Below are 461,373 nucleotides of genomic sequence, written 5' to 3'. Positions count from 1 at the left end.
GAATGTGCGCATGAGTGGAGCCTCGACACAGAGGCTGAAAGCAGTGAAGAGAACAAGGTTGTCAGAGATGCCAACGGAAATATTTTAAATGATGGAGATGCTATAACTATTATTAAAGACCTTAAAGTAAAAGGAAGCTCATCCGTTCTGAAGATAGGAACAAAGGTGAAAAACATCCGTTTAGTGGACGGAGATCATGATATTGATTGCAAAATCGATGGTTTTGGAGCTATGAAATTAAAGTCCGAGTTTGTTAAAAAGATCTAAAAAATAAGAATCAGCTTAACTTCAACAGAAGTAGGCTGATTCTTTATTTTAAACGTTATCTATTAATCTCAACAATCTGATTTCGTCCGGCATTTTTTGCTTGATATAAGGCTTTGTCCACTGATTCGAATAAATCATTTAGTTGATTGGTCAGGCTTTCTGTATATTGTGCTGCAAAATTACTAATGGACAGCAGTCCCATACTAACAGTAATCGAGAGGGAATGAGCAACATCCTCTACATGTACTTTATTAGCTTCTATTATAGATTTGATATGCTTTGCTAAGTGGTTTGCTTGTGTTTGATCTGTATTTGGTAAGTAAATGATAAATTCTTCTCCGCCATAACGCGCCAGAACATCCGTCTCCCTCAACGTTTTCTTAATTACCTCTACCGTGCTGCAAATGACGACATCACCGATTAAATGGCCGTAATTATCATTCACTGTTTTGAAAAAGTCGATATCCAGAAGGATGATAGCAAAAGGCTGCTTGAGTTTCATATTTTCTATGATCTCATGCTCTAAGTGCAACGTTAAGTAATGACGATTATAACAACCGGTTAGGCTGTCCGTTATGGCCATCTGCTTAAGTTTTTGGTTAGTCTGCGATAATTCATCCTGGATTTCAGTTAATGCAGCATTACGCTCTTGCAGGGTCTCGTTCTGGTGATTGGTCTCGGCTATGAGGCGATGCAGCTCGCTTCTGTCCTGAAAAGTGAGAATGCGTCCAACCCTGATTCCACCTACCACAATCGGCGCCGCAGTAATGTTAATGTATGCATCGAGTGAGGTGTAGAATAGTTCAACCTCAGTCCTCTCCATGGGCTGGTTCAAGTATGTATGAAGGAATAAATCGAAAGCTCCGGAAGTTTGCTCTATGGGTGCGATGGTCGACACGTCAAAGTGAGCACCGATTTGCAGATGGATTTTTGGAAAAAGCGAGCGATTGATTTCTACTACAGTCTCACTATCATCCAGTACAAGAATTCCTTCTGTAATGGTGTCAATGATATCCTGATGGGCGATGGTTACGAGATCAAATATTTTATCCCGATGGATAGCAATTACGAAAAAGATTGCCGAGATTAAGATCCCCAGAGAGGTCAGCCCTGGAATAACTGGATCAGATTTAAGCAATACCACATTAAGAAAAACATCCAATAAAATAAATACCGTTAGCACCAGCACCCCTTTGAGCACATGAGCAACCTGTTTTTTGATCCGCTGTGTAGTGTTTGAGACTAGCGCTGAATAGATAATATACAGAGAAATCATTACGCTGGTAGTTAAGAAGATAATAAGCAGCCAAAAAATCGGACCATAATATCTTTCGATATATCCGCCGTTCATAGGGAGAACAAAACTTCCGTTTGGATTGGCGACCACCCCTACTAAGATCAAAGCTGCGAGAATGTATAGGATCAATGTGTTCTTTTTTCGAAGGAGATGTGATTTTCCGGTGAGTAGTACCGTGAACAGAAGCCAGCCAATGGTTAACAGAACCGAGTCGATAAATGCGAGCTTCACATAAAACAATTGAAACTTGGGATCATCGGTTGTTTTGATAGCGAATTGGCAGAAGGGCCATAACATCATAGTAAAATGAAAAACTAAGTATGCTTTATGTAGGTTAGTGATAGTTACAGACGCAAATATGTAGATGAACAAAGCGAACAAAACAAAAAATAATAACAAATCAATCCATGTCATGATATTCATTTCAGTGACACCTTCTCCCACCCGGTTAACAGTTCTTTCATGTTACCTTGAATTTTATTCGTTGCCATATGATTATTTGTTCTACGACAACCGCTATTTGTTTAAGAGTCTTTCAACATATTCCTTCAAAATCCTCTATTTGTAAGCGTGGTTTTGCAAATTTTAAGGATGAGTTTCCCGGGAAACTAGGGTTGGACAGAATGACTAGCTTTTTTAACCTTAACTTGTGTTATAATCAAACAAACAATTTAAAGAGGAAATTATAGTTAAGGGGGATTTGTAAGTGGAAATAGGAATAAGCACGTTCGTAGAAACAACACCGGATGTTCAGACGGGTGAAGTGATAAGTCATGCGCAGCGATTGCGCGAGGTTGTAGAGGAGATTGTGCTTGCAGATCAGGTGGGTTTAGATATATTTGGCGTGGGCGAACATCATCGCAAAGATTATGCGGCGTCTTCTCCAGCAGTTTTACTGGCTGCGGCGGCCTCACAGACGACACGGATTCGGCTAACCAGTGCGGTTACAGTACTTTCCTCTGATGACCCCGTACGTGTGTTTCAGGATTTCGCTACCCTGGATGGAATCTCGAATGGACGCGCAGAGATCATGGCAGGCCGGGGTTCTTTTATTGAATCGTTCCCGCTGTTTGGGTATGATTTGAATCATTATGATGAGCTGTTCGATGAGAAGCTGGACTTGCTGCTCAAAATACGGGAATCCGAAAAAATAACCTGGAGCGGCGTGCACCGTCCTGCCATTAATAATCTGGGGATTTATCCGCGTCCCGTGCAGAATCCATTGCCAGTATGGATTGGCAGCGGAGGAAATACAGAATCCGTAATTCGTGCAGGTCTACTAGGGTTACCGCTTGTGCTGGCTATCATTGGCGGCAGTCCGCTACAGTTTGCTCCGCTCGTGAAGCTCTATAAGAAGGCTGCAGCGCAAGCGGGACATGATGTATCGAAGCTGCCCGTTGCTTCGCACTCACACGGCTTCATTGCAGAGGACAATCAGCAGGCTGCCGATATGTTCTTCCCTTCTACACAAGCTAGTATGAATGTTATTGGCCGGGAACGCGGATGGGGTCAATACACCCGTGCAAGCTATGATGCGGCGCGTAGATTTGAAGGTGCCTTGTATGTAGGTGACCCAGAGACCGTTGCTGAGAAAATCATTCACCTGCGCAAGCAAGTAGGCATCACACGATTTATGCTGCATGTGCCGCTTGGCACAATGCCTCATAAGGATGTAATGAGAGCCATTGAGCTATTGGGTACCCAAGTAGCACCCATTGTTCGCGCTGAGATATCGAGATGGGAAGCAGAGGTTGAAGCTAAGTAGTAACTATGATCTTACTTAATTATTGAAGCTGTTGATAATGGAGGGGGAGATGGATATGACAGAGCACACTATAGCGAGCAGACTCGAAGCATTAGGAGTTGTCCTGCCTGAGGCTAGTGAACCGGCGGCAAAATACGCTAACTACGTAATTGTTAATGGTTTATGTTTTGTGTCGGGAAAAGGACCAGCGGGCCATCCCAAAGGAAAGCTGGGACAAGACTACACTACCGAAGAAGGCTACCATTTTGCACGTTTAACGGGTATAGAGATCCTTGCCGTCCTGAAGACAGCTTTAGGTTCTTTGGACAAAGTGAAAAGAGTAGTCAAAATTCAAGGCTTCGTTAATGCAGATCCCCTTTTTGAAGAACATCATAAAGTGCTTAACGGTTGTTCAGATTTAATGCTTGAGGTGTTCGGAGACAAGGGTGTTCATGCTCGTTCTGTATTGGGTGCTGTTTCTGTAAGGGATAATCTTCCGATCATTATTGATTCCATTTTTGAAGTTGAGGAACCTGTCTAGCCGGCTCCATGAGGCATATTTAAAAAGAGGACTATGATACCGAAAGGTGATCGTAGTCCTCTTTTTTTAGGTGCTTATGCCGTAGGTAGAGGATTACCCCAAAATTTGTAACAAAACTAATCACCCTTTTTTTAGTAACAATAGGTGTACATATCAATCAACGAGGTGATGACATCATGAAATTTCAAAAGAAAGCTATGTTACTTTTACTACTTACATCTATGCTATATACTGCTCCGGCCTATGCGGCGACAACGCCTCAGACTCCGGTTACAGCCGTTTATCTGGATGATCAACAGCTACAATTGGGGGCTCAGCCCTTGTTAGTAAACGATACAGTACTAGTTCCTATGCGTAAGTTATTTGAAGCTCAGGGGGCAAAGATTACTTGGAATAATGATACCAAGACCGTTAAGGCAACCAAGGGCGACCTGGTGCTGACCTATCATATTGGTGATCAGGCAGTGAATAAAAATGGCCAGTCCTTAAGTGTAACGGTTCCCGGCCAGATTGCCGGCGGTTATACGATGATGCCACTGCGTTTTGTCAGCGAAGCTTTGGGCAGCACTGTGAAGTGGGATACCACTACTCGTGCCGTTCGTATCTACTCGGCACTGGATTACGATACGACAATTCTGTATGGGGTTAACCTGCGAACTTTGCCAGACTCGTCAGCCCAATCAACGGTGCAGCAAATGTTGTCAGCAGGAGATAAGGTACATGTGGTTAGAGAAGTAGATGCTTTATGGTTAGAAGTGCGAACACAAGATAACAAGAGTGGCTATATATCTGCTAAACCCAAATATAGCAATTATACTAGTACGGCTCTTGTAGAGCGGCAGGGAAGCGAGCTGCTTGCTTACGGAGAAAAATATCTGGGAACACCTTATGAATTTGGTGCTGCTACTGACCAGACGGCTACCTTTGACTGTTCTTCCTTTGTAGGACATGTATTTAAGGATGTGTTGGCAATTGACCTGCCACGTGTCTCTTACAATCAGGCCAAAGAGGGCAAAGAGGTTGGAATTAACGAGCTGCGCAAAGGGGATCTGTTATTCTTCAGTGCACGTGGACTTGATATTGGGCATGTGGCGATTTACGCGGGAAATAATCAGATCCTACATACGTACTCCAAGGAGCTTGGCGTTCATTATGAAGCCTTAAGTGACAAGTGGAAGAAACGTTTGGTCACGGCTCGCAGATTGTTTTAGCTAGGTAATAATTAGGCTATAATTATCACGGTGTAGAAAAGTTGAAATCCCCTCTCCATTAAAATTTATTTGCAGGCATAAAGACGGTTTTTGAGTCTCTTTTCCGTCTATGTTATGAGCTTGATGTTAAGGAGGAAAATAGTGACTTGTACGGACGCAGAACTGGTAGATAAGGTGTGTAAAGGTGACATGGATGCATTCAGTGTACTTATCGGCAAATATTCCAATGCAGTATACGGGGTTGCTTATGGTAAATTGGGTGATTTTCATACCGCACAAGACATTGCCCAAGAGGTTTTTGTTAAAACCTATCGCAAATTACCTAACTTAAAGGAGCCTGAGAAACTCGCCAGTTGGTTATATGCGGTTACTGCACGGGAATGCATGGATTGGTTTAGGTCAAATAAAAAGAAAACTGCTTACGAATTCATGCAAAAAATGGAGGTTCCGCAGCCAGAATCTACCGAAGATCAGCTGCTCAGAAAAGAACTCCAGCAAGATGTGTGGAAAGCCTTAAACACCCTATCAGAAGCTAACCGTATAGTCACAATTCTCTACTATATCGACAATTACAAGGTTAGGGAAATCGCCGATTTCCTTGATTTATCCAGCGAAGCTGTTGAGAGTAGACTCCGCAGATCAAGAGCGATCTTAAAAAGGGAGATGTTGAGTACAGTGAATAATAATCTTAGTGAAAACAAATTACAGGACGAATTTAAGAAGAGAGTCTTTCAGGATGAAAGAATGACTGAAACGAATTTTCGTCGTGTGGCTATGGGCCAGAGTGAATTTGATGATATTGATATGCATAAAACAAACTTCTCCAATGTAAATATGGAGGGCACCGGATTCGATAATATTAATATGAGCAGTACTACCTTTAATGACATCAATATGCATTCTGTTAAGTTTAATGAAGTGGGGCTGTGGGAAATAGAGGTTAGTAATAGTGAACTAGGGGAGGCTTATTTCCACGATATTCATTTGTACGGTAAAGGCAATAAGTTTGAGCGATGCCAGCTGAACGGGACATCCTTTGTAGATTGTGATCTTTCGAATGTGGATATAAGAGACTGCAATCTTTCAGGCGTCACAGTAAATGGGATTTCATTAGAGCTATTGTTAGACAGCTATAATAAAAGGAAATAAACTATATAAATCATAGATTTAATCGGAAACCACTTCTTTCTAGGAGTGGTTTTTGAGTTTAGGGTATAATGGATGAAGAGTGTACAGCACAACCTATAGGAGTGAAAAATAGATGAAGCGCATCACCATTTTAATTGCGGATGATGAGGCGGAAATTGCCGACTTGGTGGCCTTGCATTTGCAAAAAGAGGGGTATCATATCCTCAAAGTGTCCGATGGAAGGGCAGCGGTACAAGCCATTGAGTCGCAAACGATAGATTTGGCGATTCTGGATATAATGATGCCGGGGCTGGATGGTTACGAGGTCACCCGCCATATTCGGGAGCATCATCATCTGCCGATTATTTTTCTGAGTGCTAAAACTTCCGATCTTGATAAAATCACCGGACTGGTTATGGGTGCAGATGATTATATGACCAAACCGTTTAACCCAATGGAGCTGGTCGCCCGGGTCAATTCCCAGTTGCGGCGCTCCATACAATTCAGTCAGCCCGCAGCCATACCTAAATCGGTGCTAGAGGTTCGGGGATTGATGATTTCACCGGATGAGCATACGGTTACTCTTTATGGTGAGGTTATTGAGCTAACTCCAAAAGAGTTTGATATTTTGCACTTATTGGTCAGCCATCCTAAGCAGGTGTTTAGTGCGGAGAACATTTTTCAACAGGTGTGGGGCGATGCTTATTATGAGAGTGGGAACACGGTCATGGTGCATATCCGTACCTTGCGCAAAAAGCTCGGTGAAGACATCAATAAGAATAAATTCATTAAGACGATCTGGGGCGTTGGATATACTTTTAATGGGTAAAGCCCGTGAAATTTATTTATTTTAAGAAAAACTTTATATTTGTCCCGCCTTTTCTTTAAAGTGTCTTCGTTATTCTATTCCTATCAAGGAAATGGGAGGACATTGCTGATGAAGAAGTGGGGCTTTTTGGCATTGGTTGTGTTGTTGCTTGGGTATGCAGCGGCTCGTTATTTACCAAATACGGGTAATTTAGGATACGATGATAAGATTCGCAAAGAATCTATTAGAAATAACAATAGTTTAGAGGTAGTAACACAAGATCAAGTGTATCAAGGGGATTTGTTGCTGGTGAACAAACAATACCCGGTACATGAGGATAGTGTGAAGTCTGATATCGTGACCTTATATGAGCAGGCGGATCTGGTGCAGGGTTATGGGCTGCTGGATACCTCGATTCGTTTGTCTGAAAGTGTAGCGCATAAATTCAATAAGATGGTCAAAGCTGCCGAAAAAGAGGGTGTGAATCACTTTTTAATTAGCAGCGGGTACAGGGACTTTGAAGAGCAAGAGAAATTATATCAGGAAAAAGGTTCCGACTATGCTTTACCGGCGCAATATAGTGAACATAATTTAGGATTATCTCTAGATATCGGGTCGTCCCAATCAGAAATGAGTAAAGCGCCTGAAGGAAAATGGCTGCAAAAAAATGCCTGGAAATACGGCTTTATTCTCCGCTATCCGAAAGACAAAACCGAGATTACGGGGATAAAATATGAACCCTGGCATTTCCGTTATGTAGGGTTGCCGCACAGCGCCATTATTCATGAGAAAGGGCTTGTGCTAGAACAATATTTGGATTTCTTGAAAGAGAACAAAGAGATTTCAACAACAGTAGACGGCAAGGCTTATACAGTAAGTTATTTTCCGGTATCCAAATACACTACGATCAAAATTCCACAGGAAGGGCAATATATGACGTCAGGCGATAACATGGATGGCATAATTGTTACTACATATTAATGACTAAAGAGCCGAAAAAAAAGTCTGCTATAAACCTTTTGCTGGCAGCGATATTTATCGTCTATATGTATTTTTTAATCCGAATTATTTTATTTAAAGGTGCACCGGTGAACTTATTATCGCTTTGGGAGCAAGCGGGACGTATGTTTGAACATCCAGACCGGATTTTTAATCGGCGAGGCAACTATATTCCTTTTAAGGAGATCTCCCGGGGGATGGACGATCTGTCGCTTTCAGATCCTTTTTCATCGATTAATTTAGTAGGGAATTTGTTGGCCTTTATTCCGTTTGGGATCTTGGTGCCCATGCTGTTATCGCAAAAAGTAAGGCTGTTTCGAAGAGTTTTCTTCCTCTCGCTGGCGCTGAGCTTCTGTTTTGAATTCACACAATTAGTATTGTATATCGGCACCTTTGATGTGGATGATCTTATTTTGAACACTGGCGGCGGGGTGGCTGGTTACTGTATCTATAGACTGTTGACTTCTTTCGGATGGATTGCATCTATATCAAAGCGGTGTTAGTATTTGTGGATATAGATCTAGGGTAGAAGGGGCATGGTATGAAAAAGCGTATTTCGGATATTGTTTCCATCATTGTAGGAGCTTTGTTATTCTCCTTGGCCGTTAATTTGTTTGTGATTCCGAACGAGTTCGGTGAAGGCGGGGTCACGGGACTGACTATGATTACTTACTATTTGTATCAGTGGTCACCCGGTATTGTTAGTTTGATTCTTAACGCTTTATTATTAATTGTGGGGTACAAATTTCTAGACAAAACTACGACGGTATACACGATTATTGCGGTGTTTTTCAATTCGTTATTCCTGATTCTTACGAAAAATTGGAATATTGGCAGCGATGAGTTGATAATTAATGCAATATTCGGGGGTATCTTCTCAGGTGTGGGTATCGGGCTAATTATACGAGTGGGTGGAACGACTGCAGGGTCAACCATCATCGCCAGAATCCTACATAAATATTTGGACTGGAATGTTAGTTACGCGCTACTGCTCGTCGATTTAATTGTGGTGTTCGCTTCGTATTTCATCATTGGAGTACAAAGTCTGATGTTTACGATCGTGATGCTCTATGTAGCCACTAAGATAATGGACTTTATTATTGAGGGAGTGAACCCTAAGAAGGCTGTTACGATTGTATCCCAAGAGCAGGACAAAATTGCTGAACAGGTTAATGGAATTATGGATAGAGGCGTCACAGTAATATATGGCCGTGGGTACTATACCAAGACACCTAAAGAGCTGCTGTATATTGTGATTAGCAAGCAGGAAGTGACTATGCTTAAGAAAATCGTCAAATCCATTGATAAAGAGGCGTTTATTACCATCCACGATGTACGAGATGTATTCGGAGAAGGTTTTGTGGAGCTGTCAAAATAATAAGATAAAAAGCTATCCCGGAAGCTATAATGGCTGCTTGGATAGTTTTTTTGATTTTGGGCACGTTATTGTGATGGATATCATTGCAATTATTGGATCGTTCACATTTTTTCAATTTCCCGTGTGATTGAACGCACACTATGGGATGTGCAGCTTCTATATGCTTTTTATAGAGGAATTAATTTATTGCAGGAAAGAGGGTATTTAGATGTTAGATCAACAAACCATTGAAATCATAAAATCAACGGTGCCCGTATTGCAGGTTCATGGGAAGACCATCACAACTACTTTCTATGGCATGTTATTTGAAAATCATCCGGAGTTACTAAATATATTTAATCATGCCAACCAACGGGAAGGTAAACAGCAGACTGCACTTGCTAACGCCGTACTCGCGGCGGCAATGAATATTGATCAGCTGGGAAATATTTTGCCTGTGGTAAAACAGATTGCGGAGAAACATCGGGCATTGGGAGTATTACCTGAACATTATCCCATCGTAGGTGAGACTTTGTTAGCTGCTATTGGGCAAGTACTTGGCGATGCGGCGACGCCGGAAATTATTGATGCTTGGGCAAAGGCGTATGGCGTGATCGCAGATGCCTTTATTGGTGTCGAAGCAGAGAAGTATCGTGAAGCTGCCGAAATTCCCGGGGGTTGGAGTGGATTTAGAAACTTTGTGGTTACTAAGAAGGTTAAAGAAAGTGAACTTATTACTTCCTTCTACCTTTCTCCTGAGGATGGAGGGGCTATAGCTTCTTACTTGCCGGGTCAATACATCACGGTTCGTGTTCAGCCTGAGGGAGAGGAATACACCCATGTTCGCCACTATAGTTTGTCCAGTGCGCCGGGACAGTCGTATTACCGCATCACAGTTAAACGGGAAGGTGAAGGGCCGGATAAACCGGCTGGAGTCGTATCTACTTTCCTTCATGATGTCGTACAAGTGGGAGCTATATTGGAAGTAAGCTCGCCAGCAGGTGATTTCGTACTAAATAAAGATAGTGATCGTCCAGTGGTTCTTATCAGTGGTGGGGTTGGACTAACCCCTATGGTAAGTATGCTGGAGACATTAATTGCTATGCAGCCAGAACGAGAGGTAACGTACATTCATGCAGCCATCAATGGAAGCTTGCATGCTATGAAAGAAATGGTGGCGGATTTGGAGCAGTCCCATCCTACCCTACGATCCTATGTATGTTATGAAACTCCAAGTGAAGGAGATACGTTCCATAAAACAGGTTATATTGATCTAGCTTGGCTGCAAGAAGTAACAGACGTAAACTCTGAATTCTATTTCTGCGGACCGACTCCTTTTATGAAGGCGATATATAAGGCTCTTAAGGAATGGAAGGTGGCTGAAGACAGAATTCATTATGAATTCTTCGGCCCGGCTGGAAGTTTGGAAGCCTAAGCTGTAAAACCAAAAGAGCGTCCCAGTCCTAATGACTGTGACGCTCTTTTTTACAATAGAAGTTTATTTGAAGGCAGCGAATGGGTTAGTTCCCTTTGGTAATATTGAACTGAAATTAAAGGTGTACGTAGGAATTCCAGCCGCATAAGGGGCAATTTCGTACTGTTGGTAGAAGATTGCAAGGCCACTCTCGGAAACGTAGAAGTTTGGTTTTTCTGTTAGTCCGCCAGGTGTATCTGGAAAAGCTAGCTCCTTGGTGCTTTCCTTCAACATTTTATCTAATTTTTGTTTGTAGTTTGGCTCTGCCTTCAGCAGGTCCTTAAGTTCAATTGGTTTGCCGTCTTTCAGCGAGAAGGTAAATCCTTCACGAAGGGCTCCACCATGTGCTCCACCAGTATAGCCATATTGATCAGTCACGATGCTCAGAACCCCTTCACGGTTAAAGGAGACAACAAAAGTTTGAGAGAAGTCATATTTATTCTCTATAGTACCATCTCTACGGCTAGCCTGTTCTTCACTCTCTGCGACGAATTGTTCAGCTTGCTTTTTGAAGATCGCATTAATCTTAGTCTGCACTTCATCCGTTAAGCCACTGATTTTTGGATACTGTACTTTGATACTAGCATTTTTATTGCTCTTATCTAAGGTTTCAGAGGTAATTTTGATGTCATTCATTACTTTTTTAATTAGATCAAGTGATTTCAATGAAGGATTATAAACGCCTTGCACTCCTAAATAGTCAGACAAGAGTTTGAACGGAACATAAATCCGGTCGTTGATGACCTTCACATCATGACTGCCGGTCATGCTATAAATGTAATAGCCATTCAGGGTTGTACTAACACCGTAATCTGAGACCTCCATGTCCAGCTTCATGGAATCGCTGCCTACACTATAAGTTTTGGTGCTTGCATTATAGTTAATGGAGAGGCCAAAAGCATCCCGTAGTACAGTTAAAGGGATCATGGTGTTGCCGTTTACTATTTTCGCTTGCTGCGATAAGGTCTGGCCTTTATATTTAAGCACTACAGAGGGTTGCTGTGCGGCTTGTTTTACCGTATTTCCTCCGGTAGTTGCGGCTTGAACTGAAGTTCCTCCTACTAGTCCCGACCCTCCAAGCAATACTCCAGCAGCCAAGATGGCTGAGGTCCATTTCATACTTTTATTCATAACTTAATCTCTCCTTCCCAAGGATGGGCTTATGTAGTTGCAATATGATATTTTTTCCTCTATCACTCCTACAATTATACCTAGGTCCCAAATAGATTTGATTACAAAGACGGTTACAGTGTTGTTGCATAGATATGCAAAAGGTATATACTTTTTAACCATTTTGTACGATTAAGACACTAGCATTAAGAATGTAAAGTAATTACGGTGAGCTCGGGACGACAATTAAAACGAACAGGCATACGAGTTACTCCTATCCCGCGAGTGGTATAGACCTGAAGTTGGCTGTTGGGCAGTTGATATAACCCACTTGAATATTTACTTCCGTGAGGCGGGGTATATAAAGCTCCGACAAATGGAAACCGCACTTGGCCTCCGTGGCTATGGCCAGACAATTGCAGATCTATAGGCAGCTTACAAAAGTCATCGGCGAAATCAGGTTCATGGGCCAGGAGAATTGTGCAAGCCTCTTCCGGGATATGAAGCAGCGCTTGGGCGATGTCTGCTTTTCCGACCCAAGGATCATCTATTCCGGCAATATAGAGCTTGTCCGTACCTTGGGTTAGGACGATATGTTCATTATGGAGCACGTGGAAGCCCGATTGTGTTAGCCCTTTCGTTACAACCTTTCTGGTCCCAAAAGCATCATGATTGCCTAATACTGCAAATTGTCCAAAAGGAGCCCGCAACTGAGAGCACAAGGCTACGGCTTCTGAAATATAATCGGCTGAATGATCTAATAAATCGCCGGTGAAGCAGATCAGATCTGGCTTTACATGTTGAATTTGCTGCGCTAACTCCGTTAAAGCTTGCGGCTTGGAATATACCCCCTGATGTAAATCACTAAAATGAACGATACGAAATCTATCGAAGGCTGGAGAAAGTCTAGGGAGTGTAATATCTACATGTTTGATTTCCAGCCAGTAGGGTTCGATCCAATGTGAATAGATGCCGGATGCACCAGCTGTTCCAAGAAGGCCTAGAGTTACTTGAGCGCTTTTCTGTAGAAATTGTCGTCTGCTAATAGTATTCATAAACAAATCATACGCGGGGATTGTTACTCTACTATGACAATATTCATTTAATAACCCATTGTGACGATAAAACTACATATACATTTTTTTAATATGGGAGATGAAGAGATGAGTATTATCGATGCCTTAGTCCTCGCAGCACCTTATTTCAAAAAGATTCACTCGCAGGATATTATGATTGGAATCACGGACAGGGAGATCTTCCATTATTACGCACCAAGTAAAGTTATTGATCTCGGATTGGTTAAGGGTAACCCTATCCCTCCTGAAGATCTGTCGCTTTCAAATGGACTGAAAGGTATAGCAAGCTCTAACCGAATCCCAGCAGAAATTTATGGAGCTCCTGTAATCTCAACATGTGTACCTATCTACGGAACGGATGATGATGTAATCGGGGTTTTTGCCATTGCCTATACACTAGAGAACGAGAATAAGCTTGAAGGATTCACAGATGAGATTAATGAGATAAGCAGTCATCTAATGGAGATGGTGCAGAGCGTAGCTGCCCAATCTCAGGAGTTATCAGCTACTTCGCAGCAAATATTAGATAATACGCGTAGAGCCGTAACGGAATCACAAGAAGTGAATAAGGTTGCCGGCTTCATTCGTGAGATTTCTGAGCAGACGAACCTGCTTGGGCTGAATGCGGCAATTGAAGCTGCTCGTGTAGGAGAGCAAGGGGCTGGTTTTGGGGTGGTTGCTACGGAAGTACGCAAACTGTCCGTTAACACTAAAGAAGCAACCCATAATATTGAAAAATCACTGAGTGATGTTCAAAAGTCCATTAAGCAAATGGAGCAAGAAATTGAAGCGATCTCTGCTTCTTCACACTCACAAGCAGAATTGGTCACTGAATTCAGCGGAGTCATTGAGCGCCTGAATAAAGCGAGTAATGAAATGACGTCCTTTATGCAATCCATTATCCAGTAGATAGTGAATGCATAAGATGACTTCACCCAAACCATGCTAGAAGAGAACAGGCGCATTTCAGAAGGGAGCGTATTTCATTTATGAAACAACCCGATTCCAGTCTGCAAGCGAATGACAATGTAACTCAAGCCAAAAATTCTTTGGGCAAGCTTCATTTCTCTGTCTCTCAGGCACTTAGTCATCCAACAGAACAGACTTTGGCACAGGCTGAGAACCGCCTGGCACATACTGAGCAGGCGATTCAGCAAGCTCAGGACTGGCTAGGTCCTCAAGGTGTGGAGTTGGCTGAAGAACTGTTGACCGAGGATAAGAGCAGACTTGCCTCATTGAATAAGCAAGGGAAACGTTCAGTGCGCTAAATGTTCCTGCCGCAACCTGTGAAGCTCCAAGCTTCACGGGTTGTTCTTATGCGCTTTTCCCTGAAAGATGTGGCATAGGAAGAGGGATGTTATACTGGATTGAGAGTTTAAGCAAGGGTTTAGATGGGGGATAAGGGATATGAATGGCAAGCACATCGAAGAATTAACCCGGCAGGCGGAAGCTTTCATTCGACAATGTTACGCTGAACTAGATAAGTCTGAAGCCGAGACGGATCATCGCATTCTAGCCGTACATGAGGAAATTAACCAATCAGGCAGTTACACACATACAACGGAAGAATTAGCGCATGGTGCAAGAATGGCCTGGCGCCATAATAGCCGCTGCATTGGGCGTCTTTTTTGGCAATCCATTGAGCTAATCGATGAACGCCAAGTAGAGACTGAGGAACAAGTTGCTGAAGCGTTGCTGCGACATCTGGAAAAGGCGAACAACGGAGGACGTATTCGTTCACTCATCACGGTCTTCCGCAGCGGAGAAGATCCGAATCAGCGGATTCGGATCTGGAACCACCAATTGATTCGTTATGCCGGGTATCCTGGCGATGAAGAACACGGACGCGCTGGCGATCCGGCATCGGATGAATTCACAAAAATGTGCCAGCAACTAGGTTGGCAAGGAACAGGTGGCGATTATGATGTGTTGCCGTTAGTGATCAGTATTGGCAACGGGCATCCTTACGTTTTCCCTATTCCTGATCACCTCATTCAGGAGGTACCGTTAACACATCCTGAAATTGAACGTTTTGCTGAGCTTCAGCTCCGTTGGTATTCTGTACCCATTATCACGGACATGCAGTTGGAAATTGGCGGTATTCTGTACACGGCTGCTCCTTTTAACGGTTGGTACATGGAGACTGAAATCGGCTCGCGTAACTTGGGGGATACTGGACGATACAACACTTTGCCGGCTATAGCTGATGTGATGGGACTGGATCGCTCCAGCAACACAACGCTTTGGAAGGATCGGGCGCTTCTTGAGCTGAATCGCGCAGTGCTGCATTCCTTCAAGCAAGCAGGTGTCAGCATCGTGGATCACCATACAGCAGCAGATCAATTTGTTCGATTCCAGCAACAGGAGAACGAGCAGGGGCGCCAAGTCTCAGGGCGCTGGTCCTGGCTGATTCCGCCTATGTCACCTTCGTCTACACCGATTTGGCATGATCGTACGTTAAAAGAATATGATTTCAGCCCTCGTTTTCTTTATCAACAATCACCCGTCGCAACCTGCCCGTTTCACTAGCTAACGAAGGCAGTATATAGGTCGCAACTTGAATCTGGATAGAGGCATTTTCCTCGGAAATGTCTCTTTTTGTTTGACTATAGAAAAAGCGCCAAGTTCCCCTTCTAAGGAAACTGGCGCTTTTTAGGCTTTTAAATGATCCAGAAAAATTTGTTTAAGCAGCTCAAGCTGATCGTCGGAGTCTAGATCCGATTCCAGCAGGAGAATGTTTTTTTTCATCGTTAGTTTTCTGGAAAAGAGGGCAAAGCTATTCATGAGCGTAATTAAGGTTTCTTTTACGGGGAGACCCGCACGAATAGAGCCGTCTTCTACCCCATTTTGAATGATCCTGGAGTATTCATGCCAAATTTTGCGGTTGAGTGCATTGAAGCTCAGAACATCCTCAATAGGTTCACTTGAGTGTGAGGCGTAGCTTTCGAAATTGACCATAAAAATAATACTTAGATGATTTTGATCCTGAATAAAGAAATCAAATAATTTCTCGATTTGTTCAAGACAAGTAAGGGGCAAGTCCGCTACGTATTTAAAATGATCGAGCATAGGCTCCAGCATTCGGGTGGCTACAGCCACTACGAGTTTTTCTTTTCTGGGAAAATAGCGAAATAACGTCGCAATCCCGATATTGGCTTCGCTTGCGACATCTTGCATCGTCGACTTTTCGATTCCTTTTTGTGATAATACTCGTTCTGCGGATTCGAGGATCGTAATTAATCGTTGCTGCTTACCATCGGATCTTTCTTTTTCGTATCGTGTTTTAGGATTCATGAGGGCTAGACCCTTCCATTTTTTGATTGGGATTTTCAATTATTAGTATTATATCCACCGTTTATTGGATTAAGCAAGGAGTGGTTGTAGTTCTTTTGTAAAAATGATATGATGTATATCACAGTGATAGTGTGACTATCATCACTCAAATATTATATCACAATACGATTATAGAGGAGACCTAATTATGAATCGTCTAACTAATAAAGTAGCAATTATTACAGGTGCAGGCAGCGGCATGGGCCGTGAAGAAGCCCTTTTATTGTCCAAAGAAGGTGCTACAGTTGTAGCCACTGATATTAACGAGGCTGCCGTACAAGCAGTTGTGAAGGAAATTGAAGCAAATGGTGGTCAAGCAGCAGCTTATGCACATAATGTGGCTTCCGAAGAAGACTGGATCAAGGTTGTAGAAGATGTGATTAGCAAGTTCGGGAAAATCGACATTTTGGTAAACAATGCAGGGATCTCATTCCCAGTTCAATTGCTCGAATCCACTGTTGATCAATGGAACAAAGTAATGAACATCAACGTGAGCAGCGTATTCCTTGGCATGAAGCATGTTGTTCCTCAAATGAAGAACAATAAAGGTGGTTCCATCGTTAATATTTCATCCATCGCAGGTTTGACTGGCAGCAGCGGTGCTGGTGCTTATACAGCTTCAAAAGGTGCAGTTCGTATGCTTAGTAAAGCAGCAGCTGTAGACTTTGGTAAAGATAACATTCGTGTGAACTCTGTTCACCCAGGATTTATCGAAACCCCAATGAGTGCTGAATTTGTAAATAACGAAAAAATGCATAGCTTCTTTATGTCTCAGACTGCGCTGCCACGTGTTGGACGTGCTTCTGAAGTAGCTGAAGCTGTATTGTTCTTGGCTTCTGATGAAGCTTCTTACATTACAGGTGTTGAGCTGCCGGTTGATGGCGGAGTTGTAGCTAAATAATAATCTCTAATTAAGAAACATTAAGAAGCCGTCCCATACGTAGATTTTCTCTACGCGCGGGACGGCTTCTTTTGCTGTTTTAGGCCCATTTCTACTGAACATTAGCCTACACCCCTGCATACCATATAGCACTCGGATAGTAGGAGAAGGGTGTGGTGCAGAGATGGGCATCCAGTTAACAGCGCTCCATTATGTATATCTGGCATTTATCGTATTTATAATGGCACTTCTGATCAAGAGACGGGACACAACGATGATCTGTATTGCGGGCATCTTTGTACTTGGGTGGTTAGCCACAGAAACTGTCAGTGGTTCGGTCACAGGTGTATTCAACTCTTTTGTATATGCAACCAAGGAGCTAATGGGTACGATCATGATTATTTCGATCATAGTAGCCATGAGCCGGGTATTAACACGCACGGGGATTAACGAAATCATGGTTGCTCCACTTACCCGCTTTTTGCGCACACCGTTCATAGCCTTTTGGGGGATCGGTCTGATTATGATGGTCACCTCATGGTTCTTCTGGCCTTCACCCGCAGTGGCCTTGATCGGGGTTGTGCTGCTGCCGGTTGCCATTCGAGTGGGACTGCCGGCTCTTGGAGCGGCGATGGCAATGAATTTATTTGGCCACGGGATTGCGCTCTCAGGTGATTACATTATTCAAGGTGCACCTAAACTAACAGCAGATGCGGCCGGACTTCCGGTGACCAGTGTCATGGAGGCGAGTGTTCCGCTTGTAATTGTTATGGGCGTGGTGACTACGATAACGGCGTATTGGATGATGCGCAGAGATCAGAAGAAGGGAACTTGGCGAGACGGGCTTATTGCCGGGAAAAGTGCCGTGAGTGCGTTATCTGCAGAGAATGATACGGCAGAAGATCCAGCGGTGATTCATCCAGCATTGAAACAATGGCTGGCCATCGCCATTCCCATCCTGTTTTTAGCCGATGTAGCAGGCATGTTCCTGCTCGATTTGCAGGGTGGAGACGCAACTGCCTTAGTTGGTGGTACTGCGGTGTTCATTCTGGTTGTAGTAACCTTGTTGGCACATCGTAATAAAGGATTGGAGCAAGTAACTACTTATCTGATTGATGGACTTACGTTTGGCTTCAAAGTATTTGGTCCTGTGATACCGATTGCCGCTTTTTTCTATCTGGGGGATTCGGCGTTTGCTGAATTATTCGGCAAAGTGCTGCCCGCCGCATCTCAGGGGATTGTAAATGATCTAGGGGTCGCTCTAGCTCATAACGTTCCTCTGAACGGTGCAGTGGGTGCTGTGACCGCAACTATAACCGGAGCCATTACAGGCCTAGATGGTTCAGGGTTCTCGGGCATTTCACTTGCCGGGTCTATTGGGAAATTGTTTGCGGTGGCCACACATTCCGATGCGGCGACTTTAACTGCGCTGGGTCAGGTAGCTGCCATTTGGGTGGGTGGAGGCACGCTGATTCCGTGGGCATTGATTCCGGCGGCTGCTATTTGCGGAGTAAGCCCCTTTGAGCTGGCAAGACGGAATGTTAAGCATGTATTGATTGGGCTGGTAGTCACGACGATTGTCGCCATGTTTCTGGTGTAGAGGTTGGATAACTATAGGAAACCAAAAAAGGCTGCCGAGAAGATCTCGGGCAGCCTTTGGATGTCTTTAATGTATCCCTTTCATGAAATTCTGAATTTTGGAAGAGAATAGGAAGAGGATAAGCGCAAGGATAAGGGCCACTCCACCAATTACTCCAAAGTACATCATTTCGGTATCCGGGGTATAGAACTTCACAATCTGAGCATTAATTGCTTGGGCAGCGGCATTCGATAAGAACCACATACTCATCATTTGAGCGGTAAAAGCCGCCGGTGCCAGTTTGGTCGTTGCTGATAAGCCCACAGGGGACAAGCATAACTCCCCGATTACAATGATAAAATAGCTGAGTACCAGCCATAATGGATTCACAAGTGAATTAGCTCCACCGAAATAAGCAGGTACTAGAATCACCAGGAAGGATAAACCGGCAAACAATAAACCAAGCGAGAACTTTTGCGGAATCGAGGGTTGACGGTTACCGAGCTTTAACCACAACCAGGCAAATATAGGTGCAAGAGTGATAATAAACAGCGGGTTAAGCGATTGGAACCAAGCAGGAGAAATGTGTAAACCTGCAAAATCCAATTGGGTCCGTTTATCAGCAAAACTAGCTAGAACTGTGGAAGTCTGCTCTTGAATCGCCCAGAACATAATCGATGCGATAAATAAAGGAATGTATGCGAGAATTCTTGACCGTTCAACGGCTGTTGTTTTGGGACTGCGGTACATCATAATGAAGTACATCGTTGGAATAAGTAAGCCTAACACCCCTACTATTTTTATTAATGTTTCAAAGGTAAGCACTCCGGTAAGAATGCCGATCGTAATCAAAATCGCAAGTACAACTAATCCTACACCAATCCAAGTAAAGATTTTTTTCTTCTGATCTGCAGGAATAGGGTTGTGTACAATCGTACCGGCCAAACCCAGATTTTTTGTGCGAGTCATAATATAAACGACTAGTCCAATAAACATTCCGACTGCGGCAATCGAGAAACCTAGATGGAAATTATTCATGCCTACTGCGCCAACAATTAGTGGGGAGAGAAATCCTCCCAGGTTAATGCCCATATAAAAAATGCTGAAGGCAGCGTCACGGCGGTTATCCTGCTCGCTATAAATTTCGCCGACAATACTTGAAACATTGGGTTTCAGTAGACCCGTTCCTAGTACGATTAAAACCATCGAAGCAAAAAACAATGTGGTATTGCCTGGAATAGCCAGTAGTATATGCCCGAACATGATTAAAACACCGCCGTAGAAAACAGCCCTCGAAGTCCCGAGGAGCCGATCCGCAAGCCAGCCTCCAATGATCCCTGACATATATACAAGCGATCCATAGATAGACATAATAGAAAGTGCCATATCTTCAGGTAATCCGAGACCGCCTTGGCTCACTTCATAATACATGTAGTAGACAAGGATAGCTCGCATGCCATAATAAGAGAAACGCTCCCAAAATTCTGTGAAGAAAAGGGTGAAAAGTCCCTTAGGATGTCCGAAGAAACCCTTTTGCGGGACGCTATCTACTATTTTTTGCCGGTCTGTTACTGCCATGAATCAAATCCTCCTAGATGACAAATATCTATATATCATGATGCAAACGCCTCTATTTTATTTATAATCCTCTACTGTCTAAGACCGCAACCCTTGGGCAGGAAGGTTTTGAATAATGCCATAATTTTTAGTGATATTTCCATTAGATCAATTGAACTTGCTTTTATTGTATTTATTTGACTGCGCCAGATTGAATGGTCTTACTTAGCGATTTATGATACTATTTACTCCTATATAGAAAGAGGACGTGAGCTAATGATCAACATAACGATTCCAAAAGCGGATGTTAGTATTACTAAACAAATTAACCCGCAGTTAAGCAATATTTACGGATTTACGGACTTTCACCTGATTCCGAGAGATTACGGCGGTATCTTTATGTTCTACAATGATCAGGATGAGTTGTTGTTTGTAGGTAAAGCGAGAAAGCTAAGACCAAGAATTAAAAAACATTTTGAAGACACCGTATCTGACATCAAGCAACATCGGGACGAGGTCACCAGAATTGATGTGTGTTTGATCGAAAGTCCAGTTCATAGAGAGATCTACGAAACCTATATCATTAATGAACTGAAATCTAAATACAACGTAGATAAAGTGATGTTTAGATAAAAGTAAGACCCAGGCACCGTCCACGTGATGGTGCTTTTTTGTGTTCTGAGAATAGTTGCGAATGAAATAGAAGTAAAGGTGCACAATATACAAGATATTCAAATCCATCACTGTTCACAAGGAGATAGGTCATATTGAAAAATAAGTATTTGATGTTGAAGCTAACCTTATTGTGTATGTTTCTGGTTGTAAGTGTTACACCTACAATTGCCGATGCTGCAGCAGCTAAAGAGAAAAAGAGCTCCCACAAGCAATGCTTAACCCCCTCCGTAATTGAGCTTAAGGATAATCTTAGGAAGTTATGGATCGATCATGTGGTATGGACAAAGAACTACATTGTTAGCGCCTTTGCAGATTCTGAGGACAAGGATAAGGTACTGGCAAGGCTGTTACAGAATCAACAGGACATAGGGGATGTCTTTAAACCGTATTACGGTGAGGCAGTTGGAGATAAGCTGGCTCAATTATTGCGGGAGCATATTCTTATTGCCGGAAAAGTTCTAGGTGCTGTAAAGGCTGGAAATCAGGCCGATGTGGAAAAATACAATAAAGAGTGGTATGCCAACGCTGATGACATTGCCAAGTTTCTTAGTAGCCAGAACCCCAAATATTCTTATGAACAATTAAAGGAAATGCTTCATGAACATCTGGAATTGATTACTGATGACGTGACAGCTAGAGTTAAAAAGGATTGGGATGCCGAAATTGCCGCATTTGATAAAGGGCTGGAACATATGATCATGTTCGCAGATATCTTAACCGAGGGATTGATCAAACAATTTCCCGATAAATTCAATTGAAATCAAAGCACCCGAAGGGGTGCTTTTTTTATTTTGCAGAAGAGAATAGGTCTTTAGGTGCATTTCAGAAAGTTAGATATAAAGGCTCACTTACATACAAGATAAGTAAACTATAATAGACTCGTGGGCACTCGACATTTTTTGACATTTTTTTATAATTGAGGTGATAAAATCGATGATTTCCCCCTTTTTTAAAAAGAAAGATTCAGTGGATAAGCAATCCAAGTCGGATATGGTTCAAAAGGTACAATTATTAGATGAACAGGTCGAAGAAATAGAAGAAAAGACCTCAGACGAGACTTTAGCTGGATTGGTTACTACAGGCAAAGCTCAGCTTGATAAAAAATCACTCGATTTGATCTTCTCCGTGGAGCAGATTATTCAGGCCAGACAACATGCGGAGACCAATATTAATGAACTTCAGGATCGGTTAACCCATTCCAGCAGTCATGTGGAGCGCTTAAACCGGGATATGAAGAACCTCAATAAGGTTATTGAGGAAAGAGAAAAGAATGTCCGCGAGCTTGAGCATAAGTTGATTGAGAGAAATTTGAAGGTCGATCAAGTGCTGGAGGATTACCGGGAGCTTCAAACTACGCTCACAGCTGAGATTGAGGAATTGAAGAGTACCATTGAGCTGGAGCAGCAAAAATATGTAAATTTGATTCAAAAACATAACGAAGCCCATGCAGAGAAACTCAAAAAGATGAATGATCTGGAAGAGAAAATCGGACGGGTTGAGATTGAGAATGCACATCTAAAACAAAAGTACGATACGATTCGCCAAGAAAAGGCGTATCTCTCGGGTATGATCAGCGATTTCACCAATCGGATGACGGTTCCTTTTGGGAGTGGCAGTAGTCTGACGGATCGAAACGATGGAAACGGAGATACATAGGATTCATGGCATCTAAGGAACCGGACACCATTCTAATGATTGAGTTACTGTCGCTTGAGCATGAACAGGCCGGTTATCAGATTGAGGTAGGTCTAACCCGTAATGTTGGGTACGCAAGAAGCAAGCTCACCATAGATGAATTTACATACGAACAATTGAAGGCGCTAGGTCCCTTTTCTGGAGGGAGAATGAGATTGTCGCTGTATCCGAAGTGGGATCCGTTTCGGAATAGTTACTACAGCACGCTGATTATAATGAACAGAGCTTACAGCGAAACATTGTATTTTGCCTGTTCTGAAAATTATGTAACCCAACTTCTTCAATTAAAGCAGCAGGACTATCCTCAAGCAGAAGAGGAGAGGGTAGTTCAGACCATGCTTCCCTCTACAGAACCAGGGCATAGGATAAGCAGAAAGAAGACCAAACGAATTGGACTGGTTGCACTGCTGTGTCTCATGTTCGCTTGTTTGATATTTGTGTTACCTCTGCGAATGGATGGACAACTCGTAGATAGTGCTGAAGCGCTGGAGGAACCCGTATTAGGGGCCGACTCTGAGCCATTACTTTCGGTACCGTTCGTTACCTTAGCGCAGACGATATCGGTTCATAACCAGCAAGCCGAGCCTACACCAGAACCTTCAGTCCCTCCTCAAGAACAGACATTACCGTACGAAAAGTATGAATTACCCGAGAATGAATTTTTGTATAGTTTGCCGAAGGGTTATGTTGCCTTGTCATTTGATGATGGGCCGTCAAAGTATACGAAAGAGATCGTAGATATTCTAGTAGAACATAAGGTGGCTGCCACCTTTTTATTCATTGGGAATAAGGTAGCTCATAATGCGGAAGCCGTTAGGTATGCTAATGAGCATAAGATGTCGGTTGGGAGTCATTCGTGGGATCATAGCAAAATGACTGCTAATGGCGTTGAGGAGAACCGGATTAACTTGGCGAAGACTAATCAGGCGCTGGAGCAAATTACACAATCACCGATTACTATTTTTCGGCCGCCATATGGGGCGATTGATGACAAGTTAACCGCCAAGGTGACGGAACAGCAGATGAAGGTATTATTGTGGAATCGTGATCCCGAGGATTGGAACGTCAAGAACCCAGAGGATATTCTTCAATATGTTCATCATGCCGATCCGTCCGGCGGAGTCTATCTATTTCACGAAAAGAAGATTACTGTAGAAGCTTTGCCCGCTATCATTAAGTATTTCCAAGAGAAAAACCTGAAATTTGTTGTTTTTAAATAGAATCAGAGAATCCATGTTATTGCAGAATAAAAGTGGCTGTTACAGGGTTGTGATCACTGTGTTCGAAGGATAACTCATGACCCTGTACGCCGCTTATGCTGACGTTTGGTGAGACTAGAAAGCCATCAATCACTGCGCGGAAATTCACACCTTCTGTATAGGCAACATCGAGCGTCCGGACGGAGGGTACCTTGGCATCTACAGCCCACTGAAAGCCCTGTTGAAAATGTTCAGGGAATTCTTGCAGCCATTGCGGCCAATCCTGCGTTGTCTCGAAAGCATCAGGAGCTGTACCCGGAAGGGAATGGTTCCAATCTCCCCCTAAGATGAGGTAGTTCCCTTTGTCATTCTCCTTCTTGATATAAGCCGATAAATACTCCAATTGCTGTTTGCGAATCGTTCCGCCTTGGTCAAAGGCTGATAAATGAAGATTGACTAGAATCAGTTCTTTTCCATTATCAACGGGGAATCTGCTCTCCACAAAAGCACGGTCGAGATCAAACTGTTGGCGAGGCCAGGTTTCTTTGCCCGGGAGATCATATCTAATATTACTTGTGCTGTTAAAACGGGATAAAGTTAATAAACCGCTGTTCACCGAGCCCATCGGATCAAGAACAGGAAGCGGTACCCAAGGTACCTTGTAGTTGGTCGCGAAAACATTGCTGTAATCAGCGAACTTATTCGACAAGTAAGAGACTTCATCTATACCGTTGCTACGGGAAGAATCGATGTCGACCTCCTGCAGCATGAACAGGTCCGAGTCTGTAACTGTCATAAGGGACGCTACGGCCTCAAGGTTTATCTTCGTTTGTTCCCTACTGCTTGAGCGTGACTTTGTTCCGCCATCCATAAAGAAATCTTGGCCTTTATCCAACCCGGCGTAGCCAATATTAAAGGTAGTTACAGAAAAGGACTCTCCCTGCTTCATTACTTGCTGCGGATTATTGTTTACAGTAAGTGTAGTAATCTCCTGTGGTTTATAGTCAGTGAGAGTAATATACACTAAAAAACCGCCAAGGATTAGAACGGCAGCTAGAAGGGTGAGGCTGATTGCTTTTATTCTTGTTGAACCCATATGATTCCATCGCTCCTTAGATACATGTTCATAGAACAGACTTTAATGGTGTAAACTTCGACACAACCCAATAACTCCCCTTGTTTTAATAAAAAAAATTTGAGACAATGAGTAGTGATGTTCTGAACTTTAACGTTTTGAAAAGAGGATAACGAATGAATATAGAATCCATTTATGGATTAACTTTTGATCAACTGGCGGCATGGCTGTTAGAACGTGGACATAAAAAGTTTCGGGCTACGCAGGTCTGGGATTGGCTTTATCGGAAGCGGATTACAGACTTTTCGGAAATGCTCGATGTAAATAAAGATTGTGTAGAATTATTAGAGCAGAATTTTGTCATTCATACCTTGGAAGAACATGTGAAGCAGGAATCTGCGGATGGAACGATTAAGTTCCTGTTCCGTCTAAAGGATGGCAACCTGATCGAGACCGTGCTTATGAGACAGAAATACGGCTTGTCTGTATGTGTAACCACGCAAGTGGGCTGCAATATCGGCTGCAGCTTCTGTGCAAGTGGGCTATTGGCGAAGAGCCGGGATCTCTCCAGCGGAGAGATTGTGGAGCAGATTATGAAGGTCCAGCAGCATCTGGATACGGCGAACCTGGATCAAAAGGTCAGTCACGTCGTAGTGATGGGCATTGGCGAGCCATTCGATAACTTCAAGAACCTGCTCGATTTCCTGGCGATTGTCAAAGATCACAAGGGACTAGCAATTGCGGGTAGAGGGATTACCGTATCAACGAGCGGATTGGCTAACAAAATCGTTGAATTTGCGGATGCGAATACGCAGGTGAACCTGGCGGTTTCTTTGCATGCCCCTAATAATGAACTGCGGACGCAGATCATGAAGATTAACAAGGCCATTCCAATAGAGAAGCTAATGGAGTCTATAGATTATTATTTGGAGAAAACCAAGCGGAGAATTACGCTGGAATACATTCTGATGAAGGATGTAAACGACGGCAGAGAGCATGCGCTTGAACTGGCCGAGCTGATTGGCGATCGACGCCCGCTCGTCAATGTGAATTTGATTCCTTATAACCCGGTGGATGAACACAGCCAATATCAAAGAAGCGAGCGGGAGACGGTGCGGGCCTTTTTTGATACCTTGAAGAAGCAGGGTGTCAGCGTAAGCACTCGTCTGGAGCATGGTGTGGATATTGATGCTGCCTGCGGACAGCTGCGAAGCAAACAAATCAAGAAATCCAAAGCCATGGCTTGACGGACTACCTCGACAACAATATGTTACTTTTTGTGATACAATGACGTGGCAGGTATTAGGAAAAGAGGTTGATTGAGTTATGTTGACATTTACGGGCTATAATGTGGAGAATGTAAAAGATCCTTTCGGTATACTAACCGGTAAACGGTATGAATTTGTCGTTCAACTGGACGTTCCAGAGGATGATGAGCTGTATGTAGAGAACGGAGTATCCGCTAGAGCGATTATTAAGGTGGATGAAGATCAAGTCAGCATCGTAAGTTATGATCTACAGGAGACAACTTCAGGTCAACTGCTCGATTTCGATATGGAAGAGGACGAGGAAGAAGCGTTACTCCTTTTTTGTAAAGAGCATTTGCCAGAATAATTAAGCAGCATTGACCTCCTTGCCCAATGTTCAATTGTGGCAGGGATTTTTTTAAAATATAAGCATTTATATGTTTTGTACTTTAAAGTATCTTTATATTTCTACGAGAAATGGTTGTCGTCCTTTAAGGACGACAATGTTGTTTCTTCTTGTAAGATCTTTCGCAAGTTTGGGATATATCGGTTAAAATATTATAAAGCATCCAAAATAGGAGTTGTATACATGTCTAATGAAGAAGTGTTCTTGACCAAAGAAGGGTTGGCTCAATTAGAGGAAGAGCTGAAGGAATTGAAAGGCGCAGGGCGTAAGGAATTGGCCGCACGGCTTAAATTGGCGATCAGCTATGGAGACTTGAAGGAAAATAGTGAGTACCATTCGGCCAAGGACGATCAATCGTTCATGGAGACTCGTATTATGATTCTGGAGAAAATGTTGACCAAAGCCAAGATCGTGGATGAGAGCCAAATGGATCTGTCAAAGGTTAGTATGGGTTGTATTGTTATTCTGAATGACATCGAATATTCGGAGAAGATCGAATATAGAATTGTTGGAGCTGCTGAGGCAGATGTTCTTAATAACAAGATTTCCTATGAAAGCCCGCTAGGCAAGGAATTGCTGGGTAAAAAGGTCGGAGATATTGTTAGTGTAAATGCACCGATGGGCATCATTAAATATGAGTTGCTTGAGATCAAAATGATGTAACAATATACCGAAAAGCTCCCAACCCTTTGTAAGGGTTGGGAGCTTTTTTGCTGGTATGATAGGTTTTGGCTATGAGATATATTGATTTCATATCTTAGACGTTCTGCGCTGTTACGCTTATAGTTTGAAGTAACCTACAGCAGAGGAGTTCTATTCATGATCCAAAGTGTGTTATCGACGTTATACCAAGTCATCGTGCCTTTGTCCATTCCTGTGATCGTGGGTGCCCTACTTGGGCGGTTTAAGAATCTGGATACGAAGCCGTTATTGACGCTTTATCTATACTTTTTAACGCCGGCAATTATTTTAAATACATTGGCTACTGCAGAGATATCCATGGATGATATTTATAAGACGCTCGCCTTTTCGCTTCTAAATCTAATCTTCTTATGGGCGATTGCGAATATAGTCGGCAAATTATTGAAGCTAGATCCATCCGAAGTATCCGGTCTGACTTTGATTTCAACGTTTACGAATAGCGTGAATTATGGACTTCCGCTGGTGTTGCTAGCTTTCGGACAGCTTGGTCTCGATAAGGCCTCTGTATATGTGATCGGACAAATGATTATCGTGAATACGATAGGCGTTTATTTTGCAGCAAGATCTCAGTTCTCGGTAAAAAATGCAGTAAAATCGGTCTTTTCACTTCCTGCCATTTACGCAGCTCTGTTGGCCCTTCTTCTCCGTATCTTTGGCCTGCATTTGCCTGCAGAGGTGGCTACAGGGGTTGCCTTGGTAGCTGGAGGATATTCACCGGTGGTACTGGCGATCCTTGGCGCACAGATGGTTAAAGTGAGAAACATGCCATCCGCACGCAAGGGTCAGTCTACTTTTTGGACTGGGCTGTCGATTCGATTAATCTTAGCGCCGCTAGTGGCTTACCTCGGATTATCGATCCTGCAAATTACCGGAACCTTGTTCTCTGTGCTGCTGATTTTGGCTTCTATGCCAGTTGCCGTCAACGCCGTCGTGCTAGCCGAGCGTTTTAATGCCTCACCGGAGCTGGTATCCAAATGTATTTTGTGGACGACGCTTGCTTCGTTTCTCGTGTTGCCGGTGCTTATAGTGTTAGTGCAAGGTGCGTAATCCCTTAGAAATCAAAATGATCTGGGTCTGGACCTACCCGCTGATCTTGGTTGAGAGAGTTAATTAGAGTCATATCCTCGTCAGATAATTTGAAATCAAACACGTCTACATTTTCGATGATCCGGTGTTCTTTAGTAGACTTAGGAATGGTGATAATCCCCCGTTGCAGGTCCCAACGGACAATAACCTGAGCGACGGATTTGTCATGTTTGACGGCAATTTGTTTCAGTACAGGCTGATCGAACAATTGACCTTGCATTAACGGAGACCAAGCTTCTAATTGGATTCCTTGCTCTTTGCAGAAGTCGAGCAGCTCTTGCTGATTCAAATAAGGATGTAATTCAACTTGATTGACCATCGGCTTAATCTCAGCATCCTTCAGTACATCTTCAAGATGGTGAATCTGGAAGTTGCTGACCCCAATGGCTTTTACCCGGCCCTCTTTATACAACGTTTCAAGCGCTCTCCAAGACTCTTTATATTTTCCTTTTACAGGCCAGTGAATAAGGTACAGATCCAGGTATTCAAGTCCGAGTTTAGCTAAGCTAGTCTCGTAGGCGGCAATGGTTTCTTCGTAGCCCATATCTGCGGTCCAGACCTTTGAGGTTACGAAAAGCTCTTCTCTGGACAAGCTGTTCTCTTGCAGAGCCTCTTGGATGGCTTGTCCCACGCCTGTTTCATTCTCATAAATTGCGGCAGTGTCAATGCTGCGGTAACCGTGTCTAATAGCGGATTTGATCGCTTGTATCAGTTCTGCGCCTTCTTCCACTTTAAATACGCCAAGCCCTAGCCAAGGCATATTTACACCGTTGTGTAATGTAGTTGTATCCTGTAGATGTTGAGCCATAATAAAGTAACCTCCTAAGATATTTAAAAGTTTGTTTGGGTTGTTAATGGACTGCTCTTTAAGCAGCTTTAGTCTGGAGAGGAGCCTCATCTTTCTTCTCCAGAGCACGGCTCCATGCCGTTAGTAATACAGCGGACAGAACCATGATGGCACCTACCCAAGTGGTATGAATCAGTCCCATATGATCTGTGACGATGCCGCCAAGGTACGCACCAATGGCAATACCAGCGTTAAAAGCAGCAATATTTAATGCAGAAGCTACATCTCGTGCACTTGGCGCATATCGATCTGCAAGCGTAACGACATGTACTTGCAAGCCGGGCACGTTCATGAAAGCTAACAGTCCCATAAAGAAGATCGTAATCAGTGCGGCAACCTTGTAAGGTGCGGTAAAAGCTAAGACAAATAAGACGACAGCTTGGACTGCAAACATATAGAATAGAGCATTCATCGGTTTGCGGTTGGCGGCTTTACCTCCAATCACGTTCCCGATGGCAATCGCAATGCCGTATACAAGCAAGATTACGGCGACTGTATTCTCTTTGAAGCCGCTGATCTCATGCAGAAGGGGTGATAAATAAGTAAAGACTACAAATGTGCCCCCATAGCCCAAAGCCGTAATTGCGAAGGCAAGCAGTAAACGCCCATTGGTGACCAGCTTAACTTGCTCACGAAGGGGTGTATGGGTGCCTTTGCGCAGCCCGGATGAAGGAACAAGGATCAGATTGCCGATGAGTGCTATAAGCCCGATAGCAATAATAGCAACAAATGCAGCACGCCAGCCGAGTTGTTGGCCAAGGAACGTACCTAGTGGAACGCCCGTAACAGTAGCTACTGTAAGTCCAGTGAACATGATGGCAATGGCACTGGCCTTACGATCCTCAGGCACGAGATCGGCGGCAATAGTCGAAGCAATCGACATGAACAAGCCATGGGCCAGAGCGGAAATTACTCTCGCGATTAACAGCAATGTAATTCCGTCCGCAGCCGCCGCAAGACTATTGCCGATAATAAAGACGATCATAATGCTTAGCAGTAAGGTTTTGCGCGATATCGACGTGGTTAGCGACGTTAAGATGGGTGCGCCAAAAGTTACTCCTAAAGCGTATAAAGTAACGGTCAACCCGGCTGTGGTTACCGGTATATGCAGATCCGTGGCGATTAGAGGCAGCAGCCCCACACTGATAAACTCAGTGGTACCAATCGCAAAGGCACTAATGGCTAGAGCTAAGAGCGCCAAGGTGCTTCTTTTTTTATCTAAGGACATTTCTTTCACTCCTACGCTGTGTTAATCACCGGCCGGTAAGTGCTATTATGAAGAGATCTGTCCATTAAGTATAGTACGTACTTTAAAGTGCTATAGGTACTAAAAAGTACCTATAGCGCAACTCGCCAAACCGCAAAAAGCATGGGCACCCTGATCTCGTCAGGTTTGCCCATGCTTTTTGCTATGCTTGTTATATAGTCCCAATAGGGTTAACGAGACCGTTGTTTGAGGTGGCGCCGTTTAGTTGTGCCTTTGTTAGTGGCGTGCCCACCCGATCCTCCACCAACCGCCTGCTGCTGTCTTGTTCCTGGGCTTTCAATAGCGGAGTTTGTTCCACCGGTGCTGAACGTTCCGCCTCCGCTTGCTACCTGAGTTGCGGAGGCATTCTGGCTCCGTTTAGGCAGTTTAACCGTCTGGGTATTGATAACGACCACAACTTCTTTGCGATACGGATATAATAAGAGGGGCTTAGCTTTGCCGCGTTTGTAGCCCCCGCTGCCTAGGTTAGTCGCATCACCGCCTGCGCCGACACTTTGTTGTTGGCGTGTATAGGGAGAAGCAATGGCGGCATTATTGCCGCTTGCGCTGCTGCGCCCTGCACCGCTTGCAATTTGTGTAGTGTTGGGGGCGTTCGTATATTGATTATTGATGACAAAGACTAATCTGTCCACTCCGTGGAGTGGGGTCCTTGTAATTATGCGCCGTTTTCCTTTTTGAATAATGACAACGATCCGGTCTCTTTTATAGGCCACCCATATTCACTCTCCCATACTTTGACTTCATTAACATTAATGCAGATGGGGGGAATAAGTGATGAATACGGGCGATCTACCTCGAAAAACAATCATTTGCCTAAGTTAGCTGCCTACTAAACGGTTTATTTATTCAAAGCTATATTTGATCCCCCATTGCTCCCGGACATTGCTCATAATGTCCATGACATCCAAGGAGAGGTTGAGGGTCTCTTTATGGCTTTTATCTGCAATATACCGCTGCATATCTTCAATCTCGTATTGCAAAGCTTTGGCTGTATCTCCAGCTTCAATCGTCTCTACTGTGCCATCCAAATATTGAATGGTGGCTTTGCTGGCCCGCGGGAAATTGTCTACGGTAATAAATCCGAGCTCTCCTGCAACCACCCCCCGTTTAGGCATTTTGGAGCGCATTGTAAGGGAGATTACCGCCATTTCATCTGCCGCATTGTTAAGAATAATACCGGATTGCTCGTCCACTCCTGTCTCGAATTGTTTTACCGTAGTAAGAATCTCATGGGGCTGTTTGGACAGGAAGAATCTTGTGAAGGACAGCGCATATGTCCCAATATCCAGCAGTGCTCCGCCCGCCAGATCTTTGCTGAAGAAACGGTTGTTCACATCATATTCTTTATGGCTGCCAAAGGAGACCTGCACCATTTTGAGGCGCCCGATGATGCCGTCATCAATGAGCTGCCGCAGTTTCTTATACAGTGGCATATGGTAGATGGTCATAGCTTCGGCCACAACCAGATCCTTTTCAGCGGCAAGTCGGGTGACTTCTTGAAGTTGTTTGCTGTTCACCGTGATTGCTTTTTCGCAGAGAACATGTTTGTTATTCTGTAAGCTTTCAATGATGTATTCATAATGATTGCTATGTGGCGTAGAGATGTACACTACATCAATTGCAGGATCTTGCAGCATTTCACTGTAATTGCCATAAGCTTTCGTGGCTCCATATTGATTAGCGAATTGTTGTGCTTTCTCCAAGCTTCGCGACCCAACCGCATACAACGTTCCTCCCGTTTCATTCAGCGCAGCCGCAAATTCGGCAGCTATACTTCCTGGACCGACAATTGCCCACTTTAAAGGGTTCATTTCCAGCACCTCACTTGTTTGATTTTTTGTTTTTATTTAGAGATACCTTGATTCCATCTGAACCATTCATCTTCATAAAAGTTTTGATATTAAGCACATTTGTGCAATATAATAATAAATGTGCAAAACAATCGTCTACAGTATAGCGGGGGGGTCTAAATCCGTCAAACTGTTGAATACGCGGGGGCGTTGTAACATGGATCGAAAAGAAGATAAGAAGCTGCTTATTAAAATAGCACAAATGTATTATGAACAGAATTTAACGCAGAGTGAAATCTCCAGCCAACTTGGTATATATCGTACCACTATCAGCAGGATGCTAAAGAGGGTACGTGAAGAAGGGATCGTTACAATAACTATTAATTACGATACTGGCGATCATTTTACATTGGAGCAGGAGTTGAAGGAGCGGTTCGGGCTACGGGAAGCCATTGTTGTGGAGGTAGATCCTGCACAGTCCAGCACGATTAAACGCAAAGCTATAGGACAAGCCTGTGCGAGATGGCTCGAGCAAGTGCTTCTCCCGAAAGATACGATTGGGTTTTCTTGGGGAAGCAGCTTAGCTAGCGTTGTAGAAAGCCTAACACAAGCCCAGAGACCATTTGTAACCTGTGTACCTACGGTCGGCGGCCCATCAGGAAAGATGGAGAGCGGGTACCATGTAAATAACATCTGTTATCAAGCTGCTCTAAAATGGGGTGCGCGCTCGTTAATGATTGATGTTCCAGCGATCACGGAGCAAAAGGAAACTAGAGATCAACTGATGAATTCGCAGTATTATCAGACCATTGCCAAGGCGTGGGACCATCTGGATATCGCTATGTTCGGCATCGGATCGCCGGAAATGAAAGGGGAAGAGGCGTGGCGCGGTTTTTATGGTGATGCAGTGATTGCTGAGCTGGAGAATGGAAAGGTCGCTGGTGATATCTGTTCACGATTCTATGATGGCAACGGGATTCCCGTGCATACCGGAATATCGGATCGAACGCTGACTATTGAGCTGGAGCAGATCAAGCAAGCACGGTATTCGATTGGTGTAGCGGAGTCACTTGAGAAGGTAACGGGGATCCTTGGGGCACTAAATGGGGGCTATATGAATGTAATTGTAACGACCCAAGAAACAGCGCAGAAGATATTGGAGTAGCAACTACTAAATGTAAACAATTGAATTTCGTGAAAATAACCTGAAAATGGCATGCAAATTGCTTAAAATTTTGCTTGTAAGCACCAGACAGAGCGTGTAAGATATACAAGGTATTCATATCGAACATTTATAAAAATATAAGTTTCACATTATACATTATCCTTATATTTGCTTGTTAACTCATATAATCTTGGGAATATGGCCCATAAGTTTCTACCGGATAACCAATGTAATTATCCGACTATGAGTGAAATAGCGCATCTAGGGTTCCGCTTCCTGACTATGGAAGGACTGGACCGAGCGATGCGGACACTATGCAGTGTTACACCACTAAGGGACAAAAACCCAGAAGGACAAATTCACTTGAGAGAAACGACTCAAGGGATTTGTCCTTTTTTTGTTTTTAATTCAGAAGGAGAGATCAAGTTTACTATGAAGGTACTTCAAGAGCGCATCAGACAAGAGGGTCTTATTTTATCAGAAACGGTACTAAAGGTAGATTCATTTCTGAATCATCAGGTGGATACGGAGCTTGCCTTACAAATTGGACAGGAGTTCAAGCGGTTGTTTGGACATTTGCCTATCACTAAGATCATCACTATTGAAGCGAGTGGCATTCAATTCGCCATGGCTACGGCCATCGCCTTAGGCGTACCGTTTGTATATGCGAAGAAAAAGAAAGCAGTGACCTTATCTGAAGCGGTCTATTCCGCGCCGGTACATTCTTTTACACGCAAAGAGGATTATATGGTTAGTGTCTCGCAAAAATATATCGGACCAAGCGATAAGGTGCTTATTGTAGATGACTTTTTGGCTACTGGTGCTGCTCTTGTTGGACTGGTTGATATCGTGCAAGAGGCTGGCGCTGAACTCCTTGGCGTTGGTTGTGTGATTGAAAAATGCTTCCAAGAAGGCCGGAGTCTACTCGAGGATAGAGGGATAGAAGTCCATGCTTTAGCCCGGATTACATCTATGTCACCAGGTGAAATTCACTTCATTGATAATGAAAGTTCAAAAGAGCCAATCAAGGAGAGTGCGAGATGTTAAGCAAGAAAAAAGTATTTGCGTTAGGATTTCAGCATGTACTGGCGATGTATGCCGGAGCAGTTGTTGTTCCGCTGATCGTAGGGAACGCGCTGAACCTGAATGCCACCCAAATGGCCTATCTTATCGCAGCTGATTTGTTTACTTGCGGGTTAGCTACTTTGCTGCAGATTATGGGCACTAAGTATTTTGGCAGCAGGCTGCCGGTTATTCTTGGATGTACCTTTACGGCAGTAGGGCCGATTATCGCTATCGGCAGTGCCAACAATTTGGCGACGGTGTACGGAGCAATTATTTTATCTGGTTTATTCGTGGTACTGGCGGCCCCCCTTTATGGGAAGCTACTGAGGTTTTTCCCAACGATAGTAACGGGCTCAGTCGTGACCATTATTGGGTTATCTCTTATTCCTGTAGCTATGAATAGCGTAGCTGGCGGAGAAGGCAGCGCTGATTTTGGGAATCCCCGCAATTTGTTGCTTGCACTGATCACGCTGCTGGTCATTTTAGCGGTTAACCGTTTTACTACAGGATTTCTTCGCTCGGTCTCTGTCTTGATAGGTCTTTTAGTGGGTACAATTATTGCTTATGGAATGGGCATTGTTAGTTTCTCTACAGTAGGTGAAGCCTCTTGGGTAAGTGTTGCACAGCCTTTCTACTTCGGATGGCCTCAGTTCAATCTTACGGCTATTTTCACTATGATCATTGTTAATATTGTTAGTATGGTGGAGTCCACAGGTGTTTACTTTGCGATTGGTAAAGTGACGGATCAGAAAGTGGAACAAAAGCAGATCGTAAACGGGCTGCGTTCGGAAGGTTTGGCGATTATGCTGGGCGGGATCTTTAATGCATTTCCGTACACAGCATTTTCGCAAAATGTAGGTCTGGTCTCGCTGACTCGGGTCAAAACTCGGAATGTTATTTTTGCAGCCGGCGGGATTATGGTTGTGCTTGGACTACTGCCTAAATTGGCGGCTCTGACAACAGTTATTCCCAATGCCGTACTGGGCGGAGCGATGATCGTGATGTTCGGATCGGTTGCTGTTTCCGGGATGTCGATTCTGTCAGAGGTAGATCTGCGCAAGGATGGTAATCTGCTGATTGCCGCTTGTAGTATCGCTGTTGGATTGGGTTCGGCAACAGTACCTGCAATGTTCGATCAATTGCCTGAATTCGCTCGGATGCTGCTGCAAAACGGTATCGTATCCGGTTCCCTTACAGCGATTGTGCTGAATATCTTCCTCTCCAAGACAAAGGATAATGTTCTGGCAGAAGATCCTGCTGCCCCTGTTCTAACGAAAGAAACTCAAGTTTCTTAATACGTCTAATTCATGTTAAAAGACCAAGCTCTGGTGTGCTGAAACCTAAGCTTGGTCTTTTTCTCATGCTCAGAGCTTGTGCATATGCACAAAAAAATAGGTTGTCCCGTCAATATTATTGGGTTTGTAAGCGCAGTATACTCAGTTTAGAAAGCGTTATCAAATTACACACTGTATAGTGTCAAATTCTTATACTAGGGGGCAACTAGAGATGGAAGGCACAGTAATTAACTGGATGGGCGCGATTGCGGGATTGATTCTGGCCGTCGTATTGATTTTCAAAAAGGTTAACCCGGTCTACGCACTTTTTTTAGGCGCGATTGCCGGAGGAATATTAGGCGGGGCATCCATTGCAGAGACAGTACAATATGTCATCGACGGAACGAATAGTGTTATGGGTGCAGTTGTACGTGTTCTCGCAGCTGGTGTGCTGGCCGGGGTATTGATTGAATCAGGGGCAGCCGAACGAATGGCCGAGACCATAGTAGATAAGCTTGGCGAAAAGAAAGCGTTATTATCTATAGCGCTGGCAACTATGATTATTACAGCGGTAGGCGTATTCATCACAGTCGCTATCATTATTGTCGCTCCAATCGCTTTGTCCGTAGGTAAGAAGATCGGCATTTCCAAAACCGCTTTGCTGCTCGCACTGGTCGGTGGCGGTAAAGCCGGTAACATTATTTCACCGAACCCGAACACCATTGCCGTAGCGAAAGGCTTTGATGTAGATTTGGCTCAGGTCATGATTCATGGATTCATCCCAGCCGTTGCGGGTCTGATTGTCACTGTTATTATTGCTAATCTGCTGGTCAACAAAGGTGTGAAAATTGCAGAGGGCGACGTTGTAACTAAAGAGGAAGACAGTACTAAGGTTAAACCTAGCTTTGGCCGTGCCATCGTCGCTCCAGTTGTCGCTATTTTACTTCTAGCCATTAACCCAATCGGAAATATTCTAAATATTGAATTGCTGAAATCATTTAAAGTCGATTCTATGATCATCTTGCCTCTTGCCGGAATTATTGGATTGATTGCTATGAAACAAACGAAGAACATCATTTCTTTTACAACCTCAGGGTTAAATAAAATGACAGGTACAGCCATTATCCTGATTGGTGCTGGTGCTATCGCTGGTATTATCTCGAGATCGGATTTGAGTGCTACTGTTGTAGATGCAATAACGGCTATGGGGATTTCCGGAACGTTCCTTGCGCCAATTGCAGGGATCCTGATGGCGGCTGCTACAGCATCAACCTCTACGGCTTCTATCGTGGCTGCCGGATCATTTGGTCCCGCTATTCTTTCGATGGGCACAGCGCCGCTAAATGCAGCAATTATGGTGCACACCGGGGCTACAGTTATTGACCATCTGCCACACGGTAACTTCTTCCACGTGACCGCTGATTCCGTTAAGATGAACATTAAGGACCGGATGTCACTGATTCCTTATGAAAGTCTCGTGGGTCTGACGATGGCTATCGTCGCCACTATATTATACGGCTTCATCCTATAATTTATATTTGCAACTAGAAGGGACGGATATTCTATGAATAAAGACTTTGTCATCGTATTGGCACCGGATTCTTTCAAGGAAAGCATGACAGCCAAAGAAGCTTGTGAAGCCATGGAAAAAGGCATTCACAAAGTAAATTCTAATATTACTTGTATTCATGTACCCATGGCAGATGGCGGCGAAGGAACGATGCAGTCCTTGGTCGATGCAACGGAAGGTACAGTATATATAACAAAAGTTAAAGGGCCACTGGGCAATGAGGTTAGCGCATCCTACGGAATCACAGGAGACGGGCTGACAGGGGTGCTGGAAATGGCTAGTGCGAGTGGCATTCAGCTGGTATCCCCTGAGACACGTAACCCGTTGATTACAACCACCTACGGGACAGGACAATTAATCAAAGCATGTCTTGATCGTGGGGTCAGCAAGCTGCTGATCGGTATCGGTGGCAGTGCCACCAATGACGGAGGCGCCGGGATGGTGCAGGCATTAGGCGGCAGGCTGCTGGATGCCGAAGGCAATGAGCTGTTGTTTGGTGGTGGTGAGCTCGGCAGATTAGCCCGTATTGATCTGAGTGGATTTGACCCTCGCCTTAAGGATGTACAGGTTGAAGTGGCCTGCGACGTTACGAATCCATTATGTGGTCCGACTGGGGCTTCCAATGTATTTGGTCCGCAAAAAGGGGCTACTTCGGATATGATCAAACAGCTGGACAGCAATCTGCATCATTATGCGAGTGTCATCAAAGAGCAATTGGGTTTCGATATTATAGATATGCCTGGTGCTGGTGCAGCGGGTGGCCTTGGGGCAGGACTGGTGGTGTTCTTAAACGGAATATTAAAAAAAGGCATTGAGCTTGTGATCGACTATACTGGACTTGAAGAAAAAGTGCAGCAGGCGGACATGGTGTGGACCGGGGAAGGAAGCATCGATTTCCAGACCCAATATGGCAAGACTCCGCTTGGCGTTGCTGAGGTAGCTAAGAAATATAATAAACCTGTGCTGGCTTTTGCGGGACGGATCGGCGATCAGACGGAAGTGTTGTATGATAAAGGGATCGATGCTATTTTTGGCATCATGCCAGGTGCAGCTTCATTGGAGGATGCCTTGAATAAAGGCCAAGAGAATCTGGAAAGAACGGCTGAGAATGTGGCTAGGTTAGTCATGCTGAACCAAGGAAGCTGATTGAATTATACAAAGTGATAGAGGGGCTGACTGAACGGAGTCAGCCCCTTTTTCTTTTTTAAGGTAGAAGCTTTCTGAGTAGAATATAAAGGGACAGGAGGTACAGACATGAAGATATCGAAATCACTTGCAGGACAAATAGCACAAGAAATGATGAGCGTAGTTCCTTATAACATTAATGTTATGGATGAGAGCGGCTTTATTGTAGGAAGCGGAGATCTCAAACGGGTCGGAACCTTACATGAGGGAGCGAGAATAGCCATTCAAAGTGGGCATGTCTTTGAAGTGTACGAGGATGGCAGCGGCATGAAGCCGGGGGTGAATGAACCCATTATTATAGATCATAAAGTTTTGGGTGTGGTAGGTATTACGGGACATCCAGATGAGGTTAGGCCGTTTAGTAAGCTGGTCAGAGTCACTACTATATTACTTATTGAGCAGGAAGCAAGGAACAAGCTGGAACAGGATGAGCGAGTAAAACGTGTGAAATTTTATCATGAATTGTCTTATCGTAAAGAAGCATATGATCTTGAGTTTCTGGAACGGGCGGGCAGCTATGGGCTTGATCTTAAGAAAAAATGCTGGGCGATCCTTGTGGAAGGCGATGTGAACGGAAAAGAATTCAAAAATGTATTTAGGTCTTATCCACATTACTGGAATTTGGAGAATGATAAGGCGGTTTTTTTCATAACGGATATTTTTCTTTATAAAGAGCTTATAGGAAAACTAAATTCATGTGCGAATGTGGGGCGAATAGGTTCTGGCGAAGCAGAGGAGTTAGCTGCTTATTCACTTGAACAGGCCCAGGCGGCGATTAGTGTTGGTAGTAGAGTCGACCCGCTCAAGAAACTGTACACTTATGAGGAACTAAAATTCTTAATTCATCTCTCCTATGACGGGGCGGAACGGCCTGGAACGATTTATGCTCTGCTGGATCAGTCGGGCGATAAGACAGGCCTGATTGAAACGCTGCAAGTATTTATTGCTGAGAATGGGGACCATAATCGTACTGTACAGAAGCTGAATATTCACCGAAATACACTGAACTACCGGCTTAATCGCATTCATACATTGACGGGCAAAAATCCACGCAACTACATGGAGTTGTTTGAATTGTTGTGCGGATTGATGTGGCGTAAATAGTCTAAATCCCCCTATTCCAATTGCCATCCTGATTTTATAGGCATAAACTTAGATAAGCTTGTATAGATAAATTAGGACAGGGATGGATAGGAATGAATGAGAAAGTAGTAATGAATGATAAAGTAGTCATGCCATTATGGACCGTGTGCCTTTTTATCGTAGTGATGAACACAACGATGTTTAATGTATCACTTCCAACCATTATTCAGGATCTCCAAATTTCTGCTGATCTAGGTTCATGGGTAATTTCGAGCTATTCGATTGGATATGCTTTATCGACGGTTATTTATAGCCGCTTATCAGACGTGGTGCCGATTCGGAGACTTTTGACCGTTGGCTTAATTACTCTTGGGTTGGCCTCAGTGTTTGGATTATTTGCGCATGACTTTAATACATTATTGATAACGAGAATAGTACAATCTGCTGGCGCGGGTGCGATGGCTGGATTGGGTCTCGTACTGGCTAGCCGTTATGTGCCTATTGAAAGACGTGGTGCGGCTATCGCCATGATCTCCGCAGGGAGTGCAATGGCCTTTGGTTTGGGCCCGATTTTTGGTGGTGTCATCAGTCAGTATTTTGGCTGGAACGGGTTATTCGGAATTACTTGCCTTGTGCTTGTTGTATTGCCAGTACTACTGCGGTTATTACCTAAGGAACAGCCGCAGCCTGCAAGCTTTGACGTTATTGGGGCGGCGCTGACCGTTGTAAATGCAGCAAGTCTGCTGGTAGCCGTAACCACCCAATCTCTGGTATGGTTGGCAGTGGGCGTAGTGTCTATTATCGTGCACGCTTGGTATTTGAAGAAGGCGAAGGAATCCTTTATTAACCCGCAGCTGCTAAAAATGCCGGGATACTTGAAGCTAGTTACCATAGGCTTTTGTATTCTGGTGCTGAACTTGGGGAATTTGTTCCTGATGCCGCTTGTGCTCGCTAATCTGTTTGGTAAATCCGCGTTGATGATTGGTTTGTTTATCGCACCAGGTGCGTTATTATCCGCATTTCTTACCCGTTTTGTTGGACGTTTTATTGACCGGTATGGCAACTTGCGCTTCTTAATCATAGGGCATTGTATTCTTGCCGCTGTTATGGCTGCATTTGCGCTGAACCTTTCTGTATCTCCTGTAGTTCTTCTGCTTGGTTATCTTTGCTTCTCTCCGGCCTTCTCGGCGACAATGGCATCCTTAAATAATGAAGCTTCTCGGGTTCTTCCGCGAACTTGGATTGGTTCAGGTATGGGGCTTTTACAACTGATTCAGTTCTTTGGAGGTTCTGTATCTGTTGCGGTCTGTGGGCTGTTGCTGCATGCTCAGCGTGATCTTGCGCCGGCAAAAGCCTATGAGCATGTATACGGACTGTTGCTTCTTGTCAGCTTGTGTTCGTTAGGAGTTCTCCTTTTATATAGACGTTCTTATTCCAAAAGTAATACTGGGCAATCTATACAAGCTTAGAACTGAAACGAAAAGGTGATAAAAACGTATCAGATGCTATAGCAGATATAAGGAAGGAATGGTAATAATGGATAACGGGATGAGTGTAGTTTTAATCGAAAAAATGCCAGAAGGTGATCTACGAGTGATTGAAGAGCGTACGTGGAGCATGAATATGATAACTGCACTTGAACATGTCAATTATATAGTGGTGGGCAGTAAGGAATATGAGGCGGTTGAAGGACGACTGAATGTGGATGAAGGCAAGCTGGAGCTTTTGCTTGTTCCGATGCACACTGAGGGATAGAAGATCATCAGGGAAGGAGAACCTTACGATGGCTAAAGAAGAAAGGGATAAGGAATTGCCTGCATCAAAATTATTTACCGCAGATGGCAAACCCATCCGTGTATTATCAACATCGCTAGGCATAGCCTTATTAGCGAATGCTATGTTTATTCCTGGCGGAGCGGGAGCTAGCGCGAATACTTCTGCGGGCGAACCACAGCTAGTCTCTTGGTCTAATGAAGAGGTTAAAGCTTATTTTGATAAAAATGTGGATTGGAATATTCCCTACCCCGAAGAAGGTACGAAAGAGGTAGAGGAGCAAGGCCAAGGCGTAGTAACTTCAAACGGAACAACGGTAGTGAATAACTATGGCGGTTATCATTCAGGTTTTGGCTGGACGGATTTGCTTCTGTATCACATGTTGTTTAACAGCGGTGCCAATTACTCCTCCAGAGGATGGGCTAAGGACCGTCCTACCTATTATGGAGGCACGAGAACCACTTATAAACCACCTACTTATAGCAGCGAAAAGTTCCAGAATAAAAAGGTGCCCGGTTCTGTAGTGAAACCTAAAACCTCAACCTCATCCACGGGTTCCATCACGAGAAGAGGTTCCTCTTCAAAGAACGGAATCGGTGGCACTTCCAGTGGCTTAAACTCTTCGAAGAACTCTAAATCAAGCTCAGGCTCGAAATCTTCATCGAGATCTGGTTCCAGTAAGAGTGGTTTCGGCGGATGAGTGATCAGCAGAGCGTGTTTGAGATTCTAGATTTGTCTGATCTGGAGCGGGGCCCACGGGTACAAGCGCTGCATGAGCTTGGGTTCACTTGGGCAGATCTAGAGGAAGAAGAGTACTGGATGGATGCAATAGCTGTGATGCGCAGCGACATTTATAAAGAGCTTGAGGAAGCCTCCGCAAAGCTGTGGGCTATCCTCGATAAAGCGGTTCGGTATATACATCTAAAACGCGATTTGTATGAGCTGCTGGGCATTCCTCCTGTTCTTTGGGAGATGCTTGACGGGTTTCCTATTCCAGAAGAAGGTCTAATCAGTCGGTATGCAAGGTTCGATTTTGCGATAGCTAATGATGGAACCATCAAGCTTCTGGAACTGAATGCCGATACACCTACAGGTTATGTGGAGGCTTCCATAGCAACACCTTGGATCTGTGAACAGGCGGGTGTGACTAGTCCAAATCATGCGATGAAGGAACAACTTGCCGCAGCCTGGCAGATAGAACGACCAGATACCGCAGCTTGTGTTGCTTATGGCTCTCATCTTGAAGATTCGGGTACGATTGAAGCCTTGGCCAGACATAGCGGGCTTACTATTCAGTGTGTGGACTGTCTCGATCTGTGGGTCGATGAGGGCATTCTGAAGGACGGGGAGGACCGGGTGATAAAGCGGATGTTCGCCCTATATCCTAAAGAGTGGATGGCCGTCGATGAGGGTGGAGATGCACTTGCCTATGCTGTTGAACAGGGAAATCTTCAGCTTTTTAATGGACCACACAGTATCCTGTTGCAGTCTAAGGGATTGATTGCAGCTGTGTGGGGAATGTATGAGCTTGGCTTATTATTTGACAATGAAGAGCGTGAGGCGATCTCACGTTATATTTTGCCTACTTATAATAAGCCTGTGTTCTCTGGCAGCTTTGTGTCCAAATCTGTATTTGGCCGCGAAGGCGGTTCTGTACGTCTCTTTGACGATAGTGGAACTCTAGAAATTGAGGACGAAGAGGGTTATGATAGCAGTCAGCTTTTTCCCTCTGTATATCAAAAAAGAGCTGAACTAGCCCGAATACACACCGCCGAAGGTGAATTCCACCTACTGACAGGCATGTTCGTCATTAATGGGAAGCCGTGTGGGCTGCTCGGCCGGGCTGGCGGACTGATTACGGGCAATGCCAGTCATTTTATCGCGTTGGGAGTGAGATAGTTGGATAAAAGTAAGGCTATAAACAAGTCGTCTACTAGATTAGTAAAGGCCCGGATCGGGGCTTTATGTATGATGCTTCTAACGGTATTGCTGCTTAGTGCATGTTCCAGTAATCAGGGGAGTGTGTTTGATTCAGGCACTGCCGAAACTTCTGACAGTGTTGCACGGGTACCTTGGGATTACCGGGTTGTGGAGAGTACTGTAGGTGATCTAATTGGTAGCGATATGACGGTGTTGCCGGATAATGAGCTGCTGCCGAATGATGAGAATTATGCTACTGGCGATAAAATATGGACACTGCAGTTCATGGACGCTGAGCTGATCACAGATGCCGACCAACGCAATGAAGTCCGCCTCTCTTCCTGGACGACCATTAAATCGTATCCCGATGAAAAAACAGCAGTCGAGGATCTTACCAACCTTAAGGTATCGGTAACTACAGATGTTGATCTTGTAGGAGTATACAAGACAAAATATAATGAGAAGACAAGAAACTTTGCCGTCCTTGAGCTGCCTTCCGGCAACCGGATCAAGCAGCCGATAGACGATGAGCGTTATGCAGCATTAGAGAAAGAAAAGACCGCTTCCGTAGTCCTTGAGGAAGTACATGATTTCGCCGATTATGACTCGGCATATGCGAAATTTCGGGGGTGGGCAAAGTGACGATTGTTGTTAATTTAATAGTCAGTATATTTGTGATTATTCTTCTGCAATTGTTGGGTATGGTTATCTTTGGCTTGATGACCCCGTTCAAGGATATGGAAGAGCTGAAAAAAGGAAATGTGGCTGTAGCTCTAGCGCTTGGCGGCAAATTTCTCGCTACAGCAATTATCATTGGAGTAGCGGCGTATACGAATACCTCTATTCTGCATATGATCATTTGGTTTGCTGTCGGTTATGTATGCCTCATCGCTGCTTACTGGATTTTTGAATTGGCGACCCCAAGCTTTAAAATTTCAGAACATCTGGAAAAAGGCAATGTGGCAGTAGGCACTATGCTCTGCTTGGTGTTTATCGGCACAGCATTTGCAGTCAGCAGTTTGATTGTTTAGTTCAAAAATCGCAGATGGACATGGATAAGGCTGCCCTCAGTAATAACCTCGAGAGGCAGCTTTATTAATGTGAGGAAGGGATGGCAGATGCATTTTTTTCTGAGAATATCCACCAGGATGATGCGTTTACGCAAACGGTCGATCGGTCTGATTATTTTGATCTTTATAATTCTTAGCGCATCGATAGCTTACCTGCTTGAACCGAGTACATTCCACAACTGGTTTAATGCCTTCTATTGGGTCATGACAACGATGGCCACCGTTGGGTATGGGGATTATTTTGCCGAGACGGTAGTTGGTAAGCTATTCACCATGTTTCTATATATTTTTGGGATTGGTCTTCTCAGCTTGGTTATTGGCAAGGTTATTGACTCTATTGCAGAGGTGCAGAGAAGGAGAGGAGCAGGAACATTGAGCTTCCGGGGAAAGGATCATGTGATATTAATCAATTGGAGTAAGAAAGCGCAAGCTGCGGTAGATGAGGTGTTATGTTATTCACCTAAATGTCATATCGTCATCATTGATGAGATAGGACGGCATCCGCTGGAGCATATGGAACAGGTCCACTTTGTAAGCGGTGATGCTTCCAGCGATGAGATTCTCCTTAAAGCTAACATACACGAAGCTAGGGCAGCTATTGTGTTCGGAGACACACGGATTGATGAAGCATCGCTAATTGACGGGAAATCTCTGCTTATCGCCTCCAGCATTGAGCGCATAGCGCCACAAGTACATACTACCGTAGAAATTATGCAGGAGAAGAATATACAGAATTTCAGGCATGTTCAGGTCAATGAATTCGTTCTGTCGCATGATGCCATTTCTAGATTGGCAGTCCGATCCGCTCTGCAAGAGGGGAATTCAGAGGTGATTACGCAGCTGCTGAGCCGCCAGTATGGGGATGATATTTATGAGATTCCAGTGAATAGTGCATGGAAGACCTATGGGCAGGCGTTTCAGGAATTGCTCCTTCAAGGTGCAACTTTACTCTCGGATCGTAGTGACCTTAGCATCAATCGCAAGCTGGACCAGCCTATTCCTAAAGAGGCTAGATTATATATTGTTTCGGATGAAGAGACGTATCGGAGAATTAAAGGTTAGGTCAGTGATAAGCGAGTAAAGCGGATTTTCGGGAGAATGGCTTCTCGGAATTCCGCTTCTTTTTGTTTGCCGTTCCTTCCTTAAGGGTAAGAGATGAATATTATCGTTACTCTACCTTTCGGAAGGAGCCATTGTTAATGAGTGAACAGCAAAAAGTGAACGGAAATAGCAAAAATGAGCAACTGGAACAGTTTCGCAGTAAGGACGAAGGTCACGCTTTAACAACCAATCAGGGATTGAAAGTGTCCGAGGATGAGTTCTCCCTAAAAGCCGGTGACCGGGGGCCAACCTTGCTGGAGGATTTTCATTTTCGGGAAAAAATGACCCATTTCGATCACGAGCGGATTCCTGAGCGGATCGTGCATGCACGCGGATTTGCCGCCCACGGGGAGTTTGAAGTATATAAATCGTTGAAAGAATATACGAAGGCGAAATTCCTTCAAGATCCGTCCGTGAAGACCCCGGTGTTTGTCAGGTTCTCAACGGTAGCAGGATCACGGGGTTCGGCCGAAACTGTGCGGGATGCCCGGGGCTTCTCGACCAAATTTTATACCGAAGAAGGCAATTATGATTTGGTAGGCAATAATATGCCGGTCTTTTTTATACAGGATGCGATTAAGTTCCCTGATTTAGTGCATGCGCTTAAGCCGGAGCCGCATAATGAAATGCCTCAGGCAGCATCAGCCCATGATACCTTCTGGGATTTCATCGCCAATAATCAGGAATCGGCCCATATGGCGATGTGGCTGATGTCTGACCGCGCCATTCCGCGAAGCTTCCGGATGATGGAAGGGTTTGGAGTTCACACCTTCCGTCTGATCAATGAACAGGGGAAAGCGCATTTTGTTAAATTCCATTGGAAACCAGTACTTGGTGTACATTCTTTGGTGTGGGACGAAGCACAGAAAATATCTGGAGCGGACCCTGACTTTCACCGCCGTGATCTATGGGAATCGATTGAAGCCGGCAACTTTCCGGAATACGAGCTGGGCATTCAGCTTCTTAGTGAAGAAGACGAATTCAAGTTTGATTTCGATGTGCTGGACCCTACAAAGCTATGGCCAGAGGAAGACGTGCCCGTGCAGATCGTTGGGAAAATGACCTTGAACCGCAACGTGGATAATGTTTTTGCCGAAACGGAGCAGGTGGCTTTCCACCCTGGACATGTAGTGCCAGGGATTGATTTCACCAATGACCCGCTACTTCAGGGCAGATTGTTCTCTTATACGGATACCCAGCTGATTCGGCTTGGGGGTCCTAACTTTCATGAACTGCCGATTAATAGACCGGTGTGTCCTTTCCACAACAACCAGCGTGACGGATATGGGCGGCAGACGATTAATCAGGGCACTGTGAGTTATCATAATAATTCTCTGGCCCAAAATACGCCGAGACCTGTCCCAGAGGCAGAAGGCGGTTATGTGCATTATCAAGAAAAGGTTGAGGGCCGTAAGGTACGGAGCCGGAGTAAAAGCTTTGAGGATCATTTTTCACAAGCCAAGTTATTCTGGAATAGTATGAGCCCTCCGGAACAATTGCATATTATCGAAGCTTATTCTTTTGAGCTTGGAAAGGTTAAGAGTAAGTCGGTCCGACAGCAGGTCGTAAATATGCTTGCTAACATTACCTCCGAGCTTGCTGTACCTGTGGCAGAAGCCATTGGAGTAGCGGCTCCAGAAGTTGGCGGTTCCGAGGTTACTCAAGCTTCCCCTGCCTTAAGTCAGGCTAATACGAAAAAACATCCCAACACGCGGAAAGTAGGCGTGATTATCGGAGATGGTTTTGATGAAGCTGCGGTAATGCCTGTGTTGGAAACGCTTATGGGAGCTGGGATACAACCGGAGCTAATCAGTGATAAGCTTGGATTTATTAAAGGCTCAAGCGGCACAGAGCTTGAAGTCATCCATACCTTGTCCACTACAGATTCGGTGCTCTTCGATGCGATTTATGCGGCGGGTGGAAATGCGGAACGCAAGAAATTCCATAAAGATGCAGCGTTATTCCTCAACCAAGCCTATGCACATTTTAAACCTATCGCGATGACGACAATACTTGCTGAGCTGCTTGCAACAGATGAACATAGAAGCAGTCCGGGAGTCATAATAGGCGATGGTGGGGAAGTTTTTGCGGCTAGCTTCGTTGCGGCCATTACTGCCCATCGTTTTTGGGAACGTATGGAATAAAGTAAGTAAATTACAGAAAAAGGAGGATCTGCTCGTCAGAAGGCGTGTGGATGCCTCTTTTTTTTCATCTAATGGTTTCATAAATTTAACATTTGGATTAAGGATGTGATGTATATTACCGTTATAGATAATACTAGGCAATATAAGCAGATGCTTAGAGAGGTGATTTTTTGAGGAAAGAGATAGCTGTTGCTATAGTGGTACTTACAGGTTTTACAGCATTAACAGCATGCGAGCAAACAGCAATGCCGGCATCAACACCCTCGCCCTCCGCGAATGTTCATACAACAGAGCCACCGAATCCTACGGGTTCGGCTAATAATGATATGGGGGACCCTTCACAGGAATTGGATGCTTTAGAGCAATTTATTGTTACGAAGCTTACCGGCTCGTCCGGTGTTTATACGAATTTAATTGAAACAGAGCAATCCGGGGAAGCAGCAAGCGGCCATGAGATTCTAAGTGAGTCTGCCTCTCTGAGGATGCTGGCAGCCGTACGGAGTGGTGAGAAAGAGCGATTTGCAGAAGAATGGGCGCTGGCTAAGCAAACCTTTGATATGAAGGGTGGTTTTAGCTACCGGTATAGCCCTAAACAGCAGAAATTATATCCTGTGAATGCTGCAGTTGATGACTTACGTATCATTCGTGCGCTTTATGAAGCGGGGGATACGTTTAGAGATAAACAATATACAGAAGAAGCGGCTAAGTATGGTGAGAGGTTTTATAACTATAATGTAAAAAATGGATATATGTATGACTTCTATGATGAAAATTACAAAAAAACCAACACATTCGTTACTTTATGTTATATTGATTTAGGTACAATGCGAAAATTGTCGGTTTCTGGAGAATCTCGTGACTTTTTGTTGAATAATATGAGCGTTATTCTGAAAGATGGATATTTATCAGATGAGTTTCCCTTCTATGAAACAAGGTTTAATTATGAGAGTGGAACCTATAGTTCGGAGAATATCAATACAGTAGAATCGCTACTGTCTATTCTGGCTTTGGCAGAGGTAGACCAGCAGAAATCCTCCAGCATTAATTTTATCAAGCAGCAGGTCGAGGCTGGCACATTATATGGACAATATTCGCGTGAGGGAAAGCCGCTTAACGATATTCGCTCAACAGCCATTTACGCCATTACGGCTATGATTGGTGCCGAGATCGGAGACGATGCACTCTATCGCAAAAGCATTGAAAGAATGAACGAGTTCAGAATAACCGATGCCGGCAGCTCACTGTATGGAGGCTTCGGCGATGTAGCTAGTGGCCAAGCCTATTCCTTTGACAATCTGATGGCATCATTGGCCTATGTCTATTAATTTAAACCTATAGTAACGAAGGTGAATCTGCATGATAAACAACATGGTGAAATCACCTCTGAGGCAGGGGATGACACTCGCTAACCTACCGTTGCCATTGTCCCCGGCTTTTATCACTGCTTTTGGAGTGTTGCTTATAACCATCATCGCCTTATTTACCGCCCCGTATGTCGGAATGGCGGATAATGGTGATTTTTTTCGCAGCATCTATAGTAACGGAATTTATTTCAATCTGCCGGATTATGACGAGCAATACTTTGGTTATTTTGTAAAGCAATATGGAATCTTTCAGTATTTTAATGAGAATGGCGCGACATTATTTTCTTCACAGTCCCTATTTATCCAGCTGTCCATTGGACTTAATAAGCTGTTTTTTAGCAGCGAGGTTTTCGATATCCGGTTTCAAGCAGTCATTTACACGATTTTATATGCTGCGGCGATCTACTTATTAATAGAGGCTATTACATGGGGGATGACCCGCAAGCAGGGATGGCTCACTGCAGGTATTGCTATTTTTATATTTGGAGATACCGGGTATACCGCTTATTTCAACTCCTTTTACGGCGAGAGCGTCGTGATGATCACGATGATTACTATGTTCGCAGCTTGGTTGTTGTTATATCAAAAAAGATACAATGACTATGTGCTGCTGGCCCTGTTCTTGATCAGTACGATCATCCTGACTACTTCCAAACAGCAAAATGCGCCAGTGGGTATAATCATTGCGGTTCTGGGGTGTTCAATCCTTTGGATTCGCAGGGATAAGATCTTTCGTATTCTGACCCTGGTTTCCCTTGCCTTGATCCTGTTCGCAGGTGTGTTCACTTATTTGAATATCTCGGATGAGTTCGTGAATATTAACCAGTTCCATGCCATGACCCGAGGGGTGCTGAAGGATTCCACCGATCCGGAGAAGGCACTGAAGTCATTCGATATTGATGAACAATATGCCATCTTGAAGAATAGCATTTATTACGAGAAGTACGGAACTATTGATGTGAATTCACCAATCCTCCAAGAGAACTTTTACAGTCGTTACGGATTTGTTTCGATCCTTAAATACTATATATCGAATCCGGATCAGCTTAACTCGATTCTTAATGTTGCTGCTCAAAGTGCATTCTCGATTAAACCAGCGGCGATGGGCAATTATGAGCAATCCGTTGGGAAGGAATTTCGAGCACAAAGTCACTTTTTTACTGGATATAGTCAGCTGAAAAAGGCTTTGGCACCACGAACGATAGGTTTTATCTTCCTTTGGACAGTGCTTGTCATTGGTCTGTATATGCCTTCCCTCGTAACAGCCATCAAGGCACGCAATTTTAGAGGATTGCAGCGGATGGTATTGATTGTCGCTACGATAGGCATTGGTCTTTCAGGCATTTTTGTATCGATTATTGGTGCGGGTGATGCCGACATTTCCAAGCATGAATTCTTGTTCACTTTATCTTTTGATTTGGTGACCTTTCTGACAGTATCTAGTGTGATCGGACGCAGATTCTCGAAAAATCGCAAAAAGCCGGTTAACGAAAGTCCCACCACTTCTAGTCCATATACAAAGCCTCAAAAGGATGTGAGTGTTTGAAGCGCAGAGGGATCTTATACTGTATATTGCTGCTGACCCTGAGCTTAACCATCCTATTGCTTCCCGCCACTCCTGTTCAATCTGCTGCATCACCACAACAAGTCTTACTGCTCTATGACAGTCTTGCCAAGGGGACCGCTAAGGATGGAAATGTGACTGAACTTCAACGTCTGCTGGCGGCTTACTCGACAAGGGTTACACTTCGAAGCCTAGATCAATACGAGCAGGGGATGCTGAAAAATTACTCCAGAGTGATCATGGTCCGTAACGAAGCGGATATTTCGATCACGAATAAATCCTATATAGAGGATTGGGAGCATTATCAGGGGCAGTATTTGCATATCGGGTACAACCCACCCGCTAGTCTAACGAAGGCGTTACAGCTAACCACTGATGTGATTTATGACGGGAGTGCTGAGCTCGAAATTGGACAGTTCTCCGGAATTCAAGCTAAGGTGCAGGATATGCCTTATATTGTAGCGAGTCAGGCGGTCAAATCCTTTGGGAAACTCTCTTTTGCGGAGGAGGGTCTGCAAGCACCGTACGCTGTGAGTAAGGGGAATGATACATATGCCCCATATTTTGAACAAGGGAATGTCAGTACGCTGGGGATGGCCTATGTTCTGAAGGATTGGCTCCATATCACTGCTGCTCCTAAAATGTACCTTGCGATCAAAGAAATCTATCCTTTCTCCGATCTGCGACTGCTGGCAGAGACGGGTGAGCGGCTGTATCAACTGGGGATTCCGTTTCTTGCAAGTGTGCGGCCTGTGTTCAGCAATACCGATTATCCGGCCATGCAGCGTTATTTAGTGGCCATGAAAAGTGTACAATCCAGCAATGGAAGCATTCTGGTCAATGCCCCAGTGGTGATGCCAACGATAAGCTCCAGTGACCATACGCTTAAAGGAAAGATGAATGATTTCATCAATCTGTTGGCCGAAAACGGGCTTGGACCGCTTGGAGTCGGAGCGGAAATGCATTGGTCGTATGACAAAGAGTATTCAGAAGCGGGGATGAGCTTTTTTGATTCCGTGGTGTTATATCCAGATGAACAGATTGATTATATGGAGCAGAGCGACACCTCTAAATCCTTTCCATCCTCTTTATATAGCGTTCCGCTGGAATTTCTTCAGGCTTTGCCTACATCCAATAAAGTGATACCGCAATTGCCGATGGATACTGTAATCACCGTCGACATGCCCGAGGATGAGCGTCAGCTTGAAGAAATGCTGCAAAGTCTGGAACGGAATTGGGTTTCTTTTGCCGATTATAAGCAAGAAGAGCATCAGGTCGTTACTGATCAGAACACAATCTCCTCATTAGATGGAATGATTTCTATTAATGGACAACCTCTAAGCCTGGACTATACACCGGAAACAGTGGATAGCGATTATCGCTACACAGAGGAGCAGCAAAAGAGCTTCACCCGACTTTTTAATATTCAGAATCAATTTTTTATTGTTGTGATCATGATTTCTCTGCTGCTGTTTGGCGGATTGTTGATGATCGGATACCGGTTATATCGCAGAAAGTTTTTGAAATGAGACAACTAATCGTGATTTGGAGGACCCTATGACGATTTCAGACGTGCTGATGGTGATTGCGGTGATCTGTATTTGGTCTCTGCTGCTGGTGAATGTGACCCTCATTATCGCGGGCTATCTATATTACATTAAATCCGAAAATGAGGACATACCAGAGATAGAGGGCGAATATCCTTTTGTTTCAATTATGGTTCCCGCTCACAATGAGGGGGTAGTGATTTGTAAGACGGTTGAATCTCTGCTGGCGCTGGATTATCCGCAAGATCGGTATGAGATTATTGTGATTAATGATAACTCCTCTGATAACAGTGCTGAGCTGCTTGCGGGCATACAATCCCGAAATCCGGGGCGTCAGCTGGTAGTCATTAATACGGATGCAGTTACAGGAGGCAAAGGTAAATCCAATGCCTTGAATATAGGCTTTACCAGCTGTAAAGGGGAGCTAATCGCTATTTATGATGCCGACAATACTCCTGAGAAAACAGCTTTGCGTTATCTGGTTGCTGAGATCATGCATGATTCCAGCCTCGGTGCGGTGATTGGGAAGTTCCGGACCCGTAATCGTGATGCAAGTTTACTGACCCGGTTCATTAATATTGAGACCTTATCCTTTCAATGGATGGCTCAAGCGGGGCGCTGGAAGCTGTTCAAGCTTTGCACTATTCCGGGAACCAATTTCATTATGCGCAGGTCAATTGTGGAAAGCATCGGTGGTTGGGATGTCAAAGCGATAGCCGAGGATACAGAAATCAGCTTCCGGATTTATATGATGGGTTACCAAATCAAGTTCCAGCCGAAATCCGTCACGTGGGAGCAGGAACCACAGACCCTGAAGGTCTGGTTCAAGCAGCGAACCCGCTGGGCGAAGGGCAATATTTATGTCATTGTCAAAAATATTCCGCTGCTGTTCAATAAATCGGCCGCAAAGGTCCGGTTCGATATTCTTTATTTTCTATCCATTTACTTCTTGCTGCTGCTGTCGTTAATCACCTCGGATGTGCTGCTGATCCTGCATGCTTTGGGTTATGTGCATACTACTATTGCAGGTCTTAGTAATTTCTTATGGCTGCTCGCTATTATTCTTTTCGTTGTGGGGACCTTCATCACGCTAACGACAGAAAAGGGCGAGATGAGCTTGTCCAATCTAGGGATTGTAATGTTGATGTATGTGTCTTATTGCCAGCTGTGGATGGTTGTCGCGGCTAACGGATTATATCTATATCTGAAAGACCTCATCTTCAAAAGAGAAGCCAAATGGTATAAGACGGAGCGCTACTAACGAGGCACCAAAAAGTCATATGAGAAAAATGTAATCACAGGAGAAACAGAACATGAAGATAAAAAAACAGCTGGTTATACTGTTAACCTGCCTCTCCCTTTTGTTAATTCCAATCCATCCTGCTGCCGCAGAGACGTTGCCGCAGGAACATAAGTCCACTTACACAACCTCATTTACGGGAACGGACTCGTCCTTAACAGGTTCGAGTGCCCAGCAGCAATATTTTGAGGTTCTGGATTATTGGAATGTGGATCAAGTAAAGATCAAACTGCATTTTCAAATTTCACAAATTACCGAAGAGCAGATTTCTAGTGTTACCTTAACGCTAAACGGCAGCCCGTTCTATACGTTTCGTCCGTCACTACAAGACAACGGCGAACAGCTGTTGACCCTTGCGGCGCCCAAGGGGTTTCTGAAAAAAGGGACGAATACGCTGGGCATTCAGGGCTATTTGAAGACAGATCGTCAAGATGACCTCTTTTGTTCGGTCGATGAAACGTCGGATAATTGGCTCCATCTGTTCAATACGTCCAGTGTTAACGTGATTTATACCGCAAAGCCCTTGAGTGGAGGGATCAGTGACTTCAGCGAGCGATTCGCCGGGATAGATACCTTAACGAAGAATCAGAGTATTCTGACTGTACCGGACAAAAGCACAGCGGCAGAGATGGAAGCAGCCACTTATGCTCTCTCCGGGTTTGTTAAGGGGATTACGTTAAATGATAAGACTATTCCCCTACTTCCCTACCGGGCAGACACTGTGCAGAATAAGGCCGCAGTTGTACTGGTAGCTATGTATGACAGAGTACCAAGCGGGCTGAAAGCTCAGCTAAGCTCCACTGAGGATTTGGGTACGCACGCGCTGCTCCAGCTAGTGAATAAGGATACCCAGCCCACCTTGGTTGTAACCTCGAAGGATGAGAACTTGCTGATTAAAGCGGGTCGTTTGATTGCTAATCCAGAGCTGATCGGGCAGATCACTAGTGATCTGAAAACAGTAACGGATGCTACAGAAGTGTCAGCACCTGCGCTTTCGATTAGCTCTAACATCACGTTCACTGAGACAGGTGATAAACTGACCGGGGCACATCATCAGGAGCAGACGTATTTTATTTCATTGCCAGCGAACCGCTCGATTGCCGATTCCGGTAAAATCAGTCTGGATTTCCGTTATGCACAGAATTTGGATTTTACTCGTTCATTGGTTACCGTGAGCATCAACAATACTCCGATTGGCAGTAAGAAGCTGACTAAGGAACTGGCGAATGGCGATATTCTTAATCTCTCGGTGCCTCAAAACTTGAATATCTCCGGAAATTTCTCGGTGACAGTGGCTTTTGATCTGGAGATCGAAGGAGCCAGATGTATTATCGATCGGGACCAAATGCCGTGGGCTTACATCAGTAAAGATTCTGTAATGCGGCTGAATACGAAGGATCGTACGGATCTCTTATTTAATAACTATCCATATCCGTTCATCCGCGATGGGATCTATAATCATGTGGCGGTTGTACTGCCCGAACAAATGGATGATTACGCCTATTTAAGTGTATCGAATATCTTTAATCTGCTTGGTAAATATGCCAGCGGAAATATAGGGAATATCCAGTTCTATACCGATACTGTCAGCGCCGATCATTTGAAAAATAATAATATCATCGCTATTGGTGCTTATAAGAATAATAAGGTGATCCGTGATCAGAATGCTAAGCTTTATTTTCAATATAACGGAGATGGAACCACAATTCGCTCTAATGAGAAAATGAGTATTGAAGAGCAATACGGTGCACGAATCGGAACACTGCAGCTGATTGATTCGCCATTTGAGGCGGGACGTGCATTGCTCGCGGTTACGGGGGTCAGCTCGGAAGAGTATTACTTAGGATCGAAGCTGCTCGCTACAGAGCGGGACAAGTGGAAGGTGTTTGGCGATGGCGCAATCGTTGATAAAGACGGTAATGTCAGCGCACACCGCTTCAAAACAATCACTGGAGCAGCCGAGGACTCTGTGGCCCAGAAAATAATGGAACGGTCGGATGTACTCAGTTTTATCATCGTGATTTTACTGGTACTGACGCTGGTAGTTCTATCGCTGATCCTACTGCTTCGCAAACACATGAAGAAACGTGGTGATAAGCGTGAGACGTAATCGCAGCTTAGTGTCGGACATCGCTCTCTTATCATTCCTGGTGTTATCGTTCCTCTGTATCGTCTTCATTGCCGGGGCACCGGATGATTACCTCCAGAATATTATCATTTTAACGGTGGCTTTTATTCTGGCCATTGTTACGTATTTTACAACGGTCACTGCGGGTCTGGTCTTGAATCTGGTGTTTATCTTTGCTTACGGATTCTACACGATGTACCAGACGATAACGCTAGGGGAAACGATTAGCCTGAATACTTATTTCTGGTTAATTATGACTCCGCTATTAACGGTCGTTCTATGGGTATTCACTTTAAGCAGCCGTGATTTGCAGGTGGAGAATGAGCAGCTACGCAAAAAGACTGCCAATATGGCTATCGTCGATGAAAACACAAATTTGCGGAACAGTATTTCTTTTCAGACGGATGCTACATTATTTACAAGCATTTCGACCCGCTATCAGATTCCGCTCACCCTGCTAGTGGTGAAGGTGAAGTATTGGAAAGAGATCAGACGGATCATTCCTGAAGATCAGCTGGCAGAAGCTATCTATGACGTGTCTCAGCTTAGTCAGGCGAGTATTCGTACCAATGATGCACTCTATCTGCTAGATAAGGATGAAGCAACATGGGGCCTGCTGCTGTTCACGGACAGCGATGGAGCGAAGATTGTGATCGAGCGGATTAAGCTCAAGCTTCAGGAGTTGAATGACAATAATTTCTCCAGAAAATATAAGGTCAGCCTGGGTCTTAAGATTGGGGCGGTCGAATACCAAGCCGGCACGATTGAGAATCCGCTGGATTTCATTGTTCAGGCCAAAAAACAGCTGGAGTACGACGTGTAGACCAGCTTAAAAATCAACAGTTTCACTATCAGCCTCTGTATGGATGGCGATGAGCACGCTTGCCGGCTCATCGCCTTTATTTATGACCAGATGTGGCACACAGGCATTCCAGCTAAAGGAATCCCCCGCTTGGAACAACCCGAAATCTTCACCTTGCTCCGCATAAACCTCACCTTTTATCACTAAATGGACCTCTTTGCCTTCGTGCGCCTGCGGAGTTTCACCCGTAGAAGTACCCGGAGGGAAATGGACAAGCACCATTCGTACACCACCTGCCGAGCTTAAATGCTCAACTTGCAGTCGATCACTTCCGCTACTGGTGATTTGCCGCTCCTCGGATCGTACCACCTGCATCCGCTCTTCCTTTTTTAACAGCAAATAAGCCAACGGAACGTTCAGCGCATCCGCAATCAGGCTAAGGGTTGCGATCGAGGGAGAGGTCTTATTAGTCTCAACCTGGCTCATAAAACCCTGTGACAGGCCAGTAGTTTCACAGATTTGGGCAATCGTTATATGTTTTCTTTTACGGATTGTACGAATGTTTGAACCTATATTCATTAGTAAAGCCCCTTTTGATATTAGTAATAGCAAATATATTTTTATATTAACAAATTATTAATTGACATACTAGCCAGAGGTTTATAATATTATCCTTACAAATATTATTTTTGTATTACAAATATTTTGAAGGAGTGTTTAGTTATGAAGGCACCTTATATATATGATGTCAGTCTACCTTCCGGTTACGATGAGAATCGGGTTTATCCGGTTATCTTCACCTTGCATGGCAAAGGTTCCAATGAGAAGAATATGTTCGGGCTTGTGGAGTCCTTGTCTGAAGAGTTTATTATTATCGGGATTCGGGGAAATATGATTTTAGGGGCAGGATTTCAATATTATGATCTCAAAAGTCTAGGTCATCCCATCCGTGAGCAGTTTGATCAGGCTGTATTGCAATTGCAGCAGTTTATCGAATACGCTACCGACAAATATCCTATAGATGCTAAACACCGTTATCTGCTTGGCTTCAGTCAAGGAGCCATTTTGTCCATGACACTCGCGCTTACAATGGGGAATTCGCTTCGGGGAATTGTGGCGCTGAACGGTTATGTTCCGGGGTTTGTGAAGACGGATTATGAGCTGAGGAGTGTGCAGGAGGTATCGGTCTTCATCTCGCATGGTGAATATGATTCTGTATTTCCAATTTCAGTGGGGACAGAAACAGCCGCTTATTTCGAAGGTCTAACCCCATTATTAACCTTTAAAACTTATCCTTCGGATCATGGTGTATTACCGCAGAATCAGCAGGACTTGATCGCTTGGTTACGGCAGAACTTAGGGAGTGATAAACTATGATACCTTCTTACTTTATTGCCCATGGTGCTCCTTCTCTGGTACTTGATAACAATGCATATACGAAATTTCTTGGGGAGCTCGCTGAGAGGAATGTCAAACCGAAAGCGATTGTTGTATTTTCTGCACATTTCGAAGAACACACACAATCGGTTGGAGTTATGGAGACTTTCGACACCATCTATGATTTCTATGGCTTCCCAGATGAGATGTATCGAATGACTTATCCTGCCAAAGGGGACAATGAGGTTGCACAGCAAATTATGTCTCTGTTCCACAAGAATGGGATTGCCAGCAAATTAAATACAGAGCGTGGACTAGATCACGGAGCTTGGGCTATTCTTAAATTAATCTATCCGAATGCAGATATTCCTGTCGTATCTTTGTCAGTTAATCGAGAGCTGTCCAATGAACAGCAATATTTAATGGGTAAGGCTTTATCTGAGCTGCGTGAGCAGGATATTATGATTATTGGCAGCGGTGGAACCGTCCATAATTTGCGTAGCGTGAAGTGGGGAATGGAGAACGTCGAGAAATGGGCGGAGACATTCGATGACTGGCTGCAGCACAGGGTGGAAGCTTGGGATACAGAGTCGCTATTTAACTATCAGGAGCTTGCTCCTTATGGCGTTGATGCAGTGCCGACTAGTGAGCACTTTATCCCCTTGATAATAGCTATGGGAGCTGGCGATAAAGGGAAGGAAGCGAAGCTGCTGCACCGAAGTTATCAGTATGGCAATTTAAGTCTTAGCTGTTGGGAGTTTAATTAAGAAGGAGGCATTAATGATGGACTTGGGACTTCGTGGGAAATCAGTTTTTGTAGCCGCAGCAAGTAAAGGATTAGGACTCGCAACTGCGCTGGAGTACGCCCGTGAGGGAGCGAAGGTAATGATCGCCAGCAGGAGTATGGAGCAGCTTGTAGACGCACAGAAAGAGATTCAGGCAGCCACAGGACAGCAGGTGAACATGGTTCAGATGGATGTGACTGTCCCAGAGGATATCGTACATGCTATTCAAACGGCTGTAGCCCTAAACGGTGGGCTTGATATTGTAGTGACCAATGCGGGGGGTCCTCATGGCGGAGGTTTCGCTGATATGGAAGACGCGGATTGGAACCAGGGGTTTGAGCTCACACTGATGAGTACCATTCGTTTGATCCGTGAATCACTGCCGCATCTGCGCTCTTCTGGGGCAGGGCGAATCGTTAATATAAGCTCGATTTCTATCAAGCAGCCTATTGAGGGGTTAATTCTTTCCAATGTTTTTCGCGCTGGCGTGTATGCCTTGACCAAGAGCTTGGCTACTGAGCTGGCTGCGGATCGCATTTTAATTAATACGATCGCACCAGGGCGTATTGCAACCGACCGGATTCTTCAACTAGACGGCAAACGTGCACAAGCAGAGGGGATCCCTATGGAGCAGATTCAAGAGGAAGCGCTGCTGCAAATCCCGTTAGGAAGATTGGGCACGCCCGAAGAATTCGGCAAGGCTGCTGTTTTTCTAGGCTCTTTTGCGAATACTTATGTAACGGGACAATCTCTTTTAGTCGATGGAGGAATGGTGAAGTCGCTCTAACCTCCGGCGTTATGGGTAGGCTTTGAAAGGTTATGGAAAAATTAGTAATTTGAATATTAGTTGCTTTGTGCTCTAAATAAGCGTATGATGGAGCGGTGGTCTAAATCGTAAGATTTACGAATTTTCCTACGTTTATTAGGTTATACTATATATAAACCTACAGATCATTTGGATAATTTACCATAAAGGCTCCACGAATTTATTCAGAAGGAGGACGATCAGAATGAGAGAAGGCATACATCCTAAGTACAACCAAGTGATTTTCTTGGATGCAAGCGTAGGCTTCAAATTCTTGAGTGCATCTACTAAATCATCCAATGAAACTATGGAATGGGAAGACGGCAACACTTACCCAGTGCTCCGTGTGGACGCAAGTTCCGCATCCCACCCATTTTACACTGGTAAACAAAGAGATACAGAACAAGGCGGCCGTGTTGATAAGTTCAAACAACGTCTTGCACAAAAGAAATAAGAATCCTTACGGATTGAAGAGGGACAACCCATGTAGAAGCAATCGCTTCGGGGATGTCCCTTTTTTGTGTTCAGGCATGTTAAAATGAGATGAATTTAAAAATATACATGGCGTCGAGGGAGCGATCAGTGATGGAAAATGTAATAAAAGTAGATACAGTCCTAAAGAGTGAAGACGTTCAGGAGTTTAACTTATGGTTCAGCTTGAATAGCCGGATTATACTCAACTCTTTTAGCGTAGTCGCTTACTTTATGATTTTGTTATTAATTACTAAGGATTACAGTACTCAAAGCATCTCAATCCTGGCTGTGACTGCTATAATTCTTGCCGCTGTCTTATGGTATATGACCAAGGCAAGCTTGATCAAAAAATCGAAAAAGGCGTTCAAAACAGATAACCTAATTCAGCAACCGCAAAATTATACGATTTCAGATGAAGGCATATCTTATCTTTCCGAAGCGGGCACTGGGCAAGTGAAGTGGGAAGAGATACATAAGATAGGTGAAACTACGAACTTGTTTGTGTTTTTTGTGTCCACACAGAGAGCGCTGATTATCCCTAAACGTTTCTTTGAATCGGCACAAGATAAAATAACATTTAAGGATTTAGCCAGAAAATATATGTTCTCCAATCGGGTGAAATTTAAAGCATAAGATGTGCTGTTATTGTTGATTCATTTGTACCAAGGATTAGGCTATAATGATAGGAGCGACTTGAAAAATAGGAGAAATATGGCATGCCATGGATTCAGGGATATCCGTATTACTTATTAATGGGCAGTGTTCTAAGTCTGTACATGGGCGTCAGCTCCTATCGGCACCGTAAGTTAGCAGGGAGACGCTATTTGTGGATCTTAATGCTGTTAGTCAGCCTTATATTTGTTGCAACGGCGGGAGAGATTATGTCACCCTCTTTTCAGTCTAAGCTGTGGTGGAAGAATGTACAGCAGGCTCCGCTTTTTTTTAGTGCTCTCTTTACTTATGCTGTGGTAAAAGAATACGTATCTCCTTCCACAGGGCGCCTGCCCGTGAAGCTTGCCATCTTCTCTATCCCTATTGTTATGGATGTACTTCTTATTTTTACGGATAGCTATCATCATCTGATGCGCAGTGAAGTGTCCGTCCTGACGGTTGCGGGTGTTAGTGGAATTGCTGTAAAGCCTACGCTCCTTAGTATGGCTTTTATTGCGTATGATCAGCTTTTTGGGCTATATGCAGTCTGCTTGCTTGCAGTTTCCCTACTGAATACCCCGAGAGTTTATTTGCGGACTAATGTCCTGCTGTTGGCGGGTTTGCTGGTTCCGGTTATTTCCGTCTTTTTACTCCCCCTCTTGAAGATTACCATTACAGGTTTTACGGCGTTTACTTATTTGCCTGCGATTATAGCGGCTTATTTTGCACTTTTTGTTAGCTCCAAATTAACCATCTTCCCTCTAACCAAAAACAAAATTCTAGAGCACATGAAAGACGGCGTAGTTCTGACTGACCGTTATGATAATATCATTGGCATAAACGATGCGGCGACTGCTATTTTATACGACATTACCGGAATAGCGAACGATAATTGGATGGGAAAAAACATTGATCTTTTTACGAAGTCTCACAAAGACATTGCAGCTCATTACAATCAGAGGACGGAAGGACAGTTTGAGGTAGTTTGTTCTGGCGCAGGGGAGCTCTGTTATGGGGTTTCTTTAATTGCTACGGAGCATGCGACAACAGAGAATAAGGGTATGCTTATTGTGTTTAGTGATCATAGTGAGAAAAAGCGATATGAGCGTGAACTGGTCTATCAGGCAACGGTTGACGATCTGACAGGGCTTTATAATCGCAGGCATTTCATGCAAAGGGTTCAGAATCAAACGATCCCGGATGGATTAGGGTTGGCTCTGCTGTTATTTGACATCGATGATTTTAAATTAATTAATGATACTTATGGTCATTTAGCGGGCGATCAGGCGTTAGTTGATTTCTCGAATAAAATACTTCAGGTATACCAGAATAAAGGTATTGCTGGAAGAGTAGGTGGCGAGGAATTTGCTGTATGCTTTTTCGCTGAAGATAAACGTGCAGCCTTAAAAGAAGCAGAGGATTTTCGTACAATGATGAGTGATTACACGATAATCTTGAATGAACAGGATAGCATTCATCTTACCGCAAGTATCGGAATCTCTTTTACGGAGCGTAGAGAGGTGACTTTCGAAGATTTATATCGGGAAGCGGATGAAGCGTTATATCACTCTAAGAATACAGGGAAGAACAGAGTTACGTTAGGTCGTGAACCGATCATAAGAGAAGCGGTAAAGGGATAAGAACATCGAAGATAAGGGAGTGGCCTAATGAATCTGACTGTTGATGAAGTGATGAGCAAGCTTGAGGAGATGGGTACAGAGCAGACGAAACGTACTTTCTTACGACATGGCGCAGTGGAACCTTTATTTGGAGTAAAGGTAGGGGATATGAAGAAGCTGGTTAAGGATGTGAAAAAAGATCAGAGTCTGGCAAGGGCTTTGTATCAGACAGGCAATTACGATGCAATGTATTTGGCTGGACTAACGGTCAATCCTAAGAGTATGACGAAGGAAGAGCTTCAAAGCTGGGCTTCGGCGGCCAGTTGGCATGCGGTAGTGGAATATATAGTATCCCCTCTCGCCGCAGAGAGTCCATATGGATTGGAACTTGCGAGAGAGTGGATTCGTTCCTCGGATGAACTAATAGCCATTTGCGGCTGGAGCACTTATGCCAATTACATTTCAATTACACCGGATGATAAGCTGGACATCGCTGAAATTAGGGAGTTGTTACAACAAGTAGGCGCTACTATTCATCGGGAGCGGAATCGTGTCCGTTATACGATGAATACTTTCTTAATTATGGTGGGCAGCAGTATCACAGAACTGCATGAGGAGGCAGCAAAGATCGCAGCAGGTATAGGTAAGGTCCAGGTGAACATGGGACAAACCGCTTGTAAAGTTCCTATGGCTGTTGATTATATTGCTAAGGTTGAACAAGCTGGGAAGCTTGGTGTGAAGAAGAAAACTTGTATTTGCTAAGTTAGATATTTAGGTAACCCTTCAAGGTGAAAGGCACTTGTGGGGTTTTTTTTATTCCGGGAAAAACAAGTGTTTCAACCCTGCGGAAATTGTTTAAATTAGCAGCAGTCAAAATTTACATAGAAGAATTAATGAAGCCTTATTCAAGTAATCTTTTACAATGATGTAGAATAGAAAGGGGTTTATAGTTAGAAGACAGGACGGAGGCTAGTTGTGAACAAACGCCGATTCACTTTGCAGTATAAAATACTGTCAATTACAGTTTTAATCGTGATCTGTCTATTAGGATTCGTTTTTGTCATGCATGGAAGAATCAATGCTCTACAGCGGGAAACCAGCTTCATCTCTCATCAGGATCGAGAGATTACTAATTTAGCTAATCTAATTGAGAAGAATATTTTGGATATGGAAACCGGACAACGCGGATATGTCATCACCGGCGATAACAAGTATCTGGAGCCCTACAATTTGGGTAAGGCTGAATGGGAGGCTAATTATGATAAGCTCTACGTGCTGACTGCTAATGATTCTTTACAGCTACAGCGTCTGTTGGGTATTGAAAGTAAAATTAAGCAATGGATCGAACAGTCCGGAAATTATGTGATCCAGTTGAAAAAAGAGGGACAGGACGTTGAGCTCCTAAGATACTTTAATTCCGACGATGGCAAAGATCAAATGGATCGGATTCGTAATCAGATCAGCACTTACCGCGAGACGATGAAAGAGAACACCAACAGTCTGATAGCTAGACAAGCAGACAAGAATAAATTATTGCTAGAGCTTCTTTATATTGCTTGGGCAATTATAGCGGTTACCGCGATGGTCGCTTCGTGGATCAATTCACGCTCCATCGTTAGTACGGTTCGTAAAGTTACCCATACGATTGCAGAATTGAAATCTGACGAAGATATGAAGACAAGGATAGAGATCACCACGAATGATGAGATCAGGGATCTGAGCGTAGCTACGAATCATCTGATAGACACGCAACAAGAACGGATATGGATTCAGGCTAACGCAAACGAACTGTTGGCGAGGTATCAGGGCATCACACATATCTCGCAACTGGGCGATATTTTTCTTGGCAAAACCGCAGAAGTGATCAATTATCCATATGGATCCTTATATGTTCGAACACAGGATCATGATCGGGATTTCTTTAAGAGAGTCTCTATTTTTGGCGGAAGCAGTAACATTCCAGATCAGCGGGCATTCCAGACCGGAGAAGGTCTAGTTGGACAATGTGCTAAAGAGGCGCGTTTGATGCAAATACAGGATCTGCCGGAGGATTATATTAGCATACAGTCTGGGCTGGGTGTTTCTGCGCCGAAGGCGCTTCTGTTAATGCCGATTTCTTTTTCGGGTGAGGTAGTTGCTGTGGTGGAAATCGCCGCCTTTGCTCCACTTACGGAATTGCAGGTTAAGTTCCTAGGGTCTATTTCGAATGCCTTTGGCTCTGCAATTAACAGCACGATTAACAGTATGAAGATTGACCAACTTCTGGCACAATCTCAGCGTCTAAACGAAGAACTACAGGTATATACCGAGGAACTACAGACTCAGTCTGAGGAGCTGCAGATCCAAACGGAGTCACTGCATGCAACAAATAGAAAGCTGGAGGATAAGAATCTGCTGGCGGAACAAAAGTCATTGGAGGCGGAAAGAGCTCAAATGGAGCTTAGTGAATACACAGAGTTATTGCAGCAAAGCTCACAATATAAATCTGAGTTTCTGGCTAATATGTCTCATGAACTGCGAACTCCGCTGAACGGCATTCTGCTGCTCTCCGAATTTCTTATGGAGAACCAGTCGGGAGCTCTAAGCGAAGAGGATATTGAATTCTCAAAAGCCATTCATTCTTCGGGACAAGATCTGCTGGCGCTGATTAACGACATTCTGGATTTGTCCAAGGTTGAGGCAGGAAAGCTGAATATTGAAATTGAAGCGATAAATATATCGGAGATTCCGGAGGCAATGATCCAGAACTTCAGTCAGCTTTCCCGCAAAAAAGAGATTCCTTTGCAAATACAGCTCGGAGAGGACTTACCCCCGCTGTTTTATTCGGATGCTCAAAGAGTACGGCAAATTATTATAAATTTGCTGTCCAATGCGTTTAAGTTTACAGCGGAAGGCGCAGTCACTCTGGAAATCCGTTTAGCAACTAAGGACGAGTTGCTGGATTTGGCAGGTTCGTATACAGGGGAATTTATTGCCTTCGCCATCAAAGATACTGGAATTGGGATTTCAGAAGACAAACAGTCAATTATCTTCGAAGCATTTCAACAGGCGAATGGAAATACAGAACGTCAATATGGGGGAACTGGGCTTGGTTTATCCATATCCAGAGAGCTGGCAACATTACTTGGTGGTAGAATTACGCTGGAGAGCCAAGAGGGTGTGGGTAGTGTCTTTACAGTGTATTTGCCTTTGCAGCTTGAGGCTCCAAGCCTTGAGGAAGTGGCTGATCAAGCGACTGTTATTCAAGAGATCGGGAGTGGAGTGGTACTTGCCGCTACAACGGCTGAGGATACACGTACTGACTTCACTTCTCTGAATCAAAAGCATGTACTTATCGTGGATGATGATGAACGGAATTTGTTCGCTTTATCAAATACCCTAAGAAAGCGCGGGCTGCATGTAACTACAGCTACTAACGGAGAGAGCGGCCTGTATGAACTGGAGCAAGCGGCTTCTATAGATATCGTTCTTATGGATATTATGATGCCAGTGATGAACGGGTATGAGGCAATCAATCGGATCAGACAAATGCCCGCAAAGAAGGATATTCCCATCATTGCACTGACTGCAAAAGCGATGAAGGAAGATAAGGCTAAAATCCTACAGGCTGGGGCAACAGATTATCTCAGTAAGCCTGTTAACTTGGAGCGTTTATTAGCGTTGATGCAATTGATACTGGCTAGCGATTCCTGAGCTAGACCTCCAACTTCGGACAACTCGAGTGAAGTTGCGCGAACGAAGTAACTATAATCTGCTCTGCTATCGGACACAGCTGACCGTTAACGCAGCATTTTACCACATTTGTAATTCTAACGGACCCCACTGACGCTATTGGCATAAAAAACATCGAATATGCCCCTCTTTTTAATGAATAGTGGCGCTGGAGTCCGAAACGCTGCTCTGAAGGCAGAAAATTCGCAAATAACGTCAGCTGGGTCCGTAAGGCTCGCGATTATGATCATCTAAAACTCTGCAGCAAGGCAAGTAAAAGTGTGACCAAGCGTTCAGCCGGCTTTCGTTTACCTCACAAATCGGCTGAAGCGAGTCAGCCAACCTATAGTCTATAACGCAAAACAGCGATCCTCCCATAACGGAAGGATCGCTGTTTTAATGTCTCTTTGGAATCTTTTTAATAAGATTCCAGTCTCTCTCTTATTGTTGTGCAGAATCTACTACAACTTTGACAGCTGTGCCGATTGGTGGCAGGCTTCTGGTCAGCACTGGGCTGTAGAATCCGATAACTTTTGTGCCTTTAACAAGCTCGCTGCTTTTAACAGCTTCGCCGTCTTTGTTAATGAGCACTGTGTCTTCGCTAATGCGCAGTACTACTTCTTTTTGTGACAATTCGCTCAGGCCACTACCTTTAACAGTGATACTGATATTTCCCTTATCGTCTTTTTGAACTTCTTCAATAGTACCAGCAGTACCTAGAAGATCATCTTGTTTTTGCTTATCCAGAACGGTGATTTTGTAAGTTGGTGTTTGTGGCGGAAGACTCATAGTCATGACCATGGAGTGTTCTGCTTTTACTGTCATCCCGATATGGAGATCTTTGAGTGCAATTTTAGTGCCGTCAGCCATCTCAATAGCCGTATCTTCCCCTACATTTAATACGATTCCATCCGTACCTACACCTTGGATTTGAACGGATTGGTATTTACCACCATCATAGACTGCTGTAATCACACCAGTCTTAGTCATGTGCTGCTCGGCGGCATTTGTGTTGATCACAATGGAATCTCCCTTCACAGTCATGTTTTGATGAATTACTTCGCTTAAAAAGGAAGCTGGGACATACAAAGTGGAGTCAACCAATTGTGGTGCAGTTCCAAGTGTTGTATTCATTTTGTTGATACTATAACGATCTTCTCCAGCTTTCACTGTAGTGAATACAGCGCCATTGATAAGTTCAACGGATTTATTCTGTGCATTCCAGGTTAATTCAAATCCAAGGGCTTCAGTAATTGAACGTAGTGGTACCATCGGCTCTTTACCGCTTGTGCTTTGGAAGCCTGTTTCTTTAATAGTCGATCCGTTGATTTCAATCGCAAACGTCTTTTGATTAACGCTAGCGGAGGTTTGTGTAGCCTCATTTTTAGCAGAAGTTGTGGTGGGTGCAGCATAAGCTGCTCCTGTAGAAAGTGCTAGGGACAAAGTTAAAAGAACTGTACTTGTTTTTAAAATGTTGTTCATGGTTGTGAGCTCCTTTTAAAATCTTTTGTTAGTGTTGTTATTATTCTGACGGGACACCCCTCCAAAATGTTGCATTTTTTTTGCATCCCGATTGTAATCTTCGTTCACTGCAAATATAAAAAAAGCATAAGACCCCCCAGCTATATGTAGTAATATGTAAGTATTAACAATCGCTCACATAAGGAGGCGCTATGGAGTCATTCAAAGATCGACTGAGATTCATGAAGGTACAGCAGGACGGGCTGATTAAGGAATATGAGGCTCTGATCGCGGAATATGAAAGTCACGATCTGGTCAACGAGAATGAATACTTGAAGAAGCAATATGAGAAGCATAAGCTCGCTTTGGTCGAGCTAAAGACTCAGGTAGGTAAGCTTCAAGAAGAGAATACTGAGCTAAGAGTTGCGCTAACGGAACAAATTTTAGATGAAAAGCTGGGCATTCTTAAAGTGTCGAGGCAGAAGCTGCAGACTTATTTTGCCTCTAGAAGCCACGCTCATACGGATCGGCTGACGGCTTTTGAAGTGGAGACGAAACGCCATATTCAGCAGCTGTACCACACAGCCTCCAGGCAGCTGGGTGAGGAACAAGCAGAGATATCCAGTCGACTCGGGGCGTTGGCGGCAGAATTAAATGAGCGTGTGCTGGCACAGCGGCAGAGACTGAGGGAAGCGGAGCTTCGCCTCAACTCGGGCATGGATAATGGATTACATGATTTTGCTTCGGAAGAGATCAGTGAAGAGGTGCTTAAGCGCCGAAGAAAACAAAATCAGATCGAAATGAAGATTGGACTAAGCTGGATTAACAAGCTGGGTATTCTACTGTTGATTTTGGCGGTGGGGGCAGGCTTCCGGTATACCTATTCCAACTGGTTCACAGGTTATATGAAGGGAAGCGCTTTTTTTCTACTGGGATTATTGATGCTGGGAGGCGGGGAGTGGTTATACCGCAAAGGAAAAGGCACCTTCGCTTTAGGGCTGCTTGGCGGCGGGATTTCGGTGCTGTATGGCTCTATTTTTTATAGCTATTTTCTGCTTGATATTATTAGTATATATGTAGGGTTATCCTTGTCTGTACTCGTTACTTTAACTGCGGTACTCCTGTCTTTAAGGTATGAATCACGGAGTATTTGTGCGCTGGGCTTAATCGGAGGATATCTGCCCTTATACTCTTATCTGGGGGCGTTTGGCCTTTCGGGCAACGCGGTTTATGTGGCTATGGGTTACTTGTTTCTATTGAATTTATTCATCTTATTGATTTCTTTCCGCAAACGCTGGAACGTTGTCAATTATATCAGCTACTTATTTAATACACCCTCCATGCTCATATTAATAGCTTTGTCGGATAGCAACGGAATTAATATGTGTTATGCTGTTTTGACTTTTGCGATGTATCTGGGAATTACCCTGTGGTACCCGTTCAAATATCGTTCCAAGCTGTCCTGGTGGGATTTCTCTCTCTTAGGATGTAATACGTTTATTAGCTGTCTCACCTTGTATATTTTATTTATGGATGCAGGACTGAAGGATTACAATGGTGCACTGGCGTTGCTTTTCTGCCTGCTGTATCTCGGTCTGGGTCGAGGGCTTGAGAAGCTGATGCCACAGGAAAAAGAAAGCATGCTGCTGTTCTATGCCACTTCACTGACCTTCGGCATATTGATGATTCCATTTCAATTTGGAGCGGCTTGGTGGTCCATCGGTTGGCTGATTGAGGGCGTCGTTCTTACGCTGTATGGCAATCTGAACCGCTTTAAGGGGATGGAAAGGGCGGGCTGGGGCATTATGATGCTCTGCCTTGTAGTATTCTTCTGTCTAAATGTACCGACGCAGTGGGTTGCAGACTATCAATGGACGAATTTTAGAGATGTCTACTTCCCGCTAAAATATGTCTTTATCACAGCAGGCATGCTGATTGTCGCGGTGTTGTATGCTGTTCAGCATAACCGTAAGGATGCTCTTCAGCGCAGCGAACCTTATGAAATCACCTTAGCGTTGTGGTTCAAATATGCGGCGTTATTAAATTTCTGGATTTACGGCTTGTATGCATCGGGAAGATTGTATCATCTGGTTGTACCGGAGGATTTTGCGCATAGAACCTTCTATAATTTGCTGCTGTCCGCTGTATGGACCTTGGTTCTGGCTTACGTGCTGCCAAAGGTGAAGGTGCTGTATGACACGATTGTTAAATATTTTGTAAGACTTCTGTTTGGGATTGGCTACGTCATTTGTATAGTGATTACAGTAGGTCTGCCAAGTCTGCAAAATAATTTCGCGCAAAATACAGCAGCTGATTATATCGCACTGTCCGTACTGATTATCTTTAATATCTTTGTTTGGTTTAGCGGACGTGATCTGCTGATTGCAGCGCTGAATCGCCAGTTTAAGAGTATGGAGATCTATCCTGTTTTCATGGCGATTTATTTACTTGGCATTATCACCGCTTTCCTAGGAGTGCAATTGCAATTGAGTGATGCAGGGTTAATTTTTAGTCTCATTTATCTACTGTTAGCCGTTCTATTTATCATGTATGGCTTCCGCAAAAGGTATGTGTACATCCGGCGCTTCGGCCTTGGATTAACGCTGCTGGCCACGGGCAAGCTGCTGCTCTATGATTTGGGTCTGCTGAATACTGGCAGCAAAATCATAGCCTATGCCAGCTTTGGTATCTGCTTGCTCGGTATCTCCTATCTCTATCAAAAGGTGTCAAACCGGATGGAGGAGGGCCAGACAACCACCGACAATGGCAATGGTACTAAGGGATAAAACACAGAGAGAATAATAGGAAGGAAGACGGTGGATGTACGAGACTTATATTTTCGACCTGTATGGCACATTAATCGATATTCAGACAGATGAGGAGAAGCAGGAGGTATGGGATCGATTATCGCTCCATTTCGGATATCAGGGGATGTCCATAACAGGAAGTGAGCTACAGGCACAATTTCTGCGGGAGAGGGATTTACAGCTCGCCGAAGCCGCACGGAATTGTCAGTATCCAGATTTCGTAATGGAGGATGTGTTTCGTTCTGTGGCCCGTCAATTGGGTGGGGAACCGGATCAAGCGTGGTTACATGAAACGGTTAGATGGCTGCGGACATTATCGATGATCCATATCTCACTTTATGAGGGTGTGGTTGAAATTCTGCAAACATTAAGAGAACGTGGCAAAAAGGTGTTTTTGCTCTCCAATGGCCAGAAAACCTTTATAGAAGCAGAATTAATGATGCTGGGTATTCTTCCTTTATTCGATGGCATTGCCATCTCCTCCGAAGCAGGAGTGAGTAAGCCGGATCCGCTATTTTATCGTTATTTAGTTGAAAATTATGGAGCGGATTTGCGTTCGGCCATCATGATCGGGAATGATCCCCGTACCGATATTGCAGGGGCGCTAACGATAGGAATAGATTCCTGTTACATTCGTACGGCTTCTTCACCCCACGATACGACTGTGGAGAGTACTCAATCGATTTGGGACGGGGATTTGCGGAAGATCCCCGGATGGAACGCTTAGACACACAAAAAGTCCCCGTAACCGGATTCTTGCTGACCGGTTACGGGGACTTTTGTATGTCGGGCGTTCGTGACTAGAGCGCCGGTAATTTATTTAGATTACACCTTCAGCCAGCATAGCGTCGGCCACTTTTTTGAATCCAGCGATGTTCGCTCCTGCAACAAGGTTGCCGGACTGTCCATATTGCTCGGATGCATTTACAGATTGTTCGTAGATGGAAACCATGATTTCATGCAGCTTCGTATCTACTTCTTCAAAGCTCCAGGACAACCGCATGCTGTTTTGTGCCATTTCAAGCGCAGAGACAGCTACGCCGCCAGCATTAGCAGCTTTAGCAGGTGCGAATAGTACGCCAGCTTGTTGGAACTGATGAATAGCTTCAAGGGTGGACGGCATATTGGCACCTTCGCCTACTGCTTTTACACCATTCTCAATCAGTTTCAATGCCATGGCTTCATCAATCTCATTCTGAGTAGCACTCGGAAGGGCGATATCACAAGGAATGGTCCAAATTTGCGTGGAATCTTCAGTATACACAGCGTTAGGATGTTCATTCACATACTCACTAATCCGTTTTCTTTCGACTTCTTTCAGGCGGCGGACAGTTTCGAGGTTAATCCCATTTTCGTCATAGATATATCCGGCGGAATCACTACAAGCTACGACTTTAGCGCCTAGCTGTACAGCTTTTTCGATCGCATAGATCGCTACGTTACCAGAACCGGAAACAACAACGCGGCTTCCTTCAAAGGAAAGGCCTTTTGCTTTCAGCATCTCGTTTACGAAATAAACTGTACCGTAACCAGTAGCCTCTGTCCGAGCCTGACTTCCGCCGTAACCAATACCTTTACCAGTCAATACGCCAGCCGGATATCCTCCGCGGATCCGCTTGTATTGTCCGTACATGTAGCCGATCTCACGACCCCCTACACCGATATCTCCTGCAGGAACGTCTTGGTCAGGACCGATGTAATTTTGCAATTCAGTCATGAAGCTTTGTGCAAAACGCATGATTTCGCCTTCGGATTTACCTTTAGGATCAAAGTCGGAGCCGCCTTTACCTCCGCCGATGTGTTGGCCGGTAAGAGCATTTTTGAAGATCTGCTCGAAACCAAGGAATTTGATAATACTAGCATTAACGGATGGGTGAAAACGAAGTCCACCTTTGTAAGGTCCAATTGCACTGCTGAACTGTACACGATATCCACGGTTAACTCTGACCTTACCTTGATCGTCTGTCCAAGGAACACGGAACATAATCAAACGTTCTGGCTCAACCAATCTTTCCAGAATGGCATTTTCCTGATACTTAGGTTCAGCAGCGAGGATTGGAAGCAAAGATTCAAGGATTTCCTTTACGGCCTGATGAAATTCGGGCTCAAAAGGATTACGCGCAACAACCTGTGCGTATACGTCTTCGATATAACGATGTGCCTTGTTGCTGTTTGTGTCTAATTGCTGGGTAGATACAGAGCTCATGAATTCAACCGCCTTTTCTAGTATTCATTTGGTCCAACACTTTTTTTATATTTTGGCACAAGTCAATGTTCCTCACAACTGTTTTTATTAAATAACTTACTTCAAGTGGAACGTTATAGACGCTGGGATGATAAGAAAAGTGTGAATAAACCGCGGTATACTTCGCGTAATGACGCGTTAAAGCGCGAAATATGCTACAATGATTGTGTAATAATTGTAAGGAGATGAAATTTAAAAAATGAGTGACAAAGTAAATGAGCAGGAGCTAGTAAATGTATTATCTGCCAAAACCAAAGTGGATCCGCAAATCATCCGCTTAGTATTGAAGCATGAACAGACCTTTATCAATAAGGCCAAGGCGAACGCCAAGGGTGAGGTAGACATCGACAGCGATGATCTGGTCGACTATGTCACTGCCCAACGTGATGTGAAGCTGGATGAAATCACAGTAGAGACCATTCTTGATGCAGAAATGGATTACTTGATGGATAAAGGATTGGCAGGTTATATCGACTAACATGGGTGTTCGTCCGGCTCGGCTGCTGCTGTTTATAGGCAATAAGAGCCGGAGTGAAAATTAAATAGGCATACGCATTGCTTTTAGTGATTTAGTGTGGTACAATGAAATCAATCATAAATTTAACCCTTAATTCACATATTGTAAAAGGTTATCATTTGTGCGTATGAGTCCTTTTCCAATGTGTGAATTTTTATTTGTTCGTACACTACGTAGGAATAAAAGGACATGTGTTAAATAAAATATTGGAGGTAATATCATGCAAACAGGTACAGTGAAATGGTTTAACGCAGACAAAGGATTCGGTTTTATCGAGGTTGAAGGTGGAAGCGACGTATTCGTACACTTCTCCGCAATCACAGGCGACGGATTTAAATCTTTGGACGAAGGCCAACGCGTTGAGTTCAACGTAACTCAAGGCGCTCGTGGACCACAAGCCGAAAACGTTGTAAAACTGTAGTTTAAAAATCAGGCTGCCCTTAACACAAGTTGAGGGCAGCTTTTTTTATTTTCATAGTATGAATCTGCCCCTAATAGGGTAGCGATATCGTCTCGATTCGATCCAAGGAGGGGTACTTATGTATTTTCGTAAAAAAGCACTGGAGGAACTTCCGCAAGAAGACACAGCTATTTGGTCCTGTACCAAGGAAGGTTGCACAGGTTGGATGCGCGATAATTTCGCCTTTCAATATGTACCTACCTGCTGGCAATGCAACTCTCCCATGACTAGAAGTATGAAGATACTGCCAACGCTTGTGAATACGAATGCAGACATGAAGGCCATGAAGAAGGGCATTTCGATTAAGTAATCGAAGAAGCTAATATACTCAAACAGCTGGACCCTTGGACGGGAGCAGCTGTTTTTTTGTTTGAGTATTTTATTTACTGTGCAGTAATTTCTCCCATTCCGTTAAGGTTATGTTCTCTGGAATATGCTTCAGATGTTCAGGAACCTCTACGTGGCACATAAATTCCAAGCTGTTGCCGTCAGGGTCGTTGAAGTAGACAGAAGCATTTCCTTGATAAGCCCGGATAAAAGGCTCGACAGAAGTCCGGTTGCGGAACGGAACAGCCTCTACCCCAATCGATTCCAGCCATTGCAGTGATTGCTTCAAGTCCTCGTAAGTGATACGGAAGGCAATATGCCGCAAGGACGGATGGTATGGGGTTTGAACCTCCTGGCCTTCCCAAAGACCAATCCAGCTCCGACCTTCCTCGATCCAGAAGAATACAGTTTCTTCATCCCGCCAAGCCATTTTCAGACCTAATTTCTCATAAAATTCGATGGATACTTCAAGATTGCTTACTGGTAAATGTGCTTCATATAGTCCTTTGATCATTGGATAGCACCTGCCGGTCTGCCGATTTTGCGGGCTAAGTTCAGGAATGCTTCTAATACTAGGTGGATGCGATCTTCGATTTCTTGCCCACCCTCATATCCGTCGTACCCGACCTCGAACCGCTTGCGTTGCAGTCCACCGATGGAGATCCAGTCTGGTGTATTGATGCCGTGCAGGTTGCGTACGATGGCTTGCAATTGAAGTAATGAGCTTATACCTACCGCTCCCCCGGCTGAACTGGCGGATAACACAACTATACCGTTGAAATGCGCCTGGCCTAGATGATCAATCGCATTTTTTAATACGCCACTTACCGAGCCGTGATATTCCGGAGTAACCAAGATTACTGCATCCGCTGCTAACATCTCTTGTTTAAGCTCGTTTAAATGTTCATGCTCTGTGTAAACCTCGTCTGGTGAATAAAAGGGAAGTGGGCGTTTGTAGAGATCAAACACGGTAACCTTTTCTCCTTGCTGACTAATGAAATGGGCGGCATGTTCTGCCAGCTTCGTGCTGGTTGCTTCTTTTCGATTACTGCCTGTCAGGATCATCACTTTCATCTGTATCCACTCCTATGTGAGGTCAGTTGCTATAAACCAATGATAGTTGAATCAGCCTCTGTTAACATCAGCACATGGAATGAACATACATAATAAAAACGCTCAGCCATTGTGCTGAGCGTCTAAGACTAAAGTTGTAGAGGAGTTTTGATTCTAGGCGTTATAGCCGCCTTTCAATGCGAAAATGGCAGCCTGAGTCCGATCCGCTAAGTTTAGCTTTCCGAGAACGTGGCTGACATGGGTCTTAACGGTTTTTTCGGTGATGACCAGCTTGCTGGCAATCTCTTTGTTGCTCATACCGAGCGCAATCAGGTCTAATACTTCTTGCTCGCGTGGGGTAAGAAGCTCTAATCCGGTGATCGCAGCAGGTGTTGTGTTTGGGCCGTTCGGATCGGAAGTATTAAGTTCCAATTGCTCTAGTGTAGAAGTCGCCATTAGATTCATCAGTTGGCTGGCAGCCTCGGAATGTAGCTCCACTTGACCGTTATGTACCTTGCGGATCGCAACTACCAGCGCTTCTGGTTCTATATCTTTAAGCAAATAGCCTTTGATTCCTACGCGGATAGCCGGGAGTACATGATCCTGATCCGAAAAGGAGGTCAATACAATGACCTTGACCTGCGGGTGGGAGATCCTCAGCGCTTGAGCGGTCTCAATGCCGTCCATAATGGGCATATGCAAATCCATTAATATGACATCCGGGTTCAATTCGGCTGTTCTTTCCAGTGCCTCGCGGCCGTTGGAGGCCTCCCCGATAACCTTGATATCGGGTTGTGTGGAGAGAAATACTTGCAGCCCACGGCGTACCATTGCATGGTCGTCTACTAATAATAAGTTTATCGTCATTTATGATCACCCGACTTCATGTAGATTGGATGGGCAGAGGTATGGTTGCCTCAACCGTTGTGCCCTGATTTTCCACACTGTGGATATGAATACGACCGGAGAGAGCTTCTGCTCTTTCCTTCATAATATGCAGACCAAGAGATTCATTAGTGTCTGTGTTAGAACGCCGTTTGGCCCCGCCTTTACCTTGGTCGGCAACGCTCAGTACCACCTCGGCTGCATTCAGATGCAGAGATACCTCCGCTTTAGAGGTTCCGGAATGCTTTCGTACATTATTGAGCGCTTCTTGGCCAATGCGCCACAGCCCTTCCTCCACGTTACGGGGAAGTTCGTGAACACCACTCCGTTGCGTCTGTATCAGCAGCCCTAGCTGCTGGCCATGAGCCTGCAGCGCAGTCAATAAACCGGCTTCCAGTCCGGCAGGCCGAAGCTGCATAATTAATGCACGCATTTCTTTGAGTGCAGACTGGGATAAAGCTTGAATATCGCGGGCAGCCTCAGTAGCAGGATGGGAGATATGCTCCTGCTTCAGCATACTTTCCACGCCTTTGGCGGTCATTGAGAGGGAGAAGAGGATCTGGTTCACGGAGTCGTGCAGGTCACGGGCCAGACGATTCCGCTCATCAAGACGCGCAATTTCGCGGCGTTTCTCTCCAAGCTGAGCACTTTCCAATGTAGCGGAAATATGCTCAGCGACAGCCTCAAGCACCTCTCCATCCGCAGTTGCGGAAGCTAGTGCTTTGGGTGAGGTGATCAGTAGAATTCCTGCACCTTGTGCGGCAATCTGCCGAAAGGGCACAGCGAGCATCACGACACGCTCCGCGACAGGTTGTTCAGAACAGCAGGACTTCGTAATTTCCTGCTCTTCATCAGGGGTTAATGTCGCAAAGCGTTGTCCTTTTGTGATATCTCCTAGACGTACTTTAAAAGAATCCGAGAGCTCGAAGGGAGCTATTTCAGGCGTTATATTAGCCGCATAGGCAGCATGGACTTCGAATTGCCCTTCATATTGCCCGATAATCGCTGCAAAGGGCCAATCGAAATAGTCGCCAATCAGGGCGGCGCTTTTCTCGATCAGAATACTGGGCGAGATACATTGGTTGGCGGTTAGATTTAAAGCTGCGCTGAATTCGCCTAATTTGGCGTACAGATTCGCGCGGCGCTGCTCGGTGCTATATAACTGCATCCGTTCTATAGCACTGCCAATTTGCAAAGCCACGGATTGCAGCAAAGCCAGCTCGCTGTCGGCGTAATGTGCTTTGCCTGGTGCGGCCACATTCATAAGTCCCAAGTAACGCTCACCTGAATGCAGCGGGACGGTGGCGTGGTGGGTGATGCCCAGCGTGTCGCCCCAGTTATACTGCCTGGCGTTACTCAGCCGCTTGCAGCTTAGAATGTTAACGGCATGCTCGAGCCGACCGTCCCATAGGCGGCTTAGGCACCAGCAGCTTCCGCACTGCATTGGTTGTTTATTGTCGCGCTGTAGTGCAGGTGGCAGGCCTCGATCAGCGGCACACTCATATTCCATGTATTCTTCGCTCAGGAAGATCCAGCCTGCAGTGTTTCCGGTTAACTCAAGCAGCTTGCCCATGACTGTGTCGAGCATGGGTCTGAGCTCATTGGAACTGTTTAAAGTCTCCGCAATCGTTTTGAGCGTCAGTAACTCATGGATTCCGGTTTCCTCCGGCATGAAGTTCTCTCCTTTAGCTTTGTGAATTATGTTCTATCTATTGTAACGTAGAATGGTTCCTTCATTCTCAAATTTTATGTAATGTTGGCGTAAATAAATAGAAGGTTCCTTAAGATCTGATATGACCTTAAAGAACCCTCTGTATATACATATTAATTTACAGCTGCAGGAGTAGCGGAAGGTGTACAGTGTTCTGGAGCTTCGTGTTCGATAAGTCCATGTTTCTCCCAAGCTCGGCTCTTCCAGCGGAAATACATAATGACGGCTCTTACCCACTCATCGACCGCAGTAGCAATCCACACGCCGGCTAACCCGAGATCAAGTTGGAACACCAGGAAATAACCAAGAGGTAAGCTCATGCAGACCATGGAGATCAGTCCCATATATACAGGGAATTTGGCATCGCCCGAGGCGCGTAAAGAGTTAATGATAACCAGATTGGTTGTGCGCCCGGTTTCCAGGAAGAAGCTAAGCAATATGACCTGCGCCCCCATCCTAATGATGTTCTCATTGTCTGTGAAAAGCCCGAATAGCGGTACCCGGAAGAAAATCACCACAGCATCTATTATTACGGTAACCAGCAACGCCCACTTTACACTGGTGAATACACGCTTATAGGCTTCATCAGGTCGTCTAGCTCCCACGAGATGTCCTACAACGATGGAAGTTCCCATAGAGACAGCTACACTGAATAAATAAATATAATTGGAAATATTAAGCGCGTACTGGCGGGTAGCCATAGCTTCAGCGCCTAAATAAGTAATATACAGTGTGAATACAAGCTGGCACGACTGATAAGTGATGGATTCAAAAGCGGACGGGATGCCGATTTTGAGAATTTGCAGCACGTATTTTTTAGAAAGATGAATGTAATAGGTTACTTTCACCCGTACCTCCATCACTCTGTAGAGCAGCAGGAAGAATAGGATCAGGCAGATAAAGCGACTCATCACTGTTGAGATAGCCGCACCCTCCACACCTAACGCCGGAAGTCCGAAATGACCATAAATGAGCAGGTAGTTGCCCACCACGTGAATGATATTCATCAGCAAGGATACGACCATCGTCTGTTTGGTGAAACCGTGAGTACGGATAGTAGTCGCCAGAGCATTAATTAATGCTTGCAGAAAAATACCGCCCCCAACAATATTCATATAGGCTTTGGCGTAAATGAGGATATCCCCTTTTACATTCAGCGCAGTCAGTAGCGACCCTCCGAATATCAGCAAAAACGTACTTAGGAGAATGCCGACTAACAGGTTTAGGGTAATGGCATTGCCGGTCACTTGAGCGGCTTCCAGAGGTTTTTTGGAACCGAGATATTGGGAGACCACAATAGCTGCGCCGTTACCAATTACACTGAGGACTAAAATTGCTATCGCAATGATCTGATTCGCTGCGCCGACACCAGACACGGCATCGTCCGACACTGAACTGATCATAAAAGTATCCACACTGCCCATGAGCATAAAGAGGAATAGCTCGAGGAAAATCGGCCAGGTAAGTTTGACCAGGTTGAATTCCTGGTGATTATTTTGCTTCATTGTGCACCTTCTTATATTATGATGTACTTCCTAAAATTTCATAAACAAACTGTAATATTAGCACAGCTTTCATGGAAATGCAGTATTTTTACAGAAAAATGACAAAACGTTTTTAATTTAAGTCGAAAAGAGCCCTTTAACCGCACATTAGTATCCTCCAGGTAACTACATCACAATAAAGTGCCTACTTCCCTAAAGGGATGTAAGGAACTACAATTTGTACATGACTTACTAAAATATATTAATAAGGAGTGCAAATAAATATGAAATTACAATTAGCGTTGGATTTAGTGGACATTGCGGGAGCGAAAGAGGTTGTCTCAAAAGTTGCCGAATTTATAGATATCGTTGAAATTGGAACACCTATCGTTATAAATGAAGGGTTACATGCAGTGAAGGCAATCAAAGAGGCTTTTCCAGCTTTGACTGTGTTGGCGGATTTGAAAATCATGGACGCAGGTGGATATGAAGTGATGAAGGCTGTGGAAGCGGGCGCGGATATCGTTACTGTACTTGGTGTTTCTGATGATTCTACCATTAGAGGTGCAGTGGAGGAAGCGAAGAAAACCAATAAAGAGATTCTAGTTGATCTGATTAATGTGAAGGATATCCAAACAAGAGCGGCTGAAGTAGACGCACTTGGCGTAGACTATATCTGTGTACACTCTGGATATGACCATCAAGCGGAAGGTAAAAATTCTTTTGCAGATTTAAATGCGATTAAGAGTGTGGTTAAGCAGGCCAAAACAGCTATCGCTGGAGGGATCAAGCTAAGCACACTTCCAGAAGTGATCGCTGCGAACCCTGATCTTGTCATCGTTGGCGGAGGCATCACAGGTGAAGCGGATCAAAAGGCTGCCGCAGCAGAAATGAAACGTCTAGTTAGTCAGGCTTAAGATTACAATGGATACAATGAAATATGCGCAGCAAATTATAGAGGAGCTTCAGCGCTCCATATCTCAGCTTGATGAAGAAGAGGCTGAGCGACTGGCTGAGCTGCTGCTTCAGTCCAATAAGATCTTCGTGGCTGGAGCGGGCAGATCTGGATTGATGGGACGGGCCTTTGCTATGCGGTTAATGCATGTTGGTAAAGAGGCTTATGTTGTAGGCGAAACGGTGACTCCGGGGATTGAACAGGGGGATGTGTTAGTCCTCGGTTCCGGTTCTGGTGAGACGAAAGGGTTGATCTCTATGGCTGAGAAAGCCAAAGGGGTGGGTGCAGAAGTTGTTGCCGTTACCATTGCGCCGGATTCGACGGTTGGACGTTTAGCGGGCTATACAGTGAAGCTGCCGGGATCTCCAAAAGATCCGGCCAGTGGAAGCTACAGCACGATCCAGCCGATGGCTTCTTTATTCGAACAGACGATGTTGGTCTTTTATGATGCTATTATTCTGCGAATGATGGAGAAGACGGGGCAGACGAATCAGCAAATGTTCGGCAAGCATGCTAATTTAGAGTGAACGTACAGAAACGAATGCCTTCCTATAAGGAGGTTATTCGTTTTTGTGTTAGTATGATAACAGGAGAGAGGAGGCGCTTTAGGTATGGCAACCGAGATTAAAGATCGCATAAACTTGAAGGAAATTAACTGTGAGAAGGAATTGACGCTTGCGGTGATCGGAGGGAAATGGAAGCTGATTATCCTCTGGCATCTAGGGCTTGAAGGGACAAAGCGATTCAGCGAGCTGAAGAAGCTAATTCCTCATATCACGCAAAAAATGTTGACCAATCAGCTTCGCGAGCTCGAAGAGGACCAGCTGGTTCTAAGAAAAGTGTACGCTGAGGTTCCGCCAAAAGTAGAGTATTCCCTGACATCATATGGCCAAAGTCTGCTTCCCGTCCTTCGATTGATGTATGATTGGGGTAAAAATTACGGAGAAAACGTGATCTGGAAGGACACGCCGCCGGAAGAAAGATGCTAATCGAATAGCCTATGAACATTAATAATCCCTGAGAGGTCTGGATCGGCCTCTACAGGGATTTTTTGGTGTTTTAAAGGAGTGATGCGGATAATACTTTAGGCTTTCTGTTCGAATAGCTTAGCAATCTCCACGATAACATTTACCGCTTTTACCATATTGTCCGCAGACGCATATTCGAATTTGCCATGGAAATTCTCGCCTCCGGTGAAAATATTAGGTGTCGGCAAGCCCATGTAGGAAAGCTGCGAGCCATCTGTACCTCCGCGAATCGGGCGGATGATCGGTGTGATGTTAAGGTTCTCCATCGCCTCATGGGCAATATCGACGATATGACGCACTGGCTCGATTTTTTCACGCATATTGTAATATTGGTCCTTCATTTCAAGCACGATGTTCTCTTCACCATGGATGCTTTTGAATTCTTCTACGACAGCTGAGAGATATGCTTTACGTGCCTCGAATTTCTCACGGTCGAAGTCGCGGATGATATATTGCAGCTTGCTGAATTCAGGTGTGCCTTCTATAGAGCTTAGGTGATAAAAGCCTTCATAACCGTCTGTATATTCGGGCGCTTCCTCAGCAGGGAGTCTGAGATGAAGTGCCATGGCGATTTTGGCGGAATGAATCATCTTTCCTTTTGCAGTCCCAGGGTGAACATTAACGCCGTAGACTGAGATTTTGGCAGACGCAGCATTAAAGCTTTCATACTCTAATTCTCCGAGTGGACCTCCGTCTACAGTGTAAGCATAGGAAGCATTAAAAGCGGCTACGTCAAATTTATGAGGCCCGCGGCCGATTTCTTCGTCTGGTGTGAAGGCAACTCTAATCTTGCCGTGTTTGATTTCTGGATGTTGAATGAGGTAATGCATGGCGGTCATAATCTCAGCAATACCGGCTTTATTATCTGCGCCAAGCAGGGTCGTGCCGTCGGTTGTAATTAAGGTGTGGCCTTTGTATTCCGCCAGCTCCGGAAAGCTCGCTGTGGATAATACAACATTCAGCTCTTTATTCAAAAGAATATCTTGACCATCATAGTTCTCGATAATCTGTGGCTTCACATTCGTTCCGGTAAAATCAGTCGCTGTATCCAAATGGGCTAAAAAACCAATGGTCGGAACATCCTTGTCCGTATTCGCAGGGAGTGTCGCCATAACATAGCCATGCTCGTCCACCTGGACTTCCTCCATGCCGATTTCCTTAAGCTCTTCAACCAGCTTGTGGGCCAGAACCATCTGTCCCGGAGTGGATGGGCAAGTCTCATTATCTTCATTCGATTGGGTATCCATTTGTGCATACGAAATAAACCGTTCTACAACCTCTTTCTTCACCTTGGGTCATCTCCTCTTTACTATTGTATATATATAGTATCACTTTCCATATAAGGTCTCATCCCTGAGGAAGAAGATTGAGGTAATATTTAAGTTTAATGCGGCAATATATCTTGTTTCACTAACTTCGCTGAAAGTAAATAACGGTCCGGTGCAGATCCCACATATGAAAAGGGATAGCAGGTAATCAATGTGAGGATGGCCTTATCACTTGGCTTTATAGCACCACGTTCGTCCCCGTCAACAATTGTGCTGCCTGTTACTTCATAGGTAAAAGTCCCATCGGTACTTTCCAGCTCGATAAGATCTCCAGCGACGAGTTCTCCCAGATTACGGAACACTGTATCGCGGTGGCCTGCGAGCACACTGTTGCCGGTGGCACCGATAGCTGCGCTGCCTTTATAATGTCCGGCTCCCTTTTTTAGCTCTGGGCTTTCCGTGCCTTCTAGCACTGCGATCTTTTTGTTTAATTTGGGGAAACGAATCTCTCCTATGATTTCACCTTCTGAATAGGAATGAGCGGGGTGCGGCTGTTCCTTGGCTGAACTGATCATTCCCATGGGAAGAGGGATTTCTTCGGCAGAAAGGGGGCGGGCGACAGCTTCCTCCCTCTTTTTTGCCCAATCATTTAAAGCCTGTTTAGCTTCGAGCGGTGCTTTGACCACTTGTACAACCGAGTAAATCAACACAACTAAAGAGAGTATGAAGATTAGCTTCACGGCTAGCAAGACACCATTACGCTTCTTCATACTCTCTCACCTCCAGACTTATGCTGCAAAATGTGGTTATTTCTTCGATTTCAATCTGCGCATGATAATCACGCTGAGTACCGCAATGGCTAAGCTGGCAAGAATCAAGTTATACCAAGGCTCAGCGGTATTTGGAAGCTTGTTGCCAACCTCTGGTGCTCCCAGTGGAAGCTCATCATCAGGCAGGGAGATCTCATTGCTTGGCTGCGGTGTTGCACTGGTAGTTTGGCTGCCAGCACTTGGTGATACTGTCGGCTCATTATCGCCTCCACCCAGTGGGATCGGCGCTTCAGTGACACTAATTTCATCTACTACTGGTGAAGCTGTAGGTATTGGCGATGGTGTTGGCGTCGTTGATTGCCCTGGTGTGGCAGCTGCTGTTGCCGTTGGCGAAGTAGCCGTCGGTGTATTCGTAGGTGCCGCAGTTGGTGAAGCGGTAGTCGTCGGCGGATCTGTAGGTGTCGTGGTTGGTGAAGCTGTTGCGGTCGGCGAAGCTTCAGGTGTAGCTGTAGCCGTGGCAGTAGGTGTCGTAGTTGGCACTACAGTAGGTGATGGCTCAGGTGTAGGCTGAGCTGTGGCCGTCGCTGTCGGTGAAGGACTAGGTTCAGCGGAAGGCTCCGGTCCTCCAGAAGCGGAGAACTCAAAGGCTACAGTGGTGGTTTTCCCTTGATATTCGTTCCCTGCTTCCCACGGGAAAATTACATCCATTTGGATTACACTTTGTTCTCCCCCGGCAAGTGAACCGATGGCAACTCTTCCGGCAGCCTCACTCATCACCCCTGAATAGATGATTACTCCCTCTTTTTCGAGTGTCATTTGGAGAATATCGTATAATTCTGCGTCTCCAGAGATGAATTTGAAGTCCACATAGTAATTAAAGCCCTCACTACCTGCGTTAATAATTGTGTATTCTGAGTTCGTTTCATCACCAGGCTGCATATTGTTCATGGTGGCTGTGCTTGTCGTATGCGAATTCACCGTAAGCTTAATGGTATCTTGCGCACTAACTCCGCCAGCATGCCAGATGACTCCTGCTAGAATAGTCAGGATATAAGCAGCTATGAAAGCCGAGCGATATTTCTTCTTCACTTTACTCGCTCCTTTCTCCTGAACCCCATATTAAATTTTGTAGACATCATTTGCGGGCTTCCGGCAAATTCTTCTCTTCTAATCGGATTTTCCATCAAACATTGTCGAAATAAGTAGTATCTCACAGAACCACTTTCTTGTGCGTATATAGGAATCTCCGTGAAAGTGGAAGGAGAGGGTAGAGATATACCGCCAATTCGTTCGTTATAGCGAATAACTAAAGTATAATCAAAATAATATCTAAACAAAAATGGGATATTAGAAGGAAATCCATCATATTTGATCAAATATCAATTATATTAATGGTTTTACACCAGTTCTCTCTATTTAACTCTTTATTTTTATGTAATTCATTGTTTTTATTGTGTTTTATTGAGAACGATTATGAATGCAAAATAAAAAGGCAAGACATACATCTGGAATAGGGCTCAAACCCCGATACCAGACCTATCGTCTTGCCTTAATTATGATGATAAATTAGATTTCCTTCATAGCGTCGGCTACAATCTCATAAGAGCGTAGACGAGCGTTAGGATCATAAATTCCACCAGAAACAATCAATTCATCGGCCTGTGTCTCTTGCAGGATTTCTTGAAGCCGTTCTTTAATTGCTGCTTTATCACCAGCGAAAGAGTAACGCTGTTTCTCAAGCATGGCTGCTTTTTCTTGCATCGTCCATAGCCCCTCCATACTATCAACCGGTGGTTGTAACTTCCCCGTACGTCCGCGGATGATATTAAGGAATTGCTGCTGCTGCGAGGTAGCCAGTCGTCTTGCCTCATTCACGGTATCGGCTGCTGTAATACCAACTCCGACCATCACATAAGGTTTGTCGAGTGCTGCTGAAGGACGGAAATTACTATGATAGATGTGTAAAGCTTGTAGTAAATATTCTGGTGCGAAATGGCTGGCGAAAGCAAAAGGTAAACCTAGCTTCCCTGCCAGCTGAGCACTAAAACCGCTGGAGCCCAGCAGCCAGATGGGGATATTCAAGCCTTCACCAGGAACAGCACGAACCCCAGCCGGTCGTGATCCTGCACCTGCAGGATCGAAGTAGGCTCTGAGCTCACTTAACTGCTCGGGGAAGTCACTGCCGTCGCTTCCGAGACCACGGCGTAGCGCACGGGAAGCAGGTTGATCGGATCCTGGGGCTCTGCCCAGCCCTAAATCAATCCGTCCTGGATATAGGGATTCGAGGGTCCCGAATTGTTCCGCAATGACAAGTGGTGCGTGGTTGGACAACATGATGCCTCCAGAGCCTACGCGTATGCTTTTTGTGCCGCCAGCAATGTGGCCAATTAAGAGTGAGGTAGCAGAACTGGCAACACCAATCATGTTGTGATGCTCAGCAAACCAATACCGGTGATAGCCCCATGCCTCAGCATGTTGAGCTAAAGCTAAAGAGTTATGAAAAGAGTCTGCCGCTGTGCCACCCTCCACAATAGAGGCTAAGTCCAGTACGGAGAATCGAATATCGCGCTGTTGCTTCAATGTAATCCCTCCTATAATAAACGCTCAGATAGTCTAGAGCAGTATTTGTAGCTGCGAATAATGCTACTCGCCTAGTATACCATGTAATAAAACTATATACACACTTTAAGTAAGTTATACGCACTTTGTAATGATTAGATAAGGAATAAGTATGTCTTTAAAATAAAATGTAAGCGCTTTAAAAAATCTGTTGTTATTTCTTAACGGGCTTGCTATAATCACATCGAAAAGTTACCTGAAAAAAAGGAAGTTATCGTTATGAAGCCAACCATAAGAGATGTTGCCAGAATGGCGGAGGTGTCGATCAGCACCGTATCGCGTGTTATGAATGCGCCGAATACGGTCGTAGAGAGCAAACGGAATCGAGTGATGGAGGCTGTAGAACGTTTGCAATATCAACCAAATGCGTTTGCACGCGGCCTGATCTACAAGAAGTCTTTTACACTGGGCCTGCTGATTCCGGATATTGAGAACCTGTATTTCGCAGGGGTTATTCGGGGAATGCAGGATGCATGCATCAAGCTCGGATACAGTTTAATGATCTGCAATACGGACCGCGACAAAGAACGGATGTTGTCTTACATCGATAACTTTCATGAGAAGCAGGTGGATGGAATCGTGTTCGCAAGTGATGTCCTTTATCCTGAGACACATGACAAATTAGTCGGTTGTAGAATTCCTTTTGTGTTGGTATCCTCGCATTCTGATGAGTACGACATTCCATCTGTGGAGGTGGATGATGAACAGGCGGCTTACGATGCGGTAAAGTTTCTGATTGATTTAGGGCATAAGGACATTGGCATGATTGGTTTTAACCATGATAACTCCGTATCTGGCCCGCCTCGTTATGAGGGTTTTGTAAGAGCATTAACAGAGTTTGGACTACAGCAGAATATTGTGAAGAGCAAATATGCCAATCACAGGTTCGAACACGCTTATCAAGCTGCGCATGAGTTGTTTACTGATTATCCCGAGCTGACCGCCGTTTTCTGTGTTGCTGACGAATTTGCAATGGGGACGATTTCTTATCTGAAGGATCGTAATATTCTAGTTCCGGGGCAGGTATCTGTGATTGGATTTGATAATTTGCGGATGTCGAGTATGTTCATTCCAAAGCTGACCACGATTGCACAGCCGATTTATGAGTTAGGGTATCGTGCGGCGGAGATGCTGCATGAATTGCTCACAACAGGTGGTGTCCAGGTATTGAATGAAAAGATGGAGCATAAGCTGATTGTGCGGGAATCCACGCGGGAAAAATAAAGGCTCTTTATTTTTGTGACCTTCTTCTGAAAAGCTTTTCAGAGCCATGTATCGGTCTTAATTAAAATTTAAATGTTAGGATAGAAAATAGTATGAATTCTTATGAAAAACATCTCATTTTCCGATTGGAAACGGTTACTAATTATGATAATATAAAAAATGTAAGCGCTATTATTAAATTACATTTGTGATGGAGTTTGATTTTAGGATATTTACCTGTCTTCTGAAAAGCTTTGCAAGGAGGTGATCTGCTACAAGCTGCTAATACATGCCAGGGTGCCCGGATGATTGAATAAGATGTTATCTCTATAACCATTAAAGGGGATGTACAAAAGATGAAGAAGATCTCAGGACGTAAAAAGTCGTTGGCTTTAGTACTGTGTTTATCCTTCACAATGACGCTGAGCGCATGCGGCGGAGGCAACAATAATGCGGCGCCTACAGATCCACCGGCGGCAACAGTCAGCCCAACAGCAGATAACACCGAGAAAGCGACAAATGCACCTAGTGCTGAACCTTCGGGTTCCCCGTTAGATTTAGCGATGAAAGGTGAATATAAAGGGACTAAAGTAACCATGTTTGGACCCTTCGTAGATGCTGACCAAGTGAAATTTGAGAGCAGCATTAAAGAATTTGAAGAGAAGACAGGGATCGATATTCAATACGAGGGCTCCAAGGAGTTCGAAGCAACAATAAATATTCGGGTGGACGGCGGAAATGCTCCTGATATCGCTGACTTCCCGCAGCCGGGATTGCTGGCATCGATTGCTAAGACGGGCAAGGTTATCGATTTGACCAGTGTGCTGGATCAAGACAAATTGACGGCTAATTACAACAAGAGCTGGCTCGATATGTCTACGATGGACGGAAAAGACGGGAAGATCATGGCGGGGATTTGGAACCGCAGTAATGTAAAGAGCTTGGTATGGTATCCAAAGAAACAATTTGATGATGCAGGTTACAAGGTTCCTGAAACTTGGGATGAGCTGATGGCACTCACTGAACAAATTGCCAAGGATGGCGATCCTGCCTGGGCTATTGGCATTGAGAGCGGTGCTGCAACGGGTTGGCCAGCAACAGACTGGGTCGAAAATATAATGCTTCGTACGACTACGCCTGAGAACTACGATAAGTGGGTAAAAGGTGAACTGCCATTTACTTCACCAGAAGTAAAAAATGCTGTTGAAATCATGTCTAAAATTTGGCTTAACAAGGATTATGTTTACGGTGGTGCTAAGTCTATCGTGACAACATCCTTCGGGGATGCCCCAGCGCCAATGTTCACTGATCCGCCTAAAGCCTGGTTTAATATGCTCGGTAACTTTATTACAAGCTTCTTCCCTGAAACGGCAAAGGTTGATCAGGATTATGATTGGTTCTACTTGCCGCCAATTGATGCACAATATGGTAAACCAGTGCTGGTTGCAGGTGATATTTACGCTATGTTCAACGATCGTCCAGAGGTTCGTGCAGTCATGGAATTCTTCACCACTGGAGAGTCGATTAAGAGCTGGGTACAATCTGGCGGCGTAATTGCTCCTATGAATGATGCTTCCCTTGATTGGTATACCTCTGAATCCGATCGCCGGATGGCGAAGTTGGTTCAAGATGCTTCCACACTGCGTTTTGATGGTTCTGATTTGATGCCAGGTAAAGTGGGTGCAGGCACCTTCTGGAAAGGGATGACCGACTATGTGAGCGGTACAGCGACACTGGATCAAGCCTTGGAACAAATCCAGTCCGGCTGGAACAACTAACCTAATATTTAAAGCGCACAGTAAAAAGAGGGGCAGTGAGAAAAGAGGATTGTCTGCCCCTCTTTTTGTTTTCTAACTAGTGAGTTCGATGCTTATGATAAGAGTTTTGCTCCGCAAAACTTATAGGAGGAGCTGGAGCTAATATGGGTGCACAATCACAGCCACAGCCACAAATGCCAACACAACCACAAGCTAGGCCAACCGTCAGCCTGAAGGCGGTAATGCTGTCCCTAGTTGTGTTATTAGCGAATATTGTTGTTAACGGCGCAATCTTTTTATTCTTCCGGGATTCCACATTAAATCCGCTGCTAACAGCGGTTCTGGCTGTCCTCTGGGGAGTTCTAGGTGTTTATCTGATTTACTATACGCTGACGTGGGCGGTTGAGCAGTACCCTGATCATATCCGGCGAAAGGTGCTGCCTTATATCTTTATTGGTCCGGCAGTGATTATTCTGGGCTGGTTACTGGTCCTGCCTGCACTGCGAACATTATATTTGAGCTTTTTTAATGCTTCTTCAGAAAAATTTGTGGGTCTGAGCAATTATGCAGCGATCTTTAGCGATCATCTGATGGCAACGGCATTGCGTAACAATTTACTTTGGGTATTCGTTGGCACGCTTGCTTGTGTAGCATTCGGGCTCTTAATTGCTATTCTTGCCGATCGCAGCAGCTATGAGAAAATCGCCAAATCGATCATCTTTATGCCGATGGCTATTTCCTTTGTAGCGGCAGGAGTCATTTGGAAATTCGTTTATTACTATCAACCGGGTGACGAACAAATCGGGCTGTTGAACGCAATCGTTACTTATTTTGGGGGAGAACCCCAAGCCTGGACGAGTATGCTTCAGCCATGGAATAACTTTTTCCTCATTATCATTTTGATCTGGATGCAGACGGGATTTGCAATGGTGATTTTCTCGGCAGCAATCAAAGGGGTTCCTGACGACATTTTGGAAGCTGCACGAGTGGATGGAGCAAATGAGGTGAAGATTTTCTTTGGAATCATGATTCCATATATTTCATCAACCATTCTGACAGTGACAACGACCATTATCGTCTTTACGTTGAAAATATTTGACGTCGTCATGGTGATGACAGGAGGTCAATACGATACAGAGGTTGTTGCTACACAGTTCTACCGGCAATTCTTTATGTACCGTAATTTCGGCTACGGCTCCACGCTGGCTATTGTTCTACTGATCGCGGTGCTGCCTGTAATCATAATCAATCTACGTCAGTTCCGTAAGCAGGGGGGATTCTAATGGCTGGCAAAAAGAAGAGAAAAGGCAGCAAAACGGTTGTAAATATCGTGTTGGGTGTGATCTGTTTTATTTGGCTGCTTCCGACTCTTGGGCTATTTATTTCCTCCTTCCGTCCGGCTGCTGACATTCTGCAGACTGGATGGTGGAAAGCTTTTCCTCATCAGGAGTGGAAGGCTGGAGAGACGATTCAGCTATCCAAGGATGTGGATCTTCGGGAGCCAATTGAGGTGAACGGTAAAACTTATACAGATGATGAGCTGAAGGCTGGCGTGAAGGCTGATGGCAGCCGGCTTATGTGGGAGAATCGTAGAGCACGTACCGTAAATGAACAGATACAAGGTTGGAAGATGACACCGGATCTCACGCTGGATAACTATAATAATGTGCTTTCCGGTAAGGAATACAAGCTGAAACAGGCTGATGGTAGTGAAACGGTGCAAAAAGGCTCCGGATTGTCACAGGCCTTCTGGAATACGCTAACGATTGCTGTTCCAGCAACAGTTATTCCGGTGCTGATCGCTTCTTTTGCTGCATATGCTTTTGCCTGGCTGCGGTTTCCTGGGCGCAGAATCCTTTTTGTAATCATTATTGCAATGCTCGTCATTCCGATACAGGTTGCGCTTATTCCAGTGCTTAAGGATTATACCGCACTTGGGCTAAGCGGAAGTTATCTGGGAATTTGGCTGGCGCATACGGCTTTTGGATTACCGCTGGTTACGTACTTTATGTACAACTTTATCAGTCAATTGCCGAAGGATTTGTTCGAATCGGCTTTCATGGATGGGGCAAGTCATTTCACTATATTCAGTAGGCTAATTCTGCCTCTATCAGTGCCAGCACTGGCTTCTATCGGGATCTTCCAATTCCTATGGGTGTGGAATGACTATTTAGTCTCATTGATTTTTATCGGCAATCAACCGTCTGTGCAAGTCATGTCGATGAAAATTGCCGATTTAGTAGGCTCACGAGGCAACGATTGGCATTTACTTACTTCGGCTGCATTTATCTCTATGCTGATGCCGCTCGCTATTTTTTTCCTGCTGCAAAAGTATTTCGTCAGAGGGCTTATGGGTGGGTCGGTGAAAGGTTAATGATTTAGAACCCGAATGAAACTGTGATCAGGGGGAGCTCAGAGAGATGAAGATGAAACCATACGTACATCCGGCGGCGGTATATCCTTACCGGGAGTGGAGTCTTGATGAGGAAGCTTATAGTGAAGAGAACAATCAAAGAAGCGAGAGTATTTTTGCGCTTGGCAATGGATATATTGGTATGCGCGGTAATTTCGAAGAAGGTTACCACGGCAGCTCAGGCTCGTCTGTAACAGGCAATTATTTGAATGGTTTTTTTGATTCGGAGCCCATTGTATATCCAGAAGGAGCGTACGGATATCCATCCCGCAATCAAGCGATGCTGAACGTAACAGATGCCAAGATTATTGAACTGAGTATTGAAGGGCAGACCTTTCAGTTAAACAGTGGGCAAGTGCACCATTATGAACGAAAGCTGGATATGCGAAGCGGGGTTCTGCATCGACAGGTAGATTGGGAATCTCCAGCTGGTCACCGGGTACAGCTTCATATCCGGCGGATGGTGACTTTGCAGCACAAACATCTGGCGGCGATAGATTATGAGGTTAAAGCGCTGAATTTCAGCGGAGTGCTTACCTTCACTTCATCCATCGACGGCAAGATCCAAAAACCTAAGGTAACGGATGATCCCAGATTGGGCTCGGGAGGCAAGGAGCCCAGTCTGCTCCTGGAGGATACCGGTCATGAACCGGGACAGTCCTTCTTATGGATGAAGCAGAGGACGCGGCATACCCAGTTTGCCTTATTAACAGGGGTAAGTCATAAGCTCGATTCAAGATCTGAGGATAAAAGGACCGTGCAGCATGAGGGGCAGAAATTATCCATGCAGTTTGTCGTCCCGGTGGAGCGTGGGGAAAGCGTCTCACTAACCAAATATATCTCTTACCATACCTCTAAAGATTATCCAGAAGACGAACTACTTAGTAGAAGTACTGAAATATTACACTTAGCAGACCATAGCGGGTTTGAAGCGCTTGCCCAGGAACAGCAGGCTTATCTGGATCGATACTGGGCACATACGGATGTGGAGATTCATGGTGATCTTGCGCTTCAGCAGGGCATTCGCTTTAATGCTTTTCAACTGCTTCAATCCGTAGGCCGTGATGGGGTTACGAATATTGGAGCCAAGGGATTAACGGGTGAAGGATACGAAGGGCACTATTTCTGGGATACCGAGATGTATATGCTGCCCTTCTTTACGTTCACACAGCCGGAGATTAGCCGAAAGCTGCTCGAATTTCGTTATGCCACGTTAGACAAAGCACGGGAGCGTGCAGCGGTAATGTCGCAGAAGGGAGCCTTGTTCCCTTGGCGGACTATAGACGGGGCAGAGAACTCTGCGTATTTCCCGGCAGGCACGGCGCAAATGCATATTAATGCGGATATTGCGTATGCCATCAAGCAGTATGTACTGGCTACCGGAGATTATGATTTTTTGGTTACGAAGGGAGCAGAAATTTTATTCGAAACTTCCCGCTTTTGGTTGGACTTGGGGTACTTTAATCCGGCTAGAGGCGGTGCCTTTTGTATTGATGCAGTAACCGGTCCTGATGAATATACAGCTATCGTCAACAATAATGCATACACCAACTTTATGGTACAGGATCAGCTTTATTATGCACACGAGATGGCAGGGATATTGTCTAAGCAGTATCCTGAGCATTTTGAACGCCTGAAACAAAAAATCGGTCTGACTGAGCATGAGACATTAGTGTGGCTGGAAGCGGCGGATAAAATGTTTATCCCCTTTGATGAGGGACTTGGCATTTATGCTCAAGACGACACGTTTCTCTCCAAGAAAAAATGGGATTTCGAGCATACACCAGCTGACAAATATCCGCTGCTGCTTAACTACCATCCGCTGGTAATTTACCGGCATCAGGTGTTGAAACAGGCGGACTTGGTAATGGCGATGTTTCTGCTGGGTGACCAATTCAGCTTGGCGGATAAGATCCGGAATTATAATTATTATGAGCCGCTGACGACGCATGATTCTTCATTGTCACCGTGCATCCACAGTATAATCTCTGCTGAGATTGGTGATTTGACGGGAGCCTATTCCTATTTTGACCGCACGGTACGGATGGACTTGGATGATATCAACCGCAACGTAAAGGATGGACTGCACACTGCTGCTATGGCAGGCTCCTGGCTGTCGATTGTGAATGGTTTTGGTGGCATGCGCTTATGCGGCGGGATGTTATCATTTAATCCTAGTGTGCCAGCGCAGTGGGAGAGCTATCGGTTTAAAATAACATGCGCTGGACAGCTATTGGATATTTTTGTGAGTGATACAGAAGTGATCTATACGCTGCTGGAGGGCGAAGAGCTTGAGATTATGCATAAGGGAAACCTTATACAGTTGTCTGCACAGAAGCCGCTGAGGCTTTCGAATGTGAAGCAGCTTGAAGCTGTTATTTTCGAGCTGGACGGGATAATTACTGACACTGGAGAGTATCATTATGAGGCTTGGAAGGATCTGGCGGATGAACTTGCGCTTTCTTTTGATCGAGAGAAGCATAAGAGTCTTAAGGGCCTAAGTCGAATGGAATCTTTAGAAGTCATTCTGGAGAGTAGTGGACTGAATTTGCCGCAACCGGTAAAGGGAATGCTCTGCAACAAAAAGAACGAGAAGTATAGACAGCTGGTTCAGCAAATGACGCCTGCTGAGCTGTATCCGGGTATCCACAGCGTGTTGTCCGATTTGCAGCAAAGAGGGATTGCTATCGGACTGGCTTCAGTGAATGAGAATGCGCTGCTGATTCTCGAACGCTTGCAGATCGGGCATTGGTTTCAGGCGGTGGCTGACCCTGGCAACTTGCGTAGAAGCAAGCCAGATCCAGAGATTCACTTGCAGGTTGCGGAGATGCTGGGCATATCCCCAGACTGCTGTGTGGCGATTGAGGATACCGAGGAAGGAATAGCCGCAATTAATGCTGCTGGTATGAGGTCAGTGGGAGCTGGAGTGGCGCTCGTAACCGGGACCGCGGATCTATGTCTGGCTTCCACCGCAGAGATAAGTGTTGAGAAATTGTTAGAGCTGTTTGCGTAGTTACCCTGATAAGCAGCAAACCTCCCGATCATGGGAGGTTTGCTGCTTTGTTTATTTCATTACTTTTCGAACCAGCTTCACTTTATTGCCATAAGGAGGATACACGATTCCGAGGTCGATCCGTGTGCCTCGCTTGACGATGCTTTTACGATGGGAGAAGACCTCAAAGCTATACTTCCCGTGATAACCCCCGATTCCAGAGTTTCCTACTCCACCAAACGGAAGATAAGTGCTCGCCACATGTGAGATCGTATCATTGATACACCCTCCCCCGAATGAGACCCGGGACAGCACCTCTTGTTCTACACTCTTATCCTCCGTAAATAGGTATAGTGCCAGTGGCTTTGGATGTTCATTAATGCTCTGAATGGCCTCATCCAATTGATGATATTCCAATATTGGGAGGATCGGACCGAAGATCTCATCTTCCATAGCGGCATCCGTCCAAGTGGCAGGATAGATTAAAGTAGGCTCAATATAACGTTCTTCTGGCACGATGGTGCCGCCCATAATCACCTTGCTCTGATCTCGCGCAATGAGGTCAGCAAGTCTTTGCAGCTGGCGATCATTCACGATCCGGCCGTAATCTGTATTAGGCTGTGCATCCTGACCGTAGAACTCAGTGACGTGATGTTTGAGTTTGGTAATCAATTCTTTGGCAATATCCTTGTGGACTAACAGATAATCCGGTGCGATACAGGTTTGGCCCGCGTTCAGCAGCTTGCCCCAGACAATCCGTTTCGCTGCAACATCAAGATTAGCGGTCTTATCAACAATAACCGGGCTTTTCCCGCCAAGCTCCAAGGTTACAGGCACTAAATTTTTGGCTGCTGCTTCCATAACGATTTTGCCGACAGGCACACTGCCTGTAAAAAATATATAATCAAACTTGGCGTGGATCAGTAAATTAGTGGTCTCTTTTTCCCCTTGAATTACGCGGATATACTGCGGCTCGAAGGTCTCCTGAATAAGCTGTTCAACCACGGACGAGATGGCAGGTGTGCTCTCAGATGGCTTGAGGACAGCGCAGTTACCAGCGGCAATGGCGCCGATCAGGGGCTCAATTAGCAACTGAAATGGATAATTAAACGGACCAATAATGAGCGTTGTGCCGTAAGGCTCACTTAAAATATAACTTTTTGCAGGAAATAAGTGCAGCGGGGATCGAACCTTTTTAGGCTTCGCCCAACGCTTAAGATGTTTCATCATGTAGCCGATACTGTCCAGCGTAAAGCCGATTTCTGTGGCATAGGCTTCGAACTCACCTTTTCCTAAATCCTGTTGTAGTGCTGTGATGATACGTCCTTCGTATTGTTTAATAATATTTTTAAGTTTTCGCAGCTGCTGGAGACGAAAAGAAACCTCTTTAGTTACGCCGCTATTAAAAAAATCCTTATGCTCTTCAAGCATTCCTTGAATGCTGTCAGCTGTATAGGTTGTCATTAATCTTTCCTCCATCCTTGTAAGAAGTTAAAGCATACTACTCTATGGGAGCCGGTAAAAAGCGAACGGTTCGCCATAACGGAAGGAATCACTGGCTTCATCCAGCTTGGCCGAAGTTTCTTCATTAAGTACAAGCGAGGTACTAAGCAAATTTTGTTCCAGCTGTTCCACACGTGTAGCCCCGACAATAACCGTCGAGACGGCAGGCCGATTCATAAGCCAAGCTAAGGAGAGCGCAGTAGATGAGGTTTCCATTTCCTCAGCAATTTGGCTCACTTGGCTTCCGAGCTTGATCCGGTCAGCATCAAGGAATCTTTTGAAATTAGGATCGGTATCTGCTCTGGACCCCGATGGCGCTGAGTCGCTTGTATTATATTTGCCTGTGAGAATCCCGCCAGCTAGTGGAAAGTATGGAATGATCCCTACACCTTGATCCAGGCAGAGCGAAAGAAGCTCATTCTCCGGTGTCCGGTCTGCTAAGGAGTAGCTGCACTGAATTGAAATGTACTTGGTGAAGTAGCGTGTTTCACTAATCCCAATCGCCTTCATTAATTGCCATGCTGTATAGTTGGAGGCCCCGATATAGCGGACTTTCCCCGAGGATACCATATCGTCCAAGGTTCGTAAGGTTTCTTCAAGCGGCGTATAGGGATCAAAGGTATGAATCTGGTATAGATCGATATAGTCCGTCTTAAGACGGCGAAGGCTATCTTCAAGCTCCTGCAGCAAATGGCGACGGGAGGAGCCGCTGCCGTTAGGACCCTCATTTTTGACTAAACCTGCTTTAGTTGCGAGAACAGCCTCATGTCTCCTACCTTCCAAGGCCAGACCGATGATTCGCTCGGATTCTGAGCCAGCGTAAATATTAGCAGTGTCTATGAAATTAATTCCCTGATCAAGCGCAGCATGTACAATCTGAATGGAGGTCTCTTGATCCGCACGTTTGCCGAAAGCGTTCGTTCCCAGTCCTAATGCGGATACCTGTAATCCGCTATTTCCTAGTCTTTTAAAGTTCATCCTCAGCACTCCTTATCATCTATTAATTAATCCATTTTATTTTTGAGTGAAAAGATCCAGCGCTGTCTCAATGAAGAGCTTTACAGCAATTGAAGTGTCGGCAAGCGAGCTGACCGCAATTTGGATATCTCTATAAGCATCCGGCTGCAGCTCACGGGTAACCACATTTGGAGGCAGAGATAACAAGGACAGTTCAGACATCACGCCGATCGCCAGTCCCTCATGAACCATATTAAGAGCTGTTGCAAAGTTATTAACCACATATTTTACATTCAGATGGCTATTACTTCTGCGGAATAGCTCTACAACAGGCGGTTCATATCCTGCTTTGCAAATCAACATGGGCTCGTTCGCTAATTCCTGCACACATACAATGGATCGCTTTTGCAGGGGATGGTCATCTCTAAAAACGGCAAACAATTTCTCTCTATATAATGGAATGGTTTCGAAATCTGCACTGGGAGCGAGCAATAAGCCAACATCAATTTCTTTTGAATCCAGCCATTCTCTGACTTCAGCGATAGAACCCTCCTGTAAGCTAATTGTAATATTTGGATATCTTTTAGTGATAGAGCTAATAATCTTCGGTAGAAAATGAGCCGCTGCCACAGGGAAAGCTCCAATGCGGATACTTCCTTTTTCAAGACCTCTCTCCGCGTAAATCTCCTGATTGACCTTATCAAAGCCCATTAGAATTTCACGGAAAATAACAAGAATACGTTTGCCGATATCCGTAAGCATCAGGCCATTACGCCGGTCTCGAAGCAAGAGCTTCACGTCTAATTCGGCTTCGAGGGACGAGATCGCCCGGCTGACCGCAGGCTGTGTCATATTCAGTTCTACACCAGCTTTAGTAAAGCTGCCGCTTTCGGCGATTTTGACGAATAAACGAATTTGAGTATTGTTCATAACAAATATGATATGCCCCTTATGATTATTATTCATTTCATTTATGCTCTTGTTTATTGTATCATTTGTGATGAATCTACACCAAGGAAGTGAACAAATGAATCAGCAGAAGAAAAGTATGATCCTTCTTATTTTTTTGGTGATTGTATGGGGCATTAATTGGCCTATATCCAAAATCGCCTTAGACTATGCTCCACCTCTATTATTTGCAGGTATTCGAACCGTCGTAGGCGGTATTATTCTGATTCTAATTGCACTGCCCAAGGTGAAGGAGCTTCGCTTCAAGCAGCTCTGGCCGATCTATCTGATCTCGGCGGTACTTAGTATTGTGTTCTATTATGGATTTCAGACAATTGGCTTGCAGTATGTTCCGGCGGGATTGTTCTCATCGATTGTATTTTTGCAGCCTGTATTGCTAGGTGTTTTTTCTTGGCTGTGGTTAGGTGAGAGCATGTACGGGCTTAAAATGGCTGGTTTGCTGCTTGGTTTTCTCGGGGTAGCCTCTCTTAGTATCGGCGGAATTAATGGGAGTATCTCCATATGGGGAATTGTGTTGGCTCTAGCCAGTGCCCTAAGCTGGGCATTAGGGACAATATATATGAAACGGAATGCTGTACGTGTGGATATGCTGTGGATGACGGCTATGCAAATCACGATCGGTGGCATCATTCTGCTACTTTCGGGATCAGCTACGGAGAGATGGTCGGATATCACCTGGAGTGGAACCTTTATTGTGGATACCTTGTTTATCGCAATCTTTGTTATTGCTCTGGGCTGGCTAATTTATTTCAAGCTGATTAACGAAGGAGAAGCAGGAAAAGTAGGTTCATTCACCTTCTTGATTCCCCTGATCTCGATAGCAACCAGCGTAGTTTTTTTGAAAGAGCAGATTACCATAAACCTTGTGATCGGATTATTGCTGATTGTCAGCAGTATTGTACTGGTAAATGTGAAGATAGGGCGTGCTGCCAAACAATCAGTCAGTTAAATTTGTTGGATGGTTGTAGTAACCAATCGTGCTAAAGGGCATTATGTCTAATAGGGATTGAACATAAAAAAAGGACACTCCCAAGCTTAGAGCTTCTGGGAGAGTCCTTTTTTAATTAAGCGTATAGCGCGTGTGATTTCAGCTGTTGAAGGCCGAGCTGCAACTACGTAAGTAGCAGAACTAGCACGTTCCACTTCTTCGAGTACCCGGTTTAAGTGACTGAAGAGCGCTCCTAGATCACGAACAGATGACAGTGAGCACCGTCCTTGCAGTTCAGAGAAGCTGGCCGCCTGCAAGTCGCGGGCACGATGCAGACAATCTGTAAGTGAACGTTGGCATTCAGCCTTGGATAAGGTCTTGGTACCATAAACAGCTATACAATCGGCTGTTGCCTCCAGCACTTCCAGCATCCAGTCAGAATTGGCATGATGTGCTGGCAGCAAGCAAATATCGTCGGCAATTTCTTTAACATAGGAATGAATGGTCTTTAGATGTGCTGTGGCTTGTATAAGTCCCTTTAGATCACCACGACACTGATAGTGAGCAATGGTATAGAACATTTCCTTCTGTTGTTGATTGCTGGCAGACAGCAGTTTACCTGCTTGCTCCAGCATATTATTATCCTTTGATGAATCTCTTCTTATGCCTACGAGACCTTTTAAAGCATCCGAAAGTAGAAGGCTTCCATCGAGTGCCAATGCTTTTACCTTGACGAACCTGTTCGGTGGAACGATAATCATATTGATGATCAAGGCAATGAGCACACCAATAAAGGTTTCGGCGACTCTCCACAGCACGTAATCATTGTGATAAAAGGTAAGGGCCAGAACCGAGGTTACCCCCACCTGCGAAACCGCTTGGATATTCATCCGACAGGCTGTGGCAATTCCAATCCCGATGAGCAGAATTAGCAGAATGGAAAATGCACCTACATCGAAGAATTGGCCTACAATCAGGCTGACAATTCCGCCGATAATAATGCCGATCAGGCGGTAGATTCCTTTTTCAAGTGAAGCCTTCACACTGGCTTGAGTAATTAGAATGGCTGCAAGCGGTGCAAAGTATAAATATTGGTCACCATATAAACTGTGTACGGCTACCCAGGATAGTGATGCGGCAAGCGTAATTCGTATCATGTAAAGCGAGAATCCATATTTTTCAAGGCGGTCTAGTAACCCCTCGTTCATTATCATTCATCTTCTTTCGCAAAAATAAGAAAACCACACTGGCTTTTCAGTTCGTTTTCATTATAGCACCTCAAAAAGGGCAGGGAAGACTGGACTTTTTACAAACTTGTTAAGTTTATGCTTAGCATTTAACAATGTAAGCTATCGCATATAATGGTACAATCTAATATGCTATATCTATTGGGGCGTCGAAGAAGAGGGAAAATTGTCGCTTATTAGCGCTGAGCATACTCATTTCGATTGTTCTCCGCAAGATGCGGGTAAAATAGTATTGTATTACTAAGGTAAGGGAGGTTGTTAGCTATAGCTATTCAGGAAGGTACCATCATTTCATTTGAAGAAGTTACTAAGCAATATGACGACGAAGATCCGGTGTTAAAAGGAGTCAGCTTTGAGATAGAGCGCGGCAAATTCTATACACTACTTGGTCCATCTGGCTGTGGTAAAACGACTATTCTTCGATTGATCGCCGGGTTCGCTGAGCCAACGAGCGGTTCTATCTATTTAAATGGAAAAGTAATTAACCACATTCCCGCCAATGAGCGGCAGGTCAATACGGTATTTCAGGATTACGCATTGTTTCCACACCTGAACGTATTCGAGAATGTGGCTTTCGGACTGCGTATTAAGAAGCTTAAGAAGGACGTTATCACAAAGAAGGTACAGGAAGCGCTAAGCTTCGTTAACCTTGTGGGTTATGAGCAGCGTGCGATTAACGAAATGTCCGGCGGTCAGCGCCAGCGGGTTGCTATTGCCCGGGCGATTGTGAATGAGCCACAGGTTCTATTGCTGGACGAGCCTCTATCGGCGCTAGATCTCAAGCTGCGCACGGAGATGCAGTACATACTGCGGGAAATGCAGCAGCGGTTAGGCATTACCTTCATTTTTGTAACTCATGACCAGGAAGAGGCACTCGCGATGTCCGACTGGATTTTTGTCATGAATAAAGGAAAAATCGAGCAAAGCGGCACCCCTAACGATATTTATGATGAGCCGATTAACCGTTTTGTGGCGGATTTTATTGGCGAATCGAACATTGTGCCGGGAGTTATGATCGAGGATTATCTGGTGGAGTTTAACGGCCGCCGCTTCGAATGTTTCGATGCCGGGCTGAAACCGAATGAATCCGTAGAGATTGTTATTCGTCCTGAGGATTTGGAAATTTCTACGCTGGAACAGGGTAAACTACGTGTGCGGGTTGATTCCCAGCTGTTCCGGGGCGTGCATTATGAAATCAGCTGTTATGATGAATCCGGGCATGAATGGCTTGTGCATTCTACACGTAAGGCGACTGTAGGCAGTGAAATTGGCCTTTATTTTGATCCGGAAGCGATTCATGTTATGCGTTTCGGTGAAACGGAGGAAGAATTCGACAGACGTCTGGAAGCTTATGGCGAGGTGGAGAGTCATGAAGAATAAGGGCAAATCGTACTATCTCATCCCTTATTACCTCTGGATCGCATTGTTTGTAATTGCCCCGGTAGTGCTTGTCATCTATTATTCGTTATTTGATTTGGATGGCCATATTACTCTGGATAATTACGTCAGTTTCTTCACCCCTGTATATTTAAAAATGACGCTGACCTCGTTCTGGTACGCGTTTCTGATTACAGCATTCTCTTTGCTAGTTGCCTATCCGGCGGCTTATCTGCTGACGAGAACCAAACATAAGCAGCTGTGGTTATTGCTGATTATTTTGCCGACATGGATTAATTTGCTGCTAAAAACCTACGCTTTTATAGGGATATTCGGTACATTTGGTCCGATCAATAATTTCTTTGATCTGCTTGGAATCGGAGAACAGCAAATTCTGTTTACGGGCTTCAGTTTTGTATTTGTATCTGTCTATATTTTTATTCCGTTTATGATCCTGCCGATATACAGCGCTTTGGAGGATTTGAATTTATCCTTGCTGGATGCGGCACGTGATTTAGGGGCTTCGGGCTGGACCACGTTTAGACGTGTTATTTTTCCGCTGACCATTTCGGGAGTACGCTCAGGCTGTATGGCAGTATTCATACCTGCGCTGTCCCTGTTTATGATCACCCGTCTGATTGCAGGCAACAGGGTCATTACGCTGGGCACCGCAATCGAGCAGCATTTCCTGGTCACTCAGGACTGGGGCATGGGTTCTACAGTTGCAGTGTTTCTGATTGCCATTATGGCGCTGTTTATGATTATCACAGGCGGATCGCGGAAAGGGGCGCGGAATGAGAAATAAAAATGGATTCTCTAACCTCTACCTAGTTCTGGTGTTCATTGTTCTGTATGCACCTATCTTCTATTTAATGTACTATTCGTTCAACAGTGGGGGGACGATGCATAAGTTCGAGGGCTTCACGCTGGATTACTACCGTGAGGTGGTCCAAGATAAGCGCCTGATCATCATCGTAATCAATACGCTTGTGATCGCGCTGCTATCCTCGGCTATTGCGACCCTTATCGCTATTATTGGTGCGCTGGCCATTAAAAGTGTGCAGAATCGCCGCGCCAAGAACACCTTGCTGTCTCTGAATAACGTGCTGATCGTCAGTCCAGATGTCATTATTGGTGCTTCGTTCCTTATCCTGTTCACCATTGCTGGCATCAAGCTGGGTTTCGCGTCTGTTCTGCTCTCACACGTTGCATTCAGCGTACCGATTGCCGTATTGATGATTTTGCCGCATCTACAGGAAATGAGCCCTACATTAACGGATGCAGCCCGTGATCTTGGGGCAAGCCGTAAGGATGTGCTGACTAAAGTAATTTTGCCGATTATTAAACCAGGGATATTCAGCGGATTTTTTATGGCGCTTACGTATTCACTGGATGACTTTGCGGTTACGTTCTTCGTAACAGGCAACGGTTATTCGACGTTATCGGTTGAGATATACTCTAGAGCCCGGCAAGGGGTGTCGCTATCGATTAATGCGCTGTCGACAATGATCTTCCTGTTCACCATTCTGCTTGTGGTTGGTTATTACTTCCTGACCCTTAAGAAAAATCGTCATAACACAGCAGAAGCTGTGGCGGAGCCTGTTGCAGAAGCGGGGGTGCCTAGATGAAACAGCTGATAAATGCTTTTCTGGCGATCCTTATCACGGCATTTGCGCTCATGTACTTGGGATCTTGGATGAATTCGAGAGAGGGATATTCGGGTGGAAACACACTGACTATCTATAACTGGGGCGACTATGTCGATCCGGATCTATTGAAGGAATTTGAAAAAGAGACCGGCTTAACAGTCATTTATCAAACCTTCGATTCCAATGAAGCTATGTTGACCAAGGTTGAGCAGGGCGGAACTACCTTTGATGTTGTAATCCCTTCGGATTATGCCATTGCTAAGATGAAAGAAGAAGATCTGCTCATCCCGCTGGATCATAGTAAGATTTCGAATCTAAAGAATATTGATTCACGCTTTATGGACCTCTCGTTTGATCCGGGTAACAAATATTCTGTACCTTATTTCTGGGGGACCGTCGGGATTATTTTCAATCCGGAAATGACCAAGGGCATGGACTTCACCAGCTGGGATTCTCTCTGGGACAGCAGACTGCATAATAACATCTTCCTGGTAGACGGAGCCCGTGAAGTGATGGGCATGGCTTTGAACAGCCTGCATTATTCCGTTAATGACAAGGATGAGGCACATCTGCAGGAAGCACTGACTAAGCTCAACAAGTTGTCTCCTAACGTGAAGGCGATTGTCGGTGATGAGATCAAGATGCTGCTGGCAAATGAAGAAGCTGCGGTTGGGATTGTCTGGTCCGGCGATGCTTCCGAGATCATGGACGAGAATGATAAGCTGGATTATGTAGTGCCGGAAGAAGGCTCGAACAAATGGTTTGATAACATGGTTATTCCTCGGACAGCGAAAAATGTGGATGGAGCGCATCAGTTCATCAACTTCATGCTCCGCCCAGACGTTGCTGCTAAGAATGCAGAATATGTAGGTTATTCCACGCCTAACATTCCTGCGCTGGAGCTGCTTCCTGAGGAAACTTCTGAGGATACCCGTTTCTATCCACCAGCCGAAATTACGGACCGGCTTGAAGTATACGATAACCTTGGCAAACGGATGCTTGCTCATTATAATGAGCTGTTCCTAATGTTTAAGATGAATAAGAAGTAAGCTGACTAAAGCTAAAGCTAAAGCTAAAGCGAAACGACATTAAGAGCGTCTACATACGGGTAACCGTGTTAGACGCTCTTTTTCGGTTTGATCATCGTGTAGTCTCAAGACAACAGACAGTTTAGCCGAAAGTATAATATAGTATAATAGTAAGAATGGACAACAGGAAAAGAGGAAACGAATGCCTACTATACTGGTTGCTGACGACGATGCGAACATTCGCGAACTTGTCTGTTTATTTCTCCGCAACGACGGATTCGAAACAGTTGAAGCTGTGGATGGCAAGGAAGCGCTCGCCGTATATGCTGGAACACATGTCGATCTTGTCGTGCTGGATATTATGATGCCAAATATGGATGGTTGGATGCTTTGTAAGGAGCTCCGCAGAGCTAATCCTGATCTTCCATTACTTATATTGACTGCCAGAGGCGAAACCTGGGAGAAAGTGAAGGGCTTCGAATTAGGCACGGACGATTATTTAACTAAACCGTTCGATCCGTTAGAGCTGACGGTTCGTGTTAGGTCATTGCTGAAACGATATCGGATTGGCTCCACGCAGATGATCCAAATTGGCAATGTCATCCTTGATCGGCAGACCTATAAGGTGATGAAAGGTACGGAGTCATTTCCCTTACCCCTTAAGGAGTTCGAGTTGCTGTACAAGCTTGCTGGAACCCCTGGACAAGTATATACGCGCGAGCAGTTGATCGATCAAATTTGGGGAATTGATTATGCTGGAGATGATCGGACGATTGACGTGCATATCAAACGCCTGCGTGAACGGTTTGCGACTACTCCTGATTTTCGTATTGAGACGGTGCGTGGACTTGGCTACAGGCTTGAGGTGCATGAATGATCAGATCTATATATACACGCGTTGTTCTGACCTTCCTAGCCTCCGTAATCGGGGGCACAATCATTGCTTTGTTTGTGGCAACTTGGGTATTTGAAGACAAACTGAAAGAGAACATGCGAATTCCCTTATTGCATTTTGGACAGGATATAGTCAAAATTTACGAAACCTTTCCATTACGTGAAGCCAACTCTTTCGTAAGTGGAATGAAGCAGCTTGATTCCTACTATATCCGAATATTCGATGAAGCGGGTAAATTCCAATCTTACGGACTTAATGGGCACAAGCCGGTCCCTGTAACTATGGAAGAAATAAAAAAAGTTCTCGCAGGAGAAGTTTATCAACCTCATAACAGGAATACTTCTGCGCTTCTCCTAGGCTTGCAGTTGAGAACGGAAGACGGCACCAAAGCGATGTTTGTGGAGACGCTTAATCCCCCTTCCGTCACTGCCAGAAGGAATTTGATATTAAATTTCTTGCTCTATTCATTGATAGCTGGAAGCCTCTTGATTCTGGTAGCTGCAATGTTCTTAGTCAGACCGATCAAGAAGCTAACCAAAGCGACCAGAAGAATAGCAGCTGGTGATTTTAACGTCGAGCTGAATATTAAGCAAACCGGTGAGCTAGGTACCTTGGCTCGCAGCTTTGAAGAAATGATGCACGATCTGCAGCAGCTTGAGCAGATGCGTAAGGAGTTTGTATCCAATGTGTCGCATGAGGTCCAGTCTCCGCTCACCTCAATATCTGGGTATGCGATTGCGCTCAAGCGAGTAGATCTTGCAGAACAAGAGCGAAATCGTTATCTGGATATTATTATCGCTGAAGCAGAACGGATGTCTAAAATGAGTGACAGCCTGCTGAAGCTGAGTTTATTAGAATCGCAGTCCCAGCAGCTACGGCTAACTACATTCAATCTGGACGAACAGATAAGAAGAGTAATCGTAGCGATTCAGCCGCAATGGTCAGCTCGTAACATCAGCTTCGACCTTGATCTGAAGCCTATTATCCTACTGGCTGATTATGACCTGTTAAGTCAGGTATGGACCAATCTCCTTGGCAACAGCATCAAGTTTTCTAAGGATAACAGTGTAATTAACGTCAGCCTCAAACAAGATATCAACAACGTGACCGTTCGGGTAACAGACACTGGCATCGGGATTTCACTTGAGGATCAGCAACGTATATTTGAACGGTTCTTTAAGGCTGATCGATCCCACAGCCGTAAATATGGTGGCAGCGGGATGGGACTTGCCATTGTTAAACAGATCGTAACGCTTCATAAAGGGGATATCCGCGTGGAAAGCGAACCCGGCCAAGGAACGACCATCGTTGTCACCCTCCCAATTATAGCGCCGACAGAGTAATTAGCTTCCAGGCGGTGCCTTGCGAGGGCTTGAATGCACCCGCATTCTTCATAAAACATAAAGTGCGTAACCTGTTGCTGAAAGTATTAGGAGCAATAGTGATCGTGGAGAACCTCAGGGTTCATGGAAGAAGTTAAATAAAAAAGAAGAAAACGCTCCGAACTCCTCATATGAGGGGGCGGGGCGTTTTTGGTTGCGATCGAAGATTATTTGATGCCGATTCTCATTCGGTAGCTGATTAGAACCTCTAATGTTCTGCCTTTAAAATGCTGTTCAACTGCGGCGGTGTAATCGGCGATGTCTTGCTCAAGCAAGGTAGCGTCTAGTTTCATTACGGTTTGCACTCCCCCTTGACTTAGGGTTAAACCAATATATCGCTGGGCATCGCAGGACTCTAGGTTGTGGAATACGATTTCTCTGGCAAAAGAGAAGGCCCCACTAGCTTTGATCCGTGACAAATGACCTTCTTTGTCCCATTTATGTGCTCTCTCCTCATTAGGTAAAAGCGAAGCCAGCAATTCTTCTGTTTTGGAGATCAGCTGGTTGTATCGTTCTTCTACATTTTGCTGAAGAGATAAAGGCCAATCGCAATCGTAGGCGGCAAAGACTCCGCCTTTTTTTAAGACCCGGGAGATTTCTTGCAGTGTACTTTCAGGATCCATCCAGTGGAATGATTGCGAGCAGGTAACTATGTCTACACTATCTGATGCAAGCGGAAGCTGGTTAGAGTAGCCTTGCACAAAAGTAATTGATTGGGGTTCTTCTAATCTGCTAAGTTTATCGATTGCTTTTCCCAACATATCTGGATTGGGTTCGATACCGATTACGCGTTCTGCGACATCGTTCCAGAGAAAAGTAGACAAACCCGTACCGCAGCCTATATCTGCGACGAGTGAAGGGGTGGTACCTAGGTAATCTGTTAGCAATTTGATAATCATCTCAGGGGCTTCGGGACGGTAGCGGTCATATTCATTTTGAAAGCCCAAAAAGCGGTCGATGTTTTGTTTGCTGTTTTTTTCAGGTATCATGTGATCCTCCCTCATAGATCATGTTTATAGGTCTATTGTATAATCACTGGTTCGATAAGCCAAATAATGTCTGGCTGGAAGGCTACGCAGAATAAATAAAATCCCCGGAGAACACCTTATAGGTGTGGCCGGGGATTGTTAAACTATCTGGTAAATGCTAAAGAAGCAGTGCTGGATCGATTGCAGGCACAAGTCCTTCTGCCGCAGCACGATTAAGCAGGGCAGAGATTGCGGCATAGCCGTCATCACCCAGATTCATCGAGAAGTCATTCACGTAGAGATCGATGTGGGATTTAGCCACTTCAGGAGCCAACTCTTGAGCATGGCTAAGCACATAGTCTCTGGAATCCGTTGGATGATCCCACGCATACTGAAGAGAGCTGCGAATCCAGCTGGTGATAGCATCGGCATCTAAATCACGGCGGGCAATGATAGCGCCGAGAGGAATGGGCAGTCCGGTATCGCTTTCCCACCAGCTGCCTAGATCAGTCAGCATATTAAGACCATAAGAGGCGTAAGTGAAGCGGGCTTCGTGAATTACCAGCCCTGCATCGATATGGCCATCCCGTACGGCAGGCATAATCTCATCGAAAGGCATTACGACTATTTCGCCGATGCCTCCAGTTACATTTTGTGCTGCCCATAATCGGAAAAGCAAATAAGCCGTAGAGCGTTCGCTAGGTACAGCAATCCGGCGTCCGGCTAGCTTTTCTGGGCGTTTGACCGCATGGGGTCCACTTGCTGTAAGCAGCAGCGGGCCGCAGCCGCGTCCTAAAGCACCGCCGCATGGCAGCAGTTTGTACCGCTCCAGAACCCAAGGCAGAGCAGCGTAGGAGATTTTGAGGACTTCTGGTCCTTCTCCGTCAGCAGCCAGCGTATTGGTAATATCAATGTCGGCATAGGTTACATTCAGCTTAGGTGCATTCGGGACAAGCCCGTGCGCCCAGGCATGAAATACAAAGGTATCGTTAGGGCAAGGGGAAAAAGCGATATTAAGCTCAGTTGTCATTACAGCACCTCCAGTAATATAGCGGCTGCCGCCGTTAATGCTTCCATTGCATCACCGATCTTCCAAGCGGCCCGGTCGCGGGGACCGACCGGGTTCGAGATGGCGCGGAGCTCCAGTACCGGGAGCCCCAGCGCCTGGGCGGCCACGGCGACTCCGTGGCCTTCCATCGCTTCCGCGACGGCATGGGGATGCCGCGCGAGATGGGCGGCGGCCGTCTCCGCGGTGCCGGTCGCCGTCGAGACCGTAAGCACGATGCCCGTGCTTACGGGTAACCCGGCCGCAGCCAGCGCGGCCGAAACCGCTTGCACCGTGCCGCGGTCAGCCGGCACGGACACGCTACCGAAGTCGAGCTCGGCAGCGCTGCGGAAGCCCTCCGGCGTCTCGGCCCCGAGGTCGGCGGCAATCATCTCGCTGGCTACAACCAGCGAGCCTAAAGGCGCCAGCACCGGGAATCCGCCGCCGATCCCGACGCTCAATACGCAGCCGTAAGTACCGGCTGCGAGTGCCGCGGCGGTTCCCGCCGCCGCCGCTGCCGGCCCAGCGCCGGCAGCGATAACATGGAACCTGTCGCTGCCTTGCAGGCCGCGCAGGACCGCGTCACGCTCCGCGTCTACGGCTGTCACGATCAGCACGCGTCGTGCTCCAGCCTGCCCCTCCATAGCTTCTTCGGTAGGGGTTGGATTGAACGAACTCATCAGGTCGCCTCCTTTAGGGTATTGAAATCGCTTACTAAAGAGTCATTCGTAAAGACAAGAATACGCCCTTTTATAGGTCAGGTCAAACTTGGGGTGATTTTTATCACTCCCTGTAAAGTGTCATAGGAAAACTTACCGGTCTCTAGACGGAAGTAACTTTTTTAGCGATGAGGTTGACAAGGAGGATGGGAAGTCGTATAGTTATCTTAACTTAAAGATATTTAATGTAAAGACAAATAAATGGATTGAATACAAGTTTGATTGAAGTGGAGGTGGAATTGATGAGTGATAAACAAGTAAATCTGCGTAATACAGAGAGTGCACCTGACGAAGAACAAGCCGCCTCACTGAAATTGTTTGTAGTCTTATCTAAGGCTTATAAGAGCCTAATGGATCATGCGGTGAAGGATATGAAGAGTTATGGCTTGGCTTCGGCTGAATTCATGGTGCTTGAAGTACTTTACCATAGAACGCGGATTCCGCTGCAACAGATCGGGGAGAAAATTCTCGTTACGAGCGGAAGCATTACCTATAATATCGACAAGTTGGAGAAAAAGGGACTGCTGAAACGTGTACCCTGTAGCGAGGATCGCCGCGTTACTTATGCGGAGATTACGGATGCAGGTCGTGAACTGTTTGATGAGATTTTCCCTCGTCATGTAGCCTCAATTCATGATTTGATGGGTGGATTAGATAAGGAAGAGAAAGTCCAGGCTATCGAATTAATGAAAAAGCTTGGCAAAGGTGTATAGGTGCTGCGAACATGACGAATAACTAGGCGCTTCTATAAGTTTGGAAGTAGTTCGGCTCCATCCTCATTCTCCCAACTCCAGTAAGTATAAGTGAAACCCTGCTTTTTTGGGTATATCACTAATAAGATATTTAACTTAACGAAGCCAGGTAGCCATTTACTTAAGATTACCTGATATTTCGACTGGGGGCTTGGCCATGAAATGGCAGGGAAGAAGAGGGAGTTCGAACGTGGAGGACCGCAGAGGCATGAGCGGCGGCGGCAAGATGATTGGTGGCGGGATCGGAGGAATTATCCTTGTCCTGGTCATCACATTACTCAGTGGAGGCAATGCCGGGGATATCCTGGGAAGTTTGACTTCCACAGGCTCCAGTTCAACGGCCCCTTATGAACAGACCGCAGAGGAGCAAGAGCTTGCGGAGTTTGTATCGGTAGTTCTTGCCGACACAGAGGAGGTTTGGGGTGAGATTTTTCAGCAGCAGGGAATGACCTATACGGACCCCACCTTAGTGCTATACAGTGGGAGTGTAGACTCTGCTTGCGGAACAGCCACCTCGGCAGTTGGTCCCTTCTACTGTCCGGGCGACGCCAAACTATATATTGATCTGAGCTTTTATGATGAGTTGCAGCAACGCTTCCACGCGCCGGGCGACTTCGCCATGGCTTATGTCATTGCCCATGAGGTTGGACATCATGTACAGACATTACTAGGCACCTCGAAACAACTCGATTCCCTTCGCCAGACGTTGAGTGAGAAGGAGTACAACAAATATCAGGTTCGTTTTGAGCTGCAGGCTGATTATTTGGCCGGTGTCTGGGCCAATCATGCTCAGGGTATGAATCTGCTGGAGGAAGGCGACTTAGAGGAAGCTCTGGCAGCTGCAAGCGCCGTCGGCGATGATACGATTCAGAAGCAGGCTCAGGGCTATGCAGTGCCGGATAGTTTCACTCACGGTACCTCAGAGCAGAGAAAGCGCTGGTTCTACAAAGGTTTTAACTCGGGTACGATTAAGGGCGGCGATACGTTTAACGCCTCCGAGTTGTAGATAGAAGAGGGAAGAGGAGAGCAGCCCATAGGTTATTCCGGTTCGCCGGGCGCTCTTTTTTACCAAATATCTTAACATTAAGATAATTAAATCAAAGGAATAGGGGAAGGTAAAAATGATAAGTGTAGGACTGTTATTAATGAGATTGGTGATAGGGCTTGCTTTTATAGGACATGGCGCACAAAAGCTATTTGGATGGTTCGGAGGTTACGGTCCGAAGGGTACGGGAGGCTGGATGGAGTCCATCGGAATCAAACCGGGTGTGACTATGGCGATTTTAGCAGGGATTATGGAGCTGGTGGGCGGATTTATGTTCGCTGCCGGACTGTTAACGCCTGTTGCAGCGGTGTTAATCGCTGCCACGATGCTGGGGGCAATCGTTAAGGTTCATGCTCCAAATGGTTTCTGGTCCACTTCGAACGGGATTGAGTTTCCGCTTACGGTTTTGGTATTTGCGGTAGGTGTGGCGCTTACGGGACCAGGTTCGATTTCTCTAGATGCATTGTTTTTTAACTAAGAAGGGAGTTTATAATAATGACACTTCAAACTGCAGGAATACATCATATTACAGCTTTTGTCGGAGACGCTCAGCGCAATGTTGATTTCTACGCCGGGATTCTGGGCCTACGGCTCGTGAAAAAAACGATTAATTTTGATGCTCCAGAGGTCTATCATTTATACTTTGGGAATGAGCAGGGTGCTCCGGGAACGATTATTACATTTTTTCCTTCACCTGTAGGGCGTAGAGGCAGAATCGGCAGTGGTCAAGTTGGCGTAACGATCTACGCAGTGCCGGTCGGTGCTCTGCAATTCTGGGAACAACGCCTTGCTGAATACGGAATTTCGGTTACAAAAGGAAGTCGGATCTCTGAACCCTATTTATCTTTTGCTGATTACGACGGTCTGCGGATTGAACTGGTGGAACGTGAGGAAGGCCCGCTCAGTAAGTGGTCCTTTGGTGGGATTCCTACTAAATACGCGATCAAAGGTTTTGGCGGGGCTGTGCTATATAGCAGCAATCCGTTGCAAACAGCCGAGACACTCGTTCATACGCTGGGTATGGAACATATTGCTGACGGAGATGGATATACTCGCTATAGAACCAATGGGGAGCTAGGTAATATTATTGATTTGAAGACATCACCCGTTCCGCTCGGAGCGGGAGGTGCAGGGACAGTTCATCACATCGCGTGGCGGGCAAAGGATAATGCAGAGCAACTGGAATGGTCGCGCCATGTACAGAGTCATGGGCATAGACCTACACCCGTTCAAGACCGTCAGTATTTTAATGCGATCTATTTCCGTGAAAGAGGAGGAATCCTGTTCGAAATCGCTACAGATCCTCCAGGTTTTGCCCGTGATGAAGCCCCAGATGCGTTGGGTGAAAAGTTGATGCTGCCGTCCTGGTTTGAGCCGCATCGCGCGGCCATCGAAGAAAACTTAACGCCTATTCAAGTAAGAGAAATTGAGGTGAAGCAGGGATGATTCATGTATTCCGTAAAGGTAAAGATATAACTAAACCTACGTTAGTGTTGTTTCATGGTACAGGTGGTAATGAGCAGGATTTGCTGCCGCTGGCTGAGATGTTATCCCCAGATTCATCGGTGCTAGGTATACGGGGCAATGTGCTGGAGAATGGCATGCCACGATTCTTCCGTCGGCTGGCAGAAGGAGTGTTCGATGAAGCGGACTTAGTTTTCCGTACCCATGAGATTAAGCAGTTTCTGGATGAGGCGGCAGAGAAATACGGGTTTGATGCCAACAATCTGGTAGCGGTTGGTTACTCTAACGGTGCAAACATTGCTGGTAGCCTTCTGTTTCATTATAAGGACATTTTCCGCGCGGCAGTGCTGTTGCATCCGATGGTGCCATTACGCAATGTGGAGCTTCCTTCTCTAGAAGGGGTGTTTATCTTTATTGGGGCAGGTACGAATGATCCGCTAATAACATCTACGGAAACTCAGGAGCTAGAGGGGATTCTGCAGAAAGCAGGCGCTGAGGTTACAACCCATTGGGGCAATCAAGGTCACCGCTTGAGTATGGCGGAAGCCGAAGCCGCCAAAGATTGGCTACAGGGGTTTAGCACATCTCAAAATGCATAAAACAATTAGGATAACCGCCTTTTGGCGGTTATTTTTAAGTTAATAGCCCCGAATGAGGCCTTATAAAAGGATTGATCATTTGAGTTCCTTTACGTTAGTATGAAGAATACAAAAAAGGCCCCCGGGTTGCTTTAGAAAGGTTGACGTAAGGATCATGATTGGAATGCAAAATGCTAATAAACTTGCTGTAGATGGACCCTCAAGGAAGCAGAGATTGCAACTTGCTGTTATTCTGGGCTCCATTACAACCATTGGGCCGTTGTCGATTGACATGTATTTGCCAGCACTGCCTACACTTGTTGACGATTTCGGTACGACAGCTGCTTTGGTGCAGCTAAGTCTCACCTTCTTTTTATTGGGACTGGCCTCGGGTCAGTTAGTAGCTGGACCACTGAGTGATGTATATGGACGTCGCCGTCCACTGCTTATAGGGATGTTCATCTATGCCGTTTCCTCAGTGCTATGTGCTTTTAGTCCTTCGATTGGACTTTTAATTGTTTTGCGGTTTATTCAAGGTCTTGCTGGTTCAGTGGGTGTAGTTGTCTCTAGGGCGGCTGTGCGTGATCTGTACAGTGGCTCTGAACTAACGAAATTTTTCTCTTTATTGATGATTGTTAATGGTCTGGGTCCGATTTTGGCTCCAGTCATTGGAGGCCAGCTCTTAAGAGTGACTACATGGCAGGGGATATTCCTCGTATTATTTGCTGCCGGAATTATTTTTTGCTTAACGATTCTCCTGCGCTTGCCTGAGACATTGCCGAAGGAGCGGCGCTCCAAGAGTGGGTTGAAGGGTACTTTGCTTACCTTTAAGGTGTTACTTGGCAACCGCAAGTTTATGGGTTATGCCTTGTCCCAAGGTTTTGTTACAGCGTCTATGTTCGCTTATATCTCTGGGTCATCTTTTGTTTTGCAAAATATTTTTGCGGTTACTCCGCAGGTATATAGCTTGATCTTTGCTGTGAACGGGATTGGGATTATTATTACAGGTCAAATTGCCGGCAGACTTGCTGGTAAGGTGAGTGAGACGAAGCTACTGCTTAGCGGGTTGCTGCTCTGTACAATGGGGGGCGTCTTGCTGCTGCTTACGATCCTGATAGGGGGAGGGCTGATCCCTATTCTAATCTGTCTGTTCGCTGTTGTCTCCAGTGTGGGGATTGTCGGCGCAACCAGCTTCTCACTTGCAATGCAGGACCAAGGAGAAGCCGCAGGCAGCGCTTCGGCTTTGATAGGGCTGATCCCGTTGCTGCTTGGTAGCTGTGTAGCACCGCTTGTGGGTCTTGGAGGCGTAGATTCAGCCCTTCCAATGGCGATTGTGATTGCCTGTACGGGTGTTCTCTCTATTCTGTCTTATCTTCTATTGGTCAAACGGGGGAATTCCAATTGTTGACAGCTTATCCTTATAACCTTGAAAGAGAGCAATACTTTCAGCAAACTTTCAGCGGGTTTTAACGTTCCTTATCTGCAAAAGGATTATATTGGAGGTAAGGAAGGGAGGGATGATTATGAGTATATCCGCAGTCTCAGGTTCTACATCGTATACTACCTCGACGTCTAGTACTACAGATACCAGCGCGCTCGAGAAACAAAAAGCGAAGCTGGAAGCCGAATTGGACAAGATTGATGCCAGCTCGGATGACGCGAAGACCAAAGAAACGAAAACGAAACAAATTGAGCAGCAGATCAAGCAAATCGAGGCACAAATTTCCCAGAAGTCGCAGAGCAGTGCTTCCGCTGCAAGCAGTAGTGCAGAAGCACCTGCCAAACCTGCAAACAACGCGCTTGCTGCGGCAAGCCCGCAAGAAATCGCTACCGCAACAACGAATAGCCAAGGCAGATTTGATATTCGTGTATAAACCATACTAAGTCGTGTTACATAACAAAAAGGGCATCCTTTGCCGTGAGGGATGTCCTTTTTGTTATGTATTTTTAAGTTTAGACTACAATTTTAATGTTCTTTTATCACATTGTTGGCCAATACTAGAAAGATACCCCTAAAATAAAGTTCCGTCATATTGATCTGTCCGGCTTCGTAATATATTAACTATGCTTATCCTCATTTCCCAAAAAATCTTTAACTGTTGCAGGGGTTAGGGATTTGCTGGCAGTCTAATAGAGTAGGTGTTGATTATCACGGGTCTTCTATTCCAAGAATTGCTATAATGGACTAGTTGTAAAAATTGTCTAGCACAACGTGTGTCAGCGGTAAAGGCAGGTGGGCTCATGCATTCAAAGCAACAGACATTAGAAAGATTCAAAATTGTAAGACTGATCTTATCTATCTATCGGATCCGGGCGGTCAGAGCTCTTTTTCCAGTGGCTATCATAGCGTTCGTATACTGGGAGGGACAACATGAGCTGAAGCAGGTTCATTTAGGACTTATAATGCGTGAACTAAGGCGAGTACCTACGTCTGCTATTTTGCAAATGATTGGTTTTGCACTTCTTTCCGTAGCTGTGATGAGTGCTTATGATTATTTGATTCGGGCCCATTTTCGTTTAAAAGTAGGGCTGTGGAGTACCTTTCGGTATGCATGGATTGCTAATACATTTAATAACTTGATTGGGTTTGCAGGTCTGGCTGGAGTTGGTTTAAGGACGCTGCTGTATAAAAAAAGCGGAGTGCCGACCTCCGTGCTAACGCCCGCCATTGTATTTCTTTCGCCGCTTATGATTACCGGGTTATCACTACTTTCATGGGCGAATATCTTTGGTTTACTCCCGGCAACGGCTTTGCTGGAAGAACATCGCTGGCTGGTATTTGCAGTATGGGGTATGGCGCTTTATTTGCCGGTTTTTGTGTTTGTGCAGCGCTCATCGCTTTATGCGAAATGGATTAACCGGGGAAAAGGCAGAACATCATGGCTTACAGTCGTTAACTCCGTCGGTGCTTCCTTTCTGGAATGGAGCTTTGCTGGCGTGACGTTTTGGACCATCAGCAGCCATCTCTTGGATGAGGTCCATTTTATAGCTATCTTTGGTATATTTACGATTGCTGCTATTGCCGGAATCTTGAGTATGGCACCCGGCGGTATCGGTGCATTTGACCTTATCGCCTTGCTCGGGCTGACACAGCTTGGCTACCAGACCGATAAGGCGATGGCGGTGCTTGTCATCTTTCGATTGTTTTATTATGTCATTCCTTGGTTGATTGGATTGGTGCTGGCTGCACTGGAAATTGGTCTGCAAGGAAAAAAGGATCAAGATCGTTCAGTTCCAGGGTTCGAACCCTCTCTTAACAAATGGCAGAAGATCTGGGGCTGGCCGGGTCAGTATACCTTTCTGAGCGATCTTGGGATGTGGGCTCTTGGTAAGCTGGTACTAGCTAGCGGGCTTATTCTCTTACTATCTGCAGCAGTACCCGGATTGCTGTATAGGTTGAAGATTACGGAGGAAATATTGCCGTTTCCGGTAATGCAGCTTTCTCATCATCTGTCTGTACTTATTGGTTTTATGCTGATTTTATTGTCGCGGGGCATTACATTGCGGGTCCATAGTGCATATGTATGGACTAGCATACTTCTGTTTATTGGATCATTGTTTGCAGTCACTAAGGGTTTTGATTATGAAGAGGCGCTTTTGCTACTTATAGTAGCGCTTATTCTTTGGATATCCAGATCGCGGTTTTATCGGATTAGTGCGCCAATCAGCAGACAGAGCGCGATCCGGTGGTTTGCCCTCACTTCAGTAATTGCACTAAGCTACTATCTGATGGGCTGTTATGTACATCGTGGATTTCTGAAGCATCTGCCTCCGGGAGTACAGCCTGAATGGTTGCAGCGATATAGTCATGTTGCATTTACGGCAGGGGGAGGATTGGTCTTGTCTTGGGTACTGCTCATAATGTGGGTAAACCTCAGGCCCCATCATAAGGAGAACGAGCTGTTCGGGACCTTGGATGTAGCTAAGCTGAAACATTTTCTAGATGGAGTTCGAGGCAATACCTTAACTCATACGTTGTTTTTGGGTGATAAGGGCTTCTTCTGGGCTCAGAACGATAAAGTGCTGCTCGCTTTCGCCAGAGTTAGGGATAAACTCGTTGTGCTGGGTGATCCGCTGGGAGAGAGCAGCTTAATAAGTGAAGCCATCAGTGAATTTAGACAAGCTGCAGATCAGTATGGTCTGGTTGTAGTTTTCTATCAAGCTTCACCTGCTTTTTTATCGGTCTATCAGGAGCAGGGCTATCGCTTTTTTAAGCTGGGTGAAGAGGCAGTGATAAGCCTTGATAACTTTGCACTCAGTGATCTGAAGAATGGTGATCTGCAAAGGGTAAGCGATCGTTTTGAACGGGAAGGCATGATTGTTGAAATTACAGAAGCGCCGCATGCTGATAGTTTGCTGAGAGAACTGCGAACGATTTCGGACGAGTGGTTGAATGGCCGAGCGGAAAAGGGTTATTCGTTAGGGTGGTTTAAGGTCGAGTATCTGCAACGGGCTCCCATTGTGGTGCTGCGAAACACCAAAGGTACAATACTGGCATTTGCTTCTATTGCCCCAGGGTATGATCAAGGATTGACCCTGTCCGTAGATTTGTTGCGCCAGCGGAAGAATGTGCCAAACGGGACGGTAGATTATTTATTGGTTTGTATGCTGGAATGGGCGAAGTCCAAGGGGTATCGGCGATTTAATCTAGGCAACACTCCTCTATCATCCAGTGGGGGTCAGGACCCCGGAGCTCTGAAGGAGGAGAAGCTGGCTCATCAAGTGTTTAATAGAGGTGGGCATGGGCATGGGCATGGTTACGGTTTTGCCAGATTGCGTCGTTACAAGGAAAAGTTCAATCCAGAGTGGGAGCCGCGTTACTTAGCTTATCCAGCGTCCCTAACATTACCCGTCTTAACGCTGGATCTGGTGAGGCTTGTATCCCGCCATCCGGAGCATAAAACGAATAACTAAAAAAAGGTGCCCAACGCCAAACGGCGTTGGGCACCTTTTTAATCAGGTTTACTTCTTGTCAGCTTCTGCATCTGGCAAAGCCCAGACGGAGACGCTGCCGCCATTGACCGGGAAGGTCGCCCAACCATCTTTTTCAATGGTTATGGTGGCTTTATGGTTATGGGTGAAATCCACCCATGCTTCACCGGCGCGATGTTCTCCTACGAACATTCTCTTCTGGCCATTCTCACCATTACTGATCACAACCGCACAACCGGAGTGTTCAATATCCTCCACGCCGAGCCGTGTCCAGCCAATCGTGTTAGGATGATCGAAATAATCCTTCTGTTCACCATAAGCTTTGTGATAGCGGGTATACAGCAGAGGGTCAATCGCATCTTTTTTACCTGCTACAGGTGTTGGTCCTTCGATCCCATAATAATCCCCGTAAAAGACCACAGGATATCCATCCCGTCGCAGCAGGATAAGCGCGTAAGCACTTTGCTTGAACCAATCATCTACCCAGGATTCCAGGGCTTCGTGAGGCTGAGAATCATGATTGTCAACGAAGGTTACAGCATTGGTGGGATGGGTCTGCACCAGTGTGTCATCAAGAATTTTGGTCAGATCATAGTTTCTGCCCTCCAAAGAAGCTGAATGCAGCTTGTAGTGAAGGGATACATCGAAGAGGTCAATTTTATAATCGACGGTATTCAGAAATTGTCGACAGGACTCTAAGTCGGAATTCCAGAATTCACCGACGATATAGAAATCCTTCTCGCATTTATTAAACATCTCTACCGCGAATTCTTTAACAAACTCATGGTTGATATGTTTGATGGCGTCCAAGCGGAAGCCGCTGCAGTGGAGGGTATCCACCAGCCATTTTCCCCATTGGATCATTTCTTTTTTGACTTCCGGATGGCTGTAATCAATATTAGCGAACATTAGATAATCATAGTTTCCGAACTCGTCGTCAACATTCTGATTCCACGCTTTATTCTCGCCTACTATACGGAATACGCCGGTTCGCTCTTCTTTGGCGTCAAAGTCAGTGCCGTTAAAATGATTGTGATTCCACTTAAAGGCAGAGTGTTCATTCCCGCGGCCAGGGAAGGTGAATTTTGTCCAGCCCTCAATCTCGAAAGGTTTCGAAATTTCTTTCATCCGATCATTGGGGTCGACCTCGATGACTTGGAATACTTCCTTTTCATCCGCGCCAGCCTTATGATTCATCACCAAATCAACGTAAACGGCGATGCCATTCTTTTGACATTCCGAAATTGCGTTGATCAGTGCTTGTTTGGTGCCATATTTGGTGCGTACCGTACCTTTTTGGTCATATTCGCCCAGATCGTATAGATCATACACGCCATAGCCTGTATCGTCAGCGGAGACGGCCTTTGTCACAGGAGGTACCCAAACAGAATCAATGCCTACGGCTTTTAGCGCGGGTGCAGTTTCTTTTAAGCGATCCCAGTGTTTCCCGTCCGCAGCAACATGCCATTCAAAAAACTGCATCATTGTATGGTTCCTCATTATTTCTTACGCCTCCATATCCCATCAAGCAAATTTTACTCTCAACACTCTGATTAGTTTTTCAGATAACTCTTATTAAACTTAAAAACAGACTATGAAAAATAAGGCCAGTTGTTGAATGCGCAGGAAGGGACATGATTGTCATTAAACAGGCTTGAAAAGAATGATTTCTGACCTTTGGGAGAGATGCACAGCGTTGCGTCCATTCCGTTTGGAGCTATACAGAGCATGGTCGGCTTCAGATAGCAGTTCTTCTAGAGTGGCCTCTGGATTTAGGGCCTCCACAACTCCAAAGCTTGCGGTCACATTAATGGGCCCGATGACGGTATATAAGGTGCTTTGTTCAATATCCGCGCGGATAGTTTCGCAGAGCAATGCTGCTTGCTTCAGTGACGTCTCTGGCAGACAGATCACAAATTCCTCACCACCATAACGGCCAAAGAGATCTCCCTCCCGCAGATGTCTGCTGCACACCTGGACAATATGCTGTAGAGCTTGATCTCCATATTGATGCCCATAGCGGTCATTAATGCTCTTGAAGAAGTCCACATCCAGCAAAATCATAGATAATGAGCTTCGCAGGCTGGCAGCCCGGGCAAGCAATGCTTGACTCAGCTCCAAAAAATAGGAGCGGTTATAGATACCCGTTAGGCTGTCCATCGTAGCCAATTGACGCAGCTTCTCCTGAAGCAGTATTCGTTCAGTCACGTCAATCAGCATGATCATCTGTCCTGCTATGTGCCCTTCTTGTTTCTGTACCGGAGAGGAGCGGATTTGATAATAGCAGATCTCCTCTGCTTTGTTCCAAGCCACTTCCCGTTCTTCGCGCAACAGTGGCTCGGCATCCATCACATAGGACAAGGCATCTTTGCCTGCGTTAAGAAACAATTGTGCTAGCGGTTTGCCAATCGATGAGGAGTTGAGCCCCTCTATCATATCCGCGGCTGCACGATTGTAATCGACGAGCATGTCCGAGCGGTCGGTGACAAGCACTCCCTCCCGCATGCTCTCGAACAGATTCTCACGAGCAATAGGTGCAGCCGTTAACATGCCCCGGGATAAAATAGCCCAAATATATAGGGAGGAGGTTAGGCTCATAATGATCGGGACGGGATCCATTCCGTAAGGAGTCAAGCCTATCAGATACAAAAAAGCGCCGAGGGTTGGAAGGCTTAACCCGATTATTATTGTGATGATCTGCCTGCGGTATACCCTTTTCATCCGGTTCCACTGCCATATCATGAGGCAAATGGCTGCCAGCAGACAGCCGAAAGTAAAGCTGCCGTGAACGATATACCAAGGTCCCATCACAACATCAACGAGTGGGGTGGGCGTATTTTCCCGTAAATAAATGGATTTATAGAAGAGATGATGGTAATCATTGGTCCAGACCAGTAGCGTTGTAATGAATGGAATGATAAATAACGCCGCCCGTATGCCTTTTTTAAACAGCGTCTCCAGCCCAACGAAATGGATCACCATGATTAGACTAGCCGGCGCAATAAAGGGCATCCCCAGATATTCTAACTTAATCCAGAAGCTGATTTCCTCCAGAGTTTTCCCCGATAATTCTAATGCGAAACCGAAGGTGTAAATAGCAGAGGTAAAGGAGCTTATAACAAAAGCCCTGATTCCTAAGAAATCAGTTTTTTTATAATAGGCGAAAAGGGCTAGTAAGACACTCAGCACACCTGATATAGCAACAATTACAATATAATTCGAGATTATAGATCCCATGGGTCTATTGTCACCTACCGAGGAAAGATATGGATAAATATTACCACATATCTGCGGATATAAAAAAAATACTTCGGGTTTGTGGTCAAAAAAATGTCTCCTAGACAAAATGACGCAATTTAACAGGAGCTATTTTACTAATTGTCTAGTGAGAGTCCAGTGAGCAGCGTGTAACATGTTAGTTAATACTACATGCAATAGAAGTTTTCTTTATTTTATCTAAATAGCGTCAGTTTATATAACATTATAAACATGGCTTATTTTGAAAAGGGGGGGCTGAGGATGTCATCACTAGCGACAAATATTCCTGAGATTCAGCTGGAAAATGTTGAAATGCGTTATCGGACAGAAGCTGCGGAAGTGCTTGCCCTGCATCAGGTGAGTCTTGATATTGCAAAAGGGGAGTTCGTCTCCCTGCTCGGACCTTCCGGATGTGGCAAAACGACGCTGCTTAGACTGATGGCCGATCTCATAGCACCAACAGGCGGGAACATTGTGGTAGCTGGGAAAAGTGCCAGAGAAGCCAGGCTGGCGCAAAAATATGGCATTGTTTTTCAAAGTCCAGTGTTATACGACTGGCGGAAAGTGAAGCATAACATCACATTGCCACTGGAGCTGATGGGGGTAAAGAAGTCAATCCGTGAGGAAAAGGCGATGGAGCTTCTTGATCTGGTGGGGCTGCAGAGCTTTGCGGATAAATATCCGTGGCAGCTCAGCGGCGGGATGCAGCAGCGTGTAGCGATTGCTAGAGCACTATCGATGGAGCCGGAAATTCTGCTCATGGATGAGCCGTTCTCTGCACTGGATGAATTTACGCGTGAGCGATTGAATGAAGAGTTATTGTCTGTCTGGAGTAAAGTGCAGAACACAATTGTTTTTGTAACTCATAGTATTCCTGAATCTATATTCCTCTCTGACCGGGTGTTTGTTCTTTCCCCGCATCCAGGTCGCTTGTCCGCTGTGGTCGAAATTCCTCTGCCACGTCCGCGAACGGCGGAAATGAGAAATAGCCCAGAGTTTTTCGAACTGATCGCACGTATTCGCGACAGCTTCGAAGGGGTGTAGTGATGAAAGGGGGCAGTATCTTTGTGCGAGGTCGTCTGCTGCCGTTGTTCGTCTGGATTTTTGGCCTGCTGCTAGTCTGGGAAGGGACTTCCTGGATGCTGCTCCATGTGGTGGAGACGCCGTTAGCACAGTCCAAGCTGCCATATGTTCATGAGGTGTTAGCTACCTTATGGCAGTATGGAGGCACGCTCTTGAAGGAGGGGGCTGCGACCTTCGGTAATGCTGGTGTTGGCTTCCTGATTGGAGCGGTAGCTGGTGCCTCATTGGCGGTGCTGATGAGCTTGTCGAAGACAATAGAGCAATTAACTTTTCCTTATGCTATTGCCTCGCAGATGATTCCGATTCTGGGGTTGGCACCCATCATCTACGGGATTGTGCGCGATGAACAGACCTCACGGATTATTATTTCGGGATATATCACCTTTTTCCCGGTGGCTCTGAACATGCTGCGCGGCTTGCGGAGTGTAGATCCATCAGCGCTCGAATTGATGCATTCTTACGCGGCGAAACCTTGGGCGGTCTATTGGAAACTCAGATTTCCGGCGGCTTTGCCGGGTTTGTTCGGTGGGCTTAAGATAGCTGCCCCACTTGCTGTGACTGGAGCTATTCTGGTGGAGCTTATGGGTGCCCAGCATGGCATTGGTGTAATTATGCTGCGCAATCTCTATTATGGAAGCTCTCACACCTATATGTTCTGGTCTACGGTGATTGTGGGTGCCTTGCTGGGAATCGTAAGCTACTGGTTAATCAGTCTGATAGAACGCCTGGTAACGCCTTGGCAGCCTGAATTTCGTCCGAAAGGAGGCAGCCGCTAATGGAAACTAACTCCGTTCGGGAGACCACGTTTATAGGCTCTACTGGTAAAGAAATGGCTCAGCCGGCGCTAACGGCTACACCAAAGAATGCTGTAGCCGTTCCGAAACCTGCGGAAGCTACGGCGAGTCGCGGCGGCTCACGAATGCTGAAGAGGATATTTAGCGCAGGGGTGCTGCTGCCTGTACTGGCAGGTCTGTTATTTCTTGCACTATGGGAATTTCAATTTTTTCATAAGATCTTTGATCTGAAAAAATATCAACTCCCGCTGCCTACAGCCATCGCCGAAACCATGCGAGATAATTTCAGCTTGTTGCTGTCCTATACCGGATACACTCTTGCTGAAGCTGTGCTGGGAATGTTGGCTGGTTCTGCTATCGGCTTCCTGATCGCTTTAGTCGCGACAGCTTGGCCGCGCTGGGGGAGTGGAAGCTTGACGCTGGTTGCCGCCCTAAATGCTGTGCCTATCGTCGCCCTCGCGCCCATCATGAATCTGTGGTTTGGAGATGGGATAGGCTCACGAATTGCCATAGTAACCGCAACTACAATGGCAGCGATGGCGATCAACGCCTATAAAGGTATGGCGGCGATTGATCCATTGGCGCTGGATCTGATGCATTCTTATGCGGCGGGTAAACCGGCGGTATTCCGTTATCTGCGGATTCAGAGCAGTCTGCCCTATGTATTTACAGCACTCAAGATTAATGCTACTGCCAGTATGATTGGTGCCATTGTTGGGGAATTCTTTTTCTCCTCAAAAGGGCTTGGATATCTGCTCTCCAATTCCATTAAAGTTGCCAAAATGCCACTGGGTTGGTCCTGTATTGTGTTGGCTGCGATTGCAGGCGTGCTCTTCTATTTAGTGGTTGAGCGGCTGGAGAAAGTATTCATTAAGTGGCATCCTTCGCAGCGTACTTAATCTTACCCTCATTACATCCGGCCATAGTGGGAATGGAAAAGAGAAACCGCCCACGGCTGTATGCATAAACGCACCACGATGATTGTCCATACTGTGCTTGTTACAAACTTAAATTACGATAGGGGGAGTTCGATTGATGAACGGGAAAAAACGCAAATTTCGTGGTGGTTTGTTGGCAATCGTGATGATGTTGAGTGTTTCTTTAATGGCGGGTTGCGGTGGCAACAATAATAACTCGGCAGCTGAAGCTACGACTGCCCCTGAAGCTTCAGCAGCTCCTGAAGCAAGTGCTGCTACTGAACCGGCTGCTGATCCAGTTACAGTGAAGCTACAGCTGAAATGGGTGCCGCAGGCGCAATTCGCTGGGTATTTTGTGGCGCAGGATAAAGGATATTACAAGGAAGAAGGCTTGGATGTAGAAATTCTGCCGGGTGGGCCTGATATCGTTCCGGAACAGCAAGTGGCAGGTGGCTCCGCAGATATCGGTGTGGGTTGGGTAGCCAGCTTGCTGCCGAGTCTTGAAGAGGGAATGCCGCTGGTGCAGATCGCGCAAATCTATCAAAAGAGCGGATTGGTCCTGGTCTCCAAAAAAACTGCTGGCATTAACTCAGCCGCTGATCTTAAGGGTAAAAAAGTCGGCAACTGGATGGGTGGCAACGAATTTGAACTATTAGCGTTATTCGATAAATATAAGTTCGATCCGAATAAGGACCTAAGCTTTACGAAGCAAGGGTTCACGATGGATCAGTTCTTGGGCGATCAGATCGATGCGGCCTCAGCGATGACTTATAACGAGTACCAAGTGGTGTTGGAGTCAGGTATTAAGGCTGAGGATCTGAACGTCATCGACATGAATACAGAAGGCGTTGCGATGCTTGAGGATAACTTGTTCGCGAATAAGGAATGGCTTGCGGAGAATAAAGAGACTGCAGCAAAGTTTGTACGTGCCTCCCTGAAGGGCTGGAAAGATGCAATTGCTGATCCTGCAGCTGCCGTGGACAGTGTGATGAAGCAAGCGGAAGACGGCAGTACGACGAAGGAACATCAGCTGACAATGATGACTGAGGTTGCCAAGCTGATTCTGCCTGAAGGCTTTGACAGTGCCAAGATGGGATATACCGATGCGGCGGCGTTCCAGCAAACCGCTGATATTTCGCTTAAATTTGGTGTCATTAAAGAACCGGTTAAGGTAGATGAGGCTTATACGAACGAAATCGTAGAAATGGCGGCAAAATAACTAACTGAGCTTAATGTTATAGTGGATGGCCGCCTGATCTGGCGGTCATCTATTATAATCAGCAGTCCATCAGTGCATCTGAAACAGAGAAAGGGGTGCGAGCTATGTCTCTCCTAGTAACGCAGGCTGAAAGAGTTAAGAATTATGTGAATGGAGCTTGGGTAGAATCGTCGTCCGGGCGAGATGAAGAGGTTTATAATCCGGCGACGGGTGAAGTGATTGCTTATGTGCCCATTTCCAGTAAGGAAGAGCTGGGTGCGGCGGTAGAAGCGGCTGCGGCGGCATTTCAAGCGTGGAAAAGGGTCGCTGTGCCGCGTCGTGCCCGCTATTTTTTTCAATATCAACAGCTGCTGGTAAAGCATTGGCATGAGCTGGCCGAGCTGATTACGCTGGAGAATGGCAAAAGTCTGGAAGAGGCGCAAGGTGAGGTGCAGCGTGGAATTGAGTGTGTGGAATTTGCCGCAGGCATCCCCACGTTGATGATGGGCAGCCAGCTTCCAGACATTGCTACCGGAATTGAATCCGGGATGTACCGTTATCCATTGGGGGTGATCGGGGGGATTGCCCCGTTTAATTTTCCGATGATGGTTCCTTGTTGGATGTTTCCGCTTGCCATCGCTTGTGGAAATACCTTTGTGCTGAAGCCTTCTGAACGGACGCCGCTGCTGGTTAATCGATTGGCAGAGTTATTTGCCGAAGCGGGCTTTCCTCCAGGTGTACTGAATGTGATACATGGGGCGCACGAGGTTGTGAATGGGATGCTGGAGCATGATGAAGTGAAGGCGATTTCGTTCGTCGGTTCGCAGCCGGTTGCGGAATATGTATATAAGACAGGGACAGCGCAGGGAAAACGGGTGCAGGCGCTAGCTGGAGCCAAGAATCACTCGATTGTGCTGCCTGATGCGGAGCTGGACAATGCGGTCAAAAATATCATTGCGGCTTCCTTTGGCTCGGCAGGTGAGCGGTGTATGGCTTGCTCGGTCGTAGTGGTTCATGAGGATATCGCTGACGAGCTAGTGAACCGTCTGGCTGCGGCTGCGGATGAGCTTAAAATTGGTAATGGCGCGGATGATGGGGTGTTTTTGGGTCCGGTAATTCGTCAGTCGAATAAGGAGCGGACGCTTTATTACATTGAGACTGGTGAAGCTGAGGCAGCCAAGCTTGTGAGAGATGGGCGGAAGGATGCGGCTACGGGGGGTGCGGGTTATTTTATCGGGCCGACGATATTTGATCATGTACAGCCGGGAATGACCCTCTGGAAGGATGAAATTTTTGCGCCGGTATTGTCTGTGATTCGTGTGAAAAGTCTGAGTGAAGCGATTGCGGTAACGAATCAGTCCCCATTCGCGAATGGGGCGTGCATTTATACAGATAGCGCAAAGGCGATCCGTGAATTTCGGGAAGAAATTGATGCAGGGATGTTGGGTGTGAATCTGGGTGTGCCTGCCCCCATGGCATTTTTCCCCTTCTCGGGTTATAAGAAATCGTTCTATGGAGACCTGCATGCCAATGGCCGTGATGGGGTGGAGTTCTATACGCGTAAAAAGATGATCACTGCCCGTTATTAGAGAAAATGAACTGCTGAGAGGAGAAAATGTTATGCAGATTCTGGGGAACGATAGTGAGCTTGCGGTGAAGAAGGATCAGGAATATTTATGGCACAACATTACACCTTATAGTGAAAAGAACCCGCCTATGATTGCCGCCTCGGCAAGTGGGTCGTGGATTACAGATATACAGGGCAATCGATTTTTGGACGGGATGTCTGGCCTGTGGTGTGTAAATGTGGGATACGGGCGCAAGGAGCTGGCGGAAGCTGCTTACAATCAATTGCTGACCCTGCCATATTTTCCTCTGACACAAAGTCATCTCCCGGCGATTGCGCTGGCGGAGAAGCTGAATGAGTGGCTCGGAGACGATTATGTGATCTTTTTTTCCAATAGTGGATCGGAAGCCAATGAGGCTGCTTTCAAAATGGCCCGCCAGTACCAGCAGCAAATCGGCCAGCATTATCGCCATAAATTCATTGCCCGTTATCGTGGGTACCATGGCAGTTCACTTGGGGCATTATCTGCAACGGGCCAGGCCCAGCGCAAATATAAATATGAACCGTTGGCGGGTGGTTTTCTGCATGTAGCTCCCCCGGACAGCTATCGCCGCCCGGCTGGGATGACTGTGGAAGAATTCAATCTCCAGTGTGCACAGTCCATAGAGGATATGATCATCTGGGAAGGCGTGGAGACGGTAGCTGCGGTGATTATGGAGCCTGTAATTACGGGTGGTGGCGTCATTGTACCGCATCAGGTTTATTTGGATCGGGTGCAGGAAATCTGCCGTAAGCACGGTGTGTTGCTCATTATGGATGAGGTGATTTGTGGATTCGGACGTTCTGGACGTAAGTTTGGTCATCACAACTTTAATGTGAAGCCTGACATCGTAACGATGGCTAAGGGACTGACTAGCGCTTATCTTCCTCTATCTGCCACTGCTGTTCGTAAGGATATCTATGAGGTATTTAAGGACAATAGCGATGACTATGGGCATTTTCGCCATGTGAATACTTTTGGTGGTAACCCTGCTTCCTGTGCGCTGGCGCTGCGTAATCTGGAGATTATCGAGCAGGAGAAGCTGGTGGAACGTGCGGATCTTTTAGGTAAAAGAATAAATACAGAATTTACTGAGCTGCTTGATCACAAGCTTGTAGGTGATGTCCGCAGCTTTGGTTTGGTGACAGGGATTGAGCTGGTTGAAGACAAGGTCAGTAAGAAACCTGTTGATCTGAATATTGTGAAGGGGATTATTGCCGAATGTAAGTCCAAGGGGCTTATCATCGGTAAAAATGGCGATACCGTAGCTGGGTTCAACAACGTGCTTACCTTCGCCCCGCCGTTATCCTCCACGGATGAAGATATAGAATTTATTATCGATACCTTTAAATCTGTGCTGAACGGGGGCTAGGTAAAGTGATTTTGTCTGGATATAGAAATTGGTAAGCGCGCAGGGCGACTTGAATGGAGATCCGATTCTCTGGCTGCATGAAGTCTTCACCCAGTAGCTCTGTTATTTTGTCCAGGCGATAATAAAGGGACTGTCTGACAATGAATAGGTTTCGAGCGGCAATTTGTTTGGAACCATCATGATCCAGATAAACACGAAGGGTAAGCAGCAGCTCGCTGCCTTTGGTTTGGTCGTGGTCGATTAGCGGGCCGAGATAACTGCGAATGAAGTTCTGCAACGTTTTTCCGTCATTTAAGCTCAACAGCAGCTGGAATACACCCAGCTCTTCATAGAAGAGTAGTGACTTCTGGTAACAGGAGTATAACGACAATGCCTGTAGGGCTTCCTGATAACCGGAATAGGCTCGTTTTAGGCGCTTATGCGATTTGCTGACTCCAATGACGAGCTGCAAATCCTTGAGCTTCTCATCGGAGCGGATGTTCTGCAGGGCTTCAAGTGCTTGTTGAAGTCGCATTTTTCCAGGCATTTTCGATTGGATATCGAGGGCGATGACGGTGAGGCGATTGTTCTTAAGGGTGATCAGCGGACGTAAAGAATATTTCTCAAAGATGGAACGCAGGATGAGCGAAAGGTGGAAGGTAATGGACTCCCATTCGTTCTCCGAGCTGTTCCATTTTACATCTCTGGGGTTCTTGATCTCTATAAGGCATACACGGTAAGGGAGCTCGTTGACCACGTTGAAATTGGAGCCGATCAGGCCCTTTAAGCGGTTATCATCTTCGATGCGGCCATTGATCAGCTCGTCGACCCATAGATTTTCTGAAAAAAGCTTACGCTCCTCCATATACCGCGTCCGCAGCAGCTCTTGTGCAATGGACAAAGAGGCGGAATCCAGCAGCAGACAGTCGAACTCCTGTGGTTTGTGATTGCATACCATCAGAATGTAAGCCCAGGTCTGATCCAGCGCACCTACAGGCTTGAGCGCGATGGTCTTCTGTCCATATTCCCGGATATAGGGGGCAACGTCAGGTTGAATTCCTTCCAGCTCGTCGCCGAAGGCGGTGAAAAAATTCAGCAATGGAGCCTGCTCTTCCGGCGGAAGTGCCGGAAAAAATAAGGGTTTGCCTTGCAGCTGCATATAGACAATTTGTGTGCGGGTACTTTTGCACAATAATTGCAGCACTTTCAGCGTTCCTTGTGAAGTTAAGGTCAGGCGGTGGAATTCACGTGAGATTTTTTCAAGTTCTTGGAGCATCCGGTGATGCCGGTTAATGATAATCGAGTGAAGATCCAACGTGATATCTACGAAACGAACCGTGCGGGTGAAGATGATTAGCGGAAAGTCATGCCTGTCGGCTAAGTCGATCATCTCTTGCGGGATGGTGCTGAAATACGTACCTAACTCAATACATAGGCAAGCTGCATTTTTGTCGATCAGGTTCTGCATAAACTCCAAGGAGGAAGGGAGATCGACACTTGCACCAATCCCCGTAGTCAAAATCATTTCTTCGCCATGAATCAGAGTCTCGAAGTTGGCACTTTCCAGCACATGCACCCAGCGAATGGCACGGCTTAGGCCGCTTTTCCCGCCGATCACCTCGGCTTCTGCGAATAGTGGTCTTTTTAAAGCGTCACGAATGGTTAATACAAGCTCCCAGTCCATAGTTACTCCCCCTCGATCTTCTGCGCTCTGGCCTTCGGCTAACGCCCTGTTATTCTCAGCCTATTCTCACACGTAAAAAATACAGTTTTGAAATTAGACAAAGTGTCTAATGCAACGAAAATTCGAAATGACTATAGTTTGATTAACGGATGTTAGTATATATAACCTAATCAGGAAGAACGTTGAGAGATAATTTCTATTAATGCTTATATTACTACAATAAATTAAAGATGTAAGCAAAATATTCAGACAAAACTTGAAATAATGTTATATTATATAACACAAATATGAAAAATTACCCATAAGGAGGGACTAGTGATGGAGCATTCATCTCCGTTAACAGCATTTACACCTGATATGTTCATGCGCAATTTCGCCGAGGCTGAGCCGCCTCTGACCCATAAAGGTGCCCTGGATGAGTCTAATCGCTGTCTATATTGCTACGATGCCCCATGTATAAAAGCATGTCCGACCAGCATTAATATTCCCTCCTTTATCAAACGGATCGCTACTGACAATTTGAAAGGCTCGGCACAGACGATTATGGATTCCAATCCTGTGGGTGCCAGCTGTGCTCGTGTTTGTCCTACAGATGAGCTGTGTGAAGGAGCCTGTGTGTTAAATGATGCCTCGGCGCCGATCCAAATCGGACTGCTGCAGCGTTATGCGACAGATTGGGCGATGAACAGCGGAGTTCAATTATTTAAGGCTGGCACCCCTAATGGGAAAAAGGTAGCCGTAATTGGTGGTGGTCCTGCGGGATTGTCTGCGGCTAGGGAGCTCGCCCGTGAAGGTTTTGCTGTTGTGATCTACGAAGCAAAGGCGTTAGCGGGTGGGCTGGATACACATGGGATTGTATCGTTTCGGCTCCCGCAGTCTGTATCTCTTTGGGAAGTAGAGCAGGTAGAGAAGCTGGGTGTGGAAATACGTACAGGTGTAAAAGTCGGAGTGGATGTTTCTGTAGATGAGCTGAAGTCGAATTATGATGCTATCGTTTTGGCAGCGGGTATGGGATATGTGCCTCCAATAGGGATTGAAGGTGAAAAAATGGCTGGAGTTTATGACGCTATTGCGCTTGTAGAATCTACTAAGACGGGCATTCCTCTGCTAGAGCTGATGGATCAGCGGGTCGCTGTCATTGGGGCAGGGAATACGGCTATTGATGCAGCGACTTGCTCAGTGCGGCTGGGAGCCACCAATGTGAAAATGGTCTACCGCCGGACCCGCGAAGAGATGACGGCATATGACTTTGAATATGAATTCGCGAAGCAGGAAGGTGTGGAGTTCAGCTGGCTTACCTTACCGAAACGTATCGTGGGTGATGAGCTTGGGAATGTAACCGCACTGGAATGTGTGCAGATGAAGCTGACGGAGGAGCTGGGCAAAGATGGGCGTCCAATACCTATGCCGATCGAGGGTTCTGAGTTCTTGATTCCTGTAAATGCGGTTGTAATAGCTATTGGTCAAAAGCGTCGTCTGGATCTAATAGATTCCTTAGGTCTTATGCATGACCGTGGGGTTGTTAAGGTGGATGAGGTCACCTGCCAAACCTCCGATCCGCAGATTTATGCCGCTGGGGACATTATTTTTGGTTCAGGTAAGGGTGAGGCCATGGTTGTGTCAGCGGCACAGCAGGGAAAAGATGCAGCCCATGCGATTGTTAAACAATTCTCAGGCCAGCAGGAGGTCGTTGTTAGATCAGCGGGCTGAGCGTAGAAATCAAATTGGATTTTACATGACAGGGAGGGGACATCATGGCAGATTTAAGTATTAATCTCGCAGGAATCAAATCACCGAATCCGTTCTGGCTGGCCTCCGCGCCACCTACGAATACAGGTTATCAAGTGCAGCGGTCCTTTGAAGCAGGTTGGGGCGGTGCGGTGTGGAAGACGCTCGGCGATCCGATCATTAATACCTCATCGCGTTTTGCGGCAGTAAATTTCAATGGGCAACGGGTTGCGGGCTTTAACAATATTGAACTGATCACCGACCGTCCGCTTGAAGTTAATCTGAAGGAAATCTATGAAACGAAAAAAAGATTCCCTAATCATGCGATTATAGCCTCCCTGATGGTAGAACCAACGCAGCATAAATGGCATGAGATTGTTAAGCGGGTAGAGGATGTGGGTGTAGACGGCCTGGAACTTAATTTTGGTTGTCCGCACGGGATGGCTGAGCGTGGAATGGGCGCTGCTTCGGGGCAGCAGCCTGATCTGGTGCAGGCACAGACCACCTGGGTAAAAGAAGTTGCAACGACCCCGGTGATTGTGAAGCTGACGCCTAATATTACGGATATCACCGTCGTTGCCCGCCATGCGGTTAAGGGTGGAGCAGACGCGATTAGTATGATCAACACGATCAACAGTCTTGCTGGTGTAGATATTCATAGCTGGAACACAATTCCGAATGTTGGGGGTCAGGGTGCACATGGCGGTTACTGCGGGCCGGCTGTGAAACCAATTGCGCTTAGTATGGTGGCCGAGTGTGCCCGTGACCGGGGAGTAGGCATTCCTATCTCCGGTATTGGAGGGATTTCCACCTGGCAGGATGTTGTTGAATTCATGCTGATGGGTGCTACGGGCATTCAAGTATGTACAGCGGTCATGCATCATGGCTTCCGGATTGTGGAGGAAATGATCGATGGACTGAACAACTATTTGGATGACAAAGGTTTGGCTTCCGTAACAGAGTTAATCGGTAAATCGGTATCCCGTTACTCCAACTGGGGTGATCTGGATCTCAACTATAAGGTTGTTGCCCGTATTAATGAGAACAACTGCATCAACTGTAATAAATGCCATATTGCCTGCGAAGATGCTTCACATCAGTGTATTGATATGTTAACTAATGCAGATGGGAAAGCTATTCTACAGGTCCGCGAGGAAGATTGTGTAGGTTGTAATCTTTGTTCTATTGTCTGTCCAGCAGACGGCGCGATCGATATGGTTCCAGTGGATACCGGGGCAGCTCCACTGACCTGGAATCAGCGGCAGAAAGTGATCGGCAGTTTGAATGGCACCTATTCGGAAGTGGAGGTGGTTTAAGGATGAAAAAGATTATTAAAAATGGCATCATCGTTACCGCAGCAGATACTTATACAGGCGATGTGGCGATTGAAAACGGGGTTATTACGGAGATTGGCCTTCATTTGGATGTCCCTGGTGCGGAAATTATAGATGCCTCGGGGTGTTATGTTTTTCCTGGAGGTATTGATCCTCATACCCATCTGGATATGCCTTTTGGCGGCACGGTTACAGCTGATGATTTTGAGACGGGAACTATTGCGGCTGCATATGGCGGAACGACCACAGTCATTGATTTTTGCTTAACCACCAAAGGACAACCGCTACAGCAAGCCGTAGATACTTGGCATCATAAGTCGCAGGATAAAGCGGTGATTGATTACAGCTTCCACCTTATGGTCTCAGAATTAAACGATAAAGTACTGGGTGAGCTTCCGGAGATAATTGAGAATGAAGGCATTACCTCGCTCAAAGTATTTATGGCTTATAAGAATACTTTTCAGGCGGATGATGGCACACTTTTTAAGACCCTTCAAGCTGCGAAAAAAGAAGGTGCACTCGTTATGGTGCATGCGGAGAATGGAGATGTCATTGAATATCTTGTTGAGCAGGCCTTGGCCGCAGGCAACACTGATCCGATCTTTCATGCGCTGACCCGCCCGCCGGAGCTGGAGGGTGAAGCTACGGGACGCGCAGCTTATCTAACCGAACTGACAGATTCTCAGCTGTATGTTGTACACGTGACCTGTGCGGAAGCTGCTTGGAAGATTGCTGAAGCGCGTAAAAAGGGACTGCGCGTCTACGGCGAGACTTGTCCACAGTATTTAGTGCTGGATCAGACGGCACTGGAAAAGCCTAATTTCGAAGGTGCTAAATACGTGTGGTCTCCGCCCCTGCGTGAGCAGTGGAATCAGGATGTTTTGTGGGATGCGTTATGGAACGGCAGCTTGCAGACGATTGGCTCTGACCAGTGCTCGTTTGATTTCAAAGGACAAAAGGATCTGGGGCTGGGCGATTTCTCCAAAATCCCGAACGGTGGGCCGACCATTGAGGACCGGTTTACGATTCTATATTCGGAAGGTGTGCAGAAAGGCCGGATCTCATTGAACAAATTCGTAGACATTATTGCTACCTCTAGCGCCAAGCTGTTTGGCTTATATCCGCAAAAAGGCACGGTCGCAGTAGGTAGTGACGCTGACCTGGTCATTTTTGATCCTTCTGTAGAAAGAACCCTTTCTGCGGACACGCACCATATGAACGTAGATTATAATGCGTTTGAGGGCTTTGAAGTGAAGGGAGAGCCTGTTTCTGTTCTCAGTCGAGGCGAATTTGTTATTCGTGACAAACAATTTGTCGGCAAAGCAGGTTCGGGAAAATATTTGAAACGCAAACGTTTTGCAGCGGAGGCTCCTCTTCCTTCTAAGGCAGAAATCAGCGGAGGTGTTGTCTAGTGTCTGCTTTTGCGGAATATGCCAAAGAACAGCAGGAGATTGATGGGCTGCTTTTTAAAGGATATACGATTGCCAGCATCCAAGAGGATTTGGACGGTGCCCGAATAAAGTTTGTCAGAGGGGAGCCGGCTAAAAGCTCGGTAGAGCTGTTACTGCTGACAGCGGATGCCCGTAAGTACGTGACAACCCTTGTGGTTACGGGGCTGAGGGCGGAAGGTGAGCAGGCGGGTTGTTACAGTGGAGAGGTTTGAGGGAAATGGAATTGAAAGCTGAGTAGTGAGCCTGCGCAGGATAGGGGGGCCTACTGCTCGGCTTTTTATTGTGCTCCTGAAAGGGGGCGAGGAAATAAATTCTCTGAAAATAGCCGATTATCATCGCGGCATACACTTTTGGGGAAAACCTCCCTAAAAATTACTGAAATACGCCGATTTTGCTCAAATTCGCTGAATATTAGGGAAGTTTTCCCTGATTTGCAGTTATAGGCACCTGAAAGACCAAAGATCAGGGAGGATTTCCCTAATCTATTTCTGTCGCTGCTGCTCACGCTCTATATACTCATACCGTAATATGGACATGATATGCAGAGATTCAAAATGTCCCTCAACCTTCATACAATCACGTAGAGTCCCTTCCAGTGTAAAGCCACAGCTTTCATAGACATGGCGAGCCCTGTGGTTGTGATCTCTAACATCCAACCATAGCCGATGCGTCTCGGTGTGCTGGAAGATCCAGTCGCTCACGAGACGAAGCGACAGTTTGCCATACCCAAAGCCCTTGGAATGGATGACGATTCGTTTAATACAAACAGTAAGATGAATATCTTGAAGTCCTGTTACGATGATATAGCCGACTCTTTTCCCGGACCTCTCCCAAATTGTAAGATGCAGGATATCTGGATCATGGATAGCCGTAATGTGCTCCTCTTTACTCCACTGTCCGATATAGGCACGATTAAGCTCACTTTGTTCAATGGCTAGAACGAACGCTAAATCCTGCTCAGTGGTAGTTTGCAGATCCAACGTTTCTGAATGAATGATCATAACCTTATGCCCCCGTCTAATATGTATTTTTGTCTATAGTAACGAAGAATTTTCTCCCTGTCATTTAATTAGTCCCGGTTGCTCACTCTATATTGGCGGCACTGTAGGAATGAACGTAACTTCGTGTATAATTGAGACCAAGTGTTAAGAATTCCAATCGGATGAGGAGATCAGCTGGTTATGTATTTTCTTGATATTATGTCTTGGCTGACAGAGGATAATCTGCGGCATCTGCTTGAACAATATCGTTCGTTTGGGCCCTTTCCGGGCATTGCGTTAACGTTTATGAAATCATTTATACCACCACTGCCAACTATTGCGATCGTAGGGTTAAATGGGGCCGTATATGGTTTATGGTTAGGTTTTTTGTATTCTTGGATCGGTCTGGTTGCAGGCTGTGTGACTACCTTTTGGATTATCCGCAAAGTAGCCTCCCATCGTTATTTACGAAAATGGGCAGCGCGGCCCAAAGTAGCCAAAAGCATGACGTGGGTGCGGCAAAGCGGATTTAGCTATGTTTTTCTGCTTAGTATATTTCCGGTAGGACCTTTTGTTGTGATTAATATGGCAGCGGGGCTTGCCGGGATGAGGTTCCGTTCGTATCTTCTTGCGCTCACGGTAGGCAAAGCGATTATGGTATTCGCAGTTTCATACATTGGCAACGATCTGGAACGTTTCATTCGCCAGCCGTGGGAGATTATCTATGTTCTGTTGTTTATCGGGCTGTCGTTATGGGGAGTCAAAGCCATCGAAGCACGTTTTGCTAGAACAGCACAGGATGGGAACAAGATAGCTTAGCATAGAGTCAGAATTAACTTGAATCCCTAAATTTAAATAGAATAAAGGAGGAAATGATGATGAAATATCGTAAGCTTGGCAGTACAGGAATGAATGTCTCGGTGATTGGCCTAGGGACTTGGCAGTTTGGCGGAGAGTGGGGCAAGGATTTCACTCAGGTTGAAGTCGATGCCATGCTGGATAAGGCTGGAGAGCTGGGTATTAATCTGATTGATACGGCAGAATGTTACGGAGATCACTTGTCGGAGAAGTTCATCGGGGACTATCTGGCGCGCCGCAAACGCGAGGACTGGGTTGTAGCTACGAAATTTGGCCATCATTTTCAGGGGCATTTGCAGCGGGAACAGCTATGGCGTGCTGAGGATGTGCTTAAGCAGCTAGACGACTCCCTCCGCGCACTCCAAACAGAGTATATTGACCTCTATCAATTCCATTCCGGAACGGATGAGCAATTCGATAATGATAAGCTGTGGAGTATGCTCGACAGACAGAAGCAAGCCGGCAAAATCCGTCATTTGGGCGTGTCGATCAGTGCATCGGGCTCGGGGGTGCACCAGACCTCTGCGGCAGCGGATGTGCAAGCAGAGGCCATACAAGTAGTATATAATCGGCTGGATCGTCAACCTGAAGAAGAGATTCTTCCGCTGTGCATCGAGCATCAATTAGGTGTGTTAGCTCGCGTTCCGTTAGCCAGTGGTTATTTGAGCGGCAAGTATAAGCCAGATGCGGTTTTTGCTCAGGGTGATGTGCGAGCTAACCATAAAGAGGATGTAAGACAAAAGCAGCTGCGCGCAGTAGCAGAAATTGCTGCTACTGAAGTGCCGTCAGGTCTGGATATGGCGCAGTGGGCTTTGGCTTGGTGTCTCCAGCATTCCGCAGTAACCAGTGTAATTCCGGGCTGCAAAAATGTAGAACAGGTCATCTCCAATGCCAGTGCTGCCGATTTGGACATGGTGAAGGGCAACGTGTGATAAGTTAGATTGTTACATGGTGAAGAGTTCTTGGAGCTTCATCTCGGGTGAATGCTGCGCGTAGATATGATTCCAGCTGTTCGTGGAAGTATCGTAAAGGTAGTCCTGCTTCCATTGCTGGACATGGGTCGCAATACTCCTTACAGCGGATACAATTCTCTCTACTTCCTGATTAGTCATAATGGGATGTAGGGAGATGCGAATCCACCCTGGTCTGAAGGATTGGTCGCCGCTCATGATCGCTCCGGCAATCTGAGCGGATTGCGTCCACCCTAATCCAAGAAGGTAATGTCCGTATGGACCTGCACAAGAGCAGCCGCCTCGAGCTTGTATGCCGAAACGGTCATTCAACAGCTGAACAGCGAGGTTGTAATGGATATCACGAAGTGTAAAAGAGACGATTCCATGACGTTCTGTATGATCTCCGGCCAGCAGCGCGCACTCCGGGATGCTGCGGAGTCCTGCCATTAATTCCTGACACAGCTCGTGTTCTCTAATCACCATATATTGACCGTTTCCATTCATCTGCTCCTTCAGCTTCACGCAAAGTGCCGTGCGAAAAGCCTGTAAAAACCCCGGTGTTCCCCCGTCTTCCCGCATCTCAATCGCATTAGTGTAGCGGCGTCCTCCCCAAGGGTTGACCCAGGCTACTGTACCTCCACCCGGTTCGTCAGGAATACGTCCATTGCTCAGTGCTTCATCAAAGATTAGAACGCCATTTGTGCCCGGCCCACCCAGAAATTTATGCGGAGAAAAAAAGATCGCATCAAGCTTCTCCAGTGGGGAAGGTGGGTGCATATTGATAGGCTCGTAGGGAGCACTGGCGGCAAAATCCACAAAGCATACGCCCCCATGACGATGCATAGTAGCCGCTAGCTTTGCGTAAGGCGTCTGAATTCCAGTCACATTAGAACAAGCTGTAAATGAACCAATCTTGAAACGGCGATTGGGGTACAGTCGCAGCTGGTCTTCAAGCTGTTGAGGGTCAATATTTCCGTCCTTTCCGGCGGGAATGGTAACGACGTCACCAAGTCCCTCCTGCCAAGGAAGAATATTGGAATGATGCTCCATATGGCTGGTGAAGATAACGGGGCGGTCTTCCAGTGCACGGTTATTATGTTCCTGTAGCCATTCCGGGAGCCTTAATCCCATGATACGCTGCAGCTTGTTCACGGCTCCTGTTGTTCCATTGCCGCAGAAGAGCAGTACATCCTGAGGGCCAGCATTAACATGGTTCTTAATGATTTGGCGAGCTTCATTATAAGCCTGCGTCATGATTAGTCCGGTGGTGTTGGAATCTGTATGTGGATTGCTGACGTAGGGACCGAAGGCTTCCTGCAACTTGCGTTCGATCGGTTCATATAAGCGCCCGCTTGCGGTCCAATCGGCATACAGAAGCGGCTGTCTGCCATAAGGGGTGTTGATTTGATGCCGAATGCCGATGGTGTGACCACGAAAAGTATCAAAATGGTCTTGTAATGAAGCGGGCGTCTCTGCAGAAGAGGCGTGGATGATGTTTAGCACGGATATTCCCTCCAGCCCGTACGCCGTCAGTGCTAAGTTAATGGGGTGTATTTTCGGCGTGCCAGTAGTTTCTATGGCAACAGTATATGCCTGCATGGGGGATTGGGTTAAAGCCTAGTCAGACTTTAAATAAATAACTGTACATCACTTTCTAAAGCATCTTTTAAATATGCCGCAGCATCGATGATTTCGACCTCTGGCAGCAGTTCCTCGGGCTTAAAGCCCATGATCTCCACAGAGAGCTTGCAGGCATAGAATTTGATGTTTTTTTTACGAGCCCCTTTTAGAAAATGAATCAGCTTCGGTGCGCCTTGTTCCTCCATCATTTCCTCGAGCATCATTCGTCCCAGCCCGCTAAAGTTCAGATGAGAGAGCGGCAGCTGCCCAGGGCCCTTCGGTGTAATAACATCCATCAGCTTCTCGTAGATACTCTTGTCCTCAAGAGTCATCTTCTCCGGATCACGCACCAAAAATAGACCCCAGAATGAAAAAAACATAGTAACCTCGACATCGATATCTCTTGCGGCATTCGCTAGGATCAGTCCAGCCATCGCTTTGTCGTATTCCCCACTGAACATTAGCAGATTGATTTTTTTGCTCACCCTGATAATCCTCCCGTTACTTTTATTAGAATGTCATTAGTATGGTTGTGATGGGGAGAACTATGCGAAGAAGCTTTCTGAAATTATAAAAAAAAGCCCCCTTTCGGGAGCTTGAGATTTACTAATGAGCTTCAGGATCTTTAGATTCTGGACCTGCATTGCGACTGATGTCGTAATAACGGGCGGACAGCCAAATAGCTCCGGTAAATAACACAATGAGTCCAAGGACGATAGAAAAGCGCCAATCGCCTGCTTTGAAATTCAACTGAAGCACCGTTAGTACTAGTGAAACTTGGGTCCAAACCAGTGTTCTTTTGCGAAAAGCCGCAATATCACCAACCATCTTCGGGATATTCCGAATGATCAGGTAGGCAATAACTGCGAGAATAAGGGCGAAAATAGCAGTTACCGCTAATTCAGAAGAGGACAGGACATGCATAGTCTCAGCATCCTTTCGGCTTGCAAAAGTATTAGTTTCAGATCAGAACAATTTCTATTTTTTGAAGATGCCCAGCGGAGCTCCAATCGGTAAGAAGCTGCGGCCGAAATGAGCGTTTAGCACGGATGCTCCACATCCGTAAAGGGACACGATACCAATACCAAGCTCAGCACAAGCAGCTAGCTTATGGAAGAATTCTGGAGCGATCCCAAAGGAATCAAAGGTTAGTCCGATAAAGAGAAAATCTATCAATACAAAAATGATAAGCAGAACTCTATTTGCCTCAACGGCACCAATCGTCATAAAGAGTGTGAAGATCAAGTAACCCAGAAATACAAATCCGAGCTGCTTAGGATCTACAGCCTCCGCAAGCGTTGGACCAAATACGCCAAGCTTGATTAGCCAGCTGCTAGCCATGCCGAACCAAAAGAAAGCGTAGGCGCCAAAGGCGGTCATACCAAAGGTATTGTTGTGCTTAGCATCCTGAATGGCGGCGAATAGCTGCGCGAATGCTCCCAGGAAGATAGCCCAAGGAATAACGTAGCTAAGTCCTGTTGTAAATTCAAGCTTCTGTGAAGAAGCGACCAATGTGACAATAGCCAGTCCGAATAGCCCGATGGCGCTAGGGTCGGCAGTGACGATTTTGACAGATTGGGTGTTAGGGGATTGCGCTGACATGACAGTAAAAGCCTCCATTATTATATATAGTTTTACGCTCTTAAAAACAGCCCGTAAGGGGTGCTGTTCATAGGCTTGCCTATCATATCATATCGGTATGTGCTTGCCTATAAAACAACACTCATTTTTTGTCGTAAAATAGGGGTCCTGCGTGAAATAAGGAATTGTTTACATTTTTATCTTCCATTATCAAGCTACTTAACCAAACAAACGGAAGTATTATGTCAAGAATAGACATTATATGCAGTGATAATCTTCACAATCTATTGAAAATTGATGTATAATAGTCAGTGATAATTATTATCAAATCATATGAAAAAGGCGGTAAGCTTGAAGTGAACAAATGGACATTATTTACCAAGGCGACCCGGTTTTGGAGTTTTTCTGTTATGCTCATCCCGATTGTTTTGGGGACCGTTGGGGCATATGTATGGGAAGGGACATTCCATCCGGTTTTATTTATTCTTACCTTAATAGGGGCGATTTCGGCGCATTTGTTCTCCAATATGGTGAATGATCTGTGGGACTTCCGCAACGGAACCGATACAGAAGCAAAGAATTCCGCTGGTGAAATCAGCACAAACTCCGGGCTACTGACAGGTGGGATCCTCTCGGAGTCTTTTTATGCAAGGATGACCTGGAGTATGCTGGCGATTGCCCTTATCTGTGGTGGGATTCTTAGTATATATAGCGGTTGGAATATCCTTTGGTTTGTACTTGTTGGTGCTTTAATCGCTTATTTCTATGTGGCTCCGCCACTGCGTTATGGCTATCGCGGCAAAGGCTATAGTGAGATGGCCATTTTTATTGCTTTTGGGATTATGCCTGTATTAGGCTCCTATTTCGTACAAACCGGTCAGTTTAGCATGAAGCCTGTAATTCTCTCGCTGCCTGTCGGATTTTTAACTACATTATTGTTGTTTAATCACCATTTCCTACATTGGAAAGCGGATGAGCAGGCGGGTAAGCTTACGCTTGTTGTAGTATGGGGAGAACAAAAGGCGCTTGTATTCTCACGTGTACTTCTTTTTACTGGCTACGCTTCGGTGATAGTCTGTGTGCTGTTGGGTGTACTTCCTGTTTACGCACTGTTGGCGCTGGTTACAGCTTTCTGGCCGCTGCGCATTTACAGTAGTCTGAAGCAACATAATGCTTCGCCGGCTTATATCCCGCTGATGGGTGCTTCACAAAAAGCCTCCGTACGCTGCGGAGTAGTAATGGCAATAACTTTATTAATTCAAGGCTTGATCTGATACTAATAGATGGACTACAGAAGGAGTGAGCTTTCATGGAAAAGAAGGACAAGGAATTGACGTCAGAAGAACAACAAGTTAAAGGCAATCGCATGGTTCTTGGGGATTTCCACTCCATTTTAGAAGAAGGAAAGGTCTGGAAGACGGGTGGATTTACACTGCCTGACGGATCATTTTGGGCTTACCGTGAGCCGGAGGCTGTAGTTATCGTTCGTAATGATACCTTGTATGTACGTGCGAAGTTATCTCGTGAGAACCATCAAGTGCAAATTCTGGACAATGCCAAGCACATGTATTATTCAGCCAAGCCAGTGGAGATTCCGGAAGCTGGAGAGATTAGCATTGAGCTGCAAATTCGTTGCCGTACACAAGGAACTGCACCTGGAGATCTGTATGATGGATATGTATCGCTGAACCTGCTGGATTTCACGACAGGCGCTGCGCTTGATTTCTTCGCGGGAAATGACAAATACGCTAGTGTATATGGTATATTGCCATTCCCGGGTGTACAAGTGCCAGAAAGCACTGGAACGAAATATTTCTGTATCTTTAAAGAAGATACGGATTTCAAACCACGGGAATTCAATACGTACCGTATTACCTATCACCGCGGCAATGATGAGGCTGTATTCTATTTGAACGGCAAGGAAGTACGCCGCGAGAAAAATATACCGCTTAAATTCAATAACTTCACTGTAGCGCTCGGAATTATGACAGAGAAGGATCTGAGTCCTGAAGGCAGTGTGTCTGTACATGGACAAACAGTTATTGCAGAATGGTCCCCAGTGACGGTTACAACAACTGAACAGTAATGCCTTGCAGGCTCATTTGACAGATAAGGGTGTATGGTGTGAATATTAAAAGCTTTCTAAGATTTGTGGAGCTGCCGACGAAGGTAGCCAGTATTATTCCGTTTCTAATGGGAACGTTGTATGCCCTGTACCGGTTTGAGGATTTTTACGTACTGCGTTTTGGATTGATGTTCGTGTCTTTGCTTAGCTTCGATATGGCGACGACGGCGATTAACAACTATTACGATTTCAAAAAAGCCTCCAAAACCCACGGCTACGGCTACGAAACGCATAATGCGATTGTTCATTTTAAGCTAAAAGAGCGCACCGTCGTGGCGACGATTGTTATTTTGCTGGCGCTGGCAGCAGGGGGCGGGATTGCGCTTGTCACTCAGACGGGTTTGCTGGTCTTTTTGCTGGGTGGACTGTCGTTCTTGATCGGTATACTTTATTCGTTCGGGCCGATTCCCATCTCGCGGATGCCGTTAGGTGAGCTGTTCTCGGGTTTGTTTATGGGCTTTGTTATTATTTTTATCTCTGCCTATATCCATACGGATGAGCATGTGGTTTCACTGCTGCTTCAGAACGGCTGGGTCAGCTTGAATATCAACATCGTGGAAGTGCTGTACCTTTTCTGGTTTTCCGTACCCGCTATTCTGGGGATCGCAGGGATTATGCTCGCTAATAATATTTGTGATATTGATGAGGATGTGGAGAATCGCAGGTACACGCTTCCGGTGTACATTGGCCGCCGCAATGCGCTTGTGCTTTTTAAATATCTCTACTATGTCTCTTATCTGGATCTTGTAGTGCTGCTGATCTTAGGGATTAACCCTATTCTGGTTCTGTTGATCCTACTTACGCTGATCCCGCTTCGCCGAAATATTGCCTCGTTCACAGAGAAACAGGAGAAGGCGAGTACCTTTATTCTTGCCGTCAAAAACTTCGTATTGATGAACCTTGCGCGTATAGTTGTGCTGGGTGCGGCTGTGCTGTTGAATGCACTAATATAAACATTCATATTTTATAAAAAAGCAGTGTCTATCGGGGTTGGAGCTCCTTTTGGCACTGTTTTTTTGCAATTTGCAGGCTTCTTTCTGTTAGAGAAACGTTTCATTCTATGATAAGGTGGCTTTAAGTATAGTAAGTAATCTATAAGGAAGAAGGTTAGCAACGATGGTGCAAAAACTTCGCTGGGGAATCATGGGCTGTGCGCAGATTGCGACAGGTTCAGTGATGCCGGCTATAATGGATTCGGAGACGGGAATGATTACAGCGGTAGCCAGTCGCGGTTTAGAAAAAAGCAGCGCTGTAGCCGCAGAGTTCGGAATAGATAAAGCTTACGGCAGCTATGAGGAATTACTGGCGGATAAGGATATTGATGCGGTGTATATTCCACTGCCAAATCACCTCCATCGGGAATGGGTAATCCGTGCGGCGGAAGCTGGCAAACATATCTTATGTGAGAAACCGATCGCGCTGAACAGTGAAGAAGCGGCTGAGATGGTAAAAGCTTGTAATGATGCTGGAGTCCATTTGGCAGAAGCTTATATGTATCGGCATCATCCTCGGATTGCGGAATTGCAAGAGATTATCGCTAGCGGTGAAATTGGCGAATTACGCTCCATTCGAGGCACTTTTACTTATAATGACGCTACAGATACCTCTAATATTCGCTTTAAATCCGCTTGGGGCGGCGGCTCGCTTTATGATATCGGCTGTTATCCGCTAAGTGCAGCACGACTGCTGTTCGGAGCTGAGCCAGAAGCCGTAACAGTTCATGCTATGTTCTCTCCGGAGCATGACAATGTAGATATGATGGCTTCAGGGCTGGTAGAGTTTCCGAAGGGGCTAAGCCTGATTTTTGATTGCGGGATGTGGGCATATAACCGCCAGCTGTTAGAGATTCTGGGGACCGATGGAATGATTGAAGTGCCTATGCCTTTTAATGCTAGAGATGAGGATGCTGAATTTTTTGTGCATACGGGAGAAGGGGTAAGACGGGTTGATGCCACCGGGGCGAATCCCTATACACGGGAGGTCGATGATTTTGCCGCCGCAGTATTTACAGGAAAAAAATTATTTGCACCTGAGGATGCAGTGCTGGGCATGCAATTGATCGAGACTTGTCTAGCTTCTGCTAAAAAGCGGGAAAGAATTAGTATGCTATAAGAAGATGAATCCAATAGGAATCTATGCAAAAAAAACCTCCGGGCGCTCTGCTTTACGCAGATTCCGGAGGTTTTTACAGTTTCAGCTTTTAAACGGTGCTCAAGAGAATATCATCGTCATCATTGCTATTAAACGCTTCGCGGTCAAATTCACCTTCGGAATTAGCTACTAACAGAGCTGTTACAGCTGTTCCAGTTGCGTTTACAGCGGTACGGCCCATATCGATGAGCGCTTCAACACCTGCAACGATAGCGATTCCTTCAAGCGGCAGGCCGAGAGCAGTTAAGACTACTGTGGTGGAGATTACGGCTGGTCCAGGTACGCCAGCTACACCAATGGAAGAAATAATACTTACTAATACCAGTGTAATATAGTCGGTCCAGTTCAGATCAATACCGAATACTTGGGCGGTAAATACAGCCACAATAGCTGGCCAAATCCCACCGCACGCATTAAAGTTCACAGATGCCCCTAACGGTGCGATAAAGCTCGCGATCCGCGGGGAGACATGAAGCCGCTTCGTAATCACTTCTAGATTGACCGGTAGGGTTGCGTAGCTGCTTCTGGTTGTGAAGGCAACGGTAATGGTTGGATACACTTTGCGGAAGAAACGAATTGGATTCACCTTCGCTACTAATAGAACCAATCCGCCAAAGATAAGTACAAAATGTATAATCATTGCTACGTACGAGGTTATAATTACACTGCCTAGCTCCTGCAACGTTTCCCAGCCATAACGTGCGGTGATTCCGGCAATCAGTGCGAATACGCCATAAGGCGTCAGGCGAATAATGAATTTCACAACCTGATGCAGTATCAGTGTCAGGGATTCAATAAGATCACGTACAGGCTTGACGGCTTCCGGTTTCTTGGAGCCAATCTTGATTATAGCCACTGCTAGGAAGATCGCGAAAATGAGTAGAGGCACAACCTTACCCGTAGCTGCTTCATTAACAGGGTTAGAGGGAACAAGATCCAGAATAACCTGGGAGAAGGTCGGGATTTCACGGGCTGCAAAATCTGCGGGTACATCTTGTTGTATACCTTGGCCGGGATTGAACAGCAGCGCAACGGATAGGCCGATAATAGAAGCGATGCCCGTTGTTCCGAGGAACCAGGCGAAGGTTTTGATCCCGATTTTGCGTAGATACTCCAGATTGGTTAAGGAAGAAATGCTGTTTAATACGAGTACGAATACTAAAGGAATGACGAGCATGCGGATCAAGCTGACATAAATGCTGCCGAATGTGCTAATAGCTTTGGTCTCTAAATCGAAGTACTGAAAGAATATACCGGCAATAAGTCCGATGCCAAGTCCGATGAGTACCCGGGTACCAAATCCAATTCGTTTACGTGCCAGTAGAAACAAAATTGCAAACACAAATATGGAGGCGACAAATCCATACCAGTTCGTTTCGATGGCGGATAATAAGTTGTTATCTATGTTCACTACCAATACCCCCTTAAACCTAGTTTTTTAATGTGATTAATCCTATTGAGATCAATCTATATAGAATTTATAGTAAAGTCAATGTAATTATATGTTAAAAATAATTAATTCCGATAAAAACCATGTGAAAAATAAAAATTGATTGACAAGGCACTATGGCATGAATAATATGGAACTTAATCACAAGCCAATTGGAATCGACTGGACAGCCGGAGATTCAACGAAAGACGCGTAAATTGCGTCCCGTTGAGTCTCTTTTTTTTTTACTTTAGAGAAGGGAGAGTTACGGATTTAAGGTACAAGAATGTAGTGAAGGGGTTTCTTATTTTATTTGAAAAGGATGGTACACATATGAAAAAGCTTTCGATCTCTTTGGTTGCCGCCGCTATTGTCTTCTCCGCATTGACGTATGCCGCGGTATCCGCTAACAAAAAAACAGCAGAGGCAGCACCCATTCAAGAGAGTAGTAATACAGCAGTAACCGCAGCAGCTTTACCAGCAGCTACTTCTGCGGCAGCAGTTGTTGTTCAGGCAGAAGCTACTGCAGCTGCTGTAACAGAAGCTGTCCAGCCGGAAGCTTCGGCTCCAGCAGCTGAGACAGTCACGGCAGAAGCGACTACGGCCCCAGCCGCAGCTGTTGATTCTGCGGCGAAGGTTGTGGCTTCAGCAGCTCCAGAAGCGGTTGCAGCTCAGCCTAAAGCAGCTGCCTCCCCGGCTGCGGACACCGATAAGACGGCAACAGCTGCAACAACGGTATCTGCATCTGTTAAACCGCAAACCAGCGCAGCAACGCCTGCGCCAACTGCTGCGCCTACGACTGCTCCAAAAGCAAACGTAACCGCTAAAGCCGTTCAGCCGACTGCCGCTCCTGTTGTATCTGAACAGCCTAAGGAAACCGCAGCTCCCGTAGCAAAAGCAACGGAGACACCTTCCAAAAAGGCTATAACCTTCTCTACCACAGAGGTAGTTAAGGCGACCCCGGCTCCGGTAGTTGAGTCTTCTCAACCGAAAACATCGTTTTCTGCACCTGCATCTACAGTCAGCGCGCCAGCAGCTGCTCCAGTGGAAACGGTTCAGGCACCCGCACCGGCACCAGCCGCTGAGGAAGAGGTTTGTCCTTGATGAGCAGCAGGCTCATTCAGGATTCCTTTCAGCCCATTCATCCCATAAACCTATTTAAGGCGAGGTGCACATAATGATACGACCATTAACCTTCAAAAAAATTGTAACGCTGTTGCTGGCAGCCTCCCTGCTAATCCTGCCTACTCAGGCAGGGAGAGCTTATGCTAATTCGGATACCGCAGAAGCGATAACCTCTTCCCAAGGCGGCGTTAACCAGTTTGACTATTTCAGTCATGTCTATGACCGTCTAAATGATGCTAACCATGTATTTAAAACAGCGACGTATGAAGATATCGTTCATCTTTTTGAGAGTGAAGGCACATACGCTGTTCTGGTTGGCGGCGCTTGGAGTGAGAATACACAGGCCGATATCGGCTTTATCAACGAGGCAGCCAAGGAATATGGCATCTCAACGATTTATAACTTTGATACTAAGCTGGACGGGGACACCCTTCAGATTGCAGACAGCAATAATAAATTTGCCTATAAATATGTTGATCTGGTCAACAAGTATTTGAAGAATTTAAATCTGTCTTCCAAAGATGATCCAGAACGCAATGTCAGCTATACCAATAAAAACGGGGAAGTTGTGACTGCTAACAAGCTCGAGTCTCCATTCTTATTGGTATACAACAAGGATCACAAGGATGCACAGGGAAATAGTGCTCCTGTCGTATCCTATCTGGATAAGAGCTATTCGTGGAATGAGTTCCTGACGAACGGAACACTTGATGCGGCGAAGGTTAATGCGTATAAAACATCAGTAAGTGAGGTGCTGGGTGCCGCTTCCCGATATGACACTATCGACGAGTCGGCTTATATCAAGGCTGCATTTAATAAGAACTATGAAGGGGAAAATGAGGGCAAACCTACGATCTTCAACGAAGCGGATGGCACGCTTGTTTATGAACATGTGACCTATCATCAGCTGAAGCAAATTTTAGCGAGTGAGGGAAACTATGCGATTTTGTTAGGCGGCTCGTGGTGCCCTAACACGCAAGCGGTGATTAAATATATCAACGAATATGCCAAAAAACATAATATCCATAAGATCTACTTCTTCGACACTAAGCTGGATGCTGGTGTGACCGTTGCTGAGCCTAATAACAACAGCGGCACTAAGGGCAGTGCGAATCCGCATAATAATAATGAGCTTCAGATTAGAACCACCAATCATCCGTATGCGCAGCTTTATGTTGATCTGGTTCGTACTTATCTGACTAATATCAAGACCGAAAACAATACAGCTGCTAAGCCAACTGTAATTAGTTATGTAGATGGACTTGGAAACACCGTGAGCGGAGACAGACTTCAGGTTCCATATCTGTTCACTTATAACAAGGACAATAAGGATGCAGGAGGCAAAAACACACCGATTCTAGGGCATGTTGAACTTATGTACAGCTGGACGAATATCCAACCGGATTACGTGCAGGCTAATTACCCAATCGGAGCCAGATACAATAACACTACAACAGCGCTGGATAAAATATTCTCCAGACTCGAAGCTGTGCCGGCAGGACTTACGGGTGTAGCACCAACTGCAGCCGACAATAAGGATGGGCAAATTGTAGGCACCAGTTCAGCATTGGAATTTAAGCTTGCTGTAGACGAGGCTTACACCCCAGTTTCGGGATCAGCCATCACAGGGCTTGCACCTGGTGTTTACAAGGTAAGATATGCCGCAACATCGGGCTATCAAGGGCCAACCTCCGCAGCTGGACCCACAATCATTCCTTATGATGCTGGCGAAGACGTAAGTGTGGAAGTTCCTGCTTACACCCATCAACAAGCAGCTCCGATAGGACTGGTAGGCGTAGCACCTACTTCTGAAGCTAATGATGATGGGCAAATTACGGGTTCAGCGGAAGGACAGGAGTATAAAGGCGTTGGAGAAGCTGATTATAAGCTTGTAACAGGTGCGGCTATCACTGGTCTTACTCCGGGCTTCTATAATGTGCGATATGCGGCAAAAGAGGGATACAGCGTTGGTAAAGACGCTACAGTTGAAGTCCCGGCATATGGTGAGCAAGCGGCACCTACAGGATTAGTAGGTGTAGCACCAACCAGTGCAGCTAATGACGACGGTAAAATTATAGGAACTACGAAAGCACTGGAATATAAGCTGTCTACCGTTACCGATTATGTCTACGCATCAGATGTAGAGATCGTTGGACTTGTGCCGGGTATCTATCAGGTAAGATACGCAGCTAAAGAGGGATTTAACGCGGGTAGAGCAGCAGATGTAATCGTTCCAGCATTCACTGCGGAACAAGCAGCCCCAACTGGGTTACAGGGAGTTGCTCCTACCTCAGCAGCGAACAACGATGGAAGAATTACGGGAACCACGACAGCCTTAGAATATAAGCTGTCGAGTGTAACTAATTATGTGTATGCACCAGATAAAGAAATCACAGGATTAATACCGGGCACGTATCAAGTGAGATACGCAGCCAAAGAAGGTTATAAGGCAAGTCCAGCGACTGACATTGTGGTTCCGGCCTATGTGCCTATTTCAGATCCTGGAACAGGTGGAACAGGTGGATCGGGTGGCGATTCTACACCGAGCACGACTACACCAACACCATCAGCAAGCCCGCAACTGGTTGCTACGGCAACAGCAGGGAATACCGTGAACCTGTCAGCAACAGCGGCAACTAAAACGGATAAAACCACAGGAGTTACTACTGCTACGATCACAAAAGAAACGGCTGCTGAATTTGTGAGTCTCGCTAAGAAGGCAGAAGCTGATGGGAAGAAAGCTGTTCTTGAAATTAAAGTTGCAGCTACTTCGGATACTCAAACAGCTGATCTTATACTTCCAAGAAGCATAATTAATGAGTTAGCCGCCGGAACGAAGGCGGAGATTACCATTGATTATGAGAATGTGGGTACGATTACGTTTGATGCCAAATCATTGGCGAGCATTAGTGCAGCTTCAGATGCCGGAGACATCATTATTAGAATCGCGAAGGTGTCATTAACGGCAGAAGGCAAGGCTGTTCTCGGAGACAGACCGGTTTATGACTTGTCGGTTATAGCGGGTGAAAGCACGATTTCCACCTTCGGTGGGGGCAGTGTTCGTGTCAGCGTACCGTACGTGCTGCAAGCGGGAGAACGGTCAGATGCAGTTATTGTGTATCACATTAACAGCACTGGAAGCTTGGACAATGTACGTGGAAATTACAATGCCGCTAAGGGAACTGTAGATTTCGTAACCACACATTTCTCCCAATATATTATTGGATATAATCAGGTGAGCTTTGCAGATGTTCCAGATGCATCGTGGTATAGCCATGCAGTAGGTTTCTTAGCAGCACGCAGTATCACATCTGGTACGGATGCTGAACATTACAGTCCGAATGCTGCAATCACTAGAGGGCAGTTCATCGTCTTGTTGCTCAAGGCTTATGACATCACACCGGATGCCATTGCTGCTGATAATTTTGCAGATGCAGGCAATACGTATTATACGAATTATCTTGCTACAGCTAAACGTCTTGGGGTAGCAACGGGTTCGGGAGATAATCAATTCCAGCCAGATATTCAGATCACTAGGCAGGAGCTATTTACACTCTTGTACCGCTCGCTTGTAGCGCTAGGTGAACTGCCATCTGAGAAGACAGCGGCCACGCTTGCCGGCTTTAGTGATGCTGGACAGATCGCTGGTTATGCACAAGAAGCCCTTCAAGCGCTGGTAGAGAGAGGCGTAGTGACCGGAGCGAACGGTAAACTCAATCCAAAAGAAGTCACTACAAGAGCAGAAGCAGCACAGGTTATTTACAATTTGCTATCCAAATAATCAGCCACTAAGACATAGCGGACGTCACGTAAGTAGCGTTCAACTATGAATGCGGCGACTCGGCTTGGCTAAGACAGCAGAGCAGCGATTCCTCTTTTATTGGAGTATCGCTGCTCTGCTTTTTTGTTTGTTAGCAGGCTGGCTGGTTGCCCTTGCCCTGTCCGCTTGCCCTCATGCCCGCTTGATTCAGCAGTTCATTCATTATCGGCGCGGCTTTCGGACCCAGATGACGTTATTTTCCACTTTCCAGCCTTTGGGGCATAGTTTCGGACTCCAGCGACGCTATCGCGTATAAAAAGGTGCGTTTAGGGTGTTTTTCATGCTGATAGCGACTATGGGGTCCTTTAGCACTCCAAATGTGGTAAAAAGCCGCGTATAAGGTCAGCTGTGTCCGATAGCGTGTTCGCTCTCTTACTTATAAATGCTACCCGACCAAACGTACGCTGATCTTAGTCTGGTTTGCTCAAATAGAGGGGGTGCCAACAGCCATTTCGTGGCATCGGTGGTGCGGCCTTTCGCTATAAATCTCTAGTGGGTGGCCTAATGGCCACTCTTTTTTAACTAGACATAAGATTAGCAGACTAAATCATGGAAGAGGATTCTACTAAATGATACAATTATTGTAATTACATAAAGTAGTAATATTTCACATTATTGATTAGTTACTAGAAAGGGGACTGAGATATGGGTTTAGCTGACGATCCGGTCATAGCGATTTCAGGTTTATGGATGAACTATACAGACCGAATGGTGCTAAAGGGAATTGATCTTAAGGTATATAGAGGACAAATTATTGGTTATATCGGCCCTAACGGGGCAGGCAAGAGTACAACGGTGAAGATTATGCTCGGTCTGGTAGAAGGATATAACGGTAAAGTGGAGATTTTCGGTAAGGATATTGCCGATGGAGATGTTTCTTACAAGAAACGTATAGGTTATGTGCCGGAGGTAGCCGAATTATATGATAGCCTCACTGCAAGAGAGTATCTAACCTTTGTTGGCGAGCTGTATGGGTTAGGTCGTGCGGAGGCGGACTACAAGGCCAAAAAATTAACTACACTGTTAGGTTTGGAGAAGTCTTACGATATGCGGATTTCTTCGTTCTCAAAAGGGATGAAGCAAAAGGTGCTGCTTATCTCCAGCATGCTGCATGACCCTGATATTTTATTCCTGGATGAACCGCTGAGTGGTTTGGATGCTAATAGCGTGATGATAGTGAAGGAGATTTTTGCATCGCTGGCAGCAAGGGGGAAGACCATTTTTTACTCCTCACATATCATGGATGTGGTTGAGAAAATCAGCAGCCGGATCATTTTGATTGATGGCGGGGATATTGTGGCGGACGGAAGTTTTGCAGAGCTGAAGGAGAAAGGCCGTGAAGGGACGCTTGAAGATATTTTCAATCAATTAACCGGATTTGATAAATACCGTGATATCGCTGGTGAATTTGTTGCGGTCATGCAAGAGCAAGAGGTATCCTCTTATGACTGATTTCTTCGTGCTGAGGCTGTTGGATAAGCTGCGGGGTGCCTTTATAAGATTTGGAGTCGATTACGACACCATGCGGAGTATTTTACAGATCAAACTGACCATGGACGGAAGAAGAACGCCTACAGCGCTTGCAGGTATGCAGAAAAAGGAGAGCGCTAAAGAAGGTTCACCCTTGCGATTACAGTGGATTTATTTACTGTTTGGTTTAATATTAATTCCGCTAACGCTATCCAACGATCACTATATGCTGCAAATGAGCTTAACCTTTGGGATCATTATGTTTTTTGTCTCCACAACCCTGATCTCTGACTTTTCTTCAGTAATGCTTGATTTACGTGATAAAAATATTCTTTTTTCCAAACCCGTCAACCGTACCACCTTAAATATGGCCAAAACCATCCACGTTCTCCTCTACTTAGGGACAGTTACATTGTCGATCACTGGTCCATCTTTGGTATTTAGCCTATTTAAGCAGGGGATCGCTTTTTTTCTGATGTATGCGGTGACAATTGTCTTGTTAGACTGTTTTATCCTCGTAATAACTGCACTGCTCTACCTGATGATCATGCGTTTTTTTGATGGGGAGAAGCTCAAGGATATTATAAATTATACGCAAATCCTTTTGACGATCGGAATAATGGTGGGCTATCAATTCATCTCCCGGTTGTTCAACCTCACTGAGCTTGGCGCTGCTTATCATCCTGCTTGGTGGCAGTACTGTATTTTTCCGGTTTGGTTCGCGGCTCCGTTTGAACTGTTGCTTGGTGGAGCGAGAGAACCCTATTACTTCATTCTTTCAATGCTGGCTTTGATAACCCCACTTGTACTGATCGCAGCCTATATTAAGCTGATGCCACAGTTTGAGCGGAATTTGCAAAAGCTGGCGGAGCAAGGCTCCGGTGGAAAAGACAAGGGCCAGATCGCAGAGTGGCTCTCCCGCAGAGTATGTAAGGAACCGGCAGAGGGGATTTTCTTTCGGTTTACTTGGTCCATGATGAAGAATGAGCGCGATTTTAAGCTGAAGGTCTATCCTGCACTTGGCTTTTCTATCGCATTCCCGTTTATTTTTATATTTGGTATATTGCAGAATAGTTATGATGGTTCCCTTAAAGGTTCAAAAGTGTACTTGTTAATCTATTTCTGCACGATGTTAATGCAGACTGTAATACAGATGCTACGCTACTCTACAAGTTATAAAGGAGCTTGGATTTATAGGCTGATTCCTTTACCCGATAGCACGCCTATTTACCGTGGGATGCTTAAGGCGGCATTGCTACGGCTAGTCTTGCCTTTATTTGCTGTAGATGCGGTATTGTTCATTCTGTTGTTCGGTGTGCACATTGTACCTGATTTAGTAGTGGTATTATTCGCCATGCTGATTTTCTCAGTCATCTGCTTTCGTGTTTACCCCCGGAGCTTACCTTTTTCAGAGCGTTATGAGGCAGCCAAACAAAAGGATTATACTGGAGTCGCCTTCATGCTTATGTTTTTGCTGATGGGGATGGCGGGTATTCATTATGTCTTCACTTTATTTACCGGAGGAATTTACATCTATCTGTTAGTTCTGGTAGTTTTGAATCAATGGTTATGGCGAAAGACCTTCCCCAAAACCCCATCAACCACAGGTCACATATCCAACTTTCCGGGGTGAGTGAATGCGTCAAATATGGACATTTTTTGCCGACATAAAAAAAGGGTATAAATTCCAGTATTTTCTTAGACAATCGGCTGAATACAAGGTAGAATACATCTAAAGTTGCTTTTCAGGGATAACCTATAATCTTTACGCACTCTTCCATTTATCTGATATTCGTGTACTGATTTTTTACTTGAGAAATACGCTGCAGCGATTACGGTATTCAAAACCGGTGAAGAGGTTAACTAATGGATAAAATGGGAATCCACTATAACGTTTGGATTGTTTTACTATCATTTGCGCTAGCGGCGACTGCAGCTTATTCCGCGCTGAATCTGATCTCGCAAGTCCCTCGTTCGTTTGGGAAAGTTCGTCGCTTGTGGTTAATATCGGGGGCATGTGTACTCGGCAGTGGCATATGGTCGATACATTATGTAGGGATTATGGCGAGCCGTTTTCCTTTTAGCGTGAATTATTATCCAGGCAGGGCTGTATTATCGTTATTGGTTGGTGTGTTGTGCTGCTATTCGGCATTCCGGATTACGTTTGTGCCACGTTTAAGAAAAAGTTGTTTAATAGTTAGTGGTGTTCTTCTAGGCAGCGGAATTTCGGCTATGCATTATATCGGAATGTCCTCCATGAAGATCGCAGCGGAGATTCATTATGAGATATGGACTCAGACATGTGCTGTAATCCTCGTTATGCTCTCGTCTTTTATCGGATTATTTCTATTTCACAAGTTTAAAGACTATGTGGGTTTTAACCGCTGGAAGTTATACTCTGCTCTCTTTATCGGATTTTCGGTGACTGGATTGCATTATACGAGTGTAAGGGCGACTCATTTTGAATATAACGGTCTGCTAGGCAATACAACTTTTTTTATGGAGACTGATGTTATTCTTTTAATGGGAGTGTCCTTGGTAACGCTATTTATGCTTGCGATTTCTGGTGGTGCTGTATTTCTGGACCGGCATGTGCTGGAACGGATGGCTTATTATGATCCGCTAACTGATCTTCCGAACAGGCATGGCCTGGTACGTTATTTTAAAGATGAATTTTTCGGGAGTAGATCTGGCGCCGTATTTTTTGTGGATCTGGATCGGTTTAAGTCGATTAATGATACGCTTGGACATGATATAGGGGACTTGTTACTGCGAGAGGTCGCTATAAGATTAAGACGCTCTGTAGGAAGTAAAGGCAAGGTCTTTCGTTTGGGCGGAGATGAATTCCTGATCGCTCTTCCAGATTGTACTGTGGAGGATGCGCAAGAGGAAGCAGAGCACATTTTATATGAGCTTAAGAAATATTACAGTATTCAAGGTAATGAGCTATATGTTACTGCAAGCGTGGGGATCAGTATGACCCCTATGCATGGAACTGACCGCTCAGCGTTAATGAAGGCAGCCGATACAGCTCTTTATACCTCTAAGGATTCGGGTAAGAATAAATTCAGTGTGTTCGATCAGGAGATGAACCGCCATCAGCTGCGACGGATGTCGCTGGAGAAGGATCTTCGTAAAGCGCTGGCACGCTCCGAGTTTATGGTTGTGTACCAGCCGAAATGGGATTCGTATATGAACGTTACCGTGGGTCTTGAAGCACTGCTGCGTTGGCGGCACCCTGAACATGGGATAATCTCCCCGGCTGAATTCATTCCCATTGCAGAGGAAACGGGACTGATTGTCCCGATTACCTATTGGATGCTGCATGATGTATGCAGCCAGAACATGCTTTGGCATAAGGAAGAGATAGCAAATGTCGCAGTCTCTATTAATATGTCAGCACGGATGTTTGAGGGCGGGGGCTTATACGATGTTGTAGAAGAAGCACTCACACGTTCAGGTCTAGAGCCGCATTTCCTTGAACTGGAGATTACAGAGTCCATTGCGATGAATAACATGGAAGAGACGGTTGCGCAGCTCTCCAGACTTCGGGCACTTGGGGTAAGGGTATCACTGGATGACTTTGGGACAGGCTTTTCATCCCTTGGTAATTTAGATGAGATTCCAGTGAACACACTCAAGATTGATCAAGTGTTTATTCGTAAGAGCAAGATGCATTCCAAGAAAGCCATTATCAGTAATATCATTGCGATTGCCACCAATCTTAATATGGAGGTCGTGGCGGAAGGTGTGGAGACACCAGAGCAGATTGAGCTGCTGCAATCCTTAGGCTGCAGAGTGATGCAGGGTTATTATTATGGGCGGCCAATGCCGGTGCATGAGCTGGGCCAGTGGTTTATAGCGAATACAGCAGTATCGTAGCAGATGATCTCAATACATAGAATAAGGGGCTAGCGTCTAAGCAGAATATCTCTGCTTGGATGCTAGCCCCTTTGCTATTAAGAAACCTTAAAGCGTTCAATCAGAATTTGCAGCTTCTCAGCTAGGGAGGACAGGAAAGCTGCTGCAGACTCAACTTCCTCCATTGCGGCAAGCTGTTCTTCTGAGGAAGCGGATAATGTCTCTGCACTGCTGGCTGTCTGATTAGCAACATTTACGATATTCTGAAGGGTTGTAACGAGACGGTCGGAGATCAGCGAAAGCTGGCGAACCGTTCCTGAGATCTGCTGGCTTTGTGAGGCCATTCCCGAGACAGACATTTCAATCTCCGAGAAGGACTGGCCTGCCGTGGCAATCATTTCTCTGCCGTGCTCCATCTCTTCTGTAGAGCGTTTCATAGTTTCTCCTGCCTGATCCATTTGGTTTACGATGATGTTGACCAGTTGGCCAATTTGCGCAGCGGAATGGGCTGAGCGCTCAGCAAGCTTACGTACGGAATGGGCAACGACCGCAAACCCTCTTCCCTCTTCTCCAGCTCTTGCGGCTTCAATCGCTGCATTCAGGGACAGGAGATTGGTTTCTTCTGCGATGCTGGCAATAGTACCCACGATATTTTCAATTTCTTTGGAATAACCACCCAAGGTTTCAATAATGAGTGCTAGGTCGGTAATACTGTCACTTACGACTCTCATCTGCTGTGTGGTGGAATCCATTGCCTCACGGCCTGTACGCGCTTTATTAGCGTTGCTGACCGCATTATTCATTGCGTTATCTGCATTGCCTGCAATCTCTGTGATGAAATGAGATAGGTCTTGTACAGACTTATATTCACCCTCCATATTCTGCAGCTGCGAATTCGCGCTATCGGCAAGCTCAATCGTAACATTGACGCTATACTCACCGGCCCGGTTGGTTTCCTGCGCACTGGCGGAGAGCTCTTCGGAAGAGGAGGCTACCTGCATGGAGGTCTCATTGACCTCGGTAATAAGTAAGCGCAGGCTTTGGGTCATGTCATTGAAATCACGGGCTAATGTACCAATCTCATCCTTGCTGTTGAATAAAATAGGATTATGAGTAAGGTCGCCCTGTGCAACAAGATTGACCCCTTTGGACAGCTTCGTTAACGGACTAATCATTCGGCGGATTAACAGATAAGCTGCCACAATAGCTATAACCAGAATGGAAGCACCGATAATAAAAGGCTGAACAATGATATCTTGAGTTCGTTCTTGAATTATGGAGCCATCGAAATTAATAGCCATCAGCGCAACTATAGGTTTAGACGGATCATGATCCTGATAGATGGGGCCGTACCCTGTCTTAAGTGAGGTACCTTCGTATGTATAAACCTTGGAGTAGGAGGAATGCTTATGCTCAGTAATCATTTGCTTATCTTCATCTGAAAAATAAAAAGTATCGCCTGCTTTATAACCTCTAGCTTGGAAGCTTGAATCTGCGGCAAGTACTTTTCCGTCTAAGGATAAGATGAATGCCTCTTTAAAAATAGCTTTATGTGCTACAATCCAACCGATTCGATCCTCTACAGCCTCCAGTTTACTTTGATCGCCTGCCAACAATGCGGAAATGTCTGCGGGGTCAATCAGGCCGGTTGTAATATTAGCGCATCCTACCAATTCGATACCTGCGGCTTCGTCTACTTGCTTATAAGCTGTACGGTATCCGAAAAACCCGATGGATGATCCTACAAGAAGTAAGACGACGAACATCATCCAAGTTAATTTAGTTGCTAATTTCATTCTTCGCACCAACCTTGACAAATTATGTTCTCAGTGATAATAGCTCTCACCTCTACGATTATATCGTATTGATATGCTTATAACCTTACATGGAATATAGTATTTCTGTGTCGGAAATTGGGGAATCGTGGAAGTTTGCGCTTTCCATCATGCTTTCAATGGTTTAGTAGACAAAACCATTGAATCATAACCAGTTCTAATGGTACGCTTGAGTTATTAAAAACGGATTGGGGTTGAACAAATATGCCACATCAAATAGATCCGTTAATAGATCGTCTAGGACTATCCATGTGGAGAGTACAGCGTAAGATTATGTCTCAAATGTCTTTGCACAAAGAACTCGGACTTACGGTGCCACAGATGGGTCTGTTAAATATGATAGCGAAAGAAAAGAAGTCGCGGGTGGTACAGCTGGCAGAATGTATGGAGGTCAAATCCAGTGCGGTGACGGTGATGCTGGACCGTTTGGAGGTGCTGGGTTATATCAAACGTGAGCCGGATGGGAAGGATCGGAGAGCGGTTGTAGTGACGATCACCGAAAAAGGTCAGCAGGTGCTCGAAGAAGGACATTTCCGGTCGAAAGAACTGCTGGCGGAGCATTTATCCATACTGAAGCCCGAAGAACTACGCAACTTTGCAGAGTATTACCGTATGATCGAGGACCAGAAGCGTTAGTCAGCTAAGCTTCGGAATGGATATCTTTATAAAAACAGCAGAGCAGCGGTTCTCCTTATTGGAGAATCGCTGCTCTGCTGTTTTTGTTCGTTGGCTGCCTACGCCCTGTAATTTATTGTTTAGGTTGTTTGTCAGGCAACTGAGTGATATAGCTGTGGGAAAGCTGTAAAAGCCTCAAGGCACGGTTATATTCGTCTTCAGTGGCACTCGGCGTTGTTCCATTGTTATAAATAGAGTACTGAGTGTTGTCTTCAAAGCTGTTACCAGGAATAAGCAATCCTGAGCTGGCAATGAATGAACCAGAAGGTAAATAATATCGTTCTGGCAGCAAATTATAAGTCTGACTGAGTAGATCTTGACCAAAATATACGTTATTCTCTAATGAAATCCCAAGCAGACTGGCTGCGGTTGGCATGATATCTACTTCCCCGCCTACTTCGTCAATGGTCTGCGATGCTACGCCAGCACCTGCATGAATAAGCAGAGGGATGTTCATCATATCCGCATAACTGTATTCATGACCATAGATTTCAGTCATCAATTCTTTATCATCATGATCGAGGGAATAAATCGGCAATCCCATATGATCTCCATAAATCATGATTACACTATTGTCCCAGACACCATTTGCTTTTAGCTCTTCTACAAAATGTCCAAAAGCATCATCCGCATAGTTCTGGGAACGGATATAGTCACCAACAAAAGTACCTTCATAACGCTCCGGCAGCTTCATGCGGTATTTTTCTTCCGGAATAGTAAAAGGGTGATGCGCTGACATTGAAATGACTTGAGCGTAAAAAGGCTGCTCCTGTTGGTCCATTTCTTTTAGTTTATCGGCTGTCTTACTGTAGAGCGTATCATCAGAAGCTCCAAAGAAGAAGACATCATCTTCACCAAAAAATTTGCGGTCATAATAATGATCGAAGCCGAGGGAGTCATACAGCTCGCCGCGGTTCCAGAATTCTACGACATTGGTGTGGAAGGTTGCAGTCTGATATCCATTTTCTTTAAGCACGCGTGGCAGACTTGGAAGTACCTTATCCACATAAGACATCGTTGCCGCTCCACGTGGAGGGATGTAGAAGGAAGTGTTAACTACGAACTCTGCATCCGACGTATTCCCTTGGCCAACCATTTGATAGAAATTAGGGAAGTAAAGACTGTCCTTCATTACCTTGTTCAGGTTCGGTGTAATTTCTTGACCGTCTAATTTAAGTCCCAGCAAGAAATTCTGGAAAGATTCCATTTGAAGAATAATAAGGTTCTTGCCTTTAGCGATGCCTTGAAGTGGAGAACTAGCCGCAGTATTAATCCCCTTCAATTTGTTGATGGCATCCTGTGTAATGTCACTTGAATCGACTAGCTCAGGCTCTTCTTTAGCGAAGATCGTATAAGCTTCATAATTAAGAATTCCCATTTCTTGAGCTTTCTTAATTTCGTTCATACTGGCCTTATTAGGCAAGATGTTGAACAAACATAAAGCAAGTGAGACTGCAAACAGAACACTATACTTAAGTTTTCCGCCACGGCGGTGGTTGATATTCTCTTTCTTATAGACCCGGCCTTTTTTATTAAAGAAGAAATAGACGCCAAGAATAATGATGTCTGTAAAAATCAGCAGGTAGTATGGATCCATTAGTGAGAATACGCTGTTGCTGACGGCGGTGACTTGATTCACCTGCTCCGCTGCATGGTAAGTCACAATAACACCGTAATATTTAAAATACATAATGGCTGCGAAGAAAATGGCTGTCACTAATAAATTTACGGTCATGTAATATCCGAGCTTGCGCTTGGAACCAAAACGTTCAATGATACAGAAGAGCGCCCAAGCAAAGGGGATTTCAGTTAATAATGATTTCCAGGGCAATATATCGTCAAAGATTACGCTCCATGCCAAGAAAGCTTTTAGAATAAAAATTATTGTGAAAAACACAAAAGGTTTAACGATCCACTGTTTAAAGTTAAAGGATGACACAGCTTCGCCTTCTTTCTACATGATAAAACGCCATTTCCCGGCTAGGAAGAAACAGCGCCCAGACAAAATAATTCCATAGTAATAAAATTTATTATGCAGGGCTAGCTATAGAATGTCAAAAATCGAGAACCTAAGTATAAGCTTAGTGGAGCGCGTAAAGTTGAACACAAAGGGTTGAAGCTGACGCTCCTGCTCTCATGCAGGGTTATACAACGAATTCAGGACTAAAATGGCAATTGGGAACAAAAGGATATATGGATAATAAAAGGAGGTGATGCTGGATGAGCTCTACAGTAGCTTTATCAGTTAGAACTCTCGTTGAATATGTTTTTCGCAGCGGAAGCATTGAACCTGGCTTTCATGGAACGGGCGCTATGGTCGAAGGCACAAGAATTCATCAGAAGATCCAAAAGCAATATAAGGAAGGTGACCGCAAGGAGGTTTATTTGAAAACGGAGATTCCTTATGGAAACCTGCTTTATGTTGTAGATGGGCGTTGTGATGGATTGCTTGTCTCGGAGGATGGGAGCTTTACGGTCGAAGAAATCAAATCAACCTCCGGACTGCTGGATTTACTGGATGAAGGACATGAGGTTCATTGGGCACAGGCGCTGATGTACGCATATATGGTGGCTCTGGAGCAAGAGCTTTCTTCTATTCAGGTTAAGCTTACCTATGTCCACCGGGCCACTGATGAGCAAAAAAGCTTGTACCGAACGTTGTCTTTTGAAGAACTGATTTCATTTGTGAATGACACAGTGGCTAGATATGCTCCATACGCTGAGATGATGGTTCGTCATGATGCTAAGAAGGAGCAGAGTCTTCGGGAGTTGAGCTTTCCGTTCTCCTCTTATCGAAAGGGACAACGTCATTTTGCAGGAGCTGTATACAAGTCCGTCGTGGAAAAGGTCAGTCTGTTCGCTCAAGCCCCCACAGGTATCGGGAAAACAATGTCGACGTTGTTCCCTGTCCTTAAAGCGATGGGCGAAGGACAAGCTAAAGGATTGTTCTATTTAACGGCAAAGACGGTTACCCGTTTTGCCGCGCAGGAAGCCATCTCGCTGTTGCTAACGCAGGGTCTTCAGCTGCATGTCATCACACTTACCGCTAAAGAGAAGGCCTGTTTTCGCGAAGAGGGGATATGTGGTAAGGATTCCTGTCCTTATACGGATGGTTATTATGACCGGATCAACGAGGCATTAATGGATCTGTTAGAGCATGAGACGCTGATGAGCAGAGACACCCTTGCACTGTATGCTCACAAACACAAAGTGTGCCCATTTGAGTTCTCGTTGGATGCAGCCTATGCCTGTGATGCTGTGATCTGCGATTACAATTATATATATGATCCTCGCATCAGTCTGAAACGGCTAACAGAGGAAAGAAAGAGAGAAACGGTACTTCTAGTAGATGAAGCACATAATCTGGTAGACCGGGGACGAGAGATGTTCTCCGCCTCTTTGCTGAAAGCCCCTTTCCTGGAAATCCAGCGCCAATATAAAGAAATGAACCGGAATTTGAGTACAGCCGCTAAATCGGTGAATGCTTTTTTCATCTCCCTTCGCAAAATTTGCAATGAAGAGGGGCAAGGGCAGTGGGACTCGTTCCCGGAGGAGCTGCCGGCTTTGCTTGAGATATTTTCTTTGGAGGCGGAACAGGAGCTTATTCACCCGAGCTCCAGTATTGTCTCACTGAATGGGGAAGGAGAAGGGGAAAATGTCCTCTTGGATACCTATTTTGCAGTTCAGGGCATGCTCCGCACCTTTAAGACCTATGATGAACGCTACATTACCTATGCGGAGGTTCGTAGAGGGGATGTCTATCTCAAGCTATTCAATTTGGATCCCTCGCATCTGCTACGGCAGATGTCCAAGAGCTTTCGCAGCCAGATCCTGTTCTCAGCTACACTTTCTCCATTATCTTACTACCGGGATATGATTGGTGCAGCGGAGGAAGATTACAGTTTAACCGTGTCTTCCCCTTTTCAGAAAGAGCAGTGGGAAGTTACCGTCTTACCTGTCTCCACACGTTATCATGACCGGGAAGCCTCCCTAGTTCCGTTGACTAAAGCACTGAGCCAAATGGTCTCTAAAAAGGGCAACTATCTGGTGTTTTTTCCTTCGTACCTCTATTTGCAAAACGTATATCAGGCCTTTACGGAGTATTACCCTGAAATCCGGACATTGATGCAGGATACTGGCATGAGCGAGCAAGCTAGAGAAAGTTTTTTAGCCGCATTTAGTCCAGATAATGACGAGACGTTATTGGGATTTGCTGTACTAGGAGGGATTTTTTCAGAAGGTGTGGATCTGCCAGGGGATCGCCTCAATGGGGTTATGGTTGTTGGCGTTGGCCTGCCACAGCTTGGTCTTGAACGCAATCTGCTGCGTCAATATTTTAATGCCAGAGGAAAAAATGGCTTTGATTATGCCTATGTCTATCCGGGAATGTGTAAGGTACTCCAAGCCGGAGGCAGGTTGATTCGCAGCGAGACGGATACGGGCATTATCGTGTTGGCGGATGACCGTTTTTTGCAGAGTCCATATATGCATTTGCTTCCCGAAGAATGGAGAGATTATCTTATACGCTCATAAGAGGTTATAATCTACGAAAGGGTATTCATAATCAATCGGCAGGAGGAAATAATATGACAATAAAAGTGGGTATTGTGGGTACAGGTTGGTTCTCTAAGGTACATGCTGATTTGCTGGCGGGGATGGCTGATGTCCAGTTGCAGGCAGTCTGTGGAAGCAGTAAAGCCAAAGGCGAAGATATGGCACGTCCATATGGAGCTGCTGGATATGGTGATATTACAGAGATGTTGGATGCGGAGAAGCTTGATGCTGTTTATATCTGTGTGCCTCCACAATCTCATGGTGCGATTGAACGTTCATTAATCAAGAGGGATATTCCTTTTTTTATAGAGAAGCCGCTTAGTATGACTACTGAAATTCCTGCCAGCTTGCTGCAAGATATTAAAGAACATAATTTATTGACCTCGGTAGGCTACCATTTCCGCTATCAAGAGAATGTTAATAGGCTCAAGGAAACACTACGTGGTGACAAGATCGGTATGGTCATGGGCCAGTGGATGGGCGGCATGCCGGGCGTAGCTTGGTGGCGTGATCAGGAGCAATCCGGAGGACAGTTCACCGAGCAGACCACTCATATCGTCGATTTGGTGCGTTATCTGGCAGGAGAGGTAAAAGAAGTATACGGCATGTTCGGAAATCGAATTATGCATGAGCAGCATGAAGGTGTGAGTGTAGCCGATGTAGGTACCGTATCTCTGAAGCTTGAGAATGGAATCATAGCTAATATTTCAAATACATGTGTGCTGCCTGATCCGGTAGGAAGTGTAGGTCTTAGTTTCTATAATGATCGGGGATTGCTGGACTGGAACCCGGATCGTCTCTTGGAAGTGCGAAGTGGCAATAGCACCGAATTTGAAAACACAGGAAATCCATATTTAGTGGAAAGTGAAGCTTTTCTGTATGCTGTACGGACAGGAGATCGTTCGCGTATTCTCAGTGACTATGAGGATGGATTCAAGACGCTTAAAGTAACTTGTGCGGCTTACGAGTCCGCACAAAGTGGACTTCCGGTTAAATTCTAAGTTCGGATTCTTAAAAAAAGGACATGCCGCCTTAGATGTGCTAAAGAGACATGTCCTTGGCTCAAGCTGGGTTAGCCTAGTGGAGGAATATTGCGAGTAAAGCTGGCGCCACACCTATGGATAACAGCGCGGACAGAATCATCGCAATACTGGAGATGGTTCCGGTCAGTGAACTAAGCTCGAAGGCCTTGGATGTTCCTGTACCATGCGCAGCGGTTCCCAGCGATACACCACGCGCGATTTCATTGTCAATGCGGAAGATGCGGAGTACTGTAGGGCCCATCATTGTACCGAGTATCCCGGTAATGATGACGAAGACTGCAGTAATACTCGGTACACCGCCGATACTTTGCGAGATGCTCATAGCGATCGGTGTAGTCACCGAACGTGGAACCAGACTGGCTGCCAGATCGCCGCTGACATGCAGCCATTTGGCGAGCAGAATGGAAGAGATCACCGCTGTTATCGTCCCTGACAGCACGCCTGCCGCAATTTCGGCGGCGTGCTTTTTGAGCACCTTGAAGTTTTTATGCAGAGGGATTGCAAAGGCCATAGTTGCCGGTTGCAGCAAATCCGTCAGCCATTTGCCTCCCGCATTGTAAGAATCATAAGTAATGCCTGTGATGAGTAAGAAGATAATCATAAGCACGGGTGTAATGATCAATGGAGAGGTGTACACTTTGCCACTAGAAGCATAAATGCGTTTCGCCAGTAGATATACAGCAACCGTAAGACCGAAGAATAATAGAGCGTTTAACATGATCCTTTCCGCTCCTTTGCTTTGTAAATTCTACTGGTAAGTAATCCGGAACTGGCCATTACAACAATCGTACCCAAAATGACCACCGCGAGGATTCGTAAACCATCAGTTTCCAGAATATTGGCGTATTTCATTACGCCGATAGCAGATGGAATAAAGAACAGCAAGAGCTCAGCCAGTAGCCAAGAAGCACCAACTTCAACCCAATTCAGATGAATGACACCAAACTCAAGCAGAAGAAACAATATAATCATTCCGAGTATGCTTCCGGGAATAGGGATATGCAAAAATGGGGTTACAGCATTGATTAGTAATGAGAATAGGGTGAGTCCCGCTACCTGCAGCAAGCCTATAACAATCTTTTTCATAAGGCTTCGCTCCTTTCATGATAATGAAAGTTTACATCAATTGTTTTCATAGGTAAAATGAATAGATTGAATAAATGACATTCCTTTTGTCTATGGATCGGAGGTTGGAAAATGGATATCCGACAATTAGAATATTTCGTCCAAGCAGCACGAATGAAAAGCTTTACTCGGGCTGCCGAATCCTTATATATTTCACAACCTACGATCAGTAAAATGATCCGGAATATGGAGATCGAGCTGGAGGCTGATTTGTTTTACCGTGAAGGGAAAAGTGTCCGGCTTACAGATGCGGGGGAAATTCTGTTCACCAAAGCGCAAAATATCGTGGAGTCGTTCGCCAGCTTGTCTTCTGAGCTGGATAGCTTACGAAATTTGGAGCAGGGCCACATCCGCATCGGTCTGCCTCCAATGGTAGGAGCGAGCTTTTTTCCTTCGGTGATTGGTCAATTTCATAAACGTTATCCGCAGGTTACTATTCGTCTGCATGAGGATGGCGCGAAAAAAGTGGAGGAAGATGTAGAAACGGGCTTGTTGGATATCGGAATGGTTGTGCTGCCTGTAAATACAGCCAAACTTCATTGCTTCACCTTTGTTGAAGAGAAGCTGAATCTTATTTTACCTGTTGGACATAGATTGGCCGAGGCAGACCTTGTTCCGTTAAGTGAACTAGCCGAAGAGGAGTTTGTGCTGTTCCGGGAGGATTTTACGCTGCATGATCGGATTATTACGGAATGTGTGAAGGCGGGATTTCAGCCTAAGGTTATCTATGAGAGCTCCCAATGGGACTTAATTAGCCGTATGGTGGCTGCCGGAATGGGAATCGCATTGCTGCCAGAAACCATTTGCCGGGATATGGATCGTTCACGATTGGTCGTTGTGCCTTTGACGGATCCGGTAATTCCGTGGCAGCTTGCTATGGCGTGGCGTAGAGACCGTTATTTATCTTTTGCGGCACGCGAATGGATTGCTTTTGCAAAGGGACTTTTGCGAGAACAGTATCCAAATGAGCTCCCTGACGAACTTGCGGAGGACTCTGAATAAGTAGTAATTCCGTTTTTGTTAGAAGCTCTACAATTTTTCTTTTTTTTGAAAATATGTTTTTTGGTATCATGACTTATGATAGGAGAAGATGTTGATAGAGAGAAGGAGAGAGATGTGACACAAAATCCAAATTCCTCCAAGAATAATCATAGAAAAGATTATAAAGAAGATGAGCTACTTGTAACTATAGAGAGTCTTAGATGTGAATTGCTGGAGGTTGCAGAGCAACGCAGTCTTAGTGACCGTGCTGTTCTAGAGCTCAGTGAGCGATTAGACAGCTATATTTTGCTGGCACAAAATAAGATGATGGAAAATTTGCGCAACCGGAAAGCCGGCATTACATCCTATAGTAGAAGTTCCAAAACCGCCATCACTGTTAGCTAAACTACCAACAACATAGAATTATAATACTATGAAGATGTTACTGATCTAGAGGAGCGTATTAGGCTCCTCTATTTGTCGTACAATCTATTTGTTGTACAATCCATAACTTTCACCTATAATGTCAATTAATAGAATCTTTTCAAGTCAAACTTTGGGGGTGCCGAGTGGAGGGAAAGTTAACAACTATACGCTCAGAAATTGAGAAAAATTTGTCCCGCTCCGGCCATAATCTCGCCTCATTTTCAAAAATTTGTGGCCTGAATCGAGGCAGCCTCAGTGCAATTCTGCATGGAAATCCGCCGAAGCCTATGTCCTTGGGACAAGTAGATGCAATTATAAAAGCCTTTGGTTTTCCAGAAGGTTGGTTATATCCTCTATATGTTGATGAATGCTTCAATGATGAGAAGGTCTCACGCCGTAGAGTGGAGCCTTTTTTGATTCGTTGTGCTGAATTGGGCAAACAGAATTGCATTGATGAAACTATAAGCAGATTATTAGAGTCTACCAAGCCGCTGGATATCATTTATTCTGTTGCTGATAAATTATTCAATAAAGGCAAAGTTAAGGAATCTATGTTTTTTTACAAGATTGTAGTAGAGAACGAGTCGGATAGTTATAGTGAACGTCTCGCGATTAGTCATTATCGTAATTTTAAATTTTTGCAAACACTTGATATGGAGGAGAAGCTACGCGCAGTCATTAGCTTTAGTCCTTTTAGGGGGCGCCTTCCGGAAAATTTGCAATTAGATGGTTTATTGATGCTGACACAGCTATGTTTCGCCCTTCGCAGATGGGAAGAAATGGAGATCTATGCTGATGAGTTGAGAGCTTTAGCCAATGCAGTTTACCGCCAAGAACTGCGGAGGAGCGGAGACAAACGAAGAGAAGAACTCTGTACGGAACGTCCGCTCGTTGTTTATTATGGACACGGATATTTGCTTAAAGCAATTTCGTTGACGAAGCAAGGTCAATATGAAGCGGCGAAGAAATATACCGCTGGTTATGCAGACTTAGGCTGGTTTGAGATGTTGGATGAAGTAGGCCAGCAAGCTGTAGAACAATTCCGATTATTTGCAGTTGGGAACAGTTTCACACTGGAAATGTTGGAGGGGAACGTAAAAGTTGTACCAGACTATGTAGCTTTTTTGGCTGAGCACCCCGGAGAAATATTGCCAGGACTCATTATTATTATGGAATCGGCTAATCATTACAGATTTTCTGTAGACGATGTGCTTAAACGTTTTGCACGGGAAATGTTACGATTTGAACAGTTTGAAGATCCCATTAATATTGACCGATTATATCGGTTGTACTATCAAATAGCCATGTATCTAATAAACAATGGACAATATATTACGGGTGTGGACTATATCATACAGTCTTTAGAGTTATCTATTAAGACTAATAATGGAATAGACTTCATTAAGTGCGTGACCTTGTTTGAGACCAATAGGGACTATGCAACTCTGAATCAACAGGAGAAATACAGAAAGCTGATAAGGGAGGTGAGAAAAGATGAAAAAATCTCTATTGATGATGGCAGGCATTTTAGCATTGTTTAGCTTCATCATTATCGGCCCAGTTGGTTCCGGAAGTAATGGACCAATCACAACTTATGAGCACGGAGCAGGATTCTAAAGGTTATCCTTGGCAATATTTTATATACAGATACATATACGCATAACTACTCCCTTGCACTCGTGCTGGGGAGTTTTCTTTTTCGTAATAATTGATAGCGTATTCATAATTTGACAAAGTAATCTGGCGAAAATATAATTAGGTAGCCTAAATAATATAGTGTTTAATAATTAGTTGACCTAACTAAAACAGAGGTGAAGGAAATTGGGATAAACGGAGGAAATACAGAAAATACTGAAAATTCAGTCGCACACGGGCTTTTTGCGGCGATGAAACGCCTGCACAAAGCTCAATGGCAAAAGGGCGTTGAGGGCCACAAGCCAAGTGAGATGACTTTAATGATATGCATTGAAAAATGGAATCATTCTGATGAAGAGGGTCTCAAGGTGTCTGAAATCAGCCGACTACTTGGATTCACTCCTCCTACCATCACGCAGCTGATTAACAGTCTTGAAGCGAAACAGATGGTGGAAAGACGCGCGGATCCTTCGGACCGAAGAGTTGTACGCGTGAAATTGACGGAAAGTGGAAAAGAACTCACACGAAAAGCGGAACATTATCGTGATGTGATGCTTGATAAGCTTGTGCAACACTTAGGCGAAAAAGACACTAAACAGCTCACAGAGCTATTGCTTAAGGTACATGAATACGTTGAGGATAATCCACCACCTGATTGGGATAGGCTACAAATGAACGGAGATGAGAAGCTTGATTAAATTATTTAAACAACTGAAGCCTTTTAGGGTAGCTATTGGTGCTGTATTAATCCTTGTATTTTTGCAGTCCATGGGCGATTTATACCTTCCTACACTGATGTCCGACATCGTCGACAAAGGGATTGTTCAAGGAGATCGCGCTTATATTTGGAAAATAGGTAGTTTCATGCTCCTGGTTGCAGGTGGCGGTGCTTTATGTTCGGTAATTGCCAGTTACTTATCGGCAAAAGTAGCAGCCGGGTTTGGTAAACTTACCCGTGCACGAGTATTTAACCATGTAGAAAATTTTACGCTGCATGAATTCGATAAGCTGGGTACAGCTTCCTTGATTACACGTACAACAAATGATATTACACAAGTTCAAACGGTACTTACTATGATGTTGCGCATGATGATCGGAGCACCGATGATGATGATTGGTGGTATCATCATGGCAGTATCTGAAGATGCTAAATTATCATTGATTTTTGTAGTCGTTATTCCTGTACTTGTAGGGGCGATCTTCTTTATTGGGATGAAGGGTCTGCCACTGTTTAAAGCCATTCAGATTAAGCTTGATAAATTAAACCTGGTGCTGCGTGAGCATCTGACAGGTATTCGTGTTATTCGTTCTTTTAACCGGATTGATCATGAGAATAGACGTTTCACCGAAGCTAACCGTGATCTTACGGATACAGCTATCAAGGTCAACAAAATCATGGCCGGCCTGATGCCGCTGATGATGATTGTAATGAACTTTTCTATGATTGCTATTCTTTATTTTGGTGGAATCCGAATTGGTGATGGCGACTTGCAAGTTGGGTCCCTGATGGCATTTATCCAATATGCAATGCAAATTATGTTCTCTCTGATTATGGTATCGATGATGTTCGTGTTAATTCCGCGTGCTTCAGCTTCAGCCGTGCGTATCAATGAGGTACTGGATATGCAGCCTGAATTTACAGATCCTACTGAGAGTGAACTGCATACAACAGCTCAAGCTACTAAAAAAGACGGACGCGATTCTTTGCGTGGTTTTGTTGAGTTTGAGAATGTATCTTTTTCCTATCCAGGGGCAGAACAGCCTGCACTTTCGAAAATTAGCTTTAGTGCTCGACCGGGTGAAGTTACCGCAATTATCGGGGGTACCGGATCGGGTAAATCTACACTGCTTAGCCTGATTCCAAGATTCTATGATGTTAATGAAGGTGCTGTACGCGTAGACGGAGTGGATGTACGTGAGATGACACAGGAAGAGCTGCGGAGCAAAATCGGTTACATCCCACAAAAAGCAGTATTGTTCTCGGGTACGATTAATGAGAACATCCGCTACGGTAAAGAGGATGCTACGGATGAAGAAATCATTCATGCATCTAAGGTGGCTCAAGCCTACGATTTCGTATCCGCGATGAAGGATGGGTTTGACTCGGAAATTGCTCAGGGCGGGAATAACGTATCAGGTGGTCAGAAACAGCGGTTGTCCATTGCTCGGGCGCTTGTGAGAAAACCTGAGGTTTATCTGTTTGACGATAGCTTCTCAGCTCTTGATTTCAAGACAGATGCCAAACTTCGCGCGGCTCTCAAATCTGAAACTACGGAATCCACCGTATTGATCGTAGCTCAACGGGTTAGCACCGTTATGGATGCGGACCGGATTATTGTAATTGATGAGGGTGAAATTGCTGGAATGGGCACTCACCGTGAACTGCTCGAGAGCAGTGATGTGTACCGCGAGATCGTATCCTCGCAGCTGTCAGAGGAGGAAATAGCATGAGCGAACAAAACAGAGAACATAAACCTGCAGCTCCCCGCGGCCATAAAGGACCGGGTGGACCGGGTGGTCCTGGAATGAGGATGCCGGCAGAAAAAGCTAAAGATTTTAAAGGTACACTTCGTCGCCTGATCAAATACTTGCGCCCGCGTATGGTTCAATTGATTATTGTACTAATTATGGCGATTGCCAGTACGGTGTTCAGTATCTTCAGTCCAAAAGTTATGGGTAAAGCTACAACCAAACTGTTCGAAGGTGCTTACGGCAAACTGATGGGTGTAGAGGGTGCCTCCATTGATTTTGGATATATTAATGATATTCTGATCCTGCTCGCGGGATTGTATCTGCTTAGTGCTCTGTTTAGTTACATTCAGCAGTATGTAATGGCGGGTGTAGCGCAGAAGGTAGTTTATGACATGCGTGAGCAGATCAACAGCAAGCTGGAGCGTTTACCTTTAAAATATTTTGACTCCCGTACACACGGAGAAATTCTTAGCCGTGCTACGAATGACGTGGATAACATCAGTACCACGTTGCAGCAAAGTTTAACGCAGCTAATTACTTCAATCGTCACTATTATTGGTGTTATTGTGATGATGCTTACCATCAGCCCATGGCTGACTTTAATCACGATTACTACGTTGCCACTCAGCTTTATTGTGATTATGGCGATCTCCAAACGTTCGCAGACTTATTTTGTGAGACAGCAGAAATCGCTTGGCCAGTTGAATGGTCATGTAGAGGAAATGTATACGGGGCACCGGATTATTAAAGCTTTCGGCCGCGAACCGCAGTCGCTTAAAGATTTTGATGAAATAAATGATAAGCTTTATGATTCTGGCTGGCGGTCTCAATTTATGTCAGGTATGATTATGCCGCTTATGATGTTTATCGGTAACTTGGGTTATGTGCTTATCTGTGTTGTGGGTGGTATTTTTGTTACTAAAAAAATGATTGATGTCGGGGATATCCAAGCCTTCATTCAATATTCACGTCAGTTCACCCAGCCGATTGCACAAACGGCTAATATTGCTAACATTATTCAATCCACCATTGCTTCCGCAGAACGTGTATTTGAACTTCTGGATGAAGAAGAGGAAGTTAAGGAAGTTAATACTACACTTGTGAAGCTTGATGAAGGTGCTCCGGAAGGTTCCGTTGAGTTCCGTCATGTGAAATTCGGCTATAAAGAGGATGCTATTCTGATTGAGGACATGAATATTGAGGTTAGTCCAGGTCAGACTATAGCGATTGTCGGTCCTACTGGTGCTGGTAAAACCACTTTGATTAACCTGTTGATGCGCTTCTACGAGCTTAACGATGGGGAAATTATCATTGATGGCGTCAACATTACCGATATGAAACGGAGTGACCTACGCAGTAAATTTGGTATGGTGCTTCAGGATACCTGGCTCTTCAACGGTACGATTCGTGACAACATTGCTTACGGTCGTGAAGGTGCATCTGAAGCTGATGTGGTGCGGGCTGCCAAAGCTGCGCATGCCGATCACTTTATCCGCACACTTCCGCTTGGCTACAATACGGTGTTAAATGAAGAAGCTTCTAATATTTCACAAGGACAGAAGCAGTTGATTACTATTGCTCGCGCTATTCTGGCCGATCCATCGATCCTTATTCTTGATGAAGCAACGAGCAGTGTCGATACACGGACTGAATTGCTGATTCAAAAAGCGATGAATGCGCTGATGCAAAACAGAACCAGCTTTGTTATTGCCCATCGTCTCTCGACGATTCGTGATGCGGATCTCATCCTTGTCATGAATCAAGGTAGTGTAATCGAGAAAGGCAACCACGAAGAACTGCTGGCCCAAGGCGGATTCTATGCGGATCTCTATAACAGTCAGTTCTCTGAAGGAGATTTGGACGTAGGCTAAATTGAAGTGAAGAAAAAAGTATAGATAACCCATAAACCCCTCTTTTCACATGTTGCTGATTTTTTATGTGAAGAGAGGGGTATTTTATATGTGATGATGTGTTTTAATTTTTCTGAAAAATAAAAAAAGTTTGATTAAAAATTAAAGCATATATATGATAGAATAAAAAATGACCCGCGGCTCATTTTTAAGGCTGCAAGGTAAAGGAGAGGATGAAGGGAATGTCAGGCTACGGAAAATGGGTGGCAGGAAAAAAGACGAAGTGGATTACTCTTCTCGTATGGATAGTGCTTGTAGGTGCACTTACCCTGTTATGGCCTGCAGTGAATTCTCAGGTTGCTAATAATGCGCCTAACCTCCCAGATGATTCACAATCGGTACAGGCAGCAGCTATTGCAGAGCAAGAATTCCCTAGTGGAAGTGGAGTGCCTGCGCTGCTCGTATGGCATAGAGAAGGTGGGCTTTCACAAGATGATTTAGTACATATCACTGCTGTGTACAAGAAGTTGGAGCAGCAACCATTGCCCCATCAGAATTTTGTTCCCCCATTAGGACAACTGCCGCCACAGGCATTACAAGCCTCGTTATCTGAGGATCTTAGTACGCTGGTAACCCCGGTGCTTTTTGATAAAACAGCAGATAGTGATCAGCTTGGCGAAGCTGTGACAGAAATGAAGAAGATCATAAACACAGAGACGGGTGGAGACCCCTCCGCGGCTAAGGTGGATGGAAAAGACCTGAGTTTACGTGTTACGGGTCCAGTGGGCATCTCCATAGATGCTTCAGGCCTGTTTCAGAACGCAGACGTTTCCTTGTTAATTGCTACGGTTATGCTTGTGCTGGTGTTCTTATTGGTGATTTATCGTTCACCGATCTTGGCTTTTATTCCACTTATTGCGGTTGGATTCGCTTATGGTGTAACTAGTCCGATTCTTGGAAAAATGGCGCAAGAAGGCTGGATCACAGTGGATTCACAGGCTGTCTCGATTATGACTGTTTTGCTATTCGGAGCTGGTACGGACTATTGCCTGTTCCTGATCTCACGGTTCCGGCAGTTGTTGAAGGTAGAAGAGAGTAAGAGTCGTGCGCTTCTTCGCTCCATTACCGAATCTTCAGGCGCCATTGCTATGAGTGGCTTCACCGTCGTGCTCGCGCTGTTTGCGTTATTGCTGGCTAAGTATGGAGCTTATCATCGTTTTGCCATTCCATTTAGCGTATCTATCTTCATCATGGGAATTGCCAGTCTAACCCTCGTACCAGCACTGCTGGCAATCTTCGGACGGACCTCGTTCTTCCCATTCATTCCGCGCACACCGCAAATGGAGGTAGAACGGGCTAAGGCTAAAGGCAAACCTATTCCGGAACCCAAAGTTTCCCGTAAAAAAGGAATTGGTGGTTTGGTAGTAACCCGGCCTTGGGCTATCGTAGGTGTGACCGTTATCGGACTGGGGATTTTGGCTTCATTCTCCAGTGGCATCAAATTTACGTATGATATCCTATCCTCTTTTCCTAAAAATATGGAGTCCCGCGAAGGTTTCGACCTTATTGGCAAACAGTTCTCTCCCGGAGAATTAGCTCCAGCGAAGCTGATTATTGATACCCAAGGAAAAGCGAGCGGAGAGGATTTAAAGGTCATTCTTGGCGGACTCACCTATGTGGACACGGTTTCCGATCCGCAGCAGGGGGCAGTAAACAAAGATATTGTTGGTTTTGATATTGAATTTAAAAGCAATCCATATTCACTAGAAGCGATGGGTCATATTCCTACCCTTCTTGCTACCGCAGAGCAGGCATTAATCGATGTAGACGTTGCGAACCCTGCGGATCACGTGTGGGTAAGCGGGCAGACGGCGACACAGCATGACACTAAAGAGATTGGAGATCGGGACACCGATCTGATTATCCCCGTGGTGATCGGAATGATCACCGTACTGTTGTTGATATATCTGCGTTCAATAGTGGCCACCATCTATCTGGTCGGCACCGTTATTCTCTCCTTTTTCTCAGCGCTTGGCTTAGGTTGGATTATCATTCACTATGTGATGGGAGCAGATGCCATTCAGGGAGCGATCCCACTGTATTCCTTTGTTTTCTTGGTGGCACTTGGAGAAGACTACAACATCTTCATGATCTCGAATATCTGGAAAAAGCGTAAAACCATGCCGCTTAAGCAGGCTATCGCGGAAGGTGTGAATGAGACCAGCTCGGTAATTACCTCTGCCGGCCTCATTCTGGCAGGTACATTTGCTGTATTGGCAAGCTTGCCGATTCAGGTGCTTGTGCAGTTCGGTATTATCACCGCTCTTGGTGTTCTGCTGGATACCTTCGTGGTTCGGCCGTTCCTTGTACCAGCTATTACAACGCTCTTTGGCCGTTGGTCGTTCTGGCCGGGTAAACATCAAGAGGTGGAGACCCCTCAGCCAGATGTAAGTAAATAATGAGTTTATAAACAAACAGGGATGTCTCAGAGCCATATTGGCTCCGGACATCCCTGTTTGTTTTAGGCTTGGGCACAGGACATCGCTGGATAATAGCGCTGCTTGTACCAACTAACTTAATTGTATCTATTAGGCTAATCAATCAGTCTGCTTGACGATAGTTATTCTAAGTATTCACTGTGCTAATTAGCATTTAGAAGCGATAACTGTGTTAATTAGCGGCTGATTGTCTTAGCCCAGTGGTAGAAGACAATTAGCGTGCTGCATTGGCTAGCCCAGTGGTAAAAGACAATTAGGTGGCTGCATCAATAATAGTCAATTAGCTCGTAGCACCGGTTACCTAGCAGTAATAATCAATTAGTTAACTGTACTTATCGGGCTACCATTCCGTACACACTGCTGGTTCAATCTAGCTACTGCTCTGTTTGGGTGGTCCAAATCCTTAGTTACTGGGCGTGCGGCTGATCATTAGTTCATATTTATCGATGGAAGCACCCAGGATTGCGTCATTACCACCAGCACCACGGTGCGACTGACGGAAGGACTCGCTGGAGGTCCAGCCTTTGAATGCATCCTCATTCTCCCATACGGTGCAGATTTTTAATTCCTCGACACCTTCTTTGGCATTTCCACGCCAAACCTCCATACGTACAAACCCTGGCATATCCTGCACACCATTATTTCCTCCGAAACGTTGAGCAATAGCTTCGCCATGGCCTTCTTTTACTTTAATAGTATTAGTTACTACCAGCATGATAGATAAACCTCCGATCAGAAAGTTAGTATATTTTTCAGGACATTGTGAATCGAAATAATATAACATGGGAACCTCGAAAATTAGCCAATATCTCAAGGTAACATCGTGATTTTCAACTAACAAAATAAAAGACCATCCCACAAGACACAAGAGTGCGGGCGTTTAATTGCACTTTGTACACTTAAATTATCCATCACACCAGAAACGATCGAATAAGTGTATTCTCTGCAACTAATTTATGCGAATCTGGTGAATCGCCGAGATTAGCCTTCTTTTAACTGTATAGAGTGCAATTAAAGTATGATTTCTCCTCTAATTGCGCTGAATAGATGTACAAAGTGCAACTATTATCTATTTAAACGTTAAGTATTGTGCAAACTCAGGTACCTGCGGAAAATCAAAGTGTCTACTGCAAGTAAAGTGGCTATTGCAAGTTGAAGTAACTGCTGCACGTTAAAGTAACTACTGCAATTAAAGTGCCACCTCAACCGTAATGTTACTCTAAGCCAAAGTGCCAACCCAACTCCAAAGTTTTTACTCAAAACCACCATTACAGCTAGCACCTAATTCCAGTCCCAGTTCCCTAATAAAGCCCCCAAATGAAGTTACATTGCAGAATGTGCAACAGAATAGCCTGAATGTTATCTGAATAAGGCAGTCTGTTGCATTCTGTACAATAGAATCAAGCCCAAATCGCCTAAAAAGGAGGGGAGCCACTAAACTGATTGCACAACGTGCAATCACCCAAGGTTTCGCCCTTAACTAGAGGGATTCAATTGCACAAAGTGCAATTAGAAAACGCAGTAGAGCAATCCTGAAGCGTTATCCCGCACCACGTGCAATCACCCAAGGCCTCACCCTCGTCTAGAGCGATTCTATTGCACAAAGTGCAATCCCCCAGATCACCCGGCTCCCCCCGCGTCCAGCGCGATTTTATTGCGGATTGGTGGTCCATAGTCCTGCTGTTTTTAGGAAGACGCGATCCGGCAGCTTCAAAGCTGTCAGTGCCAATTCAGCAACATCTTCAGGTTGCATCATGCGGTCTTCGTCACCGATTTTAAGTCCAGCATTGGAAGCTAGGCCAGTGTTGACGGTGCTTGGAGTCAAGGCTACGACGCGAATATTGTGTTTGCGCACTTCTTGTGCGAGGGCTTCGGTCATGCCCATGAGAGCGAACTTGGACGCGCAATAAGCAGAGCCTGTCGCGAAGCCGCGTTCTCCGGCTGTGGATGAAATATTGATGATATTTCCGCCATTTTTCTCAATCATCGCAGGCAGTGCAGCACGAGTTACGTAATAAGTACCGTAAAGATTAACTTGGATGTGGCGCTCCCAGTCTGCAGGATCCATTTCTACTAAAGTGCCGAATTTTGCGATCCCGGCATTGTTGATTAATGCATCAAATGCTCCAAGCTCATTTTGCAGGGAAGCAACAGCACGTTCAGCTTCTTCGCGTACGGCGATATCGGCCACGGCAATGCTGACTTTAACGTCATATACTTCCGTTAAGGCTGATTTTAACGCTTCGAGATCACCTGAAGTTCTGGAGATCAGGCCTAAATTAGCACCTTCCTTAGCCAGTGCCATTGCCAAGGCTTTTCCGATCCCTTTGCCTGCACCAGTAATTACAACACTCTTTCCTCTCAAATCCATCTCTATCGTCACTCTCCTTCAAACTTTTTTGAAGCAGCTGCTTCATTCAAGTCTTATTATACCTGAATGCTATAGGGCAATTACAATCGCCCCTTAGAAAAGGGACTGCAAATTTTCATGAAGCCGAACTGCCTTTTCATGAAAAGTATTATTCATGGAGTTTCGTCAGCGGTACCGAAGCAGGGCCCTCTAAAACTTCGCCATCGTAGGAGAAGCGGGAACCATGGCAAGGGCAATCCCAAGAGCGATCCCCGTTGTTCCATTCGCATTCACAGCCCATATGGGTGCAGGTTCTATCCACCAGATGAAGTTTACCTTCTGGATCCTTATAAGCTCCCACACGTTTGCCATCATGGAACACAACGGCTCCTTCGTCAGCTTCCAAATCAGTTGTCTTTTTATGGACGATTTCCACTTTGCCCGCCACGAGCTCTTTTGCTACGTTGGCATTTTGCACGATGAAGTTTTTTAGGCTGGTGCCAGCTTTGAAGCGGGACGGATCGTACAATTCGGTATACGGATTATTTTTGCGCTGAATCTGATCCGAGATAATCTGTGCGGCCAGCGTACCGCTTGTCATGCCCCATTTTCCATAACCTGTGGCGATATAAATCTCTTCGTTGTCCGAAATCTTGCCGATGTAGGGCACTCTGTCTAGGGTGATTAAATCCTGTGCTGCCCAGCGGTAAGGGATTGTTTTGATGCCGAGCAGATTTCCTGCGAATAGCTCCAAATTCTCATAATGTCCTATCGTACAGATGCCCTGGCCTGTCTTATGGTTGTCTCCCCCGACAATGACCAGATTCCTGCCTTCCCACTCTACTGCACGAAGAGAACGGGTGGGTTCGCTTGCACTTAGATACATTCCACCCTCAAAATCCGTTTCAGGCTGGATCGCCAGACAGTAGGAACGTTCAGCATGCAGCCGCGAGAAATATAGTGCTCCTCCATCGTAGAATGGGAAATGAGAAGCTGAAACGGCGTAGCGGCAGGTGATCCGATGCTCGTCCTTTTCAGTAAAAAGCGTAAGCTTATCGTTCTTCTCCACCTTATCCGCCATCATCGTATGCTCATAGATTACGCCACCTTTATCCTGAATGACCTTCAGTAGCCCCTTCAGATATTGCAGCGGGTGAAAGCGGGCTTGTCCTGGTAATTTAATGGCACCACTGGCCATCAGAGGGATAGAGACGTTATCTAGCCATTCTCCGGGCAGACCCAATTGTTCATAGGCTTTATACTCTTCCTCCAGTTGTTTAAGCGTTTTATGATCTTCAGCATCCGCGTACAGAAAAGCCGCCTCATGTTTCATGCCGCAGGATACTTCAAGTTCCTCAGCCGTATTCTGGATCCAATTCATAGCCTCGCTGTTCGAGCGATAATAGAGCCGGGCTTGCTCCTGCCCAAAATGCTTTATCAAATGATGATAGATTAACCCGTGCTGTGCTGAGATTTTTGCACTGGTAAAACCCGTAGTGCCACTCAGAATTTCTCCAGCTTCTAAGAGTGTGACTTTGTAGCCTGCGTTGCTGAGGAGATAGGCTGTTGTAATGCCTGTAATTCCACCGCCTACCACTGCCACATCTGTAGAAATATCTTCAGCCAGCTTTGGAAAAGTCGGTAAATCCGTGGTATCTCTCCATAATGATTCCGGAAATTGTGGAAGACTTTGCGTTATTTTACGGTTTGGGTCCATCTATTATCCCTCCATCTTTACAATCTTCATCTCATTTATTACCACAGTCCTGTGAAAAGAAACTTCCCATTCCATCGTGCTGTGCATGAATTCAGAGAAACAGTGCCAAAATAAGGTGGAAACTGGGACGTAAAGGATAAATAGGAGGGATGATGTTCCATGTCAGTTCAACAGGATAAGGACAATATTTCTCTGGAATGGATCAAAGATCAGCTGAACGGGTTCGCGGATTTAATCGATAAAACAAGCGTTGCCCCTTTTGGGCAAATCAACCTGCTCTATATCAAAAGTGTTACAGATGCGCAGACACTCAGCCGCCACGTGATTGCGCCGTTTTATGAAATGGAGAGTATTAGCGCTTATCAGGATTACATTATGACTTATCCGGGCACTGAAGAGGCGACTACGAGAGAGAAGGCGATCGACCTTTTGCTCAGTGGTTATGTGCTTCTGGGTATAAAAGATGTGATATATTTCTTCGATGCTATGAGTACGGAGAGCAGCGGTGTTAGTGAAACGTCTGCCGAAAGTATTTCACAGGGGCCGTCAGATGCACTGACAGAGGATATAGCGATTAATTTGAACATGATTCGGCGGCGTTATCAATCGACTAATCTCAAAATGGAGACCATGGTCATCGGCGATGTCTCTAAAACAAAGATAGCTATTTTATACGATGACAGTCGTGTTGACCATAACGTTTTAAAAGAATTAAGGGAGAAGATGGGAACGCTAAAGGTTGATATTTTGCAGGCTACAGGAGAGCTTGAGAAGTTTATAAGCAGTGACAAATTAAGAATACTCCCTAAGTCCATCATCACCGAAAGACCGGATAGAGTGGTGTTTAATTTGTCTGAAGGAAAAGTAGCGATAGTGCTGGATACAACCGGTTATGCGATAGTGCTGCCTTCTATTTTTAATGATTTCTTTACATCCATGGATGATAAAATACAATTTCCTATCGTGGGGCGATTCCTAAAGCTGCTTCGGATTATCGGTGTGTGCATGACGTTGTGGCTGCCTGCGCTCTATGTAACACTCACCTCGTATAACCCAGAGATTATTCGTGTGCAGATTGCCTTGCTTATTGCGGGCAGTCGTGCGACTGTGCCTTATCCATCTTTTGTGGAAGTGCTTTTAATGCTCATGATGATGGAGTTTCTGACTGAGGCGAGCTTACGGCTCCCCAAGGCAATTGGTCCAACGGCCACGACGGTAGGGGGGCTTATCTTGGGGCAGGCAGCGACGGCAGCAGGACTTGTAGGAAATATCATGATCATATTGGTTTCTGCTGTTGCGATATCTAATTTTCTAATTCCGCTGAATATGATGAGCTTGTCCATACGAGTGCTGAAGTATATTTTTCTAATTGCCGCAGCTTTTTTAGGATTGGTTGGGGTAGTAGTCTGTGTCGTGGGATTCGCAATGTATTTATGCAAACAGCGTACCTTCGGACAACCTTATTTCAGATTGTTTTTTCTCGATAATCTCGGCAAGAAGAAGGGTGGAGAGCATTGATGGCCAAAAGCCGTTATTTCTACTGTCTTTTTCTGATGAACAGCCTGATCAACATCATTAATTTTGTTCCAAGGGAACTAATAGACAGACGTTTTGGTGGCGCTTTGATGTCTATACTAATCGGAACGATTTTGGGCACTTTGTTTGTCTATATATTTACTGTACTGATTGCTAAATTCCCCGGCAAGGGGTTTCCGGAAATATTTGACTCTTTGCTTCCTAAGAATTTATCCAGAATCTTACTGGTCCTTTTTGCTGGCTTATGGTGTGTGGCCGGGGGAGTTACATTGCTTTCTTTTGTAGATATTACGCTGCGGTTTATCAGTCCGGATTCGAGTCCTTATACGGTTGTGATCAGTTTTTTAGTCTTGGTCTGCATCTGCTGTCGCTTCGATTCTCTATCACTCTTGTATGGGCTTGAAATCATTCTCAGCGTATCCTTACCTTTAATTATTTATGGCCTCGTAAAAGCATTGACCAATCCGGACTTTAATTGGGATTCTGTTCTGCAGGTCACTACATACTTCTGGCATAAGCCGGACCTAATGAGCCTTGCGGCGGCTACCTTTTCGTTTAGCGGTTACTTAAACCTGGCCATATTTAATCGGGTATTTCATGGGCTGAAGCTGAAGCATGTCTGGATTTTAGGGGTGGAGGGTCTTTTCGTATTACTCTTGACTTTTTTAGTTCCCATCGGCTATTTCGGAACCGTTGCTATTGATAGACATGTGTATACATGGTTCTCGACGGCCGACAGTATTCGGATGGAATCCTTTATTATTGAACGGATGCTGTTTATTTTTTATTTTGCCTATTTAAGTTTATCTCTGGTGAGTGTAATCGTTCATTGGCATGGAGGTTTAGAGCTTTTTAAAGGTGCTCTTTCATCTGCAAAAAAACAGTCCCCAAAAGCAGAGCGCTGGAAAGAGTGGGGGATCCTAGGCTTGTTTAGCGCGATGGTTCTTTCCTTAATGGGGCAGGATCAGTATCAACTTAATATGTTTGGTGCTTGGTTTCTGCAAATTCGCTGGTTTGGTGAGATGTTCATCATCGCTCTGTTGTTTTATTGTTATCGCAAAGCTAGGAGGGGGAAGCTATGAGAAGAGTACTTGCTGGAATTGGAATTACCTTGCTCCTTCTTCTTCCCGGTTGTGACTTCAAGGAGATTGATTTGCGGATTTTCGTGTTAGCGATCGGCGTTGACCAAGGTACAGAAGCAGGGAATTTTAAGATTAGCTTGAAGCTTGCCATCCCTCAGGGGGATGTTACTAAGATTGATGAGAAGATGCAAATCTTGACTGAGGAGTCTCCAAGCATTTCGGAAGCCCTTCGTAGAATGAAATCCAGAGTGGAAAAGGAGCTTGATTACTCCCATTGTAAATCAATTGTTTTGGGGGAAGGGGTTGCCCGTGAAGATATTCTCCATGTTATGGATTGGGCTGTGCGACGTAGAGATATCCAGCTTATTGTCAATTTTGCAATAGGGCGTCCGGAAGCACTTCAAGTGCTGAAGGTAAGACCCGAATCGGAGCGGATCCCATCGAATTCTCTTATTCTGGCTATGAGTGGACAAGGCACAGAGTCTCCATTTATTTCTAGTGTGTATTCCTTTCAGCTGATGAGAAATATCTTTGAGGAGGGGATTGATCCAATCCTGCCGATTATTGAGGCCAAAGGGGATAAGGAGTTTTTAATTGATAAAATTGCTCTGCTGAATAATGAGAAAATCAAAATGGTTCTTACGCCAAATGAGACCCGGCTATATAATCTGCTGTCACGCCCGAATCTGCGGACTAACTTACCCGCCCATTCCGAGGGAATTATGTTTCAATATTACACAGAGAGGTCATCCTCGCACTATAAAATCGTAACACCAGAGCAAGGGAAAGCTACTATTCGTTATCATATTAAGATAAAAGGTATTCTCGAAGAGAGTAGTAGCCCAGATCTGGTGACACATCACATGTTGAAGAAGATCCAGGAAGCCGGGGAAAAGGAATTGGAAGCGGATATCTTAGCATTGCTGACCAAAATACAAGCCAGTGGCCTAGATCCCTTGGGTTGGGGGCTGCATTATGGAGCAAGGCATTTTAATAACGATACGGAAATGAAAGTGTGGAAGGAGCTCTATTCTAAACTTGATTTCCAAGTGAAGGCTGATGTAAACATTAAATATTCAGGAATGATTAGGTAGCTTGTAAAGTAACATGTGGATAAAAATGGGATTGACGTTCCTATTCACAAGATTTATACTTGATCTAAAAATAAGTTAGAGGATGATAGGAATGAAAAGTCTAAATTTGACCTCCCAACGTCAAGCCGTTTACGATATCGTCCTTAATTCACATGACCATCCTACTGCTGCGGAAGTAATGAATCGGCTAGTAGAGCAGGGACATAGCTTAGCATACGGTACGGTATATAACTCTCTGCGTTATCTTTCAGATAAACAAATGATTCGTGAGCTTAAGCTTGGTGAAGCTGCCAGCAGATATGACGCACGTATGGATGATCACCAGCATATCATTTGTGAAGTTTGTGGAGCAGTGGATGAGGTTATGAATCAAGTTCCGCGTGAATGGATGAATACAGTGGCCAAGGATACCGGTTATACCATTGGTCATGCTCATGTAGTATTCGGGGGCGTCTGCCCAAACTGTAAGAACAAAAAGAATAATTAGGATAGAGGTGCCGGAGCCTGTGCTGCGGTAATAATATGTATATCCGGAGAGACCGCTTTCATTGAGGCGGCCTTTTTTGTTGCATTTATATGACAATTCTCAAAAAAAATGAGAAAAACAAAGAAAGATAGGAGGAAAATCGGTTCCTAAAACAGATTTTAAATTATATATTAAGTCTGGTAAATGTATCCTTGCCTAAGACTCAGATGAGAGAGAGATGATGACGTCTATGAAAAAAAATGCGGGTATGACTATCCGTACCAAGTTAATTCTTACATACCTAATAATACTGCTGCTGCCCAGTATTATAATAGGCTGGCGAACCTATCAAGCTGCCAGCCAGGAAGTGGAAGATCAACTGGTGAACAATGCTACCGAAAGTGTGTTGGCCGTAAATGAAATCATTAACTCTAATATTCAATCCAAAATAGATGCGATTTCCTATTTTGCCGCGGAGTTTTCATCTGAGGGGATCAACAGTGAGGGATCTGGGGGGACTTCCTCTGCTGTAAAAGCCAGACTGAAGGAATATGTGGCGCTGCATCCGGATGTACTGGACATTTATGTGGGTACAAGCAATGGCAAGGCTATTCATGCTTTAGATGCTAAGCTGCCAGAGGGTTATGATCCAAGGCAGGAAAGCGCCTATATTAATTCTCTGAAGCAAGGAAAAGGGGCAGTGATTTCTCCGGCTTTTCAAACCGTAAATAAGGAAACCGCGATTGCGATATCAACGGTTCTTAAGGGCGGTGATGGGGTGATCACAATGAATCTTAACCTGTCTACTTTAGGGGAGCTGACCTCAATTAAGGTAGGCAAGGAAGGTTATATCCTCATCGTTGATAACAGCAAGAAGTTTCTAGTTCATCCTACAGAAGCTATCGGGCAGGAATCGTCTGATGATTTTGTTAAGAAAATGTTCGAGAAAGAACAAGGGGTCTTCGATTATGTCTTCAAGGATACGTCCAAAAAGATGACCTTTATGGTCAATGAACTGACGGGTTGGAGAATCGGAGGTACGATCAGCATTGATGAGGTTAACTCAGCAACTAGTGGAATCCGCGATACAGCTCTGCTTGTTATTGTAGTTTCCGTTCTGCTTGCGCTGGTTGTGATCTATTTTAATATTCAATCGATTTTGAGACCGCTTTTCCGGCTGCGGAAAGCAACTGCGGTGATAGCCAAAGGTGATCTGTCGGAAGACATGGGTGTTTTCCGTAAAGATGAAATAGGGCTGCTGGCAGAGAATTTTCAATTAATGGTGATCAGCTTGCGCGAGATGATCATTGGCGTGCAGGAGATGACAAGCAATGTCTCCTCCTCAGCGGAAGAACTGACGGCTAGTGCGGATCAGACTGCCCAAACGATTGAGCAGGTGACCATAGCGATTCAGGACGTAGCGGCAGGGACGGAGCGACAGGTGGTTAGTGTACGAAAAGGAATGGAGAGCACTGCCGCTACAGCTAGTGAGGTCGAGCAGATTTCCACATATATGGAGCAAGTATCCACAATGATGGACAAGACTTCACTCTCAGCATCGGAAGGTAATGATTCGGTTATCAGCGTGGTGGACAAAATCAATGGTATCCATGAAACGGTCGGAGAGCTGGGCAGTGTAATTGACAAGCTGAATGAAAGAACCAGTCAAATTGAGGGCATTGTTGGTGTCATCACCGGGATTGCCCGCCAGACCAACCTGCTGGCTCTCAATGCTTCCATTGAGGCAGCCAGAGCCGGGGAACAAGGGCGTGGATTTGCGGTGGTTGCTGCCGAGGTGCGTAAGCTGGCAGAGGAATCAGAGAGATCCGCACATTTGATTGCCGAACAGATTACCGCTATTAATAGTGAAATGCTGCTGGTAACTCATACGATGGAAGACACCAGACAGCGCGTATCCGAAGGCATTGAGGCTGTGGATACTTCCGGACGTTCTTTCTCCCGTATCCGAAGAGCAGTAAAGAGTGCCGCGGAGAAGATTGAAGCCATGGGTGGGGTTGTGCAGACTTTATTGGTGGAATCTAATGATATGGAGAAGGCTATTGGGGAAATTCGCGGCATATCGGAAGAGGCGGCTGTGAATACAGAAACTATCGCAACTGCCGCACAAGAGCAGCTTGCTTCTGTAGAGGAGATGGCATCCTCGTCTACCGACCTTAGCCGTCTTGCAGAAGAACTGCAGAAGCTGGCGAGCCGCTTTAAGATAAACGCTTCTGGTAATAAGAATGATTTCTGATAGGAGAACCGTGCTTTTTATCTTCCCTTTTGAACTCCTTTGCAAGTATACTGATAAACAATAATGTTGGGTTAGGCAATGGAGAGAGGAGAGATAATAGGAAATGGCAGAGCAATTAAAAGGGATCACTGTCGCCTTGGCGGGTCCGCGCAAATCGGAAGAAATGGCCAAGCTGGTTCAGAATATGGGGGGGACGGCAGTAGGCCGGCCTGCTCAAGGGACTGTATTTCTTGATGACGAGGCCTTGCAGAAAGGTTTGAATGCATGGATCAATCAGCCTCCCTACTTGGCGATCCTGACTACAGGGATGGGACTTGATGCTCTCTTCGATATGGCTGAGCGAATGGGGATCGAAGAACGTTTCTTAGAAGTACTTTCTGGTTCTATTATTGCCGCACGGGGTTATAAGACAGTGAATGCTTTGAAAAAAAGAGGACTTACGCCGGAGGTTCGTGACGACGACGGAAGTACAATCGGATTGATTCGTGGGCTTCAATCCCTGAATTTGCAAGGGAAAGAAGTCGTTCTTCAGCTGCACGGCGATCCAGCTCCTCATATGCTTGCATGGCTGCAGGAGGCTGGGGCTACTACCCGCCAAGTGCTGCCGTATCGCCATACCCCACCTGAGCCGGGCGAACTGGAAAGATTGCTTCTAGAAATCATATCAGGCAAAATTGATGCCGTGGCTTTTACGAGTGCACCACAGTTTCGTTTCCTCTGTCAATTTGCCCGGGAACAGGGAAAGCTGGAAGAAATGCTGAAGTCTTTCGAGGATAAAGTGCTTGCTGTTTCTGTAGGACGGATTACCTCTGAGGCGCTTAAAGAAGAGGGCGTACAGCGTATCATTATGCCTGAGCATGAACGGATGGGAAGCATGATTGTAGAGCTAGGCAAATATGTGGCGGCGAATCGCTAAGTCACAAGTTGCGTCAGCTTTACACGAATGACGTTATCGCACAGAAGCATTCCCGCCTGTTATCATGGCCGGGGATGCTTTTTTACCCGGAAAAATAAGCCCAAAGAGCAATATACCTGCCATCTGCATGGACATTCGCGGCAGTTTTCCTTAGAATATAGGCAACATGTGACGAATAATAACAACGAATAAGGAGGAGGATCCCATGGACAAGAGAAAATGTCTATTACTTGGTGATTACACCCATCCCCGGTTTCATCCACTTCAAGGAGTGGACCAACAAATTAGTGAGATCTTAAATGATTTATTAACCGTGCAATGTTCAGAAAATAAAAAATTAATGCGCATTGAGCATTTAGCAAGTTATGACCTATGTATTGCTTACAATGAATTGTGGAACGAAACAGTCTCCCCTCAACAAACGGCTGGTTTGCTCAGCTATGTAAGTGGAGGAGGCGGACTCATTGTTCTTCATACGGGAGCTTCGCTGACGAAACGTAACGAGCTTGCACAGCTAATCGGGGGTCGATTTAACGGACACACAGCTTACGAACCCCTGAACTTCAAAGTGCTAGAGCATGACATTACCGAAGGTGTGGAAGATTTCCAATTGGATGAGGAGCCCTATCATTTTGAATTTGACCCGTTCACAGAACGGACTATTCTACTTCAATATGAATCTGAGGGGCAATGGATTCCAGCTGCATGGTGCCATAGCTATGGTTTAGGACGAGTAGTATTCCTTATGCCTGGTCATCATGAACCTTCCTTCCGTCATCCGGCACTACGTAAACTAATTCTACAGGCGGCTACTTGGGCTGCCCGTATTCCGGTCACTAACTAAGCAATGTTGTGTTTTTTTTGAAATACGTACACAGTGGGGTATACTTTAATCATAAACTCCGTTATGTAATGAAACGGAATCTTTGGGAGGAAAGTGCCATGAGTGATTTGTTTAAAAAAGCGATCTCTTTAGGAGTGGGCCTCACCATTGTCAGTAAGGAAAAAGTAGAGAAGGTTGTTGAAGAACTAGTGAAACGCGGGGAGCTTGCTCCTTCGGAATCTAGGGCTCTCGTCGATCGGCTAATTGAACGTGGTGAGGAAGAACGAGGCATGTTCAAATCTGCTGTACAAGAGCAAGTACAACGCGTGCTGAAGGAAATGAATGTGCCTGTACAAAACGATATTGCCGAGCTGGAAGGGCGAATTGCAGTATTGGAGCGCCGGTTGGCCGAGCTAGAGGGGATTTCCCATCTAGAGGGAACATCGGCGGAAACGCGTTCGGACTAAATGGCAGTACGCATTAGACATGCCGGACGTTACCGGGCAATCGCCATGGCGCTTATGCGCCATGGTTTTGGCTATATGGTGGAAGAGCTGGGGCTCTATCACTTACTATCCCTTCCACGTCGTCTTGTAACGCAGGAAGCACACACAAGCCTTACGCTTGGGGAGCGGATTCGGCTGGTGCTGGAGGATTTGGGTCCAACCTTTATTAAGCTGGGACAACTCGCCAGTACCCGTTCAGATCTGCTGCCTGATTCTATTATTCAGGAATTGGTAAAACTACAGGATAATGTGCCTCCTTTTCCTGTCGACCGCGTGCGCGCGATCATTGAGCAGGAACTGGATCAGCATATGGATGAAATCTTTAATTCTTTTGAGGATACGCCACTTGCTGCGGCATCCATCGGTCAGGTGCATAGGGCTGTGCTTCACAGTGGACAAGTCGTAGCTGTTAAAGTTCAACGTCCGGGTATTCTGCGAACGATGAGCAGGGATTTGGAAATCCTCAAAGATTTAAGCACGCTTGCTGAAAAGCGGCTCGCTTGGGCGAGGCAATATCAGCTGTGCCGTATGGTAGAGGAGTTCTCGAAATCGCTGCTTGGCGAGCTGGATTACAGCCAAGAGGGGCGTAATGCAGAGAAAATCGATCAGCAGATGGATTATGAGGGAGTGTACATCCCGGATATCTATTGGGACTATACGTCAACACGAGTGCTGACGATGGAATATGTGGTAGGGACAACGCTGAGTCGTCGCGATGAGTTGCTGAGTAAAGGCGTTAAGCTTAAAGCCATTGCTCAGCAACTTGTGGAAATGATGCTTAGACAAATCTTCATTCATGGTTTTTTCCATGCTGATCCTCATCCGGGCAATGTTATACGGATGGGTGATGGAAAGCTGGCTTTGATTGATTTTGGCATGATGGGTCGGCTGAATGAGGAGATGAAGGAGCAGCTGTCTGCACTTATTATCGCTCTGATGCGCAAAAATACGGATGCGATGGTCCGGGCAATTTTGCGTCTTGGAGTCATTCCTGAGGATGCTGATCGAAGTGCGCTGCATGATGATATGGATCGGCTGCGGGATGAATATTATGATGTTCCATTTAGCAAAATGAGTATAGGCAAAGCCCTAAATGATCTGTTCGGCATAGCGCGAAAACACCGTCTAGTGCTGCCGCCGGATTTGACGATGTTAGGGAAGACAATGCTCACGCTGGAGGGAGTCATCAGCAACTTAGATCCAACCATCAGTATTTTGGAGATGGCGGAACCCTTTGGGCGGGAACTTGTGAAGCAGCGCTTTAGCGGCAGTCGATTGCAGCGTAAGTTCCTGGGAGGCGTAGCCGACTTAACAGAGAGTCTGCTGGAGCTTCCTGGGCAGGCTAAGCAGTTATCCGCGCTGATCAGTAAGGGAAAGATAAAGGTGGAGATTGTGGCACCTGAGATGCAGAATCTGGAGCGTAAGCTGGACCGGGTAGGTAACCGTTTAGCATTCAGTATTGTGATGCTCGCGTTTAGCATCATCATGACAGGACTCATTATTGGTACTGCAATGCGTGGACAGCCTTCAGTGTTATGGAATTTCCCTACAGTGGAGGTTGGCAGCGTAGTGGCACTTCTGATGTTCTTGTGGCTGATCTATGCGATTTTTAAATCGGGAAGGTTCTAGCTTAAGGGATTTGAATAATTATTCTTCAGCAGTTTCACACAAATGCCTTTCTATCAAGTACAATATAAAAGATAACTTTCTAAGCTTAACTTTACTTCTATTGTATAAAGTGGAATGGAACGCAAATGGAGTGCCGTCTTAACGTCCGGTGGATCGCTGCTGCCCAGAAACCGAACTTTGACCGCACTCTTTTAACGGGTCAAGGGATACATGGGACGGAAGGATGCCGGTGACGGTGTTCTTCCGCTTTTGTTTGAATATAGCTGAATCTGAAGCATATGCCCCAGAACAGGACAGCCTATGCAGGCTGCCTCATACAGGGCTTTTGAAGACGGAAGTTAAGAAAGAGATGTAATCAAATTAAACCGAGAAAATAGTGAGGTGGAGAATTTGCCGGGATTTAAAGATTTAGGAGTTTCAGAATTACTGTGTACATTGCTTCAAAGTCAAGGCATTGTTAAGCCTACGCCAGTGCAACAGGAAGCCATTCCGCCATTGGTGCAGGGCTTGGACGTAATAGCTAGAGCGAAGACAGGTACAGGGAAGACCTTGGCCTTTTTGCTGCCAATTATGGACAAGATCCATACGGAGCGGGCTTACCCTCAGGCGCTGATTATGGCTCCAACACGTGAGCTGGCTTTGCAAATTACAGAAGAGGCACGCAAGCTGGCGCGTCATACGGATATCAAAATATTGGCGGTTTACGGTGGTCAAGATGTAGAGAAGCAACTGCGCAAGCTGGAAGGCGGCAGACATCTTATCATCGGTACACCGGGCAGACTTTTGGATCATATGCGCCGGGAAACGCTGGATCTTAGCGGTGTAAAAATGCTCGTTCTGGACGAAGCAGATCAAATGCTGCACATGGGCTTTTTGGAGGATGTTGAGACTATCATTACGGCTGTGCCTTATCGCCGTCAGACTATGTTGTTCTCCGCGACAATGCCTGATCCGATTAAACGTCTCGCTGCTAATTACATGAAAGAGCCACTGGATATCATCATTAAGAGTGGTTCGCCGATTCCGCTGGATAATATCAAACAGCAAGTAGTGGAATGCTCGGACCGTAATAAAGAAGAAGCGCTCAAATCCCTCATTGAACGGGATCGTCCTTACTTGGCTATTATTTTCTGCCGGACGAAACGACGGGTATCCAATTTGAACGAAGCGCTGCAAGCAGCCGGTTATGAATGTGACGAGCTGCACGGTGATTTGTCCCAAGGTAAACGTGAAGGCGTGATGAAAAGATTCCGTGATGCGAAGCTGCAGCTGCTTGTAGCGACAGACGTAGCAGCTCGGGGTCTGGATGTTGAAGGTATTACTCACATCTTTAATTATGATATGCCGCTTGATGTGGATAGCTATATTCACCGGATCGGCCGGACTGGCCGTGCTGGAGGCAAAGGGCTTGCAATAACTTTCGTATCTCCACGTGATCAAGAGGGTCTGGATTTGATCGAGCATGGCATCTCGCAGCGGCTGGATCGCCGCCGTTACGAGAAGGATGAATTCGGCGTTGGCGAATTCATCCCTGTGCAAGGCGGCGGACGCCACGGCGGTCGCCAAAGCGGCGGCGCTGAGGCAGCGCGCACGGGCCGCGGGCCGAAGACCGGCGGCTCTGGCCGCGGCGGAGCTCCGCGCGGCGAAGGCGGAGCGCGGCAAGGTGGCCGTGGCCGCGGTAAAGAAGCAGGCGGCTGGGGCGCGCCTGCAGAAGGTCGCCGCGGTCGTTCCGATGCGGCGGCGGGCAAGCGTGGCGGCAGCGGCTATGACACTGCTGCTCCTAAGGGCGGCGGCAAGGCTGCCGGCGTAGTGCGAGTAGGCGGCGGCTATGGCGCCTTCGCCTCCCGAGGCGAAGCGTCTGCCAGCGGTAACGCGGCAACGCCTAGCGCTGGTTCGCGCGGTGCGAACCGGAAGGGCGGACCAAGCACTGGCTACAGTGAGAACGTAGCTAGAGGTGCGGACGGCGGTGCCTACACTGGAGGCACTCCACGTGGCGGCTTAGGCAGCGGCTACGGTGCAGGCCCGTCTAGAGGCGGCAAAGGTGGTAAAGGCAGCAAAGGCGGATACGCCGGTGCCAAGGGTGGCGCTGCTGGCAAAGGCGGCCGCAACAGCGGCGGCGGATCTTCACGCGGTGGCCGTAGCAATGGATCCGGTGGCTTTAAAAGCGGCGGTCGCGGCACTTCCAGATAAAGTTAGTAGAGTTTTATAGATGAAACTTGTTACCATAGGGTAGTTAGCGCTGAAGCTAATGACCTATGGTAACCTTTATTTTATAGCGTGGAACATATTGATTTTTATATTAAAAATAGGTTCTTAGTGAAACATTTATGAAGGAAAGCCTGTCTAATAGATAAATAGAATGTTCGGCTTCGAGGAGGAAGAACTTACAGATGTCAAAAAAATTTAAAATTATAATCTTGTTAATTGTCGTTATTGCTGTCGGTTGGGGAATAGGAAAGTACACGTCTCCTTCTGCTTCGGAGAGTAACGGTTCAAATATAAATGTGGGGGATAATCTTCAAGGTGAGCCTGGGGAGACGGGGGAAAGTGATGGAGGGGGGATTACAGACCCGGCAGTAGCTGATCCATCGGATACACCAGATCCATCAGAACCCTCTAGTCCGCCTGAATCAGGCGGTGATAATGCAGGTAGTGTTCCAGATCCTATATCTGCAGAGCCTGATAGTATTACAGTGATGGTAAATAAGCAGTATGGTTTGCCTGATAATTATAAACCAACGGATCTTGTCTATCCTGATGTCCGGTTTACCTTCAAAGAGAAAATCGAAAAGCGTATGATGCGCAGCGAAGCCGCTAAAGCCTTGGAGAAGATGTTCGCAGGTGCAGAGGAAGACGGAATTTATTTAGCAGGCGTTTCTGCCTACCGCTCACAGGCAACCCAGACGACTTTGTATAACCGTTATGTGGAGAGAGACGGGGAAGAAAAAGCCCGTACTTACAGTGCAGTCCCTGGCTATAGCGAGCATCAGACCGGGCTGGCTATTGATGTCTCGGGAAGTGATGGCAAGTGTGCCGCTGAGAGCTGTTTTGGTGGGACGAAGGAAGCTGAGTGGTTGGCCAAGCATGTAGGGGAATATGGTTTTATCATCAGATATCCTGAAGGTAAGCAAGACATTACCGGATATAAGTACGAGCCTTGGCATATCCGTTATGTAGGTAAGGACATTGCTGCCTATATCAATGAGAAGGATATTACGTTGGAAGAATATTATGACGCAATTCCGGTATCGAAATAACACAGACGCAGAGAGCAGTCCTATGAAATTTGTAGGGCTGCTTTTTCTATGGCTATAAAAAGAGTTCAGAAGTTGCATTCCCTTACAGTTCGGGTAAGATACGTAGTGTAGTCTAAGTAAAAGGAAAGAAGGGGAATAAAGATGTCGATCTACAATTTTGCCGGCGTTACACCTTCGGGTAAAGAAGTGCCGTTTGCGGAGTATGAAGGTAAGGTGCTGCTGATTGCTAATACGGCTAGTAAGTGCGGACTTACGCCACAGTATGGAGATCTTCAGAAACTATACGAACAGTATAGCGATCAAGGACTTGTAGTATTAGGATTCCCCTGCAACCAGTTTGCGGGCCAAGAGCCAGGTACGAGTGAAGAGGCTGAGGAATTCTGTCAGATTAATTATGGAGTTACCTTTCCGGTATTCGCCAAAGTTGATGTTAATGGACCGGATGCCAGCCCGCTTTTCAATTATTTGAAGGAGCAGCAGCCTGGTGCTGGAGACAGCAGCGACATTAGCTGGAATTTCACCAAATTTCTTATTGATCGCAGCGGCAATGTAGTGGCTCGTGTGGAGCCCAAAGAATCGCCGGAAACGATGAAACAACATATTGAGTCACTACTGTAGATCCATTATGGGGTCAGTTGCAGAGTGATCTTCCAAGTATCCCTTCGACTCGGTTTCGACCGATGCTCGCGGGGATTTTCTTTTTTTAAAGGATTAATGGAGATTGCCTTGAATTTTTATTGTGATAAATTATACTTGACGCTTTAAAAAGACGATGTATCCTTTGAAGAGAATATAGCAACTGAGCGAACATGCATAAAAAAGCGGAGTACAGCAGGATAATAACGGCAGGAGGGTTTTATACAAGCATGAAGTTAATTACAGAGGTAGCAGCACAAGCAGGAATCGACGAGCAGCATCTGGAACTATACGGCAAATATAAAAGCAAACTCTCACCTTCCTTATGGGAGGATATGAAAAACAAGCCAGATGGCAAGCTGGTTCTGGTCACTGCGGTGAATCCGACCCCTGCTGGCGAGGGTAAGACCTTAACAACCATCGGGTTGGCGCAGGCAATGAATGCAGCAGGAGTGAAGACCGTGGCTGCTTTACGTGAGCCCTCGCTTGGGCCTTGCTTAGGGATGAAGGGCGGCGCAACAGGCGGCGGGAAGTCGCAGATTGTTCCGGCTGATGAGATTAATTTGCACTTTACCGGTGACATTCATGCGGTAACTTCTGCGCATAATTTATTGTCCGCAATGATTGACAATCATATCTTCCAAGGCAATGAGCTGGGACTGGATCCGCAGCGTATCGTTTGGAAACGTGTCATGGATATGAACGACCGCAGCCTGCGCAGTATTGTGACTGGGCTCGGGGACGGAAATGGAGCGGTACGGGAAAGTGGCTTTCAGATTACAACGGCTTCTGAGATTATGGCTGTGTTATGCTTATGCGATAACCTTATTGATCTCAAGAAGCGTTTAAACCGTATTCTGATTGGATATGACCAAGAGGGACAACCGGTAACAGCCGAGCAAATCGGGGCCGTTGAAGCGATGACAGCGCTGCTTAAGGAAGCAGTTAAGCCAAACTTGGTACAGACTCTGGAAGGTACGCCTGTTATTGTGCACGGGGGGCCGTTTGCGAATATCGCTCATGGCTGCAGCAGTGTTATTGGCACTCGTTATGCCCTTAAGCTGGGAGATGTTGTGGTCACCGAAGCAGGCTTCGGAGCGGATCTTGGTGCAGAGAAATTCATGGATATCAAATGCCAACAGGCCGGGTTAACCCCTTCTGCTGCTGTTCTTGTCGTAACTGTTAAGTCCTTAAAATATAACGGTGGTGTGCCTAAAGGCGAGCTTCTAACCGAGAATCGGACGGCGCTGCGCGCGGGATTGGTGAACTTAGAACGTCATGTAGAGAATCTCGGTAAATTTGGAGTCCCTGTTTTAGTTGCCATAAATCATTTTGAAGGGGACAGTGAGGGCGAGATTAATGATGTATTGGAGGCCTGCCGCAATTTAAACGTGCCAGCTGCGATCTCAAAAGTATGGGCGGAAGGTAGTGCAGGTGGACAGGAGCTGGCTTCTGAACTGAACAAGCTCTTGGACAATAGTGGTCCGAGCCAGTTTGCTCCTCTGTATGAGAAGGATCTCGACATTTCATCCAAAATCAACAAAATTGTCCATGAGATCTACCGCGGGGCAGAAGTGAATTTTTCCCCGGCGGCTAAGCGGAGTCTGGCGGTTATCGAGCGGCTTGGGCTAAATGATCTTCAAGTATGTTTGGCGAAAACGCCTTATTCCTTCTCCGACCAGCCTAGACTCCTCGGAGCACCGGAAGGCTTTACGATTGGTGTCCGAGATATTACCCTTTCGCTTGGTGCAGGTTTTGCGGTAGTTATTACAGGCAATATCGTTACGATGCCAGGTCTGCCAGCTAAGCCAGCCGCTGAGGGACTATGGATGGATGAGGACGGAGAGATTCACGGTTTGGTGTAAAAGTGTTTTAATAAAAGGCTTCTCCTTGTTGGTATTAGAGGGGAGGCCTTTTTTTATGCTTCCTTTGGATTCCTGCAAATGCGGATCATAATGTACCTCCCACGTGGCAAAGCTAACGGAGTCGCATTCGGCAGCAGTGGCGGAAAAAAACTTAAAATTGTGAACAATATGAGGATATAGGTAAAAAAGACTTGTAATGTGATAAATATCACAATATAATCAGTTTATAAAGTGAAATAAATCACAACTAGCCCATTGTTGATCAGATTCCATCATTGATCGGTCATGCAAGTCAAATATATAACCCGATTGTCCATTTGAAGGAGGAAGAAATAATGAAAGTAGCTGTCATTGGATGTACCCATGCCGGAACCGCCGCAATTGTAAATACTGCCCAGCTCTACCCGGATGCCGAGATTACTGTATATGAGCGTAATGATAATATTTCCTTCTTATCCTGTGGGATTGCCTTGTATGTAGGTGGAGTGGTTAAAGACCCAGAGGGGCTATTCTATTCTTCACCAGAAAAGCTTGCAGAGCTTGGCGTAAAGACCAATATGCGTCATGAAGTAACTGCAGTGGATACGAAGTCCAAAACATTGCGTGTACGCAATCTGGAGACAGGCCACGAGTTCGCTGACACCTACGATAAGCTGATTATGACTACAGGTTCATGGCCGATTGTGCCGAAGCTTGAAGGATTTGAACTCGAGGGGATTTTACTTTCCAAGAACTATGATCATTCCAACACTATTATAGAAAAAGCTAAACAAGCGAATAAAATCACCGTCGTCGGCGCTGGATATATCGGCGTTGAACTGGTGGAAGCTTTTCAAATGAATGGCAAGCAAGTTACACTAATTGATGGTGAAGATCGCATTCTGAGTAAATATCTGGACCAGGAATTTACTGCACCGATCGAACAATCTTTTCAGGATCATGGGATTAAATTGGCACTGAATGAGAAGGTCAGCTCTTTTGCAGGCAAAGACGGTAAGGTAACAAAGGTTATTACAAGCAAAGGTGAGCATGAGACAGATCTGGTCATTCTCTGCATTGGTTTCCGTCCTAATACTGAACTCTTAAAAGGTCAAGTCGATATGCTGCCTAATGGTGCCATTGTAGTCAATAACTATATGCAGACTAGCTGCCCGGATGTATATGCCGCTGGCGACAGCTGTGCCATTCATTACAACCCTACAGGCAAACACGCCTATATCCCACTGGCAACCAATGCCGTGCGGATGGGAACCTTAGTTGCACGCAACTTGGTAACAGAGACCATTCCTTATATGGGTACACAAGGGACTTCGGGCATTAAGATTTATGAAGACAATATCGCTGCAACAGGGCTTACTGAAGAAGGAGCTAAGGCTGAAGGAATGGACGTAGAAACCGCCATGATTATTGATAACTACCGTCCGGAATTTATGCCCACCTTTGAGCAGGTACAGTTAAAAGTAGTGTTTGATCGCGCCACACGCCGTATTCTCGGGGCTCAAATTATGTCCAAGATGGATCTGACGCAATCGATCAACACAGTGTCTGTATGTATTCAAAATCATATGACAATCGACCAACTAGCCTTTATCGATTTCTTCTTCCAACCGCATTACAACAAACCTTGGAACTTCCTGAATACAGTAGGTCTTCAAGCGCTGCCGACAACAGTACCAAGCAAAGAGGCTGTAACGGTTTAAAAAGAAACGATTGTTTCTGAGTGATTTATCGACGGAAAAGACAACCTTATAAAGCTAGAAAAGCAGCGATTCTCCTGTAACGGGAGGATTGCTGCTTTTTTTGTTAGGTGCAGAATGATTAGCTGCTTGGGTAGATGCAATCCAATGGCTTCGGTGATGGTAGCAAGCCAAATGTGCTCAAAAGCTACGTATAAGGTCATCTGAGTCCGATCGTGCTGAGTCATCACCTTCTGCAGAAGCTTTCGGACTCAGGAGCTCTGTATAAGGTCAACTGAGTCCGATCGTGCTGAGTCATCGCCCTCCGCAGAATTTTTCGGACTCAGAAGCCGCTATTTAGCAAATAATCGCCTTTTGAGTGTGATTTCGGACTCCAGTGCAGCTATTACATAGAATGAGGTACAACTAGTGTGTTTTTGGTGCCAATAGCGACTATGGGGTCCGATAGCGAGCCAAATGTGCTCAAGAGCTACGTATAAGGTCATCTGAGTCCGATCGTGCTGAGTCACCGCCCTCCGCAGATGCTTTCGGACTCAGAAGCCGCTATATAGCAAATAATCGCCGTTTGAGTGTGATTTCGGACTCCAATGCAGCTATTACATAGAATGAGGTACAACTAGTGTGTTTTTCGTGCTAATAGCGACTATGGGGTCCGATAGTGAGTCAAATGTGCTCGAAAGCTAAGATTAGGGTCATCTGAGTCCGATCGTGCTGAATCATCGCCCTCCGCAGAAGCTTTCGGACTCAGAAGCCGCTAATTAGCAATAAATCGCCGTTTGAGTGTGCTTTCGGACTCCAATGCAGCTATTACATAGAATGAGGTACAACTAGTGTGTTTTTCGTGCCAATAGCGACTATGGGGTCCGATAGCGAGCCAAATGTGCTCAAAAGCTACATATAAGGTCAACTGAGTCCGATCGTGCCGAGTCATCGCCCCCTGCAGAAGCTTTCGGACTCAGAAGCCGCTATTTAGCAAATAATCGCCTTTTGAGTGTGCTTTCGGACTCCAGTGCAGCTATTACATAGAACGAGGTACAACTAGTGTGTTTTTGGTGCTAATAGCGACTATGGAGTCCGATAGCGAGTCAAATGTGCTCGAAAGTTACGAATAAGGTTATCTGAGTCCGATGTCCGGGTGTGGGCCAAATATGCTCAAAAGCTACGATTAGAGTCATCCGAGTCCGATAGAATGCCGATAGTGAAGTATGACTATAGTGAGGTATGACTACAGTGAGGTATAGCTACTGTGAGATCTAGCTGCATATAAGGACAACTGTGTCCGATAGCTGCTGCGTACGCTCAAATGTAATCCAACGAAACAAGATATGCTGGCTTAGCCGGTCATACACAAACTTCTATTTGTGCTCAGGTCGCAGTAAATTTGACATGTCAGTGAAAACTTTCACTTAGTTTTCTCAAAGTGATAATTATCACGTTAATGTATTTTACGACACGCTACAATGGTCATAAAGGAACAAATTTGAAGTAAATAGATGAAGGGGATAGGAACCATGGCTTATAGCAAACCGCAGCAAATTGCCGAAGTAACTGTAGAGAACGGCATAAAAAAAGCTCATAATCCGCTAAGTACCGTACTTATTCTGGGCTTTTTGGGAGGAGCGTTTATTGCGCTCGGGTTTTTATTAGATATTCGCGTCATTGCTGGCGCACCACAGGAATGGGGTTCCATTGCTAACTTTATCGGAGCCGCAGTCTTCCCCGTTGGGCTGATCATGGTACTCCTTGCAGGTGGAGAACTGCTGACAGGGAATATGATGGCCGTGCCGCTCGCTTTTATGGCTAAGAAGATTTCTTTCTGGGAAGTTGTGAAGAATCTTTTGCTCATTACGATTAGTAATCTGGCAGGGGCATTATTTGTAGCTTATTTCTTCGGTCATGTGGTGGGTTTAACTTCAGAGGGTGTGTATTTAGAAAAATTGGTGGATATGGCTGGTCATAAAATCGATGCAGAATTCTTTCCGGCATTTGTTTCGGGTATCGGCTGTAACTGGCTCGTTGCGCTGGCCGTATGGCTCTCCTATGGAGCAGATAACTTCAGCGGCAAAATCCTTGGTATTTGGTTTCCAACGATGGCCTTTGTTGCGATCGGATTCCAGCACGTTGTAGCTAACATGTTCCTAATTCCAGCAGCTATTTTTGAAGGTTATTATTCATGGGGGCAATACTTCACTAACTTTGTTCCCGTCTGGCTCGGCAATCTAACGGGTGGGGCAATATTTGTCGCAGCTGCCTATTGGATGGCATACTTGCGTAAAGCACCTACGGCTATTCAATCCGTAGATAGCATGTCCGGCAGCAGTGTCAAAAAACACGCTTAAGCTCGTCTTATAGAGCACTCCATAGAACATTCAAGGTCTGCCTTATTGGTGGCGTTAATGTTTTAGGGGTGCTTTTTGTTATGTAGACACAAAAAAATCCGCCGTGATTTATCCGCGCTCGGGGGAACGAAATCGGATCACGGCGAATTTTGAAGGGGGAGTGTTTCTAGGCTCTATTACCCCGTCTTTCTAAAAGCGAATCAGTTTCTTCTTGTTTAGTTTGCTTTACGGACGACAGCCACGGCTTTAAAATAAGAATAGATATTAGAACTAGGGAGGACTGCGGACGTGAACCCCAAGGGAGACGGGATATTTCATGCGATATATGCGTCTTATCCTCTAGATTTCATGCGTACTTTATCACGATAAAACGTCAATGTGTATGCTTGCTCATAGCCCTGTTTTGGGATGATACTGGATGAATTAATGACACATATATAACAGGGGATGTACACTACTTATGAAGTTTTTACAGGCATATCCAAAAGAAGTGAAAATATTTCTAATTGCCAGCCTAATTAACGCAACAGGTAGTGCGCTGATGTGGCCGCTCGTTACGATGTATGTATTTGATGAGCTTGGACGCAGCATGTCAGATGCTGGACTGGTGATTCTTATTCAATCGGTTGGTGGGATCGTGGGTCAACTACTCGGGGGCTCACTCTATCATAAGGTAGGCGTTAACCGGCTGATTGTCGGAGCGCTCGCCATGAATGCTTTGGCACTGTTCACCTTGCCGGCAGCTAGTAACAACTGGACGTTATTTATGGTAGCAATGGGACTGGTAGGATTATTTAATTCCTTATCATTACCTGCCATTCAGGCATTTATCGGCTTTCGTTTCACGAAGCAGCGTGGTGAGCTGTTTAATGTTATTTATGTCGCCAATAATATTGGTGTAGCACTGGGGACGGCATTAAGCGGGTTTTTGGCCGATATTTCCTATATGCTAAGCTTTGTAATGAATGGTGTAACTTCGGCGGTATTTGCGGGTTTCTTTTTTATATATCTGAAGAAAATCGGTGGAGAACCTGCGCATGAGGTAATGGGGCATCAGAAGAATGAACCAGAGAAACAATCCACGTGGAAGCTAATGGGGCATACTCGTATTTATCTTTATATGGGGATCGGTTCTTTGTTCCTGCTTCTCGGTAACTCTATCTGGAATACAGGGGTATCTCCGTTCATTATTTCAGAGGGCTGGCCTAAGAAAACTTATGGTTTTCTCTGGACACTGAACGGTATTTTGATTTTTGCAGCTCAGCCATTGGTAACAATGATTAAGCGCTGGTTCGCGTCTACCTCAACGGCGCAAATGACTGCAAGTGCCCTGTTTTATTTGGGTGGCTATGCGTTTCTTTTGTGGATGCCTAATTATCCTGGCTTAGTGCTCGGAATGGTGCTTGCTACACTGGGAGAAATGCTGATTTCTCCAGCGATGCCATCCTTTATCTCGGATCATGCGGGGCGCAGCGCACCATTTTATTTGGGACTAAGCGGAGGGATAGGTGCAGTCGGGAGAGTCATTGGCCCTTACTTCATGGGCAGACTGTATGATAGCGGTGGTTTGGCACCGACAGCCTGGCTGGCCTGTGCGATGGCGCTGCTGTCTGTAGGATTTTTCGTCATCCATTCTTTAGTCAATCGTAAAGGCCATTCGTTAGAGCGGTCCGTAAGATAACTATACACAGTGGATTCCAACATCTGCTGTGAATTCTATAGAGGTGCAAGGCAAGGGGTGTACATCTTATGAAACAAATCAACAAGGCAAGGTTAACTATTAGACCCTCAGAGATTAAAGACGTGCGAGAACTCATTGATCTGGACCATCTGATTTGGACAGAGGACACTAGCCCGGGACCTATGTTGTGGCGCTCACAAGAGGATTTCTTGCTGAATGCTCCCCCGGGCTCTCAGCTCGTAGCGCTGCAAGATGACAAGCTATGTGGATATGTCGGGTTTGGCTGCCCTAGTAGAATGGAGAGCAACCGGCATGTGTGCGAGGTTAATATTGCTGTTCATCCGAACTATCAACGTTTAGGCATCGGCCGGCAGCTCATGGAAGCCATTAAGGAACATGCTGCGGCGCATGCTATTCGTAAGCTTCGCCTGCGTGTATTATCCTGTAATGAATCAGCGATTTCTTTTTATCGGAAATGCGGTTTTGTGGAAGAGGGACGTCTGCGGGAGGAGTTTTATCTTGGCGGCCGTTATGTGGATGAGATATTTATGAGCTGCATGCTGACAGGAGGAAATGGATATGGAGATCGTCTCGCTTAATGTCGGTCGGCCGGTGACGGTGGATTATCGGGGAAAACCTTTGGAGACCGGAATTTATAAAACGCCTGTAGAAGGATCGGTTCAGCTTCATACCAATGGATTTGTTGGAGATGGTCAGGCAGATCTTAAATATCATGGAGGTCCTGACAAGGCGGTGTGCGCCTATCCCATTGAGCACTATCCTTATTGGGAACAGCAGCTGGGAAAGAAACTGGAGTACTCGGCTTTCGGAGAAAATATCACCACAACGGGTCTGCTGGAGATAGAGGTGTGTATTGGCGACGTATATGAAATAGGCACCACTCTGCTTCAGGTTAGCCAGCCAAGATATCCTTGCTTCAAAATCTCACAAAAGCATGGACCCGCAGATCTTCCGGCTCAAGTTCTGGATACAAGGTATAGCGGATTTTACTTGCGTGTACTTCGTGAAGGAATGATTTCAACCGGCGATGCAATTGTCAAAAAAGAAAACGGAGACAGCAATGCTTCCGTGGCGCATGTACTGCATTTAATGCAGGTTGGGCTGCAAGAGGAGGCTGCTCTGGCAGAGCTTGTGGAGCTGGAAGCCCTCTCAGCCGTAGTACGGAACAAGTTTCGAAAACAGCTGGGTATGCCAGAGATCTAATCTTGGTCTGCTCAATAAAATAAACCTGGGGGCGTATGCCAGCCAGGTTTATTTCTGCTTGCGTGTTTGTTTAACTTTGCTTTGCTTAAGTAACTTAGCCGAGCAGCTGCCACTCACTACGTAATAAACCATATACGGCGTGATTCACGTAGCCATCGGGCAGCTTTTCTGCCTGTCTGATCACACCTTCAAGCACAAAACCAAGCCGTTCAGGAATTGCCCGGCTAGTTACGTTGGCGGTTGCGCAGCGAATTTCTACCCGCTGCAGCTCCATTTCCAGCAGGGCGTAGTCTACTAGAACTCGGCAGGCACTGGTCATATAACCTTTGCCTTCATATCCATCACCAAGCCAATAACCAATCCCTACGGAACGGTTATGCCAGTCAATCTGGTGATACCCAATGACGCCAGCGAGCTCGCCGCGGACCCAAAGTCCAGCAGTGAAGGCGCCATTGTCGGTGCCTTGTTTTATAGCATTTTTAATGAAATTAAGGGTGTGATCCTGTTCCGTAACGGCATCAACCCAAGGAAGCCATTGCCTAAGTCGTTCCCGCGAGCGCTCCACTAACGCGAATATGTGCCTAGCATGCTCAGGCATGAGTGGCTTTAAGATAAGCTCTTCGTCGATGACATAATTAAACAAGCAGTTGCCTCCTTTTCGGCACAAGGCCTTATGTATGATTATGGATTTTTTCTTATGATTATCATGCTACTCTATCGCCCGCAGAGAAGTCAAAAGGTCTAAAGATGCTAAAAATTGATCCAGGCCATGTGCCCCCTTTTATTGAACAATCTACAGTTAACGGGTATATTAGTAGGAAACATGTTTATACAAGAAGTAGTGTAACACTACAGAACGAAAGGTTGATAGCTGTGGAGAACCGTACTACCCCCTCCAATTTTATTAAAAATGTTATTACCGAAGACCTCCGTACGGGTAAAGTAAAAGAAGTTGTCACACGCTTTCCGCCGGAGCCGAACGGTTACTTACATATCGGACATGCCAAGGCGATTTGGATTAACTTTACACTGGCGGACGAGTTCGGTGGCAAGACTAACCTAAGATTTGACGACACGAATCCTGCCAAAGAAGATACGGAATATGTGAACTCCATTCAGGAAGATGTAAAGTGGCTGGGCTATGAATGGGAAGAGCTGCGTTTTGCATCGGATTATTTTGAAGAAATGTACAAACGTGCCGAATTATTAATTACTAAAGGCAAAGCTTATGTAGATGACCTCAGCGCGGATGAAATTCGCCAATTGCGGGGAACGCTGACAGAGCCAGGACAGAACAGTCCACATCGTGAGCGCAGTATCGAAGAGAATTTGGATCTGTTCCGCCGTATGCGGGCAGGGGAATTCAAAGATGGTGAGAAGGTTCTTCGTGCCAAGATCGATATGGCATCACCAAATATTAATCTGCGTGATCCTGTCATCTATCGGATTACTCATGCGCATCACCATAATACAGGGGATAAATGGTGCATCTACCCGATGTACACGTTCGCTCATCCACTTGAGGACGCCATTGAAGGAGTAACTCACTCCCTTTGTTCGCTTGAGTTTGAAGATCAACGCCCATTTTATGATTGGGTCGTAGCGGAATGTGAGATGCCTTCTGTTCCGCATCAATATGAATTCGGCCGTCTGAATCTCGCTCAAACCATGACTAGTAAACGTAAGCTGAAGCTGCTGGTAGACGAAAAACATGTGGATGGCTGGGACGATCCGCGGATGCCAACGATCTCCGGCCTGCGCCGCAGAGGATATACGCCGGAAGCGATTCGTAAATTCGTGTACGAAGCAGGGATCTCCAAGAGTCAGGGTCTAGTGGACCTGCAAATGCTGGAGCACTTTATCCGGGAAGACCTTAAGTTAACTGTGCCTCGCACCATGGCTATACTTCGTCCGCTTAAGGTTGTTATCACCAATTATCCGGAAGGCCAAACAGAATGGCTTGAAGCGGAGAATAATACAGAGAATGAAGAAATGGGTGTACGCCAAATTCCGTTCTCTCGTGAGATTTATGTTGAGCGCGACGACTTTATGGAGAATCCGCCCAATAAATATTTCCGCTTGTTCCCCGGCAATGAAGTACGTCTGAAGCATGCTTATTTCATCAAATGTAATGAAGTCATTAAAGATGAGAATGGCGAGGTTGTTGAACTGCATTGTACGTATGATCCGGAAACAAAGAGTGGCAGTGGATTTACAGGCCGTAAGGTAAAAGGTACTCTGCACTGGGTAGAAGCTAGTCAAGCTGTGCCTGCAGAATTCCGTTTATACGAGCCACTGATTTCTGCTGAAGAAGTAGATGAGGCTGCAGAAGTTGAAGGTCTGGATTCCACGGTAGAGAAAGCGGAGCCTAGCTTCTTGGATCAGCTTAATCCTAAATCCATTGAAATCTTACAAGGTTTTGTGGAACCCGCGCTTAAGGAAAGTGTGGCTCAGGATAAATTCCAGTTCTTCCGTCATGGCTATTTTAATGTAGATAGCAAATATTCGGCGCCTGGGCATCTCGTATTCAATCTTATCGTTTCACTGAAGAGTTCATTTCAGCCTCCAAAACAAGGCTAACACTTGATTCGTTCAGGTTCTTTATAATAAAACAGGCGCAAACGTCCCGTTTAGGTACGTTTGCGCCTGTTTTTTATATTTTCGCTTATAATATTTCGATGTGAGAGAGTTCTTCCTCATCCTCTGTAGGGGGCCGGTAGCCTCCACGGTTTACAAAGAGCCACATGAAAGTAAAGCCTAGCGTTCCAAACAGTGTCAAGAAGACACCCGCTTGATACATGCTCTGTGCCCCTAGATTTTGATACATCCAACCTCCGAGAACTCCTCCAACAATACCGGCTATACCGCTCCAAGTCAGTGTGTAGAGCGCTTGTCCTGAAGCACGGTAAGGTCTTGGAATAAGAAGCATGGTCAGTTGAGTGCCTACATAGAAGAAACCACCAAATGTTATGCAGTGTAAAATTTGAATGAGCACTACTTGGAGGGCTGTAGTCGCGTCCGCCATGAACCACCATCGTAGTACGAATAAAGCGCTAACCAGCGCAAGCCAGCCGAGCAGAACAGATATTTTACGTTTAAGGAATCGGTCGCAGAGAACAAATACACCCACTTCCAAAATAGAGGAGAGGAATACTGCGAGACCAATCATTCCCTTGGAGCCGCCTAGGTCCGTAATATACAAAGACATGAATGTAGTGTTCATGGTGTTCGGTATGGAAACTAGGATACCAAACAATATGAAACACAAGAAAAAGGGATTATAAATTAGTTTGCTGAAGCCTCTATACGGCATAGGAGCCATGCCAATGGTATGGTTAAGTTTCGGTAATGCAAGAATGGATAACATTGATGCACATAGTAAGCCTGCAAACAGATAGGACAAGATAGATACACCAGCCCAATCAAGGACCAATCCGGCGGCAATTGCAATTAGTGCCCACCCCAATGAACCCCAAAGCCGAAAAGAACGGAAGCGATAGTTAGTTCCGTCAATATAGCTGAGAATCATCGTATTGCTCTGAGCAAATAACGGTCCTTGGAAGAAATAGAACAAAAGAATGGAGATGTAGATCATCTCATATGTATTTGCCCGAAACATAAGCTGGGATAATACTAACGTTCCGATTAACATAAGCAAAACGATTCTCCGGATATTCTGGTATCGGTCAGTCCAGATTGCCCAGAATGGATTTGCAAAGATGGATACTAGCGCACCCATAGAAAATACGGCACCGATCTCTAATTTGTTCATCCCTACATCCAGCAGGTATAGTTGAAAGAAGCTGGAGAAGAGGACCATGGTTCCGTATACAAAAAAATTGAACCATTTTAAAGACGTGAAAGAAGATGGATAGTTAACGCCTTTCCGCAAATGCGTCACTCCTTTCCCACTAGATGTCTTGCATGGATATACTGACCAATATTAGGCCCTTCTATCACTGTAACACGTGTTGAAAAGGGATACAAACTTCCTTTTTTACTTTTTTACATTTTTTTAACGTTTATTTAAATTTGATCCGCTAAGTCACAAAAAACGCATATAACAAGTTTGCAGGTGGCAGAAATGTTAGGCGTTTGCTCTTCCTTACTAGGAATATACCTGAGGATTACCCTATCTACGTTTGTATAAAAGAGAATCAATGGGTTTAACTTCAGTTTACAATTCAGGGCTAGGATAGGGTTAAGCGAAACAGAGATGATACATTCTTCTCGCAGATTCACCAAGAAAAGGGGAGTTTTTGCATGAAAAAATCCGAAGCTAAGGGGAAAACGGCGCTGAAGCCATTTCTCACATTATTAAAAGAAACCAAGCCTTCATACGGCTTATTGGCAATAGCCATTGCACTAAGCATGATCTCGACATTGGTTAGTCTGGTGATCCCAATGTTCACCAAAAATCTGGTGGATGGCTTTTCTTTGGCTTCTGTCAGCAAGCTGCAAATTGTGGGCATAGCGGGTGCTTTTATCGCGCAGACGATCGCCGGGGGAATCTCTATCTATCTGCTGAATTATGTAGGCCAGAAGATGGTTGCAGGTCTTCGTGACCGGTTATGGCGTAAATTTTTAGTGTTGCCAGTAGCTTATTACAATGATAATCGGACAGGAGAAAGCGTCAGCCGGATGACGAATGATACAGGGATCATCAAAACGCTGATCTCTGAACATCTGGCCAGCTTATTTACCGGAGTGATTTCCATTGTGGGCTCCATTGCTGTGCTTTTATTTTTGAACTGGAAGATGACGCTTGTTCTGTTCACCGTTCTTCCACTATCTGCGTTGATTTTGGTGCCGCTTGGACGGCAGATGTACAAAATCTCCAAAGGCATGCAGGACGAAACAGCTTCTTTTACCGCCACACTTAGTGGTGTATTGTCAGAGATCCGTCTGGTGAAATCCTCGGGTGCAGAGAAAAAAGAGTACGAAGCAGGCAAAACCGGAATTATGAACCTGCTCTCCTTTGGCATTCGTGAAGGCAAAATCAGCGCTATGATCAGTCCACTTGTCTCTTTTGTCTTTATGATGTTACTTGTGGTCATTATCGGTTATGGCGGAATGCAGGTATCTTCCGGGGCTTTGACAGCTGGAGAGCTGGTAGCCTTTATCCTGTATCTTATTCAGATTATTATGCCGCTTACTCAATTGACCACGTTCTTTACACAGATTCAGAAAGCTAAAGGGGCATCAGAGCGCATTATTGAAACCCTGGCAGCAGAAGAGGAGGTATATGAGGGCCAGGAAGAGGCGAATGGTGCAGAGGGTCCTATCTCGGTAGAAGATCTAAGCTTTGGATATAAAAATGGTGAGAATGTGCTAACCGATGTAAGCTTCCGGATGCTTCCGGGTCAGGTGACGGCTATTGTTGGACCGAGCGGGGGCGGCAAGACTACATTATTTTCAATGCTCGAACGATTCTATGAGCCTCAGAAAGGTATGGTTAAGCTAGGCGATAAACCAGTGTCAACCTTCTCATTACGCTCATGGCGGAAACTGATCGGGTACGTCTCACAGGAAAGCCCATTGTTGGCAGGTACGATTGCTGAGAATTTAACCTATGGATTGGATCGCGACGTTAGCATGGAGGAGATGCGTGCAGCAGCAGCAATGGCTTATGCAGATGGCTTTATCGATGAGCTTCCTGAAGGATATAATACGGATGTCGGTGAGAGAGGTGTGAAGCTCTCGGGTGGACAGCGGCAACGGATTGCTATTGCTAGAGCGCTGCTGCGGAATCCAAAGATTCTTATGCTTGATGAGGCGACCTCCAGTCTGGATAGCCAATCAGAGGCCGTAGTGCAGAAGGCACTGTCCAATTTGATGAAGGGCCGGACTACGATTGTAATTGCGCACCGTTTGGCTACTGTTGTAAATGCTGAGCAGATTATTTTTATGGAAAAGGGCCAGATTACCGGGATGGGAAGACATGAAGAACTGCTGGAAAACCATGAGCTATATCGTGAATTTGCCACCCAGCAGCTGCAGATGAATAACCTTGAGATTCAAGACAATAAAGAGGAGGCTCCAGTGATACATGACAAAAATACTAGTAGCGGACGACGATCCGCACATCCGCGAATTGGTAGAAGTATTTCTGAGAGCTGAGGGGATGGATGACATCTATGGAGCTTCTGATGGACTGGAGGCTCTTCAGATTCTGGAGAGCCATAACATAGACTTAGCCATTATTGATGTGATGATGCCCAATTTGGATGGCTGGGAGCTGTGCCGGAAGATGCGCCAAACCTATGATTTTCCGATATTGATGCTGACGGCTAAGGGAGAGACCTCACAAATTGTGAAGGGCTTTGAGCTGGGAAGTGATGACTATCTCGTCAAACCCTTTGAGCCAGTGGTGCTTATTGCGCGAGTAAAGGCGCTGCTCAAACGTTACCAAATCTCTGCTGCACAAAGTGTGGGGATTGGCCGGCTGCGAATGAATCGTAAAACCTACGAGGTATCCTCAGCGTATGGAGAAGTCACCTTGCCGCTTAAGGAATTTGAGCTATTATTTAAGCTGGGCAGCTATCCGGGGCAGACATTGACTAGAGACAGGCTAATCGAAGAGATATGGGGTTATGATTTTGAAGGGAATGAGCGGACGCTCGATGTGCATATCAACCGTTTACGCGAACGGTTCGCTCCTGATAAATACGGGTTTGTTATTCGTACCATCCGCGGATTAGGCTATCGGCTGGAGGCAGAGGCATGAACCGGTTTAAGGAGCTTCTTAAGCGGATTGGGATGACTTTTATTTACTTCGGTGGTGTTGGGATTAGCTGGAGTGCAGCTTATTTCTTGATGAACTGGATATATGGCAGGGTTGGACGCCCCTCTTCGGAGTATTTGACCCAGTTAATCGGCGTGATGGTCGGAATTGTGATTTTGTTTTTGATGGCATTGGTAACCTCCAAGTTATTCCGGGGCTGGGAACGTGTTTTTTATAAATCAATTATCGAAGGTTTAGGGCGGATTGCTAAGGGTGATTTCAATGTGGTACTTGATAATACAAAGGACTACGGTGATTTCGGTGAGATTGTAGAGAGTATCAACGTAATGGCCAGCGAACTGAGCCAGATGGAGACCATGCGTCAGGATTTTATCTCTAATGTATCGCATGAAATTCAATCTCCGCTAACCTCTATTCGGGGGTTTGCTCTTGCGCTGCAGGATGAAACTCTGAGTGTGAAGAGCAGGAGGCACTACCTTAATATTATAGTGGCTGAGAGTACCCGCGTATCTGGGCTCAGTGATAATTTATTGAAGCTGTCCGCGCTTGAATCGGGCAATTTTCCGTTTGAAAATCAGATTTACCGCCTGGATAAGCAGCTTAGAGATACGATTCTGGCTTCTGAACCACAGTGGTTGGAGAAAAAAATAGAGGTAGAGGCTGAACTGGAAGAAGTGAATGTATCTGCTGTAAAAGATTTAATGAGTCAGGTTTGGACTAATCTGCTGCATAACAGTATCAAGTTTACTCCGCAGAACGGTTGCATCCATATTAGCCTTCGCATGGTGGATGAGCAGGTAGAGGTGGAGATTCAAGATAGTGGGATTGGCATCTCGGAGGAAGATCTGCCTCGGATCTTCGAGCGTTTCTATAAGGCAGATAAAGCTAGAACCGCAAGTGGTGGCGGTAGTGGACTAGGTCTGTCATTGGTTAAAAAAATCGTTGAGCTGCATGAAGGTAAGGTAACTGCAAATAGTCGCCCGGGGGATGGGACAGCGTTCAAGGTGAGCTTGCCAGTACGAATGAAATAAACTTGCTGTATGTGAAAAACAGCTGAAGCCGGTATTCTGGGTGGATTCGAAGACAATACCTTCCGTCCTGAGAAAAAGGCTACAAGAGCCGAGGCGGCGGCGACTATTTCTAAGCTGCTCGAAGCTCTATCTCTCTAATAGTGATTGAATAGCTCATCGCTAAGCTTTAAGCACAACGCCGCTTTCCCAGATTGTTCAGTGGGAAAGCGGCGTTTTTGTATTTATGCAATCAAAAGAGGAACTATAATACCGGGATGGACGTTTATCCACCAATTTGAGACATGCGCCGAGCTGTCGGCGTGTGGCTCTGTGCTTTTTTCTCCAGAGCTAAGGCCATTTCATGGTTATGGGGTTTGTTGCCCAGCGCTTTCCGGAATAAGGCCTGCACAGCAGCAGGATCGCTTATTAAAGGACGGACATTGTATTCATCTGCCCAATACAGGCAAGCTTTGATGTGCCCATCTGCGGTAAGTCTCAGGCGGTTGCAATTATCGCAGAAGTGATCGCTCACCGGATGAATCAGGCCGAATGTACCAGGGGCTCCGACAACCCGCCGATTCTGGGAAGGGCCATTCCCGGAGGGCATTTCTGCCGCTTCCGTTTCCCAACCAGCCTCAGTACAAGCTTCTACAACCCTTTCCAGAGGCAGATAAGTCTGGCGCCAAGCATCAGTAGCACTGCCAATCGGCATGTATTCTATAAAGCGTACATTTAGAGGACTCTCCAGCGTAAGGGAGATGAAGTCTTTGATTTCGTCGTCATTAATTCCTTTCATCAATACAACGTTAAGCTTTATCGGTTGAAGTCCGGCGGCTTGTGCGGCCTCGATCCCCTTTAATACCTTGGCGACTTCGCCGCCACGAGTAATCATAGAAAATCGATCCTGCCGTAAGGAGTCTAGGCTGATGTTTACCCGTGACAGACCGGCTTCTTTTAGCTGTGCTGCTTTGGCTGGAAGCATTAAACCATTTGTAGTCAGCGAAATATCTTCTATACCTGGGATCGCAGATATCATAGCAACAAGCTTTTCCAGATCTTTGCGGACAAGAGGTTCTCCACCAGTTAGTCGTACTTTACGTAATCCAAGAGGGGCTAGCGACTTAACGACTGCGGTAATTTCCTCGTAACTCAGAATCTCGTCCTGCGGTTGGAATTGCATCCCTTCCGCTGGCATACAATAGATGCAACGCAGGTTGCAGCGGTCGGTAACCGAAATGCGGATGTAATCGTGTAAACGTCCAAAAGGGTCCGTCAGCGGCTCCATGGCGTTGCTCCCTTCCTTTAAATCTGGCTGATAAATTGCTCTTATACTTTCTCGTATACACGCATAACGTCCCTAATAGGACAGAACGCAAAGTTGTTTATACTTGTTTAGAATTTTAAAGATCGCTTGGATTCACGTCAATGAGCAAAGTTCTGGACGACAGGGTTTCATTACATAAAACTGGACAAACTAGATAAGAAGATAACGCATATTGAACAACGGAAAGTGTGACAAAAGTACGACAAATAAAGTTTTTAGACATAGAATGCTCACGGAAAGCGCTTTTAATATCCGATATAATCTAGGTGCGGATTAGTTTTAACGTTCACTTTTGCGAAAACAGATAGGATACCGGAAACCGCACGTCGGTAATGTGACGGAGAGTGACCGGGAAACCATTGAGGAGGATTTGCAAAATGAGTACACATACTGTTCCATCGCTCACCGTTCCGGAGGCTTTTAGCCGTTGGTTGGAAAGTCGGGGATTAATATATCAGCTTTTAGTGGATTTTTTGGGTAGAAAACCATCACTCTCTCTAGTGGCTCAATGGAGCCGCAATCGCCAGATGAGTGTAGCGGCTGAGATGACGGAAGGCGGTCGGGAGCTGAAGCGCTATTTGAGTCAGGAACCGAACAAGCTGCCAATGATATGCGAGAAAGAGAGCAAAGAATATAAACGGCTTATGCAAGAACAGTCCGTTAGTTCTTTTAAATTGCGCGAAGCAGCGATTTTAGGACGCTCGGAGGATTTCTGTAACGTGCTTGCGGATGTGTACACCTCCGCTGGAATTGTATTCAATAAGTGTAATGGTGAAGCCGATGATCATATTGCTATTGAGCTCGAATTTATGGCAGTCATGCATGAGCGTATGCTTTACAATAGCTTTTCAATAAGAAGTGCTATGGAGCTGCTTGATATTCAGGAGTCCTTTTTGGAAAAGCATCTACTGCAATGGACACCGCAGTTCTGTCAGAAACTGAATGCAGCAACGGATAGTCCGCTATATCTAGGCCTCTCACATATGCTTGAGGAATTTCTGCCACTTGATCTGCAAATGCTTCGTTCCTGGAGAGCTTCATTGGAGAGCAGTGCAGCTACAAGCATTTAATATTAGAAAGCCCGGCCTAATTGATAGGTCGGGCTTTTGCGTGCTGGTCAAGTAGAAAAGAAGCGTTGTGTGAAGCACTAAATGATGATTAAATGAAGCACCAACTGAAGCATTAATTGAAGTACCAATCGAAGCGCAGTCTTGTTGCCCAACTGAAGCACCGATAGACTAATTGAGGAATTTATCCCTGGAATATTAGAGTTTCTCGTCATCAGACTAAAAATGAGGGAAAACCTCCCTAAAATATAGCTGTTTCGGTGGTAATTAAAGAAATCCCCCTTATTATCAGGGAGGAAATCCCTAATTTCGTTCATTTAGAGCGAATATTGGCTTTTTTCAGGGAGTTTTTCCCTAATTAGTTTAAGATCCACTCCGCACATCGCCCAAACACAGAACGCAGTAAACACAAATGTACGCCGTCCAAACGACCCACGCAGATCACCCGCTGTATACCGCACATCGCAAACGTTCACGGTACATTAGCCTCCACCACGCACAAACGCACATCATCCACCGTTCTCCACTCAGCAACCTAATGGCGTTGAACATTGGCACAGCACACAGTCTATTGGCTAAAGCAAGAATCCGCTGTGCAGCCTTTTACTAAAAAAAGAAGCTGCCTCATAAGTAGAATTCACTACTTTGGAGACAGCCTCTCGTTTGAGCCTATTTACTTGTTCACATCATAGTTCTAATCAATTACCTTTTTGCTGCGGAATTTCATCAGGAATTCATACACGACTGGCACTACTACAAGTGTCAGAAGCGTGGAACTGACCAAACCACCGATTACGGTCACGCCGAGGCCCTTGGAGATAATTCCTGCACTGTTTTCAAGTCCAGTAACCAATGGCAGCAATGCACCGATCGTTGCAAGTGCAGTCATCAGGATTGGACGTAAACGTGTGCCACCTGCTTCAAGCAAGGCTTGACGCGTAGTGAGTCCTTCTTTTTCCTTATGAATAACGCGGTCGATAAGGACAATCGCATTCGTTACTACGATACCAATCAACATCAGCGCACCCATGAGCGAGGACACGTTTAAGGTTTCTCCAGCGATCAGAAGGGCAACGAGTACCCCGATCACTGTGAAAGGAAGTGAGAACAGGATAGCGAATGGTGCTAATCCACCGCCAAATGTAACCACAAGCACGAAGTATACGATGGCAATAGCAGCCGCCATAGCAATTCCTAATTGACCAAACGTATCATTGATCTGCTCGGTTACACCGCCGAAGGTAACAGTTACACCATCAGGCAATTCCATAGCGTCTATTTTTTCTTTCACGCTGTTCGAAGCGCTATTCACGTCACTCGAAATAATTTCGGCAGTAACATCTACCTTCATTTTACCGTCCATACGAGTAATCGAGTCAGGGGAGGAGCCATTTTCAATTTTAGCGACTTGCCCGATTGGCACGGAGATGCCTAGTGGGGAAGTCAAAGTAGCCTCTTCCATTTCTTTAATACTCTTGTACGTTTCTTTATCTGTTTCGATATAGACTTTGTAGTTCTTGCCGTCCAATTCTACTTCTGTGAGCACTGGACGTGTGCCTGCTGGACTCAGCTTCATCGCAATTTGTCCGGCTGTAAGTCCAAGGGAGCTAAGCTTCTGTTGATCCGCTACAATCGTATATTGATCGTAAGCTTCCTTGAGACTTGTTTCTGCGTCTTTGAAATTAGTGGTGTCAGCCTGTACGATTGAGGCAATCTCATCCGCGACTGGCTTCAGCTGATCCAGTTCATCTCCGAATACATTCACGGTCAGAGTGCTTCCACCCATGCCTCCACTCATCAGAGCGGACATGTCACCCCATACACCATCTGGCACTTCTGCGGTCAAACCTTCAATAAGCTTCTCTTTAACAGCTTCAAAATCAGGAGTGTCACTATCATAAACGATGAAAAATAGTCCTGAATTGCTGGATCCACCCATACCCATCGGGCTTCCGCCGCCAATGGAATATTGCATTTTGTCTATATGCTTCTGCGCTAAAATGTATTTTTCAGCTTTCAGACCTTGCTCTTGAACTTCCTCAATCCGTTGTCCGGCCTTTGGTGAATAAGTAAGCATTACGGTTTTATCCTCTTGGGATGGCATAAAGCTTACCCCAATAGGTTTGATTAAGAACAAGCTGCCTGCAAGGAGAAGAACGGCAACTCCAAAAGTAACGAGCTTATGAGAAAGACACCAGTTTAGAATCTTTTGATAACCAGCAGAAAGTTTGTCTGGTTTCTCGCTGTGAGTTTTTTTACCTTTCAATCCATTACGGAACAACGAGTGAGCCATTGCAGGAACTAGGGTAATCGCAACTACTAATGAAGCGAGCAGGGCGAAGACCATGGTTAGAGCGAAAGGCAAGAACAGCTCACCAACCATACCACTAACCAAAGCAAGTGGTAAGAACACCGCGATGGTTACAATTGTAGAGGACATGATAGGCACGAACATTTCACGTGTGGCCGCACTGATTAATTCTCTACCCTTCAGTTTCTCACCAGATAAGGAGAGCCGTCGATATATGTTCTCTATGACTACAATCGAGTCATCGACTACCCGCCCAATCGCGACCGTCATCGCTCCCAGTGTCATCATATTAAGCGTAATGTCCATCTGCCGCAGACACAGCACTGCGATCAGCAGGGATAATGGAATAGAGATGATAGAAATAATCGTCGAACGAATATTCCGCAGGAACACCAAAATGATAATTACTGCGAATAAGGCACCAAATACCGCTTTGGATAACATCGTATTTACGGAGTCCTCAATGGGCTTACCTTGGTCAAGTAGAACAGTAAGGTCAATGCCTTTATATTGTGCTTTTAATTCTTCAGTTTTGTCTTTAACGCCATTTACAACATCAACAGTGTTGGCATCATTGGCTTTGACAATCTGAATACCGATCGATTCTTTACCATTTGTACGGGAGATGGATTCGGAATTGCCCACAACCTCAATCGTGGCCAGCTCTCCGAGCTTCACGGTTGGAAGTCCCATACTTGCAGCTCCGCCAGGAGCAGCATTTCCAGCACCAGCACCAGCAGCTCCGTTAGCAGCACCAGCATCAACGCCGGCAGCTCCAGTAGCTCCAGCACCAGCAGCGTTAGCGCCAGTTGGCATTACCGGAATGGTCACATTTTTAAGATCCTCAACGGTAGTGATGTTGCCATCCACGACAACTGCCTTTTGAGCCTTGTCCATCTCGAATAGTCCGAGTGGAACACGGAGGGAAGAGCCTTGAATGATACCTTTAACGGTATCTTCGGTCAGTCCATATTGATTAAGCTTATCTTGATTGAATTTGAGTGATACTTCTTTGACGTATTGACCAGAGATTTGGATAGAAGCGACACCCTCAACATCCTCCAGGGCCGGGCGAATATCGTTCTCAGCAATACGGGTCAGTTCCTCAAGATCCTGGGTATCCCCGTTAGAAAGACTGAGGGAGACAACAGGCATTGAGCTAAGACTAAAGCGGGAAATGGAAGGCTTCTGCACATTGTCTGGCAATGAGACTTCATTTAGTGATTCGCGCACTGCTGCTGTAGCATTATCCAGATTTGTTCCATAATCGAATTCAATTTGGATACTGGAGGCATTCTCCAAAGAAGTGGAGGTGATCGTCTTTACACCATCCACATTGCGGAGCTTTTGCTCCAACGGTTTGCTGACATCATTAACGACGCCTTCTGGTGCGGCCCCCGGATAAATGGTTGTTACGCTAAGATAGGGTATACTAATATTAGGCAAGGTTTCTTGCTTCATCGTCAGTCCGCTATATAAACCGGCAAACACAATAATTATCGTCAGAAGCCAAATGGCAAATTTGTTCCTGAGCGAGAAATTAATTAAGCTTTTCATAAGTTTCTTTTCTGCTCCTCTCGGCCCTCTTCTTTACGAAATAGGGCGCCATTATAAAAAATCATAATACTCACTATCCATGACTTTCTCTCTACCGAACTCTTCTTAGAGTCAATTAACGAAATACACATGAATTGTGCGGAATTGAGGCAATTAGCTTCCTCAGCTCTTCCAATTCTGCTGTGAGCTCAGAGCAGGATTGGAGGTTGGACAGCATCCCCTGAATGATTGCTTTTCGCGGGTGAGGGATAAGCACTTCACCTTCCAGAATGTTGAGCGATTCCAGCAGATCGGCTGCTTCTTCGGATGCTATACTATCTAGTTTACTGATCGCAGTCTTCATTTCTTTAATGAGCTGTAATGGATTTTTTCGTTTGTTCTCCTCGTTCTCCGCCATCCAGTTTGCTAAAGTAGCAGAGTTGATTAGTGGAGCCTGTTTACTAGTAAGCAAGCCAGACACGATCATATCCATTAAATTCATTAGATGATCTGCCATATCGGCAATAGGTACCTGCGTATCCTTACGAAAAATAACCGCAATATAAGATTTGATGAGACCATGTCCGATCATACATAAATCTCCGGTATAGGGAACGACGTCTTTTCCGTAGAGCAACTCCATTTTTACCTGGAACCATCTTAAGAAGGAAGCGTTGTTTCTACGCAGCCAGTCCGGGACTTCAGTATCAAATCCTTTGCCCGCAACCTCCTGAATTTGACGCTGCAAGAACTCACGTAATTCGTACACATGACTTAGCAGAATTTCTATCTGATTCCTAAGCTTCTCACGTGGTGTTCGTCGGGTTTCCTGTTCTTCACGTAACAAGGGGTCCCGAATCATCCGATAACAATAAAGGAAGATACTGCGCTCCAGTTCTTCTTTTGATTTAAATACCAGATATAAACTGCCCTTCGAAATCCCGCATAATTCAGCTATCTCTTGCATGGATGTGGACGAGGAGCCTTTTACAGCGAATAACTGCATAGCAATCTTAATAATCTGCTCCTGCTTATCAACAGTTTTATCATTCATTAAAGGATTAACCTCCTTTCTGACTACCCGGTTCTATAATTGACTAGTTGGTCAAAATAATTATATTCTATACAACCAGGCATTACAAATATCGGAACAGAAGGGTTACATTTTTGTCGTAAATAGATTTTAAACAGTAATTTGCTAGGAAGAAATGTGTTCTTCATGTAATATATAAAATGTGTCAATTTCGTGTTGCTTGTATGAATAAGAAGGTAGGTAGAGTATGAGAAGAGGACTTCAATCTATAATTATCATTGGGGCATTCATAGCATTTTATTATTTTGGTTTCGGCATTTTTGGGAGTACTGCGGGAACGATTATTAGTATCTTCTCCACTCTGACAGTGATTTCGATTAGCTTGGCTATTTTTATGGAGAACCGTAATCCTTCTACAACAATGTCATGGATCTTATTGCTTGCGTTGATCCCGGTGCTGGGACTGGTCTTCTATTTTCTATTTGGGCAAAATGTGTTCAAACGCCGTAAATATGATAAAAAGGCACAAAGAGACCTTATGGCCTACGAAAGAATTGAGAATGACGCTTTACGTACGCACCAAGATTGGTCAGTCTTTGATCCCTCGCGCCAAAAACTGCTGCTGTTATCCAAAACTTTAGCACGTACTCCTATTTCCTTCGCATCAGAAACACGTATCCTCACTAATGGTGAAGAGACGTTTGGTACGTTATTGTTGGAGCTCCGTCAAGCTAAACATCACATTCATATGGAGTATTACATCTTCCGGGCGGACCACATTGGAACACGCATTAAACAAATTCTGATCGATAAAGCTCGCGCCGGTGTTGCAGTCAGATTTATGTATGATGCCGTTGGCAGTTTTCAGCTTTCCAAAGCTTTTTTGAAGGAAATGAGTGATGCCGGGGTTCAGGTGGCTTCGTATGGAAATTCAACATCCTTTTTTTCCAGCCGTGTGAATTACCGGAATCACCGTAAGATTGTTGTGATCGACGGCGATGTCGGATTCATGGGGGGTCTCAATGTAGGCGATGAATATTTAAGCCGCAGTAAGACTTATGGATTTTGGCGTGACACACATATGTTGGTTAGAGGCGAAGCGGTACGGACGATGCAAATTATTTTCCTGCAAGATTGGATGCACACTACGGGCGAAAAAATACTGGAGCAAGACTATCTTACTCCGCAGCTTCGCTTTATGACAGGTGATGGTGCCGTACAGATTATTGCTAGTGGGCCGGATAACGAACGTCGTGCGCTCAAAAACATTTTCTTCTCCATGATCACTTCTGCCGAGAAATCGGTGTGGATTGCCAGTCCATATTTTATTCCTGATGAGGACATCTTAACTGCACTGCGTGTAGCTGCTGTTTCTGGTTTAGATGTGCGATTGTTATTTCCGGCTAAGCCGGATAAATGGATTCCGTTTCTGGCTTCACACTCTTATTTTCCGGCGTTGCTGGAAGCTGGCGTGAAGATTTATGAATATGAAAAGGGATTTATCCACTCGAAGCTGCTTATCGTTGATGGTGAAATAGCGACCATTGGCACGGCCAATATGGATATGCGCAGCTTCCACCTTAACTTTGAAGTGAATGCACTACTGATTCAGACGGAGAGCGTTGCTCGTATTGTTGCTGATTTTGAACGGGATTTATTATCTACCAGCTTGATTGAGCATGAAGAATTTATGAATAAGCGTATGGTGATCCGTATACTGGAATCTGCTGCTCGGCTTATGTCACCGTTGCTATAACCCAAAAACCACCGCAGAGGGTGTTATGCCTCATCTGCGGTGGTTTTTGCTTTAAAAAGTAGTTAAACCCAAGGTGGTCTGCAACCGGTACAGAATGTACTTGAACCAAGTCACTTCGCCCTGATAAGCCTCAAGAGGCAGAGTATACTCATGGTCCTCGTTATTCCACAGTCGATTGAAGTAGGTTTCCATCTCGGCATAAAGAGGCTGGTCTTGTTTTACAGATACCCACAGATTATTCTCCAGGTTGTAGTCATCCAGATTGCGTGTCGTGAAATTGGTGGAACCGCCAAGAATGATGGAACTTCCAGTCTGTTTGGCAATGAAGAGCAACTTTGGATGATATTGCTCTTTGGTCGTATTGTACCAGCGAATAGAGATCTTTCCGTTCGTGCGCTTGTTCAAGTTCATGGCAACTGGACGGTTAGGAATGCCGATTTTATCACGGCCGAAGGCGTTCTGATTGGGGTCCAGTATCAATTTTACCGTAGCCCCTCGTTCGGTAGCCTCTACCAATTCATCGAGAATGGCATCATCGGCAAGGTAGAACATACCCATCCAAATGGTGTCGCCCTTCTGTGCAGATTGGAGGGCTTGCCGTGCATATTTATATACCTTTCCTTCCGTTAAATAGCGGACCTCCATAGATTCTTCAGAGTGCTGATCCTTCTCCTTGGTGAAGTCTGGCTCATAAGTGAGTAGTGGCCCTGCTTCCGAAAGATTGGCCGCGGCCTGTTCCGTCTGGAGAATATCAGCAATAATTGGGCCTTGTACTTCCAGAGCGATATTGGAATGATAGGCGCTGGCATCATGGATATTTCCTGAGGAGACTAGAGCGGTATTCTCACTAACAACCACCTTACGGTGGTTAGCCTTCACATTAAGTAGCTTCAAATAAGAACGTGCGGTAATATCCGGTCCTCCGCTGGCCATAAGATTGGGAATCCGGCCTTCGCCCGACTGTCCGAACCATTGAATAAAGGTACGCCAGACAGCGGAATAAGCAGGCGTAGAATCGCGTAGAGCATTTACATCGGTCAAAATCACTTTAATCCCCGCAGCCTTCAATTCTTCCAGAAGATGATTGGGTGCAGAGTTGTAATTGGTATTAACCTCATCTGTAATGAAGACGATCTCCATCTCAGGATAAGTTGTTTTTTGTAAAATAAGCTTGTCCGTCAACATTCGGCTGACCGGAGGAAATGACTGATCTTTATGGGTATAATCATTGAAAAGAAAGAGGTCAATCACCAAAAATTCTTTGGACTCCTCGATAATTTGTAGAATCCTCGAAAGAATCTGACTCTCTTGAGTGCCCGTGGCTGTACCGTCCGAATAGGTCAGGTCGTGCCAGAAGGATACATGATTGGTTTTGTATATAGGGCTTTCATAGGAAATGCCGCGGGGTAAAGGTTTGTGGGTCTGGTAAGTCATTACGCCGATTAGCCAGAGAATTAGAATGAAGACAGCCCATAACACCATTGTACGGCGGCGTGAACCGGAACGTTTCTTCGTAGTTAAACCGGGAGAGTAGTTTATTTCTTTAGGTTTATAGGGGTGAACGGGTTGCTGACGATCTGAATTCATGGAAGTTCCTCCTGAAATTATTGCAGAGCACTTCCTTGTGATTGTTATGCTCCGGTGTATTACCAACCTATTAACACCTAGTGGAGCGAAATGAAGCAGCCCAAATATCCTTAACAGTAATGAAATAACATTCGGCTAGCTATAATGAGTTTGAGCAATTAGTACGATGTTTATGAAATTAATGATTACGAAACCGGAGAATTGTAATCGCTAACCTCATATTGTAAATTCATCTGTAGGGATATGTTATAATAAATCGAGTTTGGAAATAGGAGGAACGCAGCATGAATCATACGCCAGAAGAGGCCGTGCCATATGATGCGACTAGGCAGTCTGGCGCAGATCATGGCAAGGACCTACCGGCTGCAGAGGCTTCTGACAAAAGATCTTTATTGCCTACATCGAAGACAGGCGAACGCAAAATTGAACATGTACGGCTTTGCCTAAATGAAGAAGTAGGTGGCGTCGGTGTGACTACAGGGTTTGAACATTACAGATTTCAGCATAATGCTCTGCCAGAGCTGAATTTCGACGATATATCATTGCAGACTACGTTTTTGGATCGTAAGCTGCGTACACCGCTGCTCATCAGCTCGATGACAGGTGGCAGTGCAGCTACAGGAGCGATTAATGCCCGGTTAGCCGCAGCTGCGCAGCGTCGTGGTTGGGCGCTGGGTGTAGGTTCGGTTCGGGCGGCAGTGGAGCGTTCTGAGCTTACGGCAACCTTTTATGTGCGGGATCAAGCGCCTGATATTCCGGTTATCGCCAATATTGGTGCTGTACAGCTGTCCTATGGTTTTGGGATTGAGGAATGTCGCCGGGCTGTGGATATCGCAGGTGCTGATTTTCTTGTACTGCATCTGAATGGCCTGCAAGAGGTCTTTCAACCGGAAGGGAACACTGGTTTTGCCTCTTTGCTATCGCAGATAGAGAAGGTATGCCGGGCACTTGAGGTCCCTGTAGGTGTGAAAGAAGTAGGCTGGGGCATTGATGGAGATGCAGCTGCACGTCTTTATGATGCAGGAGCGGCTTTTATTGATGTTGCGGGTGCAGGCGGGACATCTTGGAGTCAGGTGGAGAAGTTCCGCAGTGTAGATCCTATACGGCGGGCAGCGGCGGAGGCTTTCGCAGATTGGGGCACTCCAACAGCTGATTGTATCACAGAGGTGCGCGCAGTTTCTCCGCAGGGCGCTTTGATTGGCAGCGGCGGACTGAAACATGGCGTGGATGCAGCGAAAGCATTGGCACTTGGAGCTGATCTGGCAGGCTTTGGCCGCAATCTGTTAGGGCCGGCTGTCGATTCTGAAGAGGCGCTGGATGCTGCATTAGCACAGGTAGAACTGGAGCTAAAAATAGCAATGTTTGGTATTGGCGCTCCAGATTTAGCAACTTTACGTGGAACTTCCCGTTTAATACGTAAATAGGATGGTAAATATTGAAGCGAGGAAGTGAGTAAGATTATGATTAAACTGATCCATATGGATGAGTCGGCCTTTCAATTTTTCTTAGGTCAAGCTACCCGGGATTATGCGGAAGATAAGATCAGCGCCGGTGCTTGGGATCCAGAGATCGCGATGAAGCTGTCTGAGGAAGCTATAACGCGCTCTTTGCCAAAAGGGCTGCACACAGATGGTGCTTATCTATATTCTATAGTAGAAATAAGCAGTGATGAACAGGTGGGTTATATCTGGTTTAACGTAAGTGAAGGCCGTGGTGGCCGCGAGGCTTTCATTTATGATTTTTATGTTTTTGAACCGTTCCAGAGTAAGGGTTATGGCAAGCAGGCTATGATCGCACTCGATGAAGAAGCCCGGGAGATGAATGTTACCAAAATCGGGTTGCACGTCTTCGGCCAGAACAATCGCGCATTTGAGCTATACAAAAAAATGGGGTATATCGTAACTGACATCACGATGTCTAAAGATCTATAGTCCATAAGTGTGAGGACCTCGAAAGAGGTCTTTTTTTGTTTTTCTACTGAATTATTATGTAAATAATTGTGATAAATATATTTGATTTAGGATGATTAGGAAAATATGATTAAAAATAAATTCCTGAAAATAGATTGAGTCATAAAGAGAGAAAAGGGGGGATTAAGGTGAGGCCAAGGACTGTATCGTGGGTGGTTGTTTCCGCAGTAGTATTACTATTACTGGTTAGCTGCAACAGTGGCGATTTACCAGGAAAGAAGAAATCTGAGTCTGAGCAAGTCCAGGCAAGTCCGGTTGCACCGCTAGCCTCTCCAGCTGTAGTTGAAGAACAATCGAAAGTAACGTTGCCTTCATTGACAGTGGAAAAAAGGCTAGAGGATTTTGATTACATGTGGAAGATTATTGAGGAGAACTATCCTTTCCTAGAGGTGAATAAACGTCTCAATGGAGAGGATTGGCTTGCTAAAAAAGAGGAATACCGCAATAAAATAGCAGCCGTGAAATCGGATGATGAGTTTTTGAGACGAATGAGATTTGTCCTTAGCAGATTAAACAATGGGCATACGAATTTTATATCCAAGGAGGAATATCCTTGGTACCTACATACCTATGTTCAGGCAGGTTTTGGTTATGAACCTTGGATCGACGTGGTTCAACAGCCTAACGTATTGGCCCGTTACAACCAGAAACCTTTAACGGAGCAGCAAAACTCTAATGATATCAATAACGATATGCATAATGGTGGAGATGGAGTAGGAGATGTAACAAAAAAGACTTCTGGGAATGTAAAAAAAGTCATTATAGAGCCCGATCGAATCGCTTATCTCGGTATGCAAAGCTTTGACGGGAGTCTCATGGAGATGGACAGCTCCGAGATCCATGATTTTTTAATAGAGGTAAAGGACTATAAGACATTAATATTAGATATCCGCGGAAATGGGGGAGGAAACAGTAATTATTGGAGAATTCATATTGTTCCTCTGTTGATTAATAAACCTATCGAATATAATACATACTTCCTTTATACAAGAGGCAAATATGCGGAGACTTTTATGCAGGCACGTCAGATCACAGCCGGGCAACAACCTATTTCCGGCATCAAAGATGAGCAACTGCCTAATCTGCCATCTGAGGCTTTAAAGATGTTCAAGACATATAGAAAAATAAATGATGTAGTAACTCCTAATAAATCTGTTGGATTTGAAGGGAAAATCTATTTGCTGGTTGATAGCTCTGTGTATTCATCAGCGGAAGGTCTTGCAGCCTTTGCAAAAGGCACCGGGTTTGCAACGGTTGTAGGCGGCAGGACAGGTGGGGATGGACTAGGGATAGATCCGCTTGTTGTTGCATTGCCAAATAGCGGTTATGTATTCAGGTTTTCCTTTGAAATGGGTCTGAATTCTGATGGAAGTTGTAATGAAGAGGTAAAGACTGTGCCTGATGTGGAGGTTGATCCAGATAAATCTAAGCCATTACTGGACCAGCCGGCGATAAAAAAGGTATTAGAGCTTGCGCGTTCGGACACATCTGCTTGACATCCGGTGTTGCTGGCGAATATGTTCTAATATATAATGGTTTAGATCGTATAGCTTATTCGGATGATCAATTTAGCTGAAAATAGGAGTTGTCATATAAATGGCTTTGAAAGCTGGAATCGTCGGTCTTCCTAACGTAGGAAAATCCACATTGTTTAATGCGATAACGCAAGCGGGAGCAGAATCCGCTAACTACCCTTTTTGTACCATTGACCCTAACGTTGGTGTTGTTGAAGTTCCAGACGAACGTCTTGATAAACTGACTGAGCTGGTACAGCCGAACAAGACCGTACCTACTGCTTTTGAATTTGTTGATATTGCTGGTCTCGTGCGTGGTGCGAGTAAAGGCGAAGGACTAGGCAACAAGTTCCTGGCCCATATCCGTGAAGTAGATGCTATCGTGCATGTGGTTCGTTGTTTTGAAGATGAGAACGTTACCCACGTTGATGGAAAAGTAAATCCGATCAGCGACATCCAGACCATTAATCTGGAGCTGATCCTTGCTGATATTGAGAGCATTGAGAAGCGGATTGAGCGTTCCCGTAAGAATATCAAAGGCGGCGACAAGAAATACGCTCAAGAAGTTGAACTGCTAGAACGCGTCAAAGAAGTACTCTACGAAGATAAACCTGCACGCAGTATAGAATTGTCTGATGACGAGAAGCTTATTATCCGTGATCTTCATTTGTTAACATTGAAGCCAGTGCTGTATGCGGCGAATGTAAGTGAAGATGAAGTGGCAAGTGCTGAGGACAATCCTTATGTACAGCAAGTTCGTGATTTCGCAGCTACTGAAGGTGCAGAAGTGGTTCCGATCAGTGCTAAGGTGGAAGCAGAAATTGCTGAGCTTGAAGGCGAAGATAAAGCTATGTTCCTGGAAGAGCTGGGACTGGAAGAATCCGGCCTTAACCGGTTGATTAAAGCGGCTTATAAACTGCTTGGCTTGTATACGTATTTCACAGCAGGCGTTCAGGAAGTTCGGGCGTGGACGATTCGCCGCGGCACCAAAGCACCTGGAGCTGCCGGTGTGATTCATACAGATTTCGAACGCGGATTTATCCGTGCTGAAGTAGTGGCTTACGCGGATCTTGTGGCAGCTGGTTCCATGAACGGTGCGAAGGAACGTGGTCAACTACGTCTTGAAGGTAAAGAATATTTGGTGCAAGACGGCGACGTAATGCATTTCCGTTTTAACGTTTAAGAAGTTTTAAGTGTACGAATGATAAAGGGGTCATCTCGAGCAGTGGGAGTTTCTATTGCTGGGATGATCCTTTTTAAAAATATAAGCTTTTTATTAAGGTATTGTGCGTACGGAACTGTAGCCATTTCACAATATCTTTGGTATAATATAAAGTCGTATATCTATTTTTATGACAGTACAAATTTGATGTTATATTTGCGAATTTGAAATTGAATCAGGAGAGGTGAATTCCCTTGTTGGACCGATTGCAATCCCTGGCGGACCGCTATGAGAAGCTCAGTGAACTGCTTTGTGATCCGGATGTTGCAAACGACAGTAAGAAACTGAGGGACTATTCCAAAGAACAATCAGACCTACAGCCCGCATTTGAGGCGTATACTGAATATAAGAGTGTAATGGAAGAGCTTGAAGCTGCTAAGCAGATGCAAGGCGAAAAGCTTGATGATGAGATGAAAGAAATGGTCAAGATGGAAATTGATGACCTTTCCAAACGTCAAGTGGAGCTGGAAGAGAGAATCCGCGTATTGCTGCTGCCTAAAGACCCGAATGATGATAAGAACGTAATCGTTGAAATTCGTGGTGCAGCGGGTGGAGATGAAGCAGCATTGTTCGCTTCAGACCTTTACCGGATGTACACTCGTTATGCTGATGCACAAGGATGGCGCGTTGAGTTAATGGATGTTAACGCGAGTGATCTTGGTGGATTCAAAGAGGTAATCTTTCTTATTAACGGCCGTGGTGCATACAGTAAGCTGAAATACGAAAGTGGTGCGCATCGCGTACAACGTATCCCAGCGACCGAATCCGGAGGTCGTATTCATACCTCTACTTCTACGGTGTCTGTGATGCCGGAAGCTGAGGCTTTTGAGATCGAGATCCATGATAAAGATATTCGTGTGGATACCTTCTGTTCAAGTGGTGCAGGCGGACAGTCTGTAAATACGACCAAGTCTGCAGTACGTGTAACCCATGTACCTACAGGCATCGTTGCTACCTGTCAGGACGGTAAGTCACAGAACTCCAATAAAGAAAAAGCGCTGCAAGTGCTTCGTGCCCGTATCTCTGATATGAAACGGCAGGAAGAAGAAGCGAAGTATGCTGGTGAACGGAAGAGCAAAGTAGGTACGGGTGACCGTAGTGAGCGCATTCGGACGTATAACTTCCCGCAGAGCCGGGTTACAGACCATCGTATTGGCCTGACACTGCACCGTTTGGAGCAGGTTATGAACGGAGAAATCACTGAAATTATCTCAGCCCTTTCAATCGCTGAACAAGCTGACTTGATGGATAATATGGATAATGGAGAATAATGCTTTGAACGATGGCGTATATGTCATGTCGGAAGTCAAAAGCATCCGGGAAGCCTTTGCGGAGGCTTCTTCTTTTTTGAGCCGGAGCGGCTGCAATGAACCGCAGCGCAGTGCACAATTGCTGCTGGAGCATGTGCTTGGAGTGTCTGGCGCAGCTTATTACATGGCGCTGGCAGATCCTTTTCCAGCTGCGGTTAAGGAAGCATTTGAGGCGGGAGTTACCCGCCGGGGCGCTGGTGAGCCGGTGCAGTATATCATCGGCGAGCAAGAATTCTACGGGCGGCCTTTTGAGGTGACGCCTGACGTGCTTATTCCGCGGCCGGAGACGGAGCTGCTTGTCGAGGCGATTTTACGTTACGGCGCGGAGCTTTGGCCGGACGGCGTTGTAACGCCGGGCGAAGCGGCGCTGGATAGCGCGGGCGGCGCTGCGGCCCGCAACGGAGGCGGCGCGGGGGACGTGCGCGCCGCAAGACCGCTGACCGGCGTCGATATCGGCGCCGGCAGCGGTGCGATCTCCGTCACGTTGGCGGCGGAAGCGCCGGCGTGGCGGGTCTGCGCCGGCGATATTTCGCCGGCGGCTCTGGCTGTGGCCGAGCGCAACGCTTTGCGCAATGGCACAGCTGTGGACTTTCGGCTCGGCGATCTGCTCGAGCCGTTCGCGGGGATGGAGACGGATATTCTCGTCTCCAACCCGCCATACATCCCCGGCGAGGATATCGCCGGGCTGCAGCGTGAGGTGCGCGACCATGAGCCGCGCACTGCGCTGGATGGCGGAGCGGACGGGCTGGACCCGTACCGCCGCATGATGGAGCAGCTGACGCTGCTCCCGGCACCGCCGCGCCTGATCGGCTTTGAGCTTGGCTTCGGTCAAGCTGAGCAAGTCGCTGCACTCCTTGCGGCAGCGGGCCATTGGACCGAGATTATCACCATTAATGATCTGGCTGGAATCCCGCGTCATGTGCTAGGCATAACGAGATAATATTGCCTGCTGTGCAGAGGGTTCATTTTGTCCGGAGTAGAGAAATTGTATTTTCAATCCGACTTCCTTTACAATAGAATTTAGCAGGATTTCTTAGGGGATCATAAAGAAAGCCCAGATATAGAGTAGGGAGGCAGAGCGTGCTTCAGAAGATTAAAAAGATTGATGGTGCTATTGTAGTCGTTCTGTTATTACTCATGGTGGTCAGCATCTTCGCCATATATAGCGTTACTCATGGAAGAGAGAAGCTGGACGGACATCATATTCGTATGATGATGTATTATGCTATTGGTTTTGTAGCTTTTATTGGAATGACCTTTTTGGATTACAGAATATTAGTGAAATATGCGATATATATTTATTTGTTTGGGATAGGGATGCTGGTGCTCGTCAGCTTTTTGGGCGAGACCAAAAATAATGCGCAAGGCTGGTTGACCCTGCCGGGGGGCCTGAGTCTGCAGCCTGCAGAGCTGTTCAAGCTGATATTGATTCTTTTTCTGGCAGCCATGCTTGTCCGCAAGAATAAGAGTAAGCTTCTGTTCTGGCGGGATGTTGTGCCGCTCGGCCTTCTGACCTTGTTTCCGTTCCTTATTGTCCTTACCCAAAATGACCTTGGGAATGCCTTGTCTTACGTTGTGATTCTTGCGGGTCTGTTGTGGATTGGCAATATTAAATACACGCATGCATTAATCGGGCTGGTCATCGTGGCTAGTTCTGCGATTGCGGGAATTATGAGTTATATCCATTATCACGATGAAATTAAAACCTTTCTTACGGATATTGGACGATCTCACTGGATTGAACGTTTTGATCCTTGGCTTGTTCCAGACAAGGCGACAGCCAAAGCCCTTTATCATACTAAAAACGCCAAGCTGGCGATTGCATCAGGTGGAATGAGTGGCGAAGGCTACATGAACGGCAGCTCCGTTCAGACGGATCGGGTGCCATATACGTATTCAGATTCTATCTTTGTGCAGATTGCCGAAGAATTTGGGTTTGTAGGTTCGGCGTTTGTGTTGCTGCTGTACTTTATTTTGATTCACCGGATGATTCTGATTGCGCTGGAGTCTAGGGATAGAGCTGGCCCTTTCCTGATTGTCGGTGTTGTCGCGATGATGTTGTATCAGATTTTTGAGAATATCGGCGCATTTATCGGCTTGATGCCATTGACTGGTATTACGTTACCTTTCATCAGCTTCGGGGGTACATCACTGCTCATTAATATGGCCAGCATCGGGCTGGTAATGAGTGTGCGCCTGCACGGGCAAGAAGTGGAAGAGGATTTTCCTAAACCTACTCCTTATGCAGCTGCCAAACAGGTGTAACCATGAAATAAAGTAGAACCGTCAGGTCCTTATTGTTTAATAGGGGTGCTGGCGGTTCTTTTTGATGGAGGACGGCTTCGTCGGATTGGTGTAATACGTAATACGGGCCGTTTCAGGTAAGCAAGCTGGAAGCAATTCGTATTTGTATTTGTATCGTATTCGTATTTGTATCCTGACTCGGACTCAGATGCCCTTATACTCGAATATTAACTACGTATTGGATAGTATCGGACCGCAAAGACGTTATTTGATCAAAAAGACTGGATTTACTGCAAAATGGCAAGTAATAACGACTCTGGAGTCCGCAAAAGTTCCCGTGAAGCAATAAATCCATAAATAAAGTCTACGGAGTCCGTTAGGTTTGGATCATAGAGTGAAATCACGTCAGAGTGTAATTTTAATAGAAAGATATTTTATAGATTGGCTACATAAATTTGGAATTATATTCACGAATGTTCTACAATAGAAAGGAACGACTTTCCCTGAGAGAGGAGAGTTGAAACCTTAACAGAGTAAGGGGCTTGCAGATGCTTCAAAAGTTCAAAAGGATTGATAAGGTAATTGTTACTGTTCTGATTTTGCTGATGGTGATTAGTATTTTTTCAATATACAGTGTAACCAATGGAAGAATAACGCCTCCGATGAAATTGGATGGATTTCATTTACAGATGCTTAAATACTATATTTTAGGTTTTGTAGTTTTTATTGTGCTCGCTTTTGTGGACTTTAAGATATTTGTTAGACATGCACTTTATATTTATCTCTTGGGCTTAGTCTTGTTAGTGTCGGTTAGTTTTATTGGTAAAGTAGAGAACGGTGCTCAATTGGGACTTGAGATCGGTGGACTTAGGTTTCAGCCTGCCGAGCTGTTTAAATTGGTATTGATTCTTTTTTTATCATCGATCTTAATTCGAAAACAAGGGTCTACCTTAACCTTCTGGAAAGGGATTGTTCCTCTCACCATTCTTACGTTCATTCCATTTGGTATAGTGATTATGCAAAATGATTTGGGGAATGCCCTTAGCTACATCGTAATATTAATTGGACTTTTATGGATTGGGAATATCAAACTGTCGCATGCGCTCATCGGTTTGCTTATAGTGGGTGGGATCGGCCTTGCTGGGATTTTGAGCTACATAAACTATCATGATGAGGCAGTCAATTTTTTTGAAGGCATTGGTAAGGATCATTTAGTGGAGCGGTTTGACCCTTGGCTGGTACCTGATTTAGCGACAGATAAGGCAAGCTATCACACGAAAAATGCCAAATTAGCTATTGCCTCCGGGGGAATGAGTGGAGAGGGATATATGCAGGGCAGCTCTGTGCAGAATAATCGTGTCCCATATACCTATTCGGATGCGATATTCGTGCAGATTGCCGAGGAGTTTGGATTTGTGGGATCTGCGCTGCTTCTCTTGCTCTTTTTTATTTTGCTGCATCGGATGATATTGATTGCTCTCGAGAGTAAGGAGCGTAGCGGTCCATTTCTAATCATTGGAATTACGGCTATGCTGTTGTATCAAATTCTTGAGAATGTTGGAGCTTTTATCGGCCTGATGCCGTTGACAGGAATAACACTTCCGTTTATCAGTTATGGAGGCACGTCTCTTTTGATTAATATGGCCAGCATGGGGGTCGTGATGAGCGTGCATCTTTATGGGCAGGATGTAGAGGAAGATTTGCAACTGCATAAGGAGCTGGCATTGAAGTTATAAATTTAATAGATTCATAGGTTTGCAGTCTCTTATCTCCGGGCATACTACTAGCATGAGAGTTAAGAGGAGAGGGGCTGCAACAAATGAACGATAATCATATGGATAAAAGAGATTCCTTACGTGTAACTTTTAAGTATACTGCCATTTTAATTTGTTTTTTTATGGTCCTCATGATGGCTTGGGAAGGTCAAAAAACCGATGCTGCAGTAGCTGAAGTATCTATTCCCCAAGAATCTATCCGGTTACGTATTCTAGCTAATTCTGACGGAGCGCAAGATCAGCTGGTGAAACGGCAAATTCGCGATAAAATTGTGGAGCAAATGAACCAGTGGGTATCTGCTCTTGAGGATCCGCAGAGCTTGGAGCAGGCACGTGTTCTGATTAGAAATCATCTGCCGGAGCTTAACGCGTTGGTTGGATCAGAGCTGGAGAAACGGGGCATTGAATATTCCTATAAAGTGGAGCTGGGCGTAGTCCCTTTTCCAACCAAATTATACGGTGGTACCGTCTATCCTGCTGGGGAGTATGAAGCTGTACGGGTCACACTTGGTGCGGGCAAGGGACAAAATTGGTGGTGTGTATTGTTTCCTCCGCTTTGCTTTATCGATGCAGGCTCTGGAGATGCGGCAGCACCTACTGCTGACAAAGGTACAAAAACAGTGTCCGCTGCCGGTGCGGATAACAGTGCTAAGGTGAAATCGGCAGCTGCAAAAACAGTGCAGGCTGATTCCTCGGCAGGAAGTGCTTCATCAGGAGAAACTGCTGCTGAGCCAGAGGTGCGGTTCTTCGTCTGGGAGCTGCTGCAAAACCTTTGGAACTGGATCAGTGGATTATGGTCGTAAGACCCTAGATATGTTACTATTTTATAAGCAGATCTATCACGGCTCCCTACTGGGGCCGTTTTTTGCTAAGATAAATTATATCTTCTAGAAAGCCTGTGATGAGAATGAATGAACACAATAATCCTTTATTCGCCGTTCAGCGGCGGAGTGGAAATAGAGATGAGACTGTATACTGGAAGTTGAATTCTGTTGAGGGAACGAACTCTGAGGTAATTCAGCCGAATGAAGCTGACAAGCTGGCGATAGCGGAGGCAGCAACAATGCTTCGCGAAGGCGGAACCGTGGCTTTTACAACCGAAACCGTCTACGGTCTAGGAGCGGATGCCCGAAATACGTCGGCAGTTGAGGCTGTTTTTGCAGCAAAAGGACGGCCCTCTGACAATCCGTTAATTGTACATATTGCGGATACGGTAGCTTTGGACGAGCTTGTTGCAGAGGTGCATCCTAAGGCGGCCGCGCTGATGGCAGCTTATTGGCCTGGTCCGCTGACAGTTGTGCTTCCTGTTCGTGAAGGTGTACTGTCGCCTTGTGTGACGGCGGGTTTGGATACGGTTGGTGTGCGGATGCCGGATCATCCGGTAGCTCTGGCGCTGATAAGTGCCGCAGGTTGTCCGGTTGCGGCGCCCAGTGCTAATCGTTCGGGTCGCCCGAGCCCGACATTAGCTTCGCATGTGATGGAAGATTTGGCTGGATACATTGATGGCGTCCTTGATGGTGGTGCTGCTGGAGTTGGACTAGAGTCAACAGTCGTGCAGGTACAGCCTGACGGAAAAGTTGCTGTGCTGCGCCCCGGCGGGATTACTTCGGAGCAATTGGCTGCAGTGGTGGGAGCAGAAGCTGTAAGCTCAGAGTCCGGTAATGCTGAGACAACTGCTGCCGCTACCGCAACCGCTACTGTCTTGGCTGATTCGGGGACGACAAACTCTGTTATTGATTTCAGTACTGCTGAGCCAATCACAGCTAAAGCAACTACCGCGCAATCTTCAGCGGATTGCCTGAATGTTAACAATCGTGAGCCTTTCGAAAGGGCTAACGCATCTATTGAGCAGCATGGTGCGGATGCTGCTGGCGGCATTTCTGCGCCGCGCGCGCCGGGAATGAAGTACACGCACTACGCACCGCGCGGCTGGCTTGCTGTAGTGCGTGGCTCTTCCCCGCAGCGCGTGGCGGACGAAGCCGCTAGTCAACTTCAGGCGGCGCAGCTAAACGGCGAGGTCACGGGCTTACTCCTCTTCGAGGAGCATAAGGCCCTTTATCCCGCCGACCCTGCCGCCTGTGTCCTTTCCCTCGGCTCGTTATCCTCGCCGGAGGAAGGGGCTCGCTCCCTATATGCCGCCTTGCGGCGCTTCGATGAAGCGGGAGCGACTTACATCTTAGCCGAGGCTTGCCCGTATACCGGCCTCGGCGCTGCAATCATGAACCGGCTTATGAAAGCCGCCGGCGGATCTGTCATCGACGCCGGATAACCACGGCATTGCTTTTTCGTATATGACTCCCATATGAAGTCATGATTACCCCCTTGTCCGCATATCGTTGTTGTACAAGATATTTCGGACTTGGGGGGTTAAGCATGGGCTTAGGAGATGTATATACCGAATGGGGGCAGATTGTTACCATTACTATAATGGCGGTTGCATTAGGGATGGATGCTTTTTCGCTCGGTGTAGGGATCGGGATGAAAGGTATTCGTCTGCTGCATGTTCTGCAAATGAGTCTGCTCATTGCTGTTTTTCATATGCTGATGCCTCTCCTGGGTTTATTGACAGGAAGTTATGTCGGACACCTGTTAGGTCAAGTAACGACTTATGCTGCTGGAGGTCTTCTAGTTCTTTTGGGCGGGCATATGGTGTACAACTCCTTTCGTCCGGATACAGGAAGCTCACGAGCTATGGATCATCGAACCTTGTGGGGGATGATTCTTCTTTCGCTCAGTGTCAGTATTGACTCTTTCTCCGTGGGTGTATCACTGGGGATGTTTGTGAATGGAGTACTTTTGACCATCTTAGCCTTCGGTGCTTGCGGGGGACTAATGTCGATTCTAGGGTTGCTAATTGGACGGCATGTCAGTCGTGGTCTCGGGGATTATGGAGAAGCGTTAGGCGGTGCAATACTTCTTGGGTTTGGCTTGCTATTCATCTTTTGATACAATAACGGCATTAGAATATTTAATTTCATGGGGGTGCAAAACATGCTGCATATTTTATTCGTCTGCACCGGGAATACATGCCGAAGTCCTATGGCTGAGGGGCTTTTACGAAAGCTCGCGAAGGAACGTGGAATCGACCTGGAAGTGCGGTCTGCAGGTGTATCCGCCATTTCCGGTACTTCTATATCAAGACATGCTGCGGCTATACTGCAGGAAGAAGGAATTCATGATTCAATGGAGTCGTCACAATTGACAGGTCAAGCTGTCGCTTGGGCCGACCTTGTGCTGACCTTGACGGGTGGGCATAAGCAGCATTTATTGCAGTATTTTCCGGATGCTGTAACGAAAACCTATACATTGAAGGAATACGTGCATGATGAAGATGCGGTGACGGAAGATATCAAGGAATTGGACAGCCTTTACGCAGATGCGGAGTTGAGCTTAGCCCTTGGTGGTGAACCGAATGCAACGGATCTGCAGCGGATGATTGAGATTCGCCAGCGTATTCCGAGCTTCGATATTTCTGATCCATTTGGTGGCACGCGTGAGGACTATGAGCTAACTGCTGCTGAGATTCGCACTGCGCTATTCAGTTTGCTGGATAAGCTGGAAACCTTCCGCCATTTGTAAATGGTTGATTTTCAGTTCACTTTGCTTTAAGATGAAGTTACAAATAATCGGTTCCGATGTAACTGGCGACAAATGTGGATCAAACCACGATGGAGCATCGGAATAAACGGCCGGTCGCCTGGGCAAAAGAGCAAATCCGCAGCTACCTGCGGACTGCTCTTTTTTGTTTAAAATAAGCTTGTTTGAAGTTTGAGGAGGTAGAGTGATGGACGAAGTTGTGGAGCTATCATTAACTGAAGCCACCGTCACTGTGTTAAGGGAGTTGGCGGAGGCTGGTAACCTTGGGTCAGGCAAAATTGTTGTCGTCGGAGTGAGCACAAGTGAGGTTGCTGGTGTCCGGATTGGAACTGGTGGTGCACTTGAAGTTGCAGAACAACTGCTTGAAGGTGTTCGTTTAGTAGCAGCGGAAAAAGGATTTCATCCGGTGTATCAGTGCTGCGAGCATTTAAATCGTGCACTTGTCATGGAACGCTCTCTGCTAGAGTCACTTGGTCTGAAGGAAGTATCAGCTGTACCTATACGAGGTGCTGGAGGTTCGATGGCTACGGCTGCTTATCACGCTATGAAAGATCCTGTTTTGGCGGAAACGATAGAAGCTCATGCTGGTTTAGATATTGGCGAGACACTGATAGGAATGCATTTACGGCGGGTAGCCGTTCCTTTCCGTCCGACTCTACGATACATTGGAGCAGCCAGAGTGAATGCGGCATGGACCAGACCCCCACTAATTGGCGGGGAACGTGCGGTATATCGTGCTCCAGAACAAAGTGGTTCACAGTTTTGTGATTAAAGAACTTTAGTTTTTATATTTTTTGCAGAAACGTAGACCTAAGTCTCTTTATGGCGGGCAAATCGTTTCTACTTAAATACAACATATCTACACACACTAGGGAGGAAATAAGAACATGGAACAATTGCGTAAGAGTGACCCGGCAGTACTGGAAGCGATGGAACTGGAACTGAAACGTCAGCGTGCCAACATTGAGCTTATTGCCTCAGAGAATATCGTTAGCGAAGCCGTAATGGAAGCTATGGGCTCCGTGCTTACGAACAAATATGCAGAAGGTTATCCAGGCAAACGTTATTATGGTGGCTGTGAAGATGTAGATATCGTTGAGAACCTTGCTCGTGATCGTGCAAAAGAATTGTTTGGCGCGGATCATGTCAACGTACAACCACATTCCGGCGCTCAAGCAAATATGGCAGTTTATCTGGCTGCACTTAAGCCTGGCGACACCGTTCTTGGAATGAATTTGGCGCACGGTGGTCATTTGACACATGGTAGCCCAGTTAATGCTTCTGGATTGCTTTATAACTTCGTTGCTTATGGAGTACAAGAAGATACTTTCCTAATTGATTATGATGAAGTACGTAAAGCAGCCTTCAAGCACCGTCCAAAAATGATTGTGGCTGGTGCTAGTGCCTATCCGCGTATTATTGATTTCGAAAAACTTGGCGCTATCGCCAATGATGTGGGTGCGCTATTTATGGTAGATATGGCCCATATCGCAGGATTGGTTGCTGCTGGTCTTCATCCGAGCCCGGTTCCTCATGCTCATTTCGTTACAACTACTACGCATAAGACTTTGCGCGGTCCCCGCGGAGGTATGATTATGTGCAGACAGCCATGGGCAGCTGCTATTGATAAAGCGGTATTCCCTGGTTCCCAAGGTGGACCTCTGATGCATGTAATTGCTTCAAAAGCAGTCGCATTTGGTGAAGCATTGCAGCCATCCTTTAAGACTTATGCTCAAAATGTAGTGAAGAACGCTAATGTTCTTGCAGAAACGTTGATCAGCGAAGGGGTTAACATTGTATCCGGAGGTACAGATAACCACTTGATGCTGCTGGATACCCGTAATCTGAACATTACCGGAAAAGATGCGGAAAAAGTACTAGATTCCATCGGGATTACTGTGAATAAAAACGCAATTCCATTTGATCCTACAAGTCCTTTCGTAACAAGTGGTATTCGTATTGGTACACCTGCAGTCACATCCCGTGGTATGGACGAGCAGGCGATGGTCACTATTGGACGTATCATTGCTAATGTTCTAAAGAATCCGAAGGATGAGGCAAACTTGGCAGAATCTGCGCGTCAAGTGGCTGAGTTGACTGACCAATACCCTCTTTATCCAGAGTTGAAATACTAAATCTTTGCTTCTAATAAGAAATGATTCTGCCTCCATCCATACCCTCTTCCGGGTTTGATGGAGGCTTTTTTGTTGCATATTGTTCACAAATATCACTGTAGGTAATAGATGAAATTGAATGAAATTAATCATGAAAGTTCATGGAACTTTCAATAAAATTAGTGAAAATAATGTGAATAGTATGAAAAAGCCAAAGTTGCACAACATAATCTAGGTTTTATAAGTGATTGGTTTCCTAATTAAGCCAATCATTACCTTTAAAAACAAGGAAATACAAAGGAATATGTTCAATGTGAGTTCAAGTACCATTCTGAGGTGAAATGCAGCGGCGGGAGTGCTATAATAGACAGGATTTAGCCACTGAGAAGCAAAGCGCTTTCTATGGCTATAGACAAGACTTACAATTACCGGAGGGACAGTAAATGGGAAAATTGGTGATTTGCGATCATCCTTTAATTCAACACAAACTAACATTTATTCGCGACGTTAGAACAAACACGAAGGATTTCAGAGAACATGTTGACGAAGTTGCCACATTGATGGCTTATGAGATTACACGTGATATTCCACTAGAGACCATTACGGTACAAACACCGGTCACTGAGACGGAAAGCAAAGTGATTTCGGGAAGAATGCTGGGGCTTATTCCTATTCTTCGTGCGGGTTTAGGTATGCTTGAAGGTGTACTGAAGCTTCTACCTGCGGCTAAAGTAGGACATGTAGGGCTTTTCCGTGATCCAGACACTCTTCAACCAGTGGAGTATTATATCAAGCTTCCAACTGATGTACAGGAACGTGAGTTGATAGTAATTGACCCGATGCTTGCTACAGGCGGATCCGCAATTGCTGCGATTACCTCACTGAAGAACCGTGGTTGTACACAGATCAAAATGATGAACTTGATTGCAGCGCCAGAAGGTGTTGCTGCAGTTCAGGAAGCTCATCCGGATGTTGATATTTATGTTGCAGCACTTGATGATCATTTGAATGAACATGGTTACATCGTGCCAGGTCTTGGTGATGCTGGTGACCGTCTTTATGGAACCAAGTAATAAGTAATTAAGTATTAAGTATAGTAATGCGAGAATATTTGATGAGAGGGTAGGGGTTATGTCCAAAATCAAAGTAATGACTATTTTCGGAGTGCGCCCCGAGGCGATCAAGATGGCTCCTCTGGTTCTTGAACTGAAGAAGCATCCTGAGCATATCGAATCAATAGTATGTGTAACAGCACAGCATAGAGAACTGCTCGATCAAGTGTTGGAAGTGTTTAATATCACCCCTGATTACGATTTGGACGTGATGAAGGACCGTCAGACCTTGAATGAGATTACTATTCGTGTGCTTGAAGGTTTGGAACCTGTACTGAAAGAAGTTAAACCTGACCTCGTGCTGGTGCATGGGGACACCTTAACAACGTTTTTAGCTAGTTACGCTTCCTTCCTGCAGCAAATTCAGGTTGGGCACGTAGAAGCAGGACTTAGGACATGGAACAAATTGTCTCCGTATCCTGAAGAGATGAACCGTCAACTCACAGGTGTGTTAGCTGATCTGCATTTCGCTCCAACCGATTTGTCAGCTAACAATCTGAGACACGAGAACAAAAAAGAATCAAGTATTTATATCACAGGCAACACCGTAACTGATGTGTTTCAATATACCGTACAGCCGGATTACCGGCATCCTGTTTTGGATTTTGCTTCAGGAAAAAGACTTATTTTGATGACCGCTCACCGCAGAGAATCTCAAGGTGAACCGCATCGTAATATCTTCCGAGCTATTAAAAGAATCGCTGATGAATTCGAAGATGTCGCCATTGTTTACCCTGTGCATCCGAGTCCTGCCGTTAAGGAACCTGCGCATGAGATACTGGGAGGACATTCGAGAATTAAGCTGATTGATCCGCTGGATGTCGTGGACCTGCATAATTTTTATCCGCATACCCACTTGATATTGACCGATTCCGGCGGTCTGCAAGAGGAAGCTCCTTCTTATGGAGTGCCTGTTCTTGTGCTTCGTGATACAACGGAGCGTCCCGAAGGGATAGAGGCTGGAACGCTGGAACTTGTGGGCACGGACGAGGAGAAGGTGTATCAACGGACACATGCTCTTTTGACTGATAACGAGCTCTATCAGTCGATGAGTCGGGCCGCCAACCCGTATGGAGATGGCAAGGCTTCCCAACGGATTGTCAATGCGATTTTGCACCATTTTGGTGTTAATAAGGAACGTCCTGAAGAGTTTCACAGAATGTTCACAAAAAATAAATAATTTCAATTAAACTAATATCTGATCTGATTAAAATCAACATACAGTGAAACTGTACGGTTTATATGGTTTTGGAACGTTTTGCTGTGATTATTTTCATGTTTTCAAGGGTTTTTAGGCAATGTTCAATGAATTGACAAAGACTCAGGAAATTCAGTAAAATTAGTTGGGATTGTAGCCCATGAAAGAACAAAATAGCAAGGACAGCTTGTTACAGACCGCGCTTGTCATTGGAAGTGCAGGCACTTTGCTTGCCGCTTACATTCTTATTGGTTTTTTTGCGGCAAGATGGCTGAAAGACCTGATGGAGGGGCCGAAATATTGGCTCGCCATTGGCACTATAACTGGAATGATTCTGGGAATTGTGAATGTCGCCTTGTTAATTAAAAAATTTTTGGGGGAGCAGAATGGATAATATGACTCCCATGATCAATACCGTCACTAGAGTTACGCTCGTCCTTATGGCAGGACTCTTAATGGGCTGGGTGCTTCATCATGAGACCCGGGCAATTACACTGGGCATGACTCTGGGTCTGGTGGCGGGATTGGTAAACTTTCGTTATCTGGCCGTCAAGGTTCGACGGGTTACGCAGTCGATTGCGAGCAACGAAGGGAATGCCTTCAGCCTCGGTTTTGTTACACGGATTAGCTTCGCAATTTTGGTCACCATGTTCTCGGTCAAGATTGAGCATTTCTCCCTGGTAGCAACTGTTTCGGGCGTATTCATTCCTCAGCTTCTCGCCATTCCTGCGGGGATATATCTGAGTGTGAAGAATAAGCTTTAACCAGATTAAAGAGAAAGGGGGATGATACTATGCATGACATGCCGAAAATATTTGTCGGGGGAATACCGATAGATTTATCCGCCGTGTTGATGCTTCTGATCAGTTGTACAGTGGTGTTTGTTCTGGTTATGCTTTCGGTTCGTAAGCTTTCCGTTGAAAATCCATCCAAGCTTCAGAACTTCATGGAATGGGTTGTGGAATTTGTAGAGGGTGTCATAAGCAGTGCCATGGATCTGAAGAAAGGAAAACCTTACATATCTTTAGGGTTGACATTGATTCTGTTTATCTTTGTTTCCAATCTACTTGGATTGCCTTTCTCCGTTGTAACTGAGGCGCATGGACCTGTAACAGTGTTTGGCCACGTGATTGAAGCAACTAAGAACTTGGCGAATGGTGAGCATGCAGAAATTTTATGGTACAAGTCGCCAACTGCTGACATTAACGTCACTGCAGGATTGGCAATCATAGTATTTGTACTGATGAACTTTCTGGGCATTAAGCTCAACGGCAAACATTATTTCAAACACTACATCGAGCCGTTTCCAATCTTTTTGCCACTGAACATTATCGAAAACCTGGCAAAACCTGTAGCGTTGGCTATTCGTCTATTCGCTAACATTTTCGCCGGAGAAGTACTGATTACAGTCATTTTGAAGCTGGGGATTCTCAGTATTCCGTTCCTGGCTGTATGGCAGGGCTTCAGTATTTTCGTCGGGGCACTACAAGCGTTTATCTTTACGATTCTGACGATGGTTTATATCGCACAGATGACGATTCACGAAGAAGAAGCACATTAATGAACTGCTGCGAAGAGAACGGCTATCGTCTGATTTTCCTTCGTGGGAGATATCTTATATCATTAAACACAAATATGAACCGAAATTAAAGGAGGATATTTACAAATGGAATTTTTAGCAGCAGCAATAGCGGTTGGATTGGGTGCACTTGGCGCAGGTCTTGGTAACGGTATGATCGTTAGTAGAACAGTTGAGTCCATCGCTCGTCAACCAGAAGCGAAAAATGCTTTGCAAACAACAATGTTTATTGGTGTAGGTATCGTCGAAGTTATTCCGTTGGCAGCAACAGTTATCGCATTCCTGATTATGTTTACTTAATAAACCGTAGTTACGGTTTGGCGGGGACGGCCGATGCCATCCGCGCCTTACTTTTGTATACGTCCGCATGACGCGGTAACGGAAGGGAGTGACCTCAGTGGATATTGTTTGGACAAACATAGTATTTTCAATTGTCGCCTTTGGGATTTTATATTTCTTGCTTAGCAAGTATGCGTTCAGCAAACTTTTTGCAGTTATGGAGAAACGCCGTGAGCTGGTAATGCAGCAAATGGACGAAGCTGCGAAGACTAGAGAACAAGCGGTCGCGTATGTGGAAGAGCAGAAGCAAGCGCTGAACAGTGCACGCCAGGAAGCTCAACAGATTATTCAACAATCGCAAATCACAAGCAATCTACAGGTAGAACAAACTTTGGCACAAGCCAAAGCAGATGCAGCACGTGTCAAAGAAGAGGCCGTGCGCGATATCGAGAACGAAAAGAACAAAGCAGTGGAAGAGTTGCGCAGCGAAATTGGAACGGCATCTGTTCGTATTGCTTCTAAACTTCTTAAGAAAGAAGTTAGTGCTAACGGCGAGCAGGAGCAACTTGTGAACCAATACCTCAAAGAGGTAGGAGGCCAATCATGAGCCGCGATACGGTAGTTGCCAAGCGCTACGCTAGAGCATTGTACAGTGCAGCGGTAGAGAAAGGGATTACCCTTGAAGTAGAAGAAGAGCTCAAGGCAGTGGTTGGATTATTACATTCCGACCAAGAGATAAAGCGGTTTATTCTTGCACCGCGCATCTCGGAGTCCGACAAGCTGAAAGTGCTGCGCACAGCGCTTCAAGATAAGCTCTCTCCCATCGTGATGAACATTGTAGAATTGTTAGTAGAGCGAGGCAGAACCGATATTTTTGCCGATCTGCTGGATACGTATATCAAGATTGAAGGAGACGCTCTTGGCATTGGTGATGCTAAGGTATACTCTGTTTATTCTTTAAGTGAAGAAGAAAAAGCAGCTGTAGCTGCAGAATTCGGCCAACTCGTAAACCGTAAAATCCGGATTACGAATGTGGTGGACCCAAGCCTGTTGGGAGGACTGAAAGTTTATATCGGCGATACGCTGTATGACGGCAGTCTGTCTAACAAATTGGAGCGTCTCGAGAAATCCTTTAATGATAAGCATAGAAGATAGGGGTGAGGATATTGGGCATCAGACCTGAAGAGATCAGCACTTTGATCAAAAGTCAAATTGAGGAATATAAAGCCGATATCGAAGTTGCCGAAGTCGGCACCGTCATTCAAGTCGGCGACGGTATCGCCCGTGTCTACGGTCTGGAAAACGCAATGGCAGGCGAATTGCTAGAGTTCTCCAACGGAGTAGTGGGCATGGCGCTCAATCTGGAAGAAAGCAACGTCGGTGTTGTTATTCTGGGTGAGTACAAGGAAATTCGTGAAGGCGATCAAGTAAAACGTACAGGACAAATTATGCAAGTTCCTGTTGGTGAAGCTCTGCTCGGTCGTGTAGTTAACGCACTTGGTATGCCGCTTGACGGCAAAGGCCCAATTGCTACAACTGAATTCCGTCCTGTAGAAAATAATGCACCAGGTGTTATCGATCGTAAATCGGTACATGAACCGATGCAAACAGGTCTTAAAGCCATTGATGCGATGGTACCAATCGGTCGTGGACAACGCGAACTTATCATTGGTGACCGTCAAACAGGTAAGACTGCAATCGCAATTGACGCGATTATCAACCAAAAAGGCAACGGCATGAAATGTATTTATGTTGCCATTGGTCAAAAGCAATCCACAGTAGCACAGGTTGTAGAAACTCTTCGCCGTCATGGCGCTTTGGAATATACAATCGTTGTAACTGCATCGGCTTCCGAGCCGTCTCCATTGTTGTATATTGCTCCATACGCAGGTTGCGCAATGGGCGAATACTTCATGTACAAGGGCGAGCACGTACTGATCATTTACGATGACCTTTCGAAACAAGCTTCGGCTTATCGCGAATTGTCCTTGCTGCTTCGTCGTCCACCGGGTCGTGAAGCATTCCCAGGTGACGTATTCTACTTGCACTCCCGTCTTTTGGAGCGTGCAGCTAAGCTTAGTGATGAGCTTGGTGGTGGTTCATTAACCGCACTTCCATTTATCGAAACACAGGCATCTGACGTATCAGCTTACATTCCTACGAACGTAATCTCGATTACAGATGGTCAAATCTTCCTTGAATCCGATCTGTTCTACTCTGGTCAACGTCCGGCGATCAACGTCGGTATCTCCGTTTCCCGTGTAGGGGGTTCCGCTCAAATCAAAGCGATGAAGAAGGTAGCCGGCTCGCTCCGTTTGGATCTTGCCCAATATCGCGAACTTCAAGCCTTCTCACAGTTCGGCTCAGATCTTGATAAATCTACACTTGCCCGTCTGAATCGCGGGGCACGTATGATGGAAGTTCTGAAACAAGGTGTGAATCAGCCGTTGTCTGTTGAGCATCAAGTGCTTAGCTTGTACACAGCTGTAAAAGGATATTTGGATGATATTCCAGTTAAAGACGTAAAACGTTTTGAAAAGGAATTCCTTGCTTACATGGATAGCAGTGCTGCTGATGTAGCTCAATCCATCAGGGATACAAAAGATTTGACAGCTGATAACGAAGCCGCTCTTAAAGCAGCGATTGATACCTTTAAAAGAGGTTTCGCTACTAGCTAATATAGATGACTTTAACGGATTTTACTAAGTGAGCTTTGGCTCTGCCGAAGCTCAGGCTGTGCTTATGAAGTAGCTTTGACTTCGTCAAAGTTAAGAGAATGCTTACGAAGTTAGCTTTAACTCCGTTAAAGCTAAGATGATGCTTACGAAGTTAGCTTTGACTCCGTCAAAGCTCTAAGGTGGTGAAATCATGGCAAGAAGCATGCGTGATATTAAACGTCAAATTAAGAGTGTTCAAAACACAAGACAGATCACAAAAGCGATGGAAATGGTAGCCGCATCCAAGCTGAGAAAAGCTCAGGAGAAGGCAATTGCCGCCCGTCCTTATGCTGAGAAGCTAAAAGAGGTTGTATCGAGCATTGCTGCTGGCACCGAAGGTGTTCAACACCCTATGCTGGTTAGCCGCCCTGTGAAGAAGACTGGTTATCTAATCGTTACCTCTGATAGAGGGCTTGCAGGTGGTTACAACGCTAATATTTTGCGTAAGGTGACGATGCTCATCGCGGAGAAGCATAAGTCCAAAGATGAGTACGCATTATTTGTTATTGGTCGTAAGGGCCGTGACTTTCTACGTCGCCGTGAATATCCGATTGTACAGGAAGTCACTGAGCTATCGGATGCGCCGAAGTTTGCTGACATCAAATCTATCGCGAATTCGGCAGTACAGCAGTTTGTAGATGGTACGTATGATGAGTTGTATGTTTGTTACAATCAATTCGTCAATGCTATCACCCAGATCCCAACCGTTGAGCGACTGTTGCCTATGGATGGAGTAGGGAATCAAGAGCATCATGAAGCTTCTGCAAACTACGAATATGAACCTTCACCGGAAGGCGTGCTAGAAGTATTGCTTCCAAAGTACGCTGAAACTTTGATTTATAGCGCTATTCTGGATGGCAAGGCCAGTGAGCTGGGGGCGAAAATGACAGCTATGGGCAGTGCAACGAAGAACGCGTCGAAAATGATCGGAGAACTTACCCTTACGTACAACCGTGCCCGTCAGGCGGCAATTACGCAGGAAATTACCGAGATCGTGGCCGGAGCGAACGCGCAGTCTTAAAATACAAGAAAAGTTAAACTAAGTGCTTAACTTGTCTTGTGTTTTACGAGAAACAGTGTCGCTTGCTTAGGGTGCATAGCTCCTTAAGAACGGCACTGTAAGTTCTTCTTAAAATATAAGAAAGTATGGTTTTACACTATACAAAATGCTTATATTTCTACGAGAAACGGTTGTCATCTTTATATGACGACAACGTCGTTTCTTCTTGATGTAACAGCTTTCGAGGAGGGAAAAGAAGATGAACAAAGGACGCGTTGTAAGCATTATGGGTCCGGTTGTCGATATTGAATTTGAACGCGGCCAGTTGCCCGAGATTTTCAACGCTATCAAAATTGAAACCGTCTTGGACAATGGTCGTCAGCTTAACCTAACACTTGAGGTTTCCAATCACTTGGGAGACAATCTGGTACGTTGTATCGCGATGTCTTCTACTGATGGTCTGGTTCGTGGACTGGATGCAATCGATCAAGGAGGTCCAATTTCGGTTCCTGTAGGGGAAGCGACATTAGGCCGTGTATTTAACGTACTTGGCAATCCAATTGATAACGCTGGTGAAGTTCTTGCTGAGAAAAAGAACCCGATTCACCGTCTCGCACCAACATTTGACGAATTGTCAACACAAGCGGAAATCTTGGAAACAGGTATTAAAGTTATCGACTTGCTCGCACCTTATGCTAAGGGTGGTAAAGTCGGCCTCTTCGGCGGTGCCGGCGTAGGTAAAACAGTAACAATCCAAGAATTGATTAATAACATTGCCCAAGAGCACGGTGGTATTTCCGTATTCGCAGGTGTCGGTGAACGTACTCGTGAAGGTAATGACCTTTATCACGAAATGACGGATTCCGGCGTTATTAAGAAGACAGCAATGGTCTTCGGACAAATGAACGAGCCTCCAGGTGCACGTCTTCGTGTAGCTTTGACCGGTTTGACCATGGCGGAATATTTCCGTGATGTGGAAGGCCGCGATACGCTGCTCTTTATCGATAATATATTCCGCTTTACCCAAGCGGGTTCCGAAGTGTCCGCTCTTCTCGGCCGTATGCCATCTGCGGTTGGTTATCAGCCGACTCTGGCTACTGAAATGGGCCAGCTGCAAGAGCGTATCACATCGACTAAAAAAGGTTCAGTTACATCGATTCAAGCAATCTACGTACCGGCGGATGACTACACTGACCCTGCTCCGGCTACAGCGTTTGCTCACTTGGATGCAACAACTAACCTTGAGCGTAAAATTTCCGAGAAGGGGATTTTCCCAGCGGTTGACCCACTGGCTTCCAGCTCGCGTTTGCTCGCTCCAGAAATTGTTGGTGAAGAACATTACAACGTGGCACAAGGTGTTAAACAATTGCTGCAACGTTATACCGAGCTTCAAGACATCATTGCCATCTTGGGTATGGATGAATTGAGTGAGGATGATAAGGTTATCGTAGCTCGTGCTCGTAAAGTTGAACGCTTCCTGTCGCAGCCATTCCACGTGGCTGAACAGTTTACTGGCTTTAAGGGTAAATATGTACCAATCAAAGAAACTGTACGCAGCTTTAAGGAAATCCTGGATGGTAAGCATGATGATCTTCCAGAAGCAGCTTTCCTATTTGTAGGTACGATTGAAGAAGCAGTAGAAAAAGCGAAATCGATGTAACCTGAGCTTAGCTAATGCTTTCGATGCAAGCTTTACTTCGTAAAGCTTAGTGCATGCTTTCGAAGCGAGCTTTACAATGTAAAGCTTTAAGGAGGAATGGAAGTGAATACCTTTTTGTTGGAAATTGTCACGCCGGAGCATCTCGTTTACTCCAAGCAAGTGAATAGCTTGATTGTAAGAGGGGTCGAAGGCGAGTTGGGTATTTTGCCGGGACACATTCCGCTTGTGACTCCACTTCAGGTTGCTCCGTTATCCGTCAAATCGGACGGTGTTACGATCTCCATCGCTGTTCATGGCGGGTTCGTTGAAGTGCATAAGGACAAAGTAACCGTGCTGGCTGAAAGTGCCGAGCTGCCAACAGATATCGATGTTGAGCGCGCCGAAGCGGCTAGAGAACGGGCTCAACGCCGTCTCCAGACTCGGAGCAAACAAGATGATATCGATCACCGCCGTGCGGAATTGGCGCTGCAACGCGCTGTTACACGGATTAAAGTGTCCACTGGAAAAGGACAACAGTAGGATAAAAGCAGTCAAGCCTTAGGGTTTGACTGCTTTTTATTATAGTAATCTATTGAAAAAAGGTTAAAATTTCTTCATTATTTTGGATAATGGCGTTGAATTGTTTAAAAATTTGTAAAAGTACTGGATTCTTTTGCCCTTCACAAGTATGATATAAGAGTCGATTTCCGAGTAATACGAACACGGAGGGTTAGCATGGAGGATATATTGTCGGGTGGGTTGTCTAGCGCAGTTGGAACCAGCAGTATGGTCTCAATGATTGTATCTTTGCTCAGTGTTGTATTATCTTGGTGGGCATTGCAGAACCTTAAGCTCGATTTGGTCATAAGATATCCCAAGAGTCCTCAGGGAAGGCTGCTGCACTTGCTGTTGGCCATTGTACTTGGTCGTTTTGTAGCGGGGTTCTTCCTGGATTACCTGAGCTGGAGTGGGATGATCCGATATATGTTTTAAGGGGATGTAGTTTGGTTATAAGTGTCTTAGGTCGCAGTGGTCAAAAGGTGTCGAATAATAAGGTTTTATTATGTCAACACTGAACTTTAAGGAACATGCCCGAGTAAATGGGCGTATTGATGGAGTAGAGAACTTTTTTTGCAATTACTTTAATCTAAAAAAATAATTTAAGAAATAATGGACGCGGAGGGAAACCGAAAATGAGCAAATTTATCGTCCGCGGTGGCAACAGATTGACCGGGAGCGTGAAAGTTAGCGGCGCAAAAAATTCCGTATTACCGATCATAGCCGCCTCTCTATTGGCAGAAGAAGGAGTAAGCGTCATTGTAGACGCACCTCCGCTTGATGATGTGATGACGATATCAAAAATGCTGGAATCTCTGGGTGCAGGGGTTACATATCAGAACGATATTATCCAGGTGGATGCTACAAACATCACTTCCTGTGAAGCACCTTATGAATGGGTTCGAAAAATGCGGGCGTCTTTTTTAGTCATGGGCCCACTGTTATCTAGACTTGGTCAGACAAGAATTTCCCTGCCAGGCGGCTGTGCCATTGGTACACGACCGATTGATCAGCATTTGAAAGGGTTTGAAGCACTGGGTGCGGAGATTAGTCTCGGCCAGGGCTACATTGAAGCGAAAAGCAACGGACGCCTGCGCGGTGCCAAAGTGTATTTGGATGTAGCAAGCGTAGGTGCGACCGAAAATATAATGATGGCAGCTACACTAGCCGAAGGCGTGACCGTTATCGAGAATGCGGCTAAGGAGCCTGAGATTGTCGACCTGGCCAATTACTTGAATGGTATGGGCGCAATCGTACGCGGTGCGGGAACAGGCGTTATCCGTATTGAAGGGGTAGAACGTCTGCATGGGGTCAAACATCATGTAATCCCTGATCGTATCGAAGCAGGTACGTACATGGCGGCTGCAGCAATTACCGGTGGCGATGTATATGTGGAAGGTGCAATTGCAGATCACTTAGGTCCTGTTATTGCTAAGATGGAAGAAATGGGTGTAACCATTATTCCTGACGAGAACGGTATTCGTGTAATCAGTGACAAGCCTCTCAAAGCTGTTGATTTGAAGACTTTGCCGTATCCAGGTTTTCCTACGGATATGCAGTCGCAAATGATGGCATTATTGTTGCGTTCTGAAGGTACCAGTGTCGTTACAGAAACTGTATTTGAGAACCGGTTTATGCATGTGGATGAATTCCACAACATGAATGCTGAGATTAAGATCGAAGGTCGCTCGGCGATCGTTACAGGTAATGCACAATTGGTCGGAGCTAAGGTTTGTGCTACGGATCTGCGTGCGGGAGCTGCGCTTATTTTGGCAGGTCTGGTTGCTGAGGGCACTACTGAAGTAAGCGGAACTCATCATATTGACCGCGGGTATGTTCATTTGGCTGAGAAGCTGTCCGGACTGGGTGCGGAAATTTGGCGCATCTCCATGGAAGATACTTCAGCGCAAACCGTGAAGGATGAAGTTCTTAAACCGGAAGTATCCAAGAGTGAATCGACTAAAAACGAAGAGGTTAAACCACGCTTTCAGGTTCAACCAACTTGGGTATAATATCAATCATTAGGAGAGACCAGGCTGCTGTTTGCAGCTTGGTCTTTTTTTATGGAATCCTCATCTGATGGGGATTTTTTTTGTATGCAATTTAATAGCTTGTGGTCTAGTAATAGATTGAGGACAGGAACTCTCTTTCTCTCAAATTGTGTTCTAGCAGTTGCTGCAAATTCATATCTATAAGAATCACCAGTGATTCACGGAAGGGAGCCATAGAGATGAAAGATTTCCGCTACTTGCGAAAAAACAAGATAACGCGCTGGCACTCGCGTCCCCTTGCTCCCCGGCGCAGGCGACTCATCCCCGTCGCCTGGCTCGCAGCGCCTTTCCTGGCGGCGCTGCTGATTCCGGTGGCGGTTGTCCCGCTACACCGGGGACAACCGGCGCCTGTGGCCGTGCCGGCGGTCACGGCCCCTCCGGCGGCGCCGGAGACGGCTGCGCAGGAAGCGCCGCAGCCGAACGTCTCTGTCTATTTGTCGCACAGCGGACAAATAGAGACATTGCCGCTGGAGGACTACGTCCGCGGCGTGCTTGCGGCCGAGATGCCGGCCGACTTTGAGCTTGAAGCGCTCAAAGCGCAGGCCGTAGCGGCCCGCACCTTTATCATGCGCCGCCTGGTGGCTGGCGACAGAAGCGGCGTACCCGTTCCGGAGGCGGATGTAACCGATACGGTAAGCCATCAGGCTTACATATCTAAGGACACGCTGGAACGGCAATGGAAGCTCGGCGGAAGAAGCGCCGACCTTGCAAAGCTGCAGCGCGCGGTCCTTGAGACGCGCGGAGTGATCATGACTTATAAAGGGCAGCCGATAACGGCCTCCTTTTTCGCCTCCAGTGGAGGATATACTGAGAACTCAGAAGAGTATTGGAATGCAGCGATTCCCTATCTGCGCAGCGTGACGAGTCCTTGGGAGAAAGAGATTACCCCAAACTATGCAGTGACTAACACCTTTACTGTTGCTGAAATACTTACTAGATTGGGTCTGAACGATAAAGTCATTCCAGCCTCCAAAGAAACTACCAATTCAGGAACTACAACGAAGATTTCATCATCTTCGAGATTACCTATGGAAGTGTTGTCTCTTACCACTGGACATCGGATTAAAGAGGTCTCAATTGGAGGCTCTATATTTACTGGACGTGAAGTGAGAGAGAAGCTGGGCCTACGATCCAGCCAATTCAGTTGGAGTCGTAAGGGGAATAAGATCTTAATCACGACCTTCGGAAATGGGCATGGAGTAGGGATGAGCCAGTGGGGGGCAAATGGGATGGCTAAAGAGGGTGGAACTGCTACCCAAATTCTCAAACACTATTATAGTGGTATCTCATTTACACAAATCTCAACTCTTCTGAAAAAATAACTTGAAAGATACGTATAAAAGAGAAAACCCCGGTAACACTGGTTACTGAGGTGATAACCATATGAATGAACAAGACAAAAACAAAACAAACCAAGATGAATCTCTCAAAAAAACTCAGGGAGATTTACCTGGTGCAAAACCTTCTTCATGGAACAGACTGGTATCTAAACGTTGGGTATTCCCAGCAGTCTACACGGCGGCAGCGGCAATTATACTAACCTTGGTGTGGGTCTATCAGGATGCCGGCCAGAAGCCGCTCAACCAGGACACTGCCGCCACTTCGCAGCAAGTAGGAACTTCCGCTAACGAAGCTGGTACAACAACCGGAGGTCCAGATGCACTTGAAGTTGTTGCTTCAACGGAAAGTATGACTTGGCCAGTAGCTAATCCAGGTGAAGTAGAAGTAGTTAAGCCGTATTATGATGAGAATGGTACAGAGGACAATCACGTTGCCGCTATGGTGCAATATAACGACAAATTTATTCCTAATGTCGGAATCGATATTGCCCGTGAAGACAACAATACGTTCGATGTCAAAGCAGCGCTCAGCGGTGAAGTGACCAGAGTGGAAGATGTTGCGGTATTAGGTAAAGTGATTGAAATTACCCATCAAGGTAATTTGAAGACTGTATACCAAAGTCTTGGTGAAACAAAAGTTAAACAAGGCGATGTAGTGAAGCAAGGAGATACTCTTGCCACAGCTGGTCGCAGTGAGATCGAAAAGGACCTTGGAAATCATGTACACTTTGAAGTGTACGAAGATGGCAAAGTAGTCAATCCATCGGATTTACTGCCACAGCGATAAAAATTTCTATAGCAGGGGGCGAAAGCCCCCTATTTTTTTGTGTATATAAGGATTTTTAAGGTTGTGTTTGTGATGAGCCTTTTGTTTACGCGGGAAACGGTTGTTGACCTAAAGGGAGAACGACGGCTTTTCATCATGCTAATAACACGGGTTATTAGGTTGTCCATTAAATAAAATGAGCCCTCCATAGCTTGTCATGTCTTGAAAGCGCGAATATATAAGCCCGCCCCTCATATAATGTACCAAACTATCCACAGTTGGGAGGCGGGAGCGTGCACGATTACATCAAGGAACGTACGATCAAAATCGGACGCTGCATCGTGGAAACCAGGCATACGGTCCGGACCATAGCCAAGGAATTTGGCGTTTCAAAGAGCACGGTGCATAAAGATTTAACTGAGCGTCTGCCAGAGATCAACCCTGATCTGGCCGATCAGGTGAAGCACATTCTCGAATATCACAAGTCCATCCGACATCTTCGGGGGGGAGAAGCCACAAAAATCAAATATAAAAAATCGACGGGGAAAAAACGTGAGGTTGCTGTAGCATCAAAGCCATGAGATTTTCGGAAATTTAAGGAAATATTCAGCTTTAATACATTGTGTACTTCCCCTAAAGTATGGTATTTTTAAATTTAGTACTAACTGCTGTTTTTTCAATTAAAATAACACTTTGGGGGCTCTTTCATTATGTTTAGCAAGGATATCGGAATCGACCTCGGCACGGCCAATGTGCTCATACATGTTAAGGGAAGGGGAGTCGTTCTGGATGAACCTTCCGTGGTCACACTTGAAAGTGATACGAAGAGAGTCCTTGCGGTGGGAGAACAGGCACGTCGCATGGTTGGACGTACACCTGGAAATATTATAACAATCCGTCCTCTCCGGGATGGTGTCATTGCAGATTTTGAAATCACAGAAATGATGCTCAAGTATTTTATCGACCGCGTTGGCGGCCGGTCCTGGTACGCACGGCCCCGTATTCTGATTTGCGCCCCTACAAATATTACATCTGTGGAACAGAAGTCCATACGGGAAGCGGCAGAGCGGAGCGGGGCTAAGGAAGTTTTTATGGAGGAAGAGCCAAAAGCCGCTGCAATCGGAGCGGGAATGGATATTTATCAGCCTAGTGGGAACATGGTCGTCGATATCGGTGGCGGAACGACGGATGTAGCCGTACTTTCTATGGGCGACGTCGTTACCGCTTCTTCGATTAAAGTCGCAGGAGACAAGTTCGATGAGGCCATTTTAAGATATATTAAACAAAAGTATAAGCTGTTAATCGGTGAACGTACGGCAGAGGATATTAAGGTTACAATTGGCACCGTGCGTCCAGGCCTGATGCAGGCTGAAATGGATATTCGTGGTCGTGATATGGTAAGTGGACTCCCTCAGACGCTCACTATTACTTCAGGCGAGGTAAAAGAAGCACTATGGGATCCGGTTTCTTCTATTGTGGCAGCTGCTAAGTCCGTTCTGGAACGTACACCGCCTGAGCTATCAGCAGATATTATTGACCGGGGTGTTGTTCTAACTGGTGGTGGCGCTTTACTTAATGGATTGGACGAGCTCCTCTCAGAAGAATTACATGTTCCGGTGTGGATAGCGGAAGACCCGATGCATTGTGTAGTTAAGGGAACCGGAATAATGCTAGATAATTTGGACAAGGTCGTTAAGAAAAAGTTCTAAGCAACCGATATAAAAGGTAGCAAAAGATTCGGAAGGGGACTACCTTCATGATAAGAGGATTATATACAGCCGCTGCAGGTATGGTTACACAGCAGCGTAGACATGATACGGCAACACAGAACATCGCTAACTTGAATACAACGGGGTACAAGCAGGTTGACAGTGTCAATCATGCTTTTCCGGATGTACTGATCTCTGCTATGAGTAATGGCAATACAAAGCCAGTGGGGCGCCTTAACACTGGGGTTTTTGCAGAACAATCGATATCCCAATATTTACAGGGTGATTTAAGGGAGAGCGGCAAGACCATGGATTTTGCTTTATCTACGGATTTGCAAGTAGCTGATCCAGTGACAGGTCAAAATATCTCCTTTGATGGTTCAGGCAAATATGTAAGCCCTGAGGGTGAGGTTGTTTATCGTCCACAGGCCTTCTTTACTGTACAGGATGCTGAAGGGAATAATCTGTATACGCGAAATGGGAGCTTCTCAATAAACGCGGCTACAGGAGAGGTACTGAGCAGTGGTGGCTTCAAGGTTCTTGATTCCACAGGCAAGCCCCTTGTCTTGACAGGAAATCAGGACACCCTTAAAGTGGACGGGCAGGGTAATTTGCTTAATCCAGTAACAGGACTTCCGACAGGGACCAAGCTTGGTGTGAGTGTAGTAACAAAGCCACAGGAGCTTGTACGTGATGGTAATGGTGTATTTCACGCTGATGATGTAGAGGCGGCAGATATCCGTTTCTCTAACGGAACAGATAACATGCAAGTACGCCAAGGTTACCTGGAAAGCTCCAATGTAGATCCTACTCAGGTTACTGTGGATTTGAATGCCGCCTATCGGGCTTATGAAGCGAACCAGAAGATTGTTCAATATTATGATGGCAGCTTGCAGAAGGCTGTAAGTGAAGTTGGCAGGGTATAGGCAGTGCTTAGGAATGAGCTTTACAGGTAGAGCTTATAGGAGGTTTGATCTATGAACAACTCAACGATTAGTGCAGCAGTCTCCATGTCGAGCCTTCAGCAGCGGCTTGATATTATAGCGGATAATCTAGCCAACATGGATACCAATGGTTATAAGAGCAAGCAGGGCTCTTTTGAGGACGTGCTGACTCGTGTACAACAGCAATCAGATGATTATGACCAACCGGGCCGTTCTACACCCCTAGGCTTTAATATGGGTTTTGGGACTTATGTGCCTTCGATCTCAACGAATTGGGAAGAGGGACCCCTTAAAGAAACAGGGAGTCCGACCGACTTAGCCATTCAGGGCAACGGGCTTTTTGGTGTTCAGGTCAATGGTACTACGGCGTATACACGTCAGGGTGATTTTCACTTTATTCCTGACACGACTGATGCCAAAAAGATGGTATTGGTTGATAACACAGGAAACTCCGTTTTAAATACAGAGGGCAAACCTCTAACGGTTCCTGTAGGTGTGAATGCTGCTATCGATGAATCTGGTCGTGTGTTAACAAAAAAGACAGAGAATGGACCTGTTCAGGTAGCGGGTACTATAATGATAGTAGAACCTAAGACACAGAATGCCTTAAAGGCTGTCGACGGGAATTTCTATATGCTTGCAGATGGGGTTACAGCACAGCAGGCTTTTGTACAAAGAGCGGCAGGCGAGGCATCTGGAATTGGAGTGCGCTCAGGATGGCTGGAGCAGTCGAATGTCGATATGACCTCAGAAATGACAGAAATGATGCAGATTCAACGCACGTATCAACTCGTAGCTCGGGCACTTTCGTCCAGTGATCAGATGTTTGGTCTAGCCAATAACATGCGCGCGTAGAGGTGAAGGAATGGATCGACAGGAAAAAGTTAAATCGGAAGAGAAGAAAGAACCCTCTTCACGAGGGATCTCCAAATGGACCATGATACAATGGGTTCTTATTCCCTTGCTTCTCGTAGCTGCACTTGGAGGCGGTCTGGCCGTCGGTTACGTTGTCCTGGGTAAGAAAGAGTTAAGCGATGCTCTGCAGTGGAGCACGTGGAGACATGTATATGATTTGGTTTTTGCTCCATAAATGAAGATGATTTAACCACTCCCTTGTTATATAAGGGAGTTTTCTTTTTTATGCTGAAAAATGTATAATGGTGGGGGGCCTCGGGCAGCAAAAAGGGCCCTCTCCGCCATGCTGCCGCATCCGGTGGAGAAAGCCCCTTATCTCAACCTCCACTTCTGCAGTTGGTGAAGGATAAATATAGTTTTTACCGAACCTGCCTAATTTTATGCATTTCGGCAAAGAATAAAAGAAAATGTGCAACATCCGAAAGGAGTTTTGTCATAATGCTGGATATCAACCAAATTCAAGAAATCATCCCCCATCGGCCTCCATTTCTGCTGGTGGACAAAATTATCGAGATTGAAATGGGCAAAAAAGCTGTAGGAATCAAAAATGTAACGATCAATGAACCGTTCTTTGTAGGTCACTTTCCGGGCTATCCGGTAATGCCGGGTGTACTGATTACAGAAGCCCTTGCACAAGTGGGTGCGGTTGCTATCCTGGGAGTAGAAGCTAATCGCGGCCGAATCGGTTTTTTAGCTGGGCTGGACGGATTCCGTTTCCGTGGTCAAGTGGTACCGGGCGATACACTTACTCTTGAAGTAGAGATCACCCGCCTTAAGGGCAGCATCGGAAAAGGACAAGCTACTGCTTCCGTTGAAGGTAAGGTTGTAGCCTCTGGAGAAATTATGTTTGCTCTGAGCTAAATATTTTATTTTTCTATAAATATATCTAAAGGAGAGATTCATATGACTCAATTAAGTGCGAAAGCGGCAGACACATTATCCCGCTGGTTGCAGGACCCTTCTGTTGACGAGGCTACAAAGGCAGAGCTTCGCGCTCTGGAGAATGAGCCACAGGAGCTTGAAGAGCGTTTTTACAGAGACTTAGAGTTTGGTACAGGCGGCTTGCGTGGGGTTATTGGTGCGGGCAGCAATCGTATCAATCGTTATACTGTTGGCAGAGCTACACAAGGCTTCGCTAATTATATTCTAGAAAAGCATACTGGAGAAGGCAGACCTTCGGTTGTTATCGCGCATGACTCTCGTCGCTTCTCGCCTGAATTCACACTTGAGGCTGCTCTTGTACTGGCTGCTAATGGCATCGAGGCGCATTTGTTTACCTCCCTTCGTTCAACACCACAGCTGTCATTCAGCGTGCGTTATTTGAAAGCAACGGGTGGTATTGTAATCACCGCGAGCCATAACCCTCCTGAATACAATGGTTATAAGGTCTATAATTCGGAAGGCGGACAGCTTGTACCACACGAAGCCGAAAAGGTCATTTCTTACATACTAGAGGTTGACACTTTTGATGGTGTAAAGAGGATTTCGCAAGAAGAAGCTGAAGCACAAGGGCTGTTGCACTGGCTAGGAGAGAAGGATGACGAAGCGTTTACCGATACTGTTGCTGCGGTCAGTCTTGCAAGTGAAGAGATTGCCTCTACGCTTGGAAAAGACTTTAAAATCGTATACACTCCGCTGCATGGTACAGGTAATTTGCCAGTCCGCCGTGTACTTGAGAAAATCGGCTTCACCCAGGTACATGTTGTACCTGAGCAAGAGCAGCCGGATTCTGAATTCTCTACAGTGAAATCGCCGAACCCGGAGGAACGTGAAGCTTTTACGCTGGCTATGAAGCTGGGCGAAGAGTTGAATGCTGACCTTTTGATTGGTACAGATCCTGATGCAGACCGTATGGGTGCGGTAGTTCGCGACAATGAAGGTAAATTCGTTGTTCTGTCCGGCAATCAATCCGGAGCACTGATGATTCATTACTATTTGAGTCGTTTGCAGGAACAAGGAAAGCTGCCTAGCAATGGTGCGGTTGTAAAGACTATCGTTACTAGTGAAATGGGGGCTGCTGTAGCTTCTCATTATGGTGCAACTGTATTTAATACGCTAACTGGCTTCAAATATATTGGAGAAAAGATGACCCAGTTCGAACAATCCGGAGAATACACATATCTTTTCGGATATGAAGAAAGCTATGGTTATCTTGCAGGCAATTATGCTCGTGATAAAGATGCTGTTCTTGCTGCTATGCTTATCGCTGAAGCAGGTGCTTATTATAAAGCTCAAGGCAAAACATTATATGATGTTCTTCAGGAATTGTACGAGCAGTTCGGATACTTCTTGGAAAGCTTGGAGTCCCGTACGCTGAAAGGCAAAGATGGCGTTGCGCAAATTCAAGGTATCATGAATGATTGGCGTTCTAATGCACCACAAGAAATTGCTGGATCTGCCGTAACAGAAATTCAGGATTATTCCCTGGGCTTAAATGGACTGCCGAAGGAAAATGTACTGAAGTATTTGCTGGCTGACGGATCTTGGTTCTGCCTGCGCCCTTCCGGCACAGAACCTAAGATTAAGGTTTATTTTGCAGTAGTGGGTGACTCCCTGCAGAATGCTAAGGATAAGGTTGCTGCACTGTCGAAACAGGTTATGGCTCGCGTTGACGGGGGACAATAATAAATATAGAGTGCTTTCTATATTGTGAATTATATTTTACGTAGAAACGGGTACCGTCTCTAAAAGGATGACGATCCGTTTCTACTTTTGTTAAAAGAGTTTTTAAAGCGAAAGAGGAGGTACTTTTGGTGCGGCAAAAATGGCAACGTTGGAATATTACTTCCCGAAAGTGGCTGTGGATCATAGTTGTGGTTGGCGTTATAGCAGCCTTGCCTGTGGTCTATGATCGACTGCAGACGGAGAAGTCTTCCAAGACAGTAGAATTTGTATTTGATTATCGTGATCTGGTTGATGTAGCCAGCTATCGTGCAAATCCACAAGATTATATTTCCGAACAGTTAGATCGCCTTAAAGACGCTGGTGTACAGAGCATGGCGATTTACGAAAGCACATTGGAAGATTACCGTAAGGCGCGTCGTCTAATGATATGGGGTGCGGCTGATATAGCTAATCTTACGGACACGATCATTCCTGAAAATGAGAACTATACCTATATTCTTTTTACCAGTGCTGATTACAGCGATACTTTAGCGCCTGTAATTAAAGAAGCATTTAGTAATCTTGGGATTAATTCAAGAGACTGGAGTTTCCGCGGACAGCAGGGTCTTATCATTGAGACCCCGCTAGAAGACGCTACATTGAAGCCGCTCCAGCCCGATCCATTTACACTGGACATGCTACACAACAAGGGATTCAGTATTGTACCTCGTCTTGTGGATTCTCTGACTTATAATGAAGCCACGGTAAAGAAGCTGTTGGATCGTTATGAGGAATTGGGTGTTAAACGGATTCTATTTGAAGGTGAGTCTGTTAAAGGGTTTAATGATGATGCCGATACTGGCAGTATCACTGACTTTGCTAATCTCCTTAAGGAACGTGGAATGGGGATTGCAGCAATTGAGAATATTAAGAAACAGCAAAAGGGCTTTAACAGGCTCGCTTATTTGCTGGATTATAATGTGACACGTTTATATTCCCTTAGTGAGGGAGATTCTGCCCTAGATCCAAAAGTAATTTCGGACCGTTTCGCTCTGGCAACAAAGGATCGGAATATCCGCATGATCTACTTAAACACGATTCCTGCAAGAAATACTGCTAAGGCACAGGTTACAGATACATTAGATAACCTTATTACCAGCCTAAGCGAACCAGGCGGAGCAGTTGAACAGATTAAAGACAATGGATTTAAACTGGGACAAGCTACGGCATTTGAGGTTGTAGATTCCTCTTATCAACGTTACTTTAAGCTAGTTGCGGTGGTTGGAGCAGTGTCTTTAGTGGCGCTGCTGGTCTCTTACTTCATTCCACAGCTCACGCTTGCTGCCTGGGTGTTAGGTCTGATTGGAAGTGCAGGCCTGATGCTAGTGAAGCCTGAAATGTTTGAACAAGCGCTCGCGCTTGCCGCTGCGATAAGTGCACCAACGCTTGCCGTTGTGCTTGCCATTCGTAAGGTTAATGAAATGGGGCCACCTCTACGGAGCAATCCCCTTACCTATAAGGCTATGAGCCCGCAACGCCGGTTTACACATAGCTTAGTGCTTTATTTTAAGACTTCACTGATCTCTTTGAGCGCTGTGCCGTTTATGATAGCACTGCTTAATAATGTAACTTATAGCCTTGTTCTCAACCAGTTCCGTGGTGTCAGTCTGCTTCATATGGCGCCTATCGGTCTTGTGGCACTTTACGTGCTTTTGTATCGCGGGGATTTTGTCTTTAACAAGACAGGTAAGCTGCTGCGGACACCAATCACATTTGCGATGATTATTATTGCCTTTGTTTTGGCGGTTGTTGGCTATTATTACATGACCCGTACAGGTAACGGTGGCAGTGTGAGTCCGTTGGAAATGGTTTTACGTACATTCTTGGAAAATACGGTTGGCGTTCGACCGCGTAATAAAGAGTTTTTGCTAGCGCATCCGTTATTAATTCTTGGCGCATTCTTGGCCTTTAGATATCGGAATGCAGCGTTTATCATGATTATTGCTGTAATCGGTCAGCTCTCGATGGTAGATACCTTTGCTCATATTCACTCGCCAGTTCTGATCTCGCTCATTCGTGGCTTGCTCGGTCTTGGATTAGGACTGATCATTGGTGTGATTGCCGTAATCGTATGGCAAATTGCAGAAGGGTGTTGGAAACGATGGTCGCCACTCCTAAAAAGATAGTTATTTCCGGTTATTACGGTTTCCATAACAGCGGGGATGAGGCGGTACTGCAATCTATATTGATTGCACTGCAACAACATTCTCAAGCTGCAGGTATAGAGATCGAACCCATTGTCTTGTCCATCGATCCTGAGTGGACTAGCGCCACATATGGAGTGAAATCTGTGCACCGGATGAAGCTGGTTGAAGTCCGTCAAGCTATTTATGAGAGTTCTGGTCTGATTAGCGGTGGAGGCAGCTTGCTGCAAGATGTAACAGGAAGCAAGAGTATTCCTTACTATTTAGGTATTATTAAGCTTGCGCAGTGGATGGGTAAACCGACCTTTATTTATGCTCAAGGTATCGGACCTGTGCATCGTAAGCTTTTCCACCCATTAATCAAATCAGTGTTTCGCAAATGTACTTATATCTCTGTGCGGGATGAACAATCCCGCGAGCTTTTACTTTCTATGGGATTAGAACAGAAGAACATAGAGGTTGTTCCTGACCCGGTGATGGGCTTATCTTTACCTGAAGAGACTGATGCTGTTGAATTACCAGAGTCTTCAGATTCACTTCCGGTAGTAGGTATTTCGGTACGTTATTGGGAACAAGATCGCAAGGAGCTGGACGCTCTTGCTCAAGGCTTGATTAAGGCGAATCTTGAAAAACCATTGCATTTAAGATTCCTTCCGTTTCATCTTCCATCTGATATTGAAGCCTCACGTTATGTGATGGAGAAGCTGGAAGAAAATATAAGCCAGCATGGGGGGCAGGTCAGTATTTGTGAAGATGCCAGTCATCCGCAACACATGCTGCGGGAAGTAGGGCAATGTGAAGTGCTGATCGGAATGCGTCTTCATAGCCTGATTTATGCCGCAGGGCAGCGAGTTCCGCTGATTGGTATCTCTTATGATCCGAAAATTGATCATTTTCTAGACAGAGTTCGGTGTCAGCCTGTGGGCACGACCCAATCATTAGATGCTGGACAAGTTGCTGCTGAGATAGGCCATCTTTTGGAAACAGCAGAGGGATGGAGAAATGAGCGGGAGACGATCCTCTCCTCGTTGATTCAAGAAGCAGGGGCTCCAGCACGGCAAATCGTAGAATATTTTCACCATAAAGGATGATCTAAAGTGAAAGCAGAAAGCGCGGTACCTACAGTTCCTATTTTTGGGATTAGAGTCTCCAAGGTTGATATGGCAGCAACTGTTGCTTATTTGACAGAGGCGGTTCATACCCGTATCCCGCATCAAGTGATTACAGCTAATCCGATTATGGTTATGGCTGCTTTGGAAGATCCAGCTTATATGGAGATAATGAAGTCAGCTGAATTGGTTGTCCCAGATGGAACCGGTGTGGTATGGGCTGCTAATTATTGTAAGGAGCCTGTAACCGAACGGGTAGCTGGTTTTGACCTGTTACATGAATTGATGCAACAGGGTGAAAGATATGGTTGGAAGATATATCTCCTTGGTTCTACACCTGAGGTGATTCAGGAAACCGCTGAAAGGTTACAATTGCAATATCCGCGTGTTATTATTGCAGGATATCATGACGGTTATTTTGGTCCGGAATCGGACGATGAAATTATTGCTGGAATTGTTAAAACCAATCCTGACTTATTATTTGTGGCCAGAGGCGCGGATAGTCAGGAACCATGGATTGCAAAACACAAATCCAAGTTAGGTGTTCCGATCATGATGGGGGTCGGCGGCAGCTTTGATGTAATTTCTGGCAAGAGCAAGAGAGCACCAAAAGTTTTCCAAAAAATGAGAATTGAATGGTTGTACCGTTTATTAAAAGAGCCTACGCGGTACAAAAGAATGCTTGCGTTGCCGAAATTCGCATTAAAAGTGGTGCGTGAGAAAGATAAAGTAACAAAAGTCTAGTCAAATGCCGATATTCACCTAGAAAATCAGATGAATAGCCTAAAAAAGGGATTGGAATTTGTTTTTGTAACAGCGTATAATTCAATGCGGTAGAGAAATGGGGGTCGACTGATCAAATGTTAATCATATACATCGCTGGATTTATCGTATGCATGGGACTCGCACTTGGCCTCACACCTTTGGTGAAGAAATTCGCCATTAAGATTGGTGCGACAGATGTGCCGAATGCTCGTAAAGTGCACACGAAAATTATGCCCCGCCTTGGCGGATTAGCTATTTTTCTGGCGTTTGTGTTAGGCCTGCTTGCCGTATTGCCGATTATTCCATATGAGTTCACTCCGCGGGAGGCCAACTTCATCAAAGCGCTGCTGTGTGGCGGCGGACTGATTGTACTTATCGGAGGTTTGGATGACCGATTTGAATTATCAGCAAAGTTGAAGCTGCTGGGCCAAATTGTCGCAGCATGTATTGTAGTTTTCGGTTTTGGTATTACTGTAGATTTTGTGAATATTCCATTTAACAATACGTATTCTTCATTGGAAAGCTGGATTGCTATCCCGCTTACGATTTTCTGGATTGTTGGTGTCACCAATGCTGTTAACCTGATTGACGGGTTGGACGGGCTTGCTGCTGGTGTATCAGGGATTGCGATTGCTACGATTGCGGTAATGGCTTTCTTGATGGGTAACACGATGGTTGCCATGTTATGCCTGTTGCTTCTGGGTAGCATAATCGGATTCTTGTTCTTCAACTTCCATCCCGCCAAGATTTTTATGGGGGATACGGGATCGCTGTTCTTAGGCTTCTGCTTAGCTTTACTTGCTTTGCTAGGGTTTAAACAGATTGCCGTGGTTTCGTTTATTACACCTTTGCTTATTATTGGTGTACCGTTGTCGGACACGTTCTTTGCGATCGTGCGCCGTAAGCTGCAGAAGAAACCAATCTTTGCACCAGATAAAGGTCACTTGCATCATTGCCTTCGCGAGCTAGGCTTTAGTCATCGTCAGACTGTGCTCATTATTTATGGTATTGCTGCATTTTTCGGAGTTTTAGCTGTTATTCAATCCTCTGCCGCTCTTTACGAGGCGAACTGGGTTACCTTTGTAGTCATCTGCATCATGCTCTTCTTCTTGCAGATTGGTGCGGAAGTTACAGGTTTGATCGGTAAGACTAAACGTCCGCTGATTGATTTCTTTTTAAGAATTCGTATGAAGGCTAATCCGGAAAGAGGTTCCAAATCTTAATTTATTAATGGTATTATTCTAATATTTTCTATAACTAACAAAACTCATCCCTTTTCGGATGAGTTTTTTGTTGTTTTCCCTAAAAATATCGCTTCCTATGACCGATAAAGAACAAAGTGAAGGTTTACGAGAATTTATACTCAAAGGAGAGATATAACACATGCAACGCTTTAAGAGACCGTTCGTTTGGCTGATGCTGGCGGCTTTGATCGTTTCTATGTTCCCAGGTAAATACACGCCCATAGCGGCAGCGGCTACCACGAGCTCCACGACTTTCTTCAGTCCGGATGATCTCACATTACGTAATACTGTTCTGTTGAAACAGGATGTTGTAGCAACAACAGCTAATCCTAATCCTGAGGGACTTATTGACCGTTCTAGTGTTTACAAAGTAAGTAGCCCTACCTTTTCAATTACAGGAACCTACTCTCAGGTAACATCTTCCACGATGAAGGTTACTGTAGAGCAGCTTACAAAAGATAGTCAATCTAATAAATGGGTAACAGATGCTACTCACCTGACTACGGGAGCGGTAACAACAGATACCAATAGCCCGGATAACCGTTTTGTAGCATCTGGTCTTGTTTTGTATACAGGTTTTAATAAGGTGACCTTTTCTGGTATGCAAGGGAATCTCCAACGTTCAGAATCATTTTATGTTCTTTACGATAAAGTTCCCTATGTAACAGAATTAAAAGTTTTGGGTGGTCCTTCTGCGCTTAATTTAAATGAAGGAACACAAGTTGTCGTACCAGTATCTACAGTTACTCTTCAAGGTAAAGTAACGAATGCCACTAAAGTCAGTGTCTCCGTGAATGGAGGAACTGCATTACAAACTTCCCTATTGGAAGACGGAACATTTTTCACCCCCGCGCTGAACTTGAGTCCGGGTTTAAGTACGCTTAAGATTGTTATTCAAAATGCTTCGGATTCAATAACAATAGACAGATCCGTATATTTCTTTGATAAGGATCAACCGTACGCTTCTTTGAACATCAACCACGACAATGCGGACTATAATATCTTAAATGATAATGTGCCTACGTTGACTGCTGATTTGACTCCAAGTGTTGCAGGTTTTACTGGACAGATCTTAGTTCCATATAACGTGGCTCCGTTTGCAACAAATGCTGTGCTAACTCTTAATAAAGGTAATAGTTCCGAAAAAGTTGTAACGATTAGTGCTGTGACAGAAGAATTAACAATTCCTGGTCCTGATGGCGTTACTCCAACGTATAAATTGGTTAAATTTAAGACTGCAGCTGATTTAGAAATCTTGGCGGGTGTAAATGACTTTAAATTGTCTGTCGATTATGGCAGCCACAGCAGTTCTCATCTTTATTCATATAAATTTTTGAAAAATGAGACTGTTATAACAGAAATGTACTACCTTCCTGGATATACAGGCTCAGGTGATCTTACCAATATCTCTAAATTGCCTTTGAATGGCCAACAGTTGGAGACGGATAGTTTCTATATAATGGCGAAGACAAATAGATCAACAACCCCAGCAGATATAACTGCAAACTATTTGCCTTTGAGTAATAAACCACTATCCATAGATTATGTAACTGCAGGCACAGGAACAAATGAATATATTTATAAAATATCAGGGTTCTCTAATGGTCAACAAAAGGTACAATTCCGTTATAAAGAATCCGAATCCTTCTATAATGCTGATATTTCATATGTATCGAAAAACTATATATATGTAAGTAATCTGCAAGATGGTCAGACCTACGAATTCGATTCCAGTGTAGAAAGAAAACTTAATGTCGCTGGGGAATATATCGGGTTCGAAAATATAGAAAATGCACAAGTGCAAATTAACGGTACAGACAGTAACTCATTATCTAGCAATCCTTTTAAGCTTGAAGTAGAAAAAAACTCAACAGTAAATAAAACAACTTTTAATTTCACTGTGACAATCAGTCAGACGGGGCCACTGGTATACGGTGAGAATAAAATCGTGTTTACTGGAGTCTCAAGAGATAATGCTGGTAACCAACGTATTATCAAAAAAGAACTTAAAATTTACATCATTGATACCAACATTTCTGGGGTAAAACAATTCCATCCTACTTTAGGGGATAATCGTTTACCTTTTACAACTACAACCCTTTCTAATGAAGTCGAGCGTAATGCCATGCTGGCATTGCCAGCTGAGATTGTATATAAGGATGAAAAATATACAACAAGCAAAGATAAATTCGACTTGGTACTACAAGGTAGTGGTGCTACAACGCTGAATCTATATCAGGGCTCTACTTTGGTGTTTACTTCGACGGGGCAGGATAAGCTGCTAATTGACGGTACGGAATCCGATGGACCTATTGGTCCTAAACGTTATCCTGATGAAGTGGCTGCAAATGGTCTGTATTATGACTACATTGGCAGTGCTAAAAACTTTATTTTAAGATTACGTGACATTAAATTTGATGCCCCAGGAAGTCAAGTTTATACCCTAGAGCTTATTAACAAAACAGGAGCAAGAACTACACAACGTCTTGAAGTAGTGCGGGAAGTTGCTCCATATCGTCTTCTGTCACCTGTAGCGACGGTAGGTGAGCAAATTGTTGTTAACAAAAACTTTGTTCGTTTTGATATTGAGGCTGAAGGTGCCACTAAAGTAATAATTGGCAAAGAAGAAGCAATTAAACGTACGGATTTGCCAAATCAAGATCGCTTCACCTATGATTATGTGGGCTTAAAAGCAGACAAATCGAATCCCATTAAGATACAAGTGGTTCGTGCTAACTCCACAATAAGCGATACTATAAATGTGTATTATGCTAGTGCAGTGCAGATTGATACACAATATATGGCGGAGAAGGTAGCTACGAAGTATAGTGTCTTTAATAAAACCTTGGAATTGAACTTCCCTAAAGGCACGATTATGAAGGGATATACTAGCTCTGGTGCTGCAAAATATTATCCTAATACAAAACTGTTGTTTGGTATTGCGGATCCCGCTGATGGCGTTGTTGAACGTAAGAATGATTACGGGAACATTATCAACGTAACGGGTAGTGACGACAGAACCGAAGGCGGGGGCGGGCAGCTTGTGATTCCACAGGATCTTGCTCTGCGCTTTACATCAACCGTCTCTACTAATAACTTTTCGAGAGTATCGGATATCTATTGGCTCAGTGGTGGTCTAGGAAATGATGGCGTTAATCTTGAGACCAACGGGGTTACCCCGCATTTCGTGGATGCCAGTGGAAAGACTGGATACTTTACACAGTATAGTCAAACAAGAAAAATCGTACCTTCTCAACGTGGTGAATTGACGCTTACTTTCAACTCCAGCATTGTGGATGAAGTGGGATCGACTATTACAGTATTCCGATATACAGATTCAGGTAAGTGGGAGAACTTGGGCGGGGTCGTAGATACGAAAAAACATACCATCACCGTTCCATTCGATGAATTTGGTTATTACACTGTTATGAAGCTGCGCCGTGGTTTTGTTGATATTACGAATCATCCATGGGGCAGAAATATAATGAATGGATTGTATTCCAAAGGATTTATGACCAATCTTCGAGCAGATGCATTCGGAGCCGACGATTTGACCACTCGTGGTGAATTTGCTACATTGTTGGTGAAATCATTAAGTATTCCTTTGAACTATGATGCTAATAAACAAACCTTCTTTGATATTGTGCCAGAAGCCGTCGCGGCCACATGGGATTTCAAACACATTGAGACGGCTGCTAGGGCAGGTATTGTTACAGGTCTCAGTGATGGCTTCTTTGGGCCTGATCAAGCCTTAACACGTGAACAAGCCGCAGTAATGATAGCTAGGGCGTTGAAACTCAAGATGTCGTTGAATGACAGTAAACTGTTGGCAAGCTTAAGCAAATCATTTGTTGATACAAGCAACATGGATTTCTACTCACGTCCTGCAATTGAAGCTATATCTAAAGCTAAGATTATGGAAGGAAGTGCTGTGACCGTTACAGGCCAAAAGAAGCCCGTCTATAACTTTAACCCGAAGGGTAAGTTGACTAGAGCAGAGGCTGGTAAGATTACTGTGGCACTCTTACAGAAGAGTACAAGCATCTTCCCTAAGAACTTTAACTAAAGAATAAAAAAGTGCTCCGGCCTGCGAAAAGTATTCGCAGGTCGGAGTTTTGATGTAAAGATAACAATTACCAGCGACATAAATTTTGTAATCTGCACCGATTTACGATACAATAATGTAGAAAATATTATTTTCTGAAAGGTGAAAGCCATCGATGAAACCGATTTTATCAAAAGCACAGCTGGATTACATGAAAGCCAAGAATATGTTTGAGAATAGAGCAAAAGTGTTGGAAAAGGAAATTGCAGCTAAACGCGCATTACAGGAGATTACTCAGGAGGTCATGGAAGAGCTTGTACAAGCAACGGGATTCCACGATTCATACAACGAGCTTGTTGTTGCTGAGAACGCTCTGATCGAATGGTCTCATACTACAATCAAGCATGAGAAGAGCTACCGCGAGAACCGCGCAGCTATTGATGCAATGTATGACAATGTGAACTCGAGTCCTGAGAAGCGTCAGGAATTGATCCAATTATCTATGAAGATTCGTTAGAAACAATGTAATAGAAGCAAGCGTCGGCAACGGCGCTTTTTTTGTTTTTTGTAGGAATGTTTAAATTAATAGTACAAGTGTTAATGATTCTTAGTAAATATTGCATAATGACGTTTAGAAAGCGACTATGATATACTATTTTCCGTAGGCACCCATGATTAACAATAGTTAGTAGATCATACATATGTATCTTCTAATGGGATCACACCGGAAAATATAAAAAGAAGATTTTTTTTGAGAAACCGCAACTTTTTCAAATCTTCTGCGTTTAAGGTGTAGAGTCATTTACACAGGGGCTGAAATTAACCGCTGGTAAAGCCAATTTCAACAAATGGAAAAATTAGCTTTACGTGACTTGAGGCACATTGTATAATACTTAGGTATAATTAGGAATCTAGTATTGTCATGTCCTAAAATCGTTTACCAGTTTCTGTGATACCCGTCACAGACATTATTTATACTTAATTTGCTCAACTCTGGAAAGGGGGTGCATCGGCTAATGAGTGATATGAGCTACTCAACTAAAGAAAAATCCCAGTTTATGAACGTCCAAGGAGGAGAAAAAAAGGTTATGAAGAAAATTTTATCCGTAGCATTATCTACAGCAATGGCATTCTCGATGTTTGCCTCTGTAGCGTTTGGTGACGCAGCAACAACTCCGCAACAAAAATTTGATGCTTTGGCAGCGAAAGGTATTCTCAATGGATACCCAGATGGTCAAGCTCACCTTGAAAAAGATCTTACTCGCGCTGAATTCGCGAAGATCGTTACTAAATTGTTTGATCTTTCAGAAGTGACTAACAAATTGTCTTACAAAGACAAAGGTTACAATGCTTCTAACTGGGCAGTTCCTTACATCGAAGCTGTTACTGCAGCTAACTTGATGCAAGGTAAAGATACTGTTAAAGGTATCTTTGACTACAACGGTAAAGTGACTGTTGAAGAAGTATCGGCTGTATTGTTCCGTGCTTTGAAACTGGAACAACCAACTACAACTGATAACTCTGCATCCGCATGGGCTAAAGGTTACGCTCAAGCAGTAATCGACGCAGGTTTGGTTGCTAAAGACACTAACTTCAAAGCTAACGCTAGCCGTTCTTTGGTAGTTGAAACAGCTTATGCTGTTGATCAAAAGCTTACAGTTCCACAATTGACTGTAGCTTCTGCTGAAGCAGTAAGCCCAACTAAAGTAGTTGTTACTTTCTCTGATAAAACTACTACAACTGTAGAATTGACTACTGCTCTTGTAGCAGGTGTTGAAACTACAATCAACTTTAAACACCAAGAAAAAGATTTCACTGCAAAAGTAACTTTACAAGCTCCTAAAGTTGTTTCTGTAACTGCTCCAAACTCTAAACAATTGGTTGTTAAATTCAACCGTGCTGTTGATGGAGATACAGTTGCTGAAGATGGAAAATTGATTAAAGATGTAGTTCAAGTAACTGCACTTAGTGGTGCTCCAGTTGTAACTGCAGCGGGCGCAGAAGTATCTTTCAGCACTGATAACACTGAAGCTACTATCACTTTCCCAGGACTTGAGTATTTGAAAGGTCAATACACTGTTGTTGTTAACGATAAAATCAAAACAACAAGTGGTGAAGTAGTTCCAGCTTTCACTAACATTGTACCTGTTGCTGATACTGTGGCTCCTACAGTAGCTACTGTAAATGCTGTTGCTAAAGCAACTACTAACAAAGTATATGTTAAATTTAGCGAACCAGTTAAACCAGCAGGTATTATCGCTTATGTTAACGGTGCGGCTGCAACTGTTCAAAGAGATACTTATGACACATTTGTTTTGACTACTGGAAACTTGAATAGCGGTACTACTTATGATGTATCTCTGACTAACGTTTCTGACTTCGCAGGTAATGTTGCGAACCCTAACCCAATCAAAACTAGTGTTACTGTAGTATCCGATGTAGCAGCTCCTGTAATTAAGAGCGTGACTCCAGTCGGCGATCGTTATGTTGAAGTTAAATTCGACAAAAAGGTAAACAGAGATTCCCTAGTAGGTAATGTTCGTTTACTTGATGCTAACGGAGAAAGCAAAGGTGTGTTCTATGTGAGCACTTCTTCCGATAGCGACACAATCAAATTGAGATCCCCATTGAGTGCATTGCCTACATCTGGCACATTCACAGGATCCATCGTATTTGGTCAATCCGTACGTGACACTCTTGGTAACACTTTGAGTGCAGCTGCGACTCAAGCAATTACATTCACTAAGGATACTAGTGCTCCTGGTGTAACTTCTGCAACTTATTCCAACAAAGGTTTGGTAATTAAGTTCAATGAAGAAGTAATTCTTGATACTGCTGGAACTAACAACAGACAAATTCTTGTTATCAACAACAAGACTGGTCAACAAGCTGCAACACTGAATGTTAGAGCTGGTTCCTTGTCTGCTGATAAGAAAACATTGACTTACGCTGTTTCCTTGTCTGGTGCAGACTACACTGTACGCCTACCACAAGGTTTGGTTACAGATGATTCATTCTCAACTAATCCGTTTGCATCAACAACAGTTGCTCTAGCTATTGAAGCTGCAAATACTAGTGATGTAACAAGACCAGAAGTAGTTAGCATTACTCCGCATGACAAAGATGCGGCTGGTACTGTAATTGCTGATGTATACTACGACGTAGTTGTTAAAGATTCTGGTTCCGATGCAAGTGGTTTGAATGTAGCTACTTTAACTGATGTTAATAGCTATACTCTGAACAGCAAAGCATTGCCACTTGGTGCTTACCCAGTAATCACTTCAATTGGTACAGGTGATGATGCAGCTGCTCCTAAAACAGCAACTGTAAGAGTCTACATCCCTGGTAACACAATCACCAAAACAGAAGACTATACATTCCAAGTCTTCGGTATCGCGGATAAAGCTGGAAACGGAATTATTGCTGTTGAGAAGAAATCCGAACTTACAGACCGCGTTAAACCTACATTGACAACTGCTGCTGTTTCTAGTGGTGACAACACTGTATTGGTTATCGGATTCAGCGAAGATGTTAAGGCTTCTACAGTTCAACTTGCTGATTTCGAATTCTCGATTAACGGTGTTAGCCAAAATGCAGACAAATCCAACGTTAAACCTGCTAGCATCGCTCCTGGTGCTGGATCTGACGCTGGTAAGTTCTATGTAACATTCGACAAATTGGATGGAACTACTGGTAAACAAAACCTCAACGCTAACGATGTTAACTCCATCGAAGTTAAGGTTAATGCTAGTGCGAACATCACTGATGATGCTGGTAACAAGATCACAACTGGTACTGTAGTTACTGGTAAATAATCATTGCTTTAGAATTACCGAAGCACAGAATAGCCTCTTCGGAGGCTATTCTTTTTTTATAGGTTTTTATCCCCAATAATGAGGAGGAACTTCTTTGAAATCGGTATGGAAAGTAACAACCGCAGCCGTATTGCTGGCTGGTGGTGTATGGGCTGGATCTCTGCTAAACATTACTGCTGAAGGTGCTGGTGTTGGCTCTCAGCCTGGCACAACGGATGATCCTGTAGTTACGAAAAGCTACGTAGATCAGCAAATTCAGAAAGCACTATCAGATGGTACAGTGACGACTCCGGTAGCGAGTGCTACACCTGCGCCTAGTGCAACCACAGCGCCAGTAGCTACGCCTGGTCAAAATAGCAGTAATGAATCTGTGATTGTTGATGTGAAGCCCGGCCAAACTTTAATTGCTTCTGCAGGCGCTGAATTTATCGTTCGCGCGGGTAAAGCAGTAATCGTTTCACAAGATGCCAATGGTGTGGCCGATTTAACAGACGGTAAAGATCTTACAAACGGACTAGCTGCACCATCTAACCACTTATTGTCCTTCCCTCGTGATGGTCGTGGAATAGCTGTTCAAGAGGGTCAAACGCTTGGTCTTGTTGTGATGGTTCGTGGTGGATATACCTTGAAATAATGTGTAATGATATATATTCATAATGCCCGTAAACGGACTTAATCATACCTTCAAACTGTTTTCCAAAGTTACAAATCATTGGCGCGATTGAAGATTAAGTGATGGACGCACAATATTCCTGTAATCTTACAAATTCACAGGAGGTGCTGTAACATGGCACGTAATAATCGTACAGTCGTACCTGAAAGTCGGACAATGCTGAAACAAATGCAATATGAAATTGCAGCTGAATTTGGTTTATATGGGGCTCATTATGGAGGCGGGGCAGACACGGAGTTTGCTTCTGAGTTAGGAGCAGTCGGAGGTAGTGGTTCTGGCCGTAGTCAGTACCTTGGGCATCTGAGTTCAAGGGATAATGGGTCTGTTGGAGGAGAAATTACGAAGAGACTCATTAAGCAAGCTGAACAGTCTCTTTTTCAATAATATCAGGGGTTAGGATGGCCTTATTCCTTGTCTGATATTGCTTTTTTATAGCGTGAAATCAATATTCATACTCTCACGGGGGGTTCTGTGTTTAATTGACACCACCCCCTAAATAAGATAATATGACTTTTGAGGAAAGCCTTAAACCTTTTCCATATGGAAAAGGTTCATTTTTTTGAAGAGTTTAGTGAATGTAGGCATCAAATTTTGCAAAAATCCTTCATAAAAAGAAATCAGGCAAACCTGAATTATTTATATTATTTAGTTTTATTATTTGGCCTGTTATCATTAAGGAATCCCTTATACAGTGTCAGACTAACCATATGGGAGGTTGTTATACTTGTCTATTAAAGGGCGTCATTTGTTTACTTCTGAGTCCGTTACGGAAGGGCATCCGGATAAAATCTGTGACCAGATTTCCGACGCGGTATTGGATGCATTTTTAGTTAATGATCCTAATGCACGTGTAGCCTGCGAAGTAGCAGTAGCAACAGGTCTTGTACTGGTGATCGGGGAAATCAGTACCAAATCAGAGTATGTTGATATTCCTGCCATCGTACGCAATACCATCAAAGAAATTGGATACACACGTGCAAAATATGGTTTCGACTATAATACATGTGCTGTGTTGAGTTCTCTTAACGAGCAGTCCGCTGATATTGCCCAAGGTGTTAACTCTGCTTTAGAACACCGTGATCCTGCTCAAGTAGCTGAAGAAACAGCTAATATTGGTGCAGGCGATCAAGGGCTCATGTTTGGTTTTGCTACGAACGAGACACCTGAACTGATGCCACTGCCGATTGCTTTATCACATCGTATTGCACGTCGTTTATCTGAAGTTCGAAAGAACGGAACCTTGGACTATCTTCGTCCAGACGGCAAAACACAAGTTACGATTGAGTATCAAGATGAAAAACCTGTACGCGTAGACGCTATCGTAGTATCTACACAACATGCAGAGGAAATTTCTCTTGAACAAATTCAGGCGGATATTAAAGAACATGTTATTTTGCCTGTTGTTCCTGCGGAACTGCTTGATGCAGAAACCAAATACTTTATTAACCCAACCGGACGTTTTGTTATTGGGGGTCCTCAAGGGGATGCTGGTCTAACTGGCCGTAAGATTATCGTCGATACATACGGCGGTTATGCTCGTCATGGCGGCGGAGCATTCTCAGGTAAGGATCCAACTAAAGTGGACCGTTCTGCGGCTTACGCGGCTCGTTATGTAGCTAAGAATCTTGTAGCTGCTGGTTTGGCCGACAAATGTGAGATCCAACTTGCCTATGCCATCGGTGTAGCTACTCCTGTCTCGATAAATGTGGATACATACGGAACAGGTAAAATCAGTGAAGAGAAAATGGTTCAACTGATCAGCAACAACTTTGATCTTCGCCCTGCGGGCATCATTTCTATGCTTGATTTGCGTAAACCGATTTATAGACAAACTGCAGCTTACGGTCATTTCGGACGTACTGATGTTGATCTTCCATGGGAACGCGTAGATAAAGCAGAATTGCTAAGAGATCAAGCAGGGTTGTAATTTATCATACGGTCTTATAATATGTTAGCCCGCAAGTTGGCCATGGTGTCAACTCTGCGGGTTATTTTGCGTGCGAAAACGAGCAAGGCTAGTGAATCTAACCATAGAGAAGTAGACTACTAAACTTTGCCAGCCTTTTAGCCGAAATATAAGAATATACATAAAGACGATAGTATGGCTTGAGAGGAGTCTATCACGGAATGAAAAGAAAAATTTCAATATGGACGGCACTTATTCTAGCGGGAGAGTTAGTACTTGGTTCGGGTTATCCTGCTATTGGAATAGGGAATTCAGCAGTGTACGCTGCATCAGAGTTTGGTATAACAGTCTCACCAGCGCCTGGAGCAAGTTATGTAAATATCGGATCATCCCTTAGACTGAGCTTTGATCGTCAAGTAAACCCGCAGTCAGGTGAAATTACTATTACGGGTCAAGGTGATAGCTCACCTTTTTTAACGATTCCTATTGGTAGCTATGGTCTAATTGGTAGTTCAAAAGATTACGAGCTTAAGCTAAATCAACAGTTTACTTCAAACAAGACTTATACAGTAACAATCCCTAAGGGGTTGTTCAAGGATAATGATGGTAATGAGTCAGGTGTTACTTCATGGGCATTTACTACTGCGCCTGAGAGTAATACAGCGATTACGGCAGGCAACTTTTCACCTGCTAATAATACAAGAGTGGATGCAGGAGCCCTTAAGGAGCTAAGTCTAACCTTAAATAAAAACCTGATAAAAGGTGGAGGTTCCATTCGAATTTTGTCGTCTGCAGATAATGCAACCGTTCAAGAGTTCAAAATTAAGGATGATGATACTAGAGTCAACGTTCAGACTGATGCTAACTCTACTACAGTTAAACTAACATTGGATAAAACATTGGCCTCCGGAAGTAACTATTATGTTCTTATAGATTCTTATGCTTTTAAGGATGTTGATAATCGAACGTATTCCGGGATTTCAAGCGGTGATGTATGGAGCTTCTCTACTAAAGGTGTGGCAGAGATTCCAGTGACTCCTGCACCGGCAAACGGATCAGGTGGGGTATCTACCACTGGAGCCCTACAACTTACATTTGATCGTCCTATGATGCCTGCAGCTGGAACCATAACAGTATCTCCAGGTGCAGCTAACGATGCTAGAACGAGATGGCTTAATGTAAACTCCCCAGCCGTTACAGGAGGAAGCAGCAGAACTATAACATTGCTTCCAGCATCAGCAGCATCACCCTTGCTAAACAGTACGCAGTATACGGTGACGATACCGCAGGGAGCTTTTTACGATCAAGACGGAAATGTATTTCCGGCTTCGGGTGCGTATACCTGGACATTTACAACGGCTTCTTTGACAGGACTTAACGTAAGCGCGCTAAATCCGGCTGACCGGAGTGAATCCATAGCTAACAACAGATCATTTTCTGTCACATTCAATCGTAATGTGAATTATAACAGTGCTGTGGAAAATGGCGTAGCACTTTATAAAAGTGGCGGCGCACAGGTTCCGGTTACTGTTAACCGGAGTACAACTGCTGCAAACGAATATGTAATTACACCTAAAACAGCTTTAGATAGCGACTCAACCTATTATATTGATATTGCTAAAGGAGCTTTTGTAGACGCTATTGATGCTAATGTTATCTATGATGGACTAAGCGGAAAAAATTCATGGAGCTTCCGGACCTTGTCTCAGGACAAAACAGCTCCACAGCTCACATCTGCATCACTCGAGAACAATCGGACCATTCGTTTAAAATACAATGAGAGCCTCAACTCTTCCATTGCACTGTTGATCTCCAGCTTTGGTGCTACGGTGAATGATGAGAATCGTACAATTGAAAGTGTCTATATCCAGGGAGACAGCGCCTATGTGGTACTCAGTACAGGGGTAGCGGTTGGACAGAACGTGAAGGTTAGCTATACAGGTGGCCTGCGGACCATTCAAGATCCAAGCGGAAATGCAGCCAGCACCTTTAGCTCAAAGCAGGTTACTAACACTATCGAGTCCTCCATGCCTACACCCAAAGATGGACGGATCACGGGTAGAACTGTAGCGTTGAATTTCAATGACTCCTTAAAGGCAGTTTCCTCTTACGCACATAGTCAGTTTCTAGTGACTTCAGATGGGGGATCCCTAGGGGTCAGCTCCATAAGCTCCAGCGGGAACACTGTATATTTAGGCTTAAATAGCGATGCTTCTAATGGCCAGACCGTTCGTGTCTCCTATTATGCAGGCTCTTATCCTTTGCAGAATTCTTTTGGACAAAATATTGCGGATTTCACAGATTTCTACATTCGCAACAGCAATGATACAATTCCACCCGTGTTCCAAAGTGCAACCGGAGGTGGCAATAAAATCCTTCTGAATTACAATGAAGGCTTGTCAACGACAAACCTCCCGATGAACAGCCAGTTCTCTGTGCTTGTTGGCAGCACTCCTAATTATGTTACGAATGTATCGGTCAGTGGCTCACAGGTCACGCTAACGCTCCAGAGTGCTTTGACGGTGAATCAGAATGTTACTGTATCCTATGTTCCGGGGACTACCGGAATAAGCGATTTAAATGGAAACCGTGCAGCTTATATTAACCTGCAGCCTGTGTCCATCTCGGAAAACAGCGGAACTAGCATACCTGAGATTAGTTCTGCCACCATCAATGGCGACGAGCTTACGGTTACATTCAGTAAAAACATGCAGGCATCTGGTTCCCTCTACGCTAATCAGTTCGGAGTTAGAGCAGATGGGAGCAGTATGGGTGTACAAAACTACACTTTGTCAGGGGATATTTTGAAAATAACAACATCCTCAGTAGTAAAGACCGGGCAAACTATCGATTTGTCCTATATGTCAGGTTCAGGTACGATCAAGGATTTGAACGGTAATATACTGTCCTCATTCTCTTCTCTCTCTGTTAAGAACCTAACCGGCGTGAGCACCGGAACGGGAAATCGTCCATCCTATCTAGGGACGCTTGCAACAAGTGAGTTTGGAAAAGAATACGCGCTGCTGAAGAGTGACTCTTCACAAATCGTGGATGACCGTTCGTTATACAATCAATCTGTAAAAAGATATACCTTAAACACAGATCGCCTGACGGCCAGTTATGAATATCTGTATAAGGCAAGTAGTGATACATTAGCTTTTGAGGTGCCTGCTACAGAACAATCGGCCTATGTGACTGTTCCTTTAAAGCCTTTGCTTGATGCTGTAAATCGTAGTAAAATCACAAAATTTATGATACGTTATGGCGATCACTTATATAGCGTAGGACTAGACGATATCGATATGAACGGATTAGCGACTAGCTTGATTGCAGATAGTAAAAATATCTCGCTGGTGTTCCGCTTAGAAAAGGTTCCGGCAGGTACGTTCTCCCCATTTGAGCAAAAGCTAAAAACTATGGGGATGCAGAGCGTTACTAGTCTTATGGATGTCCGGGTGACTGCGATAGTAAGCAGCAATTATTCTAATGCTAAGGCATTATCGGTACCTGGAGAATACACTGTGCGTACAACTTCTTCATTGAACAATGCGCAGACATCTGCTGCTAGACTGGATCTTTCCTATTACGATGCAGCCTATCTGCCAACAAAAGTAAGTACGGTAGGTAGCTATACGATTATTCGTGCTCGTACGGAGGGTAATCAGGTGTTAGGAACTTTTATATCAACCCGGGCCTTCTCAGATATGAGTAAGCATTGGAGTAATTCGATCGTAGCAGAGCTTAGTGCAAAAACTATTATCGATAGCAGTTACGGGACTACATTTAGTCCAGAAAAAAAGATTACCCGTGCAGAGTTTGCAGTAATGCTTAGCCGGGGACTTGGTTTGCTAGGCGATCGCGAGACCGCACAGCGCTTCCGGGATGTGCAGCCTTCTACACAAACTGGAGACTATATTGGTGCAGCAGCTAAGGCTGGTATTATTACAGGGAACACGGATGGCTCCTTCCGGCCTAACGATAATATCACTCGTGAGCAGATGGCAATCATGATGATTCGGGCAATGGAATACACCAAACATCCTATTACATTAAGCGGCACTTCTGCCTCAACACTGGCTCGCTTTAAGGATAAGTCCAAAATTCAGAATCAAAGTGCAGAATTCGTAGCTAAAGCTGTGCAATCGGGGATTATTTTGGGAATGACCACAAGTGAGTTCCAACCTCAGGGTAATGCCACTCGTGCACAAGCTGCTGTGATGTTGCATCGGATGCTGAAGCAAACAGATTATTTGTAGAATAAATTGATTGGTAAAGCCTGGCATTCTGCTGGGCTTTTTTTTATGTTAATAGTTTGTGCTACGAGACTCTATAAAGCTTGAAATCTCTCAATTTCGCAACTTTTTCGCTTATTTTCAGTCTATTAAAAGAGTACTAGAAAAATAGGAACCAGTTTCCAGACTTTTGATAACGGACTTGAAGAGTAAAAAAGAGATGGGAGAGTTACGTCGAAATGAATGAAGTTTTCATGGAGAAGAAGAGTAGAGAAGTTGTTCGGGGAATAAAATTATCATCTACTAAAAAATGGGTTGCCGCTTCATTAGCAGGTGTGTTGTGGATTATGCCGGTAATTGGCAGTGAAGGCTTAGCAATGTTTGGTCATAGTTCCACACCAATTGCTGCCGCAGCCACATCTAATTTTAAAGTAAGCAAGCTGGGAGAAGAAGTAATTACTTCGGGCGCCATTATGATGAAATACAAATATACGGCTACACGTTCAGGAGCGAGTGCTTCTGGCTTGGCGGATGTTATTCGCGTTGACCTCAACAATCCATATGTTTCATTAGATGTTATGACAGGTAAAGGTGGAAACCTGACAACACGTCAAAGTACTGGCGGGATGGCTAAGGAAACTGGAGCCGTGGCTGCAGTAAACGGAGATTATTTTAATACAGGCGGGGAAGGCGCTCCGATTGGTGGACAAGTATCCAGTGGAGTATTGGTATCCACCCCTTCGCAATTGGATGGAATGTATGCCTTTGCAGTGACTAAGGACCGCAAGCCTCTTATTGATGAGTTCAGCTTTGAAGGAATGGTAACCGCACCTGACGGCGCACAGTTTGAGATATCCGGTATCAATAAAGGTGCTTATAGTCCTGAAGGTGGAAGCTCTACTTATAGCCATGCTAATGCAATGTACATCTATACGGATGTATGGACCGCACTCGATCGTCCCAAAAACAGCTCAACCACACCGACAGAGGTGCTCGTTGAGAACGGCGTAGTTACTCAAATATCTGAAAATGCTGCGCTTCCTACAGCGGTTCCAAAGGGAGCTTATATTTTGCGGGCCCATGGCTTAGCCGCACGGTATGTTACTGCCCATCTGACTGTAGGACAACCGGTAACAAGTGTGTACTCCCTGAAATCCAAGACTACGCAGCAATCGCTAGATCCTGCTAATCTGCAAACAATGATTGGTGGACATACGATTCTTGTAAATAACGGAAAAGCTGCAACGTTCTCTCGCTCGACTAGCAGCATTGGCGGTTATCGTGCACGTACGGCTTTAGGATACTCTCAGGATGGACGTTATGTTTATATTATAGCTACTGAAAAAAATGGCAACAGCTCAGGAATGTCATTGACCGAGCTGCAATCTTTTATGACCAATATTGGAGTCTGGAAAGGGCTTAACTTAGACGGAGGCGGCTCTACAACGATGGTAGACCGGCCTCTTGGTGAAAGCTCAGCCACACTAACCTTTAATACAGAGTATGGCACAGAGCAGCGCAGCATTGTTAACGCGCTTGGTGTTTATACTAACGCACCACAAGGTGAAGTAAAAGGAATTAAAATTAGCGGAAGCACTTCGCTATTAGTTGGACAAAAGGCTACTTATTCGTTAAAAGGTTATGACACTTACTATAACCCTATAGATGTAGCAGCAGGCAATCCTACTTGGACATCAAGCGGAGGAAGCGCAACTGTAAGTGCAGGAGAAGTAACGGCAGTGAAGCCAGGCACCGTTACCTTAACGGCTAAAAGCGGCGTAGCAAGCGCTTCTACAACCCTTACAGTCTTGGGTGGAGATGATCTATCCAGCATGAGTGTAGGCACTGCTACAGCGCCACTGACAGCTGGGACAACTGTATCTGTCCCTGTAAAGGCCTCTACGAAGAGTGGAGCAACCATAAGCGTTCCAGATTCAGCGCTGAAGTGGGAGTTTGTAGGCTTTAAGGGAGTCGTGCAAAATGGCAAGCTTACTGTAAACTCTGTGGATGCAGGGGTTACTACAGGTTACGCTATTGCTCGTTATGATGGATTTAGCACAGCGGTTGTATTATCGACAGCAGCAGCTACAACATGGGAAGATTTCGAGAAGGTAAGTTATCCAGTCAACTTTACTACCAATGTGCCAGCGGTACAGGGGACTGCAACGATAGTAGACGGATCGGCTGAAAGAGTAGGCTCCAAGGTGCTGTCACTCAGTTATGATATGACGGCTGGCAGCGGTAAAATGTACGCTTATGCTCAACTTAACGGCACAAGTGGAAAAGCCGTTCCAGCGCTTGCAACTTCGATGTCAGTTGATGTGATGGGCGATATGAGCTTAAATTGGCTGCGTGCTGAGTTTGTAGACAATAGTGGAGCTACAGCCTATGTAGATCTTGCGAAGATTATCGATTGGAACGGTTGGAAGAACATAAACATCGACTTGTCAGGATCAGGGATTAAATTCCCGGCTACGCTGAAGAGACTTTATGTAGTCAACGTAGAGGAAGGCCAAGATGAACGGGCGAAGACAGGTACCGTTGCTTTTGATAATATCACCTTCACAATGCCTTCACTTTCCAGTGATGCAGGGTTACCAAAGGGTACAGCTTCGATGAGCATCGGCTCCAAAGCAATGACCGTAAACGGAAATAAGAAGGCTATTGATGTAGCTCCAATTGTGAAAGACGGCAGTACTTATGTGCCGATCCGTTATGTGCTGGATGCTTTTGGAGGGAATGCTACCTGGGATCAGGTGAATAAGAAGATCATGGTGTTGCGCGGAGCCAAGGCACTGGATCTGACGGTAAATAAAAAGGAATACCTGTTAAATGGTAAGCGACAAAGTGCTGAAGTAGCACCTATTATTTTACAGGGTAGGACTTTAGTACCTCTGAGACTGGTTTCTGAACAGTTAGGATTAACTGTAAAATGGGAACAGAAAACGAAGACCGTAACTATCGAATCGTGATATGTTAATATATAAGGAAAACCTTAATACGATCCGATAGAAAAGGGGCAAGCATCCGTGGAATTTCAAGCCGATGCGATTGATCGCGTTATTAAAAATACCATCGACGTGATGGAGAGCAGCAAGTATCAGATTTTTGAAATATTGCAGGTTGCACGTGATGAACTTGCTGCACTCAACAAGGAACTGCAGCGGGTCATGGACGAAACGGATGAAACGTTGAAAAAGGTAGACAAGCTGGAGTTACAGTATCACCGCTCCAGAATCCGGCTGACAGAGGTCAGCCGGGACTTTGTCCGCTACTCAGAGAAGGATATCCGTATTGCTTATGAGAAGGCTACAGAGCTTCAGCTCGAACTCATGATGACGCGTGAGCGAGAGGTCTATCTTCGAAGCAGACGTGATGAATTACAAATGCGAGTGCGCAGTGTCGAAAATTCTGTAGAGCGTGCAGAGTCAATTGGTTCGCAAATGAGCGTAGTGCTCGAATATTTGTCGGGAGAACTAGGCCAAGTGACGAGAATTGTCGAATCGGCGAAGAACAGACAGATGATCGGACTCAAAATTATCCTGGCTCAAGAAGAAGAACGGAAGAGAATTGCCCGGGAAATTCATGATGGTCCCGCTCAAATGCTGGCAAATCTAGTCCTTAGGACGGAAATTGTAGAAAGAATGCTGGTAAAGCAGGAATTTGGGCTGGTGCAGGACGAAGTAGTAGATTTAAAAGGGCAGGTTCGTAACAGCCTGGAAGAAATGCGTAAGGTTATTTTTAATTTACGACCGATGGCTCTCGATGATTTGGGCTTGATTCCGACTTTGCGGAAATATGTGCATGATTTTGAAGAAAAGACGAAACTGCGGACGACTCTGGAAACCCGGGGACAGGAACACCGACTATCTTCAGCGATGGAGGCGGCGGTATATCGTCTGGTTCAGGAAGCATTGTCTAATGCAGCAAAACATGCCTACCCAAGCTTCGTATTGGTGGAGATTACATACCAAGCGCAGTTAATTAAGATTGTGATTAAAGATAACGGATTAGGCTTTAATGTACAAAAGTTAAAAAATCAGCAAGGTAATCGGGAAAGCTTCGGGCTAGTAGGTATGCGGGAACGTGTAGAACTGCTTGAAGGAAGAATGGAAATTGTATCAGCCGAGAATCAGGGGACAACAATCGTGATCCATATTCCGACGAATGTGGAGAAGGGGAAGGAGTAGTGTGATGGAGAACTTAAACTCTAGTAAAACGCCCATTAAGGTTCTTTTGGCGGATGATCATCAGCTTTTTCGTGAAGGGCTGAAACGCATTTTGAATATGGAGGAGGATATCGAGGTCATAGGGGAGTGCGGCGACGGTATTCAGGTATTAGAGTTTTGTAACGGTACTAAACCGGACATCGTATTGATGGACATCAATATGCCTGTTGAGAATGGCGTAGAAGCCACTCAAAAACTTCGGGAAATGTTCCCGGAGGTTAAGGTAATTATTTTATCCATTCATGATGATGAGAGTTATGTATTTGAGACCCTTCGTAAGGGCGCCAATGGTTATTTATTGAAGGATATGGAGGCCGAATCCCTTATTAATGCCATTCGTTCGGTCTGTGAAGGACATGCCTTTATCCATCCAAAGGTTACTGGAAAGCTTATCAATCAATTGCGGCGTATGACTTACCTTAACGAGACTGGTGTAACTACAGATACAGTGGTGAAGGAAGCTGGTGTTAAATTTATTGCTGGCGACAACAATCCTCTGACCCGTCGTGAAGCAGAAGTGCTGCGTCTAATGGCTGAAGGTAAGAGCAACAAAATGATTGGTGAATATTTATTCATTAGTGAAAAAACAGTTAAAAACCATGTTAGCAGTATTTTGCAAAAAATGGAAGTGGATGATCGGACTCAAGCCGTTATTAATTCGATTAAATATGGCTGGGTAACCTTGTAGAAGCTTCACGGTAATACGTTACATATAGGAAAGAAATTAAGTAGACACAGCTTGCTTCCCTGATGGGTGTTCTAGGCAGTCACCGACCTTTTAATGCCGGCATATAGTGTTGGTATACAGAGGAGGTGCATCTCCATGGTAGCCCAGTTGATATGGATTGCGGTTGTTTATGTATCCGCTGCAGTGATGATTCATATGTTGCATAACCGGCAGAAGGTGCGTAAAACACCGCAGTCCGGAAAATGGATTCATTATATTTTTATTACCCGCAATCATGAATCTGTTGTGGAATGGTACATTCGGGCACTGACATTTCAAGCTCTTCTAACCGGAAAACGATTGCGAGTAACGTTCATGGATGATGGTTCGAGCGATGGAACACTTGGGATAGTTTCCAAAATGGCCGCTAGCGGCTGCTCTATCGATCTTGCAACATCTATGTACTCTCTTCAGATGAGTGAAGAATTGCAGCATGAAGGAATTGTAGTAGACTTGCGGCTGTCAGGGCAGTCTGTATCGCTGCCTTTTATGGGGATGGCAGGAAGTAGGGGATGCGAATCAAAGCGCAACAGATCTTAAGTAAATATGTAAGTAACGGGTGAAGCACACTCTCCAAGAACTGGGGGAGTGTGCTTTTTGCATTTGGGGAGACGGAGTCGTGAATTTGGGATCAAATATGGAGTTGCTAAGTACAAGCGAAAGGTAGGAGGGATTTTATGCAAGTCGCTGTATATGCTGTGGAATGCAAGGGGAGCTGGAGGGTTGAAATTTCATTAGATCTTAGCGTGGATAGATGGTGGTGGTCTGTAGCTAGACCGGAGAAGAAAGCTGGGAGTTCCTTAGCGGCGAATAGTTTGGTTCTGCTTTCTTCTGCGTTGCCGCTAGGTTGGGCTGTGAAGCTCCGGGACAACTTTAAACAAAGAAGCGCAATGAGCACCTGGGGGATTAAGGAGTGGGGGCAATATATTAATAGTATGCTTGAGGCTGAGTTGAGAGAGGAGAAAGAGGCAGGGGGACAGTGGGAGGCTCAGTGGTTGAATGATGGAATATTCATATGGAAGCCTAATGAATCAAGTTTCGGAATAGATCAGGACAATAAGAAGAATGAAAGATACGATTGGTGTGAAAAAGAGGATTTTGAATCTGGATTACTAGAATCGGATTCAGAACAATTATTGCGGGCTGTGGCCGGGCGCTCTTTATTGGAGCCGGAAGTAGAAGCGCTGCTGGCAGAAGAATTGCCAGAGCTAGGGGGTTGCTGGCGCCAGGCGGCACAACTGGCGCATCTGCAGGGGCGGCTGATGCTTACAGCCGCCGTAGGCAGTGCGACCCCGGCTGCGCACGGGGCGCGAGCCCGCCAGCTCCCTGCGGGTGCTGGCGTTATGATGCGTGCGGCGGCTAGGCTGCCGCACGCATTGCGGCGCGGCGCTGTCGCTCGCCGCGCGGTTTCGCGCTGCCTGCGTTGCGGCAGCGTGCCCACCGGCCGCACGGCATGCGCCGCGTGCGGGCTTATGGGCTGCGCCTATTGCGAGGCCTGCCTCGCGCTTGGGCGCAGCCGGGCTTGTGCGCTGCTGCTGCGCAGCGCAGCACTTCCGGCCGTGCGGTGCACGGCCGCCCTTGACCCCGCCGGGGCCGCAGGCCGGTGGGGGCTGAGCCCAGCGCAGGCGGGAGCCGCTGGCGCTGCGCTGGGTTTTCTGGCGGAGCCGCGCAAGCGGTCCGCCAGTAGATGCCCAGAGCGGTTTCTACTCTGGGCGGTAACGGGAGCGGGGAAAACGGAGATGATCTTCCCGCTCCTAGAGGCAGTGCTCGCCGCCGGAGGGCGGGCGCTGGTAGCGACGCCGCGACGCGACGTCGTACTTGAGCTCGTGCCGCGGCTCGCCCGGGCTTTTCCGGCGGAGGTTATCGCCGTACTCTATGGCGGCAGCGCAGATCGCTGGGTGAGCGGTCGCTTAACGCTCTCGACCACCCATCAGCTTCTGCGCTTCCATCAAGGTTATGATCTCGTAATCATCGACGAGCTGGATGCGTATCCTTACCACAATGATCCTATGTTGGCCTATGCCGCTGAACAAGCCTGTAAAGTGGACGGCTCTTTCATCTATTTATCAGCTACGCCACCACAAGAAATGCAGCGTTTGGTCCGGTTAGGCAAGCTTCCACATGCCAGAGTGCCTGTCCGCTTCCATGGTCATCCCTTGCCTATCCCGCAGCATTTGAGTATACCCTCGGTTCTAACCTGTCTGAAGCGTGGGAGTTTGCCAAGATCGCTTATACAAAATCTTCAAAAGTCACTGGAGCGAAAAGCACAAATTTTTCTATTTGTGTCTCGAATAGCTCATATCGAAGGATTGCTGATCCTACTTCGTCGTAGCTTTCCCGGCGTGGTTATTGAAGGCACCTCGTCCAAGGATTCATTTCGGGCAGAAAAGGTGACTGCTTTTCGCAACCGTATCATCTCTTTGTTAGTAACTACTACGATCCTGGAACGGGGAGTTACCGTGCCACGCAGTGACGTTTTTATTTTGGATGCAGACAGTGGTCTTTTTGACGAAGCCTCTTTGGTACAGATGGCAGGCCGTGCTGGTCGTTCTAAAGATGATCCTGATGGCCATGTTGTATTTGCCTCCCCTCAGTGGAGCCGATCCCAGCGTGGAGCGATTGCTCAGATTCGTACTATGAATATCATCGCTCGCCGCCATGGATATTTCCGTAAAGGTGGGGCTAAATGAATACCATGCTTATAGGGGTACGAAAATCTTTGTCTCTCCTCCTCACCCCCTCGTTGTCTCAATGTCTAACCTGCGGGAAGCACAGCCCACAGTCCTCACAGCTGCCTGGTATCTGTAAGGATTGTGCGGAATCCATTCCTTGGATACGCGCTCCACGTTGCTTGGTTTGTGGGCGGCATGTAGGCTGTCCAGACTGCACTCGCAGCGCTGAGCCCTCACCCATTGTATGTAACCGGAGTGCGGTAGCCTACACTAATGAGATGAGAGAATGGCTCGGTCAATATAAATATCGCGGGAATGAACGATATGCCCCTCTACTTGGACTCATGCTGGATAGGGCATATTTAACCCTAAAGGAGGAAAAGCAACAGGGGGCTCTTTCATCCCAGAAGGCATCGTGTTTTCATCTTATTCAACATATAAGGTACAAAAAAAACAGCCTTTGGTCAGCTGATTTATTAGTTCCGGTACCTGTCAGTGATTCAAGGCTTCTAGAACGGGGGTTCAATCAAGCGGAAAGATTGGCCGATGTTCTATCTCGTCATAGGAAGATTCCTCAGCTACCGCTACTAATTCGTACGCATCATACGGGTAAGCAGAGCTTTAAAGGACGTGCGGAAAGACTGGCCGATATGAAGAATGCTTTTGGAGCGAATCCGGCAGTCTCCACACCATTTAAGGATTGGCTGAAAGATAACTCACCTGTAAGCCGTCCTATTCGAATTATTATTGTTGATGATATCTATACAACCGGAAGCACGATTCGTGCTTGTGCCGAAATTCTAAAACAAATGGTTTCTAACTATGATTATGCTGCAGAAATCTATAGCCTAACCTGGGCGCGTTCCTAAAGCGAAAATGCATGATTGTGAACAGCTATATCCATTCCATTAAGGATTAGTTGCGGTTGGTAGCGTTTCTTCTGTCCCATAGACGAATTCCTTGCAATCATGTAATCTAGGAGCATAAGAATATTATGCATTGCACAGAATGTACGGAGAGGAGCGGCTGCTTGTTATGAATTTAGACAATTGTCCAAGGTGCGGCCGGTTGTTTGTCAAGAATCTTATGGGGTTGTGCCAGGTCTGTATCAAAGAGCTGGAGCATGAATATGAGATCTGCGTGAATTATTTACGGGAAAACAAAGGAACCAACATTCAGGAGCTCTCCGATGCTACGGGGATTTCTATTAAAGAGATTACCCGCTTTATTCGAGAAGGCCGGATTTCTATAGCTAATGCACCCAATATGATGTACCCTTGCGAAGTGTGTGGTACACTGATTCGGGATGGCCATATGTGTGACAGCTGTCGTAGTCGGCTCAGGAAAGATCTCACGAATGCTGTCAAGGAAAATTCTGCTGAGGATACTACTAAAAAGACATCTGATGGTGCATATCGTGCCATAGATAAGCTGCGTGACCTATAAAATCTGCAAAAAAACGTTTGCAGCTATAAAGAATGTTTCAGTCTACGCCGATAAACTTAGTAAAGATTATCGGCTTTTTTATATTAGAAGGAAGGTGGAAGTTATGAAAATTAACGAGACCGGACGAATTAACGCGATTAATCCGTATCAACGCAGCGCGGAAGCGCAAAGGCAGGAACAAATGAAGAAAAGCACACGCAAGGATGAGGTTTCGATCTCTGATGAAGCGATTCAACTCTTGCAAGCACAAAACACTGGCAAGAATGATCCAGAACGCGCACTTAAGATCGACAATCTAAAGCAGCAGGTCTCCGCAGGTACCTATCAAGTTGATGCATCTAAGCTAGCAGAGAAACTCGCCCCTTACTTTAAGCAATCCTCCGAGAATTAGGTGAAAACATCCATGGCATTGACGACATTAATAGAACTATTGGAGCGGCTAGATGGAGTGCATAATCAAATGCTGGATCTGGCCGCTGAGAAGAAACAGACGATTATGGATAACAAGGTGGATGCGTTAATAGACATCCTTAACCGTGAGTCCAAGCTAATGAAGGTAATTGGGCAGCTCGAGGAAGAGCGAATATTAGCCGCATATACCGTTTTGCAAGGCGTGGGTATTCGTTCCAACCTGAACCTGAACCTAACGGAGCTGTCCAGGCTTATATTTGACCCTGAAGACAAGGCACGACTGCTGCATATTCAGCAGAAGCTTTCGGGCACTTTACATCGCCTGAAAGAAGCCAATGACCTAAATCAGAAGCTGATAGAGCAGTCGCTTACATTTATAGATTATTCTTTGGATCTGTTGGTCGGAAGACCAAATCAGGATATTACTTATCATCGTCCGTCCGACAAAGGCAATAACGTAAATCGGTCGGGGATTTTTGATGCACGAGGTTAGAATTGTACTGATGAAGTGTTCTGCCGGAGCAGAACATAAGGAGGAGTAAGAAGCATGACATCCACATTTCACTCGATAGAGACGGCGAGACGCAGCCTTTTTACTCAGACCGCAGCTCTTAATACAACTGGACACAATATCGCTAATGCGAATACCGAAGGTTATACTCGTCAACGTGTTAATATGCAAGCCTCTTTACCTATTGAAGCATACGGATTGTTTAAATCTACCGTTCCAGGTCAAATGGGTACAGGGGTGGAATTCTCATCTATCGATCGGATTCGAGAAATGTTTCTGGATGATCAGTACCGTGGTGAGAACGCTGCTTTCGGCAACTGGAGTCTTCAAGCAGATACGCTCTCTAAGCTGGAAGCTATCGTTAATGAGCCATCGGATACAGGCATTCGTACAGTTCTGGATAACTTCTGGAAATCGTGGTCGGATCTAAGTAAGAACCCTGAAGATCCAACAGCCCGTAAAATTGTAGTGCAAACTGCACAATCTTTGACGGATGCTATGAACTATATGAGCACGCAACTGAATAATCTGGAGCGGGATCTAACCACTAATATAGATGTTAAGGCAAAAGAAGCTCAGGGTTACCTGACCGCGATCGCAGATCTAAATAAATCGATCTATAAGATTGAGGGTATGGGGGATCATGCGAACGATCTACGTGATCAACGCGACTTGATGGCGGACAAGCTCTCCAAAATTGCTAATATTACTGTTGTAGAGACGGAAGCAGGTTATAACATTTCTTTAGGGGGACAACCTCTCGTAGAGGGTGGGGAAGTAACTGCAACCGTAGATGGCGCGTTTCTTAATAATGCTTATGCCTCTGGAACCTTGAAGGGCGGCGAGGCTTACGGAATGATTTTTTCCAATAATACCTATGTTGCCGATTACAAGAAACAGCTCAATGATTTGGCGAGCACTATTGCTACAGGTGACGTTGAAATTACAGTGCCAGCTGGCTCCAATCTTCCTGAGGGCACAGTGTTGACTAGTGATGCCAAGATTACACAAGCTGACGGTACCGTAGTTACTTTGACCGCTGGTCAGGCCATGCCTAAGGGCGCAACAATGTATGAGGACGCCAAGACCATTGTCAAAGGGTTAAACGGACTTCACAAGTTAGGTTACGCGATGGATGGAAGCGTCGGACGCGATTTCTTTGTAACATCAGGTGAGGCTGGAACGATCAAACTGAATCCGGAAATTGCAGCTGACGTAAATCTATTTGCAACTTCGCTTCGTACAACTGTTGATGCGAATGGAAATACGCAAGTCGTTAAAGGAAATAACACCTTGGCGCTTCTATTGACGAACCTGAAGGATAGTAAATTTACTAAGCCAGACGGTAGTGTGAGCAACACTGTTGGTGGGCTTTTCAGTTCTATGGTTGGTCAACTTGGTATTCAATCCCAAGAGGCTGCACGTCAGACGGATAACTCAGATTATCTCGTAGAGCAAGTTAACTCCCGTCGTCAATCAGTCAGCGGTGTATCCCTAGATGAAGAAATGTCGAATATGCTAGTATTCCAGCATGCTTATAGTGCCGCAGCGCGTTTTATGACTACTTTTGATGAACTGCTCGACAAATTGATCAATTCCACCGGCACAGTCGGCAGATAAAAGGAGATATAGCGTATGTTGAGAGTAACCTCTAACATGATGAATTCACAGCTTCTGCTTAACTTAAACCGTAATGCACGTACGATGAACGATACACAGTTACAGCTTTCCAGCGGACGCAAAATCAACAAGCCTTCCGATGATCCGGTAGGAATCACGTATTCCCTGCGCTATCGTGCGGAGCTTTCCTCTAATGAACAATATACTAAGAATGTAGATAGCGCTCTTTCGTGGCTTGATTACAATGATACAGTGCTGGGTCAAGCTGGAGATGTCGTTCAAAAGATTCGTGAATTGACTGTACAAGCTTCGACAGGAAGTAATCCACAGTCTGCACTCGATAGTATTAATGAAGAAGTATTACAGTTAAAAGAACAACTTGTAGATATTTCTAATAGCAAGTTGAACGGCAAGTATATCTTTAATGGCGAGCAATACAACACGAAACCATATGATTTCGTTAAAGGTGCGGATGGTACCTACGATGTATCTAAGGCTATTACTACAGATATTGGGCAGATTCAGTTTATTGTAGGTGAAGATGTACGTATGCCGATAAGTATGACTGGGAATGAAGTCTTCGGTAATACTGGAGATGCTGACAACCTGTTTGCAATCATTAATAATATTTCTAATGCTTTAAAAGCTGGTGATTTTACAGCTATATCAGGTCAACTTGACGTAATTGATACGCGTATGGAGACTATTTTGTCTGCACGCTCTGAGATTGGGGCTAAGACTAACCGCGTTGAATTGATGCAGGATCGGCTTAGCGATTTAAATATTAACTTAACAGATCTTCAGGCCAAAACAGAGGATGCAGATTATGAAGGGTTAATAATGGAGTCAAAGATTCAAGAAAATATCTACAACGCCTCACTATCTGTAGGAGCGAAGATTATATCAACAACTCTCGTGGATTTCATAAGATAACGGAGGTGGGGATCTTTGCTGCAACCAATTCTGCAAATTCGCCAGACACCTGCCATACTTGGTATTGATGCAGATCTAGGTGCTTATTCTATTACTCAACCCAAGGCGGATGTTATTATAGAAACGACCTTAGGGGAATGGGACATTCAGTCTTTCCCTCCAGAGCTTACAATAGATCAATCTAGAGCTTTTGCAGCTTATAATGGTGGTAATACGTTAGATATGAACAAACGAATATATTCAGGTATTCAACAGTTATACCTTCAGGGTATTGCTAGGAAGGTAGAGCAGGGAAATCGGATGGCCCAATTTTTCAAACCAGGCAACACGATTGCTGAAGTATACGGCACAGATACCGAACCGAATTCGTTTCCTGAGACAAGAGGACCTGCATCATACGATAATGTTGATATCCATTTTGAGACCAGGGCTCCACAAATTGAATTTCGACCTGCGAAGGTTAACATTCAAACAGAAGGGCACCGTCCGGAGATTGAGTACAACCGTGGCAAGTTGAATATATATATGCAGCAATACGCTTCCATACAGTTTATACCACCAGAAATTAACGTTCAGTTGTAGTTTTTGAGCTATAGATGTGCTAGAAAAGCGCTTCTATAGCTTTTCTGTTGTTTATTATGAAATAACCTATACGAGGGAACACTTTAAAGGAGAGATTGATTTGATTATAGAGACATTATCTTGGGGAATATTAGAAGTGAATGAGGAACAGCTATATCATTTCTCGAAGGGGATTCCTGGTTTCGATGATGAGACTGATTTTGCACTGCTATCTATGGACGATTCTTCCTTCTGGTATTTGCAGTCGGTAAAAGAGAAAAGTCTTTCATTTCTTTTAGGTGATCCTTTTTTATTTTATCCTACTTACGAATTTGAACTCCCTAATGATGAGGTCGAAGAATTGGAAATTGAGTCAAATATGCTAATTAGATGTATTATCACGTTAAAGGATCAAGTAGAACAATCCACAATTAACTTGTTGGGTCCAATTGTATTTAATCCAGACACAAAGATGGGGAAACAAATTATTCTACACAGATCTTCTTATCTTACGAAACATAACTTGTTACAAGGATACACTACTATAAAGGGAAAGGGTGATGAATGATATGCTAGTACTTTCTCGCAAAAAAGGAGAGTCTATCGTCATTCAGGACCAAATAGAGCTGACAATCCTGGGAGTGGAAGGAGATGTTGTTAAGTTAGGTATTGCAGCTCCGAAACATGTCGATATTTTCCGAAAAGAGGTTTATCTGTCTATCCAGGAAGCTAATCGAGAGTCTGTTGCTCCTCTCCAATCTGATTTGAACGCACTTATCAATTTACTTCGTCGTCCAGAAGAGGACTGATTTTATATGATCGAAGTATCAATCTGAATCTGTTCAAATGCAGATTCTTTTTTCTTGGCGATGCTAAGATCAAGTGTTTGTGAATACTTAGTATTCGAAGGAGAAATGGAGTCGCGTTTGTAATTAAGAAGGTGAGTAGTGGAATACGAAAAAACTAAAAAGGCTTTGCTTAGAGAAACTTTAAGGATTATGTAAATTTCTCAAAAAAACTTTTAAAAATCACTAAACACTTAGGCACATGCCGTCGATATATAATATAGACGCCAATCCATAGGGTGTTGACCTTAAAGGATTACGTTTACCACAAGGATGTGGAACTAATTTTATTTCAGGGAGGAAATATCAAATGATTATTAACCACAATATTGCAGCTTTGAATACACACCGTCAATTAAGCACAAACACAACGAACACTAATAAGTCGATCGAAAAATTGTCTTCCGGTCTTCGTATTAACCGTGCAGGAGACGACGCAGCGGGGCTCTCAATCTCCGAGAAAATGCGTGGACAAATTCGTGGTCTGGAGCAATCCTCACGTAATGCACAAGATGGTATCTCTTTGATTCAAACAGCAGAAGGTTCGTTAAACGAAGTACATTCGATCACTCAACGTATGCGCGAATTGGCTGTACAATCTGCCAATGATACAAACGTTGCAGCAGACCGTACTTCTTTGCAAGATGAGTACGATGCTTTGGCTACTGAGATTGGCCGTATCAACACAGATACTGAGTTTAATACTCAAAAATTGCTGAACGGTACTGCTGGTGCTACTGGTAAAGTACAAATCCACGTTGGTGCTAACAAAGACCAGAAAATCGAATTGGATTTGAGTCTTGATGGTATTAAATTGGATCAAATTACAACCGATCTAAAAGCAGGAAAAATCAATACACAAGCAGATGCTGAAACTACAATTAAATTGTTAGATGATAATATTGTAAAAGTTTCAACAGGACGTTCAAAACTTGGTGCACTACAAAACCGTTTGGAACATTCTATAGCGAACGTAGATAATGCTGCTGAGAACTTGACAGCTGCTGAATCCCGAGTACGTGATGTTGACATGGCTAAAGAAATGATGAACCAAACCAAAAATAGTATCCTTGCCCAAGCAGCTCAAGCTATGTTGGCTCAAGCAAATCAACAACCACAAGGCGTACTTCAACTTCTTCGTTAATTTATTTGAAGGAAGGAGAGATCTTAGATTCCTAAGATCTCTTTTTTTATTTTCTTTAATATTAATTTTGAATTTCAATAAAGATAGCTGAAGGAAATGACACTTTTTACTAACTATGATAGGTAAAAATGAAGCCTAAAAAATCCAAAGATGCTCTGAAAGTGTTTAAGATTATGTGAATGAGATTGTAATAATAGATACTGGATCTATTGATAATATAAAAGAAATTGCGGAGCCCTAGTATTTTACTATAACTGGAAGGTGAAATTTCTGATGCCAGGAATTTTGCATTAACACAATGCAGGAGGGACTGGACATTGATTTTAAATGCTGATGATTGGTCAAGGAACAAATTAGTGGATTTTTGGAAAATAATGATTTGATGGCAAAAAATATGGATTAATAATAATTTTTATCGAGATGGCTAAGTAAAAGAATCCTAAACATTTGTTCCGTGCTTGATTTCAAGAGGTTCATTTTATGAGGGATAAATTCATGAACAATTTGTCTCCAATCTTCCAAGGAAAACCATACCTATCGACGTTTAACATGATGGATATTATAAAACTGATATATCTAAACGCAATATACAATTAGGTAATGGTATAGATTACTCAAGGACTTTACCAAAGCTCAAGAGTTCTCTTTGTAATGCTATAGCATGACTACATGGAGAGATGGATTATGCCTCAATTAGTTGTTGAATGCCTATATACGATTATAAGCCTTAAAGAATTTGAAAAAAGGTCTTGAAATCATGAAAGCGAAATAAGTAGATTAGCTGATTTTTCCTGATTTCCATTTCGTTGTGGAATATATGAAGCATGTTTTTTATGACATGCAAAAATATATGAAATATTTTCGATGCTTGAAAAATCATTACTTAAAATGTTTGGAATTTAGAGGTGCAACTAAATATGATAGTGTATTAGGAACAGGAAGCTATCTTGCTGCTTATAACTTAGCTTTGTTTTATGAAACCAGTGGTGACTTTAAGAAAGCGGAAGAGTACTATGAATTATCCTCGAATTACAACTACAGGCCAGCTATTATACGTATGAAAGAATTAGGCTTAAAGTAGAAGGTTTATATAAAATCCGAATATACTATTCATAAAAAGTATGAGGTGTTCGATATATAAAATAGAGCCTATATTAAAGGTGCACCATTTTATATTAGGCGAGTTCCACACTTAATCCACATGGATGTGGAAATTATCTGACTTCAGGGAGGAATTACAGAATGATTATTAACCACAATATTGCAGCTTTGAACACGCACCGTCAATTGAGCACGAACACAACGAACACTAATAAGTCAATCGAAAAATTGTCTTCCGGTCTTCGTATTAACCGTGCAGGAGACGACGCAGCAGGGCTCTCAATCTCCGAGAAAATGCGCGGACAAATTCGTGGTCTGGAGCAATCCTCACGTAATGCACAAGATGGTATCTCTTTGATTCAAACGGCAGAGGGTTCATTAAACGAGGTTCATTCGATTACTCAACGTATGCGCGAATTGGCTGTGCAATCTGCCAATGATACAAACGTTGCAGCAGACCGTACTTCATTACAAGACGAGTACGATGCTTTGGCTACTGAGGTTGCTCGTATTAATACAGATACAGAGTTCAATACTCAAAAATTATTAGACGGTTCAGCGGGTAATGCTGGTAAAGTTCAAATCCACGTAGGCGCTAATAAAGATCAAAAAATTGAATTGGACTTAAGCACAGATGGTATTGACTTGACTACTATAGCAGGCGATCTTGCAGGTGGTGACATAAGTACTCAAACCGATGCTGAAACTACTATTAAATTGTTAGACGATAATATTGCGAAAATCTCGACAGGACGTTCAAAACTTGGTGCGTTACAAAATCGTCTTGAACACTCTATTGCAAACGTAGATAATGCTGCTGAGAACTTGACTGCAGCTGAGTCCCGTGTTCGTGACGTTGATATGGCGAAAGAGATGATGAATCAGACGAAAAATAGCATCCTTGCTCAAGCTGCTCAGGCTATGCTGGCTCAAGCGAATCAACAACCTCAAGGTGTGCTTCAACTTCTTCGTTAATTAATCAAAAGAAAGAGATCATAGGCTTCTATGATCTCTTTCTTTTTGTCTCATGGTGCTCTTTGTTTATGTGATTAACTCTATCATTTTATAAAGTTTAATGATTGTGAACGAATAAAGTCCAAATTTTGTACTGCAACAAGTGATTGGCTGTTAATTATAAAAAAGAGTATTTAGAAATAAAAATAAATGGAAATATACTATTCATAAATCGAATGGGAATTTCGATATATATAATAGAGCCAATATGATAGGGCGGCCGACCTTTCATAAGGAATCTATTTATATTTAATCCACATGGATGTGGAAATCATCAAAATTCAGGGAGGAATATTAAAATGATTATTAATCACAATATTGCGGCTTTGAACACACACCGTCAATTAAGCACAAATACTACTAACACTAACAAATCGATCGAGAAATTGTCTTCGGGTCTTCGCATTAACCGTGCAGGAGACGATGCAGCGGGGCTCTCAATCTCCGAGAAAATGCGTGGACAGATTCGCGGTTTGGAGCAATCCTCCCGTAATGCACAAGATGGTATTTCTTTGATTCAAACAGCAGAGGGTTCATTAAACGAGGTGCATTCAATTACTCAACGTATGCGTGAGTTGGCTGTACAATCTGCCAATGATACAAACGTTGCAGCTGACCGTACATCTTTGAAAGATGAGTACGACGCTTTGGCTACTGAAATCAAACGTATTAATACAGATACCGAGTTCAATACCCAAAAATTATTGGATGGATCTGCAGGTACTGCTGGTGTAGTACAGATCCATGTTGGAGCTAATAAAGATCAAAAAATTGCAATCGATTTGAATGCTGTAAAGTTAGATGCAATTCATACAGCTGTCGCAGCTGGAGATATTAGTACTCAGGCTAATGCAGAAGCTGCAATCCAAATACTGGATACGAACATCGGCTTGATTTCAACAGGACGTTCTAAGCTTGGTGCATTGCAAAACCGTTTGGAACATTCCATTGCAAACGTAGATAATGCTGCAGAAAACTTGACAGCTGCTGAATCTCGCGTGCGTGACGTAGATATGGCTAAAGAAATGATGAACCAAACGAAAAATAGCATTCTTGCTCAGGCAGCTCAAGCTATGTTGGCGCAAGCTAACCAACAACCTCAAGGCGTACTTCAATTGCTTCGTTAATATTTTAATAAGGAAAGGAATGGTTACGACCATTCCTTTTTCTATATAATGCAGTTAATTTTTCCAAAGTGGAAAAGGAGTTTTCAGCTTTCCACTTTGGAAAAATCACACTACATCAAAGGAGAAAACATCATGTCCGATAAATCTATTAATACGCTTATTCCTGAATATATGAAACAATTTTCTTGTATTGGAGCTGCTTGTGAAGATACCTGCTGTTCAGGATGGAGAGTAGATATTGATGAAGAAACCTATAAAAAATACAAAAAAGTAAAACAATATGAGATGAAAGATAGTTTGAATAGAAATATAATTCGAAATCGCTCTAACCCTACTAAGGGGAATGTCGCCAAAATGAAGATGGAGCATTCGAAGTGTTCTTTTTTAAGTGATGAAGGTTGGTGTAACATTCAATTGAAGTTAGGAGAAGATTATTTATGCGATACATGTACTGTTTATCCAAGAAGAATAAATAATGTGAATGGAGTAATCGAACGTTCCTTAACAGTTTCTTGTCCGGAAGCTGCTAGATTAATTCTGCTAAATAAGAATGGAATTAGCTTTGAGCAGGGTCAAGAAGATTTGCCGAGTAGAGATCTTACGAGTGCAACTATTCAAAGTAATAGTGAGGAAATAACAAGCTGGAGAGATCTGTTTAATGAATATAGATATATTAGTATACTAATATTGCAAGAAAGAAAATATACATTAGAAGAAAGATTGCTAATCTTAGGTTTACTTTATAATGAGCTAGAAGAGTGTGTAGTTAGTAATAATATAAACGATATTCCTGACATCTTAGGAAAGTATTTGGAATGTATAGACACTGATTTGTTTAATGGGGCATTTGATAATATTCCGAAACGCTTAGATATTCAACTTAGATTGTGTAGAGAGCTTGTATTGTTGCGATTGTCGCAAGGTATCAGTTCCTCAAGGTATTTGGAGTGTTCGAGGGATATGATGACTGGCTTGAAGATTGAAGAGAACCTTACAGATAGTGCACTGGGGGATATTTACGATAATGCTATAAGTGAGTATTATTTACCCTTTATGAAGGAACATGAGTACATGCTTGAAAATTATCTAGTGAACTATGTTTTTAAAAATTGTATGCCTTTGGATTCAAAATCTCCTTTTCAAAGTTATGCACAATTAATCGTACACTATTCATTGATTAAGCTTCATTTAGTAGGCATGGCAAACCATAATGAAGGATTAACCTCTGAAATGGTAATTAAATTAATACAATCTATATCTAAGACGTTTGAGCATAATAAGCAGTTTCTTAATAAAATAATGAAATTAATTAAAGATAATAAATTTATGAACTTAACGTATATGTCAATATTAATTAAAAACTAAGTGGTAAAAGCCATGTTTAAAGATCCAAAATTCATGTTATGAACGAGGTTGCTATAAGTACTATGAATCAAGGCTCTGGTAAAACCAGAGCTTCTTTATTTTATAACCATTAATAAGCGTAAAAAAATTCTTTTTTTTCTGATTATTAATGGTTTCCTAAAACTTCGGCTACTGTACGCCGATATATATAGTAAATTGTTTCCGGAGGGTTCAATATGAATGTACAGTTGTCTTTGTCAGCAAGTGCAGGGCAAGCTTCGAATTATTCTGAGAGGACTTCTTTGACGAAGGATAAGGTGGTGGATGCTCTCATTCAATCACCTGCTAATGGTCAGGAGCTAAGTAAACTGGAAAAGGAAGGGGCTCAAATTACTGTAGGTGAGGAACAACTTGTGCGGAGTATTGAAAGAGCTGTAAAAGCCCTTCAAGGCCCGAGTACTACCTTAGAAGTTAGTATCCATAATAAGACTCATGCCATAATGGTCAAAGTACTTAATAAGGAGACTGGAGAATTAATCAGGGAAATCCCACCAGAAAAAACCTTAGATCTTGTAGCTAAAATGATGGAAATTGCTGGTATTATAATAGACGAGAGAGTATAGAATGAGGAGGATATTGAAATGAGGGTTAGTGGTTTAGCATCTGGAATGGATATTGACTCCATTGTTAAAGAATTAATGACGGCAAAGCGTGCACCTTTAGATAAATTGAATCAACAGAAACAAGTTATTCAATGGACGAGAGATAGCTATAGGGATATTAATTCTAAGGTCGTTGATTTTAGAAATAAGCTTTCAAATTTAAAAATGTCATCTGCTATGAACGGAATGAAGTCAACAGTAACTGGTAATACATCAGCTTTGACTGCTGTAGCTAATGCGGAAGCTAATCAGATTCCTATGGATATTATTGTGAATAGGCTGGCATCCAATGAACAAATAACAACTAATTCTACATTGAGCAACATCACTTCTAAAAGTACTTTAAAAGAAGTTGCTACTGCAAGCGGATTTACTGCAACTCCCGATGCTGAAGGCAAAAATGTTTATAAAATGATCGTAAATGGTCAAACCTTTTCATTTGATGAAAGCACCAACGTATCGCAAGTAGTTAGCACAATAAACGCTAACGCTGAAGCTAAAGTTACAGCAACCTTTGATCAGGTCAAAGGTAAATTGATTCTAACCTCGAAAAAGTTTGAAGATTCAATATCTGTAACAAGCCCAGGGGTTGGAGAGAACGGCTTATTGAATCTGTTCGGGGGTAGCACAACTGAAGGTGCGCAAACTGCGCAAATATCAGTAAATGGTACAGATAAAGAATTTACTAGTAATAAATTTATATTGAATGGAGTATCTATAAACCTTCTTAGTAAGACAGAAGACGGAAAAGCCTCCAAAATCTCAACGATTGTTGATTCTACTAAGATGCTAGAAACGATTACATCCTTCGTTAATGATTTTAACGATCTTTTAGGAATGCTGAATACAAAGAAAAGTGAAGCTAGGTATCGGGACTTTCAGCCGTTGACTGATGATCAGAAAAAGAGTATGAATGATGATGATATAGAAAATTGGCAAAAAAAGGCAATGAGCGGGCTGCTGAAAAATGATAGTATACTATCTTCAGCGGCTAGTGTAATGAGAGAATCTATTTTTAGTGGATTAAATGGTATAGGTGGAATCAATCTTTCTTCCATTGGTATAGATACTGGGCAGTATTTTGAGGGTGGCAAGCTTTACATTAAAGATGCGGAAAAGCTGAAGAAGGCGATAGAAGATAATCCACAGGGTGTTATGGATTTATTTCAAACCAATTCAACAGACAAATCTGCACCAAAAGGAATATTTGTTCAAATGTATAATAGCCTTGATGGCGTTCTTAGTACACTTGCCAACAAAGCCGGTACATCTAAATACTCTACTGATGCAAATACCACATACAAAGAAGAAAGTATTATGGGTAAACAGTTAAAGGAATTGACAAAGCGCGTTACTGAACTAACTACCCGTTTAACCAAAATGGAGACAAGCTATTATAAACAGTTTTCTGCGATGGAAACTGCTATGAATAAATATAATGCACAGTCAACAAGTTTAACTAATTTCATAGCACAATAATCAACTGAGGTGAGAATTTATGATGACTTCTCCTTATGAAAAATATCGCCAATCTTCCGTTCAGACATCAACTCCTGCACAATTGCTTATCATGAGCTATGATGGAGTTATACGTTTTGTTAGATTGGCAATGGAGGCTTTATCCAAGCGTGACTTCGAGAAAACAAATCTAAATTTTGGTAAAGCTCAAACCATTATGAGTGAGTTGACTTGTGCATTGAATTTTAATTATGAGATTTCTAAAAATCTGTTTTCCCTATATGAATATATAAATCACTTATTGGTTGAAGCAAACATTCATAAAACTCCAGATAAAGCTGAAGAGGCTCTTGGTTATCTAACCGAGCTTCGGGAAACTTGGCTACAAGCATCGAAGATCGCTGTGGGTCAGGGACAGGCTGATAGTGCTCATGGATGAATTAATCCGGAGTTTGGATCAACTCACCCGGGAGATCGAAGAGCGTCTTCAAGAGACCACCTATGAGGAGTTGGAGGCTTTTGTGGACGAGCGCCAGAAACTTGTCGATTCAATTGCAGAAGAAGCCAAAATTTGTCGAGCAACGCCTGCACAAAAGCAAGAAATTAATCTAATTTTGGAACATGATAATATGATCTTAGATAGAATGAATGCTCTTCGCTTCGAAGCTCAAGACTGGCTGCAGAAGCGGAATCAGGCCAAAACCCAACGCAACGCCTATGAGGCCGCCTACACCCCAGACAGTTTTCTTATGGATCGCAAAAAATAGTTTTATCAGTGTTTCACTATAGGAGTAGACGGGTATTAAATACCGTCTGCTCCTTTTTTTTGATCATTGTACCGAATCTATTTCTTGTTTATGGAAAATTTAATAGTTTATTTTACGTGGTAAATTATTGAATGTAAACATTTTCTTTTCCAATTGACAATAAAGAAGTTACGGTGGTATAGTCGAATTGTGAGCAAGACTCACGTTCATCTGATGACGAAGGGAATGTTTAATCAATGGAAGGTAAAGTAAAATGGTTTAACGCAGAAAAAGGTTATGGTTTTATCGAGACTGCAGACGGTGGCGACGTATTCGTACACTTTTCCGCGATTCAAACTGATGGTTTCAAGACATTGGATGAAGGTCAATCCGTAGAATTCGATATCGTTGAAGGTGCACGTGGACCACAAGCAGCTAACGTAATCAAATTATAATCATCCGGCGAAGCCGAACTACATATAAGTAGATGGTTAGCAATTTAGACAGCGCTAGCAGGGATCTTGGAATCTTCCAAGATCCTTTTTTTGTGCGTTCATATGTGTCTAGTATAGCCAATCCTAGTAAAGAAAATAGCCTATTTTGCAAATTCATTTTATGGAAAATGTTAGAACTCTGCAAAAGGTGGGTAATAGATATACGTTGAGCTGTTTATCTTACCTCGACACACACTATGTTAGCCTAGGTTACTACATTCACGAAGAAATTCAATATAGCCTAAGCTATCAAAACAATTAGGAGGGTGATTAGCAGGATGAAGAAGATGTGGCGCGGTCTTATGACCGGAATATTAGGTACTAGTATGTTATTGGGGTCTCTCGGCAGCGTATCTGCTGCAACTGTACCTAAGGATATTCAAGGCCACTGGGCGCAAGGTCAGCTGCAGGAATGGCTAGATAGAGGTTACCTTGGAGGCTACCCAGATGGAACGGTGAAACCAAACAAAGCAATTACGCGCGGTGAGTATGTGACTATGGTAAATCGCCTGTTAGGGTTTACAACTAAAGCAACAGTAACTTTCAAAGACATGAAGAGCACAAACTGGAATTACAGTGAAGTGGCTAAAGCCGTGGAAGCTGGATATATCGGAGGATACGAGGATAATACATTCCGTCCTAATAATCCGCTTACAAGAGAAGAGGCCGCTGTAATTACTGCAAAATTACTTAAATTGAGCACCAATACAACTTCGAACAAATTTAAAGACAATGCACAAATTGCAGCATGGGCAAAAGGTGCTGTAGCAGCCGCAGTGGAAAAGAAGATTGTTAACGGTTATCCAGATGGAACCTTTGGTCCTAAGAGATCGTTAACACGTGCCGAGGCTGTAGGTATTATCAATACTTCAGCTATCTATTATCCTGGTAGTGGCACAGGTGGTGGTGTAACACCTACACCAACTCCAACAGCTACTCCGACACCAACAGCTACACCAACCCCAACTGCTGCTCCAGGTGGCAGTACTGGCGGAGGTTCTGGTGGTGGTAACAGTGGCGGCGAAAGTAGCACAGCGCCAACAGTAAGTGGGGCAACCTACGGTAATGTTGGTTCGGTCACAGCGGATGTATACCTGACACCTTCCGTAACTGGTGCAGTATACTATGTTGTAGCTCCTTATAATGCTGATGTAACTGCTCCAACTGCATTGCAGGTGGAAAAAGGACAAATTAGTAACGGGACTGCAAGTGGTATCCATGGTAGTGTTGCGACTGTAGCTAAAACAACGGTTACATTCTCTGTTTACGGATTGAATCCTGGTACAGAATATGCAACATATATCACGCTGGCGGATGCAGCTGGTAACTTGTCTACTGTAACGACAGTTCGGTTGACTACTGCTCAAGCTACTGCTAGCTCGATTTCGCTTTTTGAGCCGGGACAAGTTAGTACAGTTACAGCAGATGTATATGTTAAATATGGTGTGACAGGTGGCACTACAACCCCAGTTAGATATGTAGTATTGCCAGCAAATGATAAGGCACCTACTGCAGCGCAGATTGCTTTAGGTCAAAATGGTAGCGGTACTGCATTGGCTGCTCCATGGACTAACACGCTTACGTTTGCTCCTGGTGTAAAGCATACACAGACTTTAACTGGTTTAGCAGCAAATACTGCCTATAAGGTATATGTTATTGCAGGATCGGGTTCTCAATGGTCTCCTGTAGAAATCATTCAAATTCATACCAAATAGCCTGACCTTATGTGATTTCATTCGGAGAATATAAGAGTGGAATCCGTACTATAATAACGACAGGTTTACTTTTGGTCCGGTAGGGCGATTGGTTGCTCTTACCGGACTTGTTTTATTTGTGAACGCTATGACAACATTTGTTATCTAAATGTAAGGGCTGTAAGGAATTGCTTTTTACTTAGCGCTTACAATTTGGTATAATGAAGGTGTAACTAAAGGAGGAGTGGCCATGCAATTCACCATTCGAGGTCAACAAATTGACGTGACCGACGCTTTGAGAGAGTATGTTGATAAGAAGCTCAGCAAACTTGAGAAGTATTTCGAAGCACCCCCTACCTCTGAAGGGTCTGTGACGCTTGGCGTAGTTCGCGGCCTTCATACGGTGGAAGTAACCATTCCGCTTGCTGGCGTGACGCTTCGTGCGGAAGATCGCAGCGATGACATGTATGCTTCCATAGACGCCGTTGTGGACAAGCTGGAACGCCAAATTCGCAAACACAAAACGAAGCTGAACCGTAAGTTCCGTCAAGAGGGACTCAAAACGCTGTTTGTGGATGGAGCTAGTGCCGCTGTTGCTGTAGAAGAACAAGATTATGATGATTTAGAAGTGGTTAGGAACAAACGCTTTACGATGAAGCCGATGGATGTGGAAGAAGCGATTCTGCAAATGAACATGGTTGGACATAATTTCTTTGTGTTTTCCAATATCGACACCTCGGAAGTTAGCGTAGTTTACAAACGTGATGATGGTAAATATGGACTGATTGAACAGGGCTAAGATACAATGATGCCAGTTATGCTCTAAGTATAAAGGGCCTCGAGAGTTAGTCAGAACCTAGGAAATTTAAACCGAGCCCCTATTCGCTTATAGCGAATAGGGCTCTTGTGCGTATATATGAAAAATGTGGCTGTTACACCTTGTATTGCGGCATCTCTTACAAACTGTTACAATTTATGAAGCAGCGGAATCGAATTTATAAATGGCCCTTTCAATTTTGTGAGGATGGGCTCGGTTCCACCATCTGTGTTGCATGAAAGGGGTTAACCATGCTAGGACTTGTAAAGAAAATATTCGGAGACACAAACGATCGTGACGTTAAACGTCTCATGAAGACAGTCGATGTAATTAATGGATTGGAGCCGGAATTTGTAGCACTATCCGATGAAGCTTTAAAAGCTAAGACGGAAGAGTTCCGCGCCCGTATTGAGAAAGGCGAAACCTTGGAAGAAATTCTTCCTGAGGCGTTTGCAACCGTACGTGAAGCTTCCAAACGGACGCTTGGCATGCGGCATTTTGATGTACAGTTAATTGGTGGTATGGCCCTGCATGAAGGCCGAATCTCCGAGATGAAGACTGGTGAAGGTAAGACTCTAGTAGGAACATTGCCAGTGTACTTAAATGCTTTGCTTGGTAAAGGCGTACACGTAGTAACGGTCAATGACTATTTGGCTCAGCGCGACAGCGCACAAATGGCACAAATCTATAACTTCCTGGGCATGACGGTTGGGGTTAACCTAAGCGGTATGGACCATGCTGATAAACAAGATGCTTACGCCTGCGATATTACGTATGGCACGAACAACGAATTTGGTTTCGATTATTTGCGTGACAACATGGTGCTTTATAAAGAACAAATGGTTCAGCGCCCTCTTTATTTCTGTATTATTGATGAAGTGGACTCCATTCTTATTGATGAAGCACGTACACCTCTTATCATTTCCGGACAAGCTGAGAAGTCTACTGAATTGTACTTTGCAGCAGACCGCTTTGTGAAAAAGCTTAAAGCTGAAGAAGACTACACAGTTGATATCAAAGTGAAGTCTGTAGCCTTGACTGAAAAAGGTGTAGCTACTGCTGAACGTGCTTTTGGTATTGAGAACTTGTATGATCACAGTCATGTAACCTTGAATCACCATATCGTCCAAGCCCTGAAAGCAAACGTAATTATGCGTCGTGACGTAGATTACGTTGTTAACGAGGGTGAGGTCGTTATTGTTGATGAATTTACGGGACGTTTAATGTCAGGCCGTCGTTATAGTGACGGTTTGCACCAAGCGATTGAAGCGAAGGAAGAAATCGAAGTACAGAATGAGAGCATGACGCTTGCTACGATTACTTTCCAGAACTATTTCCGTATGTATCGCAAATTGGGCGGTATGACAGGTACAGCTAAAACTGAGGAAGAAGAGTTCAAGAAGATTTATGGTCTTGAAGTTCTTCAAGTCCCTACGAATAAACCAAATCAGCGCATAGATATGCCGGATGTCGTCTACAAGAGTGAGAACGGTAAGTTCAACGCTGTAGTGGCAGAAATTGTAGAACGTCACAAAAAGAACCAACCTGTACTTGTGGGTACAGTGTCGATTGAGAATTCAGAGCTCGTATCTGAAATGCTGAAGCGCAAAGGCGTTAGACACCAAGTGCTTAACGCGAAGCATCACGCTGCGGAAGCTGAAATCATTACACATGCAGGTCAGCCTGGTACAGTTACGATTGCTACCAACATGGCAGGTCGTGGTACGGACATCGTTCTGGGCGAAGGTGTGACAGATCTTGGTGGTCTGCATATCATTGGTACAGAGCGTCATGAATCGCGCCGGATTGATAACCAGCTGCGTGGTCGTGCGGGTCGTCAAGGAGACCCGGGTTCTACACAATTCTACTTGTCCCTTGGTGATGAATTGATGAAGCGTTTCGGCGCTGACAACGTTTTGAGTATGATGGATCGCCTTGGGTTTGAGGAAGATCAGCCCATTGAGAGCCGCATGATTACGCGTGCTGTGGAATCTGCTCAGAAACGTGTTGAAGGTAATAACTTTGATATTCGTAAAGTCGTATTGCAATATGATGACGTGATGAATCAACAGCGTGAAATTATTTATAAACAACGCCGTGAGATTCTGGAGTCTGAAAATATTAAAGATATCGTACTTGAAATGATCAAGCCAGTTATTGAACGTATTGTTCACGCACACTGCAGTGACGATATTCCTGAGAACTGGGAGCTGCAAGAAGTTGCTGATTACGTAAACAGCAAGCTGCTTGAAGAAGGTGCTTTGACTCGCGATATTCTGTGGGGCAAGGAAGCAGAAGAGATCATTGAGTACATCTTTGAACGTGTACTTGAGAAATATGCTGCTCGTGAAGAACGCCTGGGTTCAGAATTGGTACGTGAATTCGAGAAGGTAATTGTGCTGCGCTCCGTGGACAGCAAGTGGATGGATCATATCGATGCGATGGATCAATTGCGTCAAGGGATTCACCTACGTGCTTACGGTGGTACAGATCCACTTCGCGAGTATCAATTCGAAGGTTTCGAAATGTTTAATACTATGACGGCTACGATTCAAGAAGAAGTAGCTACTTATATTATGAAGGCTCACATCGAGACAAATCAGGAGCGTCAATCCGTTGTAGAGGAAAATAAAATTTCCACTAACAGCGAACCTGCTGAGAAACGTCCGGTACATGTTGAGGCGGCAGCTGGTCGTAATGATCTTTGCCCTTGCGGAAGCGGCAAGAAGTACAAGAACTGCCACGGTCAAAACGCATAAGACAAACGTTTAGTAGCGCTCATATTCAGGTGTTGAAGATGTAAGTCTTTAGCCCTGATCTCTATGGGTATACTAACCATAAAGAGCGGCTGGGCCCGGGGGTATCCCCCGTTTACGGCCCAGTCGCTTTTTTGGATATTTAGCACTTGAGTGAATGTGGAATGGAGAGAAGGTTTGGAACTGGAGAAACGGAGTGTTCGCCTTTATTTCGGGATTCCAACCGCTATGCGGTTATCAATTCAAGGAATCTGGAAACAACAGCGATCGGAAGTCCAATCCTTCTCGGAATGGCTGAACATTCACTCATTACTAACTTTCCAATAGCGAAGACCGTAACAACCTATTTTGAAAGGTGAAGTGACCATATGATTGAAGCTAATGTAAAGCAGGATCTGCGTGAAATAGGCAAGAAACTAACTGACCTTAGGGGGTCTCTTTGACTTAGATCTTAAGCAAGAGATGATCTCGAACTTTGAAGAAAAAATGGCTGCTCCAGGCTTCTGGGATAATCCAGAGCAGGCACAGAGCGTGATCGGCGAGATGAATGCCGTGAAATCGTCCGTGGATCAATACGAGAAGCTGCAACAAGAATACGACGATGCTGCGATGATGGCAGAGCTTGCGGATGAAGAGGGCGATGAAGATCTTGCGGCAGAGATTGGGGAGACGATCAGCAGTTTAGGCAGCAAAGTGGATGAATTCGAGCTGCAATTGCTACTTAACCAGCCGTATGACAAGCTGAATGCTATTCTTGAGCTCCATCCGGGTGCGGGCGGTACGGAATCCCAAGACTGGGGCCAGATGCTACTGCGGATGTATACCCGTTGGGCTGAAAAACGTGGATTCAAGGTTGAGGTGCTGGACTACTTACCAGGTGATGAAGCGGGAATTAAGAGTGTTACACTACTTATTAAAGGCTTCAACGCCTACGGATATCTGAAAGCTGAAAAAGGTGTACATCGGCTAGTACGGATTTCTCCGTTTGACTCTTCGGGCAGACGGCATACCTCTTTTGTATCCTGTGATGTCGTTCCGGAAATTGCCGATGATGTAGAAGTTGAAATTCGTACTGAGGATTTGAAGATCGATACGTATCGGGCGAGCGGCGCGGGTGGACAGCATATTAATACCACAGACTCTGCGGTGCGGATTACCCACTTACCTACGGGTGTGGTGGTAACCTGTCAGAACGAACGTTCACAGATCAAAAACCGCGAGCAAGCAATGAAGATGCTGCGTTCCAAGTTGTATGAGCGTAAACTGCAAGAACAGCAACAGCATTTGGATGAGATTCGCGGCGAGCAATCCGATATTGCTTGGGGCAGTCAGATTCGTTCCTATGTATTCCATCCGTATAACATGGTTAAGGATCACCGTACTTCCGTGGAAACGGGGAATGTGGGTTCTGTGATGGACGGAGATATTGATGTATTCATTGATGGTTACTTGCGTAGCCAGATCAAGATTGAGGCAGAATAAAAGAGAGAGTTTCGGGGGAAACGGATACCATTCATGGATTAGGATGGGATGGCCGTTTCTTCTTTCGTAGAGCAAGATGACACTTTAAGGAGAGCCTTTGAAATGCAAAAAGTCAATTCACGTAATAAACCCCCACTGATTCCTCTGAATGGGCCACTCCGACATGTGGTGGATACGATGTTAATTTTGCTCGGATCGCTAGTTACAGCGCTGGGGTTTAATCTTTTTTTTCTGCCTAGTCATATTGCTTCTGGTGGTGTATCCGGTCTGTCGGTATTGGCTGAAGCTTGGTTTGGAGCTGAACCGGCATTTACGCAATGGGCGCTTAATATTCCGTTGTTTGTACTCGGGGTAATCTTCTTGGGTAAACAATACGGAGTTCGCTCGCTCCTTGGGAGCTTTGTGTTGCCGCTCTTTATCTTGTTGACAAAAGATTTGCCTGCACCTACCACCAATCCACTCTTAGCCTCCATTTATGGCGGTATCTGTGTGGGGGTGGGGTTAGGTCTTGTGTTCCGCGGACGGGGCTCGACAGGTGGACTTACTATTTTGGCGCAGATTATTCAAAAGATATCCGGTCTCAGCTTCTCGATTTCTGTAGTGCTGCTGGACGGGACGGTCATTGTGCTGGCTGCTTTTATACTCGGTATGGAACAAGCACTGTATGCACTGATCGGTCTGTTTGTTACAGGTAAGGCGATTAATGCGATAGAGGTAGGCTTCCGTTATACAAAGGTGGCTTACATAATCTCGGACAAGACGGAAGAAATATCTGAGGCGATTTTGAATGATCTGGATCGGGGTCTGACGAAGCTGGATGCACATGGCGGTTATACTGGTGATGAGCGTACGGTGCTAATGGTTGTAGTAGGTCAGAATGAGGTTTCCAGATTAAAAGCGATTGTTCAATCGGTAGATACTAGTGCTTTTGTGATTATAACTGAGGCGCATGAGGTGCTGGGTGAAGGCTTTAAAAGAGAAGTGTAATTTCTCCGAAAGGAGAAGCTACGCTTCTCTTTTTTTGTAAATAGAATTATATTTAAGAATAAAGAAAGTTAACACTATGTGTTGTATTTATATTAATTGAGTCGTATAATAATACATATTTCTAAGACGGTATGCATTATATTATTTATTATAATTCAGGATAAGCAGGAAGTGGGGATGACAGTGGAAGGCAAGCTGAGAGCGGCGATTGTTGGATCAACGGGTTATGGGGGCGTAGAGCTGATTCGGCTGCTACAAAGTCATCCTAAGGTAGAGATTACTTCGGTAATTTCCTCATCAAGCGCAGGGGATGCTATAGAGGAAGGTTTTCCGCATTTGACGGGCATCATTGATCGAAGGCTGGATGGCGTTGACCCGGCTCAAATGGCTGAGCGGGCGGATGTGGTATTTACGGCGACGCCGTCGGGTGTGAGCGCAAAGCTGGTGCCGCAGCTGCTGGAAGCTGGACTTAAGGTCGTGGATCTGTCCGGTGATTTCCGATTGAAGGATGGTGCAGAGTATGAGCACTGGTATAAACATCCCGCTCCGGCTGATGAATATCTAGAGCAGGCTGTATACGGACTTTGCGAGGTGTTTGGAGAGCGTGCGGCAGGGGTTGATTTTATATCTAATCCAGGCTGTTATCCTACAGCTACACTTCTTGGACTAATTCCTGCAATTCAGGCAGGTTGGATTAAGCACGACAGTATTATTATTGATGCGAAATCAGGAGTTACTGGAGCAGGACGCGGAACAAGCCTGATGGTACATTATGCAGAGATTAATGAGAACTTTAAAGCTTATAAAATCAATAAGCATCAACATATACCAGAAATTGAGCAGACACTCACAGAGGTTGCTGGAGAAAAGGTAACGGTAACGTTCACCACACATCTCGTGCCGATGAGCCGGGGAATTATGAGTACGATGTATGCAGGGATGACGGACAATTATACGGAGCAGGATTTTGTGAATTTGTACCGTGAATATTATGCGGGCCGGCCATATGTGCGGGTGCGTGATGTAGGTGTGATTCCGGCGACAAAAGAAGTTAGCGGCTCTAATTATTGTGATATCGGATTTGCAACAGATGCTCGTACAGGGCGGGTGACCATAGTCTCCGTCATTGATAATGTTGTAAAAGGTGCGGCAGGGCAGGCAATACAGAACCTTAATTTGATGATGGGATGGGAGGAAACCCTTGGCCTCGGCTACACACCTGTGTATCCATAAGGATCAGCGGTACAAATAATATGAGCGAGATTGAGTTATTTACCACCTTGGAGGGTGGAAGCATCACTTCACCTAAGGGTTTTAAGTCCGGAGGATTGCATTGTGGATTGAAAAAAACAGATCGCAACGATCTCGGAGTGATTCTGTGTGAAGTTCCGGCAACGGCTGCGGCCGTGTATACGACGAATGTTTTTCAAGCGGCTCCGCTTAAAGTGACTCGGGAAAGCCTTTCGAACGGAGTATTGCAGGCGGTTATCGTGAACAGCGGGAATGCCAATGCCTGCACAGGCGAACAAGGTGAAGCAGATGCTTATGAGATGCGCGCTGCTGCGGCTCAGCATTTAGGTGTGGCCGTTAATGATGTGGCAGTTGCTTCGACTGGAGTTATCGGTGAACTGTTGAAGATGGACTGCGTACGTAGCGGAATTACTGCAATACCAGAGAAGCTGGATGGAGGAGCTATTGGCGCGGAGGAATTCTGCCAAGCTATACTTACCACTGATTTAGTTAAAAAAGAGATCGCCGTGAAGGTGCTCGTTGGCGGTGTAGAAGTTACAATTGCCGGAGCTGCAAAGGGCTCAGGGATGATCCATCCTAACATGGCTACCATGCTTGGCTTTATGACCACGGATGCTGATATTGCAGCGGAGGATTTACTTAGTCTTCTGCGTTCAGCTACGAATGTTACTTTTAATATGATTACAGTCGATGGAGATACTAGTACCAATGATATGTTAGTGTCGATGGCGAGTGGGCTTGCCGGTAATGAGAAGCTGACACGACTGCATCCGGATTGGGACGCTTTTGCTGCTGGATTCACGTATGTGTGCCAGACGCTTGCCAAAGCGATTGCTCGTGATGGCGAAGGTGCAACTCACCTGATTGAGGTTCAAGTGAATGGTGCTGTTCATGATGAGGCGGCGGCAGCGATTGCCAAAACAGTGGTTGGTTCTAGTCTAGTGAAATCTGCTATTTTTGGAGCGGATGCGAACTGGGGACGGATTATTGCTGCGGTTGGACGCGCGGGTGTTCCGGTATCGCCGGAGCATGTGAACATTTCGTTAGGGGATATTGAGGTGCTTTTGCACTCGAAGCCAGTCGCTTTTGACGAGGAAAAGGCTTTGGCCTATTTGCAAAAAAGTGAAACTGTGCTGATCACTGTAGATCTGCATGATGGAAGCGGGAAAGCAACGGCTTGGGGCTGTGACCTAACTTACGATTATGTGCGTATTAACGCCGCATATCGCACTTAATTTATGGCGTGTTAAGCCCATAAGGGAAGGATACCGATCATATGACGCTAAATAGCGAGCTTGAATTTATAGATGCTTTAGATGGTAGTGGATTGTTTGTAATGAAATGCGGCGGCAGTACGCTTGCGGCTCTACCTGATTCTTTTTTTGAGGATTTGCGAGATTTGCAGGAGGAGGGCATTCAGCCAGTAATTGTTCATGGTGGAGGGCCAGCCATTTCCGAGAATCTAGCGAAACTGGGCATTGAAAGCAGCTTTGTGAATGGCCTGCGAGTAACCACCGAGGAAGTACTAGATGTTGTAGAGATGACGCTGGCAGGGAGTATAAACAAGGCGATTGTCCGGCGAATTCAAGGGAGCGGCGGTCTAGCTCTGGGGCTTTCGGGCATCGATGGCAATATGATTATTGCTAAACCAGTGGTGAACAGCGCCGAAGTAGGTTTGGTAGGAGAAGTAACGGAAGTTAAGGCTGAGATCATAACTGGTATTGTTGGGATGGGTTATATTCCTGTCATTGCACCTATCGGAGTAGATGCAGCAGGTCAGCGCTACAATATTAACGCAGATACGGCAGCAGGGGCAGTTGCTTCCTATGTGGAGTCTCCCAAAATGATCGTCGTCACAGATGTGCCAGGCATCATGAGTACAGTGGAAGGTGAAAAGATTGTGCTTCCCTCCGTTACTGTACAGGAAATCGAAGCCTTGATCGAAAGTGGGGAAATCTACGGTGGCATGATCCCCAAAGTGCGGGCAGCTATCGATTGCATTCAGGGCAGCGTATCAGAGGTTATCATTGTGGATGGAAAAGAACCGCGGGTGCTTAGTCGAGTACTGCAAGGTGAAGCGATAGGTACACGTATTATTCGTTCGTAGAATTATAGATGAATACAAATTAGAGGCGCAGCCTGTTCACAGGAGCAGCCGATGGGAGAGTGACTTAGAATGAGCAAGCTTACACAAGCGGAGTTGGGTTCGCAAGCAGGGGCACAGCAGACCGATACAGTAGGATCAGGTACACCGGATGTTGCAGCAGGCAAGCTGAGTGCAGTGTTCCCTTCTTACGCCAGATATGATCTCAGCTTAGTTAAAGGCAAGGGTACCTGGGTATGGGATGATAAAGGCAATAAGTATCTGGATTTCACCAGTGGATTGGCTGTGACCAGTCTAGGTCATGCTCCTGAAAAAGTCGGCGCTAAGCTGAAGGATCAGATTGATACGCTCTGGCATGTCTCGAATCTGTTCCATATTCCGGGACAAGATAAAGTTGCCAACCTTCTGACAGAGAATAGCTGCGCTGATCAAGTCTTTTTCTGCAATAGCGGGGCAGAAGCGAATGAGGCTGCTATTAAGCTGGCCCGCCGTTACCATCAGAAGATTAAGGGTGTCGACCGTTATGAGGTTATCACATTCGAACAATCCTTCCATGGACGTACACTGGCCACACTAACAGCTACAGGCCAGCAAAAGGTGAAAGAAGGGTTCCTGCCACTTCCAGCAGGTTTCAAGACCGTACCCTTGCATGATCTCCCAGCGTTAGAAGCTGCTATCGGAGATCATACAGCTGCTATCATGCTGGAGATGGTACTTGCAGAGGGTGGCGTGCTTGAGGTAGAACCTGAGTTCTTGAACGCTGTAGTGGCCTTGTGTAAGAACCACGGATTGCTTCTGATTGTAGATGAAGTACAGACAGGTATGGGACGTACAGGCAAGCTGTTCGCTCATCAGCATTATGGAATTGAACCGGATATTTTCACCTTGGCTAAGGGGATAGCTAGCGGGTTCCCGGCAGGTTTAATGCTTGGCAAAGGGTATTTGCGTGAAGCCTTCTCAGCGGGCAGCCATGCGTCCACCTTCGGGGGAACACCGCTAGCAACAGCTGTTATGGCAGCGACGATTGAGACGATGCTGGAAGATGAGCTTCCACAGCGCGCCGAAGATATGGGTAAGTACCTGACAGGTCTTTTGAAAGAGAAGCTGGCGGACTGTTCTTTTGTGAAGGATATCCGTGGTAAAGGGCTGTTGATCGGGATTGAATGTCAATCCCCAGTGGGCGATATTGTACTGGCTGGACAAAAGAAAGGCCTGTTGTTCGTGACAGCCGGTCCTAATGTCCTTCGTCTGCTGCCTAATCTATATGTAAGCAAAGAGGAGATCGACCAAGCGGTGGACATCCTATGCGAACTCATTCATACTTATGCTAAACAAGCAAACGGGGAGGTAAGCTCATGAGTCAGGGCGTACAGAGTAACAAGCACAACATTGCGCAGCAACTGAAAGGCCGTGATTTACTGGAGCTGAACGACTACAGCCCGGAGGAAATTACGTATCTGATTGATTCGGCGATTGAGCTGAAGAAGAAGCAGAAAAATGGCGAAGAATTTCAGCCGCTGAAGGGAAAGACGATTGGACTTATTTTTGAAAAATCCTCTACACGTACACGTGTGTCGTTTGAAGTTGGAATGTATCAGCTGGGAGGGCATGCCCTTTTCTTGAGCAAAAATGATATCCAGCTTGGACGCGGAGAAACTGTTGGAGATACAGCGCAAGTAATGTCGCGTTATCTCGATGGAATTATGATCCGTACCTTCGGTCATGACAAGGTTGAAGATCTCGCTCGTTATGCTTCTATTCCCGTAATCAACGGTCTTAGTGACCTGGCACATCCTTGCCAAGTGCTGGCCGATTATCAAACGATTTTTGAGCACAAAGGAAAGCTCAAGGGCCTGAAGCTGGCTTACATCGGCGATGGCAACAATATGGCGCATTCCTTAATGATTGGCGGAGGTAAGCTGGGCGTGGACGTATCTATCGCCGGACCGGAAGGTTATGAGCCAGATGCAGCGGTTGTCGCAGAAGCTCGTGAGATCGCTAAAGAAACCGGAGCGAAGATTGTGGTCACTCGCAGCCCGCAAGAAGCTGTACAAGACGCTGACGTCATCTATACAGACGTATGGGCGAGTATGGGCTTCGAGGAGGAGCAAAAGGCACGTGAAGCGGCATTCAAGGACTATCAGGTTAATGAGGAGCTTGTAAAAGGCGCTAAGAGCGATTATCTCTTCCTGCACTGCCTGCCAGCCCACCGTGAGGAAGAAGTCAGCACAGGCGTGATTGACGGCCCTAACTCGGTGATCTTTGATCAGGCTGAGAACCGCCTGCATGCGCAAAAAGCTTTAATGGCTGCGTTGATGAGTTAAGGAATTTAAAAAATATAAAATATAAATCACTATATAAATTGAATTAATGTTGGGCGAAGTTAGACTTTGGACGATGGAGTAATGGAGCGGAATTTTTGGAACTGTAGGAGCGTAGCGTTCGCCTTTATCATCAGATTTTATCCGCACAATGCGGTTTGAATTAAAAGAAATCTGATGATAACAGCGACCGGAAGTCCAAATATTCAGTGTAATTGCGATTTATCGTCAGAGTGCTGGCAAAGGCACGTTTATTTTAATTTATATAGCCCACACGAAAGGAAGTTGCCACACCATGGCTAAAGAAAAAATTGTACTCGCCTATTCCGGCGGATTGGATACATCCGTTATTTTGAAATGGCTTAAAGAGACTTATGACGCGGAGATCATCGCCTTCACAGCCGATATCGGCCAAAAGGAAGAGCTCGACGGTTTGGAGGAAAAAGCACTCGCTACCGGCGCATCGAAAGTATACATCGACGACCTGCGCGATGAGTTCGCTAGCGATTTCATCTATCCAATGTTCCAATCTGGCGCCCTTTATGAAGGCCAATACTTGCTCGGAACTAGTATTGCTCGTCCATTGATCGCCAAGCGCATGGTAGATATCGCCATCGCTGAAGGCGCAACGGCTATCGCGCACGGCGCGACAGGAAAAGGGAACGACCAAGTCCGTTTCGAGCTTGGTGTAGCTGCATTGGCTCCGAACATTAAGGTGATTGCACCTTGGCGTCTGGAAGAGTTCCGCAATCAATTCCCAGGTCGTGCGGAAATGATCGCTTATGCGGAAGCTAATGATATTCCGGTACAAGCCTCTGCGGCGAAGCCGTATTCGATGGACCGTAACCTGCTGCACATCAGCTATGAGAGCGGCGTACTGGAAGATCCTTGGTTCGATCCAAGTGCACCAGAGAACAAAGGAATGTTCCTGCTGAGCAACGCTCCTGAGGATGCTCCGGATGAAGCGGAATATTTGGAGCTCGAATTCGTTAAGGGAGACTGTGTAGCCCTGAATGGTGAATCCTTATCCCCACTTCAAGTTATGGAGACACTGAATGAGCTAGGTGGTAAACACGGTATCGGGCGTGTGGATATGGTTGAGAACCGCTTTGTCGGCATGAAGAGCCGCGGCGTGTATGAGACTCCAGGTGGAACAATCCTGTTCGTCGCTCATCGCAAAATGGAATCCATCACGATGGACCGTGAAGTGATGAACCTGCGTGACAGCCTGATCACTCGTTACAGCACTTTGGTGTATAACGGTTTCTGGTTCGCTCCAGAGCGTATCGCACTGCAAGCTCTTGTAACACAGAGCCAACAAAATGTAACGGGTACTGTTCGTCTTAAACTGTACAAAGGCAACATCATTGGCGCTGGAGTGAAGAGCCCAGTCAGCCTGTACAATCCTGAGATTGCAACGATGGAAGCTGATCCTACACAAGCTTATGATCAAGGGGATGCCACTGGTTTTATCCACTTGAACGCATTGCGCCTTAAAGTTTCTACAGGTGTAAATGGAGCTTCTAAATAGTACGATAACATAAACTTAAACGGGCAACCCCGAAGGCCGTTCCTCCCGTCAGGATAGGAGCGGCCCTCTGGCGTCCAAGAGGAGGAAACTACAGGTGAGCAAGCTTTGGGGCGGACGGTTTACTAAAGGAACAAACAAGCTGGTGGAGAAATATACGGCTTCCATTGGCTTTGATAAGGCTTTGGCCAAAGAGGATGTGCAAGGCAGTCTGGCACATGTCACGATGCTGGGCAAATGCGGAATCCTTCCACAAGAAGACGTGGAAACAATCAAACAAGGTCTGAACAAAGTGCTGGACAAGGTCAATGCTGGAGAGGTTGTTTTCTCAGTATCGGATGAAGACATCCATATGAATATTGAAAAACATCTGATCGAGGAAATCGGTCCAGTTGGTGGTAAGCTGCACACAGGACGTAGTCGTAACGATCAAGTGGCGACGGACATGCACCTTTATTTACGTGGACGTGTAGTTGAGCTGGTTAGTTTGCTGCATGAGCTGCAGGAAGCTTTGATCGAACAAGCAAAAGACAATGTGGAGACTATCATCCCTGGTTATACGCATTTGCAACGGGCACAGCCGATCCTGTTTGCTCATCACTTGCTGGCTTACGTATCGATGTTCCGCCGCGATGCAGAACGTCTGACGGACAGCTACAAACGGATCAACGTGCTGCCACTCGGAGCAGGAGCCCTTGCGGGAACGACCTTCCCGATTGACCGTCACTTTGTAGCGGAACAACTGGGTTTTGACAGTGTGTATGAGAACAGTCTGGATGCTGTCAGCGACCGCGATTTCATCGTGGAGTTCTTGGCGAATGCTTCCCTTATCATGACACATCTATCCAGACTCAGTGAGGAACTGGTGCTGTGGAGCAGCACGGAGTTCAGCTTTGTAGAACTGGATGATGCTTTCTGCACAGGCAGCAGCATTATGCCGCAGAAGAAGAACCCTGACGTACCAGAACTGGTACGGGGCAAAACAGGCCGCGTTTACGGCAACCTGATTGGCTTGCTGACGGTGCTGAAATCATTGCCACTGGCTTACAACAAGGATATGCAGGAAGACAAAGAAGGCATGTTCGATACGGTTACTACGCTGACTGGTGCACTGCAATTGTTCGCGCCGATGATCTCCACTATGAAGGTGAACAAAGGTCGTATGCGTGAAGCTGTGAACACGGATTTCTCGAATGCAACGGATATCGCCGACTTCTTGGTAGGCAAGGGGCTTCCTTTCCGCCAAGCGCATGAAGTAATCGGGAAAACGGTACTCTACTGTATCAATGAAGGCAAGTTCCTGTTGGATTTGACGCTGGAAGAGTTCAAGCAATTCTCACCGCTCTTCGACGAGAATATCTATGCTGTTCTTCAACCGGAAGCTGTAGTTAACGCTCGTAACGTTTATGGCGGCACAGCCACCGTTCAGGTGAAGGCTGCAATTGAACGGGCAGAGCTGGCATTGCACGAAGCTAATGAATGGGTTGTACAACACGGAGACGCTATATTGTAAACCGTATCAATATCAAATCTCGCCTCAGACCTTTATAGGTGGCAGGCGGGATTTTTTTATTATCTAAATGAACTATGACTGGATTAGCAGTGATCTTTACGGTTATCCTTAGGCTAGGGATAGGAGGGTTCGTAGGTATGAACAGAGAGCAAATCCTAGACGAGCTTAGATCGGAATTAAAAGTAGGCAATCATATTATTGGAGTAGCCACCGGTGCTGGTATAACGGCAAAGTATGCGAAGCAGGGTGGAGCTGATTTCATTCTGATGTTAAACTCGGGTAAATTTCGCCAGATGGGGAGGAGCTCTCTCGCTGGTATTTTACCATTTTGTAATAGCAATGATATGGTGATGGACTTTGCATCTAGAGAGATCATACCGTTGGTCAGAGATATCCCTATTATTTTTGGCCTCAATGCAACTGATCCGACCAAAGATATGGAATCCTATATAAGTGAAATAAAGAATAGAGGCTTTGCCGGCATTAACAATTACCCCACGGTGGGTTTAATAGATGGTCAATTTGGAGAAGCGCTCGAAGAAGAGGGGAATGGTTATCTACTTGAAGTAGAAGCCATAAGAATAGCCCATGAGAAGGATTTGTTTACCATTGCTTTTGTATTTGACGAAATCCAGGCAGCACAGATGATTGAGGCTGGAGCGGATATTATTTGTGCACATCTAGGTCTAACAGAAGGCGGGTTATTAGGCGCTAAAAAAGTATTCTCTCTGGAAGCTGCCAAGGTTAAAGCGGACAAGATATTTAATACATGCAATGAGCTAAAGCCAGATTTAATTAAGCTGGTTTACGGTGGTCCGGTGAAAACGCCAATTGATGTGCAATATATGTACAGCAATAATCAAAACTTGATGGGATATATCGGAGGCTCTGCTTTTGAAAGAATTCCCTCGGAGAAGTCCATTACGAATATAACCAAAGCTTTTAAAGTGTCGGGGACGCTGGATGAAGATGATTTTATGGTCAAAATGTTAGACGGCATCACAAAGCACTATGATTATGTTGAATTTGTAAAAGAATACGTAGCTCAAAATTATAGGAATGAGATCTTGTTTGCAGATTTAGCTAAGGTGGCACATGTATCCCGAAGTTACTTGAGTAGTTTGTTCACCAAAAAAGTAGGCTGCAGCTTCCAAACGTATCTCGTGCAATTTCGGATGGATAAGGCGGCGGAAATATTACATAGAGACCCTATCCAGTTATCTGAGCTAGCGCCATTAGTTGGATACCAGGATTATGCGCAGTTTAGCAAAATGTTCAAGAAGTATAAAGGGTTCTCTCCAAAACAATATAAATCTAACATAAACACAAAAACATAAGACATAAAAGCGTTTTCATCGATAAATCAAAGAAGTATGATTAACTTATAAGTTGATCATGCTTTTTTTGTTGCAGATATTTGAAGAGGAGGTTGAAGAAATGAAGACGATTGCTATTGCCGGAACTTTTGACACCAAGGGTGAAGAATATCTCTACATTAAAAATTTACTGGAAAGCTTGGAGCTGGGTACATTTACAATTCATACAGGTGTGTTTGAGCCCACTTTTACACCGGATATCTCTAATAGAGAAGTAGCAGCAGCCGCGGGTGTAAGTATAGATGAGCTCGTTGCCAAAAAAGATAGAGCACTAGCAACAGAATTATTAGCCAAAGGTATGGAAAAATTAGTACCTGAATTATATAAGCAAGGCAAATTTGATGGAATTATCTCCTTTGGGGGCACTGGAGGCACTTCACTTGTAACCCCGGGTATGCGGGCATTACCTATTGGTGTACCTAAAGTGATGGTTTCGACCGTAGCTTCAGGAAATACTGCTCCATATGTAGGCACTAGTGATATTGTCATGATGCCATCCGTAGTGGATGTTGCCGGACTAAACTCTATTTCAACAAAGATTTTTACCAATGCAGCTTTCGCCATCGCCGGTATGCTTAAATTTGAGAATAAACAAGTGATAGAGAAAAAACCATTAATAGCTACAACGATGTTTGGGGTAACAACCCCCTGTGTGACGGCAGCCCGTAACTATCTTGAAGCTAGAGGCTATGAAGTGCTTGTATTCCATGCAACAGGTGTAGGCGGCCAGTCCATGGAAGCGCTAATCGAGGCTGGTTTTATTGAAGGTGTATTGGATCTGACCACAACAGAATGGGCGGACGAAATTATTGGTGGTGTGCTAAATGCTGGACCTCATCGGTTAGAAGCTGCTGGAAAACATCATATTCCACAGGTTGTATCGGTAGGCGCGCTTGATATGTGCAACTTTGGCCCTTATGATACGGTACCAGCGAAATTTGCTGGGCATAAGTTTTATAAACACAATCCAACAGTTACTCTGATGAGAACAACGGTAGAAGAAAATGAAGCCATCGGCAAAAAGCTTGTCGAGAAATTAAATATGGCCAAAGAGAAAACAGTGTTAATGCTGCCGCTTAAAGGGATATCTGGGATTGATGTTGCAGGGGAAGCTTTTTATGGGGTAGAGGAAGATCAAATGTTATTTGATACCTTAAGAAATGGTGTAAACAGAAATGTTGTCGAGGTTATCGAAATGGATTGTGCCATTAATGATGTGGAGTTTGCAGAAGCAGCAGCGCAGAAGCTAATAGATCTCATGAGCAAATAAGATTTTTATAAGATAAATAAATATTTAAAATGGAGGCGTTACACATGAACAAAAATACAAGAACTGAAATCATGGCGAAGTTTAGAGAAGAAGTGGCAAATGGAAAGATTCTTTTAGGCGTGGGAGCCGGCACAGGGATTACTGCAAAAAGCAGTGAAGCTGGCGGAGCAGATATGCTGATTGTTTATAATTCAGGAAGATACAGAATGGCAGGCCGGGGATCACTGGCAGGGTTATTATCTTATGGGGATGCCAACCAAATTGTAGTCGAAATGGGCTCGGAAGTATTGCCTGTTGTTAAAAACACCCCTGTATTGGCAGGCGTATGCGGAACGGACCCTTTTAGAGTAATGGAGGTTTATTTAAAACAACTTAAGGAACAAGGTTTTAGCGGCGTGCAAAACTTCCCAACCGTAGGTTTGATCGATGGCGTGTTCAGACAGAATCTAGAAGAGACCGGCATGGGATATGGTTTAGAAGTAGATATGATTAGAGCTGCGCATGAATTGGATATGCTCACCACTCCTTATGTATTTGATCCTGAGCAAGCAAAAGCCATGGCAGAAGCAGGCGCAGATATTTTGGTGGCACATATGGGCTTGACTACCAAAGGTACAATTGGAGCTAAGACCGCTCTGACATTGGATGATTGTGTAGAAAGAATCGAAGCGATTATTAAAGCAGGGAAAGCAGTAAATCCAGATATTATGGTGATTTGTCACGGTGGACCGATTGCAGAGCCGGAAGATGCGGCGTACGTAATTGAACGGACAGAAGGCATAGACGGATTCTTTGGTGCATCGAGTATTGAAAGATTTGCTGCTGAAAAAGGAATCACAGAACAGACTGGATTATTTAAAAATATCACCAAACAAGCATAATTGCCTTCGGCGTCCTTATAATTAAAAAGAACCCTCCGAAGAGGGCAATCTGAGTAGAACAGATATTAAGATGCAGCTTATGGCTGCATCTTTTTGTTGTCTATTAGGTACAGCTAGTTACTTTTTAAAGGTAGCCATGCCAGCACATCGCGGATTTTGGCATCCCAGTATCCCCATTCATGTGTCCCCGGACCTTCTTCATAGGTTAAAGAAAGTGAGGTTGCCTGGCAGGCATCGCGGAATCTCAAGTTATCGGTATATAGGAAATCCTCTGTGCCACAGCATTGATACAAAGCTGGTTTTGGTCCCGTGGAGCGGTTCACTTCCTCAAGCAGCCAAAGAAGGTCTTCCGGCGTTCCGGCGGTATCTTCTTTTCCGAAGATCATTTCGTATTCTTTACTTTTAGTGGTAGCACCTTCCCCGTTCAAGAAATTATGCGCCATATCAAGTGCTCCAGACAAACTCGCTGCCGCTGCAAAAGACTCGGGTTTACGCAGTCCCAGCTTAATTGCTCCATAACCACCCATCGACAACCCGGCTACAAAGTTCTCCTCGCGTTTATCGGAAAGCGGGAAAAATGAGCGCGCCAGCATCGGCAACTCCTCACTAATGAAGGTCCAATAACGGCCTCCCATCGCCATATCTGTGTAGAAACTGCGGTGCACATTCGGCATTACCACAGCTATCCCCATCTCCGCTACATACCTTTCTATGGAAGTCCGGCGCAGCCAGATCGAATCATCGTCAGACAAGCCATGCAGTAAATACAAAGTAGGGTGAAGATCACCTCTTGTTACATTACTCATCCCGATTTGTGTAGTTGTTTTTTGCGGCAAAATTACAGTCATTGAGGTATTCAAACCTAGTACTTCAGAATAAAATTTGCACTCTATTAAAGCCATTTCATTCATCTCCTCTCTTTCCAAATCATAGCATAGACCTAAAGTGAGAGATATTGTAGAAATATCTGAATTATAAGGGTTTTGAGGATTGCTGTAGCTGGATATGAGAGAATATAATGGAAGTAGAAAATTTAGGAAAAACGTGCAAATACGAAAAGTATTTTCATAGGCGAGAGGCGGAAAGTAGGATGAAACCGGGCCTAAAGCAGGAAAAAGGATTTACATTAATCGAAGTGCTGGCAACTATAGTTATTTTATCGATAGTTTCACTGGTGCTTACGTCTTACTTTACTAACGCCATGAGTTACTCTAAATCGAACCAGAACAAAACGATTATGGTCAATCTGGCGCGGAACGCGCTGTTTTATGTGGAGAAGCAGGATTTTAAGGCGATGAAGGAATTTTTTACGCAAGAGAAAGATGTGATAGAGGCTGAAAAATGCACCATAGTTAATTGCAGCTATAGTAATCTATTCTCAAACATGACAGCTTTGGCAAATGTTCTGAATCCAACAGTTAATGATATCCGTTATAAGATCAATATTATCTATCAACCGGAATTAGTCGATCATCCGTCCACTACTCCGATTGATAAATCAGCTGTAAAGGATTATTTAATACCCGTTAAAGTTGAGGTAAGACGAGTAGAAAATAATGAACAGCCTGCTTATAACGTAATGTTGGAGGGATACATAACTGATGAAAAAATTCGCTAAACGACTTAGGTCGGAACAAGGTTTTACTTTGGTGGAATTAATTGCGGCACTGACTGTGTTTGCTATGATAGTCGGTCTAATCTCTGGAGTTACTATGTATGGATTTCGCAGCTATCATAAAATCTCAGTTCAGAACGCTTTACGGGACGAAGCGGATCTGATCATGTCCTCTATTATTACTGAACTCTATACATATAGTCCTGAACGGCTACAAAATATATCTGGAGGAATTGAACTAATAAAAGACGGGAGTTCTCCGCGTGTGATTCGGGTATCAGGAAATGAAATTGTTATAAATGGTAAGGAAAGTGGAGCGGAATCTGGTTCTCATATCGCGGTACAATCGAATATGGCAGGTTCTATCATAACTGCTTCCACATCAGATGGTAGATCATGTAATGTAGCCTCGCTATGCAATTCTGGTCTGATCCAGATTAAGTTGGTATTAAAGTATAAGGGAAATGAAATGGATAAGATGGAATTGGAAAGCCAATTTGGATTTTAGGAGGAAAACAGAGATGTTGAGGCGGGCAAGCCTTCGATCGGAACGAGGTTCGGCTTTGGTACTTGTGATGTTTATCGTCCTGTTGCTCACTATTTTAGGAGTTACGGTGCTTAGTGCTACGATTGGAGGAGCTAGGCGTACCGAAACTCGTGAGAATGATGTACAAAGCCTTCATTTAGCGCAGAAATCGATTGATGAGGCGATTGCCTATATTACAGCAGATTTAAATCAGAAAATACAAGTTAGTAGTAATACTACTCAGGCACAGTTTGATCAAGAAATAGAGACATTTTTAAGGGGCCTCAATTCTAATAAAGGAGCTTTTGTTACCGATACAAGCTTACAGGGAGCTAGCAATGAAATCACGGGAATTACTCTCGATGGCAGTTCTACAAGTAGTAAGCATGTAGTTACGATTAAGGCCAATGCAACAGTAAACGGCGTGTTAAGGACGTTGCAACAAAAGGTTGTGATTACGACATTCCCAGATTTTTTGAATTATTCATTAGGTTCTGAGGGAACGATCTATTTGAATGGTGCTCCTTATATTCAGGGGAATATTTATGCTGGAAATCAATTAAAAGTTAGCCAAGTGGCTAAGTATAGACATAACGCAGATTTGGAAAAACGCAGTCTATTTCCGTTAGTCGATGGAGAAGCTCATATTCAATCAATGAACGATCTGCTTTATTCCAGAACGGGTGATATTTTTGAAAAGGTGCCGACAATTGATGATGCCGACTATTCTTCACTAGATAATAGGGTGAAGACGATCGTTGAAAAAGCAAAGATCAAAAAGAAAACGACGTTTGTCCAAGTGAATGTGGAGGATTCCTTCCTAGATAAAGTTGCTGAGGCTTCAGGGTCGGCTGGAAATAAGAAGGTATTCAGCGATAGATATTATGGAGAGACTGGATCAAATAGTAGTGAAGAACCCATTGCTAGAGGAACAAGATTAATTAACACGCTTCAGCAACCCGGAGGCATTTCCACCTTATGGATGCCTATGTTAGAAGATTTTGAGGACATTGCAACTGGTGATACAGATGAAGAGAAAGAGCAGGAGAAACATAGACTTTTCGAAGAAGCGAAGCTATCACTGAAGCAAAACCTTGAGAGATTGGAGAGAAGCACGATCTTTATAGGGAATCTAAAGTTGGATGGAGTAATGTTAAATCAGATAAGGGATACTTCTAAGCTTAATCTAAGCACAGGGGCTCATTGGCTTATTGTAAACGGTGATTTAACAATAGATAGTTATTCAACGGCCATTGTCCAAAGCAACATTCTGGTGACAGGGAATTTATATATCAGAGGAAAAGCTGAATTTGATTCTACTATGTTTGTTCTTGGAAAAACTGATATTGTGGATGCCACGATATCAGGAATACCAACTGCAGGTAGCGGAAGTAAAGAACTTGTATTGATCTCAAAGGGAGCTATACTTATTAATCGGGTTGAAGAGTTTAAAAATGAGGCTACAAGATTAAGAGCCTTTTTTTATACGGATAGTACGGCAGAGTTGTACGGTGTGGGCTCTATATTTTCACTGGATGGTGGCTTTTTTGCTAAAGGAGATTTGATAATCAATGCGGTTGTTGGCAAAGTCAAGAAGGAGACAGGATCCGCAAACTTTAATTTTGATATCCAGACGGAGGTTGAGTCTCCTCGTTTTATTGTTAATTATAATGAACAAGTATTCGAAGATCAAAATGTGGGACTGCCACGTGTGAATCAAATAAACATTAATGTAGGTCCCATCGAATTGTTGGTTTCTGGAAATTAAAGGATAATATGAATTATAAAAGCAGCCGATCAACTTCTGATCGGCTGCTTTTACATAATATAGATTTTGATGTGATTTAGTAGCGATTTTCTATAGTATCTTGTGTTCCAATAACCGTTATCGTATAAAACGCTTCAATTGTCTTCTTACTTTGGGTAAAATAATAAGCTCTAATAACAGCTTCTCCTTTACTGAGCCCACGATAGACTCCATTCTGTTCTTGCAGAACAACTGGCTTAGAAGCATCCTCACTTGATTTATTACTTACTATCTCCCATTGTAGTTTGTGTAAAATGCTATCAGGTAGATTTCCATAAGGAGTTATCCATAAGCAGGGTAGCAAATTAAGGGATTCTCCGACTGTGATTTTTCCTGATTCCGGGTGGAATAATAGTCCAGGATCAAGAGGCACACTTATTGTATGAATATTACTGATAGTACCAGCGGCTTTGACCTGGATCTGGATATTTTCATGTGAACTTAAGCCCTTTAATATAACGTTCTTCGTGGAAGTTGTTATAGTTGAGACAGAAGTAGGATTATCCGCTGCGACAAATCCAGCATATTCAAGATCATTCTGGTTAACCAAACTCCATTCATACTGCTCTTTACTTGCGCTGTCAGGATCAGTAATTACCTCTAAATTAATTGTTTCTTCCTGGAAAACACTCTTAGATCCTTTGATTGTTAAGGACTTAAGTCCAACAGTTATTGTTTTGAAGGTATTAACGCCACCTGTATTCAAATCAGTAGTTACAGTAAGTTTTACAGTATATACCCCTGATTTTGTTGCTGTAAGATGAGCCTGGTCGTTATCACTATTAAGAGCTACATCATTAGTTGGTAATCCATTTGCATCCACGACGCTCCATGAAAATTGGGTTCCCGTTTCTTTTGTTAAGTAAGTAGCGTTGAAATCTATTTTCTCATTTACAAGAGCACTGTTAGGTCCAACAATATTTAATTGTGGATCGAGAACAGTAACAGTAGCCTTACTAATAAGATTACTTCCATCGTTAGCAGCTACTGTAATTTCAGCAGAGCCAACCTTTTTACCAGACACGACGCCTAATGGACTAACACTAACAATATTATCGTTGCTTGATGTCCAGATCAGTTGATTGAATTTCTCCAAGGGCTTAATAATCAGAGAAAGCATTTGGCTATCTCCTAATAAAAGTTGTGCTCCACTTAACTCTAAAGTAGTTATTCTGTCGATGGCAGTAATCGTCATCTCAGAAAATTTAATGATCGTACGCACTAGCGGATTAGAAGACGGCGACGGTGTCGGCGTTGACGATGGTGTCGGCGTTGATGATGGTGTCGGTGTTGGTGATGGTGTTGGTGTCGGTACAGGAATTGGTCCTATGTAGGGCAGGATGTCAATTAATGATGAAGCATTCAAGGATGCGGCAATTACATTGCCATGAACCTGGCCATTGGTAAAGTTGAGTGTCGCGTTTGGTGCAAGGATTGAACCTCGAATGTCTACCCCCGAGATATTGACCGTTGTTGCATTAGGGAAATTAAATAATACGTTGTTTCCTGTTGTATTCTTTGGTAGTCCAAAAGCTTTAGTGAAATTAATGGTATTACCAAAAATTGTATAAATTATAGAAGAATTATCGGGTGCGGTTAATTTTGGCCATCCTGATGGAAAATCCCCTGTGTTATCACCTATTGAAAACCTAAAAATATTTACTAATTGAGTTCCGGTTAAATATAAGTTTCCGTATTCCAAATTGTATGTTCCATTTTGCGGTACCGATGCTAGTTGATTTGACAAATTCTCATAATAACTTCGAGCAGTTTCAAAATCGATCAGAGTGCCTTGGTTATGTGTACCGTCAATGATATTACCATTATCCACCTTATTGTAAACACCTTGATGCAGAATGTTTCCATATACACTTCCGTTTGTGAATTTCAGGTTTCCACCTGTAATGACAGCATAAGGAATCTTAATCCCTTTATCATAATTTGTTTTGTTAATATCTACACTGCCAGTAGTTACATCACCCCCAGCTGCCAGATTACCCCTCAAAGAAGCAGTCACTGTGGCTTTTCCAAATATAAAAGCATTATAATCACCAGCAATTCCAAGCCCGGAGCCAGTTGCAGAAACCGATGGGTTAAAATTAGAAGTAGCGCTAGGTGATGGACTAGCCGTGACAACTGCTGTCGCCGTTGGAGTAGGAGATGCAGAAGGAACAGCATGAATATCTACGAAGTCAACTAAGGCATTATTGAATATATATCTTGCTGCTACATTTGCTGATACATTAATAGTGAATTTGATGGGTTCATTAGAATCGGGTTGGAACGTCTTAATCCCATTCATGTTCTTCAATGTATAAGTAATGTTATTAAGCGGCTTCTCTAATGTTAGTCCTGTTTCTACACTACCAGAAGGATTAGTCATCCCATCAGGTAAACCTGATGCTTCAAGTTTAATGTTCGCTGGTAGAGTATCACGGAAAATAATATTAGAAATTACTTGATGATCGTAGGCTTGATCGATAGTACTTACTTGATCAAAAGGAATAGGCTTGGCTTGAATGATATAAGTGATAGTAAAAGATTCGTTTTTTGCTACTTCGCCGCTAGTGCTAACATTGGTTGACAATTCCCGTGATAATTCAAGATTCGATCTTGCCTCCGAAATGGTAATATCAATATTTTTGGGAGATGCATAAGCGCCTTGCTTATCACGCGCTGTAATTTCTATTGTGAGTTTACCACCGCTCGGCAGAGGGTTTGGAAATACCTGATGAATAGTTTCTCCTGAAAGAATTGCCTTCTCTGCCATCCCTGTATTAGGTAGATAAGTATCTCCGGACTTAAAACGAATAGTTGTAAATAAATCACGATCTTTTAAATCGGGATCTTCGACAACATAATCTATTAATAGTTCATTCTGGTAAGAAGGCTTTATTTCACCTTGCTGAGGTGTTGATACAGTGATCTCTGGCGCATGATTTGCACCAATATACGCGCGATACATTGTATTGACGAAGAGCTTTTGCTCCCATTCCGGAAATTTAATGCTGGATGTTCCGAATACATGACCGGTACCTGAGTAAGTGACATTTCCTTTTGAGTATGTGTAATAGTGGTTCCAGCTATCATCGATATCGCGCGAACTCCCGGTTATGTTATACCATGGGATGACCGAAGCATCCTCCAGATCCAAAGTGAAGTATTGATTATGTGTAGTTGCTACTTGTGGTGGAATAATATTTGTCTGCTCATTATTTGCATTGATAGTACTTAAGTAGAAAGGGTACTGGGTCAGCAAGCCATCATTGATTGGTTTGACTGTAGTTGAGGGACTAGGAGCGTTTAAACCTAAGTTTGTTTCCGGGTCGATCTGACCCGTGATTTTTTTGAATTTTTTAACCCAATTACTTTTATTTTGATATACCGTATCATGTGTGAACATAACGCTTTGTTTAGTAACCTCGGTAAAATCAATAACAGCCTGGGTTGCAAGGTCACTTAACGGGGCTTTGTCATTATAAACATCGCGAAATCCAAAAATGAGCATATCATATACGCCGTTTAATCCATATTTATTATCTTTGGCATACTGAGTCGCAATATCGGTGTTGAATTCGGAAATGGTCTTGGTTGTAATTTTTAACTCGTAGCTACTATTACTTAGGAAACTTTGCGTCATATTTTCAGGATTGCGTAAACTACTGCTTCTTTCATTAGCAGCGATAGTAGGCAACACCTGAAGAATATTAACGATTGTTTTCTTGCCAAGGAATTGAATCGTACCGCTATCAAAGTCTTTTAATTTGTTCGGATTTAAGTTATCTACGATTTCTAGCTTCCAATATAGAAGCCCGGAGTATGTATTAGGAAGCTTGTATACAATTTCACCATTAGGATCTTGATTTAAAGTCTGTACAGCTACGACGTCATTTTCAGTCATTTTAATCGACTTATCTACACTGACATACAATTTAGCTAGAATGGGACGATCGTTGAGATTATTTACATTTGATACGTTGAATTTAAAACTAAGATTATTTCCGGGTTTATAAACATGTTCCTGGTTCTGGCTGTAATCAATAATGTTAGCTTTATTAGTAATTTGAATACGAGGACGTTGCTTTAAAAGATCCTTCTGAGCAGAAGGCTCTTTCTTCAAATTTTCGATCCATGTATTTAACTCATTGTTATCGACGAACTTAACATTTGATTTTGGTGTTAATGTCCGGTAGGTATTGAAGGTGTTGTACAATATTCCGCGTTGGTTAGTTGTTTGCGTATCAAACGGCTCTTTGTTGAGTAATACGTAAAGTCCTTTATTAATAAAATAATCGGTGATTTCTTTCGCTTTTAAATTAGTTATGTCATTCATAACTGCTTTGGTATTATGATCTTTTCCGGAGACCCCACTTGTACTGTAAGTCCCCTTCCCGATATATACCGCATCATATCTCCCGTCCAGATCATCCCGCAGCGCCACAAAGCGCTTCATACTCATCGTGTCGATGGTAAGGTTAGATATTCCCGTTTTTAGAGACGCAAGCTCACTAACCCCACTCTCTGTAACCTCCAGCATACGAATTTGGTATTCATTAGAACTGGCATCGACATTCATAAAGTGATTTTTGATCGGCAGAACAAGCAGAAGGAGAAGCAGGGTAGTTACTGTAAAAATAAAAATTTTTTTGTTGCTGGCAAGTTTCATTGTCATCTCTCCCTGATTGTTAACTATTGGCAGATATGGTCGTATTCCGTCTCGTATATGCTAGATTCCGACAGCCTTTTTCATTCCGTGTCGTTGTAAAATTATCCAATCTATGTTATATACATTCTAGGACATTCAGCATTGATAGACAACATAAATCTATTGAAATATACCTATTAAATTATAACTAAAGTCCTAGTTAGATTGAAAAATACTCAAAATTGACAAATTTATGGAAGGTCTATTTATGGTAATTATATCTTTCGTTTTTGAGTGAATTTTGCTGGGAGTTTGATTTCTATTTCTATAAAAAATATCCATTATTTCAGCCGGCATAAATAACGGCATACGGAGATGAATAGACTTGGCTATCGCGAAAAAGAGACTGGGCGACTTGCTGGTAGAAAATAATATTATTTCGCAGGACCAGTTGCTTGAGGCTCTCGCGGAACAGCGTAAGAGCAAACGTAAGCTCGGCGATCTGCTAATCTCTCAAGGTTATATCACGGAGCAGCAGCTGATTGAAGTGCTTGAATTTCAACTCGGCATCCCGCATGTCAGTTTATTTAAATACCAGATAGATCCCGCAATCACGCAGATTATCCCTGAAAGTATGGCTAAGCGATATCAGGTGCTTCCATTCTTAAAAGAGGGCGGCAAGCTGATGGTTGCGATGGCGGACCCGCTGGATTATTTTGCGATAGAAGATTTACGTATGAGTACTGGCTTCCGGATCGAACCCGCTATTTCTACGAGAGATGAGCTGCAGCGGGCGATTGCGCGTCACTATGGCATGCGCGATTCTATGAATCAGATGCTGGTAGAACTCCCGACACAGGAAGAAATAGAAGAGACCGAGATTACAGATGAGGACTCTCCAATCGTACGTTTGGTCAACCAGATGATTCAGCAGGCAGTTGCCCTGCGGGCGTCTGATATACATATGGATCCAGGTGAAAATAATTTAACCATCCGCTACCGCATTGACGGAACCTTACGGACAGAGCGGATTATTCCTAAGCAAATGCAGGGCTTTATCACCGCCCGTCTGAAAATAATGGCCCGCCTGAATATCGCAGAACGGCGTTTGCCGCAGGACGGGCGGATCAAAATGCAGTTCGATTACAAAATGGTAGATATTCGTGTGTCTTCATTACCAACGATGCACGGAGAGAAGATTGTGCTGCGGCTGCTAGATTTAAGCACAGGGGTCAAATCCGTAGATGCTTTGGGATTCAGTGAGGGGAATGCAGAAGCTTTTAAGGAGATGATAGCTCGTCCTTATGGGATTTTGCTAATCACGGGCCCTACAGGTAGCGGAAAAACAACAACTTTATATTCAGCGTTAAATCAACTTAATGTAGAAAGCGCAAATATTATCACAGTCGAAGATCCAGTGGAATACCAGCTTGAAGGAGTAAATCAGGTGCACGTAAACTCGGCTATTGGACTAACCTTTGCAGCTGGGCTACGTTCGATTCTTCGACAAGATCCGAATATCGTAATGGTCGGTGAGATACGGGATGCTGAAACTGCTGAAATTGCTGTTCGCGCCTCATTAACGGGTCATCTAGTGTTGTCTACTTTACATACAAACGATGCGATTAGCTCCGTCTCCCGATTGCGGGATATGGGGGTAGAACCTTATTTGATCGCTTCTTCGCTGATTGGTGTGGTAGCACAGCGGCTGGTGCGCAAAATCTGCACTGACTGCAAAGAAACCTACAAACCATCTGAACAGGAAGCAATTATGCTACGTAGCCTAGGACTACCTGCGGAAGAGTTACAGCGTGGACGCGGCTGTGGTAGCTGTAACAATTCTGGCTATCGTGGACGAATAGCGATTCATGAAGTACTCAGTATTGATGATCACTTACGGCAGCTCATTACAAACACTGCCTCAGTAGAGGAACTGCGTGCAGCAGGTAAAGCGCGAGGGCTTGTTCAACTGATGGATGACGGACTACTCAAGGTCAGTCAAGGAATTACAACGCTTCAAGAAGTCATGCGCGAGACGGTCTCACATTAGAGGTTAACAGCGATTTAGCATTCTAACTTAGGGGGAGCGGCTAATGCCAACGTATACGCGGGATATTAGACAACTATTACAAACGGCTTACTCCTCCAAAGCTTCTGACTTACATATTTCCGTAGGATCACCGCCGGTTATTCGGATGGATGGAAAGCTGCACTCGCTTGAGGGTGAGTCCGTGGTTGCTGAAGAAGCGGCAGATATGGCCAAAATGCTACTTGGTAGTGAACGAATTGAAGCATTTCGGAATGCGGGCGAGTTGGATTTTTCATATCCGCTTGATGGTGGGGTAAGATTCCGGGTGAACGTTTATCGTCAGCGGGGCGAGGTTAGTATCGCCGCCCGGGCCATTCCTGCAGAGATTCCGAGTCTGGAACAGCTGTCGATGCCTTCGATTTTAACTACTTTGTCGCTGAAGCCACAAGGTCTAATTTTGGTTACAGGACCCACAGGCAGCGGCAAATCTTCTACGCTTGCAGCTATGCTGAATTATATTAACCAGACGGAGAGCAAGCATATAGTGACGTTGGAAGATCCGATAGAATTTCTACATAACCATGGAACCTGTCTAGTAGATCAACGTGAAGTGGGAAGTGATACGGCTAGTTTTGCTAATGGATTACGTGCTGCCTTACGTCAGGATCCGGATGTTATTCTCGTTGGTGAGATGCGGGATTTGGAGACCATTTCAGCAGCGGTTACGGCCGCAGAGACAGGTCATCTTGTGATGGCAACTTTACACACAACAGACGCACCACAGACGATTGACCGAATTATCGACGCTTTTCCGGGCCATCAGCAGGGACAGATTCGTTCACAACTAGCATCAGTGCTGCTGGCAGTAGTCAGTCAGCGGTTGTTCCCAAGGGCTGGAGGTCGGGGGCGATTATGCGCAACGGAAATTTTGGTCAATACACCAGCCGTAGCCAATCTTATTCGTACCGAAAAAACACATCAGATCAAAAATGTGATGCAAACCGGACGCTCACAAGGCATGCACACCTTGGACATGAGCATCCGTGACTATTTATCGCAGGGGCTTATTGATCCAGCAGCAGCTAAGGCGTTTATGGCGGAGGTGAGCAGCTGATGCCTCTTTTTGAATATCAGGTGAAGACATCCGCGGGCAAATCTATCAAAGGGAAACTAACGGCAACCGATAAACCTACGGCGATGGAGGAGCTACGCAAGCGGGGACTTACGGTATTTTCACTGATTGAACGCAAAACCACAATTTTATCGATGGACATTTATATTGGTAATCCCGTTAAGCCGATTCATTTCATCATTTATTGCAGGCAGTTTGCCACGCTTATGCGGGCGGGGGTATCGATTGTGGATGCAACGCGTATTTTGGCAGAGCAGACCGAGAGTAAGCCACTGCGCAAAGCGTTAGTAGATGTTAATTCCAGCCTGATGCGCGGGATATCGTTCTCACAAGCCGTTCAGGATCATAAAAAAATCTTTCCGCAGCTATTTGTCAGCATGATCCGTGCCGGTGAGGAATCCGGTGATATTGAGGGGACGTTGGACAGGTTGGCTATGTTTTTTGAGAAACAGCACACCACGACAGAGAAGATAAAATCAGCGCTTACGTACCCGATTACCGTAGGGGTTATGGCGATTGCTGCGGTTATCTATCTACTTTGGGCGATTGTGCCACAGTTTGTAACGATGTTTGAATCGATGGATGCCGAGCTTCCGGCAATTACACAGATGGTCTTGGCACTTAGCAAAAGCATTCAAGGTCAATGGTATTTCTGGATACTCGGAGTACTTCTCCTAGTGATAGCTTTTCAGATTACAAAACGTACGGAAAAGGGTGCTTACGCTCTGGATTATGCCAAGCTTAAGATACCTGTGTTCGGTAAGCTGAATCAAAAAGGCTCGATTGCTCAGTTTACGCGCACTTTTTCTTCTCTTTATGCCAGCTCTGTACCGATCCTACAGTCCTTGGTGATTGTTGAGGAGGTAGCAGGAAATAAGGTCATTGGGAAATTCATCCGTAGTGCAGGCGATTCGCTAAGACAAGGAAATCCACTATCTGAGCCGCTAAAAAAAGCTTGGGTCTTTCCGCCACTAGTTACGCAGATGATAGCGATTGGCGAAGAGACAGGGGCGCTCGACACGATGTTGTCTAAGGTAGCTGATTTTTATGAGATGGACGTGGAGAATACCGTCGACCGTCTGAAATCGCTGCTTGAACCGCTGCTGATTGCTTTTTTAGCTGCTGTTGTAGGTGTCATTGTAGCTGCCATTATGCTGCCGATGTTCAGTCTGTACGGTAATATGTGAACCTCTTGGTTCCTTGTATATATTGAGAGGGGTGACGCCGGGGAGGCGGGGCAAGATCCACGAACTTACGCTGGCGATTAGACGACGATGGACGAGCTGTTTCCGTAAGCACAAGAAAGCTGATGCTGGATTCACTGAAATGAAGAATATAGGTTTTATCACTCACACACCACTTAGAGGGGGAAATTAAATGTTAGCACAAGCGATTAAGAAAAGATTGAGCAAAGAGGAAAATCAAAAGGGGTTTACGCTGATTGAGTTGCTGGCAGTTATCGTTATTTTGGGGATTATTGCGGTTATTGCAATTCCGATGATTGGTGGAATAATTAATAAATCAAAAACAGATGCAGATTTAGCAACTGCTCGACAGCTTTATGATGCTTCCAGGATGTACATTATGGGTGAAAAAAATGGAGAATTTAAAAATGCATCAGTTACACTTCAAGAACTTAAGTTAAAAAATTACATTGACAAGACTCTTGTTTTGCCTAGTACAAAAAAATCGTTAGATGGTACAAAAACAACAATAGTATATACTTCGGAGGGCGCACTTCAGAAAGTAACATTAGATCCAGTTCCTACGGGTGAGAGTGGTGAATATCCAGCTGATAAGGTGCTTAGTGCAGAACCAACACCAACACCAACAAATTGATCTGGTAGCTAACAGGAGTATCTAATTAATCTCTATAAATTCAAACTTACAATCTATCCTAAGGAATCGGACTTCCCGATTCCTTTTTTAAAATCCAGAAGCTAACAGAGGACAGCCATGACGATATTTATCGCAAGTTACATCACATTACTGGGCCTGGTTCTAGGCTCCTTCTATAACGTAGTAGCGCTGCGGGTGCCGGTCAAGGAATCCTTGCTTAATCCGCCGTCACATTGTCCGAACTGCAACACGCGGCTAAAAGCGCGGGATTTGTTTCCGGTGCTAAGCTACCTGCTATCAGGAGGCAAGTGCCGATACTGCGGCACAAGGATTTCGCCATTATACCCGCTTGGAGAAGCGGCAACGGGTTTGCTTTTTTTATGGGTGTATTTGCAATTTGGCCTGACGGGTAAGGGAATCATCGGGTTCATTCTTGTGAGTTTAGCGGTTATCGTGACGGTTGCGGATTTGAAGTACATGCTGATTCCCAACAAGGTATTGTTGTTTTTTTTACCGCTGCTGCTGATTCTTGTACTACTATTTCCAGAAGGACCGATATGGCATCATCTGCTAGGAGCAGTGCTTGGGGGAGGGGGCCTTATCCCTTTTGTTCTATTAGGTGGCATGGGGGCTGGAGATGTGAAGTTATTTTCGCTGCTGGGTTTGGTGATTGGCTTTCCGAATGTGATTTTGGCTTTTTTTGTGGCTTGTCTGCTTGGGAGCGTGGTGGGCGGACTGCTGATGCTGCTCGGTGTAATCAAACGTAAACAGCCGGTACCCTTCGGCCCATGGTTAGCTATAGGAGCTTTAATTAGTTTTGGATATGGTTCACACATCATCGGCGCGTATCTCTCGCTTATCGGATAGGAGGACATTGATCACATGCTTGGATTAGGCTCCAAAGTGGCCGGACTTTCAATTGAAGCTGCCGGAATCCGTTATATTAGTTTTAAGAATAAACAGTCATGGGAAGTCCGTAAAAAACGGTTTCTCCCGCTCCTTCCAGGCATGATCATTGAGAATCAGGTGGCGGATAGCGAGGCGCTTTATGATCGGGTAAGGCAGTGGGTGAAGAAGGAAGGGTTAAGGGGCAGTAAGGTTTCTTTGTCCATTCCCCCTTCGCAGATCATTATCCGTAAAATGAGTATTCCTAGTACCAATGACAAACAGGTAGAACAACTCGTGAAGCTGGAAGTGGAGACGGGACTGCATTTACCTTTTGAAAATCCTGTCTACGACTATGTAACGCTCGAAGTGGATGAGGAGCAAAGTCACCTGCTCGTATTTGCTGCTCCGCGAAAATCGATTCAGGATTACGTAGAAATTCTGGAGCGGGCGGGTCTTCGGATAAGCAGTGTCGAAATTTCGGCAACCGCCTTGGCGCGTGCTATAACCACTGGGCACGGGGAGAGCTTTGCGGAGACGATGCTGATTAATATGGAGCCATCGGTAATGGACATTTATATGTTCAGAAACGGGAATCCGGTCTTCATTCGTACGATAAACTTACTTGATCTACATAAAGGAAGAAATTTAGCGGGAATGGATCTTTTGACAGACAGTGAAACCTTGGCAGAAACAGCTGTCGCTGTGGAAGAACATTTATCACCCGAGCAAATGGTTGAAATCACTGCGGAAATCTCCCGTATGCTTAGCTTTTATCAATACAGCTTGCATGACGGTTCCACTCGTATCAACAATTTAGTGATTACGGGCACTCCCTCGATTCGTAAACAACTGGACCTAGAACTCCAGCAGTCCCTAGCTGAACTTGAAATAACACCAATAAGTCTGGAACAGATGGCTAGTGCTGCTGTTTCTGACCCTGATCTAAATGATTACCGTGTAGCTGCCGGGACCGCTCTAAAAAATAGCATCAACACGGATACGATTGATCTATTGCCGAGAGAAGATCGGGAGACGTTGCTATTTCCTTATGTCACGATGGGGCTTGTAGCGATCTGGCTGCTGGGGATGATCGGAACGGGGATATATTTTTCGGCCAATAAGGGTCAAATTTCTAATGGTAAAGAAGAGCTGCAAGGCCTGCAGGATCGCAGTTTAATGCTCCAAGTAGAGCTCGCGAAGCTTAAGAACAGCGGACCTGGACAACTGGATCGGAAAGCAGCCATCACAGTGCTTCAGGACAATAAGGTGATTGCAGTCCCTATCTTGGACGAATTAGTGGAAGGATTGCCTAAGGAGGCACTAATCCGTGATATTAACTATACCTACCGGACATCTATAGATCTGACTGTAAATGTATCCACTATGGAGGATGCTTCTAACTATTTAAGACAACTTCGCCAAATGTCTTTTACGGCCGATGCCTCTATTCAAAAGCTTACTGAAGGAGCCGCCGATGCCATTTCATACAATACGTATACGGCTATTTATAAAGTGAACTTAGCAGCGGCTAAGCAGCAAAACAGTGATACGGATGCCAGCCAAGGGGAGGTGAGCAGCGATGGAACAGATCAATAAATATCGCTCTCCCATCGTACTAGGGGTGTTAATTCTATTCCTGATATTGTTTGCATTCTATATGCTGGGTGTTCAGCCGACTAATAAGGAAATTTCCGCACAGAGCAGCGAGATCAGTCAGTTGGAAAAGGAAGCAGAAGTCCTCCAAAACAAAATCAATGAGCTGAAGGGCAGCGGTAATGAGGGAGATCTAGAACAGAAGGAATTACTGGGGGAACTCCCAAAGGGCGATGACAGCGAAGGTCTGATTGTTGATTTGCGGGAGGTTAGCACGTCCTCACAAGCGCGGCTAAAGGATCTTAGTTTTGTTTTGGATGAGGCTAATCCGATTCAACAAATGACAGGTTCAGCTGAGGTGTCATTCCCGACGGTCAAACAGATCAAAATGACTGCAGTGGTGGAGGGGACATATTCGGGGATACGGCAATGGATGGATGAAATACAAGCCTTACCTCGTATTGTGAATGTGGACTCTTTCAATTTTCAGCAATCCTACGAGGATCGTACTAAGAACAATACGGAGAGTATTTTGACTGCTAACGTAGCTTTTACAGCGTATTATGAGGCCACCGCAGCAGCATCCAATTAGGGTTCTAGTACTACTTTATTTAATTATATTACTCCGCTTTTCCTGTGAATCAGGAGGGTGGAGTTTTTTTATATTTTCAAAAGAGTTGTAATACGTTTTCATTCCTCTGTTTATTGGGTATTTTAGCTTGCGGGGTGCATAAGCTGAAACAGTGGCGATCGCCTGTATTTTTTAGATGAAAGAGGAGGAACTTCAGATGAACAAAAAATGGATGCTTGGTTCGTTGGCCCTTTCCCTAGGCCTTTTATCAGCAGGTAGCGGAGTTATGGCAGCTTCATCATCAGTGGGAAGCTCGGCAATAAAAAATGTGGCTGTGATTGGCACAGGAAAAGAAGGCCCAGCTACCATAAACAATTTGACGGTAAAAAGTGTGGTTCCGCTTGTTGTACATGCCAGAGCAATCTATTTCTATACTAGCCGCGGGGGCAACTTTTTCCCGATGGAAACCTTCATGTATAAAGCGCAAGAGTACCGTTACCTTTCCAATGATATTGGGACAAAGGTGAAGCTGATGAATTACATAAAAAAAGCCTACACGCATAATGCAGCAGCTTATTATGTGCAGACCCAATTTTTGGAGCATGAAGGTAGAATGTCACAGGTGAATGCGGATCTTGGAAACTCATTAATGTTTGAAAAAGCCACCGCCCGAATGCTCTCCAAAACTGCAACAACCGCTGAATTTGACTTAACAGTTCCTTATTCGAGCGGGCAGGAAGGCAGTGAGTCGGTGTATGTGAAGCTGAAAAAGGTGAATGGATACTGGAGAATTGATACGTCACCGGATATTCTTTTTTGAGGAAGGTTTAGGGTAGAAGAGGAAAGGTAAAGAGGTTCTATGCTTGGGCGCGGATAAGGTCAGAGGTATATGCAACACCAGCGAATTTACCTTTGCGAGTGATAATGACACAATCATTTTTCATAGGATCCGGGCGGTTCATAGCGAGGCTCAATACCATATCGAGTGGAGTGGAAATGTCAAGAATGAGCGGGGTTTTGTTCATAAGCTTCATGGCAGGTTCTCTGTAGAACAGGTCTACTCCCGATCTTCCTGTAGCTTTCAAAAAGAAACGTTCGCTCATCAACAATCCGAGGGGTTCATTCATAGCATTGCAGACGACGATACATTTGGATTCTGGATGCTGAAACATGACGCGAAGGGCTTCTCTGCAAGTGCGTGAGGCAAAAATAGCAGGAGCACTGCGGACAATACCAGTAAGATCATTTACAAGAGCTGTTGTCATAGGATGTTCATCCTTTCTGATTATGGGTCTACTTCTAATGTACCCCTGAATCGTAAATTTCAAAGCCGGGTAACGTAAGCTACAGGTAAAATAGATTGCTAACAACAAATAACCGATCAGACCTTAGGGGCTCTGACCGGTTATTTGTTGTTAGCTATTCACTGCGGACGCCGTCCTCCACCAGCTGCTTTCGGGGGACATCCGGGATTATGGATTTGCTCACGCCTCCACGATTAATGGCGATTAATCGTTTTTGTGCGTAATATACGTCGCGGGACAGTTTATTCACCTCAGTGGATTTACCGTCAACATACTTTGTAATGTAGGTTTCAACAATATATCCGGTTTTCCCATTTTGAATAACACGTGAGCTGCCACGAGGCAGTGAAGAATCGTTTACGTATTTATCGACTGGTGGGAGTACCTCTACTGTTTTTGAATGAACTTTGTAAGTGACATTTTGCGGAAACGTGCCGAACAGCTTTATGGTCAGTGATTTACCCTGCACAGCTGCTTTAATTATGAGATATTTGCCAGTCGTATTGCGAAAACGAAAGTTGATATAACCTTCAGCGAATGTTGCGTCCTGACCTTTGGGCAAGTAGTTGACGGGCAAGGAATGATTACGGCGTTCCACAATTTCTAGCCCTATACGCAGTGCGGCATTGTAAAGAGTGCTCGACACTTGGCAGATCCCTCCACCAACACCTGCTTGCAGCTTGCCGTTCACAATCACCGGCGCTTCACGGAAGCCGTAATTCACCTTTGCTTTTTCTATAGCTTTTCCATAATCAAAGACGGCTCCAGGCGGGAGAATGGTTCCATCCACAGCTTTGGCAGCAGCTTCCACGTTGTAGCTTCGTCCAGGTCCACTTGCACCTAGAGAGGTGCTGAACTGCATTACTTTTCGCTCGATACCTTGTTCCTTTAATTTCTTTAAAGTTATGTCAGGCTGCAGGATTAACAAAGGGACCTCCATCGTGATTCCCTTCTCCAGCAGGGCATTCAGATGATTAAAGCTGGTGGGGGCAGCTGCTCCTAAGGAAGTCTCCAGAGCTGTCCAATCAACCTCCAGGGAAGTTTTCTCAGAAGTATATACGATTCGGTCATCGCCTGTAATTCGTCGTGTAGCGTCCACTGGTTCACCAAAGGACTCCTTCTCCCAACTGGGACTTAGAATCTTTTGAAATTGTGCGATTTCCAGATGGGTTTCAAGCTTCCACAACTTAGGGAAGTTATAGCGTGCCTTTACCCGCTCCCAAAGCGTTCCTTCGGCAAGCTCTTTTAAGCCCTGCTGAAAAGCAAAGGCTTCATAGCTCAACCCAGTCTTATTAAGGGTTAGGGAGAGATCTGCATTGCCTTCCACTTTTAGCACTAGAGGGACGGTTTCGAGGGCATGCAGCCGTTTATCCAGCTGGGAGCGGACCTCGGTGAGGGTCATGCCTCCGACCTGCCAGCCGGCAAGGGTTGTACCCTTTGGAAGCGTGGTTTTGCTGCCATATAGATGAAGCCCTCCGTAAATACAGGAGCCGATAAGGACGAGTGCGATGACCACTATGAGGGCAGCATGGATTTTTTTCATGATTAATCTCCTTTTGGGGATTTGGATTGCGCTAAGCAGGCGCGGCCCTGTAACAGAACTTAAAGAACACTTCGTGGGATACCGATAATAAATTAGTAAGAAATAAGTAGTCTCTAATAAAGGGAGTTAGTTACGACATCTGATAACAGGCACCGCTAGGTGCTTTTTTATATGTATATGTCTAGTCACTACAAAACTTTCGAATAGTCGTGCAGTTACGGGGTACTCAATCAGTTACAGATTTGTTACAATAGATACATTGCGGAAATATTGAAGTTTATGGAAACTTGAGGTGGACAATGTCGATTCGCACAAGTGGAAAATGTCATAATTGGGAAGTGAGAAAATGATTGAAATGCAAGATGTATGGAAAACGTACCCTAACGGAACTCACGCACTGCAAGGAGTTTCAGTGAAAATCGACCGCAATGAATTCGTGTACGTTGTCGGCCCTTCCGGCGCGGGTAAATCTACTTTTATGAAATTGATTTATAGAGAAGAAGTGCCTACCAAAGGACAGATTTCGGTGGGAGGTTTCAATATAGGAAAGCTAAAACCACGCAAAATCCCTTATGTCCGCCGTAATATCGGCGTTGTATTTCAAGATTTTCGGCTTTTGCCCAGAATGACGGCATACGAGAATGTAGCTTTTGCTATGGAAGTTATTGAAGCGCCGAAAAAAGTCATCAAGAAACGTGTGAATGAGGTTCTTGATTTGGTTGGGCTGAGAAGTAAAGCGAATCGTGAGCCCTCACAGCTTTCTGGTGGTGAGCAGCAACGGATCGCTATTGCACGGGCTATCGTCAATAATCCTTCTGTTATTATTGCGGACGAGCCTACAGGTAACTTAGACCCCGAGACTTCATGGGGCATTATGCAGCTGCTTGACGAGATTAATTTTCGTGGAACAACGATTGTAATGGCTACCCATAACAGAGATATTGTGAACAAAATGCGCAAACGGGTGCTTGCGATTGAGAATGGAAACATTGTCAGAGACCAAGCGAGAGGGGAATATGGTTATGAGTTTTAAAACCTTCTTGCGACATGTGCGGGAAGGCTTCAAAAGCGTATTCCGTAATGGCTGGATGTCGATCGCCTCAATCACTTCGATTGTTGTTTCTCTTTTTGTTCTAGGTGTATTTATTCTTCTTGTTCTTAACGTAAATTCTGTAGCTGATGAGGCAGACAGTCAGGTACAGATCAAAGTGCATCTAGCTTTGAATACAGATCAGAAGATGCGCGAGACCCTGCAGACTGAAATTGGCAATATGCCGGAGGTCAGCAAGATTACGTTCATCTCCAAGGAACAGGGACTTAAAGATCTCCGCGCAGATATGGGCGAGGAGGCAGCAGAGCTTCTGGAAGGGTTCGATGAAGACAATAACCCGCTTCCAGATACCCTTCAGGTAGAGGTTATTGAACCTACTACCGTTGCTTTTGTGGCTGAGAAGATTCAAGCCCTTAACAAGACACATACCGAGCAGCCTATCTACAAAGTGAAATATGGCAAAGGCTCGATAGAAACATTGTTTAAAATTACGCGTGCCGTACGCAACATTGGCTTTATTTTTGTAGCGGGGCTGGCACTTATGTCTATGTTCCTCATCTCCAATACTATTCGGGTAACGATTCTTGCCCGGCGCAAAGAGATTGGGATTATGAAGCTGGTAGGTGCGACAAATTATTTTATTCGTTGGCCTTTCTTTATAGAAGGGGCATTAATTGGACTCATTGGATCATTGATTACTTCGGGTGTTTTATATGCCGGTTACAAGGGTTTGGAATCTTCGATACAGGGAGATCCAATGCTCGGATTGCAGCTGATCCCTTTCAGTGATATTTGGCTGCTGCTCGTAGGTCTGTTAGTTGGACTAGGTGTGTTGATCGGCGTCTGGGGAAGTACGGTTTCTATTCGTAAGTTTTTGAAAGTTTAATTTAAGAGTGAAGGATGGGGAGTGCGAGTTGAAGAAGATTGCCGCCGGACTAGCCGTAATGTTACTAGCTGTCACTATATTCCAACCCTCTGATGGATATGCCAAAAAAACAAGTGTTGCCGAAATCGATAAGCAATTAAAGCAGCTGCAACAAGAGGTGCAGGAAGCTAAGGCGCAGCAAGAGAAAGCGGAGTCCCAAACGCAGGAAGCGCAGCACTATAAGAATAAGACAAATATCAATTTACAATATGTATTGCAGCAAGTGGATCAAGTTAAAGGCAAAATGACCGAAATCTCTAACAAAATTTCCGATACAGAAGAATCTCTTAATGTTACAGCAACGGAATTGGATGAAGCAGAGGCACGAGTGGCCTCAAGAGAAGAACTCTTAGGATCCCGTGTCCGGTTGATGTACACCGATGGAGCGGTATCTTACCTAGATGTTTTGCTCTCATCGACAAGCTTCTCTGATTTTCTGGGCCGCACCGATTCGCTTAAGATGATTGTGGATCAGGATCAGGAGCTGTTAGTCCAACACAAGCTGGACAAGCAGACAGTTGTAGAGAAAAAGCAGGAGCTTGAGGGGCAATATGCTCAAGCCAAGCAGTTATACACCTCCTTGGAAAATCAGAGAAGCCTGCTGAAAGAGAAGGAAGCGGAGAAGCAGGAGCTTATCGCATTTTATGATAAGCAGATTCAAGAAAGCGATGATCTAAGTGAAGAGCAGAACGAGAAGCTGGTTAAGCTGGCAAGCGAACGTTCTGCTTTGGAAACCCAAAAGGATAAGATTAAAGCTGAGGAAGCAGCGCGCAAAGCAGCAGCCGCCAAAGCAGAAGCGGCACGCCGGGCAGCAGCAGCTGCCAAGAAAGCCGCAGCCAGCAAGGCAAGCAGCAGTTCAAGCTCCAGCTCCTCAACCGCGTATGCTGGTGGAGATGGACCCTTCCTGCTCCCTGTAGGCTCGGCAAGAATCTCCTCCTCCTACGGACCACGGACACACCCTATTACGGGGGAGAAGGGGAAAGTACACACCGGGGTAGACTTTGCAGTTCCACAAGGAACCAATATTCATGCGGCTGATTCGGGAACGGTAATCGTAGCTGAATGGTATAGCGGCTATGGATATTGTGTAATTATTGATCATGGCGGCGGAGTTTGGACCCTCTACGGACATATCCGTAAAGGTGGTATCAAGGTTAGTCCTGGGGATAGAGTCAATCGTGGGGATGTGATTGCTGAATCCGGTTCTACAGGTAATTCGACGGGCCCCCATCTCCATTTTGAAGTTCGGATCGACGGCAAGACAGTAAATCCGATGCCTTATCTCTAATTTTTAAGAACTTATAACTCATATTATTTGAGCGTACGGCATATACTGGAAGAGATACCGTACCTTTCAGGACGGACTTATGGAGTTGTTTGCGAGATGGACAAGAAGGGACGGTGGGAACATCATGTTAAAAAAAAGCACAGCGGCGTTTATGATTATCGCCGCCCTGCTATGCGGTAGTCTGGTGACCTTGGGCGTGACGGGTTATAGTCATGTTATCGGACAAGCTGCAGGAGAAGGACTGGCCTCAGCATTGCAGGTTACTGGCCTTCAGCAGAAGGAATCCCAGAAGCTTGGAACGGCTCTCAGTCTGATTGAGAGCAATTACTACGAGACAGTAGATCGGGAGAAGCTGATAGACGGTGCTGTCAACGGTATGATGGAAGCGCTGGGCGATCCTTATTCCAACTATATGGGCAAAGAAACAGCTGAGAAATTCGAAGAAAGCATTGAGGGTTCCTTTTCAGGTATCGGTGCGGAGGTCTCTTCGGATAATGGCAAGGTAGTCGTGGTCTCTCCGATCAAGGGCTCACCTGCTGAGAAAGCTGGGATTCAGGCCAAAGATGTTATTCTGTCCGTTAACGGTGAATCGCTGGAAGGCATGGAGCTGAATGCAGCTGTTGCCAAGATTCGCGGTCCTAAGGGCAGTGAGGCCACTTTGAAAATACAACGTTCCGGCTCTGTAGAGCCACTCGAATTTGTTCTTACCCGGGATGATGTGAAGCTTGAAACAGTCTACGCTACCATGGAAAAGGACAATGTGGGTGTAATCGAGGTTACGCAGTTCTCCCTGAATACCGCAGAACGATTCAAGGAAGAGCTGGAGAAGCTGGAGAAGCAAGGCATGAAGGGACTTGTTATTGACGTCCGTAATGATCCAGGTGGTGTTCTTCCGATTGTTATTGAAATGGCAGAGCAATTCGTTCCAGCTGGAAAATCTATAGTGCAAATAGAATATAAAGACAAAAAACGCGAAGTTAGTACCTCAAAAGGATCGAGTAAAGCTTATCCAGTGGTCGTGCTGATGAATAAAGGTAGCGCAAGTGCTTCGGAAATATTGGCGGGTGCTTTGCAGCAGTCGGCAGGAGCTAAGCTAATCGGTGACAATTCTTTCGGTAAAGGTACCGTGCAGACGAGCTTTGACAAACAGCTTGGAGACGGCAGCTTGCTGAAAGTTACCATTGCCAAATGGCTTACGCCAGACGGCACATGGATCCACGGTAAGGGCATTAAACCGGATATCGCGGTAGCGCAGCCGGATTACTTCTCGGTGGCTCCGATTAACAAGAGCGTGGCGCTGCAATATAATATGAACAACGCTGATGTGAAGAGTGCACAGACGATGCTGGACGGTTTGGGTTATAAGCCTGGACGTAAAGATGGCTATTTCGATGCTGGCACTAAGGACGCAGTGAAGAAGTTCCAAAGTACAGCAAAGCTCCAAGTCACAGGCATAATTGACGCCAAGACAGCCGAGGCGCTGGAAGCGGCGCTGATCAAGGTCATTCAAGACCCTGTTCACGACAACCAACGGAATAAAGGGATTGCTGAGATTCAGAAGGAAATTAAGGCGGCAGCGTCGAAAAAGTAAGAAGGCTGAATTCAGCCTTCTTTTTTTCTTTTAGATAAGAAAATGCCAACCGACGTAGAGGAATTAGAATATATACAAATCAGTCATCGGACGAAAAGGAGTGTGACGAACAGTTTGAATGTGATTCAGGAACTGTTAGGAAGCTTGGGCACTGCGTTCTTACACTTATTGATCCAGCCGTATTACTACATTGCTATTATATTTATTGCGTTATATTACCGCAGGCAGGTGGCATTAGAACGAAAGCTGATACATGTGAAATTACATAGCTGGGGTCAGGAAACGTGGCGGACGGTATGGAGTGGTCTAGTCATGGGTTTGGTCGTCTCTATAGCAGCCGTTCTGCTAGGAATATCGTTATCAGGTACCGCTGTAGCCTGCATTTGGGTAGTTAGTCTCGTGTTGTCGCTATTGCGTGTACGGTATTTGTGCTTCGCGTATTCTATAGGCTTGTTAGGTATCATTCAATTTGTAATTTCTTTCTTTCCAGATGCTTTAGATAGTGGAACGGTAGGGAATATTACCACCGCCATACGGGAGATGGATATTCCTGCTTTGCTAGTGTTAGCTGCGCTGCTGCACATGGCGGAGGCACTGCTGGCCCGCAGACAAGGGGCCAAGCTTGCAACGCCGCTCTTCCTGAAGGGAAAGCGCGGCATGGTCGTTGGCGGCTATCAGCTGCAGGCCTTCTGGCCGCTGCCGCTGTTCCTGCTGCTCCCATCGGGAGCAGGAACGGATTTGCCATGGCACTCGCTGCTCGGCGGCAGCCTTGGCATCGTCTCTTTGCCCGTCATCATCGGCTTCAGCGAGATGACACAGGGCATGCTGCCCGGGCGCAAGGCGGCCCGCACTGCAGGACGGCTGCTGATCTACAGCATCGTCCTGCTCGGCTTAAGCCTGCTTGCCGCTTGGTGGAGCCCGCTGACTCTGGTCGCGGCGCTCGCAGCTATTGTGCTGCACGAAGGGTTAAGCTGGTACAGCGCTCTGGAAGAGCGCAGCATCAGCCCCATCTTCGTGCATCCACCGCGCGGCCGCAAAGTGCTGGCCGTGCTGCCGGGCAGTCCCGGTCAGGAGCTGGGCATCCTGCCCGGCGAGATCTTACTGAAGGTCAACGGGGTCCTGTTGACCGATGCGGCGCAGCTACATGAGGCGCTGCGCATGAATCCAGCGTTCTGCAAGCTGGAGGTGCTGAACCGTGAAGGGGAGAGCAAATACCTTCAAAGCCCGATCTATGATGGGGATCACCATCAGCTCGGTATTATTTTGGTGCCGGAGACAGATGGGATGATTACCACTGAGGCGAAGCCTTCCAGCATCTACAGCATCATCGGGATGAAGACAGGCATACGTAGTCGGAACCTTCCGGACGGCCAACTTAAACGAAAAAAAACCACTGAAGCCAAGCAGGAATCAGCGGAAGGATAACTAGAAGATGCCCCATAAGCCATGAAATGGTGAATGGGGCATCTTTGTTTTTGATTAGATGGTAATTTCGCGTGCGAGAAGTTGCTATCGGACCCAGTTGCCCCTAATCACAGCATTTTCGCTTTTTTAGAATGGTAACGGACCCAAAAGGCGCTATTGGCATCAAAAACACCCCAAATGAGCCTCTTTCTGAGGAATAACGTCGCTGGGGTCCGAAACTCTGCTCAAACGCCGATAAAATTGTAAATAGCGTCGCTGGAGTCCGAACCGGCGCCCAAGGAGTAAAGTCACTGGAGTCCGAACCCGAGCCCGTGCCCAAGGAGTAACGGTACTGGAGTCCGAACTCGCGCCCAAGGAGCAGCGTCGCTGGAGTCCGAACCCGCGCCAAGGAGCAACGTCACTGGATTCCGTAAGAAAAACCAACTTTGGCAGTGGCCTATTCACAGGCTATATGTTACTAGTTCAACCCCGCATGTTCTTCAAATAAAAAATTGCAATTTGCGTACGATCGCGGAGCTCTAATTTGCTTAATATATCCGTTATGTAATTTTTGACGGTGCCCTCGCTTAAAAAAAGCTGTCCGGCGATTTCTTTGTTGCTATGCCCCTCAGCGATAGAAGCGACTACAGCCAGCTCTGTTTTGGTCAATCCGAAGGATTCCAGTGGCTGTACCTGTGGCAATTCTTGCCGTGCCGTAGGCTGCAGAAAGGTTGCCAGCTTGCGGGCGATATCAGGGTGGATAAGCATGTTCCCTTCAAAAACCGTTTTAATGCCCTGGATGATCCGGTCTGGCGGTATGTTTTTGAGCAAATATCCACTAGCTCCGTTACGCAGTGCCTCAATGATATATTCATCATCGTCGAAGGTGGTCAGCATCAATATTGCAATTTGCGGAAAAGCCTGCTTAATCTTCTCCGTTCCTTCAACGCCACCGCAGCCGGGCATGCGGATATCCATCAGAGCCACATCGGCCATTAATCCTTCTTGAAGTAATTCCAAGGCTTCGTTACCTTCACAAGCTGCTCCAACAACTTCAATATCTGGGTCCATCCCTAGCAATACTTGCAGACTTTGGCGAATAAAGGGGTCGTCATCAACAATTAACACTTTAATCATTAGCATGGCTCCTTTCGTTATACAATCTCATCTTGCTTATAAATGGGCAGCCGCGTAATGACTGTAAAATGTGGCTCCTGCCTTAGTTCGAGTGTTCCACCGATCAGATGAGTGCGCTCGTACATGCCTTTCATCCCGTCCCCACCACTCCCCAATAATTTGCGGAGCTTCTCTTCTTCTGGAAGTGATCCATTGTTGCTAACCCCCATAGTGATTCCTGCTTGCACATAGTCAATTTTGATCCGGATGGACGTTGCTTTTCCATGCCGCAAGGCGTTGGTTATAGCCTCACGGGCGTTTTTGTACAGGATCACTTGGATACTAGGATAGAGCGGATAAGGTATGCCCTGAACTTGGTATGAGGTCTCGATCCCCGTCTCACGCCCAATCTCTTCGAGCAGCCGGTCTAACGCATAAGCTCCCTCAAGCTTCGGGGTGTAGTTGATACGTTTAACTGCGGACCGCATATCGTCCATGCTGGCCGACAGCTGGTCACGAATCAGTTCCATCATTTGCATTCCACTCTCGGGAGAGGTGGGCAAGGTCTGGAGGGCGGCCTCCATCATCATTTTAATCCGGATTAGCCGGTGGCCGATATCGTCATGGAGCTGGCGTGAGATTCGGACGCGCTCTTTGGACTGGGCAGACTCTTCTACTTGCGCGCTGAACTCCAGCAGGCGGTTGCGAGCTTCATCAAGCTCGAAATGCTTTTTGCGCAACTCATCATATAGAAGAAGAGTGTCTTCGCGCCGCTGGCCAGCTTTCAATAATAGCTTATTTAGGTAGGCAGTGAGCAGAAATGAAAGGTTAATGTAAGTCACTACGAGCGATGGAGAATTCTGGAGTGCAACGTTCAAAGCTATCAGATGTACACCTGTGAACACGTAAGGCACTGCTTTAGGCTGGAGTCTGGAATAATAAAGCAGTGCTGATATAGCGGGGAAAATCATCATGCTGCCATATTGATAACATAACCAGGCCGTGAACAAGATTTCAATGATACTAATCAAAGCATGAATGGATCGAGGGAGCTTTGGCACCATGACCACAAGGAATAGAAGCATCAGGATATGCAGCGTGAAGATTCCATAATCGTTATATTGATAGACATAAATGGTAATAAACGCAGGGATTAAGATGAGTCCGTAACGCAATAAGTTTAGCTCTCTGGGCACGCCTTAGTCATCCTTTATGTTTTTTAATAATCTTAGCATATTATCCCACTACTTCAGGAGATGACTTTAGTCACCTTCAAAAAATGACCTTTCGTACATCCGCAAAAATTCAACCTAGAATAAAATTGAAAATATAGAAGCACACACGACAGGGGAGATAAGAGATGGCAATCGCGGTGTTGACCGATGTGGTGAAACGGTATGAGAACAAATTAACGGTAGATCATGTGAATGTTACGATTCAAGCAGGAGAGATCTTTGGCCTGCTAGGCCCGAACGGGGCAGGTAAAAGTACAACTATAAGTATGATTTGCGGCCTGCTAAAGATTGATAGTGGAGACATTGTTATTGATGGGTTATCAGTCTCTTCGTATGCACTGGAGGTTAAGAAAAAGATCGGCTTAGTTCCGCAGGATTTGGCTTTGTACAATACAATGACAGCAGCAGAAAATGTAACTTTTTTCGGAAGATTGTATGGTTTGCGGGGAAAATTGCTGAAAGAGCGGGTGGCGGAAGCTCTCGCTTTCACAGGACTTAGTGACCGGGCCAAAGAAAAACCAGCTACCTTTTCCGGAGGGATGAAGAGACGTTTGAATATCGCTTGTGCCATCATGCATCATCCAAAGCTGATTATTATGGATGAGCCGACCGTAGGGATTGATCCGCAGTCTCGTAATCATATCCTTGAGTCGGTCAAAGAGCTGAATCGGCTTGGCTCAACCGTCATCTACACTAGTCATTATATGGAAGAGGTTGCAGCCATTTGTGATCGGGTAGCGATTATGGATAAGGGACATATCATTGCTTGTGGCACGGAAAAGGAGCTGCGGGAACGGGTTTCTCAAGAAGAAAAAATAGTGGTCAAAGCAACGAACATCACCCCGGAGCTAATCAATGAGCTTAGTCTACACCCGCGGATCACGAGAGTGGAAAGTAAAGAGGGAACGGTAGAAATGTATCTCCCCTCCTCACAGGATGAGCTGCAGGATATCTTGTTTATTTTTGCTAAACATGAAGGCGTTATTGGTTCTTTAAATATTGAGGAGCCGGATCTGGAGACTTTATTCCTTAGTTTGACAGGACGGACATTGCGCGATTAAAGGAGGGAGAGAACGCTTTGAGAAATATTTGGACAATTATGCTTTATGAGCTTCGCAGGCTGTTTATTTCACGCTCAATCATCATTAATATGTTTCTGCTACCGCTGCTTTTGATCTTTCTGCTGGGTGCTTCCCTCTCCAGTGTAATCGGTGATAAGGCAGCGTCTAAGATTGACCCTGTACGTGTTGGTGTAGTTAATCTTTCTGGAGAAGGGTATGAAAGCTCGGCGATGATAGACAGCTTTTTGAAGACGCCGGAGCTTAAGGATATCATTATTCCGGTCAAAGTAGGGAGCCGAGAGACAGCGGAAAGTGGCCTGCGCGCCGGGAAATATGGTTATGCGGTTATTATTCCCCTAGGCTTCGATAAGAAAGTACAAAGCGGCGAAACTGCAAAGCTAGAGTTTGTTCTGGGCAAAGATCGGACAGATAATATGGTTGCGGGGACGGTATTCGATAACTTTTTGAACAATATTAACTATAAGCAATCCGTAGCTATGACGTTGGGTCCAGAAGCTTTGACCGCTACTGCACCAAGTTTGGGAGAGCAGCCTTCTGTTAAGGTTGGGGCGCTCAGTGAAGGTGGCCGATCCTATACAGCCTCCCAATTCTATGCGGTATCCATGATGCTGATGTTTCTGCTATATAGCGGTTTGACCGTCAGCAGCTCTCTTTTTAATGAAAAAGAAAATCATACCCTCTTCCGAATAACTTCAATGCCGGTAAAAGGTTCTGAGCTGTTTATTGGTAAAATGCTAGGCGTAGGGGTTGTAAGTGTAGTGCAGTGCGCAGCGATTATTATCCTGACTCATTTGTTGTTTGGCGTAAATTGGGGCAATCGTCCGGGCTTGCTGCTGCTCTTCTGTCTTTTAATGATCATAGCTTCCATGACATTATCGATTGTTATTTCAATGTTTAGCAAAACTAAAGCAAGTGCAGGAAGTATTGTTAATGTTATCACTGTGGTCATGACCTTCATTAGTGGAGGGATGGCTCCACTTCCGGAATCATGGGTGAACTCGGTCGGGGCATTTACCCTGAATCACTGGGTACTACAAGCTGTTCTAAAAATGATGCTGCATGCAGAGGTCTCAGAGATTTTGCCGAATCTGCTGGTCTTGTCGATCATCTGTCTGGTTCTATTCAGTGCAGCGGTTATCTCGTACCGGAAGGTAGGTTACCATGGATAAGATCTTAACGATTGCTTGGAATATGGTGAAAAGAACGATTGGTTCTCGGAATGGGCTGCTTTCGTATATTCTTCTGCCATGTCTTGTCGTGGCCGGGGTAGTAGCAATTAGTGGAAGTATGGGTGAGAGACCGGCTACTATTTTATATTCGAATATGGACGATGGTGCAGCGGGCAAACATTTGCTTACCGAGCTGGAGAATACTGGTGATTATAAGCTGGTAGAGAAGACAGATGAGGCTGATTTGAGGGAGAGTATTATCGATCAGAACGGAGAAGCCGGTATTTTGATACCGCAAAACTTCACCTCCGCACTGCTTGCTGGAGAAGAGCCACAAATTAGTGTGTATGAGCTTAAGGCTACTGAAACATCCATTATGGTAAAAATGAAAATCAGTGTAATTGCTGATGAAATGCGAAACACTGCTGGACTAATTGGAGCAGCTCGGACTGAGGCTACGGACTCGGACTCACAGTTTGCTGCCGTAATGCAAAGAGCTGAGCAACATAGTGTAGGCAGTATAAGAACAGATTATGATTTATATCCAAAAGAGGGCTTAAGCATCGTCACAGGATTTACTTTGATGTTCTTAATGGGGCTGGTTACAAGTTCAGTGTCGCTTATTATGGATGATCGAAGAGAACGAACGATGAAACGTATGTTCAGTGCCCCGGTTCGTTCGTATGAGATTGCCCTCGGTAATTTTCTGGGAAGCTTCATTGTTGGGTTAATTCAAATTGTTGTAGTACTTGCTTTGGGCCGTTATGTACTGCAGTTTGACTTTGGATTACCGCTCTACTTGTATTTTTTGGTTCTTGCAGCATTTATGCTCGTTTCCATGGGCTTAGCCAGTACGGTAGCAGGTCTGATTCGCAATCCCAATAATACTGGCATGCTTAATTCGCTGATCCTGACCCCGACCTGTATGCTTGGAGGCTGTTTCTGGCCGTTATCCATTATGCCGGATTATATGCAGAAGGCAGCTAATTTTGTACCGCAAAAATGGGCGATCCAAGCGATCGATATCGCTGCTACAGGTGGAGGCTGGAATGAATTATGGCTGCCTTTTGCCATCTTGGGTCTTATGGCCGCGGTGCTGCTGGCGATTGGTTCTGCTATTCTACGTCCGAGTGAAGCCGGAATTAACGCTTAAAAAATTTACAGATCATATAGATATGCATAGCTTGGACTACTCTATTCAGGTACAATAATAGGTATCAAATGTCCCTAGTTCTTAATATGTGTAAAAGAGGGGATTTCTAGGAGGATGAGCAGATGAGCAGCAATAAATTGGCTTGGACATGGCGGGTGAAGGAAGAATGTTTAGAGGAGTATGTAGCTATGCATTTAAATCCTTGGCCAGAAATTTTGGAGGAGCACAGTAAGGCTGGTATTTCTAACTATTCCATCTTTCAGAATGGCAATCAATTTTTTTACTGTTATGAGTGTGAGGATAGTAAGGCGGCTTTTGATTACATTGCCAAAAGTGATGCTTGCAACCGCTGGAATGCGATTACCTCTAAGATGGTTGAAGGTTCATTTGATTTCAATGATGAGGTGCCTATGCAGCCCTTACGTGAAGTGTTCTATCTGAAATAAGCAATTCAATTCTAGAACAAATCAAATGTGCATAATTTATATTATCGGCGCATCTGGTTTACAGTTATTTTAAATATAGGTATAATATAATTTATAAAGTTAAATTGAATAATTATTTGTTTTTTGGAGGAGCCTGTCAACAAGGGCTCCTCTTTGTCTTTTTTTGGCTTGGAGAAGCTCCTGGTTGGCAGTTCTTATATACAACAAGGGAGTGGATTGAAAGATGGAGTTTGTTTTATATCTTATGCTGATCATATTGTTCACCAAAGTAGCTGGTGATCTATCTGTGCGGCTTGGGCAACCAGCTGTGCTAGGTAAGCTTATTGTGGGAATCATACTGGGGCCTGCGGTACTGGGCTGGGTTCAGGATGGAGAGTTTATTCATTATATCTCTGAGATCGGTGTTCTACTGTTAATGTTCATAGCGGGGCTTGAGACGGATCTGGATCAATTGCGCAAGAACTGGAAATCAGCTTTTGCAGTAGCCGTCGGTGGAATTATATTACCCTTTTTGGGTGGGTTCGCCTTAGGAGAAATGTTTGGTTTTGCTTATCATAATGCTTTGTTTATGGGCGTTATTCTTAGTGCAACATCGGTCAGCATATCGGTGCAGGTGTTAAAAGATATGAATAAGCTGAACACACGTGAAGGCTCTACAATTCTGGGGGCTGCCGTAGTAGATGATATTCTAGTTGTTATTTTGCTCGCTGTTCTGATGAGCTTTTTTGGTACAGGTACAGACGTTTCTATTGGTCTTTTAATTGGGAAAAAGGTGTTGTTCTTTGCCGTAGCGATTATTGCCGGCTGGTTCATTGTTCCTCGGGTCATGAAATGGATGGCTCCGTTGAAGGTGACAGAGGCGATTATTTCAGCAGCGTTAATGATTTGTTTCGCATTCGCCTATTTTGCTGAAATCATGGGGATGGCAGGAATCATTGGTGCCTTTGCGGCTGGGATTGCTATCTCGCAAACTTCCTTTAAGCACACGGTAGAATCCAAGCTCGAGCCGATTGCTTATTCGATTTTTGTGCCGGTCTTTTTTGTAAGTATCGGACTTAGTGTTTCCTTTGAAGGAGTAGGCAGTCAAATAGGCTTCGTGATCTTGCTTACGGTTGTTGCCATTCTGACCAAGCTGTTTGGTGGCGGTCTGGGTGCGCGTCTTACAGGCTTTGATAACCACTCGTCTGCCATTATTGGGTCTGGGATGATTTCACGGGGGGAAGTTGCGTTGATCATTGCCGCCACAGGGCTGCAAAGCGGCTTGTTACAGCAACAGTATTTTACTTCGGTCATTATTGTTGTCATTGTAACTACACTTGTAACGCCGCCACTATTGAAATTTATGTTCCGTGATCCAGTACGTGCGGAAGGGAAATAAACCATAACAAAAGGGAGTCCTGTTGGTCATTTATATGGCTAACGGGGCTCTTTTTTTATGCTCACGTTCCAGTTGCCATCATCAAGAATAAGGACGGGGATCTGTCTACAGAAGGGGAAAGTTCCCCGTCTTAAGACTGAGTACGAAACCAGCCGTAGGGCTGTTTTGAGTTCAGCCAAAAATGACTAAACTAAATCTCGGGATGGAAATTAATACATAATCAAACAGACATAAGGGGAGTGCCAGAAATCATGTGGAGTGGAAGGGGAAAAAGAAAATGAAATGGTTAACAAAATGGTCGTTCGGTAACAAGGCTGCGGTGGGGCTTTTAGTAGTCATGGCTCTTGTGGTGGGAGGGATGAGCTACACTTCGCTACCGATGGAATTTATGCCAGAGGCGGATAATCCTCAAGTGACTGTAACTGTGCTGGGTCCTGGCCAGGATACACATGCTATGGAGACTAATGTAACGAAGCCGATAGAAGCTGGAGCAGCTTTTGTGAAAGGGAAGAAGGAAATACTGTCCACTTCCGGAGACGGATATGCGCAGGTAAATATTTTTTATGATTCGAAAACGAATATGAAGGATGCTGCGCAGGAGGTCCAGAAGGTCGTCGATTCATTGAAGTTCCCGGAAGGGGTAATGGCTCCTTTTGTACTTCAGTTGAATACCTCCATGATTCCTGTATCACAGGTTACTCTTGCTTTTGACGAAGGCCTGACTAAAGAGAATCTTAAGCTTGCGGAAGAAACTATCATTCCAGAGATGCAAAAAGCTGAAGGGGTAGCGAACGTTGCTTTATATGGTAAGGTAACTCCGCAGGTCAGCGTTAAGCTGGACCCGAAATTAATGGCTGAGAAGGGAGTCACGACTCCACAAGTATTAGGTTTACTTCAAGGACGTAATGTATCGGCATCCCTTGGGGAGCAAACGATTGGTGGGCAGACCGGCAATGTTAACGTAGTTTCTACGATAGATAGTATGGATACTTTGAAAAAGCTTCCTGTATCTGCGGGCGTTAAGCTACAGGATATCGCTGCTGTCGAATTGAAGCAGGATCAGGAAAGTGTCAGCCGTTCGAACGGGAAAGACGTTCTATTCGCCATAGTGACCAAAGAGGCTAATGCGAATGCAGTCAGTGTCGGAGATAACATTCAGGCTGCCGTAAATCATATTAATACAACCATTCCTAATGCAGAAGCAGCAGTGGTATTCAGTACATCGGATATGGTAGTTAGCTCGGTGAACAGTATGATGCGTGAGGTATTGCTAGGTGCATTATTTGCGACGATTGTGATTCTGTTGTTCCTGCGTAACCTGCGGGCTACTCTGATTACGGCAGTATCCATCCCACTTTCGTTAGCAGTCACCTTATATCTGCTGAATATTTCCGGCATAAGCTTGAATATCATTACACTCGGGGGAGTCGCGGTTGCGGTAGGCCGTTTGGTCGATGATAGTATCGTGGTGATTGAGAACATTTACCGTAGGCTGCAAAAAGAACCCTTTTCCCGAGAAATGATTATTAGTGCAACTGGGGAAGTGGCTAGAGCGATTACCTCATCAACCATTGCTACCGTAGCAGTATTTTTGCCGATGGGTCTCTTGCGTGGTAGTTTGCAAGCTTTCCTACTGCCGTTTGCTTTAACAGTGACCTATTCATTGCTTACTTCACTCGTAGTAGCTTTGACGGTTGTTCCTCTTTTAAGCTCATGGCTGCTGAGAAGAACATCAATGAAAGAACACGAACCTTCTAAATGGTTTATCCGCTTTCTGGACTGGAATCTTCGCCGTAAATGGGTTAGCTTATCGTTGGGTCTCCTGCTTCTGATTGGCTCCATTGCTGCTTATGTGACTATGCCCAAAGGGGCGCTCGATGCTTCGGATGCCAGCTATGTTTCTGTTCAGATGAATTATCCGAAGGATGTTCCTGTCAAAGATATTTTGGAAAAGGGAAAGCAGTTAGAACAAGATTTGATGAAGCAGCCACAAGCAGAAACGGTAATCATGCAATCAGGGAATAGTGCGGACGCCGCTAAGTGGGGGAGTGTTACCTCTGAAACCTTAGTGGACTATACCGTTGTTATGAAAAAAGGTGCAGATGCTCAGGCTTTTATTGATCATGTTCGTGAGGTAAAAGATTCATACACTGGAGCAACACTTGTTGCTAACCAAATGAGTATGATGGGATCCAGCTCTACCAGTGAATATATTGATATTGTCGGAGATAATCTTACAGATATTACTACTGTAGCAACAGAAGTCACCGCTAAGCTGAAGACCGTAGAGGGAATTCAAAAAGTCAGCAGCAATATGGAGGACACGAAACCTGTATTTTCCTTTAAGGTAGATCCGGCGCAAAGTAATGCGCAAGAGATTTCAATGCAGCTGTCAGCGATGCTTAATCCGATTCCAATGGGGCAAATTGAGCTCGATGGTGACGCAGCAGGTGTAGTGTTAGATCCTATGGTTCAGCCGCAAACGGAGCAGGATTTAAAAGCGCTGACGCTCATGACGGCTGAGGGGCCGAAGCCACTGTCTCAGCTCGCAACTTACGAGGTTCGGAATGAACCAGCAATGTTGTTCCATAAAGATGGGAAGCCGTATGTACGAATTACAGCAGAGGTTGATCCGAAGAAGGTATCTGAGATCGGTGCGAATATTAAAAAAGAAACCGATAGTCTTACACTTCCGAAAGGCGTGACCTTATTTGCAGGCGGAGCGTCAGTTGATCAGTCAGAGGATTTCAACGACTTGGGCATGACGGCATTGATCTCCATCGGGTTGGTCTATCTGATTATGGTACTCACCTTTAAAACCCTTCGGGCTCCACTGGCGATTATGTTCTCCTTACCGCTCGCGGCGATTGGTGCGATTGTTGGACTTATCGTGTCCGGTGTAACGCCTGACTTCACAGCTCTGTTCGGGGCGTTGATGTTAATAGGTATTGTTGTTACGAATGCCATTGTGCTCATTGACCGGATTAAGCAAAATGAAGCCAATATGAGTATCCACGAGGCTATTCTAGAAGCTGCCGGAACACGGATGCGTCCGATTCTCATGACGGCGATCGCCACCATCTGCGCCATGACACCGCTGCTGTTCGGCCATGCCGAGATGGGCAGCATCGTCTCGCAAAGCTTGGCGATTGTAGTCATTGGCGGTTTAACCGCAGCAACACTGCTTACGCTGATTGTAGTGCCGGCGATTTACGAGTTGTTCTACTTCCGTAAATCAGCAAAAGAGCGTAAAAGTACGGCCAAAATAGAAACTCCAACTCATGGTGCGTAATCGAGAATAAATGATGCCCCCACAGCATTGGTATAGCTGTGGGGGCACTCTTTGTTATAAGGGAAACTCGATTCGAAAGATGAATCCAAGTTTTCTTTTACAGTTCCAATGTTGTATCGGACTCAGGAAACCTTATTTTCTAGAATTAGCCCTATTTTGAAAGCTATCGGACACCAGGGTCACTATTGGTGAAAAATACCACGTACCTACTCCGTTTCTTGGAAAATAGAGTCCTTGGAGTCCGATAGCATCTTAATACACCAATAAATTCACTAATAGTGTCTCCTGAGTCCGATTGACTGCTACAAAGAAATTGTATTCTTATCGTTTCTCCTCCAAATTACTCCAATTAGATAAACAAACATATAAAAACAAGGCTAACCCCAATGTTATACACTAGGAGCTAGCCTTGTTTAATTTATGTTGTTTACCCGCAAGAACAATTCAAAACCGGCTTACGCGCAGCCTGTGTCTCATCCAAACGGCTAATCTCTGTGGTATGCGGTGCGTTGATTACGATTTCCGGTGTCTCCTGCGCTTCTTTAACGATCTGAATCATCGTATCGATGAAGCCGTCCAGTGTTTCTTTACTTTCGGTTTCCGTCGGCTCGATCATCATGCATTCCTCAACAGTCAGAGGGAAGTACACGGTTGGCGGGTGGTAGCCGAAGTCGAGCAATCGTTTAGCAACGTCTAAGGTGCGCACGCCATATTGCTTGAGGTTTTTGCCGGACATCACGAATTCATGCTTACATACACCCGGATATGGGATTTCAAAATACGGTGCCAGACGGTGCATCATATAGTTCGCATTCAACACGGCATTTTCGGATACCTCACGCAGTCCGTCTGGACCATAGGTGCGGATATAGGCATAGGCACGTACCAGAATACCAAAGTTTCCATAAAAAGCTTTTACGCGTCCAATGGATTCAGGACCACCGAAGTGAAGTGAGAAGCTGCTATCTTCATTCTTCACCACAGTAGGTTGTGGCAAGAATGGAATGAGGATAGATTTTACGCCGACTGGTCCGGCTCCAGGGCCGCCACCGCCATGTGGGGTACTCATTGTCTTATGCAAGTTCAGATGTACAACGTCAAAGCCCATGTCGCCAGGGCGGGTAATGCCCATAATGGCATTGGAGTTGGCTCCATCGTAATAGAGTAAGCCCCCTGCTTCATGCACGATCTCAGCAATCTCGACAATTTGGGTCTCGAACAAGCCGAGTGTGCTTGGGTTAGTCAGCATCAGTGCGGCTGTGTCGCTACCGACGGCTGCCTTCAGTGCTTCAAGATCGACCATTCCTTTATCTGTGGAAGGGATCGTGATCGTTTCAAGTCCTGCTGCTGAGGCACTAGCAGGATTGGTTCCGTGCGAGGAATCCGGCACGATAACCTTAGTACGCGTCTCGCCGCGACTTTCATGGTAGGCGCGGATCATCATGAGGCCGGTCCATTCACCATGAGCACCTGCGGCAGGCTGTAAGGATACTGCATCCATGCCGGTCAGCGCGGACAGATCATTTTGCAGGGTATACATTAATTCCAGTGCGCCTTGAATACTTTCTTCTGGTTGGTAGGGATGAATTTTGGCGAAGCCGGAGAAGCGGGCAACATCTTCGTTAATCTTGGGGTTGTATTTCATCGTGCATGAACCGAGTGGATAGAAGCCATTGTCTACACCAAAGTTGCGACGTGAAAGAGAAGTGTAGTGGCGAATGACATCCACTTCCGATACTTCTGGAAGTACGACGGGTTCGCTACGGAGTAAACCTGATGGAATTAGGGACTCCAAGGTTTCTTCCTGTGGCACATCGCATAGTGGCAAAGAATAGGCCGAACGGCCGGGACGGCTTAATTCAAAAATTAGACTTTGCTCCGGTTTCATAAACAGCCCTCCAGTGCGCTAGCGAATTGGTCGATTTCGGTTTTGCTTCTTTTTTCCGTTACGGCAACCAGCATATGTCCAGCAAGTTCAGGATAATCACGACCCAGATCATAACCGCCGAGATAATCGTCCTTCAGCAGCTTAGAATTAATAGCGGTCACGCTGCTGCCTTCAGGAAGCTTCACAACAAATTCGTTAAAGAATGGGGAGGAGAAGGCAAGTTCAGCACCTGTTAGTCCGCTAAGTTTATTAGCAGCGTAATGGCTTTTGCGAATATTTAGTTCGCCTACTTCACGCATGCCTTCTTTGCCCATAACGGACAAGTAGACGGATGCGCAGAGAGCCAGCAGTGCCTGATTGGAGCAGATATTCGATGTCGCTTTTTCACGACGAATATGCTGTTCACGCGCTTGAAGTGTAAGAACGAAGCCACGTTTACCGTTACGGTCTACCGTTTGGCCAACGATCCGGCCTGGCATGCGGCGCATCAGGTGATCAGCTACGGCAAAGAATCCGCAAGTTGGACCCCCGAGAGAAGCTGGAATACCGAGTGGCTGAGCATCACCGACTACGATGTCGGCTCCAAGTTTGCCCGGAGTTTCAAGTACACCAAGAGCTATTGGGTTGGCGCTGACTACAAGAAGACCTTTAACCGCGTGAATCAGCGGCTCAACCGAGCGAAGATCCTCAATGCTACCGAAGAAGTTAGGCGATTGCACCAGTACTGCGGCAGTATCACCATCGATAGCTTCAGCAAGTTTAGCTTGATCGGTAACACCGTCTTTATAGTCAATCTCCACCACCTCCAGACCCCAAGCATTAGCCGAAGTACGTAGCACTTGGCGAGCCTCAGGATGAACGGTACGGGAGACGATTAATTTTTTGCGTTTGGTAGCACCAGCCGCGAGAACCGCTGCTTCGGATAAAGCTGTAGCGCCATCATACATACTGGCATTGGCAACTTTCATACCGGTTAGTTCGCAAATGTAGGATTGGAATTCGAAGATCGCTTGCAGCTCACCTTGGCTGATCTCCGGTTGATAAGGAGTGTAGGCAGTGTAGAATTCAGAACGGGAAATGACATGGTTGATGACCACAGGGATGTGATGATCGTATAATCCGGCGCCGAGGAAGCTGGCGTGAGAATCAAAGTCGGCATTTTGGTCAGCCAACCCTTTCATGTGGCGCAGCAGGGCGTATTCATCGAGTGGTTCAGATATCGGCATAGTGCCTTGGTAACGTACCGCTTCAGGAATATCGGAGAACAGCTCATCTATAGACTGAATCCCGACGGCCTCCATCATCTCTACGCGGTCCTGTTCTGTCATGGGCAGATAACGGTGCTTCATTAAGGTTTCACTCCTTGGCTTTTTTAAAATATAAGAAAGTACAATTTTCACGCTATACTTTATTCTTCTATTTCTCGCTTAAAAGCTCACCGTCCTTATATGGACGCTAAAGGCGTTTATACTTGTAAAAAGGGGCCTTAATCACTACAGCCTTAAGCTGCTTACCGCGTATCTCTACGTAAACCTCTGTGCCTATTTCACTGTAAGCAGCATCAATCAAAGCCAACCCCAGGTTACGTTTCAGCGTAGGGGACTGTGTTCCGGTTGTGACCTCACCAATCTTAACCCCATCTGCCCAAACAGGATAATGGGAGCGTGGAATGCCTCGATCAATCATTTCTAGGCCGACAAGGCGACGGGGAATCCCAGTTTCTTTTTGCTGTATTAGTGCATCGCGTCCGATAAAGTCTATTTTGTCCAGCTTCACGAAGAACTGTACTCCTGCTTCAAGCGGGGTGATGTCAGCGGATAGCTCCTGACCGTACAGTGGTAATTTTGCCTCAAAACGTAGGGTATCCCGTGCACCCAGTCCAGCAGGTGTTAATCCGTGGGGCGCGCCTGCTGCAAGCAGTCCGTTCCATAACGTTTCTGCACCTTCCAGCGGAGCGTAGATCTCGAAGCCATCTTCACCGGTATAACCCGTACGGGAGATAAGTACCTCTACACCGCAAACGGTGGCGCGTTCAATGAAATGGAAAGGCTTGAGTACTGAAATAGGAGCATCAGTAACTTCCGCGAGAATGGTCTCTGCCAGAGGACCCTGCAAGGCGAGCAAAAGCGTCTCGTCAGAGACATTAGTGAGCGTGACTTCGCCGAATTCAGAGGTCAAATGCTCTTGCAGCCATTGGAAGTCTTTGTCGATGTTGGAGGCATTAACGACGAGCATATAATGCCCTTCGCTTAGGCGATACACGAGTAGGTCGTCGACAACTCCGCCATTTGGATAACAGAGCAGCGTATATTGCGCCGCACCATCTGTAAGGCGGCTGACATCATTGGTTGTCATTTTTTGCAAAAAGGCTTCTGCACCGCTCCCAATCACCATGAATTCACCCATATGCGATACATCGAACAGCCCAGCCTGCTGGCGAACGGCTTCGTGCTCTTTCACGATACCTGTAAACTGTACTGGCAGCTCCCAGCCACCGAAGTCAATGCACCTGGACTCCGCATAAGCGGAATAGAGATCATAAAAAGGTGTTCTTCTCAAAGCATCCATGTCGTCACTCCCCTTGATCTGATTACATACGAAAAAAGGACAGGCAGAAGCAATCATGCATAAATGCACAAATCGCTTTCTGCTCTGTCCTTTGTACCTGAGAGTTACCCTGCCGTAACTAGCTTGCAGGTTTCCCCGTTGGTGATCTGACGCATCTAGCCTTGCGTCTGATGCTCTCCAGAGATACGTCCGACAAAGGTCCTTTTGCCTGAGAGATTCACCCCTGTTAGGGCTTACTCCTTCGGCGCCGTCTTCAAGTGAGACAGTCTCTCCCTATGCCATCATCCGCAATTATATTTCTTCGAGAAACGGTTATTGTCTATAAAAAGACGACAACGTCATTTCTTCTTGTATGTCTCCATTAAACGGGTATAGTCGGGCGCTGTCAACAAGAAAACGTCGAAAAAATGACAAATTTAAATTTCCTGTTAGTAATATTGACATTGTGAGCCGGGATAACTTAGGCTATAACTAAATTTAGAACTCCAAATTGGAAATGAGGCGGCTTGAAATGAGTGAAGTATTAGACAACCTTCTTTACAGCGAAGAGCATGAATGGGCACAGCAAGTAGAAGGGCGAGTAGTACGTGTTGGGATTACGGACCATGCTCAGCATTTATTAGGCGACATCGTATTTGTTGAGTTTCCTGAGGTAGGATCGACCATTTCAGCCGGTGACAGCGTAGGCAGTATCGAATCCGTTAAGACGGTATCGGAGTTGTATTCGCCCGTCTCTGGGACGGTTACCAAGGTGAATGATGGATTAGAAGCTAGTCCGGAGCTTATCAATGATCAGCCGTATGGCGGGGGTTGGATTTTTGAGATTGAAGTTGATGGAGAGTATGCTGATGCTGTAAAAGGTCTGTTAGATGCAGCCGGTTATAGCGCGTTAGTTGCTGAATAATTGGAAATCGGGGACGGAAAATAGTCTGATCAAGTGTGATATTTTTAGCAGCAAGTTTCTGTGATTCGGGGACTTGCTGTTTGTGTTTCTTATGTGGATTGTGCGAGTATTCGTAAACCCAATCGAGTGGTTTGAGGGTCTAGTGGAGTATGGAATTAGGGAAAACCTCCCTCATTTTAGACGATTATAGCGTGAGAGTTAGGGTTTTAGGGAATTCCTCCCTAATCATCTCGGTAAAACCACTATTTCAGACTAAAAAGAGTAATAATCAGGGAGAAATTCCCTCATTCCGCGATTGGATACGATAATAGGTGAATAATCAGGGAGGTTTTCCCTAATTAAATTGGATGAAGCCCCTTGTAAGCTCAATGTGGTAATTGCAAAGGCCCCTGCCGCCGAACTTAGCTCTGAGCGCAAGCAACTATATTTTATTCCACCTCTTGAAGCTGTCGAAGTACAATGATCTCTACGCGTCGATTTTTCTGTTTGCCTGCTACCGTAGTATTATCTGCTGTTGGTCGGGTATCGGCATAACCTGCATATTGAAAAGTGTCCGGGTTCAGTCCTTCATTATCTAAGAAAAAGCGCAGCACAGAAAGCGCACGAGCACCCGATAGCTCCCAATTGTCGTTATAACGTGAAGCTGATGACACTGGTGTATTATCCGTATGTCCTTCAATGCTGATCGTTGCTCCGATATCTTTGAATAAGCCAGACAACTGCTGAAGAGCAGGAAGGGCTGGTGACTTCACATCTGCTTTACCCACATCAAAAAGAAAACGGTCGCTGAGCGTGATTTCTATGCCCTGCGGTTTGTCGGCTACAAATATTTGTTCACCGAGATTATTCTCCTCCACATAGTGGGTGATCACACCCATTAACTCAGCAAGCTTCGCCTCTTGTTCTCGAAAAGCCAACTCCCGTGCTGAAGGTGTTTCATTCTCCGTTTGTTCATCAGAACCGTCATTTGGTTTTGCAGTTGCGTTCGCATTCCCATCTGTACTCTCTGGTTTGTTGTCAGGGGTCTTTCCAGCATCTAAAATACCATCCCCGCCTTCAAGAACAGTGCTGCTCGACTTGAAAGTCTGGGATAAAGAGCCGGTCACGATATTATATTTGTCAGTGTCCAGGCTGCTCATCGCATACAATATAACGAAAAATATAAGTAAAAGTGTAATTAGATCAGCGTAAGTAATCATCCAACGATCACGGCTTTCTCGATTCTCTACCCGCCGTTTGCGCCGGTCTCTTTGTCTCATATAAAACCTCTTGCTTCTGCACGGTCATCTGTGGTGGTGTCTGAAATGAAGGAGTTCAGTTTTTTACGCACCAGCAGCGGATGATCCCCGTTCTGTAGAGAAAGAATGCCTACTAGCAGCATCTCCATGCTATGCAGCTCACTTTGGCTGCGGGATTTGATTTTGGAAGCAATGGGTAAAAATATTAGATTAGCGATGGCTACTCCGTACAGTGTTGCAGTGAACGCTACTGCGATAGAGGTACCTAGATTTGATGGGTCCGTAAGGTTGCCCAGTACCCTAATAAGTCCCATAACTGTACCGATGATCCCCATCGTTGGAGCATATCCGCCAGCGGCTTCAAAAATCTTGGCGTAGCTTTCATGCTTCAATTCTTTCGCATCCATTTCCAATTCCAAAATCTGTCTTACCTGCTCAGGGTCAGTGCCATCGACGATAAGCAACAGTCCTTCGCGCGTAAAAGAATCGGGATGCAGTTCCGCTTGTTTTTCGAGCATTAAAACGCCGCCGCGGCGGGCCACTGTGGCCATTGCGATAAGCTCTTCTGCTTTCTCTTCATCACGTTCAGGATTGCGGCCAAAAGCCATGCGCAGAGCGGCGGGAATGGAGCGTAGCTTAGCTGCCGGGAAGCTGATCATTACGGCAGCAATCGTACCTCCAAATACAATCAAAGCTGCATTAAGCTGCAGCAGTCCGGAAAGGCTTCCGCCTTCCCAGAGGTAGCCGCCGATTAGCGCAGCCAGTCCGGCCACTAGGCCGATTATTGCGGTAATATCCATGCTTCAAGCTCCTAACATTTCTGTGTATTATGGTTTGCATCGATCTAAGCAACACTGTATAATGAACGGGAACACATATTCTTATCTTCCATATTTTTTACTATCGTATGGAGAGAGAAGATTCAGACAACAATTATAATATATTAATCTAGTTTAGACGATAGAGGGGAGACGGGCAAATGAGTGATATTGTCGTCAGTACGAAGACTTTTGAATTGGAGTCCGAGTATACACCCCAGGGCGATCAGCCTCATGCCATAGATGAATTACTACAAGGCATCCGGCAGGGTAAGAAGCACCAGACGCTGCTGGGAGCGACAGGTACAGGGAAGACCTTTACTGTCGCGCAAGTTATTTCCAAATTAAATCGCCCCACGCTGGTTATTGCGCATAACAAGACACTGGCTGCCCAGCTGGCAAGTGAGTTTAAGGAGTTTTTCCCGAATAATTCGGTAGACTATTTCGTCAGCTACTACGACTATTACCAACCAGAGGCGTACATTCCCTCCTCCGATACTTATATTGAGAAAGATTCCAGTATTAACGAAGAGATTGATAAACTTCGCCACTCCGCGACAAGCTCCTTGTTCGAACGGCGTGACGTTATTATTGTAGCGAGTGTGTCTTGTATTTACGGTCTCGGTTCACCAATGGAATACGGAAGCTTGCTGTTGTCCTTGCGGGTTGGGATGGAGAAACCGCGCAATGAGATTCTGAGCAGACTGGTGGATATTCAATACCAGCGCAATGATATCAATTTTGTACGCGGAACATTCCGTGTACGTGGTGATGTGGTTGAAATCTTCCCGGCCTCTCAGGGTGAACATGCGATTCGCGTTGAATTGTTTGGCGATGAGATTGAGCGGATCACTGAAATTGATGTTTTAACGGGTGAATTGATCGGTGAACGCGACCATGTCGCCATTTTTCCGGCTTCTCACTTTGTTACCAAGGAAGAAACGATGCGTGTAGCAATAGTCAATATTGAACGGGAGCTGGAAGAGCGGCTGACCGTGCTTCGTGACGCAGGCAAGCTTCTGGAAGCGCAACGTCTGGAACAACGGACACGTTACGATATTGAGATGATGAAGGAAGTGGGTTTCTGTTCGGGGATCGAGAACTATTCCGGGCCGCTAACCTTCAGGGAGCCTGGAGCAACTCCATATACGTTAATGGATTATTTTCCTGATGATATGTTAATTGTCGTAGATGAATCCCATGTTACCCTTCCGCAAATTCGGGCGATGTATAACGGTGACCGGGCGCGTAAGACAGTGTTGGTAGAGCATGGTTTCCGTCTGCCTTCTGCACTGGATAACCGTCCGCTTCAGTTCGAAGAGTTCGAAGATAAAGTGAACCAGATCATTTACGTTTCCGCGACACCTGGACCTTATGAAATGGAACACTGCGAAACTATGGTGCAGCAGATTATCCGTCCGACTGGGCTATTGGATCCAATCATTGAGGTTCGTCCTACAGAAGGCCAGATCGATGATCTGATTAGCGAAATCCGTGACCGGGTTGAACGTGATGAACGTGTACTCGTTACCACTTTGACGAAGAAGATGTCGGAGGATCTGACAGACTACTTTAAGGAAATCGGTATTAAGGTTCGTTATATGCACTCTGACATCAAAACACTGGAACGGATGGCGATCTTGCGGGATCTTCGTCTCGGTACGTTCCATGTACTGGTAGGGATTAACCTCCTGAGAGAAGGTCTCGACTTACCGGAGGTATCTTTAGTTGCAATTCTCGATGCCGATAAAGAAGGGTTCCTTCGTTCCGAACGTTCACTAATTCAGACGATTGGCCGTGCGGCTCGTAACTCTGAGGGTCGTGTAATCATGTATGGTGATCGTATAACTGATTCGATGGAGAAAGCGATGAGCGAAACATCGCGCCGTCGCGCCATTCAGATTGCTCATAATGAGAAACATGGCATTACCCCAACCACCATTAATAAAAAAGTGCGTGACATCATCGAGGCGACGAAGGTTGCTGAGTCTAAAGCCGATTATCTCACAGGTGTTGGTGGCAAGATGAATAAGAAAGAAAAACAAAGTCTGATCCAGCGTCTGGAAGCTGAAATGAAGGACGCTGCCAAGAACCTGCAATTCGAACGCGCGGCAGAGCTACGCGACGCATTGCTGGAGCTTCGGGCTGAGTAATAAACTATTAATGTATCACCGATATTTAAAATAGGTATTGAACGGTGCTGTCCTAGACCGTTCTTTTTGAATCAATAGAGGGTCGCGTATCCCGCGATGTTTATGGCACTTATGCGTATCCCACAGGGACAGCACCATGCAATGCACTTGGCACTTATGCGTATCCCGCAGGGACAGCACCATGCAACGTCTATGACAGTTGCTTGTACCTGCTTTTAGGTAGTGCGAGAATGTCCAAGCGGTCCCGCAGGGATAAGCGCTCCGAGCGTCGTAGTCACTAAGTTACCTCCCACCATACTCCTTCTCCAGAAAATGCGGGTGTCCAGAGGGTGCAACCCTTGGGGCCCTCCCTTGGAAGGGAGGGTTTGGGAGGGATCGAAAGGCTTTGAAAGGGCTTTGAAAAGGCTTTGAGAATATCTTGAAATAAAGTTGAAATAGTTTTTTAAAGGAGAGGTTCCGTTGGCGAACGAAAATATTGTAATTAAAGGCGCGAGGGCGCACAATCTCAAAAACATCGATGTGACGATTCCACGTGACCGTTTCGTCGTGCTGACGGGACTGAGCGGCTCAGGTAAATCATCGCTTGCATTTGATACGATTTATGCTGAAGGACAACGGCGTTATGTTGAATCTTTGTCGGCTTATGCACGTCAGTTCTTGGGTCAAATGGAGAAACCAGATGTGGATTCGATTGATGGCTTGTCCCCGGCGATATCTATAGATCAGAAGACAACAAGCCGGAACCCACGCTCCACGGTAGGTACAGTTACGGAGATTTATGACTATTTGCGGTTGCTCTTTGCACGTATTGGTCATCCCCATTGCCCAGAGCATGGTATTGAGATTACCTCCCAGACCGTTGAACAGATGGTAGACCGGATTATGCAGTATCCCGAGAAAACTCGGTTGCAGATCCTGGCGCCAATCATTTCAGGACGTAAAGGTGAGCATAAAGGACTCTTCACAGATATCTCTAAGCAAGGCTTCGTACGTGTGCGTGTGGACGGGGAACTAAGAGATCTGTCTGAGGATATTGAACTAGAAAAGAATAAAAAACATACAATAGAAGTTGTGGTAGACCGGATCGTTGTTAAAGACGATGTGGAGACCCGGCTGACGGATTCACTGGAGACGGCGCTTAAGCTTTCGGGCGGTAAAATCCTTGTGGATATCATCGGCCAGGAAGAGCTGCTTTTCAGCTCTAACTTTGCTTGTCCAATTTGTGGTTTTAGTATTGAAGAGTTGGCACCACGGATGTTCTCTTTCAACAGTCCGTTTGGAGCTTGTACAGAGTGTGATGGACTTGGCATGAAGATGGTGGTCGATCCAGACCTGCTTATTCCTGATGCTGAGAAATCCATCGAAGAAGGTGCTTTTTTAGCTTGGACTGGAAGTACTTCTAATTACTATCCGCAATTCCTGAAGTCGGTTTGTGAACACTTTAAAATTCCACAGAACGTTCCGGTAAGCAGTCTGACACCTGATCATATGAATAAATTACTGAACGGTACAGGCAGTGAGAAGGTCCGCTTCCGTTATGAAAATGATTTCGGTCAAAAGAAAGATGCGATGGTTGCTTTTGAAGGGATTATACCTAACCTAGAGCGGCGTTACCGTGAAACTGCTTCGGATGGTATTCGTGAATTTATCGAAGGATTTATGAGTGCTAAGCCATGTCATGTATGTAAAGGTAAACGTCTGAAAAAAGAAATATTAGCTGTGACTATCAATGATCATAATATTTCTGATGTTACGGACCTTTCAATAGGAGACTGCCAGCATTGGTTTGAAGAGATAAAATTGAGCGAAAAAGAAACAGCCATCGCCAATCTCATTCTAAAAGAGATCTGCAATCGACTTGGATTCCTTGTGAATGTGGGCTTGGATTATTTGACGCTTAGCCGTGCGGCAGGTTCTCTTTCCGGTGGTGAGGCGCAGCGTATTCGGTTGGCTACTCAGATTGGTTCAAGTCTCATGGGTGTATTGTACATTCTGGATGAGCCAAGTATTGGCTTGCATCAACGGGACAATGATCGTCTGATCTCTACGCTTGCGCATATGCGCGATCTAGGTAACACGCTAATTGTTGTAGAGCATGATGAAGATACGATGATGGCAGCGGATTATATTATTGATATTGGTCCGGGCGCAGGTATTCATGGTGGACAAGTTATGGCTCAAGGGACGCCAGAAGAGATTATGAAAGATCCGAATTCATTAACGGGTGAATATTTAAGCGGACGTAAATTTATTCCGGTTACTGCTAAACGCCGTCCTACCGATGATCGCTGGGTAGAAATACGTGGTGCTAAAGAGAATAACCTGAAAAATGTGAATGTGAAGATTCCATTAGGTGTATTTACAGCGGTGACAGGTGTATCGGGTTCCGGTAAATCCTCGCTTATCAACGAGATTCTTTACAAGAGTTTGGCACGGCAGCTGAATAAGGCTGTGAAGGTGCGTCCTGGTCAGCATAAAGAAATTCGTGGACTAGAAAATCTCGATAAGGTTATTGAAATCGATCAGTCGCCAATCGGGCGGACACCGCGCTCCAACCCAGCAACTTATACAGGTGTATTCGATGACATCCGTGACCTATTCTCCAAGACAAATGAGGCTAAGGTACGTGGTTTCCAAAAGGGGCGCTTCAGCTTTAACGTAAAAGGCGGACGTTGTGAAGCTTGCCGTGGAGACGGGATTATTAAGATTGAGATGCACTTCTTGCCGGACGTATACGTCCCTTGCGAAGTATGTAAAGGCAAACGGTATAACCGGGAAACCCTAGAAGTGAAATATAAAGGCAAAAACATTTCAGATGTGTTAGAGATGACGGTAGAGGATGCAACAGAGTTTTTTGTAAATATCCCGCGTATCCATCGTAAAATGCAAACACTGATGGATGTAGGCCTTGGTTATATTAAGATTGGTCAACCGGGAACCACTTTATCCGGTGGTGAAGCACAGCGGGTAAAATTGGCTTCTGAGCTCTACCGTCGCAGTACGGGTAAAACACTTTATATTTTGGATGAGCCTACGACAGGTCTGCATGTAGATGACATTGGTCGTCTGCTTGAGGTATTGCATCGTTTGGTGGATTCCGGAGAATCGGTTCTTGTTATTGAACATAATCTGGATGTAATCAAGACAGCGGATTATATCATCGATATGGGACCGGAAGGTGGTAGCGGCGGTGGTACCGTTCTGGCAACAGGAACACCGGAGAAGATCATTACTGTCACAGAGTCTTACACAGGTAAGTATCTGAAGCCGGTTCTGATTCGTGATACAGAGCGGACCGAAGCGCTTATGCTTGAGACGGCGGAAACCCTCTAAATAAACAGAAAGTAATATAACCTATGTATAATAAGGCCTCGGTATCTTGCCGGGGCTTTTGTTGTAGGTTGTAAGCAATAATTTTTACAGGGGAAATATCTAACAAATAACAACGAACAGCTAACCTCGTCCTCTAGAATGGAGTCAAAGCCATTTGAGGTGTTGTAGGATTATCCGTAATTATACGAAAGATGGCTCATAGATATATGATGTGATTTTTCTAGCAAAAGTTATACGGATTCTATAGAAAAATGGATTTAATAATAGGCAAGGTAGGCATATGTAGGACATGTTCGTAGTAAGATTCAATGAGGAGTATTCTGTTGATAGGGTTAACGGGTAATTGATTAAAGTTAGGGTCAAAAGTTCCTTGAAAACCGAATAATTAATCATTCATATCACTCTATCAAATAACTGTTTGTTAGATTAGGGAAAACCTCCCTGAAAATCCGAGTTTTTAGATCATATAAGGTGAAATCCGGGAAAACATCCCCAATTATCGGGTGAATTTGCTCATATACCCGGTTTTCTAATGATTTTTAGGGAGGAATTCCCTGATAACCACAAAATGAACTGTTAATCGGACAATTTTAGGGAGAATTTCCCTAATTCTTTAAAAACCTAAATTTAGAGCCCGGAATGTTAAGTTCTAAGTTCTAAGTTCTAAGTTCTAAGTTCTAAGTTCTAAGTTCTAAGTTCTAAGTTCTGAATTTCAATTTCAATTCACTGCTCAATTTATTTCATCTCTAAAGCAGTTAATGGACTTTCTATTGTAACCTTCACGACGAAAGAGTTGACTGGGCTCACAGCACTTTTCACTATGTTGCACTCAATTGTCAGTGATCAATCTCATCAATATTACGGATTTTGCAGGGATAAAATATATTTTTTGCGACAAATACATAATTTTTCTACAAAACCTATTGCATCGCCCAAATGGTAGCGATAACATAGAAGGTGATATGGGGATTACTGGATCTTGCTTGACAACATTTTTGAGGAGGTAAGGTTATGCTGCTTGCAGAAGTTGCCGCGCAAGGACCGTCTAAATTTCATACCTTTGATGTGTTTATGATTTTATTTACCATCTTGATTTTGGTCGGGGTTGTTCGACTATTGAAAGCTCCCCAGAAGAACAAATTTGCCATTGGTTTTGGAGCCGTTAGTTTGCTGGTTTTTGTGATCTCTGACTATGCCATGGTGATGCATTGGTTAAGTTAATGAAAGAACTAAATTGAACAGCTTTGCACCAAAAGACTCCTTTAACGCCATGGGCGCATTGAAGGCGTCTTTTTTCAAATAATATAATGTAAAATTTATCCATGAGCAAAGAGAGGGTCTGGTGAGGAATGAGGAGTGTTGGGGAGAAGCTGGTGAAGAAAGGATTAGGTCTATTACTGTGCGGCGTAGTGCTGTCGGGAGTATGGAGTCAGTCGGTGTTTGCTTTTGATAGTACTAGTAAGGTGGTTAGTAAAGCAGCGGCAGAAGATCCGATACCTGGAATTATTAAAAGTATCACTCCTTCTGTTGTGGGCATTATCGGCAAAGACGAGAGTGGCGGGAATAGTGGCCCGGATGATCGGTACAATCTGACGCATGGCTCCGGCATCATTGTGAAATCGAACGGATGGATTGTAACCAATGCTCATGTAATCAAGGATCTGCAAAATGCCATAGTGGTCACTTCGGACTCCAAAACCTACAGTGTTAAAGAAACATATCTGGATGAAGTTAGTGATCTGGCGCTGATCAAAATCAATGCCACCCATTTAAAGCCCGCCAAGTTTATTCCAGCGAATAGCAAAACAGTGGTTGGGGAGAAGGTTATTGCTATCGGAACACCGATTAGCTTTTCTCTACGAAACTCAGCGACTGTAGGCGTTATAAGTGGTCTTAACCGTGAGGTAGATGCGGCTTATCGTCTTATCCAGAGTGACACTGCGATTAATCCCGGAAACAGCGGAGGGCCGCTTGTAAATATGAAAGGTGAGGTGCTGGGAATCAACAGCCTGAAATACTCAGCGGTGGGTGTGGAAAATATGGGGTTTTCGATTCCAGCGAATACTGTGCAGTATATTATGAACCAGCTTTTAAAATATGGTGAGGTACAGCATCCGAGTCTAGGGCTAGAACTGGAGGCAAGCTGGTCTACGATTGTGGGATTGCCAACGCTGGACCCTTTGTCCGTCACTAAGGTGGTATCTTCAGAAGCGCTCAAGTCAGGGGTTGCTGAAGGGGACGTCTTGTATAGCATCGACGGGCATCGTGTGGTCTCACTAGTTGATATTAATGAATTGTTCAAAAGCTACCTGCCGGGAGCAACTGTGCGGCTGGTTATGCAAAGCGATGGGGATATCGTCGTCCGTAAACTCGTGCTCACTCAAGGTGATCCGTTGTTAAGCGGAGATGATTATGAAACGGATGGGGACGAGCACGCGGAAGAGTGATTAGCAAACTGGAGAGGGGGACGGTAAATGGGCTTTAAAATTTTAAAACAAGGATTTTGTGCGATGCTGGCCTTATTACTGCTATTTTCTATATTACCCATACAAACAGCATTAGCTTCACAAGGAGATAAGCTACAGCTGAGTCTAAAAGTTGGTAGTACTTCAGCTACGGTGAATGGTAAGAAGGTGGCTATCGAGCGGCCTTATACGGAGAATGGAACGGTTATGGTCCCGCTTGGGGTTTTTAAAAAGACGTTTGGCAGCACTGTTTCCTTAGAGCAGAACAATGTTGTAAAAGTAACCTATGGTGCTCATTCAGGGGTGATGACGATTGGGAGTGATATCGCTTGGAAGAATGGGATCAAAGTTAAACTGGGCTCAGCGCCCCGGATGGTTTCAGATGTGCTGATGGTACCGCTACGCTTTGTAGCTGATGTGTTAGGTGCGACCCTCTCTCAAGGGAGTGGGGGTGAGCTAATGGTTACCCTAGTTCCTATAGACAACGAAGAAGATACGCCAGAGGATACTGGGATTGACAGCGATGTTGGTAAGACTCAAATTGGAAACAGTTATTTTCAATGGACACTGAATTATCCCTCTGGGCTGATTGCTGGAAATAGCGGTGGAGATGAAAGTGTGGCTACCTTTTCAAGTGCGGACAATCTATATTATGTGGAGATTCATGTAAGTGACCAGGCGGTTGCGGTGGATACGGATGGGCTGTTGGAACAGCTGGTTCGGGAGGTCGAGGCAGGTGGGGAGCTGATTTTGGATCGGGAGTCGTTCCCCAAAGCCGCGGTACCTTATGCTAGATTGATCAGTAAAGATTCCAGTGGAGCGCTCTGGGAAAGCAGACTGTTATATGCTGAAGGTCGACTCTACGAGATTTATTTGACGGATAACAAAGCAGTTAATTATAAGGATTTTGCTAAATATACAGGATTACTTAACTCTTTCCAGCCTTCTTTTGATACTAAAAGCAAAAAAATCCGTGATCTTTCTACGGTGAAAAGTGGATTGCGAGACGCGTATAATGAGGACTATGGGATTTCACTACAGGTTCCCGCAGATTGGAGTAAGGACGACCAGCATCTCTATTACGAGAGTAAGCAGGGAAGTCATCTGAGTGTGGCAGTTACCTCGGCACCTGCTGGTTCTACACTAGAGAGCTGGGCTGAAGATCTGAAAATGAAAACTAAAGAAAACTTTGTAGCGGATGCTTATATTCTGAAAGACAGCAACAAGTCGGAGATCTCGGGCGTATCCGCACAAATTAATGAGCTACAGCTAAATTACGGCAACGGTGTTACTACAGAATATCAAGCTCTCATACTCAAAAATGGGTATCGTTATTATTTTGAATATGTAACAGCTGCTGGGCAAGATGACGATAAGGCAAAATTCAAAGCCATCATATCCTCTATTGATATTGATTTTGCTCTGCTGAAGGAGAACTTCGGGCGACTCGCTAGTGATGATTATAAGACGCTCAAAAATAAGACACTAACCAAAGTATCCAAAACCTACGGTTATGCCATTGATATTCCAAGTTTATGGACACCTTATCAGGATATTTTTGAGACGCAGTCGATTGAATATCGGTTCAGCGGAGGACGTCTACAGATCAACTCAAAACCCGAGGGTTCAGTGGATTATACAGTTAATGTGCTCAAAGATGCTTATCAAAATAAAAATAATGATCCCAAAGGCCCTCGTATAGAAAGTGTAGTGGAGTCTACCATTGCGGATGTCCCTGCTACGATCATAACTGTACATCAAATCAAAAATGGCATCCCTCTTCGCAGTAAGCAGGTTGTGTTTGGTAAAAATGATGTGGTCTACACGATTACCGTTACGCTGAATGATGCCAATGCCACTGCAGAACAGCAGGCTCTATTAGACAAGACACTACAATCGTTTCGGTTCACAGGCAGCAATTAGTTAAAAGAGTACCAATGTCATAGTTGACACACGAATAGAAGCATGTAAATCAATCAGACGAAGAACGTCCCAGTTGCCGATTTGGCTTGGGGCGTTCTTTTTTTGTATAAAGGGGGAAAAGTAATGATTAATTCGGATTTTGAAAATGAACATCGGTTGTTACTAGAGCGACATTTGAGTCTCAGAACGGGCGAACGGAGAGGAAGATTACTTAGGGGGCACCAATACGCTGAGAAACTATTACTTAAAAATGTCTGGTGGCCACTATTCGGCAACTTAAAGCATTTGCATCCGGAATATGAGGTGTACGATTGGAATCGCAAGTCACAATTTCTTGATGTCGCTTTCCTCCCACCTTTTGGCCGGTTTGGATTGGAATGCGACGGATTTCAGAGCCATGTTAAAGATATGGATCGGGAGAGGTTCAGCTACTCTTTAAACTGAGAAACTTTTTTAACAGGTATGGGGTGGAAAATCATCCATTTTTCTTTTGATGATGTTCAGAACCGTCCTGAGATTTGCCGAATGCTACTTCAAACTGTTATTGGACCTTCCTTAATCCAGAAAAGTCCGGCGAATTATACCTCTCCCTTAGAAAGAGAGATTATACGATTAGCGTGGAATTTAGGAAAAGGGATTCGACCCAAGGATGTTATGAACCATTATGATGTTAATTTTCGTACTGCTCGTAAATGGTTGCAGAGTTTAGTGGATAAGGGATACCTGCGGCCTATTATAAAAAATACATATATTTGTTACTATGAACCGATAGAAGGGTTGTCGGAAGGGTTGTTTTAGGAGGTTTCGATCCAATGCTATCCAAGTTGGGCATAATGTGAATAACTAAAGGGTGGATTAGTGTATTTGATACAACATTTTATTGTATGTCACGGAATTCCTAGTGAATTGTTGTAAATGTTGCAACTTTTTGTACCGGTTGTCGATACTAGAGTGTGAGAATGATGCTTTATGTACAACATTTAGTTGTCGAAGCGCTGAATTGGGCAATAAAGTTGCATGTTCTACAACATTCATGGAGTAAAGAGCAAGAAGTCAGCTTCCTGACAGCATTATGACTTTTATTCTATATAAATGTTGGTAAACGCATAGCGCTCAAGTGTGATATTTGATACAATTATCAAGTTAATCAACTAGAAATGACCCGTCAAATGGCGGTTTGGGAGGATATAAATGAAAGAGCAACAAATACGCAGAGAAGACGTGGAGCTATTGGCACCGGCAGGTGATTGGGACTGCATGCGTGCAGCGGTAGCAAACGGAGCGGATGCTATCTTTTTTGGCGTAGAGAAGTTTAATGCACGGGCCAGAGCGAACAACTTTCGCATGGACGAGCTGTCGGAAATTATGGCGTTTTTGCATAGCTATGGTGTGAAGGGATTTTTGACCTTTAATATACTGGTTTTTGAAAATGAATTGTCTGATGCAAAAGAACTGATTGATGCATGCGTGGATGCTGGCGTAGACGCAGTAATTGTACAAGATTTAGGTTTGGTCAAAATGATCCGCGAAATCTCACCGGATTTCCCGATTCACGGATCGACACAGATGACCATTACTTCGCCGGAAGCGGTCGAGTTTACTAAACCTTTCAGTTTGGAACGTGTGGTATTAGGTCGTGAGAACAATTTGAAACAAATTCGTACGATCGGAGAGCAAGCCCGCTTACCGATGGAAGTATTCGTACACGGTGCTTTGTGTGTTTCCTACTCAGGTCAATGTCTGACCTCTGAAATGTGGGGCGGACGTTCAGCCAACCGCGGTGAATGTGCTCAGGCTTGCCGCTTGCCTTATGATCTGATGGTGGATGGTGAGGTAAAACCTATGGGAGACGTAACTTATTTGCTTTCTCCTAAGGACCTGGCAGCAATTGATCTAATGCCTGAACTGATCGAGGCGGGTGTGACTTCTTTTAAAATCGAAGGCCGCCTCAAAAGCCCGGAATATGTAGCGAATGTAGTTAGTAAGTATCGTAAAGCGATTGATCGGTATTTTGAAGGCGATCTGTCTAAACCTTCGAAGGAGGAGGTGCGCGAGCTGCAACAAAGCTTCTCCCGCGGGTTTACACATGGTTTCCTGGATGGAACGAACAATAAGAAACTGGTAGACGGGACTTTCCCAAAAAGCCGTGGTGTATATTTAGGGACGGTTGAGCAAATTCTGCGTGATGGAGTGGTCTGCCGTATTCATGCACCGCTTAAGCGTGGGGACGGAATTGTTTTTGACGCTGGGGATCCGACGAAAAAAGAAGAAGGCGGTCGTGTCTACGACCTCCGTCGTAAAGGTGTGAAGCTGGAAGGCGAAGCCGGAGAAGGCTGGATCATCGACATCGTAGCCGGTCGTAATGATGTGGATCTTCGTCGTCTAAATGTCGGTGACCGCATCTGGAAAACAAATGACCCTGCATTAGATAAGGCGCTGCGCCAGACTTATGAAACTGAAAAGCCGTACCGGGTATTTCCGGTACATGTTAGAGTGCAAGGCTGCGTCGGTGAGAAGCTGACGACTTGGTGGACGGACGTTCAGAAGAACGTTACCGTCCGTGTGGACTCGGAGCTCGCGCTGGAAGCCGCGCAAAAGCGTCCGATGGATACCGCGCTGCTGGAAGAACAATTCGGCCGCCTGGGCGGGACCGTGTTCCAGCTTGACGCGTTGGAGTCGCATCTGCAAGGCGACGTCATCGTCCCTATGCGCGAGCTGAACAGCATCCGCCGCCAAGCGGTGGAGCTGCTTGCGGGCGAGCGCCCGAAACCGCCCGTCTACGTGAAACGGGCGATCGAGGTTTACGGCGACGCCACCCACAAGGGCGTCGCTCCGCAGCGCGCTGGTGAAGCGGAGCTCACCGCGCTGTGCCGCAGCCTGCCGCAGGTGCAGGCTGCGCTCGAGGCCGGCGTGAGAAACATCTACGCCGACTTCGAGTTTATCAAGCAGTTCCCGGCAGCGGTAGATGCGGTACGGGCTGCAGGGGCCAGCATAGCGCTGGCCACGCCGCGCATTCATATGCCGGGCGAGAACGGCTACCACGCGAATATTCTTCGCTTGCAGCCGGATGCTGTGCTCGTGCGTAATACAGGCGCGTTATATTATTATCTGCGCCGCCGCCAGGAGCAGCCGGATGCTGTGCATCCACGCCTGATCGGTGATTTCTCACTGAATATCGCCAATCATAAAGCAGTGGATTTGTTCCTTGAGGCTGGCTGTGACATAGTAACGCCATCCTATGACTTGAACATTCAACAGATGGTTGATCTGCTTGAACACAGTGATACGTCCCGGATGGAGGTTGTTATTCATCAGCATTTGCCGATGTTCCATACTGAACACTGCGTGTACTGTACCTTTATGAGTGAAGGCACAGACTATACGAACTGTGGTCGTCCTTGTGAAGAGCACCGTGCTTCTTTGCAAGACCGTATTGGAATGTCACATCCAGTTCGTGTGGATGAAGGCTGCCGTAACACCGTCTATAACGCTGTTGAGCAGTCTGGTGCGGAGTATCTGAATAATTTCCGTGACCTAGGAGTATCTTCATACCGTGTGGAGTTCTTGGAAGAGACACCAGAGCAAGTGGCTGAGGTAATTAGCCTCTACAGCCGCGCTCTGCGTGGTGAAATCTCTGGTACACAGGTATGGAAGAGCCTAAAGGCTACTAACCAACTTGGTGTAACGCGTGGGCAATTGGTGAACGCGAAGTAATAAGAGTTAAGAGTTAAAGATAAGGGCTAAGTAACTACCAGGTAGATGCTGGTATTGCTTAGCCCTTTTTTCGGAATTGATCTCGTCCTCACCCTAATTTGCATATACTAAATAGTAGTATATTATAGGGTCAGCCAAGTATTTAAAATAGCAATAATTGATTATAATTCCTGCCCTCTTATTTCATTGGAATAGATATACAAATATAACAAACACTCTGACATAAATGTGCTGTAACTGCTATAATTGAAAGAAATATGCCATTTTAGGGTACTTACAGATATGTAATTGAAAAGAGTATACGATAGAAGGAGTTAATGTGATGAAGATCCGTAAAGCGATTATTCCCGCCGCAGGTCTCGGCACTCGTTTTTTACCTGCAACTAAAGCAATGCCTAAAGAAATGCTACCGATTGTAGATAAACCAACGATCCAATATATTGTTGAAGAAGCAGTCGCTTCCGGGATCGAGGATATTATTATTGTAACGGGGAAAGGCAAACGTGCGATTGAGGACCACTTTGATAACTCATTTGAACTGGAATTTAACTTGGCTGAGAAGCAGAAGTGGGAGTTGCTTGAATCTGTTCGCAAATCTTCTGAAATGGCTGATATCCATTATATCCGCCAAAAAGAGCCAAGAGGTCTCGGACATGCGATTTGGTGTGCACGTAAATTCATAGGAAACGAACCGTTTGCTGTCCTACTCGGCGATGATATTGTTGAAGCGGACAAACCGTGCCTCAAACAGATGATTGACATATATGACGAGTATAAATCTTCTATCGTGGGTGTTCAGCCTGTTCCGTGGGAGGAAGTATCACGGTATGGTGTGGTAGATGGTTCGCCTTTGGCGGAACGTGTCTACAAGGCGAATCGTCTAGTAGAGAAGCCGAAGAGAGAAGAGGCTCCTTCTAATTTAGCGATTTTAGGACGATACATCTTAACCCCACGTATCTTCGATATGCTTGGAGAACAGCAGGTGGGTGTAGGTGGAGAGATCCAACTTACTGACGCGATAGCACGTCTAAGCGAGGTTGAACGAATTATTGCCTATGACTTTGAAGGTAAACGTCATGATGTGGGTGAGAAAATGGGCTTTATCCAGACTACCATTCATTATGCACTTCAACACGAGGAACTTAAAGATGACCTGCTTCGTTATATGAAAGAGCTTGTCGAGAGCGAAGCAGCTAAGGTCGGGCTATAAGTAAATCTCATATATCGAAAAAAGGCGCGCCACTGTAATTACAGTGGCGCGCCTTTATGGTTTCTTTCTTTTTTAAAATTGTGAATTTGTAATGGCCTCAACTTGTGCTGCTTCCGCAGGATCAGCTGCGATCAGCGAATCGTATAGTACCTGATCTTCACCACCAGTTTTCGCCAGTGCAGCAAGGTACCAACGGGCAATCTCACGATTGGTTGCATCAGCGAAATCTTGGCTTAAGGCTGTTTTTAAGATGGAGGCTGCAATTTGTATCTTTCCAGACATATACTGCATTTTCCCTACCTTCAGTGTTATATCTGGATTAAATGTCTTCGAAGGATCATTATCCGCAATTACATGATCGTAGGCCAAAAGCCCAATGACAAAACCAGCTTTCATGTTGTCTATTCTATCTGGATTATCTTGTTGTGCATAAGCTGCCTGCCCCAAATCAAATGAACGGCTGATGAGTGAACTGTACCAATTTATATCCCATGGAGTTCCACTGTTCATGATATCCGTGTAATTAGCATCTGAATTAAGCTTGAGGGTGGTGTTCGCTGCATCCTCTTGTCCGGATAAAAGTTGCATTTTGCCAACGTTCAAAGCGATAGTTGGCGTTACTGAGAAAGGACGCCCTTGCAGTTGTTCTGGTGGAAGAGTCTTCAGATGTTCAATCCCAGCTAGAACGTGGTTATATGCTTCAAGTTCTTCTGCGAAGTACTTTTCTTTCTTAACTTCATCCTTTTGATTAAGTGCTTGCTGACCTAAGGCAAAGGAACGGCTGATGAGAGTATCATACCAGCTAATATCCCAATTGAACTTATCAGCATTATCGAGGTAAACATTGTATGCAAGGTCACTTTGACCCTTTAAATCATAGTAGCCCGCCATTTGAGCTAAAAGATATTTGTTGTAAGGCTCATCCTTTAGCGCTCGAGTTAATACATTATTTGCTTCAACAAGAAATTGCTCATCTTGCGTTTGTTTGAATACCGTCATATCAATGGCAGATAAAGAGATAGCTGATTCAGGATGATTAGGGCGGTTTTTTAAAGCTTTAACCAACGGCGCTTTAATTTCTTCATAGGAAGTGCTCACTCTAATTAGATTCTTACCCTTTAGAGCAGCATTACTGGAGCCAATATAGCTGATCGAAAGGAATAACAAGAATACAGTACCTATTGTGAGAGCTGCGAAATACCCAAGCCGAATACCGGCTTTATTCCAATTTTTTCTTAACTTTTTACTGTCCATCACAACTGCCATCCCAGCCAGTCCAAGGAAGACGAGTATCCCCATAAAGGCATAACTCATGTTGAAATCAAGTAAACTGTGCACAAGAATCGATAAAGCAATGATTAGATAGAAGAAGCCATTCTCAAAATCATTTTTATCCCGTTTTACATACCCGCGAATATACTTATAGAAAATATACAGAATGAAACCCATAAATACGATAAAACCAAGAATCCCAACCTCGATTAAAAATTGAAGAAAGAAGTTGTGCACCTGGCGGCTAGTATAAGGGTTATTCTGATAATGTTCATATAGTGAGGACCAGCCTCCACCACCAGCACCAAGGATTGGATAATCCTTAACTACCTTCATGGCATCTTTATAAAAAGTAATCCGTTCGAGTACGCTATGTTGTTGGAAATTGATGTTCTCAAGACGAGTTTCCATATTATCAGGCAAGATGCTTTTTGCACTTGTACCGATAAGTAAGAAAGCTACAATAGCTACTAGAGCAACAGATCCGAGTGGGATCCAAAGACCTGTCCGTTTACGTGACGACCAATTCTCTAGTTTTGCATACAACCATGGAGCGACAAAACGCTGAATGATCCAAGATAGCCCAGCTACAACTAGTGAAGCTCCTAATAGATATGCCCAGCCTTTTAAAGCCGAAGAAGAAGTGAAATTTGCGTTTAACTCTATTCCTAGATTAGTTACGGGTGTCGTAATGATCAAAGATACAATTCCAGCAACTCCAAGATGCAGAATCCAAAGGATTTGCTGTGCAGGTTTTAGGAATAGAAGCAGAAGTATGAATACTACAGGTAGCAAGACTAAGCCACCGCGAGATAAGGTTAACAAAATCGACACAATGATGGGCACTAACATAAAGCCATGTGTCAAGGTTCCATACCATTTTTTAGAGCGAATAAGCGCGAATATTGCTACAAAGAGAAAAGCCATTAAGAATGCGGCGTATGTATTCGCATACTGAAAGATCGAAGTCAGACGAAGGCCATTAGAGTCAGTCATAACTGCATCTAAATAGATATCATTTCGTACGGTGTTTGAGAACCAGCCTACCAGAGCACCAGCTAATTTACTGCTGCCTAGCCAATTTAAGAGTCCAAAACCTACTATAAAATACGCAATCGCCATTATAGCATTTTGAATGACAACATTTACTTGCTTTTGCTTCAAGAGATAAAAGGCTATAATGAAGACTGCAACATACATGCTCTGAATAAACAGCATATTCATCGACGTATAATGCGAAACTGCGACAAACAATGATAAAGCGTAGGTCAGGGGCAGTAATATAGAAGCAGAAGCTACTAAGTCCCTCTGTTCATCAATTTTGAATTTTTTGTAGTATAAGCCAAGGCATACTAGCAGCAAAAGGCCGCTTAGTAATGAAGATACATAAATTGGCTTCTCGAAGTCTAATTGCTGTCCGTTAAATAATCCCACTTGAAATGGGGCCCAACACAAAAATAAAATGAAAGCAACAACTAATGCCCATATCGGACTTGCTATCTTTTCAACATTTCTCGACTGAGCGGCGTTTTTACCGTATACTGGTTTCGACACGTTATAATCTCCTTTTCCTGTAGGTACGACAATATTTTAGCATAATAGATAATCATTGAGCTACTTTAATCAGATTCTACGATGTTAATTACTATAAGTGAATGAATAACTTTATCTAGATACTATATGGGGGCTCTATTAAAAAAAGCGCCCCAGACTACAGCTATGTAGCCAGAACGCACTCCGAAAATTAGTATACAAAATTATGCGAAGAGTTTTTGAACAGTGGGGCACCTTCATCCTTTGCAGAAAGCACTGGTTGAATATGAATTGGCCATTTGATGCCAATCTCAGGATCATTCCATAGGATACCGCCATCGCATTCCGGTGCGTACAGCTCATCGCATTTGTACTGAACTTCCACGTCATCTGTGAGAGTCATAAATCCATGAGCAAAGCCCTTGGGAATCAGCAATTGTTTCTTGTTATCAGCGGTAAGCTCAATGCCGAACCATTTTCCATATGACGGGCTTCCGCGTCGAATATCCACCGCTACATCAAAAATCGCTCCCTTAGTACAACGGACAAGTTTAGTTTGCGCTTTGGGATTAACTTGGTAATGAAGTCCACGTAGTGTGCCATTGGTGGCAGAAAAGGAATGATTGTCCTGCACAAATTGCAGTTGTAGTCCTTGTTCCTGAAACTTGGCTTCACTGAAGGTTTCCATAAACCAACCTCGATGGTCCCCAAAGACAGCGGGTTCTATAATAAGCACTCCTTCTAGTTCTGTTGGTGTGAATTTCATGGTTCACTCTCCGCTCTTTAATATTGAATTTTACCGATGGCTACTTTGATCAGGTATTGACCGTAACCAGTTTTACTCAGTTTTTGCCCGCACTCTAGCAGATGCTCCTTGGTAATCCATCCGTTAATATATGCAATTTCTTCCGGAGCGGAAATCTTAATTCCTTGATGATCCTCAATCGTACGGACAAAATTGGTCGCGTCGACCAGACTCTGATGAGTTCCGGTATCAAGCCAGGTGAAGCCACGTCCCAGTAATGCGACATCAAGTTCGCCTATTTTCAAGTAAGCTTCATTAATTGAGGTAATTTCAAGCTCTCCTCGACTGGAAGGCATTACTTCCTTAGCCAGCGAAACTACCCGGTTATCGTAAAAATACAAGCCAGTAATGGCATAGTTCGATTTAGGATGTTCCGGCTTTTCTTCCACACTCAGCACTTTGCCGTTTCCATCAAACTCAACAACGCCAAAACGCTCTGGATCTTGCACATGATATCCGAATACTGTTGCACCATGTTCCTTAGTAGCGGCTTGCTTTAAAAGCTTGGTCATTCCATTTCCATAATAAATGTTATCGCCCAAGACCATGGCAACGGAGTCGTCACCAATGAATTCTTCGCCCAAAATAAAGGCTTGAGCCAATCCATCAGGGCTAGGTTGTACAATGTATTGTAGAGAAATACCAAACTGTGATCCATCGCCGAGCAGATTTTGAAAACGTGGCGTATCCTCAGGGGTTGAGATGATTAGGATGTCTTTAATGCCTGCTAGCATTAATGTGGATAGAGGATAATAGATCATTGGCTTATCATAAATTGGCAACAGTTGTTTACTGGTTACCATTGTAAGCGGATAGAGGCGCGTACCGCTTCCTCCAGCGAGAATAATACCTTTCATGACTCGTATCGACTCTCCTTAGTATATATAAAAATTGTAAAATATGAGATCTTTTTAGTATCTTGGACATTCCATTCTTATTGTACGCCGGAAATTCTTGATTTGTCTATTAAACAAGAAGTTATACATAATATCAAGCTTCAAAAGGAAGAAAGTGATTAAGTGGAATATGCTATTTGACAGGTGGATACTGTGATATTTGATAAAGTTAATCAGTTGAGCAAATGACAACGATCCGCCATCCAGCGGTTTAGGAGGATATAAATAAACAAATAAGGAATATGCAGGGTGGATGTAGAACTGCTGGCACCGGCAAGCGACTGGGATTGTAAGCGTACGGCGGTGGCCAATGGGGCGAATGAGATCTTTTTTTTTGCGTAGAAAAATTTAATGCCCAGGCGAGAGGAAACAATTTCCGCATGGGACGAGTTGCCGGAGATTATGGCGTTCCTGCATAGCTATGTGTGAAAGGTTTTCTGACCTTTAATATAGCGGTGTTTGAAAAAGAGCTTCCCGATGCCAAAGAACTGATCGACGCTGGTGTGGATGCGGTTATCGTGTAGGATTTGGGTTTGATGCGCATGATTCATAAGATTTGGATTGACTTGACAATTCATGGATCTACTCAGATGACAATTCCTTCGCCGGAAGCATTTGAGTTTACCAAACCGTTCGACATAGAGCGCATAGTGCTTGGGCGTGAGGACAATCTGAAGCAGATTCGCACGATTGGCGAGCAGGCTCGTATGGCGATGGAAGTGTTTGTACACGGTGCACTTTGTGACTCTTATTCTGGACAGTGTCTGACTTCGGAATCGTGGGGCGGTCGTTCTGCGAATCGCTGGGAATGTGCGCAGGCCTACCGTTTGCCGTATGACCTGATGGTGGACGGTGAAGTGAAGCCGACGGGCGATATTGCTTGTCTGCTCTGTCCGAAGGCTCTGGCGGCGATTGATCTGATGTCGGAGTTAATTGAAGCAGGTGTGACCTCTTTTAAGATCGATGGCCGATTCAAGAGTCCGGAATATGTAGCCAATGGGCGACGCCTTCGAAGGAAGTGATGCGTGAGCTGCAGCAGAGTTTCTCGCGCAGATTTACGCATAGTTTCCTGTAAGGGACGAATAACAAAGAACTCGTGGACGGCAGTTTCCCAAAAATCCGGGGTGTAATACCTGGGCAAAGTAGAGCGAATTTACGTGATGGCGTAGTCTGCCACATTCATGCCCCTTTAGAACGTGGGGATGGCATTTTGTTTGATGCTGGAGATCCGACGAAAAATGAAGAAGGTGGGCGCGTATACGATTTGCGCGGCAAAGGCGTGTATTGGCATATTAGAAAATAGAAGTCAAACGTAGGTCATTTGAGTTTGGCATAATAGGATCCTAATATTTTCTTTAATAACGGTATTAGAAAACCAGCCAACCAGACCACCGGCAAATTTCCAGCTACCAATCCAATTCAGTAGTCCAAAGCCGATAATGACATATACGATCGTAAGTACATCTTTCTGAGTGACAAAATTTAGTTGCTTTTGCTTCATGAGGTATAACGCTATAATGAATACTGTGGTATACGCACATTGCACAAACAGCAGATTCATCGCCATCTAGTGTGACGCCGCGTAGGTAAAAGTTAGCAGCAAGAAAAAGAAGGGTAGTAGGTCGCGTTTTTCCTCCTGCTTTATTTTATTTTATTTTAGTACAATCCCATACACACCAGCAGCATGACGCCGCTGAACAAGGTGGTGAGATAGATAGGTTTCTCATAGTCCACCTGCGTCCATTAAATAACCCTACCTGGAAGGGGTACCAGATTAAAATCCAAACTCAAACCCAGACGGAACTGGGGATTTTTTCAAACTTCCTCGACTGGGCAACGTTTTTACCGTATACTGGTTTCGACACGTTGATATCTCCTTTTCTTATAATTAACGACAATATATTAACACTTTGAAATGATTGACTCTATATTTAGGTTAGTTAACCTCAGATTATTGGGTTGTTAATATAATATAAAATTTCAGAAAGGATGCAAATTCAGGTGTTCAATAGTAATTTTTCGATTGTATTTGCTAATAGTCACTTCATAAATATTAAATCGAAAAAATGTCGACACATAACACGGTATGCTTTTTAGTAATAATGTACTTTTAAATTGTCAGTATTATTATGTTGCTGATGGTAAAAACGGCTTTTTTGGCTGATTCTATTATTTAGGGATGGAATGAAACATGAAAATAAAAGCAATACATTCATTGAGTAAATATAATTTTCTTCTTGCGCAGTTAGTTCAAAGAGATTTCAAGACTAGATACAGGAGATCTATTTTAGGCATTTTGTGGAGTTTATTAAATCCGCTTTTAATTATGGTGGTACAGTACCTGGTGTTTTCGACGTTATTCCGGTTCGATATACCTAACTACTCTGTGTATTTGCTTAGTGGTATTGTAATATTTAATTACATGACAGAGGCAACCTCTCAATCTATGACATGCATAATTCAAAATGCATCATTGATTAACAAAGTATACGTACCGAAATTCATTTATCCATTTTCTCGGGTATTATCATCAGGTGTTAATTTTCTTTTTTCGTTATTAGCACTGTACCTAGTAATAATTTCAACTGGAATGAGTATAACATATTCGCATATTGCAATGCTCTTTGCTATCGCATGTCTATTTCTCTTTATCTGTGGAATATCTTTTATGTTGTCTTCAATTATGGTTTTCTTTCGAGATACGCAGTTCCTTTATAGTATTATAATTACTATTTGGTCATATCTAACTCCAATTTTTTATCCTGAGAGCATACTTCCAAATTACATGCTATATATTCTTAAATTTAACCCTATGTATCATTTTATAAGATTTATAAGATTTATTATTCTATATGGGGGGATTCCTGATCTTAAGGCCTGGGCATTCTGTTTATTATTTGCTTTGGTATCATTCGTTTTAGGAGTACTTGTATTCAATAAAACTCAAGAAAAATTTATTCTATATTTATAAGGAGAAATAAAGTGATCGATATAAAAAATGTTTCTATGAACTTTCGATTAGCTAACGATCGTATTCTTAGCTTGAAAGAATATGTCATTAAGAGAGTATCAAACAAATTAACATATAAGCATTTCCATGCACTAAGTGATGTGTCTTTTTCAATTCAAAAAGGCGAAGTTATAGGTATTATAGGTAATAATGGGGCGGGTAAAAGTACACTTTTGAAAATTATTTCAGGCATTCTAACGCCAACTAAAGGTAATGTGAAAGTTAGTGGTAATATAGCTCCTATGCTAGAACTTGGAGCTGGGTTTGATATGGACTTAACTGCAAGAGAAAATATTTTTCTGAATGGCGCAATACTTGGGTACTCAAAGCAATATTTGACTGAGAAGTTCAGTGAAATTGTCGATTTTTCAGAGCTTCATGATTTTTTAGATGTGCCAATTAGGAATTTTTCATCAGGTATGATAATGAGACTTGCTTTTTCAATTGCTACTCTTGTAGATCCAGATATTCTAATCGTTGATGAGATATTATCTGTTGGAGATGCAAAGTTTCAAAAAAAGAGCGCGAAAAGAATGTTCGAACTAATGAGTGGTGGTACTACGGTCATCATGGTCTCTCATAGTATAGAACAAATCCGCCAAATGTGTTCACGTGTTATTTGGTTAGATAAAGGCAGTATAAGAATGATTGGTAATTCGATTGAAGTTTGTAAAGCGTACTTAAGTGAGCAAACAGATACTCCCCCATCAAGTATGTCTAATAATAGTTATACCGAAAACTTATATTCGCCTACACAGATAACAAAGATAGATAATCAATATTTCATTGTGGATTGTTGGCATCACAGGGTTATCTATAACCCCAATATATCAGATACTATTGCTGGATGGACTATGCTTTGTGATAACGTACACACCCCTCACTCCATTGCTAGTGACGGTGAACTGCTGATTTTAGATGATACAGGTAATAATGCTGTACAAGTGTACAAGAAAAAATTGCAAACATATGAGTTTTCACAAACAATAAGAAATATTGGATACCAGCCTAATAAGATTATTTATGATAAAGATAAAAAACTTTTTTACGGTATATCTGCATCATCACAACAATTGTTTGTATTAAAAAACAATAATGGTGAGGTAGAAATAGATAATGTAGTACGATTGGATTACTTGAAAAATTCTTATGTCAGATCAATATCTCTCATCGAAAGCAAACTTTATTTTGTTTCCGGTCCAGGGGAGATTCTTGTTGCTAATACAGAAGATATGTCATTTAATCTAATAAATAAATACCCAGTCCCTTTCGAACTTCAGGGAATGAATGACTTGATTAAAATTGATTCATATTACTATATAAGTGTGTATCAAGACGGATCTGGGAACATCGCCCCAAAATTAGTTAGAACAAAAGATTTAAATCTACTAGGCGTTAATTATGAGGACCTTTATGATAAATTACAAATGAAAGGGGTCCCTTATAATTTTTCTCAAATTGAAGATAGAGTCTATGTCACTGAAATAGATTCATACTCTTCAATAAGATCTTTCAAATTAGTTGAGGATGAAATATATGACATTCAGGTTCACTATAATATAGGTGCCGCTGATGATGCGTCGATCCATAGAAGAGGATATTCATGATAGTGATGTAGCTGTGCTACAGAAAGGAGTAACATGACTAAACTTAACTTTGATTATTATAATCCTAGTATGGACGAGGTATATTCAGATGGGTCGATTGAATTAGAATTACTTAGGAAGGTGAAAAATAAAGATTTTGATTGGTATAATTCGAAAGAATGGCCTATAATTTACCATCTATCTCACCTCCGACAAAATATTTTAAATTGGTACTCTTTTGAAAAAGGATGTACTATCTTAGAAATTGGTGCTGGATGTGGTGCTATAACTGGACTCCTTTGTGAAAAAGCAAGTAGGGTTGTAGCTGTTGAGTTAACGAAAACAAGAGCAGAAATAAATTACTACCGTCATCAAAATATTGAAAATCTAGAAATAGTGGTTTGCGATTTTCAGAGCCTACCACCTGACTGGAAGTTTGATTACATTATAATAAACGGTGTTCTTGAATATGCAGCATATATGTTTACAGGCAATCAACCATATAATCAATTCCTTACAAAGGCTAAGCAACACTTAAGTTCATCCGGAAAGATGCTGCTTTCTATAGAAAATCGCATTGGTCTAAAATATATTTCAGGCTTTAGAGAAGACCATACTGGAGAGTTTTTTTCTGGAATAAATAACTACAATAATAATGAACGTGTTCGAACTTTTACAAAAGGCGAATTGACAAATTTACTAAATGAGACGAATCTTAGTGCAATTAAATTCTTTTATCCGTACCCTGATTATAAGTTCCCAACGGAAATATTTACGGATACGACTATAAATGGAATTGTGCCTTCTAGTTCTCATTTTCCGCTTGATATGCCAAGGGTGAAACTTTTTGATGAAAATAATCTTCACAAAACTTTAATGGATTCTAATTCTATGGATATCTTCGCGAATTCTTTTTTAGTGGAAATATCCGCTACACAACAAATACCTACTCAAATAGACTATGTAAAGATTAGTGCTAATAGATCTGAAGAGTTCAGAATATTCACCTACTTTGATTTAAACAACAATAAAGTCTATAAAAAAGGCCTTAATGCAAAAAGTCAGGATCACCTGAAGCGAATGTTGCATTATAGTGACTATTCGTACGATTCTAATCAAATTAAGAATGCAACCTGCTATAAAGAAGTGGATGGAATTAGTATGTTATTTTATACTATTGAAACTTTAGAGGATAGATTGGTTTCTAAATGTACCGATACTAACACTGGAGATTTTATTCATGAGATAGTAAAGTTGCGAAATGCGCTGTATGAAGGCATTCATCCTAGTGATTTTACATACAATAATGATTTTGTGGAAATATTTAGTAGGGAAAAACCTGAACAAAAGTTACACTGGTCTTCAAACTCTAATCTCGACTTAATATCAGGAAATATCTTTTTAGAGGGAGATTTATATAAGGTTATTGATTATGAATGGCATATGCCATTTCAGATTCCTCTTGAGTTTACTCTTTGGAGGACTTTAAAGCAGTTTAAAGATAACCATGAAGATATCATTGATAGATCAATTGTTGATAACTTCATATACGATACTCTAAATATTACTCGTGCCACCGAGCGATGTTTTTTTTCATGGGAAGAAAATTTTATTAAAAACTTCGTGAAAATTCAAGATCTTTATATTTTTGCGAATGATGAGATACCCGTTGATCTTAATGCTGTTTCAACTCGTTACTTAAAAGATCATTCTATTGAAAGTACGCTATTTTATGATCATGGTGCCGGGTTTACTGATCATGATTTCGAACGCTGTGTAACTACGTCTACTGATACTGGATTTTCAGTTACGTTCAAAGATAAATCTATAAATAATGCGGAAGCACTACGCTGGGACCCACTAGAAGGAAATCCCGCATTAATATATATACAGAGTATAGAAACAGATGGATCTATAAAAGAGATTACTGCTATCAATGCTGAGCGAGTTCTTAATAATTCTGAGTATGAATTCACAACATATGATCCTCAGTTTCTTTTGCAAGGTGATTTTACTAATGCAACATATATTAAGATCAATTTCACATGCGAAATACTTGATTGGACTATTGGCTATCAACTTCAAGAGAAAAAAATGTATGTAAATAATCAAAAAATAAATGAACTAGTGAATCACAAGGAAATCTCTAAGATAAATAAAAAAATACTAGAAGAAAAGTTGGAGGAAGTTTCAACACAACTTAATGTGACAGTTGATTCATTAACCAATTCTCAAAATGATTTGATTGAGACGCAAAAGAGTTTAGAAAGTGTACAAAAAACGTTAGAAATTAACCAAAATAAGTTAGCTAATACTCAAGAGGAGTTGAATATAAAAAGTAATAAGTTAAATGAAATACACTCACACTTGAAACATCATAGAATAAAATCCATAGTTAAAATATTGTTTTTCGGTGAGATTACTAGGGGGGAATAATTTGAGTAAAGTCAGTGTAATTATGCCTTGTTATAACGACGGTGAATATATTGAACAGGCAATAAATTCAGTACGTTCTCAGACTTATAACAATATTGAACTTATAATAATTGATGATGGTTCGACGGACCCTAATACAATTATTACACTGAATAAGTTCAATAATACTGATATTATTTTGTTGAGAACTGATAATACCAGACCTGCAGCTGCAAGAAATGCAGGTATAGCTCATGCTACTGGTAAATATATAATGCCAGTTGATGCTGATGATATCATCGAACCAACCTACATCGAGAAAGCTGTCAAAATTATAGAATCAAATAAGAAAATTGGTGTGGTTTACTGCTATGCTGATTTATTTGGTGATAGAACTGGGAGATGGAGTCTTCCAAACTACTCACTAGATGCAATGCTGCTTGATAATGTTGTGTTTGTAACATCGCTCTTTTACAAAGAAGATTGGGAAAAAGTTGGGGGTTTTAAAACCACCATGTATCATGGTATGGAAGATTATGATTTTTGGCTTTCCATTATAGAACTAGACAAAGAAATCTATCAAATCCCAGAGGTACTGTTTAACTACCGAATTAAACCTAAATCGCGGACCACAGAGTTTATGTCTAACGCGGAAATTGTTAAGCAGACCTATCGTTCAATTTATAACCAACATCCTAAACTTTATGAACAGTATACTAATGAGTACGCAGTTATACTAAGGGATGCTTTGATAGAGCAAATATTTCTTAATCGAGCTCTTCAAGAGGGCATAGCTATATTAGATAAATTAAAAAGCATACCATTATTAAAGTTAATAATAAAAAAATATATCATGAAGAGGTAAACGATGATCATATTCACTTCTATTTGTGCAAATTATTTGCATAAAGCCCGTACATTGGCAAAGTCAGTAAAGGATAATATACCAAATTGTAAGTTTATCATATGTCTAACTGAACAAGAGATGCTTCCTGAATTCAATTACGAGTATTTTGATGATATCGTACTATCGAAGGATGCTTGGGAAGGAAATTTCAATCGATTTATATTTAAACATACTATTGTTGAAGCTTCTACAGCTGTTAAAGGCCAATTTTTCAAATATCTTTATGCTAACTACGAGGATGAGACTCAATTTATTTATTTAGATCCAGATATATATGTGTATTCAGATTTTATTGAACTTAAGCAGCTATTGATAACTCGACCAATAGTACTTTGTCCGCATTTGCTTCAGCCAGGTAATATTGATATGGAACTCTCTAGCACATCTCATGGTGTTTATAACTTAGGATTTCTTGCTGTAAACAGAAGTGAAGAGGCCCAAAGCTTCATAAACTGGTGGGCAGAGAGATTATACTTATTTTGCTATGATGACATTGCGAGAGGAATTTTTACTGATCAAAAGTGGATTGATTTGGCACCGTGTTTTTTTGATGTGGAAATATTTAAACATCATGGATATGATTTTGCGCCGTGGTCACTATTGAATTGTGATATGACTGAACAAAGTGGACAATATTATGTAAAAGGGGACCCCCTAAGATTTATACACTACTCAGGATTTGGTAGTTCTGCTGAAAAATGCATGAATGATTGGCTTCCTAAAGGGCCTCACCCCTTCAAAGATTTGTATGATAAATATGCATATTATCACAATTTAAATAATTCTGATAATATCTCTAAAACAAAATGGACTTATGCATATTATAAGTCAGGCGAGAAAATAAATGATTTGGTAAGAATGGATTATCGTAAAGACTATGATTTGATGTTTAGTATTGAAAATCCTTTTGAAATGAGTAATGATTTTTTTAATAGTAAATTGAATTTAAATGTTAATTTTAAAAAATACAAATCATTATCATCGAAAGCAATAAGTATTATACGTTCAGAAGGCTTTGGTGCTTTCTTGAAAAAGTTGATTCGGAAAATTGCTAAATGATATTAGATCTTCAAAGTAGCTGAATGCATATTATAAGGAGTTTCTTCGGCGTAACGTAACAATTATAAAACCCGAGGTAACTCCTTATTCCATGTATTATGCCGGATATATTCACGTGGGTTGGGTTGGTTTAGTCTGCTTTTTTACGTAAATGGAAGGGTTCAGACGAACGAGAGTATGGGTAGAACAATCTACACATTGTAGCTCAAAGATACTAAAGGTTTTTTTACATGTGCTCATCCGAGGATGGCGACAATGGGTTGTGCTTATGATCAGCCGGAGACAGGGCAACAAACAACATTGTCATTCTGAGATGTGAACCAGGGAGCTCGATAGTTTTTTGAAATTACTCTTGCTATACTAAAGCGCGTTATCAAGAACGCAAACAATATATAACACAGGAGAATTTATGAAATATATAACTAAAACGCACAAAAAAGTTATTTTGTTTATTATATTAATAGTGCTAATGAATGTTGCTATATTCACATCCTTTAGACAATCAGTGAATTTATCCATTTACAGTGAAAATGATTCTAAAATTAGTTTTTTTTATGATAATGGTCACCCCGATTATCCCTTTGATGATTCCCATATGTCTCAAGAGTATTTTGTGAAAAGTAGCAAGGTGCAAAATGTGAAATTTCCATTAGATATAGTTAATTCTAATAAGCTGCGAATTGATTTTGGTGATACATCAGGAAATTTTAAGATATATTCTTTGTCTATTCAAAAATCTCCTCTATATGAATATGTTATTAGTGAAAAAGTTTTTTTGGATAAATTTAAATTTAAAAACGATATTTCTCAATATTCTTTTGAAGACGGAACCGTTAACATCGCTAGTTCTGGTCCTGATGGTCATATTTACTCTACAGACACATATTCAAATTTACCAATAAAGTTCAAAAATTCATTCTTAATCAAAGAGCTTTTTATAGCTTGTATAGCCTTATTCATATTGTTTATTAATAAATTGCTCTTGATATTTCGTAGTTTACCAAAATTGCCGATTTACTATAAAACAATTAAAGAGAAGTTTGTAATCAAAAATACTTTTTTAAAAAATGCATTTAATTTAATTATAATTATATGTATTTCGATCATATCAGCGGTTATATTGGATGTTGTTATATTACGAAGTATCGCAAAAGTATCAGGGTTCTTTAACTTCGACACTGCTCATCGTTATTTTCTAAATTCTTACGTTTTCTCATTTGATCGAATATACTTCTTTTCATCATTTATTTTCATTATAGGATTAATAGTTAGTTTAGGAAAATCTAAAGCACATAAGTATCGATATGTTTTGGCATTTATCTTGCTAATTCTTATGGTGTTAGGAAAATTCACCGGATCATCATTAGGGTTTTATGATGGAATGCTACAAGGCAATACTCCAAGCTATCAACAAAGCACATTACTAGGCAATCCCCAAGGAATCAGAGGTGATGAATGGGCCACAGAGAAACCCTATTACTTTGCCCAGACAAATGCAAATCCCACACTACAGTACTTCAATAAAAACTTGAGTTTTACTGGTACTGACATGGTTATTTCTGCATTTGCACCAGTTAAAGACATAACTGTAATCGCTCGACCTGATCTTTGGGGATTTATGGTAATGCCTAATGATTATGCATTTTCTTTCTATTGGACATTGCGGTTAATTCTATTATTCATGGCATCATATGAAATGGGAGTTCTTCTCACAAAAAAACAACGGTTTGGAATCATTACTGCAATTGTTATTACATTTGCTCCGCCGGTCCAATGGTGGCTATCACAAGCACTAATGCTTATGCTTATGAGTGGGCAATTTGCAATAGTTTTATTTAATAAGTACTTAAATTCTAAAAAGTTATTTGGTAAATTTATCAGTTTATCCGGACTAGCTTTATTCGCTTTAGTTTATATATTGACTATGTATCCTGCAACTCAGGTTCCTTTGGGTTATGTGTTTTTGATGCTTTTCATATATGTATTAATTGAGAATAAAAAGAATAAACCGTTCGCCTTTTCTCGATTACTACAATATGCAGTGATGCTTATACCAATCGCACTGGTTTTATATCATTTTTATTCAAATTCAAAACCTGCTTTGCATGTTATTATGAATACGGTATACCCTGGTTCTGATAGACCATGGATTAAGCTTCCTTGGGACTTTGAATTATATCAGTTTGTAAATATTTTTACTGCAAGTATTAAACAACCGGATTTTTTAAATGCGAGTGAGATTAGCCAATTTTTCACTTTTACTCCATTCGTTATTATAGTTGCTACAACCCTAATATTCAAAAATAAAAAGAAGTCTCTATTAATGTCCCTGTTATTGAGTGTTTCTTTATTTTTAATGCTCGTCTCGTGGATTCCTGAAGTGCCATTCTTCAACAAGATAACTTTATTAAGTTTTACGTATCCTGTTAGGATCACATATGCTTATGGCTACAGTTTCACTTTATTAATTGTATGTCTTCTTGCTCATTTGGAGGACAAACGGGAAAATTTATTCACAGGGAGAATGCCACTTATTTTATCTAGCGTTATATGCTTTCTAACACTTTGCATAATGACAAATAGCATAAATATTTTTAGTTATTTCAAGTCATTTTCTATCGGTACTATATTGATGATTTTAGTAGTTGTCTTACTCTCATATATGGGATTTTTGCTAATGAAGGGTAATTATAACTCTGTACAATCTTTTATTGTTTTGTATTTACTTCTTTCAGTTTGTTCTACAATTATGGTAAATCCTATTACCAAAGGAACCGATTCTATGTTCGAGAAGACTACCATGGAGCAAATACGAAAAATCAATTCAGTGGATGCTGGCCGATGGATGGTTAGTGGTAGTCCCACTATATCGAATCTTGTAACGGCACAAGGAGTTGCAAGGACAACTGGAACATATTACTATCCGGATTGGGAAATGATGAGCATCATTGATAAAAAACATGAACATATCAATCTTTGGAATCAATTTGCTCATATTGATATGCGCTTAACTGATGGCGATTTAGAATTTTCACTTTTAGATCATGAAAGGAGTCTAAAGGTAAATGGTACTAATCGTATCATTTATACTCCAATTGAAACTGCTAGGGACTTAAAAATTAAATATATATTCACAATGATTCCTATCCCTCAAAGTATTATTGATAAAGGTGAAGTAACTTTATTATATAAAGACAGTGTAGATCCGTGGTCAATTTATCGCATCAATTACTGAGATATTATTAAATGAAGTGATGTCAAACTAAGTGCGATAGATCATCCAGAAACGATTCGTGAGGTGACTTCCAGCGGAGAAGCTTCGTACTCAGTGCTCCTGATGCGTTTCTTCGAGTGTGTAGGCCGTCGTGTACCCTTTAATAGGGGACGGCCAAAACTCAATTATCGTGTGTCGTAAAGGATGACGACCAGGTCCCAAACCGATGTGCTGGCAGACATGCCCAGAGAATATTTGCATGGACCTTATCTTTTTTAGTTGGCGCACTTCATTTTACTAATATCTGAAATGTTTGTCGGTACTTAAGAAAATATCGTGAGGTGAAAGATAGAAATGAAAGTGTTAGTGATAATTCCCGCTTTCAATGAAGAAGGTAATATAAGGAAGTTAGTGTTTGAGTTAAATAAACTTAATGTTGATGTCATTGTTATCAATGATAAGTCTACTGATAATACTCTGAAAATTCTCAGTGAACTAAAAGTTAATTATATCGATCTACCATGTAATCTAGGAATTGGTGGAGCTGTGCAAACTGGATACACGTATGGTGTTAGAAATGGATATGATGTTGCTGTACAGGTAGATGGGGATGGTCAACACGATCCAAATTATCTACTACAGATAATAACTCCTGTTTTAAATGGAGAAGCCGATATGATAATTGGATCAAGATATATTGAGAAAGAAGGGTTTCAATCAAGTGTCGTGAGGAGAATCGGAATTAAATACTTTAGCTCGCTGATTAGATTACTTACAGGAATGAAAATAACTGATCCAACCTCAGGGTTTAGGGCGTGTAACTTGAAGGTTATGAATTACTTTGCTAATTATTATCCAACAGATTATCCTGAACCAGAATCTATAGTTGCTCTATTGAGACAAAATTATAGAATACTTGAAGTGCCGGTGATTATGTCAGAAAGACAATTTGGCTCATCTTCTATAAACTTAATGAGGTCAATCTATTACGTTATAAAAGTTTCATTAGCAATTCTTATTGATCGATTTAGAAAAAAGGAATTAGTAGAGAGCTTAGAATTACTAGGAGATGACATATGATTCCATTTAATTTGCAACTCATCCTAATTATACTTAGTAGTTTAATATTTGTTTCTTTTATAGTAAGAATCAAAGCTTATAAAATAGAGTTAAAGTACACAATTCTCTGGATTGTTATGACAATTATTAATATACTCATCGCCATATTTCCTAATATTGTTCTTTTCGTTTCGAAATTGCTTTCAATTGAAACTCCTGTGAATACACTGTTTCTATTCGGAATAATGACTTGCTTAATGATACTTTATAATTTGACATCTGAAATATCTAAAAACTCCATAAAAATACGCCAACTTTCCCAAGAAGTAGGGCTCTTGAAAAATGAATTAAAACAATTTGAAAATGAAAGAAAAATGGAGTGATTCTGTGAGGATTGCAAAGATAGAAATCATGAGACAATTTATTAAATATGCAATGGTTGGTGCTATTGGAACAATACTGCATACCTCTGTATTGATATTTTTGGTTGAAAAGGAAGGGTTTCAACCTCTAATAGGTTCATCAGCAGGTTTTATTTTATCACTAATTGTTTCGTATTATATTAATTTAAAATGGACATTTCAGTTGGAGAAAAAGAAATCTTTTTTTTACAAATACGTAATTGTATCATTATCTGGTCTTGGCATTAACCTTTTAATTATGTTCCTGTTAGTTAACTTGTTGGGAGTTTGGTATATTTGGGCTCAGGTTATCGTTATTATTGTTGTACCTATCTCTAATTTCACTTTAAATCGTTACTGGGCTTTTGCTTGAAAATCATTCTGAGGGTTAGGATTGTGGCTAAGAGGCGATTCAATAGGTGATTATCTACCCGACATTGGATGGCTGTTACATTCAATGGGAATGCCTTTTTAACGGGTGGATTGATGCTGGCTATGGAAAGGGTTAGTGTAATTGTGTCGATCGTTTACTGCTGCGTTTGTCCATCGGTATCGAATGGAACATAGATTGAACTTGAGAACTTCATACTCGAAACAGCAGTAGTTAATCGTTTCAAGAGGATAATGATTGATCAGTTATGTGAAGGCAGTGAAATGAGAGTAGATGATGTAAATAAGATTTTCAAGGTCTAGGTGTGTCTGAGTTCGAATCCAAGATTCCCACAGGTCCTTTCTTTGCAATCGTTACCTTGAGTCGTTCTTTTTGGTCGTCGGAACGTTTTGAATGTCTTCGGGATATTGTCCAAATTTTAGGACTGAAAGTACGTGCTTGCAATGATCATTTGAGTACCCACTAAATGTATGAGAAGAACTTTCAAAAATATCTGCAATTTAGATTAACTTCTGACCTTTTAAATGTAAACAGACTGCTAAATCTCTTTCGTACATGTTGGCGTTTTCTGTGTCTTTCGTTACCATTGTCAGTTGTTCAATCTCGTTTTCGTAATTCATTTCAATCCCCGTATTTGCTTCTTTACTATTTTTCACCTCATGAAGATGATTTTTATATTTTAATTTTTGAGTTCAATATATATAACTATATGTTGCAAATCGATATCGAACATCATAAATAAATAATATGAAGAAATAAATACAGAACTACAATCATTTCTGAAATTATCTTATATATATCATTAATGCTAAAAGCTCAAATATTGATTCAGGCGTACCAATCCCTGAAGTACATCTAGTTTCGGTAGGTCGGCAGCGAAAGTACCGACTATGACTGCCATAACGGAGCCAAACTGTTTGGATCCTAAACTACGAGACTTTGCAAGTCCTTTACCGTAATGGCGAACGATATGACGCCCCGGTACTCCTCCTATTTCTTGATGCAGTCCAACGGGCCTATCCTGAGGGGGAATTGTGATGCTCCTAGATAATAGCCGAATTCAACATGCCACAAAAGAGCAAGCCTATTTGCAAAAGATATTCGGCTACAGTTTGTGCTCCTGCCGAAGTATTCTATGGAGCTCAACTTAGTTGAAGGGCTATGGATATGGCTAAAAAGTGATATTGTCCACAATGTGTTTTACTAAAAAATTCTTCACACCCGCGTAAAAACGTGTCAACATCAATCCTATGGAGGTCATTGATCGTCTTTGGTGTACGCATCTAATTCAAAATTTCGGTCTATATATAATAAATATTCTCTTGAAATAGTAATCGACATATCATGAATGGGTGACACGTGTGTTGGGGTGTAGAGTTTATTTTTTAAATACTTTTACAATGAATTAATAATTAATCCTTTCTGCGTGTTAGAATAATCATACAAATTATTAAACAAATCTAAAAAGGTGGTAACCACATGAAACTCCTCATCACCGGCGGAGCCGGATTTATCGGCAGCAACTTTGTGCTGTACATGTTACAACAACATCCTGATTACGAAATTGTTAATGTAGATGCATTGACGTATGCAGGTAATCTAGAGAATCTGAAAGCAATTGAGAATAATCCTAATTACACTTTTGTGAAGGCCGACATTACAGATGTTACTGCGATGGATGAACTGATTAGCCAGGGTGTGGATGTCGTTGTCAATTTCGCGGCGGAGTCGCATGTGGATCGGAGTATTTTAGAGCCGGAAGTGTTTGTGAAGACGAATGTACTTGGAACACAAGTGCTTTTGGATGCGGCGAAAAAATACAGTATCACTAAGTTTGTTCAAGTATCTACGGATGAGGTATATGGATCACTGGGAGCGACAGGATTATTCACCGAAGAAACTCCTCTGGCTCCTAACAGTCCATATTCAGCAAGTAAAGCAGGCGGAGACTTGCTAGTACGTGCGTATCACGAAACGTTTGGACTGCCAGTGAATATTACCCGCTGCTCAAACAATTATGGCCCGTACCAATTCCCGGAAAAGCTTATTCCGCTGATGATTTCCCGTGCACTTGCTGATCAAGCGTTGCCTGTTTATGGCGATGGAATGAATATCCGCGATTGGTTGTATGTTGAGGATCATTGCAGCGCGATTGATTTGGTTATTCATGAGGGTGTGAACGGCGAAGTCTACAACATTGGTGGCAATAATGAACGTACGAATGTGCATATTGTAAACACGGTATTGCAGGAACTAGGCAAGCCTGATTCTTTGATTACTTATGTTCAAGACCGTCCTGGTCATGATCGCCGTTATGGGATTGATCCAACTAAGATTATGAATGAACTGGGATGGAAGCCGAAACATACGTTTGAAACAGGTATTAAAGAAACTATCCAATGGTATCTCAATAACCGCGAGTTGTGGACCCGTATTCAATCTGGGGAATACCAAAAATATGCTGAACAGCAATATGGTGATCGTTTAGGTGACTCATTGTAATTTTGATACGGGGGTAAAATAGCTATGAAGGTACTTGTTACAGGTGCGGCCGGACAACTAGGTCAGGACGTAGTTTTACTGCTCCAGCATCAAGGTCACGAAGTGTTGGCTTGCGATCGTCAGGAGATGGATATTACTGATCTGGATCAGTGCATCCAAGTTATTGGCGGGTTTGGACCGGATGCGGTTATTCATTGTGCTGCTCATACGGCAGTAGATGCGGCAGAAAGTGATATTGATGCAGCTTATTTAATTAATGCTACTGGCAGTCGAAATGTAGCGCTAGCATCTGAAAAAGCTGGAGCCAAGCTGGTGTATATTAGCACGGATTATGTGTTTGATGGTATGGGAGCACAGCCTTACCATGAATATGATAATACAGACCCTAAGAGTATATACGGCAAATCGAAACGTGCGGGTGAGGTACTCGTTCAATCCCTCTCCTCTAAGTATTTCATCGTACGAACATCATGGGTGTACGGCAAATACGGGAATAACTTTGTCAAAACAATGCTAAAGCTTGGTCAAGAAAAGCCAATGCTTCAAGTTGTTGATGACCAAAAAGGTTCGCCTACTTATACAGTCGATTTAGCTCGATTCTTGCTTGAGCTTGTTCAAACTGAGAAGTATGGTGTATACCATGCGTCAAATAGCGACTCTTGTACCTGGTTTGAATTTACACAGGCGATCTTTGTAGAGGCTGAGGATATTTTGGGTTTCAAATTTACTGCTACGCTTGAACCGTGTGCCACGGAACAGTTTCCGAGACCTGCACCACGTCCTCGGAATTCGGTGATGGAGCATCTGTCGATACGTACGAATGGTTTTGAGGACATTCGACCTTGGCGTGAAGGCTTGAGAGATTTCCTCTTAGAGCTAAAAGAATAGAATAACACCAATTGAAACTCCCAAATCGTTTATAACGATGCGGGAGTTTTTGGTGTTCTTTCGTTATAATAAGAAGGAAGCAGGTAGTTAATTAGAAATTACAAAGTCGAGGATACTCATGAATAACAAAACAGTTAGTGTACATATCGTCACCTACAACAGCGCGAATGACATTATAGATTGCTTAGAGGCAGTAATGGCACAGGATTATCCTATTGAGAAAATTGTTGTTGTGGACAATGCGTCTTCGGACGATTGTGCAGAGAAAGTGAATATATTCTTTAACGCGATCGATAAAGGGGCTTTTTCAATTAATTCACTAGAGGATTTATATCTGTTCAATTCACAAGCTGAGAAGGAAGCACCCACGAGCCTGCTACTTATCCAAAATCAAAAAAATACAGGCTTCGCCCCAGCTCATAACCAAGCTATAGCTACAACAGAAACAGATTATGTGCTCGTTCTCAATCCGGATTTGACGCTGGCACCAGACTATATCTCTAGACTAATCGCACAAATGGAAGCCAACTCGCAGATCGGCAGCGCCACAGGTAAGCTTTTGCTAAAGGCTGATCATGGATTAGTGGATAGCACTGGTCTTCGGATGAACAAGACACGTCGTGCGTTTGACCGTGGTGCGGGGGAGCCAGCAGAACTATGGACACAATCGGGGACAGTATTTGGTGTATCTGGGGCAGCGGCGATGTATTCTCGGCGGATGATTGAAGACGTTAGTGTTGATGGGGAGTTTTTTGATGCAGATTTTTTTGCATATAAGGAAGATGTGGATGTGGCTTGGAGAGCCCAGCTATTTGGCTGGCAAGGGTATTATGATGCTGAGGCAATTGGGTATCATGAACGTGGGTGGAAAACGTCTGGCCGCAGTACCAAGCCAATGTTCATCCGGCGAATATCTTACATTAATCGCTATAAAATGATCTACAAAAATGAATCGGCTCGAACTATGCTGAAAACAATCTTGATATCTCTTCCCTATGAAATTGCCGCTCATGGTTATATGCTTCTGAGAGAGCCAAAGTTAATCGTAGCGTGGAAATCCTTTTTCACTCAGCTCCCAGCGTTAAAAAAGAAACGAAAATATATACAGACCGTCGTAAAAGAGCGAAAGAACACGTAAATTAAACAGTATCTGGTAAAACCTCCCTGAAAGGTCACCTCCTCTCAGGGAGGTTTTATGTTATAATAATTGTCGGTAGATTACTATATTTGTCAGGAGCGTTACGCAGTGAATGTAGATGTAAGCATACTTATTGTCAATTACAACACGTGTCGCCTGACGATGGACTGTATCAGGTCGGTATATGACTCAGAAACGAACTATTCCTATGAGATTATTTTGATAGACAACAATTCCCATGATGATTCGGTAGAGATGATTGGTAGAGAGTTTCCAAGTGTCATGTTGATCGCAAATAACGACAATGTCGGTTTTGCCCGTGCAAATAATCAGGGGATGGAAGCTTCATCCGGACGGTATGTACTATTGCTCAATTCAGATACGGTGGTAAGCAGGGATACGCTGGAGACGATGATCTCCTTTATGGATGGTCGGCCCGATGTTGGGGCGTCAGGATGTAAGATTATTTTGCCAGATGGGTCGCTGGATAAAGCGTGTAAGCGAGGATTTCCTACACCGTCAGCTTCCTTCTATTATGCTTTTGGTTTCAGTAAGTTGTTTCCGGATCGACCGAAGTTTAACGGTTATCAGTTAGGTTATCTGGACCCTGATCTTGATTACCCGATAGATTGTCTGGTGGGTGCGTTTATGCTGCTGCGGCGGGAGACGATTGATCAGGTCGGCGGATTAGATGAAGAGTTTTTTATGTACGGTGAGGATTTAGACTGGTGCTATCGTATTAAAGAGGCTGGTTGGGAGATTTATTATTATCCGAAGACCTCCATCGTACATCTCAAAGGCGGCAGTGCCAGACGTAGACCGTTCAAGATCGTCTATGAATTTCACAGGGCAATGATTTTATTTCATCGTAAGCATTATAGTAGGAAGTACAACAGTATTATAAATGGAACAGTATATGCTGGTGTTGGTATGAAGTTTGCTCTGTCCCTTTTGCGGAATGCCCTAATCTTTCCTAAAGCAGTTCCATCACCTGCACAGAGTCTTAGCTCTTCTACGGAAACAGGCGCTCGTAACGATAAGAATACTGAGGTGAGATTATGATTCGGCGGAATCAGAAATTTTTGACACAGCTCTATATGGTTGCTGACTTTCTTGTCATCCAACTGTCCTTTTTAGCGGCTTGGTGGATCAAGTTCAAGAGCGGATGGATGGAATCCTATAACACGCTGCCTGTAGAGTCTTACGCTTATTGGAGTATGATTTATGGCGTAGTAGCTGTCTTAATTGGTATCCTTTTATCGCTTTATTTGCCTAAGCGTAAGAAACGTTTTGTCGATGAATTTATTAAGATTTTCCAAGTGCATATCATGAGCATCTTCATCCTGCTTGGTTTAATGTTTTTCGTGAAAGAAATTGATATCTCCCGTACATATCTGGCTATTTATATGGGATTTAATGTTCTTTCCATTATGCTTTACCGTTATGTGTTGAAGAAGATGCTTAAATCTTTGCGCGAAAAAGGATTGAATCGCCAGTTCGTACTTATCATCGGCGCAGGTACTCTTGGTAAAAGATTCTACAACAATTTGGAACAATATCCTGAGCTTGGATATGAAGCCATTGGTTTCTTAGACGACTATCATACTTGGGATGGAATTGAAGAACAGCGCTATAAACCGATTCTAGGTACGGTTGATCAGTTATCCGGAATGCTGGAGATGCTGCCTGTGGACGAGGTTATTCTTGCTTTGCCGCTCGATGCGCATTCTAAATATCCTTCGATTATTGCAGCCTGTGAAAAAGCAGGGGTACGCACATTGATTATTCCGGATTTCTTTGATTATTTACCGGCGCGTCCTTACTTTGATAACTTTGCAGGTATGCCAATGATTAATGTTCGTGATATTCCACTGGATATGACGGGGAATAAGATGGCAAAACGTTTGTTTGATATCGTGTTCTCTCTATTCGCTATTATTATGATATCTCCTGTGATGCTGATCGTAGCTCTCGGCGTACGTCTTACCTCACCGGGACCGATCATATTCCGGCAGGAACGGGTGGGACTTAATCGGCGTAATTTTATGATGTATAAGTTTCGTTCAATGAAGCTGCAGCAGGACGGGGAAGAGGATACAGGTTGGAGTACGCGGGAAGATCCTCGTAGAACTCGATTTGGAACCTTTATCCGTAAGACAAGTCTGGATGAGCTTCCGCAATTTTTTAATGTATTACTCGGTCATATGAGTGTAGTTGGCCCACGGCCAGAACGACCATTTTATGTAGAACAATTCCGTGATGAAATTCCGAAGTATATGGTGAAGCACCATGTGCGTCCAGGAATTACGGGCTGGGCACAGAGCAATGGGCTGCGCGGGGACACTTCAATTGAGGAACGGATTAAGCACGATATTTTCTATATCGAAAACTGGTCCTTACTGTTCGATATTCGAATTATTTTCAAAACGATTCGCAACGGCTTCGTTAACAAAAACGCATATTGAGACCTGCACTTATTTAGATTTGTGAAATTTTAATAATACCCCGTTTTGCCACTGGCAGAGCGGGGTATTAATTTTCTAATCTAAACTTTGCAAAGGAAACTCACAACTATGAATAAGAAAAAGATTATTGCAACCGTAGTAATGATTGTCGCACTAATAATGATTCTTGTAATAACGTTGAACAAAGAGGAAGAGCAACCCACGAGCGGTTTTGAAGCGCACAGAATCGTTGCACATGCCATGGGGGGAATTAACGGATATACGTATACCAATGCTTGGGAGGCCTTTGTCGCTAACTATGAACGGGGAACTCGCGTATTTGAAGTTGATTTTTTGTTATCGAAGGATGATCAGTTGGTTGCCCGGCATGAATGGACAGGCAATATGAGCAAGCTTTTAGGTCAGTTGGAGGTTCTCCCTGCTAATAAACAGGGTGTGGCACTAGATTACGAGGAATTTATGGACAGCCCCATCCTGAATATATACTCTCCGCTTGATATTGAGAAGGTGCTTGATCTAATGCAGAATTATCCAGATGCTTATATCGTTACGGATACCAAAGAAATCCAACCGGAACTTATAGAGAAGCAATTTACATTGCTGACCGAAGCGGCGCAGCGTCGGGATCCAGCGTTGTTGGAGCGGATAGTTCCACAGATCTACAATCAGCCGATGCTTGATGAGATCAATAAGGTGTATTCTTTTCCAGAAGTGCTTTACACCCTGTACCAATCTAAGGATACGGATGAACAAGTTATTGAGTTTGTTAAAAAAACAGGTGTGGATATTACGATGCCAGTTAGCCGGGCCACCAAGAGTTTTGTCAAACAGTTAAAAAATATCGGAGCTCGTGTATACGTTCATACAGTGGATGAAGAGGATGAGATTAGAGAGCTATCTCGTATGGGAGTAGACGGATTTTATAGTGATTTTGTGCCTGAAAATGATTTGAATAACCTCAGAGGTATACGTTGAAATCTATATCCACTCATTACAACTAATATATCCCTGCAAAGTGCTGCTTTCCTCAGATGCGTATTCAGGTACTTTGCGGGGACATCAAATTTACATACGAAAAAATGTTCGTATTTTTGTTCGCTTTAAATTGACACACCTCCTGTGCTGGCATAGACTAGATCTATATCTTTTGCGGCGGCAGGAGTGTTTTGTCTTGCCCAAATGACAATTAAGGATGATTCCCATGAAATCAGTACAGCAAATGATCAAACCTTGGCGGCATGTGTTTAAGTTGGACCCAGATCGTATGATTTCAGATGAGGATTTGGAGGCCGTTTGCTTGTCCGGCACGGATGCCATATTGATAGGAGGCTCTACAGGAGTTACTTATGAGAATACAGTAGATCTCTTATCAAGAGTAAGACGTTTTGAGCTGCCCTGTGCACTCGAGGTATCCGAACTTGAAGCTGCTGTACCCGGATTTGATCTTTATATGATTCCTATGGTGCTAAATACACCTGATCCAGCTTGGATTGTAGGCCATCATCGTCGAGCTATAGAGCGTTATGGATTTATGATCCCATGGGATCAGCTGCTAACGGAAGGTTACGTCGTTTTGAACAGTGATTCTTCAGTTGCGCGGATTACAGGGGCCGAGACAACCATTAATGCTGAAGAGGCGGCTGCGTATGCCCAGGTTGCGGACAAGCTGATGTCCCTGCCAATAGTCTATCTTGAATATAGCGGTAGATTTGGGGATATGGAGACAGTACGTATAGTGCGTGAGATGGTGGAGCAAGCCCAACTATTTTATGGAGGCGGCATTACTTGTGAGGCAGAGGCCGAGCAGGCAGCAGCTCTATGTGATACAGTAGTTGTCGGCAATATTATTTATCGGGATGTAGAGCAGGCAATTCGTACGGTATTTGCTGTTAAAAAGACGGTGCAAGAGCAGTTCGACTAGCGGTTAGCTTATGGACTACTTATGATTTGTAATTTCATTTTTAGAAAGGAGCATGTTACACATGCAACTTATTAACATACAAGACGCGGTCAGCCGATTGAATCCTCCACAAAGGCAGGCTGTCGAAACTACTGAAGGACCCCTTTTGATTATGGCTGGTGCGGGCAGTGGGAAGACGAGAGTGCTGACTCACAGAATTGCCTGGCTGATTGCTAATCGAAAGGCGCCGCCTTGGGCGATTTTGGCGATTACATTTACGAATAAAGCTGCGAGGGAAATGCAGGAACGTGTATCTAAGCTCGTTGGACCTGAGGGAAGAGATATTTGGGTATCCACCTTTCACTCCATGTGTGTTCGGATCTTGCGGAAGGATATTGAGCGCATTGGATTTACTTCCAACTTCTCGATTCTGGACTCTACAGACCAGTTATCAGTCATTCGTAATTGCATGAAGGAACTGAATATTGATACGAAAAAATTCGAACCGAAAGCTGTACAAGCCATAATTAGCGCATCTAAGAATGAACTGATTACTCCGGCGCAGTATGAGCAAAAAGTCGGTGATTATTTCGAAGGTTTAGTTGCCAAGGTTTATAAAATGTACCAACGGCGTTTGAGAAGTAATAACTCGCTTGATTTTGATGATTTGATTATGAAGACTATCGAATTATTTAAGGAAGTTCCCGAGGTTCTGGATTTTTACCAAAAGAAGTTCAAATACATCCATGTGGATGAGTATCAGGATACGAACAGAGCACAATACATGTTGTGCCGCATGCTGGCAGACAGCCACCACCGCATTTGTGTGGTAGGGGATAGTGACCAGTCGATCTATCGCTGGCGTGGTGCGGATATTACGAATATTCTTAATTTTGAAGAGGATTATCCGGAAGCGAAGACGATTCTGCTAGAACAGAATTACCGTTCAACCGCTAATATCCTGAATGCAGCCAATGGGGTAATCGCGCTTAATAGTGGCCGTAAACCGAAAAAGCTGTGGACCGATTCCGAGGAAGGCGCCAAGATTAAGGTGTACCGGGCGGATTCCGAGCATGACGAAGGGTATTTTGTAACCGGAGAAATCAGCAAAAATGTGAAGCAAGGTCAAGCTTACCAGAATCACGCGATTCTGTATCGGACGAATGCCCAGTCACGGGTAATAGAAGAAATTTTGATCAAATCAGATATTCCATATCAAATCGTTGGCGGGATCAAGTTCTATGATCGTAAAGAAATCAAGGATCTGCTGGCGTATCTACGTTTACTGTCTAACCCTGATGATGATATCAGCCTGACGCGTATTATTAATGTTCCTAAGCGTGGATTAGGGGATACAACGGTTGGCAAGCTGGCAGCTGCTGCTGGTGAACGTGGTGTTTCTATTTTCCGAGTGCTGCAAACGGTCGATGATTTGGGCTTTGCCGGACGGACGCGGAATATGCTAGTAGAGTTCTACGATATGATTGAAGCTCTACACCGTATGGTGGAGTTCTTGTCTGTAACCGAATTGACGGAAAAAATACTGGAAATGTCGCAGTACCGTTTGGAGCTGCAAAATGAAAACACACTCGAATCACGCTCGCGGCTAGAGAATATCGATGAGTTCTTATCGGTGACGATGGAGTTTGAAAAGAACAACGAAGACAAGTCGCTGGTCTCCTTCCTCACGGATCTTGCACTTATCGCAGATATCGATAGTGTGAACGATGATGAAGAGGATCGTAGTGATGCGGTTGTGTTAATGACGATGCACAGCGCCAAAGGTCTGGAGTTCCCGACGGTATTTATCGTCGGAATGGAAGAAGGCGTGTTCCCACACAGCCGTGCCTTCCAGGACAACGACGAGCTGGAGGAGGAACGCCGGCTTGCGTATGTGGGGATCACCCGCGCGGAGAAACAACTGTTTCTCTCTTGTGCGCGGATGCGTACGCTCTTTGGCCGGACGACGGCGAACCAACCGTCCCGCTTCTTAGAGGAGATTCCGGAGGAACTGAAGGAAGATACCGTTAAGACTCAAGACCGCTTCCAGCGCGGAGGCGCGGAGGCAGGCGGTGCTTACGGCGGACGCGGTTTCGGCAGCGGTGGCCGTGGGAACTTTGGCGGCCGGGGTGGCGCCGCCGGAGCTACGCCGGCAGGCGGCGGAAGCACGGCGTCAGCGGCGGCAAGCAAGAGCAGCGTGACCGTGACCTCCGGAGGCGCACAGCGTGCTACCGGAGCAGGGGCTGCAGCAGCTGGCGATTACAAAGCGGGTGACAAGGTCTCCCACGGCAAATGGGGCACGGGCACCGTTGTATCTGTTAAAGGCAGTGGGAATGACACGGAGCTACAGATTGCTTTTCCGGCTCCCGTGGGTGTGAAACGCCTGCTTGCGGGGTTTGCGCCGATTACCAAAGTGGAATAATAGCAGACAACGATTAACGAACGGATATTTAGACCACGCTAACTTTAGGAAACTTATTGACGGAGGGATGTACCTGCATGGATGCTATGCATGTGATGGAAGAGCTTGTTGCGGAATTAAATAACTATAATTACCACTACTACACGCTGGATGCACCGCTAGTCAGCGATAAGGAATACGATGTTTTATACGACAAGCTTGTAGCACTGGAGGCTGAGAGTGGCTTCGTACTACCGGATTCGCCTACACAACGTGTAGGTGGAGAGCTGCTTAAGGGCTTCACGCCGCATCGGCATCTGGCACCGCTTTGGAGTCTGGATAAAGCACAGAATATTGAACAGCTGCGCAGCTGGAATACCCGGGTGCTCCGGTTAGTGAATGAATACAATCTTAAGAATCCAGATACCCCTCTTCCTGATCCTTGTTATGCAGTAGAACTGAAGTTCGATGGCTTGACGCTGAATTTAACCTATCGTAATGGTGTTCTCGAACAGGCATCAACGCGTGGCAATGGTGTAGTTGGCGAAGGAATACTTGCACAGGTGAAGACCATCAAATCCGTTCCATTGACGATTCCCTTCAAGGATGGGGTCATTGAGGTTCAGGGTGAAGGGATTATGAATCTGTCTGTGCTGGCTGATTATAATGCAAGGGCTGCAGAACCGCTGAAGAATGCGCGTAATGCAGCAGCAGGTGCACTGCGTAATCTTAATCCGAAGACTACTGCGGACCGCCGTTTGAACGCTTTTTTCTATAATGTAGGCTTTGCAGAAGGCGCGGAGTTCGCTGACCATCAGGAAATGATGGATTTTCTGCGGAATAACAAATTTAAAGTGAACCCATACCTGACCTACTGCAATGATTTTGATGATGTAACTGAGCAGCTCGCTGGAATCGAGGAGAGTCGTTCGAGTCTTGATTACCTCATTGATGGGGCTGTAATTAAGGTCACGGATTTCCGGATCCGTGAGGTGCTTGGCTACACTGACAAGTTCCCGCGTTGGGCAGTTGCTTATAAATTTGAAGCCGAAGAAACGACGACCGTGCTGGAGTCTGTTAGCTGGAATGTAGGTCGTACAGGTAAAGTGACTCCGCTGGCTCGGGTTGAGGCTGTAGAGCTTGCCGGAGTTACCGTTCAGAACTGCACCCTGAATAATGTGGGTGATATTGAGCGCAAAAACTTGAAATTCGCCTTAGGTTCGCGGGTCTTTATTCGCCGTTCCAATGATGTTATCCCAGAAATTCTCGGCAAGGTAACAGAGGAGAATGACGGTGGAGAGATTATTTTCCCTGAGGACTGTCCAGCTTGTGGATATCCGTTAGAAATGCGCGGAGCACATCTTTTCTGTAACAATAAACTGAATTGTAGGCCGCAGATTATCAGTCGGATCACCCACTTTGCTTCGCGTGATGCGATGGATATCGAGACGTTCAGTGAGAAGACGGCGGGTCAGCTCTATGATGAGCTTAATGTACATGACTCTGCGGATCTGTATGAACTGAACTTTGAGCAGCTTGTACAGCTGAACCGTTTTGGTGAGAAAAAAGCACAGAATTTGCTGCAAGCTTTAGAAGATAGCAAAGGTAGAGATCTTGCTTCATTTCTCTTTGCGTTAGGGATCCCTAACACAGGTAAAGCAACGACGAAGATGTTGGCTGATCATTTCCGCGATCTGGATGCTGTGATGCAGGCCAAAGCCGAGGAGCTCGCTGAGTTACCAGACATTGGTGGGATTGTCGCCGAGAGCATTGTCAGCTTCTTCGCAGACCCAGTTGTAGTAGCTAATGTTTCCCGCTTGCGGACGTTGGGTGTGGAAGCAAAGGCTCCTGAGGCGCCACGTCCTGTTAGTACCGATTCCTTCTTTAGTGGCAAAACGGTCGTATTGACCGGTTCCTTGCAAAAGCTTACCCGAGATGAAGCAGCTGAACGTCTGGAAGCACTCGGAGCAAAGGTGTCGGGAAGTGTGTCCAAGAAGACGGATTTAGTTATCGCTGGTGAAAAAGCTGGCAGTAAGCTGGCCAAAGCCCAGCAGTTAGGCATTCAAGTCATTGAGGATGAAGATGAGCTAATTCGCTTGTTGGATATGTAAGTAACAAACTATATTCGATTCCAAAAGGTTCCCGGTTCCATTTCGTTTAAGTACGAGAGGAGCAGGGGCCTTTTTTGCGTGGATTACAACTAAACGTTTCTTTTTTAGAAAAAAATTCGGTTGATCTGCTAATATATAGGCTATAGATATTTATTACTATATTTGAAAGGAAACCCTTCCTGTGAAGAGAGAAACGATATTGTTAGTAGACGATGAGAAGGAAATTGTAGAACTGTTAACGATTTATCTCTGTAATGAAGGCTATAGACTGCTAAAGGCTTATGATGGAATGGAAGCGCTGGAATGTCTGCAGAAAGAGGAAGTTGATCTAATTATTCTTGATGTCATGATGCCTAAAATGGACGGGCTAGCTGCATGTATGAAGATCCGTGAAGAGCGGAAAATGCCAATTATCATACTATCAGCCAAAAATACAGATATGGACAAGATCTCCGGCCTGAGCCTCGGGGCAGATGACTACGTGGGCAAGCCGTTTAATCCTTTGGAGATTGTGGCACGAGTAAAATCACAGTTGCGCCGTTATCACGGATTTAATAAGGATAGTAATACGTTAGGAAACGACAGCAAACTAAGCTTTGAGGATCTGACTATAGATACGTCTAAGCATGAGGTATATGTAGACCAGCAGAAGATTAAACTTACTCCGCGGGAATTCTCTATTCTAGAGCTTTTAGCGAGACACCAAGGTCAAGTGCTTAGCTTGGAGCAAATTTACAATAAGGTATGGAATGAACCCTTTTTAGATGGCGGTAACACAGTGATGGTACATATTCGTAATCTCCGAGACAAAATCGAAATCGATTCGAAACGCCCACGTTATATACAAACCGTCTGGGGAGTTGGCTATAAATTAGACGGACCTTCCTGAAAGGATTAGGTGAGGCTTCTTGAATTCTAAATATATAACGACGATTCGCTGGAAGTTTATGTTTGCTTTTTTGCTGAGTGTGCTTTCGGGCGCTTTGCTGCTCATGGCAGGGTACCAACTCGTCAACTTTATGATCTATCTAAATCCGGCTTCAGAGTCGGCTCCCTATTCACGCATACTGCGCTGGATTATTAATCATATTGGCTCTATGCCACTAATGACAGCAGCGGGTATTATCAGCTTTTTATTATTCTTTTTTATCTACACTCGTAAAGTTGTGCTGTATCTGGAAGAGATCACAAAAGGGATTCGAGAAATTACAAGCTCCGGGATGTCCCATAGAATTGAAGTCAGAACCACAGATGAGCTGGGTGTGCTGGCTGAGAATATTAATGAAATGGCTGAGCGTTTGCAGCACTCCATAGAGGAGGAACGTAAAGCTGTAAATGCGAAAAATGACTTGATCACAGGTGTTTCCCATGATTTACGCACCCCGCTTACCTCTGTCTTGGGCTTTCTGGAATACATCGAACAAGATCGATGTCAGGAAGAAGCGGAAATCCGGTATTACGTGGATATAGCCTACAACAAATCCCTGGTGCTGCGTAAACTGATCGATGATCTTTTTGAATACACACGTGTAAATAGTGGAGAGTACCCTTTGGTTATGCAGAGATTGGATTTGAAGGCCTTCATACGGCAGCTGGCGGAGGAGTCAGTTCCTGAACTAACAAAGGCGGATATGATCTATGAAATCGGGGACGTTGCTGATGAGTTATGGATAGAGGCTTCGCCTAAAGAATTAGTACGTGCTTATGAAAATTTGATTACTAACGCGATCCGTTACGGCAGAAGCGGCGGAAAATTGGAGATAGGTTTCAGTAAAAAGGAAAATGATGCTGTGGTCCGAATTAGCAACTTCGGAGAGAGAATTGCGGAAAGTGATATCCCTTTTATTTTTGAACGATTCTATCGGGCAGAAAAGTCGCGTTCACAGCATACAGGCGGCTCAGGGCTTGGACTTGCGATTGCCAAAAGTATCATCGAACGCCACAATGGCGTTATTTATGTAGAAAGTACGTCTCTTCGCACGGATTTTATTACCCGTTTCCCATTCTTCATAAAATCTTAAGAAAACTATGGCGGGTTCTTAAGATTTGGAAGTTATCCTTGTGGCACAAGGAGGGAACTACCATGTCAAAACTTCGGACGGTTCGTATCAGCTATTTATATATTTTTATGGGTTGCGCTCTTTTGAGTGCTGCCTTTCTTTTTGTTGTCCAGCGGGCTGTCGCTTTGCTGTATTCTCATTATTCGGGTCAACCAGGAGCCTTTTTTGTCCGGCTTATTCATTGGGTTATTAATCATATGGGTCAAACCCCTAGTGCCATCCTTCTATTTATTCTAGTCTTCGGTGGGCTGTATGTTCTTCGTTCACAGAAAATGGCTGATGATTTGCGCTCGCTAGTGGTGGGAACCACGGAGCTGGCAGATAAAGGAGTCGCCCAGAACATCAAGGTTCTCTCTGGAGGAGAAATAGGTGAAATTGCTGCTAACCTCAATCGAATGCAAAGAATAGAAGTTCCAGATAGAGGTGCAAGCTCAAAGCGGATAGAAGACACACCAGCAGTAGCTTTATTAATAAGAACTAGGGCGATACTTCGCACTCTCCGTGAGGTTGAAGAGGATGGGGCGGAAGTACATACACTTCTTGCAGCAGCGAATGATGAAGTACGCAGTATGGAGCGGTTCCTGGAGAACCTGATTATCGAATCATGAGCAGATGGAATGCACGCACCCGGATATTGCGAGTAGGGTACCTATTATTTGATGTGAGTGTTATTAGTACGGTATTGGTGCTTTTGATTTTGTTCTATGTATACCAGTATGGGGGGATTGTACTTAACCGGCATGAGGAGAGGCTGCAATTGCCAGAATCAAGCCTCATCACAGCTTCAGATGGAACAGTTATACGAATGACTCCGCTACCGAGCTCTGGTTATAGGCTTACAGCAGAGCTTGAGGAGATGCCGGCTTTATTAATAGATACGTTTTTAACAGTAGAAGACCGCCGTTTTTATAGCCATCAAGGGGTCGATTATAAAGGGATATCACGCGCTTTCTTGAAAAATATCTTGGACATGAGTTTATCAGAAGGTGGCAGTAGTATTACTCAACAGCTTGCTCGCAATCTTTATTTGAACAGAGATAAGAATATGCTGCGCAAGTTAAATGAAACCTCTATTGCTTTTGCCTTGGAGCAGCGACTGACGAAACGTGAGATTTTGCAGCTGTACCTCAATCAGATTTATATGGGGCGGGGACAATATGGAGTAAAAGCAGCAGCGAAGCGTTACTTCGGCGTGTCTGATCTGAAAAAATTGGAGATCTGGCAAATAGCCACTCTGGTGGGAATCCCTAAAGGCCCCTCTATTTATAACCCAGTAGACAATAGTGCATTATCCAAAACGAGAAGAAATGTAGTGCTAAAGATGATGTTCAATCAGCGACTAATCACGAATGGGCAAATGCAGGAAGCTATGAATAAACAATATCAGCCTCCAGCTGCGGTCGAAAATGGGGTTGCCGGAGTGTACTATGTGGATGCCGCCCTTAAGGAAGCGGCTCAGATCACAGGGAAATCCGTAGAGGAGCTTCGTACAGGCGGCTACACTATAGTTACAGGTTTGAACATCAAAGCACAGCAGGCACTTGAGCAGGCCGTTCTCAAAGAGGCTTCATTTCCACCTGACGGAAAAGATCAGCAGGTAGAAGCAGCTATGACCATAATGGATCATCGTACAGGAGAAGTAGTGGCATTGATTGGTGGGCGAGATCAAAACGAGGGCAATTTGAACAGAGCTATTATTGATGCACGTCAGCCGGGTTCCAGCTTTAAGCCGATCATTGATTATGGACCTGCACTGGAGAGCGGGAAATTCAACCCGAATAGTATGCTGTCCGACCGTAAAGTTGCTTATGGCAGCTACAAGCCTGAGAACTTGAACGGTATATACCAAGGTCAGGTCACAATGAACACAGCTTTGCAAAAATCCATCAATGCACCAGCCGTATGGGTATTGAAGCAGGTTGGAATCTCTTCTGCGCGGCAATTTGCCGCCAAATTAGGAATTGTACTGACGGAGGAGGACAATCATTTATCAATAGCTTTGGGGGGGCTTCATAATGGGGTTTCTCCACTAAAAATGGCCCAGGCCTACAGTGTCTTTGCTAGTGGAGGGAAATTTAATGCGGCTCATATGGTGCGCTCCATAACGGATTCAAAAGGGAAGGTCTTGTATACTCATCCCTCTGAATCACGTCAGGTAATCTCGCCGCGTACCGCAGAAGCGATGACGGCTATGTTACGCAATGTTGTTAATGAAGGAACAGGGAAAAAAGCGCAGATGAACAGACCAGTAGCGGGAAAGACCGGTACGACCCAATTGGACTTGGCTGGCGTGAGCAAGAAAGCTAATCGGGATCTTTGGTTTGTAGGCTATACTTCGGAGTGGACAGCTGCGGTATGGATGGGTTTTGATCGTACGAATCAGGATAATTACATGACTGAAGGCAGCGGGAAGGCTGCCGCTCTATTTTCTACAGTAATGAGTAAAGCCTTAAGTGATCATTGAGAAGTTATTGCGCCGCCCATTCTTCTAATTTCTCATCTCTAGGAAGCAGCAAGGCAAGAAACCCAAGCAGCGGGAGGAAGCCGCAAGCGATGAACACTTTAGCAATCCCGATACTATCAATGAGGTTGCCGAGGACTAATGAGCCGATCCCGCCGAGTCCAAAAGCAAGTCCCGTGATCAGACCTGAAACTGTGCCAATGTTGCCCGGATATAGCATTTGAGCATAAATGACGGTAACAGAGAAGCTGGACAGAAGGATGAAACCGCCAATCAGCAGCAATACAGCCGCCCATAATGGACCTACAAAGGGTAGAGCAAGTGCAAAGGGAACGGTTCCTACCATTGATAGTAAGATGAGATTACGCCGTCCAAAACGGTCAGCCAGCGGACCTCCAAAAAATGTGCCCACTGCGCCAGCAGCCAAATACATAAAAATATAGATTTGGGCTTTATCCAGCGTCATTTGATATTTGTCCATTAGATAGAAGGCGTAGTAACTGCCGATAGAAGCGCCATACCAAGACCTAACAAAGACTAGGAATACAAGAATAATCGTTGCTGTTCGTATGCTTTTTCGGCGGGCGGGGTCGATTGCCCGTGCTGTTGATTTTTTATGAAAGGTATAACCGGCATCTAGCATTTCTCTATACCAGCGAGCTACATAGGTCTGAACAGCGATTCCGGCAGCCGCGACGATCGTGAAGCCTAGGGCACCAATCTGGCCAAAGGGGATGAACACCCATTTCGTAAGCATTGGACCCAGGGACTGTCCAGCATTGCCGCCCACTTGAAAAATAGATTGCGACAATCCCTTTCGCTGACCTGCGGCCATATGAGCAACACGCATACCCTCTGGGTGGAAGGTGGCTGAACCGAATCCGATCAGGATAACCGAGAATAAGACCAGAAAATAGCTATTGGCATAAGCCAATAGAAGTACACCTAAAAATGTGCTGCACATACCCAGTGGTAATAATATAGGACGGGGTTTACGGTCTGCAGCATATCCAATGACGGGTTGGATTACTGATGACGTCATATTTAAAGCGAATGAGATCCATCCAATCTGGGCGAAAGAGAGCAGTAGATTATCTTTGAGAATAGGGAAGATTGCTGGAATGACTGCCTGTATAGAATCATTAAATAAATGAACAAAACTGACAGCTAACAAAATTTTATAAATCGTTGCCTGCTGCAGATTACGCTGCTCCTTGTTCTTGCTGTCTACCGTGGATGCAGCGTCTGTAGGTTTGGTCTTCATTTTGACTCCTCTCTGTACTGATAGTTAAAAGGTAAGATTGGCGAATACGATAAATTCTATTTAGCCACAAATAATGGATGAATGGTATCAATTTGTGTTGTATCGAAGTTATTTATACGAATGATTTTTTTATTTCAAAAAAAGCTTGCAAACTCAATGACAGCATGGTATATTATCTCTTGTGCTTACGACGCATCGCACATACGAAACACAAGCGATGAAGAAATAAGTTGACAAGATAGAAACAAACATGATATACTCTAATTCCTGTGTATGAGACATTGAATGTCGAAATGCTAGGAGCAAGTTCTTTGAAAACTGAACAAATGGAACACGTTAATTTTTAAAAAGATTCAATTAATGAATCGTCAGTTTCAAAATGAGCATATCGCTCTTTTCAATACTAATTGGAGAGTTTGATCCTGGCTCAGGACGAACGCTGGCGGCGTGCCTAATACATGCAAGTCGAGCGGAGTTGTCTTGAAAGCTTGCTTTCAAGACAACTTAGCGGCGGACGGGTGAGTAACACGTAGGCAACCTGCCCTTCAGACTGGGATAACTACCGGAAACGGTAGCTAATACCGGATAATTTCTTTTTTCTCCTGAGAGAAGAATGAAAGACGGAGCAATCTGTCACTGAGGGATGGGCCTGCGGCGCATTAGCTAGTTGGTGGGGTAACGGCCCACCAAGGCGACGATGCGTAGCCGACCTGAGAGGGTGAACGGCCACACTGGGACTGAGACACGGCCCAGACTCCTACGGGAGGCAGCAGTAGGGAATCTTCCGCAATGGGCGAAAGCCTGACGGAGCAACGCCGCGTGAGTGATGAAGGTTTTCGGATCGTAAAGCTCTGTTGCCAGGGAAGAACGTCCGGTAGAGTAACTGTTACCGGAGTGACGGTACCTGAGAAGAAAGCCCCGGCTAACTACGTGCCAGCAGCCGCGGTAATACGTAGGGGGCAAGCGTTGTCCGGAATTATTGGGCGTAAAGCGCGCGCAGGCGGCTATTTAAGTCTGGTGTTTAAACCTTGGGCTCAACCTGAGGTCGCACTGGAAACTGGGTGGCTTGAGTACAGAAGAGGAAAGTGGAATTCCACGTGTAGCGGTGAAATGCGTAGATATGTGGAGGAACACCAGTGGCGAAGGCGACTTTCTGGGCTGTAACTGACGCTGAGGCGCGAAAGCGTGGGGAGCAAACAGGATTAGATACCCTGGTAGTCCACGCCGTAAACGATGAGTGCTAGGTGTTAGGGGTTTCGATACCCTTGGTGCCGAAGTTAACACAGTAAGCACTCCGCCTGGGGAGTACGGTCGCAAGACTGAAACTCAAAGGAATTGACGGGGACCCGCACAAGCAGTGGAGTATGTGGTTTAATTCGAAGCAACGCGAAGAACCTTACCAGGTCTTGACATCCCTCTGAATCTGCTAGAGATAGCAGCGGCCTTCGGGACAGAGGAGACAGGTGGTGCATGGTTGTCGTCAGCTCGTGTCGTGAGATGTTGGGTTAAGTCCCGCAACGAGCGCAACCCTTAACTTTAGTTGCCAGCAGGTAATGCTGGGCACTCTAGAGTGACTGCCGGTGACAAACCGGAGGAAGGTGGGGATGACGTCAAATCATCATGCCCCTTATGACCTGGGCTACACACGTACTACAATGGCCGGTACAACGGGAAGCGAAGCCGCGAGGTGGAGCCAATCCCATCAAAGCCGGTCTCAGTTCGGATTGCAGGCTGCAACTCGCCTGCATGAAGTCGGAATTGCTAGTAATCGCGGATCAGCATGCCGCGGTGAATACGTTCCCGGGTCTTGTACACACCGCCCGTCACACCACGAGAGTTTACAACACCCGAAGTCGGTGGGGTAACCCGCAAGGGAGCCAGCCGCCGAAGGTGGGGTAGATGATTGGGGTGAAGTCGTAACAAGGTAGCCGTATCGGAAGGTGCGGCTGGATCACCTCCTTTCTATGGAGAATCGTTCTCTGCAATGAGAACATTCAAATCGGAAGTTTAACTTCCACAACCAATTAACGTGTATCCATTTGTTCGGTTTTGATGGAATTTGCGGGGCCATAGCTCAGCTGGGAGAGCGCCTGCCTTGCAAGCAGGAGGTCAGCGGTTCGATCCCGCTTGGCTCCACCAACAAACTTCATCTATTTGTTATGTCTATACACTTGATCCTTGAAAACTGGATACCGAAACGAATTTGCGTTTTAGAACATCTTTTAGCAACTTGTGCAAACAAGTAAATGTTATTAGTGAGATGATTCCAAAGAGAATGTCATCGTATGATATTTTTCTTCGGAAGAATCAAGGTTAAGCTAATAAGAGCACACGGAGGATGCCTAGGCGCCAGGAGCCGACGAAGGACGTGGCGAACAACGAAACTGCCTCGGGGAGCTGTAAGCAAGCTTTGATCCGGGGGTGTCCGAATGGGGAAACCCAGCTGTGGTAATTCGCAGTTACTCATTTCTGAATACATAGGAAATGTAGAGGCAGACCAGGGGAACTGAAACATCTAAGTACCCTGAGGAAGAGAAAACAATAGTGATTCCGTCAGTAGCGGCGAGCGAACGCGGAACAGCCTAAACCTAAGAGCTTGCTCTTAGGGGTTGTGGGACGTCTCACATGGAGTTACAAAGGAATATGGTAGGTGAAGAGGTCTGGAAAGGCCCGCGATAGAGGTAAAAGCCCTGTAACCTAAACTGTGTTCTCTCCGAGACGGATCCCGAGTAGTGCGGGGCACGTGAAACCCCGTATGAATCCAGCAGGACCATCTGCTAAGGCTAAATACTACCTGGCGACCGATAGTGAAACAGTACCGTGAGGGAAAGGTGAAAAGCACCCCGGAAGGGGAGTGAAATAGAACCTGAAACCGTGTGCTTACAAAAAGTCAGAGCCCTATTAATGGGTGATGGCGTGCCTTTTGTAGAATGAACCGGCGAGTTACGTTTAACATGCAAGGTTAAGCCGAGAAGGTGGAGCCGCAGCGAAAGCGAGTCTGAATAGGGCGACTTAGTATGTGGACGTAGACCCGAAACCGTGTGATCTACCCCTGTCCAGGGTGAAGGTGCGGTAACACGCACTGGAGGCCCGAACCCACGTACGTTGAAAAGTGCGGGGATGAGGTGGGGGTAGCGGAGAAATTCCAATCGAACTCGGAGATAGCTGGTTCTCCCCGAAATAGCTTTAGGGCTAGCCTCGGTATAAGAGTAGTGGAGGTAGAGCACTGATTGGGTGCGGGGTCCGCAAGGATTACCAAGCTCAGTCAAACTCCGAATGCCATATACTTATTGCCGGGAGTCAGACAGTGAGTGCTAAGATCCATTGTCAAAAGGGAAACAGCCCAGACCATCAGCTAAGGTCCCCAAGTGTGTGTTAAGTGGGAAAGGATGTGGAGTTGCACAGACAACCAGGATGTTGGCTTAGAAGCAGCCACCATTGAAAGAGTGCGTAATAGCTCACTGGTCGAGTGACTCTGCGCCGAAAATGTAACGGGGCTAAACACACCACCGAAGCTATGGCTAGATGCTTTGCATCTGGGGTAGGGGAGCGTTGTGTAGGGGTTGAAGGTGTACTGAAAAGAGCGCTGGACACTACACAAGTGAGAATGCCGGTATGAGTAACGAAAAGATCAGTGAGAATCTGATCCGCCGAAAGCCCAAGGTTTCCTGAGGAAGGCTCGTCCGCTCAGGGTAAGTCGGGACCTAAGGCGAGGCCGAAAGGCGTAGTCGAAGGACAACAGTTTGAAATTACTGTACCACCGTAATCCGCTATGAGCGATGGGGTGACGCAGGAGGGTAGTGACGCGGACTGATGGATGTCCGTCTAAGCAGTGAGGCTGATGTGTAGGCAAATCCGCACATCATTAAGGCTGGGCTGTGATGGGGAGCGAAAATTATAGTAGCGAAGGTCATGATCTCACACTGCCAAGAAAAGCCTCTAGCCAGGAGAAGGTGCCCGTACCGCAAACCGACACAGGTAGGCGAGAAGAGAATTCTAAGGCGCGCGGAAGAACTCTCGTTAAGGAACTCGGCAAAATGACCCCGTAACTTCGGGAGAAGGGGTGCCCCGGTAGTGTGAATAGCACGAGGGGGCCGCAGTGAAAAGGCCCAAGCGACTGTTTAGCAAAAACACAGGTCTGTGCGAAGCCGCAAGGCGAAGTATACGGGCTGACGCCTGCCCGGTGCTGGAAGGTTAAGGGGAGTGGTTAGGGGTAACCCGAAGCTATGAACCGAAGCCCCAGTAAACGGCGGCCGTAACTATAACGGTCCTAAGGTAGCGAAATTCCTTGTCAGGTAAATTCTGACCCGCACGAATGGCGTAACGACTTGGGCGCTGTCTCAACGAGAGATCCGGTGAAATTTTAATACCTGTGAAGATGCAGGTTACCCGCGACAAGACGGAAAGACCCCATGGAGCTTTACTGCAGCTTGATATTGAATTTGGGTACGATCTGTACAGGATAGGTGGGAGCCGTAGAAATCGGAGCGCAAGCTTCGGTGGAGGCGCCGTTGGGATACCACCCTGATCGTATCTAGGTTCTAACCTAGTACCCTTACCGGGTACGGGGACCGTGTCAGGCGGGCAGTTTGACTGGGGCGGTCGCCTCCTAAAGAGTAACGGAGGCGTTCCAAGGTTCCCTCAGAATGGTTGGAAATCATTCGCAGAGTGCAAAGGCATAAGGGAGCTTGACTGCGAGACCTACAAGTCGAGCAGGGACGAAAGTCGGACTTAGTGATCCGGTGGTACCGCATGGAAGGGCCATCGCTCAACGGATAAAAGCTACCCTGGGGATAACAGGCTTATCTCCCCCAAGAGTCCACATCGACGGGGAGGTTTGGCACCTCGATGTCGGCTCATCGCATCCTGGGGCTGAAGTAGGTCCCAAGGGTTGGGCTGTTCGCCCATTAAAGCGGTACGCGAGCTGGGTTCAGAACGTCGTGAGACAGTTCGGTCCCTATCTGTCGTGGGCGCAGGAAATTTGAGAGGAGCTGTCCTTAGTACGAGAGGACCGGGATGGACGTACCGCTGGTGCACCAGTTGTTCCGCCAGGAGCATGGCTGGGTAGCTACGTACGGACGGGATAAGCGCTGAAAGCATCTAAGCGTGAAGCCCCCCTCAAGATGAGATTTCCCAATTAGTAAGACCCCTTGAAGACGACGAGGTAGATAGGTTGGAGGTGGAAGTGCAGCAATGCATGGAGCTGACCAATACTAATCGGTCGAGGGCTTATCCTATACGTAGAATGCAGATTCGTTTCGGATTCAGTTTTCAGGCATCAAGCCTGTAACACGCTTAGAAATTCATTCTCACTTCTGGTGAAGAACCGAATTTCACGCGGCAGCGTCTGTTTCACAGACGCATGTTTGGTGGCGATAGCGGAGGGGTTCCACGCGTACCCATCCCGAACACGACCGTTAAGCCCTCCAGCGCCGATGGTACTTGGACCGAAGGGTCCTGGGAGAGTAGGACGTTGCCAAGCACAAATAGACCACTGTTGATAACTCGACAGTGGCTTTTTTGCGTCTATTATAGATTGTGGAAAACTTGTGGATAATTCATTGGAATTTGCAGAAAACTTACGCACATGTGGATAGATGATTAAAAGGCAAAAAATCACCAAATGGTGTGGATTAAGTACATATTTATGTAGATCTGTCAACAGAAAACCTAAGTAATACACGGGTTGCTGTGGATATAGTCATATTTATGTGGATAGAGGGATTAATAAGTGGATAATTATTTTAACTTGAATAGAACAAGATTACAAGACTATTTTTAAAACTGCCTAAGGCTGTGGATAACTGAAAAAAGTTCGAAAAATATCCTTATAATTCGCACACAATACACTCTCTTGTTATACTAACCATAAAAGTAAATTCATAAATGATGAGGTGAGTTTTGTGGATATCAGACAGTTGCACTCAGAAGAGTTTGATCTAAGCATGGATTTATCTGAATATGCTTTTCAATACAAGCTGCCTAGTGAGAAAAGGGCGAATGCTAAGGAAAGATTTAAAGCAGAACGCGTATGGGGTGCTTTTGAAGAAGGTACTTTGGAAGCTAAACTTACTCTTCTTCCGTTCGAAGTGTACATACAAGGTAGATTAGTACCTATGGGAGGGCTCGCAGGGGTAGCGACATGGCCAGAGAATCGCAGACAGGGGCATGTGGCAAAGCTCCTGGCGCATACGCTGCAAACGATGAATGAGGCGGGGCAGACATTATCTTTTCTGCATCCGTTCTTGATCCCCTTTTATCGCAAATTTGGTTGGGAAGTTTATTGTGAATATAAGAAATACTCCATTCCTGTTGCCAAGTTTCCCAAGAAGGTTGAAGTTGAGGGCAAGGTAAGACGTGGTGTTATAGATATCGAAGTATTGGACAACTTATACAATCGTTTTGCAGTTAGATATAACGGAACACTTAAGCGTGATTTGGACTGGTGGGAAAACTCTGTTCTGGATGATGAAGGTCAGACTGCGGTATTTTATTCACAGCTTGGGGAACCTGAAGGATACGTACTATATAAGATAGAAAATAGAGAGCTGGTCATTGATGAATTTGTGTTTTTGAACGAACAGGCCCGGCAGGGGCTGTGGACATTTCTTGCGAATCACGATTCGATGGTGACCGGTGCATCGCTAAAACTGGTGCCATCCGATGATATGTTACCCTTTTTGCTGCCTGATCCGCGTATAGAGCAGGAGAATTATCCTTATTTTATGGCGCGTATTGTTAATGCTAAAGCATTCGTGGAGAGTTATTCTTTTAAGCGTCACAACAGTCAGAAGAAACAGGTTATCTATATTGAAGATAAATATGCCCCATGGAATGACGGGTTGTGGGAATGGACTGTCTCCGAAAAGGGAGCAGCAGCTTTCTTGCGTATAGAGGGTGAACGGGATGCAGCTGACTTAAGCTGTGATATTGGTTCGCTGACGATTCTAATGTTTGGATATAAACGCCCGGCAGAGCTGGCTCGTTATGGACGTGTGACTGGTAATCCGACGGCTCTGGAATGGCTCGAAGAAATCATACCGCAAGCTGAAACTGCACTTTTTGATCATTTTTAGAAAATAATTAGGCTCTCCCCTTCGAAAGATGCTGGGAGAGTTCTTTATTTCCGAATACATTCGCTGAAAAAAGTGAAAAATAAGAGAATCCTCTTGGAATTAGCACAGAATATGTTATAATATTAAAAAGTCAAAGAAAGTCAAAGTCAACGCACCTGATGACATACAGTGCGATCCTCTGAATTCGTGAAGTTTTCTTCAGACTTATATGAATGAAGTTCACTAATGAATGTCATTAAGGATGCGGGCCGTAAGCGATATTATGAAGCTTTAAAGAGCACTGGAGGATGAGTGATGCGCAATATCTCTGATATTATTGAACAATATCTGAAGAATATTTTGCATGAAAGTCCCGAAGGTACGGTGGAAATCCAGCGAAATGACCTGGCGGACCAGTTCTCATGCGTACCGTCACAGATCAATTATGTTATTAGTACACGCTTTACACTGGAAAAAGGCTATGTGGTGGAAAGTAAACGTGGTGGCGGGGGATATATTCGTATTCAACGTTTTGAATTGCCGCCCAACGTGGCACTGCATGCCCATTTAAACCATACTATAGGTGGCGGGATAGATCAGAACGCTGCCGAAGGGTTGATTTATCAACTGGAGGAAGCTGGTTTTCTAAGCAAGCGTGAGGCGTGTCTTATGCGCGCTGCTGTTTCTCGGGATTGCCTAACGGTTAAGATTCCATATCGGGATGAGATTCGGGCCAAGATTATGAAGGCGATGTTAATCTCTTTGTTAGGCAAATAATTGTCAATCATAAGGGAGGGGCTTTCGCTTATGCAATGTCAGGAATGTGGCGTCAAGCCAGCAACACTCCATTTCACCAAGATCGTGAATGGAGAGAAGACAGAATTTCATATCTGCGAGAGCTGTGCGCGGGAGAAGGGTGAACTGATCCCGGGAACTGCTGGAGGATTCTCCATTCACAGCTTGCTGTCCGGTCTGCTTGATCTTGAAGGGGCCGGTAAGGAAAAGACGGCTGCTACGAAGACTACGCAGAGTCTGCAATGTGAGAATTGTGGGATGACGTACTCGCAGTTTAGCAAATTGGGTCGTTTTGGCTGCAGCTCCTGTTATAAATATTTTAACAGTGCACTGGACCCGCTATTTAAACGGGTGCATGGCAGCACTTCGCATGTAGGCAAGATTCCTAAACGTGCTGGAGCACAAATTGTGTTTAAGCGGCAAATTGATGAATTGAAGCTGGAATTACAGCAAAGTATCGCACAGGAGGAATTCGAAACTGCGGCAGAGCTGCGGGATCAAATTCGCCAACTTGAAAAAGAAATGGCACAAGAGTAAAGTCTTTGATATATAGGGGGGATATGACATGTCAAGTCTCCGATTTACTGAACAAGCGCTTAGTGATTGGATGCGCTCGGGAGGCAGTCACTCCGAGATTGTAATTAGCAGCCGTATGCGTATTGCACGTAATTTAGAGCATCTTCCATTCCCTATGCTTGCTTCCTTAGAGCAATCGGAAGAAGTATTAGAGCTGCTGGCCCCTGTGTTTCATGGGGAAACTGCTGCCGAATTCGGATCTTTTCAACTGATAAAGCTTGCAGAAGTGAATGAACTGGATAAAAAGGTATTGGTCGAGAAACATCTCATCAGTCCTAATCTGGCTAATGATTCACGTGGCGCAGCTGTGATATTAAATGAAGATGAGTCGGTCAGCATCATGATTAACGAAGAAGACCATCTGCGGATCCAATGTCTGTTCCCGGGTCTTCAGGTAAGAGAAGCATGGGAACGTGCGACAGCCATCGATGATATCTTCGAATCGGCTGTGAATTACGCTTTTGATGATAAAAGAGGATACTTGACCAGTTGTCCCACCAATGTGGGTACAGGGCTGCGTGCCTCAGTAATGCTGCATTTGCCAGCACTAGTAATGACCCAACAGATCAATCGCATATTGTCAGCAGTGAACCAAGTGGGATTGACTGTAAGAGGAATTTATGGTGAGGGCAGCGAAGCAGTAGGGAACATCTTTCAAATTTCCAATCAGATTACTCTCGGTCAAACAGAAAGTGAAATCATCGAGAACCTTCACAGTGTAGTCACCCAGATTATAGAGCATGAACGAAATGCCCGTGAAAGGCTGCTTGTAGATTCCGCTTTAAGAATTACAGACCGAGTGAAAAGATCTTATGGGATTTTGTGTTATGCAGCTCTAATGGAGCTTAAAGAATCCGCACAACGGCTGTCTGATGTGAGACTTGGGGTTGACCTTGGCATACTGGAAGGCCCTTCGATTTCCGTGCTTAATGAGCTTAACGTTAAGACACAGCCAGGATTTCTGCAAAAAATGTTCGGTGACGAGATGAACGCCACTGAACGGGATATGTATCGGGCGAAACTGCTCCGAGAAACACTGGGAACACAACATTAATATAGATATTTATTATTCATGGAGGTGCAGGAGATATGATGTTTGGAAGATTTACGGAACGCGCACAAAAAGTGCTAGCGCTAGCGCAGGAAGAAGCTGTTCGTTTAGGACACAACAATATTGGCACAGAACATATTTTGCTAGGACTTATTCGTGAAGGAGACGGCATTGCTGCTAAAGCATTAATCGCTTTGGGTCTGGGTCTTGAGAAAATCCAGGACGAAGTGGAGACACTGATTGGCAGAGGCCAAGAACAACCTACGAACATTGCTTATACTCCTCGCGCCAAAAAAGTAATCGAGTTGTCGATGGACGAAGCCCGCAAGCTGGGACATACGTATGTCGGCACTGAGCATATTCTGCTAGGACTTATTCGTGAAGGAGAAGGTGTCGCGGCTCGTGTGCTTAATAACCTCGGCATCAGCTTGAACAAAGCTCGTCAGCAAGTGCTTCAGCTTCTGGGAAGCAGCGAGGCTGCATCCAGTCATAGCGGAACACCTGCTAATGTCAGCACACCGACTCTAGACGGCCTAGCACGCGATTTGACGGCTTATGCCAAGGATGGCAACCTGGATCCAGTTATCGGTCGTAGCAAGGAAATTGAACGTGTTATTCAGGTACTGAGCCGCCGGACGAAGAACAACCCGGTGTTGATAGGTGAACCTGGGGTTGGTAAAACAGCTATTGCTGAAGGCTTGGCCCAAAAGATCATTAATAATGAAATTCCAGAAACACTGCGCGACAAACGCGTAATGACGCTCGATATGGGCTCTGTAGTGGCTGGTACTAAATATCGCGGTGAGTTTGAAGACCGCCTCAAGAAAATCATGGATGAGATTCGCCAAGCGGGGAATATCGTACTCTTTATCGATGAGCTTCATACGCTGATCGGTGCTGGTGGCGCAGAAGGTGCTATTGATGCATCTAACATTCTTAAGCCGGCTTTAGCCCGCGGAGAACTTCAGTGCATCGGTGCGACGACGCTGGATGAATATCGTAAATATATTGAAAAAGATGCAGCTTTGGAGCGCCGTTTCCAACCGATTACGGTGGATCAGCCATCTCCAGAAGAAGCGGTACAAATTCTATTTGGACTTCGCGATCGTTATGAAGCACATCACCGTGTGAAAATTACGGATGAAGCTATCGTGGAAGCTGTAAAGCTGTCTGATCGTTACATTCCGGATCGGTTCCTGCCGGATAAAGCCATTGACCTTATCGATGAAGCAGGGTCTAAAGTAAGGCTTCACTCTTACACTATCCCGCCAAATCTGAAGGAACTAGAAATGCGCTTGGATGATATCCGCAAGGAGAAGGATTCCGCTGTGCAGAGCCAAGAGTTTGAGAAAGCGGCTGCCCTGCGTGATACGGAGCAAAAAATCCGTGAAGAGCTTGATACGACTAAGAACCAGTGGAAAGAAAAACAAGGACGCACCGACTCTGAAGTTACACCTGAAGATATCGCACAGGTTGTCGCAAGCTGGACGGGGATCCCTGTAAGCAAGCTGAAGGAAGAAGAGACCGACCGTCTGCTTAACATGGAAGCTCTGTTGCATGAACGAGTGATTGGTCAGGACGAAGCTGTTAAGGCTGTCAGCCGGGCATTGCGCCGGGCGCGTGCGGGTCTTAAAGATCCGAAACGTCCAATGGGCTCGTTTATCTTCCTCGGTCCTACGGGTGTAGGTAAAACTGAGTTGGCACGTGCGCTTGCTGAAGCTATGTTCGGCGATGAAAATGCGGTCATTCGTATTGATATGTCGGAATACATGGAGAAGCACTCCACGTCCCGTTTAGTTGGTGCCCCTCCTGGATATGTCGGCTATGAAGAAGGCGGCCAATTAACAGAGAAGGTACGTCGTAAACCATACTCTGTAGTACTGCTTGATGAAATTGAAAAAGCGCATCCGGAAGTATTCAACATTTTGCTGCAAGTGCTTGAAGATGGTCGCCTTACCGACTCTAAAGGCCGGGTAGTTGACTTCCGTAATACACTTATCATTCTGACCTCTAACGTAGGCGCACAGGCAATCAAGAAGAATTCGACGCTTGGATTCACGGCTGTGCAAGATGCAGGAGCAGAATACGGCAATATGAAGGGCAAGGTTATGGAAGAGCTCAAGAAGAGCTTCCGTCCAGAGTTCTTGAACCGGATCGACGAAATCATCGTCTTCCACTCACTCGATGAGAAACATATCGCTGAGATCGTTACGTTGATGTCTGATGAGCTCCGCAAGCGCCTGCGTGAATATGATGTTGATTTCGTACTCACGGATGCAGCGAAGGCCTTCTTGGCTAAAGAAGGTTATGACCCAGCCTTTGGTGCACGTCCATTGCGCCGGGCAATTCAGAAGCATATTGAGGACCGTCTTTCTGAGGAATTGTTGAGAGGAAATATCCAAAAGGGTGATTCCCTCAATATTGATGAGGTCGGCGGAGAACTTGTGGTGACTAAAGTGGACGCTCCAGTAGCGCCAGCGCTTGAAAAAGAAGTAGAATCCGAATAAAATAAACAAGGCTTTCGCTCCTTATTTATAGAGGAGCGGAAGCTTTTTTTATTGGAAATAGATCAATTTAAAATATACATTTAATGCAAATACCGAATGACCTTTCGTTAAAGGGGTAGAAATGGTAAACTTTCATTAGAAGAAAATGATCCGAATTGTAAACAGTTCGGACCGTAAGGAGAACAAATGGCTAAAGCAAAAACAAAATTTTTTTGCACCGACTGTGGATACGAATCGCCAAAATGGTTCGGGAAATGCCCAGGGTGCCAGGCTTGGAACTCCATGGTGGAGGAAACGGAAAGCGTAGTCAAAACACAGGGAATGAATGCCCCTATTTTTCATAGTAAAGAAAAGGCACAGTCGATCATAAGTATAGAAAGTGACAAGGAACCGCGCATACTGACAGGTATAGGTGAGCTTAACCGTGTTCTCGGTGGGGGGATCGTACCAGGATCGCTGGTACTAGTAGGGGGAGACCCAGGAATCGGTAAATCTACGCTCTTATTACAGACCTCTCACGCCCTTACAACACAGGGATTGCGAGTACTGTATATCTCGGGCGAAGAATCGGTAAGGCAAACTAAGCTGCGCGCGGATCGCCTCGATGCGTTGTCAACGGAGCTTTATGTACTATGTGAGACAAATATGGAAAGCATAGAAGAAGCGATCGAACAAATCCAGCCACAATTTCTTGTCATCGATTCTATTCAGACCGTATTTATGCCAGAAGTAACGAGTGCGCCAGGCAGCGTGACCCAGGTTCGGGAGTGTACGACAAGATTTATGCGTATCGCTAAGATTCGTGGAATTGCAACAGTTCTCGTTGGTCATGTTACCAAGGAAGGGGCTATTGCTGGACCACGGATGCTTGAACATATGGTGGACTGCGTGCTGTATTTTGAGGGTGAGCGGCATCATACGTATAGACTTTTGCGGGCTGTAAAAAACCGCTTTGGCTCTACGAATGAAATCGGCATTTTCGAAATGGGTGAAGCGGGGCTTACCGAAGTAGAGAATCCATCGGAGCTCTTTTTATCGGAACGTCCGCTTGGCGTGGCTGGTTCTACTGTGGTGGCAAGTATGGAGGGAACTAGACCTGTGCTTGTAGAACTTCAGGCACTTGTTGCTGCCACCCACTTCCCTTCCCCACGGCGAATGTGCACAGGCATGGATCACCAGCGGATGGCACTTATTATCGCTGTACTCGAGAAACGGATGGGCATGTTCCTGCAGAATCAGGATGCATACCTTAATGTTGCCGGGGGAGTAAAGCTGGATGAACCGGCGATTGATCTAGCTGTAGCTATTAGTATCGCCTCCAGTTTTCGTGATATTTCAACAAAACCTTACGACGTTTTCTTCGGAGAAGTAGGACTTACCGGTGAGGTAAGAGGCGTTTCGCGCGCGGAAATGCGCGTTAAGGAGGCCGCAAAACTTGGCTTCCGGCGGGTGATTATGCCTGAAAAGAGCATGAAGGGATGGAAGCACCCGCAAGATATCCAGATTATTGGCGTCAGTACCGTAGCAGATGCACTATCGGTCGCGTTAGATTAGGGGGCACAGGGATATGAAAGAATATAACCAATTAGAGAATATGAATGATCTGCTCAGACTGGCGGCACCGGGTACACCTTTTCGGGAAGGTTTGGAGAATGTGCTGCGCGCTAAGACAGGGGCACTTATTGTCGTAGGGTACAGTCCTGAGGTGATGGACGTAGTGGATGGCGGATTCTCCATTAACTGCGATTTTTCGCCCAATTATTTATATGAGCTAGCTAAAATGGACGGAGCTATTATTCTAAGTGAGGATTTAAAGCGTATATTGTATGCTAATACACAACTTATACCGGACTCCTCTATCTCATCCATCGAGACAGGGATCCGTCACCGGACCGCGGAGCGGGTAGCGAAGCAAACGGGTAAGCTGGTGGTTTCCATTTCACAACGCCGCAATATCATAACGCTATATCAAGGCTCGATACGTTATGCACTCAAAGAGATCGGCGCAATTTTGGCAAAGGCTAACCAAGCGATTCAGACACTCGAGAAGTATAAAGCAGTGCTCACGCAAGGACTGACGAATTTGTCAGCTTCAGAATATGAGGGCATTGTTACCGTTGCTGAAGTAGTGGGTGTTATCCAGCGTGTAGAGATGGTTTTGCGCATAAAAATGGAGATCAAACGCTATATCAACGAATTGGGCAACGAAGGACGCCTGATCAGCATGCAGATGGAAGAACTGGTTGGAAATACAGAGGAAGAAGCATGGCTTCTATACAGAGACTATGCTAAGGAAGAGCAGGAGGATAAAATCCGTGAAATTATCGCCGGTCTCAAACGGATAAGCGATGATGATCTGATGGATGACAACCATATTGCCCGTATATTGGGTTATTCTTCTACGGCAATTACCTCTGAAGAAGTGGTGACTCCACGTGGTTATCGCCTGCTTAACAAAATTCCGCGGCTTCCGAATGTGATCATTCACAATCTGGTGGAGCGGTTTGAAATGCTGCCTAATTTGATGTCCGCAAGCATTGCTGAATTGGATGAAGTGGACGGAATTGGGGAGGTGCGGGCCCGTAATATTCAGGATGGGCTCAAACGTTTACAGAAGCAAGTTCTTATTGACAGGCAAATGTAAATAACATACAATCACGTAATATTGGGGACGTTAAAGGCCAAAGTTAGAAAATTGAGGTGAAGAAATGATACAAAAATCAATTCCGAGTCTTTTTACGATAGGTAATTTGATGCTCGGAATGTTTGGTATCATGATGGCGTTTGACGGTAAGATTAGCATGGCCGCTATCATGGTTATTATTGCTATGCTGTTAGACGGCTTAGATGGTCGAGTAGCTCGCGCTCTAAAATGCGAAAGCGAATTTGGCAAGGAGTTGGACTCCTTATCTGATGTCGTTTCTTTCGGAGTCGCACCGGCCGTTATTTTGTACGTCTCAAGCCTGCAGGATTTGAACTCTGCATTAGGCTGGACAGTAACTGCGATTTTTCCGGTGTTTGGTGCTTTGCGCTTAGCCCGTTTTAATGTTCGTCCGGGAGTTCCGGGTTATTTTATCGGTTTGCCAATTCCTGCTGCAGGTGGTGTACTGGCCACATTAGCTCTTTTTAATAAAGATGTTTCGGCTCCGTTTATGATCGTTGCTACACTGCTCTTATCCTATTTGATGGTCAGCACTGTTAAATATCCTAATTTCAAAAAGATTGGATTGCCGAAAAAAGCGGTGGTTGGAGCGCCAGTGGTTATTGTTGTTGCAGTGGCTGTAGCTGTAGTGTTCCCAGAGCAAATCGCTAAGTTGATCTTTGTCTTACTTGGAATTTACGCATTATACGGCTTTAAGCAAAATATTGATCGGTTGACAGCCAGACGCCGTCATCGTCGTCGTAGCCGTTCAGAGGATAAAGTGTATCACTCCAAGAACGGTTAATCGGTCCAAAAGGTAAGGTAACTGAATAAATTATGACCAAAGGTTTTGTCTTCCCTAGGGGATGGCAAAGCCTTTTTGCATTTCCAGCGCTACCCTAAGTTTATCGTCTTGAAAATTGGAACATACTGGTGAGGAATAGATCCATTTAGGATGAATAAAAAGGAGGTGCGTTAGGTTATGTGGAAAAAAGTGATTTTGTCTTTTGCCTTAATATGTGGTGCTTGGTCAGGTTTTTCGCTATACCATGCGCTCGAAAGAGGATTCCCCAAGGGGATGGAGAAGCTGGGTGAAAGCTTACCTGTTGAAGGAAGCATTTTATTTACGGTGCTGGGTGCCATTATTTTTTTGTTTGCGGGGTCTTTATGCGCGGAATGGGGAGGTTCAAAACTGCGGGAGGCGGTTCACTACTGTTCGCGTATTCCAATGAATGAATTAGCTGCAAGTGCAGCTGGGCTTACAGGGGGGCTTCTGTTATCTCTCCTGTTATACCCTGCAATGATCTGGCTTGGGAAAGCTGGGCAGCTGCTGCAAGTGCCAGCTACGTTAGCTTTTGGATATCTGGGGCTACGGATCGGTTTGGAGAAAAAAGAGGAGCTAGCTGCACTGTGGACATCTGGACGCTGGGGTCAAGCGGCTGAGCCGGAAGGCCGCGGGCTTGAGGAACATAAAATCCTCGACACAAGTGTTATTATCGATGGAAGAATCGCTGACATTTGTAAGACGGGATTTATTGAGGGAACCATTGTCATACCTGAATTCGTGCTTGAAGAGCTCCAGCATATTGCTGATTCCTCGGATCTGTTGAAGCGGAACCGGGGACGGCGTGGGCTTGATATTCTCAATAAAATTCAAAAAGAGCTTGATGTGAAGGTATTGATCTATGAGGGAGATTTTGAAGAAATCTCTGAGGTTGACAGTAAGTTAGTGAAGTTAGCGAAGGTACTCCAAGGTAAAGTAGTCACTAATGATTTCAACTTAAATAAGGTTTGCGAATTGCAGGGTGTTTCCGTTCTGAATATTAACGATCTGGCGAATGCTGTGAAGCCTGTAGTGCTGCCTGGTGAGGAAATCGTAGTTCAGGTCATTAAGGATGGCAAAGAACATGGACAAGGGGTAGCCTACTTAGACGATGGAACGATGATTGTTGTAGAAGGCGGACGTGAATATATCGGGACTACGATGGAGGTTCTGGTCACTAGCGTGCTGCAAACTTCGGCTGGCCGAATGATATTTGCTAAGCCAAAACTTTTGGAAAAAGCGCAATAAGTGAAGATAAAGTGTATGGGGACTGTCCTATGGGTTGGAAATGCCCGCCAAACACGTTATGATGGGATTATACGTGAAAGACAGGAGCCAGATTAATGTCAAACAGTGTGGGCGTCGTCATTGTGGCGGCAGGCAGAGGAACGCGAATGGGAACTGCGGAGAGCAAGCAATATTTGTTACTGCAGGGGAAGCCGATTATCGTTCATACGCTGGAGGTATTCCAGCAGCACGAATTGATCTCTGAAATCGTGCTCGTAACCGGTGAAGAGGATATTGAACGCTGCCGGGAATGGATACAGCTCTATAAGCTGGACAAGGTTAAGGCTATAGTAACTGGTGGATCTGAGCGTCAGCATTCCGTACATAAAGGGTTGTTGAAACTTACGACACAGTGGGTAATGGTACATGATGGTGTTCGTCCGTTTGTACAGCCAAATGAAATTGAGGCTTGCTACGAACGAGCGAAGCAGATGGGTGCTTCGGTTCTTGCTGTACCCGTCAAGGATACGATCAAACAGGTGGATAATGAAGGACAAGTACTGTCTACGCCGGATCGGCGAAGTCTGTGGGCGATTCAAACCCCGCAGACTTTTCGTCTTTCTGATTTGCTGGAGGCTTATGCAGCGGCGGAGCGGGATGGCTTTCTGGGCACCGATGACTCCAGCTTGGCGGAGCGTGCGGGGATTCCGGTTTCTGTGGTAGAGGGAAGCTACAGAAATATTAAGATTACGACACCTGATGATTTGGATTATGCAGAATTCACAGAAAGAAACAGGGGAGAGGGACAATCATGATCGCTGTAGGACAAGGATTTGATGTGCATCAGCTGGTAGAGGGCAGGCCTTGTATTATTGGGGGAGTTACGATTCCTTACGAAAAAGGATTGCTTGGGCATTCCGATGCAGATGTGCTGCTACATGCAGTTAGTGACGCGATTCTAGGCGCACTTGGACTTGGTGATATTGGCAGACATTTTCCGGATACAGATCCAGCTTTTAAGGACGCAGATAGCTTGAAGTTATTAGAAGAGGTATGGGCACTTGCTCGTGAGCGAGGATATAAGCTGGGAAATATCGATTCAACGATTATCGCCCAAAAGCCTAAGATGGCTCCGTACATTCCACAAATGACCGAGATTATCGCACGTGCGCTTAATGCTGACCCGTCCAAGGTGAATGTTAAAGCTACTACAACTGAGCAGCTTGGTTTTGCCGGACGCGGCGAAGGAATTGCCGCACAATCTATTGTCTGTCTACTCCAAGATGTGATATCATCTTGAGATGGTCTAAGTAGTAAATTAAGTTCAACCATATGAAGCGGAGGGAATACAATGACGGATGAAGTCCGGGTGCGTTACGCACCGAGCCCTACGGGACATTTACATATAGGTAACGCCAGAACGGCGCTGTTTAACTATCTGTTCGCCCGTAATAAAGGCGGTAAATTCATTATCAGAATTGAAGATACAGACGTAAAGCGCAATGTCGCTGGTGGTGAAGAGAGCCAGCTTAAGTATTTGAAATGGCTGGGTATGGATTGGGATGAGAGCGTTGATGTGGGCGGAGAGTACGGACCTTATCGTCAGACAGAACGTCTTGACTTATATCGTGTACATTGGCAGGATTTGCTGGACAGAGGTTTGGCTTACCGCTGCTATTGCACAGAGGAAGAGCTGGAAGCGGAACGTGAAGAACAGACTGCTCGCGGAGAAACGCCTCGTTATTCTGGCAAACACCGTGATCTGACTGAAGAGCAACGTTTAGCTTTTGAAGCTGAGGGACGAGTGGCTAGCATTCGCTTCCGTGTGCCAGAAGATCGTACGTATGCGTTTGATGATCTCGTAAAAGGCAGTATTTCTTTTGACACAAAAGAAATGGGTGACTTTGTTATTGTGAAGAAGGACGGAATTCCGACCTATAACTTCGCGGTAGCTGTTGACGATCATCTGATGGCTATTACTCACGTATTGCGTGGAGAAGACCATATTTCCAACACACCCCGCCAGCTTATGATCTATGAAGCGCTTAGCTGGGAGCCACCTTTATTTGGTCACATGACGCTTATTGTTGGCGACAACCACAAGAAGCTCAGCAAACGGGATGAATCCGTTATTCAGTTTATCGAGCAATATGATGAATTGGGTTACTTACCTGAGGCTCTGGTTAACTTCATTTCTCTGCTTGGCTGGTCTCCAGAGGGAGAAGAAGAGATCTTCAGTAAAGAAGAACTTATTTCTATTTTTGATGCGGACCGTTTGTCCAAAAGCCCGGCTGTATTCGATAAAAACAAGCTGGCGCATCTGAATAATCATTATATTAAGCATGCTGATCCTAAACGGATCTCTGCGCTAGCTATTCCACATCTGCAAAAAGCGGGTAAAATACCTGCTGAGCTGAACGAAGAGCAACAAGCATGGGCGGAAAGCCTTGTCGCGTTGTATCAAGAGCAGATGACTGCAGCTTCTGACATCGTGGCGCTATCGGAACTGTTCTTCCGCAGTCACCTAGAATTAGAAACGGAAGCAGCACAGGTTCTGGCTGAAAGCCAAGTTCCTGAGGTATTGTCTGCTTTTCTGGCTAAGGTTGAAGCCTGTCAGGATTTCAGTGCAAGCAACATGGCTGTTCTGATTAAGGAAGTACAGAAAGAAACAGGTCATAAGGGCAAAGCACTCTTTATGCCAATTCGTGTGGCTCTGACCGGACAAACGCACGGACGTGATCTTAATATAACCATTGCTTTGCTCGGCAAAAACCGGGTCATCGAACGTTTGAAATCACAAATTAAGGGCGCTTAAGGTCGTATTTCATACGACTAAACCCCCTTGTCAGTATCTTGTCTTTTGCGCTAAGATAGAATTATATGATAATAGCTGTGATCAGGAGAAGTACGTCCATTGAAGACAATTGCCAGAGAGAATAACCGAGAAAGGGACACCCTTTCGGGCTGGGAGTTATTCATTTGTCCGGGGCAGAACATGCGCCTGTGAGCTGCACGGTTGAATGACCTTTTTAAGGCTCATTAGATCGCGCCGGGAACGTCGCCGTTAATGATGCCAAGTGGAACGAAGAAATTCTGCCGTTTGTTACAATAGCGGCTCATTTGATTCGTTCAAGCAGAGTGGAACCGCGGTTAAACGTCTCTGCAGCATTATGCTGCAGGGGCGTTTTTTGTCTAAATATAAGCAAAAATAATTTTCATACAATACTCTTTGTCTTATATTTCTACGAGATAACAAACCAAGCGAACACTCACCGCATATGTATGATAAGGATGATGGGCCTGGAGACAATACCTTTCTTATGTACCTGTAAACAGGAGATAAGGAAGTTAAGAAGAGAGGAACCGTGATGTTTAAGCATATTAAGTCGGACATTCGGGCGGTATTTGATAACGATCCTGCTGCCCGCAGCTGGTTCGAGGTTGTCTTCACATATGCCGGCTTGCACGCCATTTGGGGTCACCGGATCGCCCACTCTTTTTTCAAACGCCGCTGGTATACAATGGCTCGTATGGTTTCGCAGTTTAGCAGATTTATGACTGGTGTTGAGATCCATCCTGGAGCTGTCATCGGAAATAGGCTGTTTATCGACCATGGTATGGGGATTGTTATTGGAGAAACCTGCGAAATCGGTGATGATGTTATAATCTATCAAGGGGTTACGCTTGGAGGAACAGGAAAAGAAAAAGGTAAGCGACATCCCACGGTCGGCAACAATGTAGTTATTGGTTCCGGTGCGAAGGTTTTAGGATCTTTTCGTATTGGTGACAATTCAAATATAGGTTCGAATGCAGTTGTGTTGCGTGAAGTGCCTAACAACAGTACAGTAGTAGGGAATCCAGGTCGTGTGGTAAAACGTAATGGAGAACGGGTATCCGATCGGCTCGATCATACGAAGATGCCTGACCCGCTTGTCGATTCATTGCGGTTTTTGCAGAAAGAAATCGAAGAAATTAGGGAAAAGCTTGGCGCAGAAGATAAACAAAAAACCGCACAGCGGATAGCAGAAGCTCAGCAGTATATTGGTGACTACGAAATTTAAGCATCCCGGTATTAAGGAATCCGGAAGAACAGAAAGGGCTGGAATAAGGATGGCTTTACAAATATATAACACAATGACACGCAGCAAGGAGCAGTTTGTGCCCCAGGAGCCGGGCAAAGTTAAGATGTATGTGTGTGGTCCAACCGTTTATGGATATATGCATATCGGAAATGCTAGACCTATAATTGTTTTTGATATGGTCCGGAATTACTTGGAGCTGTTAGGTAATGAGGTGCGGTATGTTACGAATTTCACGGATGTCGATGATAAACTGATTCGCAAAGCCGAAGAAATGAACACTACTGTAGCAGAGGTAGCGGAAACTTTTATTGCTGCTTACCGTGACGATCTGGAAGGGCTTGGTGTTAAACCGGCAACCTTGAATCCCCGTGTAACGGAAAGCATGGAGCTGATCATTGGATTTATTAAAGAGCTTGAGGAAAAAGGATACGCATACGAAAGCGGCGGCGATGTATATTACCGCACTTCAAAATTTGAAGACTACGGTAAATTATCTCGTCAGAATCTGGATGAGCTGCAGTTTGGTATCCGTGTTGAGGTGGACTCACGTAAGGAAAAACCGGAGGATTTTGTGCTTTGGAAAGCAGCCAAACCTGGTGAAGTGCACTGGAGTAGCCCTTGGGGAGACGGACGTCCCGGCTGGCATATTGAATGCTCGGCTATGGCGCGAGAGTTCTTGGGAGATACGATTGATATCCATGGTGGTGGACAAGATTTGCAGTTCCCGCATCATGAATGTGAATGCGCTCAGACCGAAGCTCTGACTGGTAAACCACTCTCTAATTACTGGATGCATAATGGATTCATCAACATCGGAGACGAGAAAATGTCGAAATCGCTCGGTAATGGCTGGCTTGTAAAAGACATCCGTGAGCGTTTTAAAGCAGGAGCTATCCGCTATTTCATGCTATCGACCCATTACCGTAACCCGCTGAATTTCTCAGAGGAATCTATGACTTCCGCCGAAAAGAGCGTTGAACGGATCACGCTTGCAGAGAGTAACGTTAAACATCGGCTTGAACTCGCTGCTGATGGTGCTCAAGGTGAGGTCAACTCAGAGATTAATGATAAGCTGTCAGCTATAGTGGCCAATTTCCATGCTAGAATGCAGGATGACTTTAATACGCCTGATGCGATCACGGCTATGTTCGATTGGGTGAGCCTGGCAAACCATACGCTTGCGAATAACGAGGCTGCTCCTGCTGATTTTGCTGCATTACTGCAAGCTTTTGGCGAAATGAATGCTGTGCTGCGTTTGACGCCTGAACTAGAAGAGGAAATTGCAAGTGAAGAAGTTGAACGGTTGATCGCCGAGCGGGTTGAAGCTCGTAAGAATAAGAATTGGAGCCGGTCTGACGAGATCCGTGATGAATTAGGCCGCTTGGGCATATTGCTTGAGGATACTCCACAAGGAATGCGGTGGCGTCGTAAATGAGTGAGGAACGCAAGTTTGATAACGGATGGTTTCCTTATGAGCCTTCCAAACCTGCGCGACTACTTTCGCCTATTGTTCTAGCTTATGTAGGAGATGCTATCTATGAGGTGGCTGTTCGCCAGTATTTAGTATCTCTTCCTAATTTGCGTCCGAACCATTTGCATCGTTCTGCTACAGGGCTGGTATCCGCTAAAGCACAGTGTGCAATTCTGAACTTTTTGGAGCCTAGTCTCACGGAAGAAGAGAAGGATGTCGCCCGTCAGGGAAGAAATGCGAAATCGGGAAGTGTTCCTAAGAATGCGGATGTGCTTGAATACCGTCATGCTACAGCTTTTGAGTGCTTGATTGGTCACTTGTACTACACAGGACAACAGGAGAGAATAGAAGAAATTGTGCACAAGGGTATACAGTTTATGTTGAAACAGCCGTGATAGGCTTTGGCGAAATAGAAAATAGGAGAAGTGAACATGGAAGAAGAATTGAAGACTGAAGAGGAAATATTGGCAGGGAAGCATTCTGTGCTTGAAGCGCTTCGTGCTGGTCGTACATTAAATAAAATTTGGATTGCAGAGACAGCCCAGAAGCATCTGACAGCACCCATCGTTGCCGAAGCCCGGAAAGCGGGAATTGTCATTCAGCATGTGGACAAGCGTAAGCTGGATCAACTGGCACCAGGCGTGCAGCATCAAGGGGTGGTTGCACAAGCAGCACCATTTGCCTATGTTGAAGTGGATGATCTGTTAGCTATAGCAGAAGCCAAAGGAGAACCGGCATTCCTTATATTGCTTGATGAAATTGAAGATCCTCATAACCTGGGCTCGATTCTACGGACGGCGGATTGTACTGGAGTACATGGGGTAATCGTACCTAAACGCCGTTCGGCTCAGATAACTGCGACCGTGTCCAAAACATCCGCGGGTGCTGTGGAGTATGTTCCGGTTGCCCGGGTTACAAACCTGGGTCAGACCATTGACCGTCTAAAAGAGCAGGGAGTCTGGGTAGTAGGAACAGACGTGGATACCGATCAGAATCTATACCAATCCGATATTTTCACGGGTCCGGTAGCTGTTGTAATTGGCAATGAGAATAAAGGAATGGGACGCCTGATTCGTGAAAAATGTGATGTACTTCTTAAGCTGCCGATGGCCGGAAAGATCAATTCATTAAATGCCTCTGTCGCCGCAGGAGTCATTATGTATGAAGTGATACGCCGCCGGCAACAGCAGGGATAGCTATGGCCGACTGGCGCGATGTGCTGCTTGTGGATGGATATAACATGATCGGTGGCTGGCCGGAACTTGTGGCACTGTCCCAGATTGGTATGCAGGAAGCACGCGACCGCTTGATGGATTTGCTGGCAGATTACCAGGCTTTCTCTGGACGAAGAGTTATTGCTGTTTTTGATGCATACCGTGTTCCGGGGTTGGGAAGGTCTTTTGTCCAGGGTAAGGTCCAGGTGTACTTCACCAAGGAAAAAGAAACCGCAGATGAATGCATTGAGCGACTGGTTGGGGAATATAGCAATCGGCGCCGGCAGATCTATGTGGCTACGAGTGATTTTATAGAGCAGCATATTATTTTTGCACAAGGTGCATTGCGAATTTCGGCAAGGGAATTGCATCTGGAAATTGAAGAGAATCAGAAACAAGTAAAAAAAGCTATTGAACCTGGCGGTGTCAGTTCTACTCGTCATTCTTTGGAAGACAAACTGCCTCCCGATGTGCGCAGTAAGTTGGAAAAATGGCGCAGACAGTGAGATCGAGGAAGAATCAGGAAATATTTTATTCCAATTTATGCTATTCTAGATTGATTTTGGACAAACTCCGGTTGACGGTGGAAGGTAACATAATATATACTGATCCTATATTTCGCGAAGTAACGATGTGTCTTGCGTTGCAGCCGGGGGGATTCTTGGTGAGTGTCGACCTCAAGGAAATAATGCTGTCTGAGTATGATTTCATAAGTGATGAAGATATTGTCGAGGCTTTCCGTGGTGGCGACAGTGGCGCATTAGAACACTTGATTAATAAATACCGTAACTTTGTACGTGCTAAAGCCCGCTCTTATTTCTTGATCGGGGCAGACCGTGAAGATATTGTACAAGAAGGAATGATTGGTCTATACAAGGCTATTCGTGACTTTAAAGGTGACAAGCTCTCTTCATTCAAGGCTTTTGCTGAGCTCTGCATTACACGACAGATTATAACGGCTATTAAGACGGCCACTCGTCAGAAACATATTCCGCTGAACTCTTATGTTTCCTTGGACAAGCCCATTTATGACGAAGATTCTGATAGAACACTTATGGATGTCATTTGTGGAACACAGGTTCTAGATCCAGAAGAGCTAATTATTAATCAAGAAGAATTCATTGGTCTTGAAGATAAGATGGCGGAGATTCTAAGTGATTTGGAGCGCAAGGTTCTGATGTTGTATTTAGACGGAAGATCCTATCAAGAGATTGCTGAAGATCTTAAACGGCATGTAAAGTCTATTGATAACGCTCTACAACGAGTAAAAAGGAAATTAGAAAGATATCTAGAAGTACGTGACAATTGATGATATAATGAACAAGAGAGGGCTCGGACATCGAGTTCTTTTTTTTAGTCTTTTTGAAATCACTCGGATAGAATTAGGTGCTTGCACCATAAATTACTATTTGAGCCGATTTTAGTCGTTGCCGTTGAAGGTAGGTTTATACACAGACGGAATACCCCATAATGGTAAGGAAGACAGCGAAGTGTGAGGAAGAGATAGACCCAAAGACAGGGTACGGCCATATGACTACTAAACCCGGAATTACCCAGTGCAGAACGGAATTCTTTCGTTGACACAGACCTTGACATTATGCTAAAGTGTTTTAGGTAGGCCTAAATTCGCGGCTTTTTTTTAGGATCAATATTTGCGTCTTCTAATGTGAATTAGAAGGACGTCTCGGGAGGTGCACATCATGCGGGTAATTATCACTTTGGCTTGTACAAGTTGCAAACAAAGAAACTATGCGACTACCAAAAACAAGCGAAATCACCCCGACCGCATGGAGATGAAGAAATTTTGCAAGTATTGTAACTCGCAAACTCCTCATCGCGAAACCAGATAGTCTGTGGAGGTGTAGTCGGCATGAAACGTAGTTTCAAGTCTATGTTTTCCTTTTTCACTGAGAGCTGGAGTGAACTCAAAAAGGTTCGCTGGCCAAGTCGTAAAGAATTGACCAACTATACATTGATCGTTCTCGGTACGATTGTAGTTGTCGCTATTTACTTCTGGGTTCTGGACATCGGTATTTCCGCTGTGATTGAAGCGATTATTTAGAGAGGTCCCAGGTGGCTTGATATGGAAAAAAGATGGTATGTCGTTCATACCTATTCTGGGTATGAGAATAAGGTCAAAGCCAATTTGGAAAAGCGCGTTGAGTCCATGGGCATGGAAGACAAAATATTCCGCGTTCTTGTTCCTATGGAAGAAGAAATCGTAAACAAAGACGGTAAGAAAAAAACCGTTATGCGTAAAGTTTACCCCGGATATGTTTTGGTGGAAATGGTTCAGACTGATGATTCCTGGTATGTTGTCCGCAATACTCCGGGCGTTACTGGATTTGTTGGTTCGACAGGCTCAGGGTCTAAACCAACAGCTTTGCTTCCGGAAGAGGTAGAACAAATTCTGAAGCATATGGGCATGGTTGAACCTAAAGCGAAGATTGATTTCGAAATCAAGGAATCCGTACGTATTATGGTTGGTCCGTTTGCGAATTTTGTGGGCTCCGTGGAAGAAATTTTGGCTGACAAGAGCAAGATCAAAGTGCATGTTAACATGTTTGGACGGGAAACCCCGCTAGAGTTGGATTTCACTCAAGTGGAGAAAATATAACATAAGCTAGGGTTTCTTGTGGGAGAGCGCTATTGGCGTTCGAAGACCACTATTTTTGCAAGGAGGTGTCACTCATGGCTAAAAAAGTTATTAAAATGGTGAAACTGCAGATTCCTGCAGGGAAAGCGAATCCAGCGCCTCCAGTAGGTCCGGCGTTAGGTCAAGCAGGTGTCAACATCATGGCATTCTGTAAGGAATTTAATGCTCGTACTGCCGACCAGGCTGGCTTGATCATTCCGGTTGAAATTACAGTATTTGAAGACCGTTCCTTTACTTTCATCACTAAAACTCCTCCGGCTGCTGTTCTGCTTCGCATCGCTGCTAAAGTAGAAAAAGGATCCGGCGAACCAAACAAGAAAAAAGTAGCAAAAATCGGCCGCGCTGCGGTACGTGAAATTGCTGAAACAAAAATGCCTGACCTTAACGCTGCAACTGTTGAAGCTGCAATGCGTATGGTTGAAGGTACTGCCCGCAGTATGGGTATCACAATCGAAGACTAGTAGTTTTCGAAGAATCGGTCATTCGTGACCCGCAAGTATGTGGGAGGAATTTCCGCTAACACCACAAAGGAGGAACATTTTCATGGCTAAACATGGTAAGAAATACCAAGAAGCTGCTAAGCTGATCAACAGCGAAGCAACTTACGAGCCTTCAGAAGCTGTAGAGCTTGTGAAAAAGGCAGCGACTGCTAAGTTCGACGAAACCGTTGAAGCAGCAGTTCGTCTGGGTGTAGACCCACGTAAACAAGACCAAGCAGTTCGTGGTGTTGTTGTCCTGCCTCACGGCACTGGTAAAACACAACGCGTGCTTGTATTTGCAAAAGGTGAAAAAGCGAAAGAGGCTGAAGCTGCTGGCGCTGATTTTGTTGGTGATCAAGACATGATCAACAAAATTCAACAAGGCTGGTTTGAATTTGATGTCTGCGTAGCTACACCTGATATGATGAGTGAAGTCGGTAAACTGGGTCGTCTGCTTGGTGGTAAAGGTCTTATGCCTAACCCTAAAGCTGGCACAGTTACATTCGATGTTTCCAAGGCTGTGCAAGAAATCAAAGCCGGTAAAATCGAATACCGTCTCGACAAAGCAGGTCAAATTCACGCGCCAATCGGCAAAGTGTCCTTTGATGCTGCACAATTGAACGATAACCTTAAAGCTCTTATCGACGCTTTGAACCGTGCGAAACCAGCTGCTGCTAAAGGTGTATACCTTAAAGGCATCTCGATTTCTTCCACAATGGGACCTAGCGCTCGTGTGAACACAACCGTCTTCAGATAATTAAGGGTTGACTCTTTGAGTCAATTTTGATAATCTATAACAGTTGTGAAACTTAAGGTATCAATCTTAACCTTGAATATGCTTACCGTAGACAGTAGGTGCCTTAGTGCTTAATTTCCTACCGAGGTGTTGTGATAGAAACAAGAAGTAACGAGCTCGCTCGTATAACTTTCGTTTTATCAAGCCTTCGTGATTCTGCGGAGGCTTTTCTACTGCCTGCGTAGGAGCGGTGAAGCTTTCCTTGGAAAGAACGCCGACACATAAATTTTCAGGAGGTGTATACATTGGCAAATGCAAAAGTAATTCAAGCAAAACAAGACGCGGTTGACGTCGTTACTGCAAAACTGCAAAACAGTCTTTCGACTGTTGTAGCTGACTACCGTGGATTGAACGTTTCCCAAGTGACTGAACTGCGTAAGCAACTTCGTGAAGCTGGCGTTGAGTTTCAAGTCCTGAAGAACACATTGCTGCGTCGCGCAACTGCTGCGGCTGAGTTGAGTGAATTGGATGAAGTTTTGACTGGTCCAACAGCTATCGCATTCAGCACAACTGATGCAGTAGCACCAGCTAAAATTTTGAACGATTTCGCCAAGAAAAACGACGCTTTGAAATTGAAAGGCGGCGTAGTTGAAGGTCGTGTCATTGACGCGGAACAACTGAAAGCACTGGCTGAGCTTCCATCCCGCGATGGTTTGCTGTCCATGCTGCTTAGCGTACTTCAAGCTCCAATGCGCAACTTCGCGCTTGCAGTTAAAGCTGTTGCTGAAAAAGAAGAACAAAGCGCGTAAGCCTTTGACTCTTGCAGCATAATCAATACCACAAATAAATTTAAATATAAAATGGAGGTTCAATCATGAGTAAAGAAGCAATCTTGGAAGCAATTAAAGGCATGAGCGTATTGGAACTGAACGACCTGGTTAAAGCAATTGAAGAAGAATTCGGCGTAACTGCAGCAGCTCCAGTAGCAGCTGGCGGTGCAGTAGCAGCAGTAGCTGAAGAGCAATCCGAATTTGACGTAATTTTGACAGGCGCTGGCGCTTCCAAAATCAACGTTATCAAAATCGTTCGCGAAATCACTGGTCTTGGCTTGAAAGAAGCTAAAGATCTTGTAGACAACGCACCAAAAGCAATCAAAGAAAAAGTAAGCAAAGACGAAGCCGAAGCTACTAAAGCAAAATTGGAAGAAGCAGGCGCAGCTGTAGAAGTGAAGTAATTCCTTCTATTACTGAAAACCCCTTGAACTTGTTCAAGGGGTTTGTTTTATAAATAGAGTTAGTAGGGCGTATATACCAACTGCTAACATAATAGGAAAGGGAGGAAAGAGATGTCGCAACATTATTATTCGCAGCAGCCGGAAGTACGTCATGACAGACGTAGCATTGATACCGTACTAAGAGGCAAAAGCTTTCGTTTTACGAGCGATGCCGGTGTATTCTCTAAAGGGGACATCGATTACGGTAGCCGAGTTCTTATTGAAGCTATGATAATTCCGGACGGTTCAGCGGTGCTTGATGTAGGTTGTGGTTATGGGCCGATTGGATTAAGTGCAGCATACCTAGCTCCCAAAGGACATGTAACCATGATTGATATTAACAGTCGTGCGGTAGAACTGGCGCGTGAGAATGCTCAGCACAATGGAATCCGGAATGTTACGATAATGGAAAGCGATGTGCTCGGCGCATTGAATGAGCAGCAGAAGTTCGATGTGATTCTAACTAATCCTCCGATTCGTGCAGGAAAAGCTGTAGTGCATAAGATTTTTGAAGATGCGTATGAACATTTAAATGAGGGTGGCTATCTGTGGATTGTGATTCAGAAGAAGCAGGGCGCTCCATCCGCAGTGGCAAAACTAGAAAGCTTGTTCTCAATGGTGGAAGAAGTGGGGAAAGACAAAGGCTATCGTATTATTAAAGCGCAAAAATAAAATACAATAGGTTATTGACATGTGATAGTGATAATGGTATTATTATAAAATGTCAGTATTAAGATAGGCTCCATGTCTTTAGTTTGCTGAAATGTCAAGCAATATATTGTCGCCCGGCTAGCGCATGCCGCACGGCAAGTTTTTGCGAGTTGGTTGTCTATGCTCTAACGTAGCAAATGCTGCGTGGTAATAGATAATAGCGCATAAACTATTGCTTGGTGACGTATAATATGTACGTTTTGGGCAAATCTACTTGATAAGGAGTATTTTGGTCATGGATAAATGCGCTCTTTTTTCGAAGATTTCGATAAGGGCTTTTCTTTTATTTATGACTGAATCCTTGTAGTATGGTTCCATTATACGGTTCCAAACAAGGGTTCGCAATCAATTTTTAAGTGAGTAGACATGAGGGGTGAGTAAAGTTGGCAGGACATCTTGTTCAGTATGGTCGACGCACTCGGCGGAGCTATGCGAGAATTAACGAGGTACTCGAGGTCCCGAACCTGATCGAGATCCAACAAAAATCTTATGATTGGTTTTTGGAGGAAGGATTGCGGGAAATGTTTCAGGACATCTCGCCGATCCAGGATTTCACAGGTAATTTGGTACTAGAGTTCATTGATTACAGCCTGGGTGAACCGAAATATACGGTTGACGACGCTAAAGAGCGGGACGTAACGTATGCGGCTCCTCTGCGTGTAAAGGTGCGGCTCATTAATAAAGAGACCGGTGAGGTTAAAGAGCAGGAAGTGTTCATGGGAGATTTCCCGCTGATGACGGAGACCGGCACTTTTATTATTAATGGTGCGGAACGGGTTATTGTCAGCCAGTTGGTTCGCTCTCCAAGCGTCTATTTCAGCACAAAAGTGGATAAGAACGGCAAAAAAACCTACACCGCCACAGTAATCCCGAACCGCGGAGCCTGGTTGGAACTTGAAACCGATGCTAAGGACATTATGTATGTTCGTATCGATCGGACTCGTAAAATTCCTGTTACCGTACTTTTGCGTGCTCTCGGTTTCGGTAGTGATGCCGAAATTCTGGAATTGCTTGGCAATGATGAATATATTCGCAATACGCTGGATAAAGACAACACGGACTCCACGGAGAAGGCGCTTATTGAAATTTATGAGCGTTTGCGTCCGGGCGAACCGCCGACACTAGACAATGCCAAAAGTTTGCTGGTTGCGCGTTTCTTTGATCCAAAACGCTACGACCTAGCTAATGTAGGCCGTTACAAAATCAATAAAAAGCTACACATTAAGAACCGTCTTTTCAATCAACGTCTTGCTCAGCCTTTGGTTGACGACTCTACTGGAGAAATCCTGGCAGAATCCGGCCAAATGGTCGATCGTAGACTGCTTGATGAATTGATTCCATATTTCGAAAAGAATGTTGCCTTTAAAAACTACCGTGTTACTGGTGGAGTTATGGACAGCGAAGATATTCCTCTTCAAACAATTGACGTATTCTCGCCAATTGAAGAAGGCCGGGTTATTAAGCTGATCGCTAACGGCAATATCGACAAATCTGTTAAGCATATTACTCAAGCTGATATTATATCCTCAATCAGCTACTTTATTAATTTGCTTCACGGAATTGGCAATACCGATGATATTGACCACTTGGGTAACCGTCGTCTGCGTTCTGTAGGTGAACTCTTGCAGAATCAGTTCCGTATCGGTTTGTCCCGGATGGAACGTGTTGTACGTGAAAGAATGTCGATTCAGGATGCTAATGCGATTACGCCTCAGGCTCTGATCAATATTCGTCCGGTCATCGCGTCTATTAAAGAGTTCTTCGGTAGCTCCCAGCTGTCTCAATTTATGGATCAGACGAACCCGCTTGCGGAACTTACGCATAAACGTCGTCTGTCCGCCCTCGGACCTGGTGGTTTGACACGTGAACGCGCGGGCTTTGAAGTTCGTGACGTCCATCACAGTCACTACGGTCGGATGTGTCCAATTGAAACGCCGGAAGGTCCAAACATCGGGTTGATCAACTCCTTGTCTACCTTTGCCCGCATCAATGAATACGGCTTTATTGAAGCTCCGTATCGTTGGGTGGATCCGAAGACTGGTAAGGTGACTGAGCAAATTGACTATCTGACTGCTGATGAGGAAGATAATTATGTAGTTGCTCAGGCTAACGTGTTGATCGAAGAAGATGGCACCTTTAAAGAAGACATGGTAATCGTTCGTTACAACAAAGACTCAGACAACATTACAACGATGCCAAGTAATCGTGTCGATTACATGGACGTTTCGCCTAAACAGGTTGTATCTGTCGCTACGGCGCTCATTCCGTTCCTTGAGAACGATGACTCCAACCGCGCACTGATGGGATCTAACATGCAACGTCAAGCTGTTCCGCTTCTAATTCCAAAAGCTCCGCTGGTCGGAACAGGAATGGAACATAAATCCGCTAAGGATTCTGGCGTATGTATCGTTTCCAAGTATGACGGTATTATCGAACGTTCTTCAGCTAACGAAATTTGGCTGCGTCGCGTTGAGACTGTCGAAGGCAAGGAAGTTAAAGGCGATATCGTTAAATATAAATTACACAAATTTATGCGTTCTAACCAAGGTACCTGTATTAACCAACGTCCTCTAGCTAAAAGAGGGGACATTGTTAAGAAGGGTGATATCCTGGCAGACGGTCCTTCCACAGAAATGGGCGAACTTGCTCTTGGCCGTAACGTAGTCGTTGCGTTCATGACTTGGGAAGGTTACAACTACGAGGATGCGATCCTGTTAAGTGAAAAGCTGGTTAAGGAAGATGTATATACTTCGATTCATATCGAAGAATACGAATCTGAAGCTCGCGACACTAAATTGGGACCTGAAGAAATTACGCGCGATATTCCGAACGTCGGCGAAGAAGCTCTGCGCAATCTTGATGAGCGCGGAATTATCCGCATCGGTGCGGAAATCAGTGCTGGTGACATTCTGGTGGGTAAGGTTACTCCTAAGGGTGTAACTGAACTGACAGCAGAAGAACGTCTCCTGCACGCTATCTTTGGTGAGAAAGCTCGTGAAGTACGGGATACCTCTTTACGCGTTCCTCATGGTAGTGATGGTATTATCGTGGACGTTAAAGTCTTTACACGTGAGAACGGCGATGAGCTGCCTCCTGGTGTAAATCAATTGGTTCGTGTCTACATCGCTCAGAAACGTAAGATCTCTGAGGGAGACAAGATGGCCGGACGTCACGGTAACAAGGGTGTCGTTGCCCGTATCCTGCCAGAAGAAGATATGCCGTTCCTTCCGGACGGTACGCCAGTACAGGTTGTTCTTAACCCTCTGGGCGTTCCTTCTCGTATGAACATCGGACAGGTGCTTGAGGTCCATATTGGTATGGCCGCATTGCGTCTGGGAATTCACATTGCAACGCCGGTATTCGACGGAGCGCGTGAGTACGACGTGTTTGATACGATGGAAGAAGCAGGTATGCAGCGTAATGGTAAAACCGTGCTGTATGATGGTCGTACAGGTGAACGCTTCGAACGTGAAGTTACTGTTGGTGTCATGCACATGATCAAACTGGCGCACATGGTTGATGATAAGATTCACGCCCGTTCAACAGGACCTTACTCACTAGTTACGCAGCAACCATTGGGTGGTAAAGCTCAATTTGGTGGACAGCGTTTCGGGGAGATGGAAGTGTGGGCGCTTGAAGCTTACGGTGCTGCATATACATTGCAAGAAATTTTGACCGTGAAATCCGATGACGTGGTTGGTCGCGTGAAGACGTACGAATCCATTGTCAAAGGTGAAAATGTACCGGAACCAGGTGTTCCTGAGTCGTTCAAGGTATTGATCAAAGAACTGCAGTCCCTGGGTATGGATGTTAAGATTCTTAGCGGTGACGAGCAGGAAATTGAAATGAGAGAATTGGACGATGAGGACGAGACGTCAGGCGACAAACTAAGCCTCAATTTAGAAGGTTCAGAAGTCGGAGTAGAATAATCAAGCTGGAGCTTAAAAGTTCCATTTTATAAAGGACCGCACGCCCTCTTTTGATGTAACAGTCAGAAGAGGGCAAAGCGGTACTAAATCAGGATTAGGTTAAGGAGGGTTGCTCCTTGTTGGACGTTAACAATTTTGAATTTATGAAAATCGGACTCGCTTCTCCGGAGAAGATTCGTTCATGGTCCCGCGGAGAAGTTAAGAAACCGGAAACCATTAACTATCGTACGTTGAAACCGGAAAAAGAGGGTCTTTTCTGTGAGCGTATCTTTGGACCACAAAAAGACTGGGAATGTCATTGCGGTAAATACAAACGTGTCCGTTATAAGGGCGTAGTCTGCGACCGTTGTGGCGTTGAGGTTACCCGTGCTAAAGTTCGTCGTGAACGTATGGGTCACATTGAATTGGCTGCTCCGGTATCTCATATCTGGTATTTCAAAGGTATCCCAAGCCGCATGGGGCTTGCACTAGATATGTCTCCAAGATCACTTGAAGAAATTATCTATTTCGCATCTTATGTTGTAACGGATCCAGGTGAAACTCCACTGGAAAAGAAACAACTTCTGTCCGAGAAAGAATATCGTAGCTACCGTGAAAAATACGGTTACGGTTTCCAAGCCGGCATGGGTGCTGAAGCTGTTAAAAAGCTTCTTCAAGATATCGACATTGATAAAGAGCTGGAATTCCTCAAAGAAGAACTGCGTACGGCCCAAGGCCAACGCCGTAACCGGGCGATCAAACGTCTGGAAGTCATTGAAGCATTCCGTAACTCCGGCAACAAGCCTGATTGGATGATCATGGATGTTCTTCCGGTTATTCCTCCGGAGCTTCGTCCGATGGTTCAGTTGGATGGTGGCCGTTTTGCTACGTCTGATTTGAATGATCTCTATCGCCGTGTTATTAACCGGAACAACCGTCTGAAAAGACTGCTTGATCTCGGTGCTCCTGACATTATCGTGCAGAACGAAAAACGGATGCTCCAGGAAGCTGTCGATGCTCTCATCGATAACGGCCGTCGGGGACGTCCGGTAACCGGTCCTGGTAACCGTCCGCTTAAATCGCTCAGCCATATGCTGAAAGGTAAACAAGGACGTTTCCGCCAGAACTTGCTCGGTAAACGGGTTGACTACTCTGGACGTTCCGTTATCGTAGTAGGACCGTACCTTAAGATGTATCAGTGCGGACTTCCTAAGAAAATGGCGTTAGAATTGTTCAAGCCTTTTGTTATGAAAGAATTGGTCAATAAGGGTCTTGCCCACAACATAAAGAGCGCGAAACGTAAAGTTGAACGCGTAAGTCCTGAAGTTTGGGATGTACTCGAAGAAGTAATTAGAGAACACCCAGTACTTCTAAACCGCGCACCAACACTTCACCGTCTCGGTATTCAAGCATTTGAACCGATCTTGGTGGAAGGTCACGCTATTCGTCTTCACCCACTCGTATGTACGGCGTACAATGCCGACTTTGACGGTGACCAAATGGCGGTGCACGTTCCTCTGTCTGCAGAAGCTCAAGCGGAAGCACGCATTCTTATGCTTGCATCTGGTAATATCTTGAACCCTAAAGACGGTAAGCCAGTTGTAACACCTTCCCAGGATATGGTCCTTGGTACTTTCTACTTGACCATGGATAACAAGGAAGAAAAGGGTAGTGGTATGATTCTGCGTACCGTTAACGAAGCTGTATCAGCTTACCAACGCGGAACTGCAGGACTTCATGCTCGTGTTGCTATTCCGGCTAAAGCACTTGGCAAAACATGCTTTACGGAAGAACAACAAAATGCAATGTTGATTACTACGGTCGGTAAGATCATTTTTAATGAAATCTACCCAAGTAGTTTCCCTTATATCAACGAAGCAACCAAAACTAACTTGCTGCACGGCACACCAGAGAAATACTTTATCTACGAAAAAGGCGCGAACATTCGCGAGCTGATTGAATCCGCTCCAGAAGCCAGTGCTGTAGGTAAAGAATATCTGGGTCTGATTATTGCTCGTTGTTTTGAAACTTATCACACAACCAAAACTTCTATGATTTTGGATAAAATTAAACAACTCGGATTCACTTACTCCACACGTTCTGGTGTTACAGTTGCCGTGTCGGACGTTATTGTCCCTGAGGAGAAAGTTACCATCCTGAAAGAGTCTGAAGCTAAGGTTGATGTGGTTGCTAACCAATATCGCCGTGGTTTGATCACCAATGACGAACGGTATGACCGTGTTATTGAGATCTGGTCGAAGACTAAGGATGATCTTACGAACATCCTGCTTAAGTCGATGGACCGTTTCAACTCTATCATGCTCATGGTTGACTCTAAAGCGCGTGGTAACAAATCGCAGATCACTCAGCTGGGTGGTATGCGTGGTCTGATGGCAACACCTTCAGGTCGGATTTTCGAATTGCCAATCAAGGCGAACTTCCGTGAAGGTCTTACCGTCTTGGAGTACTTTATCTCCACTCACGGAGCGCGTAAAGGTCTTGCCGATACCGCACTTCGTACCGCTGACTCAGGGTATCTGACTCGTCGTCTTGTTGACGTTGCCCAGGACGTTATTGTCCGTGAAGAAGATTGTGGAACCGATAAAGGCTTCACAGTTAGTCGTATTCAGGATGGTAAAGAAGTTATCGAAGATCTGTATGACCGTATTGAAGGTCGTTACTGCTTCGAAACTGTTCGTCACCCAGAAACAGGCGAAATCATTGTTCACCGCAATGATTTGATTGACTCCGATAAAGCGGAGGCAATTGTAAACGCAGGTGTAACTAAGCTGCAAATTCGTTCTGTACTGAGCTGCCGTGCCCGTCATGGTGTTTGTAAGAAATGTTACGGACGTAACTTGGCAACTGGTAAACACGTTGAGATTGGTGAAGCAGTTGGTATTATTGCCGCACAATCTATCGGTGAACCAGGAACCCAGCTTACAATGCGTACGTTCCATACCGGCGGTGTTGCCGGTGATGACATCACTCAAGGTTTGCCGCGTATTCAGGAGTTGTTTGAAGCTCGTAACCCTAAAGGTCAAGCTACAATCAGTGAGATTGATGGCGTAATCAAGGAAATCCGTGAAACCAAAGACCGTCGCGAAATCGAGGTTCAAGGTGAAGCAGAATCCAAGACTTATTCCATTACTTATGGTTCACGTCTACGTGTTAGCGAAGGCCAAGAAATCGAAGCCGGCGATGAGCTGACAGACGGTTCGATTGACCCTAAAGAAATGCTGCGTATCAAAGGGATCCGTGGGGTACAAAACTACATTCTGCAAGAAGTACAGCGTGTATACCGTAACCAAGGCGTTGAGATCAATGATAAGCACATTGAAGTTATGATCAAGCAAATGCTTCGGAAGATCCGTATCATTGACGCAGGTGACACAAGTCTGTTGCCAGGTGCATTTGCGGATATTCATGAGTACGAAGGTGCTAACAAGGAAGCTATCTTGTCTGGTAAAGAGCCTGCTGTTGCTAAACCAGTCTTGCTCGGTATTACCAAGGCGTCTCTCGAAACTGATTCCTTCTTGTCAGCTGCATCATTCCAAGAAACTACTCGTGTCCTAACAGACGCTGCTATCAAAGGTAAAGTAGATAAGTTGCTTGGACTTAAAGAAAATGTTATTATCGGTAAGTTGATTCCTGCAGGTACTGGGATGAACCGTTACCGTAACGTTAAGCTAAGTGATCCGAATGCAGAAAGCGAACTTGAATCTTTAGAGACGGTTCCTGCTGAATAAATTAGCAATCATGGTAGTGTGCTCATGTCATACCTACTCATAGGTGTGGCATGAGTGTTCTGCTGTGTATAATTTCTATAAAAATTGTTGCTGAATTTCTTGACACCACCTATTGATAATGCTAAAATGTCTAAGGTGCGTGAGTAGCCATGTTATCCTTGTTCATTGGAGGTAAAGAGAATGACTGATGATAGAGGACTACAGGATGCTCAGGTCAAGATCGGTACCAAACAAACCGTCAAGGCGGTAGAGTTGGGCCTAGCCGCAGAAGTCTATGTGGCAGAGGACGGAGATCAAAGGCTTACTTCCAGGATAGTTTTGCTTTGTAACAAACAAGGTGTTAAGATCACATATGTGGATACGATGCTGAATTTGGGCAAGGCCTGCGGAATAGAAGTTGGCGCTGCGATGGCAGCCGTCTTAAAACAATAGCTACAGAAATGTTTTTGTACTGGGGTGAACACCAGGGGCAAGAACTTTTCATTTGTCTTTTTATGAACCGCCTGGGTCTGTGGGCTTAGAGTTCTTAAATCGACTATCATTTCAGGAAGGGGGTGGCAACAACATGCCAACAATTAACCAATTGGTTCGTAAAGGCCGTCAAGCCAAAATCGAAAAATCTAAATCTCCCGCTCTTCAAAAAGGGTATAACGCCCTCAAGCGTGAGGCTACAAATTTGAGCGCTCCGCAAAAACGCGGTGTGTGCACTCGTGTAGGCACAATGACTCCACGTAAACCAAACTCAGCGCTTCGTAAATATGCCCGTGTTCGTTTGACGAACCGTCTCGAGGTAACAGCTTATATCCCGGGTATCGGACATAACTTACAAGAGCACAGTGTTGTATTACTTCGCGGAGGTAAAGTAAAGGACCTTGCAGGGGTTCGTTACCATATCGTTCGTGGTGCTTTGGATACAGCAGGTGTAGCTAACCGGATGCAAGCTCGTTCTAAATACGGTGCAAAACGTCCTAAAGCTAAGAAGTAAGATAACAATATCTGAATAATAAACATTTAAGAAAGGGGGATATCCATGCCACGCAAAGGTCCAGTTACAAAGAGAGACGTATTGCCAGATCCGTTGTATAATAGCAAGTTGGTTACTCGTTTGATTAACCGCATTATGCTGGGTGGTAAAAGAGGTGTCGCTCAAAGCATTCTGTACAATTCATTCAAATTGATTGAAGAACGTACGGGTAAAGATCCGATGGAAGTTTTCGAAGCTGCCATCAAGAATATCATGCCGGTTTTGGAAGTCAAAGCTCGTCGTGTCGGTGGTGCTAACTATCAAGTACCTATCGAGGTTAAACCAGAGAGACGTACTGCTCTGGGATTACGTTGGCTCGTAAACTACTCTCGCAACCGCGGTGAGAAGACTATGGAAGAGCGTTTGGCGGCTGAGATCATCGACGCTTCCAACAACACAGGCGCTTCTGTTAAGAAACGTGAAGATACACACAAAATGGCTGAAGCAAACAAAGCGTTCGCTCACTACCGTTGGTAGGATAAAGGTCATTCAAATAACTTATATTTTGAAGGGAGATCCATTTCATGGCTAGAGAGTTCTCCTTAAAAAATACACGTAACATCGGGATCATGGCGCATATTGATGCTGGTAAAACAACTACCACAGAGCGGATTCTTTTCTATACAGGCCGTACGCACAAAATCGGTGAAGTTCACGAGGGTGCTGCTACAATGGACTGGATGGAGCAAGAACAAGAGCGCGGAATCACGATTACGTCCGCTGCTACGACTGCTGCGTGGAAAGGTCACCGCATCAATATCATTGATACCCCAGGACACGTTGACTTCACTGTTGAAGTTGAACGTTCCCTGCGTGTATTGGATGGGGCAGTTGGTGTATTTAGTGCAAAAGAGGGCGTTGAGCCTCAGTCTGAAACCGTATGGAGACAGGCTGACCGTTATAACGTTCCCCGGATTGCATATGTAAACAAAATGGACATTATCGGTGCGGATTTCCTTAACGTAATCGAAACTATGCGTGATCGCCTTCAAGCCAATGCAGTTGCTATTCAATTGCCAATTGGTGCAGAAAGTGATTTCACTGGTATTATCGACCTAGTTGAGCAAAAAGCACACATGTTCAGAGATGATCTGGGCCAAAACATCGAAGTAACGGATATTCCGGAAGAATATTTGGCCAAAGTTGAGGAGCTGCGTCTCGAGTTGATCGAGAAAGTTGCTGAACTTGATGAGGATCTGACTATGAAGTATTTGGAAGGCGAAGAAATTACAATTCCGGAAATTAAAGCTGCAATTCGCAAAGGCGTAGTTGAAGTTAAATTGTTCCCTGTAATTGCTGGATCTTCCTACCGAAACAAAGGGATTCAGCTTATGCTGGATGCTGTTGTTGATTACTTGCCATCTCCTCTTGACGTTCCAGCTATTACTGGACATCTTGATGACGGTACAGAAGCTGTTCGTCACTCTTCGGATGAAGAGCCGTTTGCAGCTTTGGCATTTAAAATCATGACAGACCCTTATGTTGGTAAACTTACGTTCTTCCGTGTTTACTCAGGCGTACTTGAGTCCGGATCATACGTAGTTAATGCAACTAAGAACAAGCGTGAACGTATTGGTCGTATCCTTCAAATGCATGCGAACAGCCGTCAGGAAATTTCCATCGTGTATTCTGGCGACATCGCAGCTGCTGTTGGTTTGAAAGATACCAGTACAGGTGATACACTGTGTGATGAGAAGAATCCAGTAATTCTGGAATCAATGAACTTCCCTGATCCAGTTATCGAGATCGCTGTTGAACCAAAAACTAAAGCTGACCAAGATAAAATGGGCGTTGCTCTCGGAAAGTTGACTGAAGAGGATCCAACTCTTCGTGCTCACACTGATGAAGAAACAGGCCAAACAATCCTGGCTGGTATGGGTGAACTTCACTTGGACATCATCATCGACCGTATGCGTCGTGAGTTCAAAGTAGAAACCAATGTGGGTAAACCACAGGTTGCTTACCGCGAAACGTTCAAGGCACCTGCTCGCGTCGAAGGTAAATTTGTACGCCAATCTGGTGGTCGTGGTCAATACGGTCACGTATGGGTTGAGTTTGAACCCCTCGAACCAGGTACTGGTAGCAAATTCGAAAGTAAAGTTGTTGGTGGCTCGGTTCCTAGAGAGTACATCGCTCCTGCACTTGCGGGTATTGAAGAACAAATGAAAAACGGCGTACTTGCTGGCTTCCCGCTAGTAGACGTTAAAGCTACCATCGTAGATGGTTCTTATCATGATGTCGATTCCAACGAAATGGCATTTAAAATTGCCGGTTCGATGGCACTCAAAGCAGCTAAAGACAAGTGTAAGCCTGTCCTGCTTGAGCCAATCATGAAAGTAGAAGTAACTGTTCCTGAGGAATATATGGGTGATGTAATGGGTATGCTGAACTCCCGCCGTGGTCGTATCGAAGGTATGGATTCCCGTGGTGGAGCGCAAATTATCCGTGCTAAGGTGCCTCTTTCCGAAATGTTCGGATACTCTACAACACTTCGTTCTGGTACACAAGGACGTGGCGTATTCTCAATGGAGCTTTCTCACTATGAAGAAGTTCCTAAATCCATTGCGGAAGAGATCGCTGCAAAGAACAAAGGCGCTGAATAATTACCAGTTTTAACTTGCCGTCCCGGGTATAAACACTCAGTCATCTAAGATTACACGTATGCGGGCGGCTCAAATATAAGGAACCCCACATTAAGGAGGAACTGTTCAAATGGCAAAGGCAAAGTTTGAACGTAACAAACCGCACGTTAACATCGGTACTATTGGTCACGTCGACCATGGTAAAACGACTCTGACTGCTGCAATCACTACTGTATTGTCCAAAACTTACGGTGGCGCAGCTATCGCATTCGATCAAATCGACAAAGCTCCTGAAGAGCGCGAACGTGGTATCACAATCTCCACTTCCCACGTTGAATATGAAACTCCTAACCGTCACTACGCTCACGTAGACTGCCCTGGTCACGCCGACTATGTTAAAAACATGATCACTGGCGCAGCGCAAATGGACGGAGCTATCCTGGTTGTATCCGCAGCTGATGGCCCAATGCCACAAACTCGCGAGCACATCCTGTTGTCCCGTCAAGTAGGCGTTCCTTACATCGTTGTCTTCTTGAACAAATGCGACATGGTTGAAGACGAAGAGTTGTTGGAATTGGTTGAAATGGAAGTTCGCGACTTGCTTAGCGAGTATGACTTCCCAGGCGACGATACTCCAATCATCCGTGGTTCTGCTCGTGAAGCTCTGCAAAACCCAGATGGCGATTACGCTAAAAAAATCATCGAAATGTTTGAAACAATCGATGAGTACATTCCACTTCCTGAGCGTCAAACTGACAAGCCTTTCTTGATGCCTGTCGAAGACGTATTCTCCATCACTGGCCGCGGTACTGTGGCAACTGGTCGCGTAGAACGCGGAACAGTTAAAGTCGGAGAAGAAATCGAAATCGTTGGTATTCACGAAGATACTAAGAAATCCGTAGTTACGGGCGTAGAAATGTTCCGTAAATTGCTGGATTCCGCTCAAGCTGGGGACAACATCGGAGCATTGCTTCGTGGTGTTGACCGTAACATGATCGAGCGTGGCCAAGTATTGGCTAAGCCGAACTCCGTTAAACCACACACTGAGTTCACTGCTCAAATTTACGTTCTGACAAAAGAAGAAGGTGGCCGTCACAAGCCTTTCTTCACTGGATACCGTCCACAGTTCTACTTCCGTACAACTGACGTAACTGGTATCATCAACTTGCCAGAAGGTACTGAAATGGTTATGCCTGGTGATAACATCTCCGTAACCGTACAACTGATCTCCCCAATCGCTATTGAAGAAGGTACTAAATTCTCCATTCGTGAAGGTGGCCGTACAGTTGGTGCTGGTAGCGTAGCTTCTATCCAAAAATAATAATTTGACTTCTATCTGCGGGTAGATTCCGAATTACAAACACCCCTGATTCTTCTTGCGGAGAATCAGGGGCTTTTTTGTTTTTTCTGAGAATAATGTATTATTCGACACCAATTGATAATAAAGCATAACAATATGATCTTTTTCTACATAATTCGTCAAATTACAACAATCAATTGTTTACAATTATACTAATGATAGAGTAAAATGAAGGAGGAATAATAATGTAAAATAATAGGAATTGTGGGAGAGTGGTAATATGGGGAAATGTCCTTTTTCCTTCATGCATGCGTTAACTGCACGTAATAATAATGTAGATTCTCCTGCCTCTCATTCCTTAGACTTCAAGGATCAGAATCATTCTGTGGCAGGGTCTTTTCATAAGCTGGAGGGACATGGTGAGCTTAACGAGCAGATGAGAATGATTGATCTAACTGAAGCAGATTTGAACTTACTACGCAGGGTGAAACCTGTTGTTGAGCAGAATATAGACTATATCATTGATCAATTTTACAATTCGGTATTAGGCGTAAATAAACTTGAAGCTATTATTTTAGAGCATAGCAGTATAGACAGGTTAAAAACTACTCTTCGTGGGCATATTCTAGAGATTTTTAATGGAAAGGTTGATGATGAGTACATAGCAAAGCGTCTAATGATCGCTAATATTCATAAAAAAGTAGGGCTTGAGCCCAAATGGTACTTATCTGCTTTTCAGAATCTTCAGAACGTATTTATACGCGTTATATATAATGAAACAAACGATGATAATACACGCCTTCGAGTGGTTCAGACCGTGACCAAACTCCTTAACCTTGAGCAGCAGCTGGTTCTAGAAGAATATGAGAAGGAGAACATAAAAGAGAAGGAAGAGCAATATCTATTGGTGAAAAATGAATTAAAACAAAAAATTTCAGAGTTTAGCGTTGAATTGGTAGATTATAGCATCGATACTAATGCTGCTGTGAAGCAGCTAGTGGCAAGCAGCAATGAAGTAAGTAGAACATTCCAACGTACGGCTGCATCCGCTCTGGAGTCACAGGGATTAGCTACAGATGGGCATGAACACTTGGGTGATTTGACTGAGCAAATTAATCTTATATATCAGACCACCAGTGAGATGGAAGACTCGATCATTGAGTTAAGCGATTCCTCTAAGCAAATTCAAAAAATTGTGAACTCAGTAAGGGAAATTGCCGATCAGACTAAAATCCTCTCACTTAATGCAACGATTGAAGCCGCTAGAGCCGGTGAGCATGGTAGAGGTTTTAGTGTGGTTGCTCAAGAAGTTAGCCGACTTGCAGAGGATACTAAGAGTACTGTAATTCAGATCGTAGAGCTAACAAATAAATCAGGTCTACTCACTCAGCAGGTTGTAGAAGAGATTCGTAAGGTGCAGGAGTTAACTAAGAATGGGAAGCACCAATCGGTCGAGACTAGTCTTTTGTTCTCTGATATTGTAGACGCTATGCGTAGCAGTACACAGGAGATTGTAATAGTGGAAGAAGAAATAAGAACCTTAATCCAAACCATTGAGGGGATCGGAACAGCAACGGCTCAGACTGCTTCCTCCGCAGAGTTTTTTAAGTCTGCCACAGAGAATCTTTAACATATATATAGTAGAAGAACAGCGCATGAAAAAAATATGCGTTGTTTTTCTATTTTCGCTTGCAATACTGCTGCCTATTATATATAATAATAAATGTTGTTCTGAGACGTTGCGATGATGTGAGAGGTTACTGACACACCCGGCCCCTTTGCCATGGGGACGAGGTCAGAAAATTTTCACGGAGTATGTCCGATACCAAATTGGGCGATAGAAGGAGGGACTAAAATGGCAAAGCAAAAAATTCGTATTCGCTTGAAAGCATACGACCACAGAATTCTTGATCAATCCGCTGAGAAGATTGTTGAAACAGCAAAACGTTCGGGTGCAGGTGTGTCCGGGCCGATTCCGTTACCAACTGAGAAGCAAATCATTACTATTCTCCGTGCGGTACACAAGTACAAGGATTCCCGTGAACAGTTTGAACAACGGACTCACAAACGTTTGATCGATATTGTGAACCCAACACCACAAACTGTGGATGCCTTGATGCGCTTGGATCTACCGTCCGGTGTAGATATCGAAATCAAATTGTAATTCTATTTTAAGTAACTTAGGAAAAGAAAAGAGGTGTCAACATTGAAAGGTATCTTAGGAAAAAAACTCGGTATGACTCAAGTGTTTACTCCAGAAGGTAACGTAATTCCTGTTACTGTTATCGAAGCAGGACCTTGTGTAGTACTGCAAAAGAAAGACCTGAATATCGACGGATATGAAGCAGTGCAATTGGGCTTTTCTGATAAAAAAGAAAAACGCTCCAATAAGCCTGAACAGGGTCACGCCAAAAAGGCAAATGCAACACCTAAGCGCTACGTTCGTGAAATTCGCGGTGTTGATCTCGGGTCTCTCGAGGTTGGACAAGAGCTGAAGGCTGATATCTTTGCTGAGGGCGAATTTGTTGACGTAACTGGTACATCTAAAGGTAAAGGTTTCCAAGGTAACATCAAACGTTGGGGACAAAGCCGCGGACCAATGGCACACGGATCGCGTTACCACAGAAGACCGGGTTCCATGGGTTCTATCCAAGCTAACCGTGTTCCTAAGGGCAAACGCCTTCCAGGACATATGGGTCACACGACTATTACGGTTCAAAAGCTTGAAATTATCAAGGTTGATGTTGAACGTAACGTATTGCTGGTTAAAGGCGCTATCCCAGGTCCTAAAAACAGCTTCGTGAAAGTTAAACAAACCGTTAAGAAATAATTATTGAAGAAAGGAGGAACATGAAATGCCAAAAGTAACACTTTTTAATATTAGTGGCAACGAAGTTGGTGAAGTGGAACTGAGCGATACAGTATTCGGTATTGAACCGAATGAGCACGTTCTACATGAAGCTGCGCTTATGCAAAGAGCTTCCCTACGTCGTGGTACACACAAAGTAAAAGGACGTTCTGAAGTTCGTGGCGGTGGACGTAAACCTTGGAAACAAAAAGGTACAGGTCGCGCTCGTCAAGGCTCCATTCGTTCTCCACAATGGAAAGGCGGCGGCGTTGTCTTCGGACCAACACCACGTAGCTATTCCTGGAAACTGCCTAAGAAGGTTCGTCGTTTGGCGATCAAATCCGCTTTGTCCTCGAAAGTACTCGAGAATGACATTATCGTATTGGATAGCTTGACAATGAATGCTCCGAAGACGAAAGAATTCGCAGCAATCTTGAACAACCTGAAAGTAGATCGTAAAGCGTTGATCGTAGCTACTAGCTATGATGATAACGTAGCACTTTCCGCTCGTAACATCCCTGGGGTGAAATTCGTAGCGGCTGACGGCATTAATGTTCTTGACGTACTGACGTACGACAAACTGATCATCACTAAAGAAGCAGTTCTGAAGGTAGAGGAGGTGTTCGCGTAATGAAAGATCCTCGTGATATTATCAAACGTCCGGTGATTACGGAACGTACTTCCGACTACATGAGCGAAATGAAATACGCTTTTGAAGTGGATATCCGTGCTAACAAAACCGAAATCAAAAAAGCTGTCGAGGCTATTTTCAAAGTAAAAGTA

The 461,373-nt window shown here is 44.7% G+C and carries 379 protein-coding genes, 1 tRNA gene, 3 rRNA genes, 2 pseudogenes, 3 riboswitches and 1 other annotated feature (2 of these 389 only partly in view); of the genes and pseudogenes, 317 read left to right on the top strand and 68 right to left on the bottom strand.

Annotated features, from left to right (window positions below; translation table 11 throughout):
- Positions 1 to 267: the 3' portion of a zinc ribbon domain-containing protein YjdM gene (locus tag NST94_RS28830; protein WP_036682263.1), read on the top strand. It extends 75 nt beyond the left edge of the window; only the last 267 of its 342 coding nucleotides appear in the window; the start codon falls outside the window, past its left edge; its stop codon occupies positions 265 to 267.
- A 55-nt stretch (positions 268 to 322) separates the two neighbouring features.
- Here the strand turns inward: NST94_RS28830 and NST94_RS28825 are convergent, their stop codons facing one another.
- Positions 323 to 1,987, bottom strand: coding sequence for a diguanylate cyclase (locus NST94_RS28825; RefSeq protein ID WP_280753203.1), 1,665 nt, complete (start codon positions 1,985 to 1,987; stop codon positions 323 to 325).
- A 283-nt stretch (positions 1,988 to 2,270) separates the two neighbouring features.
- On the opposite strand from NST94_RS28825, the gene NST94_RS28820 reads away from it, so the two are divergent.
- From NST94_RS28820 to hmpA, 9 genes are all read left to right on the top strand, one after another.
- Positions 2,271 to 3,329: an LLM class flavin-dependent oxidoreductase gene (locus tag NST94_RS28820; protein WP_076124143.1), complete on the top strand. Its 1,059-nt coding sequence runs from the start codon at positions 2,271 to 2,273 to the stop codon at positions 3,327 to 3,329.
- Positions 3,330 to 3,384: 55 nt separating this feature from the next.
- On the top strand, positions 3,385 to 3,849 hold the full coding sequence (locus NST94_RS28815; protein WP_076132951.1) for a RidA family protein: 465 nt from the start codon (positions 3,385 to 3,387) through the stop codon (positions 3,847 to 3,849).
- A gap of 176 nt (positions 3,850 to 4,025) precedes the next feature.
- A complete protein-coding gene (locus NST94_RS28810) occupies positions 4,026 to 5,060 on the top strand; it encodes a stalk domain-containing protein (RefSeq protein WP_280753202.1) in 1,035 nt (344 codons plus the stop codon).
- Between the two features lie 141 nt (positions 5,061 to 5,201).
- Positions 5,202 to 6,209: a sigma-70 family RNA polymerase sigma factor gene (locus NST94_RS28805; RefSeq protein ID WP_076124138.1), complete on the top strand. Its 1,008-nt coding sequence runs from the start codon at positions 5,202 to 5,204 to the stop codon at positions 6,207 to 6,209.
- 112 nt (positions 6,210 to 6,321) lie between these two features.
- A complete protein-coding gene (locus NST94_RS28800; protein WP_076124136.1) occupies positions 6,322 to 7,017 on the top strand; it encodes a response regulator transcription factor in 696 nt (231 codons plus the stop codon).
- 108 nt (positions 7,018 to 7,125) lie between these two features.
- Positions 7,126 to 7,977, top strand: coding sequence for a M15 family metallopeptidase (locus tag NST94_RS28795; RefSeq protein WP_076124134.1), 852 nt, complete (start codon positions 7,126 to 7,128; stop codon positions 7,975 to 7,977).
- Positions 7,977 to 8,498: a VanZ family protein gene (locus NST94_RS28790; protein ID WP_076124132.1), complete on the top strand. Its 522-nt coding sequence runs from the start codon at positions 7,977 to 7,979 to the stop codon at positions 8,496 to 8,498. The genes NST94_RS28795 and NST94_RS28790 overlap by 1 nt, the downstream gene beginning before the upstream one ends.
- 38 nt (positions 8,499 to 8,536) lie before the next feature.
- Complete coding sequence (locus NST94_RS28785; RefSeq protein ID WP_036682251.1) at positions 8,537 to 9,373, top strand: YitT family protein; 837 nt, start codon at positions 8,537 to 8,539, stop codon at positions 9,371 to 9,373.
- 208 nt (positions 9,374 to 9,581) lie between these two features.
- Positions 9,582 to 10,787, top strand: coding sequence for an NO-inducible flavohemoprotein (gene hmpA / locus NST94_RS28780; RefSeq protein WP_076191609.1), 1,206 nt, complete (start codon positions 9,582 to 9,584; stop codon positions 10,785 to 10,787).
- A 63-nt stretch (positions 10,788 to 10,850) separates the two neighbouring features.
- On the opposite strand, the gene NST94_RS28775 is transcribed toward hmpA, so the two are convergent.
- Positions 10,851 to 11,957, bottom strand: a complete 1,107-nt coding sequence (locus NST94_RS28775; protein ID WP_339281511.1) for a DUF4163 domain-containing protein — start codon at positions 11,955 to 11,957, stop codon at positions 10,851 to 10,853.
- Between the two features lie 185 nt (positions 11,958 to 12,142).
- The gene (locus tag NST94_RS28770) at positions 12,143 to 12,991 is read right to left on the bottom strand and encodes a metallophosphoesterase (RefSeq protein ID WP_339281510.1); all 849 of its coding nucleotides are present in this window, start codon (positions 12,989 to 12,991) and stop codon (positions 12,143 to 12,145) included.
- Between the two features lie 108 nt (positions 12,992 to 13,099).
- Between NST94_RS28770 and NST94_RS28765 the strand changes: the two genes are divergently transcribed.
- The 3 genes from NST94_RS28765 to NST94_RS28755 all read left to right on the top strand — a co-directional run bounded on the left by NST94_RS28765 (position 13,100) and on the right by NST94_RS28755 (position 15,541).
- The gene (locus NST94_RS28765) at positions 13,100 to 13,921 is read left to right on the top strand and encodes a methyl-accepting chemotaxis protein (RefSeq protein ID WP_036682244.1); all 822 of its coding nucleotides are present in this window, start codon (positions 13,100 to 13,102) and stop codon (positions 13,919 to 13,921) included.
- A gap of 80 nt (positions 13,922 to 14,001) precedes the next feature.
- A complete protein-coding gene (locus NST94_RS28760; RefSeq protein ID WP_339281509.1) occupies positions 14,002 to 14,280 on the top strand; it encodes a hypothetical protein in 279 nt (92 codons plus the stop codon).
- 139 nt (positions 14,281 to 14,419) lie between these two features.
- On the top strand, positions 14,420 to 15,541 hold the full coding sequence (locus NST94_RS28755; protein ID WP_076301502.1) for a nitric oxide synthase oxygenase: 1,122 nt from the start codon (positions 14,420 to 14,422) through the stop codon (positions 15,539 to 15,541).
- Positions 15,542 to 15,664: 123 nt separating this feature from the next.
- Here the strand turns inward: NST94_RS28755 and NST94_RS28750 are convergent, their stop codons facing one another.
- Complete coding sequence (locus tag NST94_RS28750; RefSeq protein ID WP_076181870.1) at positions 15,665 to 16,306, bottom strand: helix-turn-helix domain-containing protein; 642 nt, start codon at positions 16,304 to 16,306, stop codon at positions 15,665 to 15,667.
- A 187-nt stretch (positions 16,307 to 16,493) separates the two neighbouring features.
- Here NST94_RS28750 and NST94_RS28745 point away from each other — a divergent pair, with 187 nt between their 5' ends.
- The gene (locus tag NST94_RS28745; RefSeq protein ID WP_038573803.1) at positions 16,494 to 17,246 is read left to right on the top strand and encodes an SDR family NAD(P)-dependent oxidoreductase; all 753 of its coding nucleotides are present in this window, start codon (positions 16,494 to 16,496) and stop codon (positions 17,244 to 17,246) included.
- Between the two features lie 163 nt (positions 17,247 to 17,409).
- Positions 17,410 to 18,825, top strand: coding sequence for a hypothetical protein (locus NST94_RS28740; protein WP_339281508.1), 1,416 nt, complete (start codon positions 17,410 to 17,412; stop codon positions 18,823 to 18,825).
- 66 nt (positions 18,826 to 18,891) lie between these two features.
- Here NST94_RS28740 and NST94_RS28735 read toward each other — a convergent pair whose 3' ends face one another.
- Positions 18,892 to 20,382 carry a peptide MFS transporter gene (locus tag NST94_RS28735; RefSeq protein WP_076191619.1) on the bottom strand — a complete coding sequence of 497 codons (1,491 nt, stop codon included), beginning with the start codon at positions 20,380 to 20,382 and terminating at the stop codon, positions 18,892 to 18,894.
- A 255-nt stretch (positions 20,383 to 20,637) separates the two neighbouring features.
- Between NST94_RS28735 and NST94_RS28730 the strand changes: the two genes are divergently transcribed.
- From NST94_RS28730 to NST94_RS28715, 4 genes are all read left to right on the top strand, one after another.
- Positions 20,638 to 20,994, top strand: a complete 357-nt coding sequence (locus tag NST94_RS28730) for a nucleotide excision repair endonuclease (RefSeq protein ID WP_036682230.1) — start codon at positions 20,638 to 20,640, stop codon at positions 20,992 to 20,994.
- 134 nt (positions 20,995 to 21,128) lie between these two features.
- On the top strand, positions 21,129 to 21,794 hold the full coding sequence (locus NST94_RS28725) for a glycosyltransferase (protein ID WP_175617270.1): 666 nt from the start codon (positions 21,129 to 21,131) through the stop codon (positions 21,792 to 21,794).
- 208 nt (positions 21,795 to 22,002) lie between these two features.
- On the top strand, positions 22,003 to 22,692 hold the full coding sequence (locus tag NST94_RS28720; RefSeq protein WP_239498760.1) for a hypothetical protein: 690 nt from the start codon (positions 22,003 to 22,005) through the stop codon (positions 22,690 to 22,692).
- 5 nt (positions 22,693 to 22,697) lie between these two features.
- A complete protein-coding gene (locus NST94_RS28715; RefSeq protein ID WP_339281507.1) occupies positions 22,698 to 23,951 on the top strand; it encodes a polysaccharide deacetylase family protein in 1,254 nt (417 codons plus the stop codon).
- Between the two features lie 16 nt (positions 23,952 to 23,967).
- Here NST94_RS28715 and NST94_RS28710 read toward each other — a convergent pair whose 3' ends face one another.
- On the bottom strand, positions 23,968 to 25,026 hold the full coding sequence (locus NST94_RS28710) for an endonuclease/exonuclease/phosphatase family protein (RefSeq protein ID WP_076181878.1): 1,059 nt from the start codon (positions 25,024 to 25,026) through the stop codon (positions 23,968 to 23,970).
- A 155-nt stretch (positions 25,027 to 25,181) separates the two neighbouring features.
- Between NST94_RS28710 and rlmN the strand changes: the two genes are divergently transcribed.
- From rlmN to NST94_RS28690, 4 genes are all read left to right on the top strand, one after another.
- Positions 25,182 to 26,252, top strand: a complete 1,071-nt coding sequence (gene rlmN, locus NST94_RS28705; protein WP_076181880.1) for a 23S rRNA (adenine(2503)-C(2))-methyltransferase RlmN — start codon at positions 25,182 to 25,184, stop codon at positions 26,250 to 26,252.
- Between the two features lie 79 nt (positions 26,253 to 26,331).
- On the top strand, positions 26,332 to 26,619 hold the full coding sequence (locus tag NST94_RS28700; protein ID WP_036682221.1) for a DUF6509 family protein: 288 nt from the start codon (positions 26,332 to 26,334) through the stop codon (positions 26,617 to 26,619).
- Positions 26,620 to 26,841: 222 nt separating this feature from the next.
- Positions 26,842 to 27,321: a transcription elongation factor GreA gene (gene greA, locus NST94_RS28695; protein WP_036682220.1), complete on the top strand. Its 480-nt coding sequence runs from the start codon at positions 26,842 to 26,844 to the stop codon at positions 27,319 to 27,321.
- Between the two features lie 156 nt (positions 27,322 to 27,477).
- Positions 27,478 to 28,407 (top strand): AEC family transporter, encoded by a 930-nt coding sequence (locus NST94_RS28690; RefSeq protein WP_076181882.1) that lies wholly within the window; start codon positions 27,478 to 27,480, stop codon positions 28,405 to 28,407.
- 4 nt (positions 28,408 to 28,411) lie between these two features.
- On the opposite strand, the gene NST94_RS28685 is transcribed toward NST94_RS28690, so the two are convergent.
- From NST94_RS28685 to NST94_RS28670, 4 genes are all read right to left on the bottom strand, one after another.
- On the bottom strand, positions 28,412 to 29,254 hold the full coding sequence (locus NST94_RS28685) for an aldo/keto reductase (RefSeq protein WP_076222381.1): 843 nt from the start codon (positions 29,252 to 29,254) through the stop codon (positions 28,412 to 28,414).
- Between the two features lie 58 nt (positions 29,255 to 29,312).
- Positions 29,313 to 30,521 (bottom strand): MFS transporter, encoded by a 1,209-nt coding sequence (locus tag NST94_RS28680; protein ID WP_076105088.1) that lies wholly within the window; start codon positions 30,519 to 30,521, stop codon positions 29,313 to 29,315.
- 209 nt (positions 30,522 to 30,730) lie between these two features.
- Complete coding sequence (locus NST94_RS28675) at positions 30,731 to 31,243, bottom strand: hypothetical protein (protein ID WP_248549042.1); 513 nt, start codon at positions 31,241 to 31,243, stop codon at positions 30,731 to 30,733.
- Positions 31,244 to 31,402: 159 nt separating this feature from the next.
- Positions 31,403 to 32,371: a Gfo/Idh/MocA family oxidoreductase gene (locus tag NST94_RS28670; RefSeq protein ID WP_339170452.1), complete on the bottom strand. Its 969-nt coding sequence runs from the start codon at positions 32,369 to 32,371 to the stop codon at positions 31,403 to 31,405.
- Positions 32,372 to 32,567: 196 nt separating this feature from the next.
- On the opposite strand from NST94_RS28670, the gene NST94_RS28665 reads away from it, so the two are divergent.
- The 20 genes from NST94_RS28665 (at position 32,568) to NST94_RS28570 (ending at position 56,426) form a co-directional block, all read left to right on the top strand.
- The gene (locus tag NST94_RS28665; protein ID WP_076301498.1) at positions 32,568 to 33,515 is read left to right on the top strand and encodes a sugar-binding transcriptional regulator; all 948 of its coding nucleotides are present in this window, start codon (positions 32,568 to 32,570) and stop codon (positions 33,513 to 33,515) included.
- Between the two features lie 160 nt (positions 33,516 to 33,675).
- A riboswitch (purine riboswitch) is annotated at positions 33,676 to 33,779 on the top strand.
- 168 nt (positions 33,780 to 33,947) lie between these two features.
- A complete protein-coding gene (locus NST94_RS28660) occupies positions 33,948 to 34,562 on the top strand; it encodes a xanthine phosphoribosyltransferase (protein ID WP_076301573.1) in 615 nt (204 codons plus the stop codon).
- Complete coding sequence (locus NST94_RS28655) at positions 34,556 to 35,875, top strand: nucleobase:cation symporter-2 family protein (RefSeq protein ID WP_036682206.1); 1,320 nt, start codon at positions 34,556 to 34,558, stop codon at positions 35,873 to 35,875. The genes NST94_RS28660 and NST94_RS28655 overlap by 7 nt, the downstream gene beginning before the upstream one ends.
- Before the next feature lie 211 nt (positions 35,876 to 36,086).
- Positions 36,087 to 37,385, top strand: coding sequence for an SLC13 family permease (locus tag NST94_RS28650; protein WP_076301497.1), 1,299 nt, complete (start codon positions 36,087 to 36,089; stop codon positions 37,383 to 37,385).
- 33 nt (positions 37,386 to 37,418) lie between these two features.
- Positions 37,419 to 38,570 carry a glycerate kinase gene (locus tag NST94_RS28645; protein ID WP_076132736.1) on the top strand — a complete coding sequence of 384 codons (1,152 nt, stop codon included), beginning with the start codon at positions 37,419 to 37,421 and terminating at the stop codon, positions 38,568 to 38,570.
- 108 nt (positions 38,571 to 38,678) lie between these two features.
- Positions 38,679 to 39,713: a sugar diacid recognition domain-containing protein gene (locus NST94_RS28640; protein ID WP_076301496.1), complete on the top strand. Its 1,035-nt coding sequence runs from the start codon at positions 38,679 to 38,681 to the stop codon at positions 39,711 to 39,713.
- Between the two features lie 92 nt (positions 39,714 to 39,805).
- Positions 39,806 to 41,161: an MFS transporter gene (locus NST94_RS28635; RefSeq protein ID WP_256720958.1), complete on the top strand. Its 1,356-nt coding sequence runs from the start codon at positions 39,806 to 39,808 to the stop codon at positions 41,159 to 41,161.
- Positions 41,162 to 41,240: 79 nt separating this feature from the next.
- On the top strand, positions 41,241 to 41,447 hold the full coding sequence (locus NST94_RS28630) for a hypothetical protein (protein ID WP_232061479.1): 207 nt from the start codon (positions 41,241 to 41,243) through the stop codon (positions 41,445 to 41,447).
- Positions 41,448 to 41,475: 28 nt separating this feature from the next.
- Positions 41,476 to 42,165 (top strand): hypothetical protein, encoded by a 690-nt coding sequence (locus NST94_RS28625; protein ID WP_076124098.1) that lies wholly within the window; start codon positions 41,476 to 41,478, stop codon positions 42,163 to 42,165.
- Positions 42,162 to 43,364, top strand: a complete 1,203-nt coding sequence (locus tag NST94_RS28620) for a glutathionylspermidine synthase family protein (protein ID WP_076181895.1) — start codon at positions 42,162 to 42,164, stop codon at positions 43,362 to 43,364. The genes NST94_RS28625 and NST94_RS28620 overlap by 4 nt, the downstream gene beginning before the upstream one ends.
- Before the next feature lie 69 nt (positions 43,365 to 43,433).
- A complete protein-coding gene (locus NST94_RS28615; protein WP_232061559.1) occupies positions 43,434 to 44,027 on the top strand; it encodes a hypothetical protein in 594 nt (197 codons plus the stop codon).
- A complete protein-coding gene (locus NST94_RS28610) occupies positions 44,024 to 44,416 on the top strand; it encodes a DUF350 domain-containing protein (protein WP_038573772.1) in 393 nt (130 codons plus the stop codon). The genes NST94_RS28615 and NST94_RS28610 overlap by 4 nt, the downstream gene beginning before the upstream one ends.
- 117 nt (positions 44,417 to 44,533) lie before the next feature.
- The gene (locus NST94_RS28605) at positions 44,534 to 45,517 is read left to right on the top strand and encodes an ion channel (RefSeq protein WP_339281506.1); all 984 of its coding nucleotides are present in this window, start codon (positions 44,534 to 44,536) and stop codon (positions 45,515 to 45,517) included.
- A 137-nt stretch (positions 45,518 to 45,654) separates the two neighbouring features.
- Positions 45,655 to 47,700, top strand: coding sequence for a catalase (locus tag NST94_RS28600; RefSeq protein ID WP_076301495.1), 2,046 nt, complete (start codon positions 45,655 to 45,657; stop codon positions 47,698 to 47,700).
- 170 nt (positions 47,701 to 47,870) lie between these two features.
- The gene (locus tag NST94_RS28595; protein WP_256720957.1) at positions 47,871 to 49,025 is read left to right on the top strand and encodes a glycosyl hydrolase family 8; all 1,155 of its coding nucleotides are present in this window, start codon (positions 47,871 to 47,873) and stop codon (positions 49,023 to 49,025) included.
- A 31-nt stretch (positions 49,026 to 49,056) separates the two neighbouring features.
- The gene (locus NST94_RS28590) at positions 49,057 to 50,610 is read left to right on the top strand and encodes a hypothetical protein (protein ID WP_081383189.1); all 1,554 of its coding nucleotides are present in this window, start codon (positions 49,057 to 49,059) and stop codon (positions 50,608 to 50,610) included.
- On the top strand, positions 50,607 to 52,157 hold the full coding sequence (locus tag NST94_RS28585) for a hypothetical protein (RefSeq protein ID WP_076301494.1): 1,551 nt from the start codon (positions 50,607 to 50,609) through the stop codon (positions 52,155 to 52,157). The genes NST94_RS28590 and NST94_RS28585 overlap by 4 nt, the downstream gene beginning before the upstream one ends.
- Before the next feature lie 28 nt (positions 52,158 to 52,185).
- Complete coding sequence (locus tag NST94_RS28580; protein WP_036682179.1) at positions 52,186 to 53,436, top strand: glycosyltransferase family 2 protein; 1,251 nt, start codon at positions 52,186 to 52,188, stop codon at positions 53,434 to 53,436.
- Between the two features lie 52 nt (positions 53,437 to 53,488).
- Complete coding sequence (locus tag NST94_RS28575; RefSeq protein ID WP_081383188.1) at positions 53,489 to 55,585, top strand: cellulose biosynthesis cyclic di-GMP-binding regulatory protein BcsB; 2,097 nt, start codon at positions 53,489 to 53,491, stop codon at positions 55,583 to 55,585.
- Positions 55,575 to 56,426 carry a diguanylate cyclase gene (locus tag NST94_RS28570; protein WP_036682174.1) on the top strand — a complete coding sequence of 284 codons (852 nt, stop codon included), beginning with the start codon at positions 55,575 to 55,577 and terminating at the stop codon, positions 56,424 to 56,426. Before NST94_RS28575 ends, NST94_RS28570 begins: the two co-directional genes overlap by 11 nt.
- A gap of 6 nt (positions 56,427 to 56,432) precedes the next feature.
- Here the strand turns inward: NST94_RS28570 and NST94_RS28565 are convergent, their stop codons facing one another.
- Positions 56,433 to 56,984: a cupin domain-containing protein gene (locus NST94_RS28565; RefSeq protein WP_076301493.1), complete on the bottom strand. Its 552-nt coding sequence runs from the start codon at positions 56,982 to 56,984 to the stop codon at positions 56,433 to 56,435.
- 144 nt (positions 56,985 to 57,128) lie between these two features.
- On the opposite strand from NST94_RS28565, the gene NST94_RS28560 reads away from it, so the two are divergent.
- The 8 genes from NST94_RS28560 to NST94_RS28525 all read left to right on the top strand — a co-directional run bounded on the left by NST94_RS28560 (position 57,129) and on the right by NST94_RS28525 (position 65,809).
- On the top strand, positions 57,129 to 57,782 hold the full coding sequence (locus NST94_RS28560; protein ID WP_076301492.1) for an alpha/beta hydrolase-fold protein: 654 nt from the start codon (positions 57,129 to 57,131) through the stop codon (positions 57,780 to 57,782).
- Positions 57,779 to 58,549 carry a class III extradiol ring-cleavage dioxygenase gene (locus tag NST94_RS28555; RefSeq protein ID WP_076181911.1) on the top strand — a complete coding sequence of 257 codons (771 nt, stop codon included), beginning with the start codon at positions 57,779 to 57,781 and terminating at the stop codon, positions 58,547 to 58,549. Before NST94_RS28560 ends, NST94_RS28555 begins: the two co-directional genes overlap by 4 nt.
- A 16-nt stretch (positions 58,550 to 58,565) precedes the next feature.
- Complete coding sequence (locus NST94_RS28550) at positions 58,566 to 59,354, top strand: SDR family oxidoreductase (RefSeq protein ID WP_076181913.1); 789 nt, start codon at positions 58,566 to 58,568, stop codon at positions 59,352 to 59,354.
- A 223-nt stretch (positions 59,355 to 59,577) separates the two neighbouring features.
- Positions 59,578 to 59,826 (top strand): type B 50S ribosomal protein L31, encoded by a 249-nt coding sequence (locus tag NST94_RS28545; protein WP_036682161.1) that lies wholly within the window; start codon positions 59,578 to 59,580, stop codon positions 59,824 to 59,826.
- A gap of 131 nt (positions 59,827 to 59,957) precedes the next feature.
- Positions 59,958 to 60,479, top strand: a complete 522-nt coding sequence (locus tag NST94_RS28540) for a YcxB family protein (RefSeq protein ID WP_076124082.1) — start codon at positions 59,958 to 59,960, stop codon at positions 60,477 to 60,479.
- A gap of 83 nt (positions 60,480 to 60,562) precedes the next feature.
- The gene (locus NST94_RS28535) at positions 60,563 to 62,137 is read left to right on the top strand and encodes a diguanylate cyclase (protein WP_076181918.1); all 1,575 of its coding nucleotides are present in this window, start codon (positions 60,563 to 60,565) and stop codon (positions 62,135 to 62,137) included.
- 33 nt (positions 62,138 to 62,170) lie between these two features.
- The gene (locus NST94_RS28530; protein WP_076303640.1) at positions 62,171 to 62,878 is read left to right on the top strand and encodes a DNA alkylation repair protein; all 708 of its coding nucleotides are present in this window, start codon (positions 62,171 to 62,173) and stop codon (positions 62,876 to 62,878) included.
- Between the two features lie 213 nt (positions 62,879 to 63,091).
- Complete coding sequence (locus tag NST94_RS28525) at positions 63,092 to 65,809, top strand: CHASE3 domain-containing protein (protein WP_081393515.1); 2,718 nt, start codon at positions 63,092 to 63,094, stop codon at positions 65,807 to 65,809.
- Positions 65,810 to 66,268: 459 nt separating this feature from the next.
- On the opposite strand, the gene NST94_RS28520 is transcribed toward NST94_RS28525, so the two are convergent.
- Positions 66,269 to 67,309, bottom strand: coding sequence for a stalk domain-containing protein (locus NST94_RS28520; RefSeq protein ID WP_076140656.1), 1,041 nt, complete (start codon positions 67,307 to 67,309; stop codon positions 66,269 to 66,271).
- A 191-nt stretch (positions 67,310 to 67,500) separates the two neighbouring features.
- Here NST94_RS28520 and NST94_RS28515 point away from each other — a divergent pair, with 191 nt between their 5' ends.
- Entirely contained in the window at positions 67,501 to 70,074 is a 2,574-nt protein-coding gene (locus NST94_RS28515) for a DUF2339 domain-containing protein (protein WP_339281505.1), read from the top strand.
- Positions 70,075 to 70,108: 34 nt separating this feature from the next.
- Positions 70,109 to 70,822, top strand: coding sequence for an HAD family hydrolase (locus tag NST94_RS28510; RefSeq protein ID WP_339281504.1), 714 nt, complete (start codon positions 70,109 to 70,111; stop codon positions 70,820 to 70,822).
- Between the two features lie 93 nt (positions 70,823 to 70,915).
- On the opposite strand, the gene gdhA is transcribed toward NST94_RS28510, so the two are convergent.
- Complete coding sequence (gene gdhA, locus NST94_RS28505; RefSeq protein ID WP_036682144.1) at positions 70,916 to 72,301, bottom strand: NADP-specific glutamate dehydrogenase; 1,386 nt, start codon at positions 72,299 to 72,301, stop codon at positions 70,916 to 70,918.
- Between the two features lie 238 nt (positions 72,302 to 72,539).
- On the opposite strand from gdhA, the gene NST94_RS28500 reads away from it, so the two are divergent.
- The 3 genes from NST94_RS28500 (at position 72,540) to NST94_RS28490 (ending at position 73,627) form a co-directional block, all read left to right on the top strand.
- On the top strand, positions 72,540 to 72,818 hold the full coding sequence (locus NST94_RS28500) for a hypothetical protein (protein WP_038573758.1): 279 nt from the start codon (positions 72,540 to 72,542) through the stop codon (positions 72,816 to 72,818).
- A gap of 259 nt (positions 72,819 to 73,077) precedes the next feature.
- Positions 73,078 to 73,278 carry a cold-shock protein gene (locus NST94_RS28495; protein WP_019914790.1) on the top strand — a complete coding sequence of 67 codons (201 nt, stop codon included), beginning with the start codon at positions 73,078 to 73,080 and terminating at the stop codon, positions 73,276 to 73,278.
- A 118-nt stretch (positions 73,279 to 73,396) separates the two neighbouring features.
- A complete protein-coding gene (locus tag NST94_RS28490; protein WP_036682139.1) occupies positions 73,397 to 73,627 on the top strand; it encodes a cold-shock protein in 231 nt (76 codons plus the stop codon).
- A gap of 69 nt (positions 73,628 to 73,696) precedes the next feature.
- On the opposite strand, the gene NST94_RS28485 is transcribed toward NST94_RS28490, so the two are convergent.
- From NST94_RS28485 to NST94_RS28465, 5 genes are all read right to left on the bottom strand, one after another.
- Positions 73,697 to 74,158, bottom strand: a complete 462-nt coding sequence (locus NST94_RS28485; RefSeq protein ID WP_339281503.1) for a VOC family protein — start codon at positions 74,156 to 74,158, stop codon at positions 73,697 to 73,699.
- Complete coding sequence (locus NST94_RS28480) at positions 74,155 to 74,718, bottom strand: NADPH-dependent FMN reductase (RefSeq protein ID WP_339281502.1); 564 nt, start codon at positions 74,716 to 74,718, stop codon at positions 74,155 to 74,157. Before NST94_RS28480 ends, NST94_RS28485 begins: the two co-directional genes overlap by 4 nt.
- A gap of 153 nt (positions 74,719 to 74,871) precedes the next feature.
- Positions 74,872 to 75,564, bottom strand: coding sequence for a response regulator transcription factor (locus NST94_RS28475; protein WP_280753198.1), 693 nt, complete (start codon positions 75,562 to 75,564; stop codon positions 74,872 to 74,874).
- Between the two features lie 16 nt (positions 75,565 to 75,580).
- On the bottom strand, positions 75,581 to 77,254 hold the full coding sequence (locus tag NST94_RS28470; protein WP_339281501.1) for a GAF domain-containing sensor histidine kinase: 1,674 nt from the start codon (positions 77,252 to 77,254) through the stop codon (positions 75,581 to 75,583).
- A gap of 152 nt (positions 77,255 to 77,406) precedes the next feature.
- On the bottom strand, positions 77,407 to 78,798 hold the full coding sequence (locus NST94_RS28465; RefSeq protein WP_076124068.1) for an MATE family efflux transporter: 1,392 nt from the start codon (positions 78,796 to 78,798) through the stop codon (positions 77,407 to 77,409).
- Between the two features lie 263 nt (positions 78,799 to 79,061).
- Between NST94_RS28465 and hxlA the strand changes: the two genes are divergently transcribed.
- The 3 genes from hxlA to NST94_RS28450 all read left to right on the top strand — a co-directional run bounded on the left by hxlA (position 79,062) and on the right by NST94_RS28450 (position 80,721).
- Positions 79,062 to 79,694, top strand: coding sequence for a 3-hexulose-6-phosphate synthase (gene hxlA / locus NST94_RS28460; RefSeq protein ID WP_036682127.1), 633 nt, complete (start codon positions 79,062 to 79,064; stop codon positions 79,692 to 79,694).
- A 7-nt stretch (positions 79,695 to 79,701) separates the two neighbouring features.
- A complete protein-coding gene (gene hxlB, locus NST94_RS28455; protein WP_076301484.1) occupies positions 79,702 to 80,259 on the top strand; it encodes a 6-phospho-3-hexuloisomerase in 558 nt (185 codons plus the stop codon).
- Positions 80,260 to 80,343: 84 nt separating this feature from the next.
- Entirely contained in the window at positions 80,344 to 80,721 is a 378-nt protein-coding gene (locus NST94_RS28450; protein ID WP_036682121.1) for a helix-turn-helix domain-containing protein, read from the top strand.
- A gap of 95 nt (positions 80,722 to 80,816) precedes the next feature.
- Here NST94_RS28450 and pepT read toward each other — a convergent pair whose 3' ends face one another.
- The 4 genes from pepT to NST94_RS28430 all read right to left on the bottom strand — a co-directional run bounded on the left by pepT (position 80,817) and on the right by NST94_RS28430 (position 85,378).
- On the bottom strand, positions 80,817 to 82,049 hold the full coding sequence (gene pepT / locus NST94_RS28445) for a peptidase T (RefSeq protein ID WP_076181937.1): 1,233 nt from the start codon (positions 82,047 to 82,049) through the stop codon (positions 80,817 to 80,819).
- A gap of 95 nt (positions 82,050 to 82,144) precedes the next feature.
- Positions 82,145 to 82,798, bottom strand: a complete 654-nt coding sequence (locus tag NST94_RS28440; protein ID WP_076181939.1) for a sortase — start codon at positions 82,796 to 82,798, stop codon at positions 82,145 to 82,147.
- Positions 82,799 to 82,834: 36 nt separating this feature from the next.
- A complete protein-coding gene (locus tag NST94_RS28435) occupies positions 82,835 to 83,887 on the bottom strand; it encodes a hypothetical protein (protein ID WP_076301483.1) in 1,053 nt (350 codons plus the stop codon).
- A gap of 477 nt (positions 83,888 to 84,364) precedes the next feature.
- The gene (locus NST94_RS28430; RefSeq protein WP_081383185.1) at positions 84,365 to 85,378 is read right to left on the bottom strand and encodes an LLM class flavin-dependent oxidoreductase; all 1,014 of its coding nucleotides are present in this window, start codon (positions 85,376 to 85,378) and stop codon (positions 84,365 to 84,367) included.
- 258 nt (positions 85,379 to 85,636) lie between these two features.
- Here NST94_RS28430 and NST94_RS28425 point away from each other — a divergent pair, with 258 nt between their 5' ends.
- The 5 genes from NST94_RS28425 to pgmB all read left to right on the top strand — a co-directional run bounded on the left by NST94_RS28425 (position 85,637) and on the right by pgmB (position 93,803).
- A complete protein-coding gene (locus tag NST94_RS28425; RefSeq protein ID WP_036682112.1) occupies positions 85,637 to 86,641 on the top strand; it encodes a LacI family DNA-binding transcriptional regulator in 1,005 nt (334 codons plus the stop codon).
- Between the two features lie 335 nt (positions 86,642 to 86,976).
- Positions 86,977 to 88,398, top strand: a complete 1,422-nt coding sequence (locus NST94_RS28420) for an ABC transporter substrate-binding protein (RefSeq protein WP_038574978.1) — start codon at positions 86,977 to 86,979, stop codon at positions 88,396 to 88,398.
- A gap of 173 nt (positions 88,399 to 88,571) precedes the next feature.
- Positions 88,572 to 89,660: a sugar ABC transporter permease gene (locus NST94_RS28415; protein ID WP_036682450.1), complete on the top strand. Its 1,089-nt coding sequence runs from the start codon at positions 88,572 to 88,574 to the stop codon at positions 89,658 to 89,660.
- Entirely contained in the window at positions 89,660 to 90,751 is a 1,092-nt protein-coding gene (locus NST94_RS28410; protein WP_339281500.1) for a carbohydrate ABC transporter permease, read from the top strand. The genes NST94_RS28415 and NST94_RS28410 overlap by 1 nt, the downstream gene beginning before the upstream one ends.
- Before the next feature lie 46 nt (positions 90,752 to 90,797).
- Positions 90,798 to 93,803, top strand: a complete 3,006-nt coding sequence (gene pgmB, locus NST94_RS28405) for a beta-phosphoglucomutase (RefSeq protein WP_339281499.1) — start codon at positions 90,798 to 90,800, stop codon at positions 93,801 to 93,803.
- 51 nt (positions 93,804 to 93,854) lie between these two features.
- Here the strand turns inward: pgmB and NST94_RS28400 are convergent, their stop codons facing one another.
- From NST94_RS28400 to NST94_RS28390, 3 genes are read right to left on the bottom strand one after another with little or no spacing between them, the layout of a single operon-like run.
- Complete coding sequence (locus tag NST94_RS28400) at positions 93,855 to 95,246, bottom strand: aldehyde dehydrogenase (RefSeq protein ID WP_339281498.1); 1,392 nt, start codon at positions 95,244 to 95,246, stop codon at positions 93,855 to 93,857.
- Positions 95,247 to 95,288: 42 nt separating this feature from the next.
- Positions 95,289 to 96,263: an aldo/keto reductase gene (locus tag NST94_RS28395; RefSeq protein ID WP_339281497.1), complete on the bottom strand. Its 975-nt coding sequence runs from the start codon at positions 96,261 to 96,263 to the stop codon at positions 95,289 to 95,291.
- 36 nt (positions 96,264 to 96,299) lie between these two features.
- The gene (locus NST94_RS28390; RefSeq protein WP_339281496.1) at positions 96,300 to 97,208 is read right to left on the bottom strand and encodes a LysR family transcriptional regulator; all 909 of its coding nucleotides are present in this window, start codon (positions 97,206 to 97,208) and stop codon (positions 96,300 to 96,302) included.
- Positions 97,209 to 97,269: 61 nt separating this feature from the next.
- Between NST94_RS28390 and NST94_RS28385 the strand changes: the two genes are divergently transcribed.
- Entirely contained in the window at positions 97,270 to 98,160 is an 891-nt protein-coding gene (locus NST94_RS28385; RefSeq protein ID WP_076305815.1) for a DMT family transporter, read from the top strand.
- An 86-nt stretch (positions 98,161 to 98,246) separates the two neighbouring features.
- On the opposite strand, the gene NST94_RS28380 is transcribed toward NST94_RS28385, so the two are convergent.
- Positions 98,247 to 99,347, bottom strand: coding sequence for an FUSC family protein (locus tag NST94_RS28380; protein ID WP_052097383.1), 1,101 nt, complete (start codon positions 99,345 to 99,347; stop codon positions 98,247 to 98,249).
- Between the two features lie 309 nt (positions 99,348 to 99,656).
- Here NST94_RS28380 and NST94_RS28375 point away from each other — a divergent pair, with 309 nt between their 5' ends.
- The 6 genes from NST94_RS28375 (at position 99,657) to NST94_RS28350 (ending at position 105,678) form a co-directional block, all read left to right on the top strand.
- Positions 99,657 to 100,766, top strand: coding sequence for an ABC transporter ATP-binding protein (locus tag NST94_RS28375; protein ID WP_036682445.1), 1,110 nt, complete (start codon positions 99,657 to 99,659; stop codon positions 100,764 to 100,766).
- Positions 100,756 to 101,568, top strand: a complete 813-nt coding sequence (locus NST94_RS28370) for an ABC transporter permease (protein WP_036682096.1) — start codon at positions 100,756 to 100,758, stop codon at positions 101,566 to 101,568. The genes NST94_RS28375 and NST94_RS28370 overlap by 11 nt, the downstream gene beginning before the upstream one ends.
- Positions 101,558 to 102,391 carry an ABC transporter permease gene (locus tag NST94_RS28365; RefSeq protein WP_076099717.1) on the top strand — a complete coding sequence of 278 codons (834 nt, stop codon included), beginning with the start codon at positions 101,558 to 101,560 and terminating at the stop codon, positions 102,389 to 102,391. Before NST94_RS28370 ends, NST94_RS28365 begins: the two co-directional genes overlap by 11 nt.
- Positions 102,388 to 103,461 carry an ABC transporter substrate-binding protein gene (locus tag NST94_RS28360; RefSeq protein ID WP_076132686.1) on the top strand — a complete coding sequence of 358 codons (1,074 nt, stop codon included), beginning with the start codon at positions 102,388 to 102,390 and terminating at the stop codon, positions 103,459 to 103,461. Before NST94_RS28365 ends, NST94_RS28360 begins: the two co-directional genes overlap by 4 nt.
- A gap of 181 nt (positions 103,462 to 103,642) precedes the next feature.
- Positions 103,643 to 104,317, top strand: a complete 675-nt coding sequence (locus NST94_RS28355; protein ID WP_038573732.1) for a response regulator transcription factor — start codon at positions 103,643 to 103,645, stop codon at positions 104,315 to 104,317.
- The gene (locus NST94_RS28350) at positions 104,314 to 105,678 is read left to right on the top strand and encodes a HAMP domain-containing sensor histidine kinase (RefSeq protein WP_038573730.1); all 1,365 of its coding nucleotides are present in this window, start codon (positions 104,314 to 104,316) and stop codon (positions 105,676 to 105,678) included. The genes NST94_RS28355 and NST94_RS28350 overlap by 4 nt, the downstream gene beginning before the upstream one ends.
- A gap of 206 nt (positions 105,679 to 105,884) precedes the next feature.
- On the opposite strand, the gene NST94_RS28345 is transcribed toward NST94_RS28350, so the two are convergent.
- The 3 genes from NST94_RS28345 to NST94_RS28335 all read right to left on the bottom strand — a co-directional run bounded on the left by NST94_RS28345 (position 105,885) and on the right by NST94_RS28335 (position 108,410).
- On the bottom strand, positions 105,885 to 106,706 hold the full coding sequence (locus tag NST94_RS28345) for a class I SAM-dependent methyltransferase (protein WP_076181960.1): 822 nt from the start codon (positions 106,704 to 106,706) through the stop codon (positions 105,885 to 105,887).
- Positions 106,707 to 106,863: 157 nt separating this feature from the next.
- Entirely contained in the window at positions 106,864 to 107,715 is an 852-nt protein-coding gene (locus NST94_RS28340; protein ID WP_076181962.1) for a 1,4-dihydroxy-6-naphthoate synthase, read from the bottom strand.
- Positions 107,715 to 108,410: a futalosine hydrolase gene (locus NST94_RS28335; protein ID WP_339281495.1), complete on the bottom strand. Its 696-nt coding sequence runs from the start codon at positions 108,408 to 108,410 to the stop codon at positions 107,715 to 107,717. Before NST94_RS28335 ends, NST94_RS28340 begins: the two co-directional genes overlap by 1 nt.
- Before the next feature lie 281 nt (positions 108,411 to 108,691).
- Between NST94_RS28335 and NST94_RS28330 the strand changes: the two genes are divergently transcribed.
- The 8 genes from NST94_RS28330 (at position 108,692) to mprF (ending at position 117,202) form a co-directional block, all read left to right on the top strand.
- Complete coding sequence (locus tag NST94_RS28330; protein WP_036682080.1) at positions 108,692 to 109,162, top strand: MarR family transcriptional regulator; 471 nt, start codon at positions 108,692 to 108,694, stop codon at positions 109,160 to 109,162.
- 196 nt (positions 109,163 to 109,358) lie between these two features.
- On the top strand, positions 109,359 to 110,207 hold the full coding sequence (locus tag NST94_RS28325) for a neutral zinc metallopeptidase (protein ID WP_076191707.1): 849 nt from the start codon (positions 109,359 to 109,361) through the stop codon (positions 110,205 to 110,207).
- 115 nt (positions 110,208 to 110,322) lie between these two features.
- Complete coding sequence (locus NST94_RS28320; RefSeq protein WP_036682076.1) at positions 110,323 to 110,724, top strand: DoxX family protein; 402 nt, start codon at positions 110,323 to 110,325, stop codon at positions 110,722 to 110,724.
- Positions 110,725 to 110,741: 17 nt separating this feature from the next.
- Positions 110,742 to 111,692, top strand: coding sequence for a ring-cleaving dioxygenase (locus NST94_RS28315; protein ID WP_076179229.1), 951 nt, complete (start codon positions 110,742 to 110,744; stop codon positions 111,690 to 111,692).
- Entirely contained in the window at positions 111,689 to 112,309 is a 621-nt protein-coding gene (locus NST94_RS28310) for an alpha/beta hydrolase (RefSeq protein ID WP_339281494.1), read from the top strand. Before NST94_RS28315 ends, NST94_RS28310 begins: the two co-directional genes overlap by 4 nt.
- Before the next feature lie 163 nt (positions 112,310 to 112,472).
- Complete coding sequence (locus tag NST94_RS28305; protein ID WP_076303642.1) at positions 112,473 to 113,696, top strand: multidrug effflux MFS transporter; 1,224 nt, start codon at positions 112,473 to 112,475, stop codon at positions 113,694 to 113,696.
- Between the two features lie 115 nt (positions 113,697 to 113,811).
- Positions 113,812 to 114,162, top strand: coding sequence for a FlxA-like family protein (locus tag NST94_RS28300; protein ID WP_076099710.1), 351 nt, complete (start codon positions 113,812 to 113,814; stop codon positions 114,160 to 114,162).
- A gap of 367 nt (positions 114,163 to 114,529) precedes the next feature.
- On the top strand, positions 114,530 to 117,202 hold the full coding sequence (gene mprF / locus NST94_RS28295) for a bifunctional lysylphosphatidylglycerol flippase/synthetase MprF (RefSeq protein ID WP_339281493.1): 2,673 nt from the start codon (positions 114,530 to 114,532) through the stop codon (positions 117,200 to 117,202).
- Positions 117,203 to 117,250: 48 nt separating this feature from the next.
- Here mprF and NST94_RS28290 read toward each other — a convergent pair whose 3' ends face one another.
- Both NST94_RS28290 and NST94_RS28285 read right to left on the bottom strand, forming a co-directional pair.
- Complete coding sequence (locus NST94_RS28290) at positions 117,251 to 118,723, bottom strand: alpha-amylase (RefSeq protein WP_076191713.1); 1,473 nt, start codon at positions 118,721 to 118,723, stop codon at positions 117,251 to 117,253.
- Between the two features lie 141 nt (positions 118,724 to 118,864).
- On the bottom strand, positions 118,865 to 120,457 hold the full coding sequence (locus NST94_RS28285; RefSeq protein WP_076124039.1) for a histidine kinase N-terminal 7TM domain-containing protein: 1,593 nt from the start codon (positions 120,455 to 120,457) through the stop codon (positions 118,865 to 118,867).
- Between the two features lie 282 nt (positions 120,458 to 120,739).
- Here NST94_RS28285 and NST94_RS28280 point away from each other — a divergent pair, with 282 nt between their 5' ends.
- The 6 genes from NST94_RS28280 to NST94_RS28255 all read left to right on the top strand — a co-directional run bounded on the left by NST94_RS28280 (position 120,740) and on the right by NST94_RS28255 (position 127,449).
- Positions 120,740 to 121,522 carry an ABC transporter ATP-binding protein gene (locus NST94_RS28280; RefSeq protein ID WP_036682061.1) on the top strand — a complete coding sequence of 261 codons (783 nt, stop codon included), beginning with the start codon at positions 120,740 to 120,742 and terminating at the stop codon, positions 121,520 to 121,522.
- A 2-nt stretch (positions 121,523 to 121,524) separates the two neighbouring features.
- The gene (locus tag NST94_RS28275; protein WP_339245375.1) at positions 121,525 to 122,337 is read left to right on the top strand and encodes an ABC transporter permease; all 813 of its coding nucleotides are present in this window, start codon (positions 121,525 to 121,527) and stop codon (positions 122,335 to 122,337) included.
- The gene (locus tag NST94_RS28270; RefSeq protein ID WP_081391780.1) at positions 122,337 to 123,254 is read left to right on the top strand and encodes an ABC transporter permease; all 918 of its coding nucleotides are present in this window, start codon (positions 122,337 to 122,339) and stop codon (positions 123,252 to 123,254) included. Before NST94_RS28275 ends, NST94_RS28270 begins: the two co-directional genes overlap by 1 nt.
- Positions 123,255 to 123,390: 136 nt before the next feature.
- Positions 123,391 to 124,491: an ABC transporter substrate-binding protein gene (locus NST94_RS28265; RefSeq protein WP_076181976.1), complete on the top strand. Its 1,101-nt coding sequence runs from the start codon at positions 123,391 to 123,393 to the stop codon at positions 124,489 to 124,491.
- 104 nt (positions 124,492 to 124,595) lie between these two features.
- Positions 124,596 to 126,059: a CoA-acylating methylmalonate-semialdehyde dehydrogenase gene (locus tag NST94_RS28260; protein WP_339170353.1), complete on the top strand. Its 1,464-nt coding sequence runs from the start codon at positions 124,596 to 124,598 to the stop codon at positions 126,057 to 126,059.
- A gap of 31 nt (positions 126,060 to 126,090) precedes the next feature.
- A complete protein-coding gene (locus tag NST94_RS28255; protein WP_339188834.1) occupies positions 126,091 to 127,449 on the top strand; it encodes an aspartate aminotransferase family protein in 1,359 nt (452 codons plus the stop codon).
- Here the strand turns inward: NST94_RS28255 and NST94_RS28250 are convergent.
- A complete protein-coding gene (locus tag NST94_RS28250; RefSeq protein ID WP_076181983.1) occupies positions 127,424 to 129,112 on the bottom strand; it encodes a PucR family transcriptional regulator in 1,689 nt (562 codons plus the stop codon). The two genes, NST94_RS28255 and NST94_RS28250, sit on opposite strands and share 26 nt — an antisense overlap.
- Positions 129,113 to 129,430: 318 nt before the next feature.
- Between NST94_RS28250 and NST94_RS28245 the strand changes: the two genes are divergently transcribed.
- From NST94_RS28245 to NST94_RS28230, 4 genes are read left to right on the top strand one after another with little or no spacing between them, the layout of a single operon-like run.
- Positions 129,431 to 130,822: an NAD(P)-dependent oxidoreductase gene (locus NST94_RS28245; protein ID WP_339281492.1), complete on the top strand. Its 1,392-nt coding sequence runs from the start codon at positions 129,431 to 129,433 to the stop codon at positions 130,820 to 130,822.
- Between the two features lie 44 nt (positions 130,823 to 130,866).
- Positions 130,867 to 132,156, top strand: coding sequence for an NAD-dependent dihydropyrimidine dehydrogenase subunit PreA (gene preA / locus NST94_RS28240; RefSeq protein ID WP_076124028.1), 1,290 nt, complete (start codon positions 130,867 to 130,869; stop codon positions 132,154 to 132,156).
- Positions 132,157 to 132,158: 2 nt separating this feature from the next.
- Positions 132,159 to 133,586: a dihydropyrimidinase gene (gene hydA / locus NST94_RS28235; RefSeq protein WP_076301473.1), complete on the top strand. Its 1,428-nt coding sequence runs from the start codon at positions 132,159 to 132,161 to the stop codon at positions 133,584 to 133,586.
- Positions 133,586 to 133,837: a hypothetical protein gene (locus NST94_RS28230; RefSeq protein WP_339170343.1), complete on the top strand. Its 252-nt coding sequence runs from the start codon at positions 133,586 to 133,588 to the stop codon at positions 133,835 to 133,837. Before hydA ends, NST94_RS28230 begins: the two co-directional genes overlap by 1 nt.
- Positions 133,838 to 134,107: 270 nt before the next feature.
- On the opposite strand, the gene NST94_RS28225 is transcribed toward NST94_RS28230, so the two are convergent.
- Positions 134,108 to 134,626, bottom strand: a complete 519-nt coding sequence (locus tag NST94_RS28225) for a GNAT family protein (RefSeq protein ID WP_076124023.1) — start codon at positions 134,624 to 134,626, stop codon at positions 134,108 to 134,110.
- Positions 134,627 to 134,806: 180 nt separating this feature from the next.
- On the opposite strand from NST94_RS28225, the gene NST94_RS28220 reads away from it, so the two are divergent.
- Together NST94_RS28220 and NST94_RS28215 are read left to right on the top strand one after the other, a co-directional pair.
- A complete protein-coding gene (locus NST94_RS28220; RefSeq protein WP_036682051.1) occupies positions 134,807 to 135,424 on the top strand; it encodes a TVP38/TMEM64 family protein in 618 nt (205 codons plus the stop codon).
- A gap of 59 nt (positions 135,425 to 135,483) precedes the next feature.
- Positions 135,484 to 136,395 (top strand): aldo/keto reductase, encoded by a 912-nt coding sequence (locus tag NST94_RS28215; RefSeq protein ID WP_076301471.1) that lies wholly within the window; start codon positions 135,484 to 135,486, stop codon positions 136,393 to 136,395.
- A gap of 12 nt (positions 136,396 to 136,407) precedes the next feature.
- Here the strand turns inward: NST94_RS28215 and NST94_RS28210 are convergent, their stop codons facing one another.
- From NST94_RS28210 to NST94_RS28195, 4 genes are all read right to left on the bottom strand, one after another.
- Positions 136,408 to 137,919, bottom strand: coding sequence for an aminotransferase class V-fold PLP-dependent enzyme (locus tag NST94_RS28210; protein WP_076124020.1), 1,512 nt, complete (start codon positions 137,917 to 137,919; stop codon positions 136,408 to 136,410).
- 125 nt (positions 137,920 to 138,044) lie between these two features.
- Entirely contained in the window at positions 138,045 to 138,521 is a 477-nt protein-coding gene (locus tag NST94_RS28205; RefSeq protein ID WP_036682046.1) for a DsrE/DsrF/DrsH-like family protein, read from the bottom strand.
- A gap of 121 nt (positions 138,522 to 138,642) precedes the next feature.
- A complete protein-coding gene (locus tag NST94_RS28200; RefSeq protein ID WP_076278292.1) occupies positions 138,643 to 138,960 on the bottom strand; it encodes a hypothetical protein in 318 nt (105 codons plus the stop codon).
- A 54-nt stretch (positions 138,961 to 139,014) separates the two neighbouring features.
- Positions 139,015 to 139,638 carry a GPR1/FUN34/YaaH family transporter gene (locus tag NST94_RS28195; RefSeq protein WP_036682044.1) on the bottom strand — a complete coding sequence of 208 codons (624 nt, stop codon included), beginning with the start codon at positions 139,636 to 139,638 and terminating at the stop codon, positions 139,015 to 139,017.
- A 335-nt stretch (positions 139,639 to 139,973) separates the two neighbouring features.
- On the opposite strand from NST94_RS28195, the gene NST94_RS28190 reads away from it, so the two are divergent.
- The 4 genes from NST94_RS28190 (at position 139,974) to NST94_RS28175 (ending at position 143,854) form a co-directional block, all read left to right on the top strand.
- Positions 139,974 to 140,891 carry a prenyltransferase gene (locus NST94_RS28190; protein ID WP_036682043.1) on the top strand — a complete coding sequence of 306 codons (918 nt, stop codon included), beginning with the start codon at positions 139,974 to 139,976 and terminating at the stop codon, positions 140,889 to 140,891.
- A 35-nt stretch (positions 140,892 to 140,926) separates the two neighbouring features.
- Entirely contained in the window at positions 140,927 to 141,703 is a 777-nt protein-coding gene (locus NST94_RS28185; RefSeq protein ID WP_076278293.1) for a DUF6081 family protein, read from the top strand.
- Between the two features lie 38 nt (positions 141,704 to 141,741).
- On the top strand, positions 141,742 to 142,695 hold the full coding sequence (gene menA, locus NST94_RS28180; protein ID WP_076303571.1) for a 1,4-dihydroxy-2-naphthoate polyprenyltransferase: 954 nt from the start codon (positions 141,742 to 141,744) through the stop codon (positions 142,693 to 142,695).
- Between the two features lie 163 nt (positions 142,696 to 142,858).
- Positions 142,859 to 143,854 (top strand): Gfo/Idh/MocA family oxidoreductase, encoded by a 996-nt coding sequence (locus NST94_RS28175; protein WP_076179214.1) that lies wholly within the window; start codon positions 142,859 to 142,861, stop codon positions 143,852 to 143,854.
- Positions 143,855 to 143,942: 88 nt separating this feature from the next.
- Here the strand turns inward: NST94_RS28175 and NST94_RS28170 are convergent, their stop codons facing one another.
- Positions 143,943 to 145,298 (bottom strand): dicarboxylate/amino acid:cation symporter, encoded by a 1,356-nt coding sequence (locus tag NST94_RS28170; RefSeq protein WP_036682429.1) that lies wholly within the window; start codon positions 145,296 to 145,298, stop codon positions 143,943 to 143,945.
- A gap of 357 nt (positions 145,299 to 145,655) precedes the next feature.
- Between NST94_RS28170 and NST94_RS28165 the strand changes: the two genes are divergently transcribed.
- From NST94_RS28165 to NST94_RS28145, 5 genes are all read left to right on the top strand, one after another.
- Positions 145,656 to 146,426 (top strand): hypothetical protein, encoded by a 771-nt coding sequence (locus NST94_RS28165; protein WP_339281491.1) that lies wholly within the window; start codon positions 145,656 to 145,658, stop codon positions 146,424 to 146,426.
- A gap of 73 nt (positions 146,427 to 146,499) precedes the next feature.
- Positions 146,500 to 150,228 carry an S-layer homology domain-containing protein gene (locus NST94_RS28160; protein WP_339281490.1) on the top strand — a complete coding sequence of 1,243 codons (3,729 nt, stop codon included), beginning with the start codon at positions 146,500 to 146,502 and terminating at the stop codon, positions 150,226 to 150,228.
- A gap of 684 nt (positions 150,229 to 150,912) precedes the next feature.
- Positions 150,913 to 151,719: an ABC transporter ATP-binding protein gene (locus NST94_RS28155; protein WP_036682032.1), complete on the top strand. Its 807-nt coding sequence runs from the start codon at positions 150,913 to 150,915 to the stop codon at positions 151,717 to 151,719.
- Positions 151,712 to 153,370 carry a hypothetical protein gene (locus NST94_RS28150; protein WP_076182000.1) on the top strand — a complete coding sequence of 553 codons (1,659 nt, stop codon included), beginning with the start codon at positions 151,712 to 151,714 and terminating at the stop codon, positions 153,368 to 153,370. Before NST94_RS28155 ends, NST94_RS28150 begins: the two co-directional genes overlap by 8 nt.
- 233 nt (positions 153,371 to 153,603) lie before the next feature.
- Positions 153,604 to 155,619 (top strand): EAL domain-containing protein, encoded by a 2,016-nt coding sequence (locus tag NST94_RS28145; RefSeq protein ID WP_038573706.1) that lies wholly within the window; start codon positions 153,604 to 153,606, stop codon positions 155,617 to 155,619.
- A 77-nt stretch (positions 155,620 to 155,696) separates the two neighbouring features.
- Here NST94_RS28145 and NST94_RS28140 read toward each other — a convergent pair whose 3' ends face one another.
- Positions 155,697 to 157,394: a methyl-accepting chemotaxis protein gene (locus NST94_RS28140; protein WP_076179211.1), complete on the bottom strand. Its 1,698-nt coding sequence runs from the start codon at positions 157,392 to 157,394 to the stop codon at positions 155,697 to 155,699.
- 243 nt (positions 157,395 to 157,637) lie between these two features.
- Between NST94_RS28140 and NST94_RS28135 the strand changes: the two genes are divergently transcribed.
- Positions 157,638 to 158,069, top strand: coding sequence for a MarR family transcriptional regulator (locus NST94_RS28135; RefSeq protein ID WP_081383180.1), 432 nt, complete (start codon positions 157,638 to 157,640; stop codon positions 158,067 to 158,069).
- 112 nt (positions 158,070 to 158,181) lie between these two features.
- Here the strand turns inward: NST94_RS28135 and NST94_RS28130 are convergent, their stop codons facing one another.
- Positions 158,182 to 160,047, bottom strand: coding sequence for an LTA synthase family protein (locus NST94_RS28130; RefSeq protein WP_339281489.1), 1,866 nt, complete (start codon positions 160,045 to 160,047; stop codon positions 158,182 to 158,184).
- Positions 160,048 to 160,328: 281 nt separating this feature from the next.
- Here NST94_RS28130 and NST94_RS28125 point away from each other — a divergent pair, with 281 nt between their 5' ends.
- Both NST94_RS28125 and NST94_RS28120 read left to right on the top strand, forming a co-directional pair.
- Positions 160,329 to 162,641: a helicase C-terminal domain-containing protein gene (locus NST94_RS28125; RefSeq protein ID WP_076182003.1), complete on the top strand. Its 2,313-nt coding sequence runs from the start codon at positions 160,329 to 160,331 to the stop codon at positions 162,639 to 162,641.
- A 53-nt stretch (positions 162,642 to 162,694) separates the two neighbouring features.
- The gene (locus NST94_RS28120) at positions 162,695 to 163,663 is read left to right on the top strand and encodes a Gfo/Idh/MocA family oxidoreductase (protein WP_076219739.1); all 969 of its coding nucleotides are present in this window, start codon (positions 162,695 to 162,697) and stop codon (positions 163,661 to 163,663) included.
- 76 nt (positions 163,664 to 163,739) lie between these two features.
- Here NST94_RS28120 and NST94_RS28115 read toward each other — a convergent pair whose 3' ends face one another.
- Together NST94_RS28115 and NST94_RS28110 are read right to left on the bottom strand one after the other, a co-directional pair.
- A complete protein-coding gene (locus NST94_RS28115) occupies positions 163,740 to 164,423 on the bottom strand; it encodes a CidB/LrgB family autolysis modulator (protein WP_076123999.1) in 684 nt (227 codons plus the stop codon).
- Positions 164,417 to 164,791: a CidA/LrgA family holin-like protein gene (locus NST94_RS28110; RefSeq protein ID WP_076123997.1), complete on the bottom strand. Its 375-nt coding sequence runs from the start codon at positions 164,789 to 164,791 to the stop codon at positions 164,417 to 164,419. The genes NST94_RS28115 and NST94_RS28110 overlap by 7 nt, the downstream gene beginning before the upstream one ends.
- A 111-nt stretch (positions 164,792 to 164,902) precedes the next feature.
- Between NST94_RS28110 and NST94_RS28105 the strand changes: the two genes are divergently transcribed.
- The 7 genes from NST94_RS28105 (at position 164,903) to NST94_RS28075 (ending at position 174,653) form a co-directional block, all read left to right on the top strand.
- Positions 164,903 to 165,832 (top strand): LysR family transcriptional regulator, encoded by a 930-nt coding sequence (locus tag NST94_RS28105; protein WP_076278300.1) that lies wholly within the window; start codon positions 164,903 to 164,905, stop codon positions 165,830 to 165,832.
- 114 nt (positions 165,833 to 165,946) lie between these two features.
- The gene (locus tag NST94_RS28100; RefSeq protein WP_076099698.1) at positions 165,947 to 166,216 is read left to right on the top strand and encodes an aspartyl-phosphate phosphatase Spo0E family protein; all 270 of its coding nucleotides are present in this window, start codon (positions 165,947 to 165,949) and stop codon (positions 166,214 to 166,216) included.
- 164 nt (positions 166,217 to 166,380) lie between these two features.
- Entirely contained in the window at positions 166,381 to 167,778 is a 1,398-nt protein-coding gene (locus NST94_RS28095) for a DNA-binding protein (RefSeq protein ID WP_339170312.1), read from the top strand.
- A 270-nt stretch (positions 167,779 to 168,048) separates the two neighbouring features.
- On the top strand, positions 168,049 to 168,570 hold the full coding sequence (locus NST94_RS28090) for a MarR family transcriptional regulator (RefSeq protein WP_081383179.1): 522 nt from the start codon (positions 168,049 to 168,051) through the stop codon (positions 168,568 to 168,570).
- A complete protein-coding gene (locus tag NST94_RS28085) occupies positions 168,563 to 170,323 on the top strand; it encodes an ABC transporter ATP-binding protein (RefSeq protein WP_076123992.1) in 1,761 nt (586 codons plus the stop codon). The genes NST94_RS28090 and NST94_RS28085 overlap by 8 nt, the downstream gene beginning before the upstream one ends.
- Entirely contained in the window at positions 170,320 to 172,215 is a 1,896-nt protein-coding gene (locus NST94_RS28080) for an ABC transporter ATP-binding protein (protein ID WP_076123991.1), read from the top strand. The genes NST94_RS28085 and NST94_RS28080 overlap by 4 nt, the downstream gene beginning before the upstream one ends.
- Positions 172,216 to 172,427: 212 nt before the next feature.
- Positions 172,428 to 174,653: an MMPL family transporter gene (locus NST94_RS28075; protein WP_076182011.1), complete on the top strand. Its 2,226-nt coding sequence runs from the start codon at positions 172,428 to 172,430 to the stop codon at positions 174,651 to 174,653.
- 442 nt (positions 174,654 to 175,095) lie between these two features.
- On the opposite strand, the gene NST94_RS28070 is transcribed toward NST94_RS28075, so the two are convergent.
- From NST94_RS28070 to NST94_RS28060, 3 genes are all read right to left on the bottom strand, one after another.
- Entirely contained in the window at positions 175,096 to 175,407 is a 312-nt protein-coding gene (locus NST94_RS28070) for an antibiotic biosynthesis monooxygenase (RefSeq protein WP_076179209.1), read from the bottom strand.
- 936 nt (positions 175,408 to 176,343) lie between these two features.
- Positions 176,344 to 177,063 (bottom strand): 3-ketoacyl-ACP reductase, encoded by a 720-nt coding sequence (locus NST94_RS28065; RefSeq protein WP_036681981.1) that lies wholly within the window; start codon positions 177,061 to 177,063, stop codon positions 176,344 to 176,346.
- Between the two features lie 148 nt (positions 177,064 to 177,211).
- Complete coding sequence (locus NST94_RS28060) at positions 177,212 to 178,759, bottom strand: FAD-dependent oxidoreductase (protein WP_076301458.1); 1,548 nt, start codon at positions 178,757 to 178,759, stop codon at positions 177,212 to 177,214.
- A gap of 159 nt (positions 178,760 to 178,918) precedes the next feature.
- On the opposite strand from NST94_RS28060, the gene NST94_RS28055 reads away from it, so the two are divergent.
- The 18 genes from NST94_RS28055 to NST94_RS27970 all read left to right on the top strand — a co-directional run bounded on the left by NST94_RS28055 (position 178,919) and on the right by NST94_RS27970 (position 201,764).
- Positions 178,919 to 180,277 (top strand): spore germination protein, encoded by a 1,359-nt coding sequence (locus NST94_RS28055; protein ID WP_076123985.1) that lies wholly within the window; start codon positions 178,919 to 178,921, stop codon positions 180,275 to 180,277.
- Positions 180,277 to 181,377: a GerAB/ArcD/ProY family transporter gene (locus NST94_RS28050; RefSeq protein ID WP_076301457.1), complete on the top strand. Its 1,101-nt coding sequence runs from the start codon at positions 180,277 to 180,279 to the stop codon at positions 181,375 to 181,377. Before NST94_RS28055 ends, NST94_RS28050 begins: the two co-directional genes overlap by 1 nt.
- Positions 181,374 to 182,471 carry a Ger(x)C family spore germination protein gene (locus tag NST94_RS28045; RefSeq protein ID WP_076123981.1) on the top strand — a complete coding sequence of 366 codons (1,098 nt, stop codon included), beginning with the start codon at positions 181,374 to 181,376 and terminating at the stop codon, positions 182,469 to 182,471. The genes NST94_RS28050 and NST94_RS28045 overlap by 4 nt, the downstream gene beginning before the upstream one ends.
- A 91-nt stretch (positions 182,472 to 182,562) precedes the next feature.
- Complete coding sequence (locus NST94_RS28040) at positions 182,563 to 182,958, top strand: transcriptional repressor (protein ID WP_076123979.1); 396 nt, start codon at positions 182,563 to 182,565, stop codon at positions 182,956 to 182,958.
- A 229-nt stretch (positions 182,959 to 183,187) separates the two neighbouring features.
- The gene (locus NST94_RS28035; protein ID WP_179086281.1) at positions 183,188 to 185,191 is read left to right on the top strand and encodes a methyl-accepting chemotaxis protein; all 2,004 of its coding nucleotides are present in this window, start codon (positions 183,188 to 183,190) and stop codon (positions 185,189 to 185,191) included.
- 103 nt (positions 185,192 to 185,294) lie between these two features.
- Positions 185,295 to 186,107, top strand: coding sequence for a uroporphyrinogen-III synthase (locus NST94_RS28030; protein WP_076282139.1), 813 nt, complete (start codon positions 185,295 to 185,297; stop codon positions 186,105 to 186,107).
- Between the two features lie 205 nt (positions 186,108 to 186,312).
- On the top strand, positions 186,313 to 186,951 hold the full coding sequence (locus NST94_RS28025; RefSeq protein ID WP_076123974.1) for a ThuA domain-containing protein: 639 nt from the start codon (positions 186,313 to 186,315) through the stop codon (positions 186,949 to 186,951).
- Between the two features lie 98 nt (positions 186,952 to 187,049).
- The gene (locus NST94_RS28020) at positions 187,050 to 187,397 is read left to right on the top strand and encodes a phasin family protein (RefSeq protein WP_036681962.1); all 348 of its coding nucleotides are present in this window, start codon (positions 187,050 to 187,052) and stop codon (positions 187,395 to 187,397) included.
- Positions 187,398 to 189,065: an AarF/UbiB family protein gene (locus NST94_RS28015; RefSeq protein ID WP_076123972.1), complete on the top strand. Its 1,668-nt coding sequence runs from the start codon at positions 187,398 to 187,400 to the stop codon at positions 189,063 to 189,065.
- Between the two features lie 390 nt (positions 189,066 to 189,455).
- Positions 189,456 to 191,255, top strand: coding sequence for a DEAD/DEAH box helicase (locus NST94_RS28010; RefSeq protein ID WP_081383178.1), 1,800 nt, complete (start codon positions 189,456 to 189,458; stop codon positions 191,253 to 191,255).
- Positions 191,256 to 191,455: 200 nt separating this feature from the next.
- On the top strand, positions 191,456 to 192,322 hold the full coding sequence (locus NST94_RS28005) for a M15 family metallopeptidase (RefSeq protein WP_076179201.1): 867 nt from the start codon (positions 191,456 to 191,458) through the stop codon (positions 192,320 to 192,322).
- A 141-nt stretch (positions 192,323 to 192,463) separates the two neighbouring features.
- Positions 192,464 to 192,940: a glutathione peroxidase gene (locus NST94_RS28000; RefSeq protein WP_036681956.1), complete on the top strand. Its 477-nt coding sequence runs from the start codon at positions 192,464 to 192,466 to the stop codon at positions 192,938 to 192,940.
- 248 nt (positions 192,941 to 193,188) lie between these two features.
- The gene (locus NST94_RS27995) at positions 193,189 to 194,823 is read left to right on the top strand and encodes a formate--tetrahydrofolate ligase (protein ID WP_076301455.1); all 1,635 of its coding nucleotides are present in this window, start codon (positions 193,189 to 193,191) and stop codon (positions 194,821 to 194,823) included.
- 335 nt (positions 194,824 to 195,158) lie between these two features.
- Complete coding sequence (locus tag NST94_RS27990; protein ID WP_038573671.1) at positions 195,159 to 196,523, top strand: FAD-dependent oxidoreductase; 1,365 nt, start codon at positions 195,159 to 195,161, stop codon at positions 196,521 to 196,523.
- Positions 196,524 to 198,031: 1,508 nt separating this feature from the next.
- Complete coding sequence (locus NST94_RS27985; RefSeq protein ID WP_036681949.1) at positions 198,032 to 198,859, top strand: formate/nitrite transporter family protein; 828 nt, start codon at positions 198,032 to 198,034, stop codon at positions 198,857 to 198,859.
- 460 nt (positions 198,860 to 199,319) lie between these two features.
- Entirely contained in the window at positions 199,320 to 200,540 is a 1,221-nt protein-coding gene (locus NST94_RS27980) for an MFS transporter (RefSeq protein WP_036681946.1), read from the top strand.
- Positions 200,541 to 200,608: 68 nt separating this feature from the next.
- Complete coding sequence (locus tag NST94_RS27975) at positions 200,609 to 201,139, top strand: GNAT family N-acetyltransferase (RefSeq protein WP_038573668.1); 531 nt, start codon at positions 200,609 to 200,611, stop codon at positions 201,137 to 201,139.
- Positions 201,120 to 201,764 carry an MOSC domain-containing protein gene (locus tag NST94_RS27970; protein ID WP_081383177.1) on the top strand — a complete coding sequence of 215 codons (645 nt, stop codon included), beginning with the start codon at positions 201,120 to 201,122 and terminating at the stop codon, positions 201,762 to 201,764. Before NST94_RS27975 ends, NST94_RS27970 begins: the two co-directional genes overlap by 20 nt.
- 94 nt (positions 201,765 to 201,858) lie before the next feature.
- Here NST94_RS27970 and NST94_RS27965 read toward each other — a convergent pair whose 3' ends face one another.
- Positions 201,859 to 202,407 carry a GNAT family protein gene (locus NST94_RS27965; RefSeq protein ID WP_036681941.1) on the bottom strand — a complete coding sequence of 183 codons (549 nt, stop codon included), beginning with the start codon at positions 202,405 to 202,407 and terminating at the stop codon, positions 201,859 to 201,861.
- Positions 202,408 to 202,637: 230 nt separating this feature from the next.
- Here NST94_RS27965 and NST94_RS27960 point away from each other — a divergent pair, with 230 nt between their 5' ends.
- Positions 202,638 to 204,344: a glutamine--tRNA ligase/YqeY domain fusion protein gene (locus NST94_RS27960; RefSeq protein WP_076182280.1), complete on the top strand. Its 1,707-nt coding sequence runs from the start codon at positions 202,638 to 202,640 to the stop codon at positions 204,342 to 204,344.
- Between the two features lie 85 nt (positions 204,345 to 204,429).
- Here NST94_RS27960 and NST94_RS27955 read toward each other — a convergent pair whose 3' ends face one another.
- Positions 204,430 to 205,665, bottom strand: a complete 1,236-nt coding sequence (locus NST94_RS27955) for an MFS transporter (RefSeq protein WP_305953522.1) — start codon at positions 205,663 to 205,665, stop codon at positions 204,430 to 204,432.
- Positions 205,666 to 206,027: 362 nt separating this feature from the next.
- Between NST94_RS27955 and NST94_RS27950 the strand changes: the two genes are divergently transcribed.
- From NST94_RS27950 to NST94_RS27940, 3 genes are read left to right on the top strand one after another with little or no spacing between them, the layout of a single operon-like run.
- Positions 206,028 to 207,884, top strand: coding sequence for an ABC transporter ATP-binding protein (locus NST94_RS27950; protein WP_076301453.1), 1,857 nt, complete (start codon positions 206,028 to 206,030; stop codon positions 207,882 to 207,884).
- The gene (locus NST94_RS27945) at positions 207,814 to 208,491 is read left to right on the top strand and encodes a response regulator transcription factor (protein WP_076123953.1); all 678 of its coding nucleotides are present in this window, start codon (positions 207,814 to 207,816) and stop codon (positions 208,489 to 208,491) included. Before NST94_RS27950 ends, NST94_RS27945 begins: the two co-directional genes overlap by 71 nt.
- Entirely contained in the window at positions 208,488 to 209,540 is a 1,053-nt protein-coding gene (locus NST94_RS27940; RefSeq protein WP_076192343.1) for a HAMP domain-containing sensor histidine kinase, read from the top strand. The genes NST94_RS27945 and NST94_RS27940 overlap by 4 nt, the downstream gene beginning before the upstream one ends.
- A gap of 262 nt (positions 209,541 to 209,802) precedes the next feature.
- Here the strand turns inward: NST94_RS27940 and moaA are convergent, their stop codons facing one another.
- Positions 209,803 to 210,804, bottom strand: coding sequence for a GTP 3',8-cyclase MoaA (gene moaA / locus NST94_RS27935; protein WP_076301452.1), 1,002 nt, complete (start codon positions 210,802 to 210,804; stop codon positions 209,803 to 209,805).
- A gap of 416 nt (positions 210,805 to 211,220) precedes the next feature.
- On the opposite strand from moaA, the gene NST94_RS27930 reads away from it, so the two are divergent.
- A complete protein-coding gene (locus NST94_RS27930; protein ID WP_076123947.1) occupies positions 211,221 to 211,913 on the top strand; it encodes a molecular chaperone TorD family protein in 693 nt (230 codons plus the stop codon).
- A gap of 691 nt (positions 211,914 to 212,604) precedes the next feature.
- Here NST94_RS27930 and NST94_RS27925 read toward each other — a convergent pair.
- Positions 212,605 to 215,778 carry an efflux RND transporter permease subunit gene (locus NST94_RS27925; protein ID WP_076301451.1) on the bottom strand — a complete coding sequence of 1,058 codons (3,174 nt, stop codon included), beginning with the start codon at positions 215,776 to 215,778 and terminating at the stop codon, positions 212,605 to 212,607.
- Positions 215,779 to 215,893: 115 nt separating this feature from the next.
- Positions 215,894 to 216,811 (bottom strand): TetR/AcrR family transcriptional regulator, encoded by a 918-nt coding sequence (locus NST94_RS27920; RefSeq protein WP_076276923.1) that lies wholly within the window; start codon positions 216,809 to 216,811, stop codon positions 215,894 to 215,896.
- 226 nt (positions 216,812 to 217,037) lie between these two features.
- On the opposite strand from NST94_RS27920, the gene cls reads away from it, so the two are divergent.
- Complete coding sequence (gene cls, locus NST94_RS27915) at positions 217,038 to 218,546, top strand: cardiolipin synthase (RefSeq protein ID WP_076123942.1); 1,509 nt, start codon at positions 217,038 to 217,040, stop codon at positions 218,544 to 218,546.
- Positions 218,547 to 218,597: 51 nt separating this feature from the next.
- On the opposite strand, the gene NST94_RS27910 is transcribed toward cls, so the two are convergent.
- Positions 218,598 to 220,133: a phospholipase D family protein gene (locus tag NST94_RS27910; protein WP_280753189.1), complete on the bottom strand. Its 1,536-nt coding sequence runs from the start codon at positions 220,131 to 220,133 to the stop codon at positions 218,598 to 218,600.
- Positions 220,134 to 220,417: 284 nt separating this feature from the next.
- Here NST94_RS27910 and fni point away from each other — a divergent pair, with 284 nt between their 5' ends.
- From fni to NST94_RS27475, 87 genes are all read left to right on the top strand, one after another.
- Entirely contained in the window at positions 220,418 to 221,557 is a 1,140-nt protein-coding gene (fni, locus tag NST94_RS27905) for a type 2 isopentenyl-diphosphate Delta-isomerase (protein WP_081391782.1), read from the top strand.
- A 36-nt stretch (positions 221,558 to 221,593) separates the two neighbouring features.
- On the top strand, positions 221,594 to 222,064 hold the full coding sequence (locus NST94_RS27900) for a GNAT family N-acetyltransferase (RefSeq protein ID WP_232061473.1): 471 nt from the start codon (positions 221,594 to 221,596) through the stop codon (positions 222,062 to 222,064).
- 167 nt (positions 222,065 to 222,231) lie between these two features.
- Positions 222,232 to 223,599 carry a S41 family peptidase gene (locus tag NST94_RS27895; protein ID WP_139329814.1) on the top strand — a complete coding sequence of 456 codons (1,368 nt, stop codon included), beginning with the start codon at positions 222,232 to 222,234 and terminating at the stop codon, positions 223,597 to 223,599.
- Between the two features lie 100 nt (positions 223,600 to 223,699).
- Positions 223,700 to 224,800: a redox-regulated ATPase YchF gene (gene ychF / locus NST94_RS27890; RefSeq protein ID WP_036681604.1), complete on the top strand. Its 1,101-nt coding sequence runs from the start codon at positions 223,700 to 223,702 to the stop codon at positions 224,798 to 224,800.
- 233 nt (positions 224,801 to 225,033) lie between these two features.
- Positions 225,034 to 226,110 (top strand): peptide chain release factor 1, encoded by a 1,077-nt coding sequence (prfA, locus tag NST94_RS27885; RefSeq protein WP_036681601.1) that lies wholly within the window; start codon positions 225,034 to 225,036, stop codon positions 226,108 to 226,110.
- Complete coding sequence (gene prmC, locus NST94_RS27880; RefSeq protein ID WP_339281488.1) at positions 226,100 to 227,089, top strand: peptide chain release factor N(5)-glutamine methyltransferase; 990 nt, start codon at positions 226,100 to 226,102, stop codon at positions 227,087 to 227,089. Before prfA ends, prmC begins: the two co-directional genes overlap by 11 nt.
- A 140-nt stretch (positions 227,090 to 227,229) precedes the next feature.
- Positions 227,230 to 228,414, top strand: a complete 1,185-nt coding sequence (locus tag NST94_RS27875) for an FtsW/RodA/SpoVE family cell cycle protein (protein WP_076123938.1) — start codon at positions 227,230 to 227,232, stop codon at positions 228,412 to 228,414.
- Between the two features lie 527 nt (positions 228,415 to 228,941).
- Positions 228,942 to 230,129 carry an FtsW/RodA/SpoVE family cell cycle protein gene (locus NST94_RS27870; RefSeq protein WP_280753188.1) on the top strand — a complete coding sequence of 396 codons (1,188 nt, stop codon included), beginning with the start codon at positions 228,942 to 228,944 and terminating at the stop codon, positions 230,127 to 230,129.
- An 83-nt stretch (positions 230,130 to 230,212) separates the two neighbouring features.
- Positions 230,213 to 230,971, top strand: coding sequence for a stage II sporulation protein R (spoIIR, locus tag NST94_RS27865; RefSeq protein WP_280753187.1), 759 nt, complete (start codon positions 230,213 to 230,215; stop codon positions 230,969 to 230,971).
- Between the two features lie 104 nt (positions 230,972 to 231,075).
- Positions 231,076 to 232,437, top strand: a complete 1,362-nt coding sequence (locus NST94_RS27860) for an L-threonylcarbamoyladenylate synthase (protein WP_280753239.1) — start codon at positions 231,076 to 231,078, stop codon at positions 232,435 to 232,437.
- 104 nt (positions 232,438 to 232,541) lie between these two features.
- On the top strand, positions 232,542 to 233,114 hold the full coding sequence (locus NST94_RS27855) for a manganese efflux pump MntP family protein (RefSeq protein WP_038573646.1): 573 nt from the start codon (positions 232,542 to 232,544) through the stop codon (positions 233,112 to 233,114).
- 45 nt (positions 233,115 to 233,159) lie between these two features.
- Entirely contained in the window at positions 233,160 to 233,747 is a 588-nt protein-coding gene (locus NST94_RS27850) for a low molecular weight protein arginine phosphatase (protein WP_036681588.1), read from the top strand.
- A gap of 48 nt (positions 233,748 to 233,795) precedes the next feature.
- A riboswitch (ZMP/ZTP riboswitch) is annotated at positions 233,796 to 233,878 on the top strand.
- A gap of 74 nt (positions 233,879 to 233,952) precedes the next feature.
- Positions 233,953 to 234,537: a TIGR01440 family protein gene (locus NST94_RS27845; RefSeq protein WP_076099682.1), complete on the top strand. Its 585-nt coding sequence runs from the start codon at positions 233,953 to 233,955 to the stop codon at positions 234,535 to 234,537.
- Positions 234,538 to 234,652: 115 nt separating this feature from the next.
- Positions 234,653 to 235,900, top strand: a complete 1,248-nt coding sequence (gene glyA, locus NST94_RS27840) for a serine hydroxymethyltransferase (protein ID WP_038573642.1) — start codon at positions 234,653 to 234,655, stop codon at positions 235,898 to 235,900.
- Positions 235,901 to 236,322: 422 nt separating this feature from the next.
- Positions 236,323 to 236,952 (top strand): uracil phosphoribosyltransferase, encoded by a 630-nt coding sequence (gene upp, locus NST94_RS27835; RefSeq protein ID WP_036681583.1) that lies wholly within the window; start codon positions 236,323 to 236,325, stop codon positions 236,950 to 236,952.
- 58 nt (positions 236,953 to 237,010) lie between these two features.
- On the top strand, positions 237,011 to 238,171 hold the full coding sequence (gene wecB / locus NST94_RS27830) for a UDP-N-acetylglucosamine 2-epimerase (non-hydrolyzing) (RefSeq protein WP_248548966.1): 1,161 nt from the start codon (positions 237,011 to 237,013) through the stop codon (positions 238,169 to 238,171).
- 178 nt (positions 238,172 to 238,349) lie between these two features.
- Positions 238,350 to 238,583 (top strand): AtpZ/AtpI family protein, encoded by a 234-nt coding sequence (locus NST94_RS27825; RefSeq protein ID WP_036681579.1) that lies wholly within the window; start codon positions 238,350 to 238,352, stop codon positions 238,581 to 238,583.
- On the top strand, positions 238,576 to 238,953 hold the full coding sequence (locus tag NST94_RS27820) for an ATP synthase subunit I (RefSeq protein WP_036681578.1): 378 nt from the start codon (positions 238,576 to 238,578) through the stop codon (positions 238,951 to 238,953). The genes NST94_RS27825 and NST94_RS27820 overlap by 8 nt, the downstream gene beginning before the upstream one ends.
- Positions 238,954 to 238,982: 29 nt before the next feature.
- On the top strand, positions 238,983 to 239,750 hold the full coding sequence (gene atpB / locus NST94_RS27815; RefSeq protein WP_036681575.1) for a F0F1 ATP synthase subunit A: 768 nt from the start codon (positions 238,983 to 238,985) through the stop codon (positions 239,748 to 239,750).
- Between the two features lie 105 nt (positions 239,751 to 239,855).
- Entirely contained in the window at positions 239,856 to 240,068 is a 213-nt protein-coding gene (gene atpE / locus NST94_RS27810) for a F0F1 ATP synthase subunit C (RefSeq protein WP_036681574.1), read from the top strand.
- A gap of 97 nt (positions 240,069 to 240,165) precedes the next feature.
- On the top strand, positions 240,166 to 240,654 hold the full coding sequence (atpF, locus tag NST94_RS27805; protein WP_076123930.1) for a F0F1 ATP synthase subunit B: 489 nt from the start codon (positions 240,166 to 240,168) through the stop codon (positions 240,652 to 240,654).
- Complete coding sequence (locus NST94_RS27800; RefSeq protein WP_076123928.1) at positions 240,651 to 241,202, top strand: F0F1 ATP synthase subunit delta; 552 nt, start codon at positions 240,651 to 240,653, stop codon at positions 241,200 to 241,202. The genes atpF and NST94_RS27800 overlap by 4 nt, the downstream gene beginning before the upstream one ends.
- 11 nt (positions 241,203 to 241,213) lie before the next feature.
- Positions 241,214 to 242,725 (top strand): F0F1 ATP synthase subunit alpha, encoded by a 1,512-nt coding sequence (gene atpA / locus NST94_RS27795; RefSeq protein WP_036681566.1) that lies wholly within the window; start codon positions 241,214 to 241,216, stop codon positions 242,723 to 242,725.
- A gap of 190 nt (positions 242,726 to 242,915) precedes the next feature.
- A complete protein-coding gene (gene atpG / locus NST94_RS27790; RefSeq protein WP_036681564.1) occupies positions 242,916 to 243,785 on the top strand; it encodes an ATP synthase F1 subunit gamma in 870 nt (289 codons plus the stop codon).
- A gap of 238 nt (positions 243,786 to 244,023) precedes the next feature.
- Positions 244,024 to 245,424 carry a F0F1 ATP synthase subunit beta gene (gene atpD, locus NST94_RS27785; protein WP_036681562.1) on the top strand — a complete coding sequence of 467 codons (1,401 nt, stop codon included), beginning with the start codon at positions 244,024 to 244,026 and terminating at the stop codon, positions 245,422 to 245,424.
- Between the two features lie 102 nt (positions 245,425 to 245,526).
- On the top strand, positions 245,527 to 245,943 hold the full coding sequence (locus tag NST94_RS27780; protein WP_036681559.1) for a F0F1 ATP synthase subunit epsilon: 417 nt from the start codon (positions 245,527 to 245,529) through the stop codon (positions 245,941 to 245,943).
- A gap of 195 nt (positions 245,944 to 246,138) precedes the next feature.
- On the top strand, positions 246,139 to 246,396 hold the full coding sequence (locus NST94_RS27775; protein WP_036681556.1) for a DUF1146 family protein: 258 nt from the start codon (positions 246,139 to 246,141) through the stop codon (positions 246,394 to 246,396).
- Between the two features lie 200 nt (positions 246,397 to 246,596).
- The gene (gene murA, locus NST94_RS27770; protein ID WP_076123926.1) at positions 246,597 to 247,973 is read left to right on the top strand and encodes a UDP-N-acetylglucosamine 1-carboxyvinyltransferase; all 1,377 of its coding nucleotides are present in this window, start codon (positions 246,597 to 246,599) and stop codon (positions 247,971 to 247,973) included.
- 218 nt (positions 247,974 to 248,191) lie between these two features.
- On the top strand, positions 248,192 to 249,334 hold the full coding sequence (gene spoIID / locus NST94_RS27765) for a stage II sporulation protein D (RefSeq protein WP_280753186.1): 1,143 nt from the start codon (positions 248,192 to 248,194) through the stop codon (positions 249,332 to 249,334).
- 61 nt (positions 249,335 to 249,395) lie between these two features.
- On the top strand, positions 249,396 to 250,139 hold the full coding sequence (locus NST94_RS27760; RefSeq protein WP_076123922.1) for a M23 family metallopeptidase: 744 nt from the start codon (positions 249,396 to 249,398) through the stop codon (positions 250,137 to 250,139).
- Between the two features lie 272 nt (positions 250,140 to 250,411).
- A complete protein-coding gene (spoIIID, locus tag NST94_RS27755) occupies positions 250,412 to 250,699 on the top strand; it encodes a sporulation transcriptional regulator SpoIIID (RefSeq protein WP_036681548.1) in 288 nt (95 codons plus the stop codon).
- Positions 250,700 to 250,828: 129 nt separating this feature from the next.
- Positions 250,829 to 251,827 carry a rod shape-determining protein gene (locus tag NST94_RS27750; protein WP_036681546.1) on the top strand — a complete coding sequence of 333 codons (999 nt, stop codon included), beginning with the start codon at positions 250,829 to 250,831 and terminating at the stop codon, positions 251,825 to 251,827.
- A gap of 47 nt (positions 251,828 to 251,874) precedes the next feature.
- Positions 251,875 to 252,753, top strand: a complete 879-nt coding sequence (locus tag NST94_RS27745) for a flagellar hook-basal body protein (protein WP_038573634.1) — start codon at positions 251,875 to 251,877, stop codon at positions 252,751 to 252,753.
- A 51-nt stretch (positions 252,754 to 252,804) separates the two neighbouring features.
- Positions 252,805 to 253,626 carry a flagellar hook-basal body protein gene (locus tag NST94_RS27740; RefSeq protein WP_076099680.1) on the top strand — a complete coding sequence of 274 codons (822 nt, stop codon included), beginning with the start codon at positions 252,805 to 252,807 and terminating at the stop codon, positions 253,624 to 253,626.
- A 10-nt stretch (positions 253,627 to 253,636) separates the two neighbouring features.
- Complete coding sequence (locus NST94_RS27735; protein ID WP_081393511.1) at positions 253,637 to 253,861, top strand: DNA-directed RNA polymerase subunit beta; 225 nt, start codon at positions 253,637 to 253,639, stop codon at positions 253,859 to 253,861.
- Positions 253,862 to 254,124: 263 nt separating this feature from the next.
- Positions 254,125 to 254,547 (top strand): 3-hydroxyacyl-ACP dehydratase FabZ, encoded by a 423-nt coding sequence (fabZ, locus tag NST94_RS27730; protein WP_036681536.1) that lies wholly within the window; start codon positions 254,125 to 254,127, stop codon positions 254,545 to 254,547.
- Between the two features lie 42 nt (positions 254,548 to 254,589).
- Entirely contained in the window at positions 254,590 to 256,311 is a 1,722-nt protein-coding gene (locus NST94_RS27725) for a phospho-sugar mutase (RefSeq protein WP_076123920.1), read from the top strand.
- Positions 256,312 to 256,439: 128 nt separating this feature from the next.
- The gene (locus NST94_RS27720) at positions 256,440 to 258,476 is read left to right on the top strand and encodes a DUF5693 family protein (RefSeq protein WP_076219972.1); all 2,037 of its coding nucleotides are present in this window, start codon (positions 256,440 to 256,442) and stop codon (positions 258,474 to 258,476) included.
- Positions 258,452 to 259,585 carry a polysaccharide pyruvyl transferase CsaB gene (csaB, locus tag NST94_RS27715; RefSeq protein ID WP_280753238.1) on the top strand — a complete coding sequence of 378 codons (1,134 nt, stop codon included), beginning with the start codon at positions 258,452 to 258,454 and terminating at the stop codon, positions 259,583 to 259,585. The genes NST94_RS27720 and csaB overlap by 25 nt, the downstream gene beginning before the upstream one ends.
- Positions 259,586 to 259,591: 6 nt before the next feature.
- Positions 259,592 to 260,347 carry a WecB/TagA/CpsF family glycosyltransferase gene (locus NST94_RS27710; protein WP_280753185.1) on the top strand — a complete coding sequence of 252 codons (756 nt, stop codon included), beginning with the start codon at positions 259,592 to 259,594 and terminating at the stop codon, positions 260,345 to 260,347.
- Positions 260,348 to 260,463: 116 nt separating this feature from the next.
- The gene (locus NST94_RS27705; protein WP_036681523.1) at positions 260,464 to 261,591 is read left to right on the top strand and encodes an MraY family glycosyltransferase; all 1,128 of its coding nucleotides are present in this window, start codon (positions 260,464 to 260,466) and stop codon (positions 261,589 to 261,591) included.
- Between the two features lie 160 nt (positions 261,592 to 261,751).
- Positions 261,752 to 265,678, top strand: a complete 3,927-nt coding sequence (locus tag NST94_RS27700; RefSeq protein WP_280753184.1) for an S-layer homology domain-containing protein — start codon at positions 261,752 to 261,754, stop codon at positions 265,676 to 265,678.
- Between the two features lie 154 nt (positions 265,679 to 265,832).
- Positions 265,833 to 266,174 carry a hypothetical protein gene (locus tag NST94_RS27695; protein ID WP_076201899.1) on the top strand — a complete coding sequence of 114 codons (342 nt, stop codon included), beginning with the start codon at positions 265,833 to 265,835 and terminating at the stop codon, positions 266,172 to 266,174.
- 499 nt (positions 266,175 to 266,673) lie between these two features.
- Positions 266,674 to 269,472: an Ig-like domain-containing protein gene (locus NST94_RS27690; protein WP_076201897.1), complete on the top strand. Its 2,799-nt coding sequence runs from the start codon at positions 266,674 to 266,676 to the stop codon at positions 269,470 to 269,472.
- Between the two features lie 94 nt (positions 269,473 to 269,566).
- Positions 269,567 to 270,106 carry a hypothetical protein gene (locus tag NST94_RS27685; RefSeq protein ID WP_280753183.1) on the top strand — a complete coding sequence of 180 codons (540 nt, stop codon included), beginning with the start codon at positions 269,567 to 269,569 and terminating at the stop codon, positions 270,104 to 270,106.
- A 153-nt stretch (positions 270,107 to 270,259) separates the two neighbouring features.
- The gene (locus NST94_RS27680) at positions 270,260 to 270,529 is read left to right on the top strand and encodes an alpha/beta-type small acid-soluble spore protein (protein ID WP_036681516.1); all 270 of its coding nucleotides are present in this window, start codon (positions 270,260 to 270,262) and stop codon (positions 270,527 to 270,529) included.
- Positions 270,530 to 270,869: 340 nt separating this feature from the next.
- Positions 270,870 to 272,072 carry a methionine adenosyltransferase gene (metK, locus tag NST94_RS27675; RefSeq protein WP_036681514.1) on the top strand — a complete coding sequence of 401 codons (1,203 nt, stop codon included), beginning with the start codon at positions 270,870 to 270,872 and terminating at the stop codon, positions 272,070 to 272,072.
- Between the two features lie 200 nt (positions 272,073 to 272,272).
- Complete coding sequence (locus tag NST94_RS27670) at positions 272,273 to 276,307, top strand: Ig-like domain-containing protein (protein ID WP_076301446.1); 4,035 nt, start codon at positions 272,273 to 272,275, stop codon at positions 276,305 to 276,307.
- A 215-nt stretch (positions 276,308 to 276,522) separates the two neighbouring features.
- A complete protein-coding gene (locus NST94_RS27665; protein WP_081383173.1) occupies positions 276,523 to 279,255 on the top strand; it encodes a stalk domain-containing protein in 2,733 nt (910 codons plus the stop codon).
- A gap of 57 nt (positions 279,256 to 279,312) precedes the next feature.
- The gene (locus tag NST94_RS27660) at positions 279,313 to 280,473 is read left to right on the top strand and encodes a sensor histidine kinase (RefSeq protein ID WP_036681511.1); all 1,161 of its coding nucleotides are present in this window, start codon (positions 279,313 to 279,315) and stop codon (positions 280,471 to 280,473) included.
- A 4-nt stretch (positions 280,474 to 280,477) separates the two neighbouring features.
- Positions 280,478 to 281,200, top strand: coding sequence for a response regulator transcription factor (locus NST94_RS27655; RefSeq protein WP_036681509.1), 723 nt, complete (start codon positions 280,478 to 280,480; stop codon positions 281,198 to 281,200).
- A 135-nt stretch (positions 281,201 to 281,335) separates the two neighbouring features.
- Complete coding sequence (locus tag NST94_RS27650; RefSeq protein WP_076123908.1) at positions 281,336 to 281,779, top strand: glycosyltransferase family A protein; 444 nt, start codon at positions 281,336 to 281,338, stop codon at positions 281,777 to 281,779.
- Positions 281,780 to 281,916: 137 nt separating this feature from the next.
- On the top strand, positions 281,917 to 283,929 hold the full coding sequence (locus NST94_RS27645; protein ID WP_339281487.1) for a helicase-related protein: 2,013 nt from the start codon (positions 281,917 to 281,919) through the stop codon (positions 283,927 to 283,929).
- The gene (locus NST94_RS27640; RefSeq protein WP_339281486.1) at positions 283,926 to 284,780 is read left to right on the top strand and encodes a ComF family protein; all 855 of its coding nucleotides are present in this window, start codon (positions 283,926 to 283,928) and stop codon (positions 284,778 to 284,780) included. Before NST94_RS27645 ends, NST94_RS27640 begins: the two co-directional genes overlap by 4 nt.
- 166 nt (positions 284,781 to 284,946) lie before the next feature.
- Positions 284,947 to 285,357 carry a TIGR03826 family flagellar region protein gene (locus NST94_RS27635; protein WP_076182297.1) on the top strand — a complete coding sequence of 137 codons (411 nt, stop codon included), beginning with the start codon at positions 284,947 to 284,949 and terminating at the stop codon, positions 285,355 to 285,357.
- Between the two features lie 103 nt (positions 285,358 to 285,460).
- The gene (flgM, locus tag NST94_RS27630) at positions 285,461 to 285,748 is read left to right on the top strand and encodes a flagellar biosynthesis anti-sigma factor FlgM (RefSeq protein WP_036678454.1); all 288 of its coding nucleotides are present in this window, start codon (positions 285,461 to 285,463) and stop codon (positions 285,746 to 285,748) included.
- A gap of 12 nt (positions 285,749 to 285,760) precedes the next feature.
- The gene (locus tag NST94_RS27625) at positions 285,761 to 286,261 is read left to right on the top strand and encodes a flagellar protein FlgN (RefSeq protein WP_076301444.1); all 501 of its coding nucleotides are present in this window, start codon (positions 285,761 to 285,763) and stop codon (positions 286,259 to 286,261) included.
- A gap of 54 nt (positions 286,262 to 286,315) precedes the next feature.
- Positions 286,316 to 287,899 carry a flagellar hook-associated protein FlgK gene (flgK, locus tag NST94_RS27620; protein WP_076301443.1) on the top strand — a complete coding sequence of 528 codons (1,584 nt, stop codon included), beginning with the start codon at positions 286,316 to 286,318 and terminating at the stop codon, positions 287,897 to 287,899.
- A gap of 15 nt (positions 287,900 to 287,914) precedes the next feature.
- Positions 287,915 to 288,832, top strand: a complete 918-nt coding sequence (gene flgL / locus NST94_RS27615; protein WP_175618901.1) for a flagellar hook-associated protein FlgL — start codon at positions 287,915 to 287,917, stop codon at positions 288,830 to 288,832.
- Positions 288,833 to 288,847: 15 nt separating this feature from the next.
- On the top strand, positions 288,848 to 289,414 hold the full coding sequence (locus tag NST94_RS27610) for a DUF6470 family protein (RefSeq protein ID WP_076301442.1): 567 nt from the start codon (positions 288,848 to 288,850) through the stop codon (positions 289,412 to 289,414).
- 100 nt (positions 289,415 to 289,514) lie between these two features.
- A complete protein-coding gene (locus NST94_RS27605) occupies positions 289,515 to 289,961 on the top strand; it encodes a flagellar assembly protein FliW (RefSeq protein WP_076301441.1) in 447 nt (148 codons plus the stop codon).
- 1 nt (position 289,962) lies between these two features.
- Positions 289,963 to 290,202 (top strand): carbon storage regulator CsrA, encoded by a 240-nt coding sequence (csrA, locus tag NST94_RS27600; RefSeq protein ID WP_076301559.1) that lies wholly within the window; start codon positions 289,963 to 289,965, stop codon positions 290,200 to 290,202.
- Between the two features lie 346 nt (positions 290,203 to 290,548).
- Entirely contained in the window at positions 290,549 to 291,382 is an 834-nt protein-coding gene (locus NST94_RS27595; protein ID WP_076301440.1) for a flagellin, read from the top strand.
- Positions 291,383 to 292,190: 808 nt separating this feature from the next.
- Positions 292,191 to 292,463, top strand: a complete 273-nt coding sequence (locus NST94_RS27590) for a cell wall biosynthesis glycosyltransferase (RefSeq protein ID WP_179089364.1) — start codon at positions 292,191 to 292,193, stop codon at positions 292,461 to 292,463.
- Positions 292,464 to 292,624: 161 nt separating this feature from the next.
- The gene (locus NST94_RS27585; protein ID WP_076301438.1) at positions 292,625 to 293,458 is read left to right on the top strand and encodes a flagellin; all 834 of its coding nucleotides are present in this window, start codon (positions 292,625 to 292,627) and stop codon (positions 293,456 to 293,458) included.
- Positions 293,459 to 293,796: 338 nt separating this feature from the next.
- Positions 293,797 to 294,624, top strand: coding sequence for a flagellin (locus NST94_RS27580; protein ID WP_339281485.1), 828 nt, complete (start codon positions 293,797 to 293,799; stop codon positions 294,622 to 294,624).
- Between the two features lie 132 nt (positions 294,625 to 294,756).
- Positions 294,757 to 295,989 (top strand): flagellin lysine-N-methylase, encoded by a 1,233-nt coding sequence (fliB, locus tag NST94_RS27575; protein ID WP_076305774.1) that lies wholly within the window; start codon positions 294,757 to 294,759, stop codon positions 295,987 to 295,989.
- 215 nt (positions 295,990 to 296,204) lie between these two features.
- Positions 296,205 to 296,591, top strand: coding sequence for a flagellar protein FlaG (locus NST94_RS27570; protein WP_076301435.1), 387 nt, complete (start codon positions 296,205 to 296,207; stop codon positions 296,589 to 296,591).
- 18 nt (positions 296,592 to 296,609) lie between these two features.
- On the top strand, positions 296,610 to 298,109 hold the full coding sequence (gene fliD, locus NST94_RS27565; protein ID WP_076301434.1) for a flagellar filament capping protein FliD: 1,500 nt from the start codon (positions 296,610 to 296,612) through the stop codon (positions 298,107 to 298,109).
- A gap of 19 nt (positions 298,110 to 298,128) precedes the next feature.
- On the top strand, positions 298,129 to 298,527 hold the full coding sequence (gene fliS / locus NST94_RS27560; protein ID WP_339281484.1) for a flagellar export chaperone FliS: 399 nt from the start codon (positions 298,129 to 298,131) through the stop codon (positions 298,525 to 298,527).
- Positions 298,520 to 298,855, top strand: a complete 336-nt coding sequence (locus tag NST94_RS27555; RefSeq protein ID WP_339281483.1) for a hypothetical protein — start codon at positions 298,520 to 298,522, stop codon at positions 298,853 to 298,855. The genes fliS and NST94_RS27555 overlap by 8 nt, the downstream gene beginning before the upstream one ends.
- A 236-nt stretch (positions 298,856 to 299,091) precedes the next feature.
- On the top strand, positions 299,092 to 299,289 hold the full coding sequence (locus tag NST94_RS27550; protein WP_019915069.1) for a cold shock domain-containing protein: 198 nt from the start codon (positions 299,092 to 299,094) through the stop codon (positions 299,287 to 299,289).
- Positions 299,290 to 299,606: 317 nt separating this feature from the next.
- Complete coding sequence (locus tag NST94_RS27545; protein WP_339281482.1) at positions 299,607 to 301,043, top strand: S-layer homology domain-containing protein; 1,437 nt, start codon at positions 299,607 to 299,609, stop codon at positions 301,041 to 301,043.
- 229 nt (positions 301,044 to 301,272) lie between these two features.
- The gene (gene raiA, locus NST94_RS27540) at positions 301,273 to 301,821 is read left to right on the top strand and encodes a ribosome-associated translation inhibitor RaiA (RefSeq protein WP_036678506.1); all 549 of its coding nucleotides are present in this window, start codon (positions 301,273 to 301,275) and stop codon (positions 301,819 to 301,821) included.
- Positions 301,822 to 302,090: 269 nt separating this feature from the next.
- The gene (secA, locus tag NST94_RS27535) at positions 302,091 to 304,598 is read left to right on the top strand and encodes a preprotein translocase subunit SecA (protein WP_036678509.1); all 2,508 of its coding nucleotides are present in this window, start codon (positions 302,091 to 302,093) and stop codon (positions 304,596 to 304,598) included.
- A 365-nt stretch (positions 304,599 to 304,963) separates the two neighbouring features.
- Positions 304,964 to 306,077, top strand: a protein-coding gene (gene prfB, locus NST94_RS27530) for a peptide chain release factor 2 (RefSeq protein ID WP_139329815.1) whose coding sequence is annotated in 2 segments (ribosomal slippage) — positions 304,964 to 305,035 and positions 305,037 to 306,077 — 1,113 coding nt in all. Because the reading frame shifts where the segments join, the coding sequence is not laid out codon by codon here.
- A 102-nt stretch (positions 306,078 to 306,179) separates the two neighbouring features.
- Positions 306,180 to 307,064, top strand: a complete 885-nt coding sequence (locus NST94_RS27525; protein WP_076305772.1) for a YitT family protein — start codon at positions 306,180 to 306,182, stop codon at positions 307,062 to 307,064.
- A 183-nt stretch (positions 307,065 to 307,247) separates the two neighbouring features.
- Positions 307,248 to 308,297, top strand: a complete 1,050-nt coding sequence (gene argC, locus NST94_RS27520) for an N-acetyl-gamma-glutamyl-phosphate reductase (RefSeq protein WP_217696596.1) — start codon at positions 307,248 to 307,250, stop codon at positions 308,295 to 308,297.
- A 20-nt stretch (positions 308,298 to 308,317) separates the two neighbouring features.
- A complete protein-coding gene (gene argJ, locus NST94_RS27515; RefSeq protein ID WP_036678517.1) occupies positions 308,318 to 309,550 on the top strand; it encodes a bifunctional ornithine acetyltransferase/N-acetylglutamate synthase in 1,233 nt (410 codons plus the stop codon).
- Positions 309,551 to 309,591: 41 nt separating this feature from the next.
- Complete coding sequence (gene argB / locus NST94_RS27510) at positions 309,592 to 310,422, top strand: acetylglutamate kinase (protein ID WP_076301430.1); 831 nt, start codon at positions 309,592 to 309,594, stop codon at positions 310,420 to 310,422.
- Positions 310,423 to 310,491: 69 nt separating this feature from the next.
- A complete protein-coding gene (locus tag NST94_RS27505; protein ID WP_076301429.1) occupies positions 310,492 to 311,778 on the top strand; it encodes an aspartate aminotransferase family protein in 1,287 nt (428 codons plus the stop codon).
- The gene (gene argF, locus NST94_RS27500; protein WP_076301428.1) at positions 311,775 to 312,743 is read left to right on the top strand and encodes an ornithine carbamoyltransferase; all 969 of its coding nucleotides are present in this window, start codon (positions 311,775 to 311,777) and stop codon (positions 312,741 to 312,743) included. Before NST94_RS27505 ends, argF begins: the two co-directional genes overlap by 4 nt.
- 292 nt (positions 312,744 to 313,035) lie before the next feature.
- The gene (locus NST94_RS27495) at positions 313,036 to 314,271 is read left to right on the top strand and encodes an argininosuccinate synthase (RefSeq protein ID WP_076123861.1); all 1,236 of its coding nucleotides are present in this window, start codon (positions 313,036 to 313,038) and stop codon (positions 314,269 to 314,271) included.
- 94 nt (positions 314,272 to 314,365) lie between these two features.
- Positions 314,366 to 315,781: an argininosuccinate lyase gene (gene argH, locus NST94_RS27490; RefSeq protein ID WP_076301427.1), complete on the top strand. Its 1,416-nt coding sequence runs from the start codon at positions 314,366 to 314,368 to the stop codon at positions 315,779 to 315,781.
- A 137-nt stretch (positions 315,782 to 315,918) separates the two neighbouring features.
- The gene (locus NST94_RS27485; protein ID WP_076182123.1) at positions 315,919 to 317,118 is read left to right on the top strand and encodes a phosphoenolpyruvate hydrolase family protein; all 1,200 of its coding nucleotides are present in this window, start codon (positions 315,919 to 315,921) and stop codon (positions 317,116 to 317,118) included.
- A 100-nt stretch (positions 317,119 to 317,218) separates the two neighbouring features.
- Positions 317,219 to 318,427 (top strand): Tm-1-like ATP-binding domain-containing protein, encoded by a 1,209-nt coding sequence (locus tag NST94_RS27480; RefSeq protein ID WP_076099668.1) that lies wholly within the window; start codon positions 317,219 to 317,221, stop codon positions 318,425 to 318,427.
- Between the two features lie 44 nt (positions 318,428 to 318,471).
- Positions 318,472 to 319,308 (top strand): phosphoenolpyruvate hydrolase family protein, encoded by an 837-nt coding sequence (locus tag NST94_RS27475; RefSeq protein ID WP_038573568.1) that lies wholly within the window; start codon positions 318,472 to 318,474, stop codon positions 319,306 to 319,308.
- 113 nt (positions 319,309 to 319,421) lie between these two features.
- On the opposite strand, the gene NST94_RS27470 is transcribed toward NST94_RS27475, so the two are convergent.
- Positions 319,422 to 320,210, bottom strand: coding sequence for an alpha/beta hydrolase family protein (locus NST94_RS27470; RefSeq protein ID WP_076123851.1), 789 nt, complete (start codon positions 320,208 to 320,210; stop codon positions 319,422 to 319,424).
- 188 nt (positions 320,211 to 320,398) lie between these two features.
- Here NST94_RS27470 and NST94_RS27465 point away from each other — a divergent pair, with 188 nt between their 5' ends.
- From NST94_RS27465 to NST94_RS27455, 3 genes are read left to right on the top strand one after another with little or no spacing between them, the layout of a single operon-like run.
- On the top strand, positions 320,399 to 320,926 hold the full coding sequence (locus NST94_RS27465) for a type II secretion system protein (RefSeq protein WP_076301426.1): 528 nt from the start codon (positions 320,399 to 320,401) through the stop codon (positions 320,924 to 320,926).
- On the top strand, positions 320,910 to 321,431 hold the full coding sequence (locus NST94_RS27460; RefSeq protein WP_076301425.1) for a type II secretion system protein: 522 nt from the start codon (positions 320,910 to 320,912) through the stop codon (positions 321,429 to 321,431). The genes NST94_RS27465 and NST94_RS27460 overlap by 17 nt, the downstream gene beginning before the upstream one ends.
- Positions 321,432 to 321,444: 13 nt before the next feature.
- Positions 321,445 to 323,217 (top strand): hypothetical protein, encoded by a 1,773-nt coding sequence (locus tag NST94_RS27455; RefSeq protein WP_076301424.1) that lies wholly within the window; start codon positions 321,445 to 321,447, stop codon positions 323,215 to 323,217.
- Positions 323,218 to 323,293: 76 nt separating this feature from the next.
- On the opposite strand, the gene NST94_RS27450 is transcribed toward NST94_RS27455, so the two are convergent.
- Positions 323,294 to 327,922, bottom strand: coding sequence for a DUF5057 domain-containing protein (locus NST94_RS27450; RefSeq protein ID WP_076301423.1), 4,629 nt, complete (start codon positions 327,920 to 327,922; stop codon positions 323,294 to 323,296).
- 364 nt (positions 327,923 to 328,286) lie between these two features.
- Here NST94_RS27450 and NST94_RS27445 point away from each other — a divergent pair, with 364 nt between their 5' ends.
- The 8 genes from NST94_RS27445 to NST94_RS27410 all read left to right on the top strand — a co-directional run bounded on the left by NST94_RS27445 (position 328,287) and on the right by NST94_RS27410 (position 336,773).
- Positions 328,287 to 329,951, top strand: coding sequence for an ATPase, T2SS/T4P/T4SS family (locus NST94_RS27445; RefSeq protein ID WP_076099665.1), 1,665 nt, complete (start codon positions 328,287 to 328,289; stop codon positions 329,949 to 329,951).
- Positions 329,952 to 329,994: 43 nt separating this feature from the next.
- Positions 329,995 to 331,044: a type IV pilus twitching motility protein PilT gene (locus NST94_RS27440; protein ID WP_076301422.1), complete on the top strand. Its 1,050-nt coding sequence runs from the start codon at positions 329,995 to 329,997 to the stop codon at positions 331,042 to 331,044.
- On the top strand, positions 331,044 to 332,249 hold the full coding sequence (locus tag NST94_RS27435) for a type II secretion system F family protein (RefSeq protein WP_076123841.1): 1,206 nt from the start codon (positions 331,044 to 331,046) through the stop codon (positions 332,247 to 332,249). The genes NST94_RS27440 and NST94_RS27435 overlap by 1 nt, the downstream gene beginning before the upstream one ends.
- A 190-nt stretch (positions 332,250 to 332,439) precedes the next feature.
- Positions 332,440 to 332,901 (top strand): prepilin-type N-terminal cleavage/methylation domain-containing protein, encoded by a 462-nt coding sequence (locus tag NST94_RS27430; protein WP_076301421.1) that lies wholly within the window; start codon positions 332,440 to 332,442, stop codon positions 332,899 to 332,901.
- Positions 332,902 to 333,018: 117 nt separating this feature from the next.
- Positions 333,019 to 333,768 carry a prepilin peptidase gene (locus NST94_RS27425; protein WP_339281481.1) on the top strand — a complete coding sequence of 250 codons (750 nt, stop codon included), beginning with the start codon at positions 333,019 to 333,021 and terminating at the stop codon, positions 333,766 to 333,768.
- Between the two features lie 15 nt (positions 333,769 to 333,783).
- On the top strand, positions 333,784 to 335,385 hold the full coding sequence (gene pilM, locus NST94_RS27420) for a pilus assembly protein PilM (RefSeq protein WP_339281480.1): 1,602 nt from the start codon (positions 333,784 to 333,786) through the stop codon (positions 335,383 to 335,385).
- A complete protein-coding gene (gene pilO / locus NST94_RS27415; protein WP_339170122.1) occupies positions 335,369 to 335,974 on the top strand; it encodes a type 4a pilus biogenesis protein PilO in 606 nt (201 codons plus the stop codon). Before pilM ends, pilO begins: the two co-directional genes overlap by 17 nt.
- Positions 335,975 to 336,170: 196 nt before the next feature.
- Positions 336,171 to 336,773 carry a DL-endopeptidase inhibitor IseA family protein gene (locus NST94_RS27410; protein ID WP_339281479.1) on the top strand — a complete coding sequence of 201 codons (603 nt, stop codon included), beginning with the start codon at positions 336,171 to 336,173 and terminating at the stop codon, positions 336,771 to 336,773.
- Positions 336,774 to 336,810: 37 nt separating this feature from the next.
- Here the strand turns inward: NST94_RS27410 and NST94_RS27405 are convergent, their stop codons facing one another.
- Positions 336,811 to 337,218, bottom strand: coding sequence for a CBS domain-containing protein (locus tag NST94_RS27405; protein ID WP_076123832.1), 408 nt, complete (start codon positions 337,216 to 337,218; stop codon positions 336,811 to 336,813).
- A 154-nt stretch (positions 337,219 to 337,372) separates the two neighbouring features.
- Positions 337,373 to 338,800 (bottom strand): VanW family protein, encoded by a 1,428-nt coding sequence (locus NST94_RS27400; RefSeq protein WP_076279160.1) that lies wholly within the window; start codon positions 338,798 to 338,800, stop codon positions 337,373 to 337,375.
- Between the two features lie 346 nt (positions 338,801 to 339,146).
- Here NST94_RS27400 and ftsE point away from each other — a divergent pair, with 346 nt between their 5' ends.
- The 4 genes from ftsE to NST94_RS27380 all read left to right on the top strand — a co-directional run bounded on the left by ftsE (position 339,147) and on the right by NST94_RS27380 (position 343,655).
- Positions 339,147 to 339,833, top strand: a complete 687-nt coding sequence (gene ftsE, locus NST94_RS27395) for a cell division ATP-binding protein FtsE (protein WP_036678556.1) — start codon at positions 339,147 to 339,149, stop codon at positions 339,831 to 339,833.
- Positions 339,823 to 340,737, top strand: coding sequence for a permease-like cell division protein FtsX (ftsX, locus tag NST94_RS27390; protein ID WP_076182150.1), 915 nt, complete (start codon positions 339,823 to 339,825; stop codon positions 340,735 to 340,737). The genes ftsE and ftsX overlap by 11 nt, the downstream gene beginning before the upstream one ends.
- Positions 340,738 to 340,765: 28 nt before the next feature.
- Positions 340,766 to 342,064 carry a peptidoglycan DD-metalloendopeptidase family protein gene (locus tag NST94_RS27385; protein WP_076123826.1) on the top strand — a complete coding sequence of 433 codons (1,299 nt, stop codon included), beginning with the start codon at positions 340,766 to 340,768 and terminating at the stop codon, positions 342,062 to 342,064.
- A 124-nt stretch (positions 342,065 to 342,188) separates the two neighbouring features.
- Positions 342,189 to 343,655: a S41 family peptidase gene (locus tag NST94_RS27380; protein WP_076123824.1), complete on the top strand. Its 1,467-nt coding sequence runs from the start codon at positions 342,189 to 342,191 to the stop codon at positions 343,653 to 343,655.
- Positions 343,656 to 343,930: 275 nt separating this feature from the next.
- On the opposite strand, the gene NST94_RS27375 is transcribed toward NST94_RS27380, so the two are convergent.
- A complete protein-coding gene (locus NST94_RS27375) occupies positions 343,931 to 344,119 on the bottom strand; it encodes a hypothetical protein (protein WP_256717501.1) in 189 nt (62 codons plus the stop codon).
- A 76-nt stretch (positions 344,120 to 344,195) separates the two neighbouring features.
- Between NST94_RS27375 and NST94_RS27370 the strand changes: the two genes are divergently transcribed.
- Positions 344,196 to 345,080, top strand: coding sequence for a PDZ domain-containing protein (locus NST94_RS27370; RefSeq protein ID WP_256720949.1), 885 nt, complete (start codon positions 344,196 to 344,198; stop codon positions 345,078 to 345,080).
- Between the two features lie 462 nt (positions 345,081 to 345,542).
- On the opposite strand, the gene NST94_RS27365 is transcribed toward NST94_RS27370, so the two are convergent.
- Both NST94_RS27365 and NST94_RS27360 read right to left on the bottom strand, forming a co-directional pair.
- Positions 345,543 to 346,196, bottom strand: coding sequence for a response regulator transcription factor (locus tag NST94_RS27365; RefSeq protein ID WP_076182156.1), 654 nt, complete (start codon positions 346,194 to 346,196; stop codon positions 345,543 to 345,545).
- A 17-nt stretch (positions 346,197 to 346,213) separates the two neighbouring features.
- Positions 346,214 to 347,371 (bottom strand): sensor histidine kinase, encoded by a 1,158-nt coding sequence (locus NST94_RS27360; RefSeq protein ID WP_339281478.1) that lies wholly within the window; start codon positions 347,369 to 347,371, stop codon positions 346,214 to 346,216.
- 164 nt (positions 347,372 to 347,535) lie between these two features.
- Here NST94_RS27360 and NST94_RS27355 point away from each other — a divergent pair, with 164 nt between their 5' ends.
- The 6 genes from NST94_RS27355 to NST94_RS27330 all read left to right on the top strand — a co-directional run bounded on the left by NST94_RS27355 (position 347,536) and on the right by NST94_RS27330 (position 355,930).
- The gene (locus NST94_RS27355; RefSeq protein ID WP_036678569.1) at positions 347,536 to 348,471 is read left to right on the top strand and encodes an ABC transporter ATP-binding protein; all 936 of its coding nucleotides are present in this window, start codon (positions 347,536 to 347,538) and stop codon (positions 348,469 to 348,471) included.
- 17 nt (positions 348,472 to 348,488) lie between these two features.
- Positions 348,489 to 349,661 (top strand): ABC transporter permease, encoded by a 1,173-nt coding sequence (locus NST94_RS27350; protein WP_339281477.1) that lies wholly within the window; start codon positions 348,489 to 348,491, stop codon positions 349,659 to 349,661.
- Complete coding sequence (locus NST94_RS27345; RefSeq protein WP_076192450.1) at positions 349,654 to 350,814, top strand: ABC transporter permease; 1,161 nt, start codon at positions 349,654 to 349,656, stop codon at positions 350,812 to 350,814. Before NST94_RS27350 ends, NST94_RS27345 begins: the two co-directional genes overlap by 8 nt.
- 122 nt (positions 350,815 to 350,936) lie before the next feature.
- Positions 350,937 to 351,260: an L-rhamnose mutarotase gene (locus NST94_RS27340; protein WP_038573529.1), complete on the top strand. Its 324-nt coding sequence runs from the start codon at positions 350,937 to 350,939 to the stop codon at positions 351,258 to 351,260.
- A 223-nt stretch (positions 351,261 to 351,483) separates the two neighbouring features.
- Positions 351,484 to 352,638 (top strand): cation:proton antiporter, encoded by a 1,155-nt coding sequence (locus tag NST94_RS27335; protein ID WP_076123814.1) that lies wholly within the window; start codon positions 351,484 to 351,486, stop codon positions 352,636 to 352,638.
- Positions 352,639 to 352,915: 277 nt separating this feature from the next.
- On the top strand, positions 352,916 to 355,930 hold the full coding sequence (locus tag NST94_RS27330; protein WP_339281476.1) for an efflux RND transporter permease subunit: 3,015 nt from the start codon (positions 352,916 to 352,918) through the stop codon (positions 355,928 to 355,930).
- A gap of 427 nt (positions 355,931 to 356,357) precedes the next feature.
- Here NST94_RS27330 and gcvPB read toward each other — a convergent pair whose 3' ends face one another.
- The 3 genes from gcvPB to gcvT all read right to left on the bottom strand — a co-directional run bounded on the left by gcvPB (position 356,358) and on the right by gcvT (position 360,386).
- Entirely contained in the window at positions 356,358 to 357,818 is a 1,461-nt protein-coding gene (gene gcvPB / locus NST94_RS27325; RefSeq protein WP_076279168.1) for an aminomethyl-transferring glycine dehydrogenase subunit GcvPB, read from the bottom strand.
- Entirely contained in the window at positions 357,815 to 359,167 is a 1,353-nt protein-coding gene (gcvPA, locus tag NST94_RS27320; RefSeq protein ID WP_339281475.1) for an aminomethyl-transferring glycine dehydrogenase subunit GcvPA, read from the bottom strand. Before gcvPA ends, gcvPB begins: the two co-directional genes overlap by 4 nt.
- Positions 359,168 to 359,273: 106 nt before the next feature.
- A complete protein-coding gene (gcvT, locus tag NST94_RS27315; RefSeq protein ID WP_339281474.1) occupies positions 359,274 to 360,386 on the bottom strand; it encodes a glycine cleavage system aminomethyltransferase GcvT in 1,113 nt (370 codons plus the stop codon).
- A gap of 186 nt (positions 360,387 to 360,572) precedes the next feature.
- Positions 360,573 to 360,671: riboswitch (glycine riboswitch) on the bottom strand.
- Positions 360,672 to 360,897: 226 nt separating this feature from the next.
- Here gcvT and gcvH point away from each other — a divergent pair.
- Positions 360,898 to 361,290: a glycine cleavage system protein GcvH gene (gcvH, locus tag NST94_RS27310; RefSeq protein WP_036678614.1), complete on the top strand. Its 393-nt coding sequence runs from the start codon at positions 360,898 to 360,900 to the stop codon at positions 361,288 to 361,290.
- A gap of 428 nt (positions 361,291 to 361,718) precedes the next feature.
- On the opposite strand, the gene NST94_RS27305 is transcribed toward gcvH, so the two are convergent.
- Together NST94_RS27305 and NST94_RS27300 are read right to left on the bottom strand one after the other, a co-directional pair.
- Entirely contained in the window at positions 361,719 to 362,549 is an 831-nt protein-coding gene (locus tag NST94_RS27305) for a flagellar motor protein MotB (protein ID WP_038573513.1), read from the bottom strand.
- Positions 362,546 to 363,328 (bottom strand): flagellar motor protein, encoded by a 783-nt coding sequence (locus tag NST94_RS27300; RefSeq protein WP_339281473.1) that lies wholly within the window; start codon positions 363,326 to 363,328, stop codon positions 362,546 to 362,548. The genes NST94_RS27305 and NST94_RS27300 overlap by 4 nt, the downstream gene beginning before the upstream one ends.
- A 179-nt stretch (positions 363,329 to 363,507) precedes the next feature.
- Between NST94_RS27300 and uvrB the strand changes: the two genes are divergently transcribed.
- The 8 genes and pseudogenes from uvrB (at position 363,508) to galU (ending at position 378,144) form a co-directional block, all read left to right on the top strand.
- The gene (gene uvrB, locus NST94_RS27295) at positions 363,508 to 365,499 is read left to right on the top strand and encodes an excinuclease ABC subunit UvrB (RefSeq protein WP_036678623.1); all 1,992 of its coding nucleotides are present in this window, start codon (positions 363,508 to 363,510) and stop codon (positions 365,497 to 365,499) included.
- A 459-nt stretch (positions 365,500 to 365,958) separates the two neighbouring features.
- Positions 365,959 to 368,832 carry an excinuclease ABC subunit UvrA gene (gene uvrA, locus NST94_RS27290; RefSeq protein WP_076137311.1) on the top strand — a complete coding sequence of 958 codons (2,874 nt, stop codon included), beginning with the start codon at positions 365,959 to 365,961 and terminating at the stop codon, positions 368,830 to 368,832.
- Positions 368,833 to 369,843: 1,011 nt separating this feature from the next.
- Positions 369,844 to 370,053 (top strand): DUF2759 family protein, encoded by a 210-nt coding sequence (locus NST94_RS27285; protein ID WP_036678627.1) that lies wholly within the window; start codon positions 369,844 to 369,846, stop codon positions 370,051 to 370,053.
- Between the two features lie 176 nt (positions 370,054 to 370,229).
- Positions 370,230 to 371,279 carry a trypsin-like peptidase domain-containing protein gene (locus NST94_RS27280; RefSeq protein ID WP_249267658.1) on the top strand — a complete coding sequence of 350 codons (1,050 nt, stop codon included), beginning with the start codon at positions 370,230 to 370,232 and terminating at the stop codon, positions 371,277 to 371,279.
- Between the two features lie 27 nt (positions 371,280 to 371,306).
- Positions 371,307 to 373,220, top strand: coding sequence for a stalk domain-containing protein (locus NST94_RS27275; protein WP_339281472.1), 1,914 nt, complete (start codon positions 371,307 to 371,309; stop codon positions 373,218 to 373,220).
- A gap of 123 nt (positions 373,221 to 373,343) precedes the next feature.
- Positions 373,344 to 374,018: pseudogene (locus NST94_RS27270) on the top strand (hypothetical protein).
- Positions 374,019 to 374,411: 393 nt separating this feature from the next.
- Entirely contained in the window at positions 374,412 to 376,934 is a 2,523-nt protein-coding gene (locus tag NST94_RS27265) for a U32 family peptidase (RefSeq protein WP_076276879.1), read from the top strand.
- Positions 376,935 to 377,256: 322 nt separating this feature from the next.
- Positions 377,257 to 378,144, top strand: coding sequence for a UTP--glucose-1-phosphate uridylyltransferase GalU (galU, locus tag NST94_RS27260; RefSeq protein WP_076099650.1), 888 nt, complete (start codon positions 377,257 to 377,259; stop codon positions 378,142 to 378,144).
- Positions 378,145 to 378,216: 72 nt separating this feature from the next.
- On the opposite strand, the gene NST94_RS27255 is transcribed toward galU, so the two are convergent.
- The 3 genes from NST94_RS27255 to rfbA all read right to left on the bottom strand — a co-directional run bounded on the left by NST94_RS27255 (position 378,217) and on the right by rfbA (position 382,611).
- Positions 378,217 to 380,970 (bottom strand): O-antigen ligase family protein, encoded by a 2,754-nt coding sequence (locus NST94_RS27255; protein ID WP_076301406.1) that lies wholly within the window; start codon positions 380,968 to 380,970, stop codon positions 378,217 to 378,219.
- Positions 380,971 to 381,160: 190 nt separating this feature from the next.
- Positions 381,161 to 381,715 (bottom strand): dTDP-4-dehydrorhamnose 3,5-epimerase, encoded by a 555-nt coding sequence (gene rfbC / locus NST94_RS27250; RefSeq protein ID WP_076205752.1) that lies wholly within the window; start codon positions 381,713 to 381,715, stop codon positions 381,161 to 381,163.
- Between the two features lie 17 nt (positions 381,716 to 381,732).
- The gene (rfbA, locus tag NST94_RS27245) at positions 381,733 to 382,611 is read right to left on the bottom strand and encodes a glucose-1-phosphate thymidylyltransferase RfbA (protein WP_076297063.1); all 879 of its coding nucleotides are present in this window, start codon (positions 382,609 to 382,611) and stop codon (positions 381,733 to 381,735) included.
- Between the two features lie 279 nt (positions 382,612 to 382,890).
- Here rfbA and NST94_RS27240 point away from each other — a divergent pair.
- Positions 382,891 to 383,932: pseudogene (locus NST94_RS27240) on the top strand (peptidase U32 family protein); the annotation flags it as partial.
- Positions 383,933 to 383,956: 24 nt separating this feature from the next.
- Here the strand turns inward: NST94_RS27240 and NST94_RS27235 are convergent.
- On the bottom strand, positions 383,957 to 384,211 hold the full coding sequence (locus tag NST94_RS27235) for a hypothetical protein (protein ID WP_143766390.1): 255 nt from the start codon (positions 384,209 to 384,211) through the stop codon (positions 383,957 to 383,959).
- A 630-nt stretch (positions 384,212 to 384,841) separates the two neighbouring features.
- Here NST94_RS27235 and NST94_RS27230 point away from each other — a divergent pair.
- From NST94_RS27230 to NST94_RS27125, 22 genes are all read left to right on the top strand, one after another.
- On the top strand, positions 384,842 to 385,621 hold the full coding sequence (locus NST94_RS27230) for an ABC transporter permease (RefSeq protein ID WP_076282457.1): 780 nt from the start codon (positions 384,842 to 384,844) through the stop codon (positions 385,619 to 385,621).
- 11 nt (positions 385,622 to 385,632) lie between these two features.
- Positions 385,633 to 387,267 carry an ABC transporter ATP-binding protein gene (locus tag NST94_RS27225; protein ID WP_081383165.1) on the top strand — a complete coding sequence of 545 codons (1,635 nt, stop codon included), beginning with the start codon at positions 385,633 to 385,635 and terminating at the stop codon, positions 387,265 to 387,267.
- Between the two features lie 33 nt (positions 387,268 to 387,300).
- Positions 387,301 to 389,682, top strand: a complete 2,382-nt coding sequence (locus tag NST94_RS27220) for a class I SAM-dependent methyltransferase (protein WP_076301405.1) — start codon at positions 387,301 to 387,303, stop codon at positions 389,680 to 389,682.
- 1 nt (position 389,683) lies between these two features.
- The gene (locus NST94_RS27215) at positions 389,684 to 390,526 is read left to right on the top strand and encodes a glycosyltransferase (RefSeq protein WP_081383164.1); all 843 of its coding nucleotides are present in this window, start codon (positions 389,684 to 389,686) and stop codon (positions 390,524 to 390,526) included.
- Positions 390,527 to 390,529: 3 nt separating this feature from the next.
- Complete coding sequence (locus tag NST94_RS27210; protein WP_076205773.1) at positions 390,530 to 391,627, top strand: hypothetical protein; 1,098 nt, start codon at positions 390,530 to 390,532, stop codon at positions 391,625 to 391,627.
- Positions 391,628 to 392,036: 409 nt separating this feature from the next.
- Positions 392,037 to 394,862, top strand: a complete 2,826-nt coding sequence (locus NST94_RS27205) for a hypothetical protein (RefSeq protein ID WP_076282459.1) — start codon at positions 392,037 to 392,039, stop codon at positions 394,860 to 394,862.
- Positions 394,863 to 395,195: 333 nt separating this feature from the next.
- A complete protein-coding gene (locus NST94_RS27200; protein ID WP_076282460.1) occupies positions 395,196 to 395,921 on the top strand; it encodes a glycosyltransferase family 2 protein in 726 nt (241 codons plus the stop codon).
- Between the two features lie 342 nt (positions 395,922 to 396,263).
- Positions 396,264 to 396,674, top strand: coding sequence for a GtrA family protein (locus tag NST94_RS27195; protein WP_076282462.1), 411 nt, complete (start codon positions 396,264 to 396,266; stop codon positions 396,672 to 396,674).
- Between the two features lie 68 nt (positions 396,675 to 396,742).
- The gene (locus NST94_RS27190; protein WP_280775842.1) at positions 396,743 to 396,868 is read left to right on the top strand and encodes a hypothetical protein; all 126 of its coding nucleotides are present in this window, start codon (positions 396,743 to 396,745) and stop codon (positions 396,866 to 396,868) included.
- Positions 396,869 to 398,171: 1,303 nt separating this feature from the next.
- The gene (gene rfbB / locus NST94_RS27185; protein ID WP_076301403.1) at positions 398,172 to 399,194 is read left to right on the top strand and encodes a dTDP-glucose 4,6-dehydratase; all 1,023 of its coding nucleotides are present in this window, start codon (positions 398,172 to 398,174) and stop codon (positions 399,192 to 399,194) included.
- A 24-nt stretch (positions 399,195 to 399,218) separates the two neighbouring features.
- Positions 399,219 to 400,082, top strand: a complete 864-nt coding sequence (rfbD, locus tag NST94_RS27180) for a dTDP-4-dehydrorhamnose reductase (RefSeq protein ID WP_038573485.1) — start codon at positions 399,219 to 399,221, stop codon at positions 400,080 to 400,082.
- A gap of 118 nt (positions 400,083 to 400,200) precedes the next feature.
- Entirely contained in the window at positions 400,201 to 401,220 is a 1,020-nt protein-coding gene (locus NST94_RS27175; protein ID WP_076301402.1) for a glycosyltransferase family 2 protein, read from the top strand.
- Positions 401,221 to 401,328: 108 nt separating this feature from the next.
- The gene (locus tag NST94_RS27170) at positions 401,329 to 402,282 is read left to right on the top strand and encodes a glycosyltransferase family 2 protein (protein WP_076317157.1); all 954 of its coding nucleotides are present in this window, start codon (positions 401,329 to 401,331) and stop codon (positions 402,280 to 402,282) included.
- On the top strand, positions 402,279 to 403,685 hold the full coding sequence (locus NST94_RS27165; RefSeq protein WP_076301400.1) for an undecaprenyl-phosphate glucose phosphotransferase: 1,407 nt from the start codon (positions 402,279 to 402,281) through the stop codon (positions 403,683 to 403,685). Before NST94_RS27170 ends, NST94_RS27165 begins: the two co-directional genes overlap by 4 nt.
- A gap of 108 nt (positions 403,686 to 403,793) precedes the next feature.
- On the top strand, positions 403,794 to 404,660 hold the full coding sequence (locus tag NST94_RS27160; RefSeq protein ID WP_076179707.1) for a phosphatidylinositol-specific phospholipase C/glycerophosphodiester phosphodiesterase family protein: 867 nt from the start codon (positions 403,794 to 403,796) through the stop codon (positions 404,658 to 404,660).
- A 226-nt stretch (positions 404,661 to 404,886) separates the two neighbouring features.
- The gene (locus NST94_RS27155; protein WP_139330100.1) at positions 404,887 to 405,606 is read left to right on the top strand and encodes a heptaprenylglyceryl phosphate synthase; all 720 of its coding nucleotides are present in this window, start codon (positions 404,887 to 404,889) and stop codon (positions 405,604 to 405,606) included.
- Positions 405,607 to 405,667: 61 nt separating this feature from the next.
- On the top strand, positions 405,668 to 408,007 hold the full coding sequence (pcrA, locus tag NST94_RS27150; protein ID WP_076276865.1) for a DNA helicase PcrA: 2,340 nt from the start codon (positions 405,668 to 405,670) through the stop codon (positions 408,005 to 408,007).
- Between the two features lie 77 nt (positions 408,008 to 408,084).
- Positions 408,085 to 410,097, top strand: a complete 2,013-nt coding sequence (ligA, locus tag NST94_RS27145) for an NAD-dependent DNA ligase LigA (protein ID WP_339281471.1) — start codon at positions 408,085 to 408,087, stop codon at positions 410,095 to 410,097.
- Between the two features lie 181 nt (positions 410,098 to 410,278).
- The gene (locus NST94_RS27140) at positions 410,279 to 410,986 is read left to right on the top strand and encodes a response regulator transcription factor (RefSeq protein ID WP_036678667.1); all 708 of its coding nucleotides are present in this window, start codon (positions 410,279 to 410,281) and stop codon (positions 410,984 to 410,986) included.
- 19 nt (positions 410,987 to 411,005) lie between these two features.
- Positions 411,006 to 412,118, top strand: a complete 1,113-nt coding sequence (locus tag NST94_RS27135) for a HAMP domain-containing sensor histidine kinase (protein ID WP_339281470.1) — start codon at positions 411,006 to 411,008, stop codon at positions 412,116 to 412,118.
- A gap of 62 nt (positions 412,119 to 412,180) precedes the next feature.
- Positions 412,181 to 412,765: a hypothetical protein gene (locus tag NST94_RS27130; protein ID WP_339281469.1), complete on the top strand. Its 585-nt coding sequence runs from the start codon at positions 412,181 to 412,183 to the stop codon at positions 412,763 to 412,765.
- Positions 412,762 to 414,621, top strand: a complete 1,860-nt coding sequence (locus tag NST94_RS27125; RefSeq protein ID WP_339281468.1) for a PBP1A family penicillin-binding protein — start codon at positions 412,762 to 412,764, stop codon at positions 414,619 to 414,621. Before NST94_RS27130 ends, NST94_RS27125 begins: the two co-directional genes overlap by 4 nt.
- 4 nt (positions 414,622 to 414,625) lie before the next feature.
- Here the strand turns inward: NST94_RS27125 and NST94_RS27120 are convergent, their stop codons facing one another.
- Positions 414,626 to 415,882, bottom strand: coding sequence for an MFS transporter (locus NST94_RS27120; RefSeq protein WP_076123743.1), 1,257 nt, complete (start codon positions 415,880 to 415,882; stop codon positions 414,626 to 414,628).
- Between the two features lie 404 nt (positions 415,883 to 416,286).
- Between NST94_RS27120 and NST94_RS27115 the strand changes: the two genes are divergently transcribed.
- The 42 genes from NST94_RS27115 to rplW form a co-directional block, all read left to right on the top strand.
- Positions 416,287 to 417,844, top strand: a 16S ribosomal RNA gene (locus tag NST94_RS27115).
- 101 nt (positions 417,845 to 417,945) lie between these two features.
- Positions 417,946 to 418,021 (top strand) — tRNA-Ala (locus tag NST94_RS27110).
- Positions 418,022 to 418,193: 172 nt separating this feature from the next.
- A 23S ribosomal RNA gene (locus tag NST94_RS27105) occupies positions 418,194 to 421,119 on the top strand.
- A gap of 128 nt (positions 421,120 to 421,247) precedes the next feature.
- Positions 421,248 to 421,364, top strand: a 5S ribosomal RNA gene (rrf, locus tag NST94_RS27100).
- Together the 16S, 23S and 5S rRNA genes with 1 tRNA gene alongside form the textbook arrangement of a ribosomal RNA operon.
- A gap of 421 nt (positions 421,365 to 421,785) precedes the next feature.
- Entirely contained in the window at positions 421,786 to 422,958 is a 1,173-nt protein-coding gene (locus tag NST94_RS27095; protein ID WP_076130022.1) for a GNAT family N-acetyltransferase, read from the top strand.
- Between the two features lie 294 nt (positions 422,959 to 423,252).
- On the top strand, positions 423,253 to 423,714 hold the full coding sequence (locus NST94_RS27090) for a CtsR family transcriptional regulator (protein WP_036680465.1): 462 nt from the start codon (positions 423,253 to 423,255) through the stop codon (positions 423,712 to 423,714).
- Positions 423,715 to 423,744: 30 nt separating this feature from the next.
- On the top strand, positions 423,745 to 424,269 hold the full coding sequence (locus tag NST94_RS27085; RefSeq protein ID WP_036680467.1) for a UvrB/UvrC motif-containing protein: 525 nt from the start codon (positions 423,745 to 423,747) through the stop codon (positions 424,267 to 424,269).
- Between the two features lie 28 nt (positions 424,270 to 424,297).
- Complete coding sequence (locus tag NST94_RS27080) at positions 424,298 to 425,362, top strand: protein arginine kinase (protein ID WP_036680469.1); 1,065 nt, start codon at positions 424,298 to 424,300, stop codon at positions 425,360 to 425,362.
- Positions 425,363 to 425,397: 35 nt separating this feature from the next.
- The gene (gene clpC / locus NST94_RS27075; protein WP_036680471.1) at positions 425,398 to 427,866 is read left to right on the top strand and encodes an ATP-dependent protease ATP-binding subunit ClpC; all 2,469 of its coding nucleotides are present in this window, start codon (positions 425,398 to 425,400) and stop codon (positions 427,864 to 427,866) included.
- A 186-nt stretch (positions 427,867 to 428,052) separates the two neighbouring features.
- Positions 428,053 to 429,420, top strand: a complete 1,368-nt coding sequence (gene radA, locus NST94_RS27070) for a DNA repair protein RadA (RefSeq protein WP_036680472.1) — start codon at positions 428,053 to 428,055, stop codon at positions 429,418 to 429,420.
- A 13-nt stretch (positions 429,421 to 429,433) separates the two neighbouring features.
- Positions 429,434 to 430,510, top strand: coding sequence for a DNA integrity scanning diadenylate cyclase DisA (disA, locus tag NST94_RS27065; RefSeq protein ID WP_036680475.1), 1,077 nt, complete (start codon positions 429,434 to 429,436; stop codon positions 430,508 to 430,510).
- Positions 430,511 to 430,574: 64 nt separating this feature from the next.
- Positions 430,575 to 431,312 (top strand): CDP-diacylglycerol--serine O-phosphatidyltransferase, encoded by a 738-nt coding sequence (gene pssA, locus NST94_RS27060; RefSeq protein ID WP_036680477.1) that lies wholly within the window; start codon positions 430,575 to 430,577, stop codon positions 431,310 to 431,312.
- Between the two features lie 177 nt (positions 431,313 to 431,489).
- Positions 431,490 to 432,578, top strand: a complete 1,089-nt coding sequence (locus NST94_RS27055) for a PIN/TRAM domain-containing protein (RefSeq protein ID WP_036680481.1) — start codon at positions 431,490 to 431,492, stop codon at positions 432,576 to 432,578.
- A gap of 95 nt (positions 432,579 to 432,673) precedes the next feature.
- On the top strand, positions 432,674 to 433,372 hold the full coding sequence (gene ispD, locus NST94_RS27050; protein ID WP_076130021.1) for a 2-C-methyl-D-erythritol 4-phosphate cytidylyltransferase: 699 nt from the start codon (positions 432,674 to 432,676) through the stop codon (positions 433,370 to 433,372).
- A complete protein-coding gene (gene ispF / locus NST94_RS27045) occupies positions 433,369 to 433,857 on the top strand; it encodes a 2-C-methyl-D-erythritol 2,4-cyclodiphosphate synthase (RefSeq protein WP_036680486.1) in 489 nt (162 codons plus the stop codon). Before ispD ends, ispF begins: the two co-directional genes overlap by 4 nt.
- Positions 433,858 to 433,908: 51 nt before the next feature.
- Positions 433,909 to 435,372: a glutamate--tRNA ligase gene (gene gltX / locus NST94_RS27040; protein WP_076303342.1), complete on the top strand. Its 1,464-nt coding sequence runs from the start codon at positions 433,909 to 433,911 to the stop codon at positions 435,370 to 435,372.
- Positions 435,373 to 435,925: 553 nt separating this feature from the next.
- Positions 435,926 to 436,618 (top strand): serine O-acetyltransferase, encoded by a 693-nt coding sequence (gene cysE, locus NST94_RS27035; RefSeq protein ID WP_036680489.1) that lies wholly within the window; start codon positions 435,926 to 435,928, stop codon positions 436,616 to 436,618.
- Positions 436,619 to 436,667: 49 nt separating this feature from the next.
- Positions 436,668 to 438,074: a cysteine--tRNA ligase gene (cysS, locus tag NST94_RS27030; protein ID WP_076142140.1), complete on the top strand. Its 1,407-nt coding sequence runs from the start codon at positions 436,668 to 436,670 to the stop codon at positions 438,072 to 438,074.
- Positions 438,071 to 438,505 (top strand): ribonuclease III domain-containing protein, encoded by a 435-nt coding sequence (locus NST94_RS27025; protein ID WP_076099622.1) that lies wholly within the window; start codon positions 438,071 to 438,073, stop codon positions 438,503 to 438,505. The genes cysS and NST94_RS27025 overlap by 4 nt, the downstream gene beginning before the upstream one ends.
- 36 nt (positions 438,506 to 438,541) lie before the next feature.
- Complete coding sequence (gene rlmB / locus NST94_RS27020; protein ID WP_076105935.1) at positions 438,542 to 439,306, top strand: 23S rRNA (guanosine(2251)-2'-O)-methyltransferase RlmB; 765 nt, start codon at positions 438,542 to 438,544, stop codon at positions 439,304 to 439,306.
- A gap of 2 nt (positions 439,307 to 439,308) precedes the next feature.
- Entirely contained in the window at positions 439,309 to 439,830 is a 522-nt protein-coding gene (locus NST94_RS27015) for an NYN domain-containing protein (protein WP_036680494.1), read from the top strand.
- Positions 439,831 to 439,988: 158 nt separating this feature from the next.
- Positions 439,989 to 440,633, top strand: a complete 645-nt coding sequence (gene sigH / locus NST94_RS27010) for an RNA polymerase sporulation sigma factor SigH (RefSeq protein WP_036680496.1) — start codon at positions 439,989 to 439,991, stop codon at positions 440,631 to 440,633.
- A gap of 391 nt (positions 440,634 to 441,024) precedes the next feature.
- Positions 441,025 to 441,174 carry a 50S ribosomal protein L33 gene (rpmG, locus tag NST94_RS27005; RefSeq protein ID WP_076099620.1) on the top strand — a complete coding sequence of 50 codons (150 nt, stop codon included), beginning with the start codon at positions 441,025 to 441,027 and terminating at the stop codon, positions 441,172 to 441,174.
- A 20-nt stretch (positions 441,175 to 441,194) separates the two neighbouring features.
- Complete coding sequence (gene secE / locus NST94_RS27000) at positions 441,195 to 441,386, top strand: preprotein translocase subunit SecE (RefSeq protein WP_036680497.1); 192 nt, start codon at positions 441,195 to 441,197, stop codon at positions 441,384 to 441,386.
- Positions 441,387 to 441,407: 21 nt separating this feature from the next.
- A complete protein-coding gene (gene nusG / locus NST94_RS26995) occupies positions 441,408 to 441,941 on the top strand; it encodes a transcription termination/antitermination protein NusG (RefSeq protein WP_036680499.1) in 534 nt (177 codons plus the stop codon).
- Positions 441,942 to 442,015: 74 nt separating this feature from the next.
- On the top strand, positions 442,016 to 442,441 hold the full coding sequence (gene rplK / locus NST94_RS26990; RefSeq protein WP_036680502.1) for a 50S ribosomal protein L11: 426 nt from the start codon (positions 442,016 to 442,018) through the stop codon (positions 442,439 to 442,441).
- Between the two features lie 82 nt (positions 442,442 to 442,523).
- Positions 442,524 to 443,216, top strand: coding sequence for a 50S ribosomal protein L1 (gene rplA / locus NST94_RS26985; RefSeq protein ID WP_036680504.1), 693 nt, complete (start codon positions 442,524 to 442,526; stop codon positions 443,214 to 443,216).
- Positions 443,217 to 443,283: 67 nt separating this feature from the next.
- Positions 443,284 to 443,436: a sequence feature (ribosomal protein L10 leader region), on the top strand.
- A 64-nt stretch (positions 443,437 to 443,500) separates the two neighbouring features.
- A complete protein-coding gene (gene rplJ, locus NST94_RS26980; protein WP_076099619.1) occupies positions 443,501 to 444,004 on the top strand; it encodes a 50S ribosomal protein L10 in 504 nt (167 codons plus the stop codon).
- Between the two features lie 65 nt (positions 444,005 to 444,069).
- A complete protein-coding gene (rplL, locus tag NST94_RS26975) occupies positions 444,070 to 444,429 on the top strand; it encodes a 50S ribosomal protein L7/L12 (protein WP_036680508.1) in 360 nt (119 codons plus the stop codon).
- A gap of 111 nt (positions 444,430 to 444,540) precedes the next feature.
- Positions 444,541 to 445,140: a class I SAM-dependent methyltransferase gene (locus tag NST94_RS26970; protein ID WP_076186625.1), complete on the top strand. Its 600-nt coding sequence runs from the start codon at positions 444,541 to 444,543 to the stop codon at positions 445,138 to 445,140.
- A 422-nt stretch (positions 445,141 to 445,562) separates the two neighbouring features.
- Positions 445,563 to 449,108, top strand: coding sequence for a DNA-directed RNA polymerase subunit beta (gene rpoB / locus NST94_RS26965; RefSeq protein ID WP_038573461.1), 3,546 nt, complete (start codon positions 445,563 to 445,565; stop codon positions 449,106 to 449,108).
- Positions 449,109 to 449,224: 116 nt separating this feature from the next.
- A complete protein-coding gene (gene rpoC / locus NST94_RS26960) occupies positions 449,225 to 452,836 on the top strand; it encodes a DNA-directed RNA polymerase subunit beta' (protein ID WP_076130019.1) in 3,612 nt (1,203 codons plus the stop codon).
- Positions 452,837 to 453,016: 180 nt separating this feature from the next.
- Entirely contained in the window at positions 453,017 to 453,268 is a 252-nt protein-coding gene (locus NST94_RS26955) for a ribosomal L7Ae/L30e/S12e/Gadd45 family protein (protein WP_038573459.1), read from the top strand.
- Between the two features lie 133 nt (positions 453,269 to 453,401).
- A complete protein-coding gene (gene rpsL, locus NST94_RS26950) occupies positions 453,402 to 453,821 on the top strand; it encodes a 30S ribosomal protein S12 (protein ID WP_036680518.1) in 420 nt (139 codons plus the stop codon).
- Positions 453,822 to 453,866: 45 nt separating this feature from the next.
- Complete coding sequence (gene rpsG / locus NST94_RS26945; RefSeq protein ID WP_036680520.1) at positions 453,867 to 454,337, top strand: 30S ribosomal protein S7; 471 nt, start codon at positions 453,867 to 453,869, stop codon at positions 454,335 to 454,337.
- A gap of 47 nt (positions 454,338 to 454,384) precedes the next feature.
- Positions 454,385 to 456,463, top strand: coding sequence for an elongation factor G (gene fusA / locus NST94_RS26940; protein WP_036680521.1), 2,079 nt, complete (start codon positions 454,385 to 454,387; stop codon positions 456,461 to 456,463).
- Between the two features lie 109 nt (positions 456,464 to 456,572).
- Positions 456,573 to 457,763 (top strand): elongation factor Tu, encoded by a 1,191-nt coding sequence (tuf, locus tag NST94_RS26935; RefSeq protein ID WP_036680523.1) that lies wholly within the window; start codon positions 456,573 to 456,575, stop codon positions 457,761 to 457,763.
- A gap of 259 nt (positions 457,764 to 458,022) precedes the next feature.
- Positions 458,023 to 459,372: a globin-coupled sensor protein gene (locus NST94_RS26930; RefSeq protein ID WP_076303341.1), complete on the top strand. Its 1,350-nt coding sequence runs from the start codon at positions 458,023 to 458,025 to the stop codon at positions 459,370 to 459,372.
- Between the two features lie 225 nt (positions 459,373 to 459,597).
- Positions 459,598 to 459,906 (top strand): 30S ribosomal protein S10, encoded by a 309-nt coding sequence (gene rpsJ, locus NST94_RS26925; RefSeq protein ID WP_017692074.1) that lies wholly within the window; start codon positions 459,598 to 459,600, stop codon positions 459,904 to 459,906.
- A 42-nt stretch (positions 459,907 to 459,948) separates the two neighbouring features.
- A complete protein-coding gene (gene rplC / locus NST94_RS26920; RefSeq protein ID WP_036680532.1) occupies positions 459,949 to 460,572 on the top strand; it encodes a 50S ribosomal protein L3 in 624 nt (207 codons plus the stop codon).
- Between the two features lie 25 nt (positions 460,573 to 460,597).
- Positions 460,598 to 461,221, top strand: a complete 624-nt coding sequence (rplD, locus tag NST94_RS26915) for a 50S ribosomal protein L4 (RefSeq protein WP_036680536.1) — start codon at positions 460,598 to 460,600, stop codon at positions 461,219 to 461,221.
- Positions 461,221 to 461,373, top strand: the 5' portion of a protein-coding gene (gene rplW, locus NST94_RS26910; protein WP_036680537.1) for a 50S ribosomal protein L23. Its footprint extends 141 nt past the window's final position; the window shows 153 of its 294 coding nt (coding positions 1-153); the start codon lies at positions 461,221 to 461,223; the stop codon falls past the right edge of the window. Before rplD ends, rplW begins: the two co-directional genes overlap by 1 nt.

This window comes from Paenibacillus sp. FSL H8-0282 (assembly GCF_037963825.1).
Taxonomy (GTDB): domain Bacteria; phylum Bacillota; class Bacilli; order Paenibacillales; family Paenibacillaceae; genus Paenibacillus_AQ; species Paenibacillus_AQ odorifer.
This window is presented reverse-complemented; position numbering and strand designations above follow the sequence as displayed.

Coding starts and splice junctions, on each gene's coding strand:
- NST94_RS28740 (WP_339281508.1), top strand. CDS start 17,410: ATGGGCATCCAGTTAACAGCGCTCCATTATGTATATCTGGCATTTATC.
- NST94_RS27085 (WP_036680467.1), top strand. CDS start 423,745: ATGCAATGTCAGGAATGTGGCGTCAAGCCAGCAACACTCCATTTCACC.
- NST94_RS27745 (WP_038573634.1), top strand. CDS start 251,875: ATGATAAGAGGATTATATACAGCCGCTGCAGGTATGGTTACACAGCAG.
- NST94_RS27555 (WP_339281483.1), top strand. CDS start 298,520: ATGGATGAATTAATCCGGAGTTTGGATCAACTCACCCGGGAGATCGAA.
- NST94_RS28365 (WP_076099717.1), top strand. CDS start 101,558: ATGAGAAATAAAAATGGATTCTCTAACCTCTACCTAGTTCTGGTGTTC.
- NST94_RS28125 (WP_076182003.1), top strand. CDS start 160,329: ATGAGCTCTACAGTAGCTTTATCAGTTAGAACTCTCGTTGAATATGTT.
- NST94_RS28575 (WP_081383188.1), top strand. CDS start 53,489: ATGAAGATAAAAAAACAGCTGGTTATACTGTTAACCTGCCTCTCCCTT.
- NST94_RS27430 (WP_076301421.1), top strand. CDS start 332,440: ATGTTAGCACAAGCGATTAAGAAAAGATTGAGCAAAGAGGAAAATCAA.
- NST94_RS27950 (WP_076301453.1), top strand. CDS start 206,028: ATGAAAAAATCCGAAGCTAAGGGGAAAACGGCGCTGAAGCCATTTCTC.
- rpsG (WP_036680520.1), top strand. CDS start 453,867: ATGCCACGCAAAGGTCCAGTTACAAAGAGAGACGTATTGCCAGATCCG.
- uvrB (WP_036678623.1), top strand. CDS start 363,508: ATGAGTGATATTGTCGTCAGTACGAAGACTTTTGAATTGGAGTCCGAG.
- NST94_RS28395 (WP_339281497.1), bottom strand. CDS start 96,263: ATGAACTTTAAAAGACTAGGAAATAGCGGATTACAGGTATCCGCATTA.
- NST94_RS28625 (WP_076124098.1), top strand. CDS start 41,476: ATGGCTAAAGAAGAAAGGGATAAGGAATTGCCTGCATCAAAATTATTT.
- NST94_RS27450 (WP_076301423.1), bottom strand. CDS start 327,922: ATGAAACTTGCCAGCAACAAAAAAATTTTTATTTTTACAGTAACTACC.
- nusG (WP_036680499.1), top strand. CDS start 441,408: ATGGAAAAAAGATGGTATGTCGTTCATACCTATTCTGGGTATGAGAAT.
- NST94_RS27695 (WP_076201899.1), top strand. CDS start 265,833: ATGAAACCGATTTTATCAAAAGCACAGCTGGATTACATGAAAGCCAAG.
- rfbC (WP_076205752.1), bottom strand. CDS start 381,715: ATGAAATTCACACCAACAGAACTAGAAGGAGTGCTTATTATAGAACCC.
- NST94_RS28345 (WP_076181960.1), bottom strand. CDS start 106,706: ATGATACCTGAAAAAAACAGCAAACAAAACATCGACCGCTTTTTGGGC.
- ispD (WP_076130021.1), top strand. CDS start 432,674: ATGTCAAACAGTGTGGGCGTCGTCATTGTGGCGGCAGGCAGAGGAACG.
- NST94_RS27655 (WP_036681509.1), top strand. CDS start 280,478: ATGGAGAACTTAAACTCTAGTAAAACGCCCATTAAGGTTCTTTTGGCG.
- atpD (WP_036681562.1), top strand. CDS start 244,024: ATGAACAAAGGACGCGTTGTAAGCATTATGGGTCCGGTTGTCGATATT.
- NST94_RS28645 (WP_076132736.1), top strand. CDS start 37,419: ATGAATAAAGACTTTGTCATCGTATTGGCACCGGATTCTTTCAAGGAA.
- NST94_RS28750 (WP_076181870.1), bottom strand. CDS start 16,306: ATGAATCCTAAAACACGATACGAAAAAGAAAGATCCGATGGTAAGCAG.
- NST94_RS27465 (WP_076301426.1), top strand. CDS start 320,399: ATGAAACCGGGCCTAAAGCAGGAAAAAGGATTTACATTAATCGAAGTG.
- NST94_RS28615 (WP_232061559.1), top strand. CDS start 43,434: ATGATGCTTCTAACGGTATTGCTGCTTAGTGCATGTTCCAGTAATCAG.
- NST94_RS27275 (WP_339281472.1), top strand. CDS start 371,307: ATGGGCTTTAAAATTTTAAAACAAGGATTTTGTGCGATGCTGGCCTTA.
- NST94_RS28075 (WP_076182011.1), top strand. CDS start 172,428: ATGAAGGGAATGTCAGGCTACGGAAAATGGGTGGCAGGAAAAAAGACG.
- NST94_RS27335 (WP_076123814.1), top strand. CDS start 351,484: ATGGAGTTTGTTTTATATCTTATGCTGATCATATTGTTCACCAAAGTA.
- NST94_RS27475 (WP_038573568.1), top strand. CDS start 318,472: ATGAACAAAAATACAAGAACTGAAATCATGGCGAAGTTTAGAGAAGAA.
- disA (WP_036680475.1), top strand. CDS start 429,434: ATGAAAGAATATAACCAATTAGAGAATATGAATGATCTGCTCAGACTG.
- ychF (WP_036681604.1), top strand. CDS start 223,700: ATGGCTTTGAAAGCTGGAATCGTCGGTCTTCCTAACGTAGGAAAATCC.
- NST94_RS27850 (WP_036681588.1), top strand. CDS start 233,160: ATGCTGCATATTTTATTCGTCTGCACCGGGAATACATGCCGAAGTCCT.
- NST94_RS28030 (WP_076282139.1), top strand. CDS start 185,295: ATGGCAGAGCAATTAAAAGGGATCACTGTCGCCTTGGCGGGTCCGCGC.
- NST94_RS28760 (WP_339281509.1), top strand. CDS start 14,002: ATGAAACAACCCGATTCCAGTCTGCAAGCGAATGACAATGTAACTCAA.
- NST94_RS27220 (WP_076301405.1), top strand. CDS start 387,301: ATGACTAAACTTAACTTTGATTATTATAATCCTAGTATGGACGAGGTA.
- NST94_RS28545 (WP_036682161.1), top strand. CDS start 59,578: ATGAGAGAAGGCATACATCCTAAGTACAACCAAGTGATTTTCTTGGAT.
- NST94_RS27470 (WP_076123851.1), bottom strand. CDS start 320,210: ATGGCTTTAATAGAGTGCAAATTTTATTCTGAAGTACTAGGTTTGAAT.
- NST94_RS28775 (WP_339281511.1), bottom strand. CDS start 11,957: ATGAATAAAAGTATGAAATGGACCTCAGCCATCTTGGCTGCTGGAGTA.
- NST94_RS28320 (WP_036682076.1), top strand. CDS start 110,323: ATGATAAGTGTAGGACTGTTATTAATGAGATTGGTGATAGGGCTTGCT.
- NST94_RS27940 (WP_076192343.1), top strand. CDS start 208,488: ATGAACCGGTTTAAGGAGCTTCTTAAGCGGATTGGGATGACTTTTATT.
- NST94_RS26970 (WP_076186625.1), top strand. CDS start 444,541: ATGTCGCAACATTATTATTCGCAGCAGCCGGAAGTACGTCATGACAGA.
- NST94_RS28165 (WP_339281491.1), top strand. CDS start 145,656: ATGAAAAAGCTTTCGATCTCTTTGGTTGCCGCCGCTATTGTCTTCTCC.
- NST94_RS27480 (WP_076099668.1), top strand. CDS start 317,219: ATGAAGACGATTGCTATTGCCGGAACTTTTGACACCAAGGGTGAAGAA.
- NST94_RS27665 (WP_081383173.1), top strand. CDS start 276,523: ATGAATGAAGTTTTCATGGAGAAGAAGAGTAGAGAAGTTGTTCGGGGA.
- cysE (WP_036680489.1), top strand. CDS start 435,926: ATGTTTAAGCATATTAAGTCGGACATTCGGGCGGTATTTGATAACGAT.
- secE (WP_036680497.1), top strand. CDS start 441,195: ATGAAACGTAGTTTCAAGTCTATGTTTTCCTTTTTCACTGAGAGCTGG.
- NST94_RS28475 (WP_280753198.1), bottom strand. CDS start 75,564: ATGACGATAAACTTATTATTAGTAGACGACCATGCAATGGTACGCCGT.
- NST94_RS28385 (WP_076305815.1), top strand. CDS start 97,270: ATGAATCAGCAGAAGAAAAGTATGATCCTTCTTATTTTTTTGGTGATT.
- NST94_RS28735 (WP_076191619.1), bottom strand. CDS start 20,382: ATGGCAGTAACAGACCGGCAAAAAATAGTAGATAGCGTCCCGCAAAAG.
- hxlA (WP_036682127.1), top strand. CDS start 79,062: ATGAAATTACAATTAGCGTTGGATTTAGTGGACATTGCGGGAGCGAAA.
- NST94_RS28640 (WP_076301496.1), top strand. CDS start 38,679: ATGAAGATATCGAAATCACTTGCAGGACAAATAGCACAAGAAATGATG.
- greA (WP_036682220.1), top strand. CDS start 26,842: ATGTCTAATGAAGAAGTGTTCTTGACCAAAGAAGGGTTGGCTCAATTA.
- NST94_RS28715 (WP_339281507.1), top strand. CDS start 22,698: ATGGCATCTAAGGAACCGGACACCATTCTAATGATTGAGTTACTGTCG.
- NST94_RS28665 (WP_076301498.1), top strand. CDS start 32,568: ATGGATCGAAAAGAAGATAAGAAGCTGCTTATTAAAATAGCACAAATG.
- rpmG (WP_076099620.1), top strand. CDS start 441,025: ATGCGGGTAATTATCACTTTGGCTTGTACAAGTTGCAAACAAAGAAAC.
- NST94_RS27405 (WP_076123832.1), bottom strand. CDS start 337,218: ATGACAACAGCTCTTGTAAATGATCTTACTGGTATTGTCCGCAGTGCT.
- NST94_RS28710 (WP_076181878.1), bottom strand. CDS start 25,026: ATGGGTTCAACAAGAATAAAAGCAATCAGCCTCACCCTTCTAGCTGCC.
- NST94_RS28060 (WP_076301458.1), bottom strand. CDS start 178,759: ATGGACCCAAACCGTAAAATAACGCAAAGTCTTCCACAATTTCCGGAA.
- hmpA (WP_076191609.1), top strand. CDS start 9,582: ATGTTAGATCAACAAACCATTGAAATCATAAAATCAACGGTGCCCGTA.
- preA (WP_076124028.1), top strand. CDS start 130,867: ATGGCAGATTTAAGTATTAATCTCGCAGGAATCAAATCACCGAATCCG.
- NST94_RS28020 (WP_036681962.1), top strand. CDS start 187,050: ATGAGTGATTTGTTTAAAAAAGCGATCTCTTTAGGAGTGGGCCTCACC.
- argJ (WP_036678517.1), top strand. CDS start 308,318: ATGAGCGAGATTGAGTTATTTACCACCTTGGAGGGTGGAAGCATCACT.
- NST94_RS28135 (WP_081383180.1), top strand. CDS start 157,638: ATGCCACATCAAATAGATCCGTTAATAGATCGTCTAGGACTATCCATG.
- NST94_RS27120 (WP_076123743.1), bottom strand. CDS start 415,882: ATGAAGACCAAACCTACAGACGCTGCATCCACGGTAGACAGCAAGAAC.
- NST94_RS28745 (WP_038573803.1), top strand. CDS start 16,494: ATGAATCGTCTAACTAATAAAGTAGCAATTATTACAGGTGCAGGCAGC.
- NST94_RS28175 (WP_076179214.1), top strand. CDS start 142,859: ATGGTGCAAAAACTTCGCTGGGGAATCATGGGCTGTGCGCAGATTGCG.
- NST94_RS28770 (WP_339281510.1), bottom strand. CDS start 12,991: ATGAATACTATTAGCAGACGACAATTTCTACAGAAAAGCGCTCAAGTA.
- NST94_RS28215 (WP_076301471.1), top strand. CDS start 135,484: ATGAAATATCGTAAGCTTGGCAGTACAGGAATGAATGTCTCGGTGATT.
- flgK (WP_076301443.1), top strand. CDS start 286,316: ATGACATCCACATTTCACTCGATAGAGACGGCGAGACGCAGCCTTTTT.
- rplL (WP_036680508.1), top strand. CDS start 444,070: ATGAGTAAAGAAGCAATCTTGGAAGCAATTAAAGGCATGAGCGTATTG.
- NST94_RS27205 (WP_076282459.1), top strand. CDS start 392,037: ATGAAATATATAACTAAAACGCACAAAAAAGTTATTTTGTTTATTATA.
- pilO (WP_339170122.1), top strand. CDS start 335,369: ATGGAACAGATCAATAAATATCGCTCTCCCATCGTACTAGGGGTGTTA.
- NST94_RS28225 (WP_076124023.1), bottom strand. CDS start 134,626: ATGATCATTCATTCAGAAACGTTGGATCTGCAAACTACCACTGAGCAG.
- NST94_RS28110 (WP_076123997.1), bottom strand. CDS start 164,791: ATGAAAAAGATTGTTATAGGCTTGCTGCAGGTAGCGGGACTCACCCTA.
- NST94_RS28620 (WP_076181895.1), top strand. CDS start 42,162: ATGAGTGATCAGCAGAGCGTGTTTGAGATTCTAGATTTGTCTGATCTG.
- NST94_RS28755 (WP_076301502.1), top strand. CDS start 14,420: ATGAATGGCAAGCACATCGAAGAATTAACCCGGCAGGCGGAAGCTTTC.
- NST94_RS28440 (WP_076181939.1), bottom strand. CDS start 82,798: ATGAAGAAGCGTAATGGTGTCTTGCTAGCCGTGAAGCTAATCTTCATA.
- NST94_RS27155 (WP_139330100.1), top strand. CDS start 404,887: ATGAAATCAGTACAGCAAATGATCAAACCTTGGCGGCATGTGTTTAAG.
- NST94_RS27545 (WP_339281482.1), top strand. CDS start 299,607: ATGAAGAAGATGTGGCGCGGTCTTATGACCGGAATATTAGGTACTAGT.
- NST94_RS27645 (WP_339281487.1), top strand. CDS start 281,917: ATGCAAGTCGCTGTATATGCTGTGGAATGCAAGGGGAGCTGGAGGGTT.
- NST94_RS28015 (WP_076123972.1), top strand. CDS start 187,398: ATGGCAGTACGCATTAGACATGCCGGACGTTACCGGGCAATCGCCATG.
- NST94_RS27210 (WP_076205773.1), top strand. CDS start 390,530: ATGATCATATTCACTTCTATTTGTGCAAATTATTTGCATAAAGCCCGT.
- rfbA (WP_076297063.1), bottom strand. CDS start 382,611: ATGAAAGGTATTATTCTCGCTGGAGGAAGCGGTACGCGCCTCTATCCG.
- NST94_RS27855 (WP_038573646.1), top strand. CDS start 232,542: ATGGGCTTAGGAGATGTATATACCGAATGGGGGCAGATTGTTACCATT.
- NST94_RS27525 (WP_076305772.1), top strand. CDS start 306,180: ATGCAAAAAGTCAATTCACGTAATAAACCCCCACTGATTCCTCTGAAT.
- NST94_RS28490 (WP_036682139.1), top strand. CDS start 73,397: ATGTATTTTCGTAAAAAAGCACTGGAGGAACTTCCGCAAGAAGACACA.
- rfbB (WP_076301403.1), top strand. CDS start 398,172: ATGAAACTCCTCATCACCGGCGGAGCCGGATTTATCGGCAGCAACTTT.
- NST94_RS28070 (WP_076179209.1), bottom strand. CDS start 175,407: ATGCTGGTAGTAACTAATACTATTAAAGTAAAAGAAGGCCATGGCGAA.
- fliB (WP_076305774.1), top strand. CDS start 294,757: ATGTCCGATAAATCTATTAATACGCTTATTCCTGAATATATGAAACAA.
- NST94_RS28510 (WP_339281504.1), top strand. CDS start 70,109: ATGTACGAGACTTATATTTTCGACCTGTATGGCACATTAATCGATATT.
- NST94_RS28340 (WP_076181962.1), bottom strand. CDS start 107,715: ATGACAACTGAGCTTAATATCGCTTTTTCCCCTTGCCCTAACGATACC.
- NST94_RS27195 (WP_076282462.1), top strand. CDS start 396,264: ATGAAAGAAAAATGGAGTGATTCTGTGAGGATTGCAAAGATAGAAATC.
- gltX (WP_076303342.1), top strand. CDS start 433,909: ATGACGGATGAAGTCCGGGTGCGTTACGCACCGAGCCCTACGGGACAT.
- rplK (WP_036680502.1), top strand. CDS start 442,016: ATGGCTAAAAAAGTTATTAAAATGGTGAAACTGCAGATTCCTGCAGGG.
- NST94_RS27670 (WP_076301446.1), top strand. CDS start 272,273: ATGAAAAGAAAAATTTCAATATGGACGGCACTTATTCTAGCGGGAGAG.
- NST94_RS27625 (WP_076301444.1), top strand. CDS start 285,761: ATGGCATTGACGACATTAATAGAACTATTGGAGCGGCTAGATGGAGTG.
- NST94_RS27425 (WP_339281481.1), top strand. CDS start 333,019: ATGACGATATTTATCGCAAGTTACATCACATTACTGGGCCTGGTTCTA.
- NST94_RS28515 (WP_339281505.1), top strand. CDS start 67,501: ATGGAGTCATTCAAAGATCGACTGAGATTCATGAAGGTACAGCAGGAC.
- raiA (WP_036678506.1), top strand. CDS start 301,273: ATGCAATTCACCATTCGAGGTCAACAAATTGACGTGACCGACGCTTTG.
- gcvPB (WP_076279168.1), bottom strand. CDS start 357,818: ATGAAACCGGAGCAAAGTCTAATTTTTGAATTAAGCCGTCCCGGCCGT.
- NST94_RS27330 (WP_339281476.1), top strand. CDS start 352,916: ATGAAATGGTTAACAAAATGGTCGTTCGGTAACAAGGCTGCGGTGGGG.
- fni (WP_081391782.1), top strand. CDS start 220,418: ATGAATCATACGCCAGAAGAGGCCGTGCCATATGATGCGACTAGGCAG.
- NST94_RS28555 (WP_076181911.1), top strand. CDS start 57,779: ATGATACCTTCTTACTTTATTGCCCATGGTGCTCCTTCTCTGGTACTT.
- NST94_RS27980 (WP_036681946.1), top strand. CDS start 199,320: ATGAAGTTTTTACAGGCATATCCAAAAGAAGTGAAAATATTTCTAATT.
- NST94_RS28035 (WP_179086281.1), top strand. CDS start 183,188: ATGAAAAAAAATGCGGGTATGACTATCCGTACCAAGTTAATTCTTACA.
- NST94_RS27455 (WP_076301424.1), top strand. CDS start 321,445: ATGTTGAGGCGGGCAAGCCTTCGATCGGAACGAGGTTCGGCTTTGGTA.
- spoIID (WP_280753186.1), top strand. CDS start 248,192: ATGAAAGATTTCCGCTACTTGCGAAAAAACAAGATAACGCGCTGGCAC.
- NST94_RS27460 (WP_076301425.1), top strand. CDS start 320,910: ATGAAAAAATTCGCTAAACGACTTAGGTCGGAACAAGGTTTTACTTTG.
- NST94_RS27930 (WP_076123947.1), top strand. CDS start 211,221: ATGAGTACACATACTGTTCCATCGCTCACCGTTCCGGAGGCTTTTAGC.
- NST94_RS28685 (WP_076222381.1), bottom strand. CDS start 29,254: ATGGCTCAACATCTACAGGATACAACTACATTACACAACGGTGTAAAT.
- NST94_RS28680 (WP_076105088.1), bottom strand. CDS start 30,521: ATGTCCTTAGATAAAAAAAGAAGCACCTTGGCGCTCTTAGCTCTAGCC.
- NST94_RS27160 (WP_076179707.1), top strand. CDS start 403,794: ATGAATAAGAAAAAGATTATTGCAACCGTAGTAATGATTGTCGCACTA.
- NST94_RS27400 (WP_076279160.1), bottom strand. CDS start 338,800: ATGAAAAAAATCCATGCTGCCCTCATAGTGGTCATCGCACTCGTCCTT.
- rlmN (WP_076181880.1), top strand. CDS start 25,182: ATGAATATAGAATCCATTTATGGATTAACTTTTGATCAACTGGCGGCA.
- wecB (WP_248548966.1), top strand. CDS start 237,011: ATGTCCAAAATCAAAGTAATGACTATTTTCGGAGTGCGCCCCGAGGCG.
- NST94_RS28325 (WP_076191707.1), top strand. CDS start 109,359: ATGAAATGGCAGGGAAGAAGAGGGAGTTCGAACGTGGAGGACCGCAGA.
- flgM (WP_036678454.1), top strand. CDS start 285,461: ATGAAAATTAACGAGACCGGACGAATTAACGCGATTAATCCGTATCAA.
- moaA (WP_076301452.1), bottom strand. CDS start 210,804: ATGGAGCCGCTGACGGACCCTTTTGGACGTTTACACGATTACATCCGC.
- NST94_RS28270 (WP_081391780.1), top strand. CDS start 122,337: ATGGAAACTAACTCCGTTCGGGAGACCACGTTTATAGGCTCTACTGGT.
- NST94_RS27640 (WP_339281486.1), top strand. CDS start 283,926: ATGAATACCATGCTTATAGGGGTACGAAAATCTTTGTCTCTCCTCCTC.
- NST94_RS28285 (WP_076124039.1), bottom strand. CDS start 120,457: ATGGGATCTATAATCTCGAATTATATTGTAATTGTTGCTATATCAGGT.
- NST94_RS28415 (WP_036682450.1), top strand. CDS start 88,572: ATGCCAACACAACCACAAGCTAGGCCAACCGTCAGCCTGAAGGCGGTA.
- NST94_RS27015 (WP_036680494.1), top strand. CDS start 439,309: ATGGCCGACTGGCGCGATGTGCTGCTTGTGGATGGATATAACATGATC.
- tuf (WP_036680523.1), top strand. CDS start 456,573: ATGGCAAAGGCAAAGTTTGAACGTAACAAACCGCACGTTAACATCGGT.
- galU (WP_076099650.1), top strand. CDS start 377,257: ATGAAGATCCGTAAAGCGATTATTCCCGCCGCAGGTCTCGGCACTCGT.
- NST94_RS28500 (WP_038573758.1), top strand. CDS start 72,540: ATGAGTGACAAAGTAAATGAGCAGGAGCTAGTAAATGTATTATCTGCC.
- NST94_RS28255 (WP_339188834.1), top strand. CDS start 126,091: ATGCAGATTCTGGGGAACGATAGTGAGCTTGCGGTGAAGAAGGATCAG.
- NST94_RS27580 (WP_339281485.1), top strand. CDS start 293,797: ATGATTATTAATCACAATATTGCGGCTTTGAACACACACCGTCAATTA.
- gcvH (WP_036678614.1), top strand. CDS start 360,898: ATGAGTGAAGTATTAGACAACCTTCTTTACAGCGAAGAGCATGAATGG.
- NST94_RS28155 (WP_036682032.1), top strand. CDS start 150,913: ATGGGTTTAGCTGACGATCCGGTCATAGCGATTTCAGGTTTATGGATG.
- NST94_RS27650 (WP_076123908.1), top strand. CDS start 281,336: ATGGTAGCCCAGTTGATATGGATTGCGGTTGTTTATGTATCCGCTGCA.
- NST94_RS28825 (WP_280753203.1), bottom strand. CDS start 1,987: ATGAATATCATGACATGGATTGATTTGTTATTATTTTTTGTTTTGTTC.
- NST94_RS27305 (WP_038573513.1), bottom strand. CDS start 362,549: ATGAGACAAAGAGACCGGCGCAAACGGCGGGTAGAGAATCGAGAAAGC.
- NST94_RS27435 (WP_076123841.1), top strand. CDS start 331,044: ATGCCTCTTTTTGAATATCAGGTGAAGACATCCGCGGGCAAATCTATC.
- NST94_RS28150 (WP_076182000.1), top strand. CDS start 151,712: ATGACTGATTTCTTCGTGCTGAGGCTGTTGGATAAGCTGCGGGGTGCC.
- NST94_RS27680 (WP_036681516.1), top strand. CDS start 270,260: ATGGCACGTAATAATCGTACAGTCGTACCTGAAAGTCGGACAATGCTG.
- rplA (WP_036680504.1), top strand. CDS start 442,524: ATGGCTAAACATGGTAAGAAATACCAAGAAGCTGCTAAGCTGATCAAC.
- radA (WP_036680472.1), top strand. CDS start 428,053: ATGGCTAAAGCAAAAACAAAATTTTTTTGCACCGACTGTGGATACGAA.
- NST94_RS27505 (WP_076301429.1), top strand. CDS start 310,492: ATGAGCAAGCTTACACAAGCGGAGTTGGGTTCGCAAGCAGGGGCACAG.
- NST94_RS27130 (WP_339281469.1), top strand. CDS start 412,181: ATGTCAAAACTTCGGACGGTTCGTATCAGCTATTTATATATTTTTATG.
- NST94_RS28310 (WP_339281494.1), top strand. CDS start 111,689: ATGATTCATGTATTCCGTAAAGGTAAAGATATAACTAAACCTACGTTA.
- NST94_RS27900 (WP_232061473.1), top strand. CDS start 221,594: ATGATTAAACTGATCCATATGGATGAGTCGGCCTTTCAATTTTTCTTA.
- NST94_RS28580 (WP_036682179.1), top strand. CDS start 52,186: ATGACGATTTCAGACGTGCTGATGGTGATTGCGGTGATCTGTATTTGG.
- NST94_RS27910 (WP_280753189.1), bottom strand. CDS start 220,133: ATGAATTCAGATCGTCAGCAACCCGTTCACCCCTATAAACCTAAAGAA.
- NST94_RS28260 (WP_339170353.1), top strand. CDS start 124,596: ATGTCTCTCCTAGTAACGCAGGCTGAAAGAGTTAAGAATTATGTGAAT.
- atpE (WP_036681574.1), top strand. CDS start 239,856: ATGGAATTTTTAGCAGCAGCAATAGCGGTTGGATTGGGTGCACTTGGC.
- NST94_RS27800 (WP_076123928.1), top strand. CDS start 240,651: ATGAGCCGCGATACGGTAGTTGCCAAGCGCTACGCTAGAGCATTGTAC.
- NST94_RS27990 (WP_038573671.1), top strand. CDS start 195,159: ATGAAAGTAGCTGTCATTGGATGTACCCATGCCGGAACCGCCGCAATT.
- rfbD (WP_038573485.1), top strand. CDS start 399,219: ATGAAGGTACTTGTTACAGGTGCGGCCGGACAACTAGGTCAGGACGTA.
- NST94_RS28355 (WP_038573732.1), top strand. CDS start 103,643: ATGCCTACTATACTGGTTGCTGACGACGATGCGAACATTCGCGAACTT.
- NST94_RS28250 (WP_076181983.1), bottom strand. CDS start 129,112: ATGGACTGGGAGCTTGTATTAACCATTCGTGACGCTTTAAAAAGACCA.
- NST94_RS27365 (WP_076182156.1), bottom strand. CDS start 346,196: ATGATTAAAGTGTTAATTGTTGATGACGACCCCTTTATTCGCCAAAGT.
- NST94_RS27345 (WP_076192450.1), top strand. CDS start 349,654: ATGGATAAGATCTTAACGATTGCTTGGAATATGGTGAAAAGAACGATT.
- NST94_RS28765 (WP_036682244.1), top strand. CDS start 13,100: ATGAGTATTATCGATGCCTTAGTCCTCGCAGCACCTTATTTCAAAAAG.
- NST94_RS28350 (WP_038573730.1), top strand. CDS start 104,314: ATGATCAGATCTATATATACACGCGTTGTTCTGACCTTCCTAGCCTCC.
- NST94_RS28650 (WP_076301497.1), top strand. CDS start 36,087: ATGGAAGGCACAGTAATTAACTGGATGGGCGCGATTGCGGGATTGATT.
- NST94_RS27690 (WP_076201897.1), top strand. CDS start 266,674: ATGAGTGATATGAGCTACTCAACTAAAGAAAAATCCCAGTTTATGAAC.
- NST94_RS28145 (WP_038573706.1), top strand. CDS start 153,604: ATGGATAAAATGGGAATCCACTATAACGTTTGGATTGTTTTACTATCA.
- NST94_RS28420 (WP_038574978.1), top strand. CDS start 86,977: ATGAAGAAGATCTCAGGACGTAAAAAGTCGTTGGCTTTAGTACTGTGT.
- NST94_RS28040 (WP_076123979.1), top strand. CDS start 182,563: ATGAAAAGTCTAAATTTGACCTCCCAACGTCAAGCCGTTTACGATATC.
- NST94_RS28655 (WP_036682206.1), top strand. CDS start 34,556: ATGTTAAGCAAGAAAAAAGTATTTGCGTTAGGATTTCAGCATGTACTG.
- fusA (WP_036680521.1), top strand. CDS start 454,385: ATGGCTAGAGAGTTCTCCTTAAAAAATACACGTAACATCGGGATCATG.
- NST94_RS27355 (WP_036678569.1), top strand. CDS start 347,536: ATGGCAATCGCGGTGTTGACCGATGTGGTGAAACGGTATGAGAACAAA.
- NST94_RS27735 (WP_081393511.1), top strand. CDS start 253,637: ATGGATCGACAGGAAAAAGTTAAATCGGAAGAGAAGAAAGAACCCTCT.
- NST94_RS27340 (WP_038573529.1), top strand. CDS start 350,937: ATGAGCAGCAATAAATTGGCTTGGACATGGCGGGTGAAGGAAGAATGT.
- NST94_RS27025 (WP_076099622.1), top strand. CDS start 438,071: ATGAGTGAGGAACGCAAGTTTGATAACGGATGGTTTCCTTATGAGCCT.
- NST94_RS27300 (WP_339281473.1), bottom strand. CDS start 363,328: ATGGATATTACCGCAATAATCGGCCTAGTGGCCGGACTGGCTGCGCTA.
- gdhA (WP_036682144.1), bottom strand. CDS start 72,301: ATGAGCTCTGTATCTACCCAGCAATTAGACACAAACAGCAACAAGGCA.
- NST94_RS27635 (WP_076182297.1), top strand. CDS start 284,947: ATGAATTTAGACAATTGTCCAAGGTGCGGCCGGTTGTTTGTCAAGAAT.
- NST94_RS26955 (WP_038573459.1), top strand. CDS start 453,017: ATGACTGATGATAGAGGACTACAGGATGCTCAGGTCAAGATCGGTACC.
- mprF (WP_339281493.1), top strand. CDS start 114,530: ATGCATTCAAAGCAACAGACATTAGAAAGATTCAAAATTGTAAGACTG.
- NST94_RS27750 (WP_036681546.1), top strand. CDS start 250,829: ATGTTTAGCAAGGATATCGGAATCGACCTCGGCACGGCCAATGTGCTC.
- pcrA (WP_076276865.1), top strand. CDS start 405,668: ATGCAACTTATTAACATACAAGACGCGGTCAGCCGATTGAATCCTCCA.
- NST94_RS28795 (WP_076124134.1), top strand. CDS start 7,126: ATGAAGAAGTGGGGCTTTTTGGCATTGGTTGTGTTGTTGCTTGGGTAT.
- NST94_RS27725 (WP_076123920.1), top strand. CDS start 254,590: ATGACTCAATTAAGTGCGAAAGCGGCAGACACATTATCCCGCTGGTTG.
- NST94_RS28105 (WP_076278300.1), top strand. CDS start 164,903: ATGGATATCCGACAATTAGAATATTTCGTCCAAGCAGCACGAATGAAA.
- fliD (WP_076301434.1), top strand. CDS start 296,610: ATGAGGGTTAGTGGTTTAGCATCTGGAATGGATATTGACTCCATTGTT.
- argF (WP_076301428.1), top strand. CDS start 311,775: ATGAGTCAGGGCGTACAGAGTAACAAGCACAACATTGCGCAGCAACTG.
- NST94_RS28630 (WP_232061479.1), top strand. CDS start 41,241: ATGAGTGTAGTTTTAATCGAAAAAATGCCAGAAGGTGATCTACGAGTG.
- NST94_RS28470 (WP_339281501.1), bottom strand. CDS start 77,254: ATGCCGGAGGAAACCGGAATCCATGAGTTACTGACGCTCAAAACGATT.
- NST94_RS28700 (WP_036682221.1), top strand. CDS start 26,332: ATGTTGACATTTACGGGCTATAATGTGGAGAATGTAAAAGATCCTTTC.
- NST94_RS27920 (WP_076276923.1), bottom strand. CDS start 216,811: ATGAATGATAAAACTGTTGATAAGCAGGAGCAGATTATTAAGATTGCT.
- cysS (WP_076142140.1), top strand. CDS start 436,668: ATGGCTTTACAAATATATAACACAATGACACGCAGCAAGGAGCAGTTT.
- NST94_RS27975 (WP_038573668.1), top strand. CDS start 200,609: ATGAAACAAATCAACAAGGCAAGGTTAACTATTAGACCCTCAGAGATT.
- NST94_RS28605 (WP_339281506.1), top strand. CDS start 44,534: ATGATGCGTTTACGCAAACGGTCGATCGGTCTGATTATTTTGATCTTT.
- NST94_RS28540 (WP_076124082.1), top strand. CDS start 59,958: ATGGAAAATGTAATAAAAGTAGATACAGTCCTAAAGAGTGAAGACGTT.
- NST94_RS27125 (WP_339281468.1), top strand. CDS start 412,762: ATGAGCAGATGGAATGCACGCACCCGGATATTGCGAGTAGGGTACCTA.
- NST94_RS28300 (WP_076099710.1), top strand. CDS start 113,812: ATGAGTATATCCGCAGTCTCAGGTTCTACATCGTATACTACCTCGACG.
- NST94_RS28690 (WP_076181882.1), top strand. CDS start 27,478: ATGATCCAAAGTGTGTTATCGACGTTATACCAAGTCATCGTGCCTTTG.
- NST94_RS28660 (WP_076301573.1), top strand. CDS start 33,948: ATGAAGGTACTTCAAGAGCGCATCAGACAAGAGGGTCTTATTTTATCA.
- NST94_RS28485 (WP_339281503.1), bottom strand. CDS start 74,158: ATGATCAAAGGACTATATGAAGCACATTTACCAGTAAGCAATCTTGAA.
- NST94_RS28330 (WP_036682080.1), top strand. CDS start 108,692: ATGAGTGATAAACAAGTAAATCTGCGTAATACAGAGAGTGCACCTGAC.
- NST94_RS28590 (WP_081383189.1), top strand. CDS start 49,057: ATGATAAACAACATGGTGAAATCACCTCTGAGGCAGGGGATGACACTC.
- NST94_RS27705 (WP_036681523.1), top strand. CDS start 260,464: ATGTTAATCATATACATCGCTGGATTTATCGTATGCATGGGACTCGCA.
- NST94_RS27985 (WP_036681949.1), top strand. CDS start 198,032: ATGGCTTATAGCAAACCGCAGCAAATTGCCGAAGTAACTGTAGAGAAC.
- NST94_RS28245 (WP_339281492.1), top strand. CDS start 129,431: ATGGAGCATTCATCTCCGTTAACAGCATTTACACCTGATATGTTCATG.
- NST94_RS28370 (WP_036682096.1), top strand. CDS start 100,756: ATGAAGAATAAGGGCAAATCGTACTATCTCATCCCTTATTACCTCTGG.
- ispF (WP_036680486.1), top strand. CDS start 433,369: ATGATCGCTGTAGGACAAGGATTTGATGTGCATCAGCTGGTAGAGGGC.
- NST94_RS28280 (WP_036682061.1), top strand. CDS start 120,740: ATGTCATCACTAGCGACAAATATTCCTGAGATTCAGCTGGAAAATGTT.
- NST94_RS28635 (WP_256720958.1), top strand. CDS start 39,806: ATGAATGAGAAAGTAGTAATGAATGATAAAGTAGTCATGCCATTATGG.
- rplD (WP_036680536.1), top strand. CDS start 460,598: ATGCCAAAAGTAACACTTTTTAATATTAGTGGCAACGAAGTTGGTGAA.
- NST94_RS27495 (WP_076123861.1), top strand. CDS start 313,036: ATGGCTAAAGAAAAAATTGTACTCGCCTATTCCGGCGGATTGGATACA.
- NST94_RS28140 (WP_076179211.1), bottom strand. CDS start 157,394: ATGAAATTAGCAACTAAATTAACTTGGATGATGTTCGTCGTCTTACTT.
- csaB (WP_280753238.1), top strand. CDS start 258,452: ATGGTCGCCACTCCTAAAAAGATAGTTATTTCCGGTTATTACGGTTTC.
- NST94_RS28810 (WP_280753202.1), top strand. CDS start 4,026: ATGAAATTTCAAAAGAAAGCTATGTTACTTTTACTACTTACATCTATG.
- NST94_RS28220 (WP_036682051.1), top strand. CDS start 134,807: ATGTATTTTCTTGATATTATGTCTTGGCTGACAGAGGATAATCTGCGG.
- pssA (WP_036680477.1), top strand. CDS start 430,575: ATGATACAAAAATCAATTCCGAGTCTTTTTACGATAGGTAATTTGATG.
- pgmB (WP_339281499.1), top strand. CDS start 90,798: ATGAAGATGAAACCATACGTACATCCGGCGGCGGTATATCCTTACCGG.
- prmC (WP_339281488.1), top strand. CDS start 226,100: ATGGAGAATAATGCTTTGAACGATGGCGTATATGTCATGTCGGAAGTC.
- argB (WP_076301430.1), top strand. CDS start 309,592: ATGACGCTAAATAGCGAGCTTGAATTTATAGATGCTTTAGATGGTAGT.
- NST94_RS28520 (WP_076140656.1), bottom strand. CDS start 67,309: ATGAACAACATTTTAAAAACAAGTACAGTTCTTTTAACTTTGTCCCTA.
- NST94_RS27860 (WP_280753239.1), top strand. CDS start 231,076: ATGAATGAACACAATAATCCTTTATTCGCCGTTCAGCGGCGGAGTGGA.
- NST94_RS27820 (WP_036681578.1), top strand. CDS start 238,576: ATGGATAATATGACTCCCATGATCAATACCGTCACTAGAGTTACGCTC.
- hydA (WP_076301473.1), top strand. CDS start 132,159: ATGAAAAAGATTATTAAAAATGGCATCATCGTTACCGCAGCAGATACT.
- NST94_RS28275 (WP_339245375.1), top strand. CDS start 121,525: ATGAAAGGGGGCAGTATCTTTGTGCGAGGTCGTCTGCTGCCGTTGTTC.
- NST94_RS28305 (WP_076303642.1), top strand. CDS start 112,473: ATGCAAAATGCTAATAAACTTGCTGTAGATGGACCCTCAAGGAAGCAG.
- NST94_RS27700 (WP_280753184.1), top strand. CDS start 261,752: ATGCAACGCTTTAAGAGACCGTTCGTTTGGCTGATGCTGGCGGCTTTG.
- ftsX (WP_076182150.1), top strand. CDS start 339,823: ATGAGTTTTAAAACCTTCTTGCGACATGTGCGGGAAGGCTTCAAAAGC.
- NST94_RS27235 (WP_143766390.1), bottom strand. CDS start 384,211: ATGAATCTGCTGTTTGTGCAATGTGCGTATACCACAGTATTCATTATA.
- NST94_RS28065 (WP_036681981.1), bottom strand. CDS start 177,063: ATGGATTTGAGAGGAAAGAGTGTTGTAATTACTGGTGCAGGCAAAGGG.
- NST94_RS27570 (WP_076301435.1), top strand. CDS start 296,205: ATGAATGTACAGTTGTCTTTGTCAGCAAGTGCAGGGCAAGCTTCGAAT.
- NST94_RS26930 (WP_076303341.1), top strand. CDS start 458,023: ATGGGGAAATGTCCTTTTTCCTTCATGCATGCGTTAACTGCACGTAAT.
- NST94_RS28565 (WP_076301493.1), bottom strand. CDS start 56,984: ATGAATATAGGTTCAAACATTCGTACAATCCGTAAAAGAAAACATATA.
- NST94_RS28080 (WP_076123991.1), top strand. CDS start 170,320: ATGAGCGAACAAAACAGAGAACATAAACCTGCAGCTCCCCGCGGCCAT.
- cls (WP_076123942.1), top strand. CDS start 217,038: ATGAGAAGAGGACTTCAATCTATAATTATCATTGGGGCATTCATAGCA.
- NST94_RS27190 (WP_280775842.1), top strand. CDS start 396,743: ATGGCTGTTACATTCAATGGGAATGCCTTTTTAACGGGTGGATTGATG.
- NST94_RS28730 (WP_036682230.1), top strand. CDS start 20,638: ATGATCAACATAACGATTCCAAAAGCGGATGTTAGTATTACTAAACAA.
- NST94_RS27595 (WP_076301440.1), top strand. CDS start 290,549: ATGATTATTAACCACAATATTGCAGCTTTGAATACACACCGTCAATTA.
- NST94_RS27380 (WP_076123824.1), top strand. CDS start 342,189: ATGTTAAAAAAAAGCACAGCGGCGTTTATGATTATCGCCGCCCTGCTA.
- NST94_RS28815 (WP_076132951.1), top strand. CDS start 3,385: ATGACAGAGCACACTATAGCGAGCAGACTCGAAGCATTAGGAGTTGTC.
- NST94_RS27080 (WP_036680469.1), top strand. CDS start 424,298: ATGTCAAGTCTCCGATTTACTGAACAAGCGCTTAGTGATTGGATGCGC.
- NST94_RS28790 (WP_076124132.1), top strand. CDS start 7,977: ATGACTAAAGAGCCGAAAAAAAAGTCTGCTATAAACCTTTTGCTGGCA.
- rpsJ (WP_017692074.1), top strand. CDS start 459,598: ATGGCAAAGCAAAAAATTCGTATTCGCTTGAAAGCATACGACCACAGA.
- ftsE (WP_036678556.1), top strand. CDS start 339,147: ATGATTGAAATGCAAGATGTATGGAAAACGTACCCTAACGGAACTCAC.
- NST94_RS27550 (WP_019915069.1), top strand. CDS start 299,092: ATGGAAGGTAAAGTAAAATGGTTTAACGCAGAAAAAGGTTATGGTTTT.
- NST94_RS28120 (WP_076219739.1), top strand. CDS start 162,695: ATGACAATAAAAGTGGGTATTGTGGGTACAGGTTGGTTCTCTAAGGTA.
- NST94_RS28800 (WP_076124136.1), top strand. CDS start 6,322: ATGAAGCGCATCACCATTTTAATTGCGGATGATGAGGCGGAAATTGCC.
- flgL (WP_175618901.1), top strand. CDS start 287,915: ATGTTGAGAGTAACCTCTAACATGATGAATTCACAGCTTCTGCTTAAC.
- spoIIR (WP_280753187.1), top strand. CDS start 230,213: ATGAACGATAATCATATGGATAAAAGAGATTCCTTACGTGTAACTTTT.
- NST94_RS28480 (WP_339281502.1), bottom strand. CDS start 74,718: ATGAAAGTGATGATCCTGACAGGCAGTAATCGAAAAGAAGCAACCAGC.
- NST94_RS28465 (WP_076124068.1), bottom strand. CDS start 78,798: ATGAAGCAAAATAATCACCAGGAATTCAACCTGGTCAAACTTACCTGG.
- pilM (WP_339281480.1), top strand. CDS start 333,784: ATGCTTGGATTAGGCTCCAAAGTGGCCGGACTTTCAATTGAAGCTGCC.
- NST94_RS27585 (WP_076301438.1), top strand. CDS start 292,625: ATGATTATTAACCACAATATTGCAGCTTTGAACACGCACCGTCAATTG.
- csrA (WP_076301559.1), top strand. CDS start 289,963: ATGCTAGTACTTTCTCGCAAAAAAGGAGAGTCTATCGTCATTCAGGAC.
- fliS (WP_339281484.1), top strand. CDS start 298,129: ATGATGACTTCTCCTTATGAAAAATATCGCCAATCTTCCGTTCAGACA.
- NST94_RS27775 (WP_036681556.1), top strand. CDS start 246,139: ATGGAGGATATATTGTCGGGTGGGTTGTCTAGCGCAGTTGGAACCAGC.
- NST94_RS28380 (WP_052097383.1), bottom strand. CDS start 99,347: ATGAACGAGGGGTTACTAGACCGCCTTGAAAAATATGGATTCTCGCTT.
- gcvT (WP_339281474.1), bottom strand. CDS start 360,386: ATGGATGCTTTGAGAAGAACACCTTTTTATGATCTCTATTCCGCTTAT.
- NST94_RS27200 (WP_076282460.1), top strand. CDS start 395,196: ATGAAAGTGTTAGTGATAATTCCCGCTTTCAATGAAGAAGGTAATATA.
- NST94_RS27230 (WP_076282457.1), top strand. CDS start 384,842: ATGAAAATAAAAGCAATACATTCATTGAGTAAATATAATTTTCTTCTT.
- hxlB (WP_076301484.1), top strand. CDS start 79,702: ATGGATACAATGAAATATGCGCAGCAAATTATAGAGGAGCTTCAGCGC.
- clpC (WP_036680471.1), top strand. CDS start 425,398: ATGATGTTTGGAAGATTTACGGAACGCGCACAAAAAGTGCTAGCGCTA.
- ligA (WP_339281471.1), top strand. CDS start 408,085: ATGGATGCTATGCATGTGATGGAAGAGCTTGTTGCGGAATTAAATAAC.
- NST94_RS27485 (WP_076182123.1), top strand. CDS start 315,919: ATGAACAGAGAGCAAATCCTAGACGAGCTTAGATCGGAATTAAAAGTA.
- atpB (WP_036681575.1), top strand. CDS start 238,983: ATGCATGACATGCCGAAAATATTTGTCGGGGGAATACCGATAGATTTA.
- NST94_RS27175 (WP_076301402.1), top strand. CDS start 400,201: ATGAATAACAAAACAGTTAGTGTACATATCGTCACCTACAACAGCGCG.
- NST94_RS27090 (WP_036680465.1), top strand. CDS start 423,253: ATGCGCAATATCTCTGATATTATTGAACAATATCTGAAGAATATTTTG.
- murA (WP_076123926.1), top strand. CDS start 246,597: ATGAGCAAATTTATCGTCCGCGGTGGCAACAGATTGACCGGGAGCGTG.
- glyA (WP_038573642.1), top strand. CDS start 234,653: ATGGAACAATTGCGTAAGAGTGACCCGGCAGTACTGGAAGCGATGGAA.
- NST94_RS27970 (WP_081383177.1), top strand. CDS start 201,120: ATGGAGATCGTCTCGCTTAATGTCGGTCGGCCGGTGACGGTGGATTAT.
- NST94_RS27870 (WP_280753188.1), top strand. CDS start 228,942: ATGCTTCAAAAGTTCAAAAGGATTGATAAGGTAATTGTTACTGTTCTG.
- NST94_RS28560 (WP_076301492.1), top strand. CDS start 57,129: ATGAAGGCACCTTATATATATGATGTCAGTCTACCTTCCGGTTACGAT.
- NST94_RS28045 (WP_076123981.1), top strand. CDS start 181,374: ATGAGAAGAGTACTTGCTGGAATTGGAATTACCTTGCTCCTTCTTCTT.
- NST94_RS27995 (WP_076301455.1), top strand. CDS start 193,189: ATGAAGTTAATTACAGAGGTAGCAGCACAAGCAGGAATCGACGAGCAG.
- NST94_RS27165 (WP_076301400.1), top strand. CDS start 402,279: ATGATTCGGCGGAATCAGAAATTTTTGACACAGCTCTATATGGTTGCT.
- NST94_RS27945 (WP_076123953.1), top strand. CDS start 207,814: ATGACAAAAATACTAGTAGCGGACGACGATCCGCACATCCGCGAATTG.
- NST94_RS28005 (WP_076179201.1), top strand. CDS start 191,456: ATGTCAAAAAAATTTAAAATTATAATCTTGTTAATTGTCGTTATTGCT.
- NST94_RS27440 (WP_076301422.1), top strand. CDS start 329,995: ATGCCAACGTATACGCGGGATATTAGACAACTATTACAAACGGCTTAC.
- NST94_RS27285 (WP_036678627.1), top strand. CDS start 369,844: ATGCTGCTTGCAGAAGTTGCCGCGCAAGGACCGTCTAAATTTCATACC.
- NST94_RS27825 (WP_036681579.1), top strand. CDS start 238,350: ATGAAAGAACAAAATAGCAAGGACAGCTTGTTACAGACCGCGCTTGTC.
- NST94_RS28495 (WP_019914790.1), top strand. CDS start 73,078: ATGCAAACAGGTACAGTGAAATGGTTTAACGCAGACAAAGGATTCGGT.
- rlmB (WP_076105935.1), top strand. CDS start 438,542: ATGGAAGAAGAATTGAAGACTGAAGAGGAAATATTGGCAGGGAAGCAT.
- NST94_RS28185 (WP_076278293.1), top strand. CDS start 140,927: ATGGAAAAGAAGGACAAGGAATTGACGTCAGAAGAACAACAAGTTAAA.
- NST94_RS27760 (WP_076123922.1), top strand. CDS start 249,396: ATGAATGAACAAGACAAAAACAAAACAAACCAAGATGAATCTCTCAAA.
- fabZ (WP_036681536.1), top strand. CDS start 254,125: ATGCTGGATATCAACCAAATTCAAGAAATCATCCCCCATCGGCCTCCA.
- NST94_RS28450 (WP_036682121.1), top strand. CDS start 80,344: ATGGCAACCGAGATTAAAGATCGCATAAACTTGAAGGAAATTAACTGT.
- NST94_RS28050 (WP_076301457.1), top strand. CDS start 180,277: ATGGCCAAAAGCCGTTATTTCTACTGTCTTTTTCTGATGAACAGCCTG.
- NST94_RS28390 (WP_339281496.1), bottom strand. CDS start 97,208: ATGAATAATAATCATAAGGGGCATATCATATTTGTTATGAACAATACT.
- NST94_RS28335 (WP_339281495.1), bottom strand. CDS start 108,410: ATGAGTTCGTTCAATCCAACCCCTACCGAAGAAGCTATGGAGGGGCAG.
- NST94_RS28600 (WP_076301495.1), top strand. CDS start 45,655: ATGAGTGAACAGCAAAAAGTGAACGGAAATAGCAAAAATGAGCAACTG.
- upp (WP_036681583.1), top strand. CDS start 236,323: ATGGGAAAATTGGTGATTTGCGATCATCCTTTAATTCAACACAAACTA.
- NST94_RS28200 (WP_076278292.1), bottom strand. CDS start 138,960: ATGCATGTCCTGTCCTCTTCTGAATTAGCGGTAACTGCTATTTTCGCC.
- NST94_RS28360 (WP_076132686.1), top strand. CDS start 102,388: ATGAAACAGCTGATAAATGCTTTTCTGGCGATCCTTATCACGGCATTT.
- NST94_RS28550 (WP_076181913.1), top strand. CDS start 58,566: ATGGACTTGGGACTTCGTGGGAAATCAGTTTTTGTAGCCGCAGCAAGT.
- NST94_RS27740 (WP_076099680.1), top strand. CDS start 252,805: ATGAACAACTCAACGATTAGTGCAGCAGTCTCCATGTCGAGCCTTCAG.
- NST94_RS27845 (WP_076099682.1), top strand. CDS start 233,953: ATGGACGAAGTTGTGGAGCTATCATTAACTGAAGCCACCGTCACTGTG.
- NST94_RS28160 (WP_339281490.1), top strand. CDS start 146,500: ATGATACGACCATTAACCTTCAAAAAAATTGTAACGCTGTTGCTGGCA.
- NST94_RS28400 (WP_339281498.1), bottom strand. CDS start 95,246: ATGACAACCTATACAGCTGACAGCATTCAAGGAATGCTTGAAGAGCAT.
- NST94_RS28115 (WP_076123999.1), bottom strand. CDS start 164,423: ATGTTAAACGCTCTATTATTCTTCGGTCTTACGGTTGCTGTATATCTA.
- NST94_RS28265 (WP_076181976.1), top strand. CDS start 123,391: ATGAACGGGAAAAAACGCAAATTTCGTGGTGGTTTGTTGGCAATCGTG.
- NST94_RS28670 (WP_339170452.1), bottom strand. CDS start 32,371: ATGAACCCTTTAAAGTGGGCAATTGTCGGTCCAGGAAGTATAGCTGCC.
- gcvPA (WP_339281475.1), bottom strand. CDS start 359,167: ATGAAGCACCGTTATCTGCCCATGACAGAACAGGACCGCGTAGAGATG.
- NST94_RS27055 (WP_036680481.1), top strand. CDS start 431,490: ATGTGGAAAAAAGTGATTTTGTCTTTTGCCTTAATATGTGGTGCTTGG.
- NST94_RS28195 (WP_036682044.1), bottom strand. CDS start 139,638: ATGTCAGCGCAATCCCCTAACACCCAATCTGTCAAAATCGTCACTGCC.
- NST94_RS28025 (WP_076123974.1), top strand. CDS start 186,313: ATGGACAAGAGAAAATGTCTATTACTTGGTGATTACACCCATCCCCGG.
- NST94_RS27375 (WP_256717501.1), bottom strand. CDS start 344,119: ATGATACCTAACAAGCCTATAGAATACGCGAAGCACAAATACCGTACA.
- secA (WP_036678509.1), top strand. CDS start 302,091: ATGCTAGGACTTGTAAAGAAAATATTCGGAGACACAAACGATCGTGAC.
- NST94_RS27410 (WP_339281479.1), top strand. CDS start 336,171: ATGAACAAAAAATGGATGCTTGGTTCGTTGGCCCTTTCCCTAGGCCTT.
- NST94_RS28315 (WP_076179229.1), top strand. CDS start 110,742: ATGACACTTCAAACTGCAGGAATACATCATATTACAGCTTTTGTCGGA.
- NST94_RS28000 (WP_036681956.1), top strand. CDS start 192,464: ATGTCGATCTACAATTTTGCCGGCGTTACACCTTCGGGTAAAGAAGTG.
- atpG (WP_036681564.1), top strand. CDS start 242,916: ATGGCAAGAAGCATGCGTGATATTAAACGTCAAATTAAGAGTGTTCAA.
- NST94_RS28535 (WP_076181918.1), top strand. CDS start 60,563: ATGCCATGGATTCAGGGATATCCGTATTACTTATTAATGGGCAGTGTT.
- NST94_RS27265 (WP_076276879.1), top strand. CDS start 374,412: ATGAAAGAGCAACAAATACGCAGAGAAGACGTGGAGCTATTGGCACCG.
- NST94_RS28410 (WP_339281500.1), top strand. CDS start 89,660: ATGGCTGGCAAAAAGAAGAGAAAAGGCAGCAAAACGGTTGTAAATATC.
- NST94_RS27370 (WP_256720949.1), top strand. CDS start 344,196: ATGGATATTCCTGCTTTGCTAGTGTTAGCTGCGCTGCTGCACATGGCG.
- NST94_RS28785 (WP_036682251.1), top strand. CDS start 8,537: ATGAAAAAGCGTATTTCGGATATTGTTTCCATCATTGTAGGAGCTTTG.
- NST94_RS28425 (WP_036682112.1), top strand. CDS start 85,637: ATGAAGCCAACCATAAGAGATGTTGCCAGAATGGCGGAGGTGTCGATC.
- rpsL (WP_036680518.1), top strand. CDS start 453,402: ATGCCAACAATTAACCAATTGGTTCGTAAAGGCCGTCAAGCCAAAATC.
- NST94_RS27925 (WP_076301451.1), bottom strand. CDS start 215,778: ATGAAAAGCTTAATTAATTTCTCGCTCAGGAACAAATTTGCCATTTGG.
- NST94_RS28055 (WP_076123985.1), top strand. CDS start 178,919: ATGTCAGTTCAACAGGATAAGGACAATATTTCTCTGGAATGGATCAAA.